General features: G+C 43.1%; 414 protein-coding genes, 3 tRNA genes and 1 riboswitch (1 of these 418 cut by a window edge). Of the genes, 230 read left to right on the top strand and 187 right to left on the bottom strand.

Translation table 11 applies throughout. The features are described from left to right. Nucleotides 1-232, top strand: the end of a protein-coding gene (locus tag ACOOEY_RS02320; protein ID WP_420387060.1) for a sodium-dependent bicarbonate transport family permease. Its footprint begins 731 nt before the window's first position; only the last 232 of its 963 coding nucleotides appear in the window; its start codon lies off the left edge, out of view; it ends in the stop codon at nt 230-232. A gap of 21 nt (nt 233-253) precedes the next feature. Next, nucleotides 254-1,198, top strand: coding sequence for a hypothetical protein (locus ACOOEY_RS02315; protein WP_420387059.1), 945 nt, complete (start codon nt 254-256; stop codon nt 1,196-1,198). Nucleotides 1,199-1,200: 2 nt separating this feature from the next. Here ACOOEY_RS02315 and ACOOEY_RS02310 read toward each other — a convergent pair whose 3' ends face one another. Beyond that, entirely contained in the window at nt 1,201-1,776 is a 576-nt protein-coding gene (locus tag ACOOEY_RS02310) for a carbonic anhydrase (RefSeq protein WP_420387058.1), read from the bottom strand. A 234-nt stretch (nt 1,777-2,010) separates the two neighbouring features. Here ACOOEY_RS02310 and metG point away from each other — a divergent pair, with 234 nt between their 5' ends. Together metG and ACOOEY_RS02300 are read left to right on the top strand one after the other, a co-directional pair. Then, nucleotides 2,011-4,071, top strand: coding sequence for a methionine--tRNA ligase (metG, locus tag ACOOEY_RS02305; protein WP_420387057.1), 2,061 nt, complete (start codon nt 2,011-2,013; stop codon nt 4,069-4,071). Between the two features lie 136 nt (nt 4,072-4,207). Next, on the top strand, nt 4,208-5,437 hold the full coding sequence (locus ACOOEY_RS02300) for a M20 family metallo-hydrolase (RefSeq protein WP_420387056.1): 1,230 nt from the start codon (nt 4,208-4,210) through the stop codon (nt 5,435-5,437). Nucleotides 5,438-5,479: 42 nt separating this feature from the next. On the opposite strand, the gene ACOOEY_RS02295 is transcribed toward ACOOEY_RS02300, so the two are convergent. From ACOOEY_RS02295 to ACOOEY_RS02275, 5 genes are all read right to left on the bottom strand, one after another. After that, a complete protein-coding gene (locus tag ACOOEY_RS02295; protein WP_420387055.1) occupies nt 5,480-6,304 on the bottom strand; it encodes an alpha/beta hydrolase in 825 nt (274 codons plus the stop codon). A gap of 7 nt (nt 6,305-6,311) precedes the next feature. Beyond that, a complete protein-coding gene (locus ACOOEY_RS02290) occupies nt 6,312-6,599 on the bottom strand; it encodes a thiamine-binding protein (protein ID WP_420387054.1) in 288 nt (95 codons plus the stop codon). A gap of 29 nt (nt 6,600-6,628) precedes the next feature. Continuing rightward, nucleotides 6,629-7,189 (bottom strand): aminoacyl-tRNA hydrolase, encoded by a 561-nt coding sequence (pth, locus tag ACOOEY_RS02285; protein WP_420387053.1) that lies wholly within the window; start codon nt 7,187-7,189, stop codon nt 6,629-6,631. 424 nt (nt 7,190-7,613) lie between these two features. Further along, a complete protein-coding gene (locus ACOOEY_RS02280) occupies nt 7,614-8,243 on the bottom strand; it encodes a 50S ribosomal protein L25/general stress protein Ctc (protein WP_420387052.1) in 630 nt (209 codons plus the stop codon). A 12-nt stretch (nt 8,244-8,255) separates the two neighbouring features. Then, entirely contained in the window at nt 8,256-9,194 is a 939-nt protein-coding gene (locus ACOOEY_RS02275) for a ribose-phosphate pyrophosphokinase (protein ID WP_420387051.1), read from the bottom strand. 161 nt (nt 9,195-9,355) lie between these two features. On the opposite strand from ACOOEY_RS02275, the gene ACOOEY_RS02270 reads away from it, so the two are divergent. Next, nucleotides 9,356-9,622 carry a DUF202 domain-containing protein gene (locus ACOOEY_RS02270; protein WP_420387050.1) on the top strand — a complete coding sequence of 89 codons (267 nt, stop codon included), beginning with the start codon at nt 9,356-9,358 and terminating at the stop codon, nt 9,620-9,622. On the opposite strand, the gene ACOOEY_RS02265 is transcribed toward ACOOEY_RS02270, so the two are convergent. The 32 genes from ACOOEY_RS02265 to ACOOEY_RS02110 form a co-directional block, all read right to left on the bottom strand. Beyond that, entirely contained in the window at nt 9,623-10,426 is an 804-nt protein-coding gene (locus ACOOEY_RS02265; protein ID WP_420387049.1) for an RNA polymerase sigma factor, read from the bottom strand. It abuts the gene before it with no gap. A gap of 90 nt (nt 10,427-10,516) precedes the next feature. Then, on the bottom strand, nt 10,517-10,927 hold the full coding sequence (locus ACOOEY_RS02260; protein ID WP_420387048.1) for a hypothetical protein: 411 nt from the start codon (nt 10,925-10,927) through the stop codon (nt 10,517-10,519). 134 nt (nt 10,928-11,061) lie between these two features. Beyond that, complete coding sequence (locus ACOOEY_RS02255; protein WP_420387047.1) at nt 11,062-11,409, bottom strand: 5-carboxymethyl-2-hydroxymuconate Delta-isomerase; 348 nt, start codon at nt 11,407-11,409, stop codon at nt 11,062-11,064. A 134-nt stretch (nt 11,410-11,543) separates the two neighbouring features. After that, a complete protein-coding gene (locus ACOOEY_RS02250; protein WP_420387046.1) occupies nt 11,544-12,950 on the bottom strand; it encodes a tetratricopeptide repeat protein in 1,407 nt (468 codons plus the stop codon). A 127-nt stretch (nt 12,951-13,077) separates the two neighbouring features. Further along, nucleotides 13,078-13,150, bottom strand: a tRNA-Gln gene (locus ACOOEY_RS02245). Between the two features lie 76 nt (nt 13,151-13,226). Beyond that, complete coding sequence (locus ACOOEY_RS02240) at nt 13,227-14,399, bottom strand: YncE family protein (protein WP_420387045.1); 1,173 nt, start codon at nt 14,397-14,399, stop codon at nt 13,227-13,229. A gap of 84 nt (nt 14,400-14,483) precedes the next feature. Then, entirely contained in the window at nt 14,484-16,463 is a 1,980-nt protein-coding gene (locus tag ACOOEY_RS02235) for a hypothetical protein (RefSeq protein ID WP_420387044.1), read from the bottom strand. 75 nt (nt 16,464-16,538) lie between these two features. Further along, nucleotides 16,539-18,122 carry a glycoside hydrolase family 32 protein gene (locus ACOOEY_RS02230; protein WP_420387043.1) on the bottom strand — a complete coding sequence of 528 codons (1,584 nt, stop codon included), beginning with the start codon at nt 18,120-18,122 and terminating at the stop codon, nt 16,539-16,541. Beyond that, on the bottom strand, nt 18,122-19,468 hold the full coding sequence (locus ACOOEY_RS02225) for a sugar porter family MFS transporter (protein WP_420387042.1): 1,347 nt from the start codon (nt 19,466-19,468) through the stop codon (nt 18,122-18,124). Before ACOOEY_RS02225 ends, ACOOEY_RS02230 begins: the two co-directional genes overlap by 1 nt. Nucleotides 19,469-19,927: 459 nt before the next feature. After that, nucleotides 19,928-20,389 carry an IS200/IS605 family transposase gene (gene tnpA, locus ACOOEY_RS02220; RefSeq protein ID WP_420387041.1) on the bottom strand — a complete coding sequence of 154 codons (462 nt, stop codon included), beginning with the start codon at nt 20,387-20,389 and terminating at the stop codon, nt 19,928-19,930. A 17-nt stretch (nt 20,390-20,406) separates the two neighbouring features. Then, a complete protein-coding gene (locus ACOOEY_RS02215; RefSeq protein ID WP_420387040.1) occupies nt 20,407-20,865 on the bottom strand; it encodes a GNAT family N-acetyltransferase in 459 nt (152 codons plus the stop codon). A 19-nt stretch (nt 20,866-20,884) separates the two neighbouring features. Continuing rightward, nucleotides 20,885-21,748, bottom strand: coding sequence for a TIM barrel protein (locus ACOOEY_RS02210; RefSeq protein WP_420387039.1), 864 nt, complete (start codon nt 21,746-21,748; stop codon nt 20,885-20,887). Nucleotides 21,749-22,000: 252 nt separating this feature from the next. Then, nucleotides 22,001-22,564: a hypothetical protein gene (locus ACOOEY_RS02205; protein WP_420387038.1), complete on the bottom strand. Its 564-nt coding sequence runs from the start codon at nt 22,562-22,564 to the stop codon at nt 22,001-22,003. Between the two features lie 4 nt (nt 22,565-22,568). Beyond that, a complete protein-coding gene (locus ACOOEY_RS02200) occupies nt 22,569-23,645 on the bottom strand; it encodes an iron-containing alcohol dehydrogenase family protein (protein ID WP_420387037.1) in 1,077 nt (358 codons plus the stop codon). Between the two features lies 1 nt (nt 23,646). After that, nucleotides 23,647-24,378, bottom strand: coding sequence for a 3-deoxy-manno-octulosonate cytidylyltransferase (gene kdsB, locus ACOOEY_RS02195; protein ID WP_420387036.1), 732 nt, complete (start codon nt 24,376-24,378; stop codon nt 23,647-23,649). Beyond that, nucleotides 24,378-25,571: a DegT/DnrJ/EryC1/StrS family aminotransferase gene (locus ACOOEY_RS02190; protein WP_420387035.1), complete on the bottom strand. Its 1,194-nt coding sequence runs from the start codon at nt 25,569-25,571 to the stop codon at nt 24,378-24,380. The genes kdsB and ACOOEY_RS02190 overlap by 1 nt, the downstream gene beginning before the upstream one ends. Nucleotides 25,572-25,999: 428 nt before the next feature. Further along, nucleotides 26,000-27,667, bottom strand: coding sequence for a hypothetical protein (locus tag ACOOEY_RS02185; protein ID WP_420387034.1), 1,668 nt, complete (start codon nt 27,665-27,667; stop codon nt 26,000-26,002). 12 nt (nt 27,668-27,679) lie between these two features. After that, nucleotides 27,680-30,493, bottom strand: coding sequence for a TonB-dependent receptor (locus ACOOEY_RS02180; protein ID WP_420387033.1), 2,814 nt, complete (start codon nt 30,491-30,493; stop codon nt 27,680-27,682). A 181-nt stretch (nt 30,494-30,674) separates the two neighbouring features. After that, nucleotides 30,675-31,019: a gliding motility protein GldC gene (gene gldC / locus ACOOEY_RS02175; protein ID WP_420387032.1), complete on the bottom strand. Its 345-nt coding sequence runs from the start codon at nt 31,017-31,019 to the stop codon at nt 30,675-30,677. Between the two features lie 7 nt (nt 31,020-31,026). Continuing rightward, nucleotides 31,027-31,689, bottom strand: coding sequence for a 3-oxoacid CoA-transferase subunit B (locus tag ACOOEY_RS02170; RefSeq protein ID WP_420387031.1), 663 nt, complete (start codon nt 31,687-31,689; stop codon nt 31,027-31,029). Nucleotides 31,690-31,879: 190 nt separating this feature from the next. Then, entirely contained in the window at nt 31,880-32,083 is a 204-nt protein-coding gene (locus ACOOEY_RS02165; protein WP_420387030.1) for a four helix bundle protein, read from the bottom strand. Between the two features lie 39 nt (nt 32,084-32,122). After that, nucleotides 32,123-32,821, bottom strand: a complete 699-nt coding sequence (locus ACOOEY_RS02160; protein WP_420387029.1) for a CoA transferase subunit A — start codon at nt 32,819-32,821, stop codon at nt 32,123-32,125. Between the two features lie 10 nt (nt 32,822-32,831). Then, complete coding sequence (locus ACOOEY_RS02155; RefSeq protein WP_420387028.1) at nt 32,832-33,764, bottom strand: bifunctional riboflavin kinase/FAD synthetase; 933 nt, start codon at nt 33,762-33,764, stop codon at nt 32,832-32,834. Further along, complete coding sequence (gene truB, locus ACOOEY_RS02150; protein WP_420387027.1) at nt 33,761-34,462, bottom strand: tRNA pseudouridine(55) synthase TruB; 702 nt, start codon at nt 34,460-34,462, stop codon at nt 33,761-33,763. The genes ACOOEY_RS02155 and truB overlap by 4 nt, the downstream gene beginning before the upstream one ends. Beyond that, nucleotides 34,462-35,253 (bottom strand): undecaprenyl-diphosphate phosphatase, encoded by a 792-nt coding sequence (locus ACOOEY_RS02145; RefSeq protein ID WP_420387026.1) that lies wholly within the window; start codon nt 35,251-35,253, stop codon nt 34,462-34,464. Before ACOOEY_RS02145 ends, truB begins: the two co-directional genes overlap by 1 nt. Next, entirely contained in the window at nt 35,254-35,466 is a 213-nt protein-coding gene (locus ACOOEY_RS02140; protein ID WP_420387025.1) for a DUF3098 domain-containing protein, read from the bottom strand. 1 nt (nt 35,467) lies between these two features. Then, nucleotides 35,468-36,367: a cell division protein FtsX gene (locus tag ACOOEY_RS02135; protein WP_420387024.1), complete on the bottom strand. Its 900-nt coding sequence runs from the start codon at nt 36,365-36,367 to the stop codon at nt 35,468-35,470. Nucleotides 36,368-36,561: 194 nt separating this feature from the next. Continuing rightward, complete coding sequence (locus ACOOEY_RS02130) at nt 36,562-37,074, bottom strand: hypothetical protein (protein WP_420387023.1); 513 nt, start codon at nt 37,072-37,074, stop codon at nt 36,562-36,564. A 251-nt stretch (nt 37,075-37,325) separates the two neighbouring features. Further along, nucleotides 37,326-38,960 (bottom strand): serine hydrolase domain-containing protein, encoded by a 1,635-nt coding sequence (locus ACOOEY_RS02125; protein ID WP_420387022.1) that lies wholly within the window; start codon nt 38,958-38,960, stop codon nt 37,326-37,328. A 66-nt stretch (nt 38,961-39,026) separates the two neighbouring features. Beyond that, entirely contained in the window at nt 39,027-40,223 is a 1,197-nt protein-coding gene (locus ACOOEY_RS02120) for a helix-turn-helix domain-containing protein (protein ID WP_420387021.1), read from the bottom strand. A gap of 234 nt (nt 40,224-40,457) precedes the next feature. Beyond that, complete coding sequence (locus tag ACOOEY_RS02115) at nt 40,458-41,024, bottom strand: hypothetical protein (protein ID WP_420387020.1); 567 nt, start codon at nt 41,022-41,024, stop codon at nt 40,458-40,460. Between the two features lie 181 nt (nt 41,025-41,205). Further along, nucleotides 41,206-41,757, bottom strand: a complete 552-nt coding sequence (locus tag ACOOEY_RS02110; RefSeq protein ID WP_420387019.1) for an SRPBCC family protein — start codon at nt 41,755-41,757, stop codon at nt 41,206-41,208. A 340-nt stretch (nt 41,758-42,097) separates the two neighbouring features. Here ACOOEY_RS02110 and ACOOEY_RS02105 point away from each other — a divergent pair, with 340 nt between their 5' ends. Then, complete coding sequence (locus ACOOEY_RS02105) at nt 42,098-42,565, top strand: hypothetical protein (protein WP_420387018.1); 468 nt, start codon at nt 42,098-42,100, stop codon at nt 42,563-42,565. A gap of 108 nt (nt 42,566-42,673) precedes the next feature. Here ACOOEY_RS02105 and ACOOEY_RS02100 read toward each other — a convergent pair whose 3' ends face one another. The 6 genes from ACOOEY_RS02100 to pdeM form a co-directional block, all read right to left on the bottom strand. Continuing rightward, nucleotides 42,674-43,351, bottom strand: coding sequence for an FMN-dependent NADH-azoreductase (locus tag ACOOEY_RS02100; protein ID WP_420387017.1), 678 nt, complete (start codon nt 43,349-43,351; stop codon nt 42,674-42,676). 75 nt (nt 43,352-43,426) lie between these two features. Further along, complete coding sequence (locus ACOOEY_RS02095) at nt 43,427-43,999, bottom strand: Crp/Fnr family transcriptional regulator (protein ID WP_420387016.1); 573 nt, start codon at nt 43,997-43,999, stop codon at nt 43,427-43,429. Nucleotides 44,000-44,166: 167 nt separating this feature from the next. Further along, nucleotides 44,167-44,934, bottom strand: a complete 768-nt coding sequence (locus ACOOEY_RS02090; protein ID WP_420387015.1) for a hypothetical protein — start codon at nt 44,932-44,934, stop codon at nt 44,167-44,169. A gap of 211 nt (nt 44,935-45,145) precedes the next feature. After that, nucleotides 45,146-45,712, bottom strand: coding sequence for a hypothetical protein (locus ACOOEY_RS02085; protein WP_420387014.1), 567 nt, complete (start codon nt 45,710-45,712; stop codon nt 45,146-45,148). 67 nt (nt 45,713-45,779) lie between these two features. Continuing rightward, nucleotides 45,780-46,541 carry a hypothetical protein gene (locus tag ACOOEY_RS02080; protein WP_420387013.1) on the bottom strand — a complete coding sequence of 254 codons (762 nt, stop codon included), beginning with the start codon at nt 46,539-46,541 and terminating at the stop codon, nt 45,780-45,782. Nucleotides 46,542-46,663: 122 nt separating this feature from the next. Further along, nucleotides 46,664-47,296: a ligase-associated DNA damage response endonuclease PdeM gene (gene pdeM / locus ACOOEY_RS02075; RefSeq protein WP_420387012.1), complete on the bottom strand. Its 633-nt coding sequence runs from the start codon at nt 47,294-47,296 to the stop codon at nt 46,664-46,666. 57 nt (nt 47,297-47,353) lie between these two features. On the opposite strand from pdeM, the gene ACOOEY_RS02070 reads away from it, so the two are divergent. Next, complete coding sequence (locus ACOOEY_RS02070) at nt 47,354-47,791, top strand: DUF2147 domain-containing protein (RefSeq protein ID WP_420387011.1); 438 nt, start codon at nt 47,354-47,356, stop codon at nt 47,789-47,791. A gap of 158 nt (nt 47,792-47,949) precedes the next feature. Here the strand turns inward: ACOOEY_RS02070 and ACOOEY_RS02065 are convergent, their stop codons facing one another. The 3 genes from ACOOEY_RS02065 to ACOOEY_RS02055 all read right to left on the bottom strand — a co-directional run bounded on the left by ACOOEY_RS02065 (nt 47,950) and on the right by ACOOEY_RS02055 (nt 50,884). Continuing rightward, nucleotides 47,950-48,153, bottom strand: a complete 204-nt coding sequence (locus ACOOEY_RS02065) for a hypothetical protein (RefSeq protein WP_420387010.1) — start codon at nt 48,151-48,153, stop codon at nt 47,950-47,952. 20 nt (nt 48,154-48,173) lie between these two features. Then, complete coding sequence (locus tag ACOOEY_RS02060; protein ID WP_420387009.1) at nt 48,174-50,528, bottom strand: TonB-dependent receptor; 2,355 nt, start codon at nt 50,526-50,528, stop codon at nt 48,174-48,176. Between the two features lie 83 nt (nt 50,529-50,611). Beyond that, the gene (locus ACOOEY_RS02055; protein WP_420387008.1) at nt 50,612-50,884 is read right to left on the bottom strand and encodes a DUF3817 domain-containing protein; all 273 of its coding nucleotides are present in this window, start codon (nt 50,882-50,884) and stop codon (nt 50,612-50,614) included. A 229-nt stretch (nt 50,885-51,113) separates the two neighbouring features. On the opposite strand from ACOOEY_RS02055, the gene ACOOEY_RS02050 reads away from it, so the two are divergent. Further along, a complete protein-coding gene (locus tag ACOOEY_RS02050; RefSeq protein ID WP_420387007.1) occupies nt 51,114-53,198 on the top strand; it encodes a DPP IV N-terminal domain-containing protein in 2,085 nt (694 codons plus the stop codon). A gap of 51 nt (nt 53,199-53,249) precedes the next feature. Here ACOOEY_RS02050 and ACOOEY_RS02045 read toward each other — a convergent pair whose 3' ends face one another. Both ACOOEY_RS02045 and ACOOEY_RS02040 read right to left on the bottom strand, forming a co-directional pair. Beyond that, entirely contained in the window at nt 53,250-55,688 is a 2,439-nt protein-coding gene (locus tag ACOOEY_RS02045) for a ligase-associated DNA damage response DEXH box helicase (RefSeq protein ID WP_420387006.1), read from the bottom strand. 110 nt (nt 55,689-55,798) lie between these two features. Then, nucleotides 55,799-56,332, bottom strand: a complete 534-nt coding sequence (locus tag ACOOEY_RS02040; protein WP_420387005.1) for a hypothetical protein — start codon at nt 56,330-56,332, stop codon at nt 55,799-55,801. A 235-nt stretch (nt 56,333-56,567) separates the two neighbouring features. Between ACOOEY_RS02040 and mpgS the strand changes: the two genes are divergently transcribed. The 10 genes from mpgS (at nt 56,568) to ACOOEY_RS01990 (ending at nt 64,206) form a co-directional block, all read left to right on the top strand. Beyond that, complete coding sequence (gene mpgS, locus ACOOEY_RS02035; RefSeq protein WP_420387004.1) at nt 56,568-57,875, top strand: mannosyl-3-phosphoglycerate synthase; 1,308 nt, start codon at nt 56,568-56,570, stop codon at nt 57,873-57,875. Further along, a complete protein-coding gene (locus ACOOEY_RS02030) occupies nt 57,872-58,684 on the top strand; it encodes an HAD-IIB family hydrolase (protein WP_420387003.1) in 813 nt (270 codons plus the stop codon). Before mpgS ends, ACOOEY_RS02030 begins: the two co-directional genes overlap by 4 nt. A gap of 188 nt (nt 58,685-58,872) precedes the next feature. After that, the gene (locus ACOOEY_RS02025; RefSeq protein WP_420387002.1) at nt 58,873-60,462 is read left to right on the top strand and encodes a hypothetical protein; all 1,590 of its coding nucleotides are present in this window, start codon (nt 58,873-58,875) and stop codon (nt 60,460-60,462) included. Nucleotides 60,463-60,472: 10 nt separating this feature from the next. Further along, the gene (locus ACOOEY_RS02020) at nt 60,473-60,958 is read left to right on the top strand and encodes a hypothetical protein (protein ID WP_420387001.1); all 486 of its coding nucleotides are present in this window, start codon (nt 60,473-60,475) and stop codon (nt 60,956-60,958) included. 285 nt (nt 60,959-61,243) lie between these two features. Next, a complete protein-coding gene (locus ACOOEY_RS02015) occupies nt 61,244-61,837 on the top strand; it encodes a hypothetical protein (RefSeq protein WP_420387000.1) in 594 nt (197 codons plus the stop codon). A 230-nt stretch (nt 61,838-62,067) separates the two neighbouring features. Beyond that, the gene (locus ACOOEY_RS02010) at nt 62,068-62,547 is read left to right on the top strand and encodes a hypothetical protein (RefSeq protein WP_420386999.1); all 480 of its coding nucleotides are present in this window, start codon (nt 62,068-62,070) and stop codon (nt 62,545-62,547) included. A 98-nt stretch (nt 62,548-62,645) separates the two neighbouring features. Beyond that, entirely contained in the window at nt 62,646-62,819 is a 174-nt protein-coding gene (locus ACOOEY_RS02005) for a hypothetical protein (RefSeq protein ID WP_420386998.1), read from the top strand. A gap of 187 nt (nt 62,820-63,006) precedes the next feature. Continuing rightward, entirely contained in the window at nt 63,007-63,366 is a 360-nt protein-coding gene (locus ACOOEY_RS02000) for a hypothetical protein (protein ID WP_420386997.1), read from the top strand. 125 nt (nt 63,367-63,491) lie between these two features. Next, nucleotides 63,492-63,677 carry a hypothetical protein gene (locus ACOOEY_RS01995; protein WP_420386996.1) on the top strand — a complete coding sequence of 62 codons (186 nt, stop codon included), beginning with the start codon at nt 63,492-63,494 and terminating at the stop codon, nt 63,675-63,677. Nucleotides 63,678-63,684: 7 nt separating this feature from the next. After that, on the top strand, nt 63,685-64,206 hold the full coding sequence (locus ACOOEY_RS01990) for a hypothetical protein (protein WP_420386995.1): 522 nt from the start codon (nt 63,685-63,687) through the stop codon (nt 64,204-64,206). 145 nt (nt 64,207-64,351) lie between these two features. Here the strand turns inward: ACOOEY_RS01990 and ACOOEY_RS01985 are convergent, their stop codons facing one another. Then, nucleotides 64,352-67,078, bottom strand: coding sequence for a WD40/YVTN/BNR-like repeat-containing protein (locus ACOOEY_RS01985; protein ID WP_420386994.1), 2,727 nt, complete (start codon nt 67,076-67,078; stop codon nt 64,352-64,354). Nucleotides 67,079-67,234: 156 nt separating this feature from the next. Here ACOOEY_RS01985 and ACOOEY_RS01980 point away from each other — a divergent pair, with 156 nt between their 5' ends. The 9 genes from ACOOEY_RS01980 (at nt 67,235) to ACOOEY_RS01940 (ending at nt 75,947) form a co-directional block, all read left to right on the top strand. After that, nucleotides 67,235-68,503: a hypothetical protein gene (locus tag ACOOEY_RS01980; RefSeq protein ID WP_420386993.1), complete on the top strand. Its 1,269-nt coding sequence runs from the start codon at nt 67,235-67,237 to the stop codon at nt 68,501-68,503. A gap of 90 nt (nt 68,504-68,593) precedes the next feature. Then, complete coding sequence (locus ACOOEY_RS01975; RefSeq protein WP_420386992.1) at nt 68,594-70,339, top strand: TrkH family potassium uptake protein; 1,746 nt, start codon at nt 68,594-68,596, stop codon at nt 70,337-70,339. Between the two features lie 11 nt (nt 70,340-70,350). Further along, nucleotides 70,351-71,046 (top strand): NAD-binding protein, encoded by a 696-nt coding sequence (locus ACOOEY_RS01970; protein ID WP_420386991.1) that lies wholly within the window; start codon nt 70,351-70,353, stop codon nt 71,044-71,046. 13 nt (nt 71,047-71,059) lie between these two features. Next, nucleotides 71,060-71,491 (top strand): energy transducer TonB, encoded by a 432-nt coding sequence (locus ACOOEY_RS01965; protein ID WP_420386990.1) that lies wholly within the window; start codon nt 71,060-71,062, stop codon nt 71,489-71,491. A 59-nt stretch (nt 71,492-71,550) separates the two neighbouring features. Further along, entirely contained in the window at nt 71,551-72,108 is a 558-nt protein-coding gene (locus ACOOEY_RS01960) for an RNA polymerase sigma factor (protein WP_420386989.1), read from the top strand. Next, a complete protein-coding gene (locus tag ACOOEY_RS01955) occupies nt 72,108-72,917 on the top strand; it encodes an anti-sigma factor (RefSeq protein WP_420386988.1) in 810 nt (269 codons plus the stop codon). The genes ACOOEY_RS01960 and ACOOEY_RS01955 overlap by 1 nt, the downstream gene beginning before the upstream one ends. Nucleotides 72,918-73,152: 235 nt before the next feature. Then, the gene (locus ACOOEY_RS01950) at nt 73,153-73,635 is read left to right on the top strand and encodes a fasciclin domain-containing protein (RefSeq protein ID WP_420386987.1); all 483 of its coding nucleotides are present in this window, start codon (nt 73,153-73,155) and stop codon (nt 73,633-73,635) included. Between the two features lie 111 nt (nt 73,636-73,746). Then, nucleotides 73,747-74,595, top strand: coding sequence for a hydroxymethylglutaryl-CoA lyase (locus ACOOEY_RS01945; protein ID WP_420386986.1), 849 nt, complete (start codon nt 73,747-73,749; stop codon nt 74,593-74,595). A gap of 5 nt (nt 74,596-74,600) precedes the next feature. Further along, nucleotides 74,601-75,947, top strand: coding sequence for a serine hydrolase domain-containing protein (locus ACOOEY_RS01940; RefSeq protein ID WP_420386985.1), 1,347 nt, complete (start codon nt 74,601-74,603; stop codon nt 75,945-75,947). 5 nt (nt 75,948-75,952) lie between these two features. Here the strand turns inward: ACOOEY_RS01940 and ACOOEY_RS01935 are convergent, their stop codons facing one another. Genes ACOOEY_RS01935 through ACOOEY_RS01920 form a run of 4 tightly spaced genes read right to left on the bottom strand, consistent with a single transcriptional unit; the run spans nt 75,953 to nt 79,008 of the window. Further along, nucleotides 75,953-76,480, bottom strand: coding sequence for a hypothetical protein (locus ACOOEY_RS01935; protein WP_420386984.1), 528 nt, complete (start codon nt 76,478-76,480; stop codon nt 75,953-75,955). A gap of 38 nt (nt 76,481-76,518) precedes the next feature. Next, nucleotides 76,519-77,622: a DNA-processing protein DprA gene (gene dprA, locus ACOOEY_RS01930; protein WP_420386983.1), complete on the bottom strand. Its 1,104-nt coding sequence runs from the start codon at nt 77,620-77,622 to the stop codon at nt 76,519-76,521. Beyond that, entirely contained in the window at nt 77,619-77,957 is a 339-nt protein-coding gene (locus tag ACOOEY_RS01925) for a MerR family transcriptional regulator (RefSeq protein WP_420386982.1), read from the bottom strand. The genes dprA and ACOOEY_RS01925 overlap by 4 nt, the downstream gene beginning before the upstream one ends. Before the next feature lie 58 nt (nt 77,958-78,015). After that, entirely contained in the window at nt 78,016-79,008 is a 993-nt protein-coding gene (locus tag ACOOEY_RS01920) for a M23 family metallopeptidase (protein WP_420386981.1), read from the bottom strand. A 109-nt stretch (nt 79,009-79,117) separates the two neighbouring features. Between ACOOEY_RS01920 and alaS the strand changes: the two genes are divergently transcribed. The 3 genes from alaS to ACOOEY_RS01905 are packed head-to-tail and all read left to right on the top strand — an operon-like array spanning nt 79,118 to nt 84,322. Beyond that, the gene (gene alaS, locus ACOOEY_RS01915; RefSeq protein WP_420386980.1) at nt 79,118-81,751 is read left to right on the top strand and encodes an alanine--tRNA ligase; all 2,634 of its coding nucleotides are present in this window, start codon (nt 79,118-79,120) and stop codon (nt 81,749-81,751) included. Next, nucleotides 81,744-83,210, top strand: coding sequence for an Asp-tRNA(Asn)/Glu-tRNA(Gln) amidotransferase subunit GatB (gatB, locus tag ACOOEY_RS01910; protein ID WP_420386979.1), 1,467 nt, complete (start codon nt 81,744-81,746; stop codon nt 83,208-83,210). Before alaS ends, gatB begins: the two co-directional genes overlap by 8 nt. Then, nucleotides 83,207-84,322: a redoxin domain-containing protein gene (locus ACOOEY_RS01905; protein WP_420386978.1), complete on the top strand. Its 1,116-nt coding sequence runs from the start codon at nt 83,207-83,209 to the stop codon at nt 84,320-84,322. Before gatB ends, ACOOEY_RS01905 begins: the two co-directional genes overlap by 4 nt. 145 nt (nt 84,323-84,467) lie before the next feature. Here ACOOEY_RS01905 and ACOOEY_RS01900 read toward each other — a convergent pair whose 3' ends face one another. From ACOOEY_RS01900 to ACOOEY_RS01845, 12 genes are all read right to left on the bottom strand, one after another. After that, complete coding sequence (locus tag ACOOEY_RS01900) at nt 84,468-87,056, bottom strand: ABC transporter permease (protein WP_420386977.1); 2,589 nt, start codon at nt 87,054-87,056, stop codon at nt 84,468-84,470. Next, on the bottom strand, nt 87,053-87,391 hold the full coding sequence (locus tag ACOOEY_RS01895) for a helix-turn-helix transcriptional regulator (RefSeq protein WP_420386976.1): 339 nt from the start codon (nt 87,389-87,391) through the stop codon (nt 87,053-87,055). The genes ACOOEY_RS01900 and ACOOEY_RS01895 overlap by 4 nt, the downstream gene beginning before the upstream one ends. Nucleotides 87,392-87,487: 96 nt before the next feature. Beyond that, nucleotides 87,488-88,309, bottom strand: a complete 822-nt coding sequence (locus tag ACOOEY_RS01890; protein WP_420386975.1) for a tRNA pseudouridine synthase A — start codon at nt 88,307-88,309, stop codon at nt 87,488-87,490. Further along, nucleotides 88,309-89,040 carry a 3-keto-disaccharide hydrolase gene (locus tag ACOOEY_RS01885; RefSeq protein ID WP_420386974.1) on the bottom strand — a complete coding sequence of 244 codons (732 nt, stop codon included), beginning with the start codon at nt 89,038-89,040 and terminating at the stop codon, nt 88,309-88,311. The genes ACOOEY_RS01890 and ACOOEY_RS01885 overlap by 1 nt, the downstream gene beginning before the upstream one ends. 91 nt (nt 89,041-89,131) lie before the next feature. Continuing rightward, entirely contained in the window at nt 89,132-89,671 is a 540-nt protein-coding gene (gene mobA, locus ACOOEY_RS01880) for a molybdenum cofactor guanylyltransferase (RefSeq protein WP_420386973.1), read from the bottom strand. Then, the gene (locus ACOOEY_RS01875) at nt 89,668-91,968 is read right to left on the bottom strand and encodes an FdhF/YdeP family oxidoreductase (protein ID WP_420386972.1); all 2,301 of its coding nucleotides are present in this window, start codon (nt 91,966-91,968) and stop codon (nt 89,668-89,670) included. The genes mobA and ACOOEY_RS01875 overlap by 4 nt, the downstream gene beginning before the upstream one ends. After that, nucleotides 91,952-92,755 (bottom strand): formate dehydrogenase accessory sulfurtransferase FdhD, encoded by an 804-nt coding sequence (gene fdhD, locus ACOOEY_RS01870; protein ID WP_420386971.1) that lies wholly within the window; start codon nt 92,753-92,755, stop codon nt 91,952-91,954. The genes ACOOEY_RS01875 and fdhD overlap by 17 nt, the downstream gene beginning before the upstream one ends. Next, nucleotides 92,752-93,099, bottom strand: coding sequence for a DUF7009 family protein (locus tag ACOOEY_RS01865; RefSeq protein ID WP_420386970.1), 348 nt, complete (start codon nt 93,097-93,099; stop codon nt 92,752-92,754). The genes fdhD and ACOOEY_RS01865 overlap by 4 nt, the downstream gene beginning before the upstream one ends. A gap of 71 nt (nt 93,100-93,170) precedes the next feature. Then, on the bottom strand, nt 93,171-94,853 hold the full coding sequence (locus tag ACOOEY_RS01860) for a formate--tetrahydrofolate ligase (protein ID WP_420386969.1): 1,683 nt from the start codon (nt 94,851-94,853) through the stop codon (nt 93,171-93,173). Nucleotides 94,854-94,942: 89 nt separating this feature from the next. Then, entirely contained in the window at nt 94,943-96,304 is a 1,362-nt protein-coding gene (locus tag ACOOEY_RS01855; protein WP_420386968.1) for an MATE family efflux transporter, read from the bottom strand. 96 nt (nt 96,305-96,400) lie between these two features. Then, a complete protein-coding gene (locus ACOOEY_RS01850) occupies nt 96,401-97,432 on the bottom strand; it encodes a DUF4421 family protein (RefSeq protein ID WP_420386967.1) in 1,032 nt (343 codons plus the stop codon). A gap of 381 nt (nt 97,433-97,813) precedes the next feature. After that, nucleotides 97,814-98,296: a hypothetical protein gene (locus ACOOEY_RS01845; protein ID WP_420386966.1), complete on the bottom strand. Its 483-nt coding sequence runs from the start codon at nt 98,294-98,296 to the stop codon at nt 97,814-97,816. Between the two features lie 126 nt (nt 98,297-98,422). Here ACOOEY_RS01845 and ACOOEY_RS01840 point away from each other — a divergent pair, with 126 nt between their 5' ends. The 5 genes from ACOOEY_RS01840 (at nt 98,423) to ACOOEY_RS01820 (ending at nt 102,006) form a co-directional block, all read left to right on the top strand. Continuing rightward, nucleotides 98,423-99,547, top strand: a complete 1,125-nt coding sequence (locus tag ACOOEY_RS01840; protein WP_420386965.1) for a helix-turn-helix domain-containing protein — start codon at nt 98,423-98,425, stop codon at nt 99,545-99,547. A gap of 163 nt (nt 99,548-99,710) precedes the next feature. Then, entirely contained in the window at nt 99,711-100,070 is a 360-nt protein-coding gene (locus ACOOEY_RS01835; protein ID WP_420386964.1) for a hypothetical protein, read from the top strand. After that, nucleotides 100,070-101,002: a hypothetical protein gene (locus ACOOEY_RS01830; RefSeq protein ID WP_420386963.1), complete on the top strand. Its 933-nt coding sequence runs from the start codon at nt 100,070-100,072 to the stop codon at nt 101,000-101,002. Before ACOOEY_RS01835 ends, ACOOEY_RS01830 begins: the two co-directional genes overlap by 1 nt. Before the next feature lie 99 nt (nt 101,003-101,101). Then, a complete protein-coding gene (locus tag ACOOEY_RS01825) occupies nt 101,102-101,473 on the top strand; it encodes a VOC family protein (protein WP_420386962.1) in 372 nt (123 codons plus the stop codon). Nucleotides 101,474-101,541: 68 nt separating this feature from the next. After that, nucleotides 101,542-102,006, top strand: a complete 465-nt coding sequence (locus tag ACOOEY_RS01820) for a histidine triad nucleotide-binding protein (protein ID WP_420386961.1) — start codon at nt 101,542-101,544, stop codon at nt 102,004-102,006. On the opposite strand, the gene ACOOEY_RS01815 is transcribed toward ACOOEY_RS01820, so the two are convergent. From ACOOEY_RS01815 to ACOOEY_RS01805, 3 genes are read right to left on the bottom strand one after another with little or no spacing between them, the layout of a single operon-like run. Next, nucleotides 102,007-102,330, bottom strand: coding sequence for a type II toxin-antitoxin system PemK/MazF family toxin (locus ACOOEY_RS01815; RefSeq protein ID WP_420386960.1), 324 nt, complete (start codon nt 102,328-102,330; stop codon nt 102,007-102,009). Next, nucleotides 102,327-102,566 (bottom strand): AbrB/MazE/SpoVT family DNA-binding domain-containing protein, encoded by a 240-nt coding sequence (locus tag ACOOEY_RS01810; RefSeq protein WP_420386959.1) that lies wholly within the window; start codon nt 102,564-102,566, stop codon nt 102,327-102,329. Before ACOOEY_RS01810 ends, ACOOEY_RS01815 begins: the two co-directional genes overlap by 4 nt. Nucleotides 102,567-102,605: 39 nt before the next feature. Continuing rightward, nucleotides 102,606-102,749: a hypothetical protein gene (locus ACOOEY_RS01805; protein ID WP_420386958.1), complete on the bottom strand. Its 144-nt coding sequence runs from the start codon at nt 102,747-102,749 to the stop codon at nt 102,606-102,608. 691 nt (nt 102,750-103,440) lie between these two features. On the opposite strand from ACOOEY_RS01805, the gene ACOOEY_RS01800 reads away from it, so the two are divergent. The 10 genes from ACOOEY_RS01800 (at nt 103,441) to thrC (ending at nt 116,284) form a co-directional block, all read left to right on the top strand. Continuing rightward, on the top strand, nt 103,441-103,656 hold the full coding sequence (locus ACOOEY_RS01800) for a hypothetical protein (protein WP_420386957.1): 216 nt from the start codon (nt 103,441-103,443) through the stop codon (nt 103,654-103,656). A gap of 220 nt (nt 103,657-103,876) precedes the next feature. Next, on the top strand, nt 103,877-104,767 hold the full coding sequence (locus tag ACOOEY_RS01795) for a branched-chain amino acid transaminase (protein WP_420386956.1): 891 nt from the start codon (nt 103,877-103,879) through the stop codon (nt 104,765-104,767). Next, nucleotides 104,768-106,441 (top strand): dihydroxy-acid dehydratase, encoded by a 1,674-nt coding sequence (gene ilvD / locus ACOOEY_RS01790; protein ID WP_420386955.1) that lies wholly within the window; start codon nt 104,768-104,770, stop codon nt 106,439-106,441. A 5-nt stretch (nt 106,442-106,446) separates the two neighbouring features. Beyond that, a complete protein-coding gene (gene ilvB / locus ACOOEY_RS01785) occupies nt 106,447-108,168 on the top strand; it encodes a biosynthetic-type acetolactate synthase large subunit (RefSeq protein ID WP_420386954.1) in 1,722 nt (573 codons plus the stop codon). A 1-nt stretch (nt 108,169) separates the two neighbouring features. Then, entirely contained in the window at nt 108,170-108,724 is a 555-nt protein-coding gene (ilvN, locus tag ACOOEY_RS01780; RefSeq protein ID WP_420386953.1) for an acetolactate synthase small subunit, read from the top strand. Between the two features lie 22 nt (nt 108,725-108,746). Beyond that, entirely contained in the window at nt 108,747-109,820 is a 1,074-nt protein-coding gene (gene ilvC / locus ACOOEY_RS01775; protein ID WP_420386952.1) for a ketol-acid reductoisomerase, read from the top strand. A gap of 131 nt (nt 109,821-109,951) precedes the next feature. Further along, nucleotides 109,952-111,214 (top strand): threonine ammonia-lyase, encoded by a 1,263-nt coding sequence (gene ilvA, locus ACOOEY_RS01770; protein ID WP_420386951.1) that lies wholly within the window; start codon nt 109,952-109,954, stop codon nt 111,212-111,214. A 237-nt stretch (nt 111,215-111,451) separates the two neighbouring features. Then, the gene (gene thrA / locus ACOOEY_RS01765) at nt 111,452-113,884 is read left to right on the top strand and encodes a bifunctional aspartate kinase/homoserine dehydrogenase I (protein WP_420386950.1); all 2,433 of its coding nucleotides are present in this window, start codon (nt 111,452-111,454) and stop codon (nt 113,882-113,884) included. A 148-nt stretch (nt 113,885-114,032) separates the two neighbouring features. Next, nucleotides 114,033-114,959 carry a homoserine kinase gene (locus ACOOEY_RS01760; RefSeq protein WP_420386949.1) on the top strand — a complete coding sequence of 309 codons (927 nt, stop codon included), beginning with the start codon at nt 114,033-114,035 and terminating at the stop codon, nt 114,957-114,959. A gap of 38 nt (nt 114,960-114,997) precedes the next feature. Then, the gene (gene thrC, locus ACOOEY_RS01755; protein WP_420386948.1) at nt 114,998-116,284 is read left to right on the top strand and encodes a threonine synthase; all 1,287 of its coding nucleotides are present in this window, start codon (nt 114,998-115,000) and stop codon (nt 116,282-116,284) included. Here the strand turns inward: thrC and ACOOEY_RS01750 are convergent. Further along, nucleotides 116,274-117,329 (bottom strand): App1 family protein, encoded by a 1,056-nt coding sequence (locus ACOOEY_RS01750; RefSeq protein WP_420386947.1) that lies wholly within the window; start codon nt 117,327-117,329, stop codon nt 116,274-116,276. The two genes, thrC and ACOOEY_RS01750, sit on opposite strands and share 11 nt — an antisense overlap. Nucleotides 117,330-117,355: 26 nt before the next feature. On the opposite strand from ACOOEY_RS01750, the gene ACOOEY_RS01745 reads away from it, so the two are divergent. Both ACOOEY_RS01745 and ACOOEY_RS01740 read left to right on the top strand, forming a co-directional pair. Beyond that, nucleotides 117,356-118,222 (top strand): diacylglycerol/lipid kinase family protein, encoded by an 867-nt coding sequence (locus tag ACOOEY_RS01745; RefSeq protein WP_420386946.1) that lies wholly within the window; start codon nt 117,356-117,358, stop codon nt 118,220-118,222. A 56-nt stretch (nt 118,223-118,278) separates the two neighbouring features. Then, nucleotides 118,279-118,782, top strand: a complete 504-nt coding sequence (locus ACOOEY_RS01740; protein WP_420386945.1) for a DinB family protein — start codon at nt 118,279-118,281, stop codon at nt 118,780-118,782. A gap of 119 nt (nt 118,783-118,901) precedes the next feature. Here ACOOEY_RS01740 and ACOOEY_RS01735 read toward each other — a convergent pair whose 3' ends face one another. The 3 genes from ACOOEY_RS01735 to ACOOEY_RS01725 form a co-directional block, all read right to left on the bottom strand. Then, on the bottom strand, nt 118,902-119,282 hold the full coding sequence (locus tag ACOOEY_RS01735) for a type II toxin-antitoxin system VapC family toxin (protein WP_420386944.1): 381 nt from the start codon (nt 119,280-119,282) through the stop codon (nt 118,902-118,904). After that, complete coding sequence (locus ACOOEY_RS01730) at nt 119,279-119,488, bottom strand: DUF2281 domain-containing protein (RefSeq protein WP_420386943.1); 210 nt, start codon at nt 119,486-119,488, stop codon at nt 119,279-119,281. The genes ACOOEY_RS01735 and ACOOEY_RS01730 overlap by 4 nt, the downstream gene beginning before the upstream one ends. 91 nt (nt 119,489-119,579) lie before the next feature. Then, the gene (locus tag ACOOEY_RS01725) at nt 119,580-121,124 is read right to left on the bottom strand and encodes a hypothetical protein (RefSeq protein ID WP_420386942.1); all 1,545 of its coding nucleotides are present in this window, start codon (nt 121,122-121,124) and stop codon (nt 119,580-119,582) included. A gap of 171 nt (nt 121,125-121,295) precedes the next feature. Here ACOOEY_RS01725 and ACOOEY_RS01720 point away from each other — a divergent pair, with 171 nt between their 5' ends. The 6 genes from ACOOEY_RS01720 (at nt 121,296) to ACOOEY_RS01695 (ending at nt 127,167) form a co-directional block, all read left to right on the top strand. Beyond that, nucleotides 121,296-122,459, top strand: a complete 1,164-nt coding sequence (locus ACOOEY_RS01720; protein WP_420386941.1) for a 2-isopropylmalate synthase — start codon at nt 121,296-121,298, stop codon at nt 122,457-122,459. Between the two features lies 1 nt (nt 122,460). Further along, entirely contained in the window at nt 122,461-123,855 is a 1,395-nt protein-coding gene (leuC, locus tag ACOOEY_RS01715; RefSeq protein WP_420386940.1) for a 3-isopropylmalate dehydratase large subunit, read from the top strand. Nucleotide 123,856: 1 nt separating this feature from the next. Next, nucleotides 123,857-124,444: a 3-isopropylmalate dehydratase small subunit gene (leuD, locus tag ACOOEY_RS01710; RefSeq protein WP_420386939.1), complete on the top strand. Its 588-nt coding sequence runs from the start codon at nt 123,857-123,859 to the stop codon at nt 124,442-124,444. A gap of 2 nt (nt 124,445-124,446) precedes the next feature. Then, entirely contained in the window at nt 124,447-125,559 is a 1,113-nt protein-coding gene (gene leuB, locus ACOOEY_RS01705) for a 3-isopropylmalate dehydrogenase (protein WP_420386938.1), read from the top strand. Between the two features lie 134 nt (nt 125,560-125,693). Next, complete coding sequence (locus ACOOEY_RS01700) at nt 125,694-126,371, top strand: GOLPH3/VPS74 family protein (protein ID WP_420386937.1); 678 nt, start codon at nt 125,694-125,696, stop codon at nt 126,369-126,371. A gap of 67 nt (nt 126,372-126,438) precedes the next feature. Beyond that, nucleotides 126,439-127,167 (top strand): YebC/PmpR family DNA-binding transcriptional regulator, encoded by a 729-nt coding sequence (locus tag ACOOEY_RS01695; protein ID WP_420386936.1) that lies wholly within the window; start codon nt 126,439-126,441, stop codon nt 127,165-127,167. A gap of 40 nt (nt 127,168-127,207) precedes the next feature. Here ACOOEY_RS01695 and ACOOEY_RS01690 read toward each other — a convergent pair whose 3' ends face one another. Continuing rightward, entirely contained in the window at nt 127,208-128,542 is a 1,335-nt protein-coding gene (locus ACOOEY_RS01690; RefSeq protein WP_420386935.1) for a metallophosphoesterase family protein, read from the bottom strand. 197 nt (nt 128,543-128,739) lie between these two features. Here ACOOEY_RS01690 and ACOOEY_RS01685 point away from each other — a divergent pair, with 197 nt between their 5' ends. From ACOOEY_RS01685 to ACOOEY_RS01665, 5 genes are all read left to right on the top strand, one after another. After that, complete coding sequence (locus tag ACOOEY_RS01685; protein WP_420386934.1) at nt 128,740-129,150, top strand: hypothetical protein; 411 nt, start codon at nt 128,740-128,742, stop codon at nt 129,148-129,150. A 111-nt stretch (nt 129,151-129,261) separates the two neighbouring features. Next, nucleotides 129,262-129,759, top strand: a complete 498-nt coding sequence (tpx, locus tag ACOOEY_RS01680) for a thiol peroxidase (protein WP_420386933.1) — start codon at nt 129,262-129,264, stop codon at nt 129,757-129,759. A gap of 103 nt (nt 129,760-129,862) precedes the next feature. Beyond that, nucleotides 129,863-132,391 (top strand): PIG-L family deacetylase, encoded by a 2,529-nt coding sequence (locus tag ACOOEY_RS01675; protein WP_420386932.1) that lies wholly within the window; start codon nt 129,863-129,865, stop codon nt 132,389-132,391. 1 nt (nt 132,392) lies between these two features. Then, a complete protein-coding gene (locus ACOOEY_RS01670) occupies nt 132,393-132,530 on the top strand; it encodes a hypothetical protein (protein WP_420386931.1) in 138 nt (45 codons plus the stop codon). Then, entirely contained in the window at nt 132,527-134,236 is a 1,710-nt protein-coding gene (locus ACOOEY_RS01665) for a sodium:solute symporter (RefSeq protein WP_420386930.1), read from the top strand. Before ACOOEY_RS01670 ends, ACOOEY_RS01665 begins: the two co-directional genes overlap by 4 nt. Here the strand turns inward: ACOOEY_RS01665 and ACOOEY_RS01660 are convergent. Beyond that, nucleotides 134,223-135,053 (bottom strand): ATPase, encoded by an 831-nt coding sequence (locus ACOOEY_RS01660; protein WP_420386929.1) that lies wholly within the window; start codon nt 135,051-135,053, stop codon nt 134,223-134,225. The two genes, ACOOEY_RS01665 and ACOOEY_RS01660, sit on opposite strands and share 14 nt — an antisense overlap. 38 nt (nt 135,054-135,091) lie before the next feature. Here ACOOEY_RS01660 and ACOOEY_RS01655 point away from each other — a divergent pair, with 38 nt between their 5' ends. From ACOOEY_RS01655 to msrA, 6 genes are all read left to right on the top strand, one after another. Then, on the top strand, nt 135,092-136,423 hold the full coding sequence (locus ACOOEY_RS01655) for an exonuclease domain-containing protein (RefSeq protein ID WP_420386928.1): 1,332 nt from the start codon (nt 135,092-135,094) through the stop codon (nt 136,421-136,423). Nucleotides 136,424-136,572: 149 nt separating this feature from the next. Then, complete coding sequence (locus ACOOEY_RS01650) at nt 136,573-136,758, top strand: hypothetical protein (protein WP_420386927.1); 186 nt, start codon at nt 136,573-136,575, stop codon at nt 136,756-136,758. Between the two features lie 185 nt (nt 136,759-136,943). Beyond that, nucleotides 136,944-137,840, top strand: a complete 897-nt coding sequence (locus ACOOEY_RS01645) for a methyltransferase domain-containing protein (protein WP_420386926.1) — start codon at nt 136,944-136,946, stop codon at nt 137,838-137,840. A 60-nt stretch (nt 137,841-137,900) separates the two neighbouring features. After that, nucleotides 137,901-138,449 (top strand): peptide-methionine (R)-S-oxide reductase MsrB, encoded by a 549-nt coding sequence (msrB, locus tag ACOOEY_RS01640; RefSeq protein ID WP_420386925.1) that lies wholly within the window; start codon nt 137,901-137,903, stop codon nt 138,447-138,449. Between the two features lie 66 nt (nt 138,450-138,515). After that, complete coding sequence (locus ACOOEY_RS01635; protein ID WP_420386924.1) at nt 138,516-138,992, top strand: hypothetical protein; 477 nt, start codon at nt 138,516-138,518, stop codon at nt 138,990-138,992. A gap of 51 nt (nt 138,993-139,043) precedes the next feature. Continuing rightward, a complete protein-coding gene (gene msrA, locus ACOOEY_RS01630) occupies nt 139,044-139,709 on the top strand; it encodes a peptide-methionine (S)-S-oxide reductase MsrA (RefSeq protein WP_420386923.1) in 666 nt (221 codons plus the stop codon). Here the strand turns inward: msrA and ACOOEY_RS01625 are convergent. After that, nucleotides 139,706-140,224 carry a hypothetical protein gene (locus tag ACOOEY_RS01625; protein ID WP_420386922.1) on the bottom strand — a complete coding sequence of 173 codons (519 nt, stop codon included), beginning with the start codon at nt 140,222-140,224 and terminating at the stop codon, nt 139,706-139,708. The two genes, msrA and ACOOEY_RS01625, sit on opposite strands and share 4 nt — an antisense overlap. A gap of 51 nt (nt 140,225-140,275) precedes the next feature. Here ACOOEY_RS01625 and ACOOEY_RS01620 point away from each other — a divergent pair, with 51 nt between their 5' ends. The 6 genes from ACOOEY_RS01620 to ACOOEY_RS01595 all read left to right on the top strand — a co-directional run bounded on the left by ACOOEY_RS01620 (nt 140,276) and on the right by ACOOEY_RS01595 (nt 144,863). Beyond that, nucleotides 140,276-140,758 (top strand): DUF456 domain-containing protein, encoded by a 483-nt coding sequence (locus tag ACOOEY_RS01620; protein WP_420386921.1) that lies wholly within the window; start codon nt 140,276-140,278, stop codon nt 140,756-140,758. A gap of 91 nt (nt 140,759-140,849) precedes the next feature. Continuing rightward, a complete protein-coding gene (locus ACOOEY_RS01615) occupies nt 140,850-141,659 on the top strand; it encodes a SprB repeat-containing protein (RefSeq protein WP_420386920.1) in 810 nt (269 codons plus the stop codon). After that, a complete protein-coding gene (locus ACOOEY_RS01610) occupies nt 141,659-142,072 on the top strand; it encodes an OB-fold protein (protein WP_420386919.1) in 414 nt (137 codons plus the stop codon). The genes ACOOEY_RS01615 and ACOOEY_RS01610 overlap by 1 nt, the downstream gene beginning before the upstream one ends. Nucleotides 142,073-142,082: 10 nt before the next feature. Beyond that, complete coding sequence (locus ACOOEY_RS01605; RefSeq protein WP_420386918.1) at nt 142,083-142,643, top strand: YceI family protein; 561 nt, start codon at nt 142,083-142,085, stop codon at nt 142,641-142,643. A gap of 1 nt (nt 142,644) precedes the next feature. After that, nucleotides 142,645-143,502, top strand: a complete 858-nt coding sequence (locus tag ACOOEY_RS01600) for a DUF5777 family beta-barrel protein (RefSeq protein ID WP_420386917.1) — start codon at nt 142,645-142,647, stop codon at nt 143,500-143,502. Nucleotides 143,503-143,567: 65 nt separating this feature from the next. Then, on the top strand, nt 143,568-144,863 hold the full coding sequence (locus ACOOEY_RS01595) for a M20/M25/M40 family metallo-hydrolase (protein WP_420386916.1): 1,296 nt from the start codon (nt 143,568-143,570) through the stop codon (nt 144,861-144,863). Nucleotides 144,864-144,953: 90 nt separating this feature from the next. Here ACOOEY_RS01595 and ACOOEY_RS01590 read toward each other — a convergent pair whose 3' ends face one another. Then, entirely contained in the window at nt 144,954-145,712 is a 759-nt protein-coding gene (locus ACOOEY_RS01590; RefSeq protein WP_420386915.1) for an MBL fold metallo-hydrolase, read from the bottom strand. Between the two features lie 43 nt (nt 145,713-145,755). After that, complete coding sequence (locus ACOOEY_RS01585) at nt 145,756-146,532, bottom strand: S1/P1 nuclease (protein WP_420386914.1); 777 nt, start codon at nt 146,530-146,532, stop codon at nt 145,756-145,758. Nucleotides 146,533-146,732: 200 nt separating this feature from the next. Here ACOOEY_RS01585 and ACOOEY_RS01580 point away from each other — a divergent pair, with 200 nt between their 5' ends. Further along, the gene (locus ACOOEY_RS01580; RefSeq protein WP_420386913.1) at nt 146,733-147,416 is read left to right on the top strand and encodes a YciI family protein; all 684 of its coding nucleotides are present in this window, start codon (nt 146,733-146,735) and stop codon (nt 147,414-147,416) included. On the opposite strand, the gene ACOOEY_RS01575 is transcribed toward ACOOEY_RS01580, so the two are convergent. Genes ACOOEY_RS01575 through ACOOEY_RS01565 form a run of 3 tightly spaced genes read right to left on the bottom strand, consistent with a single transcriptional unit; the run spans nt 147,413 to nt 150,074 of the window. After that, nucleotides 147,413-148,324, bottom strand: coding sequence for an alpha/beta hydrolase (locus ACOOEY_RS01575; protein ID WP_420386912.1), 912 nt, complete (start codon nt 148,322-148,324; stop codon nt 147,413-147,415). The two genes, ACOOEY_RS01580 and ACOOEY_RS01575, sit on opposite strands and share 4 nt — an antisense overlap. A 59-nt stretch (nt 148,325-148,383) precedes the next feature. Further along, nucleotides 148,384-149,361, bottom strand: a complete 978-nt coding sequence (locus tag ACOOEY_RS01570; protein ID WP_420386911.1) for an NADPH:quinone oxidoreductase family protein — start codon at nt 149,359-149,361, stop codon at nt 148,384-148,386. Continuing rightward, nucleotides 149,358-150,074 (bottom strand): SIMPL domain-containing protein, encoded by a 717-nt coding sequence (locus ACOOEY_RS01565; protein WP_420386910.1) that lies wholly within the window; start codon nt 150,072-150,074, stop codon nt 149,358-149,360. Before ACOOEY_RS01565 ends, ACOOEY_RS01570 begins: the two co-directional genes overlap by 4 nt. A 93-nt stretch (nt 150,075-150,167) precedes the next feature. Here ACOOEY_RS01565 and ACOOEY_RS01560 point away from each other — a divergent pair, with 93 nt between their 5' ends. Further along, nucleotides 150,168-150,557: a hypothetical protein gene (locus tag ACOOEY_RS01560; RefSeq protein WP_420386909.1), complete on the top strand. Its 390-nt coding sequence runs from the start codon at nt 150,168-150,170 to the stop codon at nt 150,555-150,557. 11 nt (nt 150,558-150,568) lie between these two features. Here the strand turns inward: ACOOEY_RS01560 and ACOOEY_RS01555 are convergent, their stop codons facing one another. From ACOOEY_RS01555 to ACOOEY_RS01535, 5 genes are all read right to left on the bottom strand, one after another. Continuing rightward, complete coding sequence (locus ACOOEY_RS01555; protein ID WP_420386908.1) at nt 150,569-151,438, bottom strand: ABC transporter ATP-binding protein; 870 nt, start codon at nt 151,436-151,438, stop codon at nt 150,569-150,571. After that, nucleotides 151,431-152,105, bottom strand: coding sequence for a molybdate ABC transporter permease subunit (gene modB / locus ACOOEY_RS01550; protein WP_420386907.1), 675 nt, complete (start codon nt 152,103-152,105; stop codon nt 151,431-151,433). Before modB ends, ACOOEY_RS01555 begins: the two co-directional genes overlap by 8 nt. Further along, nucleotides 152,102-152,503, bottom strand: coding sequence for a TOBE domain-containing protein (locus ACOOEY_RS01545; RefSeq protein ID WP_420386906.1), 402 nt, complete (start codon nt 152,501-152,503; stop codon nt 152,102-152,104). Before ACOOEY_RS01545 ends, modB begins: the two co-directional genes overlap by 4 nt. A 186-nt stretch (nt 152,504-152,689) precedes the next feature. Beyond that, nucleotides 152,690-153,484, bottom strand: coding sequence for a molybdate ABC transporter substrate-binding protein (gene modA / locus ACOOEY_RS01540; protein ID WP_420386905.1), 795 nt, complete (start codon nt 153,482-153,484; stop codon nt 152,690-152,692). A 35-nt stretch (nt 153,485-153,519) separates the two neighbouring features. After that, a complete protein-coding gene (locus tag ACOOEY_RS01535) occupies nt 153,520-156,441 on the bottom strand; it encodes an FAD-binding and (Fe-S)-binding domain-containing protein (protein ID WP_420386904.1) in 2,922 nt (973 codons plus the stop codon). A 182-nt stretch (nt 156,442-156,623) separates the two neighbouring features. Here ACOOEY_RS01535 and ACOOEY_RS01530 point away from each other — a divergent pair, with 182 nt between their 5' ends. Then, the gene (locus ACOOEY_RS01530; protein ID WP_420386903.1) at nt 156,624-157,220 is read left to right on the top strand and encodes an MCP four helix bundle domain-containing protein; all 597 of its coding nucleotides are present in this window, start codon (nt 156,624-156,626) and stop codon (nt 157,218-157,220) included. Nucleotides 157,221-157,263: 43 nt separating this feature from the next. Here the strand turns inward: ACOOEY_RS01530 and ACOOEY_RS01525 are convergent, their stop codons facing one another. From ACOOEY_RS01525 to ACOOEY_RS01510, 4 genes are all read right to left on the bottom strand, one after another. Next, on the bottom strand, nt 157,264-158,097 hold the full coding sequence (locus ACOOEY_RS01525; protein WP_420386902.1) for a CPBP family intramembrane glutamic endopeptidase: 834 nt from the start codon (nt 158,095-158,097) through the stop codon (nt 157,264-157,266). A 176-nt stretch (nt 158,098-158,273) separates the two neighbouring features. Beyond that, nucleotides 158,274-159,311 (bottom strand): helix-turn-helix domain-containing protein, encoded by a 1,038-nt coding sequence (locus tag ACOOEY_RS01520; protein WP_420386901.1) that lies wholly within the window; start codon nt 159,309-159,311, stop codon nt 158,274-158,276. Nucleotides 159,312-159,346: 35 nt separating this feature from the next. After that, entirely contained in the window at nt 159,347-160,687 is a 1,341-nt protein-coding gene (locus ACOOEY_RS01515) for a sensor histidine kinase (protein WP_420386900.1), read from the bottom strand. Next, nucleotides 160,677-162,053 (bottom strand): sigma-54-dependent transcriptional regulator, encoded by a 1,377-nt coding sequence (locus ACOOEY_RS01510; RefSeq protein WP_420386899.1) that lies wholly within the window; start codon nt 162,051-162,053, stop codon nt 160,677-160,679. Before ACOOEY_RS01510 ends, ACOOEY_RS01515 begins: the two co-directional genes overlap by 11 nt. 320 nt (nt 162,054-162,373) lie before the next feature. Here ACOOEY_RS01510 and ACOOEY_RS01505 point away from each other — a divergent pair, with 320 nt between their 5' ends. The 15 genes from ACOOEY_RS01505 to ACOOEY_RS01435 all read left to right on the top strand — a co-directional run bounded on the left by ACOOEY_RS01505 (nt 162,374) and on the right by ACOOEY_RS01435 (nt 193,872). Then, nucleotides 162,374-164,152, top strand: coding sequence for a prolyl oligopeptidase family serine peptidase (locus tag ACOOEY_RS01505; RefSeq protein ID WP_420386898.1), 1,779 nt, complete (start codon nt 162,374-162,376; stop codon nt 164,150-164,152). 195 nt (nt 164,153-164,347) lie between these two features. Then, a complete protein-coding gene (locus ACOOEY_RS01500; protein ID WP_420386897.1) occupies nt 164,348-166,741 on the top strand; it encodes an ABC transporter permease in 2,394 nt (797 codons plus the stop codon). A 31-nt stretch (nt 166,742-166,772) separates the two neighbouring features. Then, nucleotides 166,773-169,163, top strand: a complete 2,391-nt coding sequence (locus ACOOEY_RS01495) for an FtsX-like permease family protein (protein WP_420386896.1) — start codon at nt 166,773-166,775, stop codon at nt 169,161-169,163. Between the two features lie 34 nt (nt 169,164-169,197). After that, nucleotides 169,198-171,579 carry an ABC transporter permease gene (locus tag ACOOEY_RS01490; protein WP_420386895.1) on the top strand — a complete coding sequence of 794 codons (2,382 nt, stop codon included), beginning with the start codon at nt 169,198-169,200 and terminating at the stop codon, nt 171,577-171,579. 26 nt (nt 171,580-171,605) lie between these two features. Then, entirely contained in the window at nt 171,606-174,002 is a 2,397-nt protein-coding gene (locus ACOOEY_RS01485; protein ID WP_420386894.1) for an FtsX-like permease family protein, read from the top strand. A gap of 9 nt (nt 174,003-174,011) precedes the next feature. After that, nucleotides 174,012-176,378, top strand: coding sequence for an ABC transporter permease (locus tag ACOOEY_RS01480; RefSeq protein ID WP_420386893.1), 2,367 nt, complete (start codon nt 174,012-174,014; stop codon nt 176,376-176,378). Nucleotides 176,379-176,404: 26 nt separating this feature from the next. Further along, nucleotides 176,405-178,774 carry an ABC transporter permease gene (locus tag ACOOEY_RS01475; RefSeq protein WP_420386892.1) on the top strand — a complete coding sequence of 790 codons (2,370 nt, stop codon included), beginning with the start codon at nt 176,405-176,407 and terminating at the stop codon, nt 178,772-178,774. 52 nt (nt 178,775-178,826) lie between these two features. Then, nucleotides 178,827-181,202 carry an ABC transporter permease gene (locus ACOOEY_RS01470; protein WP_420386891.1) on the top strand — a complete coding sequence of 792 codons (2,376 nt, stop codon included), beginning with the start codon at nt 178,827-178,829 and terminating at the stop codon, nt 181,200-181,202. Between the two features lie 62 nt (nt 181,203-181,264). Beyond that, the gene (locus tag ACOOEY_RS01465) at nt 181,265-183,625 is read left to right on the top strand and encodes an ABC transporter permease (RefSeq protein WP_420386890.1); all 2,361 of its coding nucleotides are present in this window, start codon (nt 181,265-181,267) and stop codon (nt 183,623-183,625) included. A gap of 52 nt (nt 183,626-183,677) precedes the next feature. Continuing rightward, nucleotides 183,678-186,026 carry an ABC transporter permease gene (locus tag ACOOEY_RS01460; RefSeq protein ID WP_420386889.1) on the top strand — a complete coding sequence of 783 codons (2,349 nt, stop codon included), beginning with the start codon at nt 183,678-183,680 and terminating at the stop codon, nt 186,024-186,026. A gap of 194 nt (nt 186,027-186,220) precedes the next feature. Beyond that, entirely contained in the window at nt 186,221-186,898 is a 678-nt protein-coding gene (locus tag ACOOEY_RS01455; RefSeq protein WP_420386888.1) for a TIGR04282 family arsenosugar biosynthesis glycosyltransferase, read from the top strand. A gap of 46 nt (nt 186,899-186,944) precedes the next feature. Then, nucleotides 186,945-190,145 (top strand): SusC/RagA family TonB-linked outer membrane protein, encoded by a 3,201-nt coding sequence (locus ACOOEY_RS01450; RefSeq protein ID WP_420386887.1) that lies wholly within the window; start codon nt 186,945-186,947, stop codon nt 190,143-190,145. 9 nt (nt 190,146-190,154) lie between these two features. Then, nucleotides 190,155-191,594 carry a SusD/RagB family nutrient-binding outer membrane lipoprotein gene (locus tag ACOOEY_RS01445; protein ID WP_420386886.1) on the top strand — a complete coding sequence of 480 codons (1,440 nt, stop codon included), beginning with the start codon at nt 190,155-190,157 and terminating at the stop codon, nt 191,592-191,594. 105 nt (nt 191,595-191,699) lie between these two features. Further along, complete coding sequence (locus ACOOEY_RS01440) at nt 191,700-193,052, top strand: sodium:solute symporter family transporter (RefSeq protein WP_420386885.1); 1,353 nt, start codon at nt 191,700-191,702, stop codon at nt 193,050-193,052. After that, complete coding sequence (locus tag ACOOEY_RS01435; protein WP_420386884.1) at nt 193,036-193,872, top strand: metallophosphoesterase family protein; 837 nt, start codon at nt 193,036-193,038, stop codon at nt 193,870-193,872. The genes ACOOEY_RS01440 and ACOOEY_RS01435 overlap by 17 nt, the downstream gene beginning before the upstream one ends. Nucleotides 193,873-195,359: 1,487 nt before the next feature. On the opposite strand, the gene hrpB is transcribed toward ACOOEY_RS01435, so the two are convergent. Further along, complete coding sequence (hrpB, locus tag ACOOEY_RS01430) at nt 195,360-197,843, bottom strand: ATP-dependent helicase HrpB (RefSeq protein ID WP_420386883.1); 2,484 nt, start codon at nt 197,841-197,843, stop codon at nt 195,360-195,362. A gap of 261 nt (nt 197,844-198,104) precedes the next feature. Here hrpB and yaaA point away from each other — a divergent pair, with 261 nt between their 5' ends. Then, nucleotides 198,105-198,869 (top strand): peroxide stress protein YaaA, encoded by a 765-nt coding sequence (gene yaaA / locus ACOOEY_RS01425; RefSeq protein ID WP_420386882.1) that lies wholly within the window; start codon nt 198,105-198,107, stop codon nt 198,867-198,869. A 71-nt stretch (nt 198,870-198,940) separates the two neighbouring features. On the opposite strand, the gene ACOOEY_RS01420 is transcribed toward yaaA, so the two are convergent. From ACOOEY_RS01420 to ACOOEY_RS01410, 3 genes are all read right to left on the bottom strand, one after another. Next, nucleotides 198,941-202,117: a WD40/YVTN/BNR-like repeat-containing protein gene (locus ACOOEY_RS01420; RefSeq protein WP_420386881.1), complete on the bottom strand. Its 3,177-nt coding sequence runs from the start codon at nt 202,115-202,117 to the stop codon at nt 198,941-198,943. Nucleotides 202,118-202,207: 90 nt separating this feature from the next. Further along, complete coding sequence (locus tag ACOOEY_RS01415) at nt 202,208-203,056, bottom strand: DUF2911 domain-containing protein (RefSeq protein ID WP_420386880.1); 849 nt, start codon at nt 203,054-203,056, stop codon at nt 202,208-202,210. Between the two features lie 83 nt (nt 203,057-203,139). Then, nucleotides 203,140-203,673: a DUF2911 domain-containing protein gene (locus ACOOEY_RS01410; RefSeq protein ID WP_420386879.1), complete on the bottom strand. Its 534-nt coding sequence runs from the start codon at nt 203,671-203,673 to the stop codon at nt 203,140-203,142. A gap of 68 nt (nt 203,674-203,741) precedes the next feature. On the opposite strand from ACOOEY_RS01410, the gene ACOOEY_RS01405 reads away from it, so the two are divergent. From ACOOEY_RS01405 to ACOOEY_RS01390, 4 genes are all read left to right on the top strand, one after another. Further along, nucleotides 203,742-204,338 carry a DNA-3-methyladenine glycosylase gene (locus ACOOEY_RS01405; protein WP_420386878.1) on the top strand — a complete coding sequence of 199 codons (597 nt, stop codon included), beginning with the start codon at nt 203,742-203,744 and terminating at the stop codon, nt 204,336-204,338. Beyond that, entirely contained in the window at nt 204,320-205,255 is a 936-nt protein-coding gene (locus ACOOEY_RS01400; RefSeq protein WP_420386877.1) for a 2-hydroxyacid dehydrogenase, read from the top strand. Before ACOOEY_RS01405 ends, ACOOEY_RS01400 begins: the two co-directional genes overlap by 19 nt. A 131-nt stretch (nt 205,256-205,386) precedes the next feature. Further along, nucleotides 205,387-205,725 carry a PadR family transcriptional regulator gene (locus tag ACOOEY_RS01395; RefSeq protein WP_420386876.1) on the top strand — a complete coding sequence of 113 codons (339 nt, stop codon included), beginning with the start codon at nt 205,387-205,389 and terminating at the stop codon, nt 205,723-205,725. Beyond that, nucleotides 205,712-208,348, top strand: coding sequence for an ABC transporter permease (locus ACOOEY_RS01390; protein WP_420386875.1), 2,637 nt, complete (start codon nt 205,712-205,714; stop codon nt 208,346-208,348). The genes ACOOEY_RS01395 and ACOOEY_RS01390 overlap by 14 nt, the downstream gene beginning before the upstream one ends. On the opposite strand, the gene ACOOEY_RS01385 is transcribed toward ACOOEY_RS01390, so the two are convergent. Further along, entirely contained in the window at nt 208,349-208,939 is a 591-nt protein-coding gene (locus tag ACOOEY_RS01385) for a hypothetical protein (protein WP_420386874.1), read from the bottom strand. A 58-nt stretch (nt 208,940-208,997) separates the two neighbouring features. Beyond that, nucleotides 208,998-209,684, bottom strand: coding sequence for a tetratricopeptide repeat protein (locus ACOOEY_RS01380; protein WP_420386873.1), 687 nt, complete (start codon nt 209,682-209,684; stop codon nt 208,998-209,000). A 93-nt stretch (nt 209,685-209,777) separates the two neighbouring features. Here ACOOEY_RS01380 and holA point away from each other — a divergent pair, with 93 nt between their 5' ends. From holA to ACOOEY_RS01345, 7 genes are all read left to right on the top strand, one after another. Next, nucleotides 209,778-210,800 (top strand): DNA polymerase III subunit delta, encoded by a 1,023-nt coding sequence (holA, locus tag ACOOEY_RS01375; RefSeq protein ID WP_420386872.1) that lies wholly within the window; start codon nt 209,778-209,780, stop codon nt 210,798-210,800. A gap of 71 nt (nt 210,801-210,871) precedes the next feature. Next, nucleotides 210,872-213,958, top strand: coding sequence for a tetratricopeptide repeat protein (locus ACOOEY_RS01370; RefSeq protein ID WP_420386871.1), 3,087 nt, complete (start codon nt 210,872-210,874; stop codon nt 213,956-213,958). Next, nucleotides 213,951-215,594: a hypothetical protein gene (locus ACOOEY_RS01365; protein WP_420386870.1), complete on the top strand. Its 1,644-nt coding sequence runs from the start codon at nt 213,951-213,953 to the stop codon at nt 215,592-215,594. The genes ACOOEY_RS01370 and ACOOEY_RS01365 overlap by 8 nt, the downstream gene beginning before the upstream one ends. Nucleotides 215,595-215,665: 71 nt before the next feature. After that, nucleotides 215,666-216,517 (top strand): hypothetical protein, encoded by an 852-nt coding sequence (locus ACOOEY_RS01360; protein ID WP_420386869.1) that lies wholly within the window; start codon nt 215,666-215,668, stop codon nt 216,515-216,517. A gap of 4 nt (nt 216,518-216,521) precedes the next feature. Next, on the top strand, nt 216,522-217,202 hold the full coding sequence (locus ACOOEY_RS01355; protein WP_420388626.1) for a MotA/TolQ/ExbB proton channel family protein: 681 nt from the start codon (nt 216,522-216,524) through the stop codon (nt 217,200-217,202). A gap of 1 nt (nt 217,203) precedes the next feature. Beyond that, a complete protein-coding gene (locus tag ACOOEY_RS01350; RefSeq protein WP_420386868.1) occupies nt 217,204-217,593 on the top strand; it encodes an ExbD/TolR family protein in 390 nt (129 codons plus the stop codon). Continuing rightward, complete coding sequence (locus ACOOEY_RS01345; RefSeq protein WP_420386867.1) at nt 217,593-218,564, top strand: hypothetical protein; 972 nt, start codon at nt 217,593-217,595, stop codon at nt 218,562-218,564. The genes ACOOEY_RS01350 and ACOOEY_RS01345 overlap by 1 nt, the downstream gene beginning before the upstream one ends. Here ACOOEY_RS01345 and ACOOEY_RS01340 read toward each other — a convergent pair whose 3' ends face one another. Further along, the gene (locus tag ACOOEY_RS01340; protein WP_420386866.1) at nt 218,565-219,224 is read right to left on the bottom strand and encodes a head GIN domain-containing protein; all 660 of its coding nucleotides are present in this window, start codon (nt 219,222-219,224) and stop codon (nt 218,565-218,567) included. Nucleotides 219,225-219,339: 115 nt separating this feature from the next. Between ACOOEY_RS01340 and ACOOEY_RS01335 the strand changes: the two genes are divergently transcribed. Genes ACOOEY_RS01335 through ACOOEY_RS01325 form a run of 3 tightly spaced genes read left to right on the top strand, consistent with a single transcriptional unit; the run spans nt 219,340 to nt 221,866 of the window. Beyond that, entirely contained in the window at nt 219,340-220,566 is a 1,227-nt protein-coding gene (locus tag ACOOEY_RS01335) for a bifunctional folylpolyglutamate synthase/dihydrofolate synthase (protein ID WP_420386865.1), read from the top strand. Then, nucleotides 220,566-221,225 carry a tRNA (guanosine(46)-N7)-methyltransferase TrmB gene (trmB, locus tag ACOOEY_RS01330; RefSeq protein ID WP_420386864.1) on the top strand — a complete coding sequence of 220 codons (660 nt, stop codon included), beginning with the start codon at nt 220,566-220,568 and terminating at the stop codon, nt 221,223-221,225. The genes ACOOEY_RS01335 and trmB overlap by 1 nt, the downstream gene beginning before the upstream one ends. Next, a complete protein-coding gene (locus ACOOEY_RS01325) occupies nt 221,222-221,866 on the top strand; it encodes a phosphatase PAP2 family protein (RefSeq protein ID WP_420386863.1) in 645 nt (214 codons plus the stop codon). Before trmB ends, ACOOEY_RS01325 begins: the two co-directional genes overlap by 4 nt. Nucleotides 221,867-221,875: 9 nt before the next feature. Here ACOOEY_RS01325 and ACOOEY_RS01320 read toward each other — a convergent pair whose 3' ends face one another. Continuing rightward, nucleotides 221,876-223,450 carry an ArnT family glycosyltransferase gene (locus ACOOEY_RS01320; protein WP_420386862.1) on the bottom strand — a complete coding sequence of 525 codons (1,575 nt, stop codon included), beginning with the start codon at nt 223,448-223,450 and terminating at the stop codon, nt 221,876-221,878. Nucleotides 223,451-223,573: 123 nt separating this feature from the next. Between ACOOEY_RS01320 and ACOOEY_RS01315 the strand changes: the two genes are divergently transcribed. After that, complete coding sequence (locus ACOOEY_RS01315; RefSeq protein WP_420386861.1) at nt 223,574-224,518, top strand: glycosyltransferase family 2 protein; 945 nt, start codon at nt 223,574-223,576, stop codon at nt 224,516-224,518. Beyond that, entirely contained in the window at nt 224,499-225,377 is an 879-nt protein-coding gene (locus ACOOEY_RS01310; RefSeq protein ID WP_420386860.1) for a lysylphosphatidylglycerol synthase transmembrane domain-containing protein, read from the top strand. The genes ACOOEY_RS01315 and ACOOEY_RS01310 overlap by 20 nt, the downstream gene beginning before the upstream one ends. A gap of 142 nt (nt 225,378-225,519) precedes the next feature. On the opposite strand, the gene ACOOEY_RS01305 is transcribed toward ACOOEY_RS01310, so the two are convergent. Both ACOOEY_RS01305 and ACOOEY_RS01300 read right to left on the bottom strand, forming a co-directional pair. Next, nucleotides 225,520-226,017, bottom strand: coding sequence for a SixA phosphatase family protein (locus ACOOEY_RS01305; protein ID WP_420386859.1), 498 nt, complete (start codon nt 226,015-226,017; stop codon nt 225,520-225,522). Between the two features lie 86 nt (nt 226,018-226,103). Further along, nucleotides 226,104-226,706 carry a phosphoribosylanthranilate isomerase gene (locus ACOOEY_RS01300; protein ID WP_420386858.1) on the bottom strand — a complete coding sequence of 201 codons (603 nt, stop codon included), beginning with the start codon at nt 226,704-226,706 and terminating at the stop codon, nt 226,104-226,106. Nucleotides 226,707-226,897: 191 nt separating this feature from the next. On the opposite strand from ACOOEY_RS01300, the gene ACOOEY_RS01295 reads away from it, so the two are divergent. The 3 genes from ACOOEY_RS01295 to rpe are packed head-to-tail and all read left to right on the top strand — an operon-like array spanning nt 226,898 to nt 229,863. Next, complete coding sequence (locus ACOOEY_RS01295) at nt 226,898-227,617, top strand: hypothetical protein (protein ID WP_420386857.1); 720 nt, start codon at nt 226,898-226,900, stop codon at nt 227,615-227,617. Further along, a complete protein-coding gene (locus ACOOEY_RS01290) occupies nt 227,604-229,190 on the top strand; it encodes a S8 family serine peptidase (RefSeq protein ID WP_420386856.1) in 1,587 nt (528 codons plus the stop codon). The genes ACOOEY_RS01295 and ACOOEY_RS01290 overlap by 14 nt, the downstream gene beginning before the upstream one ends. A 13-nt stretch (nt 229,191-229,203) precedes the next feature. Continuing rightward, on the top strand, nt 229,204-229,863 hold the full coding sequence (gene rpe, locus ACOOEY_RS01285) for a ribulose-phosphate 3-epimerase (protein WP_420386855.1): 660 nt from the start codon (nt 229,204-229,206) through the stop codon (nt 229,861-229,863). Here the strand turns inward: rpe and moaC are convergent. From moaC to moaA, 3 genes are read right to left on the bottom strand one after another with little or no spacing between them, the layout of a single operon-like run. Continuing rightward, complete coding sequence (gene moaC / locus ACOOEY_RS01280; protein WP_420386854.1) at nt 229,860-230,333, bottom strand: cyclic pyranopterin monophosphate synthase MoaC; 474 nt, start codon at nt 230,331-230,333, stop codon at nt 229,860-229,862. The two genes, rpe and moaC, sit on opposite strands and share 4 nt — an antisense overlap. After that, entirely contained in the window at nt 230,330-231,532 is a 1,203-nt protein-coding gene (locus ACOOEY_RS01275) for a molybdopterin molybdotransferase MoeA (RefSeq protein WP_420386853.1), read from the bottom strand. The genes moaC and ACOOEY_RS01275 overlap by 4 nt, the downstream gene beginning before the upstream one ends. Before the next feature lie 38 nt (nt 231,533-231,570). Next, on the bottom strand, nt 231,571-232,557 hold the full coding sequence (gene moaA / locus ACOOEY_RS01270) for a GTP 3',8-cyclase MoaA (protein ID WP_420386852.1): 987 nt from the start codon (nt 232,555-232,557) through the stop codon (nt 231,571-231,573). Between the two features lie 43 nt (nt 232,558-232,600). Here moaA and ACOOEY_RS01265 point away from each other — a divergent pair, with 43 nt between their 5' ends. After that, nucleotides 232,601-233,611: an XdhC family protein gene (locus tag ACOOEY_RS01265; RefSeq protein ID WP_420386851.1), complete on the top strand. Its 1,011-nt coding sequence runs from the start codon at nt 232,601-232,603 to the stop codon at nt 233,609-233,611. Here ACOOEY_RS01265 and ACOOEY_RS01260 read toward each other — a convergent pair. Further along, entirely contained in the window at nt 233,608-234,951 is a 1,344-nt protein-coding gene (locus ACOOEY_RS01260; protein ID WP_420386850.1) for a peptidoglycan DD-metalloendopeptidase family protein, read from the bottom strand. The two genes, ACOOEY_RS01265 and ACOOEY_RS01260, sit on opposite strands and share 4 nt — an antisense overlap. A gap of 295 nt (nt 234,952-235,246) precedes the next feature. On the opposite strand from ACOOEY_RS01260, the gene ACOOEY_RS01255 reads away from it, so the two are divergent. Together ACOOEY_RS01255 and ACOOEY_RS01250 are read left to right on the top strand one after the other, a co-directional pair. Then, nucleotides 235,247-235,618 (top strand): hypothetical protein, encoded by a 372-nt coding sequence (locus tag ACOOEY_RS01255; protein ID WP_420386849.1) that lies wholly within the window; start codon nt 235,247-235,249, stop codon nt 235,616-235,618. 4 nt (nt 235,619-235,622) lie between these two features. Continuing rightward, nucleotides 235,623-236,990 carry a hypothetical protein gene (locus tag ACOOEY_RS01250; protein ID WP_420386848.1) on the top strand — a complete coding sequence of 456 codons (1,368 nt, stop codon included), beginning with the start codon at nt 235,623-235,625 and terminating at the stop codon, nt 236,988-236,990. Nucleotides 236,991-237,064: 74 nt separating this feature from the next. On the opposite strand, the gene hutF is transcribed toward ACOOEY_RS01250, so the two are convergent. The 4 genes from hutF to ACOOEY_RS01230 form a co-directional block, all read right to left on the bottom strand. After that, the gene (hutF, locus tag ACOOEY_RS01245) at nt 237,065-238,441 is read right to left on the bottom strand and encodes a formimidoylglutamate deiminase (protein ID WP_420386847.1); all 1,377 of its coding nucleotides are present in this window, start codon (nt 238,439-238,441) and stop codon (nt 237,065-237,067) included. Then, nucleotides 238,438-239,232 (bottom strand): N-formylglutamate amidohydrolase, encoded by a 795-nt coding sequence (locus ACOOEY_RS01240; RefSeq protein WP_420386846.1) that lies wholly within the window; start codon nt 239,230-239,232, stop codon nt 238,438-238,440. The genes hutF and ACOOEY_RS01240 overlap by 4 nt, the downstream gene beginning before the upstream one ends. Nucleotides 239,233-239,300: 68 nt before the next feature. Further along, the gene (locus ACOOEY_RS01235; RefSeq protein ID WP_420386845.1) at nt 239,301-239,765 is read right to left on the bottom strand and encodes a GNAT family N-acetyltransferase; all 465 of its coding nucleotides are present in this window, start codon (nt 239,763-239,765) and stop codon (nt 239,301-239,303) included. Between the two features lie 9 nt (nt 239,766-239,774). Further along, nucleotides 239,775-240,599 carry a hypothetical protein gene (locus ACOOEY_RS01230; RefSeq protein WP_420386844.1) on the bottom strand — a complete coding sequence of 275 codons (825 nt, stop codon included), beginning with the start codon at nt 240,597-240,599 and terminating at the stop codon, nt 239,775-239,777. A gap of 140 nt (nt 240,600-240,739) precedes the next feature. On the opposite strand from ACOOEY_RS01230, the gene ACOOEY_RS01225 reads away from it, so the two are divergent. After that, a complete protein-coding gene (locus tag ACOOEY_RS01225; protein ID WP_420386843.1) occupies nt 240,740-242,185 on the top strand; it encodes a leucyl aminopeptidase family protein in 1,446 nt (481 codons plus the stop codon). On the opposite strand, the gene ACOOEY_RS01220 is transcribed toward ACOOEY_RS01225, so the two are convergent. Next, entirely contained in the window at nt 242,186-243,148 is a 963-nt protein-coding gene (locus ACOOEY_RS01220) for a GNAT family N-acetyltransferase (protein WP_420386842.1), read from the bottom strand. A 9-nt stretch (nt 243,149-243,157) separates the two neighbouring features. Continuing rightward, nucleotides 243,158-244,012 (bottom strand): glycerol acyltransferase, encoded by an 855-nt coding sequence (locus ACOOEY_RS01215; protein ID WP_420386841.1) that lies wholly within the window; start codon nt 244,010-244,012, stop codon nt 243,158-243,160. An 86-nt stretch (nt 244,013-244,098) separates the two neighbouring features. On the opposite strand from ACOOEY_RS01215, the gene ACOOEY_RS01210 reads away from it, so the two are divergent. The 9 genes from ACOOEY_RS01210 (at nt 244,099) to ACOOEY_RS01170 (ending at nt 251,264) form a co-directional block, all read left to right on the top strand. Then, nucleotides 244,099-244,464, top strand: a complete 366-nt coding sequence (locus ACOOEY_RS01210) for a cupin domain-containing protein (protein WP_420386840.1) — start codon at nt 244,099-244,101, stop codon at nt 244,462-244,464. Nucleotides 244,465-244,566: 102 nt separating this feature from the next. Next, nucleotides 244,567-244,839 carry a MoaD/ThiS family protein gene (locus ACOOEY_RS01205; RefSeq protein WP_420386839.1) on the top strand — a complete coding sequence of 91 codons (273 nt, stop codon included), beginning with the start codon at nt 244,567-244,569 and terminating at the stop codon, nt 244,837-244,839. Between the two features lie 17 nt (nt 244,840-244,856). Next, complete coding sequence (locus tag ACOOEY_RS01200; RefSeq protein WP_420386838.1) at nt 244,857-245,942, top strand: WD40/YVTN/BNR-like repeat-containing protein; 1,086 nt, start codon at nt 244,857-244,859, stop codon at nt 245,940-245,942. 113 nt (nt 245,943-246,055) lie between these two features. Then, the gene (locus ACOOEY_RS01195; protein ID WP_420386837.1) at nt 246,056-247,783 is read left to right on the top strand and encodes a DEAD/DEAH box helicase; all 1,728 of its coding nucleotides are present in this window, start codon (nt 246,056-246,058) and stop codon (nt 247,781-247,783) included. 17 nt (nt 247,784-247,800) lie between these two features. Then, the gene (locus ACOOEY_RS01190; protein ID WP_420386836.1) at nt 247,801-248,067 is read left to right on the top strand and encodes a cold-shock protein; all 267 of its coding nucleotides are present in this window, start codon (nt 247,801-247,803) and stop codon (nt 248,065-248,067) included. 125 nt (nt 248,068-248,192) lie between these two features. Continuing rightward, the gene (locus ACOOEY_RS01185) at nt 248,193-249,188 is read left to right on the top strand and encodes a fatty acid desaturase family protein (protein ID WP_420386835.1); all 996 of its coding nucleotides are present in this window, start codon (nt 248,193-248,195) and stop codon (nt 249,186-249,188) included. A 59-nt stretch (nt 249,189-249,247) separates the two neighbouring features. After that, nucleotides 249,248-249,442 (top strand): cold-shock protein, encoded by a 195-nt coding sequence (locus ACOOEY_RS01180; protein ID WP_420386834.1) that lies wholly within the window; start codon nt 249,248-249,250, stop codon nt 249,440-249,442. Between the two features lie 211 nt (nt 249,443-249,653). Beyond that, a complete protein-coding gene (locus tag ACOOEY_RS01175) occupies nt 249,654-249,815 on the top strand; it encodes a 30S ribosomal protein THX (RefSeq protein ID WP_420386833.1) in 162 nt (53 codons plus the stop codon). Nucleotides 249,816-249,938: 123 nt separating this feature from the next. Continuing rightward, nucleotides 249,939-251,264 (top strand): membrane dipeptidase, encoded by a 1,326-nt coding sequence (locus tag ACOOEY_RS01170; RefSeq protein WP_420386832.1) that lies wholly within the window; start codon nt 249,939-249,941, stop codon nt 251,262-251,264. Between the two features lie 260 nt (nt 251,265-251,524). On the opposite strand, the gene ACOOEY_RS01165 is transcribed toward ACOOEY_RS01170, so the two are convergent. After that, nucleotides 251,525-253,438 (bottom strand): M14 family metallopeptidase, encoded by a 1,914-nt coding sequence (locus ACOOEY_RS01165; protein ID WP_420386831.1) that lies wholly within the window; start codon nt 253,436-253,438, stop codon nt 251,525-251,527. Nucleotides 253,439-253,577: 139 nt separating this feature from the next. Here ACOOEY_RS01165 and ACOOEY_RS01160 point away from each other — a divergent pair, with 139 nt between their 5' ends. After that, entirely contained in the window at nt 253,578-256,787 is a 3,210-nt protein-coding gene (locus ACOOEY_RS01160) for a PAS domain S-box protein (RefSeq protein WP_420386830.1), read from the top strand. A 57-nt stretch (nt 256,788-256,844) separates the two neighbouring features. Beyond that, nucleotides 256,845-257,564: a LytR/AlgR family response regulator transcription factor gene (locus tag ACOOEY_RS01155; protein ID WP_420386829.1), complete on the top strand. Its 720-nt coding sequence runs from the start codon at nt 256,845-256,847 to the stop codon at nt 257,562-257,564. Here ACOOEY_RS01155 and ACOOEY_RS01150 read toward each other — a convergent pair. The 15 genes from ACOOEY_RS01150 to ACOOEY_RS01080 form a co-directional block, all read right to left on the bottom strand. Continuing rightward, the gene (locus ACOOEY_RS01150) at nt 257,538-258,722 is read right to left on the bottom strand and encodes a glycosyltransferase family 2 protein (protein ID WP_420386828.1); all 1,185 of its coding nucleotides are present in this window, start codon (nt 258,720-258,722) and stop codon (nt 257,538-257,540) included. The genes ACOOEY_RS01155 and ACOOEY_RS01150 overlap by 27 nt on opposite strands. An 87-nt stretch (nt 258,723-258,809) precedes the next feature. Beyond that, nucleotides 258,810-259,691: a glycosyltransferase family 2 protein gene (locus ACOOEY_RS01145; protein WP_420386827.1), complete on the bottom strand. Its 882-nt coding sequence runs from the start codon at nt 259,689-259,691 to the stop codon at nt 258,810-258,812. Nucleotides 259,692-259,693: 2 nt separating this feature from the next. Beyond that, on the bottom strand, nt 259,694-260,494 hold the full coding sequence (locus ACOOEY_RS01140; RefSeq protein ID WP_420386826.1) for a class I SAM-dependent methyltransferase: 801 nt from the start codon (nt 260,492-260,494) through the stop codon (nt 259,694-259,696). Further along, nucleotides 260,485-261,774: a polysaccharide biosynthesis C-terminal domain-containing protein gene (locus tag ACOOEY_RS01135; RefSeq protein WP_420386825.1), complete on the bottom strand. Its 1,290-nt coding sequence runs from the start codon at nt 261,772-261,774 to the stop codon at nt 260,485-260,487. Before ACOOEY_RS01135 ends, ACOOEY_RS01140 begins: the two co-directional genes overlap by 10 nt. After that, nucleotides 261,755-262,927 (bottom strand): glycosyltransferase family 4 protein, encoded by a 1,173-nt coding sequence (locus tag ACOOEY_RS01130; RefSeq protein ID WP_420386824.1) that lies wholly within the window; start codon nt 262,925-262,927, stop codon nt 261,755-261,757. Before ACOOEY_RS01130 ends, ACOOEY_RS01135 begins: the two co-directional genes overlap by 20 nt. Further along, a complete protein-coding gene (locus tag ACOOEY_RS01125; protein WP_420386823.1) occupies nt 262,917-263,063 on the bottom strand; it encodes a hypothetical protein in 147 nt (48 codons plus the stop codon). The genes ACOOEY_RS01130 and ACOOEY_RS01125 overlap by 11 nt, the downstream gene beginning before the upstream one ends. Before the next feature lie 11 nt (nt 263,064-263,074). Continuing rightward, nucleotides 263,075-264,253: a glycosyltransferase gene (locus ACOOEY_RS01120; protein ID WP_420386822.1), complete on the bottom strand. Its 1,179-nt coding sequence runs from the start codon at nt 264,251-264,253 to the stop codon at nt 263,075-263,077. Between the two features lie 890 nt (nt 264,254-265,143). After that, nucleotides 265,144-266,631, bottom strand: a complete 1,488-nt coding sequence (locus ACOOEY_RS01115; RefSeq protein WP_420386821.1) for an O-antigen ligase family protein — start codon at nt 266,629-266,631, stop codon at nt 265,144-265,146. Nucleotides 266,632-266,747: 116 nt separating this feature from the next. After that, entirely contained in the window at nt 266,748-267,875 is a 1,128-nt protein-coding gene (locus tag ACOOEY_RS01110) for a glycosyltransferase (protein ID WP_420386820.1), read from the bottom strand. After that, nucleotides 267,872-269,935, bottom strand: coding sequence for a GumC family protein (locus ACOOEY_RS01105; protein ID WP_420386819.1), 2,064 nt, complete (start codon nt 269,933-269,935; stop codon nt 267,872-267,874). Before ACOOEY_RS01105 ends, ACOOEY_RS01110 begins: the two co-directional genes overlap by 4 nt. A 3-nt stretch (nt 269,936-269,938) precedes the next feature. Beyond that, on the bottom strand, nt 269,939-270,655 hold the full coding sequence (locus ACOOEY_RS01100) for a TolC family protein (RefSeq protein ID WP_420386818.1): 717 nt from the start codon (nt 270,653-270,655) through the stop codon (nt 269,939-269,941). 2 nt (nt 270,656-270,657) lie between these two features. Further along, a complete protein-coding gene (locus ACOOEY_RS01095) occupies nt 270,658-271,818 on the bottom strand; it encodes an acyltransferase family protein (protein ID WP_420386817.1) in 1,161 nt (386 codons plus the stop codon). Between the two features lie 3 nt (nt 271,819-271,821). Further along, a complete protein-coding gene (locus ACOOEY_RS01090; protein ID WP_420386816.1) occupies nt 271,822-272,580 on the bottom strand; it encodes a sugar transferase in 759 nt (252 codons plus the stop codon). Between the two features lie 213 nt (nt 272,581-272,793). Continuing rightward, nucleotides 272,794-274,818, bottom strand: coding sequence for an LruC domain-containing protein (locus tag ACOOEY_RS01085; protein WP_420386815.1), 2,025 nt, complete (start codon nt 274,816-274,818; stop codon nt 272,794-272,796). A 59-nt stretch (nt 274,819-274,877) separates the two neighbouring features. Further along, complete coding sequence (locus tag ACOOEY_RS01080) at nt 274,878-275,273, bottom strand: response regulator transcription factor (RefSeq protein ID WP_420386814.1); 396 nt, start codon at nt 275,271-275,273, stop codon at nt 274,878-274,880. Between the two features lie 162 nt (nt 275,274-275,435). Between ACOOEY_RS01080 and ACOOEY_RS01075 the strand changes: the two genes are divergently transcribed. From ACOOEY_RS01075 to ACOOEY_RS01050, 6 genes are all read left to right on the top strand, one after another. Further along, on the top strand, nt 275,436-275,867 hold the full coding sequence (locus ACOOEY_RS01075; RefSeq protein WP_420386813.1) for a thioredoxin family protein: 432 nt from the start codon (nt 275,436-275,438) through the stop codon (nt 275,865-275,867). Continuing rightward, nucleotides 275,864-276,853 (top strand): FAD:protein FMN transferase, encoded by a 990-nt coding sequence (locus ACOOEY_RS01070; RefSeq protein ID WP_420386812.1) that lies wholly within the window; start codon nt 275,864-275,866, stop codon nt 276,851-276,853. Before ACOOEY_RS01075 ends, ACOOEY_RS01070 begins: the two co-directional genes overlap by 4 nt. Then, nucleotides 276,850-277,068 carry a DUF4266 domain-containing protein gene (locus ACOOEY_RS01065; RefSeq protein WP_420386811.1) on the top strand — a complete coding sequence of 73 codons (219 nt, stop codon included), beginning with the start codon at nt 276,850-276,852 and terminating at the stop codon, nt 277,066-277,068. Before ACOOEY_RS01070 ends, ACOOEY_RS01065 begins: the two co-directional genes overlap by 4 nt. Beyond that, a complete protein-coding gene (locus tag ACOOEY_RS01060; RefSeq protein ID WP_420386810.1) occupies nt 277,068-278,267 on the top strand; it encodes a DUF3570 domain-containing protein in 1,200 nt (399 codons plus the stop codon). The genes ACOOEY_RS01065 and ACOOEY_RS01060 overlap by 1 nt, the downstream gene beginning before the upstream one ends. A gap of 11 nt (nt 278,268-278,278) precedes the next feature. Beyond that, a complete protein-coding gene (locus tag ACOOEY_RS01055) occupies nt 278,279-278,695 on the top strand; it encodes a Rieske (2Fe-2S) protein (protein WP_420386809.1) in 417 nt (138 codons plus the stop codon). Between the two features lie 104 nt (nt 278,696-278,799). Next, nucleotides 278,800-279,681 carry a PepSY-like domain-containing protein gene (locus ACOOEY_RS01050; protein ID WP_420386808.1) on the top strand — a complete coding sequence of 294 codons (882 nt, stop codon included), beginning with the start codon at nt 278,800-278,802 and terminating at the stop codon, nt 279,679-279,681. 63 nt (nt 279,682-279,744) lie between these two features. Here the strand turns inward: ACOOEY_RS01050 and ACOOEY_RS01045 are convergent, their stop codons facing one another. Beyond that, complete coding sequence (locus ACOOEY_RS01045) at nt 279,745-280,332, bottom strand: TlpA family protein disulfide reductase (RefSeq protein ID WP_420386807.1); 588 nt, start codon at nt 280,330-280,332, stop codon at nt 279,745-279,747. Between the two features lie 220 nt (nt 280,333-280,552). On the opposite strand from ACOOEY_RS01045, the gene ACOOEY_RS01040 reads away from it, so the two are divergent. Further along, nucleotides 280,553-280,954, top strand: a complete 402-nt coding sequence (locus ACOOEY_RS01040) for a DUF4399 domain-containing protein (RefSeq protein ID WP_420386806.1) — start codon at nt 280,553-280,555, stop codon at nt 280,952-280,954. A 164-nt stretch (nt 280,955-281,118) separates the two neighbouring features. On the opposite strand, the gene ACOOEY_RS01035 is transcribed toward ACOOEY_RS01040, so the two are convergent. From ACOOEY_RS01035 to ACOOEY_RS01015, 5 genes are all read right to left on the bottom strand, one after another. Beyond that, the gene (locus ACOOEY_RS01035; protein ID WP_420388625.1) at nt 281,119-281,505 is read right to left on the bottom strand and encodes an alpha/beta hydrolase family protein; all 387 of its coding nucleotides are present in this window, start codon (nt 281,503-281,505) and stop codon (nt 281,119-281,121) included. After that, nucleotides 281,466-283,433, bottom strand: a complete 1,968-nt coding sequence (locus ACOOEY_RS01030; RefSeq protein WP_420386805.1) for a DPP IV N-terminal domain-containing protein — start codon at nt 283,431-283,433, stop codon at nt 281,466-281,468. Before ACOOEY_RS01030 ends, ACOOEY_RS01035 begins: the two co-directional genes overlap by 40 nt. Before the next feature lie 137 nt (nt 283,434-283,570). Further along, nucleotides 283,571-284,128 carry a DUF2911 domain-containing protein gene (locus ACOOEY_RS01025; RefSeq protein ID WP_420386804.1) on the bottom strand — a complete coding sequence of 186 codons (558 nt, stop codon included), beginning with the start codon at nt 284,126-284,128 and terminating at the stop codon, nt 283,571-283,573. 58 nt (nt 284,129-284,186) lie between these two features. Beyond that, nucleotides 284,187-285,425 carry a nucleoside recognition domain-containing protein gene (locus ACOOEY_RS01020; RefSeq protein ID WP_420386803.1) on the bottom strand — a complete coding sequence of 413 codons (1,239 nt, stop codon included), beginning with the start codon at nt 285,423-285,425 and terminating at the stop codon, nt 284,187-284,189. 7 nt (nt 285,426-285,432) lie between these two features. Further along, nucleotides 285,433-286,128, bottom strand: coding sequence for a 16S rRNA (uracil(1498)-N(3))-methyltransferase (locus ACOOEY_RS01015; RefSeq protein WP_420386802.1), 696 nt, complete (start codon nt 286,126-286,128; stop codon nt 285,433-285,435). A gap of 53 nt (nt 286,129-286,181) precedes the next feature. Between ACOOEY_RS01015 and ACOOEY_RS01010 the strand changes: the two genes are divergently transcribed. Then, nucleotides 286,182-287,663: an ArnT family glycosyltransferase gene (locus tag ACOOEY_RS01010; RefSeq protein ID WP_420386801.1), complete on the top strand. Its 1,482-nt coding sequence runs from the start codon at nt 286,182-286,184 to the stop codon at nt 287,661-287,663. 136 nt (nt 287,664-287,799) lie between these two features. On the opposite strand, the gene ACOOEY_RS01005 is transcribed toward ACOOEY_RS01010, so the two are convergent. Then, complete coding sequence (locus tag ACOOEY_RS01005) at nt 287,800-288,267, bottom strand: hypothetical protein (protein ID WP_420386800.1); 468 nt, start codon at nt 288,265-288,267, stop codon at nt 287,800-287,802. 112 nt (nt 288,268-288,379) lie between these two features. Next, nucleotides 288,380-288,637: an acyl-CoA-binding protein gene (locus ACOOEY_RS01000; RefSeq protein WP_420386799.1), complete on the bottom strand. Its 258-nt coding sequence runs from the start codon at nt 288,635-288,637 to the stop codon at nt 288,380-288,382. Between the two features lie 61 nt (nt 288,638-288,698). Here ACOOEY_RS01000 and ACOOEY_RS00995 point away from each other — a divergent pair, with 61 nt between their 5' ends. Beyond that, nucleotides 288,699-289,340, top strand: coding sequence for a porin family protein (locus ACOOEY_RS00995; RefSeq protein WP_420386798.1), 642 nt, complete (start codon nt 288,699-288,701; stop codon nt 289,338-289,340). Between the two features lie 12 nt (nt 289,341-289,352). Here the strand turns inward: ACOOEY_RS00995 and ACOOEY_RS00990 are convergent, their stop codons facing one another. From ACOOEY_RS00990 to ACOOEY_RS00970, 5 genes are all read right to left on the bottom strand, one after another. Next, entirely contained in the window at nt 289,353-292,460 is a 3,108-nt protein-coding gene (locus ACOOEY_RS00990) for an HsdR family type I site-specific deoxyribonuclease (RefSeq protein WP_420386797.1), read from the bottom strand. Continuing rightward, nucleotides 292,447-293,586 carry a hypothetical protein gene (locus ACOOEY_RS00985; protein WP_420386796.1) on the bottom strand — a complete coding sequence of 380 codons (1,140 nt, stop codon included), beginning with the start codon at nt 293,584-293,586 and terminating at the stop codon, nt 292,447-292,449. Before ACOOEY_RS00985 ends, ACOOEY_RS00990 begins: the two co-directional genes overlap by 14 nt. A gap of 4 nt (nt 293,587-293,590) precedes the next feature. After that, on the bottom strand, nt 293,591-294,718 hold the full coding sequence (locus ACOOEY_RS00980; RefSeq protein WP_420386795.1) for a restriction endonuclease subunit S: 1,128 nt from the start codon (nt 294,716-294,718) through the stop codon (nt 293,591-293,593). Continuing rightward, on the bottom strand, nt 294,715-296,262 hold the full coding sequence (locus ACOOEY_RS00975) for a type I restriction-modification system subunit M (protein WP_420386794.1): 1,548 nt from the start codon (nt 296,260-296,262) through the stop codon (nt 294,715-294,717). The genes ACOOEY_RS00980 and ACOOEY_RS00975 overlap by 4 nt, the downstream gene beginning before the upstream one ends. 247 nt (nt 296,263-296,509) lie before the next feature. Beyond that, entirely contained in the window at nt 296,510-297,400 is an 891-nt protein-coding gene (locus ACOOEY_RS00970) for a 3-hydroxybutyryl-CoA dehydrogenase (RefSeq protein ID WP_420386793.1), read from the bottom strand. Between the two features lie 85 nt (nt 297,401-297,485). On the opposite strand from ACOOEY_RS00970, the gene ACOOEY_RS00965 reads away from it, so the two are divergent. Next, entirely contained in the window at nt 297,486-298,151 is a 666-nt protein-coding gene (locus ACOOEY_RS00965) for a copper homeostasis protein CutC (protein ID WP_420386792.1), read from the top strand. Between the two features lie 3 nt (nt 298,152-298,154). Here the strand turns inward: ACOOEY_RS00965 and ACOOEY_RS00960 are convergent, their stop codons facing one another. Then, entirely contained in the window at nt 298,155-299,228 is a 1,074-nt protein-coding gene (locus ACOOEY_RS00960; protein WP_420386791.1) for a hypothetical protein, read from the bottom strand. 75 nt (nt 299,229-299,303) lie between these two features. Here ACOOEY_RS00960 and ACOOEY_RS00955 point away from each other — a divergent pair, with 75 nt between their 5' ends. Continuing rightward, complete coding sequence (locus ACOOEY_RS00955) at nt 299,304-300,140, top strand: S1 RNA-binding domain-containing protein (protein WP_420386790.1); 837 nt, start codon at nt 299,304-299,306, stop codon at nt 300,138-300,140. A 238-nt stretch (nt 300,141-300,378) separates the two neighbouring features. On the opposite strand, the gene ACOOEY_RS00950 is transcribed toward ACOOEY_RS00955, so the two are convergent. Both ACOOEY_RS00950 and ACOOEY_RS00945 read right to left on the bottom strand, forming a co-directional pair. Further along, the gene (locus ACOOEY_RS00950; RefSeq protein ID WP_420386789.1) at nt 300,379-300,747 is read right to left on the bottom strand and encodes a hypothetical protein; all 369 of its coding nucleotides are present in this window, start codon (nt 300,745-300,747) and stop codon (nt 300,379-300,381) included. Next, nucleotides 300,744-301,988, bottom strand: coding sequence for a sterol desaturase family protein (locus ACOOEY_RS00945; protein WP_420386788.1), 1,245 nt, complete (start codon nt 301,986-301,988; stop codon nt 300,744-300,746). Before ACOOEY_RS00945 ends, ACOOEY_RS00950 begins: the two co-directional genes overlap by 4 nt. 101 nt (nt 301,989-302,089) lie before the next feature. On the opposite strand from ACOOEY_RS00945, the gene ACOOEY_RS00940 reads away from it, so the two are divergent. The 10 genes from ACOOEY_RS00940 (at nt 302,090) to rplT (ending at nt 314,610) form a co-directional block, all read left to right on the top strand. Next, nucleotides 302,090-302,560 (top strand): hypothetical protein, encoded by a 471-nt coding sequence (locus ACOOEY_RS00940; protein WP_420386787.1) that lies wholly within the window; start codon nt 302,090-302,092, stop codon nt 302,558-302,560. A 151-nt stretch (nt 302,561-302,711) separates the two neighbouring features. Continuing rightward, nucleotides 302,712-304,583, top strand: coding sequence for a DNA topoisomerase IV subunit B (locus tag ACOOEY_RS00935; protein WP_420386786.1), 1,872 nt, complete (start codon nt 302,712-302,714; stop codon nt 304,581-304,583). A 35-nt stretch (nt 304,584-304,618) separates the two neighbouring features. Continuing rightward, nucleotides 304,619-304,993 (top strand): GxxExxY protein, encoded by a 375-nt coding sequence (locus tag ACOOEY_RS00930; RefSeq protein WP_420386785.1) that lies wholly within the window; start codon nt 304,619-304,621, stop codon nt 304,991-304,993. 34 nt (nt 304,994-305,027) lie between these two features. Beyond that, nucleotides 305,028-307,793 carry a DNA gyrase/topoisomerase IV subunit A gene (locus ACOOEY_RS00925; protein ID WP_420386784.1) on the top strand — a complete coding sequence of 922 codons (2,766 nt, stop codon included), beginning with the start codon at nt 305,028-305,030 and terminating at the stop codon, nt 307,791-307,793. Nucleotides 307,794-307,975: 182 nt separating this feature from the next. After that, entirely contained in the window at nt 307,976-308,665 is a 690-nt protein-coding gene (locus tag ACOOEY_RS00920) for a TrmH family RNA methyltransferase (RefSeq protein ID WP_420386783.1), read from the top strand. 81 nt (nt 308,666-308,746) lie between these two features. Then, nucleotides 308,747-311,257, top strand: coding sequence for a DUF5686 family protein (locus ACOOEY_RS00915; RefSeq protein WP_420386782.1), 2,511 nt, complete (start codon nt 308,747-308,749; stop codon nt 311,255-311,257). Nucleotides 311,258-311,365: 108 nt separating this feature from the next. Then, nucleotides 311,366-313,315 carry a threonine--tRNA ligase gene (gene thrS / locus ACOOEY_RS00910; protein ID WP_420386781.1) on the top strand — a complete coding sequence of 650 codons (1,950 nt, stop codon included), beginning with the start codon at nt 311,366-311,368 and terminating at the stop codon, nt 313,313-313,315. A gap of 95 nt (nt 313,316-313,410) precedes the next feature. Then, nucleotides 313,411-313,962, top strand: coding sequence for a translation initiation factor IF-3 (gene infC, locus ACOOEY_RS00905; protein ID WP_420386780.1), 552 nt, complete (start codon nt 313,411-313,413; stop codon nt 313,960-313,962). 19 nt (nt 313,963-313,981) lie between these two features. Then, nucleotides 313,982-314,176, top strand: coding sequence for a 50S ribosomal protein L35 (gene rpmI / locus ACOOEY_RS00900; RefSeq protein WP_420386779.1), 195 nt, complete (start codon nt 313,982-313,984; stop codon nt 314,174-314,176). Nucleotides 314,177-314,265: 89 nt separating this feature from the next. Continuing rightward, nucleotides 314,266-314,610, top strand: a complete 345-nt coding sequence (gene rplT / locus ACOOEY_RS00895) for a 50S ribosomal protein L20 (RefSeq protein ID WP_420386778.1) — start codon at nt 314,266-314,268, stop codon at nt 314,608-314,610. 50 nt (nt 314,611-314,660) lie between these two features. Here the strand turns inward: rplT and ACOOEY_RS00890 are convergent, their stop codons facing one another. Beyond that, the gene (locus ACOOEY_RS00890; protein ID WP_420386777.1) at nt 314,661-315,086 is read right to left on the bottom strand and encodes a hypothetical protein; all 426 of its coding nucleotides are present in this window, start codon (nt 315,084-315,086) and stop codon (nt 314,661-314,663) included. A gap of 236 nt (nt 315,087-315,322) precedes the next feature. Here ACOOEY_RS00890 and ACOOEY_RS00885 point away from each other — a divergent pair, with 236 nt between their 5' ends. The 3 genes from ACOOEY_RS00885 to ACOOEY_RS00875 all read left to right on the top strand — a co-directional run bounded on the left by ACOOEY_RS00885 (nt 315,323) and on the right by ACOOEY_RS00875 (nt 317,620). Then, the gene (locus ACOOEY_RS00885) at nt 315,323-316,012 is read left to right on the top strand and encodes a helix-turn-helix transcriptional regulator (RefSeq protein ID WP_420386776.1); all 690 of its coding nucleotides are present in this window, start codon (nt 315,323-315,325) and stop codon (nt 316,010-316,012) included. A 74-nt stretch (nt 316,013-316,086) separates the two neighbouring features. Further along, the gene (locus ACOOEY_RS00880) at nt 316,087-317,052 is read left to right on the top strand and encodes an alpha/beta fold hydrolase (protein WP_420386775.1); all 966 of its coding nucleotides are present in this window, start codon (nt 316,087-316,089) and stop codon (nt 317,050-317,052) included. Next, complete coding sequence (locus ACOOEY_RS00875; RefSeq protein ID WP_420386774.1) at nt 317,039-317,620, top strand: YdeI/OmpD-associated family protein; 582 nt, start codon at nt 317,039-317,041, stop codon at nt 317,618-317,620. Before ACOOEY_RS00880 ends, ACOOEY_RS00875 begins: the two co-directional genes overlap by 14 nt. A gap of 54 nt (nt 317,621-317,674) precedes the next feature. On the opposite strand, the gene ACOOEY_RS00870 is transcribed toward ACOOEY_RS00875, so the two are convergent. Continuing rightward, a tRNA-Met gene (locus tag ACOOEY_RS00870) sits at nt 317,675-317,748 on the bottom strand. Nucleotides 317,749-317,904: 156 nt separating this feature from the next. Between ACOOEY_RS00870 and ACOOEY_RS00865 the strand changes: the two genes are divergently transcribed. The 7 genes from ACOOEY_RS00865 (at nt 317,905) to bshB1 (ending at nt 325,505) form a co-directional block, all read left to right on the top strand. Continuing rightward, nucleotides 317,905-318,300 carry an START-like domain-containing protein gene (locus tag ACOOEY_RS00865; protein WP_420386773.1) on the top strand — a complete coding sequence of 132 codons (396 nt, stop codon included), beginning with the start codon at nt 317,905-317,907 and terminating at the stop codon, nt 318,298-318,300. 70 nt (nt 318,301-318,370) lie between these two features. Next, nucleotides 318,371-320,146 carry an LptF/LptG family permease gene (locus ACOOEY_RS00860; RefSeq protein ID WP_420386772.1) on the top strand — a complete coding sequence of 592 codons (1,776 nt, stop codon included), beginning with the start codon at nt 318,371-318,373 and terminating at the stop codon, nt 320,144-320,146. 70 nt (nt 320,147-320,216) lie between these two features. After that, the gene (gene rpsO / locus ACOOEY_RS00855; RefSeq protein ID WP_420386771.1) at nt 320,217-320,492 is read left to right on the top strand and encodes a 30S ribosomal protein S15; all 276 of its coding nucleotides are present in this window, start codon (nt 320,217-320,219) and stop codon (nt 320,490-320,492) included. Between the two features lie 96 nt (nt 320,493-320,588). After that, nucleotides 320,589-322,727, top strand: a complete 2,139-nt coding sequence (locus ACOOEY_RS00850; protein ID WP_420386770.1) for a polyribonucleotide nucleotidyltransferase — start codon at nt 320,589-320,591, stop codon at nt 322,725-322,727. Between the two features lie 83 nt (nt 322,728-322,810). Next, nucleotides 322,811-323,674: a sigma-70 family RNA polymerase sigma factor gene (locus ACOOEY_RS00845; RefSeq protein WP_420386769.1), complete on the top strand. Its 864-nt coding sequence runs from the start codon at nt 322,811-322,813 to the stop codon at nt 323,672-323,674. A 124-nt stretch (nt 323,675-323,798) separates the two neighbouring features. Beyond that, nucleotides 323,799-324,764: a thioredoxin-disulfide reductase gene (trxB, locus tag ACOOEY_RS00840; protein ID WP_420386768.1), complete on the top strand. Its 966-nt coding sequence runs from the start codon at nt 323,799-323,801 to the stop codon at nt 324,762-324,764. Between the two features lie 24 nt (nt 324,765-324,788). Next, nucleotides 324,789-325,505 carry a bacillithiol biosynthesis deacetylase BshB1 gene (bshB1, locus tag ACOOEY_RS00835; RefSeq protein ID WP_420386767.1) on the top strand — a complete coding sequence of 239 codons (717 nt, stop codon included), beginning with the start codon at nt 324,789-324,791 and terminating at the stop codon, nt 325,503-325,505. Nucleotides 325,506-325,670: 165 nt separating this feature from the next. Here the strand turns inward: bshB1 and pdxH are convergent, their stop codons facing one another. Then, complete coding sequence (gene pdxH / locus ACOOEY_RS00830) at nt 325,671-326,315, bottom strand: pyridoxamine 5'-phosphate oxidase (protein WP_420386766.1); 645 nt, start codon at nt 326,313-326,315, stop codon at nt 325,671-325,673. Nucleotides 326,316-326,407: 92 nt separating this feature from the next. On the opposite strand from pdxH, the gene ACOOEY_RS00825 reads away from it, so the two are divergent. From ACOOEY_RS00825 to ACOOEY_RS00810, 4 genes are all read left to right on the top strand, one after another. Continuing rightward, on the top strand, nt 326,408-326,992 hold the full coding sequence (locus tag ACOOEY_RS00825) for a YqgE/AlgH family protein (protein WP_420386765.1): 585 nt from the start codon (nt 326,408-326,410) through the stop codon (nt 326,990-326,992). A gap of 57 nt (nt 326,993-327,049) precedes the next feature. Next, on the top strand, nt 327,050-329,113 hold the full coding sequence (locus tag ACOOEY_RS00820) for a DUF349 domain-containing protein (RefSeq protein ID WP_420386764.1): 2,064 nt from the start codon (nt 327,050-327,052) through the stop codon (nt 329,111-329,113). Between the two features lie 106 nt (nt 329,114-329,219). After that, nucleotides 329,220-329,292 (top strand) — tRNA-Thr (locus ACOOEY_RS00815). A gap of 1,483 nt (nt 329,293-330,775) precedes the next feature. Further along, the gene (locus ACOOEY_RS00810) at nt 330,776-331,057 is read left to right on the top strand and encodes a hypothetical protein (RefSeq protein WP_420386763.1); all 282 of its coding nucleotides are present in this window, start codon (nt 330,776-330,778) and stop codon (nt 331,055-331,057) included. A gap of 271 nt (nt 331,058-331,328) precedes the next feature. On the opposite strand, the gene ACOOEY_RS00805 is transcribed toward ACOOEY_RS00810, so the two are convergent. Next, nucleotides 331,329-332,105 (bottom strand): hypothetical protein, encoded by a 777-nt coding sequence (locus ACOOEY_RS00805; protein WP_420386762.1) that lies wholly within the window; start codon nt 332,103-332,105, stop codon nt 331,329-331,331. Nucleotides 332,106-332,518: 413 nt separating this feature from the next. Between ACOOEY_RS00805 and ACOOEY_RS00800 the strand changes: the two genes are divergently transcribed. From ACOOEY_RS00800 to ACOOEY_RS00765, 8 genes are all read left to right on the top strand, one after another. Then, nucleotides 332,519-333,637 carry a site-2 protease family protein gene (locus ACOOEY_RS00800; RefSeq protein WP_420386761.1) on the top strand — a complete coding sequence of 373 codons (1,119 nt, stop codon included), beginning with the start codon at nt 332,519-332,521 and terminating at the stop codon, nt 333,635-333,637. A 108-nt stretch (nt 333,638-333,745) separates the two neighbouring features. Continuing rightward, entirely contained in the window at nt 333,746-334,708 is a 963-nt protein-coding gene (locus ACOOEY_RS00795; protein WP_420386760.1) for an OmpA family protein, read from the top strand. An 88-nt stretch (nt 334,709-334,796) separates the two neighbouring features. Then, a complete protein-coding gene (locus tag ACOOEY_RS00790) occupies nt 334,797-335,639 on the top strand; it encodes a universal stress protein (protein WP_420386759.1) in 843 nt (280 codons plus the stop codon). Then, nucleotides 335,636-336,472 (top strand): universal stress protein, encoded by an 837-nt coding sequence (locus ACOOEY_RS00785; RefSeq protein ID WP_420386758.1) that lies wholly within the window; start codon nt 335,636-335,638, stop codon nt 336,470-336,472. The genes ACOOEY_RS00790 and ACOOEY_RS00785 overlap by 4 nt, the downstream gene beginning before the upstream one ends. Nucleotides 336,473-336,478: 6 nt before the next feature. Beyond that, nucleotides 336,479-337,318 (top strand): universal stress protein, encoded by an 840-nt coding sequence (locus ACOOEY_RS00780; protein WP_420386757.1) that lies wholly within the window; start codon nt 336,479-336,481, stop codon nt 337,316-337,318. After that, nucleotides 337,315-338,145, top strand: a complete 831-nt coding sequence (locus tag ACOOEY_RS00775) for a universal stress protein (protein ID WP_420386756.1) — start codon at nt 337,315-337,317, stop codon at nt 338,143-338,145. Before ACOOEY_RS00780 ends, ACOOEY_RS00775 begins: the two co-directional genes overlap by 4 nt. Next, nucleotides 338,142-338,534: a hypothetical protein gene (locus tag ACOOEY_RS00770; protein WP_420386755.1), complete on the top strand. Its 393-nt coding sequence runs from the start codon at nt 338,142-338,144 to the stop codon at nt 338,532-338,534. Before ACOOEY_RS00775 ends, ACOOEY_RS00770 begins: the two co-directional genes overlap by 4 nt. 101 nt (nt 338,535-338,635) lie before the next feature. Continuing rightward, nucleotides 338,636-339,049, top strand: a complete 414-nt coding sequence (locus ACOOEY_RS00765) for a hypothetical protein (protein WP_420386754.1) — start codon at nt 338,636-338,638, stop codon at nt 339,047-339,049. On the opposite strand, the gene ACOOEY_RS00760 is transcribed toward ACOOEY_RS00765, so the two are convergent. Together ACOOEY_RS00760 and ACOOEY_RS00755 are read right to left on the bottom strand one after the other, a co-directional pair. Then, a complete protein-coding gene (locus tag ACOOEY_RS00760; protein WP_420386753.1) occupies nt 339,046-339,492 on the bottom strand; it encodes an Hsp20/alpha crystallin family protein in 447 nt (148 codons plus the stop codon). The two genes, ACOOEY_RS00765 and ACOOEY_RS00760, sit on opposite strands and share 4 nt — an antisense overlap. Nucleotides 339,493-339,499: 7 nt before the next feature. Continuing rightward, nucleotides 339,500-340,147: a hypothetical protein gene (locus ACOOEY_RS00755; protein ID WP_420386752.1), complete on the bottom strand. Its 648-nt coding sequence runs from the start codon at nt 340,145-340,147 to the stop codon at nt 339,500-339,502. A 203-nt stretch (nt 340,148-340,350) separates the two neighbouring features. On the opposite strand from ACOOEY_RS00755, the gene ACOOEY_RS00750 reads away from it, so the two are divergent. The 4 genes from ACOOEY_RS00750 to ACOOEY_RS00735 all read left to right on the top strand — a co-directional run bounded on the left by ACOOEY_RS00750 (nt 340,351) and on the right by ACOOEY_RS00735 (nt 344,156). Further along, on the top strand, nt 340,351-342,228 hold the full coding sequence (locus tag ACOOEY_RS00750; protein ID WP_420386751.1) for a CBS domain-containing protein: 1,878 nt from the start codon (nt 340,351-340,353) through the stop codon (nt 342,226-342,228). 6 nt (nt 342,229-342,234) lie between these two features. After that, nucleotides 342,235-343,449: a succinylglutamate desuccinylase/aspartoacylase family protein gene (locus tag ACOOEY_RS00745; protein WP_420386750.1), complete on the top strand. Its 1,215-nt coding sequence runs from the start codon at nt 342,235-342,237 to the stop codon at nt 343,447-343,449. 62 nt (nt 343,450-343,511) lie between these two features. Beyond that, complete coding sequence (locus tag ACOOEY_RS00740; protein WP_420386749.1) at nt 343,512-343,910, top strand: hypothetical protein; 399 nt, start codon at nt 343,512-343,514, stop codon at nt 343,908-343,910. Nucleotides 343,911-343,943: 33 nt separating this feature from the next. Then, entirely contained in the window at nt 343,944-344,156 is a 213-nt protein-coding gene (locus tag ACOOEY_RS00735) for a hypothetical protein (protein WP_420386748.1), read from the top strand. A 21-nt stretch (nt 344,157-344,177) separates the two neighbouring features. Here ACOOEY_RS00735 and ACOOEY_RS00730 read toward each other — a convergent pair whose 3' ends face one another. From ACOOEY_RS00730 to ACOOEY_RS00715, 4 genes are all read right to left on the bottom strand, one after another. Beyond that, nucleotides 344,178-344,870 (bottom strand): ABC transporter ATP-binding protein, encoded by a 693-nt coding sequence (locus tag ACOOEY_RS00730; protein ID WP_420386747.1) that lies wholly within the window; start codon nt 344,868-344,870, stop codon nt 344,178-344,180. Continuing rightward, nucleotides 344,867-346,126, bottom strand: coding sequence for an ABC transporter permease (locus ACOOEY_RS00725; RefSeq protein ID WP_420386746.1), 1,260 nt, complete (start codon nt 346,124-346,126; stop codon nt 344,867-344,869). The genes ACOOEY_RS00730 and ACOOEY_RS00725 overlap by 4 nt, the downstream gene beginning before the upstream one ends. Further along, nucleotides 346,123-347,256, bottom strand: coding sequence for an efflux RND transporter periplasmic adaptor subunit (locus tag ACOOEY_RS00720; protein WP_420386745.1), 1,134 nt, complete (start codon nt 347,254-347,256; stop codon nt 346,123-346,125). The genes ACOOEY_RS00725 and ACOOEY_RS00720 overlap by 4 nt, the downstream gene beginning before the upstream one ends. A gap of 268 nt (nt 347,257-347,524) precedes the next feature. Continuing rightward, nucleotides 347,525-347,968, bottom strand: coding sequence for an Hsp20/alpha crystallin family protein (locus ACOOEY_RS00715; RefSeq protein WP_420386744.1), 444 nt, complete (start codon nt 347,966-347,968; stop codon nt 347,525-347,527). A 272-nt stretch (nt 347,969-348,240) separates the two neighbouring features. Here ACOOEY_RS00715 and ACOOEY_RS00710 point away from each other — a divergent pair, with 272 nt between their 5' ends. From ACOOEY_RS00710 to ACOOEY_RS00645, 14 genes are all read left to right on the top strand, one after another. Beyond that, nucleotides 348,241-349,914, top strand: coding sequence for a Na/Pi cotransporter family protein (locus tag ACOOEY_RS00710; protein WP_420386743.1), 1,674 nt, complete (start codon nt 348,241-348,243; stop codon nt 349,912-349,914). Nucleotides 349,915-350,057: 143 nt separating this feature from the next. After that, a complete protein-coding gene (locus ACOOEY_RS00705; protein WP_420386742.1) occupies nt 350,058-350,597 on the top strand; it encodes a DUF4136 domain-containing protein in 540 nt (179 codons plus the stop codon). 2 nt (nt 350,598-350,599) lie between these two features. Continuing rightward, entirely contained in the window at nt 350,600-351,007 is a 408-nt protein-coding gene (locus ACOOEY_RS00700) for a Crp/Fnr family transcriptional regulator (RefSeq protein WP_420386741.1), read from the top strand. A gap of 102 nt (nt 351,008-351,109) precedes the next feature. Then, nucleotides 351,110-352,513 (top strand): PAS domain-containing sensor histidine kinase, encoded by a 1,404-nt coding sequence (locus tag ACOOEY_RS00695; protein ID WP_420386740.1) that lies wholly within the window; start codon nt 351,110-351,112, stop codon nt 352,511-352,513. After that, nucleotides 352,510-353,160 carry a response regulator gene (locus tag ACOOEY_RS00690; protein ID WP_420386739.1) on the top strand — a complete coding sequence of 217 codons (651 nt, stop codon included), beginning with the start codon at nt 352,510-352,512 and terminating at the stop codon, nt 353,158-353,160. The genes ACOOEY_RS00695 and ACOOEY_RS00690 overlap by 4 nt, the downstream gene beginning before the upstream one ends. Nucleotides 353,161-353,289: 129 nt before the next feature. Then, nucleotides 353,290-353,979 carry a Crp/Fnr family transcriptional regulator gene (locus tag ACOOEY_RS00685; RefSeq protein WP_420386738.1) on the top strand — a complete coding sequence of 230 codons (690 nt, stop codon included), beginning with the start codon at nt 353,290-353,292 and terminating at the stop codon, nt 353,977-353,979. A gap of 32 nt (nt 353,980-354,011) precedes the next feature. Continuing rightward, nucleotides 354,012-354,437 carry a pyridoxamine 5'-phosphate oxidase family protein gene (locus ACOOEY_RS00680; RefSeq protein WP_420386737.1) on the top strand — a complete coding sequence of 142 codons (426 nt, stop codon included), beginning with the start codon at nt 354,012-354,014 and terminating at the stop codon, nt 354,435-354,437. Nucleotides 354,438-355,000: 563 nt separating this feature from the next. Continuing rightward, complete coding sequence (locus ACOOEY_RS00675) at nt 355,001-355,885, top strand: sugar phosphate isomerase/epimerase family protein (protein ID WP_420386736.1); 885 nt, start codon at nt 355,001-355,003, stop codon at nt 355,883-355,885. Between the two features lie 64 nt (nt 355,886-355,949). Next, on the top strand, nt 355,950-356,825 hold the full coding sequence (locus ACOOEY_RS00670; protein WP_420386735.1) for a helix-turn-helix domain-containing protein: 876 nt from the start codon (nt 355,950-355,952) through the stop codon (nt 356,823-356,825). 88 nt (nt 356,826-356,913) lie between these two features. Beyond that, nucleotides 356,914-357,486, top strand: a complete 573-nt coding sequence (locus tag ACOOEY_RS00665) for a sugar O-acetyltransferase (protein WP_420386734.1) — start codon at nt 356,914-356,916, stop codon at nt 357,484-357,486. A gap of 4 nt (nt 357,487-357,490) precedes the next feature. Beyond that, the gene (locus ACOOEY_RS00660) at nt 357,491-357,979 is read left to right on the top strand and encodes a cupin domain-containing protein (RefSeq protein ID WP_420386733.1); all 489 of its coding nucleotides are present in this window, start codon (nt 357,491-357,493) and stop codon (nt 357,977-357,979) included. 51 nt (nt 357,980-358,030) lie between these two features. Beyond that, nucleotides 358,031-358,885 (top strand): aldo/keto reductase, encoded by an 855-nt coding sequence (locus ACOOEY_RS00655; protein ID WP_420386732.1) that lies wholly within the window; start codon nt 358,031-358,033, stop codon nt 358,883-358,885. 72 nt (nt 358,886-358,957) lie between these two features. After that, the gene (locus ACOOEY_RS00650; RefSeq protein ID WP_420386731.1) at nt 358,958-359,356 is read left to right on the top strand and encodes a (R)-mandelonitrile lyase; all 399 of its coding nucleotides are present in this window, start codon (nt 358,958-358,960) and stop codon (nt 359,354-359,356) included. Between the two features lies 1 nt (nt 359,357). Then, entirely contained in the window at nt 359,358-359,585 is a 228-nt protein-coding gene (locus tag ACOOEY_RS00645; RefSeq protein WP_420386730.1) for a tautomerase family protein, read from the top strand. 83 nt (nt 359,586-359,668) lie between these two features. On the opposite strand, the gene ACOOEY_RS00640 is transcribed toward ACOOEY_RS00645, so the two are convergent. Next, nucleotides 359,669-360,292, bottom strand: a complete 624-nt coding sequence (locus ACOOEY_RS00640) for a superoxide dismutase (RefSeq protein WP_420386729.1) — start codon at nt 360,290-360,292, stop codon at nt 359,669-359,671. 179 nt (nt 360,293-360,471) lie between these two features. On the opposite strand from ACOOEY_RS00640, the gene ACOOEY_RS00635 reads away from it, so the two are divergent. Next, on the top strand, nt 360,472-361,125 hold the full coding sequence (locus ACOOEY_RS00635; protein ID WP_420386728.1) for a helix-turn-helix transcriptional regulator: 654 nt from the start codon (nt 360,472-360,474) through the stop codon (nt 361,123-361,125). A 110-nt stretch (nt 361,126-361,235) separates the two neighbouring features. Continuing rightward, nucleotides 361,236-362,483 carry an alpha/beta hydrolase fold domain-containing protein gene (locus ACOOEY_RS00630; RefSeq protein ID WP_420386727.1) on the top strand — a complete coding sequence of 416 codons (1,248 nt, stop codon included), beginning with the start codon at nt 361,236-361,238 and terminating at the stop codon, nt 362,481-362,483. Nucleotides 362,484-362,544: 61 nt separating this feature from the next. Here ACOOEY_RS00630 and ACOOEY_RS00625 read toward each other — a convergent pair whose 3' ends face one another. Genes ACOOEY_RS00625 through ACOOEY_RS00600 form a run of 6 tightly spaced genes read right to left on the bottom strand, consistent with a single transcriptional unit; the run spans nt 362,545 to nt 371,430 of the window. Next, nucleotides 362,545-364,071, bottom strand: a complete 1,527-nt coding sequence (locus ACOOEY_RS00625; protein ID WP_420386726.1) for a family 43 glycosylhydrolase — start codon at nt 364,069-364,071, stop codon at nt 362,545-362,547. A 51-nt stretch (nt 364,072-364,122) separates the two neighbouring features. Continuing rightward, nucleotides 364,123-365,523 carry a purine-cytosine permease family protein gene (locus ACOOEY_RS00620; protein WP_420386725.1) on the bottom strand — a complete coding sequence of 467 codons (1,401 nt, stop codon included), beginning with the start codon at nt 365,521-365,523 and terminating at the stop codon, nt 364,123-364,125. 3 nt (nt 365,524-365,526) lie between these two features. After that, nucleotides 365,527-366,678: an alpha-hydroxy acid oxidase gene (locus ACOOEY_RS00615; protein ID WP_420386724.1), complete on the bottom strand. Its 1,152-nt coding sequence runs from the start codon at nt 366,676-366,678 to the stop codon at nt 365,527-365,529. Beyond that, entirely contained in the window at nt 366,675-368,027 is a 1,353-nt protein-coding gene (locus ACOOEY_RS00610; RefSeq protein WP_420386723.1) for an FGGY-family carbohydrate kinase, read from the bottom strand. The genes ACOOEY_RS00615 and ACOOEY_RS00610 overlap by 4 nt, the downstream gene beginning before the upstream one ends. A gap of 3 nt (nt 368,028-368,030) precedes the next feature. Further along, complete coding sequence (locus tag ACOOEY_RS00605) at nt 368,031-369,314, bottom strand: sugar isomerase (protein WP_420386722.1); 1,284 nt, start codon at nt 369,312-369,314, stop codon at nt 368,031-368,033. 10 nt (nt 369,315-369,324) lie between these two features. Further along, nucleotides 369,325-371,430, bottom strand: a complete 2,106-nt coding sequence (locus ACOOEY_RS00600; protein WP_420386721.1) for a bifunctional aldolase/short-chain dehydrogenase — start codon at nt 371,428-371,430, stop codon at nt 369,325-369,327. A gap of 225 nt (nt 371,431-371,655) precedes the next feature. Here ACOOEY_RS00600 and ACOOEY_RS00595 point away from each other — a divergent pair, with 225 nt between their 5' ends. The 4 genes from ACOOEY_RS00595 to ACOOEY_RS00580 all read left to right on the top strand — a co-directional run bounded on the left by ACOOEY_RS00595 (nt 371,656) and on the right by ACOOEY_RS00580 (nt 380,182). Then, nucleotides 371,656-372,687, top strand: coding sequence for a GntR family transcriptional regulator (locus ACOOEY_RS00595; protein ID WP_420386720.1), 1,032 nt, complete (start codon nt 371,656-371,658; stop codon nt 372,685-372,687). A 425-nt stretch (nt 372,688-373,112) separates the two neighbouring features. Beyond that, nucleotides 373,113-376,142 carry a SusC/RagA family TonB-linked outer membrane protein gene (locus ACOOEY_RS00590; protein ID WP_420386719.1) on the top strand — a complete coding sequence of 1,010 codons (3,030 nt, stop codon included), beginning with the start codon at nt 373,113-373,115 and terminating at the stop codon, nt 376,140-376,142. Between the two features lie 34 nt (nt 376,143-376,176). Beyond that, entirely contained in the window at nt 376,177-377,658 is a 1,482-nt protein-coding gene (locus ACOOEY_RS00585; protein ID WP_420386718.1) for a RagB/SusD family nutrient uptake outer membrane protein, read from the top strand. A 100-nt stretch (nt 377,659-377,758) separates the two neighbouring features. Then, nucleotides 377,759-380,182: an alpha-L-rhamnosidase C-terminal domain-containing protein gene (locus tag ACOOEY_RS00580; protein WP_420386717.1), complete on the top strand. Its 2,424-nt coding sequence runs from the start codon at nt 377,759-377,761 to the stop codon at nt 380,180-380,182. A gap of 73 nt (nt 380,183-380,255) precedes the next feature. Here the strand turns inward: ACOOEY_RS00580 and ACOOEY_RS00575 are convergent, their stop codons facing one another. Together ACOOEY_RS00575 and ACOOEY_RS00570 are read right to left on the bottom strand one after the other, a co-directional pair. After that, nucleotides 380,256-381,908, bottom strand: a complete 1,653-nt coding sequence (locus tag ACOOEY_RS00575; RefSeq protein ID WP_420386716.1) for a carboxylesterase/lipase family protein — start codon at nt 381,906-381,908, stop codon at nt 380,256-380,258. 84 nt (nt 381,909-381,992) lie between these two features. Beyond that, nucleotides 381,993-385,775 (bottom strand): family 78 glycoside hydrolase catalytic domain, encoded by a 3,783-nt coding sequence (locus tag ACOOEY_RS00570; RefSeq protein ID WP_420386715.1) that lies wholly within the window; start codon nt 385,773-385,775, stop codon nt 381,993-381,995. Nucleotides 385,776-386,031: 256 nt separating this feature from the next. Between ACOOEY_RS00570 and ACOOEY_RS00565 the strand changes: the two genes are divergently transcribed. The 8 genes from ACOOEY_RS00565 (at nt 386,032) to ACOOEY_RS00530 (ending at nt 395,351) form a co-directional block, all read left to right on the top strand. Further along, a complete protein-coding gene (locus ACOOEY_RS00565) occupies nt 386,032-388,413 on the top strand; it encodes a TIM-barrel domain-containing protein (protein WP_420386714.1) in 2,382 nt (793 codons plus the stop codon). A 35-nt stretch (nt 388,414-388,448) separates the two neighbouring features. Then, the gene (locus ACOOEY_RS00560) at nt 388,449-390,050 is read left to right on the top strand and encodes a UxaA family hydrolase (RefSeq protein ID WP_420386713.1); all 1,602 of its coding nucleotides are present in this window, start codon (nt 388,449-388,451) and stop codon (nt 390,048-390,050) included. Nucleotides 390,051-390,291: 241 nt separating this feature from the next. Next, the gene (locus tag ACOOEY_RS00555; RefSeq protein WP_420386712.1) at nt 390,292-391,065 is read left to right on the top strand and encodes an SDR family NAD(P)-dependent oxidoreductase; all 774 of its coding nucleotides are present in this window, start codon (nt 390,292-390,294) and stop codon (nt 391,063-391,065) included. A 13-nt stretch (nt 391,066-391,078) separates the two neighbouring features. Next, nucleotides 391,079-391,924: a fumarylacetoacetate hydrolase family protein gene (locus tag ACOOEY_RS00550; protein WP_420386711.1), complete on the top strand. Its 846-nt coding sequence runs from the start codon at nt 391,079-391,081 to the stop codon at nt 391,922-391,924. Next, on the top strand, nt 391,921-392,745 hold the full coding sequence (locus ACOOEY_RS00545) for an amidohydrolase family protein (RefSeq protein ID WP_420386710.1): 825 nt from the start codon (nt 391,921-391,923) through the stop codon (nt 392,743-392,745). Before ACOOEY_RS00550 ends, ACOOEY_RS00545 begins: the two co-directional genes overlap by 4 nt. 9 nt (nt 392,746-392,754) lie before the next feature. Beyond that, a complete protein-coding gene (locus ACOOEY_RS00540) occupies nt 392,755-393,528 on the top strand; it encodes an SDR family oxidoreductase (protein WP_420386709.1) in 774 nt (257 codons plus the stop codon). Nucleotides 393,529-393,536: 8 nt separating this feature from the next. Continuing rightward, nucleotides 393,537-394,844 carry an L-fucose:H+ symporter permease gene (gene fucP / locus ACOOEY_RS00535; protein ID WP_420386708.1) on the top strand — a complete coding sequence of 436 codons (1,308 nt, stop codon included), beginning with the start codon at nt 393,537-393,539 and terminating at the stop codon, nt 394,842-394,844. A 177-nt stretch (nt 394,845-395,021) separates the two neighbouring features. Next, nucleotides 395,022-395,351, top strand: a complete 330-nt coding sequence (locus tag ACOOEY_RS00530; RefSeq protein ID WP_420386707.1) for an L-rhamnose mutarotase — start codon at nt 395,022-395,024, stop codon at nt 395,349-395,351. A 49-nt stretch (nt 395,352-395,400) separates the two neighbouring features. Here ACOOEY_RS00530 and ACOOEY_RS00525 read toward each other — a convergent pair whose 3' ends face one another. The 4 genes from ACOOEY_RS00525 to ACOOEY_RS00510 form a co-directional block, all read right to left on the bottom strand. After that, nucleotides 395,401-395,793 (bottom strand): hypothetical protein, encoded by a 393-nt coding sequence (locus ACOOEY_RS00525; RefSeq protein ID WP_420386706.1) that lies wholly within the window; start codon nt 395,791-395,793, stop codon nt 395,401-395,403. 212 nt (nt 395,794-396,005) lie between these two features. Further along, nucleotides 396,006-396,578 carry a dihydrofolate reductase family protein gene (locus ACOOEY_RS00520; RefSeq protein ID WP_420386705.1) on the bottom strand — a complete coding sequence of 191 codons (573 nt, stop codon included), beginning with the start codon at nt 396,576-396,578 and terminating at the stop codon, nt 396,006-396,008. Beyond that, nucleotides 396,575-397,024: an SRPBCC domain-containing protein gene (locus ACOOEY_RS00515; protein WP_420386704.1), complete on the bottom strand. Its 450-nt coding sequence runs from the start codon at nt 397,022-397,024 to the stop codon at nt 396,575-396,577. The genes ACOOEY_RS00520 and ACOOEY_RS00515 overlap by 4 nt, the downstream gene beginning before the upstream one ends. A gap of 1 nt (nt 397,025) precedes the next feature. Then, nucleotides 397,026-397,340 (bottom strand): ArsR/SmtB family transcription factor, encoded by a 315-nt coding sequence (locus tag ACOOEY_RS00510; RefSeq protein WP_420386703.1) that lies wholly within the window; start codon nt 397,338-397,340, stop codon nt 397,026-397,028. A gap of 239 nt (nt 397,341-397,579) precedes the next feature. On the opposite strand from ACOOEY_RS00510, the gene ACOOEY_RS00505 reads away from it, so the two are divergent. The 9 genes from ACOOEY_RS00505 to sufU all read left to right on the top strand — a co-directional run bounded on the left by ACOOEY_RS00505 (nt 397,580) and on the right by sufU (nt 406,381). Continuing rightward, nucleotides 397,580-397,909 (top strand): PadR family transcriptional regulator, encoded by a 330-nt coding sequence (locus ACOOEY_RS00505; RefSeq protein ID WP_420386702.1) that lies wholly within the window; start codon nt 397,580-397,582, stop codon nt 397,907-397,909. Further along, entirely contained in the window at nt 397,909-400,626 is a 2,718-nt protein-coding gene (locus ACOOEY_RS00500; protein WP_420386701.1) for an ABC transporter permease, read from the top strand. The genes ACOOEY_RS00505 and ACOOEY_RS00500 overlap by 1 nt, the downstream gene beginning before the upstream one ends. A 316-nt stretch (nt 400,627-400,942) precedes the next feature. Continuing rightward, entirely contained in the window at nt 400,943-402,292 is a 1,350-nt protein-coding gene (locus tag ACOOEY_RS00495; protein WP_420386700.1) for an alpha-L-fucosidase, read from the top strand. An 8-nt stretch (nt 402,293-402,300) separates the two neighbouring features. Continuing rightward, the gene (locus tag ACOOEY_RS00490) at nt 402,301-402,900 is read left to right on the top strand and encodes a nucleotidyltransferase family protein (RefSeq protein ID WP_420386699.1); all 600 of its coding nucleotides are present in this window, start codon (nt 402,301-402,303) and stop codon (nt 402,898-402,900) included. After that, the gene (gene moeB / locus ACOOEY_RS00485; RefSeq protein WP_420386698.1) at nt 402,887-404,026 is read left to right on the top strand and encodes a molybdopterin-synthase adenylyltransferase MoeB; all 1,140 of its coding nucleotides are present in this window, start codon (nt 402,887-402,889) and stop codon (nt 404,024-404,026) included. Before ACOOEY_RS00490 ends, moeB begins: the two co-directional genes overlap by 14 nt. A gap of 32 nt (nt 404,027-404,058) precedes the next feature. Next, nucleotides 404,059-404,298, top strand: coding sequence for a MoaD/ThiS family protein (locus ACOOEY_RS00480; RefSeq protein ID WP_420386697.1), 240 nt, complete (start codon nt 404,059-404,061; stop codon nt 404,296-404,298). After that, nucleotides 404,298-404,714 carry a molybdenum cofactor biosynthesis protein MoaE gene (locus ACOOEY_RS00475; protein ID WP_420386696.1) on the top strand — a complete coding sequence of 139 codons (417 nt, stop codon included), beginning with the start codon at nt 404,298-404,300 and terminating at the stop codon, nt 404,712-404,714. Before ACOOEY_RS00480 ends, ACOOEY_RS00475 begins: the two co-directional genes overlap by 1 nt. A 12-nt stretch (nt 404,715-404,726) precedes the next feature. After that, on the top strand, nt 404,727-405,944 hold the full coding sequence (locus ACOOEY_RS00470) for an aminotransferase class V-fold PLP-dependent enzyme (RefSeq protein ID WP_420386695.1): 1,218 nt from the start codon (nt 404,727-404,729) through the stop codon (nt 405,942-405,944). Continuing rightward, nucleotides 405,941-406,381 (top strand): Fe-S cluster assembly sulfur transfer protein SufU, encoded by a 441-nt coding sequence (gene sufU, locus ACOOEY_RS00465; protein ID WP_420386694.1) that lies wholly within the window; start codon nt 405,941-405,943, stop codon nt 406,379-406,381. Before ACOOEY_RS00470 ends, sufU begins: the two co-directional genes overlap by 4 nt. Here sufU and ACOOEY_RS00460 read toward each other — a convergent pair. Further along, on the bottom strand, nt 406,378-407,280 hold the full coding sequence (locus tag ACOOEY_RS00460; protein WP_420386693.1) for a Ppx/GppA phosphatase family protein: 903 nt from the start codon (nt 407,278-407,280) through the stop codon (nt 406,378-406,380). The two genes, sufU and ACOOEY_RS00460, sit on opposite strands and share 4 nt — an antisense overlap. Nucleotides 407,281-407,411: 131 nt before the next feature. Between ACOOEY_RS00460 and ACOOEY_RS00455 the strand changes: the two genes are divergently transcribed. From ACOOEY_RS00455 to metF, 7 genes are all read left to right on the top strand, one after another. Further along, the gene (locus ACOOEY_RS00455) at nt 407,412-407,948 is read left to right on the top strand and encodes a hypothetical protein (RefSeq protein WP_420386692.1); all 537 of its coding nucleotides are present in this window, start codon (nt 407,412-407,414) and stop codon (nt 407,946-407,948) included. Further along, on the top strand, nt 407,936-408,685 hold the full coding sequence (locus ACOOEY_RS00450; protein ID WP_420386691.1) for a hypothetical protein: 750 nt from the start codon (nt 407,936-407,938) through the stop codon (nt 408,683-408,685). Before ACOOEY_RS00455 ends, ACOOEY_RS00450 begins: the two co-directional genes overlap by 13 nt. Next, on the top strand, nt 408,685-409,413 hold the full coding sequence (locus tag ACOOEY_RS00445) for a hypothetical protein (protein ID WP_420386690.1): 729 nt from the start codon (nt 408,685-408,687) through the stop codon (nt 409,411-409,413). Before ACOOEY_RS00450 ends, ACOOEY_RS00445 begins: the two co-directional genes overlap by 1 nt. A 55-nt stretch (nt 409,414-409,468) precedes the next feature. After that, nucleotides 409,469-409,573: riboswitch (SAM riboswitch) on the top strand. 39 nt (nt 409,574-409,612) lie between these two features. Next, complete coding sequence (locus ACOOEY_RS00440; RefSeq protein ID WP_420386689.1) at nt 409,613-410,638, top strand: homocysteine S-methyltransferase family protein; 1,026 nt, start codon at nt 409,613-409,615, stop codon at nt 410,636-410,638. A gap of 8 nt (nt 410,639-410,646) precedes the next feature. After that, complete coding sequence (locus ACOOEY_RS00435) at nt 410,647-411,000, top strand: four helix bundle protein (protein ID WP_420386688.1); 354 nt, start codon at nt 410,647-410,649, stop codon at nt 410,998-411,000. 4 nt (nt 411,001-411,004) lie between these two features. Further along, nucleotides 411,005-414,184, top strand: a complete 3,180-nt coding sequence (locus ACOOEY_RS00430; protein WP_420386687.1) for a vitamin B12 dependent-methionine synthase activation domain-containing protein — start codon at nt 411,005-411,007, stop codon at nt 414,182-414,184. Between the two features lie 179 nt (nt 414,185-414,363). Beyond that, nucleotides 414,364-415,317, top strand: a complete 954-nt coding sequence (gene metF / locus ACOOEY_RS00425) for a methylenetetrahydrofolate reductase [NAD(P)H] (RefSeq protein ID WP_420386686.1) — start codon at nt 414,364-414,366, stop codon at nt 415,315-415,317. Between the two features lie 282 nt (nt 415,318-415,599). On the opposite strand, the gene ACOOEY_RS00420 is transcribed toward metF, so the two are convergent. Continuing rightward, nucleotides 415,600-416,802, bottom strand: coding sequence for an alpha/beta hydrolase-fold protein (locus tag ACOOEY_RS00420; protein ID WP_420386685.1), 1,203 nt, complete (start codon nt 416,800-416,802; stop codon nt 415,600-415,602). A gap of 697 nt (nt 416,803-417,499) precedes the next feature. Then, on the bottom strand, nt 417,500-419,260 hold the full coding sequence (locus tag ACOOEY_RS00415; RefSeq protein ID WP_420386684.1) for a DUF885 family protein: 1,761 nt from the start codon (nt 419,258-419,260) through the stop codon (nt 417,500-417,502). 263 nt (nt 419,261-419,523) lie between these two features. Between ACOOEY_RS00415 and ACOOEY_RS00410 the strand changes: the two genes are divergently transcribed. Beyond that, entirely contained in the window at nt 419,524-420,360 is an 837-nt protein-coding gene (locus ACOOEY_RS00410) for a dienelactone hydrolase family protein (RefSeq protein WP_420386683.1), read from the top strand. Between the two features lie 160 nt (nt 420,361-420,520). Here ACOOEY_RS00410 and ACOOEY_RS00405 read toward each other — a convergent pair whose 3' ends face one another. The 5 genes from ACOOEY_RS00405 to ACOOEY_RS00385 form a co-directional block, all read right to left on the bottom strand. After that, on the bottom strand, nt 420,521-422,902 hold the full coding sequence (locus ACOOEY_RS00405; protein ID WP_420386682.1) for an FtsX-like permease family protein: 2,382 nt from the start codon (nt 422,900-422,902) through the stop codon (nt 420,521-420,523). Nucleotides 422,903-423,041: 139 nt separating this feature from the next. Further along, a complete protein-coding gene (locus tag ACOOEY_RS00400; RefSeq protein WP_420386681.1) occupies nt 423,042-424,301 on the bottom strand; it encodes an aminotransferase class V-fold PLP-dependent enzyme in 1,260 nt (419 codons plus the stop codon). 110 nt (nt 424,302-424,411) lie between these two features. Further along, the gene (locus ACOOEY_RS00395) at nt 424,412-424,951 is read right to left on the bottom strand and encodes an inorganic diphosphatase (protein WP_420386680.1); all 540 of its coding nucleotides are present in this window, start codon (nt 424,949-424,951) and stop codon (nt 424,412-424,414) included. 263 nt (nt 424,952-425,214) lie between these two features. After that, nucleotides 425,215-425,658 (bottom strand): hypothetical protein, encoded by a 444-nt coding sequence (locus ACOOEY_RS00390; RefSeq protein WP_420386679.1) that lies wholly within the window; start codon nt 425,656-425,658, stop codon nt 425,215-425,217. Nucleotides 425,659-425,858: 200 nt separating this feature from the next. After that, nucleotides 425,859-427,382 (bottom strand): GNAT family N-acetyltransferase, encoded by a 1,524-nt coding sequence (locus ACOOEY_RS00385; protein WP_420386678.1) that lies wholly within the window; start codon nt 427,380-427,382, stop codon nt 425,859-425,861. A 136-nt stretch (nt 427,383-427,518) separates the two neighbouring features. Between ACOOEY_RS00385 and ACOOEY_RS00380 the strand changes: the two genes are divergently transcribed. Beyond that, a complete protein-coding gene (locus ACOOEY_RS00380) occupies nt 427,519-428,193 on the top strand; it encodes an outer membrane beta-barrel protein (protein ID WP_420386677.1) in 675 nt (224 codons plus the stop codon). 276 nt (nt 428,194-428,469) lie between these two features. Here the strand turns inward: ACOOEY_RS00380 and ACOOEY_RS00375 are convergent, their stop codons facing one another. The 4 genes from ACOOEY_RS00375 to ACOOEY_RS00360 form a co-directional block, all read right to left on the bottom strand. Continuing rightward, nucleotides 428,470-429,756 carry a citrate synthase gene (locus ACOOEY_RS00375; protein ID WP_420386676.1) on the bottom strand — a complete coding sequence of 429 codons (1,287 nt, stop codon included), beginning with the start codon at nt 429,754-429,756 and terminating at the stop codon, nt 428,470-428,472. Between the two features lie 104 nt (nt 429,757-429,860). Continuing rightward, the gene (locus ACOOEY_RS00370) at nt 429,861-430,685 is read right to left on the bottom strand and encodes a prohibitin family protein (RefSeq protein WP_420386675.1); all 825 of its coding nucleotides are present in this window, start codon (nt 430,683-430,685) and stop codon (nt 429,861-429,863) included. A gap of 52 nt (nt 430,686-430,737) precedes the next feature. Then, on the bottom strand, nt 430,738-431,724 hold the full coding sequence (locus ACOOEY_RS00365) for a Gfo/Idh/MocA family protein (RefSeq protein ID WP_420386674.1): 987 nt from the start codon (nt 431,722-431,724) through the stop codon (nt 430,738-430,740). A 156-nt stretch (nt 431,725-431,880) separates the two neighbouring features. Continuing rightward, on the bottom strand, nt 431,881-434,712 hold the full coding sequence (locus tag ACOOEY_RS00360; protein ID WP_420386673.1) for a M16 family metallopeptidase: 2,832 nt from the start codon (nt 434,710-434,712) through the stop codon (nt 431,881-431,883). Nucleotides 434,713-435,287: 575 nt separating this feature from the next. On the opposite strand from ACOOEY_RS00360, the gene lpxB reads away from it, so the two are divergent. From lpxB to ACOOEY_RS00345, 3 genes are read left to right on the top strand one after another with little or no spacing between them, the layout of a single operon-like run. Further along, nucleotides 435,288-436,415 carry a lipid-A-disaccharide synthase gene (lpxB, locus tag ACOOEY_RS00355; protein ID WP_420386672.1) on the top strand — a complete coding sequence of 376 codons (1,128 nt, stop codon included), beginning with the start codon at nt 435,288-435,290 and terminating at the stop codon, nt 436,413-436,415. 43 nt (nt 436,416-436,458) lie between these two features. Further along, nucleotides 436,459-437,862 (top strand): ATP-binding protein, encoded by a 1,404-nt coding sequence (locus ACOOEY_RS00350; protein ID WP_420386671.1) that lies wholly within the window; start codon nt 436,459-436,461, stop codon nt 437,860-437,862. Between the two features lie 5 nt (nt 437,863-437,867). Beyond that, entirely contained in the window at nt 437,868-439,532 is a 1,665-nt protein-coding gene (locus ACOOEY_RS00345) for an FAD-dependent oxidoreductase (protein WP_420386670.1), read from the top strand. 25 nt (nt 439,533-439,557) lie between these two features. Here the strand turns inward: ACOOEY_RS00345 and ACOOEY_RS00340 are convergent, their stop codons facing one another. The 5 genes from ACOOEY_RS00340 to ACOOEY_RS00320 form a co-directional block, all read right to left on the bottom strand. Beyond that, nucleotides 439,558-440,934 carry a hypothetical protein gene (locus ACOOEY_RS00340; protein WP_420386669.1) on the bottom strand — a complete coding sequence of 459 codons (1,377 nt, stop codon included), beginning with the start codon at nt 440,932-440,934 and terminating at the stop codon, nt 439,558-439,560. Further along, on the bottom strand, nt 440,921-441,571 hold the full coding sequence (locus tag ACOOEY_RS00335) for a hypothetical protein (protein WP_420386668.1): 651 nt from the start codon (nt 441,569-441,571) through the stop codon (nt 440,921-440,923). The genes ACOOEY_RS00340 and ACOOEY_RS00335 overlap by 14 nt, the downstream gene beginning before the upstream one ends. Before the next feature lie 151 nt (nt 441,572-441,722). Continuing rightward, nucleotides 441,723-441,890 (bottom strand): type II toxin-antitoxin system RelE/ParE family toxin, encoded by a 168-nt coding sequence (locus tag ACOOEY_RS00330; RefSeq protein ID WP_420388674.1) that lies wholly within the window; start codon nt 441,888-441,890, stop codon nt 441,723-441,725. A 131-nt stretch (nt 441,891-442,021) separates the two neighbouring features. Further along, nucleotides 442,022-442,264, bottom strand: a complete 243-nt coding sequence (locus ACOOEY_RS00325; protein WP_420386667.1) for a type II toxin-antitoxin system ParD family antitoxin — start codon at nt 442,262-442,264, stop codon at nt 442,022-442,024. An 85-nt stretch (nt 442,265-442,349) separates the two neighbouring features. Then, complete coding sequence (locus ACOOEY_RS00320; protein ID WP_420386666.1) at nt 442,350-442,595, bottom strand: prolipoprotein diacylglyceryl transferase family protein; 246 nt, start codon at nt 442,593-442,595, stop codon at nt 442,350-442,352. Between the two features lie 303 nt (nt 442,596-442,898). On the opposite strand from ACOOEY_RS00320, the gene ACOOEY_RS00315 reads away from it, so the two are divergent. Next, nucleotides 442,899-443,441: a RebB family R body protein gene (locus ACOOEY_RS00315; RefSeq protein WP_420386665.1), complete on the top strand. Its 543-nt coding sequence runs from the start codon at nt 442,899-442,901 to the stop codon at nt 443,439-443,441. On the opposite strand, the gene ACOOEY_RS00310 is transcribed toward ACOOEY_RS00315, so the two are convergent. The 3 genes from ACOOEY_RS00310 to ACOOEY_RS00300 all read right to left on the bottom strand — a co-directional run bounded on the left by ACOOEY_RS00310 (nt 443,430) and on the right by ACOOEY_RS00300 (nt 446,873). Further along, the gene (locus ACOOEY_RS00310) at nt 443,430-443,870 is read right to left on the bottom strand and encodes a hypothetical protein (RefSeq protein ID WP_420386664.1); all 441 of its coding nucleotides are present in this window, start codon (nt 443,868-443,870) and stop codon (nt 443,430-443,432) included. The genes ACOOEY_RS00315 and ACOOEY_RS00310 overlap by 12 nt on opposite strands. A gap of 82 nt (nt 443,871-443,952) precedes the next feature. Next, entirely contained in the window at nt 443,953-446,562 is a 2,610-nt protein-coding gene (locus tag ACOOEY_RS00305; RefSeq protein ID WP_420386663.1) for an ABC transporter permease, read from the bottom strand. Continuing rightward, nucleotides 446,562-446,873: a PadR family transcriptional regulator gene (locus ACOOEY_RS00300; RefSeq protein WP_420386662.1), complete on the bottom strand. Its 312-nt coding sequence runs from the start codon at nt 446,871-446,873 to the stop codon at nt 446,562-446,564. Before ACOOEY_RS00300 ends, ACOOEY_RS00305 begins: the two co-directional genes overlap by 1 nt. Nucleotides 446,874-447,043: 170 nt before the next feature. On the opposite strand from ACOOEY_RS00300, the gene ACOOEY_RS00295 reads away from it, so the two are divergent. Next, on the top strand, nt 447,044-447,631 hold the full coding sequence (locus tag ACOOEY_RS00295) for a hypothetical protein (protein ID WP_420386661.1): 588 nt from the start codon (nt 447,044-447,046) through the stop codon (nt 447,629-447,631). 7 nt (nt 447,632-447,638) lie between these two features. On the opposite strand, the gene ACOOEY_RS00290 is transcribed toward ACOOEY_RS00295, so the two are convergent. After that, the gene (locus ACOOEY_RS00290) at nt 447,639-448,868 is read right to left on the bottom strand and encodes a DEAD/DEAH box helicase (RefSeq protein ID WP_420386660.1); all 1,230 of its coding nucleotides are present in this window, start codon (nt 448,866-448,868) and stop codon (nt 447,639-447,641) included. 81 nt (nt 448,869-448,949) lie between these two features. Here ACOOEY_RS00290 and ACOOEY_RS00285 point away from each other — a divergent pair, with 81 nt between their 5' ends. The 3 genes from ACOOEY_RS00285 (at nt 448,950) to ACOOEY_RS00275 (ending at nt 451,031) form a co-directional block, all read left to right on the top strand. After that, complete coding sequence (locus ACOOEY_RS00285) at nt 448,950-449,492, top strand: DUF922 domain-containing protein (protein WP_420386659.1); 543 nt, start codon at nt 448,950-448,952, stop codon at nt 449,490-449,492. A 126-nt stretch (nt 449,493-449,618) separates the two neighbouring features. Continuing rightward, nucleotides 449,619-450,020: a (4Fe-4S)-binding protein gene (locus tag ACOOEY_RS00280; RefSeq protein ID WP_420386658.1), complete on the top strand. Its 402-nt coding sequence runs from the start codon at nt 449,619-449,621 to the stop codon at nt 450,018-450,020. A 3-nt stretch (nt 450,021-450,023) separates the two neighbouring features. Continuing rightward, the gene (locus ACOOEY_RS00275; RefSeq protein ID WP_420386657.1) at nt 450,024-451,031 is read left to right on the top strand and encodes a LacI family DNA-binding transcriptional regulator; all 1,008 of its coding nucleotides are present in this window, start codon (nt 450,024-450,026) and stop codon (nt 451,029-451,031) included. Between the two features lie 6 nt (nt 451,032-451,037). On the opposite strand, the gene ACOOEY_RS00270 is transcribed toward ACOOEY_RS00275, so the two are convergent. After that, nucleotides 451,038-453,887, bottom strand: a complete 2,850-nt coding sequence (locus ACOOEY_RS00270) for a triple tyrosine motif-containing protein (RefSeq protein WP_420386656.1) — start codon at nt 453,885-453,887, stop codon at nt 451,038-451,040. Nucleotides 453,888-454,095: 208 nt separating this feature from the next. Here ACOOEY_RS00270 and ACOOEY_RS00265 point away from each other — a divergent pair, with 208 nt between their 5' ends. Genes ACOOEY_RS00265 through ACOOEY_RS00240 form a run of 6 tightly spaced genes read left to right on the top strand, consistent with a single transcriptional unit; the run spans nt 454,096 to nt 461,353 of the window. After that, a complete protein-coding gene (locus ACOOEY_RS00265; RefSeq protein ID WP_420386655.1) occupies nt 454,096-454,683 on the top strand; it encodes a hypothetical protein in 588 nt (195 codons plus the stop codon). Between the two features lie 57 nt (nt 454,684-454,740). Next, nucleotides 454,741-455,589 (top strand): glycoside hydrolase family 16 protein, encoded by an 849-nt coding sequence (locus ACOOEY_RS00260; RefSeq protein WP_420386654.1) that lies wholly within the window; start codon nt 454,741-454,743, stop codon nt 455,587-455,589. Between the two features lie 26 nt (nt 455,590-455,615). Beyond that, a complete protein-coding gene (locus ACOOEY_RS00255; RefSeq protein ID WP_420386653.1) occupies nt 455,616-457,178 on the top strand; it encodes a sugar porter family MFS transporter in 1,563 nt (520 codons plus the stop codon). Beyond that, nucleotides 457,178-458,392, top strand: a complete 1,215-nt coding sequence (locus ACOOEY_RS00250; protein ID WP_420386652.1) for a glycoside hydrolase family 16 protein — start codon at nt 457,178-457,180, stop codon at nt 458,390-458,392. The genes ACOOEY_RS00255 and ACOOEY_RS00250 overlap by 1 nt, the downstream gene beginning before the upstream one ends. Continuing rightward, nucleotides 458,392-460,569, top strand: coding sequence for a glycoside hydrolase family 3 N-terminal domain-containing protein (locus ACOOEY_RS00245; protein ID WP_420386651.1), 2,178 nt, complete (start codon nt 458,392-458,394; stop codon nt 460,567-460,569). The genes ACOOEY_RS00250 and ACOOEY_RS00245 overlap by 1 nt, the downstream gene beginning before the upstream one ends. Beyond that, entirely contained in the window at nt 460,559-461,353 is a 795-nt protein-coding gene (locus ACOOEY_RS00240) for a glycoside hydrolase family 16 protein (RefSeq protein WP_420386650.1), read from the top strand. The genes ACOOEY_RS00245 and ACOOEY_RS00240 overlap by 11 nt, the downstream gene beginning before the upstream one ends. Nucleotides 461,354-461,373 lie beyond the last annotated feature (20 nt).

Raw genomic sequence — 461,373 nt, 5'->3', positions numbered from 1 at the left:
TTGCCTGGTAGCTGTTTTATCTGGTCTGATAACTGCAGATACGGGTAATAGATTTATTCTCTCAGTACTAGCGGCCAGTGCCTCCTACATTGCTGTTCCGGCAGCCATGAAGATTGCTGTGCCTAAGGCCAGCCCGGGTATTTATTTACCAATGGCCCTGGCGGTTACATTCCCGGTCAACATCACCATAGGCTTACCTTTGTACTTGACCATCGTTCAGAACACTTTCTAAAAATCAAGGTTACTAAAGTCAATGAGAAAATATCAAAAGTGGTTGGTAATGCTGAGTGACACGGAAGATTACTCAGGTTTTTTGGACAACGTTTCTAAACTGGCTGATATCTTTCTACCCATTCAAATGCATGTGGTGCTTACCAATAGGAAGCCAGATTTACCCAGGCAGGTATTGAAAGATTTACCATTTCTCAGACACCCTGAATTACATGAGCAAAAGTCTCAACTGGAAGTTAGGTTAAAATCGGTTTTACACTCAGACCATTCTTATCAAGTCTCCGCTGTTGAAGAGCACTCACTCATGCAGATACTGGAGTATTGTAAGCAGGATAATACTGAGTTGATGATTCTTCAAAAAGCCTCGAGGGAAGCATTACCAATAAGAGCTCAAAAGTTGGTCAGGAAATCGCCATGCAGTGTCTTATTGCTTGAATCTAAATCACTGCAATTAAACCATATTCTGGCTCATCTTGATTTCTCCAACTACTCCGATCTGGCTATAGCTACAATTAAGGAATTGCAGGAACAAAGCCCTCTGACTAATTTCACTGTAGTTCATACTTTCAGAGATGCCTCGCGCTATATGGACAAGGTTTTTGAACGTGTCGATGAGGTCAATGAACTTTATGGTAAGAGCACATTAATTAATCAGAGATTGCAGGCTAATGCAGATTATGATTTAAATGATTACCTGGTAAAAGTAGGCCTCAAATCTGCCAGGAGCGAAGCAATGGCTTACTCTACTTTGGAGAAGCGAGCTTCAGACTTAATCAGATATGTCAATCAGGTATCTCCCGATTTGCTTATTGTTGGTTCAAAGGACAATGAGGTGTCTTCGGTAGACTTGTTGAGCTCTTTGACAGAAGGTCTCATGCAGACAAAGTTTTTCCCAACTACATTGATACAAAAGGAGAGAGGGGAAAATGAGGGTCTGTTAAAAACCCTCCTGAAGTTTTTATCTTAAGACTAGTCCATCCATTCAACGGTACCATCACTCAATTTGTAGTAGGCTGAAACGATTTCTACTCCACTGCCTTTGACAAGATCATTGAGTATTGGCTTGGAATCTTTGAGCTCTTCAGAAACAATCTGAGCATTGACTTTAATGGCATTGGTCAGTAGGTCGCCTGGCATTTTCTTGGCTACATAAACTGCTGGTTTGATTTTCTCTATAATAGATCCAATATGTCCACCCGGATCAGTATCTCCCAGGCTGGCATTAACAGCACCACAGCTTTCATGCCCCATCACTACCACGAGCTTGGAGTTCAGGTATTTCACCGCATACTCAATACTACCGATTACTTTGTCTTTCGCCACATTACCGGCTACTCTGATGACGAATAAGTCTCCTAAACCCTGGTCGAAAAGTAATTCAGGAACAACTCTGGAGTCTGCGCAGCTCAGAATGACAGCGAATGGGTGCTGAGATCCTGTGAGTTCACCACGTCTGTCAGGGTCTGTGTGAGGGTGCTTCAATTCACCTTTTACATACCTGATGTTTCCCTCTTTGAGTTGTTTTAATGCTTCTTGTGCAGTCATAAAAAAATGATTTTGATGGTTCTTAGTATATGGCTGAGACTGGCTCAGGGTTTCAATGATAAAGATATTTGTGATAACCGGAAAACTCTTTCAGAGGAATGGGCCACTGCAAGATTGACCTGTTCACCATGAGTTGGCCTGTTATTTTAGTTAAAATGACATCTTCCTTGGACCAAAGCTAAATTTGGTGTTCTAAAATCTGACTTCAGAAATCTAAAAACTATCTTTGCAGCCATGACTAAAACAGATTTCAAAAGACATACTGTTACAGCCGCTTTACCTTATGCCAATGGTCCTGTTCATATCGGTCATTTGGCAGGAGTATATGTGCCGGCTGATATTTACGTGCGTTATTTGCGTTCCAAAGGAGAAGATGTAGCCTTTATTTGTGGCTCCGATGAACACGGCATGGCCATTACCATGCGTGCCAGAAAGGAAAGAATCGACCCGCAACAAATCGTAGATAAGTATCACAACATGATCAAAGGTAGCTTCGATCAGTTGGGAATCTCTTTTGATATCTATTCCAGAACATCTAATGCAGTTCATCACGAAACCGCTCAGGAGTTTTTCAAGAAGCTTTACAATGACGGTAAGTTCGAAGAAAGAGTAAGTGAGCAGTACTTTGATGAAGAAGCCAAACAATTTCTGGCAGACCGATATATCACCGGAACCTGCCCTAAGTGTAGTCACCCTTCAGCCTATGGCGATCAGTGTGAGAATTGCGGCTCAAGTTTGAATCCTACAGATCTGATTAACCCCAAATCTACCCTGAGTGGAAATGCTCCTGTCCTGAAGGAAACCAAACATTGGTACCTGCCACTTCAGAATTATGAGAAATGGCTGACACAATGGATTGTTGAAGGTCATAAAAGTGATTGGAAGTCGAATGTCTGGGGGCAGTGTAAATCATGGATTGACGGAGGTCTTCAACCTCGGGCCATGACGCGCGACCTGGACTGGGGGATAAAGGTGCCGGTAAAAGGTGCTGAGGGCAAAGTGCTTTACGTCTGGTTCGATGCGCCAATCGGATATATTTCAGCTACTAAAGAGTGGGCCGATGAAAAGGGAACCGACTGGGCCCCTTACTGGAAAGATAAGGATACCAAGCTGGTACACTTTATCGGTAAGGATAATATCGTTTTCCACTGCATCATTTTTCCTGCCATTCTAAAGGCACATGGGGAGTATATTTTACCGGATAATGTGCCAGCCAACGAATTCCTCAATCTCGAAGGCGATAAAATCTCAACTTCAAGAAACTGGGCCGTCTGGCTGCATGAGTACCTTGAAGAATTACCGGGTAAACAGGATGTACTGCGTTATGCACTTTGTGCCAATGCCCCTGAAACAAAAGATAATGACTTTACCTGGAAGGATTTTCAGGCCAGAAACAACAGTGAACTGGTAGCCATTTTAGGTAATTTTGTCAACCGGGCTGTTGTACTGACGCATAAATACTTCGATGGCAAAGTACCTGAAAGGGGAGAACTCTTCGATATAGATTCTGAAGTACTCAATGCTTTAGGTCAGGTACCAGGAAAGGTAGGAGCCGCTATTGAAAGATACCGATTCAGAGAGGCACTGGCAGAAATGATGGACCTGGCCAGAATCGGTAATAAGTACCTGGCTGATACCGAACCCTGGAAGCTGATCAAAACAGATGAGGCCAGAGTAAAGACTATTCTGAATATCGCCCTTCAACTGGTGGCCAACTTATCGATTGTGGCAGAACCTTTTATTCCGTTCAGTACAGCAAAGCTAAGAGACTTCCTTAACCTGGGAGAATTGAACTGGTCTGATGCAGGGTCCGATGAATTGTTAAGTGCAGGAGATCAACTGGAAAAGGCACAACTGTTATTCGAGAAAATAGAAGACAGCACAATAGAAGAACAAATTCAAAAGCTGGAAAACACTAAGAAGCAAAATCAAATGGAGAACAAAGAAGTAGAAGTAGCACCGCTTAAAGACACTATAGTATTCGATGATTTCATGAAGCTGGACCTGAGAATAGGGACAATCGTGGAAGCAAAGAAAGTGGAGAAATCGAATAAGCTGCTTCAGTTTCTGGTAGATACAGGTATTGATCAAAGAACTATCCTGAGCGGTATAGCCAAGCACTATACGCCAGAAGAAATGATCGGTAAGCAAGTAACTATTGTGGCTAACCTTGCTCCAAGGCCTATGATGGGTACGGTGTCGGAAGGTATGATTCTGATGGCTGAAGATGCTGAAGGCAATCTCAGATTAATTCAACCAAACGAGAACGTTAACCCAGGTTCGACCGTTAGTTAAGGTAGGGTTGTCGTTTTTTACCATCAATCCCCACAGCGGAAACTTAGGTCGATACTGATGCGGATTGCACAATAGTCCTCCCTTAGAGGTAGTGCCTGAAAGGTGGAAGAAGATACATAGAACTAAATCTATTGGCATGAAAATCAATGCTCAACGTTTACTGGAAAACCTCGATCGCTATGCACAGATAGGGAAGATGGGAGAAACAGGCGTTGAGCGGATAGCCCTTTCCAAAGAAGACCAACAAGCCCGTGATTTACTGAAGTCTCAGATGATCGAAGCAGGACTGGATGTTCATGTCGATCGGATGGGCAATATGATTGGAATCAGAAAGGGCAAACAAGACGACAAGCCTGTCGCTTTTGGCTCTCACCTGGACACTGTTTATGCTGGAGGAAGATTTGACGGAGTCCTGGGTGTATTAGCAGGTCTGGAACTTATTCAGACCCTGAATGATAACCAGATAGAGACCGACAAGCCATTAGCCCTCATTAACTTTACTAATGAAGAAGGAGTGAGGTTTGCCCCTGATATGATGGGTAGTCATGTCTATGCCGGTATGGCTGACCTGGCAGAAATTCTCAAGTCTCCGGCCTATGATAATGCCAATGAAAGTGTCGGTAGCTGTCTTGAGGCAATTGGATATGCCGGTGAAATGGATCCCGGTGCTATTCAATTTGATGCTTATTACGAATTGCATATCGAACAGGGACCAGTGCTTGAATTAGAGCAAATAGATATTGGTGTAGTAGAACAGGTGCAGGGTATTTACTGGACACGCTACACCGTTAAGGGTGAAGCGAATCATGCCGGTACAACTCCCGTGTACTATCGCAAGGACGCTGGCTTTACAGCCGCCAAACTTCAGCAATATATCGGTGAGTATTGCAGGAAGAAAGAAGGTTCAGTCCTTACAACAATTGGCTCTATTAAATTTTCACCTGATGCCATCAATATAGTTCCGGACTCGGCCATGTTTACTTTAGATGTGCGCAGTACAAATGAGACGCTTCTGAAGAAGGCCCAGCTTGAAATAGACGAATTCATAACAGAAACGGTTGAGGGTGATGGCCTGAGCTTTGAAAGAGAAGAAATGGTTCGGTTTAGCCCGGTTCGTTTCCCTTTGGTCATGACTGATAGTGTTCAGACCGCTACCAAGTCCCTTAGACTTACCTATAAAAGAATGCCAAGTGGTGCCGGTCACGATGCACAAATGATGGCCCATCACTGCCCGTCTACCATGATCTTTATTCCCAGTGTCAGAGGAATCAGCCATAACATAGCAGAGTACTCGCATGACCGCGATGTGGAGAATGGAGCTAATGTGTTGCTCCAGGCTGTCATTGGTAGATCAGGAATCAGTTAATTGGAAATCAGAAATCAGTTAGTGGATGTATGAGATTTCTTATTACTCTTTTCTATCACTGAATATAAACCTGAGCCCTTTATAAACCCCAATCAGCGGAATGGTACGGTGACTTTCGTCTTCAAAGTATTCTATCCCGATATTAGCTTTATTGTTGGACACTGTTCTGATCAATTGAACAAGGTTCTCATGCCTTTTTTGATTTCTTTCATATCCTCTTTCTCCCTGGTTAGCCGTAGCGAGGTAGAGTGGTTTCTGCCATGAAGCAGGTTGGATGGAGTCTGCTTTTTGCTGCATGGTTTGTGGGTCCCACCAGACACTAGGATCTATGGCAATGAAACTGTCAAACAGACTTTCTTTACTCATATAGGCATTCAGCGTAAGTAAGCCTCCCAGCGAGTGCCCAATAAGCGTTCGATTCGATTCAGTTCTGTAACGATTATCTATATAAGGAATAAGCTCGGTTTCAATAAAGGCCAGAAAATTCCTTCCACCACCCATCGTGTTGGCTCTTTTTGTCTGAAGCTTGGTTACGGTAAAATCTCTTTCTCGATCAACATTTTCAATGGCTACCACAATGGCTTCCGGCATCAGGTAGTTTCGGTTAACATCGGAGCTTAACAAATGGACAGTCGATACTGTCGTTTTAAAGTGAGTATAACCATCGAGTAGAACAATAATCGGATAGCTCTTTTGAGGGCTGTCAGCATATGAGTCAGGTAGACTGATCAGACAATGACGTTCCTCATTCAGTATTGCTGATTCAATACTGAACCGACTGCCTGACAGGCTTTCATTTTCCTGACTGAAAAGACATTGCGCAAAGAGAAAGAGTATAATGCTCAATAGGAGAGAGGACTTCTTCATAGGTGGCTTACTTATTGAACTTCTCAGTTTTCTCAGTACCAATTACATCTGCATCTCTGCGGGTATGAATCCGCATATTGATTACTGTCTCGGGACTAAGGGAGTTCACTTTGTGATATAGTAGATCTACCAACTGCATAATGTCCTTGTATTCGCCTTCCAGCACAGTTTCAAAGGGTGTTACGGTGTAGTCTATACCGGAACCTTGAATCATTCTGATACACTCATCTATGATTGGAAAGCCTTCTTCTCTTGCCAGAATAGGTGCTATTTGTATGCCCAGGTTGATTTTCATAGGGTAGTTTGTTTTGAGGTGATAGGAGTTTAGTCATTGAATTCAGTCATGGTACGACTAATGCCTATGGTGCAGAAGCCGAAAATCATGTCGATAGCTTTATCCATGACAAAGGGAAGTTCATCGAACTCCTGTTTGGTGAATTTGCTTAAGACATAGTCTACCTGTCTGCCCTTTGCGAAATCATCACCAATACCGAATTTAAGTCTTGGATAGTTTTGGCCACCTGTCAGGTCTTCGATGTTCTTCAGGCCATTGTGACCCGCACTTGAGCCTTTCGCTCTCATTCTAAGCTTGCCAAATGGGATAGCGATGTCGTCAACGATGACCAGGCAGTTTTCTTTGGGAACATTCAGTTCAGTCATCCAGTGGCGCATGGCTTTACCACTCAGGTTCATGTAAGTGGTAGGCTTAATCAGGTGAATAGTTCTTCCTTTGTGCTTGATTTCTGTATGATAGGCCAGTCTTGACATTTCGAATGTGGCACCTTTCTGGTCTGCCAGTCGATCTAAGGTCAGGAAACCTATGTTGTGCCGTGTGAGCTCATATTCAGGGCCAATGTTGCCAAGTCCGATGATTAGGTATTTCATGGTTCTTCTTTCGATGTCAAAATTAGAAAACTGTACTAATTTTTACCCGAGCAGAGCTTTTAAGTTTGAAGTTTTGGCTCAGGCCTTTGGTCTGCCGTTTCTTTTCATCCCGATTGAGCGAGGGGTTTGTCTCTATTAATATATCAGACATAGGTATAACTAATCAGATCAGGCAGATACTTCGGCTACGCCTCAGCATGGAAAGATTTTGGCTTTTTAGGTTCCCTCTTTTCATCCCGAGTGGGTGAGGGGTCAGCTTCAATAAGCTTAACAGATGAAAGTAGGTTTGGTATGGATAGATGCTTCGGTAAGGCTTCAGTATAGAAAAGTTAGTGCAAACCAGAGCTTAAAACAGGAAACGGCCTGAAACAAAAAAATCCTGCCCATTACTGAGCAGGATTGTCTTTTAAAGCTTTGATCTGAATTATTCAGCAGCTGCTTCTTCGCCACCTTCTTCGCCTTCAGCTTCTGCTTCAGCAGCTTCAAGTTCTTCAGCAGTTTTACCTCTGAGTGCTCTTGGAATAGCTACGTTCACAACTGTTACGATTGGGCTTGTAAGGAATTCGAAGTTTTCAGTTGGCAATTCACCAACTTTGATGGCTTTACCGATTCTCAGGTTAGTTACATCAATTTCGATTACCTCAGGCATATCTTTTGGCAAGGCTTTCACCGCCAATCTTGGGTTCTTAACGATCAATGTACCACCGTTTTTCACACCAATAGCATTACCAGTTGCTTTTACAGGAATGTTCATTTTGATTGGTTTTCCTGTGAACAGTTGCAACAAGTCAACGTGAAGCAATGCTTCACTTACCGGATGCCATTGAGTTTCCTGAACGATAGCTCTGTACTCAGTACCCTCGATGTTCAACTTGATAAAACAAGCTTCAGGAGTGTAAAGTACCGGACGGAATTGAATAGCCGGAGCATAGAAATGCACTTGCTCATCACCACCATACAATACACCAGGAACATTACCTTCTGCTCTTAGCTTGTTAGATTCAGATTTTCCGAGATTTGCTCTTTTAAACCCTATAACCTCTACTTCTCTCATTTTATATAATTGTTAAATAAATAATTGACTAATTGAACCGTCTGTTGTGATGTTCTTAATGGCCTTAGCAAAAAGCTCAGCTACTGTCAACACACGGATTTTTGAAGATTCCTGCGCCAATGGAATAGTGTCTGCCACTACCAACTCATCAAGCACAGAGTTTTCAATATTTTCGTAAGCCTTACCTGAAAGTACAGGGTGAGTACATACGGCTCTTACCGATGCAGCACCTTCTTCCATAATAATCTTGGCTGCTTTACAAAGCGTGCCTCCTGTATCAACCAGGTCATCAACCAATACTACGTTTTTACCTTCTACATTACCGATAATTCTCATTTCGGCAACTTCATTAGGTCTTTTACGATGCTTGTCGATTACTACCATCTCAGCATTGAAGTGCTGGGCATATTCTCTGGTTCTTTTAACCCCGCCAACATCAGGAGAAGCAAATAACAGGTTGTCAAGATTAAGGCTTCGCAGGTATGGTACGAAGATGGCAGAACCATCGAGGTGATCTACAGGGATATCGAAGAATCCCTGAATCTGTCCTGCGTGTAAGTCGCAAGTCATGATACGATCTGCACCGGCTGCAGTAAGAATGTTAGCTACCAGTTTGGCACCAATAGCAATTCTTGGTTTGTCTTTTCTGTCCTGACGGGCATAGCCAAAATAGGGCATAACGGCAATCACCTTATATGCACTGGCTCTCTTGGCTGCGTCAATCATCAGGCATAGCTCCAGCAGATTCTCTGCAGGGGCCATAGTTGATTGAATCAGGAAAACATTGGCGCCACGAATGGATTCAGTGAAGTAAGGAGCCATTTCTCCGTCAGAGAATTTCTGAAGTTTGATACCGCCTAAACCCTGTCCGAAGAATTCTCCGATCTTCTTTCCAAGGTCTGCTGAACCATTTCCTGCAAAAATTTTGTGCTCTCTGTTTGTATTAGTCACTGCGCCAAATTTTGAGCTGCAAAGGTATGAATTTAATCAATAAATCGAAGCAGCTGGTTGATAATTTGTTCCTCACACTCAGCCTCTAAAGTTTTGAATGTAGCCAAAGTTACAAATGTCAAGGCTGAAAGCGGTAGCTTTGTGAGCAAACCATCGGAAATATGGAAAAATTAGAGTTGAGCAGAACTGATGAATTGGCTGTAGAAAGGACCCGTCTGGCTAATGAAAGGACATTTCTGGCCTATTTCCGTACTTTTATTGTCTTCCTCAGTTCAGGCTTTGCCATATTAAAAATCAGTGCTCTGGAAGAAATTATGACGGTGGGTTACATGCTGCTAATAGTAGCCCCGCTCATGTTCATAATCGGTCTGATTCGGTTCCTCTATGTGAGAAAGCAGATCAGAAAGCATTACTACACCAGGTCTTGATTACTCAAAGTCCCGGATAATACCCTTGGGCATAATTTCAGTATTCATAATCTCCGAGAAAGGCCTTCTGTCTTTGAACTGGCCGTGATTGTGGTAAATGCCACTCATAGATTGCAATTCTTCCATTTCTTCATTGTAGTAATCTACCGAGTCAGCAAAATTGAGTGATTTGGGATTGATACGACCGGTATTAATGGCGTTCCCCAGTCTGTTCTTACAACGGCAGGGATTAGCAGGATTGTAAACCCCACAGTTACTATCCAGAAAGTTCCTGATCTGAGACCTTGAGATTTGTAGCCTCTTGCGGAAAGTCGCGGAATTGGTAGATGTAATCTCCGCGGCTTCATCGCTTTTTATTTTAAAGATACTGCCCAGGATAAAAGCAATGCGTTGATCTCTGTTCAGGCACTGCAACATGGCCAGGGTACAACCTGATTTCATTTCCTTTTCCAATAACCCGGAGTCTGCCTGAGTCTGATCTGCTATGATACCTGTGGTTTTCAGGTCTTCTGCGAACACCTGAAAGGTTCTCAGGTTTTTTTCCAGCCGGGATTCCTTCTGATTAAGCAGATGGTTGGTGGCAATGCGATAGACCCAGGTTTCAAATTTACTTCTGTATTCAAATTTCCCCAGCTGTGTGAGTACACGGATCAGTATTTCCTGCGTGGCATCCTCAGCATCTGCTCTTTGCCAAAGAAAGCGCAGGCTTAGGTTGAATATTAATGGCTGAATGGTGTTGACTATTGATTCGAGACTTCGTTTGTCTCCTTCAAGCGCTTTTTGAATGGTTTCTGGTGTTAGCATGAGTTAAGGAAAGAGTGCCCTAAAAGCTGTCTTTTGTCCTGTATCAGGTCAGGATCATCGACAGGCCAGTAGAACACTCCATTTACCGTTTTAGGATTCCAGAATTGATTTCAATTTGACTAATTCGTCTTTCAACTGACCAATTTGGGCAGCCAGGGTGCCTTCAACTTCTTCTAATGGAACAGGAGGTGCTAACAGGACAAAAGAGTAGATGGTGTTACCATCGGGGCCTTCATTCACTCTTGAGTATGCCACCCCAACAGACTGATCAGGCATGGTCATGTACCAATCTACGGTGCCGGTTTCTTCATTCTTCCGAATTTCCAGACCTATAGGCAGCTCACCTTTTGGGGTGATCAACAGGGCGCTTTTTTCATCGGCCTGCTTAAATGCACCTGTCCATTGAGGAAGGTTTTCGGGATTGGCAATGAAGGCAAATGCTTTCTGAACAGAACTGTTGATGTTGATGCTTTGTACATCGTGATTTTTAATCGTTGTCATAGGATAATTATTTATGTTTTATCCTTTTGACCGGAGAATAATGGAGCTGTGAACTAAAAAGTGAATTTTTTTGAAATGGGTCAGTAGTAGCCGGTTAGAAGTTGCTTCACAGACATCCGATAATGAGTGATTGATCAGAGGGTGCCTAAGTTGGCATAGGTGGCCTTCTCGAAGTCGTTGACATTCATGGCAATGAATGAAACAGCAGGGAAGAGGCTTTTTAATTTCTCTACCACGCTTTTGGATAATGCTGCTTTTTGTTCCGTAGTGCGTCCTTCCATAATACTTGCAAAGACATGAATAAAGGCGGTATCCGATGAACCACCGACCATGTAGGTTTCGAATGGACGCATGCGAACTTTAATATCTCCCTCATCGAACAGGCCTGAGGCAACTGCTACATGGTGGATGTGCTGGTTAACTTCATGTTCACTGATGTTGGTTAGGATTTCTTTGGAGCAGTCTATTACAAAGTGTGGCATGGTAGAATGGGTTAAAATAAAAAACCCGGCATGAGCGGGGCTTTTGTTCATTCAATAGTTTGTTTGTCTAACTTCTTCGTCAAAGATATATCTTTATTTGTCATATAGTAGTAAGAGTAAATGGGTATCACTACCTAGGCTTTATTAGCGATTCCGAAGAATTCATGCAGTTCTTCTAAATATTTTTTTGACAGACTGTTCAATATTTTCCATCTCTCATTTCCATTGCTAGCCTCATAGAATTTATTTAGAGGTTCATATGCTAAAGTTGGAGAAGATAGTTTCTTTAAGAGAAGTGAGCCAATAATAAAATGAGTTTGAATATGAAATGGATCAGCTGAAAGTTTATAATTATTGTAGGTTATGACCTGTGAAATCGTATCTAATTCTTCATGATAAGTGTTGTTTAATATTTGATGCCAAATATCTTCAGCTTCTCTAAATTTTCCCATTCCTACAAGGATGTAGAATTTGTTGTATCTCCAAGTGCCATTGCTTTCTGATATGGGTATACACTTATTGGTAAGTTCTAGAGCCGTTTTCCAGTCTTTTTGCTCAACCTTCTCCTGAGCCATTATTAATAATTTGTCATATTCATTTGGTACTCTAGATCTGAGCTTTGATCTAAACTGAATTGCATCATTCATTCTACCAGAGTAGAAGGCACTTCTCCAGGCAAGGAAACAAGTCAAATTATTTAAGTCATTAAGTTTCTCTTTGTACTTACTTAGTTCTGAATTGTCTATAATCTTAGACTCCAACTGATCCCAGATTTTACTTGAAAGAGCACTATTACCTTCAATTATTGAAACAACACCAATGAGATAGGCCACTGCAAAAGTCATTTCTCGAGAGTTTATTTCTATTTCAGTCGAATCATCGTTGGCTCTGATTGTTCTTCGATCTTTCCAAACATCATGTAATGTGTTATTGAGTAATAGCTTGTTTTCCCGAGTAGTATCTATGTGTTGTATTAAAATTTTAATGTCCAGTAAAAAAACAGGTTCATCTCCTCTGTTTCGACTCTTTATTGTCCCAATAATCGCAATTTTGCCATTGACCTTTTGGAACATTTTATTGAAAAAGGCCTCACATTTGTGTCTAGAAACAGGGTCTTCATAGTTTGCTACGTATGAATCATATTCTGTTAATAGTCTTTTTGATAGATGTGGGTTTATCCTTAATACATGAGTTTTAGAGAGCCCGTATCCATTCTTTTGATCCCTGATATATTGTTCAAAATCAGCGATTCGATCGGATTCTTGAGAACTGTTAAAGTCAATAGCCAAAAATATAGAAGGATGATCGTTCTTAGGAGTCTTAATGAAGTTCCGATGACGATACCAAATCAAAAATACAATAATCATAGAGATGATCCATATCCCAATATGAATTGAGATTTGGTCAATGTAATCTATAAGGTATGTAGTGAGAAGGATAAAGTAACCAGCAGAAACAAAAAGGGCTACGATCCATAATGATTTGACAGAATAAAAATTGAAATCCTTATTAAGGACTGTTGCTGTAAGATTACCGCTCATTTACTTAGATGTGTGGAGTTATCTAAGATAATCAAATGTATTATCGAACACCCTCAATATGTCGATAAATAGCTATTATATGAAACGAGGGCATAAAAAAAGGGTCTTCCGAAAAAGACCCTTTTTGTTGGTCTACTAGGGCTCGAACCTAGACTCTTCTGAACCAAAATCAGACGTGTTGCCAGTTACACCATAGACCATCCTGAAATCGGAGTACAAAAGTAGCAGTTGATCTTTGATTTGAAAACGTTTTGAGAAAAATTTTCAGAAAAAATCTCAGTCTTCAACTTTCCAAAAAGCGATGCCTCCGGCCTGTTTTCCCAGATATGCGGTGTCTACCAGCTTAAGCGTTTGTAAATCAATTACATCCACCATGCCTGGGTCATCACCAATTCCTTCAACACTCACAAAGGCATATTTTGAGTCTGAAGAAATAGCTACACCGTGAGTGACTTTCTGGCTATTGTCTAAACGAGCGACCTCTTCACCAGTCTCTAAATTCCAGATGCCGGTCTTGGCAGCGGTTTTATAAGAGACTACCATGAATTTACCATCAGGAGAGAGGTCAATATTATAAGGGCCTTTATCTGTTGTGAACTTGCGGGTAGGCTTCCATGTTTTGGTATCAATTTCTAAAACCTCAGCTGCTCCATTTCCTGCTACATAGACGAGGTCTTTCGAAGGGTGAGGGCTCACCCAGGTAGGTTTGAAAGCAGAGTGCTTCATACCACCCATGTCGTGGTTCATTTTTGAATGATCCATTTGCGAGTGATCCATCGCTTCCTCTTTCTTTTCCATTCCTCCCATATCATGTCCCATTTTACTGTGGTCCATTTTTGAGTCGTCCATGCCTACCATTTTACTGGCTTCGTCCAGATCAAGAGTACGGGATACTCTCAGGTCAAGGGCATCAATTTCAAAAAGCTCACCAGACATCATGGCAACAGAATAGTGTTTCATGCCATCGGCAGAAAGTCTGCTACCATGAGGCATGGCGCCTGTAGTGATTTGATCCAGCTCAGTCATGCTTTCCACATCTACTACAGATACCGTACTGGGTACCATGTCGCCATGCAGATTGAAGTTGACGCAATAGAGTAAACCGGTAACGGGAGATATTTGCATAGAAGCAGGGAAGAGGCCGAGTTCTACGGTTCCCACCACTTCATCGGTCCCGGTTTTGAACTTGTAAAGCTTACCATAAGGATTACCATGAGCGAGACTCAGGTACCAGTATTCTCCACTTGGATCTACCGTGATACCATGTGGACCTTCAATTTCAGCAGGCCAGACACCTACGGGTATGTTCTTGACGGTCTCTGCTTTCTGGCCATCGAACTTCACGACAGACACTTCATCTTCCGACTCAGCTGTCACATAGACATAATAATTCTGTGCAGATAGTGAACCCACTGCGAATAAGCAAAGGAGTACGATTAGCTTTTTCATTTCTATCTAGGTTATCAGTGATCTGTTGACCAGTATATCAGTTGGGGCTGATTCCCTGACTGATATACTGATCACTGTTTATTTCTATTTCGACTGAATCTGAGTTTCTTTTGGCTTTTCAGGCTCTAGTTTAGCCGACCAAAGTCCACTGTTCCAGTCAGAGAAGAAAATATGTCCTTTGTAAAGTTGTGCACCCCAGGTGAATGGTGCATTGGCTGTGTAACCATTGCCGTCATTCGGGATAAACCAGGCGATTTCACGGCCTTGCTTTCTGAGGTCACCCATCAGCTCTCCGCTCAAATCGACCACTCTCACACCACCGTTATAGAAGGCTACATAGAGAATGTCATCTTCGATCCAATAGTTGTGTGAACCGGCATAAGGCACTTCAAAACGGGCGATTTCTTCAGGGTTTTCAAAGTCGGTGAAGTCTACAACATGCAGGTAACCACCGGCCATATTCACACCGCCTTTGCCGGTATTGAGACCGTAAGGGAATATTTCGTCACCCCCAATCACGTAGAACTTACCGGTTTTGCTTTTGTAAGGGAAGGCTGCATGGTTGGCACCATTTGGATATGCATAGCTGGCAAATTGTACCGGATTCTTAGGCGAACCGCCTGCAATACCATTTCCTACATCTACCAATTGCAGACCATCGGCCCAGTTAGATGAGTAGGCGATACCATCTTCTACCCAAACATCGTGGATTGAATGACCAGGAGTGTCCAATTCGAACTTAGACACGGCATAAGGTTTCTTAGGATCATCAATATTGATGATGTAGTATTTCTGGCCCCCACTTAGTGCGTAAATATGATTTTGATAGATGAAGACATTGTGTACACCACCTGTCAGGTTTTCATCGAAGGTGGAAATGATTTCCACATTGCGAGGATCTTTCACATCAATGATAACCAATCCATTTTTTCTGTTAGAAGCACCTTCACGGCTGATCACGCATAAAGTACCATCTTCTGAGATTTTCACATCGTTCACGGTTCTGGCATCTACCTGAACTGAATCGATACGCATGATATTGGCCGGATCTGTTACATCCCAGAAATAGGCTTTACCATCTGCTCCCCAGGTTCCGGTTACGGCATAATCGCGTCCGTCAACGCCTTCCCACACCCAGAAATCTGAGGTATGTTTGTCGCTAACAGAACCCTGTCCAACCATTTCTATCTTTCTGCTTACGTCTCTTGCGCTGATGCTTAGTGTCTTAGAGGCTGAAGCTACTCCTGCTGCTGCAGTGACGGTATAGGTGCCCGGCTCATCAGCAACGAAACGGCCATCCTGCTTAATAAGACCTGAAGCGCTTTGGCTTACATCGTCAGAAACACCATAGAATGAATAGGTGATAGGGGCATCGGTTACTTCATTGCCTTTGGCATCAAGGGCTTTGGCCGTGAAGTGGAATACATCACCCGTACGAGCCTGATCGCCATCAGCTGTCAGTTCAATTCTGGTAATCGGGTTTTTCACCACATTCAGGTTAATGGTATTTTCAATATCATCTGCTTTGGCAGTAATTCTTACACGCCCTTCTTTGTAAGTATTGATGACTCCGAAGTTGCTTACTTCAGCAATGTCTTTGTTACCTGTTGAGAAGCTTACCTTGACATCGTCACGGGTTAAACCAGCTTTGTCAATCACGGTATAATCAAGCGAAACGGGAGTTCCGGCATAGATTTTATTTGGGATGCCTTCGATCTTAATCTCTGCCAAGGCAGGGTAATTGACCATTACCTTAATGCTGGTGCGGTTGCCGTCAGGGTAATCTGCGACATCTCCTCCGCCAATCACGAGCACTTCGTACTCCCCGGGCTTAAAGGCCTCAATGGTCAGGGTAGAATCTACATAAACGCTTCTTCTGGCTCTTGAAAAAGCCCTTACGTTTTCGTCTGTTTTTCGGCCTCCATCACTGACATACAGGTCTAGCTTCATTTTTTGGCCGACTTCCATTGTAACCTTCTCCGGGGCTACAACTTTCTTTTGTGCGAACAGACACACGGGTGATAGCATCACCACAATAAGAGCAAGTCTGGTTATTTGTTTCATGGTTAGTACTTATGGTTTGAAGAATGGAATGTACTTATTACTGAGACCTTAAACAATAGAAGATATTTCGGTGGTCTACCAGATGGATTGGAGCTGGTAGGTTTTAGTGTCTTCGAACCATACCTCTTCATCCCTAGCAAAAATCAAGGCTTCGTTGTAAGGTGAAGCCGGGAATACCAGTTCGGTCATCACCGCAAGTCCGTCATTGATGAAAATTTCTACAGAGGCATGGTCAACAATCATTTGGACTTTCAGTTTGTCCAGTTTATCGAACCCGGAAATAGGGCCTGTATGTAGGGCAGAGGCAAACTTTTCGCTGAAATCAGTCCTTCCGGAAGTTTGTCTGTCACTCAGCATAATTCCGTCTTTGATTACCAGGTAGTACTTTTCTCCTTCATTATTAGAAAGCTCAATACCAAACATTTTGCCTCTGGAATTGACCAGATCAAAAGTCACTTCTGTCATCATTGGACTGGAGATCTCAACCTTTCGGCCTTGTGAGTTATAGGCTGTGGTGAGGGAATGATAGACACCGGGCTTTACATCTCCGTCACCACCATCAGTACTGTCGGCTATGAGACTTTTCATTTCAAATACTGGTTTAGAAGCCAGCAGATAGGTTGCATCCTCCTTCCTTAGGTGAAGTGATCGAGGTGTAGTCATAGCACTACGCCATTGTTCGGTAGGCACTACCTGCGCATAGTCCCAATTACTCATCCATCCCATAAAGAGTCTTCTGCCATCTTCTTGAGGGATATCGGACCAGGTGACTCCGGCATAATTGTCTCTTCCATAATCGATCCACAGCGTCTTTTCCTGTTCAGTGCTGAAGGTTTTTCCATCAAAATCTCCCACAAAGTACTGCGTGGCCGAGCCGCCATTGGGTCCTCCCGGATTAATACTCACCAGCATGACCCACTTGGTTTCACCCGTTAACTCTTCTTTAAGTGGAAACAGGTCAGGACATTCCCAGACACCACCTTTGGCTCCCACATCTGCTCCGAACTCGCTTTGAAACTCCCAGTCGATCAGGTTGGGAGAGTTGTAGATTCTCACTCTGTCGGCTGCAGCGAAAATCATTACCCATTGCTGAGTGGCTTCATGCCAGCTGACTTTTGGGTCTCTGAAGTCTCTGATGCCGGGGTTGGGTACTACGGGATTACCTTCATACTTCGTCCAACTGCGACCTTTATCTAAACTGTAGGCTATACTTTGATACTGAAAAGTGTCATTACCTTCCTCGGAAGCACCATTAGGCTCGTGGTGGGTGAATATGGCTACCATAGGTGGATGCTCACCCTCCTGCAGTCCTGTTGTATTGTTCCAGTCTATCACGGCTGAACCAGAAAAGATATATCCCAGGCTATCGGGATAAAGCGCTATTGGAAGATGTTCCCAGTGAACCAGGTCTGTACTGATGGCATGTCCCCAGTGCATGGGTCCCCAGACTGTGCTGTCAGGGTAATATTGGTAGAATAGATGGTATTCACCTTCGTAATAGACCATGCCATTGGGGTCGTTCATCCAGGCTTCTTTTGGCGTAAAGTGGACCTGGGGTCTGTAGGGGTCATTGGGAAAGACGCTTCGATCGGTTTGATCTCCTCTTTTACAACCGGTGATTATGATCAGTGTAAGAAGAAGCAGAGCAGCTTTTTTCATCAGGCTTTGATTAACTCTTCTTCCAGTTCTTCCAATGACTTGCCCTTGGTTTCAGGCATAAACTTCCAAACAAAAAGGAGTTGCAAGACCATGAATGCAGCGAAGACGGCAAATACCGCTCCGGCACCGATAGAGGTAAAGAGGGCCGGAACCATGGCAGGAATAATGGCCGCCAGCCACCAGTGGACGGAAGAACCGAAGGATTGTCCTTTAGACCTCAACTGATTCGGGAATATCTCAGAAATGAATACCCAGATTACAGCACCTTGTCCGATAGCATGGGCGCCAATGAAGAGGAATAGAGCAGGGGGAACTATGTTAGACCAACTGAAGTAAAAGGCCAAAGAGGTGGTAGCAAGTGTAATAATGTATCCGAAAGAACCGATGTACATCAATCGCTTTCTTCCTACTTTATCAATGACTAATACTCCGATAATGGTGAAGATGAAATTGGCAATCCCGATACCTACTGTGCTGAGGAAAACCGCGTCTTCTCCCAGCCCAGCTTCTGAGAAGATTCTTTTGGCATAGTATAAGAGTGCATTGATACCGCTGAACTGATTGAAAAAAGCGATGGCAAAGGCCAGCATCAGTGGCTTGCTATATTTCGAAGAGAAAAGCTTTTCGGTTATCTTCTTAGTCTCCAGGCTCGAGTTCTTCACTTGACGGATATGCTCGTCAATTTCATTTTCAGGATAAATTACCTCAAACACCTTTCTGGCTGAAGCCTCATCATTTCTGTTCAGGATAAGCCAGCGGGGGCTTCTTGGTACTTTCAACACAATAAGAGTGTAGATGAAGGCAGGCAAAGCTTCGATTCCGATCATCCAACGCCAGGCATCAACCTCTATGCTGATGGCAATCAGGTAGTTGGAAACAAAGGCGATAAGGATACCGAAGACGATATTTAACTGGTATAGGGCTACTAATCTGCCTCTTTTGGCAGCGGGAGCTATTTCTGATACAAAGGTTGGAGCAGCAATGGTTGAAGCCCCAACTCCAAGTCCGCCAATGAATCTGAAAAAGGCAAAAAGCCATGGATCGCTCACCATGGCAGAACCCAGTGCAGAGATGGTATATAGAATACCGATAAGAAAGAGGGTGTTTTTGCGGCCGATTTTGTCGTTAGGAATGCCTCCCAGCATAGCGCCAATTACGGTGCCCCATAGGGCTGAACCGACAACAATCCATCCATGGAAGAGGTCATTTCTACCCATGAAGGTGTATTCAGACCAAAGTTGCTGAAGTTCTTGCTCAGCACCATTAATGACAATTGTATCGAATCCGAAGAGAAATCCGGCCAGGGCTCCGGCTACAGACCAGAATAAGACTTTGTTAGAATTCATTTAAGGTTGAAAATTGAGACATACAATATAGTGGAATTTGGTTGAGAAAAAACGGTTCCTGGCCTTGGAGTCTTCATGGTGTATGGTTCGTGCCTATGGCACTAAGGTAGGGGTTGGGAGTGTCAGGGGTACCACTAGTGCCACTTCTACCACGGATTGAAATCCGTGATGATGGATGGGTCATGCCTACGGCATTGGGGTGGCTAACCTAGATGGCTGTACTACTGAGAGGCAGTCGCGGTGAGGTGTTTTTGGTCAGGAAGGTTAGTCGTATAAATGGATACTCAAAGCCATTTACGGATAGTGCGAATTCAATGTCTTCAACGTAAAGGAAGGAACTCAGCGGTAAGAGGTTCAACAAACCAATCCTTTCAAGGTGTTGCAGTTATCTTCTCAATGCCGTAGGTATGACCCAGGATAAGCATGGGTTTTAACCCATGCGTAGGCACGAGACATCCTTCATTGAGGGTCCTGGAAAACGTACTGCTCGTCATAGTCAATACCAAACTTCTCCAGTAAATCCAGGTACTCACTTCTAAAAGTCCGTTTTTGATGATGCTTTTCCTGATTTCTGATATAGTTGTAAACTGCTTCATACTGTGACCGGGCATAAGAGAAACAACCAAAACCAGGTTGCCATTCAAAACGGTGCGGAAGAAAACCTTGCTCATTGATCCATTTCGAAGATCTGGCTTTAACACTTTTCATAACTTCTGAGACAGAAAGGTTGGGCTTCAGTCGAAAGAAGCAATGCACATGGTCTTCCACACCATTTACAATAAGCGTTTGGCAGCCTGTTTCATTAATGAGATTACCAATGACACCCATCAGTTTTTCTCTCCAGTCTTTAGCCAATAAAGCTTGCCTGTATTTGACTACAAAGACGGTTTGAATAAAGAGCTGAGAATAGGTGTTGGCCATGTGTGTGCATAAGTAACCTAATATAATCCTTTTTGAAGTACCATTAAAGGAAGCGTACGGTTAGGTATGGAAGAGGCAATATCTTGTATGTGTTTGAATCCACTTTTCTCATAGAAGGGGCGAGCAGATGGATCTGCCAATGCATGCAGAGTCCTTTGTTTTATGGGGTATCTGCCTAATACCTCTCTCATCAGGAGTCCACCATAACCCTGACCGATGTAGTCAGGATGTATCCAGAAGTGATCTATCTCATCGTAGTCGGAGTGCTGAACAACCATGGCAAAGCCAATGATTTTTCCTGCTGTACGAACGACAAAAGTGTCATGCTCCAGTATTTCCTTTTTACTAACATTTAACTCCTCATCCCATAAGTCCAGCCATTCCGTTGGGTATTTCCAGTGGGCTTTGGACTGGTGAGCAATGTCACTTAAAACAGAAGGCATCTTATCGTGATAAGATGCCTCTGTTATTTGCACTATTTGGGCGTTTATCGGCTTAATAGCTTAGTTTTTTAAGATACTTGATACTGGTTTCCAGGCTGGAAATAGAGTCTTCTGCAAAGTTGGCGTCCTGCTCAATAAAGAAGTACTGAAGACCTGCATCGTTCTTGTGACTGAACATTTGTCTCCAGTCAATAATACCATTTCCTATTTCAGTCATTGGCTGACCTTCATCCAAAGACAAATCTTTTACATGCCATAGAGGAACTCTGCGAAGGTTATCCCTGAAGAAGTTTAAAGGATTGACTTCAGCTTTTCTGGCCCAGTAAATATCCAGTTCAATTTTTACCAGGTTGCTGTCAGTTTCTTTGAGAATCACATCCATTGGAATTTGGCCATCCACTTCCTGGAATTCAAAGTCGTGATTGTGATAGGCAAACTGAATACCTGCCTTTTTGGAGGCTTCACCCATTTTGTTGAACTGCTCACAAAGCGCCTTGTACTGGTCGATAGACTGGCGTTCATTCGGCATGAGGAAAGCACAAACCAGGTACTCTGTACCTGTTTCTGCCGCCTGGTCGACTGTCATCTGCATTTTATCACCCATGTTTGGGGTCATGATATGGATACTCTTCAGGTTGATCTTTGAATCATTGACAATCTTCATGGTTTCGGCTAATGGTTTACCGAGGAACTTGCCATTGTTGAAGTCGAAGCCTTCCATGTGATCATAACCGGCTTTTTTGAGTCTTTTCAGCGTGCCGGCCATGTCTTTGTATATAAAGTCTCTTACCGTGTAGGATTGGAAACCAAATTCTTTGATTCGTTCTCTGCGAAGGCTTTCAGCCAGAGCGCCAGGTGCCAACAGAGTGGCTGAGGAGGCCAGGGCTGCTGATTGTAAAAAGTTTCTGCGTTTCATGCGTTTCTAATAGTTTGTGGAGGTAACATGAGTCATACCCGACTTGGTCCGAGCCCATGTTTGTAGGGCTTTAGTGTCCATCAGGTCGTCTTCATGCAATCATTAATCTCCTGAAACTAACAAATTTGGGGGAAGTAAGCTAAGAATTATTACTCATTGGGCGTTTTCGCCCAATGAAGCGAGTAGCTTGAGTGATCAGCGGATATGAATTACAAAAATTAGGGTTTATGTCACAGAGTGACTGGTCCTTTATCATGCACAATGCGGATTATTGGTTAGGAGTTTTAGAAATGAATAGTGCAGGTTTATCAGCTTCGTAAGTTCATCTCTTTTACCTAGAAAAGTGGAAGTTGAGGTAATTAGCTGATTATCAGTTAGCTCTGAATAGATTGAATCAAACCACTCAAGTTCCGTGATAAAGTCTGTTTTGCCTACCATTTCTTTCAGTACTTCATTCTGAGTTCTTAGCCAGTATTTTACGGAGCTGCCTTGAATGATGGATGCGTCTTTTAGTATCCTTTTTACTATACCTGGAAATAGAGGGGGTAATGTCAGTTTAAATAACTCCCTGGGAACAGGTGTGATTTGGGTGCTTATACTTGTCTTGAAGCTGGAGATATCTTCTCCATGTTTATTGCTATGACTGGCAAGGTCTGCTAGTTTTACCTCTGTATTACCAAACTTACTTTCAAATTCAAACTTGAGAACAAGGGACGAGCCATTGTCGACTGGTAGTCCAAGGGTTGAACCAAAGTCTTCGGCTATTCGAGTCCATAATTCAATGAGTTCAACCCTTGAAAGAAGCTTTTTTGACATCTCCTTACATCAACTCATACATTTCCCTAAGCTTAGGTCGGGTAATGGTATCTCTCCAGTTTTTGCCTAAAGCGTTCTCCCAGAGTGGTTCAAGGAAAAGTGCTACATCAATCATTTTTTCAAATTGTTGATCGTTCAGACCGGCACATATTCCTTTTGGAATATCAATCTCATGCTTGTCTACCATGGCTTTGAATTTCTTTACACCATCAGGGTAAAACTCTTCCAGGTGATCAAAAACGATACAGTTACCGATGCCATGCTTGGTGCCGAGTAAAAAGCTCAGGCCGTAGGAGAGGGCATGAGCCACACCAACCTGAGAATAGGCAATTGACATTCCACCGTGGAATGAAGCCATCATCAGTTTGTCATCAGAATCGTTGTCCCAGATATCCTTTTCCAGAAATACTTCTTCACAAAGCTCATTGGCTTTTTCTCCATAAGACTGGGAGAAGGTATTTAAATAGGTTCCTGTCAGGGATTCTACGCAGTGGATGTAGCAGTCCATACCGGTGTAGAAGCGCTGGTTTTTAGGCGCATCTTTTATCAATTCAGGATCGAGTATGATCTGGTCGAACGGAGTATAGTCAGAATTCATACCCAGCTTTCGCTCAGGCCCGGTAAGCACTGTGGTTCTGGAAACTTCGGCTCCTGTACCAGATAAGGTAGGGATACCAACGTGGTAGGCTCCCGGAACCTTCACAAGGTCCCAGCCCTGATAGTCGGCAGAAGAACCCGGGTTAGTCATCATCAGGGCTACTGCTTTGGCGAGGTCCAGCATGCTACCACCACCAATGCCAATAATCCCCGATACTTCTCCGAATTCAGCTTTCAATTCATTGGCAATAGCATCTACCTGCTTGGTCTTTGGCTCATCGGCTGCACTGGCAAAAATGATTTTGTCAGCACCTAATAGGGGAATACGATCTGTTAGGGCTGTTCTGTCCCTGAATATATCATCAACGATGAAGATAAATGGGAAGTCGCCTTTTCTGTGTGGTTTAATGATATCTGCGGTTTGGTCGAAACAGCCTCTGCCGTAAACGACCATTTTCACCATGGGGAAATTCTTGAATTTCATATTAGTCTTCTATAAAGGTTTTGGCATTTTCGAGATCTTCTGGTGTATCGATTTCGATACCCATGTATTCGGTTTCAACCATTTTGATCTTCTTGCCGGTTTCGAGATACCTCAGACATTCAATCTTCTCGGTATCTTCCAGTATTGTCATTGGTGTGTGGTAAAAGTCGAGCAATGCCTGCTTTCTGAAGGCATAAACACCTATATGCTCGTAGTATTTTGTATTGGCCGCCTTATTCCTTGGGTAGGGAATAGGTGACCTGGAAAAGAACAGTGCAAAGTTGTTTTGGTCTACCACCACCTTCACATAGTTAGGATCTTCTATCTGGTTGACCTTAGTGAGTACCTGCATCAGTGAAGCCAGGTCTATTTCCTTAGAATCCTCTCCTTCAAAAACCTGTAGTAGTTTCACAAGGGGCTCCTTTTTAGTGAAAGGTTCATCGCCCTGCACATTCACAATAATGTCAGCATCAAGTTGCTCGGCAGCTTCAGCGATACGGTCGCTGCCACATTCATGCTCTTTCTGGCTTTTAATAGCCTTTCCACCATTGGTAGTGATTTCCTCAAAGATGATGTCAGAGTCTGTAACCACGAATACATCATCGAAGAGACCTGTATTAACGGTCGACTCATAGGTTCTCAGTATTACTGACTTTGAACCTAGCTTGGCCATCAGTTTACCCGGAAAACGGGTAGCATCATATCTCGCAGGAATAAGCGCTACTGCCTTCATTATAGTACAGATTGAATGGTTTCAGCCATTTTAGTAGCTCTTTCCTGCGCTTGCTCCTCTGTCCAGTTAAGGTTGATCAATGAAGATATGGTTCTACCCATAATGGCATCTGATTGAGCAAACTGACCGAAGTCAGTAGAGAGTAAGGCCTCTTTAAGAGCTGGGTTCAATGGGTACAATGAAGTAGCCTTTTTCAGGTGCTCCCACTTCTTAATGTAATGCCAGTTATTATCGTACCAGTAGAAGTTTCCACCAAGACCGTTGGCCAGTAATGCTTTATGTGCCTGTCTGGTTAACTCTTCAGTCGGGAGGAAGAAAGACAAGAATGAGGCATTGTCGCCTTGTGGATCTGGTATTTTTCTAAAGCTGATACCATCGATTTTTTCCAATGCTGCCTTTATAATGGCATTATGTTTACGCTGAGTGGCAAGGATTTTATCCAGTTTTCTGATTTGTCCCAGTCCAACTGCGGCATGTAGTTCAGAGATTCTGAAGTTGTAACCCAGGAAGGGGTGGGTTTCAGCACCTCTGTCACTACCAATATGGTCGTGGCCATGATCGGTGTAATGATCGGCATGGGTGTGATATTCTTGGTTGTTTGTCATAAACACTCCACCTTCACCGCAGGTAATGGTTTTTACAAAGTCGAATGAGAAAGTACCACCGTCTCCAATGGTACCCAACATTTCTCCATTGAAAGAACCACCAATGGCCTGACAGGCATCTTCCAGTAAAAGGAGATTGTGCTTTTTACAGATGGCAACCAATTCATCGATCTGAGCCATTGACCCGCACATATGAACAGGCATTACCATTTTGGTTTTTGGAGTGATGGCTGCTTCCACTGCTTTGGGATCGAGACATAGCGTTTCATCAATGTCTACCAAAACCGGAATAGCTCCAGCGGCAATGATGGCTTCAAAGCTGGCTACAAAAGTGAAAGTAGGCATAATTACTTCGTCACCATGCCCAACGCCCATCACTGCCATGGCAGTGCTCAGGGCTGTGGTGCCACTCGAAGTCAGTTGAGCGTGCTTTACCTTAAAGGTTTCAGTAATGGCTGCTTCCAGTTCTTTCGCTTTCCAATGGCCTTGTCTCATTCCATCGAATCCGTAGCGCATCAGTATTCCTGAATTCAGTACGTCATTTACTTCTTTTCTTTCTTCGTCTCCGAAAAACTCAAATCCTGGCATGTATCAAATTTTTGTCAAAAATAGATAGAAATACTTAGCTCTCATAAGAGGAGAGTAGTGGAATTCTGAAGATGGATTTCTCTAAACTATTCCCAATACGGGAATGGTTTCCATACATGGAAGCTATTCATGGTTTTGGCATAATAGTATATGTAGTTAAATATCAAATAATCAGTGATTTAGCTGTTAAATGGTTTTGTGGCAATGCCTTTGCCATATAATGAGTGTGGTTACAAACGTAACCTTGTTGGTTAGTGAAGTTGATGGTTAATAATCTATTTGGTTGAGGTGAACCCTGGAGAATACGTCTCCGGGGTTCTTTTTTTGTATAAAAGCTTCCTCATGGTGGTTTGTCAAATTCAGGATATACTTTCAGTATGGGTATAAAAAAAGGGGCGTAAGCCCCTCTTTTCTGAAATTGATATTCTTTATAAGTCAGTTGCTATAATTCCTCTCAGGGCGATCACATTGACTCTTGGTATATCTGCACCTCTTGAAGTATTTAATGCATCAATAATAAGGTTGGCAATTATACCTGCTCCTCTTGGATTAGGATGTATACCATCAGTTGAGAACACGCCATTTGGCGCAAAGTCAGGACGTAAGTTCTGCCCATCTACTTCAATTCCCAGTACTCCGTCTGCCTGATCAGCGGCTGCTGCGGCCATAGCGGCAAGCGCTGCGTTAGCACCGCTAGTTGGATCAATCAGGAAGCTGGCTAGAGCAGGAGAAAGACCAAAAAGGTCAGCAAATGCAGGCTGTACATCTACCAGGGTAATAGAACCATTGGCTTGTGCATTAATTCCTGCTACAACGCCAGCAATAGTAGCGTTGAATGTTGCTCTGGTACCAACAACAGTCTGGACTTCTGAAGCTGAAAGAATCAGGTTATCAGCAGCAGGTACAGTTACTCCAATAATGGCTGTTGCGCTGCCGCCAACTGTTGTACCCAATGAAGTTGCTGAAACCAACGTTGGCAGGTCATCTGAGGTAGCGGGTCTTGACTGTCCGTAAGGAGCCAAAGCCTGACGCTCAGCTGGTGTAATCAAGTTCAATGCAAGCAATATATCGAATTCACCGCCTGGTCGGTCATAGTCAACCAAGGCGTCATCTTCCATCAGTATTGGGTTTGCTCCAAGGGCATATGATACTTTCCTTGCATCAGCTTCTGCTTGAGATACATTGACTAGTGGAGAGGCCTGAGACACCTGAACCAAACCATCAAGTGCCCGATTAAGACCGGCAAAACCAGCATTTAATTGGTCAACCAGTGCCTGATTATCCATTGGAATGGCATTGTAAGGCACTGCTCTGAAGTATGGCAATAATACCATTGGAGGCAATGTCAGTACCACGCCTTGAGCTCCTGATTGTACCAGAGCACCCAACGATTGTTGCAATGCATCCTGGAAATCTGGTTGGCTTGTGATCAGTGATTCATTTGCTCCACCACCAACGGCATAACCTAAGATGTCATTATTACCTAACCAATAGGTAAAGAAAGTAGGAGAGGTAGCCAGGGCATCACCAAGTACCGTGCTTGTTCCTGGAGCGGTGGCGAATCTTGCATAGTAAGTATTCGCAGCCAATCCTGGGTTCAATGCATCAGTCACTTTCATGCCAGGTACACCGAAGTTATTCAGCTCGGCTTTATTACCTGCATAAGCAGTAGGTACCTCACCCGCTGTAGGGACTGGTCTCTGCTGAGCAAGACTCAACTGAAAACGTCCCAAATCATCGGATGTACCAGGGATACCATCTGGTCCCGGACCACTATATCCATTAGCCGAGTTGATGTCTGGTTGATTGAAAGTTCCTCCACCCACACCCTGGATTGCAAACTGTGTTGCCAACAGGTTAGGGAAGGAGTTGTTCTGTCCATCTGTGTAGAGGGCATTGTCCATGAAACCCGCAGTTAAGGAGTTACCAATAGACACGTAGTTGCTAAAGTCTACTACACCGGGGTCACCGGTTTGAGCCGCTGGAAGCGGATTAGCATCCTTTTGTTCCTGGATAATTACATCTGCTTCATCACATGAATAGGTGATAACAGCCAGAGGTAATAGGGCGAATATGTATTTTTTAATGCTTTTCATTTTCATTCTCAATTAATTGAAGAATTCGTCAAAAGTGATCTGGAAGTAGTAGATGCTACCCAATGTTGGGTTACCGAATGAGGTAGTATAGCGCTCATTCAGAATGTTGCTGGCTCCAAGTTTCAAAGTAGATTTCCACTCAGGAACTTTATAAGAGACCTGAGCATCGAGTGTTCCGAATTCAGGAATCACACCAACTCCGAAAGAAGACTCCCAAAGGAATGCCTGCTGCCATCTGTAGTTCACCTGGAATCCAAGTTTCTCAGTTACTTTTCTGTTTCCAAACTTCACATTGTAACGATACTTAGGTGTGTTATAAGAAGCTCTGAAGCCTTGAGCTAACAGGTCATTTTGTGAGATCAGTTCGTTGTAGGCAACGTTACCTCCTACGAAATAACCACCATTCATTGTATAGTCAACCTGAACTGCCCATCCCTGAGATTCCACATTACCATCTGCATTGATATCGAAGCCGAATCTTTGGGTAGGAACAGTACCGTCAACAATTTGCTGACGAATAGCCGCATCGTCATTTACTTTAGCACCAGTTAATCCGTTAGGAACAGCCTGAGTAAAGTCAATCTCTGCAATGAAGTCAGAGTATCTGCTGTAGTAGTAATATGCATCAACTAATAGTCTGCCATTCATGAACAGACCTTTATAACCTACTTCGAAAGTGTTTACTTTTTCTGTCTTGAAGTCATTGGCTACTCTGTCTTCCAATTGAAGGGCAGAAGGATCATCAGTTGCTCTTGCGAGTGCAACACTTTCAGAAGTGTAAGTATTTTGTGGGTTGAAGTTATATCTGTTTACCAACAGGTCATTGCTACCAATCAATCTTCTGGTTACCACATCAAGGTCAATGAACTGATCCTGAGTGGTAGGGATTCTAAAACCTCTCTGGAATGAACCTCTGATGTTGTGGTTGTTGGCAAGAGTACCAACCGCTGAGAATCTTGGAGAGAGCTGACCTTCGAAGAATTCGTTTTTGTCATATCTCAATGAACCCTGAAGTTTCAGGTTATCATCGATAAAGCTCTTAGAGATTTGAGTATAAGCACCCCACTCGTTGTAGCTGATTTCTTCTCCACTGTTGTCGAGAGCGAAAAGGGTACCTTCTGAATTCAGACTATAACGTCTCCAGTTAGCACCAACTACTACATCGGCCCAGTCGATTCTTTCACTAAGATCCCAGCTACCTTCAGCATGCCATAAGGCCGACTTGTCGAGGAACTTGGCGCCACCTTCAGCAATTGATCTGCCTCTTAAAACCTGAGAGAGTTGCTCGAACTGAGCTGAACCTGGCTGAGGTTGAACCGCATCGGCAGCTTGTCTTGCTGCTGCATGTGATTGCTCAATTGAAGCTCCGGTAAGTCTTGCACCAACGAATGTTTCAAGGTATGGACTAAGGTATGTTGCCTGGTTAATCAATGAGGCTAGCGTGTTAGCTGCGTAGCTATCGCCTGAATTTTCTTGTGTGGTATAGGCTCTTGCGTAGAACTCAGAACCTCTCAACTCTACTTTGGCAGTGGTGATAGAGAAGTTATCCAGAACGAAGCGGTCGTTAGCAGTATACACTGTGCTACCAGCACCGTAATTCAACTGACCAAACAGTTCCAGTTTATCATTCAGTCGGTAATGAAGGGCACCACCCAGTTTGATACTTTCAGTGCTATTATCTACAAAAGAGTTTTCAGTGAATCCTGTAGCTGTAAAGAAACCGTCTTGATTATCAGGAAGAAGAGTTCTGACAGCAGGAAGGGAAGTGTTACCACCTGCAATGGCGATGTCAGCAATGGCACCCACGGTGATACCGAAGTCACCATAAACATTCACACCATCATAAAATCTGTTATTGCCTCTTTCGGTAGCTCCACGCTCAACCACTCCGGCTGTTGCCAGTCCCTGGTCGCGTGTATCGACACCAACAAAGTCGGTGGCTTTCAAATATGATCCGGTTACTTTAAAGGCCAGTTTGTTATTGAATGACTTAGCCCATCTGAAACCATAATCCTGATAGAATTCCTGATTTTCAGTGGTGTTGTATTGAACATTGTTAAGTCCTGTTTTAGCATAAACACTCAAACCCTGATAGTCGAACGGGTTTTTAGAGTTAAGGAGTAAGATACCGTTAATGGCATTAGGACCGTAAAGGGCAGAAGCTGCACCAGGAATCAATTCAGCTGACTCGAGGTCCAGGTCATTGATACCCACGATATTACCCACTGCAAAGTTCAAACCTGGTGCCTGGTTATCGATACCATCGATCAACTGTACGAAACGGGTGTTACCATTGGCTCCGAAACCACGGGCGTTAATGGATTTAAACGTTAAACTTTGAGTACTGAAGTCGATACCTTTCAGGTTTGCCAAACCTTCGTAGAATGAAGGAGATGCAGTGGCCTTGATATCAAGGATGTCCATCTTCTCGATGGAGACAGGGGAGGTGAGGATGCTTTCTTCGACTCTCGAGGCCGAAACAACCACTTCCTGACCGAATATGATTTGCTCAATCATTCTAATCTCCAGTCCTGTGACATTGCTTTCCGTAATCTCTACCTCTTGCGGGGTGTATCCCACAAAAGAAAAGATCAAAGTAAGTGGAGCAGATTGATTGACTGTTAGGTTAAAGTCGCCTTGTGCGCTACTGATGGTTCCAACAACTTTGTCTTTCACCCGGATGTTCACACCCGGTAATGTCTGACCTGTGGCATCATCTACCACTCTACCGGAAATCTTTACCTGATCTTGCGCAAGGAGTGTAATCGATTGCATCAGGAAGAGGACCGGTAACAGACCTTTAAAAATTCTCTTCAAGTTCTTCATACTAAGGTTTTTGAAACAAATAAAGTTTGGCAGACCTATGATCTAGGAATTAAATCATAGGTATCTGTCCAAAAATACAATGTTTTTGATGTTTAAAAAGCCTATGCGGTAATTTTATTCGTCATGCATAACATTGTCATGCTTGCGAAAAGTTGTGGGTACAGGCCTTTTGGGGTGATAATTATTGCTGATTCTGGCCGTTTTCTTCTTCGAGGTGCTTTACCAGTTTATCGCAAAGCCTGTTCATGGCAGAAGACATGAATTCATCACCAGTTGAGTTTAAAATACTTTGCGCCAGTCCACCTAAACAATCTACATAGAAACGCTTCATTTCGTCAACAGGCATTTCTTTGTTCCATAGGTCAATGCGCAAAGTGCTGAGTGTGTTATGATCCCATATGGCCAGGTTGAAGGCTTTGGTTTCTTCTTCACCAGGAATATCCTTGTCGGTAGCATCCCAGGTAATGGTTTCAGGGATGGAGTCTTTGTCTAGTTTTATTTTCAGTCTGATTTCCGAATCTTTCATTGTCATTTTAGTTAATCTGCATTTCGGGTATGTCACCCTCTACTATTAGTTTACCGGCTGTAGCGGCTTTAATTTCTTCTACACTTACCCCCGGTGCTCTTTCGAGCAATTTAAAACCACCTTCGGGTAAAACATCTATTACCGCCATGTCGGTTACAATTTTCTTAACACAGCGGATTCCGGTAATGGGCAAGGTACATTCCTTCAGTAGTTTTGAGTCACCGCTTCGGCTACAATGCTGCATGGCTACGATAATGTTTTCTGCTGAAGCTACCAGGTCCATGGCACCACCCATGCCTTTTACCATTTTCCCAGGGATTTTCCAGTTGGCAATATCTCCGTTTTCCGATACTTCCATGGCGCCAAGAATAGTCAGGTCTACATGTCCGCCACGAATCATAGCGAAACTTTCGGCCGAACTGAAAAGCGAAGAACCCGCCATGGTCGTTACCGTTTGCTTGCCTGCGTTGATTAAGTCAGCATCGACTTCCTCTTCTTCAGGGAAGGGACCGATACCCAAAAGACCATTTTCCGACTGTAATACCACGTTGATATGGTCTGGGATGAAGTTGGCTACCAGGGTAGGAATACCAATGCCGAGATTGATGTATGTACCGTCCTGAACTTCTTGTGCTATTCTTTTCGCTATACCTATTTTATCTAATGCCATAGTATTAATTTGAAAGTTTGAAGGTGATCAATTAGGTGATTTGAAAATGGTCATTTGCTGCTTCCGATAATTTTTGAGATAATCTTTATGATCACTTGTAAATCTTCTACCAGTTTTGGACTGGAGGGGTAGTTTGGTGCAAATTCACATATTTTTAACCAGTACATAGTTTCATCTGCTTCTTTAGCGGCTATTTTAACTTATGAACAAAGTCTCTCTTGCTTTCTGCATTCTGTGCTTCTCTGGTATTTGCTCCTATACTCGTACCAGAAGCTAAGAGTTGTTTTGCAATTACATATTTCTTTTGTGATTCCAGTAATTCAACGAATGGAATAAGATCAATTGAAAATTGAAATGTCAGTTCAACAATCAAATTTGGCTTATCATTCCTCATTGCCGAATTATCAAATTACCAAATTTTCAAATCATCAAATTACCTAATCCTCGTAGTTCTCTGTTCTATTCTTTTTTCATAATTCACTCCCTGGAAAATGCGTTGCACGAAGATGCCGGGAGTATGGATATGGTTAGGATCCAGTTCTCCTACTTCGACCAACTCTTCCACTTCGGCAATTGTGATCTTACCGGCAGTAGCCATCATCGGGTTGAAGTTTCGGGCTGTTCCTTTAAAAACCAGATTACCCGCTTTATCACCCTTCCAGGCTTTCACCAGAGCGAAATCGGCACGCAACCAGGACTCCAACAGGTGTTTCTTGCCATCGAATTCGCGCACTTCTTTGCCTTCTGCTACTTCAGTACCGTAACCGGCAGGAGTGAAGAAGGCCGGAATACCTGCTCCACCGGCACGAATTCTTTCTGCCAATGTTCCTTGTGGTATCAGGTCTACTTCCAGCTCGCCTGATAATAACTGGCGTTCAAACTCTGCATTTTCACCCACATAAGAGGAGATCATCTTTTTAACCTGACGGGTTTTCAGCATAAGTCCAATGCCGAAATCATCGACTCCGGCATTGTTGGAAATACAGGTGAGGCCCGTAACTCCCTTTTTCACCAGAGCAGCGATGGCGTTTTCAGGTATTCCGCATAAGCCGAAGCCACCCAGCATCAGGGTAGCATTATCAGGAATGTCGGCAATTGCTTCATCAGCATTGTTGACTACCTTATTGATCATAGTGGTTTGTTTATAGTTTACTTAATCGCTCCTTAACAGCCGTTTTGTCATTGGCCAGCTGCGCTTTCAACTCATCGAGCGAATTGAATTTAATTTCCTTCCGAATCAAATCTACGAATTCGATTGTGATTTCGCTTTCATAGATATCCATGTCGAAGTCGAAAATGTTTACTTCAATGGTTTTGTTTTCACCACCAATAGTCGGTCGTTGACCTATGTTGAGCATGCCATCGTACTTGTTGTACTCGTGGCAGACTCTGACAGCATAGATGCCGTCTGATGGGATCAGCTTATAGTTTTCCTTCACCGAAATATTAGCGGTAGGGAAGCCCAGGGACCTGCCAATCTTTTCGCCATGTACCACGCGGCCGGTGAGGGCGTAATTTCTTCCTAAGTAAGTATTGGCCTGATGTACATCGCCCACTTCCAGCGCTCTGCGAATCTTGGTTGAACTGATGCCAATTTCATCAATATCCTGACGAGGGATTTCTTCCACCTCATAATGGTATTTCTCTGCAAAGGCATGAAGCTCTTCCAATCCGCCACTTCGGTTTTTGCCAAAGCGATGGTCATAGCCGATAATGATTTTTTTGGTTTTGATTCGCTCGTGAAGAATGACCCTGATGTATTCTTCAGGTATCATATGGGCAAATTCTTTGGTAAAGGGCACCTTCACCAGGTGGTCTATGCCGAAGTCTTCCAGCAGGTTGGCCTTTTCCGGGAAGGTAGAAAGTAACTGAAGAGAATGATCCCAGGGTTTGAGTACCAGTCTTGGATGTGGCCAGTAGGTAATGACTACCGTTTCGCCATTGACTCTTTTAGCTTCTTCCTGTAACCTGGAAAGTATTTTCTGATGACCGATGTGCACACCATCGAAAGTGCCTGAGGTGACCACGGCATTTTGAATATCCCTGATAGCTTCTGTTCCCAGGTGAATCTTCATGAGAGCTCTTTTAAATAATTGATTAACTCTTCGAGTTGGTATGCTTGTTCAACACGGAATTCACCAATTCTGGTTCTCCTTAGGCTGCTTAAATGAGCTCCGACACCAAGGGCTTCTCCCAGGTCATGGGCCAGGCTTCTGATGTATGTTCCTTTAGAGCAAACCACTCTGAATTCAAGTATAGGCAAATCTACTTTGGTGAATTCAAATTCAGAAATAATAACACGTCTGGATTTCAACTTAACGTCTTCTCCTTTACGTGCCAGTTCATAAACGCGTTTGCCATCCACTTTAATGGCTGAATGGATAGGAGGAGTCTGGTCAATTTCTCCGACAAACTGAACTCTGGCACTCTCCAGGTCTGCTTCGGTAAGATGGTCTATGGCTACAGGCTCTGAAGGTTCACTTTCCAGATCATAAGTAGGGGTCGTCTGGCCAATGGTTATGGTGCCGGTATATTCTTTCTCTTGTCCCATGTAGGACTCAATAGACTTGGTCTTCTTTCCCGTGCAGACAATGAGGAGTCCGGTGGCCAATGGGTCTAAGGTTCCGGCATGGCCTACCTTCTTGATGCGAATATTATTTCTGACTTTTTTAACGACATCGAACGATGTCCATTCCAATGGTTTATCGATCAATATGACCTGGCCAGCCAGGAAATTGTCTTGCTTACTTAGTTCGGGATCTAAATCGAGCATTAAATCAAAGTGTAGATGATGGCAATAATACCAACAATCATGCAGTAGAAGGAGAAATATTTGAGCTGACTTTTCTTCACCAGGGCAATCATCCACTGACAGGCAAGCAGTCCGGCAATAAAGGCGGCAATGAAACCGATAATCAGCAGGCCTGTATTGGTTTGTGTACTTCCGAGGTCACCACTCAATATATCTTTGGCCATTTTACCCAGGATAAGTGGCACCACCATCAGGAAAGAGAATCGGGCAGCTTTCTGTCTGTCAACACCTAAAAGTACTGAGGTAGAAATGGTCGCGCCTGATCTAGAGATACCTGGCAGAATGGCAATGGCCTGAGCAATACCGATGATAAAGGCTTTTTGGTAAGAAACAGGGTTCAGGGTGCTTTTGGCCCGGTCAGCTAAAAACAGCAGGCCGGCTGTGACAATCAGCATACAACCTACCAGAAGAATTTGTCCGCCAAAGAACTGCTCTATCTGGTCTTCCAGTAATACGCCCACTGCGGCAGCAGGAATCATGGATAGCACAATCTTCAATGAAAACTGAAACTGTTCGTTGTTTTTGACCTGTAACAGGCCCCTGAGAATTTCGGCAATGTCTTTTCTGAAAATAACAATGGTGCTGAGTGCTGTTGCTGCATGTAGTACCACCGTCATCATCAGGCTCTCCTCCGGAAGACTGTTGTCTCCAAACATAGCCTTGGTAAGCTCTAAGTGTCCGCTGCTGCTAACGGGTAAAAATTCAGTGAGTCCCTGTACAATGCCAAGGATGAGGGCTTCGAACCAGCTCATTTATTTCGACTTTTTGAAAATAGCGAAGAACTCTAAAATGAAACCAGCCATAATGATTATGGGACCGAGGGTGAGGCCAAGGAATCCCTGGCCATGTTGCTCACCATCGAGCGACATGACAATGAATCCAAGGAGGATCAATCCCAGTCCAATGAGCATCCACTTATAGTTTTCTTTGCTGAAGGCGAAGTTGTTCTTTTTCTTTTCTGACATGCTAGTAAAGTTCGTCTAAAGACATTTTCAGATACTTGTTCATGGCTTTGACGGTGCTAAAGTAAGAGATTAATGCACCCAATAAAACCAAAATACCATAAAGGGCTAAGATGAGTTCTTCCTGCTGAAGTTCTTCTAAACCTTCAATTCTCTGATTGGCATAGAATTTTAATCCGAAGAGCAGGGCAGAAGCAATCAATCCGGCTATTGCACCATGTAAGAGCGACCTGGAAAGGAAAGGTTTCTTAATGAAAGTGCTCTTGGCACCCACCAGCTGCATACTTCTGATGAGAAAACGCTGGGAAAACAGGGCCAACTTGATAGAGTTGTTGATTAACAAAGTGACAATGATCACCAGCAGCACGGCAATGCCTACCAGTATCAGACTGATTTTGGTCAGGTTGCTGTTAATGGAGTCTACCAGGTTCTTCACATAAGTGACCTCATAAACCCCGCTGATGTTCTGTATAGAGTTAGCAATGCTATCCAGCTGGCTATTCGACTGATAGCTTTCATCAATCTTAAGGGTGTAGGCATCTCTTAAAGGGTTTTCACCCAGAAATTCGGTAAAGTCTTCTCCCGTTTCTTCAATAAACTGTTTGGCTGCCTCATCTTTAGAAATGAAAGTAACAGGACTTTCACCTTCAACTTGCAGGGTGTAGGGACTGGTAGAGAGCTCACTCTGAATTCTATTGCGCTGGCTGGCAGAAAGATCTTTATCCAGATAAACCTGTAATTCTATGTTTTGCTTAATGATAGAGGTAAGGCGGTTGGCCTGAAGAATAACGGTTCCGAATAAACCAATCACAAAGAGCGCGAGAGTGGCACTGAAGATGACACTGATATAATGATATGATCCGAGTTTCTTTTTGCGCTTATGCTTTTTGATTTCTTTAGCCAAGGGTGGATGTTTTGCGATCAAAAATAGTAATTAATTCAAAAGGGTAACTGAGGGGAGTTGTTAATATTGTTTAAGTGGGTTATAGTTGATGTTTAAGACCAAAAGTTTAGATTGAGTTTGTAGTTTGAGGGCTTTTGAGATTTTGAATTAATATTATTGTTAATGGATTAGAAGAGCTATATCTATGTTCATTCTTACATAGAATTAATTATGTCCTCATTGCTTCGAAAGTTTCCTAATCCCAGCGAATCAAACTCATCTTTTTCGCCAATTCTAGAAACGCCTAGCTGTTCAAGAATTCTGTTAACAGCCGTCTTTCCCTGAGGGATTTGTTGATATGAATTATCTCTTTCAATCCAGACGATTTCAGTTTTTAAGGGGCCCATCTTCATTTTTTGATTTTCAAAGAGAATACCAGTCTGAACACCTGCACCTCCCCAATAGTCGGTTTCGATATACGCAACCCTTGAATTATGAGATTTATGCATTAACAATTCTTCCACAGAGGAACTCAAGAATTTAAATTCATCAAATGAATCTACTTTTCTGATGTTAACTAGGTCATTTATGTCATCAAAAAAATTAGTGGTCATGGGTATCAAAGAAAAACCTTGGGAAAGAGTTAACTTATTTCCATAAATCCAATCTGACTCAATACTCTCAATGATTGAATCCTCCGCTATAATAACTTCAATGAAGTGTCTCATACTTCATGTGCTAATCATTCCCATATCACAAAGGGCTAAATTTATATCTTGCTTTTACTGAACTTTCTCTGGCCTTTCACCAATAATATTTCTACAAAGTTCTATGACTATTCTCTTTTTGATTCTGTTGATTTTCGAATATATCCAAGCTCATCACTTTTCTCTAATAAATGTATAATAATAAGCAACAAGCCTCAGCTTTCGCCAAGGCTTGTCCTGTTGTAAGATGTGATATAGTTGAGTGTCGCGGTTTATTTTTTCACGTACTGCACCTGTTTGATCCTGTCACCATTCAGCATTAGACTACCATCTTTGAATATCAGGCTGTAAAAATCGACAAGCATCTTTTCACCGGATACGAGCAGGCCTTTGGTAACATAGTCTTCCCTGAATTTTACTTCGTAATTCATCCCCTCAATATGCCTGAGTATAATGCTGGTGTTGGTCTCAGCATTCAGGTATTCTCCATTGAATTGCCTGAAGTCAAACCCATCATCCAGGCTACCTGCTTTGGTTGCTGAATAGGGGTTGTGGGTAGTGTAATAAACCGTTACCTGCAGTTGACCTTTGGAATTAGTGGTAAACTCCTGTTTAAAATCCGGATCATACTTCTGGCGGAAAATATTATCTGCTTCACGCTCCAATTCAATATCGCCTCGGCCTACTCTCTTCAGAAAGACTTTGCCACCCCTCTTCTCAAAGGTAAATGCAAAATCACTCTCTGTTAAATAGGTGCCCAGGACTTCATCTTCACTCACATATGGCCCAACACTGGCTGGTTTAGTTACCAGATACTCTTCTGCCGATTTCAGATCGAAAAACACATCAGCCATTTGTCTGGTCTGACTGAAAGGAATGGCTTTGCCCGTATTGGTCATTGTAATCATGGAAGTGTTGGTCTCAGGAAACCTGATGACAGTGGCTTTCCAGGCACCGGTGGCACCTTCATGAAAATGGAATGGCATGCCCTTATACTCTCCAAATTCTAGCCCATAGCCATAATTGGTAAACTTTGAGCCTTTAATATGTTGCTGACTTTGGTCGATAATTCTTCTGCTGAAGGTTGTTTCACTCTTGCCTTGTACCAGCCTTTCCCATTGAATTTGGTCTTCAAGGGTTGAAAAGATGTTACCGTCTCCACAGGCATTCCAGATCCAGTCATAGGTGGTCCAGGTGCCGAAATTGAAGTAAGATCTGGCGATAGGCCCACGGATTTTACCGGCATTATCTACAAATGAAGTGTTAGGCATGTTCAGCTGTCTGAACATGTCATTGGTATATTCCACAAAACTTTGCTGCGATACTTGCTCAATCAGGAGTGCCAGCAATACGTAATTGGAGTTACTGTACAGGTATTTTGTGCCGGGTTCGAAATTCAGACCTGACTGCTTTACCAGTAGGTTCAGTACATCCTGATTGTCGAAAGACTTTTCCCACCAGGTACTTCCCTGTAAAGACATTAGATCATAGAAATCTCTGATGCCACTGGTGTGGTTGAGCAGATGCTGTACTGTGATTTTCGACTTCAAATCAGGGAGCAGGTTAGGGAACCACTGTCTGATATCATCTGAAAGTTTCAGGTCCTTGCTGTCTATCAGTGAGAGGACTGCCAATGCTGTGAATTGCTTACCGTTGGAAGCTATGTTGAACCTGGTAGACTCTCCGATCATTGAGCTGTCAGAAAGGTCAGCCAGGCCCGCATATTTCTTATAGATAATCTTGCCATCCTGAATAATGGCGGTGGCAATACCGGGGGCATTTTCAGGCACATCCTGGGTGGCAATTTCATCAAGACGTTGTTTTTGTTCAGGGGTTAAGCGCTGTTGAGTTTGTGCACATGACCAGGTAGAATACATCAACAGGATGCTTAGAAATAGTGTTCTCATTTTGAATTTTTTGAACAAAGGTGGCCTTCTCCAGCCCGTTCTGCGCTTTAAATCCTGATTTGACACCTATTTTCCGCTTAGTTTTTCAATGTATTCTTTGGGCGTAAGCGAAGTAGATCTTTTGAATGCTCTGTTGAAGGTAGATTTAGAATTAAAGCCACACTCCAGGGCTAAGGCAAGTAGCGTTTTGGTATGGTGCTCTCCGGCTTCAAGCTTCAGTAATAGCGCCTTGAGTCTGTAGTGATTAACAAAGTCATTGAAGTTCATGTTAAAGCCCTGATTAATGACCTGTGAGATGTTTCTGGAGTGAGTGCCTAATTGACTACTGATGTCTGATATAACCAGCTCCGGATTCTCATACATTTTTTCATTCAGCATCAGCCTTTCTATTTTTTCCTTCCAGGCATCCAGGTCTTGAATTTCACTTTTCTCTTCCGCTGACTTTTGAGTAGAAGTGGAGCTATCGGTCTCAATCGTTGGAAACTTCAGATCATCTTCCGAATCTATAGGAGAATCCCTGAACGAGGTAGCCGAAATAAGCGAGTTGGTATAACCGCTAACCGATACATAATAGAAGAGAAGCGAGAAACTTAAATAATACCAGAACTTTCTGCCGAACTCATCCCACTCGGGGTTGACTACAAAAAACACCAGGCGAATAGCAATGAGTACTAAAAAGGCGATAAGAAACCTTTTAGCCCACTTGAACATCACCTGGTCTGCAAAACTCAGAACATTGTAGGTGATAGCTTTATATCTATAGTATGTTTTCAGACTGATGGTCAGGTAATAGGTGAGGAAGCAGAGACCTGCTATCTGGTACCAGGAAGAAAAGTCTTTATCCCGGCCATCGGCATAGAAATAATATTCATTTAGAAAGACCTTATCGGTAAGGAAGATCACCAGGGAATAGATCAGGTAAGCGGCTGCCGGTATAAAATGCAAATAGTCCCATGCAGTGAACTTAAATGACCTATCGAGCAGAGTCTTAATATAGAAGTACAGGACAGGAGGTAATAACAACAGTTGCTGAAAAGGGATGTAAAAAAGGAAGTCTCTGTAGGGTTGCCCTGAATACCATCCCGCATAGCCCAACATAAAAGGAGTGATGTACAAGGCGCACAGGAAAGTGAACAAACTTAACCAGAGACTAGACTTGTTTTCTGTTTGAATGCCTTTGATCAATAGCGTGACAGAAAAGACTATTCCGTGAAAAAAGAAGATGAGTAGAATCGAACTTTTTAAGCCAAAGGAAAAAAGCATTAATCTTGTTTTGCGGTATTAGGAATTAAAAGGCATTAAAACAGGGCCTAAATCTACACTTTGGACGTCAGATTGTCTAAAAGTGGCTGTGTTTTTCCAATCACAGGTCTGGTAACTCCGGAAATGCTTGGAGGTTACAGTGAGCAGGGGTATGCAATGACCTGCTGGAAGGGGAGTAGAAAATAAAAGGCACCGAATACCATTGGTGCCCGGTGCCTAAGATGTAAGAATTCCTTAGAGTAAACTGGCAATTACCCATTTGAGGGTATCTGTGATGGCTGTAATCGATCCATCTACAATTTTACCAACCAGCTCTTTTGTTACCTGATTATCGTCATCAGAGGAGGCTACCATAAAGATGTTGTTCTTATCGTCCTTACCGAAGCCCATGCTGAATGATCCCGGATTGACCAGGTCACCAACGCTGATACTCAAACCTCCCATAGGAGCTTCTCCAATCCAGCCGATGGTCAGCAAGATGTAGTCAGGTCTTTCTATGTGAAACCATTCTGTAGTACCGGCCTGAATGTAGCCTTTCTTTGAGTTGCCCGCATCATCGGTAACAGTGAAGTAAAGGTTGACCGCCATAGTATCGCCATCATCTTTCCATTCTGCCTGAATATCAGAGGCAGCTAAAGCATAACCTACCTGATCAGGAGAAGAAATGGTGTACGGTACAGATCCGAAATCGAGACTGAAACCGTCCGGCACGTTAACGTTTTCGATTTTTGTTACTTCAACTTTCCAGTTGTTCGGGAGTGCTGTCAGGTAGACATAGTACCCAACTTTTCCAATTGCCATATGTGTGTGTTTAAATTAATAATGTGTTTTTACGGCTCTGAAGTTAGGGTAGGTATTTAGTATTCCCAAGCACAATTTGTTTTTCGTACAGGGTTTAGATATGCATATGACCTGTCGGATCCATGAGAGGTAAAAGCCAGTCGTTTGTGTATGGCGAAGAGTGATAAAGGTTATGGGCTTCCTATTCCTTTTCGAGGTAAGCAATTAAGCTCATCAAAGTTTGTTCATTGGCTGGGATAAAGTAATTCATCAATGACAGGTATTTGGATGTGTTTTTATAGCCAATCCCGTATGATTTAATTGAGGTATGTCCGTCTTCCGTCTCGTCAAAATAAATGACGTTATAAAAATCATGGGCGTCATCTTTCATAAATTCCGGGAAATTGTCGGTTATTTCTGCCTGAAGGGTTAGCAGTCTTTTCGGTACATAGTTGATGATATGGGTAACAATGGTAGTGCTGTCTCCGATTTGCCCCTCTTCATTGTAATTGGTTTTGATATAGCCACCTACTTTTAAGTCAACTTCAGCAAGAGGAACGGCCCAGTTTTCCCATCCCTTTTTTGTGGTATAGGCCTCCCAAACCAAATCAATAGGTGCTTTGACAGTCAATTCCTGAATTAAAACCAATTCGGGGGATTTTGTGGAGTCTATTTTTGATACAACTCTTTTGTCCTGTCCAAATGTGAGTGAGCTAAGCAAGATCAGATAAAGAAGGATGAATGTTTTTTTCATATCAGCTCATTTAAATATCAGGCCTTTTTGCCTCCCTGATGAGGTAGTTGATTCATTATAATTCAACTCAAATTAACAAATCTATTTTTATCTCAAGGTGACTCCGTTGACTATCAACATTCTCATCAGGATTGCAAAGCGAGTCATCGATTCTCATTTCAACTACTTTTCATCTTTTCTATGCTGGCCAGCATGCTCAGTGGCAAGGCTCTAAAGGGAAGTTATGGCTGGTTGAGGTTTGCTGAGCATGACAAGTCTATTTAAAAAACATATTAGATGAAATATTTTATTTTACATGATTAAGTAAATTAATTACAGATGGATTTATAAAAATTGTGCTTTGACCAATAACCTCCTGTATGTACTATTAGGCTATTTGGCTTGTTCAGTCTTTTCTGTGCTCTTTAATATGGGGCTTTCTACACTGAGTGAGCAGGTGCCTTTTTTGTGGCTCACGGTCCCTCCGTTGGTAATGCTGCTACTTGCCTTGCTAGTTTGTTTTGAGTTGGTCAGAGGTTTTGCCAGCGTAGTAGTACTGGCTATTGTGATACTTCAAGTCAAGAGTGAATCTTTGTTGTTGTATTTCGATGTCTGTCATGTGAATGATCAACATTCAATTTATAGCGGTCTTCTGGCATCAGTTTGCTTAGCTGTGGTTATCTTTCTCTTCGTGAGAGCAGTCCGGCATAAAACCATCCAAAAGTCAGGTATGTGGATGTCTATATTGATTGCGTTGGTTTTTGAAGTGTTTTCGAGAATCTCATTTCTGAGTATTTCCGGTTGGCTTTACTCGTTGTTTGAATTTTAAACTACCCTATGAAGGAAGGTATTAATAAAGGTAAACATGCAATGGGATATGTGTGGTCTTGACCAAATGCCAAGACCAATTGGGCAAATCAATGCGGTGATCTGAGTTCTACGCAGACATAGACGTGTGAAAATACTTTTCAAGAATGGATTCTACCAAAACAGGCACGGCATCAAATGCCTTACGTTTTGAGTTTTCATGTCGTTTGTCTTTAAATTCCTGGTATTCAATGCCTATATGGTAAAAGTCTTGCTTTGAGTTGACGCCCAGATAATGTGCGCAAGCTTTAATATGAGGCACTAAGTGACCGGAATCTTCGCGAATACCACCTTTCTCGAAACCAAATTCACCGGAGGAGGTCATCAAGACCAGCACTTTGTCTTTTAAAATGGGCTCAATCGGAAAGTCTCCACGATTTAGGTCAAAAGAAAAGGTTTTATTGATTCTGGCTAATTGGTCGAACCAGGCCTTAAGGTTCGCGGGCATACCATAATTGTACATTGGAGCACCTATGAGTATTAAATTGGCCTTTTCGATCTGAGCAATATATTCTTCAGACTTTGAAAGTGCGGTGATTTCCTGGGCCGTAAGTGTCGTTTTACTAAATGCACCGGAAATCCACTCGGGTGATACAAAGGGAGGTGCAGACTTGATTAGGTCTAATGTTTCGACTTCAACATAAGGATGACTTGCACTGATGTTTTCTATAAAAGTATTGGAGAGCATTCTGGTGAGTGACCTGTCCATACTGGCACTCGACTGAAGGTTAAGGATTCTGATTTTCATTTGTTCTACTTTTAATGAGTAGCAAATGTCAGCCTCTTACTTCGCGATAAAATTGAACTGGTTCAAGAAAGGTAATTATCGCTTTCGTGCCCTGAGTTTACTGAGCATTTCGGCAGACATTCCCAGATAAGAAGCGATCAAGTACCTTGGAAATATCTCGTAATGCTCAGGGTATGAACGGATGAAATGTTCTAAGCGTTCTTCTGCTGAAAGAGAATTACGCATGTAAACCCGGTTCATCCATGAAATCAGATGCTTTTCAGTCATTGTGCGGAAGTATTTCTCCATTTGCGGGAATTGGGAACAGACACTGTTGAAAGCTTCTCTACTTAGTGCAAGTACTTCCGTGTCTTGCTCTGCCTGAATGGTTGTATGTGCGGGCTTTTGATTTCGGAAACTGTCTAAGTCGGTTATCCACCAGTCGGTAATGGCCAATGAAAGGACTTCTTCTGATCCTGACGTGGCATTGATTTGACTCAACTTTAACGCACCGGATAAAATATAGTAATCGTAGTGGCAGACTGAACCTGAGTTAAGAACATAGTCTTTCTTTTTAAAGTTGATAGGGGTGAAGTGGCTCAGTACTTCATCAAGCTGCTGTACATCAAGTTGAATGTATTTGAGTATGTGTTGCCTTAGACTGTCCATGTTTCTGGTGCTGGGTTGATGGTACTATGAGATCAAAGTTTTCTCATCAAAGATTCTCACAGTAGTTTGATTTTTCAATTCCCTTACTTATTGGTCTGACGAAGAAAGTTATTTACAAGATTAGGGGATTTGTTCCCACCGAGAGGAATAATAAAATAGGGAATCTATTACTTATTATTTCGCTCCTTTAGGTACTTAACAAAATCCCAACCTATCATCATTCTTCTATCACTATCAGTTATTTGGGGATTCTTGCTTATGTACTCTCGGTAATAAAAACCTTCGCATTCAACAGTCATTTGGTAATACAATATTACTTTATAGAACCTACTTTTTGAGAAGAAGCCATAGTCGGGTACTTCTTCTGGTATTTTGTCTTTCAGCAATTCATAGAAAAAAATATAGTTCTTTAGGTTGAAGTCATCATCATCAAGATTTGACTCGAAAACGAATTCCTCTGTTTGTTTTATTCGATTAACTAATGTGACTGAAAATTCTTGTCCGCCTATGACATAATCTGGTCTGAAGTCGAGGGACTTACAGAATCGAAAGGAGTCTACTTCAACTGTTAGGTTGGTTGGAATATCAAAATTTAGCTTGTAATCGTTTTGTGGTGTAAGTTCTGAGATGTCAAGTTCCAAATCAGATAGGCTGAATGTCTTCTTATTCAAAATTCTCCATTCAGTTATTTTTTCAACTCTTTCTTTCTCAATTCTTACCCTGTCTTTTAATTTCTTTTTTCTTCTATTTATGTAAAAGACAGAAGCTGTAAAATCTCCATTGGATTCTTTTAAGAATTCAATTTTGTACTTGGGTCTACCTTGTTTTGTAGGTGGCTCGTCATGTTTTTGGGAAGTAAAGATTATTTTTTCAACCTCTTGCCCAAAGGAAGTGAATGTCAATATGGCCAATGCGAATAATAGGATATACTTCATTTGGTATGATCAAATTAAATGTAGTTTTGATTGTTCGGTCAGTTTAAAACAATTGTCCTGTCAGTCCTTCTTCTATTAATAAGGTATCGGTGTGATTTTTTGTCTGTTCTTTAGGAATCCTGTCACACTAATCAATTTAACAATATAGTTTGTATGAGTCATAGATATGACTCCTGAATGTTGATGTTTGAAGGTCTGCTATTCCATAACATTATTTTATAATGCGGGTACTAATGCTTTCTAATATGGTTAGAAGTACAGCCCAATTCCATTCTTTGAGGTGTACTACTCTCATAAATTTGTCAGGATTAGACTTGGAAAGAATAAGAAAATCTTCTTCTCTTCTTAATATGGATATGTCATCCAGAGCTATGCTTTTAGGTTTGTTAGGGGTTCGATATGAAACTTCAAAGGCGTTGATCTCATAGTTGCCGATTTGCAGACTTTTACCTTGTTCCCATTCGTGAAGTTGTTCTTCTATTTTATCGATGAAGTAATGTTTCCAGATAGCTCCTGTAACTTGATTGAACAAGCCGTATTTTTCATTATGCTTCTTTTGAAAATAGGATTTGATCCGAATAGTTAGCGTATTGCCATCTGAATTCCTAACCTTAATTGTATAGCCAATTCCTATTGTGAAAAGATAGAACTCAAGATATGAATGACCATATATGAGTTCTGTTGGAGATTTAATTTCCTCGGTATAAAGGGGGGTAACCCAGGTGATTTTAGTATTGTCTAGAATGAGCTCGTTGTTTTCTATTGGAATTGTTACCATGATCTAGATACTTCAAGTGCTATTTTACAATAGCTCATAACTCTACATATATTAGCCCATTTGGAACTCATCTAAATCGGGTTGCATTTTCTGTCGTATTCAGGAACTTTAAGTTCTTTTCATACATCTTCCGAATGCCTTTATTCAGGTGTTGACTCCAATTCGTAGGGTTGTCCTGATAGTTATTGAACAGGGCCATGGCATACGCTGCCACTTGTTCGGGAATATAGCCCTGGCGATTAGTCTGCCAACCCTGATGACTATGACCCTGCCATTGTTGAAAATTGAAAAGTGAGTTGGATAGAAATATGCCAAAACCCATTGCAATGCAATTTAAGTCCGTTAATTCTTCATCATTTTCATGAAGACGGCCTTCACCCAATAGAATAAGATGAGACAGTTCATGTGCCAACGTGGCAATCATGGATTGCGGATTTTTAAGTTGACTAAGTTCAAGCCCAATCTCAAATGTATTCGGCCCGCGCTCGGAATACTTACCAATGGCATTACTCGACTGGTTTCTGAAGCCTTCTTCGTTGTGAGTAGCTATAATTCCCTCGTCTTCAAATTCCATAGGAGATTCAGAGAAAAAATAGAGCTCTACGTTAGTGTTTTTAATTTCCATGTACTCCATGCACTTTTCAAGCGCATACTCGGCATCTTTTTCTAGTCCCGAGAATTCATAGTTGAAAAACTCCTTTGTGGGTTCGATAATCCTGACGTTTTTCAAATAATCTGCTCCATATTCTTCTTCGAACCAAAGAAAGGCATCTTCAACCCATTCTTTGTCTTCTGGTGTTACGGTCGGTTTTGGTTTTGCAAAGAGCATTTTTCGTTTAAAGAAATTCGAGTCCCATGTTAAATAACAATATCGTTAGCGAATAGCAGATATAGAAAATTTAATAACTCTATTCATCCAATAACTTCCAAATACATCAGGCAGTAACCCAATCAATTCACCCTCACTACCTGCTGATCAGCAATGGCATAGACGACATCGGTTTTTTTGATGCTTATTTTGGCAGTTCCGGTAAAGTGGCCAAAAGCAGGTAATAGGCCATTATTTTCTCCAAAAAAGTAACATGGTAGCCTTAACGACTGTCGGCCTTTGCCATGCATCTTGATGGCCGGATGTATATGCCCGGCCAGATTGTAGCCTTCGGTTTCTTCAGGGATATGGGTCAGGTCAAAAGGATGGAGGCTAAGCTTTTCCATTACTTCCAGGTTTGGGATTCTATAATTTCGAGCTTCCAGTACATCATGGTTGCCCAGTACCAGCTTGAATGGGAGCGGTGCCTTGCTTACCATCCAACGTCTGAAGATTTCCCAGCCCTGATTATGGTCGGAATGGAAGAGATCACCCAGAAAGATAACCTGCTCCGGTTGAAAGCGGGCAATGAGTTTGTCAAGCAGGTAGATGTCTTTGCTGTGGATCAGGTCAGATACAGGAATACCGGATTTACGGAAGTGCCCTGCCTTGCCTAAATGCAGGTCGGCCAGAATAAGATACTTTTTCTCTTCCCAGAAAATTCCTTTTTCAGGAATCAATCTTAATCTTTGTCCCAGTAATTCGTGAACGAGCATTCCAACAATTTTAAGGCTCAGGCGTTTTCAATCCAACAAGTTTCAAAAATATAAAGCATGCAAAAACTCATCGTCTTTTTCTCCTTGTTTCTCCTTTTAGGTTCTTCTGTCTTGAAAGCACAATCTGCCGATGATGTGTTGGGACTTTGGTTAACCGATGATGGTAAAGCCAAGATTGAGATCTATAAAGAAGCGGGTAAGTATAACGGCAAAATTGTCTGGCTTAAAGAACCCAATAATGACAATGGCCAGCCGAAACTAGATAAAGAAAACTCTGAAGAAGAGCTGCGTAAAAGGCCTATTGTTGGTTTGAATCTGGTAAAAGGCTTCACTTTTGACGATGGAGTTTGGGAAGATGGGGAAATTTATGATCCTGAAAATGGGAAGACTTATGCCTGCCGTATGAAGCTGAAAGGGGATAAGCTGGATGTAAGAGGCTACATTGGTATGGCCATGTTCGGTAGGACCGTGGTCTGGACTCGGGTAGAGGAGTAAAGGCTACCCTGTATACTCCTTTTTTCATGCTGAGGCGTAGCCGAAGTATCTGCCTTAGTTGTCTAATGGTACTGTCGTTGGGTAAGAGAATTGAGGCAGATCCCTCGCCCACTCGGGATAGAAAACGAGGAGGGGAGCGATGGAAGTCACAGAGAATCTCAGGCTCTATTCATCATCCTGAGAATCACAATCAGGATAAAAGCCACAAGGCCCGAAATACCCGTTAGTAAGGCAGAGATAATATAGTCCTCCTCACTCAGATCGAACCGCTCCTTATTGAACAGGTACACTACTCCAACACCAAGAAGGAATAGAAAAAGTACCAGGGCACACTGAAAGACTTTTCGGAAAGTGTTTGTCATAAGTTTGGAGTCTGCTTCACTTAGAAATCGATGACTATACCCAGAGAAGGCAATATGCTTGAGTTGTCGATATCCTCAATCTGCACCAGTTGCCTGGGGCTAATTACATTCCCCTGGTTATCGCGATTAAGACCATAATCCGGTTCATTAGGAATGTTCTGGGCAAAGGCATTCTGAATTTCAAGGAAGACATTTAATGTCCATTGGCTGAAGTTCCACTTCTTATCGATGCGAATATCTGTTTGGTTGAAAGACTGAAGTCTCACAGTACCCAGCTGGTCATAATCTCTGATAATAGCAGGGTAGTTATCCAGCGTAGCTGCTTCATCCACCGGAGCGTAAGGCGTTCTGCCCAGGTAGCGGGAGCGGGCGCTCACTTCCCAGTTATTGCCAAATTTGTAGCCACCGGTAAATGTCAGCAGGTGGTTACTGTTCCAGGCACTAGGTCGGTAAACTCCATCGAGACCAGTGAACTCACTGTTATACCAGGTGTAGGCCAGAATAGCATAGAAGTTATTAGTAAACTTCTTCTGGTAGAGAAATTCTACACCATAAGTTCTTCCTTCTCCCACACTGCTGATGGCCTCATTGCCGAGCACTGAGAAGTCTCCACCTAAGTTGGCCAACGAAACGCCTTCACTCAGTGAAACAGGGTAGTCACTATACTTTTTGTAGAAACCCTCCAGGGTAAATCTGGAAGAAGGGTTTAGCAAATATTCTAAACCCAGTACCGCATGATCACTGCGAATGTATCGGGCATTTTGATTGACAAAGCCATTGTCGAAATAACCGAGAATTGTATAAGGAGGGATTTTATAGTACCTGCCGATGCTCGCATTTAACGACCATTGCTGGTTTGCATCTAGTGCATAGCTGGCCGATATTCTGGGGCTTAGGGTACGCCAGATTTCATTTCCCGAATCGGTGAAAGAATTACCATCGAACCGAAGTCCAAAGGACAAGTCTAGTCTGTCATTTAGGGTTGTGGTGGAAGCCTGATAAGAGGCTCCATACCTGGCGAAGCTTATGCTGTTGTTGAACTGATTGGTATTGATCACGTCAATGCTGTTGTTCTCGTAACTGACGACCTGTAAGCTCAAAGTCTTGACCAAGGTCCAGTTACCTTTAAAGCGAGTCAGATTAAGCCGTAGCTTGGTTTCTGATTCCCGTGAAAGGTTTTGCAGGTACAGGCCTGTTTCATTCTCATTGTCTTCATACTTTCTGAAATCATTGTCCAGTATGTTATTGCTTAAAGCCAGTTGTAAGAAGCCCTGGCCCTCTTTTCTGCGCTGCTTCCAGCTAATACCTGCAGTGTTGGTCTGCTGCTTAATGATAGGAACCTGATCCAGGGTAGCCTGTTGCTCAGCATCATACTCCTCAGGTACATTAATGCTGAAGTCATCAATTGAACCGATACCGGTAATAGTGATTTCATTATACTCATCAATCTTGTGAGTCACCTTGTATTGATAGTCCCAATAGTCAGGAAGGAAAGGGAGGTCGATGGCTTCAAAGAGAAACTGGAGGTAAGACCTTCTCACGGAAGCAATGAATGAGGTGTTAGATGATTCCTGTTGCTTCTTAAATAGCGGACCTTCAAAAGTCAAAGCGCTTTCACTGCTGCTTAACCTGAAATTGGTCCTGAACTCCCGGGTATTTCCATTGCGCTGGTCAAACTGCAGGACACCGGAAAGGGCATTGTCGTACTGAGCGGCAAAGGCTGAAGTAGAAAGCGTCACCCCTTCAAAGAAGCTTACATTTAGCAGTCCGACAGGTCCGCCCGCACTTCCCTGAGTGGCGAAGTGGTTGATGTTAGGAATTTCAATACCATCCAGATAGTAGACATTTTCATTAGGCGCACCACCTCTGATAATGATGTCATTGCGGAAACCTCCAATAGAGCCGGAAACGCCCGGAAGTGACTGTACTACCTTGGCTATATCATTGTTTCCACCGGGGTAGGTGGCAATTTCTTCTCGCGAAAGCTTTTGAATGGATAGGGGTGTTTCTTCTATCTTCTGAAAAGGGTTGGCTACTACCACTACTTCGCCTAACTCAGAAACGGTTTCCTTCAACTCGAAATTCAGGTCGGGATTTCCCCCTGACCGGATCACCACATTGAAACGGGTCTGATTTTCATAGCCTACAAAGGAAACCTGAATGCTAAAAGTCTCGGTGGGTAAAGCCCTGAGCGTATAAAAACCTTCAGCATTGGTAATCGCTCCCGTGCCTAATTCCAATACCTGTACGGTAGCTCCGGGGATGGATTCTCCAGTCTTGGCATCCCTTACATACCCTGAAAGGGTTCCGGTATTTTGAAAGGCAAAAAGAGGGTGACCAAAGATCAGCGTAAAAATCAGGAAGTACTGCTTCATAATGTGTTATTCATGAGACAGAACCACGAAAGGGCATGAGGGTTTGAGAATTTCTGAAAAAAATGAGCTTTTTATGCTGCTGGCTATTTCAATAGCTTCTTTTCTACCACGAAAGTACCGAAAGGTAAAAGCGAGGCGATGAGTGCCAGAAAAGTGGTGCCCATGCTCCAGGTTTCCTTTCGCGCCACAAACATTACAAAGGAACAGTATAATACAAACAGTACGCCATGCGCCAGCCCCACCGGGTAGGTAGGTTCGGGAATATTGAACCAGTATTTCAGGGGCATGCAGATGCCAAGTAATAAGAGGTAGCTAATGCCTTCAGCGATGGCCAGAAATCGTAGGGTTCGTATCATGGAATGGGCTTCGTTATGAGATCGCAAATCTTCAACCTCAAACTTTAATTTCCAAGTTGAAATGTCAAAGGTGTACTTTGAGAGGTAGTTAGCAATGAGCAAATGGTGTAGAGTACATCGCATATCTTATATTGTAAATGCTAAATCTCTATACCGCTCTTAGATTTCATCTGTTTTTTTAAGCCTGAAAGTATTAGTATTGAAAACTGAAAAAACGAAAACTACCAATATGAGAAAGGTCTTATTCCTCACCGCTTTATCCATGCTCATCCTGGCTATGCCCGGGAAAGCTCAGGATAAGCTGAAAAACATGCCCGGCTATGATCAATATAGCAGGGTGGCTCCGCAAATTCGTGGTTCTGTAGAATACGGAATGATTTCCGCCAACTGGAGCGAAGATGGCGGCAGTTTCCAATATGTAAAGGATGGAAAGCTGTGGAAATACGATGTCAAAAAGAAAACTCAGGAAGATTTAGGTACTCCTCCAAGACCCGAAAGAAGACGGTTTAACCGTCCGGCCAGAGGTCGCCAGTATGCTTCAGCTGATGCGCCTAATGGTGAGTTGATGGCTTATACCAAAGATAGAAACATGTACATCAGTAATATCGATGGTAGCAATGTGCAGGCCATCACTACCGATGGTAACATGGATAACCAGATTAAGTATGGTATTGCTACCTGGGTATATGGTGAAGAGTTAGGTCAGATTACCGCTATGTGGTGGTCACCAGACAGTAAAAAGGTGGCTTTCTATCGATTCGATGAAAAGAACTCGAAGAAATACTATGTGCTCCTGGATCAGCTTCAGATGTACGATTCACTGGAAGTGATGTCTTACCCGAAAGTAGGAGAACCTAACCTGCCGGTAGACTTAATGGTTTACGATCTGGAAACCAAGAAAATGACCAAGCTGGATACCAGAGATGGTAAGCCTTTTAATGATGGTGCTTTAGGAACTTATCTATATGGTGTTGAGTGGACTCCTGATGGGTCTGAATTGCTTTATCACAGCACCAACAGAAAGCAGGATATCATGGAGCTGCGAGCTGCCAATCCGGAAACAGGGAAGAGCAGAACAGTAGTGAGAGAAGAGTGGCTGCCTAGCTTTACCAGAAACACGCCAGAAATGCACTGGTTGGCAGATGGTAAGCGTTTCATCTGGGCTTCTGAAAGAAGTGGTTTCAACAACTACTATCTATACAATGTAGACGGAACACTAGAAGCTACTATTACCAATCATCCTTTTGAGGTGGCTGGTATCCAAATGGTCGATGAGAAGAAAGGGGAGCTTTACTACATGGCCAGAAGTGGTGAAAATCACATGAAAATGCAGCTGCACAAAGTGAGATTGGATGGCTCTAAGGACACCAGAATGACTGATCCTGCTTACAATCACAGAGTAACCATCTCACCTGATGGTAAATACTTTATAGACATTGCTCAGACGCACAACATTGCACCATTTACCAATCTGGTAGACAGCAAAGGCAAAGTGTTGGCAGAGCTGGCCAAAAGTGATCTCAGCAAGTTCGAATCTCTGGGTTTGAAGAAAGTGGAGGCCTTCACCTTTACCGCAGCTGATGGTAAAACTGAACTACACGGTTTGCTTCACTTTCCGTCTAACTTCGACCCAAACAAAAAATATCCACTGATTCTGGCTAACTATGGTGGCCCTGCTACCAACGAGTTTACAGAGAACTTCACCCTTCCTAACTCATTGACTGAATATGGATTCCTGGTAGTTGATGTAGATGGCAGAAATGTAAGAGGAAGAGGAAAAAGAATGCTGGATGAAATCTACGGTAAACTGGGTCAGGTAGAAATGGATGACTTTGCCGAAGGTATTAAGTCGCTCTATGACAGACCTTATTTCGATAAGAACAGAGTAGGAGTTTATGGTACATCTTATGGTGGTACTACTTCAGCTACTTCCCTGTTGAGACATCCGGAAGTGTTCCATGCTGCAGTGGTTAACTCGGCTGTGACTGACTGGAGATACTATGACAATATCTACACTGAGCGTTATATGAACCTGTTGGAGAACAACCTGGAAGGATATGAGACTTTTAGTCTGATGAATCAGGTTGACCAACTGGAAGGTGAGTTGATGGTGTACTTCGGTACCAGCGATAACAACGTTCACCCTCAGAATTCTCTGGCATTCATTAAGGCTTTACAGGATGCCCGCAAGAGCTTTGAAGTACAGGTAGGTCCTGACAGAGGACATACGGCCATGGATACTGAGCGTATGATGGAGTTCTTTATTGAGCACCTGGTCATGAAAAACGGAATGGCGCTTGATCTGAAGCGTTAACATATTCAAATAAGAATGAGAGGCCGGTAGCTATGAGTTGCCGGCCTTTTTTTATCCCTCAAAGTCGAGTTGCATGCGCTGTATGCGTTCAGAAAGCATTTCAGTGGTGAATCGCTCCCTAAGCCGGTCAACCATAATCGGGAAACAGAAAGGTGTTGGCTGTCGCAGTTTTTTCAGTACAATTTCCTGTTGATTGATTCTCTTCAGAGATTCTGTTAGTCGTGACCTTTCAAACTGCAGGCTTAATACCTCTTCGTTAGCCTGTTTGAGCAAGAGGTTACCCGGGTCATAATCTTCAAATACTCTATAGAGCATGGTGGAGGAAGCCTGAAGGTGTTTGTAGGTCATGCCTTTTCCTGGGTAACCTTGAAAGATCAGCCCTGCAATAGTGGCAATATCCCTAAACTTGCGTTTCGCCATCTCCGTGTTGTTGATGCTGGCATTGATGTCATCCAATAGATTCTCCATGGAGAAAAGGTCCAGCTCCAGAAAGTCCTCAATTTCAATATCCATATCAGTAAGCAGTTCAAAGCCATAATCGTTAGAGGCAATGGAAAAACTTATAGGTTGACTAACGGATATTCTATAGGCCAATAAAGCCGCCAAAACTTCATGTACATATTTTCCTTCGAAAGGATAGAAGTAAATGTGTGTGCCCTCATCTGACTTGATCTGCTCTACCAGCAATTCCTTCTCCAGTGGCAAAGCGGAGAGTTTGCCCTGTTTCTTCAGAAGTGGTGCAATGGCATTCATTTCAACCCCCTCGAAGACATCGTGAGACGCATCATGGATTTTTCTGCGAAGCTGACCAGAGAGGAGTGAGGTAAAGGATGCCTTTCCGCCACCCCAGCGAGGAATAGGCCCTTTGGTTTTATTGGATTTCCTGACCTGGGCTGTCATGTCCTTAAAGCGTACCAATTCCCAGTTTCTTCCTGCAAACCAGAAAGTATCTCCTTCATTCAGTTGAGCGATAAATGATTCCTCTACCGTACCGATGAACTTACCGGAGCCATACCTCACTTTCACCACCGGATCTCCTACAATAGTACCCATGGACAGTCGATGACGCATGGCTGTTTTACGATTATTTACTTTCCAGAGTCCATCGGCCATTATTTCGACTTTGGCATATTCATCATAGGCACTCAGGGAATTGCCCCCTGTAGTGATAAACTCCAGACACCACTGCCATTCCTGATCGGTCAGCTCGGCAAAAGCATGGGTACTTTGAATATGTCCTCTTACTTCTTCAGGGTAAAGGCCAGGTCCAACGGCCAGAGTTACCAGGTACTGAACCAGTACATCGTAGCAAAGTACCAGAGGGGTCCGACTCTCAAACTGTTGATTGGCAATAGCTTCTTTCAACACAGCAGCTTCAATCAATTCCAGCGAATGAGTAGGGAGGAAGTAAATCTTACTGGTGGCTCCCGGTTGGTGTCCACTTCGTCCTGCTCTTTGGAAGAAACGGGCAACTCCTTTAGGGCCTCCCGCCTGAATGACCATGTCTACCGGGCGGAAGTCTACGCCCAGATCCAGACTGGAAGTACAAACCACGCACTTGAGTTTCCCTTTATGCAGAGCCTCTTCCACCCACTGTCTGACATTGAGATCCAATGAACCATGATGCATAGCCACAAGACCCGCCAGTTCTGGAGCACGCTCCATCAGGCTTTTGTACCAGATTTCTGTTTGTGACCTTACATTGGTAAAAAGCAGGGTGGAGGTATTCTCATCCAGGATGGGTAAAATGCGTGAGAGCATATTAATACCCAGATGTCCTGTCCAGGGTAAAGTATCAACTGATTCTGGAAGTATGGTTTCAATCTCAATCTTCTTATCAATATTGGCTCTGATGATTTCGCAGTCATCATAGAGGTCTCCCAATAACACCCGGGTAGCTTCTTCCAGATTGCCGATAGTTGCCGATACCGCCCAGGTTTGTATGGGTTTGGGATTAAGGTGACGAAAATAGGCCAGAGCCAGTTCCATTTGTACGCCTCGCTTACTACCGACCAGTTCGTGCCATTCATCAACAATGACGGCCTTCAGGTTGGCAAAAGTTTTGGGAGCCTGCTTTTGTGCCAGTAGTATATGAATGCTTTCGGGAGTGGTGACCAGAGCCTGTGGCATTTGCTTCTGTTGGGCTTGCCGATCCTTTTGACTTGTATCGCCTGTACGCAACCCAATCTCCCAATCCAGGCCTATGTCCCGGCAAACTGCCTGCATAGCTGAATGAATGTCCTTGGCTAAAGCTCTTAGAGGAGTAACCCAGATCACTTGCAATCCTTTGGCCTTTTCGGGATTTTTGAGCGCCTGTAATACACAGCCCATCCAGATAGCATAAGTCTTACCACTACCTGTGGGTGCATTGAGAAGGCCACTCTTTCCATTGAGATAGGCATTCCAGCATTCTTGTTGAAACTCAAAAGCTGTCCATCCTTTGGAGTTGAACCAGTTAATGGCAGGATTAAGGTCGTGTTGTTTTTTCAAGGCATTGGACTGTCTGCCTTAAATTACTGAATGGACGTGTTTATGTTCAAGTTTCTGCTTCAAACTTTACGGAGCAGACCAGAGATATTCATTAGATGACCTGATAACTGCTAAAAAGTGGCGTTGTAGTCTATGTTCATATTTCTGGTACGAAGCTGAGTAGTTTCGTGCCCGGCTTTGAAAGGACCTCCATTGAAATAGCCAAGGTTCTTTTTTACCTCAATCAGTACGAGGTAGTTTTGGTTATTGGTATCAATCTGATAGAAACCTTTCTTATTCGGTTTAATAATGTACTTAGGCGTTACATCGTCTTTCTTAAGCTTCCGCAGGTCGTAAAAGTCTACGCCATCTCTTTGAACCTTGGCGGCTTCCAGGGCTTCCAGCTTATCGGCATCATAGAAGTAAAGCTCATTGCGTACGGTATCAGGTGCTTTGGCTGTACCCTCAGTGCTTGGCATAAAATCACCTTCAAAGAGTAATACGTGTCCGTAGTATCCATTAATGATAGTCGGCTCAGATATTCTGTTGCTGATTTTAATTTCGTAAGTGAAGTAATAATCGTCCTGAACAGGCACCTCATCTTTCTTACAACCTACTATTAAAGTGGTTAGCAATAAACCCAGTAGAATATTCTTTGCTCGCATCAACCAATATTATTTAAGGGCACGAAATAAATAAATTCTCAGTCCAATCCCGTGCTTCAATGAGTTAAAGATTCCTAAAAGCTTGAAAATTGAAAATGTATATTTCATGGATAGCTGTCTGATTAATGAAAATAAGTATTAAGTAGGTTTAAAAATTATCCATTTAAACAACCGATTGCGTTAATAGCTTTTAATTTGGATGAAAAAGTAGCCTGATCTTCCTTATTTTTATAATATGCGAATTGAAATACCCAGAGAAGTTGAAAGGTTTGGTCCCATACAAATTCACGATGTGCAGAAGGTATGGGAGTTGGATGCGGGGCTTAAGCTGAAAGAGTTGGAGCCAAAGGAAAAAGAGAGAAGGGTGATCACCCGGATATCTTACGAGTCACTTCAGGATATACAGGAGCAGATGGCGATTGTAGTTCCAATCAAGGACGAGAAGATCAAGCTGTTGGAAGGGGTACTATCTGGTATTCCCCATGAATGTCTCGTAATACTGGTTTCCAATAGCAAGCGCGAACCGGTAGACCGTTTTCAAATTGAAATGGACGCTCTCAACCACATGAGTAAGTTCATGAAGAAGGATATTTTCATTGCACATCAGAAAGATCCTCTGCTTGCGGCAGCCTGTAAAGCTTCAGGCTACGATTACATTCTCGATGAGAAAGGAGAAGTAAGAAGTGGTAAGGCTGAGGGAATGATACTCAGTACTATTCTGGCCTATCTCTGTGGTAAGAAATACATTGGCTTTATTGATTCGGATAATTACTTCCCTGGTGCTGTTTACGAATATGTGCAGGAATATAGTGCAGCACTTTACAGCGCTAAATCTGACTACTCCATGGTGCGAATTGCCTGGCACAGTAAACCCAAGATTGTAGAATCCAGCCTCTTCTTTGCGAAAAGAGGAAGAGCTTCAGAGCATACCAATAAGATATTGAATAGCCTGGTGAGTAGCTATACGGGTTATGGAACTGAAATCATTAAGACGGGAAATGCTGGAGAACATGCCATGAGCATGGACCTGGCACTGAATATTGATTATTCGTCAGGGTATTCCATTGAGCCCTACCATTATATCAATGTATTGGAGAGGTTTGGAGGAATCATTGATTCGCCTTCTGCGGATGTGATGAAACAAGGGATTCAGTTCTTCCAGATTGAAAGCCGTAATCCGCATCTGCACGAAGTCAAGGGCGATGAGCACGTGAAGTCTATGAGTCGAGAGGCTATGGAGGTTATTTACAGGTCGCCACTTTGCCCGGATCATTTAAAGGAGGAGATTTTACTGGATTTATATAACCGTGGTTTATTAAAGGATGGAGAGCAAATGCCGGAAACGGTGCGTTACTATCCCGCTTTGACCGAGGTGAACATGCTGAAGTTCAAAGAAACTTTGAAGGATGCACCTTATGCAGAATTCCTGAAAGTTGATTTGTCGAAGTATAAGTACAAGAATGGTAAAAAGAAGCTGGCACGCGATCTGACCAAAAGCAAAGATCATTTGCCTGCGGCACATGAACAATTGGAGATCAAATGAGAAGAGTTCTATTTAGCGATTTAGACGGTACATTACTGGACCTTAAGAGTTATTCATTTGCAAGAACCCTGAAGTCTGTCGGGGCGCTGAAGTCACAGGGCATTCCAATTGTTTTTTGTAGTTCTAAGTCCAGGGTAGAGCAAGAGTTTTACCGTGATTCGATGGAGGTGAAAGATCCCTTCATTGTAGAAAATGGGTCAGCCATATTTATTCCCAGAGGTTATTTCTCTCAAAAGATACCTTACAACACTTATGTAATTGATGACTATGAAGTCATTGCACTGGGAAAACCAGTTGGCTTTATCAGGGATGTAATTAGTAAAGCAAGAGAATCAATGGGGCTTTCTCTGCTTTGTTATTTTGATTTACCTGCAGAAGAAGTGTCTATGTACACTGGCCTCGATTTGCGTTCATCAAGAAGAGCCATGGAACGCGAGTTTTCCGAAACCATACTCAAGGGTAGGGTAACCGAAGGCTTTAACGACTACCTGAAGAAAAACGGACTGAGAAATATTCCAGGCAGTAAGTTTCAGACCGTAGTATCGGACAAGGCTGATAAGGGCAAAGCGGTTGATATACTTATTTCACTATATGAAAAGGAATGGGGGGGTATTATCAGCTATGGTGCCGGTGACAGCATCAATGATTTTGAAATGCTGCAGTCCGTTCATGATCCTTACCTGGTACAGAGACCTACCGGTCTATGGGCCGATCTGGAAGATGATACCATCAAGAAGGTCAATGGTATTGGCCCGAGTGGCTGGAATAAAGTAGCTCAGATTATTTTAGAAGCGCCTGCTCATGGCTGATCTTCAGGCTATTTCTCTTGAATTATTCCCAATCCAAAGAGCTATAAGAGCATAGTGAATCTTACACTTGTTTGATTAATAAATTCAATAATTAATTGTAATAAAGTAAAGTAAAATTTAGGTTTAACCCTGTAAAATCAAAACGCACTTTCTGATGCTAGCATTAACCACAACTAAACTTTTGTGTTATGCTAATTACCAGACTGAAATCAGTTTTGATTTTCGCAATTCTGGCAGCCGTTTTTTCATGTGCTGACCCGTACGAGTCTTCCGAAGTAGCTCTCCAAAATAGCAGAAGAGCTGTCCAGCCAGAAGACATTCCTCATGTAACTTCCAAACTATTCGACCGGCTTGGTCTGGCCAATGGTACCGAAAGGTTCAGTATGGCTTCAGCAACAGGAGACCCGGAATTCACCATTGATTGGGAAAAAATATTGGAAAGTATCGACTCTTCCGGTACAGCCACCTACACTTTTTACCTTCATTCCAATGCAACCAGAACAGGGGAATTCTATAACCTGGTGATGCGACTGGATTCCGAAAACAATGCTTACAAGCCATTTATTGTCAGGTACACCATGACAGACGAATTCTTGCTGCAGTATCTGGCAACAGGTTCTATGGAAGGGTTTGATGGTGAAATGAGCATTATACCAGTAAAGGGACCTGATAGTGGTACCGAGTACCAGGCCGGTTTACCCGGCCATGTCAGGTCCATCACTCCTGACAAGGACTGCCCCGAGGAGAATATAGGTTTCGATAATGGCTCCTCTGGTGGCGGTGGCGGTGGACCTTCAACGGGAGGGTCTACAGGGGGTGGAGGTAGCTGGGTTACTGTCACACGCTGTGATTATTATCTGGTCAAGAACTATTACGAAACCTATGTAGACGGAGAGTACTCCAGTACCAACTACTACTACACCATGGAGAAGGACTGCTATGAGTATTCATACCTTTCTCATACTGAAGTAGCTGGTGAAGATGATTGTGATTTAGGAGATGGTGAGATTCCGATTATTGATCCGGAAATGGCTGCAGCATTTTGGGAGGCAGGCATTTGCGAGACAGATGCTTTCAAGAAAAATGAATGTTTACAAGAGGTGTGGAATAAGTTAAAAGAAACTGATTTGGCATATAAAAATTTGACTGACTTTATTACCACTAAGCCTTTTGCTGAATTGTGTCTTGACGTTCAGGATACTATTTCTGGTACAATAAACGCGAAAACATTTCCACGCGGGACCTTGTCTGAGCCAAGCTTTACAATAGCCCTGAATAAAAATCGTCTCAATAAGTCAAAACTTGAGCTAGCCAGAACTATTCTTCATGAAACCATTCATGCAGAGCTTGGTGGTATTATAATTCAAGCTGAGCAAGTTGGTGGGTTTGAAGCTTATTTGGAAAAGAATCCAAATGAGGAAAGGTTTGCTGCATTATGGAATTATATAAATAATAATCACGATAAATTTGATAATTATTTACAACATAATTATATGATCGAGTCTTATTTGTTGTCATTGAGTGAGTCAGTACGAGAGTTGTCATCGTATCTATTGTCAGATGAATTTAAAAACCAATTCTATCAGGGCAAGAAGATTAATTATAACTCTGGTGACACCATGGAATGGGACTGGAATGAGTTTTACCTTGCTTTGGCTTATGTTGGACTTCATAAAACAGATGCTTATAAATCAATTGATGATAAAGTTAAAATGAGATATGGAGTTTATAGAAGTATATTAAAGAAATATGAAAGTGAAGACTATAAATGTAATTAGAGCTTTTTTGTTGATTTACCTATTGTTACTGGGGTTTCAATTACCTCTTTCAGGTCAACAAAAAGCAGATACTGTCATCATTCTCTTCAAAGAGAATCCGGTCAACAAAGTCATGACCCTAGAAAAGGTATATTCACAACCGGACAAACAATATCCATTGGATCAAATCAGGAAGTACATCATCAATCAGTTTTATTACTGCAAAGAATGTAAGCCGAGCATACAGCCAATGACTTTCGCCTTCCATTTCATTAATACCCCTAAAAAATTAAAGATCGAAAAGCCTTATGACGATTATTTCAAAGTATCTAAAGAAGAATTAGTCAATTACAGATTGCTGGACTCCAATTGGTTTAATCATACACCTTGGGAGGAGGTAAGAAAGCTTATATTACAGCATCGTAAGGTGCTTTACCTGATTGATGAGTCTTATCTGATCAATAATCAATTTGTTGCGATGAAAGTTGAATTTGACGACTGGACGGATACTCATTGATCCTATTTAGTGTAGAATTATGAGTAACGAAATAAAGTATTTACTTCATTCAGTTTTATAATGGACTTATTATCAAACTGTAGCCTTTCTATTAATTCGGTTATCATTGGTCTTGCACTCTATTGGATAACCAGAGAAAGGTTCTCAGCATGAACTGATTTACTAAGGTAAATCAAGTAGATTTCAGGGTATAGGTTCCCAATAAGGGTTGATAATCCTGTCAAATACTTTGCAGCATTTTCGACTACATAAACTTTGAAGAGGTTTACATAAAGGCTAAATCAAATGAAAGTTAGGGAAGAGATAAAAAGAACTATTGGTCATTACTACAATGACTCTTTAAGGCCAAATAAGCGCCTGGAAGAATCAATTATTAAGCATGTTCACCATCGATCAGAGAAGTATCAAAACTGGTTGGAATTGGTCAATGAACTCAATGTTAAGCTCCAAACCAGTGTTCAAGATATTACCAACGGACAAAGGCCATGTTTTGAAGCATCATACAAAATGAATATTTCCAGAAATAGAAACCTCTTGCCTGGCGAGTCGCAATGGGTTTTTTTGCAGAAATCTATAATAGGTGATTTTTGTTCGGTGTATGGCCTCAGTGATTTGAGCTGGACGAATAGCATAGAAATTCCTTCTCATAAGGCAATGGAGCATTTTGTTTCTTCATCAGACTATACTTCCAACCTTTATAATAGTGTTTGCGAAGCGTTTTATCAACAGTTCTCATTTAATCATTTTTTGTCCTTTTCCGACTATTCAGCTGTGATTGAAGGAAATGATGGTACTAAAAGGACTGTCTTTAACCTCTTATTTGCTGAGTTTAATTTCAACAACTATGAAATTATCGGAGATATTAAAAAGTGCTTCTGAGCATCATGCGACTCTTGGTATTTTGGGTGTTGTTGATGATTCTGCAGCTTATCCACCAAGGGGTGATCCATTCGTCTGGGATTGGATGATTCCTACCTGGCCTTTTCACGGTCAGGCTTATATAAAACTGAAAAATCTATCTGCTTGGATGAAGACTTGAAAAATAAATACAGTTTTTGTCGTGAGCAGTTTAAATCGCTTAAGACGAAATTTCTTTTAAAACTCTAATCATGGTAAAAAGTACTTTCGCAATGGTCTTGTTGACTGTTTTATCGGTTAGTACCAGCAGTCAAGCTCAAACTAAAGGGACTGATTTATACATCCTTTTTGAGCGGAATAGTAACTTTATTATGGAAGTAGGTAAGCAAAAATACTACCATCCTGAGTTACGTTTTCCAATGGACGTAGGAAGAGAATATGTGGTTCAAAAATTTATTTTCTGTTCAACCTGTACAAATAAGGGCTACGGACTGGAGGTGTTTACATTCTCTTTTGACCCACGGTTAGATAGTACCTTTGTTGATTTGACTATTCGAGATATTTATTCGAAGAATGTAGTTGATCAAAAATGGTTTAATGATTCAAATCAGGAGATAATTACTCGCAGGTTATTAGAAGCCAAAGATATTTATTTGGTGGATTTGGGGCAGAAAATCAACGGTTTATTGGTTGCGATTAAAGTTGATTTCTACGATATGACAGAGAAATAAGAAGGAATTAGTTTTCACCAAGCCCAATTCGGTATTGATTCCAATCGAAGACTCTATAGAAAGTGGATCATAGCAGGGTCAGTACATTAATACTGTTTATGAGAAGCAAACTTTGTATGTCGGGGAAGGTCGATGGGGTAGTAACAGTTGAGCAGTTTGGCAGTACTTTTCAGATGAGTGACTTTGTGGACAAGTACATTACGCATGACCGTTACGATAATATCTATGAGGTGAAAATAATCCTAAGCGATAGTAACGCAGTGGAAATCTAAAATTTGACTTGACACTTTATGATTAACCAAATGAGCCTTCCCAAAAGGAGATGAGTATATGGCTTTAACTTATGAAATACGAAAAATTAAGGTTTTTATACCCCTGGTAAGGATAATGAGTAAGTTGAAAATCCCTACTTACTACCGAGTTATGAAGGGTATCAAAAATAATTACAATCACCTGATCATGAAGAAGAGTTTATTTTTCAGTTTATGGTTGGTATTCACCTCATGCACTTCTCCTTTAGGTCAAAAGGAGATTTCGATGGAATTTACTGACCTAACCAACGAGGTTAGAAGATCGGTAAAGGTTGATTTAGACACGAATGAAATTGTTTACAAGCGAGAAATTTTGATCAAAGGGGAATTGTTGGGTTCTGTTTTACTGAATCACAATTATACATTAAGCAATAAGGTAGATACATCTTATATGTCAGACTGGTATCAAGAGGCAGATTCATTAATCATTCAGCCTATTCAGAAATCAGTCAATGGAGAACTGAAAGTGACTATCAGGTTCTTTTATCAAAAAAATGATATTCAATAATTTCCATGGAAACTATGATTGAAATAACTGTAAATCATCAGATATGACTTTCACTAATATTTATGAAGCGTTCCATCAAGGAAAGGATTTTAATCTGTTATAAAGAAGAATTAAAGTGATATCGAATGAGACAACTCAAATTACTCTTAGGTCTATCATTGGTGTTGATATTATTGAGTTTTTTCAACTTTGACGCCCGGGTCTTTAATCTTTACGACACCTACTTTGTCATTGGAGTCGCTGGAGTCTTTAAAAGTATTGGCTTTATTCTTCTGGGGGTAGCTTTATTTAAGTTGTGGCGAATCAAGTAGATATTCTATGATGGTAAAGTTACTTTTAAATAGAAAAGCGATATGGATACAGCTATTGTTCCTGAGTTTTACCACATCTCTCTCAGGTCAACAAAAAGCAGATACTGTCATCATTCTCTTCAAAGAGAATCCGGTCAACAAAGTCATGACCCTAGAAAAGGTATATTCACAACCGGACAAACAATATCCATTGGATCAAATCAGGAAGTACATCATCAATCAGTTTTATTACTGCAAAGAATGTAAGCCGAGCATACAGCCAATAACTTTCGCCTTCCATTTCATTAATACCCCTAAAAAATTAAAGATCGAAAAGCCTTATGACGATTATTTCAAAGTATCTAAAGAAGAATTAGTCAATTACAGATTGCTAGACTCCAATTGGTTTAATCATACACCTTGGGAGGAGGTAAGAAAGCTTATATTACAGCATCGTAAGGTGCTTTACCTGATTGATGAGTCTTATCTGATCAATAATCAATTTGTTGCGATGAAAGTTGAATTTGACGACTGGACGGTAAGTCATTGATCTGTTTGGGTTGCGAGGTGTTCTTTGAAATGAATGAGATAATATGTAGTCACTCAACATGGCATTAATAGCTGTAGAGAATTGGAATAAAAAAAGCCACTCCTTGCGAAGTGGCTTTCAACGTGAATAACTATCTCAAATATGTTTATTGTCCGTTCCAGTGGTCTTTCATAACCACAGCTTCTTTGGTAGCAGACTGGCCATTCATTTCTACCACTACTTTATAAGTACCAGGACCTACGCCTGTAGTGATATATTTCATTTGACCCATTCTGGCCTGAATCTGATCCTCACTCATACCGAATCTTCTGAATCTGTCGGCCATTGACTTGAGGTCTTCTTCAGAACGCTCACCCGTAATTTCCACAAATCTCCAGATATTGCTGTTCAAACCTGCCTGGGCGTCTACTTCCATCTTATAGATTTCTTTGGCGCCTCTGTAGATTTTGATATTGGCTTTCCCCGCAGACTTAGCATAGAAATGAATATGAGTACCTGGTGCTCTGCTTTCCCCATCAAAATTGGTGTAGGCAGTTACATTGCTCAGTCCGTCAGCATACTGAACAGCAGGCTGAATATCGAACAGGCTCACAGTGGCATTCATGGCTTCAGCAGTCATTCCCTGAAGAGGAGAGATGTCAGCAATGAAGATACCACGACCGTGAGTAGCCACTACCAATTCATTTTCTCTTGGGTGAATGATCATGTCGTAGGCCGGATTAGTAGGCATACCCGTCATGAACTTGGTCCAGTTTTTACCACCATCGATACTCGCGAAAGTACCGAGCTCAGTTCCTACAAATAGAAGGTTAGGGTTTTTGTGGTCTTCTCTGATTACGTTTACACCCGCAGGAGGAATGCCTGCAGCAATAGAAGTCCAGGTTTTACCCCAGTCAGTGGTTTTATAAAGGTAAGAGGTGAAGTCGTCTCTTCTCATTCCGTTGAATGCTACATAAGCAGTTCCAGGGTAGTGAGCAGAAGCTTCAACTCTGGTTACCCAGTATTTTGGATTATTAGGAATATTGGCATTCAGGTTAGTCCAGTTCTTTCCACCGTCTCTGGTCATCTGCACATTACCATCATCAGTACCTACCCAAAGTTCATTGGCATCTAATGGCGACTCGTCCATGGTAGTGATAGTTCCGTACTGTATGTTACCGGTACCATTGGCTTTCACTTCGTCATTGTTAGTCAGGTCTCCACTGATCTCTTCCCAGTTTTCACCTCTGTAAGTTGACTTCAATACTTTGTTACCTGCATGATAGATGACATTTGCATTGTGCTGAGATACCAGGATAGGCGCATTCCAGTTCCATCTCATGTTTCTGTCTCCGGTATAGCGAATACCAGCGGCTTCTCCTGTAACCAGGTCACGTCTCTGAAGTGGACCGAACTGAGACTCATTATATAGATATCTGTTGTTCGTTTTGTCGATTACGTTATACATACCGTCACCACCGCCAGTTCTTTGCCATGCTTCGAATGGAATCGGGCTGCCGTCTTTGGTTGTACTAGGTCCACGAACGGAACCATTATCCTGCAAACCACCATACACATTATATGGATAAGCCATATCTACATCTACAGCATAGAACTGAGCCAATGGAAGCTCATCAGGGTGATACCAGGTAGCACCACCATCATAAGTGATACCCATTCCATGGTCATAGCCTAATAGAAGGTGCTTAGAGTCGGCCGGATCAATCCACATAGCGTGGTTGTCACCACCAAACCTGAAAGGAGTTCCCCAGGTCTGACCACCGTTGGTAGTTTCCCAAACCTGAATACCTAATACGTAGACATGATCTTCGTCATTAGGATCTACTCTTACCTGCTGATAGTAGTAAGATGGGTATCCACCTACATCTTCACCATCAGGGCTGATTTTTCTCCAGGTTTCGCCACCATCATCAGAGCGATACATTTCAGTGCCTTTTACTGATTGCCCTCTTTTCAAAGGAATACCAATTTCAAGCATTCTTCTTCTCTCTTCGTCAGAGATGCCGTCAACGTTGACGTTTTCGATGTTGGCATATACCACATTGGCATTGCCTGGAGCAAAGGCCACTCCGATTCTTCCCAGGAATCCGCCTGGCAGGCCATTGCTCAGTTTTTTCCAGTTCTTTCCTCCGTCAGTTGATTTGTAGATTCCACTACCTTCTCCACCTTCATTGAAGGTCCATGGGGTACGGATTTTGTCATAAGCCGCTGCAATCAAAGTGTTTGGATCGTCAGGGCTCATAGCTACATCGACAACACCGATATACTTACCGTCAGCCTTTTTAACTTCCAGTACTTTAGACCAGGTTCTTCCACCATTAGTGGTTTTGTAAAGACCTCTTTCAGGGTTGTCTGAGTATAGGTGGCCCAATGCGGCTACATATACCACATTTGAATTGTTCGGATCGATAAGAATTCGACCGATATGATGAGACTCAGGAAGTCCCATGTTTTGCCAGGTTTTTCCTCCATTGGTAGATTTGTAAACACCGTCACCCCAGTAAGAACTTCTGGAGTTATTGGCTTCACCTGAACCTACCCAAACAACGCTGGTGTCTTTCTGGTCTAGTGCTACAGCTCCAATTGAAGCAACGCTTTCATTGTCGAATTGGAATTCCCACGACTGACCATTGTTTACAGATTTCAAGAGACCACCGGAAGCAGTGGCTGCATAGATTACTTTTGGCGACTTTTCCATCACCGCAAAATCTACATAGCGTCCACCTTGCCTGGTAGGGCCAATCTCTCTGAAATCAATCGATTTGACTACCTGATCAGGTATCTTTTGAGCCACAGATTCTGATAGAGCCAGCGTTGAAAGCAGGCCTACCATCATCATGGATTTGAATGTTTTCACAGTAAGATTCATCATATTTTAAGGTTAAAGCAGTTAAATTAAGGCAAAATGAGGCTAGTACAAAGGTAGGCTCAGGCTATTACATAAATGGTAATATGACGGCCATTTTCAGCCTTTAAGGGCTTTGCTCCGTTGAACTGTTAAACTCATGTCGATCAATAACTCCTGCATATGTTCAAGAGATTTGTTATTGCGCTTTTTTTGATGCTTTCCGTTCCTGTGCTGGCGCAGCAGGAAGACCTTCAAACTGTATATCAGGCTGCCATGGATGCTTATGATAAGCAGGACTATGATGCTTTTCTGGAGCAGATCAGAAAGGCCGATGAACTCAGGCCGAATCATCCCGCTATTGTGCCTAAACTGGCTGCCGCCTGGTCGTTGACGGGAAGGAAAATCAGAGCAGTGCAAACCTTGAAGCAGATGATGCTGATGGACGCTACTTTCAACTTTGTCGATAACCCTGACTTCGACAATATCAGAGATCATAAGAATTATGAGGACTTAGTGGAGATGCAGGAGGAACTGGCCAGGGTAGAAGTCCACGATGAAGTCTACCGCGTAATCAATGCGGGAATGCTTCACCCTGAAAGTTTTGTATTGATGGATAATGGAGAAATTATTCTGGGGAGTATCAGAGAGAAAAAGCTGGTAAAAGTAGATACGAATGGACTCGTGTCTGACTGGATTGAGGTGCCTTACTCGGTTTTAGGGATGAAATACGTGGAGTCTACCGGGCAGCTTTGGGTGGCCAGTGCTGCTTTTCCTGAAATGAAAGACTTCAGTCAGGAAGATCAGGGGAAGTCCATGATCATTCAGATTGATGTGGCCTCAGGCAGAATAGTTCAGGGAGTACAGTTCGATGATGGTTCAATCATAGGAGACCTGGTACTGGATAGTGAACAAAGAATCTGGCATAGCAACAGTACTAAACCCTACCTCATCAGGAATGTGACCGACACGGCTCAATACTATGGGCCCTTTTCGCGCAAGTACTTCGATTTAGATGGTACTCATTTCAACCTTCAGGGACTCACCCTCGATGACACTGAGCAGTTCCTGTATTTCTCAGACTACATTTCCGGTTTATACCGGATTAACATGAATGAAGATGATGCCGTTGAAAAGCTATTCGTGCCCGAAGATATACTGCTCAAGGGCATTGACGGCTTATACTATTATAATAATACACTCATCGCTATTCATAATGGCACCAAGCCTTATCGTGTGATGCAGTATTTCCTTAATGAAACCGGGCTTACCATAGATATGGAGCGAGTGATTAACCGGGGAGGAGAGAGCCTGGGGGAACCAACACTCGGGCAGGTGAAAGACGGTTACTTCTATTATCTGGCCAATAGTCCATGGGGAGCTTATGACGAAGACAAGAACCTTATAGCCGAAAAGGTGAGGCCCATTGAGATCAGAAGGATAAAGCTTTAAATCTCCTAAAAACACTTCTGCAAGCAACAAATTATGCGTTACTTGGTTGCTTAATCAGGTGTTGCCTAACAGAAAGCAACACAGGTCGGCATGCAGCGAATCACCAAGAAGATATATAAGGCCGCCTCGATCATTAGCCTTCTGGGCTTAATCGTTTTTATCATTGATCTGGGCTTCAATCAATCAGGTTTTTTTCAGCACATCATAGATACCTTCTTTATCTCCATCAATGTCATTGGTTTGGTAACCTTGATGCTGAGGGCCATAGAGTTCAAAAGGAAGAAGCTTTCGGTATTGATATTCAATATCCTCAGTCTGATTTATCTCTCGATTGTACTGTACTTTAATCTGACAGGCCTCACTTCTTCATCCGTCCCTGTTTTTCTACAGGGTATGAAGGCCATTGAGTTTGGCGTCATCCTCGTCTTTGTCAGAGAGGCTTCTGAATTCCGGATCAATTACAAAAGAACTTTTCTAAACCCGGCACAGCTTTTTGTGCTGAGTTTTCTGGGGATCATTCTCCTGGGGTCACTTTTGTTAATGCTTCCTCGTGCTACTTACGATGGCTTGGGTTTTGTAGATGCTCTCTTCACATCTACCAGTGCCGTATGCGTGACGGGTTTGATAGTGGTGGATACTGGTAGCTACTTTACCGAGTTTGGGCAATATGTTATTCTGCTGCTGATTCAGATTGGTGGTTTGGGTATACTGACCTTTGCCAGCTATTTCAGTTACTTCTTTAAGGGAGGGTCTACTTTTGAAAATCAACTGGCACTGAGTGATATGACCAGCTCCCGTACCCTGGGAGAGGTTTTTTCGACCATCAAATCTATTTTGCTGATTACGCTGGTGGTTGAAGGCGTTTCATCGGTTCTGGTTTATACTTCTTTAAATCCGGCTGACTTTGAATCAGTCTACGACAGAACTTTCTTCGCAGTCTTTCATGCTATATCAGCTTTCTGTAATGCAGGCTTCTCAACCTTACCGAATAGTTTGTATCAGGAAGGCTTTAGATTTAACTACCTGTTTCAGTTTATCATTATTCTGACTTTTGTTTTTGGTGGTTTGGGCTTTACCATTGTGACCAACACCCTTTCTTACTTCAAGCATCAGTTTTTGAGAATTGTCTCTTTCGGAAAGTTCAAAAGAAATTACAGGCCCTGGATTCTGAACCTGAATACCAGAGTGACATTAATTACTACCATCAGTCTCACCTTAGTCGCTTTCATATTCTTCTATATAGTAGAGTACAACAATACATTGGCTGAGCATAATGGCATTGGTAAAGTGGTTACCGCTCTTTTTGGAGCAGCTACACCACGAACAGCGGGTTTCAATAGTATCGATATGACTGCTATGAAATTTCCGACTGTGATGATCATCTTCCTGCTCATGTGGATTGGTGCATCCCCTGCTTCGACTGGTGGCGGTATTAAGACCAGTACCTTTGCCATAGCTACATTGAATATTCTGAGTCTTGCCAAGGGAAAAAGAAGAATCGAGATATTCAGAAGAGAGGTTTCCGATGTTTCAGTACGCAGGGCCTTTGCCACCATATCCCTTTCATTGATTGCTATTGGTTTTGGCATTATGCTCATTTCTATATTCGATAGTGAAAAGGACCTAATGAGTATAGCTTTTGAATGTTTTTCAGCCTACAGTACAGTGGGGCTTAGTCTGGGAATCACGGCAGATTTGAGTACACTGAGTAAATTAGTAATCATTGCCATTATGTTTGTAGGTAGAGTGGGTATGCTATCTATTGTAATTGCTCTAGTGGCCAAGTCGAAATACCAGAGTTACAGATACCCAACTGAAGAGATTACCATTAACTAGAAATTCATCTTATGAAATACATCATTTTAGGTTTAGGGAATTTTGGCGCTTCGCTTTCTGAAAAACTTACCGCTCAGGGTAATGAGGTGATTGGTATAGATAATCGGATGGAGAGGGTGGAGGCCTACAAAGAGAAGATTTCGCATACCATTTGTATGGACGCTACCGATGAGTACACGGTAACCGGACTGCCACTTAAGGATGCTGACATAGTGATTGTGGCGATTGGCGAGGATCAGGGAGCTAACGTAATGGCAACCGCCTTATTCAAGAACCTTAAGGTAAAGCGGCTTATTAGCAGGGCCATTAACCCACTGCATGAGAAAGTGCTGTTGGCCCTGGGGGTCGATGAAATAGTACATCCCGAGCAGGAAACTGCCGAGCGATGGGCTAAGAAACTCTGTATCCGAAATGTTATTGATTCATTCGAGCTGAGCGATGACTTCAGTATTGTGGAGGCCACAGTGCCGGAAGAATATGTTGGCAAAACCATTGGCGAGCTTGACCTGAGAATAGACTATAACATCCTCATCCTGACCATTATTAGTAAGGAAGAAGAAAAAAGCCTGGTGGGTAATAAGGTAGAGAAGGAGCATGTGAAGGGAGTAGTTTCTCCGAACTATAAACTAAGCAAAGGAGAGATTATGGTGCTTTTCGGAGCCAATAAAGACCTCAATACCTTCCTGAAGAAGAACGAAGAAGAATAAGTCTGAACCTGCCATGTCTAAGCCAAGGAAAGATGAAATGCTCAAGCAGCCTTTTTATAAAGGAGGGGAAACAGCGTTGAAGCAATTTCTGCAGAAGGAATTAAAATATCCGAAACAGGCACTCGAATTGAGGATTGAAGGAACAGTCAAAGCTACCTATGATGTAGACAGCCTTGGCAAGGTCAGGAATATCAAAATCATTGAGGGCCTCGGCTACGGTTGCGATGAAGAGGTGATCAGACTCATTGGTTCGTTGAAGTACGAGAAAGCCTTTAACAAGGGGAGGAGTGTAACTCTACACAGAAGCCTAAAGGTTGACTTTAAACTTCCTGAATCAAAACAATCTACTAATAGGAAGATGAATTATCATCTGATTAAAAAGAAGGAGCAAAAGGCTGAATCCAAGCCGAAACCGAATACTATTACCTATACCATCAAGTTTTAATTGACTCCGGAATAAACAATCCAGGAAAGTAGCTGTTGTACATCTAAATCAACTAGTCTGTGCAAACCGCAACCCAGTCAATCTCACAAAAACCTGCTATAGAAGAGCAAATTGTTGCTTTACTGTCGAGACAGGACAAGCAGGCCGTCAGGCTGATATTTGACTACTACGGTAGTGCCTTAATGAATATCATCAGTCGGGTTATTCAAGATAAGGCCATGGCTGAAGAAGTATTGCAGCAGGTACTGATCAAGGTTTGGCGGAATGCTGGTGCCTATAATGCCCAAAAAGCCGGACTCTATTCATGGCTGGTGGCCATCAGTAGAAATGCCGCTTTGGATAAGCGTAAGACAAGGGATTTTAAAGAAGGACAGACTGCTAAATCTGCCGTACAGATTTTTGCGCTGGACAATGAACCTAATGGCGAGAACAGCCTGGAAAAGCTAATGGCTCGTCAACTTTTGGAACAATTGCCTGATAAATACAGGCTTTTGATCAATATGTCATTTTTTGAAGGATATTCGCACCAGGAAATAGCAGATCAATTGGAAGTACCTCTGGGAACAGTGAAGACAAGAATCAGATCTGCATTGAAACATTTGAGGTCATTTGTTTAATGGACGTTAAGAAATACATAGAGTCAGGCGTACTTGAGAGTTACGTAGCTGGTGAGCTGACGGAAGAACAAATGCTTGAGGTAGAAGCTAAGGCCAGAGAATACCCGGAAATACAAAGGGAGCTGGACGAACTGCATGATGCCTTAAGAACCTATGCTCAGGCTGCAGATAAGAAACCTACAGAAGATATATTGGGTGATGCACTTTCTCAAATCGATGAAGAGGAGCAGAGGCGGTTTATTAATATGCTGGAGCAGGACGATGAAGTGCAGATCAAAAGAGTCAATGTGGTTCCTGTATGGTCCATTGCAGCTACTATACTCCTCTTGATCAGTCTGGGCTTTAACTACCTCTTCTATACACAATTCAAAAAGACCAAAGATCAATTGGTTAGTCTCAGTAGTCGGAATGTGGTATTGGCAGAAAAAGTATCTGATTCGGAACAACAGCTTCAGTATGCTGAACTAAGAGTAGCTCACTTCCTCAATGAAGACAATATCCATGTAAGAATGGATGGTCTGGATATCGCTCCCGAATCTTACGCCAACGTGTTTTGGAATAGGAAGTCGAATGCAGTCTTTATCAGTGTAGACAACCTGCCAGAGCCACCTCATGGTCATCAGTATCAACTATGGGCCATTAAAGACGGACAGGCACCTATAGATGCGGGTATCTTCGATTATAATCAGTTGGTGCAGGAGTTGAAGATAATCAGAGGCGAAGTGAAGGCTTTTGCAGTTACCCTGGAGAAAGAAGGTGGCAGTCCAATTGCCACAGTAGATAAGACCTATGTGAAGGGCTTCATTTAGTCATTTCTGACGCCTGTAACTTCTCATTTCTGTCATCAGATCAGTAGTATCTGAATTTTCATCGGTTCATCCTTTAATTTCAAAAGTACCTCTCGGTGGTATATGGATAGATTTTCAAAATTATGTTTAATTATTTTTAAAAAAGATTAAACAGGGAAATCCATTTGCTTTTCGCAGGTCGTAACTCTGGTAAATCGGAAAAACAAATATCAGAATTATGAACATTTACAAAACTATGAGATCAGCACTAGGTGCTATTTTATTAATGACTTTGACAGTTAGTCAATCTCAGGCTCAATCTAAAGATATTGTAGACCTTGCCGTAGGTAATGAAAACCTGTCTACTCTGGTAGCTGCTGTAAAAGCTGGTGGCCTGGTAGAAACTTTGAAAGGTGAAGGACCTTTTACCGTTTTCGCTCCAACTGACGAAGCCTTTGCCGCATTGCCAAAGGGTACTTTGGAGATGTTACTCAAGCCTGAAAATAAAGACAAGTTAGTAGCAGTTCTTACTTATCATGTTGTATCAGGCAAGGTGATGTCGACCGACTTATCTAATGGACAGAAAGCGAAGACAGTACAAGGAGAGAATGTATCGGTAGATATTTCTTATGGCAACGTGAAGATTAGTGGAGCTAAAGTGATAGCCGCTGATGTAAAAGCCAGCAATGGAGTGGTGCATGTGATTGACAAGGTGATACTGCCACCAAGTATGCAGTAGTTTTTGGTTATAGTTTCAGCTTAAAAGGTCATCATTCGATGACCTTTTTTCGTTTCCAGAAAGAATGGAAAACCGCTTTGAACCTATTCAAGCTTTAACTAAAATTGAACTATGAAAGTGATTGAATGTCCGAGAGATGCCATGCAGGGTTTGCATGATTTTATACCAACCGAAACCAAAGCAGCTTATATCAATCAACTTCTGAAAGTCGGTTTTGATACCCTGGATTTTGGGAGCTTCGTTTCTCCTAAAGCCATTCCACAAATGAGAGATACGGCCGAGGTTTTGAACCTGTTGGACTTAACTGAGACTGACACAAAACTACTGGCTATCATCGCTAATCTGAGAGGGGCTCAGGATGCAGTGGCCTTTGATCAAATTGATTATCTGGGCTTTCCACTTTCAATTTCAGAAACCTTTCAGCAACGCAATACAAATAAAAGCATAGGGGAGGCCATGGAGCAGCTGGCGGAGATTCAGAACCTCTGCATGTCGAAGGGGAAAACACTGGTTACCTATATATCTATGGGCTTCGGAAACCCTTATGGAGAGGTCTTCAATGAGGAGATAGTAGAAGCGTTTATTCAAAAGCTTCAGCAATTAGAAATTTCAATTATAAGTTTATCTGATACTATAGGAGTTGCTGATTCAGAGGTAATTAAGAGAGTATTTAAAAATAGCATAACCGCCTATCCAACTATAGAATTTGGCGCTCATTTCCATTCTACGCCTCAGAAAACACGCGAGAAAATTGAAGCAGCTTTAGCCGTAGGTTGTGAGAGATTCGATTCTGCCGTGAAAGGTTTCGGTGGTTGTCCCATGGCCAAGGATGACCTGACCGGGAACATCGCCACAGAGAAATTACTGACTATTCTTGAAGAGCACGGTCAGTCTCCCAACTATGACAAATCAGCTTTTGACCAAGCTATGATCCAAAGCCTGGAGGTCTTTCCTGCATGAGAAAAATGAGTAAGATTTTCGTCCTGACATTGATGCTCTTGCCGTGTATTTTCAATACTTCTTTTGCGCAGTTTAGTCTGAACAGAAGCAAGGGTGAATTGGTCTATGGTAGCCCGGAAGAAGTGGGTATAGATGGTAAAGTATTGAATCATGAGATTGCCAGAATCATGACCCAGGCAATCGACTCGATGGCCTTTCCCGGAGGTCAGATTTTGCTGGCTAAAGGCGGGGTGATTTTTTATCAGGGATCATTTGGCTTTCACACTTATGACAGCCTTAACCGGGTTGAGGACACCGACCTCTACGATCTGGCTTCTGTTACCAAAGTCACCGCCTCAACACTGGCACTGATGAAGCTGTATGAGGACGGTCTTTTCGATATCGACCAGACCTTCGGTTACTACTTCCCTAAGATTGCCAAAGGAGCAAAGAAAGATTTGACCATGCGGGAAATACTGGCACATCAGGCTGGTTTGAGGGCATGGATACCCTATTGGTCTGAATCGCAGAGAAAGAACGGTAAATGGCGTTGGAACACCGTCAAAACGGACTCATCCAAACGATATCCTGACAGGCTGGAAGGAACCAATCTCTTTTTGCATAGAAAATTCAGGGAGAGAAAGATTTATCGAATGATCAGAAAATCAAAAGTGAGTGACGACAAGAAGTATGTCTATTCCGGCTTGTTCTTTTATTTAGTGCCGGAATTGGTGGAAAGGCTTTCAGGTGAACCATTCGACCAGTATCTCAATAATCATTTCTATCAGCCTATGGGGGCCGCTACTTTGGGCTTTAAACCCACCGATGAGTTTCAGCTTAACCGGATTGTTCCTACAGAAAATGATACCTTCTTCAGACAGACACAGCTTCAGGGAGTTGTACACGATGAGGGGGCAGCCATGATGTTGGGTGTCTCTGGTAATGCAGGACTGTTCAGTAATGCGACCGATTTAGCCAAGGTATATCAGATGTTACTCAACGATGGCAAATACGGTAATAAGCAATACCTAAGGCCTAAGACTATTGAAGAGTTTACCAAAGTCCAGTTTCCTGAAAATGATAACAGGAGAGGATTAGGATTTGACAAACCACTATTGGAGTATAATGCCAGAATAAGCAGTGTAGCGAGAGGAGCTACACCAGGTAGCTTTGGACATACAGGCTATACCGGTACTTTGGTTTGGGCTGATCCTGATCAGGACTTACTGTTTGTATTTCTTTCCAATCGGGTTTACCCAACCAGAAACAATGGTAAAATTTACGATCTCAATGTCAGGCCTAATATTCATAACCTGATTTATGAGCTATTGAGGATAGGAAAGGGCACTTATTCCCTGGGTACTCACTGGTAAACGTTTTAATTCTTGAGTGTAGGACCCTTCAGTTTGAATACAGCTATACTCAGAGAGATATTTCCTTTGGACAGGTTAAGGCCATCCTCTTCGAGAAGCATAAGGTCATAACCAAAGGTGAGTCGCATGGGGTAATTGCCAATACCAAAGTATGGACTGAATGCAAGTCGCTGGTTCTTGTAATTCGTGTAGTGCTTAAACTCTCCACCGATAGTAAATCCCCAGACACCTAGCCATACTCCTGCTTTCGAGGTGTGGATGAACTGCTTTTGAGCAACTCCCAATTCCTGACTAAAGTAGAGAGTACCGCTGCCCGCATGCATGTATCTGATGTCTTTGGAGTTCCAGATTGAAATTTCTAATCCGTGATAAGCGCTGTTGCTTTCTGTAGGTGAGGGATTTCGGTGTAATCCCAATGCAATATCTAAATGCTTGAAAACACCCCAGTCACTGCGTCTGTAAGTGCTATCGGTTTGTGCTTGTAAGCTATTCAGGCCTGCGAGCAGGCATAAGATGAGGCAGATGGTTCTCATGGTTTTGAGCATACTTAAAAAACGAAAATGGACCTGGCTTAGTTTAGTCTGTATTCTTTTCCTGGTAATGGCTTAATTAAGCCTTCAAACTCCAGTTGAAGCAAGATTGAGGCCAATTGGTTCAATGAAATCTCACTTTGCCAACTTAATTCATCAATATGCATTTGCTGACCATTCTTCAGTAAAATGTCGACCACTTTCTTTTGAGGTGGGAGCAGGTGATCGTAAGAAACAGTGCTGGCCTTGGGTTTCGCCTGCTCTAAATCCCAGTTCAGTGATTCTTCCACATCTGCAAATGAGGTATAAATGGAAGCCTTCAGGTTTCTGATCAGGTTGTTACAACCCTCAGAATAGCTTTTGCCCAGCTCTCCGGGTACGGCAAACACCGGACGGTCATAGCTAAAGGCCATATTGGCTGAGATTAAGGCGCCTCCCTTGGCAGCAGCTTCCACAACGATCAAGGCGTCTGATAGGCCCGCAATGATCCTGTTACGGGCAGGAAATAACCTCGCGTCTGCCTTAGTGCCTATGGGGTACTCACTCACCAGGCCACCATGCTCCAACATCTGAGTGGCAATCGACTGATGAGCATTTGGGTAAACACTATCGAGTCCGCAGGCCAGAACGCCAATGGTAGGCAGGTTTTCTTTAATGGCCGATTGGTGGCTTTTGACATCGATACCATAAGCCAGGCCGGAGATAATTACTGGTTGAGACCTCTTGGCTTCCTGAACAATGGCCTCAGTCTGTCTCAATCCGTAATTAGTTGCTTTTCTGGTGCCCACTATCCCCAGGGTTTTCTCCGTATTCAAATCCACCTTGCCTTTGGAGTATAAGACTATGGGGGCATCCAGTATTGACTTCAATCTGGAAGGGTAGGAGTCTTCTTTGTAATAATGGGTGCATATACCATTTCTGGCTGATGCCTCTAAGATATGATCAGCCTTTGCAAGCCATTGTTGCTCTCCATTAATAAGCTCGGACAACTTTCTCCCCAGGCCCTGTACACGTGTGAGTCTGCCTTTGGTGGTTTTGAAGATTTGCTGAGGTGATTCAAAGTGATTGATTAGTTGTTTGGCCAGAACGGGACCAATACCGGGTATGAGCGAAAGCGCTACCTGATAGCGCTTATCTTCTGTCATGGGAGGTTGTTCTTCATCTCCATTAAGAACTCCCGAATACGTTTCAATGACTCTACCATATCAGCCTTATCGTCCAGGCTGTCTTTGCTTTGCTTGATGTGTTCCTGTGCACCTTGCAGGGTGTATCCCTTTTCTTTAACCAGGTGATAAACAAGCTTCAGCTTTTTGAGGTCGTCTTGCGTGTATTTACGGTTTCCCTTAGCGTTTTTTTTGGGTCGAATAAAGTCGAATTGGGTTTCCCAAAAACGGATTAAAGAGGTAGCCACACCAAGCTCTTTGGCGACTTCACCAATCGTGAAATACTTTTTGATTATAGGCTTCTCTTTGTACGGCATATCAACAAGTTACGAAATTAAGTAAAACAATTACTTGAAGTAAAGAGAAGGATTGAAATTATTGATTCGCGTAAGAACCTAGAGACTGGTTTTCTATGGTAGACAGCCTCAGTATTTCCTCATACTGTTCTGCATCCAGATCCATGTAGAAATAGTTAACAGGATTCACAGCGCGGTTATTGATATGCACTTCGTAATGCACATGTGGAGCGGTAGACTTACCGGTATTACCCACATAGCCAATGATTTGTCCCCGCTTCACCATTTGTCCACTCTTTACATTGAACTTGCTCATGTGGCCATAAACAGTTTCAAAGTTAAAGCCATGATCGATCTTGATATGCCAGCCTAAGCCGTTGTAGTCTTTTCTTGCCAATACTACTTTACCATCGGCAGTAGCGTAAATAGGAGTACCCTGTTCAGCGGAGAAATCTACACCATAGTGCATTCTTTTTACTTTCAGAATTGGATCGGTTCTTCTACCAAAACCAGAAGAGAATCTTCTCAGGTCTTCATTAGAAACAGGCTGAATAGCTGGCATGGCGCTGTAATAAGCATCTTTATTACGGGCCAGTTGCATCACCTCATCATACGACTTGGTCTGGATGTACATCTTCTTTTTCACTCTGTCCAGCTTATCTAGTGTACCCACTACCAGGTCTTTATTGGATAAATCACTTTCCAATAAGTTTCTGTATTTCAGTACCCCACCTGACCCCGCTTCACGCACTGTTTCAGGAATTGGTTCTGCTTCGAAAACGGTACGATATACCTGATCATCTTTCTCCTGCAGCACTTTTAACATATCATCCATGCCAGTGAGCTGGTCTTGCATGATGTCATAATAGAGCTTCAGTTCTTCGTTTTCTTTCTTAAGTGCTAATTCTTTGGGAGAGTCAAAGTAGTTGGAAAGCACTACAATGATGCCAATAGCCAATACCAGGGCCAATGAGAGAAAACCTAGCGCATTTATCACTACATCGCGTTTTTTGACCTTTATCCTCTCGTATTTACAGGTCTCGGTATCGTAGTAATATTTTATTTTTGACATTAAGAATCCTTTTTGAAATTCTCCTAATTTTGTGCCTTTGCACAGCTGTCAGGCTACAACAAAAGTAACAATTTTATTCTAACGCAAACCACATTTGAACAGTTCTCCTATGCAAGCCAAAGAGATAAGATCAAAGTTCATTTCATTCTTCGAGGAAAAAGGCCATAAATATGTGCCCTCAGCCCCGATGGTATTAAAAAACGATCCGACATTGATGTTTACCAATGCCGGTATGAACCAATTTAAAGATCTGTTTCTGGGCAATGCCACTGCCGATTACACCCGGGCCGTTAACAGCCAGAAATGTCTGAGAGTTTCGGGTAAACACAATGACCTGGAAGAAGTGGGTATCGATACCTACCACCACACCATGTTTGAAATGCTGGGCAACTGGTCTTTTGGAGATTACTTCAAGAAGGAGGCAATTCAATGGGCCTGGGAACTGTTAACTGAGGTTTATGGCCTTCCGAAAGACAAGCTTTATGTGACTGTATTTGAGGGCGATAAATCTGAGAACCTCGACTTCGATCAGGAAGCTTTCGACTTCTGGAAAGCTCATATCGATGAGTCCAGAATACTTAACGGTAATAAAAAGGACAATTTCTGGGAGATGGGAGATACCGGTCCTTGTGGTCCTTGTTCGGAGATACATATCGATCTGAGATCTGATGAAGAAATTGCCAAAGTGCCTGGTAAAGACCTGGTGAACAATGATCACCCTCAGGTAGTAGAAATCTGGAACCTGGTGTTTATTCAGTTCGACCGTAAGGCAGATGGCCGGTTGGAGAACCTGCCTGCAAGACATATCGACACAGGAATGGGTTTTGAGCGTTTGGCTATGGCTCTTCAGGGCAAGAAGTCCAATTACGATACCGATGTTTTCACTCCATTGATCAGTAAGATTGCCCAGGAGGCAGGAGTGACCTACGGTGAAAAAGAAGAAACAGATATTGCCATTAGGGTAATAGTAGATCATATCCGGGCCATATCTTTTGCCATAGCAGATGGTACCTTACCATCTAACAACAAGGCTGGTTATGTGATCAGAAGAATCCTGAGAAGAGCAGTGCGTTATGGCTATACCTTCCTCAGTTTCGATAGTCCTTTCCTCTTCAAGCTGGTTGATGTACTGGCTGATCAATACAAGGGCTTCTTCGATGAGCTTGACAGCCAAAGAGAGTTGATCAGCAAAGTGATCAGGGAAGAAGAAACATCCTTTTTAAGGACGTTGGACAATGGTTTGAAGCGATTAGAACAAATTAAGGAGAAGCTGTCGTCCCAAAATGAAACAATTATCGAAGGCAAAGAAGTCTTTGAATTATATGATACTTACGGCTTTCCGCTTGACCTTACGGCATTGATTGCCCGTGAAAATGGCCTGCAGATAGACGAAGCTGGTTTCCAGAAGTCAATGGCTGAACAGAAGAACCGTTCCAAGGCTGATGCAGCTTCTGAAAAGGGAGACTGGGTCGAATTGCTGCCAGATGTGAAGGTAGAGTTTCTCGGCTATGATGAAACGACTACTCAGGCACAGATTATCAAGTATCGAGAGATTAAGGAATCTAAAAGAACAGTTTACCAGATTGTACTGGACAAGACTCCTTTCTATGGGGAGAGTGGTGGTCAGGTAGGAGATACCGGAGTGCTAAAGAATGATCAGGAAACCATTAAAGTATTGGATACTCAAAAAGAGAACGATCTGATCGTTCACTTCACTGATAAATTACCGGCTAACCCCTCTGCTACCTTTACAGCAGAAATCAACGCTAAGCGCAGAGAGCTCATTAAATTCAACCACTCTGCTACACACCTTTTACATGCCGCGTTGAGAGATGTGCTGGGTAACCATGTGCAGCAGAAAGGTTCATTGGTATCAGACTCAGTACTCCGTTTCGACTTTTCTCACTTTGCCAAGGTAGAACCTGAGCAGATTGAGCAGATCGAACAAATTGTAAACTCCAGAATCAGGGAGAATATTCAACTGGATGAAAAACGTTCAGTACCTATTGATGAAGCGAAAGCATTGGGGGCTATGGCACTTTTTGGTGAGAAGTATGGCGATTTCGTTCGTGTGATTACTTTCAACCCCGAGTATTCTGTAGAGCTATGCGGGGGTACTCATGTGAGTGCTACCGGAAATATTGGTTTGTTCAAAATTGTTTCAGAAAGTGCTGTTGCAGCAGGTGTAAGACGTATTGAGGCTTATACCGGACCAAAAGCCTTTGAGTATGTACAGCATCAGGAGAAAGAGCTTAAGTCAGTTAAAGACCTGTTGAAAAACCCGAAAGACCTCACGAAAGCTATCAGTGTTTTATTGGAGGAACAGAAGAAGCTAAACAAGGAGATTGAAAGTCTGCATGCCAAGCAGTCTGGACAGGTCAAAGATGACCTGAAAGGAACAGTAAAGGCCGTAGGAGGTATCAATACACTGGTGCAGCAGGTGACTTTGCCATCGGGTGATGCGCTCAAGAAGCTGTCTTTCGAATTGAAGAACGAAGTGGAAAATCTGTTTGCTGTACTTGCAGCCGATATAGATGGCAAGCCGCAGATATCTGTTGTGATCGCTGAAGAATTGGTGAAAACCAAGGGCTTGAATGCGGGCCAGATTGTACGTGACCTCGCTAAAGCTATCAAAGGAGGAGGTGGTGGACAGCCTTTCTTTGCCACTGCAGGAGGTAAGGATATTTCCGGACTGGATCAGGTGCTTGAAGAAGCCAACAAAATAACAGCCGGTTTTGCCTGATATACTACAGCAACTTTCTGATGCAGGATACGAGGCCACTATTGGACTTGAGATTCACGTTCAACTGAATACCAGATCCAAGATATTCTCTTCTGATTCCAATGAAGAAACAGAAGAATCTAATACCCATATTTCAGTTATAAGTATCGGACATCCAGGTACTTTACCTGTTTTAAATAAAGTTGCAGTTCAAAAGGCTGTACTTATGGGTTTGGCTTGCGGATCAGACATTACCCGAAACAACTACTTCGATAGAAAAAGCTACTTCTATCCCGATTTGCCCAAGGGGTATCAGACTACTCAGGATAAAACTCCCATCTGTGTTGGCGGCAGTATTCCGTTGACTGGTGAAGGCCTCCTACAGCAAACAGTAAGTCTGCACCATATCCATTTGGAAGAAGATGCAGGTAAGTCAATCCACGATGAAGGCGATAGCACATTGATTGACCTGAACAGGGCAGGAACTCCACTGATTGAAATGGTAACCAACCCGTGCATCAAAGGACCAGATGAGGCTGCTGCCTGTCTTCAGGAGATCAGAAGAATGGTCAGGTACCTGGGAATCGGTAATGCCAATATGGAAAAGGGAGAGCTGAGATGCGATGCCAATATTTCCATCAAAAAAAAGGATTCTGAAATTCTGGGAAGCAAAGTGGAGATCAAAAACATGAACTCCTTCAATCATGTGCGGAGAGCTGCTTTCTATGAACTGGAAAGGCAATTGGCCCTAAAGCTGAATAATGAGGTCATTGAGGTGGAAACCCGAACTTATGATCCTGTTCAGGGAAAGACCTATGGCATGCGTTTCAAAGAAACCATGAATGACTATCGCTATTTTCCATGTCCTGACCTGCCGCCTTTGGCCATTGAAGAGTCGTTTATTGAAGGTTTGCAGGAGGCCTCCCGGGTACAACCAGCCACCTTCAGAAAGAAATTTGCAGAGCATTATCAGTTGTCTGACTACGACATTAATATACTCACCGAAGAAAAGGAAACCGCTCTTTATTTCGATGCGTTGTGTCAATGGGTTGAAGATAAGAAGGTAGCCGCCAACTGGATGAATGGTCCGGTGAGGGCTTTGATAAATGAAACCAATCAGACTCTTGAAGACTTGAATTTGTCTTCAGCCAGGCTGGCCGAGCTGATCCAAATGGTAGATTCGGGAAAAGTAGTCTATAAGACTGCTGTTCAGCAACTGTTACCTGAGTTACTAAAGTCTAATCAGTCAGCTACTAAATTAGCGCAGGACCTCAATATGATGGTGGAGGAGGATGCCGGAGCACTCGATGCAGTAATTCGCGAGGTATTGGTATCTTTGCCAAAGGAGGTGGAAGCCTACAGAAATGGAAAGAAAAAGCTGATGGGCTTGTTTATGGGGGAAGTGATGAAAAGAAGCCGTGGAAAGGCAAACCCCAAAGATGTCCAGACAGCATTGAATAAAGCATTAAGTAACCTATGAAGAAATATTTAGCACTTGTTCTAATTGCATTACTCTCCGCATGTGGAGGCACGAAAAACGGGATGGTGAAAATCACCGGTAAGATTGAAAATGCTGTGCCCCAGGGAGAAGTAATTCTGGAAAGATTCGAAACAGGCCAAATCAGGCCGGTTAAAACAGTTTATTCCGATCATAAAGGGAATTTTGAGATAGAAGTAGACATAAACGGTCCGGGCTTCTATCGCATTAATATTTACGGTGAGCAATTCGAAACCCTCGTTTTGGACGATGAGGACTTAACAGTCGAGGCTGAAGGTAAAGGTGGTACTGAAATATCAGTAACAGGTTCGAAGGACATGGAGAACATGAAGGAAGTTTTTGCCTACATGGACAAGTATCAGGTGAAAGTAGCCGACTTCAATCAACGATTTATACAGGCCAGAAATCAGGGGCAAACCGAGTTGGTGGAAGAATTGACCACGGAAGGGATGGCCATGGAGGAAAAGAAAATCGATGACCTGAAGAAAATGGCCATGAGTTTTGAAGGGTCTTTGGTGAGTTTGCTGATCACTGATTTCATTCCTAATAAAACAGACGAATATAAATTCCTGGACTCTCTGGCTGTAAAACTTCAGAAAGAGATACCTAACTCTGATGATGTGCAGTTCTTCGCAGGCAATGTAGAAATGTTCAAGCCAGCTGTAGCCATGGGAGATATTGCTCCGAACCTGGAATTACCAAACCCTGATGGTGAGATGGTAAGCCTGGAAGACCTGAGAGGCAAGTATGTATTGCTCGATTTCTGGGCCGGGTGGTGTCGTCCATGTCGTCAGGAAAACCCGAACGTGGTTCGTATGTACAATAAGTACAATGACGATGGGTTCGAAGTATTCAGTGTGAGCCTTGACAGAACCAAAAGTCAGTGGGTGAATGCCATTGAACAAGATGGTCTGGTATGGCCATATCATGTTTCAGACTTAAAGTACTTCCAGTCAGAAGCAGCCATTACTTACAAAGTAAATGCTATACCATTCGCTTTACTACTTGATCCGGAAGGTAGAGTTATTGGTAAAAACCTCAGAGGACGTGCACTTCAGGCCAAGCTGGAAAGCATCTTCGGAGAAAGTGAGTAACTGCTTTAGTTGAGAAAGAAGGGTTGTCTCAAAATCTGGGTTAACGTCATCCTGAACTTGTTTCAGGATCTGGTTGGATTAACCACTCAGACTCTGATGCTTCAGCACGGCATGACGAGACTAATGATTTTAAGACAACCTCTTTTTATTCGTTTCTCAATACTTCAGTCGGATTAATTCTTACCGCGTTTCTAACCTGCCAGATTACGGTAAGGCCTACAATGATCACGAAAATCATCAAGGTCCCAATAAATAACTCAGCAGAGATATTGGTACGATAAACGAAAGATGTCAGCCAGTCTTCCAGGAAGTAATAAGACAGAGGGAAAATGATGAGACTCGCCACTACCAAAACCTTCCAGATATTTTTCGTCAGCAAACCAATTAATGTGAAGAAGTTGGCACCAAGTACTTTTCTAATACCGATTTCCTTCATCTTGATTTGAATCAGGTAGGTGAGGAGTCCAATAATACCAAGACATGAAATGACCACTGCCACCCCGGTGAAAATGCCGAAAAGTTGTCCCATTTTAAGCTCGTTGGTGTAGAGTTTAGCAATGCGGTCATTCATAAATTCAGCTTCAAATGGTTGGTCAGGGAAGATCTCTTGCCATGTGGCTTCAACTTTCTGAATAGCATCCAGTGGGTCTTTACTGTTGAGTTGAATAGCCACCTTATTCACCGACCTGGCAAACCAGTCATTCTGTTCTACCTGCATATAAACCGTAGGCTTTACTTCGGCTTTTAGTGAGCCAATGGGGAAGTTTTCGACAATGCCAATCACTTTACTTGGCGCATCACCATACAGCTTATACTCCTTGTTTAGCGGATGACCTTCTTTGGTAATTTCCAGCATGGCCTCATTGAAAAGGATGTGATTGAAATCATTTCTGTCATCCTGAAAGAAGTTTTGTCCCTCGACTACTTTCAAGTCCATAATGTCCAGAAAACTCTGATCGATGATATACACATCCATCGATTCCTTGAAGTCATTGGTACCAATGCCCATACGACCATTGTCTGAAGGACCGGGAACAAAGGAGGCAAAAGACAATTGGTTAATCTCTGGCAGTGACTGAAGCCTTTGCTTGATGACCGCCAGTCGGTCTCCCGGCTTTCCTTTTACAATGAGTACATTACTGATTTCTCCCAGGTTGTGACTGTCATTGATAAATCTCAATTGCTTCATAAAAGTAAGGCTGCCAATAATGAGGAAGGTGGAGATGGCAAATTGCAAAGCCATCAATCCACTTCTGACCCACCTGGTTTTATGTGTGTTCGAACTTTTTCTCTGAAGCAGCTCATTGAAACGGGCATTTGAAAATAGAAAGGCAGGATAGAGTGAAGCCAGAATAATAAGCAGCAGAAGAGAGCCAATGCCTATAACAGGTACCCAGAGCATATAAGCTGGGTTAATGGCTAATGGCAGCCCTATATAGGCTTCAATCTCCGGTAAAAGTGAGCTGACTAGCAATACACTTAGTAGAATTGAAATACTGCCGATAATACCTGATTCAATCATCAGCTGCCTGATTAATGAACTGTTTGAAGCTCCCATCATATGTTTGACACCTACTTCATGGCTTCGTTTCAAGGTTAAAGCTGTTGTGAGATTGACATAATTGGCCACGGCCAGGAGTAGTACTACTAAGCCCACTACTTTGAAGATAAGTATCGTCTGGCCATCTACTGACTGTATAAATCCACCAGACCATTCAGGATTTTCTTTGATCTCATTCAGGTCTCTAAAGAAATATTCAGGTTTGAGTACCGATTCCGATTCTGTATAGTCTTTCAACTTTTCATTGAGTTTGGCTGAAAGTGCCTGCTTATCAGCCTCAGGAGAAAGCTTAAAGAAGGCGGCATATGATACAAACATCCTCCCATTCAGATCTGCATATTGTTCATTGACAATCAGAGGCTTGACAATATTGGCCGCATAGCTACTATTAACCGGCATGTCTTCCATAATACCGGAAACCAGTACTTCGCTTTCCCTATTGTTGAAATTGATAAATAGCTTTTCACCCAAAACTTCCTTCTGGTTAGGGAAAAGCTTCTGCTTAAGAGATTCAGAGATGAATACTCCATTAGAAGGTAACAAATCGATATCTCCCTGAATAATAGGTATTTGGAAGATGCTGATAAAGTCTGGATCAGTGTTGAGCACTTTTTCCTGAAACTTCTCCTGCTTTTCAGTATTGTATACCTCTGCAGTATAATTCTGAAGACGAGACATCATCTCAATCTCCGGGAAATCCTTGGCCAGCACGGAAGGTAGTCCTGAATGAATGCCCAGTCCGGTTTTTCCATCATATACACCAATGAGCCTGACGATTTTCTCAGGTTGCTGCAGATTAGAGTCTTTCTGATACTGGTTGAAAATGAAGAGATAGATCAAAGCAAAACAGGTAAATCCCAGTGTAAGCGAGGCCATGTTTAGCGATTGGTACACTCGATATCTCTTAATGGATCGCAGACCAAATTTGAGATGATACATAAATAGATTGTTCATAGTTTTTGACTGTTGTGTGCTTCTTCTACTTCTGGGCACGAGTCTGACTAATCTCAGCACATCAGCTATAAAGTAAATTCTGGCACGGGTTTGACCATATTGTTCAGTGTTCCGCTGGAAGTCATCGAGCAAATCGCCTTCAATTTCTTCCATGGGAGTATTGTTGAACATCTTTTGCAGAAGCCTGTGGAACAGACGGGGAGGTGTAGCTTGCTTCATGAGTTCAGGGTTTTTAAGACCATTGCCGGAATATCATTCCACAGGCCATTGCGGGTTTCCTGAATCTCTTGCAAAGACTTCAGACCGTAGGAGGTGACGGAAAACAGACGCTTTCTCTTTCCACCCCGTATCTCACTGGCCTCTCCCAGCTTTGAGCTGAGCAGGGCTTTGTCTTCCATTCTGTATAAAGTGGTATGAATGGCACTTACATTAATCCGTCTGCCAGTTCTTTCTTCTACCTGCTCCTTTATGTCCAGGGCATAAGCTTCATTCTCCAATACACAAATGGTGAGAAGTACTAATTCCTCCAATTCACCAATTCCGGTTCGTTTCATATTATACAATAATGTAAATAATATATTTAAGACACAATCCTTCCTGTCAAATTCACGACATTCTTATTCATAGAGTCTTATGAGGAGAATAAAGTTTTAGCTGAAGCTCACTTTGTTTAAAATCAATCCTGAGGCAGGAGCTACCAAACTCAAATGCTCGGGAAAACCGGTCTTCAGACTGTCCTGCAGATAGCCCAGGTCGATTTCATTCCTTCCCAGTCTAAGCAACTGGCCCATCATCATACGAATTTGATTGCGCATAAAACCTTTGCCCTGGATCACGTAGGCATAGGAGGGTGAAGGGAAGAAACTTCCGGTGAGGTATTCGTTGGTTACAATTTCGGAACGATCTACAGTTCTGATGGTGATTTTCTCTTGCGAAGGTTTTTTGGTATAAGCCCTGAAGTCGTGCTCTCCTTCAAAGTATCTGGCACCTTCCTGCATCAATTCCAAATCAAGGTCTTCCTGAAAGGTGCTCATAAAAGGAGAGGAAAAGGGATTGGCCTTTTGTCCGTGGGCAAACAGATAGATATATTCCTTCTGCTTAGGAGTTTTTATAATGTTGAAATGCTTGTCTGTTTCCTCCAGCCGAAGTGCCTTAATATCGGCCGGGAGGTTTCTGTTCAGTAGGTCCAGAAAGCTGTCGAGGTCTTCTATCGGTTCTTTGAGGAATAGCTCAAAAATGGCGTGGTTGGCTGAAACCATCGTATCTGTTCTGCTGGCGCCCAGTGTTTTGAACCACTGTTGTCCCATAATGAAGGTCAGGGTACGATCGATCATATAATGCACCGTTTTTACATTGGGCTGTTTGGCCCAGCCATGAAAACGGTAGCCGAGGTATTGAATATGAACGAGATAATAGTAGTTGGCCTTCATGGATAGAAAAACAAATCCCCGAATTAACGGGGATGTTTTCATTATTTCAATTCCTTAACGCGGATATTCCGGAAGTGAACTTCATCACCGTGGTTCTGCAGACTGAATGCGCCTTCTTTATAGGCAGCATAAGTTTCAGAGTCAGCCCATTTGCCGGCAGCTTTCTTAGCCAACCAGTCAGGAGAGCCCTCTTCAAACTCCAATACTTTCATGCCATTGAACCAGTGCTCAACATGTCCGTTGTTGTAAACGATTTTCACTTTGTTCCACTCCATAAACGGATTAGGTTGTTTGGCATCAGAAGGAGCCTGCATGGCATAGTTAGAAGCTACCATTTTGTAAGGTTCTGATTCAGAACGTGAGAACTCATCGTCCAACACCTGATACTCAGGTCCGGTAACAAAGTCATAACCATACTCAGGCTTTTCAACCACATGGTAAAAAATGCCGCTGTTACCTCCTTTGGCAATACGATACTCCAATTCGAACTCGAAGTTACCGTAGTTTGAGGTGGTCATCAATGAGCCGCTTTTGAAGCCTACATTTTCTTCTCCAATGCCGTAGTTACAGGCAATAACACCGTCCTGAATTGTCCAGGCATCAGACATAGTATCGCTTCCGTAAGTTTTCCAACCATTGAAGGTTTCACCATCGAATAGGTTTACCCATTCTGAAGTTTCTTCCTTGGCTTCAGTAGTAGCGGCTTTCTTTTCACCCCCACAACTGGCCAACACCAGCGCGCTCAATAAAAAATAAATTGCTTTCAATTTCATAGTTAAAGGTTTTGGTTGAAGATAATGAATGAAGCTGTAAGTAAGAAGAAGGAAGATAAGAGTGGCGGAAAGCTTCTATCAACTCCTGGTTTCAATGGAGGTCGTCCGGCCTGTTGATGTTCTTTGGCCAGTGCTCTTCAGGATACTCAATAAAATTAGCTCCATTGTCTGCCATAACTTGGGTGAGAGATAGCTCTCGTTTATCCAAGGCCTGATGGAGCTCCGCCTTTACACTGAGTGGCCAATAGGATGGAAAGGGTTGAATTCGTCCCGCTGTCTGAAAACATGCCATTTGCTCCTGAGCCTCAGCCAGTAGTTGTTTTAGTGGTTCCAACTGCAAGTCCGGCATATCTACCGGCAGGCAGATGAGGTTAGTTTCTAGGGTATCGAGGGCTGAACAAATTCCCCCAAGCGGACCCAGATCAGGTTGAAGGTCAGTGATAGTTTGATATTGCTCTGATAAATAGGCCTGATTCTGATTAATGGACAGGTAGTATGGAATATGAAGCGCTTCCATCAAATCGACAGCATGCTGTAGCATAGTCTTATCCTTGTATAGCACCTGAGACTTGTCTTGTCCCATCCTGCTACTTCTTCCACCACAGAGAATCAGGCCGCTTAGCCTTTTCATTCGGCCTTATGAATCTTAATCCTGACCATTTTTGAGGCAGGCGTCATGCTCTTTCTGGCAAATGAGTCAATAGGAACCAAGGCATTGGCTTCCGGGAAATAGGTGGCCACGTTGCCGGGAGGGATAGGATAAGGCAGTACAATAAATCGATTGGCCTTTCTTTCCACACCGTTGAAGTGACTGCTCAGGTTGACCACATCACCTTCTTTCAGTCCATTTGCCTGTATATCTTTTTCATTCATCATGATGACTCTGCGCTCATTATAAATGCCTCTATATCGGTCATTCAGTCCGTAAATGGTAGTATTGAACTGGTCGTGACTTCTAATGGTCATCATAATGAACTCATCGCCTAATGGTTCGTGCTTAGGTAATTCTGTTACTGTGAATTCAGCTTTACCCGATGCGGTATTGAATTGTCTTTCTCTGGCACCATTAGGCAGATAGAAACCGCCAGGCTTTCGAACTCTTTCATTATAATCATCGAACCCGGGAATTACCTTTTCTATAGCTTCACGAATATTGTCATAATCAGACGCATAGCTTTCCCAATCAATACCTGATCTCTCTAATGTTGCTTTAGCCAGTTCTGCCACAATTCTTACCTCACTCAGCAGGTGTTTAGAAGGAGGATTGATCACCCCCTGAGAGCTTTGTACCACACCCATGGAGTTTTCGCAGCTTACAAACTGCTCTTTACCGTCTTGCAAGTCTTTGTCCGTTCTGCCCAGGCAAGGGAGAATGAGTGCTCTTTTGCCATGAACTACATGCGAGCGGTTCAGTTTGGTACTGACATGTACGGTTAGCTCACAGTTCTGTAGGGCCTTGGCCGTATATTCAGTGTCAGGAGTGGCGGAAAGGAAGTTGCCGCCCATGGCAAAGAAGACTTTACCCTTACCTTCGTACATCGCATTGATGGCCGGAACTACGGCCAAACCATGTTGCCTGGGAGATTGGATACCATGTACCTCATCCAGTTGATCAAGGAAGGAATCCTTTGGTGCTTCCCAGATACCCATGGTTCTGTCTCCCTGCACATTGCTATGGCCCCGAACGGGGCAGGTACCTGCACCAGGCTTCCCTATAGCTCCCTTCATCAGCAGGAGGTTGACGATTTCTTTGATATTATCGACACCATTTTCATGCTGGGTAAGCCCCATGGCCCAGCAAACGATGATCTTCTCTTTTCTGGCAATCATTTTTGCCGCAGCCCTTACATCTTTGGCTTCCAGACCACATTGCCTGAGGCAGGCCATGTAGTCAATCTGCTTAATGGCTTTGATAAACTCCTCATAGCCATTGGTGTATTGTTCAATAAAATCATAGTCAATCAGGTCGCCACCCTGTTCCATATCCATATGATGGAGTTCATACATCAAAGCCTTCAGGAAAGCCACATCGCCATTGATCTTTACCGGAAGGAAAAGGTCAGTGATTTGTATGCCATTGGTGAGCATACGTTTGGGGCTTTGCGGATCGGTATAGCGCATTAAACCAGCTTCAGGAAGCGGGTTGACCGTAATTACTTTTCCCCCGTTGACTTTACACTTTTCAATGGCTGAAAGCATTCTGGGGTGATTGGTCCCCGGATTTTGCCCCATAATGATCAGTACCTCAGCCTGATGAATATCTTGCAGTGTCACGGAGCCTTTGCCAATGCCTACCGTTTCGGAAAGGGCTACTCCGCTCGATTCGTGACACATATTGGAGCAGTCAGGTAAGTTGTTGGTGCCATAGGCCCTTACAAATAACTGATAGAGGTAGGCCGCTTCGTTAGAAGTTCTACCTGAGGTATAGAAGATAGCCTCATCCGGTGAAGGAAGGGCTTTAAGTTCTTTTCCAATCAACTGGAAGGCGTCTTTCCAACTGATGGGTTTGTAATGATTCGCACCTTCATCCAGAAACATGGGTTCAGTCAGACGACCGGTTTTTCCCATTTCAAAGTCAGATAGTTCCGAAATTTCCTGAACAGAGTACTTGGCAAAGAATTCACTGGTGAGGGCCTTTTTCTGGGCCTCTTCCGCAATGGCCTTAATACCATTTTCACAGTATTCCCCGAGGCTTGAGCGATCGTCATCCGGATCAGGCCAGGCACAACCCGGACAGTCGAATCCACCTTTCTGATTCATTTTAAGGCTGAGTTTCATAGCATCTCCAGCCTTCATGTACTTTGACATTTGCCCCATAGCGGAGGCGATGGCAGCTTTTCCTACTGAAGTATTTTTAGGTCCCTTATATTTCAGTCCGGTAAACTCCTCGGGTGGTTGTACTTTAATCTCTTTATTGGATCCGCTCATATCGGGTATATAAGTTAAATCTATCGCTTTTCAGAAAGCCTGTCAATGTAATTCCCTGATCTTCGGCCAGTTTAATGGCCAGGCTGGAAGGGGCGCCTACGCTGGCTACTACCGGAATACCAGCCATGCCTGCTTTCTGCAACAACTCAAAGCTGGCTCTTCCACTGAGCAATAGCACAAAGTTTTGGACCGGAATTTCGCCTTTACTCCAGGCTTCACCAATCAGTTTATCCATGGCATTATGCCGTCCCACATCTTCCTGATATGCATGTAACTCACCATTGGGGTGAAACAATGCAGCAGCATGAATGCCCCCTGTTTGATTGAATGTTTCCTGGTGCTTCAAAAGGGTAGAAGGAAGCTCATAGAGTACTTCTTTCTTCACCCGAAGTTCGTTGCTATCTATATCAAAAGCACTGACCGTGCTAATGGCATCGATAGATGCCTTACCACACACGCCACAGCTGGAAGTAGTATAGAAGTTTCTGTCTAGCTGTTGTTGCTGAATATTCACCGTATCGTTTACCACTACCTCGATCTGGTTTTCTTCCAGTTCATTCGCACTAATCACCTGGCTGAAGTCATCCAGAATGCCTTCTGTGAACAGGAAGCCAAGTGCCAGATAAACATCTTGACCGGGAGTCCTCATGGTAATGGAAATCTTCCTTCCGGTTATTTCACTCTCTTTTTTGAGAGTAATTTCCAAAGGAGCTTCAATGGCGACTACATCGCTTAGGCTTTCAACCCCTTGCCGGCTGACGCGCTGAATTTTGCGTTCACGAATCATGCTTGCTCGGGATTAGGGTACAGGTGATCTTCATTTTCATGTTTGCGCGGATGCAGGCACTGAAAATCTTTTTCAATGAGTAGGAGAAGACCATTTTCAAAATGATGCTCAAAGCCTACTTTGTTGTTTTCGTGCCAGCCTCTTACCTCAGTTTCCGGAATGGAAATTTTAATCCTTGATCCTGAAGTCTCTGCCGACCATTGATCAGCGGTTTGCAATACATATTCCAGTGATGCATTCAGCAGAAGACAGGAAGAGACAATAGTACCCTCCGAAGTCAATGTATCAACCTCCTCAGGGGTAAGCCTTAATCGTATGCTATTCTGATTGATTCTTAGCTTCATAAGTCAATGGTTCCTGTTAGTCAGACTGGGCCGACCAACAGGAAAATGTTTTGATGTCAATGGCCTAACGACTAGGATAAACCTGAAATTACGCCATTATCGTCAATATTCATGCCCTCAGATGCTGGTACTGCGGGTAGTCCCGGCATACGCATCATCTGACCCAGTATAGGAATGATAAACCCGGCACCGGTGGCATATTCGAATTCCCGAACGCTAATGTCAAATCCTTCAGGTCTGCCGTATTTGAATTCATTATCACTAAGTGATTTCTGCGTTTTAGCCATACAGATCGGCAGCTTGTCGAAGCCGAGCTTCTCCATGCGCATCATCTGCAGCTTAGCCTTTTTGGAGAAGTCTACCACATCGGCTCCATAGATTTCCCGGGCAATGGTTTCAATTTTCTCTCTGATGGAAGAATTCCAATCGTAAAGTGGTTTGAAGTGGTTTTGATGTGACTCAACCACACTGACCACAGCTTCCGCCAGATCAGTCATGCCATCACCACCATCGGCCCAGCCTTTGGCGACTACTGCATCTACACCATAGGCCTTACACTTTTCTTTGACCAGATTTACTTCTTCTTCAGTGTCTGAAGGGAAGGCATTAATGGCTACCACAGGAGTGATACCAAACTTCTGTATGTTTTCAATATGCTTGGAGAGGTTTGCAAAACCTTTTTCTACTCGCTCTGCCGATGCCGTATTATACTCTTCTGATTTAGCTCCTCCATGGTGTCTCAATGCCCTGATGGTTGCTACCAGAACAACTGCTTTTGGCTTCAGTCCTGAAGAAACGCATTTAATGTTCAGGAATTTTTCAGCACCAAGGTCAGCACCAAAGCCTGCCTCTGTTACTACATAGTCGGCCAGGGATAGTCCCATTTTAGTGGCAATCACTGTATTGGTTCCCTGAGCAATATTGGCGAAAGGACCACCATGAATGATAGCAGGGTTACCTTCCAGTGTTTGTACCAAGTTGGGTTTAATGGCATCTTTCAACAGAATGGCCATGGCATTTTCGGCCTTTAAGTCTTTGGCAAAAACAGGCTCTTTATCGTAAGTATAGCCAATGAAGATATTGCCTAGTCTTTTCTTCAGGTCAGAGAAGTTCTCAGCCATACAGAGAATGGCCATTACCTCTGAGGCAGGGGTAATGTTGAAGCCATCTTCCCGGGGAACACCATTGGTGGTTCCTCCCAGGCCGATAGTAATTTGACGCAGTGCCCGGTCATTCATATCCATCACCCTTTTCCATGCAATGGTTCTCGGGTCGATATTCAGATTATGGGTTCTGCTTTGGATATTGTTATCAATCAGGGCAGAAAGCAGGTTGTTCGCTTTTTCGACAGCTGCAAAGTCACCTGTAAAGTGGAGGTTGATGTCTTCCATGGGAATCACCTGAGAATATCCACCACCTGCAGCGCCTCCTTTGATTCCGAAAACCGGTCCCAATGAAGGCTCTCTCAATACAGCCGCTGTTTTCTTGCCGATTTTATTCAGTCCTTCGGTGAGACCAATAGAAGTGGTGGTTTTTCCTTCACCAGCCGGAGTAGGTGTCATGGCTGTTACCAGAATGAGATTGCTTTTTTCAATCTTATCCTGATCGATAAGTGACAGGGGAAGCTTGGCTTTGTATTTACCGTAGTGCTCTAAATCTTCTTCGTTCAGGTTGAGTTTGGCTGCGATTTGGTTGATGTGTCGTATTGTGGCAGCCTGTGCGATTTCAATGTCGCTCAGATGTTTTTTTTCCATTCCTATAGGTTATAGTTCTTTGTGTTCAGCACACAACTTATTTAAGTTTACTTGGCCTGAAAATACAAACTCCTCTTTTGTGATGTGGATTAACCAATCACTTTTTTATCTCTCCACTTACCACGCTTGAACCAGATGACAGTAAGAATACAAGGGAGTACATAGCTCACAGGAAAAGACCACCAAACCCCAAACTCCTGAAAAGTCTCCATTTCAGAGGTAATCCAGGCGAAAGGAAACTGAATCAGCCAGATACCGATAATGGTGAGAATCATTGATTCAACTGTATTTCCTGAACCACGTAAAGTACCCACCAGGGCCAATTGTGCTCCCATGAAGCCAAAGGCTAATGAGGTCACCCTCAAGAAATCTGCGCCCATTTGCACTACCTCGTCAGAAGCATCCATAAATGCTCTCACCAGAGGTTCAGCAAAGAAGAAAAAGAAGATACCGATAATGGTAAGTCCGACAAAGCCAATCCAGGCAGCATAGACAGCGCCCCGTTCCGCACGATCTACCTGCTGAGCTCCCATGTTCTGACCCACGAAAGTGGAGGAAGCATGTAAGAGGCCTAATCCAAAAATCACCACAAAACTGATGAGTCTGGCTCCCACACCATAGGCTGCCAACACATCGGTTCCGAATTTGGCCGCAATTCCTGTCATGATGGTCAACCCCAGTGCCCTTGCAGAGATTTCAACCGAGGAAGGTGTCCCTAATCGAAAGGCTTTTTTTAGCAAGGGTAGATCAAATGAGAATCCTTTTACTGATAGCTGGAAGTCGGTTTTTCCTTTAAAAAGAATGTAGAATCCAATGAAGGCTGAAAGACTGGTAGTAGCCAGGGTTGAAACAGCTGCTCCCGTTACACCATAGGCCGGAACAGGTCCCCATCCATAAATGAAGAGCGGATCGAGAATAAAGTTTAGTGCCAGGGTTGCCCCATTGATATAAAGTGGAATTCTGACTTCGCCAATACCACGCATGAGGGATTGGAACATGATGAAGCCGAAGTTGAAGACCAGCCCTACAAAGATAGTTCGCTGAAAGATGTTGGCATCCTGAAAAATGACCTGTTCTACGCCCAAAAGCCTAAGGATAGCAGGAGAGAGGCTGTAGGCCAGACTGGACAGAACAATGGACATGATGATCACCATGGTAAGGGTCTGAGTCGCCACATGGTTAATCATTTTGATATTCTTGGCCCCGGCATACTGGGCTACCAGAATGGTACCGGCAAAGGCAAAACCTGAGCTCAGTGAGATCAGTAGAAAGTTGACAGGAAAACTGACAGATACTGCAGCTACCGCATTAGAACCCAAACGACCTACCCAAAAAGCATCTACCAGCTGGTATCCTGTCTGTAGCAGGTTGGCCCCAATAATGGGAAGTGCCAGAGCTACAAGACCTTTTAGAATGGAACCGGTAGTGAGGGCAAGTCTTTTGCGCGTCATAAGCCAGCAAATTAAGGTATTAAAAACAGAATTAGTTCCTCTTTTTAGCCTTAAAGTCAGTTGGTAGTTAAACCAAGTAAGGGAGCAGCGCTGTACTTAGAAGAACTTACTTTCTACCCGGTCATAAAGTGTGTTGATTTTCTTGGGTGCCAGAATGTGAAAACCTACAAACAAACGAAAGGCAAATCCATTGATCTCTTCCTTTACAGCATTGCTCGCCTGATTCTGAAAACGCTGATGAATTTTACCTTCAACCCCTCCAAAGAAGCCGGGGGAGTTATACCCAAAGCCAAAGAGTCCGCTTACTCTGGTAATGAGTGAATTCTGATGTGATATAAAATTCTGATTATTGACAGGTGTCTTAATTCTGGAATGGGTGAGTCCGATGCCGGGAATGACTGCCAGATTAATATACCACTTCCGGTCCAGGACGAAGGTATGGTAGTATGGCATATTGAATAGCACTTCAATATTCTTCGATCTCTGACCGGTAGGTGTATTGTTTTCCACCTTATAGAAATTGTAGGAGATGCCCGGAGCCCACGAACCTGCACTTTTGGTTTGCAAGGCCATCTGTGCACTAAAGGCACTGTAGGAGAAATTACGATTCAGCTTAATGGCATGGAATCCACGAAATGATCTTATGCTGAGCTCTGGGAATTGAATGTATGGAGTTTCTCCTTTGACAAAGTCATTTAAATAGTCGCCTGAATTCTCCAGATAGAAACCTTCCGTTCGGCTGGTTCCTACATGATTGATCAGCCTGTCTGTGTTCCAGGAAAAGCCAATTCCGCTGGTGGTAGAGCTACCCTTAAGGTTCTCATCTTCATTTACGGCCAGAGAAGGGGTAAAGGAGTAGAAAACTGAGATCGCACGGTAATCTATACCTACCTTATTGATGAAACTATAGTTTGGACGTATGTCATACCTGAAATTATCACCCTTTAATTCGAAGGTTTCGAAATCAGTCTCCAGGTCGGCTGATAGATTGAAGTAGTTATTGATTTTGGTGATGTATTCCTGTTGAATCTGTTGGAGGCTGTCTTGTTGAGCGAATAAACTCTGTGAAAGACAAACACAGAGAGTCGAGGCAATAATGAGGTAGCGTCTGTTTACAGCGGGAGACAAGATTCTAATAATTGACTACTGAAATATGAGACTTTTCAGTATAAACTCTATCGTATAGAATGCTTTTTGTTACATATACTTCCAGGGAATCAAAACCTTCATCGCTTCATTGAGTACAGCTTGTATCTACTATTTCTGATGATGATTGAAAAGAAAAAAAGGCTCTTGTCTGAGAGCCTTTACCAGGATTAAATTCAGTGCTTTATGAGTGTGTTGTCACCCAATCTACGGGATCTATGGGTTGGCTTTGATTCCTTTTACCGGATGGTTTTCTGTTAGAATCTTTCAGCATGGACTTACGAACTTCTAGAAAAGTCATAAGAACCAAAGGTGCTAATAATGCCCACATTGTAATTATCAGGAAGTTCATAACTTATTGGTTTATGTGGTCTGAACAGTTTCTTTATTGCTATTATCTATAGCATGATAGTAATAAATTTTATCTATCCATACAAACGCCAACGTAAACCAAAGAACATGGTTCTGTAATTTCTTAGCATTCATGAATTGATCATTTTCTAAATCGCTAAAGTAAATTTCGATGAAGACAGTATGAGCTATGAGGCTCACAATGAGTAGTATGAGTACCAAAACCAGCAGCCAATACCTGTTAATTTCTTTGGAGTTAATAATTCTATTAACAATGGCACTACAGAGCACTCCGTAAGAAAAGAATAACAGAATGCCATTTTCATAGACAAGATTAAAGTCGAAATCCCCTTCTCTGACATACTTGGTAATGATCAGTATACCGGCAGCCTGAAATGATGCTATGATGATAATGGATATTACCCAAAGTGTCGCCTTACTGAAAGATTTAAAAAGATGATTCAAATTGGTAGTGTATGTTCTGTCGTCTAACATAAGACGGTATGCTGTTAATTAAATTTTTACAAGATAGTATAATATAATATTACTCATTTAATAAATGATTGAGGTCTGATAGATAATCTGAGTACCTGATATTGAACCTTTCTATATTTTTGGCCAATGGTCTTTAACCTCTGGTCTATATTACTCATAGCTTCAGCTTCACAATGCGTTTTTCTCATTGTCTTCTTTGCTAATCGACCTTCCAGGAATAAGCTGGCCAGCCGGTTATTGATATTGATGCTCTCAGTGCTGCTGTTTATGACTGTGAGTAATCTTTGGTATGCTTCCAAAATTTACCTCGATGTTCCCTGGTTGGCGGGTGTTGGACGGGGCTCTACTTTATTGCTCGGTCCGGCTTTCTTTCTGTACACCCTGGCTGTTGTTAAACCTGATTTCAAACTCAAGACCAAACATTTACTTCACTTGTTGGGATATGTTTTGAATTGGGGTGTACTCATTATGCAGCCTCGTCCTGCAGGACTCAGCTCGGAAATGGCTGCGGTAGAGGCCTTTCTCATGGATGGATTACCAGCCAGTCCCGTGGTATTGGGAAGATTTGCCTTTTACAGTCTCCACTTTATTACCTACCTCTATCTTTCTCATCAGGCCGTGAAGCAGCTTAAACAAAGTAATGATGCCTATACCATTGCTATGGAAACAAGGGGAAGGTGGATTACCCGATTGAACCTGATTCTGGTGGTTTTGGCTGTGGCCATTTGTACAGGGTTTATTTACGCCTCCGTTACTCAATACTATTCTTTTCAAACCAACTTCCTCTTAACCCTCATTTACTCCTTCTTCATTTATGTAATAGCCTATCAGGCTTTGTCAGACGATAAGCAAGTGCATCCCGAGTTTAAACTGAAATATCAGGGAAGTCTGGGGGATGAAAAGGAGAAGGAGAAGACCATAGTGCAATTGAAAAAGGTGCTGGAAGAAGAGAAGCTTTTCCTACGGTCAGACCTGAAACAGGCCGATGTAGCCAGTAAGCTCAACTTACCAGCTCATCAACTCACCAAGCTGCTGAACTCCGCTTTGAATCAGTCATTCTTCGATCTGATTAATGAATATCGGGTGAAGCACTTTATTAGCCTGGCACAGGATGAAAATAATAAACACCTTTCCATTTTCGGCTTGGCCCAGGAATCAGGCTTCAAAAGCAAGTCATCTTTCAATACCGCTTTCAAGAAAGTTGAAGGACAAACTCCTTCAACGTTTTTAAAGAACAGCTCAGTCAATTGATTTTCGGTGGTAGTGTTTAGTCGAAAATGAACCGCAACAGGCTATTATTTACTCAAAATGCAGCCAATGCGTACGGTTTTTTGAAAAGTCGTACCTGCTGAATTGTCTTTTCGCTAAAATCATTCTGCTCGTCCTCTAGGTTTGTCGAAACAACAATTGCGATATGCCTCATTTTTTGGAAGAGGAGAAATCCATGCTCCTCAAAACACGATGGTCAGGTCATTTCAGTCAGTTGAGAATCCAGTGTCGGGTCGATTGTATGTCGGAGATACTCGATGATTTTCTGCAGGAAATGATACACAAATTCTGGACGCTCAAAGGTCTTATTGATTTTAAAATTCTGAGCTGCAAGTCAGCCAGTGAGGTAGTACTCTTCTGGTCCTTCAAGGAAGAGAAGTATTACCAGGAAATGAAAAGCTCTCAGGTATGGACCAGTTTCCAGCATGAGCTCAGTCATTTGATTACCTCCGGTAAGGTCCAATGGACCAATATTTTGTCAAACACTTATGAAATTATAGAATAATGAACAACCTATTCAACAGCATTATCATCGCTCTACTGATTACGTCTTTAAGCAGTTGCAGAGGGCAGTCATTTACAGAAGGCACCGAAACCTGGGACGGTATTTTTGAGATGTCCAGTGTAGGAGACCAAAAGGCCAAAGCACAATTCGACTTTGAGAAAAAAACAGGACTGCTGATGTTGCCTGATCTGATTCCCATTCCACTCAACCTGACTGAAGTAGTTCAGCAAGGGGATTCCATTCGTTTTGTGATTGGCTTTCGTTCTGGCCCGGCCTACTGTTTTGCAGTAACGGCTAACGATTCTATCAAAGGTATGGTAAAGAAAGAGGGCCTGGAAGACTCACCTTTCTGGTTGGCCAGATCAAGCACAAACCCTATCAATTTCGTTGAAAAGCCAGCAGCTGATGCTCCTTATGAGATCACTACTTTCTCAGGGAATGAAAGAGAAGAAGCTGTTAAGCAAAGACTGGAGCAACTGGTTCAAAAATACGATCTGGAACCCTACGTATTCACTAAGAAGATACAAATTCAGGAAGGAGCTATTCCTCATAGTCACCCTGTACTCACTCTAGGAGTCGGAGACGACACAGAGACCAGGTTATTGGCCACATTTCTCCATGAACAAATGCACTGGTATAGCCTCACCAAAGAGAAGCAATTTATGAAGGCCGGAGAAGTAATGCTTAAGAAGTACCCCAATGTACCTGCCGACTTACCCGAAGGAGCAGGGTCTGAACAAAGCACTTTTCTCCATTTAGGTATCTGTTACTTAGAGTTTCATACCTTATCGCAGGTCATTGGAAGGGAAGCAGCTTTGGATCATATGCAGTGGATGACCACTCAATACTACCGATGGGTTTACAGAACCTTGCTGGAAGATATGGACGAATTCGAGGAGCTCTTTGAGCAGAATGATCTGCATTTTAAATAGGGATTAAAACATCCATCAAGACTGCCAGAAAATATACTCACTGTTAAGGCTGCCAGCCATTTTAAAGGTTGGCGGCTTCGAAAGCTAAGACAATATAAGATGAAAAATGCTATTCAAAACTTCCAGATTCCGGTATCAGACTTTGACAGAGCCGTCCAGTTTTACAGTCATGTAATGGGCTATGATTTACAGTGTATGGAATTTGGCGGATATAAAATCGCCAGTTTCCGCTTTGATCAGAAAGATGGTATAGGGGGCAGCCTGATTCAGGCCGAAGGGTTGGAGCCCTCAAAGCATGGTACCATGGTGTATTTACATGCTGGCGAAGACCTTAACCCCTGGCTCAATAGGATAGAGGAAGCCGGAGGGACTCTCTTTCACCATAAAACACCCTTGGGACCGGGTATGGGCTATTATGCCATATTTGATGATACAGAGGGTAATCGGGTAGGTCTGTACTCAACGCACTAGACTTGATTAGTCTCAACTAGCAACCTCAGACCCGAATGCTCGTTGAGTGAAACATTAACTATTCAACCATGCAAAGAGTCCTTGCCTTATCCGTGTTTATGCTGATCTCCGTCAGCGCTTTTTCTCAGTCTCAAGAATACCAGGAAAAGAAGGCAGAAAAACTGTCTCAGAAATCACCATTTGAGAAGATATGGGATGGAGAATTACCGGCAGAGGTAGTTTATAAAGATGAGGAGATCATCGCCTTTGTTCCCTTGCGCAGGCAGACTCCTGTTCATTTTCTAGTGGTCCCGAAAAAACGCATTGCCACCATAAATGATATGACAGAGGAAGATGCACTACTTGTAGGGAAGATGTTTCTGGTGGCTAAGAACCTGGCCAAAGAATATGGCATTGCAGAAACAGGGTACAGGCTTGCGATCAACACCAATGAAGACTCAGGACAGTCAGTTTTCCACCTGCATTTGCATCTCTTGGGAGGGGCTAAAACCGGCCCGATGGTAGATCAGAAGATTATGGAGGGGAAGAATTGATTAGTCTACAAAAGCTTCTTTTATAATCTTTTTTATTGCTTTGACTTCAGAAGGGCTTATTGAGCCGAGTTCATGGATAATTCTCTTTTTGTCGATGGTTCTGATTTGATCTATAGCCACCCAGCTTTCTTTATCGTTGAACCGAATCGATACCCGGGTGGGATATAATTTATGGGTTGATGTTAAAGGAGCAATTATCACTGTTCGGAGGTGATGATTCATTTCATCAGGAGAAATAACCAGGCAGGGTCTGGTCTTCTTAATTTCACTTCCAATGGTCGGGTCAAGATTGACGAGTACAAGGCGATACTGGTTAATGATCATTCTTCAAAGCTTTCATCCTCAAATACATCATCGATTAACAAATGATCGTCTCCTGCTTCATGCATTTGTTGGAAAGCTTGTTCCCATCCGGATCTTACTTTTTTAATGGGCCTAATGATCAGTACTTCTTCTTCCATAATCAGTTCTACTTTATCTTCAATTTGATATTTCTCCAGAAGGGTTTTTGACAACCGTAGCCCCTTAGAGTTGCCTATTTTAATTATCGGGAGTTCCATGATCGAAGATACAAAATGTAATTACAATGTGCTTACTTTTTAATCAAGTATAGAATCTTTTAAAACCCTGTTTAGAACGGCTTCTTCAGGAGTCGAGCCAATTTCAAAAGTTCTCACAAAATGTAGTTGTCCTTCAGGATTGGCCTGCTTGAACCTTCCTCTTAACTGAATTCTAACGTCCAAGTAATTCTGATTTAGATGATCAACAGAGATGAGTCTACATGGGTGTGCCTTTTTCCCTTGGAAACAAATGTAATAATTCTCTCCTACTACTAATTCTGAATATTCCGGCTTATGGTTTTTGAATTTTCGTAAATCAATTTTGACAGGTATGGTTTCAAAGTAACTTCTCATGAAAATAAGTGAATCTATAATGTTGATTCTAATTTCTTCAAATTTCCCTTTGATCCAAAAAATAAACCCTTCACCTTTGAGCCAGATGAAACAAGTAAACATTATCCAAACCATTATTACCATTGTGGTCACACCGCAATAAGGGGAGGATATTGTTCAAAATATAAACAGAGAAGCCTTCCCGAAACGGAAGGCTTTTTTTATTTCCGGCCCGTCATTCAGAGGGAAGACATTTCGATGATAATCAGAAATGTACGACCGAAGAATCCCCATCTCAGAACAACACTCATGGAGATTCTTCGCTTCTCCCGATTACTATCGGGATTCGCTCTGAATGACGTGGTAAGGGAACATTGAACTTAACATATGAAACTTAGAAATACAGTCATTACAGTAGTCATTATTACCGGCCCATCGGGGTGAGGGAGTGATTCTGTATGCACAATAGAAGGCCTTTCTCACTCCGTGGGAAGGGCCTTTTTGTTTGGGTCATCCTGAATTCATTTCAGGGTATCCAATTATGAAGACCCTGAAACATGTTCAGGGTGACGGTACTGAGATGAATGGTGCAACCCATAAATCACCTAAAGGTGACTTTACAGCATTTGTCGGATGGACTGATGAAGTTCAAAAGATGGCAGCTAAAAATTCTTTGGCCGAGACAGGTTCAAAACTATCGGTCACGAATGTGTCCCTCTGGAGGGACTACAGGGAGGGCTTACACAAAGTTCAGTGATAAGAGAGTGGAAGCCAAAACTAGCAGACTGTAAAGCCTTCCCCTGTGGGGGAAGGTTGGGATGGGGGCTTCTTTCAAGACTTAAAACTGTAATAAAAAAGAGTCAATCAATTGATTGACAGGTAGATAAATAAAAAATGAATCAAATATAAAACTGTAGTGAAAATGAATTTGGGGCTGCCATCCGCAGTTCAAACCAATAATTTCAAAATGTAGAATCATGTATTACAACGACCAAACAACGATTTTTTTAGACGGCCAATGGATGAAGGCCGCAGAGGCTAATGCCAGTTTGTATAGCCAATCCATGCATTATGGAAGCGGAGTCTTTGAAGGCATTCGCGCCTATGCAACCACTGAAGGCACCTCGGTCTTTAAGGCAGAAGCTCACTACGAGCGACTTCTGGATTCAGCTCAGAAAATGCACATGCCTTGTGACTACACCGTCAATCAATTGGTCGACTGGACATATGAGTTGCTGGAACGCAATAAGCTGCAGGATGCCTACATCCGTCCTCTATTGTATCTCGGGGAAAACATGTCACTGCAAAAGGTAAATGAAAGCCATTTGTTTATCTGTGCCTGGGAATGGGGTAGATATCTGGGAGATAATCTGTTGAACGTTATGGTGTCTTCCTATGAAAGACCTAATCCCAGAGCCGTACCGGTTTCAGCCAAGGTAACCGGGCATTACACTAATTCAATCCTGGCAACCACTGAAGCCAAAAGCAAAGGCTTTGATGAGGCATTACTACTGGATGAAAACGGAAGTGTTGCAGAGGGCAGTGGAGCCAACTTCTTCTTCGAGAAAGATGGAGAGCTTTTTACTCCGCCATTAGGCAATATTCTTCCCGGTATTACAAGGGCTACTGTTTTTGAATTGGCAGAAGAAATGGGGGTAAAGGTAAACGAAGCCTATTTCTCACCTCAAATGGTGAAGGGAGCCGATGGCGCCTTCTTCACGGGGACTGCCGCTGAAATTGCCGGAATAGAATTCCTCGATGGTAACCCTTTTCGCCTGGCATGGAAAGAGACGATTGGATATCGAATAGCACAGGCTTATCAGCAACTGGTTAGAAAAAAATCACCTAAAACATTGATAAAAGCTTAAATGGAACTCAATAAATATAGTAAACGACTTACCCAGGACCCTTCGCAGCCCGCCTCTCAGGCCATGCTCTATGGTATTGGCCTTACGGAGGAAGATATGGCGAAGGCCCAGGTAGGGATAGTCAGTACCGGATACGATGGCAATACCTGTAACATGCACCTCAATGCGTTGGCCGATCAGGTAAAGGCCAGTGTGTGGAAGGAGGATCTCGTGGGACTGATTTATCATACCATTGGTGTGAGTGATGGTATTTCCAATGGAACAGAAGGTATGCGTTACTCGCTGGTTTCCAGAGAGATTATAGCCGATTCAATAGAGGCCGTAGCAGGAGCGCATTATTATGACGCACTCATTACCGTAGTGGGTTGTGACAAAAATATGCCCGCTGCGGTAATGGCCATGGGTCGGTTAAATCGCCCAGGTATTATGCTCTATGGAGGTACTATTGCTTCGGGCTGTTTTAAGAACCAGAAACTCAATATTGTTTCCTCATTTGAAGCGCTGGGGCAGAAGTTTGCCGGAACCATTTCTGATGAAGATTATAAAGGCATCATCAAGAATTCATGCCCTGGAGCAGGAGCTTGTGGAGGTATGTATACCGCCAATACTATGTCTTCGGCCATTGAGGCCCTGGGCATGTCACTGCCCTATAGTGCATCTAACCCGGCCATTAGTGCCGATAAAACAGCGGAGTGCGCCAACATCGGAAAGGCTATTAGAAATGTACTGGAGCTCGATCTGAAGCCAAGAGACATTATGACCAAGGAGTCATTTGAAAATGCCATCCGACTGATCACCGTATTGGGAGGGTCAACCAATGCCGTCATGCATCTCATTGCTATTGCCAACAGTATCGATATCGATCTCACACTGAAAGACTTTCAGCGCCTGTCAGATTGCACCCCTTTCCTGGCCGATTTAAAGCCAAGTGGAAAGTACCTGATGGAAGATCTACACGAGGCAGGTGGCGTTCCGGCAGTCATGAAATGGATGTTGAGTGAAGGTATGCTGCATGGTGACTGCATGACCGTGACGGGAAAAACCATCGCAGAAAACCTCGCTGATGTGCCTGATCTGGATAACTCAAAAGGAATTCTCAAACCCAAAGATGCTCCGGTTAAGGCCACGGGTCACCTGCAAATGCTATTTGGTAATCTGGCTGAAGAAGGAGCAGTGGCTAAGATCACAGGTAAAGAAGGAGAAAGGTTCGAAGGTGAAGCTATTGTCTTCGATGATGAATTTTCAGCCATCGAAGGAATTGGTAGTGGTGCTGTGAAAGATGGTCACGTGGTGGTCATCCGCTATGAAGGTCCTAAAGGAGGACCGGGGATGCCTGAGATGCTCAAACCAACATCTGCCATTATGGGAGCAGGGTTGGGTAAAACAGTAGCCATGATCACAGACGGCCGATTCTCAGGAGGAAGCCACGGTTTTGTGGTGGGCCATGTAACCCCCGAAGCTCAGGTAGGAGGCACTTTAGCTCTGGTGGAGAATGGTGATAAGATCGTCATTGATGCCACCAGGAATGAGATCAGCCTGATGGTCTCTGCCGATGAACTGGCTACCAGAAGAAAGAACTGGACAGCACCCGAACTCAAGGTTAAAAGAGGTGCCCTTTACAAATATGCAAAAACAGTAAGCTCGGCCTCTCAGGGCTGTGTAACCGATAATTAAAAGATATGGAAGCCGTAATTACTCAATCCGTAAGTGAAAAAGTAAAAACCTCAGGAGCTGATGCCGTACTGCGATCGCTCGTGGCAGAAGGTGTCGACCTGGTCTTTGGTTACCCCGGAGGCGCAATTATGCCCGTTTATGATGCCCTCTATCATTATCAGGAAGAGATTCATCATGTATTAACCAGACATGAGCAAGGCGCTATTCATGCGGCTCAGGGTTATGCCAGAGCTACCGGAAATGTAGGGATGGTCATGGCTACTTCAGGCCCGGGTGCTACCAATCTGATCACTGGAATTGCTGATGCCATGATCGATTCAACCCCTTTGGTTTGCATTACAGGTCAGGTAGGTTCTAATCTGCTGGGTTCCGATGCTTTTCAGGAGACAGACATCATCAGTATCTCCATGCCCTGCACCAAGTGGAATTATCAGGTGACTCGTGCAGAAGATATACCAGAAGCTTTGGCTAAAGCCTTCTATATCGCTAAGAGCGGAAGGCCAGGTCCTGTTTTGATCGATATTACCAAAGATGCTCAATTCAACCAACTGGATTTCGACTATAAGAAATGTGAAGTGGTTCGCAGCTATCAGCCGGTGCCTGTGCTCCAACCTGAGTCAGTGAGTGCAGCAGCTGAGTTGATCAATCAGGCTGAAAGACCATTCGTGCTTTTTGGTCAGGGAGTGATTTTAGGGCAGGCCGAAGAAGAATTCAAGGCATTCATAGAAAAGTCGGGAATTCCGGCAGCCTGGACCTTATTGGGGCTTTCAGCACTACCAACAGATCATCCACTGAATGTGGGTATGCTGGGAATGCACGGTAACTATGGTCCCAACAAACTAACCAATGAATGTGATGTGCTGATTGCCATTGGCATGCGCTTCGATGACCGGGTAACCGGTAACCTGGCACATTATGCCAGGCAGGCTAAGGTAATCCACCTGGATATAGACCCTTCAGAAATCAATAAAAATGTGAAAGTCGATATTCCGGTGTTGGGTGACTGTAAGGAAAGCTTAAGACAACTCACTCAAGAGGTGAAGAGAAAGAGTCATTCTTCCTGGTTAGAGCGATTCAGAGCCCATGACCGGACAGAAAAGGAAGAAGTCATCAATGCTGAATTAAGCCCTCAATCAGGTCAAATGACCATGGGAGAGGTGATCAAAGAAATTAATTATCTGACCAGGGGAGAAGCCATACTGGTCACCGATGTAGGCCAGCATCAGATGGTGGCCTGTCGATATACCCAGTTCAAACAATCTAAAAGTAACATTACTTCTGGTGGATTGGGAACAATGGGCTTCTGCCTTCCGGCTGCCTTAGGAGCCAAGTTAGGTGCACCCGACAGAGAAGTGGTGGCGGTGATTGGTGATGGTGGTTTCCAGATGACGTTGCAGGAATTGGGTACCATTTTCCAGACCCAGGCGGCTGTAAAGATTGTAGTGTTGAATAACAGCTTCCTGGGCATGGTTCGACAGTGGCAACAGCTCTTCTTCGATAAGCGATATAGCTCGACAGAGCTCGTCAACCCGGATTTTGTCAAGATAGCTGATGGCTATGGTATCAAAGGCAGGTCGATTGATCAGAGGAAAGACCTGAAGTCTGCTGTAGCAGAAATGTTAAATCACAAAGGAAGCTTCCTGCTTGAAGTGCATGTGGGAAAAGAAGACAATGTATTCCCCATGGTACCTACCGGAGCTTCAGTATCAGATGTAAGACTATCATAGCATGAATAAGGATTTTACCATAACAGCCTTCACTGAAAACCATATCGGATTACTGAATCGGATTACCTCGGTTTTCACGCGCAGGCATTTGAATATAGAAAGTCTGAATGCTTCAGAATCGCAGATTCCAGGCATTCATCGCTTCACCATCGTGTTGAACACAACTGAGGAGATGGTGCAGAAGCTGGTGCTTCAGCTTGAAAAACAGGTTGAAGTCATTAAGGCGGTATATCATACAGATGAAGAGACGGTATTTCAGGAGATCACCCTTTTCAAGGTATCTGTTGAACAGGCCGCACAACACAATCTGGTAGAAAGGTTAATTCGCGACAAGAACGCCAGAATCCTTTCTGTTGAACAGGACTTCATGATCATCGAAAAAACAGGCCATAAGGCTGAGAATGATGATTTGCTGGAGTTTTTAAAACCTTATGGCCTGATCGATTACGTCAAGTCCGGAAGGGTGTCGCTGATCAAACCCAATGAAGAAATTAAAGACCTGCAGAAGATGGTGAATGAAGCCAGGCAGGACGATCATAAACAATCATTAAACTGAAAATCATTTAAATTTTAATACAATGGCATTAATCAATTTTGGAGGCGTTGAAGAAAACGTAGTCACCAGAGACGAATTCCCATTAGCAAAAGCACAGGATGTGCTCAACGGAGAAACTGTAGCCATCATTGGCTATGGAGTACAGGGACCCGGACAATCACTTAATTTAAGAGACAATGGCATCAATGTAATTGTCGGACAAAGACAACCATCAAAGTCCTGGGACAGGGCGGTAGAAGATGGTTGGGAGCCGGGTGTGAACCTGTTCTCGATTGAAGAAGCTTTGGAGAGAGGTACGATTATTTGCTACCTGTTATCTGATGCTGCACAAATTCAGTTATGGCCAACAGTTGAGAAGCACCTGACCCCAGGTAAGATGCTTTATTTCTCACATGGTTTTGGCGTAGCCTATTCAGACAAAACAGGAATTATTCCTCCAGCCGATGTAGATGTAGCGCTGGTGGCTCCTAAAGGATCAGGAACCAGCTTGAGAAGGCTTTTTGTAGAAGGCAAAGGACTGAATTCATCTTTCGCTGTTCATCAGGATGCAACAGGCAAAGCCAAAGACAGAATCATTGCGCTGGGTATTGGAGTGGGTTCAGGGTACCTGTTCGAAACTACTTTCATCAAAGAAGTGACTTCTGATTTGACAGGAGAAAGAGGAACATTGATGGGAGCGATTCAAGGTTTGTTCCAGGCTCAGTACGAAGTACTACGAGCCAATGGTCACTCACCTTCAGAAGCCTTTAACGAAACAGTAGAAGAGGCCACTCAATCACTATATCCATTGATCGCAGAAAATGGAATGGACTGGATGTATGCCAACTGTTCTACGACTGCTCAACGTGGGGCACTGGATTGGAAAGATCCTTTCTACGAAGCCACCAAACCTGTTTTTGAAAAGCTTTATGCTTCTGTAAAGGCCGGAATTGAGGCTCAGAAATCAATTGATTCTAATTCACAAGCCGATTATAGAGAGAGACTTCAGGAAGAACTCGATGAGTTGCATAACTCTGAGATGTGGCGAGCAGGTAAAGCTGTAAGAGCACTGCGCCCTGAAAATGCTCCCGCAGTAAAGAAAGAAGAACTAGTGTAGAAAATACCCCCTTATATTTCCCCTGACAGGGGGAAAGTTGCAGTGCCAGAGTAGACTTCAACGGTTCAATCTGACACCAAAAATCTCCCCCTTTAAGGGGGAGCCAGAGGGGGTTGAACCAGAGTTGAAAGATGCAAACAACTACCTTTTACATACCGCAAATAGCCGATATAGAAAAGGCAGGAGAAAGACTCAAAGGCGTCATTCAAAGGACACCCTTGAGTCCGAACCTGTCTTTTTCAGAACGCTACAGAGCCAATATCCAATTTAAGAGAGAAGACTTGCAAGTGGTAAGGTCCTACAAGATTCGTGGTGCTCATAATCGAATTAGTCAGTTAGCTGAGCATGAAGTAAGTAATGCGGTAGTTTGCGCCAGTGCGGGTAACCATGCTCAAGGGGTGGCTTATTCATGCAGAATGTTGAAAGTTAAGGCAACCATTTTCATGCCCTCACCCACGCCCAAGCAAAAGGTAGATCAGGTTAAGTTCTTTGGTAAAGAATGGGTAGAAGTAATTCTGATGGGAGATACGTTTGATGATGCCTATGAACTTGCAGTGGACTTTGCTCTCAAGAGAAAAGGCACATTTATCCATCCTTTCGATGATGAGGCTGTCATAGAGGGTCAAGGGACTGTTGGCCTGGAAATTCTCAGGGATATTCAGGAGCCCATTGATTACCTCTTCCTTCCCGTAGGAGGAGGAGGTTTGGCATCGGGCGTGTCAACCGTTTTTAAGCAATTGAGTCCAAAGACAAAGATCATCGGAGTAGAGCCTGAGGGAGCACCAGCTATGCTCAAATCTATCGAAGCTGGAGAGAACCTCGTGCTGGAACAGATAGACAAGTTTGTCGATGGCGCAGCCGTTCAGGCTGTGGGTAAGAAGACGTTGCCCATTTGTAGCCATCAGCTGGACCAGGTAATTACCGTTCCCGAGGGACTCATATGTTCTACCATGCTGGCTCTCTATAACCGTGAGGCCATTGTTGTTGAACCGGCAGGTGCCCTGAGTGTGGCTGCCCTGGAGCTGTTTCAAGATGATATTCAAGGAAAAAATGTGGTCTGTGTGCTTTCCGGGAGCAATAATGACATTTCCCGCACAGAAGAAATTCGTGAACGTGCTCTGCTTTACGAAGGTCTCAAACATTATTTCATCGTTCGCTTTCCTCAGAGAGCAGGAGCCTTAAAGGAGTTCCTGATTGAAGTCTTAGGACCTAATGACGATATCGTTCATTTTGAATACACCAAAAAAACGGCCAGGGAAAAGGGTCCGGCTTTGATAGGCATTGAGCACAGAAATCAGGAAGATTTTCAACCTTTGTTGGAAAGAATGCGAACGAGAAACTATCAGGCCGAATATCTCAACGAACAACCCAATCTTTTCGGGTTCATTCTTTAGTTTATCACCATTGGTGAAGACCTGTCTGCCGACAGGCAGGCACTAATGATGGCTTAAGGCCAGTTTTGGTGAGAGACCAAAATAATCGGCAGCTCAAATTTTAGTATCACCCTGAACTTGTTTCAGGGTCAGTTTGGAAAACATTCTGATCCCGATTGATCGGGACAGGATGACGATCCGGGAAGGCATTGCCAGGATTGTGAGTAATTTTTTTGAATTAAATAAATCAGCGGAACCATGAAGGTTTTGAAGTTTGGCGGAACATCTGTCGGAAGTGTGGAGGCAATTAAAAAGGTTGCTGAGATTCTAAAAGAGGAATCGGATAAGGATCAATTGATTGTGGTGGTATCAGCCATGAGCGGTGTTACCAATCAATTGATTACAATTTCTGAGCAAGCCTCTAAAAGAGAGGCAGACTACGAAAAAGGACTGGAGGCATTGGAGGAGAAGCATTGCCAGACATACCGTGAGTTGACCGGCCAGTCTGACTGCTTTGAAATATCTAAGTTGTTTTCCCGACTCACAGAAATCTGTCGGGGAGTGTATTTGCTGAAAGAATTGACTCCCAGAACCAGTGATTACATTCAATCATGCGGAGAACGACTATCCAGCTTTATGATCAGTGAATACCTGAAGAAAGAGGGGCTTGATGCCGCTTTATACGACAGCCGCCAATACCTGATTACCGATAAGAAATTCGGAGCAGCCAATGTACTATGGCAATCCACTAAATCTGCTTTGAATTCGCTTAAGCCGGAATTAGCAGCTATTAGCGTTTTCCCAGGCTTTATTGCTTCTACTAGTGACCATGAAACTTCTACACTCGGAAGAGGAGGATCTGATTACACAGCCGCTGTACTGGCTAATGTGCTTGGCGCCAGTGAATTGCAGATATGGACTGATGTGAATGGGCTGATGACAGCTGATCCACGCTTAGTGCCGTCAGCCCATTTACTGGAACATGTTTCTTATGAAGAGGCATTAGAGTTGTCTCATTTTGGAGCCAAGGTACTGTATCCACCGAGTATTCAGCCGGCTTTAGACGCTGAGATTCCAATCTGGGTGAAGAATACTTTTGATGCGGATGGACCTGCTACACTGGTAACCAAAGAATGGGATGATGAAAAAAAGGCTATCTGTGGGATTTCAAGTATTCAGGACATTGCGCTGGTTAACCTAACGGGAGCCAGTATGGTGGGAGTGCCCAGCTTTTCCTTCAGGTTGTTCAAAGCCCTAAGCGAAGCCGGTATCAATGTTATCATGATTACTCAGGCATCTTCCGAGCATTCCATTTGTGTGGGCATTTCAAAAGCCGATGCACAGCTGGCTGCAGAAGCTATTAATCAGGAATTTGAAGCTGAAATCTCTTTAAAGAAGATTGATGAGACAATCATAGAAGAAGATCTGAGTGTAATTGCTTTGGTAGGCTCGCACATGAAAAATCAGGTAGGAGTTTCAGGGAAAATGTTCAATACACTGGGTAGAAATGGTGTCAGTGTTAAGGCCATTGCCCAAGGCTCTTCGGAAAGGAATATTACAGCCATCATTGCCAAGGAAGATTTGAAAAAGGCCTTAAATACGCTGCATGAGAGCTTCTTCCTTTCAGAATCCAAGAAGATCAATCTGTTCATTGTCGGAGTGGGTAATGTAGGAAATGCCTTCCTTAACCAGATTCAGAAGCAGCAGGCTATGCTCATTAAAGAGTTTCGGGTAGATATTCAGGTAGTGGCAGTAGCTAATTCCAGAAAGGCCTACTTCAATGAAGAAGGTATTGACCTGGATCATTGGGAAGAAAAACTTGGTTCAGCAGAAGCCTGTGATATTTCAGGGTTTATCGATCGAATGCATACCCTGAACTTGAGGAATAGTGTATTTATTGATATCACGGCTTCTGAGGACATTGCATCGACTTATTTGTCATTATTGGAAGAAAGCGTTTCAGTCGTGACCCCTAATAAAATAGCGGCTACACGCTCTATGGATCAGTATCTCGCTTTGAAACGGGCTACCAAGAAGTACGGCAGTCAGTTCCTTTTTGAAACCAATGTGGCGGCAGGTCTTCCCGTCATTTCAACCATGAATGAGCTTTTCAAATCAGGAGACAGGATTCATGCTATTCAGGCCGTATTGAGTGGTACACTGAATTACCTTTTCAATAACTATGACGGTTCAAAACCATTCTCATCCGTAGTAAAGGATGCCAAAGCCCTGGGGTTGACCGAACCTGACCCGCGCTTAGATCTTTCCGGTGTAGATGTGATGCGTAAGCTATTGATCCTCATTCGTGAAAGCGGTAGAAAATGGGAAATGGATCAGATAGAGCAGGTTTCATTCTTACCAGAAGCCTGTGAGAAAGCCGGTAATCTGGATGAATTCTATCAGTTACTGGATGAAAATGAAGACCACTTTAAAGCCATTTATAAAGATGCTCAGTCAGAGAGTGCTCAACTTCGTGTGGTAGCCAGTTTCAAAGATGGAGTGGCTCAGGTAGGACTGGAGAAGGTCCGGAAAAGTCATCCTTTCTACTATTTAGAAGGAAAGGATAACATCGTGCTGTTTTACACTGACCGGTACACAGAGCAGCCATTGGTCGTAAAAGGTGCTGGAGCTGGTGCAGAAGTCACAGCTTCCGGTATTTTTGCAGATGTATTGCGAATTGCTAATCAGTAGGCAGGAATCAGAGTCGGAAATCAGGAGATGCTTTCGTAACTGTCATTGCGAGGAATGAAACCCGTGATAACAAGGTTTCATGACGAAGCAATCTCCTGCTAGCGCGAAGTCTGCTCTTTGCAATGACGCCTAACCCAGAAATGGAAGAATGACTAAAGACTCAATAACCATATTTGCTCCGGCCTCAGTCTCTAATGTTGGCCCGGGTTTCGATATTCTCGGCTTTGCTCTGGAAGGAATGGGTGATACCATTACCCTTAGCAGGCGAGACGGAGCGGCTTATATTATAGATCCGGTAGGAGTTGAACTTCCGGAAGACCCTGAGAAGAATGTAGCCACAGTGGCCCTGAGATCATTTTGCAATGCCGTTGGGTATGATGGCGGATTCCTGATCAGAATTGAGAAAAATTTTACACCAGGAAGCGGTTTGGGTTCTTCAGCTTCAAGCGCAGTAGGGGCTGTATTTGCGGCTAATGAGTTACTGGAAGCAGGTTATTCCAGAGAAGAGCTAATTACCTATGCGCTTGATGGTGAAATGTTGGCGTCCGGTAACCGACATGCGGATAATGTGGCTCCTTGCATGTTAGGTGGTTTTGTAGCGGTTAGAAGTTGCGATCCTTTTAAAGGGTTTCAAATAGCCTATCCAAAAGCGTTGAAGGTACTGATTATTTTTCCTGATGTACCTATTCAAACTGCAGATGCAAGAGGAATACTGCCCAGAGAGGTGAGTATGAATCAGGCCATTAAGCAGTCGGCTAATATGGCGGGTCTGATCAACGGATTGGTAACTGCTAATTACCGAATGATCCGAGAGTCATTGCATGATGAATTAGCTCAACCCTATCGAAAGAAGCTGATACCAAATTATGATGCAGTCGAGAAGCTGTGTCATCAACATGAAGCCGTGGGCTTTAATATCAGTGGCTCAGGGCCGGCAATGTTTGCTTTCTTTCAGGTTGATAATGACTTGACTGTTTTGAAAGAGGAGATTAAAGGCTTATATCAGACGAAGGGTATCGCCTGTCGTTTCCATGAGTCTGGTATCAATGGGAGAGGTGTAGAGGTTTTAAACTGAGCTGGACTGTCCATATCACGATTATTCAATTTTGAATTATGAAGTATTACTCCACCAATGGATCATCAGCTAAAACGAGTTTCAAGCAAGCGGTAATCAACAGTTTGCCAGCCGATAAAGGCCTCTACTTTCCGGAATCAATCCCTGTTTTAGATGCCAATACCCTGAGACAATTGCAGGGAGCCGGTTTGCCCGAAATAGGCTTCGAAATGATGAAGTCTTTCGTTCAACCCGACCTGAGTGAGCAGCAATTAAAGACCATTGTAGAAGAGGCTTTAAGTTTTGATATCCCCTTAGTTCAGGTAGAAGAATATATCTATAGCCTTGAACTCTTTCATGGGCCAACTTATGCCTTTAAAGATGTTGGGGCACGTTTTTTAGCCAGGTGCCTGGGAGAGTTCGCCAAAGAAGAAACCAGGGAGACTACCATTTTGGTGGCTACCTCCGGAGATACCGGTGGAGCAGTTGCCAATGGTTTTTATGGAGTGGAAGGTGTCAATGTGGTCATTTTGTATCCCTCCGGAAAAGTAAGTGACTTGCAGGAAAAACAGCTAACCACCCTGGGTGGAAACATTACTGCGCTGGAAGTTCAGGGAGATTTTGACGATTGTCAGGCCCTGGTCAAGCAGGCTTTCTTAGATGAAGAACTGAACCGCGTATTGAACCTGACTTCTGCCAATTCTATCAATATTGCCCGTTGGATGCCTCAATCAATCTATTATGCCTGGTTGTCTTTGCAATTAGATGCTCCGGAAGATGCTTTGGTGGCTGTACCATCGGGGAACTACGGTAATGTGACTGCAGGTATGTTGGCTAAGCGAATGGGATTTCCACTCGGTCAGTTTTTGCTTTGTTCCAATGCCAATGATATCGTTCCCCGATACCTCGAGAGCTGTGAATACGAAGTATTACCTACGGTAGCTACTTATGCCAATGCTATGGATGTGAGTAATCCCAGTAATTTTCCTCGTATGCTTGAGCTGTATAACCATTCATTCGATGACCTGACTCTGGATGTTTCGGGTTTTACACTTCATGATAAAGAGATTCTTCAAACCATCAGAACCTGTAAGGAACAAACGGGTTATTTGCTGGATCCGCATGGAGCCATTGGTTATGCGGGTCTGAGAGAAAAGCTTAAGATCGATCAGGCGGGTGTATTCCTGGAAACAGCCCATCCGATTAAGTTCGCTCCGGTAATGGAAGAGGCATTGGGCCAGACATTGGATTTGCCGGATTTTGCTGAGGAATTGATGAAAAAGGAGAAGACGTCAAGGCTCATGAGCAATCGCTATGAGGACTTCTCAGCTTTCCTTAGGTCTTAATCAGATTAATTTTCCTGGCATGTTCGAAAGCTTGGTGGGTGTGAGAAAACTGTAACCATTCGATATTTGAATCCTCTATTCTACTCAGCGTTACTTCGGTACTTGTCCAGTGTCGTTTCTTAACTCCACGAATATAGATCGCTCTGATGTTGCCGGGGAATTCATTTGCTATGTCCAGGTAGATGTTCGGGTCATGTTGGCCATTATCACCGAGTAGAATGAACTGTTTTTCAGGGAATAACTCAATGATACGTTTAATCTTCTCCAGTTTATGGTTATGGCTGCCATAACCTGATTTGAAGAAATCCAGGAGCCCTGTTTTCAGGTCCTTCAATTGCAATACACCTTTGGGTAATTCATTCAGCTCTATGAATTGAACTAAAAACTCGTACAAGTTCCACTCACTGCTCGAAACGTAAAAGAAGGGATAAGCACCCGTATGTAGCGCCTGGTAAAAATCGACAGCACCTTTGACAGGCTTCCTTGTTTTGGCATTTTTAGTGAGGAGTGTATATAGCTTTAGGGGTTTTTGGGTCACATGAGAAACAAGGAATGTATCATCAATATCAGAGATGTAAACAGGGCTCTGGTCATTAATAATGAGCACCTCTGACTTCAGTTCAACTTTTTCCTGACCTTCAACAACAGAGTCCATGAGTTGAATAGTTACTTCATGCCAGCCAGCATCGAGTTGATGGTTTTCAATACTGAATTCGAAGAACCCTCCTTCATTGGTTTTTACTTCATAATATTCTTCACCAATTTGAAGTTGAACACGGGCTTTTCTGACCGTTTTCACCAGAAACATTTTTATCAGGGAGATGATATTCCTCCAGGTTGATGCACGTTTCTCCGGGTTGCTTAGTGCCATTCCCTGAAAAACATGTCCTTGCAAAATCAACTGATTCATGTTTCCATAGCCCAGATAGGCCAGAATAAATGGATAGTCAACAAAGCGAAAACGGCTTTTCCACCATTTTTGAAAAGAATTACCATGAATTGGAGCTTCTTTGTAAGAAGCCCACTTCGGATGAGATGAAATCATCTAACTTAGTCAGTCAATCAATTCTAATGAGCAAGATACTATTCGTAATTAACCCCATTTCAGGTGATAAAGACAAAGAAGTCTATATAAAGCAAATCGACAAGTGGGGAGAAAGTTTAGAATTAGAGCTGGAAAAGTGGGAAACCACCGGGGAAGATGATGAACAAAAGCTACAGGATAAGATTGAAGCATATCAGCCAGAGACGGTTGTGGCGGTTGGAGGGGATGGAACTGTAATGCTTTGTGCCTCAGTATTAAAGGATACCGAAATTGTGTTAGGCTTACTACCGGCCGGCTCTGCCAATGGAATGGCAGCCGATCTGGAAATTCCTGATGACATAGAGGAAGCGCTGAACGTAATTGAGCAGGGTAAATCGATACGGGCCGATATGCTGCTTTTCAACAATCAGGATCTCGGGTTGCACATCAGTGATGTTGGCCTTAATGCCGAATTGGTCAGAGAGTTTGAGGAAGGAGAGAGAAGGGGATTTTTAGGTTATGCCAAAGGTGTCACTACTCAGCTACTCAACCTGGAAAAGTTTGAAGCGGAAATCCACCTGGATGAGAAAACTGTTACGGAATATTGTCACATGGTGGCCTTCGCCAATGCCAGGAGGTATGGCACCGGAGCTGTACTCAATACAAAGGGCCAACCAGACGATGGAGTATTCGAAGTATACATTTTGAAGGAATTAAGTATTCCGGGTTTGGCTGGTCAATTCTTCGATCATATAGATGATGCAGCTTCTTATTGTGATGTCTACCAGACAACAGAAGTAAAAGTGGAGCTTAAAGAGCCCAGAACCTTTCAGATAGATGGAGAGCTGAAGGGTGATACTACTTCAGTAGAAGTGAAAATTCTTCCAGCTTGTATTCGCTTAATAGTCAGTTGATTATTGAATTCTTCAGAAGTCGTTTTGTAGATTTACTAACAAGTAAAAAACTCAAAATGAAAACCGTAAACACCATCGCACTACTTATCCTGACTTTTAGTTTAAGTGCTCAGACTTCTGAAGATGTACTTTCTACCTGGGATAAACATGTTGAAATGAACCACCTGATACTCAACTTTCTGCCCGAATCGACCCTACTTGATATCAACGATTCAACTTCCAGAAATGTGGGAGAGCAATTCGCGCACATGCACAATGTGAGAATGATGTGGTTAGGAAAGAGCGAGTTGGCTAAAGGGATGGATCAGGAAATTGATGCTGCTGAGAGTAGGGAGAAGGCCTACTTGATTAGTCAGCTGAGAGCTTCAGATGCCTTAATCAGGAAGTCATTGGAGGAATCTCTCAAAAAGAATCAGATGGAGATTGAAATGACTCCCATCAGATTTATGGGGTATCTCATTTCGCACGAATCCCACACCAGAGGTCAGATTGTACTGGCATTAAAGAATTCGGGTCATCAACTGCCGCCTAATATTGCGTTTGGCATTTGGGGATGGTGAGAATTATGTAGCTCAGATTTTCTGCTCTCCGTGAGTTTTACTCTGATACTTTTGATTCCTGATATAAGAAGAAGAGTGTTTTTCATCGGTTCTTCACTCATTGGTTTGATCGGAATCATTTACAAGGATTGGATTTTATATTTCAATACCTGATCATCTGACGTAATCAAAACAGTGTTTTCTTCTATTGATTGAGCTATAATCAATCTATCAAAAGGATCTCTGTGAAGGAATGGCAATTGGGTCAGTCTAACGAAGTGCTCCGGTTTTATATCTAAAATGTCAAAACCTGACTTACTGATCAGATCAAAAAAGTCTACCAACTCAATTTTCAGTTTAAGCTTTTGTAAAGTGTATTTAATAGTTATTTCCCATAAGGAAGCACTGCTAACCAAACATTGATTGTCCAAAGATTCAATGGCTTGCCTTTGTTGAGGTTTTAGCGACTGATCATTTGAAAGAAACCATAGTAGAATGTGTGTGTCTAAAAGATATTTCAACTCATGTAATCTTTAAAGTCTTCCAGGGGTTCATCAAAATCGGAAGATATTTCAATCAATCCTTTTGCCAGACCAATAGGTCTCTTGTTTGGGGTTTCTGGTTTCTTTTGTGCTTTTGATGCAAGCTTTTGAAGGAAGCTTTCAAATTCCTTTTTCAGCTTTTCAGGTAAAGTAGAGTATTTGAATAGTATTTCTGATTCCTTCATACACTTGAATAACGAATACATAAGATAATCGTTTTTCCTTAATCATAGTATGGTGGTCTTGAATGAATTATTGAAATAAGCTCATTTCAAATCACTTCAATCCATCAAACTTTTCCTGGACGACTAACTTAACCGGAATACTTTTGATTTTAGATTCCAGATAGGAGAGGATATCAAGATAGAAGAAAGGTCTTCTTTCATAGATATCTTCACTCAAAGGTTGTAGCCTGTTGTATAGCTTGATGAACTCATCCCTTAGCTGATCAGGAGTGATCTTGCCTGTGATTCTCAGGAAGTTGATAATCTCTTTTTGCACTGCCTGCTGTTGGTTCATTTTACCAATAAATTGGAAGGTGGACTTAATCTGATATTCTAAATGGTAGTCCTGTCCATCTTCAAAGTGGGCAATCAGGTTGAGAATTCGTGCAAAGCAATGGATGTCTTCTCTGAGTTTCACATCCTGATAGAAGATAATCTGGTTGAGATAAAAGATGGCTTTGCGGTAGTTGCCACTTCCAAAATAGAGCGAGGCAATCTTATAATACATCATCAGTACCCTCTCCGGATCTATTTTGTACTGATACTTCTCCAGTTTCGCGGTCAACTCTGGAATGATCTCAACGCCCTCGTCAAAGCTGCCCTCCATAAAGTGCTTGTTGATTTTAGAGATGTAGAGAAATTGAAATACCAGTACCTCAGTATTTAAATTCTGAATTACTTTTTTGTCCTGGCTTAGGGCTTCAACTTCAGCCAGTACTTCACAAAACTTGGAGTAATACTGCAGCTGAAAGAGTGATCCCAGTAGATTTCGATAGCCTTTGATATAATGAACAGGCTGCTTAATGATCATTTCAGGGTTCGACTGAAACAGCTTTACCCAGGCCAGCGAATGTTTATAGACGTTAGGAAAGTTCTGAACAATCTTATTGAACCAGACATGAGCCTGGTAATAATAGAGCTGCTCATAAAAGGTGAGATTATCAAAATTCACCTTGGGTAGATGGCTCTGAAAATAGGTATTCACCTCTTCGAATTCCTGAGGATTCTTGGCATAGCCTTTTTTAAGAAACAGACTGTATAGGTTGAGGGTGAGGTTAGATAGTTGATGGCTTGATTTTATAATGTCGGTTGTGTCTAAAACCTCATTGGTGAGTATTTCAGCTCTGTTTTCTATACTTCGCGTAATGTATTGTGACTCTATTTGCTTCTCGAATTCCATCACTTCCAGTGCAATAGTGAAGTGCTTGGTATCGCGGGCCAATACCTTGGTTTTATCGAGCATTTTCAAAGCTTGCTTATAAAAGCCCTTGTTGTAGAGCACCTTGGCATGATCGAGATTCTCGCGCAATTGAATATCAATATTCTGGCTAATGTGATATTGCCTTAAACTCGATAGAATTTGTCGGTAGAGGTGTGCTTTCTGATTGGATAACTGAATTTTCTTAATGCTGGGTACCTTCTTCAGAATCTCTTTATCATCATAGTTTTTCATGCCGTCCATAGCATCGAACAGCTTGATGAATTTTACATCCTGCGTATTACCACTCCGCTTTACATAAAGCCTAAAGTGTCGCTTCTCTGTCTGAGTCAGCGATTTTATCAGGGAGAACAGCGAATCGTTCTTTGCTTTAGCCATTGTAATTCAAGCCTTAATAAGTTGTTGATTAACAGAAATATACTGTCAAATATGGCCAATTAGAAATAGTAGAACATTGTCCTTCTATTATGGTGCCGTTTGGCCTGATATCTAACTTCAATCTTAGAGAGAAAATGTGAATTGAAGCAAAGAACGGAGATCAAATAAACAATGGATCAACAAAAAATACAAATCTTCGATACCACCCTACGAGATGGCGAACAAGTTCCGGGCTGTAAACTGAATACCGAAGAAAAGGTAGAGGTAGCTAAGAGGCTCGAAGCGCTGGGAGTAGATGTTGTCGAAGCCGGTTTCCCCATTTCCAGCCCGGGTGACTTTGGATCAGTCCAGGCCATTGCAGAAGTAGTGAAGAATGCTACCGTCTGCGGGCTTAGCCGAGCGGTGGAAAAGGATATTGTCACAGCAGCAGAAGCTTTGAAGAAAGCTGCCAGACCGAGAATTCATACGGGTATCGGTACGTCCGATTCTCACGTCATTCACAAGCTAAGAACTACCAGAGAAAAGGTAGTAGAAAGGGCCATAGCGGCTGTTTCTTTGGCTAAGAAATATGTGGAAGATGTTGAGTTCTATGCAGAAGATGCAGGAAGAACAGATAATGAATTTTTGGCCTATATCTGTGAACAAGCCGTAAAGGCAGGAGCAACCGTACTGAATATTCCCGATACTACTGGTTATTGCTTACCAGAAGAATATGGTGCTAAAATCAGATTCTTAAAGGAAAATGTAAAAGGAGTAGACCGGGTAACGCTTTCTACTCATTGCCATAACGACCTCGGTATGGCAACGGCCAATTCCATTGCCGGAGTTATCAACGGAGCTACACAGATTGAATGTACCATCAATGGTATTGGTGAAAGAGCTGGAAATACTGCTTTGGAAGAAGTAGTAATGGTACTCAGACAACACCCTGACCTCAACAAATACACGGATATCAAGACCCAACAATTGAATGCATTGTCTCGCTATGTTTCTGATACGATGCGCGTACCGGTTCAGCCGAATAAGGCCATTGTTGGAGCAAATGCTTTTGCTCACTCTTCTGGTATTCACCAGGATGGAGTAATCAAAAACAGAGAAACCTATGAAATCATCAATCCGCTTGATGTTGGAGTTGATCATTCCTCAATTGTGCTGACTGCCAGAAGTGGTAGAGCAGCGCTGGCTTATCGCATGAAAAATCTGGGTTATGAGCTGACAAGGGATGAGTTGGACGTGGTGTATGCTCAGTTCCTGAAAGTAGCAGATGATAAGAAGGAAGTAGAAGACAACGATTTACACCAAATTGCAGAGTATAAACAAAAGGTAGCGGTATAATATGGCGAAAACACTGTTCGACAAGGTTTGGGATGCGCATATAGTCAAAAGCCTTGAAGGTGGCATAGATGTCTTATACATAGACAGACACTTAATACACGAAGTAACAAGTCCACAGGCATTTTCAGAATTGGAAAGTCGTGGACTTGAATTGTTCAGGAAGGATCAGATGGTGGCCACACCGGATCACAATATTCCTACCAAAGATCAACATTTACCTATTCAGGAGGCTTTATCAAAGCATCAGGTTGATACGCTCCTGGCCAACTGTGAAAAGCATAACGTAACTCTTTACGGGTTAGGTCACCCTTTTCAGGGTATTGTCCATGTGATCGGGCCGGAGCTGGGAATTACCCTGCCCGGAAGGACTATGGTTTGTGGTGATTCACATACCTCAACTCATGGTGCCTTCGGAGCCATCGCCTTTGGTATTGGTACCAGTCAGGTGGCCCAGGTGATGGCCAGTCAGTGTCTTTTGCAGACCAGACCGAAAACCATGCGGATTACCATCGATGGTGAATTGAATAAAGGTGTATATGCCAAGGATATTATCCTCTACATCATTTCAAAGCTGACTGCAGCGGGTGGAACCGGATACTTTGTTGAATATGCCGGATCGGCCATTCGTTCCCTTTCCATGGAAGCCAGAATGACTATTTGCAATATGAGCATTGAAATGGGCGCACGAGGAGGTATGATCGCTCCTGATGAGACTACTTTCGAGTATGTAGAAGGAAGAGAGTTTAGCCCAACCGGTGAAGTATGGGACAAAGCTTTGGCCTACTGGAAAACCCTTTATTCTGATGAAGGAGCCACTTTCGATCAGGAGTATAACTTCCCGGCAGAAGATATTGAGCCTATGATTACCTACGGTACAAATCCGGGAATGGGAATCAAAATTACCGCTAATATTCCTGAGAAATTATCTGAAGGTGGACAGGAAAGCTTCAGCAAATCCTTGAAATACATGGGATTTGAGGCAGGTGAGAGCTTGTTGGGAAAAGCCATCGACTATGTGTTTATAGGAAGCTGTACCAACTCGCGAATCGAAGACCTGCGCATTGTGGCAGACTATGTAAAAGGCAAGAGAAAGGCAGCTAATGTGAATGCCATGATTGTTCCAGGCTCTAAGCAGGTGGAAAAACAAGCCAAGGCTGAAGGTTTGGATAAGGTGTTGGAAGAGGCCGGGTTTGAATTGAGAGAGCCGGGTTGCAGTGCCTGTCTGGGTATGAATGAAGATAAGGTGCCAGCAGGTGCTTATTGTGTTTCTACTTCCAACAGAAATTTTGAAGGCAGGCAAGGGCCTGGTGCCAGAACCTTGCTGGCCAGCCCGCTTGTGGCAGCAGTTACAGCCATAGAAGGAAAGATTGTAGACATTAGTAAACACCTGAATTGAGATGGAAAAGTTTAATCAAGTAGTATCTACGGCAGTACCTATGCCGATTGAGGATATCGATACAGATCAAATTATACCGGCCAGATTTCTTAAGGCTACCAGTCGTGATGGTTTTGGAGACAATCTATTCAGAGACTGGAGGTATGTGCAGGGGGATGAACCTAAGGCTGACTTTGTATTGAATGATCCTACCTTTTCCGGAGAGATACTGGTAGCAGGTAGAAATTTCGGATGTGGTTCTTCTAGAGAGCACGCTGCCTGGGCACTCTATGACTATGGATTTAAGGTAGTTGTATCCAGCTTCTTTGCTGATATTTTCAAGGGAAATGCATTGAACAATGGCTTGCTACCCGTACAGGTAAGTGAATCCTTTCTTCAGGAACTGATTGCAGCGATCAAGGCAGACCCTTCAACTTCCATTACCGTCAATTTGCCTGAGCAAACCATTAGTTACAATGGTCAATCGGAAAGCTTTGAAGTGAATAGTTATAAGAAGGAATGCCTTCTCAACGGCTATGACGATATAGATTTTTTAGTAAGCATTAAAGAGGAAATTGAGGCTTACGAGGCCTCTTCTAACGTGATCTGACTATGGGAGTAAAAAAGAAGATTGGTGTATTACCAGGAGATGGCATTGGCCCGGAGGTAGTAGCTGAAGCCATCAAGGTATTGGATGCCATTGCCGAGAAGCATGGTCATACTTTCACCTATGAATATGGAGATGTAGGAGCCGTGGCTATTGACAATACTGGTGAGCCTTTGCCAGACGAGACTTTGGCTATATGTGAACAATCAGATGCTTTTCTGTTCGGAGCCATTGGACATCCTAAATATGACAATGACCCAAAAGCCAAAGTTCGTCCTGAACAGGGACTGCTAAAGCTCAGAAAAAGCCTGGGCTTATTTGCCAACATAAGGCCTGTAACAGCATATGATAGCTTGTTGCACATGTCTCCGCTTAAGACAGAAAAAGTAAAAGGTGTTGATATAGTTGTTTATCGGGAGCTGACTGGAGGTATTTATTTTGGAGAAAAAGGTAGAACAGAAGATGGAGCTTATGACCATTGTACCTACTCCAATTATGAGATTGATCGCATTGCGCATCTGGCCTTCCAGTCTGCTCAAAACCGAAGAAAGCATGTGACACTGGTCGACAAGGCGAATGTGTTGGAGACCTCCAGGCTCTGGAGGGAGCGGGTTACTGAAATGGCAAAGGAATACCCAGATGTCACACTTGACTGTATGTTTGTGGATAATGCCGCTATGCAGATGATTCAGAATCCAAAGCATTTCGATGTGATCCTTACTGAGAACATGTTTGGTGATATTATTTCGGATGAGGCCTCAGTCATCGGGGGCTCGCTCGGTTTATTGCCATCGGCTTCAGTAGGAGATAAGACCGCTATGTTCGAACCTATTCACGGTTCATATCCACAGGCAGCAGGCCAGAACATTGCCAATCCATTAGCCACCATTCTTTCTGCCGCCATGATGCTCGACCATCTTGGTTTGATCGATGAAGCCATAGAAGTACGTCAGGCAGTTAACTCATCGCTGAGACATGGTATGGTTACTTCAGATCTTGCCAAATCAGAGAGCTATGGAACAGACAGGGTAGGAGACTACATTGCCAACTGCATCTCTGATGGTGAAGACTCCTGTGCTCAAACCAATATTAAAGCGGGTATCAGTACCATTATTTAAGACTCTTCAGGCCGGAATTTCCGGCCTGATTTCTTTCCTCTTTACCCTTTTTCAACCTATCTGCTTTGACTCCTTTCTTTTAAGTAGGGATTGAAAAGCTCATTTGGTATCTTGGACTTTAGAATCAAAAACTCATGAAACTAAACCTGCTGGAAGAGTACCTTTTATTAGCCCTCGATGACGAGAAAGGGAAATTTGTGATTGATTCCACCAGACTGCATTATGGTGTGGCCGGAGCAATCCTGCTCGAGTTTGCAGTTAGGGGAAAGATCGAAATTGATGGTGAAAATGTCATATTAAAGGACAATAGTTACGAACCTGAAATAGCACTCAATAAGATCATTGACTCAATCAGAGAATTAAAGACTCCAAGTCTGAAGAAATGCATTCAGTTACTCACCAAAAAATCTGATGAGATTAAGAATGATACGCTCCAACACCTTATCAATAAAGGCATCCTGAGAAAGGAAGAGCATAAGATTCTCTGGATTATACCCACAGAGCAGTATCCAACATCCGATCTAACCCCGGAAAATAAAGTCAGAAAAAGACTAGATGACGTGATTAGTGATCACACGCCAATTGATCCACACGACCTGATGCTTCTGAGTCTGATTGATGCTACTGACCTTACCAAAGAGGCCTTCCGCGATCAGGAAGACTATAAGGCTGTTAGAAAGAAGATTAAGGAAGTAACAAAGGATATTAAGGTAAGTCAGGTCATCAATAAGAGCATCCGTGAGATTCAGGCCGCCATTATGATTGCCATTACTACCTCGATTATTGTAACCAGTGTGGCGACAAACAACTAACATTTTTTTCTTAGCTAATTGACATTTAGCGGGACTTCTTATTTTTGCAGCCAGAAACATTCTTGATATGGGAAGAGCATTTGAATATCGTAAAGCCGCTAAGATGAAGCGCTGGGACAAAATGTCCCGAATTTTTCCAAAACTTGCTAAAGCCATTACCATGGCAGCCAAGGACGGTGGCCCTGACCCCGATATGAATTCCTCTTTGCGTACCGCTATCCAAAACGCGAAAGCGCAAAACATGCCTAAAGACAATATCGATGCTGCAATCAAGAGAGCAACCAGCAAAGATGTTGAAGCCTATGTCGAGATCAACTATGAAGGAAAAGGTCCTCACGGTGTTTTAGTCTTCGTAGAATGTGCAACAGACAACCAAAACAGAACAGTTGCTAACGTAAAGTCATACTTTAATAAGGCCGGTGGAGGCTTGGTGCCTAATGGGTCTTTGGAGTTTATGTTCTCTCGTAAAGCCGTATTTGAGTTTACTCTGACTGAGGGGATGGACCTGGAAGAATTAGAGTTGGAGCTGATTGATGCCGGGCTGGAGGAATTTGATACACATACCGATGAAGAGGAAGGTGTAACAACAGTATATGCTTATGCCGACTACACTAACTTCGGTGCCTTACAAGAAGCACTTGAGGAGCAGAGCATTGAGGTAAAGAATGCCGCCTTGAAGCGATTTGCCACCACTCCGGTAGAATTCAATGATGAGCAACTTGAGGAAATTGAGAAAATGCTCGATAAGCTGGAAGAAGATGATGACGTGCAGGCTGTTTATACCAACATAGCCTGATAAAAATAAAGGGGTTGAGGAATTCAACCCCTAAAGCTTATTAACTTGACCAGATCAGGGTGCCATCCTGATCATACCATTTCTCACTTAGGTCTCCGTTAGCAGAAAACTCAAGCATGGCAAAGCCATTGGTTACCCGATTCTTCTGATCAGGGGTAGGATTCCTTAGTGGTGTATTGCAATAGAAATCGATCAATGGATTTTTCTCAAACCACGAAGCATTTCCCTGTGGTATGGCTCCATTTCCCAGACAACGCCCTTTAACACTTCGCATCTCCGGTATATCGGCATAAACGATTCCATTGTGTATATGCCCCCAGTACCAATAATCTGGGGTAATACCAGCTTCATCTAGCACCTCATTCCAAAGTGATAATACTGGTTGCTCAGCAGATATGCCTGTTTCAGGAATCGGGTTGTGATGGGTGAGAATCATAAGTTTCTTGCCTTGTAAATCAAGGCTCTTAAGATAGTTGACCTGCGTTTGTCCTAAGGCACCCTCCATAAACAGCTTAGAATCCGTGTAGTATGCCGAATCAAGGCCAACAATCAGCCAGTTTCCAAATTCTATTGAAAAGTAATTGGTTTGGTTCTGTTCGTTAAAGATCGGATCGGCCAATGCAGTAGCAATAAGTCCATTGGCTCCGTCATACATTTCATGATTGGAATTCATGGTAAAGTTAGCCAAAGGAGCCTTGTACCAACTGTTTAAAAGCCTGGTCTGCTCCTCAGATGATGTACCCGCATAATATACGTCACCCAAATGGATATTGATATCAGGGTTCATGGCCTTTATCTGATTCATGACCAACTGAGAAGGGCTGTAGGGTAGGTTGCCATCTTTGTAATTACCAGTACCCCAATCTCCAAACATCGCGACTTTCAAAGTATCCTGACCCGTAATTACTTTTCTCGCAGGATTGGTATTGAATGAGTGTCTTTTAATAATCCCCAGTTCCAGCTGATAATAGGTAAAAAGCGCAACCACCCAACCTATATCCAGTATGGCAAACTTAGCCGTGGAAATGAGTGATCCGTCACCAGATAACACTCCTGGGCCGGAAAGAATAACAATCCATTTGTCCCAATCGTCAGGGCTGATTTTGGAGGGTGGCATTTTCAACAAATCGACAAGTATCTCCTTCCAGGCAGTTGGGGCATGATTGTTCAACCAGTAGAGTATCCAACTGTACTCAATGCTCCCCGGGGCGGTTGGGGGAGACTGTTGGCTGTTCATCAAATTGATGAGCAACTGTTCTGACTGTTGAAAGTATGTCCAGATACTTTCGAACGAAACTTCTGCGGATTCGGCTGCGGCCCTGATCGACTCTAATTTAGAATCGAGAACCGCCTTTAGTTCTTGTTCTAGTTCCATGTGTGTGTTTGATTTTAGTGGAAGATTAATCTACGACTTTGATTTCAGACTGCCGAATTTTTTAAGTCAATTGATTTTAACCCGTTGAATTTCAGTTGAATATGGATGAATACAAGTCTGCCTGATTCTGTTGGTGTTCATTTTGGCATCATTTTGGAATTCCTACGTGTACAACATCAAACAACAAGGAGGTCAAAATGAAAAAAGGTTTACTCATTCTATCAGCACTAATATTTTTATCCAGTTGTGACGTCTGGGTGGTCGAAGGACCCTACGATCCACGGGATGCTTTTACCGGGAGATACAACGTAGAAGAATACAGCGAAACATACGACTTACTCACCAGGTATAATGTACGAATTGTAAAAGACGCTGACCCTTACAGCAGTATAGTTTATATCAGAAACTTTTATGCTGTAGACGTGGAGGTTTTCGGTGAGGTAATAGGTGATCGGTTAACCATACCGAGACAAATAGTTGCCGGATATGTCGTACAAGGGACAGGTCGATTGGACTATGGAGATGTAGTTCTCAGTTATTCGGTAGAAGATACTTTTGATAATAGTAGATTGGTCGACTTCTGTAACACCGTCTACTTTAGAAGATAATTGTTGTTTTGAGTTTTGATCCGGGGTCTGCCCAATATGGGCAGGCCTCTTTTTTTTAAACATATCCTGCTTAACTTGGGTTGATTTCCCGAACTTTAATCAAGATAAAACATGGCAAAAATTACTCTGGGAGGTACCGAAACTCAAACCAATGGTAGCCTTCCCGCAAAAGGAACTGCATTAAATAATTACACCTTTGTTAAAAACGATATGTCACCCGTCAATCTGAGTGATTTCAAAGGAAAGAACCTCATTCTCAATATATTCCCAAGTATAGATACTTCTGTTTGTTCAACGTCCGTCAGAAAATTCAATGAGAAAGCAGCCTCTATGGATAACACAGTCGTGATGTGTATTTCTAAAGATTTACCCTTCGCGTTGAATCGTTTTTGTGGAGCAGAAGGGATAGACAACGTAGTGGTAGCTTCTGACTTCAGAACACCACAGTTTGCTGAAGATATGGGCTTACTGATCGTTGATGGTGCATTTAACGGACTGGATTCAAGGGTGATCATTGTACTGGATGCCGATGGTAAAGTAAGCTATACAGAACAAGTGCCTGAAATTGGTCAGGAACCAGATTATGAAGCTGCTCTAGCGGCTCTTTAAGGCATAAAACAATATATCCACCGTTGAGCAAAGTGCCAGCGGTGGATTTTTTATAACTTCCTATATTCACGACCGTACATCAATCCATCAACTGGAAAAATCTATGGGACTTAAACTACGTGCGCTCTGCACACTGACTTTAATCACCTTTTCATTATCAGCCTTAGCACAGGCACCCAAAAAACCGAATGCAGCAGAATTAAAGCAGGCACTTAATAAGCTTGAAGTATTGGGTACAGTCATGTACCTGGCTGCTCATCCCGATGATGAAAACACACGTCTGATAGCTTACATGGCCAATGAGAAAAAGCTAAGAACAGCTTATCTGGCCATGACTCGTGGTGATGGTGGACAAAATCTGATAGGAAATGACATTAGAGAATACCTGGGTATTATTCGTACGCAGGAATTGTTAGCGGCTCGCAGAACAGATGGAGGAGAGCAATTCTTTACCAGAGCCAACGACTTTGGTTTTTCTAAAGATCCTGATGAAACGTTTAATATCTGGGAGAAAGACGATGTACTTGCAGATGTTATCTGGAATATCAGACGTTTTCGTCCCGATGTGATCATTACCCGTTTCGATACTGCGAGAGATAATAGTGGAAGAATGCACGGTCATCATACCGCTTCTGCTCTGTTGGCTCAGGAGGCTTTTGAAAAAGCAGCAGACCCTGGCGTTTTTCCCGAGCAGCTAAAATATTTAGATACCTGGCAGCCGAAAGGACTCTACTGGAATACCTACAACTTTGGAGGTCAGTTTACATCCAGCCATGAAAATGAAAGTGGTTACTTCGAGCTTGACCTGGGAGCTTACAATGAATTACTAGGGCTTTCCTATGATGAAATTTCGGCCTTGAGTAGAAGTAACCATAAGTCTCAGGGATTTGGAAGTACTGGTAGGAGAGGTGAATTGAAGGAATACTTGATGCATTGGAAAGGGGAACTTCCCCGTGGAGATATCTTCGCCAATATTGATCAAACCTGGTCAAGAGTAGAAGGAGGGGAAGAAATTGGACGTATGATCCAGCGCGCTAATGAAGATTTTGATATGCAAAATCCTTCGTCCATAGTTCCTCAATTAGTACAGATCAAAGGAAAGATTGATCAACTGAAAAACAGCTACTGGAAGGAACAGAAGCTCAAAGAGATTGAGGAGATTATTAAAGGAGCTATGGGGCTCTTCCTGGAAGTTCGTGCCAACGACTATTCAGCCACTCCGGGAGAAACTGTCACATTAAATATCGAGGCCATTAACCGCTCTGGTATAAATGCTGAACTCAAAAAGATTAGTTTCTCAGGTAGGTCAGAAGCCGTATCGGCCAATCAGGTGTTGGCTAATAATGATTTGGTTAATCTCAACACCCAAATCAAGATTACGGAAGAAAATAGCCAGCCATACTGGTTGAAGGACGAGGCTGCTCTGGGAATGTATACCGTTGCCGATCAGCAGCTAAGAGGCCTTCCTGAAAATCCGCCTGCCATCACAGCAACACTCGATGTTGAAATTGCGGGTGAATCCGTTCAGTTTGAAGTTCCGGTTGTGTACAAAGAAAATGACAGAGTAGACGGTGAAGTTTACAGACCTTTCGTAATTACACCTCCTGTATTTGTTTCTATGGATGCTTCGGTGATTATGTTTCCTGATCAGGAAGCCAAATCTGTTGAAGTGTTGGTGAAGTCAGGAAAAGATAATGTGAGTGGGGTAGTAAACCTTCAACTACCTGATGGTTGGAAAGCCAGTCAAAACAACCTTGCTTATCAATTGAAGAAAAAGGGTGATGAGCAACGATTTCAACTGGAGATTTTACCTCCTGGAAATGCTTCTGAAGCTTATATGACTGTTGAAGCTACCTACCAGAACAAAGTGTATGACAGGTCGCTAAGAGTCGTTGACTATGATCACATTCCTACCCAAACGACCTTCCCTAAAAGCGAGGTAAAAATTGTCAAGCTCGACCTACAGAAGAAGGGACAGTATATCGGTTACATCATGGGTTCAGGCGATGATATTCCTGCCAGCCTTGAGCAGGTAGGTTATACGGTAGATATTCTCGATCCTGAGAAAATCAATCAGGAGACACTTAATAACTATGATGCGGTAATTGTTGGTGTCAGAGCCTACAACACTATCGAGCGAATGAACTTCATTCAGCCCGAATTGATGAAGTATGTAGAAACCGGTGGAACGGTAATTACTCAGTACAATACCTCCATGCGAGATCAACCAGCTATCGGTCCTTATGAATTCAGTATTAGCCGCGATAGGGTAACAGTAGAGGAAGCCGAGGTAAGAATTCTGGCTGAAGATCACCCAATCATCAACGGACCCAATAAAATCACTGCTAAAGATTTCGAAGGATGGGTTCAGGAAAGAGGACTCTATTTCCCTAATGAATGGGATGAACACTATACTCCTATATTGTCTGCCAACGACCCCGGGGAAACCCCTAAGAATGGCGGTTTATTAGTCACTAAATTTGGCGAAGGCTATTTTGTTTACAGTGGTTATTCCTGGTTCAGGGAATTACCAGCCGGTGTACCAGGAGCCTTTAGAATTTTTACCAATATGATCTCATTAGGTCAGGACAATCCTAAGTCTGCCTCATTGAAATCAGTCGAAAACAAATAAAATGAAGGAAGAAAAGCCTGAAGAGGAAAAGGTAAGGTTTCTGTTTTTTAGAAACTGGACCGGAGTTTACGCTTTTGTCATGTTCGTTCTGGCAGTTTGTGTTGCATTGTTTTACTTCATAACCATTAGCTACTCATGACCGGTATTGACTGGATCGTACTTTTTGGTACACTCATTTTTATTGTTGCCTATGGTATTTGGAAAACAAGGGGTGAACAAACCGTAGACGGATATTTAAGAGGAGGAAATGACAGCAAATGGTGGGTCATAGGACTCTCTATCATGGCTACACAAGCCAGTGCCATCACCTTCTTATCGACACCCGGACAGGCCTACACAGATGGTATGCGTTTCGTGCAATTCTATTTTGGATTGCCAGTGGCCATGATCATCATCTCCATTTTCTTCCTGCCACTTTATTACAAAGCCAAAATCTATACGGCTTACGAATACCTCGAATCTCGCTTTGATCTTAAAACCAGGATGTTGGCTGCCTTCATCTTTCTTGTACAAAGAGGGCTTGCCGCGGGTATCACCATTTATGCTCCGTCTATTATTCTGAGTGCTTTACTCGGATGGCCACTGCAGGTAACTACTATCGTTATTGGTGTACTGGTAATCCTATATACTGTTTCCGGAGGAACCAAAGCCGTTACACAAACCCAAAAGCAGCAAATGGCTGTGATGATGGGAGGGATGATTGTGGCCGGTGTATTGGTGATTATGTCTCTACCTGATGGAGTGGGCTTTAAAGATGCCATGCACGTAGCAGGTAAAATGGGCAAACTGAATATTGTCAATTTCGAATTTGACCTCGAAGATCGATATAGTTTCTGGTCAGGAATGACAGGAGCGGTTTTCCTCTTTCTGTCATATTTTGGTACAGACCAGTCGCAGGTACAACGCTATCTCTCAGGCCGAACGCTGAAAGAAAGCCGAATGGGTTTGATGATGAACGGACTTTTGAAAGTGCCTATGCAGTTCGTTATCCTGTTCATTGGGGCAATGGTCTTTGTTTACTATCAATATAATCAGCCTCCTATCTTCTTCAATGAAAATGTACGTCAGGAAGTACTGATGAATGAAGAGTATGGCGATGATTTCAGACAAATGGAATCTGATTATCAGGGTTTGTTCGATGAGAAGCTGGAATTGGTGAAGGAGCTTAATGAGGCAGTTGATGTCAAAAATGAAATTCTGATTGAGACAACTCAGCATGAATTGAACAGAATTCAGGGAGAATCGGATGCTTTAAGAGCAGAGGCTAAGGGGCTGATAGAGCAGGCTTTACCGGAGCGAGAGTCTAACGACAAGGACTACATATTCATGAACTTCGTCATGAACACTATGCCCATGGGGGTAGTGGGGCTTTTGTTTGCAGTGATCTTCTCCGCAGCCATGTCGTCTACTTCTTCAGAACTCAATGCATTAGGTTCAACTACCACTATAGATTTTTATAAGCGAACTATCAATCAAGGAGCTGATGAAGCTACCTATTTGAGGAACTCTAAATTGTTCACATTAGCCTGGGGGGTGCTGGCGATCATATTCGCTTCTACCTTAAGCCTTTTTGATAACCTGATCCAGGCTGTTAATCTGATTGGCTCATTATTCTACCCAATTGTGCTGGGTATTTTCGTAGTAGCCTTTTTCTTCAAGTCAATTAAGAGTAATGCCGTATTTATTGCAGCGATTATTAGCCAGGCAGTAGTTATTGGGGTTCACTATTTGAACGTGAAAGAAATAGCAGGCCCATTAACCATGGGCTTCTTATGGTACAATGCCTTTGGTTGTATATTGGTGGTGCTGTTGAGTTTCCTGATCAGGATGTTTAGGAATTCATAGAGCAGATTTCTTCGCACTCCTGTAGAATTCTATGGTGTTTTCGCTGGTCAATTGGATCAAGTAGTTTTGGATTTTCAGTCAGTTGTTCACAAAGAACAATGTTATTTTCCATCAGTAATTGCTTCTCTTTTTTGGTCAGACTGAAAAGGCAGGTAATAGGATAGAGGCCGGATACTTCCACCCGTTCACGCAGACTTCCTTTTCCCGGATAGTCCCAGGCGATCAGCTTGAGTCCATAGCAGCTACCGTATTGTTCTGAGTCAGTAGTAAACCGGGTATTGATAATGATCCAGCATTCGGTGTCTTTTTCTTCACCCCTGGATCTCAGGCCATTCACTATGTCATTGTAACGTGAATGAACATAAAGCGGAACCTTGATATCTGATTTATAGCCTGAGTTTCCGTGGTGTTTGCATTCGCCTATGATCAGGTGGTTATTATAGTGCCCAAAAATATCGACTTCATGCGACAGACACTTTCCTTCAATATCTACGCCTACTTCAACCTGATACCCCTGATGTTCTAACAGTTTGGCAACAAACTGCTCGAAGGGATACCCCGAAGGACCCAGTTCCAAAATAGCATTTTTCAATTTGTATTTACCCGCAAGCTTTTGGGAAGAGGCCCTCAGTATACGATAGGCCTTTTTATAAATGCTTCTTGTTGAAGTAGTTCCATTCAACTCAGAGCTTATTGTATCAATAATCTGGCTGATTAAATTTTCAGATGCACCAGACTTAAAAAGCGAATCTCTCAGCTTACTTTCATCGAACTCTACAACTTCACCTGAGGCTTTTTTTACCCATTTCTCACTCATACTGGCATAAAGTACGAAATGTTGTTTAATTTAATTCTATGTATGCCATTGTCGATATTGAAACTACCGGTAGTTCTGCTGCCTATGGTAAAATCACCGAGATTGCCATACTCATTCACGATGGTAAACGGGTGGTAGATGAATACCAGACCTTGTTAAACCCTGAGGCATACATCCCTTCCAATATCACTGCCCTGACAGGAATTAGTAATGAAATGGTAGCCGATGCTCCCAAGTTCTTCGAAGTAGCTAAGGAAGTACATCAGATGCTTGAAGGGAATGTCTTTGTGGCTCATAACGTCAACTTCGACTATTCATTTATCAAGAAGGAGTTTCAGGATTTAGGCGCTCGGTTTCACTTGCCTAAACTCTGTACTGTAAGACTCTCACGCAAAGTGTTTCCCGGATTAAAGTCTTATAGCCTGGGTAGACTATGCGATCATTTCAATATTGCCAATGCCGCCCGTCACCGAGCCATGGGGGATGCCAGAGCGACAGCAGAGTTAATGGATCTGATACTGGAAAATGAGTCAGGTGAAGTAGAATTCTTCCTGAAAAAGAATAGTAAGGAAGCAGACTTACCGCCCAACCTCAACCGACAGACATTTGATGAGCTACCGGAGACCACAGGTATCTACTATTTCCACGATGAACATGGTAAGGTGCTCTATGTTGGAAAGGCCAATAATATCAAGCGCAGAGTCCGAAACCACTTTTCCAGCACAGATGTCATTTTCAAACAGCAATTAAAAGACCTGATCCATGATGTTACTTTCGAAGTCTGTGGAGATGAACTGATTGCCTTTCTCAAGGAGTCATATGAGATCAAACGTCTTTTTCCACCCTTCAATAAGGCTCAGAAGTTCCCAACTCCTAAATATGGTATTTACCATTATGTAGATGGAAGTGGTGTCAATCGGATGTCGGTGGGAAAGGTTCAGAAAGGACTTAAACCAGTTAAGGCCTTTCCTTCATTCGATAAGGCCAGGAGTTTTCTCATTCAGTTTGTTCGGGAGAATAGGCTCAACCCCGAAGACTGTGGGCTGCCTGCCAATCTGCTCAACTATCATGGATATACTTTTGATGAGTCGGGAGCCAGGGAGCTGGCAGCAAGGTTCAGTGAGGCTGTGGCCGGGCTTACTGCCGAAGGAGATTCTTTTTGTATTGTGGGGAAGGGCAGAGGAATGGAAGAGCAGTCGGTAGTACTGGTAGAACAAGGCAAGTATCTCGGCTTTGGATATGTTGAAACTTCAGAAGGATTTGACTCTATTGACCAACTTAGAAATGTAATTGACAGATATCCGGAAACACCGGATATCCAAAGTATAATACGGCAATTCAGGGAAAAAAGAAGGTTGATTAACCTCTGATCAAAATCCGGATAGGGTTAGCAATTCGTAAATTGTATATTAAGTGACAGGGACTGAAAACAGAATTGGCTCAGTCTCGTTAAGTAAGTACTCAACTAATCAACTCGCGTGAATATTAACCAATTAGTTGAACCCAAAAAGTAATAGAAATGTCAAGATCACAGGAAATAGGAGGAAAGATCCTAAGATACGCTGAAGAGAAAATTCAAAAGCGTTCAATTGAAACGACAGCCAGAATCCGCAAGTACATGAACGACCTCGGAGAGGTAAGTAAAGAGCTTATGTACAGCAGTGCGCTGAGAGCCAGTAAATCGGCTTTTTCGATGAAGAAATAAGAACCGGCAACAGCCGGTTTTTATTTGGCTACTAAATCCCAATTTGGGAACCTTCTTTTTGAAAAGCAGCCTTTTTTAATCATTTTTGGGCGAATTTACCCAATGGTAGGGTTATTGTAATCTATACTGTACAATAACTACGTATCTAGAACACTGTGACTGAAACAACAACAAGTTCCCTTTTCTTGTGTCCACTCTCTGGTAAGGCGCTTCGGCCTATTACCTCCGGTGAATTAGCTATTGTCAATCAGAAGATAGCTAATGGAGAGTTGTACTTTCATCCTGGTATTCAGGTGAACAGAGAACTGGAAGATGCCTACGTTACAGTCAATCAAACTTATTTCTACCCGGTGATTAATGACATGCTGTTGTTGAAAAAGGATACAGCAGTTGCCGCGAAAAACCGAACTAAGAATCCACTACTGAGAATTTCTGAACAGGCCATTCAATCATTCTATGAAGAATACCCGCTTTTAAGTCCTGAAAGGAAATCTACTGATGTTCATAAATCAGTTCACAGCAAGCCTCTAACAAACGATCAGCTAAAAGAGCTTAAGGGCTTGCTACCTAAGTCTGGAGATTGCTTTATGAGTGCCGTTACACATGATGTAGATGCACTACACAACCTCGTATTCAATACGAACTTCAATCATTACATCCACCTCGACTTTTCATTACAGAGACTGGAAGCTATTAAGTCAGATGTTAAGGAAGGTACGGTATTGGTGCTTTGCGAAAATTCAGATTTACCTTTTATTGAAAACTCGGTTGATGCTTTATTCTCATTCGATTACATTAATGGCTATGAGAAGGAAGGTCAGCATCAGGCTTACCAGGAGTTGAAAAGAGTATTGAAGGAAAGTGGTGGTTCTGTGGTGTTGTACGACAAAGAAAAACCGCTTCATGCACAGACTCAGTTAAAGAATGATCTTCTGTCTAAGAAGGCCATTGGGCTGTTAGCTCCCTGGAAGAAGAAAAAAGTGCCATCTATCTATTTCCATCCGGTTGTGGTCTCCGAGTCGAATGATGATAATTCTAATGAATACCTGACGAAAACATCACTTGGGAGACAATTCAGCTGATTAAGGAAACCAATCAAAACTTTTTATACGTAAGTCAGGTTAGGCAAAATAAAGACTACCATGAAAGGAAAGATAATCTTAATATCAGGTTTGGTGATCATTTTGATCACAAGCTTCTTTGCTGCCAAGAGCCATACGGTTGCTCCGCAACAAGATCAGGGTCCTGGTAAAAAGAAGAAGGAGAAGTATGAAATTCAATTGACTGAAGAGGAGTGGAAAGAAAGACTTACTCCACAACAGTATTACATTCTGAGAGAGCAGGGAACAGAAAGAAGAGGTGGTAAATACGATAAGTTCTATGAAGAAGGTACTTATTACTCAGCAGCTTCCCTGCAGCCGGTATTCTCTTCCGAGACTAAGTATAATTCATATTCAGGATGGCCCGCTTTCTGGAAACCTGTTTCAGATACTGCTATCGAGTTGAGGAAAGATACCAGTCTGGGTATGGTTCGCTGGGAGGTTGTAGATAGCAAAAGTGGTTCTCACTTAGGACACGTATTTGAAGACGGTCCTGACCCAACGGGTTTAAGATACTGTATCAATTCAGATGCACTCATCTTTGTGCCGAAAGGAGAAGAGCCTCCGAAATTCAAAAAAGACGATAACTAATTCAGTCGGAAAGATTATTTGATTAACATTGGCCTGAAACTAAATTCAGGCCTTTTTTATTTCATTATGGAAGAACCGAAACCACTTAACAGCGTAGCAGAATTTCACAAAACATTCAAACACCCCATACTTCCAAGTCCACAGATTCCATCAGCAGACCGATGCAAACTCAGAGTATCACTCATTGCTGAAGAGCTCAAAGAGCTGGAAGAAGCTATCGAAAATAAAGACCTGGTAGAGGTAGCCGATGCCCTCTGTGATATTCAGTATGTATTGAGCGGTGCTATTCTGGAGTTTGGTATGGGAGACCATTTCAAAGAGCTGTTCGATGAAGTGCAGCGTAGCAACATGAGTAAAACCTGTAAGACCCGTGAGGAGGCAGAGGCAACTCAAAAATTCTATATGGACAAAGATGGTACGGAAAGCTACATAGAGCAATCTGACGGTCATTTCCTGGTTTACAGGAAGGAAGACAACAAAACCCTGAAGTCTGTAAATTATTCACCTGCTGACCTGAAAAGTAGGTTAGCCGACTTCCTCTAAAAACCTTTGACTGATTCAGGGCGTTATTTCAGCGAACAAGAGAATAAGATTATGCAAAGCATTTATACACTTTTAATCACCGTCATATTTAATATCTCTGTCGGTTCGTGTGAAAGCCAGGGAGGAGGGACCAAGCAAGTAGATTTAGGATCAACCTTGCAGGCTGGTGAGCAGGTAGCCACATTTGCCGGAGGATGCTTCTGGTGTACAGAGGCAGTCTTTGAGAGAGTAAAAGGAGTAAGAGATGTAGTCTCTGGTTACACTGGAGGAAAGGAAGCGAATCCTACATACTATCAGGTCAGTTATGGCAGAACGCATCATGCTGAGGCAGTACAAATCTATTACGATCCTGACGTGATTAGTTATCAGGAACTGTTGAATATCTTCTTTGTAGCTCATCATCCGACCCAGGCCAATGGGCAGGGTCCTGATCTGGGTGAACAATATCGTCCGGTTATCTTTTATCACAATGAAACTCAGAAGGAAGCGGCCGAATCTACTATTCGCAGGTTAGATGCTTCAGGCAGTTTTGATAAGAAGATTGTGACTGAAGTAGAGGCTTATGATAAGTTCTGGCTGGCAGAAGACTACCATCAGAACTACTATGAACTTAACCCGGGGAACCCCTATATCATTGGTGTTGCCGTGCCCAAGGTGAAAAAGTTTAAAAAGGCTTTTCCCGACTATGTCAAAGATAAGTATGCGGTAGAGCATTAAAGTTTAGCGAGGGCAGAAAGGATTTTCTGCCCTCTGTTTTTTTCTCCCGCAGTACCCTCAGGTAATATATTCTCAATAGCAGCGCTCAATTCCCCCTTCAATTCAGGTATGTGTTTTACAATCCTGAAGGCAGTTGACATGGCAAATACCTTCACTGCCACCGGCTCTTCCTTATCTTCCAAAAAGCGAATACAGACATCGTATAATTCACCCCACAGCGATTCATCAACATCGTGGAATTGTAGTACCCTCATCACGTTTCTTCTGAGTGCTACGTGCGCTTTAGGCTTTCTTACAGCACTCACCATTTGTCCAAAATAGGGAGCAATAAGATCTTTGTTCCTCTGTCCCAGTGTACCGACTACCCAGGCTGACCGCTGAACCAGTCTTTCCTGATCACTAAAAAACTGCTCCATTAATTCCGGCATCTGCTCGGGATGCTTGAGCAGATATTCAGTCATCAGATCGCGGTTTTCCTTGCTTTGCTCTTTTAAAAGCTGTGATTTGACGTCCATTTTTTAAATTGCATATGTCACTTTTCTAAATATCGGTCAAAAACTACTTTTATGGACATTATCCTTATAATTCTTGGCTTTATCTGCATGGTCGTAGGTATCCTTGGATGCTTTTTACCCATTATTCCCGGGCCACCTATCAGCTTTGTCTCTTTACTATTACTGGAATGGACCGAAAAGTCACCATTCGACTCTGAAACACTCTGGACCTGGGGGCTGGTCACCGTAGCGGTTACTGCACTTGACTATATAGTGCCGGTTTATGGAACCAAGAAGTTTGGAGGAACCAAACGAGGGGTATGGGGAAGTACTATCGGTCTGCTTGTAGGTTTATTCTTCTTTCCTCCTTTTGGTATTATTATCGGTCCCTTCGTTGGTGCATTTCTTGGAGAAATGAGCACAGGTAAAAGTACTAACAAAGAGGCTCTGAGATCAGCATTTGGTTCTTTTGTGGGGTTTCTGGTGGGGACATTACTTAAGCTCATTGCCTCCGGTTGGATGGCTTGGCTATTTGTAGCCAACGTTTTTGGCTAGTGTTTAATCTGTAATGAGTTGTTACTACGTATGTCTGACATACTCTGGATAACAAACAATAAGTTGTTGGCAGAGTATTAAAAGCAACGATATGACTCATTTTAACTTTAAGCCAGCTATCACCATTTGTCTTTTGACACTTTTGGTAGTCTTTATTTCCTGTACCTCAGAGACGGAACCTGCTCCTGACGAGTGCTCAGGTACAATAAGCCTTCAGGCCAATGTGCTATCCAATACAAACTGCGGTCAACAAGATGGTAGTTTCGAAGTAATTGCTACGGGAGGGACAGGCGATTACTCCTTTAGCCTCAATGGTGGAGCTGCACAACCTATGGGGACCTATAACAATGTGGCTGCAGGAGCCTACAGAGTAATGGTAACCGATGAGCAGGGGTGTAGTGCCGAGCTCACTGTTAACATCAATAATGAAGATGGGGTGAATGCCAGTGTTGCCAACGTTACCAACAGTGCATGCGATGAAACCAATGGTTCAATTGCCATAGACGCCACTCAGGGAGCTACACCATATGCCTTTAAGCTAGACGATGGCCAGTTTCAGGCTTCGGGTACTTTTAACAACCTGGCTCCGGGAAACTATACCGTTACGGTAAGAGATGACAATGGCTGCGAAGTGTCCCTTCAGGCTCAGGTAAAATCTGATGTCTTGTTTTCTGAAGTGAGAACTATCATCCAAAATAATTGTGCTGTATCCGGATGCCACAATGGTTCGCAATTCCCCGACCTGAGAGTAGATGCCAATATTGCCAGTAATGCCAGCAGAATCAGAACAAGGACTTCTGCCCAAACCATGCCTCCACCGAGTAGTGGAAGAGAACTGTCTGCTGAGGAAATTGCCAATATTGCCTGCTGGGTGAACGATGGAGCTGATATTAACCGATAATGAGAAGGAAATTAGTCTTGTTAGTAGTAATGATCAGTGCTATTGCTGCCGTAGTCATTTACAGAGAGTTTTTGTCTACCGGCCCCGGCATGAAGTCACGGGAAGTGGCTCATGAATTGACCGCCACGGAGCTTTATGATGCTTTTGACATGGATGAAGCAGCGGCCGAACAAAAGTACCTGGGGCAGGTGCTCGCGATTGAAGGGAAAGTGAGCAGTATTACCAAAGATGAAAGTGGAAATTATGCCATTAGCCTGGAAACAAGTGGTTTTGGTCTTGTTAAATGCACACTGGAAAAGGGCTATGGAATTGGATCTTTAACAGAGCAGTATAGAGGTAAGCTTCGGCTGAAAGGTGAATGTCTGGGGTTCTTGCTTGACGTACAGATAGGAGAGGCGATTATTCTTCCTTAAAAAATAGACAATGAAAAGTATTCAACTTGGTTTCGTACTTCTGTTTTTAATAACACTGAATCAGACATGGGCTCAGGATCGGTTCCTGACTCGTGAAGGTTACATACGCTTTTATTCAAGTGCTCCTCTGGAAGATATTGAGGCACATAATTACAATGTACTCAGTATTGTGGATTTGAATCAGGGACAGGTTGCAGTGGATATGCTTATTAAGAACTTCCATTTTGAAAATAAGCTCATGCAGGAGCACTTTAACGAAAACTATATGGAGTCGGCTAAATACCCCAAAGCCAGTTTCAAAGGTAGTTTTGATGTGCCAGCAGCACTAAAAAACCTGGAAGATGGAGACTACAATTTACAGGTTTCAGGCGATATCACTATCCATGGGGTAACAAAGCCACTAGAAACCAATGTGACTCTTGTGGTGAAGGAGGGCAGTATCTCTACCACCTTCTCTTTTATAGTTAAAGTGAAGGATCATGAGATTAAAATACCCGGTGTTGTGGTAAAAAATATAGCCGAAGAAGTTGAAGTAACTGCCAGCTTTGAATATGAGCCATATAAACGATAAGATGAAAAAGACACTCTTTCTATTTTTTCTAATAATCAATGTTTCAGTCTATGCGCAGGATGATCTTCTGAGTATTCTGGAAGAAGAAGCTCCTGTCGATAGCAGCAATTATACATCGGCTATTTTTAAAGGTCAAAGACTGATCAACGGACATACCGTAGTAACCAGAAAGACCGGGGAACTGGAGTTCATTATCTCACATAGGTTTGGAAGAGTCAATACCGGAATCAGCGAATTCTTTGGTTTGGATGGCGCCAATGTGCGTTTCTCATTCGAATATGGACTAACGGATCGACTTACTGCCGGTGTTGGGCGAAACTCTTTTGAAAAGGTCTATGATGGCTTTTTGAAGTATGGCCTGTTACGTCAATCCACCGGTGTGCAATCTATGCCTGTTAGTCTGAGCCTTTTTAGCAGTATGGCCATTCGCACGATCGACATGGTTGATTTTCAGGTGAATGACTTTAACTCCAAAGTTTCATATACCCATCAACTGCTTATTGCCAGAAAAATCAATGAATCGGTCTCCCTTCAGCTCATGCCCAGTTATGTACATAGAAACAGGGTGTTTGACGATCAGAAGAACGATATGTTCGCTCTTGGCTTAGGTGGCCGTTTTAAAGTATCTAACAGAGTGGCTATTAATGGAGAGTATTACTACCGACTGACGGATGAAATCAGTACCCAGTATAAGGACTCAATAGGCGTTGGTGTTGAAATAGAAACCGGAGGACATGTCTTTCATCTCACTTTTACCAACTCCAGATCCATGGTAGAAAGAGGGTTTATTACCGAAACAGATGGTAACTTTTTTGATGGAGATATACATTTTGGATTCAATCTGTCGAGGGTATTCTGATCAACCATATAACATCCCTTTTTTGTTGACGCTTTCTTGAGTATACTTGAATTAAAAGTATAGCAATGAGAGTATTTTCGGTTCTTCTGTTACTAGTAATATCTGCCAGTTGCGCTTTCGCTCAGCTCGATCGAAAGGAAAAAGCCATGGTCGGCTGGATCGATGAACACAATGGAGAAGCAGTAGAGTTACTTAAGGAACTCATCAATATTAACTCCGGTACCATGAATTTTGAAGGAGTTCGTCAGGTGGCTGATGCGCTCATTCCGAAGTTTAAAGCCCTGGGTATGGAGGCTGAGTTTCTCGATGGTAGTGCGTTCAATCGTGCCGGTCATTTAGTGGCCAGGATACGGGGAGGAAAGGGACCGAATATACTCATGATTGGTCACCTGGATACAGTATTCGAGCCAGACAGTCCTTTTCAGCAATGGACTCAGGTAGATGATCAAACGATTAAAGGTCCGGGAATAGCCGATATGAAAGGGGGCGATGTAGTGATTTTACAGACCCTGTCTGCCTTGAACAATGCCGGCCTTCTGAAAGATATGAACATCTGGGTAGTGATGACCGGAGATGAAGAACTGAGTGGTCGTCCGCTGAACCTGTCTAAAGCCGAGTTGATCAAGGCTGCAGAATGGGCCGATGTTGCTTTAGGCTTCGAAAACGGAGATGGTAATTATAAAACAGCCAATGTAGCCAGAAGGAGTTCGTCTGGATGGAAACTGGAAGTTACCGGTGTTCCTTCGCATTCATCTCAAATCTTCAAACCCAATATTGGTGCAGGGGCGATTTATGAGGCCTCCAGAATTCTCTATCAATTCTACGAAGAGCTTTCAAAGGAAGAATACCTGACGTTTAACCCCGGAAACATTGTAGGAGGTACCAGCATCTCATATGACGATAAAACCAATTCCGGTACTGCCTTTGGTAAAACCAATGTAGTGGCTGAATCAGCCATTGTAAATGGAGATATTCGCTGTATCAGTGAAGAGCAATACAAGAGAGCGCAACAGGTAATGAAGCGCATTGTTTCGGAGCACCTGCCGCAAACAGAAGCGACCATCACGTTCAATGAAGGCTATCCGCCATTCGCTCCAACTGATGGTAACTATGAACTGCTAAAGCAATTCAGTCAGGTTAGCCAGGACCTGGGTTTTGGTGAAGTATCGCCTGTAAATCCTGCCGATGCCGGTGCAGCTGATATTTCCTTTGCAGCATTTGGAATTCAAATGGGACTTGACGGTCTGGGAATGGGAGGAACTCAGGGACATACTGTGAATGAAGCAGGAGACATGAGAACCTTACCCATGCAAACCAAACGAGCAGCTATTCTTATGTACAGGTTATTGAAAGGTAATTGAGTAATTCTTTCCTATATCAGGAAAAATAGAAAACCCCGGCAATTGCCGGGGTTTTACATTAAAAAATCCTCACATTTCTGATTGTTTGCCTTAATTGGATGGATACCAATTCTTCAATCTAACTTCAATGTTTGTGTTTTCATCGTTGACCAGATCCCTGAAACCTTCTACATCAGCAAGGCCTCCTGTACCTCTGTAATGGTATGGATAAACAATAGCCGGTTTGAAGTCTAATACAGCACTTGCTGCCTGATTAATGTCCATGGTGTAGGGTAAGTTCATGCAGACAAAGGCTACATCAATATTTTTTAAGTTTCTCATTTCAGGTATATCTTCAGTATCGCCAGAGAAGTAAACCCGTTTTCCACCCATGCGAAGAATATATCCGTTTCCTCGTCCTTTGGTGTGTCTTGAGGTTTCATCATCAGGCAGATTGTACATTGGAATAGCGGCTATATTGAAGCCATTGGCTCTCATGTCGCTGCCATTGGCCAGTACCTTAGCCTTGGCCTTCATTTCATCAGGTAACTGATCCATCACAGCCTGAGGTACTACCAACTGAGCCTGAGAGGTATTAATGGCATTCAAAGTATTCATGTTCAGGTGGTCGCCATGAATATCAGTAATCAGGATGTAAGTAGGAGCATCAAGGCCTTCGTACAGGTCAGCACCGCCATATGGATCTACATAGATGACCTCATCATTCCATTTCAATACAGCAGAACCATGGGTAATGGGCTGTATGGTCAAAGTACCATTGTTGGTTGAAATCTGATCGGGCGTATCTCGGGTCTGCGCCAGTAGTCCGGAGATACAGAGCAAACCCATGAGTGTAAATAGTCTTTTCATGTTTAAAGGTTTGCCTTAGAAACGTAGCTGGAGCCAGGAATGTTTATCCGTAGATTTCGTTGATCACACCAGCAAGACGAACTCCTGCCTGCAATACTCTCAGTTTGATAATATCGAAGTACTTGTAGCTGTATTCATAGCTGATGCGTCCGTTTTCAGGTACATCATACACCTGATCTCTGTAAGACATAGACTCATAGGCCCAATCCCTTACGGAGGCAGACTGCCATTCTTTCACCTGTGCTGTAGAAGGGTGATTTACCCAATCGGCAAACTCAGTGTAGCTAAACTGCTTGCCATCAATCATTCGGCTATCCCAAACACTGTGTAGGTTGGTGTTGCTGCCAAAGTATTGTACTCTTACATCATTGCCACCCCGGTCTTCACCATTGCCTACGTGCAATGGTTGATGAATATCACCAATAAGGTGAACGAGAAACTTCAGTTTGGTCGCTTCTTCTTCTGCCGACAATCCACCAGCCTTCAGTTCAGAGATAATCGTTTCTATGGCTTTTATCACATCTCCACCTTCCTGCTCAGGCGCTTCTTCATAGGTCATTCCGTCAGGAATGGTGCAATAGTGCCAGGTTTCAGCATAGTCATAGCGATCATCAGACCTTACTTCATCCATCCATGTACTTACTTCGGCTAATGTTTCGGTACCTAGAATCCTTTTCACCTGCTTCTGAGCCTTCTTAGTCAACATACCATCGGCAATATGACCAATCGTTCTATGACCAATTTGTCCCCAAAAAACACTACTTGAGGTAAGAGATACTGTCATCAGGGTAAGGAGCGAAAAGATCAGAAGTTTTCTCATGGACTTAAATTTTGCCCAAAGATAGGGATGTTATGAATTTGGTTCGATGTTTTTTGATGTAGGAAATGTGAACTCTGGTTTACCAAAATGTCAAGTCGAGTATTTAACCTCAATACCTTCGAACTTCTCAACTTCCCGGTTCAGGCACGTGAATCTCAAAAAACCTTACTATTTTCATTGGTCTTAAATCTGAAATGGAAATGAAATCAGTTTGGTTAATCCTGTTTTTTGTAGTGGCAGTTAGCGCTCAGGCCCAATATGGTGAAGGTCGCTATACTTTTGTTTTTCTCAATACCAACCCTGATCGGGCAGAATTGCCTAAAGAGCAAGTCGATAGTCTGCAGGCAGGCCATATGAACAATATTAACCGATTGGTGAAGGAAAAGAAGATGATTGCAGCAGGGCCTTTTTATACAGGAGGAGGGATTTTCCTCTTCGATACTAATCAGGAAGAGACGGAAGCAGTTCTCAATAGTGATCCTGCCATTGCTGCCGGCAGGTTTAAGTTGGAAGTATATCCATTCGATCTGATGCAGGGGAAGCTCTGCACTTTATGGCATATGGACGAGGCTGATGTAGAGATGACTACTTACTACTTTGTAAGACTGATGCCTAACAAGGATGATGAAAATATCGATGCAGTTAAGACCAATCGTTACACTGAAAATGTTCTCAAAGACCTGAAAAGAAAGTATAAGGACGAGGCGGAGCTGATCGGTGCCATTAACCTGAATACCAATGAGGGGCAATTAGTAATTTACCGATCTGATCAGGAGGGAGGAATTGAAGATTTATTCAGAGAGCATGAATTGGTGAAAAAGGGCTTAATGACTTATTATCATAAACAGATTTACTTTCCTAAAGGAGTGTTCTGCGAAAACTAGAGTTTCCCATCATAGACATGGCTCTTAATGAATGCAATGATCTGATCGCGATGTTCACTCTTATCATCGAAAGAGAGGTTATTCCAAAAATCAGCGTGAGTCATTGTATCTGAGTATACTACCTGAAAATCTTCCAGCTTTAGAGCTTCTACCTGCCTTTCAAATAGGCGGGTATAATTGCGCATGTTATTATCGCTCATAAGCAACATGGGCGTTGAGAGATTTTCTAAGTAGCTGGTAGGGGAGGCGTTCAGAAAGTCTTCTTCGGTCTGACCGAACACAGCTTTTACATGAAGTTCTCCCAGTTCGGGACTACTACTGTTGGATAATGTGTTATAATAATCGGGGATATCAAAAGTACCCGCAACAGGAATTACCCCTTTGAAAACCTGGGTAGAAACACCATGTCTGGCGAGATAGGAATCGTCCATGCAAAGCAATGCGGCCAGGTGGGCGCCTGATGAAAAGCCTCCAATGAAAATATTTTTCTTGCTGTACCCATATTCATCAGCATGATCGAGTAGCCATTTCACTGAAGCAGCCACGTCCTTAATGTGCTCAGGATGTTCAATACCTGTATTTAAAGCAGGGTTGACCCAGGTTGCCGGGCTCAAACGGTGACCGATGCTGGCCACGGCAATACCTTCTTTTGCCATTCTTCTGGCAAAATCCATTTCCCTGAATCGATCTACATAGGACCAGGCTCCACCGCCAATCCAAATGAATAGCGGGTGCTCCTGACCGGAAACAGGCATTACCAGATTGAGCTTTTGTAAAGAATCGCTCAAAACTTCCGTTTCACTGACATATCTGAGATTAAGATATTCTTTGATTTCAGAAGTATTGGATTGGGCAGTTAATGTGTTGACGGAGACGAACAGTAGAATTAAGTGAATCAGCTTCTTCATAAATAAGGTGTAAACCCGGAGTTATATACACCTTGATTTACGGGTATAGTTGAAGCCGGTTATCCAATGATTATGGCATTCTTGCCAATTACCTTTCTTTCCATCAGATCTTTTATGGCCTGAGCACCTTCTTCCAGAGTATAGGTCTTATAGATATGCTGTCTAAGCTGCCCTGATTCAATCCACTGCAGAATTTGCTGAAAGTTCTCCATACTTTCTCTCGCTTGTTTTTGAGCGAAGGTGCCCCAGAAAACACCCACAATAGAAGCTCCCTTCAACAGGGGGAGGTTCATGGGAATAGCCGATGGTGCTCCTGCAGCAAACCCTACCACCAGATAGCGTCCCTGCCAGGCTAGTGAACGAACGGCTGGCTCAGCATAACGATCACCAACGGGATCGAAGATGACATCGAAACCCTGGCCATTGGTTATGGCCTTGGCGGTTTCCTTAAGGTCTTGCTCACTGTAGTTGATGGTTTCATCAGCACCTTCATCCAAACAAACCCGTAGTTTTTCATCCGTGCTGGCTGCCGCTACCACATGAGCACCCATTAATTTTCCAATCTGAACTGCTGCCAGTCCCACGCCTCCTGAAGCTCCTAAGACAAGGAGTTTTTCACCGGCTTTTAACTGTCCACGCTGTTTCAATGCATGAAGCGCAGTGCCACAGGTGTACATGGTGGTGGCTCCTGTTACGAAATCCATTCCTTTGGGCATGGGCAGGCATTTATGACCATCGGCAGCTACATATTCAGCTAAACCTCCCCAGCCAGTCAGGGCAAAAACTGAATCACCTGCCTTGATGTGTTTTACTCCTTTACCTACTTTTTCAGCAATCCCCGATACTTCTCCGCCCGGAGCAAAAGGTAATTCCGGCTTGAATTGATATTTATTTTGAATGATGAGTGTGTCCGGAAAATTCACTCCGCAAGCCTTTACTCTGATGAGTACCTGATGGTCACTGATCTCAGGAGTGTCTAATTCTCCTATCTCCAGGTGATCGGGGCTACCAAACTCACGACAAATCAATGCCTTCATTTCGATTTGATTTTAAAAGTTACCACCACATTTTTTCTGAAGACTTCAGGTGCCACGTGATAATCTCCAAATGATCGACTGGCCTTTGCCGCACCAACCATTATTTCATCATCAAATTCGGCTTCCTCATATACAACTAAATTGTAGCCTTCCTGATAATTAATTGATGAAATCCCCTTCAGTCTGAATTGGCCGGCACGGGCAATTTGGGCCGCTTTTTCCTTGGCATCATCCAGTGCAGCTTCTATCAAGGCCAGCCTGACTTGTTCACTTTGCTTTTTGCTTAATTGAGGTGAGTTGTTCAGGTTATATGGAATATCCAGGTCGGCCAGGGCATTGATAACGGCCAAAATATGCTCTGAACGGGTAGAGGTTTTGAAGCTCAGGTTCTGACTTGCAGCATATTGAATACCATTTTCAGGGTTGAACCTGTCATTCATAGTGTTCACATTAAAACCTTCCGTTAATATACTGTCGGCTGGTAAACCAACATCTATCAGGGCCCGGGTAACCATGTTCACAATCTGGTTGAGGCTGTCCAGAGAACGCTTTTGGTTTGTGGTACTTATATTCAGGTTTAGCTTGTATTCCATGATCTCGGGGACCACTTCCATCTCTGCTTTTCCTTCAATCCTTAATGTATTCGATTCCTGTGCCAATAGGGGAAAGTTAAGGCAGCTGAGTAGTATTAAGCTGGTAATAATCTGTTTCATGTGTCAATCTTTAGGGATTATGAAGTTAAAAAGGACAAGGGGGATTCCAACCATTTTAAATGAAACGTGGTCAGAGATAACAAAGAAACAAAAATGAAGAAGCTCATATTTTTAAGCGCAGTTCTCAGTACAATTTTTTTGAGTTCTTGCGAAAACGGTAATGATGGATGTGTAGAAGTAAAGGTGATTTCCGAATTATGCGGAACAGCTGTGTTGCAGGTAGTCGGTGGCACCCTGCCTGATGGTGTGGCTAATTCATGGACTGATGCCAATGACAATACTTACCAGAATGTATTTACCACTTTTCTGGACGGTTGTGATCCTAATTATCCCCAGCAGGGAGCTACTTTTTTTGTGAAAATAGTAGATGAACAACCTACCTCTGATTGTGCGGTTTGTCTGGCTTTATTGGCAGATGCACCGGAAGAATATTTACATACAGTCATTAGCCCTGAATGTGGAGTTGATTCAGGAGACTTATAAACGACATACCCTTAATCAATTTTCCTTATAACAGGGTTGAAAGCCTTCGATGCAACGATGACTTCATCGCCAATTCGGAGGTTTTTTTGTTCTGTATCGCTGATTACCACCTTAATCAACTGATTGCCTACCAGCACTGTAGCAATGGTGATAATAGATTCGCTCTTGAGTTCCAGAATGGTGCCGGTAAACTGAAACTTTCCACTTAAGCCCTGATGTCCGAAAACATCAGCCGGTTTTCCTTCGCGCTTAATCTGCCCGTCTTCAATTTCAATAATCCGGTCTGCCAGGCGAAGTGCCTCAGACGGGTCATGGGTAACCATTACTGTGGTGAGCTCAAATTGTTCATGCACCTTTCGTAGATAGTCCTGCAGGCGTACTCTCATACCACGGTCCAGTGCCGATAAAGGCTCATCGAGCAGAAGTAGCCTTGGTTTTTGAATAAGCGTGCGAGCCAGGGCAACCCGCTGTTGTTGACCACCGGATAGGCGTGCGGGTTTCTCATGCCTCAAACCTTGTATTTCCATCATTTGAAGCAAGTCGTCAATATCGGATATAGATTGACCTTTTCTCAATGCATATTTCAGGTTACCCTCCACTGACATATTGGGGAAGAGGGCATACTGCTGAAACACAAGTCCGCAGTCACGCTGTTGGGGAGTTGTATTCAGCGACTCATCAAACCACACCTGGCCATTGAAGGCAATACGTCCGGTGTCCGGAGACATCAGCCCTGATATCATGCGTAACAGAGAGGTTTTTCCGCTGCCTGACTCACCCGAAATGACAAGAAACTCTCCGGACTTACAACTGAAGTCCAGCTTTAAGGGCAACTCTCCATTCGCTGCCTGTAGTCGTTTTTGAATCGATACTTCAAGCATGATGGTGAGGTAAGTTAAGTTTCTTGTTCAGACTATAAACTGACAAGAGGATACCAAAAGTGATGAGTAGAAGAATAAGTGCGTACTGGTGAGCGGCCGCATAATTCAAGGATTCAACCTCGTCATAAATAGCAATAGAGGCCACTTTCGTGACTCCGGGAATATTTCCCCCAATCATCAGTACCACACCAAACTCGCCCATAGTATGGGCGAAGGTCAGTACCAGAGCTGTTAATACGGATGCTTTTATGTTAGGCAAAAGTACTTGCAATAGCGTTTGAAACCGGGACTTGCCTAAAACATATGAAGATTCTTTCATATTTAAAGGGAGGTTGCTCAGGCCCGACTGAATAGGCTGTACCATAAAGGGCAGACTATAGATAACCGATCCCAGTACTAATCCCGGAAAGGTGAATATGAGCTGAAAGCCCAGGTGTTCCTGCAGCCATTGGCCAAGCGTATTATTTGGACTGAATGCCATTAACAGATAGAATCCTAAGACAGTAGGCGGAAGTACCAATGGCAGACTGATGACTGACTCAATAATCGGCTTAAGCTTAGATCGGGTAGAGGATAGCCAGCTGGCCAGAGGAACGGCTAAGACAAAGAGCAAAATAGTAGTGACCAATGCCAGTTCAAGGGACAATATGATGGGAGACCAGTTCATTCTTTGGAGAGCATCAATTCATTGGTTTTGATCAAAGCGAATACTTTTTGACCGGGTTGTAGCTCAAGTCGATCAACTGAGGCGGTTGTAATCACTGAAGTAATTTGACCCAGGTCGGTGCTGAGCACTACTCGACTTAGTAAATCACTTCGGTCAATGGTAGAAATCGTTCCATAGATTCGGTTTTGCAGACTAATAGGTAATTGCTCTTCTGTTGCAATTGAGACCTCCATCTCCTTAAATATAATATTGACTTCTTCCCCCACTTGAAGATATGCAGCCGTGTCCGGGGTGTCGATAACAATGCTTTTAAGGGACTGATTACCGGACTGCAGACTGACCAGTGACAGGCTGCCTGAGGTATGTATGTCGGTAATGTTGGCTTTTAGGGTGTTCAAATCAATCCTGAAATTCAAAGAGGTAGTCCTCCAGGTAGTCGATCTTAAATTTGCTAAGAAAATTAATGTATTCTTCGCGGAAGGTCTTTTTTCTGTCCTCTTATAGCCTCACCCCAAACCCCTCTCCTCAGGAGAGGGGCTTTAGAGACTGCCAGAGTCAAATGATTCAGCCTAGAGTAACAGCTACTAATGCTTTACTCCTTCATGGGGAGGTTTAGTGAGAGGGTTTACGTATCCGAAGCGTTCTAAAATAGCTTGCCCTTCCTCTGAGAGAACAAATTCCATGAACTTCTTAGCTTCATCTTCCATAGCCCGATCATTTCTGAGGACGACAAGGGCCTGGTGTATGGGAGCGTATAGACTATCAGCAACACTGACCCAATTACCCTTGTTGCTCATGGGAGGAGAAAGTACGACCGATTTGGCGGTAAAGCCCAACTCAGCCGCTCCAGAAATGATGAATTGATTGACCTGGGAGATGCTTTCTCCATAAACCAACTCTGATTCTTTATTAAAATCAATTTGCTGCAGCACTTCCTGTGCGGCCAGACCATAGGGAGCAGTTTTTGGATTAGCCAGAGCAATGTGTGTTACCTCATCTGAGGAGAGCTGATCTAAAGAAACCAAAAGGTTCTTCTTCATGGACCAGAGCACCAATTGCCCCTGGGCATAGATGACAGGCTCATTAATGGTATTGCCTGATGCCTGTAATGCCTCAGGGTATTTTGTGTCTGCAGAAAAGAAGAGGTCATAGGGGGCTCCTTCACGAATTTGTGCTGTAAGCTTTCCAGAGGAACCTAAAATGATTTCACAGTCAATATCGGTTTGGGCTTCATAGGCCTGCAACAATGCATCCATTGCAAACTGCATATTGGCTGCTGTAGCAATGGTAAGTTGTTTGGTAGGATTTGAACAGGAAATAATCAATGAAAAGATAAGCCATAGGTGTATTCTACTTTCTACAAATCTTCTGATAATCATTGATTTAAAATCGTTTGTTAGATATACTATTCCATTTACTTATTGAGATGATTCCAAAGAATCTCAACAACATGTAAGGCCTTTCTTCCTGTACCATCTTTGATTTGATGTCGGCAACTAGTACCTGAGGCAGCGATAATGACTTCTTCAGGTTGTTTTCTTACCGTTGGAAATAGCACAAGTTCACCGATCTGCATAGAGAGCTCATAGTGTTCCTTTTCATAACCAAATGAGCCAGCCATACCACAACAACCAGAAGCAATCATGTGTACTTCAAAGTTTTTAGGCAGGCTCAGGATTTTCTTCGTTGGTGTCATGCTGGAAAGTGACTTCTGGTGGCAATGGCCATGCACTTTAATAAGCTTCTTTTCCTCTGTAAACTGTTCAGCTTTGATACGCCCCTGATCGACTTCTCTGGCCAGAAATTCTTCAATAGTGAAAGTATGTTGAGCGAGTTGCCTGGCTTTCTGCTGAAGCTCTCCTCTGGTAAGGCTGATAAACTCATCGCGGAAGGTCAGTATGGCAGAAGGTTCTATTCCAACCAAAGGGGTTCCTTCAGAAATAAGATCAGCAAAAAGGTGAATATTGGCTTTTGCCAGTGCTTTGGCTTCATCTAATAAACCCTTAGAGAGTTGTGGCCGGCCAGAATCCGGATGGGCAATGTATTTTACTTCGTAACCTAATTGATCCAATAGCAATACTGCCTTTTTACCAATTTCAGCATCGTTATAATTGGTGAATTCATCACAATAGAAGTAAACCTGCTTTTGGTGTTTTCCTGCCTTGAATTCCTTATTGAGCCACCTGGCCAAGGGTTGTTTCGAAAGTTCCGGCATGCTGCGTTCATTGGCAAAGCCGACAACTGATTTAGCCAGATTACCGGTCAGTTTGTTGCTGAAAATCAGATCATAAGCCCAGGGTACTTTGCTGACCAGTTTCATGCTCTTTGAAAAGTTGGCAATTCTTTTTGCTCTGGTGGGTACTCCTTTCTCTTTGTAGTACTGAAACTGCCATTCTGCCTTTAGCTTCGCCATGTCTACATTAGAAGGACATTCGGAAGAACAGCCTTTGCAGCTTAGACAGAGATCCATAACCTCTTTGATTTCCTCATGAGCGAAAGGATTGGCCTGCTCAGATTGAGTAAGCATTTCTCTGAGTATGTTGGCCCTTGCCCGGGTAGTGTCTTTCTCGTTTCTGGTGGCCATGTAGCTCGGACACATGGTACCACCGCTCAGCTCTGACTTCCGACAATCTCCTGAACCGTTACACAGCTCGGCACTACGCAAAATCCCCTGATTTTCAGAGAAATCGAACATGGTTTCAAACTCCCTGGTCTGCTGGTCTTTCTCATACCGAAGCGAACTGTCCATGGGAGGGGTATCGACAATTTTACCGGGATTGAAAATATTCTCAGGGTCCCAGATTTGCTTCATTCGCTTAACAAGGGCATAGTTGTGCTCTCCAATCATTTGAGGAATGAACTCTCCTCTTAAACGGCCATCGCCATGCTCTCCGGAAAGTGATCCTTTGTACTTTTTGACCAAAGTGGCAATTTCTTCAGCAATCAGCCTGAATTGCTTTTGTCCCTCTGTAGTTTTCAGGTTGAGGATAGGGCGGAGGTGTAGTTCGCCTGAGCCCGCATGTGCATAATGAACAGAGTAAAGCCCATGCTGCTCAAGAATCTGATTGAATTCCTCGATATAAGCGGGCAGGTCATTGACATCAACAGCTGTATCCTCAATTACTGGTGCTGCCTTGGCATCTCCCGGAACGTTTGAAAGTAATCCCAGGCCTGCCTTTCTAAGGTTCCAGACTGATTTAATCTGATCTCCTTCAATTACCGGATAGGCATATCCTCTGCCAGCGCTCTTTAGTTCTGCAATCAGATTAGCTACTTTTCTATCTGCCTCGGATGGAGTATCACCGTTTAATTCCACCACCAGTATGGCCTGCGGATCACCTTCGACAAAGAATCGCAGTTCCCGATACATAGCGTTTCTCTTGGTCGCTTCGAGGATGTAATGATCCATCAGCTCACAGGCAGACGGAGCATATTGAAGTGCTATGAGATTGGCTTTAAGGCTGTCGTCAATGGTTTCAGAGTGAATGCAAACGAGTCTTTTGTTGTCTGGCGGCAGGGGAGTCAACCGGATCTTAGCTTTGGTTACCAGGCAAAGCGTTCCTTCAGAACCAGCTATCAGGCTACAGAAATTAAAAGGAGTTCCATTTTCGCTAAATGGCTGATGCCTGATCAGCATGTCCAGGGCATATCCCGTATTTCTTCTGGGGATATCAGGTTTGGGAAATTGCTCAATAATCTCTTTTTGATTGTTCGGATCATTAAGTATTTCGCGGGTTTCGAAATAAATATTGTTGTGCAGCAGCCCGGTTGTTGATAGTCCATTGCAGCGGTTGAGGAACTCTCCGGCATCCATAGGACCAAACCAGGTTTCAGATCCATCGGCCAGAATAGTTTCTACTTCGAGCAAGTGTTCTCTGGTGCTACCATATACCACAGAGTTGGAACCACATGAGTTATTACCGATCATGCCACCAATCATGGCCCTGTTAGCCGTAGAAGTTTCGGGAGCAAAGAAGTACCCATGCTGTGCGAGTTGTCTGTTCAGGTCATCGCGGACAATACCCGGTTCAACCCAGGCATAACCCTCTTCTGGATTGATTTCCAGTATCTGGTTAAAGTGTTTTGAAATGTCTACGACTATCCCCCCTCCAACTACCTGACCAGCTAGTGAGGTGCCGGCAGTTCTTGGAATTAGCGAGGTGTTATGCTCAGCAGCAAACCTGACCAGAGTAATCAGGTCTTCCTTATCTTTTGGAATAGTAACTGCCAAGGGTAATTCCCGATAGGCTGACGCATCGGTGGCATAAAGTCGTCTATGGACTTCATCTGTAAATAATTCACCCTTTAGTTGAGTGCTGAGTAGTTGCCAGTTCATCAAGAGGCAAAATAGCAGGTGTTAAATTTTAAAGGAAGGGGATGATGGGAATTATTTATTCTTAAACTCTGATCCACCCATTAAAGCCTCTGGGAGAATGTATGGGCTCCTTCCGAAACTACGTATGAGAGGATGATTAACAAAGGTGAAATAAATTGCGTTATTAGTGCAAAATCTTAAGCATGAAACTCTTCGATAAAATTAAGTGGATTCTCGGTATCCTCATCGTGTTTGTACTGATTGCAGCTACCAATCTAATTGACAGAAGTAACTTTGTTCAGGTTCGTGAAAGTGTAGAAACAATTTACCAGGACAGGCTGATCGCCAAAGACTTAATACTGGATATCTACAAAGCGGTTCAGGAAAAGGAAATCGCATTAATTACCAGTGATGCTAATTTCTTTGAGGCTCGAAACAGCATTCTTAACGAAGAGATGAAGCAATTGCTTGAGAGCTTTGAACATACCCGTCAAACCGAAAATGAACAACAGGTTTTTGGCAGGCTTAAGGAGAATTATAATGCCCTGGTTAGTAAAGAGTCTAAACTGGTTTCCAATGATTTTAGCGACTCAAGAGAATTATTGGAGTTAGTTCGAAAACTGGAAGGTGATTTATATGCTCTTTCAGATATTCAGATCAGTGAAGGCAGTAGGCTACTATCTGTTTCCAAACGGGCGACTGACTCTGTTGAGTTCTTTACCCAACTGGAGATTGGCATACTGATTTTACTGGCCATTCTTATCCAGATAATTATACTCTACCAGCCTAAGAAGGAGTAGGATATCAGTTTTAACTTCATCAAGATAAGCTGATATTTAAGACTCAGGGCATATCGGTGTTTACCCGATTGAATTTACCAAAGAGCAATACCGCAATAGCGACAACCATATACACCGCACAAACTGATAGGTAAGGACCTGCCATCTCTGTAGGCAAACCTAATTGTGTTATCAGTTTGGGAGTAATGGGTACCTGTGCATCGCTTGGCATAAAGCTGACTATAGAAAGCGAGGCGTTAGAGATGGCATGAAAACCCACGGCAAAAATCAGACTTCCACCGGATCGATTGTACAGCCAGTTGAATATGATGGTCCATGGAAAGAGAAATGCCAATACATAGATAAGCGGAGCATTGTGCATTCCCTGACCTAACCAGTAGGTAGGAAGGTGCCAGAACAAATGTACTAGTGCCAATACAATCATTGCCTTTTTAGGGCTTAAAAAACGCTGTAGCCTGGGAAGCGCAAAACCTCTCCAGCCCAGCTCTTCACCAAAACCAGCGATTAGAAAAGATGGGATGATGGCGCTGGCCCAATAAGCCGTATCTCTAAAATAGGGGTTAACAGCCCCATCATAGTAGAGTTGCCATAATGACCTGCCGGTAAAGTGTATAGAGGCCGGAAGAAGGAGCAATAATACCCACCAGTACCATTTGATTTTATATCGCTTAAAGCGTCCGAAAAGATGCTTTACACCTTTTTTTCCATAGAAATACCAGTTGAGGGTAATGGATGTCAGTGTGGGAGCCCAGACGCCCAACATAATCAAGGGCAGCAAATCAGCAGTTTGACCGATAAAGAATAATAACCAGGAGAGGGCGTAGGTGCAGATAAAGAAGGTGACGACCTGTTTGTTTGAAGATACTTTTGATTCCATGTACTTGAGTTTTTTAAGCCTGACCAATCGGTAACGCCCGTTTTTTTGACTCAAACCGATCCTGTTTTTTTTAGATGGAGTCTATGCTGGCGTACCGGATAGCATGGATCAAAAGAGCATGGAAATTTGTCTAAAAGCCATTTTATGATACTCCCAAACCGGTTATGGAGTAAATTTTAGCCGGAATGGTCTCTTTTGTATTGGGTAGGAGTAAGCCCTGTGGCTTCTTTGAAGAGAGTGTTGAATCTTCCACCAGATTTAAAACCTGATTGTTCAGCAATGGCCAGAATAGTAAAGGCATTGTTTTCCGGACGTAATAACTGCTTTTTCACGTCTTCAATTCGAAAGCCATTGACATAGTCTTTGAATGATTTCTGATGATATTCATTAACCAATTGGGAGATGGTCTTGGCAGGAATATTGAGTATAGCAGAAAGCTCTTTAACAGTAAGTTCCGGGTTTCTGAAAAGTAAATCTTCTTCCATAGATTTTTCAATTCGTTTTAGGTAATCATTGGCCTTTTCTGACGAAATGGTAGCATAGGTGTACTTCTTTCGAAAAACCTGCTGCTCCTTGTCCTGACGCATTTCTTTGATGGCGATCCACAGAATAGGAATCAGAAAGAAAAGGGTAATATTCAACTGAATGTAGGAAGGGATACCCAACTGACTGCCAAAGGCCTTTGTGAGAATATTAAGTGCGAATACCCCCATGAACGTATAAAAGACCGGTTTCAGCCAACTGAAATATGGTGGATTGTCTTCAGCGAAATTCAGAATCAAGCGGATTGATAGGATAATGTAGACGCCAATGCCCAAAAAGGCCATCACCATAACCACGCGTTCAATGACGGAATCTACGAAAAAGGGCTCCAGACATAGAACAAATAGTGCCGGCAGATAATGATAGTAGGCTTTTTCAAAGCTGAGTTGGGTGTTTCTGTGAAAACTAATGTAGAGGTATAATGATGGCCCGATCAACAGGAGAGATGCATTAGCTAAAAGCTGCATCCAATCGAATGGCAAAGCAATTCCTGACAGTATAAAGAATGTGTTGAGAAGAAAGATGGAAAAGGCAGTGAGCAAAAGGCCAATGTTGAAGGTAAGGAATCGATGGCTTTGCTTTTTGGTGAAGAAATGAAAGGCCAGAAAGAAACCTTCGAATGCTCCCAGGAGGTTGACCAGTGATAGATAGTATGGAATGCCATTGTCCATTGAAGAATTATCTCAAAAGTGGTTAAAGCTTTGATTTACTGAAAACACAAAACAAAACAAGCCCCTTTACCAATCTCACTTTCCACCCTTAAATCTCCGCCATGCAATTGCATAATCTGTTTGGAGAGGCTAAGTCCAATACCGGAACCTCTTTTCTTGGTGGAGTAGAAAGGCATAAATATTTTCTCCTTGGCTTCTTCTGTAATTCCCGGACCGTTGTCTTTTACCGAAACAGAGGTCTGTCCATCTTTGTAGTCAACCTGAATTTCTACTAAGGCATCGGGTTGATTCTCTACTGCTTCTCTGGCATTTTTGATGAGGTTGATCAATACCTGTTCAATCAATTGGTCATCAAGAGATACTACAGTTTGTTGTCTGAGTAATTTTAGTTTGAGTTGATTTCCTTCAAACTCGCTTTTCATTAGCGCCACTGATCGCTCTACAACCTGATTTACATCACGGTCCTGAAGATTAGGCTCGGGTAAATTGGTGTAGTCCCGATAGGCATTGATGAAGTTGATTAGTCCATCCGAACGCCCTGAAATGGTACGCAAGCCTTCCTCCAGGTCTTCCAGACTGTCATCTGAAATTACATTGGCATCAGGCTTTCTTTGTACATCTTCTGCAATTACTTCCTTCAGGGTAGAGGTAAGAGAGGAGATTGGGGCAATGGAGTTCATAATTTCATGGCGAAGTACCTTGGTCAGGTTTTGCCAGGCTTCCAACTCTCTTGATTGAAGTTCAGCCTTAATGTCCTGGAAAGCCAGCAGGCGGAATGATTCTGACCCCAACTTGTAGCGGGTAATGAATACGGCCAACTCTTTACCATTTTGTGTCTTATAGATAATTCTCGGAAGGCTTCCCAATTCCTTCAATATTTCCCTGATTTCCGGATAGGTTCTGTTAATGGAAATGTTCCTGTCATTGTTCAGGTTCAATAGGTTCAATGCCGAGCGGTTAATAAACTTTACCTTGTTGTCATCATCGATTGAGACAATACCGGAAGCAATGTTTTCTACCACAACCTGTAATTCCTGAAAGAACTCTTCGCGCTTCTGACGCTCCAGTAAAATGGCATCAATTACCTCTTTGAAAGCCATATTCAGCTCTTTGAATGTCTTACCCAGCTTATTGTCATGGGTGAAACTCATGTTAAAGTCATTGTATTTGATGGCATCGAAGAATCGCCTGAGTTTCTTATTGGTGCTCTCTATGTAGTTGAATAGTTCAAAGACTTCAAAGATGATCAGGAAGCCCGTCACCACAGTGGTTACATATTTTTCATCAAAGAAAACCAGGTATACGAAGGCAGAAACCGTGATAAAGAGAACGACAACGCGGAGCAGTACGAATAAGCGAAAACGATTAAAGCCCATATTTCTCTAATCTACGGTAAAGTGATGATCGCGTAAGGCCTAACTCCTGAGCAGCATGAGTGATATTACCATTGTGCTTGGCAAGCACCTTTCTGATCAGTATTCTTTCCACATCTTCCAGGTTGTACTGGTCCAGGTTGATTTCGCTCTGGTCTTTCGGTTGTTGGGAAGCGTTAAAGAAAAAGTCTTCAGGCTGAAGAATATTATCCCGACTCATGATAACCGCACGCTCCACGGCATGTTGTAGTTCCCGAACATTACCGGGCCAGTGATACTTTTCTAACCGCTTAATGGTGGCCTCAGAAAACTTATAAATGTCTTTATTGTATTTGCGCGCAAATTGCTCCAGATAGTGTTCTGCCAGGAGACGAATATCTTCATGTCTTTCCTTTAGGGAGGGAAGAGCTACTTCAATGGTATTGATTCTATAAAGCAAATCCTGCCGGAATTCACCCTTCTGTACCATTTCATAAAGAGGCATGTTAGTAGCACAAATCAGGCGGATGTCTACATCGAGTACTTTGTTGGAGCCTACGCGCGAGATTCTTTTGTTTTGCAGTGCCGTCAGTAGTTTGGCTTGAAGGGAAGGAGAAAGGTTGCCGATTTCATCCAGGAAAAGGGTTCCTCCATTGGCCACCTCGAAACGTCCGGCTCTGTCTGTCTTGGCATCGGTGAAAGCACCACGCACATGACCAAATAGCTCTGATTCGAATAAGGTTTCAGTAATTGCCCCTAGATCTACAGTAACAAAAGGCTTATCTGCTCTATTACTGTTTCTATGAATGGCCCTGGCAATCAGTTCTTTGCCGGTACCGTTTTCTCCCAGCACCAATACATTGGCATCTGTTCCTGCTACCCGGTCAATGGTATCAAAAACCTTGATCATCGCCTGTGACTGCCCAATGATATCTTTGAACTTATGATCAAGCTCCTCACGCATGAGTTCCTGCTGGTCTTTCAATAGCTGTAGTTCAGTCTTGGAAGACCTGAGTTTAATGGCTGAAAGGAGGGTGGCCAATAGCTTTTCATTTTCCCAGGGCTTCATCACAAAGTCTGTTGCGCCAGCCTTTATGGCTCTTACGGCCATATCGACTGACCCGAAAGCTGTAATCAAAACAACTACTGCCGATGGATCGATTTCAAGAATTTTGTCCAGCCAGTGAAAGCCCTCCTGACCAGAATTGACATCCTGGGTAAAGTTCATGTCCAGAAGAATAACATCATAAGAGTCATTCTTCAGCAAATCCGGGATAAGGGTAGGGTCTTTCTCCAGATCAATTTGTGCAAAGTGCCTTTTCAAAAATATTCTGGCCGCTTTGAGAAGATCCTCATTGTCGTCTATGATGAGTATTTTACCGGTTTTCATTTTGAGTGTTTTGAATTGTTAATCTGTTCCAGGGCCAGCCTGACACTATCCATTCCTCTTTTTTTGAAAAGATGGCTGCATGTGTTCGTTCAGCCTTTTGTACCAAACCAACCTTTTCTTTACAGGGACTGACCAATCATGTCTTCATTGCAAATCAATTCTACTTTCGGAATATACACAAATACTACCGTCCGTCAGCGGACGGTAAAGTTCGTGAGCGAATAGGTTAGAGCTTACTTAAATACATAAGTCGTTGATAGTCTGTATTTTGTGTTTGGTATAGTCCTTGGCAACAGGCATGACTGATTTTTAAATAACTCATGATGTACAAAAAACTATCGCTACTTATTCTATTGATTATTCCCTGTTGGTCCAAGGCTCAGAGCTTGTCCGGTTTTCAGCTCAATGCGGATGCCAGTCACCTGATTTACCTCGAAAACAATGATCACTTATTCTTAAAGTCGGTTGAAAGCAATAGCGAACCGGTTTTATTAGATAGTGGGCTTGCACAAAGTGAAAACACAATACTCAGGTCCTGGAACCGTAGTGGAGAGGTCTTTATTTATGAAAAAGGAGGGGACTTCTATTTATACTCCGTGGCATCAGGTACAACTGATCAAATTGATCTGCCTGAGAATTTTGGGCTATTCCGGTATTATAGAATTAATCAGGTCGCAGTGGCAGATGATGCTCTATATTTTTCTGCTCAAAATCGCGATACAGACAAGAACTTCAGTCTTTACCGTCTCGACCTTAAGGCCAGGGGAGCAATGAAGCTACTGGAAGTCGATGGTGATGTAGCTAATATGACTCTTTCTTCTGATGGTCAATGGCTTGCCTTTACCAGCTATCAATTCTATAATGAACAGTATCATAATCAGCTTCATTTACTGAATTTGGAAGACGATTCAGAGATGGTGTCTTCACCTACTATGGATAATACATTTTACTCTAATCTCAGTTTTTCTAATGACGGCCGAATTTCGCTCAGGAATATGGATGGCTCTGCTTACGTGGCAACTTACCATAGCGACAGTAAGGAACTAAATATTGAGGGCTTAAGCCTTCGGAACGGTTTGTATCTTCTGGGTTTTGAGGGTGATCATTACAAGGTGCTCAGTCTGGATGCTTCGGGTAAAACCTATTCCATACTGGACGAGTCTCTAAATACCCTGAGTGAGCTCAGAGGAAGTGGAAATCTTCAGCTGCTGAGCTATATCAATGGAGATTTCTTCTTTACTGAAGAAAGCGGTGTGAGCCCTAAGTCTTTGCTTAGATACAATCCGAATCAGGGAGATAAAGACCTGATAGTTTCCTTTGTGGCTGAGAATCCTCTGGCCGATAATCAATATGAAATTCTTACCTATCAGGATATGAAAGGAAAAGACCGTCAGGCCTTTTTGTATTATCCGGATGATTTTGAGGGTGGGGAATTCCCAACCATATTGATGAATTACGGTGGCTATGGCGACAGATACCCTGATATGGGGTATTTTCTGAATCAATTGGTTTTTCCGCTTTTAGAAGAAGGTTTTGGTATTATGCTGCTGAATACCAGAGGGGTGAATTCTGAAAGACTGGGTGAAGGCTATGGCGCGTATCAACTTGAAGATACAAAGGCTTTGATCGACCAGTTCGATGGTAAAATACCAGTGGATTTCAATAGACTTATACCGGTAGGACATAGTCATGGCGCCACCATGGTTTATTATTACATGACACACTCTGACCTTTTTCCGGGAGGTATTGCCATTAATGGAGCTGCCGATTGGGTTGAACAGGCTAAGTTACAACGGATGACCGGCCTGCCGGGAGAGATGGGAGGTACACCTGAGGAGAAGCCCGAGTTATATCGTTCTGCTTCTCCACTGGAGCAGATAAGTAGTGAACTCAACCCCATGCTTATATTCAGTGGTGGAAAGGATACTCAAATCCCATATGATATCAACGCTTTGCCATTTGCCAAAAAAGCGAAGAGTATGGGACTCAATCTGGACTACATTCATTTTGAACACCAGGGCCATTTGATTGATGATAAGGACAATCTTTTGAGAATGAGCAATGAGATTAGAGAGTTTCTGGCGCAATGGAAAGACTAGAACCTTTCCACGACTTTGCCGTCCGTCAGCGGACGGTAAAGTTCGTGAGCGAATACCAATTAATTTCCATTCAAGTGTAATGAATTGAAAATCAATGAAATAACTTTGGCATATTGCTTGGAAAGCCATTGATAGAAGATGTACTCAATATATCTTCTGAAATAGTAAGACTACAAACCTGTATCCATACTCAACATGTTAAAAAGCTTATTCAAAACATCATTTCGATCTCTCCTGCGAAACAGGACTCACAGCCTGATTAATATAGTAGGCCTGGCTGTGGGAGTAGCTTGTTTTATTATGCTCAGCCTCTATGTGGAGGATGAGTTCAGTTACGATGAGTTCCATGAGGATACCGACAGAATGTATAGACTGGTAAAAAAGGATACATCTGATGGAAAAGTTGAATACAGCAAAAGCCTGGAGGGAGCCGTAGCACAGGTTTTGGTAGAAGAATTACCCGAGGTTGAAGAGGCTTTCAGAATTGGAGCTACCGGTGGTAAAGTAGTGACCTATGACAACAAGCAGTTCTTGATCCCAACGGTCTATCTGACCGACTCAAGTTTTTTCAAGCATGTTGACTTCACCATGGAGGATGGTCTGTTCTCCGAGGTAAGGCTTGGCCCTGCCGATGTAGCCATCTCAACAGATGAAGCCATAAAGCTATTCGGTACTACCGAAGGAGTAACGGGGAAGACTATAAATATTTCTGAATTCGGAGATTTTCAGGTAGCGGCTGTTTACAAACTACCTACCAATACGATTTTCAATTTTCATTACATCACAGCATTCGAAAACGTTGAGAAAGCCTATCAGAATCTTCTTCAATACTTTCCCAAGGAAGAACACAAAAGCTTCTTCCAATGGAATATGAGTGCGTTCTCTACTTATGTTATTCTTAATAGCCCGGAAGTAGATTTCAAACAGGTTGAACCCAGGATAGAAGCCGCACTGGCTGATCACTGGAGAGACCAGAAGGCCACTCTGGAACCCTTGGGAGATGTTTACTTCAGTGAGCTGGAAGCCCCTTCATTCGGAAGGTCTGGCGAAAGGCAATATGCCAACCTGTTCTTTATGATAGCAGTTATTATTCTTCTGGTGGCAGTCATTAACTACATGAACATGTCTACTGCCGGTTATACACGCAGGGCGAAGGAAGTAGGGGTAAGAAAGAGTATCGGAGGAACCAGAAACTCCATTATGACACAGTTCTTTGCTGAGTCGCTTATGGTGTCGGCCATTTCCATGATTTTGGCTATATGTCTGGTAGAATTTATGCTACCCTCCCTCAATTCATTTTTAGGTAAATCACTAGATGTTGCTTATTGGTCTACCGGAAACCTGTTGCTGTTCCTGGGTGCGTTCCTGATATTGGGGCTGTTGGCCGGAATCTACCCCGCTTTGGTTCTATCAGGCTTTAAGGCTACCGAAGTACTGAAAGGCAAGGTAACCACAGGTAAAGGAGGAATGCTTTTCCGCAAGTTCCTGGTAAGCTTTCAGTTTATTATCTGCATCGGCCTGTTGGCCGTGACCCTGGTGGTATCTACTCAATTCAACTATTTGCTGGATTATGAAAAGGGTTTTCAGTCTGACCAGCTGATTACTGTTCCATTGAAGGACGCTGATCTCAAAGCCAGCTACACCGAATTCAAGACAGAGGTAATGCGCCTGCCAGGTGTTCAATCTGTAACCGGTTCAACCCATAAGCTTACTCAGGGAATGTTCACTATCATGGCCGCTGTTGAGGGCATGGAGGAAGAGCAACCTATCGCCCTGATCAATGTGGAATCTTCGTTTGTCGAAGACCTTGGTCTGGACATCAAAGCCGGCTTAAGTTTTGGAAACAAAGACAATATATCGGGTAAACAAAGGGCATTGATCAATGAGGCTGCAGCCAGAGCATTTAACTGGAATGAACCATTAGGTAAAGGTTTGCTGGGAGGAGGTGAGAATGGTCATTCACTTCAGGTTTTAGGAGTTATTAGTGACTTCGCACTGCAAAGCCCTAAAAAAGAACTGGTACCCGCCATGTTTATTCCCTCTGAAGGAAACTTCGATTTTGCAGTGATCAGACTGAATACTGCGAATGTATCCTCTACTTTGGCAGCCATAGATACGCAGTTTCAGTCATTTTCAGATGAATACCCCTTTGAATACAGCTTTGTAGATCAGGATTTTGAAGCCGAACTGGAAAGAGAAAAGAAGCAGTCTACCATCTTCAGCTCATTCAGTTTGCTGGCTTTGTTCATTGCTGCTCTTGGACTGTTCGGTTTGTCTATATACATGGTAGAGCAGAAAGTAAAAGAAATAGGTATCAGAAAAGTACTGGGAGCTTCAATTCCGCATTTGTTATGGTTATTGAATCAATCTGTGACTCAGTTGATATTGATCTCTTCACTAATAGCCATTCCGGTATCTTACTGGTTGATGCAAGGTTGGATAGATCAGTTCCCATATCACTTCGATATGAATTTGGTGTATTTCATGATTCCATTGGCCGGAATGTTAATCGTCAGCCTGGTTACCACATCCTACCACTCTCTGAGGTCTGCCAGAGCGAATCCGGTCAAAGCACTAAGAACAGAATAAGTCAAAATCAAAAACTCAAAAGGTATTAGCCATGCTTAGAAACTACATCAACATAGCACTTCGCTCATTAAGGCGACAGAAAACGCACTCCCTGATCAATATAGCAGGACTGTCTGTGGGTATTATGGCCTGTATCATTATCATGCTTTATGTGAAGGCAGAGGCTTCTTATGAGGCATTCTATCCTGAGGCCAATCGCATTTACAGGTTAACCAGTTCCTTTACCACAAGCGGTAATACGGAGAAAATAGCTGTTACACCTGCCAGAATAAGAGCCGTTTCCCAGGCCAATTTTCCTGAGGTTGAAGAAATGACTTACATCTACGATTGGTCCGTAGGTCGCGAATTGTTGGTTGAGTATAAAGACAAGCAGTTTATAGAGACTGAAGTTTACTTTGCCGATACCAGCTATTTTAAGGTTTTTGAGCATGAGTTTATCGAGGGAAATCCATCCACCGCTCTGGATAACCCCAATGCTGTGGTGATGACTGAGCAAACAGCGTTGAAATACTTTGGTAAAAGCAACGGAATCGTTGGTACAACCCTCACCATCAACAATGATGAGTCGATGGTGACCGGTGTAATTCGCGATTTCCCCGGTAAAACCTCATTGGCATTTGACTTCATTATGTCGATGGGTACTATAGGTAATCCACCTTCTGAAAGATGGTTCCCAATGAACTTTTTCACTTATGTGAAGGTGGCCAATGAAGCGGCAGCCAATACTTACCTGAGTAAACTGAATCACCTGATTGAGGAAGAGGTAGGAGAAGAATTTAAGACACAGGGTATTGCCATGGCTTTTGAAATTCAACCTATTAAAGCCATGCACTTTGATACAACAAAAGGCAGTGATTATCCGGAGAAGATCTCAGCCAATCTGCTGTATTCACTGGTGGCCATTGCTGTATTTATTCTATTGATAGCCTGTATCAATTACATCAACCTCAGTACGGCCAAGTCTGAAAAAAGAGCCAAGGAAGTTGGAGTAAGAAAGGTCATGGGGGCTTATCGCAGCCAGCTAATCTGGCAGTTCTATGGTGAAACTTTCATGGTCACACTTCTGGCAGTAGTGCTTGGGGTAGTTATGGCCGAATTACTATTGCCCTTCTTCAATTCGATGGCCGATACCACACTCAATATTGATTTGTTAGGTGATCAGTATCTTATACCGAGCTTGCTGTCTATAGTATTTCTGGTAAGTCTCATTGCGGGAAGTTATCCTGCCAGCTTCCTCTCATCATTTCAGCCTTCTAAAGTGCTGAAAAGCTCTTTCAGTCAAAAGGGAGGAAATATGTTTCGCAGGGTACTGGTCACCATACAGTTTTGCGTATCTGTTTTCCTGATCACCGGTACGCTGGTCATCTACAATCAGCTGAAGTATGTACAGCATAAAGAGGTAGGCTATGACCAGAGTCAGCTGGTGTACCTGCCATTGTCTGATGGACCTACCCGAAGAGCTTATGAATCGATGAAGGACGGTTTTGGCAATATCACAGGGGTAGAGTCGGTAACGGCTTCCAATAATCTTATTACCAATGTAGTTTCCGGCTGGGGATCTGTGCTGGAAGGCAGACCTAAAGATGCTCAGGTGTCATTCAGAGGGATGTATGGTGATGTAGATTTTCTGGAGACCTTCGGTATGGAATTGATTGCCGGTGGATCATTTCAAAACCATTCGGATTGGGATACCACAGTTTACTATCTCATGAACAGAACCGGAGTAGAATCTTTAGACATGACTCCTGAAGAAGCAATCGGAAAGCGTTTTGGGCTGGATGAATCTATGATGGGGACTATCGTGGGGGTGGTTGAAGACTTCCACCTCACCAGCCTGCACAAAGAGATTGAACCAATGGCTGTATACACAGGTCCACAGGACTATAAGTCATTGATGTTCGTGCGTGTTAATATGAGTCGCATCGATCAGGTGAAGGCAGGTATGGAAGAGGTCTGGTCACAGTTTGTACCACAAAGACCCTTCGACTTACAGTTTGTGGATGAATCTGTAAGAGCCCTGTACGATAAAGAGCGTCAACTGGGAGAGATTATCCTGTCCTTCACCTCTCTGGCCATTGCCATAGGCTGTTTGGGACTGTTTGGATTAGCCTCTTACCTGGCGGAGAAAAGAACAAAGGAAATTGGAATCAGAAAAGTCTTGGGAGCAGATGTAAGCAAAATTGTGATGCTCTTATCTCAGGAATATCTTAAGATCATCTTAGTAGCAAATGTCATTGGGTGGCCCATAGCCTACTATTTCATGGACCAGTGGCTGGCAGCTTTTGCCTATAGAATTGATTTGAGCTGGTATTTCTTCCTGGCTTCCGGATTAACCACTTTTCTGGTCGCAATGCTTACGGTTTCTTATCAGTCTATTAGGGCAGCTGTCTCCAATCCAATAAAAGCCTTACGATACGAATAATTCAAAACACTCAGTAAAAACTAAGATCACAACAATGAATCAGGTCAAAACTTTTATCAGGTCATTCAGAAAGGATTTTCTCCTTTCCAGCATTAGCTTGTTCGGACTAACGCTGGGCATGTTCTGCTTTCTCATCACTGCCCTTTTTGTAAGAGATGAACTCACTCATGATCAATGGCATGAAAATGCAGACAATATCTATATGTCTACCATTAAAATGGAAACAGGGGGAGGAATGCGAATCAATATGTTTCCAACCTACCTCCTTACTGAGGCCATGGTTGAAAATAGCCCCTACGTGCTCGATGCCGTGAATATCAGCAATGCTACACAAGGCAACTATACCTTCGATAATCAGGAGTTTGAGACGGATGGAATTTTCTGGACCCAACAGTCTTTCTTCAATATTTTCGATTTTGGATTAGAGGTTGGTAATGAAGCTACAGCTTTAAGCGATCCTTCAGGAATAGTGATCTCCAAAGAAATAGCCGACAGGCATTGGCCAAACCAGAATGCGGTTGGACAAAGCATTCGACTCAAGACCGATGACCTTGACCAGGAGTTTCTGATTACCGGTGTATTGAAGGAGATTCCCTCTAACTCGCACATGAGGTTCGACTTTCTTCTGCCAATCAATAAGGAGGTTGAACCTTATAAAGGCTATGCAGACAACTGGAGAACAGGAGTGGGGTTGAACTATTTCCTGCTTGACCAGGGTGTAACAGTAGAGAAGCTTAAAGAAGAGGTCATCTCGGTTCTATCTACCCACAAAGAGGCTTACGGATCTGATGAAGACTTTGAAGAATTTACCAGCGGCTATGATTTTGCCAGGTTCTCTGAGATGTACATGGATGGTAATACCATGCGTAATAATGATACCAACATGTTTGGAGGCCAAAGAAAGTACATCTACATCTTCACCATTATTGGTGTTTTAATGCTTACTGTCTCCTGTTTCAACTATGTTAATCTTACCATGGCTAAATCTATTGCCCGTGTCAAGAGTATTGTGGTGAGAAAGATTATAGGAGCAGGGAGAGCAAATCTCATTCTGGAGAATATGATGGAGACACTCTTCATAGCAACCATTGCATTGATAATTGCGGTGATTGGTCTTGAAATTATGTTACCCGCTATCAATAACATGATTGGCAAAAGCCTGGAGTTCAGTCTCTTTTCCGAGCCGGATATATTGATTATTCCTGTAGGCCTGTTATTACTAGTCACATTGGTTTCAGGTATTTATCCTGCTATTACCATTTCTTCAATGCGCCTCGCTAATCTGTTGCATGGCTCCATGCCACAGAATGGCCGTAACCTTACCCGAAAGTTTCTGGTGGTCTTACAGTTTATGGTTTGTTCAGGCTTGTTATCTGCCGCATTAATCATCAGAGGTCAGGCCAATTACCTGATCAATAAGGATATGGGTTACAATACAGAGAGTATTGTCAATTTGAGTCTGACAGATATAGGACTATATGACAAGTTTCAGGAGGTAAAGACAGCACTTGAAGCTATACCCAATATCAGCGATATGGCTGGTTCCCCATTACCAAGGTTGAACTCTATATTTTTTCTGAAAGAAACAGAAGACTATCCGTCAATGACCATGTTCTATGGTTTTGCTGAAAAGGATTTCAATGACCTTTTGGAAATAGAGTTAGTGCAAGGTGAAGGTTTTGACAACCTGGATGCAGCAGAGTTGGAAAATGCAATTTTGATCAACGAGGCGGCAGCTGAAGCCCTGGGTTTTGAAGATCCTATAGGCAAGAAATTAGGTAATAACATGGTGGTTAGGGGAGTGCTGAAAGATTTCCATTATTGGTCTGCCCGTAGCAAGATTGGGCCGGCTGCCATTCAATATGGTAAGGACAACATCAGCAATATTCAGATCAGTTGTAAAGCCGGTGATCTGGAAAAGGTAAAGGCACAGATTGAAGTGGCACTTGCTCCACTGAATCCAACCGCAACGATTGAATTGACACCGCTTGAGAATTACTTCTCTGACTCATTTCAAAAGGAAGAGCGACTGGTAAGCATTTTCGATTACCTCACCGCCATTCTGGTGATTGTTTCTTTTCTGGGGCTATTCGCATTGGCCACCTTCGAGAATCAATTGAGAGAAAAGGAATTAGGGATCAGGAAAGTTCTTGGAGCAAAAGCCCTGAACCTGATCGTTATTATGAATTCCAAGTTCTTCTATCTGATCGTTATTGCACTGGTGGTTTCAGTGCCGGTTAGTTACTGGTTGATATCACAATGGCTGGCTGATTTCTCCTACAGAATAGATTCGCTTTTTCAGTTCTATGCCATTGCCATACTGATGGTAACTCTGGGGTCCATACTGTTACTCAGTGTGCAGAGTTACTGGAAAACAAAGATTAATCCGGTTGAGGTACTTAGAAACGATAATTAGAAAAGGGAACCACAAACTCAAAAGTTATGCTCAGAAACTACATTAAAATCGCTTTAAGGAATGTGGTCAAACACAAAGGCTATAGCTTTATAAATATTACCGGTTTAGCTGTAGGCATTGCCTGCTGTTTGCTCATTTTCATGTACGTAAAGGATGAAGTCACTTACGATCTTTATCACCAACATGCTGACAATACCTATCGCATAGTTTCTGAGATTGAATTTGGCGGAGAACTATCACCTATATCAGCTACAAATGCCATAGAGGCTAAGGAGTATGCGGAGAGCATTCCTGAAATAATAAACTTCGTCAGAATGGATAATGCCACCATCCTGGCCAAAAAGGATGACGATTATATCCGCCAGTTTGGAGGTGTGTATGCAGACCCTTCATTCTTTGACATATTTCAGTTTGAAGCTCTTTCAGGAGCATTAGGTAGTGCTTTGCAAGACCTCAATACCGTGGTTATTACCCGATCCAATGCCATTAAATATTTTGGCGAAGTAGATGTGGCAGGAAGAGAATTAACCCTGCAGCTGAGTGGTAAAATTGAGCAGTATATAGTCGATGCCGTTATTGAAGACCTGCCCTCTAACACCTCGCTTGATGTGCAGTTTATCTTCCCATGGGAGAAAAATGTTGCCCTTGGAGGTGTTTATAAATTCCCCTGGCAGAGCATTGGCGTTACCTCATTCGTTCAGTTGATCGATGGAACTGACCCTGAAGTAGTGAACGAGAAGATCAAGTCCTATAAAGACAATATGGACCTGAGTGATGATGAAGGAGGCGATTGGGTCAAAGGAATTGTTACCTCACTTCAGCCCCTCACAGCCATGCACCTGGCAGAAAAATTTGACTCAGGCTCTCCGGGTATCAAGGAGGCAAGCGACTCTAACTATTCTTATGTATTATCCATTATAGCAGTCATCATTCTCCTTTTGGCCTGCATCAATTTTGCCAACCTGTCTGTAGCCAGGTCGCTTCCAAGAGCTAAGGAAATAGGAGTGCGTAAAGTATTGGGAGCGAGAAAAAAACAGGTAGCCTTTCAGTTCCTGAGCGAAGCACTTTATATCTCTACCATTGCTTTTGTGGTTGGACTATTGATGGCCGAGATGCTGTTGCCTGTATTCGGAGGGTTGGTCAATAAACAATTCACTGCTAATGTATTAAGCGATCCTACCTTGATTGTTGCCTGCTTTTTGTTGGTCATGCTTACCGCATTGGTGGCCGGAGCTTATCCAAGTATGATTATTTCCCGATTTTCAGCCATTGCTAGCCTCAACGGCAGGGTCAAAATGCAAGGCAAACAATATGTTTCCAAGGCCCTGGTTCTACTACAATTCTCGTTGGCTGGTATTCTGGTCGTAGGGGTCATCACCATGAATAAACAAATCTCATATCTGGTCAACTATGACCTGGGATATGATGACAGTAATCTGGTTGTGGTTAACATCAAAGATGATGCTAACGGGCAGCTGTTAAAGAATGAACTGGCTTCTAACCCAAAGATCTCACAAATGATCATGGGCTCCGGGTATGGCAGAGGCTCAGAGGTAACCTACAACGATATCAGACTTTTTACCATTGAGACGTCTCAGGAACAGGGTTACCTCGATATGATAGATGTGGCACTGTTAGAAGGTCGTCAGTTACGGGAAAACAGAGATACTTATGCCACTAGTACCGATACCCTCAATAACATACTGGTCAATGAAGCCTTCCTGAAAAAAATAGGAGTAGAAAGAAGTGAGGCAATCAACCAAATTCTGGGTGATGGAAGAGGAAACCCGCAGTCCAGAATTGTGGGGGTAGTACAGGATTTTGTTTTTGGAAATGCCAGAAATGAAGTAACACCCCTTGCTTTTCAGGCTTCTTCGGTCATCCCGCTCCGTCAGTTGAGCATTAAGGTTCACCCGGAGTATATCACTGAAATTAAGGCTGATATAGAGGCCGCCTGGAGAAGTATAGAGCCTTATGAGCCTATACAATTAACCTTTCAGGATGAATCCAATCAATCAGCTTTTGCAGAAGAGGAGAGATGGAAAACCATTATTACCTATTCTACAGTACTTGCCATTATGATCAGTTGTCTTGGATTATTTGGACTGGCACATCAGTCAGCCTTACAAAGACAAAAAGAAATTGGGGTCAGAAAGGTATTAGGTGCTTCGGTGAAACAATTGGTGATTTTGCTCAATGCAGGCTTTTCTAAATTGGTATTGCTGTCACTCTTCGTCACTATTCCGGTTTCCTACTACCTGGCCTCTAACTGGCTGGATAATTTTTCCAACAAAATCAATCTGGGAGTTCTCGTCTTCCTGATACCTGCGGCTATCACTTTTGGAATAGCTACACTAACGATATCAATACAATCATTCAAAACAGCCAACAGTAACCCTGTTGATTCATTAAGAGACGAATAATTCAAGCATATGAAAAGGAACATTAAGACGGCTTTTCGCAAACTGATCAAGAGAAAGGAATTCACACTGATCAATATTCTGGGTTTGATGGTCGGAGTAACCACCAGCCTTTTCATTTTCCTGTGGGTAGATGATGAGTTACAGTTTGAAAGCTTCCATCAGAACAAAGAGAATATCTATGCCGTCTGGAGCCATTACCATTTCCCTAACGGTGAAATAGGCACAGGAAATGACCAGAGCGGGATTATCAAAAGTGCCTTGGAAGCGGACTATCCGGAAATAGAGAAAGTAGCCCGAATCAATTACAATCCTACTGTTCAGTTAAGTGTGGGAGAAAAGCGCTTCAAAGACAATGGTATTTATGCTGATGAGGAATTCTTTCAAATTTTCAGTTTCCCCTTCATTGATGGTCAATTGACTGATGAAACACTGGCCACCAGGAATGACGTAGTGTTGACAGAAAGTCTGGCACTCAAATTATTTGGTAGAACCAATGTAACAGGAGAGACCGTTAAGCTCGATAACAGACTGGATGGAATAGTGAGAGGGGTAGTTCAGGACCCACCTAAGAACTCCCGTTTTCAGTTTGCCTATGCCTTGTCCATGCAGTCCTGGGTAGATAGAAATTCCTGGACTATGGGATGGGGCAACGGGGCCATGGAGGTATATCTCACAGTGACTGAAAATGCCTCTATTCCGGAATTGAATAAGAAGATTGAAGACCTGAACCGAAGAAATCAGGAAGGCAATAATCGCTCACAGTTCCTCAAGCCACTCGATGAGTTATACCTATATGGCGATTATGAAAATGGACAATTGGCCGGTGGGCGTATTGAGTATGTAAGACTGTTCACAGTAGTGGCTGTCTTTATTATTTTCATTGCCTGCATCAACTTTATTAACCTTTCCATTGCAGAGTCATTCAAGCGATCTAAGGAAGTAGGAGTAAGAAAAGTGGTAGGAGCAGGTAAGCTGGCCCTGATCCGGGAGTTTCTTATTGAATCTGGTCTTATCGTAGTTTCAGCCATTACCATGGGAGTCATATTGGTTGAAATACTTATGCCTTATTTCAATAACCTGACAGGTAAGAGCATTCAACTCAACTGGTTGGAACCCCGACTCTTGATTTCCATTGTTGGCCTGGCTATCACTACCACGTTGATTGCAGGGCTTTATCCGGCCGTAGTACTATCCGGTTTTAAAACCACGCAAGCCCTGAAAGGTAAGCTGGATATGAAGGGTGCAGGCGGCATAGGGGCCATGATCAGAAAAGGCCTGGTTGTGTTTCAGTTTCTGGTAGCTGGTTTCCTCATTTTTGCAACACTCATCATCAGCCAACAAATTGACTTTATCTTCAATAATGATCGGAATGTCGATAAGGAGGGTATTATTGTTCTTCAGAACGATTATGGCCTGATTGAAAACTACGAGAACTTCAGAGCTGAATTACTCAAAGACCCGAGCATTACTGCTGTAACCAGTATAGGGCAAATGCCCATTAATATTCAGACCAATACAGGCGATCCCACCTGGGAGGGAAGAAACCCGGAAACTGATAAAACCAACTTTAAGCTATTCTTTACGGAGCAGGATTTTATTCCGGCCATGAATCTGGAAATCGTTGAAGGAAGGAATTTCTCGCGTGATCTTAAAACAGACTCCGTTTCGATCATTCTGAATGAAGCAGCGATTAAAGGCATGCACATGGAAGACCCCATAGGAAAGATTGTTAAGTTTTGGGGGTACGATGCCAGGATTATTGGTGTGGTGAAAGACTTCTACCTCAACTCAGTCTATGAAGAAATCGACCCTCTCATTATTATGAATTGGGTGGGCAATACAGAGTATGTAACAGTTAGGGCTACTCCGGGACAAGAGGCCAGGGCATTAGATGTATTGGAAGATACCTATGCTGAGTTTATGCCGGGCTATATTTTTGACTACCAATTTATGGCAGACTCTCATCAAAGCATGTACAAGAATGAGCTGCTGATCAAAGACCTGGCCAGGGTATTTGGCTTCATTGCCATTTTGATTTCCTGTCTGGGCCTATACGGAATTACTTCAATCAATGCACAGAGATCGGTTAAGGCCATTGGTGTGAGAAAGGTTTTGGGTGCTTCACTCAGGCAAATCCTGACACTGTTTACCAGGCAGTCGCTTGGCTTGCCACTTTTGGCATTGGTTCTTATGGCACCAATTGCTTACAGTCTGATGGGACAGTGGCTCGATAGCTTCACCTATAAAGTTGAACTGGATATTTGGCTACTCGGAGGAGTAATTGTAGGAGCATTATTCATTAGCTGGATTACCGTCTCCATAATAGCCTTTAGAGCAGCATCCATTAATCCCGTCAATTCATTAAGAAACGAGTAAGCATTATTTAACGAAATGAATACAGAATGATCAGGCATAACCTTAAACTGGCAATAAGAAGGCTTGTAAAGAACAGGGCTTACAGTTTTATCAATCTGTTTGGCTTATCTGTAGGTTTTGCCTCAGTTCTCATCATATTCTTATATGTAAAGAAAGAGAGGTCATTTGATCATTTTCATAGTAGGCTGGACAATATTGAGCACCTTTTACTGGTGACACAGCGTGATGGTTTTGAAGAAAAGTCTACTCGAACATCCGGACCGGTATTGGAAGAGTTTGCACCCCGATATACCGAAATAGAGAGGTTTAGCAGATATTGGCCTTCCGGCAAATTAGAGGTGTCTTCCGATTCAACTGGTTCTAAGCTTAATCTGTTACCACTGCGTCAATATAGTGTTGATCGGAATTTTCTGAAGATATTCGACTTCGAACTTAAGTATGGTCAGATTCCTGATTTTGATACGGAAGTATCAGCTCTGGTAGTTTCTGAATCTAAGGCTGAAGCACTCTTTGGAGACAGTAGGTTTGCGGTAGGAAGTTATGTTTTCGGCAAATCGAATGAGCAATACATAGTAAGAGCGGTTGTTGAAGATGTTCCTAAAAATTCGTCTTTAAGGTTTGATTGCCTTACTTCTTTGAGGGGTCAGTATCGTTGGGAAGAAGGAAAACCAAACTTTCTGCAGCTTTGGGGTAATAACAATATTCATAATGTCGTGCTCTTTCGAGACGGTGTAAGTGACGAACGTAAAGCGGAAATCGCCAGAGAGATAACGGTGGACAATGACGAACGCATTACCTATACAAGAGCACCAGAGTATTTCGAATTTCAACCATTTTCCGAAGCCCATTTCGATCTAAGTGTGTCAGATCATTTTTATGGTAAGACAGATGAATCCAATTTGAGAATATTTACAGCCATTGCATTGGTGATCTTATTTGCCTCATTGGCCAACTATTGTTCGCTGACTCTATCGCAGTCGGTTGAGCGTATTAAGGAAATTGGGGTAAAACGCACTGTTGGAGCCAGTCGGTTTAACCTAATAGTTCACTATTTCTTTGAGTCTGTATTGCTGACTTCGTTAGCCTTTATTATGGCCATCATTATGATGGAGGTATTTGTGCCTCAATTGGAATTGGTAATGAACAAAGATATTGGGGCTGGAATTGTTGACAATTTATCGGTTCTCATTGGAGGGTTTGTTGCTATTCTTCTATTGTCTTTCCTTTCTGTACTCTATCCTGCTTTAGTGGCCTCAAAGAAGCAGATTAGTGATTTTAAGTCCTTAGGCGCTTCCTCCCTTTTTGGCAGGAGTACTTTTATCTCTCTGATTAATGCCGTTCAAACCACCATCTTTATCTTTCTTTTTGCAGCTACACTGTTAGTCAATCAACAACTGGCTTTTGTTCAGAATGACAAGCTGGGTTTCAACAAGGAACAGGTGCTAATGGTCTTCACTAATACTAATGAGGCAATTTTTAAAAAGGAAGAATTAAAGGCATCCATGCTGAAAAGCCCTTTTGTTGAAAGTGCGGCTATCTCAATTTCATACCCCCTGGAAAAATCAAGGATGAGCTATGCGAGTGAAGAGCAACTTAACTTTATTGAGTATATGGCTGATGCTGCCATTGTCGATGTGTTGAAACTCGAGATTGTTGAGGGAAGAAGGCTAAGTAAAGAAGAACATCATAACCGATATGTTCTTCTTAACGAAACAGCTGTAGAGTCATTGGGACTTGAGGAGCCGATAGGCAAGGAGTTCAATGGTAGGGAGATTGTAGGAGTTATTGCAGATTTTCATGCTGAATCCAAAAAAGAAATAATCAAGCCTTTGGCCATTACCCTCTTTGAACAAGATGGTTTTGGTTGGCTTATGTTAAGGCTAAAGACCGAGCAGGTGCAGGCAGCAGTAAATGATATATCTCACAGGTATGAAACAGTAACAGGTAGTTCTCAAATTCAATATAAGTTTTTCGATGATGAATATGATAAGGTGTACAGTGCAGAAAAGGTGGTGAGATACCTCATGCAGATTTTTACAGGTATAGCCCTTTTGATTTCATTTCTGGGGATTCTGGGTTCAACCAGTTATGCCATTAAGAGAAGATTAAAGGAGATAAGCATTCGCAAGGTCTTGGGGGCTGGCATTCTTGATTTGAATGCTGTCATTAATAAGAGCAGTAGTCGTTTTTTATTATTGAGTGTCCTTTTAGGTATCCCATTATCTTATTGGTGGGTCACCCGATGGCTTGAACAATTCTCTTACAGAATTAATGTCGGAAGTGGTCCATACATCTTCGTCATTCTGATAACAGCTGCTATAATCTTACCTGTTATGTATAGCCAGGTATTCAGAGCCTATCAGTCTAAAACGGTTGATTTCTTAAAAGATGAATAAGGCATGATGAAAGCACTGAATAGGGAAGGTATTGAAACCATAAACTAACGAGATGATCAAGAATTACTTAAAGTCCGGCTTTAGAAATCTGTTCAGGCATAAAGGCTATGCTTTGATCAACATAACTGGGCTGGCCGTAGGTATTGCCAGTTGTTTGCTCATCTCCATGTATGTGAAAGATGAGTTCACTTTCGATAGCTATCACGAGAATACCGAGTCCATCTATCGACTGACAAGGATATCGATGCGTCAGGGTGAGGAGGTCATTATGCCTGGTGTTTCTTATCCGGAAGCCGAAGCCTACTTCAACGAAATTCCCGAGGTAATCAACTTTGCCAGATTGCGAAAAGATGGCGGAGTGGTACAGGTGGGGCAGGACCTTTTCGATGAAAAAGGAATTCTCTTTACTGATAAGGGACTTTATAGCATGTTTGATTTTGAGGTGCTGGATGGTGCTTTGGACAGTAAAGTCTCTGAACTTGAATCATTGATTATCACCAGAAGTACAGCCATGAAGTACTTCGGCAATACCCGGGCAGCAGGAAAAGAACTGGTCATCAAGCTGAGAGGAGAGTTTGAAAGGTATATCGTTACGGCAGTTATTGAAGATCACCCTTCCAACTCCTCCTTCAACTTTAATATGGCCATGTCATGGACCAGGCTGAAAACAGTGGTGGATGAATGGACCAGAAACTTCTGGCTCATTACACCGGTAACCGCTTATGTTATGCTGGATGATCAGGCCAGGACAGAACAGGTGGCTCAAAAGATGACGGAGGTCAGGACACGCAAGAATGCCAGTGACGATCAGATGTCAGCTGCCTTAAAGAATGAGAGCAACGGACTTATTCCATTGAAAGAGGCTCACCTTCAGTTCAAGAAAGAATCAGAAGCCAATCAGCCATACCTGCTTTCCGGAATAGCCCTTTTGATTCTTATCATTGCCAGCTTCAACTTTTCAACATTATCTATTGTCAACTCCCTCAGTAGATCTAAAGAGGTAGGAGTAAGAAAAACCATTGGAGCAAGTAGGAAAAATCTGGTGCTGCAGTTTTTAACCGAAGCCCTTTTGATTAGCATACTGTCCTTTATACTTGGAATTATTCTGGCCGAAGTGGCCCAGCCTGGATTTGAGAGTCTGGTGAAGCGACCTTTCAGTTATCATCTGCTGGGTGATCCTGCCTTGTTGATTGTTTGCTTTACCATAGTGTTGATTATCTGTCTGTTATCAGTGATATACCCATCAGTTTTCCTGTCAAGACTTAAGGTGGTCAATGTTTTTCGTGGACAGACTAAAGTGAACCAGAAGAAATGGTTAACAAGGTCTATGGTCACCTTACAGTTTTTAGCTGCCTTTGTCTTTATCACTGTGGCATTTGGTGTCAACCAGCAACATGAGCATTTGATTGATAAAGAGAAGGGGTACAACGATCGGAACCTGATTAAGCTTGAGATCCCCGGAGGTAATTCGAAACAAGTTTCACAGCAGATTAAAAACGAGTTGAACAAGAGTCCCAACATCCTTTCTGTTGGTGCCGTGGGAAGTCTTAATGAGGCCATCAGCTTGCAGGATGCCGAGGGAAATAGGGTATTTGTGGTTCAGGGAAATGCCGATTTAGGTTATTTGAGCACGATGCAGATTGAATTACTCGAGGGCTCAAATTTCACAGCCATCGATCAGGTGAGTGAAGATGCTGAATCACCCATCATCAATGTCCTTATTAATCAATCTGCAGCAAGCCTGTTGAATGAAGAAGATCCGATAGGTAAGCTAATTGACAATCAATACAGGGTGGTTGGGGTCATGAATGATTTCCAGGTGTTTTCGGCTCTGTCTAAAATGAATTCTGCTATGCTCATGGCTGATACAAGACCGGGAAGAGCCTTTCAACTCAATAACATCTATATCCGATATCAGGAGAATAAGCTTTCGGAAACACTTTCCGACCTCGAAACCGTCTGGTCTCAGGTATTACCTTTTGAGCCATTCAATTACACATTCGTAGACGAATACAATAGAAACCTCTATCAGAAAGAATCACTTTGGTCGAAGACTCTGAGCTATGCTTCCGGACTAGCCATTGTCATTTCAATTATGGGGCTGGTTGGACTGGTTGGTTTATCAGCCAGTGAGAGAAAGAAAGAAGTCTCCATCAGGAAAGTACTGGGTGCAACCGTTTCAGGCTTGCTTCTGATGCTCAACAGAGGCGTAAGTTCTATGCTCATGCTGTCGATCATTATCTCTATACCGGTAGCCTACTATGTAATTGAGCAGTTCCTGCAAGACTATAGCTACCGAATAGGAATAACGCCATGGCTGTTTGCCTGGCCTTTGGCCATTACCTTTATAGTCGCATTCCTCATTATTTCAGTAGTGACTCTGAGAACCGCTAGTACTAATCCGGTAGAATCTTTAAGAAATGAATAAATCAGTTGATAGTTGAAATTTCAGGTCAAAACTAGCAGATAGAAGATTTTACCATAGCAGACATGATTAGTAATTATTTGAAAATCATCTTCAGAAGTTTCTTAAGAAACAAGCTGTATAGCTTTACTAATTTTTTAGGGTTGGCTGTAGCAATGTTGGGGTTTATCATTGTCAGTCTTTATGTCAACTATGAACTTTCTTATGATCAGTTTCATGATGATATAGATGATATCTACATGTTACGTATGAGGTATACAGAAAGAAACAGAGATTTCTTTAATCAATTTCTGCCACCTGTTTTCGGGCAGGCAATAGAAGCACAAATACCCGGAGTTGATGCTGTTACAGTGACTGGTACAGGAGTAGGAAGCATTGATGTGTTAGATAAGGAAGGTAATTTCCTGACAGAGCCATTTTATACTTTTCAGCCTTCATTCTTCGATGTATTCACTTTCGATTCAAAGCATGGAGATGCCAGAAAGGCATTGGCCGATGCCAGGAGTATTGTAATCTCAAGAGAGTTAGCCATGAAATACTTCGGAGTAGAAAATGCTATTGGGCAAACGTTAAAACTGAAGGAGCTTGGTCAATTTAAGGTAGGTGCCGTTCTAATGGACTTTCCGAATAACTCTCAATTTCAGCCACACCTGATTCTTCCCCTGAAAGCTACCACCGATGAAGAAAGCTTGATCAACTGGAATTCCAATACAAACTTCATCTATTTGCGCCTTAATGAAGAAACGAATAAGGAAAACTTAAAGACGAATCTAATATCACTCTACTCTGACAATAATCCCAAAGGTTGGTATAGCAATGGAACAGCCGATTTATTCCCTTTCGGAGAAAGCTATTGGAACTGGAGTATGAGTGGAGCCGCATTAAATAATCGAACTCAAGGTCTCGGAGCCGACAAAAGGGTGATCGTAATTTGTTCCTCTTTGGCGATCATTCTCCTCCTCATTGCCTTAGCCAATTATGTGAATATGGCTACTTCACGGGCTATTCAGCGATCTAAAGAGGTAAGTGTACGTAAAGTAAATGGTGCAAGCCCAATGCAACTGATATTCCAGTTCCTAACCGAGTCAATTGCTTTTGCTTTTGTTAGTCTGTTAGTAGCTCTTATAGGAGTTGAACTTATATTACCTTCTGTTTCAAGGGTTATGGGAATTCAATTGGAATTAGACTTTTCTTCTTTCCATTTGCTCGGGTTATTGTTTGGTTATGCTCTGACTTGTGGTCTTGTCGCGGGAATATATCCAGCGATATTTATGTCGAGATTTCGCCCTGCCAGAGTACTAAAAAGTAAATTGGTTCAGGGAGGAAAGCGAATTTCGCTCTTTAAAATTCTCCTGGGTATACAGTTTACGCTTTCCGCACTGCTGATTACTGTAATACTTATACTCAATGCACAAGTGCGGCACTATACTACTTTCGATTTGGGCTTTGACAAAGATCAGGTGATCTCAATTAGTTTACCCGGTCCGTTACGGGGTAATGCGCACAGACTGATGAATGACTTAAGAGCTCTGCCCGGAGTTGCAGGAGTAACTTTCGGCCCGCTTCCCAGTTCAGCCGATGGCTTTAGCGATGTAGTATTTGGCGGGAAAGAGTTAAAGAGTGTTACAAGATTACAAACCGATGAAAATTTCGTGCCTGTCATGGATATTAAAATGCAAGCAGGTCGAAATTTTAACCCCAATATCTCTACTGATTTTTCAGAGAGCGTTTTAATCAATCAGAAATTGGTAGATGCCTTAGGTCTCAATGAACCTGTGAATTCCCAGATTACAATATCTGGATTTAACAAGCGGGTAATCGGGGTGGTAGATAACTTTTACTCCGATGGTTCCATGTCTAATATACGTAACCTGATCATCTGGCCCAGGAGAGATCAGGCTCACCATCTTTTGGTCAGATTGAATAATTTGGAAGCCCTTAAAAGGGTAGAAGGTGTATATCTGCGTCACGATGAGGAAGGTTTGATGAAATATACATGGCTGGATGAAGCGTATAACAAGAAGTTTCACCGTGTTAGCAGGGTAGTAAGTATTATTAATGGCTCTACATTGTTGACAGTATTTGTATCCTTGTTCGGACTACTGGCTATGTTGGCTTTCAGTATCAGTAATAGACTAAAGGAGATAGGGGTAAGAAAAGTCTTGGGTGCTAGATTTTTTCAATTACAGTGGTCGATTGCCAAGCCATTCCTTTTGGTGAACCTTATCTCGCTACTCATAGCCGTACCATTAGGTTATTACTTGGTAGGTGAAATGATAAAGAATTATCCAAATAAGATTGAGCTTGGATTGAGCTTTGGCTTCATGGCCTTCGCAGTCACTTGTATACTGAACTTTATAATAGTTGGAATAAGAGGTGTTTCAGTCTCCAATATTAACCCAATAGATATTTTAAAAGACGAATAGTATTAACTACCGCTAAGTAGAAACCTAATCCTGTATCTAAAATCTTTTCATCATGATCAAAAACTATTTGAAAGTAGCCTTTAGAAATATCAAGAGAAACAAGCTCTATGCGACCTTGAACATTTTGGGGCTGAGTGTAGGGTTGGCATCGTTTTTTGTCATTATCCTCTTTCTGAATAATGAACTGTCTTATGACAAGTTTCATGAGAAAGCCGATCAGGTTTATCGTGTCGTGCTTACGGAGACCTACGATGGACAGTCAGAGAAAGTAGGAGGGCTAACAGCGGCCTTGGCGCCTGCCTCGGCAGAAGAGATTCCTGAGATTATGGCCTATAGCCGTATTGAAGGTTGGAATAAGAGTGTGATCATCCCTGGAAGCCAGGCTGATTCTTCTGCAGTGTTTAATAGCCTTGCCGTAGAAGATGGGTTCTTTGAATTCTTTGACCTGGAAATTTTATCCGGCAATGAAGGTCTGGCCGATCAAAACGCCATTCTGATGTCTCAGGCTGCGGCCGAACTACATTTTGGTTCCAATCAGGCAGCCATAGGGAAAACTATTAAGTATAGAGGTAATTCATTCAGAGTAACCGGAGTCTTCAAAAACTTACCTGAAACCAATTCCCTGAAGGCAGATATGATTGGTTCCTATAAAGGACTGAATTCATGGAGATCAGAAGATAGTTTTTCAAGCTGGAACAGTAGTTACTTCGACCAAACTTACTTTCTGTTAACCCCGGGCGCATTAGTTTCCGATGTGCAAGCAAAGTTGAATGAGTTATTTGAGAAGAATGCCGTAGCAGAACAAAAGGAGCTGAGTCTACAGCCTTTGACGGATGTACACTTTGCGCTGGATGTCAGCGACTCCATTAACTCACAAACCGATAGACAGTATATTCTCATATTCACAGCAGTAGCCATTTTTATTCTTTGTTGTGCACTATTCAACTATGTGAGCCTTTCACTTTCTCAATCGCTTGAGCGCCTGAAAGAAGTAGGCGTAAGGAGAGTAGTAGGAGCGGGAAAAGCTCAGTTGTTCTTTCAATTCATAGCGGAATCCATGATCTATGTGCTAATGGCCTACATCCTGGCTGTCGTATTGGTTGAGGTAACAGTGCCGCAATTAGAAATACTTCTGGACAGACAGTTGGAGGTGAACCTCACAGCTCGTCCCGATCTATTGGTATTCAGCTTACTCTTCAGCCTTTTGCTTTCAGTAATTTCCGGAGTTTATCCGGCCTGGTTAAGTAGTAAGGTCAATGCTGTGACTACTCTAAAGGGAGGAACAGGAAGGTTCAAATCACAGAAGTTTATCAACGGTATTACGGTTTTCCAGTTGATGGTTTTTATGGTGTTGGTGAGCGTAACGTTCACTGCTAACAAGCAAATGCGCTTTATGCAGAATGAGAACCTGGGCTTCGATAATGAGAATCAGGTGGTGATTCAGATGTTTTCTGAACCCGCATCCAAAAACGGAGATGTATTCAAGAATGAACTGTTCTCAAATCCCTATATCAAATCTGCATCATTTACCACCTCAGTGCCTACCAGGGTAATGGGCCTGCAGCGCTTCAATAACTACGACTTTAACTTCTTTAATTTCGATGTGGACGAAGACTACCTCAAGACATTGGACATGGACTTATTGGCAGGGCGAAGCTTTACTGCAGAGGATAAAGGCAACAAAGAGATTGTGATGATCAATGAGACAGCCGCCCAAAAAATGTTTGGAGATGAAGAGGCAGTCGGTAAAGTCATTGATACCGGAAACAGCAAGCTGAGAATTGTCGGAGTGGTGAGTGATTTCCACTTTTTGTCTAAGAAACAGCCTATCGAACCAACGCTCTTCAAGCCCCTGGAAGAGACCTTTGGGGTAATCATTGTGAAGCTTACTGGTGAAAATTTGATTGAGACGGTCGACTATATCAAATCGACTTATGCGGGGCTTACTGATGGTGAAGAGATGCGCTATTTCTTCCTACAAGATCAGATTAACTCACAGTATAAGCAGGAAAATCTGATGATTTCCATGATCAACAGCATGACCATAATTGCTGCTTTTGTGGCTTTACTGGGACTATTCGGTATGTCTGGCTATGCCGCAAAGCGCAGGCTGAAAGAAATGGGTATCAGAAAAGTTCTGGGAGCAGGTTTCATCTCTATTCAAAAGACACTGAATATCACCAACCTCTGGAAGCTCCTGTTGGCAGGCTTACTGGGTGTACCTGTTATCTATTACTGGATGGACAATTGGTTGAGTTCCTTCGCTTACAGAATAGAATTACCGCTGTTTTTAATTGGAACAGCTTTAGGTCTGGCCAGTCTTGTGGTATTATTGACAACCGCATTTCATAGCATCAGAGCCTACCTGATTAATCCGGTAGATATTCTGAAGGATGAATAAGTCCTTTGAAATTTAATCAGTAAACCGTCTTTAGAGCCTAAGAATCACTGATTTTGTGCTGAGACGGTTTGAGTTGATTTGAGTGGTCTTTGGAGTGATGCTATTTTAATTGAATTGACTTCTGTCTTACATTCATCAGGATAAATCCGAAACACATGTGCGTTACGTAGGTTATTGAAGTAACTTCAACCCGTATGTCTCTACATAACCAACAAACTGCTGTTCTTCTTTTTACCAATTCGCCTGAACTGGAAAGTAGTCGAAAGCGACTGATAAGAAATGCCACCAGAAACAAGAGTCTGGTAGCGCAGCTGTATCAAAGAAGTAGAGAAGTGATCAAGGCAACCCGCTTGCCACTGATTGAAATCAATGAAGACCGACAAAGGGGAGATACCTTTGGTGAAAGACTCCATAATGCATTTCAACAAGCCTTTTCAGAAGGGTATGAGAGAGTTATTTGTGTGGGTAATGATTGTGCCGAACTTTCGCCACGAGATCTGATCAATGCAGAGGAAGGACTTCATACCTCGGATTTGGTTATTGGTCCTGATTACCGTGGAGGCGTATTCCTACTTGGATTGAACAGGCAACTGTTTACTTCTACCAACTGGGAATCGTTAAAATGGCAATCTGCAGAGCTGATTCCTTCTATACTGAAAGAAGCAACGCAGGCCGATGTTCATTTTCTCATCCCGAAATTTGACCTTAATACTACCGAAGACCTGAGTACTCAATTGTTGTATTCAGCTGTACTGAGGACCTTAGTCAAAAATATATACAAGGAAGTTTATCATCCTTCCCGATTCATTAGTCAGCTGAAGCCACTCGCTTCACCCACCCATTTTGGACTGAGAGCACCACCCGCTCATTGAATCCCCATTCAATAGTTCAAAATCAATTTACTTAATCTCAACATTCATGAAGAAATTCTACCTATGGCTGTTTTTACAGCTCATATGTGTAGCTGCTGTTTCCCAGACTAAGATTTCAGGAAAAGTGGTGGATGCACAAAATCAACCTATGCAAAGTGTTACGGTATTGGAAAAGGGTACCAGTAACGGAGTTGCCACCTCGGCTGACGGAACTTATCAAATTACGGTGTCAGACAATGCCACACTGGTATTTACTTTTATAGGCTTTGAAGCCATGGAAGTAGATGTGGCCGGCAAATCAACCATTAACATCATACTTGAAGAAAGGACCAACCTTTTGGGAGATGTGGTGGTCACCGCTCTGGGCATCGAACGCCAGACAGAAGACCTGGGGTATAATGTGCAACGTCTGGAGCCTAAAGCACTCAATGAAGTAAAAGCGCCCAACTTTGTAGATAACCTCGCTGGAAAGTTAGCTGGTGTAACCATTAGTCAGGGAGCTACAGGAGTAGGGTCAACATCCAAAATCACTATTCGGGGTGAAGCTTCATTTACCAACAATAACCCTCTGTTCGTGGTAGACGGAACCCCCATCAACAATAACTCTGTGATCAATTTTACTAATGATGCAGCTGCAGGCTTTCAGGAAGTAGATTTTGGTAATGGTGCCATGGAGGTGAATCCGGACGATATCGCTTCTGTCTCTGTGCTGAAAGGTCCGAGTGCCGCTGCACTTTATGGGACCAGAGCATCGAATGGGGTCATTATCATCACCACAAAAAATGGCTCTGAAAAGGAAGGTATTGGCGTGAGTATCAATTCCACTACCATGATTGAGAGAGCCTTTCAGCTGCCTAAGTTTCAAAACAGATATGGTCAGGGAAACTCAGGCCAGTTTGAATATGTAGATGGACTGGGTGGTGGAACCAATGATAATATCTCTTACAGCTGGGGTCCTGAACTAGATGCCGGTTTGCTTATTCCACAATATGACAGCCCTGTAACCTTGCCGAATGGACAAGTGGTTAGAGGAGGTGATATTGCAGTGCATGGTGGACTGCCAATCACTCCGACTCCCTTTGTCTCTCATCCGGATAACCTCAAGAATTTCTATGAAACAGGAGTAACAGCGATTAATAATATTGCCATTTCTTCAGGTTTTGATCAGGGAAATCTTCGACTGTCATTTACTGATTTACAGAGCGAATCAATCATTCCTGGTGTTAATCTGGACAGAAAAACCATTTCAGCTAAACTCAACTTCCAGCCAAGCTCAAGAGTTAAGGTGAGCAGTTTTATCAGTTATGCCAATGCCGGTTCAGATAACAGGCCTGCTGGTGGATATGGCTCAGAGAACGTTAACTATGCCCTGGTCGCCTGGGGTCCGCGTTCACTCAATATTGAGAATATGCGCAATTATTGGCAGCCGGGACTCGAAAACCTTCGACACTACTCTTTCAACTATACATTCTTCGATAACCCATATTTCACCTTATTGGAGAATCGCAACTCTTTCGAGCGCGACAGAATTTTTGGTAATGTTTCAGTTCGATACATCATCAATGATTACCTCAGTGTGAATGTGCGCACAGGAATGGATTATTCCAGTGAGCAGAGGCAATTCAGAAGGGCATTTAGCTCCAATCGATTTACTAATGGGGCTTATGCCGTGCATGATGTATTCTTCAGGGAGAATAATACCGATGTGTTGGTTAATTACTCCAACACCTTTGGTCAGTTTAATCTGGATGTTTCTGCCGGAGCTAATCGAATGGATCAAAGAGCTTCAACCGAGCAAACGCAGGCACTCTCTTTGGCTCAGCCAGGTATCTTTAGGTTATCGAATGCAGCTTCACCATTAGAGATATTCGAATTCCTTTCCAGAAAAAGAATCAATAGTGTTTATGGAGTAGCCAAGTTGGGTTATCAGGATTTTCTCTATCTGGAAGTAACGGCCAGAAACGACTGGTCCAGTGCTTTGGCATCACCTACATCGAAGGAGAATGTGTCCTTTTTCTACCCCTCTGTATCAGGAGCCTACATCGCATCTAATACACTGAATTTACCCGATTATATCAACTTCCTGAAGCTGAGAGCATCCTATGCGCAGGTAGGAAACGATACTAATCCTTATCAAACTGCCGGGGTATTCAATGCGCAGACGCCTTATCAGAGTGAGCCTACTTTCAGCGAGCAATCTACCATTCCCAATGCCAACCTGTTACCGGAAAAGACGAGTTCCGTTGAGTTTGGCGCTGAAGCCAGCTTATTCAACAGAAGGGTAAATGTAGATGTCACCTACTACAATGCTTTAACAAGCAATCAGATTATATCTCTGCCGGTATCTATCACTTCAGGATATACTGAAAGGGTAGTCAATGGAGGAGAGGTCAGGTCGAAGGGATTGGAAGCTATTATTCAGGTAGAGTGGTTGCGCGATGCTGAGTTGAGTTGGTCATCGACATTCAACTTCAGCAAGAATGTAACGACAGTAGAATCTCTTCCTGATGAAGTAGACCGATTGACACTGGCTTATTCCAGAATCTATGATAATGTGAATCAGACGGTATTCTTCCAGGTAGAAGAAGGAGGTAGAATTGGTGATATGTATGGAACAGGATATCTCAGAAACGAAGAGGGTAGGTTTATTATCGGCAGCAACGGACTGTATATTCCTGATAATACACTGAAGAAGATAGGTAACTATAATCCGGACTTTATCCTTGGTTTCAGCAATGACATCAACTATAAGAACTGGAACTTCTCCTTCCTTTTTGACTGGCGTCAGGGAGGTCAGCTGGTTTCAAGAACCCTGGCTTTGGCGGCTGTCGGTGGACAGTTGGAAGAAACGGCAGATCGTCCAACCGGAGGAATTGTAGCTGATGGTGTAGTGAATACCGGTACTTCTGACAATCCTGTTTATGTTGAGAATACGCAGGCTGTTTCTGCTGAGGCCTACTATCGTAATTTCTACGACAGGAACCACGAAGAAAATAATACTTACAATGCCAGTTATCTGAAGCTTCGTCAGCTGGCCATTACCTATCGTTTTGAAGGCGCATTCTTCCAGGACGGAAGAAGCCTTGAAGTATCATTAATTGGTAGAAACCTGTTTGCCATATCCGAGATTCCACATTTCGATCCGGAACAACTGGCCGTTCAGGGCAATCAGTTTGTCAGTGGGGTAGAAGATATGTCTTATGCTACCACCAGAAGCTATGGTTTAAGAATTGGTTTCAACTTTTAATTCAGGGAAATGAAGACTTTTAAAAACTTATATATCGCTTTGATTTTCATTGGTTTAGTGGGTTGTACCGATGATTTTAGTGAGATTAATACTAACCCGAACGCACCGATTTCAGTGCAACCTTCTTTACTCTTCAGACAGGTCATCTATGATTATGGTGAGCAAATGTCTTACGAAGGTTTTGTGGCAGGTAACCTGCTGGCCCAGCACTTTACCATGGTAGATTTCAACCTTTTTGACCGACATGATTTGAGCTCTCCTCAGTTGGGTGGAAATCCATGGCCTATCATCTATCGAAATCTGAGAGATAATGAGTTGATTCTGGATTTGGCCAGTGAGAATGCTGTGTATGAAGTCTATGAAGGTCCGGCTCTTATCATGAAAGCTTACATGACTGCGGCACTGACGGATATTTATGGAGACGTTCCTTACTTCGAGGCACTGAATGGGAAAGAGGGAAACACTACACCAGCCTATGATGCTCAGCAGGATATCTATATGGATGATAATGGTATTCTGGATAACCTGAATAAAGCCATTGCAAGCATACAGGCTTATAATGGAACACAGCCTTTGGAGGGTGATATCCTTTTTCAGGGAGATTTAAATCAGTGGATGGCTTTTGCTAACTCACTACGGATTAAATACCTGATGCGTATATCCGGACAGGTAGACGTAAGTGCAGAGTTGCAAGCGATAGCCAATGCCGGTAATTATATTCAGAGCAATGCCGACAATGCAGCCTTTGACTTTACCAATTCACAACCTAATACCTTTAGGTTAGCAGTTTTACGTGCCGGTGACTTCAACCTCTTTATTGAGTCCGCCACGATGATGGAGGTAATTCAGGATTTAAACGATCCGAGAGAAGAGGTCTTTTTCAGGCCTTCCGAAGCCAATGGTACCTTTGATGGTTTGCTGAACGGACCGGATGCATCGAATACATCTATTTCAGTAGCTGATTACTCTTTGACCGGAACTATTTTCAGGGAAAACACGGGTAACCTGGATGCGAACTTTATGACGGCCTGGGAGACTTATTTCCTTTTGGCCGAAGCCGCTCAACGAGGTCTCATCACACAGGATGCCCAAAGCTATTATGAAACCGGGGTACAACTGGCTTTTGATTATTGGCAAACCGCTTTACCTTCAGATTATTTAACTACAGGTAATGCAGCCTTTGGAGCCAATAGTGCTGATCCGATTGAACAGATCATTACTCAAAAGTGGTTAGCCAATACTATCAATGGATATGAGGGGTGGATTGAGTACAGGAGAACAGGCTTCCCTGCTTTGAAAACAGTGTCTGCCAGTTTGAATAATGATTTAATCCCCATTCGCATGCCTTATCCGGCTGATGAGGCAGCCTTCAATGCTGCGAACTATGAAGCAGCTACGGTTGAGAATAACAACAGTGTGAATAGCAGAGTTTGGTGGGATAATAACTAATAGAATTACGATTTTTGATTTTCGATATATGATCTTACGAGGGGTAACAATTGAAGTAGTACTGACCATCTAATGTCTAATATCTAAAGTCTAACGACTAAAAGAATGCAAAACATAAGTCTCTGGCAATGGATCCTCGTCATCGCATCAAGTTTGGTGCTGTTGGCCATTTCTCCCATTGCCAGAAGCAGCAGTGACTTCTTTCAGGCTACACGAAGAAATAAGCAGCAGCCCGGTTTATGGTTGTTAACCAGCAGCCTCGTCATTAGCTGGATCTTCGCCAAAAGCATCACCAATGCCGCTAACCTGGGTTTGTCTTATGGTATCGTAGGGGGAGTGGCTTATGCCACTTATTATTTATCGTTTCTCTTTGCCGGTGTCATCATCTTTAAACTCAGGGTCAAAGGACGGTATGACAGTATTCACCATTTTCTGAATTCCAAGTTTGGAGGAGGGGCTGTTATTCTTTTCTCCCTGCTCATAGCATTTCGCCTTTTCAATGAAGTATGGTCGAATACTATAGTTATTGGGAGCTACTTTGGTGATGCCGGATCGCAGCCTTATTATTTGGCCATTGTGGTCTTCACCTTTCTTACTTTGCTCTATTCACTGAAGGGAGGTCTTAGTAGTTCTATGCTTACAGACGCCATTCAGATGGTACTTTTTGCCGTACTCTTGATCGTAATCCTTGGTGTGATTCTACCCGATTCTGATGGTGTATCCACTTACTTCAGTTCAGGAGAATGGAGTCTTTCGGGTGGAGTAGACCTGCTTTTGGTGGCGCTGATTCAGTCAATTAGTTATCCTTTTCATGATCCGGTAATGACCGACAGGGGTTTTATTACCAATCCACAAACTATGCGCAAAGCATTCTATTGGGCGGTGCCTATCGGTTTTGTCTGTATCGTACTGTTTAGCTTCATAGGGGTTTATGCTTCGCAGCAAGGCCTCGAAGGGCAGGCAGCAGTGGAAGTGGCTCAATCGCTTGGTATTGTCAGTATGCTGGTAATCAACCTGATTATGATTACTTCCGCATCGTCTACTTTGGACTCTGCCTTTGCTTCGTTCTCCAAGCTGATCGCCTTTGATTTGAAGATAGGAAAGGCTAGTGTGAGTTCAGGTAGATTAGTGATGATAGTGATTGCCGTTTTAGGCACCATTCCCGTTTTCTTCGATCCGGCTATTCTTTCTGCCACCACCATATCAGGAACCATGGTTATTGGCCTGGCACCTGTCTTCGTTTTCTGGCATTGGCGGATGCATCGAATGGCCTTTCTGGTTACCGTACTTACCGGAATAGGATTTGGTATCTGGTTCGCTACTGGCTATTACCCCGAGCAATGGGTGTTTTTTCAGGGTAATTATGGTGATTTATTAAGTGTGAACCTGATCGGTACTATTTGCTGTTTTCTGATCTTTATGGTCTTTAAAAGAAGAGGGGATGGATTGGCAGTCTAAGGTAAAAGATATGGGTACACTCGAAGGCCCCGTATTGGTCTTCGGGGGAGTGTATAGCAACTGGCAGGCGCTGCAGAAGCTGGCTGAATTAGCTGAGCAGCAGAATATTCCTCCTTCGAATATTATATGCACCGGGGACATGGTGGGTTACTGTGCGCAACCTATTGAAGTGCTTGATTATATCAGGGATTGGGGAATACATGTGATTCTGGGTAATGTGGAGATTCAATTGAAAGAAGGGCAGGAGGACTGTGGCTGCAATTTCGATGATGGCTCCCGATGCGACCTGTTTTCCCGGCAATGGTATCCTTATGCCCAGGCTCAGGTCAGGGCAGATCAGGTCGAATGGCTGAATCAATTACCCGAGTTTATCCGCTTTGAGTATGCAGGAAAGTCCTGTTTTGTTTTGCACGGAGGACTGGAAGACACATCAGAGTTTATCTTTGAATCAACATCCGATAACAGAAAACTAGCCATACTGGAACAGACCCGGTCTGATGTGGTTTTGGCCGGCCATTGTGGATTGCCTTTTCACAGCCTGGTAAATGACAGGTACTGGTTGAACCCCGGAGTAATTGGTATGCCTGCCAATGATGGCACCCCTCGGGTCTGGTATATGCTGCTGAACGATCAGCAAGGCTTTGGCTTTCAGCACCGATCCTTTACCTATAATCACGAATTGGCCAGTCAGTTGATGACAGGGCATCAGCTGCCTGCATCGTATGCCAAGACCCTGAGTAGCGGTATCTGGGATAATTGTGAGATTTTACCAGAGGAGGAGACTGAGAGGCAGGGGGTAAGGATTTTATTAAAAGAATAATTGGTTATTTCCACTTAGGTGGATTCTTACTGTCAAAGGGTGCTAGGAATTCGATATGCCGTCTGATCATCTTTCTAAATGAATAAATCTCACTAATAAAGGATATGAAAAATAGGACATTCAAAACAAACCATAGAATACCTCCATTAGGTTTAGGCAAAAACTGATATCCCATAAAAACAGTAAAAGCCAAGAATATGATTAACCAACCATAAGGAGATGATTTAAACTCCAATAATAGTTTTGGATTACCATCATCTTCCAGAATGGTGCCATAACAAGAGCAAGGGGCATACGTGTTTTTCCAGATCATAAATGGCCTTATGAGAAGGGTTTTAGTATCTAAATTAACCTTGCCTTCCACCCATTTAGAATAACCTGGTAAACAATTGTGCCAACAGTCTTTGAGATATCGGTTTAGTGATTCAAGAAATTCCCGATCGGATGCTTGTGATAGAGGGATGATTCGTTTGGAAAAGGTGATTCGCAATTTTGTTATGACCGTTTATCCAAGATAGTAATTGTTAATAACAGATTCTTGACTTTAGTGATATGTTGCACAATTCCGGGGATTCTTCAGTCGCCTCATCCCTGATTTCCGATTTCCGATGAACTGATTACTGGTGCAAATCTCCTAGGGATTCTTCAGTCGTGCCTCCCTCTGAATGACGCTTACCGGAGCAGTTGGGGATCGCTATTGCACCAATGACTATTAACCAATAACCAATAACCAGTTCCCCAATTCTCCGATTTCCGATCAACCAATCACTGGTGCAAATTTCCTGGGGATTCTTCGGTCGTACCTCCTTCTGAATGACGCTTACCGAGGCAGTTGTGGAGTGTTAATGCACCAATGACTATTAACCAATAACCAGTTCCCCAATTCCCTAATCCCCTGATTTCCAATTCTCCGATTTCCGATCAACCAATTACTGGTGCAAAGCTCTTGGGGATTCTTCAGTCGCTTCATCCCTGATATACATCAGGATGATTCTCCTTCTGAATGACGCTTACCGAGGCAGTTGTGGAGTGTTAATGCACCAATGACTATTAACCAATAACCAGTTTCCCAATTCCCTAATCTCCTGATTTCCTGATTCCCCGATTTCCGATCAACCAATTACTGGTGCTAAACTCTAGGAGATTCTTCGGTCGTACCTCCCTCTGAATGACGCTTATCGGAGCAGTTGTGGAGTGTTAATGCACCAATGACTATTAACCAATAACCAGTTCCCCAATTCCCTAATCTCCTGATTTCCAATTCTCCGATTTCCGATCAACCAATTACTGGTGCAACGCTCTTGGGGATTCTTCAGTCGCCTCATCCCTGATATACATCAGGATGATTCTCCTTCTGAATGACGCTTACCGGAGCAGTTGAGAATCATTAATACCTCAATGACCAATTTCCTAATTCCCCAATTCCCCAATTTCCTAATCTCCTGGTTTCCAATTCCCCGATTTCCGTTCAACTGATACACTGGTCACTACGCCTTGCGCTTCACCCCACGAATGGCAGGTTCATTCCACGGATCATCAGGCCAAACATGCTTGGGATAGCGTCTTTTCAACTCTTTTCTTACTTCGAAATAGGCATCTGACCAGAAGCTTTTCAGGTCAGAGGTAATTTGAACAGGTTTAAAACCGGGAGAGAGCAGATGCATTAAGACCCCTTGCTTTCCTCCATTAATCTTTGGTGTTTCGGCCAGACCAAATACTTCCTGAATACGTACGGCCAAGATAGGAGCCTCTGCATTATCGCGGTAGGCCAGGCGGATGTTTGAGCCACTGGGGACTTCAATTTTCTCAGGCGCCAGATCATTGAGCAGCTTCTGCTGATCATAGGTAAGACTGTGCTGGAGTATGTCCTTAAGGTTCAGTTTTTTTAGGTCTTCTGGTTTTCTGATATCATTGAGATATGGAGAAAGCCATTCGGCCGATGTTTGAAGCAGGGAGGTTGTACTCACCTCTGGCCACTGTTGATCTGGGTTCCACTTTCTAAGCGAAAGTACCCGGCTTTGCCACTGAGCAACTTCTTCATTGAAGTCCAGTAATCTTTCGCCTTCCTTCTTGATGGCCTCGATAATGGCATCCACTAAGTGAGAGGGATCAGGGTCTGGTAAAGGAGTACTTCTTAAGATGATATTGCCAATACAAAGGTTTTTGCTGGCAATGAGGCCACCATCGTCAGTGTCCCAGGTAATGACTTCCCTTTCCTTCACCAATGGAGCGAGGTCACGTGGATTGAGAGGAGAGGCCATATGAATCTTGCCCATACCATCACGGGCATCAATATGACAAACAGCCAGCCAGGGTTCTGCGGCCAGATCGTCACGATGTCCTGCCATGGCATATCGTCCGTTAGATAGTTGGAACTGCGCATTATTACCGGGACGGGCACAGGCAATGCGCTCGGGATAGGCATGTGTGAGCAGTACTCCGGTTTCGTATGGATCGACAAAGTCGTTATCCGCTTCAATCTGAAACAGCCTTCGGTACTGATCTGCTATTTTCTCGATGCGCTGAAGCTTTTTGCCGTCTCTGTTTTCCCTTCGGTGAGTTCTGAGCGCCTCAATACGCGTATTGATGTCAATGCCGGCTTCTCTGCCCAAAGGATCTCTTTCCTCCAACAGAGCGGCTATATCGCAAGCCAGAGGTAGATGGTCATGTTCTTCCGCCATGAGCAGCATATGGGCAATTCTTGGATGGCAGGGTAGTCGCAGCATCTTCTGCCCATGCGATGTGATTTTGCCATTTTCCAGTGCCTCCAATTGGTGGAGCAGATCACGGGCCTGCGCCAATGGCCCTGATGGAGGAGGAGTAAGCCATGTCATTTGTTGTGGGTCCACAATACCCCACTGAGCCATATCGAGTACCAGTGAAGCAAGGTCTGCTTCCATGATCTCAGGGACAATGTGCTCTGCCATGCGTTGGTGGGTAACCGAACTCCACATGCGATAACAGTGTCCGGCACTGAGTCGGCCGGCTCGTCCGGCACGCTGGTCAGCAGAATCCCTTGAAATCCGGACCGTTTCCAATCGGGACAATCCTGAATTTGGATCAAAACGGGAAGTGCGGCCAAAGCCACTATCCACCACTACTTTAATCCCCTCAATCGTTAAACTGGTTTCTGCAATATTGGTAGCGAGCACGATTTTACGCTTTCCGGAACGGTCGGGCATAATGGCTGCCTGTTGTTTATGAGGAGGGAGGCTGCCAAAAAGCTGGTGGATGGCCATGTTTTTACTTTGTCCTCTGAGCAGCTCAGCGGTCTTCTGAATTTCTCTTTGACCCGGAAGGAAAACCAGTACATCACCCTCATGTTGTTTTGTGGTTTTTATGATGGTTTTGGAGATCATTTCGGGAATCAGAAATTCGTCAATGTCTCCCTCATAGGTAACTTCTACCGGGTATTGTCTCCCTTCACTCACAACAGCCGGAGCTTTCAGCAGGCTTTTGAGCTGAGGCATGTTGAGTGTCGCAGACATGATCATAATCCGCAGATCAGATCTTAAGACCTGCTGCGCTTCACGACAAAGAGCAAGTGCCACATCGGCATGGATGCTACGTTCATGGAATTCATCGAAAATGACCATACCAATGCCTGATAGCTCATTATCTGACTGAATCATGCGGGTGAGGATACCTTCTGTGACTACTTCGATCTTGGTTTTTTCCGAGACCCGGTTATCAAAGCGGATGCGATAGCCAACCGTTTCCCCTACTTTTTCATCCAGGAAATAAGCCATGCGCCCCGCAATGGTACGGGCTGCGAGCCTTCTGGGCTCCAGCATAATGATCTTCTGGCCATTCAGCCAGGGCTCATCCATTAAGGTAAGGGGGAGAAGGGTACTCTTCCCGGCACCTGGAGGTGCGTTGACAATGAGCGTATTTCTTTCAGCCAGGTGCTTTCTGGTTTCGGGAACTACTTCTTTGACTGGGAGATCGATATGGTGGTATTGGAAGCTCATGGAATTAATGAGGTGCGAAGGTAAGGACTAATGTATTGCGATGTGCGATATGCGTAGTACGAAATCATTTAGAGTCCTTATTTGCCAGGAATTGGCTGTTGTCAGAGTTGAGAGTTATGACTCGGTCTGTTCGTCACGGGAAGGATAAAAAGATGGGACAGATTTTATTTGCAAATTGTAATAGGCTATTGACATAAGCTATCAATCATTCGAACATTTTAACTCTTCACTTTGTATGTTTGCACAAAGAGTAATTAAGATATGCTACTAGTACTTTCTCCTGCTAAAACCCTCGATTTTGAAACCCCTTGTGATCATGAAGCTTCTTATCCCAAATTCCAGAAGGAAGCGCTTGAACTGATTGGTGTCCTGAAAGAAAAAAGTCCTGAAGAAATTCAGGAATTGATGGATTTGAGTGAGAACCTGGCAGAGCTCAATGCCGACAGGTATAGAAAATTCGCTAAGGCCAAGAATACTAAAAGAGCCAAACAGGCGGTATATGCTTTTAAAGGCGATGTGTATGTTGGTTTGGAAGCAGAAGAGCTTTCTAATGAAGATATCCTTTATGCTCAGGATCATTTAAGGATTCTCTCGGGTCTCTATGGTTTGTTAAGGCCCTTAGACCTGATTCAACCTTACAGACTTGAAATGGGTACTCGTCTGGCATTCGATGACTACAATACACTTTATAACTACTGGGCTGATAAAATTGTCGCTCAGGTATTACGTGATTTGAAAAAGCAGGGCGATAAGGTGTTGATCAACCTGGCTTCTCAGGAATACTTTAAGGCCATTGACAGACCCAGTCTAAAAGCTAAAGTGGTCAATGTCGATTTCCACGACTTTAAGAATGGTCAGTACAAAGTGATTTCATTCTTTGCGAAAAAGGCCAGGGGCATGATGGCTCAGTACATCATTAAGAATCGAATCAATGAAGTAGAAGGCCTTAAAGGCTTTGACTATGATGGTTATTGGTTTGATGCAGATAATTCAGACGAAAATAACCTGCTCTTTAAGAGGGGATAAGTTAACCGCAAAGGACGCTAAGAGCGCAAAGTTTTGACTCCGTGCTCTTAGCGTTCTCTGCAGTATATTATTTAGTTTCCTCCAGACTTCTCTATCTCTATCGTTCTGTCCTTTCTTTCCAGAGCTTTATTGAACTTAGGGATATCCTCATTGATAATCTGATCGAACTGCTCTACAGCTGCTTTCAATCTTTCATTCAATACTTCATAAACTTCTCCCTGCTGATTGGTAGGTCTGAAGTCTATTCCGCTACCATTGATGTCACTCGCCAGGGCACTAAGTCGGCCATAGAGCTTAATTGGGTTGCGGAAGGCATCTTCACGGGCTCCTGTCAGGTGTACATCATATAGCTTGCTGGCTATGTCCTCGGCAATACCTTTCAGTCTGATCGCTTCCCTTTGTGTTCTTCGGTCGCTTTCCTCTGCTATGATTTCTTCCAGCTCTTTTCTAAGTACTTCTACAGCGTTGATATTGCTGACGGCCACGTTCATGGCATCTCTCAACTGTAAGGCAAAGTAAACCTGAGCCTCAATATCTGCCTGACTTCCTTCAGAAAGCGGATCCTTTAAAACGGTGAGGTTATTACTATGCCTTTCCAGTTCATTACCATCGGCATCTTCGATCACCAATTCTATGTTATAGTCTCCGGGAGCTACTCTTGGTCCAAACTGACCGGCCATGAGATCCAGGTCCCATTGTACCAGAGGTCTCCATCCTTCTCCATTGAGTTGGACCCATGGACGGCCCGGAGGCTGAACCCGCAATTTAGGCTGGAATACCGGCTCATATCTCAGGTCCCAAATCATTCGATTGACTCCTTTATCATTTCGGGCATTCAATGTCCTGATGAGTTCATCATTCTTGTCTTTCACCTCAATTTTGACTGAACCAGATACCTTGTTAGGTAAGAAGTAATTAATGATAGCTCCATTGGGTGGGTTTTGACCCGAGTTGAAACTCTGTCCGTCTGTTTTGATGCTTTCCCTGGAGTTGAACCTGTAGGCATCATGTAGGTTGAAGAGAGCAGTGGAGTTTTCCACTTTGTCCATATTTCTGAGTGCTTCCAGATTATCCATGATATAGTATCCACGGCCATAAGTGCCTACCACCATATCATCGAACCTTTCCTGTATCTCGATCCAGTAAACGGGGGCAGGAGGCAGGTTCAGACGAAGCCTGTCCCAGCTGTTTCCATCATCATAGCTTACATAAATACCCTTGTCAATTCCTGCGTAAAGCAAACCTTCGCGCTTAGGGTCTTCTTTAATCACATGAACAAAGCTGGATTCAGAAGAAGGAATATCATCTGAGATTTTCTTCCAGGTTTGACCGTAATCTTCGGTTTTGTAGATGTATGGGTCGAAATCACCCATTTGGTGCAGGTCTACGGAAATATAGACCGTGCCTTTCTGGTATTTAGAAATTTCAATATTGGCTACAGTTCCCCATTCAGGTAAGCCCTGGATGTTAGCTGTTACATTGGTCCAGTCCTGACCACCGTTTCTGGTTACCTGAACCTGACCATCATTAGTGCCTACCCAGATCAATCCTTCTTCCATTGGAGATTCCTCAATGGCAAAGAGGGTAGAACCATCAAAAGTCATCAGGTTATCGATGGCCACACCACCAGAGCTTTGCTGATGATCCTTCAGATTAAGCGTCAGATCGGGGCTGATGATTTGCCAGCTCTGACCACCATCATCTGACTGGTGGACATACTGGCTACCAACATAGACTCTTCCTTTTGTGTGAGGAGAGAAACTCAGAGGGAAGTTCCAGTGCCATCTGTACTTCATATCGGCAGGAGCCCAGCCATAACCGGCTTCAGGCCATACACGCACTTCTCTGGAGTGTCCTGTCCTTAAGTCATGTCTTTCCAGTCCACCATCGTAACAACCCGACCAAATGATGTTATTGTCGTTAGGGTCTGGCTGGGCAAAACCACTTTCGCAGCCGCCAACGCCTTTCCACAAACCCAGCGGAATATAACCTTGCAGTGAATTGCTTGGGCCCATATATGACCAGCCATCTTGTCGGTTGCCAAATACATTGTATGGAATCTGGTCATCAACCGCTACATGGTACATCTGCGCAATAGGAAGTACAATCCGTTGAAAAGATCTACCATGATTAAGGCTCATACTGACGCCTCCATCATGCGCAACCATCATTCTATCGGGGTTGGTAGGATCGATCCACATGTCGTGGTTATCTCCGCCACCTCTTGGTGGTCTTCTCTCACGAGTCTTGCCCCCATCGAGTGATTGTACAAAGCGTACACTCAGGGAATAGATTTCATCGGGGTTTCCTGTACCCACTGCAATTCGGGTATAATAAGGGGCACGCTCATTCCAGTCGTGATCTCTGCTTTGTAAGGTCCAGGTTTCACCCTTATCATCGCTTCTCCATAATTCAGGGCTTTCTGCCTCAAACAGGGCGTAAACTACGTTGGGATTGCTGTGAGCAATGGCTACTGCTGTCTTACCTATAGGTCTTTCTTCACCTCCCGGCAGGCCTTTGGTATGTAGTGGCTCCCAGGTGTCACCACCATCGGTGGAACGATATACCCCGCCTCCCGGGCCACCGCTGTTCAGTCCCCAGGTGTTGATGTGAATTGACCACATGCCTGCATAGAGAATATTGGGGTTTTCAGGGTCCATGGCCAGGTCAGCCGCTCCGGTGCCTTCATCCACAAATAATATCTTTTCCCATGTTTCCCCACCGTTTTTTGAGCGGTAAACACCTTTGTCTTGCTGTGGTCCATAGGTATGACCCAATGCTGCGGCATATATAATCTGATCGTTTTCTGGATGAACGATCACCCTGCCTATTCTTCCTGTCTTTTCCAGTCCTTTATGTTCCCAGGTACGTCCTGCATCGGGAGAAAAATAGATGCCATTTCCCATGGCATGGGCTGGCCTGATTACAAAGGTTTCTCCGGTACCGACCCATAACTGATTCGGATCAGCAGGGGCCAGGGCGATTGAACCAATGGATGAGATGTCCTGATCATCGAAGATCGGGCGCCAGTTAATTCCGCCATCATCTGTCTTCCAAAGACCACCTGAAGCAGCACCAATGTAGCTGATCATAGGATCACCCGGTACGCCTGCCACGGCAATAGCTCTGTTGCCTTCAGGGCCTATAAATCGAAATCGATGGTTTCCCAGCTTAGTATCCAGGTCACTCTGACCAAAGGCCAAAGTTGATATGACTGATAAGGTGAGTAGAATGAGTCGTTTGAACATAGTATAAAGGTTTGCAGGAAGTTAATAAAAAAGGAGATTAGCCTTGACTAATCTCCTTTTCATGGAATAGTTATTTGATCGCTGGTTGAACTACTTGTCTAACGAGGCGATTAATTTCTCATTCAGTCTCACATAATCAGGATTGCCTCCTTCTTCTGCCAGTTTCATAGACTCCTGAGCAGCAGACTTAGCTTCCGCTTTTTTACCTAGTTTAGCTAACAATTTGGCCTGAAGGTGTACTACCCAATATTGTTTTTGGGCAGAAGCATCAATGGCTTTGTTTACCCAGCCTAATGCCATTTCAGCATCCCTGTCAGTATCATAATAGTAAGTAGCCGCCTGGAAATAAATACCAGGGTTGGCGGGTGTATTATCAATTACCTGCTCTTTAATCTGAGCCATTACTACATCGTCAACTTTGCTTTCAATCTTGAACATGGCTTTGGTATGTTCCCATTTCATGTTCAGGTTAGCAGAATTCATGGTGAAGTCTGAAAAGCTGATAGTGAAAGTCTCGTACATGCTGCTTGGATGCTTTACAGGTACTTTGAATCTCAAAACATCATCTTTAGACTCATAGCCGATAGCTCCCCACCAGCCGAGATTTTTACTTAGGATAATGGTGGCTTCCTCTTCAGTGAACTCTGTATAAAGGGCATATTCTCCGGCAGCAACAGGATTGCCTTCGAGTAATACATCCTGGCTAAAAGAGATTTTGGTAGAGGCATTGGCTCCTGTTCTCCATACTTCGTTATAAGGGATCAATTCTCCCGCAACTTTTCTTCCCCTGGCACTTGGGCGTGAGTAGACCACTTTTACCTCTGCCATACCCACAGTTCCTTTGATTTCAAAAGTAGGACTGGCTGGAGGCATCTGAATCTGTGCATAGGCCATACTGGCACAGATCATTGCTATAAAACTAAATACAAGTTTTTTCATTGGTTTTGAATTTTGATGGGTGAAGATAAAAAAAAAGCTTCCATTCAAAGAATAGAAGCTTCTGCTTAATGTAGGTTAAAATCTTAGTTAGTAACCATCACAGGGAAGGTAACTGAGGTATTTCCCCAGGCTAACTCAATGCTCGCTTTGTTCTTGTCATTCTTGTCAAAGTCCTGCATCATAATGTAGAAGGTCTCTACTGATTTGTCAGTCTTGGAAGCTTTAGCCTTGAATCTCAAAACATCTTGAGACTCATCGTACTGGGTACCCCATACCTTAGCTTTGTTGATGATGATGGTCCACTCATTAGCACCCGGGATGGAATACATAGAGTATTCACCGGCTGATAATTTTTGTCCACCAATGGTTACGTCCTTATCAAAACTGATTTTTGTGTTGGCATTGGCTCCTGTTCTCCAAACATCTCCATTAGGAGCAAGTGTAGAAAGTGATCTGCCATCCAGACTTGGACGTGAATAGACCAAAGTCATTTGAGTATTACCAATCATTTGGGTAACTGTAACTGTTGGGCTGGCAGCCGGGCCACGTTGTGCCATCACGGCATTAACACTGAATAATAAAAGTAGAGTAGCGAATGAAATGAATGCTTTTCTCATTTTAGATCGGTTTTTTTGATTCTCCAAGTTAAACTGATTTAGTTGAATTTAGTTGCTTTGTTTTCAGGATGAAATTACCGGAAAGTTTTTATCAGCGTCAAAATGTAGTGCAGATTGCCAAAGAGCTGCTGGGTAAAACCATCCATACGATGGTCGATCACCTGCACACATCTGCCATGATCACGGAAGTGGAAGCTTACTCTGGAACCAATGACAAGGCCTGTCATGCCAATAACGGTGTCAGAACCAATAGAACTGAAGTGATGTATGCCAAAGGAGGACATGCCTATGTATATCTGTGTTACGGAATACATCACCTGTTCAATGTGGTGACCAATGTGGAAGACGTAGCCGATGCAGTACTCATTCGTGCGGTTCAACCGCTGGAAGGAGTTGACACTATGTTATCAAGAAGAAATCGGACTAAGGTTGAAAAAACGCTAAGTTCGGGTCCCGGTACGCTGTCGCAGGCATTAGGTATAAAAACCAATGTTCATTATGGAGAGTGGCTTTTAGGTAATCGGGTTTGGATAGAAGAGGGCGAGACAATTCAGGAACAAGATATGATTACATCCACCAGAATAGGGGTTGACTATGCAGAAGAAGATGCCCTGAAACCCTGGAGATTTTATATAAGAGACAGCTCATGGATCAGCAAAAAATAGATATTCTAATTTGTACCAAAGTATGGCAACCCGAACCCTGGGTTGAAGGTCTTTCTAAGTCACCATTGATTAATAAGGTGCATGTTTGGCCTACTGAAGAAGATTTGTCTTCGGTAAAAGCCTTGTTCGTCTGGAAGCCTATGGACGAAGGTGTAGTGGAAAGACTGCCAAACCTGCAATGGGTTAGTTCTCTGGGGGCCGGAGTAGATCACCTGGTCAATGACAGTCAGATACCCGAAGATATTCCCATAACGCGCATTGTTGATCCTTTCCTGACCCGAGATATGACCAACTACTGTATCATGGGAGTGATGATGTATCAGCGTAGTATGGATCAACACAAGATGAATCAGTCCAATGCACACTGGGACCGGATTGGCTATAAAAACCTTAAGGTAGGCGTGCTCGGCCTGGGTGAGTTGGGAGGACATTGTGCTGCTACACTGGCCGGCCTGGGCTTTGAGGTTTCAGGGTTCAGCCGGACTCCAAAGACCATAGAAAATGTGGACTGCTATGCTGGCGACCAGTTGGCAGAGTTTCTTTCTCCTTTAGATGTGCTGATCAACCTGTTGCCGGTAACTCCACAAACGGAAAGTATATTGGATACGAAGCTCTTTGATCAAATGAAGCGGGGCGCTTATCTGATTAATGTGGCCAGGGGAAACCATTTGGTGGAAGCAGATTTAATTGACTCGCTCGATTCAGGCCATTTAAGTGGAGCACTGCTGGATGTATTCAGAGAAGAACCCTTGCCATCAGAACATCCTTTCTGGAATCAGCCAAAAATCAAGGTTACACCTCATGTGGCCAGTGTTACTAGTCCTGATTCTGCTTTGAAACTTCTTTTGAAGAATACTGAAAAGCTGATTGAAGGCGAGGAGTTGCTGAATCTCGTTAACCGGGATGCCGGTTATTAGACTGCAATTCCATCCAGACTCAGTCCCGATTCAATACATCTAACAAACGGTTCAGTATTTTACTGGTATATTTCATTTGCAATAGTGAAAGATATCTATTTCATTTACTATTGTGAAACAAATAAAATCCAATGGGAAGAGTTCAGATAGGGGAGTTTGAAGAATTAGTGCTACTGGTTGTAGCCATTCTCAATGACAATGCCTATGGTGTAAGCGTCATGGAGGAAATTGAAAGTCAGACAGGTCGTAAGATCAATATCAGTGCAGTCCATTCTGCTCTGGACCGTTTGGACTCCAAAGGTTTTCTTAAGTCAGAAGTAGGCGGAGCTACTGCCGAAAGAGGTGGTCGAAGAAAACGCTTTTTCAAGATTACTGTAGCCGGACAGAATGCCCTGGATGCTATCCGTGAACAACGAAACAGACTTCACGATCAAATTCCAACATTAGGACTGAAGTATGTCTCCATTTGATCAGGAACCACCTAAATGGGCATTGAAGTTTCTGAAGCTCTATTGCAAACCAAGGGCTTTGGAAATCATAGAGGGAGATGCCTATGAGCTCTTCTATAAAAGAATTGAAGATGAGGGGCTGGAGCGAGCCAGGAAAAAGTTCTCCTGGGATGTGCTTCGCTTTTTCCGTCTCAGATACATCAAAGGTCTCGAAGATTTTAACTCATTAAACAACATTGCTATGTTCAAAAACTATTTCAAAATATCGGTGAGGAGTTTGCTTAAGCAGCGTTTTTACTCCTTCATTAACATTTCAGGATTGGCACTTGGTCTGGCCGCCTGTCTGTTAATTCTGCTTTATGTAAGCCATGAATTGAGCTATGACAAATACCACAAAGATGGTGACAGGGTATTCTATGTAGCCAATGGTACATCAGGAGCCTGGACACCCGCACGAATAGGAATCCAGATGAAAATCGATTTTCCTGAAGTAGAAGAAATAGCCCGCCTGCAGGGGCCTTACAGCCAAACGTTTAAGGTGAATAATCAGGTTTTTAAGGAGCCGAGAGGTTATAGTGCCGATTCTGCTTTCCACCATTTATTCACGGTAGATTTCCTTGAAGGTAATCCGGATGAAGCTTTGACTGAGCCGAATGCTATTGTGCTTACCCAAACGCTGGCCGATAAACTATTCAACTATGAGAGTGCACTGGGCAAAATCATTGAGTTGGACGGACAGGATGTTCAGGTGACGGGAGTTGTGGCAGACCCTCCAAAGAATACTCACTTCAGATTTAGCTATATCAATTCGTACCCTAAAGAGAGTTGGATAACCATAGGTAACTGGACAGGTAATAACTTCTTTACTTATGTAAAGCTGGCACCGGGAGCAACTCCGGAACAGGTACAAGCCAAGATTCCTGATTTTGTCCGGGAATACATAGGGCCTGAATTGATTAAATACTCGGGTCATGCCTCTTATGATGAATTTTTGGCAGCCGGAGGGAAGAAAACTTATTCACTTATTCCGATGCAGGAATTGCACCTGTACTATCCATGGATTGCCAAATCCAACGGTAGCATAGACAATGTCTATATTTTTTCAGCCGTGGCATTATTCATTCTCATCATTGCCTGTATCAACTTTATGAACCTGAGTACTGCCCGTTCGGCCATGAGGTCTAAAGAGGTAGGCATGAGAAAGGTGTTAGGCTCCATGCGAGGACAGTTGATCAGCCAGTTCATGGTTGAATCAATTCTGGTCTGTCTGTTAGCGGCTATTCTGGCATTGGGTATTAGTTCTTTGTCACTTCCGGGTTTCAATCAACTCTCGAACAGGGATTTTACTTATCAGGATCTTTTTGAAGCATCGACCATGATTAAGCTGTTTGTCCTGATGCTAGTGGTTGGACTGTTAGCCGGAGCTTATCCGGCCCTGGTACTTTCATCATTCAAACCGATTAAAGCATTAAAGGGTGAATCTCAAACAGGGAGCAAAGGCAATGCCGTCCTAAGAAAAGGATTGGTCGCTTTCCAGTTTGCCATATCTATCTTTCTGATTGTCAGTACCGTGGTAGTGTTCAATCAGCTGAGCTTTATCAACAAACAAAATTTAGGATTTGAGCCAGAGCAGGTGTTGGTCATCAAAAATGCCGATAGACTGGGTAATAGAAGAGAAGCATTCAAAGCAAGAATGGAGCGTATTCCTAATATAGAGTCAGTTGCTATGACCAGCACATATGCGTCAGGCGGTGTGTCAGACTGGGGCTATCAGACGCTTGAAGAAAACCCGAGAAGTTATGGCTTTCGCAATATGTTTGCCACAGCTGACTATATAGAAACGATGGGGCTGGAGTTGATTGAAGGACGCGACTTCAATGAAGAACTGGTGTCGGATACAGCCAATGTTATCATTAATGAAAAGGCTAAGAAGTGGTTGGGTTATGACGAAGTGATAGGGGCTAAACTCAGTAGAGGTGATGGTGAAAACTATACGATCATCGGTGTGGTAAAGGACTTCAACTTTACATCTCTGAAAAGAGATATCGAGCCATTTATTATCCGTATGATGGATTCAGATGGAATCATTGGAGCTTCATGGGTTGCAGGAAATTACTTCACGTTAAAAATCAATGGCAATTATCAGGAGACTGTGAGTCAGATTCAGGATGCCTGGATAGAGACTTTGGCGGATGAACCATTTGAATATGTCTTTCTCGATGAATCTTTCAATTCCTTATATGTGGAGGAACAGCGCTTTGGTAAATTGTTTACCGCTTCTTCAGGCTTAGCCATAGTCATCGCCTGTTTAGGTCTGTTTGCCCTGGCAGCCTTCACCCTGCAAAGACGTTATAAAGAAATTGCAGTACGAAAAGTACTGGGCGCTTCTGTGAAAAGCCTCACCTTGATGGTGGTAAGAAGCTTCACCTTACTGGTGCTGATTGGTGCTGTAATTGCTATACCGGTGGGTTATCTGATAATGCAGAACTGGTTATCAGACTTTGCTTATCAGATTAACCTGAACAATCCTTTGTTATGGATTCTGCCGGTACTGGGGGTAGCAGCCATTGCCTGGCTGACAGTTGGATATCAGTCAGTCAAAACTGCTACCAGTAATCCTGTCAAAGCTTTGCGGAGTGAGTAATTAATTTCCCGAAGGAGGAGTGATCATAATATGAGCTCGGTACAATCCTGGAAACATTACCCATGGGTGTCCTTTACCATTAGGACTTATAGGAAGGCCTGTTGATTCGGCAGTAGCCAGAGGAGTGTAAATTACATACCTAAAGCTTCCACCTTCCAGCTCATTGGTTTCAGGGTTGTATCGGGCATTTTCTCCATAATAGATATTGAGCGTTGAGCCATAATTAGGTTTTTGAAGAGTTCCATTCTTCATCTCATCTTCTCTCATCTGAATAACCTCGCCTCTGTTTTTACCCTGAGCCCTGAGTTCGCGACCTCTGGCCATAAATGGTTCAACATCTTTAGGGTAACACACCACTTCGAATCCGGGAGAGTTAGGGTCATCGGCTCGCACCACAAAGTTATTGGTGCCTTCTCTCAGGGTAACGAATTCACCCTTTTCATTGAAGCCATAAACATGAGCACCATCTCTTACACTGGCAGGAGCCGCCAATACTGCTGATTTAATCTGGTCTTCTTTGCTCATTTGCTGGGCAAATAGAGAGCTACTGCCAAACAAGACCATACATATTACTAGAAGATTCTTTTTCATAGGGAATTGAGTTTGATACGTGAAGTTAAGAAGTGATACTGATTCTAGCTCAAGAAGTTTAATCCTTTCTGCCCAGGAGCTTCTTTTTAGTGAAGTCGCTGAAGTCTTTGAAACCCTCCTTAGTGAAAACAGACTTGATCACTTTCCATCTGGTTAATACTTCATTACTGTCTTTTCTGGGTACATCCTGGGTTTTCAGTTCTCTGGATGCATTGGTCTCTTCCCCTTTAGGTTCATAGCCAATGATCTTATTCGACTGATTGAAGCTTTTTTTCGAACGCTCCTGATAACCCAGTTTCTCTTCAATCAGGCCCTTGTTGTTTAGAGCAATGGCATCTTCGGGATCTAGCTCAACCGCTTTTTCATAATCCTTTATGGCCTCTTCACTTTTTCCAATTCTGTCTTTAAAGAAAGCTCTTGATGACCAGCGATAGGGGTTATCAGGTTCCAGCTCCAATGCCCGGTTGAATTGTAATTCGGCTTCCTGATTTTTAGCATTGAGATGAAGAGCTACAGCATAGTCACCAATAAAGGTTGCATTGGTAGGTTGTAGTAAAACGAGCTGTTGAAAATCGGCCAAAGCCTTTTCCAGTTGATGAATCTTGGAGAGCGCTCTTGCCCGGTTGTACAAGGCTGCTACATTTTTATGGTCCTGAGCCAGCGCCTGATTGAACAATTCTACTCCTTTATTGAAATCATCTGCTTTACAGGCTTCAATACCTTTCTCTACTATCGAATCTACCATTCTCCGCTTTTTTACAAATATAAACAGGCCATAAAAGTCTTGGTTCGTTTTGCCTTGAAAATAGATTCGAGGTTGTATATTTGACAACTGATCATGGCAGTAACTCCCGAGCAGATTTTACAGGATTTGAAGGCCGGAAAATACGCACCGGTTTATTTTTTACAGGGAGAAGAGCCCTATTACATCGATCAAATTACCGATTACATTGATGACAACTGTTTGAATGAAACCGAAAAGGGCTTCAATCAAACCATTATGTATGGTAAGGATGTGAATGTGGGGCAAATTGTGACAGCTGCCAGACGTTTTCCTATGATGTCTGACCGACAGGTAGTGATTGTCAAAGAAGCAAAGGATATTCAGGATTTAAATAAGGAAGAAGGGCAGTCGCTGCTGATGAACTACCTGGATAATCCTGTTCCATCGACTGTCCTGGTTTTTGCTCATAAGCACAAGAAGGTAGATGGTCGTAGACCATTGTCCAAGACCCTGGGTAAAAAGGCTATTCTATTAACCACCACCAAGCTCCGAGACTATGAGGTGCCCAAGTGGATAGAAGGTTTTGCCAAAGACAAGGGTTTTAAGATTGGCTATCAGTCGGTGCAGATGTTGGCTGAATACCTGGGTAACAATCTGGAGAGGCTCAGCAATGAGATCAATAAAATAGCCATTAACCTGAAGGAGGGGGAAGAGATTACCCCAGCGCATATCCAGAAGTATGTAGGCATCAATAAAGACTATAATGTCTTTGAGCTGCAGAATGCTATTTCGGCCGGAGATGTATTGAAAGCCAATCGCATTGTGAACTACTTTGCCGCCAATATCAGAGCCAATTCAATCATACCGATGATTGCTTTGCTCTACGGTTACTATACCAAGTTATTGTTGCTGCATAGCTCAAAGGATAAGTCAGACAGTGGTTTGGCCAGAGCTATTGGCGTGCCTCCATTCATTGTAAAGGAATACAAAATTGCAGCAGGCCGATATCCGATTGATAAAGTAATGCAGTGCATTTCATTGTTGAGAGAGGCTGACCTCAGATCGAAGGGAGTAGACTCGGGATCTATGCCAGAAGAGGAAATTTTAAGGGAATTAGTTTTCAAATTGATGCATTGAATAGTTCAATGACGAGTAACAATATTCAAACCGTAAAAGAGTTTAGGAATAAAGTGAGCAATTACAAATTGATGAGGAACCTATTAACTATTGTCACCATCAGCCTTGTTACGCTCGGGTCATTAAAAGCTCAAAGTACCTTACACCAGAATAGCGACAACAAATACTACCGATTTGGATTGGAGTTGCTTGACAAGGAAAAGTACAGTGCTGCCCGCGAGCAATTCGAAAGATACCTTCAGGTAGGTACTGATGAAATCAAAAAGGCCGATGCCGAATATTATGTTGCACTTTGCGCCCTCAACCTGAACAATGCCGATGGTCCGCAACTGATTTCTGAGTTTGTCAAGAAAAGACCCAGTCACCCCAAAGCTTCTAAGGCCTACTATAACCTTGGAATCAATGCCTTCAAATCTGCTGATTATCAAACGGCCAATAAGTACTTAAAACTGGCCAACCTAAACGCGTTAAGTGGAGAGGAGAGAGCAGAGACCTACTTCAAAATTGCCTATTCAGCCTTCAGTCTGAATAGAAAGGAAGAATCCATTGAGTACTTCGATCTGGCCAAAAGAGAATCTGGAGAGTATCAGGCAGATGCCAATTACTATTCAGGTTTCCTGGCTTATATCGACAATCAGTTCGACAAGGCCATTGTAGATTTGAGGAAGGCAGAGGAAAGTGAGAAGTATCGTTACAGAGTACCGATCATGATTACCAGCTCTTACTTCAAACAAAAGAGGTATGGAGAAGTACTGGCTTATGCAGATAAGTTCAAAGACATTGATGTGGAGCGTACCAGAATGGATTATCTCTATCAGATATATCAAATGGCAGGAGAGTCAGCTTATGCCGAAAGTCGTTACGAGGATGCCTTATCATTCTATGGTTTATATCGCCAGCTAGCCGCTCAGAGTATTACGGAACAAACACTTTATAGAATTGCCTATTCCAACTTCGCTCTCGGTAATGCGGAACCAGCTATTGAGGACTTCAAAAGAGTAGCATTGAAAGAGGATACTTTAGCTCAATATGCTTCTTACTATTTAGGGCAATTGTATGTAGAGCAAAACAACTATGTATTTGCTACTTCAGCTTTCGACAAGGCCGGGAAACTGCCATTCAATAAGGAAATTCAGGAAGAAGCTTCTTTCAATCTGGCGAAAGTAAACTTTGAGTCTAAGAAATATTCGCAGGCTATTACCGCATTGGACAGGTTCATCAGAGAATATCCAACCTCTCAATATATACCTGAAGCCAATAACCTGCTTTCAGAAGCCTTTTTGAACACCAGTGACTTCACCAGGGCTATTACATTTATTGAGAGAGTTCAAGATAAAAGCCCCAGAGTGAAGGCTGCCTATCAAAAAGTGACTTTCTACAAAGGAACAGAGTACTTCAATAGTGCCCAGTATACCAATGCAGTTCAGCTTTTCGATAAGTCTTTAACATACCGAGAAGATGGTGATCTGGAAACGGCAGCATTGTTCTGGAAAGCAGAGGCCCTGGCCACCGCCAGAAACTACACGAATGCCATAGACGCTTATCAGCAGGTATTTAGAACCAGAAACAGAGAGTCAGAATACTATTTAAAGGCTAACTATGGAATCGGATATGCTTATTACAATACCAGAGATTATCCGAATGCCAGAATCTATTTCAAACGCTATGTAGATGCACTTGAAGGTGCGCAAAATAAGCTGAACTATAATGATGCTATTCTGAGGTTGGCTGATTGTTACTATGTAGACAAGGCTTATGCTACTGCCATTTCATATTACCAAAGGGCAATAGATACCAACAACCCTAATATTGATTACGCATACTTTCAGAAAGGTGTAGTAAGAGATTTTCAGGATAAAAGCGATGAAGCGATTGAGTCACTCGATATTGTGATCACTCGGTACAACAGATCGAGGTATTATGATGATGCGATTTACAAAAAGGCACAGATTCAGCTGGAGAATAGAGACTTCAGAGCTTCTATTCAAGGTTTCTCAAGAATCATCGAAAGCCTGGAACAAAGCCCCTTTATTCCATATGCCTATGAGAGCAGAGCGCTAGCCTTTTTCAACTTGAATGAATTAGACAGGGCAGAGGAAGATTATAAAACCATTCTGGATAAATATGTGACAAGCCGGGTGGCGAATTCTGCACTGCTTGGCCTGCAGAACACACTGAAGCTAAATAACAAGGTATTGGAGTTCGATCAGTACCTGGCAAGATACAAGAGTGCAAATCCGGATAATCAGGCTTTAGAGAATATTGAGCTCGAGTCGGCTAAGAACCTTTACTTCGGTCAGGAATATGCTGCAGCAATAGGCGCCTTTGAAGATTATGAGAAGAACTATGCCAGCAGTCCTTTGAGACATCAGGCCAAGTTCTATCGGGCAGAATCTCATTACAGACTCAACAATACAGTCAAGGCTCTTGAACTATACTATGAGTTGGACAGAGAAGCTCAGGTAACGGATATTGATGTGGTATTCCAGAGAATTGGAGAGTTGCAGTTAAAAGCCGGTGATTTTGGTGAAGCAGCTAACTATTACAGTAAGCTGGAAAACATTGCCGTCTCAAAACGTCAGGAGAATGATGCCTGGACAGGACTTTTGGAAGCATATTTCAAGCTGGCTGAATATGATAAGGTGCGTGTCTACGCCAATAACATCATTACAAAAGGAAATATCAGTCAGGATCAGGTGAATAAGGCGCAGCTGTATCTGGGTAAGGCTTCATATCTACAAGGTAATTATGATGCTGCCATAGATGACTTCTTAAGTACCATCAATACGGCCAAGAACAAATACGGAGCGGAAGCTCAATTCCTGCTAGGCAAAATATTCAACCAGCAAGGGAAGTATCAGGAGTCGTTGACCACGCTATTCGAATTCAATGAGAATTTCTCAGACTACGATGAATGGTTAGGGAAGGCCTTCCTGCTCATAGCCGATAATTACATTGCTTTGGACGAATTATTCCAGGCTAAGGCAACCATCAACTCGATTATAGAATATTCAGAAATACCTGAGATTGTTAATCAGGCTAAAGAGAAACTGGCCGAAATAGAAAAAATGGAAGAAGCTTTGAGGCAACAGGAAACAAAGACTGATAGCCTGGGAACAGACAGTACCCGAGTTCAGAAAGGAGGTAACAATGAATAAGCTTGTTCAACTCCTTCTTGTAGTACTTTTCGTTTCAGGTGCTTTTCAAGTCCAGGCCCAACAAGGTCAGGGGGGACAATTGGAAGAAGCAGAAATCGTAATCCGTAAGAACAGAAGGATTACGCTGCCTCCGGCAACCAGGAATTTTGAAAAGATTCCTCAATTACCGGTGAGTGAGACCGATACCAAACAGCAATATTCTTTCAAAACTTTTCCTTATCGCTTGGGCCAACTGGAGCCTGCTTTCAGAACCGTCAATTATCAGGGTAATCAAAGACTGAATGAATTGAGTTCCAATTTCTTAAAGGTGGGATACGGAAATTACAGCACTCCTTATTTGGAAGGATATCTGGGGTCAAAACGACAGGAGTCTTATCTGTTTAACCTTTATGTGAGGCATCTTTCATCTAAGAACGGGCCTGTATTCGATGAGAATTCCGGAGAAGGAAGAACCGAAGCTGCAGTAAGTGCGAAATACTTCAGCAACATCAACAAGGTTTCCGGGTCGATGAACTATGCCAGTCAGAAAGTTCATTTTTATGGTTACAATCCCGTATTAGACCTTGAGTCTGGAGATATTGAACAACGGTTCACTCGCTTTTCTGCCAATGTGTTGATCGAGAATGCCAACAAGGAGCAGAATTTCGACTATCACTTTAAGACCGATTGGGTCTTCTTTAAAGACAACTTCAATGCCCGTGAGAACAAATTCAACTTTGATGTTGGGGGATTCTATGTCATTAATGACGACATGAGCTTTAGTGCCGACTTGCTGGCAACACTTTCTAAGCGTCAGGATACTCAGGAAGATAATAGAAGCTTCCTGAACTTCAGGCCACGACTGAAGTACCTAACCAATGGCATTACCATTAATGCAGGGTTTAACCTGGCAGGTGACAATGATTACAACAAAGGGCTTTCTATTTATCCGGTCATTGAAGCAGGATATGCAGTAAGCTCCGGTTTCCGAATCTATGCTGGTTATGAAGGCGATATTCAGTTCAATTCAGTAGAATCGACTGTTAGTGAGAATCCATTTCTGGAAGCTGACTTTGACCTGAGAAATACAGAGAAGGCCAGCGATATCTACGGAGGACTGGACTTCGAGCTATTCGAAGGCTTTACACTCAGTTCAGGTTTTAGCTATGCATCGCTTAATAATATTCAGTTCTATACCAATTCAATAGCTGATTCTACCCGCTTTGAAGTACTGTATGATGATGACAAGACCAAAAGGTTGAATGTATTTTCAGCCATTAACTTTGAGAATACGGGCAAAGTACGTAGCTCCTTAAGGTTCGATTTCTACAACTATTCATTGTCTTCGTTAGCCGAAGCCTGGCACAGGCCAGACTTCAAGGCAACATTCAATACAACAGTCTTCCCGATAGAGAAACTAACCGTGACTACAGACTTCTATTATTTGGCTGGATTAAATGCCTTGAATGGTGAAACAACGCAGGTTTTTGAGTTGGATGATATAATCGATCTGAATTTAGGTGGTAGATATGAGGTAAATGAACGAATTGGTGTATTTTTACAAGTAAACAACCTGTTCGGCAAAGAATACGAAAGGTATCTTAACTATCCATCTCGTGGTATTCAATTCTTAGGTGGATTATCTGTAACCTTCTAGTCTGACCTACGCCCATTTTAGTATAGTTTTTATTTTACTAATTTGTAATTCCATCATTCAACCGTATTTGTATGGCAGCTAAAAAGAAAAGCGATTCATCAGAAGAAAATAATAAACCCAAAAAGACTCCTGCTAAAAAAAGCAATAGGGGCAGAAAACCTGCGCCTAAGCCTAAGAAGGAAGAAAAACCTCAGGAGCCTGAAACTTCAGATGACGATTTCGGCCTCGATGATATCGAACTGGAACCAGTATCAGATACCCCTGAAGAAGAGACTTCTACTCCTGCACCCATTGTAGACCCTGTAGATAGTATTGAAGATGAGAGCCCTGAAAAGGAGCCTGAGTCTAAAGAGGAAGAAACTAAAGAAGAGGAGGAAGAAGTTACTCCATTCGTGTATACTACTGGTGAAAGTGAAGTAAAACAGGAAAGTGAAGTGGTGAAAGACAAAGAAGACAAGCCGAAAAAAGAGGAAAAGAACAATAACTCAGGAATTATCGCACTGGTAGTTATCCTGATCATCGTATTGATTGCTGCCGCTCTGTATTTCTTCGTTTTCAAGAAAGAAGAGCCTAAGCCTGAACCACCGAAAACTGAGCAAAAACAGCCTGATCCTCAGCCAGAACCAGAGCCGGAACCAGAACCCGAGCCAGAACCGGAACCTGTTGCTGAGTTGTTTACAATTTCTGCCCCTGAAGGCCGTTGGTATGTTGTGATCGGAAGCTTCTACGATGAAGATCTGGCTGAAGACAAAGCCCAAAGTATTGTAGATGGAGGCATGAGCGCTTACCTGTTAAATCCTACCGGTGATTTCAAATTCCATAGAGTAGGAATAGCACAGTCAGCAAACATGGCCGAGGCAGAGCAGAAAAGATCTGAGCTTGTAGGAACTTACGGTGAAAATATCTGGGTACTGAAATATTAAAATGGTGATATTATTGCAAGAACTAGCCACTTCCGACACTACGGCTATTGGAGGTGAGGCGGATGGAATACTTTCATTTTTTGAACTACTATCGAAAGGAGGTTTCTGGTTAATTCCGTTAGTGATTTTATGGGCTATGGCCATCTATATCTTCTTCGAAAGGCTGAGAAACCTCAACAGGGCTTCTAAAACGCCATTTGAGTTCATGGAGAAAATCAAAGACTTGGTAGTGAATGGAGATGTTAATGGAGCCAAGTTACTTTGCTCGCAGACAGATTCACCCATTGCTAAAATGATCGAAAAGGGTATCCATAGAATCGGTTCACCTTTGAAAACCATCGAAGCCTCTATTGAGAACGTGGGTAAAATTGAAGTTTATAAACTGGAAAAGAACCTTTCTTTGCTGGCTACCATATCCGGAGCTGCCCCAATGATCGGGTTCTTAGGAACGGTTTCAGGGATGATTCAGGCTTTCATAGCCATCGCGCAGGAAGAAGGCTCTGTAAGCCCTAAACTACTTTCTACTGGTATTTATGAAGCCATGGTCACTACGGCTGCAGGACTTGTGGTTGGTATTATTGCTTACCTGGGGTATAACTACCTGGTGTCCAAAGTACAGAAGGCTATCCACTACATGGAGTATACCTCAATTGACTTTATAGACCTTTTACAAGAACCACAGTAAAATGGATATTAAATCTAAACACAAGGTTGAATCATCTTTCAGCATGTCTTCTATGACAGACATTGTGTTTCTGTTGTTGATATTCTTTATGCTGACTGCTTCTTTTATTACGCCTTCCGGTTTACCCGTCAATTTGCCTACCGCTGCTTCTTCGAGTATATCGATGCAAAAAAACAGCTTAACGATTACAGCAGATTTACGTTATGTTTTGAATCAGAAGGAGGTGACTCCCGAAACACTAGAAAGCGAGCTGGCTCGTTTAACTGGTGGGCAGGAAGGAACATTAAGCCTTAATATAGATGCTTCAGTGCCTACAGGGCATACCGCACGCGTTGCAGGTATTGCGGCTAAATTGAAACAAAAAACTGTCTTGGTAACAAGACCCGAATAATGTCTGATCAAGAGAAAAAGGATAAGCGATTTAGCATAATTGTCTCGGCTATTATACATAGCGCGCTAATCGCCCTTTTCCTCATTTTGGTGGCCTGGAGAGAACCAGATCCACCACTTCCTGAATACGGTATAGAGCTGAACCTAGGCTTCCAGGATGCCGGAAGCGGAGATACTGAACGAACTGCTGAAACTCAGGTGGAAGACACAGAAGATGATACTCCGCCAGATGCTGAAACTGAAACCGAAACCGATCCGGTAGAAGAGGAGGTACAGGAAGAGGTTCAGGAAGAAGTAGTCGAGCAGCCTAAAACCGAAGTAACTCCCGTTGAAAAGGTACAGGAAGAGACTCCTCCGGTTGAAGAAACTGTAGAAGAAACCGTAACAACCGAAGAAAAGTCTGAAGTAAAAGTGGAGGAAAAGACACCTCCGGTTACTGAAACTAAAGAAGAAGTGACGCCTCCAAAAGAAGAGGTGAAGAAGGAGGAAGAAGTAAAACCGGTTGAGAAGAAACAGGAAGAGACTAAACCTGTTATCGACAACAGAGCCCTGATGGGTGGAAAAAAGACCAATACAGATAACAAAGACAATACCTCTAATAATCAAGGTACTCAAAGCGATGTGACTGGTAACCAGGGTGATCCCGATGGTAAGAAAAATACCAAAGGTACCGATCCCGGGGGCGAGGATGCAGGCGTTAGCTTAAGTTTAGAAGGATGGAAATGGCAATCGCCACCAGGTAAAAAGGATGATTCTCAAGTTGATGGTGTAATTATGTTTTCCTTTGATGTAGATGATCGAGGTAGAGTTTCCAATGTAACCAAGATTCAAGGGAGTACTATTCAGGATAATGTAATTGTTCAGTTCTACAAGAAGCAGGTTGAAGAACTGACCTTTGTTCAAAAAGATCAGTCCGTATTGCCTAAATCTAAATCTGTTGGCAGAATAACATTCGTAATCAGAACCAACTAATTACTTCTTCCTGATCTTTCCTGAACCACTGATTTGAGAGGTGACTTGAGGATTGCCGTAATAGGCTATATTACCCGACCCGGCAATATGGACATCCAGACTCTCACTTACTCTCGTTTCTATATCGCCAGAGCCATAAATGGTTAATTCAGCATGCTCTGATTGCAGGTCAGACCCGTAGAATTTACCTGAACCATTTACCTCAACTTCCAGGGTACCGGTATTGCCACAGGCATAGATGACTCCCGAACCATTGATATGGAATGACAATGCATTGGCATTTAGACAATCTTCAATTCTGATCACACCGGAGCCATTAATTCTGAATTCATTGACAGCTGATGAACTCACGTACACATCCATCACATCAATGCTTCTTAAACTCACGTTGGGTATGGTTTTGATTTTTAATTCCCCACTAATGACCTCAGCTTCAATTCTGCTATGCAGGTTTTGATTCGTTCTGATACGGACAGAAGGTTCTGAACCTTCATAAACATAAAGTCTGGCAGGTAATTGAAGGTAGAGTGAGGTGAAATCATTCACAGCGTACTCTTCCTCAACTACCGGACCTCTGCCAGAAATTACGTCCTCGTAACAGCCTGTCACACTCATTACCAGTAAGGCGAGGGCGACATAGATTTTCAATTGTTTTTTCATCTTTTGAGTTTTTGTTGTTTGTCTATTTGACGAATAAGTAGGGAAACACACGTATGACGGCAGAATTTTTTTTAAAAATATCTACAGGCTCATTTACAGCTAGTATCTTCGCCTCATGACTTATGAGGAGGCACTCGAGTTGATGTTTAAAGCTCTACCCATGTACCAAAGGGTAGGGCAGGCCGCTTTTAAAAAGGACCTTACCAATACCATAAGATTTTGCGAGGCGCTGGGGAATCCTCATCAGAAATTTAAAAGTATTCATATAGCCGGTACGAATGGTAAAGGAAGTACGTCTCACATGTTGGCTTCGGTGCTTCAGTCGGCAGGCTATAATGTGGGCCTTTATACATCTCCTCATCTTAAGTCATTTACCGAGCGAATCAGGCTCAATGGTGAAGAAGTTGAAAAGTCATTCGTTGTAGACTTCATCGAGTGCAATACGCGCTTATTAGAAGAGATTCAGCCCTCATTCTTTGAAATGACGGTGGCCATGGCCTTTGACTATTTTGCCAAAATGAAAGTCGATGTAGCTGTTATTGAGGTAGGACTTGGCGGTCGGCTGGATTCAACCAATATTATTACCCCTGAGCTTTCTGTGATTACTAATATTGGCTTCGATCATATGGATATGCTGGGAGACACACTTCCCAAGATAGCCTTTGAAAAAGCTGGTATCATCAAAGAAGGTGTTCCTGTTGTCATAACTGAGCGACATGAGGAGACTGAGGAAGTGTTCCGTTCTGTAGCAGCCGCCCGAAATTCAGATATTGTTTTTGCTGATGAAATCCATCATGATGAGGTGCCATTGTCTGATCTTCAGGGAATTTATCAGGTCAGAAACACATTGGGTGTATTGGCAGCCATTCAGGTGCTCAACCAAAAAGGATGGCAAATATCCAGTGCCAGTGTTATGGCAGGTTTTGCTCAGGTTCAGAAGAACACAGGATTGAGAGGGCGCTGGCAGCAGCTTGATGCTAACCCGCTGGTTATCTGCGATACAGGACATAACAAAGAGGCATTTCAATACATCATTGATCAGATCAAAACCTGCATTTATGATCAACTCTATATGGTTTTGGGTTTTGTGAAAGAGAAGGATCTGAATCCTATCCTGGCTATGTTACCGGAAGAGGCTCATATCGTATTTTGTGAGCCTAAAATTCCCAGAGCACTGTTGTTGGAAGAATTGAAACAGAAAACCAGCCATATGAGGCAAAAGAGGGCTTTTATCCAGGATGTGAATCAGGCCATAGCCTTTGCCCGCCAGGAGGCCAAACATGATGATATGATATATATTGGAGGTAGTACATTTGTGGTGGCTGAAATTGAAAATCTGTAATGTCTAGAACCAAGCTAAAGCGTTTTTCTGAGAACCTCGACAGGTTCAATGTACTGGAGGATAACAAGCCCATATATAAAAACCTCAAAGGGAATTGGAACAAAGACTACTTTCCAAAAAACCAATCCATAACCCTGGAATTAGCCTGCGGTAAAGCACATTATACAACCGGTCTTGCCTCGGTATTTCCGGAAAGAAATTTTGTGGGGGTAGATGTAAAAGGTGACAGACTCTGGGTAGGTAGTACGATTGCTATTGAAGAGAACCTGACCAATACTGCTTTTCTCAGAGCACAGATTGAGCACCTGGATCAATTCTTTGATGAAAATGAAGTCTCCGAGATCTGGATCACTTTTCCTGACCCAAGACCTAGGAAAAGAGATATTAAGAGAAGGCTCACATCTCCAAGGTTTATCGATTTGTACAAATCTGTTATGGAACCGGGAGGGATTGTTAATTTCAAGACAGACAATACCATGCTTTTCGAGTATACTCTGGAGGTAATCGGGGAACGTGCTGATCTGGAACTCATTGATCATACTTTTGACCTCTACAACTCAGATTTGAAATTAGAGCACCATGGTATTCAAACTGATTTTGAAAGGAAATTTCTGGAGAAAGGTGAACAGATTAAGTATTTAAAATTCAAGTTCAAATGACAAAATCAGACCTGTTTGGTAAACAAGTTCATTGGTTAACAGCTATTTACATGGTGCTGGGAGGACTGCTTTTAGTAACTACAGCTCATGGAGATATCGTTTTATGGCTTAATGACAGGCATAGTCCTTTGGGAGATTTTTTCTTTAAGTATTGGACGCACCTGGGCGATGGATTTTTACTGGGTTTAGTGGCTTTGATATTCCTGTTTATCAATTACCATAAGTTTTTCACCTTTCTCATTGCCATAGCTTTTCAGACAGTCTTTGTGCATATATTCAAGCAGTGGCTCTATGCAGGAGAGCCTCGTCCCAAGCTCTTTTTCCAGGAGCAGGGCATTGACCTGAACTTGATCGATGGTGTAGCCACAAGAAGCTATGATTCCTTTCCCTCAGGACATACGGCTTCAGCTTTTACCCTGGCCTTTTTCCTCATCCTGATCAGCAAATCATCAACGCTAAGGGTAATCATCTTTATTACAGCTGTTCTTGTAGGCATTAGTAGAATATACATACTGCAGCATTTTGCCAGGGATGTTTATGTTGGTAGCCTATTTGGAATCATCTCAGTGGTATTGGGCTACATGATTATGGCTCCCAAGAGTGAATCAGAAAAGCTTCAGAGGGGATTGATCAGGAAATAGATAAACCTGCTATTCACCCCATTGCATGATCAGAGTAGTTGGATTTTCGAACAAATCCTTGGCCTCACTGTGATAGGTAAGCCCTGGAATTGTCTCCAGGTCGTCTCGATACTCAGTTCTTGAAATGACATAACCTGAAGGTGATTTCTGCATAGCCTCCCGAACCTCTTCAAGCTGGGCATATCGTGGTATCTCTCTTTCTAAGGCAAAGACAAAAGCGGCATTCAGGCGGGAATAGGAAATGACCTTTTTCTCTTTATCTATTCCGGGAAGCAGTTTCCTTACTGGGTTCTCAGCATCAACCTGTGGGAAAATCAGGTAGAAGAAAAGGAGAATAGTAGTAATCCAGGCCGCTACATTAAGTTTAAATGTACCTGCCAGGTCTTTGCCTCTGATACCTGTGTAGAGTTGATACAAACCCGCCAGACTTAGTGGAATGAAATAATAGGCCAGGTGAGTCAGGTGATCCAGTGAAGGATCTGCCTTCAGACCAAAGTAAATACCGACAGGAAACCCGGTTAACAAGAGAGAATAGGCAATGAAGCCGAATCGGTTCCAGGAATTTTTAAGCCATAATGGATTAATCTGTGCCAGATATACCCCCAGTAAAACGGCCAGAACAGGGTAAGAAGGGACCGTGTAGTTCGGGAGTTTAGTGCTCGAAGAAGCAAAGAAGATAACTACTACTAAGGTGGCAATCAGGCAGTAAAGTAGTGGTTCAGATTTCCGGTTGTAGATGGCATGCTTGACACTTTGAAAGACAAATGGCAGAAAGGTGAGCATGCCCAGAATGAACACAAAGGCGAAAGTCACCAGAAATATGCCCTCATGCCCCTCCATGGCCTCTGAATACCTGCTGAAATTATGTTTGAAGAAAAAGTCTTCTGTCCATGCTCCCTGGGTTTGTTTATCTACCATATAATACCAGGGGAAAGCCACCATAAGAGATAGCAAAAGCCCACTTACCGGCTGCATTCGCCATATCGTTTTGAATTTAAAGTCCTTATTGAAAGCAAGAAAGAATACAGCCGTCAGGCCGGGGAGTGCCATGGCTATTGGGCCTTTCGTGAGCATTCCACAACCCACGGCAAAATAAAAGAAAAAAAGGTGCCAGCGATTCGATGTCTTGTAGGCCTCATAAAAAGAGAAGAAAGCCCAGGTCATAAAGAAGACCAGATAGGGATCTGGTACAGACATATGAAACTGCAAGTTGAAATGCAGGGAGGCTATCAATACCAGGCTGGACCAGATGGCAGCCTTAGTGTTGAAATGCTTAATCGTAAACAGGAAGGTGATGATTATGGTCAAAACACCGAACAGGGAGGAGAAGAACCTGGCTCCAAAGGCATTGACTCCAAAGAGTTGATATCCAGCCGCCATGAAGTAATAATGAAGGGGAGGCTTGTCGGTTCTGAGTTCACCATTGTAATAGGGAACAACATAATCGCCACTCTCAAACATATAGCGTGCTGCCTCAGCGTTCTTGGCTTCATCCAGGGCATAGACATCCAGTCCACCAATATTGGCGAACATAACGGCTACTGAGAGAGCGACTAAAGCACCGAATATAAGTTTGAGTTTCATGTGGGCACAAAACTAAACGAAATTGTCGAAGCCTTTAAGTTAAATTCTTAAAGTCAGCATGAATGCCTCTTATTAGGTATTTGAGACAGAACCTGTTTACTTTGCACTTCGAAAATCTGGCCTATGAAACTCTCTGTAGTTGTTTCGCTATACAACGAAGAAGACAATGTAATCCCCCTCTGTGAGAAAGAATATGCAGCACTGGAGGGAATTGACTATGAGTTAATCTTAGTAGATGATGGTTCTACTGATAACACAGTGGAAAATGTGCGCAAGGTAGCCAACGAACGAACCAAGTTGCTCATTTTCAATAAAAACCATGGACAAAGTACAGCCATGCAGGCAGGCATTGATGCTGCTGAAGGCGAATACATTGTTACCATGGATGGTGATCTTCAGAATGATCCTGCAGATATTCCAAAGATGATGGCTAAACTTGAAGAGACAGGTTTAGACGTTGTCGCAGGGGTTCGTGCCAACCGGAAGGATGGCTTTGTGCTGAGAAAATTCCCGAGTAAAATAGCCAACTGGATCATCAGGAATACAACTGACGTTCGCTTGACGGACTATGGGTGTAGCCTGAGAATATACAAAAAGGACATAGCGAAGAACCTTGGTCTCTATGGTGAATTGCACCGTTTCATTCCTGTACTGGCCAAGCTGCAGGGTGCGAAAATGACAGAGGTCGATGTGCAGCATCATGCCAGGATTCATGGGGAGTCAAAATACGGTATCAACAGAACCTTCAGGGTAATGGCCGATTTGATACTCATGATTTTCTTCCAGAAATACCTGAGAAGACCAATGCACCTCTTTGGAGGCTTGGGTATCATCACCTTCTTTATTGGTTTTGTTATCGACTTATACCTGGTGATCTACAAATTCTGGACTGGTGAAGATATATGGGGGAGACCCCTATTGCTCTTGGGGAGTATTCTTATCCTCGCAGGTATACAGTTTATTACGGTGGGTATCATTGCCGAATTGATGATGAGGACTTATTTCGAGTCTCAGAACAAAAAGGTCTATCGCTTAAAAGAAACTTTCATTGGCAAGCAAAAAGCTTAAGAGGTGGCTTAAAGTAGCTATACAGATAGTTATTGCAGCATTTGCTATTCGCTATGTGGTGCGAACTATCGATCTGGATGAGCTTAAAGTGACTTTGCTTTCAGCCAACTTTGGCTGGCTTTTTCTGGCGTTTCTCGCCTTCAATGCTTCAAAAGCACTCAGTGCCTTGAGGTTGAATTACTTCTTCAGAGCGCTGGGAATTCAATTGAAAGAGCGATTCAATCTCAAACTATACTATTTGGGCATGCTCTATAACCAGTTTCTCCCTGGAGGAATTGGTGGAGACGGCTATAAAGTTTACCTGTTGAATAAGTGGTATAAGACATCGGTGAAGTCTCTGATTAGTGCTACCCTCTTAGATCGTGTGAGTGGGGTTGTGGCCCTGGGCTTTCTAGCCTTCATCCTCGGACTGATTGGTCATGGACAAGAGGCTATTGCTCCTTTTGGCTGGTTACTCTGGGTGGGCTTAGTTGTGGCTTATCCTTCTTATTATCTTTTGGTACACCTGTTATTCAAGACCTTTAAGTCGGTTAATCATATCACTAACCTTCAGGCTTTAGGTGTTCAGTCTTTACAGGTAATCAGTGCCTTTTTAATTCTAAAATCCTTAGGTGTTGAATTGGGATATATTGATTATCTCACACTCTTTTTAGTCACCTCGGTAGCGGCAACCTTACCCGTATCTCTTCCGGGAGGAATTGGTATCAGAGAGTTGGTCATGGTCAAAGGAGCAGTGTTCCTTTTGATTGATCAGACCAGTGCTACAGCCCTGGCTACATTATTTTTCCTGATTAGTCTGGTTAGTGCTCTGGGAGGAATTGCCTATCTAAAGCTTGATAGGCCTGAGAAAGCTGACTGAAAGATTCATTTCTTTTGAAATGGAGCGAATGTCCGAATTTCTCTAATTCATATTTCTACTGATGAATAGATTAGACTTCAAGGGTAATATTTGTCATGATGTCCTCACCATGGCTGAAATAGTCCAGCGTTATGCCTTTGGTCTAGTACTTAACCACCGTAGCTTTCCCCTTGCCAATGGATGAAACGGTAATAATGAAAATCATTCCGTATTCACTTTCATCCAGTTGTTCAAAAGTAGCGGAACCAATCAGGGCATTCGCCACCATAGGGGTGGTATTCGAGTGACCAGAGATAAGAATGGTGCCTCCCTGATGCTTATCCAGCATTTCCTGTAAGAAGGTTTGACTTCTGAAGTCATAGGTTTCCACAGAAAGTCCTTTAGCCTTGGCCAATGGAGCAGCAGTAGACTGTGTTCTCTTAAATGGAGTAGAGTAAATGGCCGTGATATTTTGATCTGCCAGTACCTGGGCAAGCTTTTGTGCCCTGGCTTCTCCTTCCGTAGAGAGAGAAGGGTCTCTTGGATCATCATTACCCTTTTCAGCATGACGTACCAGAATAAAAGTGGTTAGATTGTCTTGCGCCAGGGCTGATCCTGTAGATAGCCCGATAATCATCAGAAGTACCAAAAACTTTTTCATAGCCACTAAACTATGAAAATATCAATTCAGCCTGACAAATTATTGATGAGAGGAGAGATGGAGGACAGAAATAGCAATTCAGACCATCAGGCCCATTCGTCAGCATCCAATGCTTCCAGAATATCGGCCATTTCGTCAAAGTCTTTATAGCCAGGTCTGATCTCGTCACCACCTTTAAGGGCAATACCTTTAGGTTTTACTTCTTCCAGAAGATCATCCAGACTATCAGCTTTCAGGCCAGCGCCAACCACTAGCTCACATTGAGAGGCCAATTCATTCAAGTCTTCTTTACTGGCTGATTCATCTTCTAAAAGAATATAGGCAATGGACTTGCCATGAGCATCAACAGCTGCTTTGGCATCATCAATTGATTCAGTGTAGTAGATTACGGCTTTACCGGTAGCTTTGGCAGCTTCAATGAGCTGGATATGATTCACCTGAATAGCTTGCAGGTCATATGAGGCTATTATCTCTGAAAGTTGGCCGGCAGATTCATTCGATTCTATTTCTCCTACAAACTCTACTCCGGATACCCATTCAGACAGCTCTTTGAAAGACTGTGGGTCGGTATAATTGGCGTGGTCAGGCTCGATATTAAAACCAATCTGATTCACTCCCATACCAGCACAATAGCGTGCATCACTCAGGTTATTTACTCCACTTACTTTTACAAAGGTCTTGAGGGCCATAGTTCAGAATCGTTTATGGGGGCAAAGCTAATTCTTTCCTAAAAAAATATGCACTTGAAAGCTAAGAAATGGGTCAAATGCAATAGGGTAAATGGCTCCGAGCCTGTATTTATGTGGAACTGCATAATTCCAGAGCAGCCAAACACGAAACAAAGTTTGCTAAACGTTTCAATTAGGTATTAATTCGCAATATGAAGCTCAGAACCTGGGGTCTTTTAATCATTTTGGTAGCAATTGTTCTCGCTTGTGGTGGTGGAGACGATGAGGAACCAATTCCACCTTTAGATCCTGAACTGGGTAAGTCATATTTCTTTCTGCAACAAGGCAAGTACCGAGAGTACAACGTGTATGAGATCCGTTACTATGCGGTAGATATCTCCGATACATTTACTTATCAACTGCGTGAAGAGGTCGGTGAACCTTTTAGCAGTGGTGGGCAGGTTTCACATATTATGAACCGCTATGTGAGAGATGATGATACACAGCCATGGGAGCTTGACTCAGTATGGTCAGCGCGTATTGAGGGAGATAAGGCCATTTCGGTAGAAAATAATATACCTTTTGTTAAAATGACTTTTCCTGCTGATATCAGTCGTACCTGGGATAGAAACCTGCTGAATAGCCGGGAAGCTCAGGTAACCAGCATGCTTAATTTTGATAGCAATTTCACCGTTGGTCTGAATACCTTTTTGGAAACGGCCGAGATTGAGATCAGCAATGATGAAGATGGTATTACTTTCCGGGATATCAGAAGAGAAGTCTACAGAGACAGTATTGGACTGATTTACAAGTTTTACGATCAGGTGAAGCTCTGTTCCCGTCAGGAGTGTCTCGGGCAACAAATAGTCGAATCAGGGCGTTTGTATCGCGAAGAACTCTACGCTCACGGAAAGATAGATGAAGAGGATTAGTATCTTATTGCTCCTGCTACTCAGCCTGAGTAGCTATGCGCAAGATAGATATATGGTCTTTTTCAAAGACAAGGACAACACCTCATACTCAGTTAACCAGCCCGAACAATACCTCTCTGCAAAAGCCATTGAAAGGAGAGAGCGACAGCAGATTTCCATTACTACAGCAGATTTACCAGTTAATTCCAATTACATCAATACGCTAGAGTCTTTAGGCGTTGAGACCTTCTTTACCACCAAATGGATGAATGGGGTATTAGTTCAGATGGATGAAGCGCAGGCCGCAATGGTGAGCGCATTAGACTTTGTGGCATCCACTGAATGGGTAGCTCCGGGTAATCCACTGAGATCAGTAAGGTCAGAGAAATTTGGAGTTCAGCTATCGACAGTTGATAACCAGGCTCAGGAGCAGTATGGCCATTTGGGAATTGATGTCATGCATGAGTATGGCATAGAGGGTGAGGGGATTAGTATAGCCATAATGGACGATGGTTTCCAGAATTACAGCCAGTTACCAGCTTTCGAGTCTGTGCTGGATGATAACAGGCTTCTGCTGACTTATGACTTTGTAGGCAACAGGGAAAGCGTGGAAAATGGCAATAACCATGGGACTCGTGTTTTTTCCATCTTGGGAGCTGATCAGGAGAACTATAGAGGAGCAGCACCATTGGCTGCATTCATGCTTTTTGTGACAGAAGCCAATCAGGAATACCGCATTGAGGAGTACAATTGGCTATTCGCCATAGAAATGGCTGACTCTGCAGGTGTAAACCTGGTGAATACATCACTGGGATATCGCACCGGATTCACTGATCCTTTAATGAACTACACCGATGCTCAACTCAATGGTGAAACAGCCGTCATTACCAGAGCAGCTAACATAGCGGCCTCAAAAGGTATTGTGTTGGTCAACAGTGCGGGAAATAGCGGAAGTAATGCCCTGGTCAGTGCTCCGGCAGATAGTCCTTTTGTAATCGCGGTGGGAGCAGTGAACTTTGAAGGAGAGATTGCTTCCTTCAGTAGCAGAAACAGCTCTACACCCAATCGTTTTAAGCCAGATGTAGTAGCCTTGGGAGTTGGTACTTTACTGGTCACCGCAGAAGGAACGCTGGTATCTCAAAACGGTACTTCATTTTCCAGTCCTTTGGTGGCAGGCCTTGTCGCAGGAGTGATGCAGGCTTACCCGAATAAGACAGCAGAGGAGATTACTGAAATGATACGTTTATCAGGCGATCGGGCTGGTACACCGGATAATACATTCGGATATGGAGTACCTAACTTTGAGCGGATTGTGGCCCGTGAAAGAGCAGGCATCAGTGAGAATCCGCAAGTATATAATGCCTTTCCAAATCCAACGAATGACGATATTCAATTGAATTTTGAAGAAGCCTATTTTGGAGAGAAATTGACCATCGAGGTCATTAGCAGCAAAGGGGAGTTAAAGAGTAGGGAAGAGTATGTGCCGTTTGAGGGTAAAAACCCATTAAAAATCAGCCTGGAGGAAAGTGGTCTCTATTTTCTAAGAGTAGTCACTTCTTCACATACAGCCACTAGAAAGATCATCAAATATTGATTTATATTTACACATGAACTCACCCCTCGTAGCTCCTTCTGTATTATCAGCTGACTTTGCCAACCTTCAGCGAGACATTGAAATGTTAAATGAGAGTCAGGCTGACTGGATTCATATCGATATTATGGATGGTGTATTTGTACCCAACCTGTCTTTTGGTTTGCCTGTATTGGAGGCCATTAATAAATACGCTAAGAAGCCATTGGATGTACACCTGATGATTGTACATCCTGAAAAATACCTGAAAGCATTCAGAGATGCAGGAGCAGCTAACATTACGGTGCATTATGAAGCCTGTAATCATTTGCACAGAGTATTGCAGGAGATTAAAGCATTGGATTGCAGAGCAGGCGTGGCGATCAACCCACATACCAATGTGCAATTACTGGAGGATACCATTCAGGATATAGACCTGGTTTGTATGATGAGCGTGAACCCCGGCTTTGGCGGACAAAAGTTCATCCCAAACACCTACAAGAAGGTAAGACAGTTGAAAGAGATCATTGCTGAAAATGAAGCACATACCCTCATCGAAATTGATGGCGGAGTTAATGCCCAAAATGCCCCTGAGCTGATGGATGCCGGGGCAGATGTATTGGTGGCCGGAAGCTTTGTGTTCAAATCTGTTGATCCTTTAATTACCATAGAGGAACTAAAGGCCATTGGTGACTAGCCCTTAAAGTCTGATTTACCCCCGGTTTTACTTAATAGGCGCGTTTCTTTAATCACAATATTATGGGAGAAGGCCTTACACATATCGTAAATAGTAAGTGCTGCCACTGAAGCACCGGTTAAGGCCTCCATTTCCACTCCGGTTTTGCCACTGCATCTTGCTTCACAGATAATTTCAACCAGAAGTCCATCCTTTAGATTAATATCTACACCCACTTTATTCAGGTTGAGTTGATGGCAGAGCGGAATAAGCTCAAATGTCCTTTTAGCCCCCTGAATGCCCGCAATAATAGCAGTATGGAACACAGGCCCCTTCAGGGTCCTGATTTCTCCATCATGGATATGCTCAGCCATATCATCAGGCAATTGAACATGACTTACCGCAATGGCCGTTCTTTGGGTTTCCGCTTTCTGTCCTACATCAACCATTGCAGGTTTATCCTGATCTATATGTGAAAATTCTTTGCTCATACTTCCTTTCTGTATCGAATATAAGGATAAACTTCTCCGGCCTTAAAGGTCTCCTGTTTTTCGGGAAGAATCAGGAAGCCATCGGCTAGCGTTAGGTTGGCAAAATCCCCCGAACCATTACCTCTGAAGGCGGTTGCTCTGACTTTACCATTTTCAAGATGTTCTAATTGACATTCCACAAACCAGGTAAGTTCAGGAGGGAAGCTCAAATCCTGACCCAATTCTGCATAGGAGTTGGTCGCTTCCATACCCTGAGAAAGTTGAAGCCAGTGTCTTAAATATACATTGGCACAGGCAAATGAAGAGACGGGATTACCGGGTAATGCGAACACAATATTTTGCTTGTTGCGTGTGCCAAACCAGAACGGTTTACCCGGTCTTTGTTTCACTTTATGGAAGTGTTTTTCCACACCCAATTCTTCCAACACCTCAGGTAGATAGTCAAATTTACCTCTGGAAACTCCTCCGGTAAGAATGATTAACTGATGAGTTGATAGAATAGATGTTAACTCTCTGATCATTAATTCTTTGTCATCCTTTAAGTGGAATTGGGTAGCATCCACATTCCACTCCTTTAACAGAGCCTGAACCCCATAATTGCTCGACCTTCTGATCTGATGTTCCAGAGGGCTTTCATGAATGTTGACCAGTTCATCACCTGTGGTGATGATGGCCGCTTTGGGTAGTTCCAGTACCGGAATTTCTGATTGACCAATAGAAGCGGCTACAATCAGCTCTACAGGGCTTAGACGGGTACCTTTAGCTACGACTGCTTCACCAGCCTTCTTGTCCTGACCTTTGAAGTGAATATTCTGTCGATGCCTGATGCCTTCTTCTTTAATCGTAGCGACATCATCTTCAATCTCAATATCCTCATAGCGGATAACCGTATCTAATCCGGTGGGCATAATCGCACCCGTCATGATCTGTACACACTGGCCTGGGATATCGAGATTCTTCTGAGGCATGCCGGCACCAATCACATCAGCTACCGGGAAAGATCGTTGACCCTTCTCATAATCAGCAAAGTTGATGGCTATACCGTCCATGGTTACCCGATCAAAAGGAGGGAAGTCCCTATCTGCAATAAGGTCTTGTGCCAGCACATGCCCATTCGCCTGTTCAATGGGCACGCGGGTAGTGTTGAGCGTTAATTGATGTTGAGAAATAACTTGTAAGGCTTCCTGGTAACTGATCATATTCAATTAGGTATGATGAATTGCTTGGGCTCAAAGTGTTATCCACCTATCGTAGCCATAGATTCAAAGGTATCGTTTTGTTCTTTTTGCTTCTCTGCTTCAAAGCCATTTTTAGCTCTGTTCTTAAAGAATTGCATGAATTTCTCCCGAATGGCATCGTCAGAAGCACCGGCTCTCATAAAGTCTCTGAAGCTGAAACCTCCAGCCTGATACAAGCAGGTTTTCAACTCTCCTTTTGGGGTAATGCGGATTCTGTCACAACTGCTGCAAATAGACCGGGAGTAAGCCGGGATAACTCCAAAGCTACCTTTGGCTTCCGGTAACTTATAGTTGTAGGAGGTAGAGCTTACATGATCATCCAGTCTTATGATGTCCGGATACTTGTTGGTGATGTGTTCCAGTATCTTTTGATAATTCCAGTTGATTTTCTGGTATCCTTTTGCGCCACCATTAAAGGGCATTTCTTCAATAAACCGAACATTAATGGGCTCCTTTTTGGTAAGCTCAACCATAGGCAGAATGTCATCCAGGTTGTGTTCTTCCATAATCACTGCATTGATTTTAGTCTTTATACCCGACTTGATCAATGCCTGTAGAAACTCCCAGACCTGGTCAAACTCGTCTCTTCGCGTGATTTTATGAAAGCGTTCCTTGTCCAGACTATCGAGACTCAGGTTTACCGCATGCACCCCCATGGCTTTCATGGCATCGATATGTTTGAGCGGAGCGGTACCATTGGTGGTGATACTCAGCTTTTCAATACCATCTATTTGGCTCAGTTCTGACATAAAGGGGATAAGGTCTTTCCTCACGAAAGGTTCACCACCTGTAATCCTGACCTTATCGATACCCATATCGGCCAGGATACTGACCAGCCTGATCATTTCCTCATAACTTAAAAGCTGCTTCTTGGATGACCAGGGAAGGCCTTCTTCCGGCATGCAGTAGAAGCACCGGAGGTTACAGCGTTCAGTAACTCCGAGTCTTAGATATCTTAATGGTCGGCCGTGGTTATCGAAAAGCAAATTCTTATATTGTTATTTGTGTTACAGCTTTCAAACGTCAGACATGATAGACATTGTTTCAAGGATACAGCAATTAGTTGATAAAGAAAAACCATTTGCCATGGCCAGGGTGGTCAGCACCTGGAGAAGTTCACCCAGACCGGTAGGTTCTGCCATGTTGGTGACAGATTCAGGACAAATGATCGGCTCTGTCAGTGGTGGTTGTGTAGAAAACGCTGTAGTGAAGAAGGCTCTAGAGGTTATTCAGAATGGACAGCCTGAGTTGGTGAAATTCGGTATTGCAGATGACGAGGCCTGGGAGGTGGGTTTGAGTTGTGGAGGGGCATTGTCCGTACTGATCACGCCTTTTCTTGAAGATGATGCCTGGAACAAGTACAACGAATTTTTAAAGCAGCAGCTCAACTTCTTTCTGTTGACTCCACTTTCGGGTCATGCCAATACCAATCCCATCCTGATGGATAAGATTGACGAGGAACTACCTGATAATCCAGTACTGGTTCAGAACATCCGGAATGCTTTTGCCGAAGGCCTTCCGGGAGCCGTGGTGCAATCGAGAGTAGGAGATGAATATTTCGTTCATTTCTTTCGAAAGAAGCCTTTGTTGTTGCTGATCGGTTCGGCACATATTACTTCCGAACTGCTGGTGCTTGCCCATATGTATGACTTTGAAACGGTGGTTATTGACCCCAGAGACACTTTTGCGAAGAAAACGGCCAGGAGCCAGGAACCCGGCCAGCTATTGGTGAACTGGCCGCAGGAGGTGCTCAATCAATTTCCTTTAGATAAGGATACTTATGCGGTTATCTTATCTCATGATCCGAAGATTGATGATGAGGCGCTGAAGATTCTATTGAATTCGGAGGTAAAGTATGTTGGCGCTTTGGGCAGTAAGAAGACCCATGCCAGGAGAGTAGAGCGATTGAAATCTTATGGCTTTGACGAACAGAAAATCAGTGAAATTGATGCTCCTATTGGAATCGATATTGCCTCACAAACACCGAAAGAAATTGCTTTAAGTGTAATGGGAGCTCTTATCAAGTCAAGGAACGCTTAGTCTTCATCGGCTCTAGAGGCTGAGCTGGCTTTCGATGCCTCAATCCATCCTCTTAGCCCCGAAGCTGATTCCACCAGGAGGAAGTCATTATTTCGACCCAGAACATCCAGATTTTCATTGGCTGCAATCATACCCTTGCCTGTACTTAAATCTGGCCTGAAGTAGATATGTTGTTCTTCCTGAGCAATGAGCTGCTCTAGTATACCCAACCCTGGATTAAGGTCTCTTTTTCTGATGAAACCCTTTTCACCATTCGGCAATTCCACTTTGCAATGATCGTGGGTAATGGCAATTACCCTGGCAATCTGATTCTTTTCGAGTTGAATAGTAGTCTGTCGGTCACTCAGGCTACTGAATAGGCTGGTATTGTTCTTTAACTGCATTTCCTGACCCAGCCAGTCAAATTCCGAGTCGACAGGTCTTAGTTGTCTGCCCAAAGGCTTCAGGTGATTGATGGGGTTGATGGCACCCCTGGAGTAAATACCAAAGTGCAGGTGGGGTGCTGTAGTGCGGGCATTACCCGTATTACCCACAAAACCTAAAGTATCGCCCGCCTTTACCCGATCGCCTCTCTTTACGTTCCAATCATTCAGGTGAGCGAAATAAAGGCTCTGTGATCGCCTGGAATCAGCCAGCCATACGACCTTACCACCAATTCCTCTTTCTTCGGCAGACCTGACCAGGCCATCGGTAGGGGCAATAACCGGGGTCCCGCGTTCAGCGAATATGTCAACGCCCTCGTGACTTCTTCGGCCTCCATCGCGTTCATCACCCCAGAAACTCCAGATTGACTGATGGGTAAGCCCTGCTACCGGGAATCGCAGTGAAGGCACATTCTCGAAAGTGATTTTAAACGAACCACCACGAAGCAGCTCTGATTGAACCCTTAAAACGTAATCTGCATCGCGTCTTGGTTCAAACCCAAGTGTTTGGGCCGTGCTATCTGCCGAGGCTACATGATACAGTTCGCCTTCTTCAGCACGATAGAGGTCAACAAACCGCCTGAGGGTATCGGCTTTAATCTCACTGAGAGTGATTTGTACTTTCTGTCCTCTTTTGGCTGAAAAACGATAGCCCTGAGCAAAAGCAGAAAGCTCATTGATATAAAAGGCCTCTTCATAAGGTAGTTCGATCCTCTCGGGATTATCTAATGCCTCGTTGGCAGACTGAAGCCATTCTTTGCCCAATGCAGTGCTAAGCAGGTTGGCTTGTTCCAGGGACTTTTCATAAGCCTCATGATCATTCTTCGGGTAGAAGGGTTCCGGTACTTTTTCTTCTGTGCAGGAGAGAAGTACCATCATACTGAGGGTAAGTAATTGAAGCAGATGCTTCCTATTCATAATTGACGCTGTTTGAGTGTTGACTTTTTATGATACCTAGTTTTAGGTATTTATGTTCAGTTTTGGGTCTTTAAGGAAAAATAATCCTCTAATAGTTACATTCAATCTTTTTTGTACTGAATAAAAGCTTAAATTCATTCTGGACAAGAGATACACGCACAATGACACGCTATTTCAGACAGCTTTTAACGAAACAATTCGGGGATAAATTGTAGGCAATCCTGAAGCGCCTGTGATCGGTGTTGCACTGTGTTGGCATCACTTACAGAATATTCATCATCAACTCATATCAATTATGGCAACTTACACAGAACAAGAAGACAAGCTTCACTATCAGATGGTAGATAATAATCATCCTGTGATAATCAACCTGACACCTATTCAGGGCACATTAATAACCATTAATTACGGATGGCCCACAAAGTATGTAAATCAAGATAAACGTGAAGAAGAGGTGGGTAATTATGCTGAATTGAAGGGTAATCGAATTCGCTTTACCTCAAGCTTGCAAAATCCTGATGGAAGTGATAACCAGTTTGAGATAACGATTAGTCAGCAAGGTAATAATAGCACGCAGGAGTATAAGTTTCCAGATGAGTATACCGGAACGCCAGATTATGAGGCATCATCAGACAATCAAAGCGTGATTTTCTATATTAACTTTTAATGTGATGAGGTACTTAATCAAATTTACACTCATCGTAATACTTGGGGTGTTTTGTTTAGGGCTGGTAGCTCAGGATTTAAGCCTCGATCAGTTAAAGGCCCCGGCCATGCCGGCTGCCAATATTATCACTAAGCAGATCAATGAGATATCGAGGCCAACCAGCTTTAAGGATTTACAGGCAGCATTCCTGAACAACTTCCTTGATTCCACCAACAGCTTTTCGTTACCTAACAATTTTGCCTTAGAGGCTAACCCATATTTATTGGGAAGAAGAACCAGTTTCTCTTACACTGATTATCTGGAAAATAAGTTTGGTAAGAATATCTGGGAAGAGTTTAATGTTTCATTAGCCACTACCAATAACTTTCTGCTCAACGATAGTGTGAGTACGAATGCTATAGGTCTTGGATTACGAACTACTCTTTTGAGAGGAAAGGTCAATGAGGAATTGAAATCGGCTTACAATAAGGCTTTAAAGGAAACCACCTCAAGCAATAACATAAAATCGGGAGTGGGAGCTGGAATAGATAGGTATATAAACCTTCCTGGTACGACCTATTCTGTCGGGGGACTCTACCAATGGCTTTTAGAAAACCTCCAGAACATTTCGTCTATCACTGATAACGGGTTGCAGTCTGTTGCTAGAGACTACCTGAAGGCAGTGTTTCAGAAAATACCTGCTAATACTCCATCAGATAAAGTAGAAGAGGTGTTCAATGAAATCTATGATAATGATATCGCTGATGTAAAGCTTAAAAAATTCAGAGAGCTCATAGCAAATGTTAAAACCGATCGATATGGATGGCATATTGATTTGAACTATGCGCGTGCCTTTAACTTTCCTCAGAACAACTGGGATAATGCCATCACCTCCAGATGGGGTACCTGGGTGAATGTGGCCTACAGGCCTCAAAAAAGAGATGGCAAAGTAAATCAGCAGATACCTTCCAACTTTGAGTTTATCTTCCTGGCCAGGGTGATTTCGGTGAACCAGAGCTTTATCGATGAATATCAACCCATTAGTGCCGATTTCAGAGAAGGCAATAATTATGATTTGGGCCTCAGAGCGGTGTATGATACTCAGAAGTTCTCTTTCGAACTGGAATACATTCAGCGCTGGAATCGAAAGAAAATCACGCAGGAAATCAACGGACAGGAGTTCTTCGCCTGGCAAGGGGATAACACCAACAAGTTCATTCTCAATATGAACTACAATGTGTCGAAAGACATAGTCATCTCTTACAACATTGGAAAGAACTACGATTCAGCCTTTACCAGTGCGGGAAGTCTGATCAGTGGTCTGACGATCAACTTTGGCTTTGGCGGATATAAGTTAAAAGATCTGGTTGCTGCGGCTGCCAAAGGGCAATAGGCATTGCTTTAACTTTAAAAGGGTTGTTTCAATCATTCTTGAGAGAAACAACCCTTTCATTTGAGCTTGAGTCATCAAAGCCTCGACTTCAAGTCATTCATGGTCTTGATGAAGTTAGAGCTGATCTCGTCAGTCTTCTGATGTTTGCCTTCACTGGTTATCCATTCACCCGCTACCATGGTCCCCAGAAAGTTGGACACATCGCTGGAATAGACAATTGTATTGCAGAGGTGTTGGCTGCCAGCGGTTGCGATTAGCGGGGCGTTTCCATCAGCTACTACTGCATCAAAGTACTGACCTACAGCGAAAAACTCATGGGCAGCATGGCCCATAGCTTTTCTTCCTGATTGCCAGGCCATTTTAAGTGCATTAAAACCACTATCACCTCGATTGGGCTGATAATAAGTATTCCGTTTGTGTGTGGTTAAGCGCTGCCCATAGTCAAGCAGCCTTAATTCTTCCAGTGGATTCAGACTCACATGGCTATCTGTTCCAATACTCCAGCGGCCTTTGGTATTTTGGAAATCATTGAAGCGGAATAGTCCATCGCCCAAATTACCTTCTGTCGTGGGACATAGCACAACATGAGCTCCTGATTTGGCAATTCCCTCAACTTCTGCATCGCTCAGGTGAGTAGCATGAACGAGGTGGTAGTTGTCATTGACATCAGCATGATTTAGTAACCATTCTACCGGTCTTTGACCGTGGAAGGCCAGGCAGTCATTGATTTCCTTCAGCTGTTCTGAAACATGGAAATGAAAAGGTCTGTCATTCCCGAAATCTTTACAAACCTGTACAACATCTTCCGGCTTCACTGCGCGAAGTGAATGAATGCCCTGGCCAAGCTTGGCCTTGTCATAAGCCTTTACTACTTGCCGGCTGCTCTCCAAAAGGTGGTAATAGTCTTCAATAGTAGGAGAGATAAAGCGTTTTTGTTTGTCTTCTGCCGGTTTTCCAAAGCCTCCTTGCTGATAGAACATGGGGACCAGTGTAATGTGAATCCCGGCCTGTTCTGCTGCGGCTACCAGGCGGGATCCCAGCTCAGCCAGTTGGCTGTAAGGCTGTCCGTTTTTATCATGATGTACATAGTGGAACTCAGCAACGGCAGTGTATCCATGCCTGGCCATTTCGCTGTAAAGCATAGCTGCAATGTGCTGCAACTGATCCGGGTCAATCTGCAGGGCCAAATCGTACATGGCAGATCGCCAGCTCCAGAAGTCATCAGGTACTCCGGTACCTTCGTGCAGCTCGGCCAGACCCGCCATGGCATATTGAAAGGCATGGGAATGTGCATTTTGAAATCCGGGGAGGGCGTAACCATTCACTTTTTCTGCAGTGTGATTTGCCTCGCCAATGCTGGTGATACGTCCTTCATCGTCCAGGTTGATGGTTACATCTTCCAGCCAGCCCTTTTCCGTTAACAGGCCTTTGAAATGATACGCTTTGCTCATGATAACTTGTCGATTAGGGCTTCAAACATGAGGACCAAAGTCTTGCGCATTTCATCCGCCCTGGACTGATCATACTCAGTTTCTGTATTGTCCATGTAGTTCGTCTTGGCCATTTCCAATTGCAAGGCATGAATGTTCTTTTCCGGCCGACCAAATGAGCGTGTAATATGACCTCCTTTAAAAGGATGATTGTGCTGCAGGTCTTTACCCGAACTGTTCAAAGCTTCCCAGGCCGCCTGAATGACTGTGGAGCTTGCTGATTGTTCGTCATTATCACCCAGAATCAAGTCAGGGAAAGCTTCTTGTCTGATACCGGGTACTACTTTTCTGATGGAGTGAGCATCGAATAAAAGCGCCTGGCCTAATTGTGCTCTGGTTTCTTCGAGCAATTGTCCAACCTTCTGATGATAGGGCAGGTAATAGCTTTTAAGCCTTCTGTCAATTTCTTCCTGATCTGGTGTTTCAGCCCGATACAGGTTGTCGCCATTGAAGTTGGTCGTTGGTACGAGGCCGGTGATTACCCTGCCGTCATTGTAAAGGGGAGCGCTCTGTGGATCTCTGTTCAAATCGATTACCCAACGGCTATAATTGGCTGTAATCATTTTGATGCCCAATGAGGGAGCGAAGTCATACAAACGATCAATAAACCAATCAGTATCATCCGGCCGGGCTACGTGTTCGGCTTTGAACTGATCGACTATCTCATTGGGAAAATAGGTGCCTGAATGTGGTGAGCTAATTATAATGGGGACGGCTTTTGCCCTTGGTTCAATGACCTTAAATAATTCCATAGGGTAACACTTCATTAGTGATTCAACAAAATTATAAGATCAAGGGAAGAAGCCTGTAGAGTTTCCGATTAATCTGCAGGAATGTCTTTCTGATAGATGTCTGGAGTGTACTTCTCCATATACAATTCAGGTCGGGCAGGCTTGTTGAAACCGAATTTTGCATAAAGCCAGTCAGCAGTGGATGTCAGCAGTATCCATCTTCTCAGGCCTTGTAAATAGGGGTGCTTCATGATAAAGTCCATGAGCTGAGTTGAAAGTTTCTGTCCCTGATAATCCTCAAGAATATAAACATCTCCGAGATAGGCAATAGTGCTGTAATCCGTTATAACTCTGGCAAATCCGATCTGATCTCCTTTATGGTATAAGCCCACATTGAGCGAGTGTTCAATAGAAGCTTTTACAGTTTCCAGGGGAATTCCCTTCGACCAATCGCATCGAGCAAGAAATTGATGAATAGCACGAATATCCAGCTTGTTAATATCGGTGCTAAGGAGGTACTCACCGAAAGCGTGTTCCTGAATCTCTATGGGCATCAATAAACCTTAATCGAATTTATCGTAGTCGCCATTCAGCCATCGCCAGAACCTGACAAGCGCATTGCCTGACTTAGTCCTTTGCTTTGATCCGTTTTGAGAAGGAGAGGAGTTTACCTGTTGCTCGATGAATTTCTTCTTTTTCTTCTTTTTAGGCTTTTCCTTCAATTTAGCCTTCACTTGCTCCTCGTAGTGTTTCTTCTTGAGCTCCTTGAGCTTTTCCTGCTCCTGTGCCTTTCTCTTTTTGGCCTGATATTCTGCTCTTTTGCGTTCTGCCTCAGCAGTATTACCCTTAGGTTTGCGTTGGTTCCCTCTCTTCTGGTGACGTTTTCTAACACCACGTTCATTGATGGTTTGCGTGCCTTTTGGTTCGTCTTCTGATGGAGTTTCTTTCGGTGCTTTCGGCTTAGGTTCAGGAAGGTCAATTTTCCCCAAAACCTTTAAACCTTCAAGTTCCGGCTTTTCAGCTTTGAATGATTCCAGATCAGATTTCATCTGATTAAACTCATCCTCCAGGCGAATAACTTTGGGCCTGAGAGATTCAACAAATGCGGGTTCTTCTTTCTGAGGAGTTTCAATTGCTGGTTGTTCCGTATCAGCAAGTTCTGGCTCTTCGGCTTTGACTTCTTGTGTGGTGGAAGCGGTATCCTCTACAAGTTCCTGTTCAGGTTCAGCAGGAGCAGAGGGACTAAAGTGATTGGTCAGATAATCCAACTCTTCATCCAGAATTTTCACATTGGGATGATCATTTACTTCTCTGAAATTTTCTTTGAGTACTTCAACGATTGCAGAAGAGTTTACCCCAAGTTTTCTGGATAGCTGTCCGAGTCGCATACCTGTAGATTATCAGGCGCGAATATAATTAACTGACAGTCAAATGCCAATGTAAGCTTTGATTAGAAGATGTTAAAAGAGTTTTACAGAAAGCCTTACTCTGAACTGCAATAAAAAATGGGAATCTTTATCTTTCCGGGATGAAAGTAATTCAGCAGGTCAATGACCTTTCTTCGGCCCGACATATTATACTACCATTTTATCAGAATGAGGTTGATTATCAGTTGATTAGTGAACTTACAGGAATTCAGGGACAACCTGACTTCCAGGGGAAGTTCAAACAAATCAATACCCTGCCCCATGTCCAAGGCGAGTCAATTTTATATTTGGTCGGTTTGGGGACATCTAAGGATGCCAGTCTGGCTCATGATGCCTTTCGGTGGATCAGCCATAAAAGAAACCATGCCTGGAAGGAGACTATTACGCTTTACCTTGACCACCTCAACCATCACCTCCTGTTTGAGGCTATTTATGGACTGGTCTTATCGAAGTATCAAATCGGTCAGCACAAGACGAATGGCAAGCATAACAATGACTTTCTCAACAATGAAGTGCAGTGCAAGGTGTATTCAAAGTCTTTTAATCAGGCGGTGGCCGATGAGGCACGTGCTACGGCAAAGACAGTCAATGCCATAAAGAAGCTGGTAGATACACCAAGCAATATTAAAACGCCTTCTTATCTGGCTGAATGGGCCGAAGACTCAGGTAGCAGGTTTGGTTTCAAAACAAAAATTCTCGATAAGGAAGCCCTTCAAAAGGGAGGTTTCGAAGCCTTATTGGCTGTTGGACAGGGGAGTAGATTTGAACCACGTCTGATTCAGATGGAATATAGGCCCAGTGGAACAGGGGACTATCCTCAACTGGCCCTGGTAGGCAAGGGAATTACATTCGATACCGGAGGTCTATCCATCAAACCGTCTAACAACATGCATTACATGAAATCTGACATGGGTGGTGCAGCAGCGGTGATGGGAGCTTTGGAATTGATTTCCAGACTGAATTTACCGGTTCATGTCATAGGCATTGTAGCCAGTGCAGAAAATGCAGTGGATGCCAATAGCCTGAAGCCGGGTGATGTCATTGGCTCTTACTCCGGAAAGACCATCGAGGTGATTGATACGGATGCAGAGGGTCGTTTGGTACTGGCCGATGCTATCAACTATGCTGTAAAGGAGTTTAATCCGGAAAAGGTAATTGATCTGGCTACACTTACTGGAAGCAGCGTGGCTACTTTAGGACATACAGCCGCTTCTATGTTCAGTAACCATGAAACAATGAGGTCGGAGATGTCAGCCATTGGAGACAGAATTCATGAGCGCGTATGGCCATTGCCCTTGTATGACGATTTCAAATCTGATCTGCATTCTGATATAGCGGATGTGAGTAACTATAGTGGTAAACCCATAGCCGGAGCCATAACAGCGGCCAAATTTCTGGAAGTCTTTACAGACGACCATCCGGCCTGGATGCATTTGGATATAGCCGGAACAGCCTTCAGCGACTCGGCTTATGCCAAGATGCAAAGTGCGACAGGTTATGGGGTTCGCTTATTGACTGAGTATGTGAAAACGCTTATTCAGTCATAATTAATCGACCAGCTCTGAGCGTTTGTAGTCAGTGATGTGTCTTTCTTTAACATCCTCATGAATGTCTGCAATAGTCACCATGAGTCCTGTTTCTTCTACACCACCAAAATCAGGGTTAAAGGCAGTACCGAAGGTCTTCATGCTGGAAGACAGGTTCATGTAGATATTGATCAAAGGAGGAATCCATTCCCCTCTGTCTTTCAGTAGCTTATGCAGAATCCTGAAGCCATCGCTGAAAGGAGGGTTATCCTGGAAATGCTCTTTGAAAACAGTGTCACTAAATCCGGCAAAGAGTTCCGGCTTCGGTGTGCATAAGGAATTTGTATCGGGGAAGTAGTGTGACATAAAGGCCAGCAGGATATCTCTCGCTTCAGCATTATAGGTCTTGTACATGGTTACCTTTCCGAAGAAGTATTTCATCTCAGGGTAATTGGTGATTAAGGCACCTAAACCATCCCAGATGTTAGCTAAGGCAAAGAGTCCCTTTCTGGGGTTTACTGAAGGCTGATACCCGGGTTGTACCCATGACCTGCCTAGTTCGATAGAGTAGGGAAGGTACTCCTCACACATTTTCTTTGAAAAATCGAAGTAGTGCGCGGTAGACAGATCGAATTTTCCGGTCTCCGGATCTTTGGCTCTTGGTCCTGTTATGAAACGGTAGCCCCCGATAATCTCTTTGTCTTCACGACTGTAGACAATCAGCTGTTCGTAGCACCTCTCTGTGGTGTCATACTCGTCCATGTCAATTTCATGGCCTGTACCACCACCTGCAGAGCGGAAAGAAATCTCCCTTAACCTACCGATCTCCCTCATGGTATGCGGGGAGTTATGGTGGTTTACGATATAAATCTCATTGTTGCCTTTGTGTGTGTGTTGGATGAATCTGTCTTGCGTCAGTTCATCTTCAATTAACTCACGTTCAACGGGTGGGATAATCTCTTTTTCTACTTTGCTTTGTTTCATACTGGTCGTTTAAGACTGCTTCAACTGGTAAACCTTTTCTTTCATCCATTCAGCCCATTCTTTTTCCGATCTGGTTTTATCGAATGTTTCAGGAGGTACAGGTTCTCCAATAATGATATCCATTTTAGTGTTCTTCTGTCTGAAGAGTTCATCAACCAGAAAGAACATTTCAATATTCAGTTTGATCCTCAGGGCTTTTCGAATGTTAGCTAATCGATAAAACCGGTTGGTCAATCTTCCTTCAATATACACCGGAATCACCGGCTTTTTATACTTTTTCGCTTTAGATACAAAGGTTTTGCTCCATTCCAAATCTCTGATAATGCCGTTTTGTTTTCTGCTCACCAATCCGGCTGGAAATATAAAAGTGGCCGTGTCATCTGCAAATTGATTTTCAACGGCTTTCAGAGATTCCCGGGCATTGCGGCCTACTTTATTGACGCCAACAAAGCGTGATCTCAGGTTTTCGACACTGAGCAGGAAGTCATTGACAATAAAGCGCAAATCTGGTCTGACATCATCGATAGAGGAGATAAGTGCCACAGCATCGAAGCCCCCCAGCGGATGATTGCCCACAAAGACACAACTTTCAGGAGGCCTGATAATATTCTCCTTGCCTTTGAGGTTCAGCTCAATCTCGAATTCCTCCATACAAGCTTTACAGAATTCATAAGCCGATGCCTCTTTATGCTTGATCATAAAGGCGTTGATATCTTCCTGATGTATGATTCTTTCAACGTAGCGAATGATAAAACCCGGTAGCCATTTGAGGAGGCGAGGGTTTTTAGCAGCAATCATTCTCCTTACGTCAATAAACTTATCCATGGTTGAGCTCCAGTCGAACAATCGCAAGTATAAGTCCATTTCTGCAACAATTCAAAGCATGAGCCACTGATGATTTAACATATCGCTTCAGTAAGTGGAAAAACAAATTATTTGTAAACTGCAGCATGATATCAATAAACGTAGCAGAAAAGTTCTCCATGGTGAAGGACCATTGGAAACCGAGTATCATAGGAGAGTTGAATGGACAGCTGGTTAAACTGGCCAAGTTGAAAGGCGCTTTTGTCTGGCATAGCCATGAGCATGAAGATGAGCTGTTCTATATTCATAAGGGAACCTTATATATGGAATTCAGAGACAGAACTGAGGTGGTAAAGGAAGGTGAGATAATCATTGTGCCTAAAGGGGTTGAGCACAACCCATACACTAAAGATGACGAAGAGGTATGGGTCATGCTTTTTGAACCGGCAGAGACTTTGCACACCGGAGCGGTGCAGCATGAACGGTCGCACAATAATCAACAATGGATTTAAGTATTAATAATGGCCCTCACTGAGGGCTTATCTTTTGATTAATAAGCTGTTAAGTAAAGAGGTAATATTTGATCTAGCGTAAAAATTTGTACATTCAGGTTTATGCCAACCATAAAATTCACATCTAATCTAAAGCGTTTTTATCCGAACCTGAGTCCGATAACTGCCGAGTGTAGTACGGTCAGTGAGGCAGTTGAAGTGATCAATCAGAACTATGCCGGTTTGAAAGACTACATTGTTGACGAAAATGGTGCCTTGAGAAAGCATGTGAATATTTTTATTGGTAATCAACTGGTCAAAGACAGGGAGAGGTTGCAGGATGCGTTAGCGACTGGTGATGAAGTATATGTAATGCAGGCCCTTTCCGGGGGCTAAAACATAAATTTTTCAACATGTCGTCTAAAAACTCACTGCTGGTAGGTACCCGTAAGGGACTTATCATCTACAAAAGAAATGCTTCCGGTCAATGGAAGTACGAATCCACTGAATTTAAAGGTATTCCTGTTACCATTGCTACCATTGATGAAGTAACCGGTTACTGGTGGGCCATGCTCGACCATGGTCACTGGGGTTGTAAACTTCACCGGTCAAAAGACGGTCAGACCTGGGAAGAACTGGAAGCGCCAAAATACCCTGAAGGTGAGGAAGTAAAGGAGGGTGTGCCAGCCGTCACCCGATATTTGTGGGCTTTTGCGCAGGGTGGAAAAGACAGACCCGGAACCATTTATGTAGGAACTGAGCCGGGTGGATTATTCAAAAGCACGGATAACGGAGATCATTTTGAATTGGTAAGGGGACTATGGGATCATCCCTCCAGAAAAGATCAATGGTTTGGAGGTGGCAGAGATCATCCCGGTATTCATTCCATACTGGTAGATCCTGCAGATTCAGATCATATCTATGTGGCCATCAGTTGTGCGGGAACCTTTGAAACCAAAGATGGGGGGCAAAGCTGGCATCCGATGAATAAAGGCTTAAGGGCTGACTTTCTGCCTGATCCTGAAATGGAGATAGGGCAGGACCCTCATTTAGTGGACTGGTGTGCCGGAGATACTAAAGTCATGTGGCAGCAAAACCATTGTGGAATATACAGATCAGCTGATGGTGGTGCCCAATGGACAGATATCAGTGAAAAGGATGGTCCTGCAGATTTTGGCTTTGCCATAGCGGCCAGTGAGACCGATCCCAACAAAGCCTGGGTAGTTCCCGGCATCAGTGATCAGCTCAGAGTAGCTGTTAATGGAGCCTTATGTGTATGCAGAACTGATGATGGAGGTAAAACCTGGAAAGCATTGCGTGAAGGGCTACCTCAGGAACAGGTATTCGATATAACCTATAGACATGCCCTTGATGTTTCTGGTTCTACGTTGGCCTTTGGAACGACTACGGGAAACCTGTATTTGTCGGAAAATGATGGAGACCATTGGACAGTCTTGAGTCATAATTTGCCAATGGTGCATTCCGTTTCTTTTTGTTGAACCTGTAAAAGCCAGCCTATTTTGGATTAAAGCCATATTTGGAATAAATATGGCTATTTACCGTAGGTTCCCATTTATTCCAGCTACCTTTGTAGCTCATTAAAACAATATTTTTGACAAATTTTAAATCGCTAGGACTTTCACCTCAGTTATGTGAAGTACTAGACCAATTGGGTTTTGAAACGCCAACACCCATTCAACAACAAGCAATACCCCAGTTACTTCAAAACAATCCGACAGATTTTATTGGTTTAGCGCAAACAGGAACAGGTAAGACTGCTGCCTTTGGCTTGCCATTGATCGATTTGATTGATTTGAGTAACAATCATACGCAGGCCATTATTATGGCACCAACCCGGGAATTGGGTCAACAAACTGCCAAGCAGCTTCAAAGCTTTGTAACGAATAATGCTAAGCTCAATGTAGAAGTCGTGTATGGCGGTGTTGATATTAATAGACAAATCAAAGCCCTGAAACGTCCTACTCAAATAGTAGTGGCTACTCCGGGCAGGCTTCTTGATCTGATCAAGAGGAAAGCAGTTTCTCTTCATGCCGTAGAATACGTTGTGCTCGATGAGGCTGATGAGATGCTCAATATGGGCTTTAAGGAAGATATCGATGAGATTATTTCTCATACCACAGACGATCGATCTATTTGGTTGTTCTCTGCTACTATGCCTGGTGAAATCAGGAGAATAGTAGATAAATACATGAATGAGCCCATTGAAGTGGCCGTGAATACCGAGCAGAAGAGTAATGAAGATATTGCACATCAATATGTAATTACCAAAACTGCTAATAAGCTGGCTGCTGTTAGAAGATTTCTGGACATTCAGCCTGATATGCGTGGTATCATGTTCTGCCGAACCAAAAGAGAGACTCAGCAATTTGCTGATGACTTCTCTAAAATGGGTTATGAGGTAGAAGCTTTGCATGGCGACCTTTCTCAGGGCCAGAGAGATGTTGTAATGAGACGATTCAAAGCCCGGTCAATGCAACTTCTGATTGCTACCGATGTAGCGGCCAGAGGTATTGACGTAAATGACCTGACTCACGTATTACACCATACGCTGCCCGATCAACTGGAGAGCTATACTCACCGAAGTGGAAGAACAGGTCGTGCCGGTAAGAAGGGTATTTCCCTGGCTTTTATCAATCCAAGAGAAGGGCGTAAGATTCAGGACCTGGAGAAGCGACTGAAAGTGAAGTTCGAATTGGTGGAAGTTCCGGGTAAAAAGGAACTGAAATATAGCCGAATCAACCACTGGGCCGATCTGATTATGAATACCAAGGTTGACGAAAAGGTGGAAGAAGTGATTCCTCATATTCAATCAGACCTGTTTGACCTGAGTAAAAACGACCTGATTAAAAGGTTGATATCCATGCAGTTGGATCACCTTATTGTAGACAATGGCTCTGATTTTGATGAGCCGGACGATCTTAATGAGGTTCAGGGTAGAAAAGACAAGACCGAGTCAGGACAGGCAGTAGCCGGAATGCAGAGGTTCTTTATCAACATTGGTGAAATTGATGGCGCTACAAAGGCAGACCTGATTCACTTCCTGGCAGATGTGACCAATATGGAGGGTAAAACCTTTCAACAGGTTGAACTGAAAAAGAACTGTAGCTTCTTCTATGTAGACAGCAAGAAGAGCAAGGGCATTTCAGCCAAGTTCCGTGGAATCAGTGTAAGTGGCCGTGCTGTTCGTGTAAACGAAGAGAATGACAGCGCACCTGCTCCAAAACGCAAAGGCAGAAACCGTGATTTTGGCGGAGGAGCACCTAACAGAAACAGAAGAAAAGAAAGATCGCGCTCTAAATCAGGGCGCAGAAGATCATAAAAACCGAAAACTAATATATGGGTAGAAACCAGAATTCATTTATCAAGAAACAGAAAGCAGAACAAAAGAGAAAAAAGAAGCTTGCTAAGCGTCAGAAGATGGAGGACAGAAAAACCTCCGATACCAGTGGCAAACTGGAAGATATGATGGCTTACATAGACATTGATGGTAATATCACTACAGATCCGGAAAAAGAAGCTTCCAAAGTAGAAGCCGAACTTGAAAGAAAAAAGCGAAAAAGAGAAGCATCAAAATCTAGCTCAGAACAGTCCGGAAACCATTAACCAAAAAGTCTATCTCCTTACCTAAATTTTCTAAAGAACAACATCGGGAATTCACATCGACTCTCAACCAAAGAGTCAATGATCATTTTGCGGTAAACCAACTGAGTAAGAAGGGTGGTAGTGCTATGGCTTTAAAGTCACTGGTCATGGTTAGCCTCTTCGTCATTCCATTGGTAATCATTAGTCTTGGCTTATTAAATAGCGGATGGCAGCTTTTTGTAGCATACCTCGTCTGTGGACTAGGCATGGCCGGAATTGGTATGGGAGTCATGCATGATGCTATTCATGGATCATACTCCAACAGTCCAAAACTTAACAGGTTAATGGCACAGACCATGAACCTTGTAGGGGCCAATGCATCCGTGTGGAGAGTGCAACACAATGTGCTGCACCATACCTACACCAATATTGAAGGTGCCGATGATGACTTGAATACGCCAACCTTTTTAAGGTTTACACCCGATAGGATACTGAAGAATGTGCATCGGTATCAACATTGGTATACCTGGTTTTTCTATGCTTTATCAACCATTTCATGGATTACTTCCAAGGACTTTGTAAGGTTGAAAAGATATGCCGATAAGGGATTAATCAGGAAGGGAAAAGAGTATAACCTCTTACTAACCAAGCTCATCGCCTGGAAAGCAGCCTATTATACCTATGCTCTGATTCTGCCTGTTCTGTTCTCCGGATTTGGATGGGGTATGGTACTATTGGCTTTTTTATCTATGCATGTGGTGACAGGTATCAGTATAAGTCTGGTATTTCAAACCGCTCATATTATGCCGGAAACCAATTTTCCTTCTCCTTGTCCAAAAGGAGATATGAATTGTAACTGGACAGTACATCAACTTGAAACCACCACCAACTATGCTCCGGATAGCAAACTATTCAGCTGGTTCATTGGAGGTCTGAATTATCAGGTTGAACATCATTTGTTTCCTCACATCTGTCATTTACACTATCCGCGAATTGCGAAGATTGTAAAAAGAACGACAGAAGAATTTGGATTGACTTACCATAGCATACCCACTTTTGAGGGAGCATTGAAAGAACATGCCCGAATGTTAAAAGAACTCGGGCGACAAAAGAAACTGCAGTTTGCTAACAGTGAGCTGTAATTAAGTGTTCAGCGATAAAAAGTTAACATGCTGAATATCAACTATTTTAATTTAATGTAATGAAACAAGGAAAAGTAAAATTCTTCAATTTCTCGAAAGGCTTCGGGTTTATTATTCAATCCGATACCAACGAGGACATCTTCGTTCATGAGAGTGGACTGATCGATGATATCAGAGAAAATGACGAAGTGGAATTTGAAGTAGAAAGAGGTAAAAAAGGCATGAATGCCGTTAACGTTAGGCTTGTAGGCTAATAACGATATACCTGTTAGCTAAGAGGTTGTATTGTAAGTTGAAGTAATCGCTGTTTTAAACCCGTTTAGAACAGCCTCTCACTCGAGAGCTCTGCTTAGGCAGAGGATGAAGAAGCTTGTGATGCAGCCTCTTTTTATTTGAAAATGTCCTGTTGGGTTGACATCGAACCGTTTATTGCTTAGTTTTTAATGAACACTAAAAAATGAACCAATGGGAAAAGGAGATCGAAAAACCAAAAGAGGAAAGATTGCCAAAGGGACATTTGGCAACAGCAGACCTCATAAACCAAAGTCGAAAGACCGGCCTGAGGCCACTAAGAAGGAGGCTAAACCTGCTAAGAAAAAAACGACTAAGGCAAAGGCTAAAAGTTAAATACAGGCCGGACATAAGTCCGGCTTTTTTGATGGATTCTTTCCACTTACGGAAATCCGCAAGCGCTTCTGACATATACTCCTTAGATTAAGCATTCAATTCAACCCAAAAAACTATAACGAAATGATGAAAAGACTTTTAAGTTTTGCATTGGTCGCCTCACTACTTTTTGCTTGCGGAGGCAAACAGGAGACCGCTAAAGATGTAAGTCAAATGTCGGAGGATGAATTGGTGGAATATGCCAAGGGAATCCATGAACGTGTGATCACACTCGATACACATGACGATATTAACACTTCTAACTTCACCGAAGAGACCAATTATACACAGGAACTCTCCACCCAGGTGAACCTGCCTAAGATGGAAAAGGGAGGGCTCGATGTGGCCTGGTTTGTGGTATACACCGGTCAGGGTGAACTCACCGATGAAGGTTTTGCCAATGCCTATGAGAATGCCGATGACAAATTCAAGGCAATTCACAGACTGTGCGAAGAATTGGCACCTAACGCCATTGAGTTGGCCTATACTTCAGACGATGTGCGCAGAATTGTGGCTGCAGGTAAAAAGGTAGCCATGATTGGTGTAGAGAATGCCTATCCGTTGGGAATGGAAATTGATCGGGTAAAGGAGTTTTATGACAGAGGTGCACGGTACATGTCCTTATCTCACAATGGACATAGCCAGCTGAGTGACTCTAATACCGGAGAAAGAGACTCAGTGTGGTTGCACAATGGCCTGAGTGACTTCGGGAAAGAGGTGATTGCTGAAATGAACAAATGGGGTATCATGATCGACCTTTCTCACCCGAGCAAAGAGTCGAATATGCAGGCCATGCGTTTGTCAAAAGCTCCTGTAATTGCCTCTCACTCATCGGCCAGAGCCATGAATGATGTAAGCAGAAACATGGACGATGAGCAATTGATGATGCTGAAAGAGAATGGTGGAGTGATTCAGACAGTAGCTTTCAAAAGCTATGTAGACTCTGAAAAGAACCGGGCCAATTCAACCAAGGCCAATGAAGTAATGGAGACCATTGCTGCGGAGGAAGGCTTTGAAATGCATTCCCGTGCTGAACTTAGAGAAATGTCTTCAGAAGAAAGAGAAGCTTATTATCAAAAGCTCACTGAAATCAGAGAGAAGTATGCCGACAGAATTCAGAATGAAGTGAATGCTGCAGCACCTCCGGTGGATGTGGCTGACTTTGTAGACCATATCGATTACCTCGTAAATAAAATTGGTTTGGAGCATGTCGGTATCAGCTCAGACTTTGATGGAGGTGGAGGAGTTGAAGGATGGAGCGATGCTTCAGAAACCTTCAATGTGACGCTTGAACTTGTGCGCAGAGGTTATACTGAGGAGCAAATCGGTATGATGTGGAGTGGTAACCTGCTTAGAGTGCTTGATGAGTGTCAGGAAGTCGCTAAAAAGATTCAGGCGGGGGAGATGTAAGCCTCTTTTTTAGATAATAGATGTTAGATAATAGATATCAGACATTAGACATCAGATGTCAGATATTAGATATTAGACCATCTCTGGGAAACTGGGGATGGTTTTTTCATAATTATAGCTGTGAGGCAAAAACAAAGAAGCTGTGCAATTCACTTCTTCGTCACCCTGAACTTGTTTCAGGGTCTTTGAGAAGCCAGAATTCTGAGGTCCATACAGCACAGAACTCGTCTCCTTTAGTGAATTACACAGCCTCGATTAGGCTACTTAACAGTACCTATTTCAATCTCTTTTTCAATATACCCACCGCGGGTAGAGAGTATTCTCACCTTGCCTTTGGCACCATCGATACCATTTAGCTTGATTTCAAAAGTGGCTTCTTTGGTTTCCCCTGAAAGTGTTCTGTCAAGATAGATCGTCTTATCAGTCAGGGTAGGTGTAATAATTTGCAGTTGAGCATCGTCCCCACCTTTGGTCAGGTCTCCTGCAAACTGCAGTTGTACTCTGTCTTCTCTTACAATCTTCACTAATTGGGCCTGTTTCAAAGCAGTAGGTAATTGACCGGTATTGGTAAAGCGAACCTTCACTTCATAAGTATTTCGGTTCTTCTTGTTGACATCAACACTTTGCAATTCTACCTGAGGCAATTCCATAGCCATGGCCAGATTAAATAAAGCCTGCTTCTTAGCCCAGTTCTCCAATTGCCACGGAGGTCCATTCTGGCTGAAGAATTTAGGGTGGAAACCACCGATCTCAGCTTCACCCAAAGTAGGGTGGGTAAAGGGTTCCCATTCTCTGAATCCTCTGCCTCCATTTTCTTCATCATCCCATCTGAGACCGTCATAGTCATCATAGATGCCATTTCCGTCATAGTCTTTCATCGCACCGTTGTTCCAAAGCTCATCTCCGTACCAGATTGAACCATAGTAGAAGTAACCGAAATCAGGGCCATGACCAAAGAGTGGACTTGGCTTTAAAGGATCACCTGTGCTTGGATTCACTTTATAGCGCGTAGCATAAGTTTCATAGACGTCCCCAGCCCATGGATAATTAGTAATACTTAGGCCGATACTGTCATACTTTTTGTAAAGATCAAGGTCTTCAGGATACATTCTTTCCTCACTTTTTGAGGTCGATGGAGCACGCAGGTGCATCGGTACGCGTGTATCCATTGAGTTGACTACTGAAATATTAGGATGAGTGAGTACCCACAGCACGATAGATCGGGACTCAGGCTCAGAAGTAGGATAGGCCCCGGCACCATATTGCGTATAGCCTCTGCCGGTTGCGTCTTCACCAATATCAGGTCTCCAGTTTTCAGGGTAGTTCCGGTGCAGGTCAAGGCCTCCAATGCCATCTTCATTGTATCGGCCATCGCCATCATTATCGATGCCTTCAGAATAGACAAAGTGAGTTCCGCCTTCCTGAACACGCTTCATTAATCTGCCTTTAGGATCTCTCGGATCAATGATATGTGTGCCTTCTTCTCCTTCTTTAGCTTTTACACGGACCTGATACATAATACCGTCACCATCCAGGTCTTCCTCATCGTCTTCATCCAATAAGCCATCACGGTCATTGTCATGAGGTCTTACCGTACTTCTGTTTCTCTGTGCAGTATGCAGGTATAAATTACTGCCATCAGGGTTGTTTTGAGGTCTTAGGTAAATGGCTTTAGTATCGATCAAATGAGTGATGGCATCATCAGAGCCATAATTTTCCAGCAGATGCTTGGTCAGCCATAAGATAGATTCTGAGCTTGTAATTTCACCACTATGCCTTCCGCCTTCGAAATAGGCGGCTGGCTTATCTGTGTCTTTACCAGTCTTTTTATTGGTAATGGTCATTTGTAAGATAGGCCTACCTTCGAAGCTGGTGCCCACCTGATAGAGGTCTACAATATCCGGATACATTTCTGCCCAGGCTTTATACCAGTAATACATGACATCTACTGTGTGATAAGTGTCGAATGTCAGCTGTTTCATCGGTTCATACTGCACCTCCGGGTGTTGATACTGCCTGAAAAAGCTGATTCCGTGTCTTTCACCTTTCACGGTGTAATAAGTAGTGTCTTTGTCTGATTCCGGCCAGGTAACAGGATCGAGTTGTCTCACCTGAAAAGAGAGGGCCAAATGCGAAATGAAAATCAGACTGAAAATGAAAGTGAGTTTCTTCATGATTTAAAAGGTTGAAGGCTGAAGATAAGCATAAACAGCTTATCGAAATATATTGTCATTCATCGAAGGTTCGGGTCGATTCAACGAAAAGGCGTCAGACAGTAGTCAAATACTGCTTTTTTTGTGCTTTCAGAGTTCCATGAACCCAAGTGTAACAGTAAACGCCAAAGGAGAAATTCAAACCCACTCGTTTCTCTCTACCCGGTTTTTATCCTACCTCGAGGATGAGAACCCAGATCTCGTTTTAGGCTTGGTTCAGCAATTTCGGAACAAAGAATCTGACCAGCAAAAAGAGCAAATTGAAATTTTTAATTGTTCCATTAGCTATCGCATTACCCATTCCAATGATTTTTATACTATCTTTTTCGAAACTGAAGATTGCAGAATGGCAGGGGGCTACGAGGACAATGAAAAATATCGGCTGATAGTAGAGGCGGCCAATGAGGTCATCTATGAAATGAATGCCGTAGGTAACTTCACCTATGTGAATCCTAAAACCCTAGAGATTACAGGTTTTTCTGAAGAAGAGATTCTGGGAAAATCTTATCTCGACCTGATTCATGAAGATTACAAACAAGAAGCCAAGGAATTTTATCAAAGTCAGGTATTGAACCGGACAAAATCTACTTTCAAGGAATTACCTATTGTAACCAAAAACGGAGATCAGTTCTGGATTGGATTGAATGTACAGCTTCTGGAAAATGACTTTACCGTGACGGGTTTCCTGGGGGTGGGCAGAGATATTACGGAAAGCTATAATAACCGACTGGCACTCAGGCAATCTGAAGAAAAGTACCGTGGTATTATTCAGAACCTTCAATACGGTCTGATAGAAGTTGATAATGACGAAAGAATAGTCTATGCCAATGAGGCCATGACTGATATTACCGGCTATGAGCAATATGAACTTATAGGCGAAATTGCTTCGGAGTTACTTACCGATAAGGAGGCTCAGCAAATTCTTGAGAAGGAACATGTCAAGAGAAACTCCGGTCAGGCTAGTGTTTATGAGATTCCTGTCAAACATAAGGATGGTAGCTCAAAGTGGTTGATGATCAGTGGTGCTCCTATTTTCGATGTAGACGGTTCGGTTAAAGGAACAATTGGTATCCACCTGGATATCACAGAAAGAAGAGAGGCAGAGGAGGAACTGAGGAATACTCAAATCAGACTGGATAAGTATAAAAATGGACTTGAAGCACTGAATAACCTTACCGCAAATGTTGAGCTTTCAACAGAAGATCAGGTCACAGAAGGGCTTAGAGTAGCTAAGAGATACCTTGGCCTGGAATTGGGAGTGATCAGTATCATAGAAGATGATAAGTACATCGTTAAACATTTTGTATCGAGACAGAAAAATCCTGGCCTCAAAACCGGAGACCAATTCAGGTTGTGTGACACCTTCTGTGAAATTGTTTCAGAGAAGGATGACATTCTGTACATGAGAGATGTCAGTGAGTCAAAGTATAGCGATCACCCTTGCCACCATCTTTTTGGTATAGAATCTTACCTGGGTATTTCTTATCAGGTGAACGGTAAGAAGAGAGGGACAGTCAATTTTTCTTCAACTCAACCAAGAGCTGAAGACTTTGACAGTTATGATATTCAATTTATCCGCCTGTTCTCCAAATGGATTGGCTATATGATTTCCCTGTCAGAGAATATCAATAAGCAGCAGGAAGATCAGGATACCTTGGCTGAACAAAACCGAGCCTTGGAGAGAAACCAGAAATACCTCAGCGGTATCAATGACTTTGTAACGAGCCTTCTGGACGATGACTCCATCGAAGAGATATCATGGGAAATCGCTGAGAATGTGATCGATCGCTTTGGATATGAAGATTGCGTGATTTACATCCTCAATGAAGAGACTCAACAACTGGAACAAATGGCTGCCTACGGACCTAAGCAGTCTAAAGACCGAAGAGTGATGAACCCAATCACCTTGCCTTTAGGAAAGGGAATTGTGGGATCAGTTGCCTTGTCCGGTAAGCCTGAAATCGTATCAGATACCTCAAAAGATGCAAGGTACGTAGTGGATGATGCCAGGAGACTTTCAGAAATCAGTGTGCCAATCCTGGCCGATGGTGAAGTGATTGGAGTTATAGATTCTGAACATCGGTTGAAGAACTTTTTCAATGAAGAGCATTTACACACCCTTTCTACCATAGCCAACCTGGCAGGTAACCGCCTTAAAAATGCTTTGGCCAAGAGACAACAGGAAAAGGCAGAGCGAGACCTGAAAGATAGTGAGCAGAAGCTTCGAAAGATTCTGGACAACGCCATCGATGCGGTGATCACCATAGATGACACCGGTACCATTAAAGAGTGGAATATTCAGGCAGAAGTAATCTTTGGCTTTACAGGAAAAGAAGCCATTGGCAGGAAACTGACAGAAACCATCATTCCATCGAGACATCACAATGCTCATGACAGGGGAATGAAAAATTTCCTCACCACTGGTGAAGGACCGGTATTGAATCAGAAAATTGAGATTACGGCCTTAAGGAAGTCAGGAGAGGAGTTTCCTATTGAAATGGCGATTATCCCTGTTGAAAGCCAGGGTAAGCATACTTTTACAGCCTTCCTCAGCGATATTACCATGCAAAAGCAGGTCCATGACGAAATGGAAAAGGCCCTGAATAAAGAACGTGAGTTGAATGAACTGAAGTCGCGCTTTGTTTCCATGACATCTCATGAGTTCAGAACTCCGCTCACCACCATTAAGCAGAACACTGATCTGATCAGCTATCAGCTGGAAAATGATCTGCCAGATCAATTCGATAGATATAAAAAATTCTTTGGCAGAATTGAAGGTGATCTCAATCGTGTAACCTCTCTGATGAACGATATACTCATGTTGGGTAGAATTGAAGCCGGTAAAATTCAGGTGAAAAAGAAACCCATCGACTTTGTGGCCTACATCGAGAAACATATCAGGAAGTTTGAAGAAACGGATCAGCATGGTAGAAACATTAACCTGGCCGTCAGGGGGGTGCCTAACCATGTTTATATCGATGAGCCATTGATGGACCATGTCGTTTCCAACCTTATCTCCAATGCGCTCAAGTATTCGGTGGGTAAAGAATCACCCGAAGTAGATTTGTCATTCAATTCGCTGGATAAGGTTAAACTTACCGTTGTCGATCATGGTATCGGTATTCCTGCCAAGGACATGCGAAGTCTGTTTGAGTCATTCTACAGAGCTACCAATGTGAAGAACATACAAGGATCTGGTCTGGGCCTTTCTATTGTTAAAGAGTTCACAGAGATGCATGGAGGCCAGATTCATGTGGAAAGTGAAGAACAGGTGGGCTCGAAATTCATTGTCGAGTTACCATTATCCTAAGGTTTATAGCAAAAAGCTTAATTGAATTATTAAATTAGCCTAAAACCGATGGGGCAATTGAAAATTCTTATAGTTGAAGATGATCCAATGATCGCTGAAAGCGTTCAGGACATATTAGGTATTTTAAGACATGAGGTGATTGGTGTTGCGGAAGATGCTGAAAAAGCCATTGCCATTTGTAATGAGACCTTGCCGGATCTGGCATTACTCGATATTCAGATTGGTGGGGATATCGATGGGGTAGACCTGGCAGACCTGCTCAATCAGAATTTTCAGATACCGTTCATCTTTACTACAGCCTTTGCCGACAACGATACCATTTCCAGAGCCAAATCAAAGGGGCCCTATGGTTACCTGGTAAAGCCCTATGGTGTAAAAGATATCAATGCCGCTATTGAGATAGCCATGACGGCTTATGAGCGCTTTAAAGAAGCCAAGGAAAGCCAGGCCATGTCTAAAGTCATTCAGGATAGTATCTTCCTGAAGGTCGACTCCAAACTCATTAAAGTGAAAATTAACGATATCCTTTATGTCGAAGCGAAGGGTGATTATGCCTTATTCAAAACTCAGGAAAAGGGTTTTATCGTGCACACTACCATGAAAAGGGTAGAAGACCGACTAACTGACCATAACTTTGTAAAGGTGCATCGATCTTATGTCATCAACCTATCTAAAATTGTAGACATAGAAGAGTCTAACCTGTTGATTGAAAACAAAGTGATTCCAATCTCCAGGTCTAACAAAGAAGCCTTAATTAAGCGTTTGAATTTGCTGTAAAGGCATCGCTCTTTGAGCTTTGTCCCAGGTTACTTTCTGTTTTCCGCTGAAATACCTGATCCATCCCAGTACTACGCAGTAATGCATGTAGAGGAAGTAATAAGGAATATAAAGTGCTTTGATTTTGGTCTCACCATTTCTCAATACATAACCGGCTAAGGACAACAGGAGGAATATGATCTCAAGTCTTAATAATACCTCATATACCCAGTGAGCATCAGCAATAAAGAATATGCTTACAAAAACAGCTATTAAAGCCAAAGGCATTAAGGTCCACCTGAGTACGCGGTGTGAGATATACTGAAAGCTCAGTTTACCATAGCGAAAGATATTGAGCAAAGGCCAAAGCTTAATAACGGCCTGAATGCCTCCGGCTGAGATTCTGACCTTTCTCTTAGTTTCTTCTTCCATATTGGCTGAACCGGTTTCAAAGGCCAGTGCATCAGGTTCATAAGCCACACGGTAGCCCTGAGCAGAAAGCTTCATGGTCATCACAAAGTCTTCTATCAGCGTATTGGTGTCTATTGTTTCATAAAGATGTGTTCTGATGGCAAAGAACTCACCAGCTGAACCGACAAGGCTGTTCCACTCAGCGTCTTGTTTCTTTAAGTAGGATTCATATTTCCAATAAAAGCCTTCTCCCGAACTGCTGGCACCATCTTCTTCTTTGCTGAGCACCGTTTTCTCTCCAGATACAGCACCTACCAGATTGCTCTGAAAGTGTCTGACCATGTTTTTTAAGCCATCAGCATTGATCATGACATTGGCATCAGAGAATACAGTAATGGCTTCTTCTACACCCGGCATAATGCGGTTTACCGCAGCAATCTTACCAGCCCTCTCCGGTTTGAAGAGTAATTCAGCTTCCGGAAACTGATTGACAATGGAGGTGGTCTTGTCAGTTGAACCGTCTGCAACTACCTTAATGCGCAGTTTGTCTTTTGGGTAGTTGAGACTGAGGGTGTTTCTGATTTTTTCAGCAATGATGTCTTCCTCATTGTATGCTGCAATCACAAAACTAATGGCAGGTAAATCTTCTTCCCCCAGGTCTTCGACCTTTTTCCTTGTTTTAGTTTTAGCCAGAAGGGTGATGAGCATGCCATACCCTACAAAAACGTAGAAAATGATGAAAATGCTGGTCCAGTAGAAAGCTTCCATAACGCTGATTTTTAATACAATTAAGTGAGTATTGAAGAGGTCTGTCGGCCAGATTCGATAGAATGACGGTATTAGTCGATGACTGACTTAGATTGGTCGAAAACCGTATTTCTTGAAAATGAGCCCATCTTTGACTGCCTTGATAAAGGCCTTCAAATGCTTAGGTTCCTGATGAATAATGCGGGCACAAATGTTTTTAGGTATAGAAACCAGAACAAAGAAGGTGAGGAACATGAACCAGCCCCCGGCTGATTTAGTACGCATAAAATGCACTCTGTTTCTGTTCTGATAGTAGACTTTTAGCGGGCTGTTTTTACCGGTACTGATAGACTCTTTGTGCAAGACACTTACATCAGGATCAACCAAAATCCGATATCCATGCTGTCTGATGCGATACGACCATTCCAACTCTTCATAGTAAAGGAAAAATTCTTCAGGCATATAGTCTGTTGCCTTGGCCACTTCTTTTCTGATCATTACTGCCGCACCGTGAAAGTAAGGTGTATCATAGGGCTCTGTCTTTTGGATCGCCCTAAACGTTTCATTACGTCCGGTAAGGCTGTTGATTTTAGTGAACCCGGCAAACTGAATTTTCTCAGGATGATCGAAGTATCTTAAAACAGGAGAGACAGCTCCAATTTCAGGCTCGGTAAACCTGCTGACTAAAGACTCTATCAGACCGTTCTCCAGTTCTGTATCATTGTTGACCAGAAACAGATAATCGCCTTCTGCTACCATCATTCCCACGTTATTACCTCCGGCAAAGCCCAGGTTTACTTCTGAATTCAGCACACGTACTTCGGGCAGTATACTGTGATAGTAGGCTGAATCATTTTCCTTTTGCCCGTTATCAACCACAATGACTTCCAGATTCGGGTAATCTAGCTGACTGATAGATTTCAGTAATTCGCCCGTAACCAGTCGTTGCTTGTAATTGACAGTAATGATCGATACGAGAGGTTGTTTCATGACTATGCTTTAATACCGATTACCTGAATGGCATTGCCCCAGTGATTCAAATGAATCAGTCGGTCGAGCTTGATCAATAGTTTGGCAATCGGCAAGGTGATCATTTGTCCCACTATGCCGAGCTTTTTACCCAGGTAAGCCAGTTCCCATCCCAATCTGGAATACCAGCCATCAGAGTAGGTGGCAAATACCACTTTGAAACCTTCCTGTACGAAGCGCTTCTTTAAGCTGGTGAGGTCATAAACCTGTCCAATATGCTCCTCTTCCAGCCATTCGTGATGATCTTCGAACCAGTGTTCCGGTAAAATGGTCCTTTGTGTGACATAGGGCATTTTTACCATAAAGTATCCTCCCGGTTTTAATCTGTTATAGACTGCTTTAAAGGGCATATCTTCCGGGGCTATATGCTCAAATACATCAACCGAAAAGGCGAAGTCGAATTCCTTTTCTTCCAACTGCTCCGTGTGGGAACAGTGAGTATGAATATTATGGATACCACTCTTGTTAATGGCCTCATCAAGTGCCTTCATTCTTTCACGATCAATGTCCAGGCTATGGACCTCAGACTTAGGCAGCGCCTGTGCCAGACTGAAGCTGTATTCGCCATAGCCGGCACCCACGTCCAGAATTTTAGCATCCTGCTTGAGTGGAATTTCCTTCAATAGCTTTTTGAAAATCGTGAATCGGGCGTAGTTTCCAACATTGGTGTAGCCGAAAACCTTATGAAATAACTTAGCCAGGAGTGGCGCTTTTTTCATCCTTTCACTGGTGTAAACCTGAGCTGATCCAAATGTTAGTTCCATTTCTTTGCAATGTTTAGTTGGTATACATTTTTGAAAGAGGACATCACTTCCTGAACCGGATTAAAGGCCAGAGTGCGTTTGATGTTCAATTGACCGATGATGATGGTCAGGATAATACTGGTCGATGTGGCCAAAGCAGCACCATTAATTCCAAATGATGGAATCAGCATCCAGTTGAACAGCACATTAACCACCAGGCTAAAGGCTAACATATAGAAGTTCATCTTGGGCTTACCTATAGCATCCAGTGTCAGTCCGAAAACACGTCCCCAGGGTTTGAATAAGGTAGCTACACTTAGCAAGATGATAATGGTAGATGCGGCCAGGTATTCTTCCGAGCCCATCAAGTAAATTATTGTCTTGTTGAAAATGATCACTGCCATACTCATTGGTATTATGAATGCTAATAACCAAAGAATAGAGTTGCCATAAGTTTTATTCAGTTGAGTGCCCTCGTTCTGAAGATAACTGGCAGCAATTCGGGGATAAATGACTTGAGACAATGCCTGCAATGGCAACTCCGTATAATTGATGATTTTATTGGCGAAATGGAAGATGGCTACTGCGGTGGGATCCAGAAAATAACTGATCATCAGCAGGTCAACCCTTTGGAAAAGGAGAGACAGTAAGTTGGTTCCTGATGAATATTTACCAAAATGAAACAGCTCTGATAAAGTGGCCCGAGCAGGTCTCATCAGTTTGATTTGACCTTGTGTTAAGGCGTAAATAAACGATGGGACGATACTAATAAACATGAGATTGATCAACTGGTTTAATTCTGGTTGCCCAGCCCATGTGAGGAACAGGGCGAGTGCCAGCGAGAAACTAATCAGATAGAGCAGGTTGGATATGAAGTACTTTTTGAATTGACGGTTGGCCTGATAAACAGAATTCAGGTATTGAAGAGTGGCCAGTACAATCAGTACCTTATACCCCAGCAGGTATAAGCCAGATATTACAGAGCCTGAAAACTGTGCCAGTCCCATTAAGAACAGGCTTGTAGCCAATACGATGGAATAGTTGAGCAACAATGCGGTACTCCTGATTTCCGGTTGATCGGGATACCTGATGATAAGTCTTGAAAGGCCATTCTGTACAAAGCCCTGTCTGATACCGTCCAGAATGGAGACAGTTGTAATGAATATGGCCCAATGCCCAAAGACCTCCTGATCGTAGTTTCTGGCCAGATATAGGAACAGGATGAAGTTACTGAGCAGAAAGCTAATCTGACCCGCAAAAGAATACAGCGTTTGGCTTAAGTTATTGGACAGCTTCTTCATTTTTCAGGGTGTAGTAAAGTGATGTGGTTTTTTCAGCCACTTTGTGCCAGCTGTAATCCGATTTGACCCTCATCTGACCAACAATACCCATATGCCTGGCATCCTGTGTATTGTGAGTCATATAGTTCATGGCCTTGATGAATGAAGCGGGATCATCAACCGGACAGAGCATGCCGTTTTCTCCATGCGTAATAGTCTCACGAATGGAAGGCAGATCGGAAGCAATGACTGGCACTCCTTCGCTGTTGGCTTCCAGTAAAACAATGCCTTGTGTTTCATAATGGCTTGGCAATACCAGGGCGGTATAATAGGGGAGCAGGCTATGAATTTCTTCATTGCTATACTCCCCCAACAGTCTGACCTTTTTACTAAGGCCTTTTCGGTCAATTATTTGTTTGATTTTCTCTTTCTCACTGCCATCTCCAATGATATCCAGGAACACATGTTCATCAGCCAGATCCATTTGATTGACGATTTCAGTAATACCCTTAATGGGGTGCAGACGCCCTACAAACAGGAATCTGGATTGTGTACTACACTGCAGAACTCTCGGCAAATTGAGTCCTTTGACACCATTGCTGATGACACTGATGTCCTTTTTCAGTTCTCTTCTTACATACAGTTCGTCTTTCAGGGCATTGCTTACAGCTACCAGTCCTGCAGCATGTTTATACAGTCTGTCTTCTACCTTTCGGGTGAAAGTGTGGTGAAGGTTGTAGTTGAGTTGATACCACTTTTTATCCTGATTCTCAATATCAATCAGCCCATGCACCGTATTCACCAATCGGTTTCTGATCTGCGAATAGTAGCTTAACAGATAGCCGCTGCGTCCCTGACTGTGGATGATATCATATTGCTTATGGTTTTTTCTTACCCACCTGAGCACTACCCAGTTGAATGAAAGTTCTTCTGCCAAAAGGGAAACCGGTTTAAGATATCGGCCAGGGAAATAGGGAACCTGAATGACTTCAATACCCTTTTTGGTATAGCTTTTCTGTTTGGAAAAGAACGGTCCTCCATTGAGAATTGACACCTGGTGACCTAAATCATTCATGCTTCTGGCCAGCTCCCAGGTGTGGGTCTGAATTCCTCCTTTGAATTGCCAGGGTAATGTCTTGGCAATTAATAGAATGTTGAGTGATTTATTTCCCATGATGTTTTTGTCCTTTCTTTTCCTTCTTAAGCGCTTTTAATCTTTTGGCGATCGCTGTTTGCTCTTGTCTTTTAGAGAGCATTACACCATAGATCATCGCCATAATGGCAATGGGTAAAACAGCTGGCCATGGCATTCCCTGGAACATTATGCTTCGATTAATTCGTGAGTGGTATGAATAAACTCCTTCTTAGACCTGCTCATCAGGCCCAGTGATTTTACTGCTGCCCAACCAATTTGTGGAATGCTCAACACGATGGTGGCAGACTGTTTAAACAGTGATACCATAGGTAATACCAGGAGATATGAACTCATCAGAGCTACAAAGGCAATGGCTGAAAACAGCATCATCCAGTTGGCACTAAGCAGAACTCCTAGCAGCCCTATGAATAAGATGGCAAAGGGGGCTACTGCACGCGGGGGTAGCGCTAACTGCATGACTTTATGAAAAAAGTCAGCATTACCCTTTGCCAGGTGTCTCAGGCTTTCGCCAAAAGACTTTTTGAAGAAACTGTATTGTGCTTCAAGCCATCTTCCGCGTTGTTTGGTGAAAGCTTCGGTCGAGGTGACTTTCTGGTCTAATACGACCATGTCTCCACTGTAGTGAATGTATTCTTTCTGCCTGGTTAGAAGCAGTTCCATTTCCTTGTCAAAGCCGCCAATGGCTTCACATCGATTGATCGTTTCCTGAAACAAGTTGAAATCAAAGATCATGGCCGAACCTGATAGCTTGGATGAAAAGCCTAGTCGGTTAGCTCCTTTGCAGAGCATTTCGGTATTGGCAGTTTCTGAAAGACCATCCATTAAGGCGGTAGAAGTATTGCTGTTGGCTGCTTTTCTCAATCCCTGAATGGCTCTGGCTCCTGATTGGATCCATCGGTTCGCCTTAAAGAGAAAGCCTTTTTCCATTACATTGTCAGCATCGAGTACAACCACGGCATCATAACCCTGATGGTATTGGGTGATAGCACTCTGCAATGACTTTACTTTGGTACTTTTCTCAAATGCAACAGAATGTACTTTGGCACCTGTGCTGAGAATTGATTTCTTGGTTTCTTCTTTTAGCTGGTCGGCTATCACTACCACATCGAACTGTTCTCTGGGATACTCATAGCGTTGAGTCATATTTTTAGCGACAGTGGCTTTGATGATACGATCTTCTTTGTAGGCCGGTACGAGTACCAGAAAGCGGGCCAGGCCATAACTCCTGGTCTGTAGTTGTCTGCCTTTTACATGAGAAGCCACGGCCAGAACGAACTGGTATAGAGCCGACATAATCAGGTAGATCAGAACCGGAGCGATAAGTATTTCCAGGAGAGTTTTCATGAATTAATTATTTATTCAAATCTACCCTCTCATTGGATCCTTTTTAGATGATTAAGATGAATGGGAGGAATTCAACGATTAATGAATCTGGCTTGTGGTTAAGCCGATTGGCTCAACCTGGGAGAAAGACTAGAGAATGGTATTAGCTCTCAAAAGACTACATGTCGCTCCTACGGAGCTCGATAATCATAGTCAGGTTTTCGGTTACAACATAAAGCTCCCATGGAGCTCACGAGGCGTGGCAATAGTTTACTCCATAGGAGTAACATGTTTTAGCTAAATCATGCATAAAAGATTCAGAGCTCCGTAGGAGCGACATACAGCCTTATTAGTACGACTAAAATGAAAGACTACAGCAAGCCCTTCAGCTCCGAAGTGATCACCTTAGGTTGATCACAATTGACATGGATGACTAACCAGACACATAAGAGTTTATGTGAAGCCATATTTTGGTAGTCGTAGTGAGGCTTTCGGTTTAAACATAAAGCTCCGATGGAGCTGATCAGATCGGGCACTTGTTAACTCCGTAGGAGTAATATGTTTTAGCTAAATCATGCATAAAAGATTCAGAGCTCCGTAGGAGCGACATACAGCCTTATTAGTACGACTAAAATGAAAGACTACAGCAAGCCCTTCAACTCCGAAGAGATAACCTTAGGTTGATTACAATTGATATGGTTGACTAACCAGACACATAAGAGTTTATGTGAAGCCATAACGCGGTAGTTTTAGTCAGGTTTTCGGTGAGAACATAAAGCTCCGATGGAGCTGATCAGATCGGGCACTTGTTAACTCCGTAGGAGTAACATGTATTAGCTAAATCATGCATAAAAGATTCTGAGCTCCGTAGGAGCGACATACAGTCTTATTAGTACGACTAAAATGAAAGACTACAGCAAGCCCTTCAACTCCGAAGGCTTTTTGATAGATTTCAACCAGGCCTTTTGATCCCTTTCAGCAATGAGAAACATAAGAGGGATAGCCATATTCAATATGATCCCGGTGGGGAGTTGGATGAGCACCTGATTACCATAACTGGCCAGAATTGCTCCGGCTAACATGGCATAAAGGGCAGAGGCCTGAGTCCGGTTTTTCGGATCTCTCATTTTCATGATTTTATGTCCACCACTTCCCAGAATAAAGCCCAGTACCACCAGGTGAAAGGTGAGTCCAACCGGACCGGTTTCCGCCCATAGTTTAACAAACCAACTGTCTGTAGCGGTATTGGCCATGAGAGAGTCTGGATTGAAACGAGCGCCCCAGAAACCTGCAGTGCCTACTCCTCCGCCAAATGGTCTGGTCGCCAGGTATTGAGCAAAAGTCTTCTGATTGTCGAGCCGGACACTCAGCGATTTATTGTTAGGGTCCAGCGCTGTGCGCATGCGCCTCACTTGTTCCACGCCCTGAAAAAGGAAGGTGTATTTCAGAATGATAAAAACCAGAATCATTCCGCTGAATCCAGCTACCAGAATCTTGAAGTTCTTGATCAGGATAAGGTAGGCGATACCTCCGGCCAAGGGAACTGCCAGCGCACCTCTGGTTCCGGATATGGCAAAGCCCAACAGGAATATAATAGCGAAAACCAGGTATTTAAACTTCTTCCAGCCCTTTTCAGGTCCCATAAAGAGGATAGCACTCATTAAAGACATCATTGCCTGTGAAGCCCCAAAGCTTCCGGCATCAGAGTAAAATGAGAATACCCTCAGTACTCCGTGCAGAATATGCTCCTCATGGTGATTCTCGGCATACAGCCAATGATCTTCAGCGCCATCGGTTCCAAATATTTGCTGTTTGAATCCCCAGATGGTCCCGATAAGGGAGAAGTAGATCAATACATTGAAGAACTGATTCAGGTCTTTCTCTTTTCTGAAGAGTATAAAGACCAGTGGAATAGTCAGTGCCTGATAAAAGCCAATACCGCGCATGGCATAGAACCAGGCGACCAGTCCGTTACCACTTGGATTAACAATCTCCAGAACAAGGTAAAGCATCCAGAAAGTGGATAGAGCAACAATTGGGTTTTTAGCATGCTTCCAGTTCGGCTTTACGGCCTTGTTCAGCAGAATACTCAACCATGACAGTGCTAGGAGTATGTCCAGCGTAAGTCCCCAGGGACCTGGTACATAGCGAGCTATTCCTGCAGAGAAGAATGCCATTAGGATATTCCCCCAGACACCCAGTTTGGGGTTATTCCAGATGATGGAAAGTACAACAATGGCAACCGGGAGTCCAATCAAAAGAGCGCCTCCCATGATGCCCATTACTTTCATGAGCAGAAAGCTAACCACCAGAATCCCAATCATTATGATCCATCCCAATGGGGTAGATAGAATGGAGGATCCGCTCGGTTGATGCAGTAATGTTGCCTTGCTATTCATCACTACAAAGGTGAAGAATGATTGGCCACATATCTGGCTAAATCGGTGAATCGACCCTCAGCTTCGTTGATTGACAAATGTTGGGGTATAAGGGATTCTTTGATCAAAGTATCGGGTCAGATGGCTTCTGCGAACTGCCTGGCTCTGTTTTCCCATGAGTTAGCTTTGGCAAACTCAATCCGCTTCTGAGTTTTTAGTCGCGAGTTGTATCTGATGATTCTTTTGAGTGCTTTCAGAAACTCCTCCTTGTTCGAAGTAATCTCTGCTACCTGTGTGAAATCTGAAAGATCTGAAAAGTCTGTGCTGACTACCGGTTTGCCCATGGCCAGATACTCATTGATTTTGAGCGGATAAATAGCCTGGGTTAGCTCATTCTTAACAAATGGAATAAGGCCGGCTTCAAAGTTCAGGATCTTCTTAGGTAGTAGTTTTTGCTCCACCGATCCGGGAAAATAGACATTGTCTGGCAATGGAGGAATTTTGGTTTTGACCGGACCGTAAAAGAGGAAGTGATAGTCTTCCATGTTTCGGGCACAATAATCGATCAGCTCAAAATCTAACCTATCATCTATAGCTCCGATATAGCCAATAATTTTCTCCCTGGTTTTCTCTTTATGAGGAGCAAGGAAGATGTCGAGATTGACTCCATTCGGTATAAACTTTACCTCGCGGGCCAGAGGAGCTTTCTTGTTGGTGAGGGTAGTACTTGTGCAGAGCACCTGGTCTACCAAAGGCATGTATTTGGCTTCGTATTCGGCTCCATGCTTTCCAGCCCAATCGGTGGCTGCAATTTCGTCATAGCAATAGTAGACGGTCTTTTCTGGCTGGAAATTACTTCTCGTATAGTAGCCGTAAACCGGATTGAAAGCATTGATCAGGGTGTAGTTGTTAACCCCGATTTTCTTTAACTGTCGCTTAATACTTCTACCAACAATTTTACCATTCAGTGCCGAAAGCCATCCAAATAGTTTACTGCTGGATATCCAGTTGACAGGAAGGACAGGAGGGGTGGAGATTACTTCAATCTGTCCGTACTCTGTTTGTTTCAACCTGATACGCGACCTTAAACCCAATACTTCTTTTACCGGGGTGAATTTATTGGAAATCAGGTCTTTAATCGTGTAATGATAGTCGATCATTATCACTCTGTGATCTTTGCTCAGCTGTTTGAGTAACTCAATCGTGGACTTAATGTAAGGAGTGTCCCATGCCGGAAAGCTATGACAAACGATGACCTTTTTCATATGCCTGATGTTTTAAAACCCTGAGTCAATACCTGTTTCACTTTGCTACGCAGCCAGCTGCGCTTTTTAGGAATTTCTCCTACAACCTGCTCCATCACTTCAGTACTTACCGCATTAAGGAACAGCAATGGTTTTTTACCGGCTAGTTTCCTGTAAACTTTCAGGGCATGCGCATCGGCAGTGGTCCATTTACGATTGGCTCTGGCTACCAAAATGTGAATGTCTCCATTAGCTAATTCTTCTTCGGTGTAGGGGTTTTGAATGATGGAACCTAATTCCTCAAAATCAAACTCATTATTTTTACCTTCTGACAGGAAGGGGAAGTTCTTTTCCAATTCCTGCCTGATGAAGCTCTTTCCTTCACCACTGTCTGTACTGAACAGAATCACTTTTTTAGGTCTTTTCTCACCTTTGGCACTGGCTCTTAGTTCCTGTATAAATAGGTTGAGCGCTTGTCTGTTTACGGCTTCAAAATCAATCTTTCTAGCCAGTTTCTTCTTTTCTCTTGGGAGAATACCAGCCAGTTTAAGGCCTGTCTGAGCAATGGCGGTTTCCGGCTTCTTTAATGTACTATCCATCATTTCCATGGCGATAATGGCACTGGTAGGGAGAATAACTCCCACCATAAAGGCCAGAATTACCATCATCATGCGCTTGGATTTTTCAGGTTTAATGGGATAATAGGGGGCATCAATCACTTTAATGTTGGAAGACATCATCATACTGTACTTATGCAGCCTGGCCTGATTAAAGCTGTGCAGGTTTTCCAGGTATTCTCTTTCTGCCACATCAATTTCTCTCTCAAGTCTTTTGAGGGTTGAACCTAATGGAGCAAATCGATCATAGATTCTTTCATATTCCTCCTGTCTGGCTTCCATAACAGCCAGCTTGGCAGCAGACTCTTCTTTCATAATGGTGAAATTGAGCCATTGGGTGAGCAGATCTTTGGTTTCAACACCCTCAGGTGTTTGATTGACAAACATGAGCTCACTGGCAATGCCCGACATTTTCCGTTTCAGAGAATCTATTCTGGAATTGAGGTTAGACTTTTGAATGATAACTTCCGGATTAGGTACCGTATCGTTAACCAGCTCGAGTGTGGCCAACTCAGTGCTGTATTTGGAAATAATGCCTCTGTTTTCTGCCAGCTGTGATTGTAGGGTGGAAAGGATGCTCTTGTCGGATACTTCTCCTTCCAGCTTGGTTAATGCAGATTTAGCACCGGCTAATACTTTTAGCTCATCCTGATATTGCTTGTCCAGCTCTTCCTTATTTCCTGAAATGAAACGGGTCTGCTCGTAGTAGTTAATGATTTTATTGTTGACTCTGAAATTCAACAAGTCATCTTCTGCTTTTTTCAATCTTCCCGAAGATTTGTCAACTGCCGTTTCAAAGAAGTCAATAACAGAGTCGCTTTGGCCCTCTTTGATGTTCTTTTGCTTCAACATGAAGATGTCTGTGAGCAGTTCCAGTGTTTTCTGGCTCAGGTAAGGATCCAGAGAAGTGTATTGCATGCGAATCATGTCGCTGTTACCTTCCCGGCTTACAATGATGTTTTCCAGTTGCTCTATGCCGAAAAATTCATTCTTGGAGTTGGCTATAAGATAGACTTCATTGAATTGGTCTGACTCCCTCAACTGTACCAGCTTTTCATAGATGGAGATTTCTGAGTCTTCGTCTGTAATATTGATTTGAAGGTTGGCAATGGTCTTTTCAAAATCTTCCTGATTGTCTGGTAGTAGTCTGAGTGCTTTGTGTTTTTTAGCCAGTAGAAGATGAGCCATCAATTTGGCGGATAGCTCTTTATTGGTTTCATACGCACTGGCCAGATTAATCAGGTTTTCCAGTTCGTTGTTGGTTTTGGCATAATCCACTCTTCCACTGGAATTACTCTCAATGCTGTAGCCTGAAATCAGACCAGTGTTCAGCAGGGTATGGGTAGTATATTCTTTCTTGCCGTCTTTGGTGCTGTAAAAGACCAAGAAGGCGAGAAGCAATGCGGTTCCAGCAATAAAGTGAAAATAGCGAGCCAGTAGTCTTATGATTTCAACAATAGTCATGGCTTATTTCAGTATGTCTTCTCCTACAAGGTTCTTCAAAGTATTATAGGCCAGCCAGGCATCATTCTTTGCTTTTTCGAATTGCAGCTTGGCTGAATAATTAGATTCAACAGCCATTCTGTACTGCTCCACAGGCAGCTTACCCGCCTTGAAATATCCTTCTGCTACGTCCAGTGCCATGGCATTGGATTCAACCACTTCAGCCTGTATGGCTATGGAAGTGATGTAGTGTTTCAGGTCTGAATAGAGCTTGATAATTTCTTTCTTCAGTAGTTCGGCCTGTTCGTCTTTCAGGTAATCGAGACGATCTATTTCAAGCTCTTTTATTTTGATTTCGTTTCTTCTGGAACTTACCTCGGTGAAAGGGAGTCTGATATTCAATCCTACATTGTAGGTCATGTTTTGGCGGGTGAGATAGGTGAGGCTGGTGCCAGATTGATCTCCCGAAAGTTGATCATATACGATTCCGTTACCATAATTAACTCCTGCCGCCAGCGATAAATGCTGCATCCACTTCTTGCGGTTCATGGCAATCTCCTGATCAGTCTGTTGCTGACTTACATTCAATGCCTTAATAGCTGCTGATTTGTTGATGGCTACCGCGATCAGTTCTTCTACCGGTCTGAGGTTTTCTACCTTGAGTGAGGGCGCCTCAACCTGTGCTAAACTAACGTTGGCAAAGTAGGCAGCGATGAGGAGTATGTAGATGATCTTTTTCATTTTCATTGTTGGGTTTTAGCGAGCCTTCTTCCTAAAAGTGACCTGGATTTTTCCAGCAACTGGTGAAATCCGTCTTTCTTCATGAATGGCCTTTCTATGACCAGGTAGAAGACTATGCTGCTAAATAATATGATAGGAAGGGCAACAATGAGACTTATCGTTAGACCTGAGAGATATGTCGTTGAATAACCAAATTTGCCGATGAATGAATAAATCAATTCGAGCAATGGCAGGTGAGTGAGGTAGATCGTATAACACATGCCACCAATGACAGGAATCCATCTGTAGGACAACACTGCATGGATTGTGCGGCCTTTGAATGTACTGATGAAGAACATCATTAAAGCCAATGAAAAGAACAATGCTTTTTCTAAATCATCCGTCCAGGTAAACATCATAACCACAACAGAAGAGATGCCCAGCAGGTCATATTTCCAGTGTTTGGTCTTAATCCATTCTTTGCTGTTGGCATAAAGATCCGCAGCCAACAGGCCAATTAGAAAATGCTGTAGCTGTCCGAGTATCGAGGCTCGGAAAGGCTGAAACTGCCAGCCAAATACATGTTGGTAGACGATGAAAAAGAGCAGGCCAAGTGCCAGTAGCACCCTTCTCAGCAGTGTGTCCCGCTGATTGAAGTAAAGTATGGCAACAAAGGGTGCAATGAGGTAATACTGTATTTCAACCTCGAGTGACCAGGCCACAGGATTGATGATTGGGAAATCACTGTAAACCAGGTTGTGTACATAAAATATACTACTGAAATAATGTCCGGCCAGTTCGTCCAGGCCCATACCTGACTTGAACAGGAAGATGATGGCAAACAGGCTCATCCAAAATATATAGGGAGGCTCAAGGCGTTCCAGTCTTCTGGTAAAATATTTCTTATAGCTAAAACTGTATTGTTGTCTGGCAAGGGGCAAAGCCAGTACGAATCCGCTCAATGCAAAGAAGATCATCACTCCAATAGCGCCTCTGCTGATCAGGTAACTGATTTGTTCTCCGGCTGCATTCAGATTTTCTTCCCCATAGACATAGCGAAGAAACCTTTCATTGGCATGGAGCAAGACAACCGGCAGAATAGCAACAAAGCGAATACCATCGACAAAGGCCAGGTAGCTGTTACCATTTTGAGGTCTGGTGAGCTTCTTTAACAGGCGATTCATGGCTTAAACATTTTCGTGTTGCAGGGCAGCAATCGGAGTCTTGATCAGGATTTTCAGATCCATCCAAAGGCTGTAGTTCTTAGCGTACTCAATATCAAGCTTCACACGGTTCTCAGGGTCTACATTGTCCTTACCACGCTCAGTAACCTGCCATAAACCGGTTAATCCGGCTGGACCTAAAAAGCGACCCACACGGTTGTCGGTGGTGAGTTTTTCTGCTTCATAAAGGGGAAGAGGTCTGTTGCCCACTACCGACATATCGCCTTTTAAAATGTTGAATAACTGGGGTAATTCATCAATGCTGGTATTTCTAATGAACCGACCAACTCTGGTAATTCTGGGGTCATTCTTAAACTTGACAAAGGAGTTGGAGTTGTCCTGACTTTTATGGTCTTCAAACCTGTTGACGTCCGCATACTTGGTGTCTTTAATCACCATAGGCTCATCGGAGTGATAGGCAATGGTATGGCGGGTGAGCTCAAACTCCTCTAACTGCTTTTGATCTTCGGCCTGATATTGATTCAGGTGTTTCATCTGATCGACCAGTTGGTCAGCATCAGTTCGCATGGACCTGAACTTGTAGAACTTGAAGATCTTGTAGTTCTGACCTACCCGGTACGAGTAGTAGAATATGGGACCTTTGGAGTCCAGTCTAATCGCCAGGCTTACTAAAAGCAGCAGGGGACTGATCAACAGAATCAGGGTTCCGGCAAAGGCAATATCGAAGGCCCTTTTGATGAAGAATGTGGTTTGCTTGTTCACTTTGTTTCAGTTTTAATTACAGATCAAAAATAGCCTGTAGATGATCTGAGGAGCTGATTTTTAGACGACTGAACAGGAATGGGGGATCAATGAAATCGAGAGAATGTTGAATGCCTTTTGTGCACGTTGTTCATATGAACCGTGAACTATATTAGACCTGAAACACAAAAGGCACTCCTTTCGGAGTGCCCTTCACATAACAAAACCAACAATCTATTTCTTGTACAACTTACTCGTGTTTCGGTATCCCGTTTGATTCCTGTACCAGTCCATATAACTGTATCCGAAGCTTTGGGCCCACTCTTTAAATCTCAGGTGTCCCTGCCTGATATCTGACTTCTCTTTAGGATAATCGAAGCTTTCAGGGAGATGGATTGCCCAGGGTAGCGATGTTTTAGACCGGTAATAGATACCATTGGCTGGGTCAGAATCATCATCCAGACTTCCAAAGAATTCCTGGTCCACCAAATTGGTTGGGGCATAGCCGGGAAGGTGCACTTCGCGACCACGATCCTGACTTACAATAATGAACGGGTTATAAGGTGCATTGCCCAATTGCGCATAGCTTTTCGGGCTATTGAATACTGTGTTTAATGTGACTTCCGCAGGATCCATTTGAACATCGCCCTCTTGGGTATTGACAAAGCCTGAATAGTCAAAGAGGTCATGCACACTATTGGATACGATGAAGACCGCATTATCCTGACCTTGTTCCGTACCATTGCTATTGAGCTTGATGATAGGGCTGTTCACCACATGTCCTGTACTTGAGGCCACATCAGATGGAAGAAGGTTGGTAGCGAAGCCAAAACCATTTCTGAATCCTGCTCCAATGGCACGTACCTTAAACTTTGAGTCCATGGCTACCACCTGATTATCGGCATTGAGATAGTGCCTGAACTGATAGTCAACCACCAGGTCATTGAAGTCATAGTCGCCATAGTCGGGCCAGTTATCTTCGAAGGCAAAGCTTCCGAAGCTTGTAGAAGAAGGATAGTAGCTGGTGTATGCTTTTTCAGGGTCATTGGGGAATTCATCAAGAATATCGTTGATCCCATCGCCATCCGTGTCCAGCGTACCCGGCTTATCAACCGGACTTACGTTTTCGATACTAATGGCATTAACCGGGTTTGATGTCACGAACATGATGGCATCATTGAAGTCCTCATCGCAACCTCTTTCTTCTCTGTTAATATCTTCAAAACCAAGCAGGAATAACTCATTTTCTTCGTCCCACAATAGCACATTATGTTGTCTCAGACTTGGGTCACTTTCAGGGTTAAGGTTATTGTCTGCAAAAATCAGATAGTAGTAGCCTTCCGAACTGTAGGTATCCCATCCGTTGGCCAATAACACAATGCCAATTGAGGTACCAGGTTCGAACCTTCCCAGGTTTACTTTATCTCCTGATTTGAGTCCACCACCAGAACCCTGATAAGACAGGTTAGGGAAGACGATGTTGATAGTGCTGATATCATCAAGCGATTGAGGTGGAGTATCGGTTGGGTAGGTGTAATAACCGATAGCATTTTTCCAGCCAGCACCTTCATGCACGAAAGTGAGCCAGACATCGGCCAGTTCTACAATATCGAGGGTAGTCTTCTTACCTCCTGCGAGATAGGTGGGGTGGTAAGTGGGAACTGGTTGTGACTCTGGTAACGAAGCATTGATATAGGTCAGTAGTGTCGAACTGATCACATCTCTCTGCGGCTCCAGATTGGCCGGAACACCCAATGGACGGCTAAAAGCATCCATATAGTTAAAGGTTATACCATTGATATTGGTAGTCTGGTTGGCTACTGCTCCCTGGCTTGACCCATTGGATTCTCCTGCCGTGGCAGATACCAACTGCCCATCTTCGTAGTCGAAGAGAATGCTATTGTTTTGAATCGGAACTATCACCTGATTAGGAATACCGATAAAGTTGGTTTCAATCAGCACCTGCTCATAATAGGCCGGAAGATTCATTTCCTGTCGGATTTGTCCTGAGCTATTGGTGACAGCTGTAAAGAGTTTTTTGCCCGCTTCGTCATTGACTACTTCGTAAACGGAGACTTTCACTCCTTTAAACGGGGAGCCGTCATTTCCCGTGAGGCTGACATCAAGGCTAATGCCGCTGGTTGTATTAAAGTCGAAATCAGCGAATTCGCTTACAGTCTCTTCCAACTCAAATACAGGTTTTTCAATACATCCACTTAAGACAAAAAGTGAAATAGCAATTAGAGTATACTTTTTCATGATTAGTTGTTTTGGTGAAAACATGCTTTGCGGTTTTGTCGTGGCTGGTAGGCCTGTGGTTAAGCGACTCTTTTGATCATGTTTCTTTGGCTTATGCCCATAGCACTCATGACTCTCAGTTGGAGCTCAACCGGATTGAATGGTTTGCTCAGGGTATCTTTGGCGCCCAGTTTTAAAGCATCAATGCGTTGGTCACTTTTATCTTCCTCAGTGAGTAAGACGGCAGGGATGTTTAGTTCATTGGAAGTATTAACCATTTCAAGAAATCCTTTTCTCTCCGGGCTTTTGGCACTGTGGAAATTTGAGATTACTGCATTAGGCTTCCATTTTTTCTGCAAAGCCTCTATAGCCTCGGCAGGTGTTTCTACGGCAGTTACATCGAAATTCTTGCTTAAGTAGTTCACAAGGAATAATCTCATCATGTAGCTGCTCTCGACAATTAGTATTGATTCCATCTCGCTTTTTTTCTTCAAATCTGCCTGCTTTTAGGTTCATGTGGTGGCTTTTAAGATGAATGACATGGAAATGACGATAACCGGAAAAGATGAGCAGATAAAATATTAGCCGGGGGTGGGGTATCATGTGTCGGGCCGTATTCAGAGCCAAACACCAAGAAAATGAATTACATATTAAGCTTAACCCTAAGCCTTATTTTCCTGGCCGGTCCCGATTGGCATTATGATTATAAGGAATCTCAAAACATAGCATCCGAAGAACATAAGACTCTTTTGCTGGTCTTTTCCGGTTCTGACTGGTGTAAGCCTTGTATTCAACTACATCAGCAATTGTTCGAAAGTGAAGAATTCAACGCCTATGCGCGCGAGCACCTGGTATTACTCAAGGCAGACTTTCCCTATAAAAAGAAAAACAGGCTGCCTGAAGAGCAAACGGCTAAAAACGAAGCATTGGCAGAAAAGTACAATCCCAATGGCGAATTTCCATTAGCACTCTTCATCAATGAGAAAGGAGAGGTACTGGGCACTTTTGGCTTCGATAAAAGCAAGAGTCCTTCAGAATATATAGAGTCTTTCAAAAGCATAGTACCATGAAAAGGCTGTTGATTTTAATGCTGATCCTCAGTCAGTCAGGGCTTTTTGCTCAGCAACTGGAAAGGCATAATAAAGTCCTGAAGCTTATGGGGAGTCGATTTGAGATTACGGCTATCCATGAAGATTCTCAGGTTGCATGGGATGCCATTAATGCTGGTATAGCCGAAATCCAGAGAATAGAGCGACTCATCTCTTCATGGGACCCCAATTCTCAAACCAGTGAGGTGATTCGTCAGGCCGGTATGGCTCCTGTTCAGGTAGATCAGGAGTTATTCGACCTAATCAAGAGAGCGATACAAATCTCTAAAATCACCGATGGTGCCTTTGATATCTCTTACGCTTCCATGGACCGTATCTGGAAGTTCGATGGCAGTATGAAGGAAATGCCAGATGCAGAAACAGTCGCATTGGCAGCGTCCAGAATCGACTACCACAAGATCATACTCAATGAAGCTGAGAGAACAGTTTTGCTGAAGGACAAAGGCATGAAGATTGGCTTCGGTGCCATTGGCAAGGGCTATGCGGCCCAGAAGGCCAAGGAGGTAATGAGTTCTTTGGGGATTAAAAACGGTGTGGTTAATGCATCCGGAGACTTGATTGCCTGGGGACATGATGAAAGGGGGCAGGTCTTTGAAGTGGGCATTGCCGACCCGAAGAACATCCAACAGGTCTTATCCTGGCTACAGGTAGAAAACACTTCGGTGGTAACATCGGGCGACTATGAGCGCTATGTTATGTTCGATAATAAGCGATATGCCCATATCATTGATCCCCGAACCGGCTATCCGACCACGGGTATTAAAAGCGTCACCATTATAACCGCTAACCCTGAACTGGCCGATGCCTTGTCTACCTCAGTCTTTGTGCTGGGCGTTGATCAGGGACTTGAACTGGTGAATCAACTTCCGGGAGTGGAATGCCTGATTATCACGGATCAGGATCAAATCAAAACATCTCAAAATCTAACCTTAAATAATAAGTCATGAAGAAGTTACTGCTAATCTTAGGAGTAGTTGTCGTTATCCTCGCCTCCAATGCCTGTTCCCCGGTGAAGGCATATCAGAAGGTCTATTTAAATGATGCAGAAATGGAATTATCAGCCCGAGCGCTCGATTACTTCTGTAACAACTTTCAATCGTATCGGGAAGGCGCCTCTGGTGCCAATGGTGGTAAAGTAGGGGGAGGCTGCGGTTGCAACTGATGCGTATCTTAATTTTTGCACTGCTATTAATCTCTTCCGTTGGAGTAATGGCACAAAGCCAGAGTAATCCGACCAAGAGAGATACATCGGCCTACAAAATCGCTAAGGTTCAGGAGTCCGATTTAAGCATTCTGTTCAGCTATTATGGGCAGGATGGGAATAATTCTCCGGTAACCGGTGGGATAGGAACGGAGAAACTGACAGATTATACCTCCAAGATTATTGTCAACCTGGTGCTGGATGAAAAGCAGACCGTCTCCATTGATGGAGGCTTTGACTACTATACCTCCGCTTCTACTGATAATATCGACCAATTTGTATCGTCAGCTTCCAGAAAGGATGTCAGAATACATGGGAATATCGGCTATTCCAGAAAGTCAGACAATAATCTGACCTATGGTGTTAAGGTGGGTGGTTCAGGAGAGTATGATTATGCCTCTTTACAGTTTTCCGGTTATGTATCGAAGATCTCGGCCAGTGGAAATACCAGCTATGGTTTATCCGGTCAGGCCTTTATTGACAGATGGACTTTGATTTATCCTCAGGAACTACGCAATCAGAACTGGGCCGATACGGACCAGAGGCGCTCTTATAGCCTGACAGGAAGCATTACTCAGGTGCTTAACAAGCGCATGCAAATTGGTCTTACGGCTGACTGGGTGAAACAGACTGGCCTGCTTTCTACCCCTTTTCACAGGGTATATTTTAACGATCAGAGCACGGTGAGAGTAGAAAGACTTCCAGCTGAGCGATTGAAGATACCTTTAGGGCTAAGGTTTAACTACTATGTCAATGACCTCTTGCTAATCAGGGCTTATTATCGCTATTACTGGGATAACTGGGGGATTAATGCTCATACGGCCTCCTTAGAGCTGCCAGTGAAGATTAACCGGTTCTTTTCCATTTATCCATACTACCGATACCACACCCAAACCGCGGCTGACTATTTTGCCGGATACCAGGAGCACGATACGGCTTCCGAATTTTATACCTCTGACTATGACCTGGCTCAGTTAGATAGCCACGATTATGGATTTGGGTTACGCTATTCACCAGTAGAGGGTATTCGTACAATGAAATTCTTCGGTTCATCGAGGTTGCTGACGCTGAAGGAAATCAATCTCAAGTATGGACACTATACGCGGTCCACCGGTCTGGCATCGAACATCATCAGCTTTGGAATGAATTTTACTTTTTAACCCAAATTATCATGAACAGAAAAGAGTTTTTAAAACAGTTCGGTGGTGGAGCTGTGCTGGCCTTAACCGTTGGTTGCCTGGGGGGATGTATGGGAGCCTCCGATACCAGTCCTGTGATTAGTGATCTGGATATGACGATTGACCTGACAGATTCCAATTATGCGAGTTTGCAAAACAACGGTAGCTATGTAGTGATCGATAATCAGGTAGTAGTGGCCCGAACTGCTTCGGGAGAATTAGTGGCTGCTACCAGAACCTGTTCTCATGAGCCGAGGAAACTAATCCGCTTGAGGAATGATCGCTGGTATTGCTCAGAGCATGGAGCACAGTTTACATTGAGCGGCACAGGGTTGAATAGTGAGGCCAGCAATGGTCTGCAGGTCTTTCAGACCAGCCAAAATGGTAATCAGTTAAGAATTTTCAGTTGATTTTTTGAGAGGGGGTAGGGTAATCTTTCCCCCTCAGTATTTAAGGACAAACCTCAAAACTAAGGATTCAAGAATCTGAATTTGAAACCTAATTTTTTAAAACAATGAAGAACGTAAAGAACCTATTTCTAACTCTGATGGTGGCAACGGTTACCATCTTTAGTTCATGTGACAATGAAGATGTTTCGCCTGATCTGGTTGATGAAGCCAGTGTAGCGGCCGAAGCTGCGAGCAGCATTGATACTGCCGCGTTTTCCAATTCGAATGTGAGTGCATGGACAGAAATTGAAGAGGCAGATCTGCCACAGTCTGTATTGGACTATATCGCAGATAATTATGGTGATGATGAAATTGACCATGCCTGGGTCGATGAGAATGGTGGTTATGTCGTATTGCTGGAAGGCGGAACTGCTGTGAGATTCGACAATGCAGGGGCTTTTGTGGAAGCGATTGAGAACGCCAGAAAAGGTCGTGGACACCGTCATGACGATCTGACTGAGATTGATGCTGCCGATCTTCCGGCCGCTATTACAGATTACATCGCAGAGAATTATCCTGATGAGGTAATTGATAAGGCCGGAATAGATGCAGACGGGAATTACCATGTGAAACTGGAAAACGGCCCGGTGCTGATCTTTGATGCTGATGGAAACTTTCTGGAGGAGAGAACAAGAGGAGACAGAGACGGAAGAGACCATGACAGAGACAGACGTCATGCCGATGATCGCTGGACGGCTATAGATATTGCTGATCTTCCAGCGGCTATCACAGATTACATTGCAGAAAACTATCCTGATGCTAACATATTGAAAGCCGGTACTGATGCAGATGGTCAGTATGGTGTGGTACTAGATACTAATGTGGCTTTGATCTTTGATACAGATGGTGTTTTTGTTGAAGAGAAAGCCTACCATGAGCATGATGGTGACTGTGATGAGGATGAGGATAGTGATGACGATGACGACAGTGACGGAGAAGATGGTTAGTAAAGGACTAGATGGTTGAGTTGTTTTATCCTTTAAAGTCGGACTTACGGTCCGGCTTTTTCTTTATTCTCCCTCCAGAAGTTTTCTGAATCTACGGGTATTGTAGTTAGCCATACCTGCTTTTTTCACCACCACTTTGCCATCTACTATCACCACAGTAGTGGGTACCACATTGGTTTCGTATTCCTGAGGAAGTCTGGTGGCCAATTGGTAGACAGGGAAGTCGAAGTCTTTCTTTTCTACCCAGTCGATGGCCTTTTGAAACTCCTTGTCTTCAGAGATCATCAAAAAAACCACCTGATCATTATCCTTCAGCTTATTGTAAAGCTTGTTAATACCGGGCATTTCCGCAACACAGGGAGGACACCAGGTAGCCCAGATATTCATGAAGATGGTTTTGTCTTTCAGGCTTTGAGCATCCACAATAGCTCCCGATTCATCATAAAGCTTGAAATCGAAGTTGGCGGGTATCTGAACAGATTCGTCCAGTTCTCCGGCATTCATAATACCCGTAGAGAGTACAGCCTGTTGTACCTTTCCGAAGACTTCAGCCTGAGAGCCAGTGAGATAGATAACTGCAAACAGGGCGATAATAACCGAGAGTTCAATAATGTCTCTCTTAGAAGGCTTGGAAATTTTTGGCTTTTTCATGCTTAACAGACAATATAGCCAGTAACTAAGTTCATTCAATAAATCTGAAAGGTAATTTTGGTTACATAGCCAATGGAATAACTACCTCTGACCAGGCTCTCAGCAGCCGGGCGAACAAATCGCTGACTGATTAAATAATTTAATGAACCTTCATCAAATAGAGTTGTTATGCTACTGGACATAGTGCCTAAATTAGAGCAACCAAAAAATATTTTACCCTATGAAACTTTTGAGAAACTATTCATTAATCATACTTCTAGCACTTTTTACCGCTTCATGTGGCTCATCTGACGGAGTTTATTTCGAGAACCTAACAGATGGACAGGAGGTATCTTCAACCGTGTTGGTTGAGATGGGTGTAAAAGGAATGGATGTTGAGCCCGCAGGAGAGGTGCATAAAGGAAAAGGGCATCACCATATTATTATTGATGGTGGTTTCATGAAAACCGGAGAGACTATCCCTGCCGATAAAACACATATTCACTACGGTAAAGGTCAAACAGAAGCTACTATTGAGTTAACTCCCGGTAAGCATACCCTGACCCTTCAGTTTGCCAATGGATTACACCAGTCTTATGGTGAAGCCTGGAGCAAAACCATTACTGTCAATGTAATTGACTAGAAATCAGAAAACATAAAAAGAGGCTGTTTTAAAAAGCTCCGGATTCGTCATTCTGAATTTATTTCAGAATCTCTCTGGATTAAACTAAGCAGAGACCCTGAAACGAGTTCAGGGTGACGCTGGGTTAGCTTTTTAAAACAGCCTCTTTGTTTTACTCAATATGATTAATTGCCGTCAGGCAAATCCATATCTACATTGTTGCGATAATCTCCCAACAGGTGCTCTGCAAAGAAGTACCACATCATTTGCTCGTAATAGTCTCTGAAACTTCCATAACCGTGTCTTGAACCAGGGATAGGCATATAATCGAATCGCTTACCGGCCTTCATTAGTTCGTTGGCTACTCTCAGTGAGTTACCAGGGTGCACGTTGTTATCTCTTGTTCCGTGAGTCAATAGCAGGTGACCTTTCAGGTTTTTAGCCAGATCGGGGTTAGTCTTGATTTTAGCATTCCAGGTGGTCTCTGTATACTCATTACCTTCCTCATCCTTTTTCTTCTTGTCCACTCTTTTCACACCATTGTGTGTTTCACTCCACCATTTGTTATAGATGTTGTTGTCGTGGTTACCTGCAGAAGAAGCTGCTGCATCGTAGAAGTTAGGGTAGAAAGGAGGGCTGCGGTCGACATAAATCCACCACCAGAGTGACCGAAGATTCCTACATGATCGATATCAATGAAGCTGTGTCTTTCGGCTAATTGCTCCAATGATCGCTTGTCATCAGCTAATGCGTAGTCTCTCAGGTTCTGATAACCAAATGTATGGTAATACTTATCTCTCATTGGGCTACCACCTCTGTGTCCCATAGAGACTACAATAAAGCCTAACTGAGCCAAAGCAGTGTTATATCTACCCGTAGTGGTAAAGTCGTTGACAAAAGACTCTGTCTGAGGACCCGGATACACATAAGAGATGACGGGGTATTTTCTGGTTGAATCAAAATCGAAAGGCTTATACATTACACCATAGAGGTCGGTGATGCCATCGTCTGCTTTCACCGTAAATCTCTCCGGCATTTTCCAGCCTGCCTGGTAGAGCAATGACAGATCAGCCTCTTCCAGTTTCATAATGACATTACCTTCATTGTCTTTCAAAACAGACTGAGGGACCATGTCTACTGCGGAATAATTGTCTACATAGTATTTAGCAGATTCTGACATGTTCATGAAGTGGTTAGCCGGCTCAGTACTAATGGCCTTGAAGCCACTGCCATCGAAGTTAGCCTTATACATTAAGGCATAGTAAGGGTCAATTCCTGCTTCTCTGCCTCTGGCTTCGAAATAAACCTTGCGGCCTACGGTATCAATTTGCTGAATCTGACCGGTTACAAAGTATCCGCCATTGGTGATCTTGTTTTTCAAAGCTCCTGTATTACCATCATAAAGGTATAGCTGTCCCCAACCCGTTCTTTCTGACCACCAGATCAGTTCTTCGCCTTCGTTAAGGATGGCCAGTTGCTGGTAGCTCCAGTTAAAGTATGGATGGTTAACATCCGTGAACAGGGTAGTGATCTCACCAGTAGCGGTATTCACACGGCATACATCAAGCGAGTCAGAAGTTCTGTTCATTCGGGTGAAGAACATTTTATCTGAGCTGTCACCAGCCAGGTAAGTACTAATGGTCTGATCGGTATACTTATCGATGTCGAGTACCATACGCTCACGGCTGGCTACATCGAAAATTTCCAGTTGCTCCTGAGGAACCTCTTGTTCACCAGGCATGGCATACTTATAGATTTCAATCTCAGGTCTTGGATTGGCTAGTTCATCAATGACGAAGAGTTCTCCGACTTTTCTTGAGTCTGAACGATTTACGTACATTTTGCTCTCGTCTTCGAACCATCTGGCGCGGGCTCTTTGTCTTTTGTCTTTAGCAGTATCACCCTGATCCCAGGCATAGCTAAACCATCTTTCACCATCTTCCGTCAATTGGATCTCAGTAGAGTCAGTATCATCGGCTTTCATTAAGAAGAGGTTGTGGTTCTTAGCGAAAGAAATCCAGGTAGAGTCAGGAGAGTAAGTAGCCCAGTTGTTTCTCTTGGGTGCTTTTTCAGTAGAATCACCCTTAGTGATCATTTTTGAAGTCAGGTCGAAGTGATAATCGATACTGTCGATCATGAAAGTAAGGGTTCTGTTATCATCTTCCAGTTCGAGACCTTTCAGGTCCAGATCACGATGATTCCATGGCTTTCTGGTGAGTTCGCTCAATTGTGCAGCAAAGTCCTTGCTGTCGAACATTAGGCTTTTAGACTTTCTGGCAGGATCTACGATGTAGAAATTCTTGCCATTGGTTGTGGTGTAAGTGTACCAGAATTTGTCACTGTCTTTGAACCACCTCGGGCTCACACGTGTACTTTTTAGCATCTTCTGGATGTTCGATGCCTTGAATTTTTCAGCTGCTTTGAAGTTGGCTTTGTGTTCCTGAGCAAAACTCAGGCTACCTATACAAAGCAGCAGAATCAGTAGGTAGTATTTTTTCATAGTCGCTTTGTTTGACGTTCAATAATATAGGCTTTATTGCTTTATAAAAACATCATATCATTTGAGTGGTAATTACAATTTAGAGCAATAAAAAACCCCATGTGTTAGCATGGGGTTTGTATCGTGTTTAACTAGAATCAGAACTTGATTGGCAGGGTAGCAATGGTGTTTTCCCATCCAACCATCATATCAGCTCCACCACTGGTTTCAGCAAACATAATAGAGAGTGCTTCAATCGGATTTTCAACGCTTTTGGTTTTACCTTTTGCTCTGGCTACAAAAGCATCTTCCTTGGTAGTGTAATTACCCCAGGTGTTTAGCTTGGAGCTTAGTATAAATTCCCATTCGTTTTCATTAGGAATGGCGAACAATACGTAAGTACCTGCTTTCACTTTAGCATCACCGAAAGTGACATCCTGATAGAAAGTAATCTCGGTAGCTTCATTAGCACCCATTCTCCAAACTTTACCGAAAGGAGCTGCTTCTTTACCAAGCATTTCTCTGCCTTTCAATTGAGGGCGGCTGTAGTAAACTTTAATTTTAGGCTCTTGAGCCGGAGTATTTCTTAATTCAAATAAAGGTAGGCCGCTTGGGAAATAGGCCACATCCATTGGACTGGCATCAAGGGCTGGAAAATTCTGGGCACTGACAGAAATAGAACTGATCAGGCAAACGAGTAGTATGAGTTTCTTCATTGGTTTGATTGTTTGAATGCTGGTTTAACTCTAAAAACTATTTAGAGGTTCGAATTTATTAATAGAAAAAGATGTAGGAGATGATTATGGCAGCAATGATTCCGGCAAAGTCAGCTGCAAGACCTGCTCCGGCAGCATATCGGGTGTTTTTGATCTTGACTGCCCCAAAATACACTGCCAATACATAGAATGTGGTTTCTGTTGAGCCTTGTAGCACAGATGCTACTTTGCCCGCGAATGAATCAACACCCAGTTCGGGATTAGCGAAAACATCTAACATGGCAGCTCTGGCCCCCGAACCACTTAGAGGCTTCATCCAGGCTACAGGTAAGGCATCTACAAACTCAGTATTCATGCCAAGTGCCTGGAAAACCCATCTGAATCCATCATTGATATATTCCAGGGTGCCCGAAGTTCTGAAAACTCCGATGGCCACCAAAATGGCCACCAGATAGGGGATGATCTTAATGGCTACTTTGAATCCATCCTTGCCGCCTTCTATGAGCGCATCATATACATTGACCTTATTTCTGGCGGCCATCAATATGAAGCTGATGACAATACCAAGAAGGATCATGGACGCCAGCACATTGGAGATTACAGTCACCTGTTCCTGTGGAATAGAGCTGAAGTACCAGAGAGCGGCAAGCACTACTATGGTCAATGTACCCAAATAGGACAGTACAACCCGATTGAGCAGGTTGATTTTTTGGAATAGAGACACCGTGATTAATCCCGCCAGGGTTGAGAAATAGGTCGCGAGTAAGATGGGGATAAAGATATCGGCCGGGTTGGCGGCACCATTGGCCGCTCTGTAGGCCATAATTGAAACAGGGATAAGTGTCAGCCCGCTGGTATTGAGTACCAGAAACATGATCTGTGCATTAGAGGCCTTTGATTTTTCAGGATTGAGCTCTTGTAAACCCTCCATGGTCTTAAGTCCCATCGGAGTAGCAGCATTATCCAGACCCAGAAAGTTCATTGAGAAATTCATCAGCATGGGGCCAAACACAGGATGGTTCTTCGGGACTTCGGGGAATATTCGAGTGAACAGGGGACTAATAGCTCTGGACATGATATTCACTACGCCACCTTTTTCGCCAATCTTCATAATGCCCATCCACAGGGTCAAAGCTCCGGTAAGACCTAATGAAATCTCAAAACCGGTTTTTGCCATATCGAAGGTGCTTTGGAGCATGGCAGGGAATACTTCAGTATCACCCAGAAACACAAGCTTCAGTAGTGCGACAATGAAGGCAATAACAAAGAAACCAATCCAGATATAATTAAGGGCCATAGGGCAATTAGCTAAATAAATTTAAGATATGCACAGCAGCCAGTCCGGCAGTTTCTGTTCTCAGCCGACTCTCTCCAAGACTCACCTTGACAAAACCTGCTTCCTCTGCCATTTGTAATTCGGCAGGATCAAAGTCACCTTCCGGTCCAATTAATACAACAGACTCTTGTCCCGAACTGAGGCAGTCCTTGAGTTGTCTGGGATTATCGAAATCTACATAAGCGATAAACTTTGACCGGGTTTCGCACTGTTGAAGGAAAGACTTGAGTTTGACCATTTCATCGATCTGAGGCAGCGTAGCTTTGATGGACTGCTTCATAGCACTAATGGCCTTTTTGATCAACCTGTCTATTTTTAGGACGGTTCTCTCAGAGTTCTGGCAATGCAGAAAGCTGATTCGGTCAACACCAATTTCCACAGCTTTTTCTACCAACCATTCAGTGCGGTCCAGGTTCTTGGTAGGGGCGATGGCCAGGTGTCTTAAGCCATCTCTTTTCGGTTCACTTTGCTGGTCAGTGATGCTGAACTGGCACTTTTTGAAGTTGGCTTCAGTAATCTCAGCCTTGTAAAAAGTCCCTGCTCCATCAATCAGATCGATTGTGTCTCCCTGTTGTTTGCGCAACACTTTAATAGCATGTCTCGACTCCTCAGGGTCGAGATAATTAGCTCCTTGAATAAGTTCCGGCTGATAAAATAGCTGCATAGCTTATTGCGAAAATAGAAAGAGAATTTCTCTAATCAACTATATTCGTTGCAATGACTCATCAGAAATTCTTTGATCAAAGGCGTTACAATACATTCGGTCTGCTGGCCAATCTGATATTCCTGCTGGTCTGGTACCTGGCCAATGATGGTCTGGCCTTCTGGGATGATTATTCCTATCTCAATTTCGCCAATGAGATTAATCAAGGCACTTTTCAGGTCAGCCAAAACCACTTTACGAGTCGGGTGGCCCTGCTTTATCCCGTAGCCTGGATCATTGATGTGTTGGGAATTAACGAATTCAGCATGGCTGTTTATCCGCTTATATGTGGCATTATCGTGCTCAATTTGTTGCTTTGGCTGGGACAGCTATACCATCACTGGATTGGCGTTTTGGCCGCCACATTCTTTGTTTGTGATTATCACGTCATCACCTTTATCACTCACCTGTTTCCTGAAATGCCTATGATGTTGTTCCTCTTTGGAGCATTGGTAGCCTATGATCGGGCTAACAGGAGAGAGGGAGATATTCGATTGTTAGGGCTTTTCACTGCGACCGGTATATTCCTGGCTTTCCTCACCAAGATGACGGTCATATTGGTTGGGCCATTATTTCTCTTTCTTTTCATCAATGATTTCTGGTTGAAAAAAACCAACAAGAGCTATTGGCTGATTACCGTGGTGCTACTGGTATTCTTTGTGCTGGTGAATGGCTTTTGGTATCAGGAGCTCTATGGTGATTTCTTCTATCGCTTCAGCAATATCTCTGATAACCATGAAGCATCTGTCAAGACCTTTTTCGATAAGGATGATATTACGCTGCTGAAACGGTTGACTTACCTGCCCCTTTTAGGCTTTACCCGTGGCGGCTTTTTTATCCCTTTGCTCTTTGCCTTACCTTCTCTTTTTACGCTTAGGAGTGGTGGGTGGAAACTTAATGATCCGGAAAAACTCTGGCCACTGGCCATGTTGGTAATCCTCGCTACCTGGTGGTTGATGAGTACCAACTGGAAATATTACAGTCCTATGCCGGTTGATACCAGACACATTACCTTCCTGATCCCCATTTTACTGATGGCCGGAGGTACTTACTGGACCAAGACGCCACTCCTGACTGCTGTCAGGTATTCTAAAGTCAGGTACTTATTAGCCCTGTTACTGCTCATCCCTATTTATAAGATCTGGCATGCTGGTGACCGAAACTTTGAAGAGCTTCAGTCTATTGTCAAGACAGACTTAGTCAATCAGGAGGAAGAGGTAGTCGTCTTCACCGATGGCCTTGTATCGTATGGGTACGGTTACTTCTATGGTCTGAAGCCGACTGATGACGAATACATCTGGTTTTCGGAACTTGAAGGAAGGAAGCCGGGGGCTGGTGATTACTTGCTCGTCAACCCACCTTTTCTGAATAAGCGCTACGATGACTTTAATAATCTGGAAAGGCTAAAGGAGATGGCCGGAACTGCTCAGCTCAGGCTGGTCAGAGTAGGAGGGACTCATGTGGAGCTTTACAGGTTTGAAGAGTTAACTCACTGATTCTGAAAAGAATTCAGAATAACGACTCTGTAGGACGCTGTTAGTTAAACACTCAGACAGCAGAGGAGCATTGATCAAATCGCTAAAAACAAAAAAGCCACTTTTCAGTGGCTTCTATATTTTCATTCGATAGATATTATCCGATTTTCTTGAGTTGAGACTCACCTGCTTTCATGATAGCGTAGTCTTTCCATTCCTGAAATTCTTCATCACTCAGAATTTTATCTGCTGCGCCAGCTTGTGGCGGAGTGAAAGTGAATTCAGATTCCCACCATTGTTGAGCGTACTCTCTGGCCTGATTTTTATCGATTTCGAACTGGCTGACCTGACCATCACCGACTAACCAAGGCTTTTCTTGTGAGCTGTATTTCTGGAAAATCATGGTACGCATTTTTGTACCCATCTCGTCATTTCTTTCGAAGTGCGCTTTAGAATAAGCCAGTGTTTCAGGCTCAACCATTTTATTATCCCAGAAACGTTTCGATTTGATAATTTGTGCTGAGGTAAGCAAGTAGCCTTCTCCAAATTCCAGTAGTGATCCTTCTAAATCACACGATCTGGCCGGCTTTTTCTTTTTCTTCTTACCAAAACTGAATAATCCCATTGTTGTAATATTTGAGTTTTAAAACCAATGCGCAATATGCAAAGAAAATTGCAATTGTGAATTCTAAAATAAGGTTAACGCGTGCAAACGTTTATTTAGTCGAAAGACTGTGTTAAGCGGACTTAAGTTGCTCTATAAGGTCAATATATTGCGTCATTGCTTCGTCCTTACTGAGGCCGCTTAATTTTTTCCAGGCATTGTGTTTTGCAGCTGCCTTAAAGTCGAAGCCAGAAGGTGGTTCTTCCTGATTATCTCCCTCAGTGGCTTGCTTGTAAAGGCTGTAAATTTTGAGGAGGTCTTCATTTGAAGGTCTTTCCGATAGGGAATGAGCCGATTTGACGGCATTTTCGAAAGATTCTTGTAAGCTCATCTGATATTTTAAAATTAACTTGCTGCGAAACTAAAAAACATTTTCATATTCCGGTCTGAAAATGAAAAAGGCTGTCGTTTTCATATCACTATTCACTCTCCTCTGTCCACCGCTTTGGTCGCAGGAGCAGTATGGCCGTTTCTTTCAGGCCGGCCCCATCGTGAAATTGGTGACAGCCAAGATGACCCTCGACAGCAATGAGATTGACCTTTCCGAAGGAAGCTCCGAAGTAGGCTATCAGTTTGGTGGTTTCTTCAGGGTGAATGTGGAAGGCGTTTTTGTACAATCCTCAGTTTTGATGTCGAAAGTCAAGACCGATCTGGTATTTGTGGATTACCAGGGGGTTCAGGGTTTTAACCCGAGAGCGGATTTCGAATTCAACACATTGGAACTGCCTTTGGATATTGGCTATCGGGTTGGAAACCTCAGGCTGCAGATGGGGCCTACATTCAGTTTTCTGTTGTCAGGACAGCGCTCATTTCTCAATGACGTGGAAAAGGTGTCTGATGATTATAACCGCTCCAATATGATGTGGCACTTCGGCATAGGAGGAGACTTTGACCGCTTTGTGCTGGATATCAATTATGAATTTGGTCTCAGCAAAACAGGAGAGAGCCTGAGTCAGCTACTGGGTAGAGAGTTTGTACCCAGACAACGCCAGTGGGTGATTGGATTGGGGATTAATATTCTGAATGATTATTGATGGTTTGAGGAATCAAATTTGACCACCAACTCCCTTGAACTTCTCCACGAAAGCACTTATTTTCTGGAAAACGGTTTGTTTTTTTGTTAAATATTGAGGATTGAGTGGGCTCATTTTGGGTAAAAGTGTATTGAGTTCTGTTCCGTTCTCACTTGCATATTCTCGTCTCAAAGAGGCAGAGATGTATCGTTTTGCTTCTTCAATATTTAGATTTTCCTCAGTTATTAATTCCGATGCTTCTGCTTTTTGTTTCCCTTGTGCATAATTGAAGAAGGAATCAATAATACCAGCTTTGTCTTGAATAGAATCAAGTTCTGTTTGATTAATGAAATCAACGACTAAGCTCTCTTTTGCTCTGTTTCCGATACTTGCTCGAATAACCCTGCGAATCTCTTCAACTAATGAGGCTTTGTCTTTTGTTTTTTTGTTATGCTCAAAAATCAATTCTAAGATATAATCGAGATTTATTTCTTGTGATTTTAACAGGTCTACTTCAAAGACTACATCATCCCAATCAATATTTGATTCCTCAGCTTCTTTACCACTTTTCTCCTTTCTTAACCAATCACGAATATCATTGTAAGTAGAGCGATAATCTTGAATTGTGCGCTCAGCTGGCAACTCAATTTTTTGCATGGTGGCAATATCCTCGTCTTCCAGAAAGTAAGTTTCCTTGAAGTTTTGAAGTGCTAAAGGATCGCTTAAATCAATCTCTTGGAGTGCTTTGAGGTGTGTGAATTCATCATAATTCTGGAGAATATTCTCTACTCGTAAGTATTCACCAAAGAGCTTAGAAAATTCCTTTTTGTCTTTTTCTTTAGCTATTTCATCTGGGTTAGGGAATTTTTGGTTTAATTCTCTTACTACTTCAATGTAGCCTCTTCGGGCTTCTCCAGTGACAATGTCCGTGAAACCTTCCAAGTATTCCTTATAACTTTTCTCGAGTACCACATTTTTAGTACTACTATCCCCAAACAGGGTAATAGCATCCACTGTAGGCTTTTCTAAGTCGCGAAAGGTGATAATGTTCCCAAAGGTTTTAGTAGCATCATAAATACGATTGGTACGTGAGAAAGCTTGCATTAAACCGTGGTAACGAAGGTTTTTATCAACGAACAATGTATTTAGAGTAGGGGCGTCAAAGCCTGTTAAGAACATACCGACCACAATAATTAGGTCAACCTCTTTACTTTTTACCCTCTTGGCAAGATCACGATAGTAGTTTTGAAATTCTTTGCTTTCAACTCCATAACTAGTTTTGAACATAGCGTTATAGTCGTTAATCGCTTTGGTCAAGAACTCTTTTGCACTCTGATCCATTGCTGATGGCTCAAAGGTTTCGTCCACTATCTCACCAATAGCATTTTGTTCTTCATTGGCAGCAAAGGAGAAAATGGTGGCTATATTCAAAGGCTTGTCGTTTTCCTTTTGCAGTTTGTTCAGTTCCTCATAATAGCATTTGGCGGCATCAACACTACTTACGGCAAACATGGCATTAAAACCTGTATTGATCCCTCGGGTCCTATGTGTCTTTTGTCTGAAATTCTGAAGGATGTATTGAGAAATTTCTTTGATTCGAAGAGGGTGAAGTAGAGTTTTTTTGTTTTCTGCTGCGCTTAGTTTGTTCTCATCAAGTTCTGTTTCTATACCCTTGAATTGAGGACGTACATCATTATAGTCTACCTTGAATTTGAGAACCTTTTCGTCTCTAATAGCATCAGTTATGACATAAGAGTGTAATTCACGACCGAATACGCTGGCAGTAGTTTCTGCACCTAGAGCATTTTCAGGGAATATTGGAGTTCCTGTAAAACCGAACTGATAAAACCTTTTAAACTTTTTGTTGAGGTTCTTCTGTGCCTCACCGAACTGTGAGCGATGTGCTTCATCAAAGATAAATACAACTTGCTTTTGATAGACAGGTAAATCCTCCTCACTTTTCATGAGGTTGTTCAGTTTCTGAATTGTCGTAACTATAACCTTGTTGTCATCCTTTTCAAGGTTCCTCTTTAAACCAGCGGTACTATCTGAACCGTTTACACTGTCTGGAGAGAACCGTTGGTACTCTTTCATGGTCTGAAAGTCCAAATCCTTACGGTCTACTACAAAGAAGACTTTGTCAATGAATTCAAGCTGCGTAGCGAGTCTTGCTGCTTTAAAACTGGTCAGGGTTTTGCCGGAACCCGTAGTGTGCCAAATAAATCCACCGCTTTCGGGTTTGGACCATTTTTTTGCTTCGTATGAACTCTTGACCTTCCATAATATTCGTTCTGTTGCTGCAATTTGATAAGGTCTCATAATGAGTAGCGTATCGCTCACATCAAATACCGAATAAGTTAGAAGTATATTTAACAGGGTATGTTTCTGAAAGAAAGTGGCCGTGAAATCCTTTAGATCCTTTATCAACGAATTGTCAGCTTTTGCCCAGTTCATTGTAAAGTCAAAGCTGTTTTTATCTCGTTTCACAGTGTTGGCAAAATAACGACTGTCAGTTCCGTTGGATATAACAAATAACTGCAAATACTTAAAAAGTGAATTTTCACTATTGAAGCTTTCTTTGCTGTAGCGATGCACTTGATTAAAAGCCTCACGGATGGCAACACCACGCTTTTTTAATTCTATTTGTACAAGAGGCAAACCATTAACCAAAACAGTTACATCATAGCGATTGGAATGAGTCCCTTTCTGTTCGAATTGTGAGATTACCTGAACTTTGTTTCGAATGATGCTCTTCTTATCTACCAGATAGATGTTTTGTATATGACCATCATCAAATACAAAATCGTAAATATAGTTGTCGTGTATTTTTCTTGTTTTGTCTACAATACTATCTCCAGGTTTGTCCAAATACTCCTCAACAAAACGTGCCCATTCACCATCTTTAAACTCCATGTTGTTCAGTGCCTGTAGTTGCACTCTTACATTCGCCAACATGGCATTAAGGGTATTCAGCTCTTTGGGGTTGTCGTAGCCTTGATTCACAAGGTCTTGTATAAACTCACGTTCTAGAGCTGTTTCTGTTTGGTAGATGGCAGGAGCTTCATTTACCTCTGAATACTTCGTGTATTTATCGAGTATGATAAAGTTTTTAGATTCCGCTATGGTTTTATAATGTGGCATTTTCTTCAGTTTCTGCTTCTGCAATAGTTGGCTTGAACCGGTATATTTTTATAATGATCTCTCTTACTAAGAAACCCAATACTCTTTTGTCATTTTCATCTAATATCGAAACTTCTTCCCCGTGATGTTTTGAATGACTCGACAGATTGATGATACGATTATAATAGGATTCACGAGCGTCACTTGGAAGTAAATCTTCCCACTTGTTAAAACCGAGGAAGGTAGAGGCCTTTTCGAATATATTTCGCAGAAAATTAAAATGGAATTTCTGAATTTGTCCCGAGACAATTGCTTTCTCAAGCTCGGACAAAAGGAATAAGTGATAGGAGAATGGTGAGTCTTTTGGTTGGTCAACTAGATTGAATGTACCATCAATTAATTTTTCTAAACGCCACTTCCTAGTTCTACCTACTCGATTGAATTCATTGAAGAGTACGTTATAAAATAGAGGGTTGTGTGTGGTTATAATGAACTTCAATTCCGAAGTACTGGATTTAATCAGCTTTGCAATATCAACTCCTAATTCGATTAGATGGGTGTCATCTAATGAACTCACAGGGTCATCAATGAATACGTATTGTAAATCATTAAATTGATCTGTTTCTCGGTCGGTTTCTTCTGCCTTATTCAGTTCACTTATGGTTTGATCTAATAGGCTGTAAAAGACACTCCAGATAAAGCAACTTTCTTCGCCCTTCGATATTTTGACATATTCCGAACCTGAGTCATCACCTGTTTCAAATGCGAATCGCACTTCAGAGAAGTCCTCTTTGAATTTTGGTGTCAATTTATCATTGGTGTAGCGTTGAAAATGAGTACTTATGTTTAGCTCTTGTCCTTGGTCTACCAATACCCAGTGAGTATAATTATTTGATTGGATTTTTAACCTTCTATCGGTATCATTTTCCAAATCATTGTCCCAATAGAATAAATCTTCTGTAAATGCATTGTAGTAGAGCACTTTAGGTCTTGATTCATCCTCAGAATCAGGATTCTTTGGAGCTATGAACTCTTTGAACTCACGAGACAAGCGTGTTTTTCCAGAACCATTAAAGGCATAAATAAGCTGTACTTTTTTGTCTGCATCCCTTAGCTTCTCTGCAATTTGTGTTAATGTGTGTGCCATTTTTTTAAGATTCTATCGCGTCTTCAGAAAAGGTTAACAGCTTATCCCTATAGTATTCATACTGCTTCTGTCTCAACGCTATTTCTTTTGGCAATCCTTCGTTAATGGAAGTTGTGAGAATATCGAATTTATCAAGGATGGAAACTATGCGTACCTTTTCCTGTAGTGATGGATTTGGTATTTTAATACTATTTAAATTCTTCTTATTTAGTTTTGGTTGAGCTGCCCCAGATATATAAGGAGTGAGATCAATACTGTTTAAATAGTATTCAACAAACCTTCTTTCTGCATATGTATTGAATTTCAACACATGGGCATGATTATTTACCCAACTCTTTCCACTTATACTAAATGCTATCGGAGTATTTCTGGCTACTAGATTAGCTCCATCCTCTGAGACCAATAAAAAATCACCATCAAAAATATAATCCTTCACATAATCAACAATTCCCGAAGCCCCATAATAGGGTATGTCTCCAGTCTCTCTGAAGCCACCTGTTATGGGTTTTCTTTTTGAGTCTAAATTGTCAGCTAAATTCCCCAAGGTTTCACTTTCAACAGCACCTTCATCAAACCTAAACAACTGCTCCCGATAATAGCTATACTGCTTTTTACGAGCTGTAAGCTCTGCTGTAAGCTCTGCTGTAAGCTCTGCTGTAAGCTCTGAAAATGTATCCAGAATACGAACAATTTCTTTTTGGATTTCAAGCGACTTTTTAGGATTATATGGACATGGAATGGGAATCGGAACCTTATTGAGAATTGATTGCGTCAAACTAGGTACTCCACCTGCCATATTAAGTTCTTCAAGATGTTGTGCTTGAAGGTAGTAGTATACATACTTAGGGTTCGTTATATCGGTATTTATATCTGTCCAAAATATTGTATCCACAGTCCAAAATGGGGTATCAACATAGTATAAATTACTAAGCGATCCCTTTCTTGGTATTAATACAGAAGGTTTATCGTAGACAGAAGTATCTATATATGTCATAATTCCACCAGATCCATACACAGGAATATTTCCTGTTTTAAAGCTTTTGTAGTCCTTGCCATTTCTTAAAGTCAAAACTTCCCCAAGTGCTTTCCACTCCACCATCTCACTTTCAAGCAATATTTCTAAAAAACTCATGCCTCAATCTCCTTTATGATCTCATCAATATCAGCACGTAGTTGGTCGATCTTTTCCACCGTTTTTGAAACTTCCTTATTCAATTCGACTATGTTGATCTTCTCTCGGTTGTCCTTTGCTTCCACATAGGAGCTTACTGAAAGATTGTAATCGTTTTCTGCAATCTTGGTATTGTCAATTGCGGTAGCCACATGTGCTACTTCTTCTTTGTTAGCAAACATTTCCATGACCTTTGTAATGTGCTTATCCGTCATCACATTGTTGTTGGTTACTTTCTTGAAGAAATCTTCACCACTAGCATCAATAAACTGAGTTTTGTTTTCGGTTTTATGCTTGGAAAGTACCAGAAGGTTTACCGCTATTGATGTGCCATAGAATAAGTTTGGAGCCAATGAGATGACAGACTCTACATAATTGTTATCTACTAGGTATTTTCTGATTTTCTGTTCTGCACCACCACGGTAAAAAATACCAGGGAAACAGACAATTGCAGCCCGTCCTTTACTAGATAGGTAACTTAAGGCATGTAAAACAAAAGCAAAATCAGCTTTGGATTTTGGAGCGAGTACACCAGCAGGAGCAAAACGATCATCGTTAATCATGGTAGGGTCATCATCACCTATCCATTTTACCGAGTATGGCGGGTTAGATACGATGGCATCAAACGGCTTTTCATCGCCCAAATGCGGATCTCGTAGTGTATCGCCCAATACAATATGAAACTTGTCATAATTGATGTTGTGCAAAAACATGTTCATACGAGCCAAGTTGTAGGTGGTGTGGTTTACTTCCTGTCCGAAGAAACCTTCCTCAATGATGTGTTTATCAAAGTGCTGTTTTGCCTGTAAAAGCAATGAGCCAGAGCCTGCTGCCGGATCATAAATTTTGTTGACGGTTGTCTGTCCGTGCATGGCCAACTGAGCAATGAGTTTTGAAACATGGACAGGAGTGAAGAATTCACCCCCAGATTTTCCAGCATTGGCAGCATAATTACCAATAAGGAATTCATAGGCGTCACCAAATAGTTCGATCTCGCTGTCTTCGAATTTCCCAAAATTCAATTCTTCCACCCCTTTGATCACTTTCGCTAGACGATCGTTTTTACTTTCTACAGTATTTCCAAGTCGTGAACTGGTAGTGTCAAAGTCCGCAAACAACCCTTTAATGTCTTGTTCCGATGGATATCCATTTGCGGAACTTTCAATGGAATCAAATATGGCTTTTAGGTCGGTATTGAGATTAGCATTTGAATTGGCTGTTTTGGCAATATTTACAAAAAGCTGACTTGGATAAATAAAGTAGCCTTTCGTTTTGACAGCATCCTCTTTTATTTCTTGTGTAATTATGTCGTCAGACATACTAGCATAATCAATACTTTCATCACCACCTTCAATGTAATTCGTGAAATTCTCACTAATAAAGCGGTAAAAGAGTGTTCCTAAAACGAATTGTTTGAAATCCCATCCATCTACCGATCCACGTACTTCATTAGCTATTTTCCATATTTTGGATTGTAATTCAGTTCTTTGATTTATACTTGTCATCTTGATTTATGTCATCATTCTAATTGACTGAAACTCAACGTCTCTGTCGATTATATTACTTGTAAATGGTTCAAATTGAAAAAGAACAAAGGATATTATGCTTTGTACAAACTATAAATATGACTCTTATATTTCAATAATATAAGGTTTATCATTTCCAGCCAATCAAAAAAGCCCACTGTTTCGATCGTGGGCTTTTTGAGATTCCTCCTGATAACTCGGGACTAGGGAATGATAATTCTCTTAACTATTTCTTAAACTGCCCCGAAACCACCAAATCCTTGGTACCATGCGTCCAGCTGTAGAAGCCCTCGCCAGATTTCACTCCCAGATAACCTGCAGTCACCATATTCACCAATAGCGGACATGGCGCATATTTCGGATTGCCGAAGCCTTCGTACAGTACATTCATAATAGAAAGGCATACATCCAGACCAATAAAGTCAGCGAGCTGCAATGGGCCCATAGGGTGAGCCATGCCCAGTTTCATCACGGTATCAATTTCTTCCACACCGGCTACTCCTTCGAAAAGAGAAATGATGGCCTCATTGATCATAGGCATCAGAATACGGTTAGAAATAAAGCCCGGATAGTCATTTACTTCCACAGGCACCTTGCCTAATTTTTTGGAAGCCTCCATAATGGTATGGGTCACTTCGTCAGAAGTTGCATAACCTCTGATTACCTCTACGAGCTTCATGACAGGAACCGGATTCATAAAGTGCATACCAATTACCTTGTCAGCTCTTTTAGTAACAGAACCAATTTTAGTGATCGGAATAGAAGAGGTATTGGAAGCCAGAATACATTCAGGCTTGGTATAGGCTTCCAGATCTTCGAATATTTTCAGTTTGATATCTACATTTTCTGTAGCCGCTTCCACCACCAGGTCAGCATTAGCCACACCTGTCTTGAGGTCGGTGTGTGTAGTAATATTGGATAGGGTAGCTGTTTTGGTAGCCTCATCAATTTTTTCCTTGGCCAACATTCTGTCCAGGTTCTTCTCAATAGTCTTAAGGGCTCTGTCCAGCGCATCCTGAGAGATGTCTACCAGATTAACTTTAAAACCACTTTGAGCGAATACATGAGCAATGCCATTGCCCATAGTTCCTGAACCGATTACTGAAATATTCTCCATTTTCTATCTTTTGGTTAGTTTTCGTTTGCACAAATATAATCGCATCATCTACTTTTATTGTTTTCAAAAACAGGATATTCCACCTATGCCATTATTAGAAGTTTGCGCGGGCAGTATAGAGTCTGCTTTAAATGCCCACTCAGCCAAAGCTGATCGGATTGAATTGTGTATGGAGCTTTCTGTGGGAGGTCTTACCCCCAGTAAAGGCATGATTCAGCTGGTGAAGGAAATGGTGGAGATACCGGTTTACGTACTGATCAGGCCAAGGTCGGGCGATTTCTGCTATAGCCTGCTTGAGCTGGAGCAGATGAAAGAAGATGTGTCACTCTGTGCCAAAATGGGCTGCGAAGGGGTGGTCATCGGTGCATTGACTCCGGATAGAAAGATCCATGAGCGCATGGTATACGAACTGATGCAGGAAGCAGGCTATATGGACGTGACATTCCACAGGGCTTTCGATGCCGTCCAGAATCCTTTTGAAGCCCTCGATACCCTGCGTGAACTGGGCGTGCAACGTGTGCTTACCTCCGGTGGAGCAGCTACTGCTGTGGAAGGCTATGAATTATTGGGAGAGCTTATTGAAGAGGCAGATGATGATGTCATCATTATGCCGGGTGGTGGCATTCGTTTGGCTAATATCAACCTGATGTTGAGCCTGGAAGCCAGAGAATACCATAGTGCAGCTTTGGTGGATGGAGAGAAACATTCGTCCAAACAGGAAATTGAAGCCTTGCTGAAAAAGCTGGCTTAACAGCTATCTCAATACCAAATCCATAAGAATAGGGAGGTGGTCACTGTAACCGCCAATGTACTTAGGTCCCTGATAGGTTCTGAAAGGCCTGGTAGCTCCTGTAGCACCCTCCATAATAAGAAAGGGCATATCGAATATCTGGGCAGTTTGCCTGAAAATATGGGTTGAATGAGTGGGATCCATCAGCCTGCCATTCACGATGAACTGATCTAAAACACCCCATTCATTCTCAAAGCTATGCGTCCCCGTAAGGTACCTGATCGGGTACATGAGGTTATAGAGGTCATTGGCTTGAAGTAGCTCTATATCAGTCTGTAAGTTCAGGCCTGTTGTCATGCTTTCTTCATAAGGCTCATCGTTGAAGTCTCCGGTAATGATGATGTTGGCTTTAGAATTTCTGGCCATAATTGAATCTGCTTTCAACCTCAGGAAATGCGCTGCAAACATTCGCTTAGGTTGCGTCTCAAATTCACCACCAAACTTAGAAGGCCAATGGTTAACGAAGAAATGCAGGGTATCCTGATTTGGCAGTCGACCGATCAGGTGCAGTATATCGCGACTACGGCTGGTGCTGTCACTGGGGAAACGAAGGGGATAGTAGAAGTAATCCAGTAACTCGAACTTATCCGGTCGATAAAGTGCGGCTACATCAATCCCTCTTCGGTCTGGCGATTCCTGATGGACAATCTCATATCCGATCGGTTTTAAGAGGGTGAATTGGGTGAGGGTAGTCAGTACAAAGCGGTTTTCTACTTCACATAAGCCAATGAGCTCGGGTGCTTCCCAGCCACCCATGGCCGCAATGGTCTTGGCTATGTGCTGCTGCTTCAACTCGTACCTCGCCTTAGTCCAGTGATTCTCACCTCGTGGAAGGAAAGCGTCATCCAGCGTTAAGCTATCATCAAAATAGTCGAAGAGGTTTTCGACATTGTAAAAAGCTACCCGAAACCTTTCGTTTCCTCTCATACTTTCATTGAAGTCTGTTGAGGCCAGGTAAGGCGTGTTCTGTGCCAGTAGAGCTCCCTGAATGATCAACATCAGGCCAATTGTGTATGCTATTTTGAATTGTTTGCGCAAGAATAGAAAATTAGAATGTCATTAATGGTACTTTTGTTGGCACATTGAAAATACAAATTGCTGCAATAGGAAGATATGGAAATAGGTAAAATACAGGAATTAGAAATCGCCAGATCAGTTGAATTTGGCTGTTATTTAACCGATGGGAAAGAAGAAGTGCTTATCCCGGCAAAGTACCTTCCTGAAAATTACGAGATAGGAGACAAGCTCAAAGTATTTGTCTACACAGATCATATGTCACGTCCTATTGCGGTAACCCGCTGGCCTTACGGACAGGTGGGAGATATCGTTGGGTTGAAGGTGAAGCAGGTGACTGACTTCGGAGCCTTTGTCGATAACGGATTAGAGAAAGACTTGCTCATTCCTAATAAAGAGCAGCAGGCACCGATGAGAGAAGATGGTGCCTATGCCGTAATGATTCTGCTGGATTATAAGACGAACAGGATGATTGGCTCTACTAAGATTGGCACCTTCCTGCTCGATCAGGCCGAAGACCTGGAAGAAGGACAAGAAGTTAATGTCGTCATCTGGCAGCGGACAGACCTTGGCTACAAGGTGGTGATCGATAGTCAATATGTAGGGCTGGTCTACAACAATGAAATCTTCGAAAAAATCAATCTTGGTGATAATAAGAAAGCCTACATCAAGCACATCAGAGAAGATGGTAAGATCGATGTGAGTCTTCAGAAACAAGGCTATGAAGCAGTAACCGATGCTTCAGACGATATCTATCAGGCCATAGTAGATAATGGTGGAACCCTTGACCTGGGAGATAAAAGTTCTCCCGAAGAAATTCAGGACCAGTTCGGTATTAGTAAAAAGAACTTCAAAAGGGTGCTGGGTGGATTGTACAAGGCTGGGAAGATAGAAATATTCGATTATGAGATCCGCCTGAAAACAGTGGAAGGTTAGCCTGAGGAGGAGCTAACCTTCACCTAAACTACCTATAAAACTAAAACTAACCTAAGCTAATTTATCTTACTGACGCGGCAGTGTAAACGATTGCACATGAGTCAATAAATCATTTAGCCTGATAATCTTGACTTTAAGATATGAATTATTTTGAATTAGAGAAATTATATTCTTTAAAAAAGTCAATTAGTAGAAGATGATTTCAAACGATTGTAGTTCACTAAAATATTAGTTCAAACTATCTGATATTCACCTCATTGGCTATTCCCAGTGCTGTGAAGCGTATTCTTAGCTCTCTCGGTTCGGTGTTCACCTGATTATCACATTTCTCAGATGGGTCGATGGAGTAGATGTAATAGGTTTGACTGCGTTCGTAAAGTTCTTCTCTTTCCGGTTGTCCCAGTGCTTTGATCACCGACTTTTGGTATAAGCCCAGTAACTTGGGTTTCAACTCACGCAAATCATCAACCATTTCAGGTCTGATGTTCTGACAGCCCTCAGGATCAGATTTCCATTTTTCAGCATCAAAGTCACCCAGGTCGAGTGATTTGGTACAGCTTAATAGGGTAGATGAGATTAAAAGGATAATGAAAAGTGTCTTTTTCACGCTTTCAGACTAACAGGTTTAATGATAGATTTTCTGAGTAACACTGTCCAGATCAGTGAACCAACAGCATAAACCAGAATTGCCATCAAAGGTAAGGACTGTGTTTGAAGTCCGGGGATGAAATAGAATAAACTTACAGGAGTCAGCACCAGGCGTGTGACTTCCAGTGCAAAAGCCCATTTTCTGCTTTCAAACATCGCCCCGAAACTCACTGTCGAAACAATGATGATCAGGGCAAGAACAGACTTCTGTAGCAGGTTGTTTTCAAAACTCTCCAGATTAAACAGAAAGAGAGCAGTGCCAGCTAAAAGCACAATGTATTGCACGAAAACATAAGTATTCACGGCTTTAGCCGCACTTAGGTCGAATTTCTTGTAGTTGTCTTTATCAATATCATAGGGAGCCCTGTATCCGCCCATATACTCCGGTAACCATCCCGGCTTATGAAAGACATACCGGAACTTATCACCAAGCTTTGGAATGGATTGAATGTCCTTCCACATATCGGCATAATGTGAAACATTGGCCCAGACGGGATTCCAGCTATTCAGATTTTTGGTGATGCCATAGGTAGGTCGCTCTTCCTCAGCCTTAAACGTGCCGAAGAGCCTGTCCCAGACGATAAAAGTGCCGCCATGATTCTTGTCGATATACTTCGGGTTTCGGGCGTGATGTACCCTGTGATGCGATGGCGTGTTAAAGACAGCCTCGAACCATTTGGGCAGTTTATCAATGGCCTCTGTATGAATCCAGAACTGATAAAGCAGATTGAAGCCTGAAACAGACAACAAGATCAGCGGATCAAATCCAGCTATGGCCATAGGAGAGTAGAAGATAAAAGTCCAGATAGTCTGTGTCGAGCTCTGGCGCAGTGCCACAGACAGATTATACTCCTCACTTTGGTGATGAACACTATGACCTCCCCAGAAGAGGTTCACTTCATGACTCATGCGGTGCGCCCAGTAATAAAAGAAATCGTAGGCGATAAAGGCCACAATCCAGGTAAAGGCCGAGTTCTCAATGGTGGTCAGTCTGAACTGCGAATAGAGGAAGGTGTAAAAACCAATAGTGAAAACCTTCAGAAAGGCACCGCTTACCTGTGAGGTAACTCCACAGTTGATATTAGTAATGGCATCGTTCAGTCGATAAGATTTAATCGACTGATACCGATGTGCTATCAGTTCCAGTCCTATCAGGAGAAAGTAAACCGGAATAGCAATAACAGTAGGATCCAGATTCATGGCATTAATCTTACCTTAAATTAAGAGCTTTTCTTCATTTTGGTCAAAACAAAATAAAACTCACAGTCAAATCCTTATCTTCGCGCAGAATTTGAGGAGATATGGATAAGTTCATCGGGTTTTTCAGAACAGTGAGTTATTTACTGTTTTTAGCAGCTTTATTATGGTCTTATGCCTATATGGTTGGACAGGTTACGTATCGGTTTGACACGAATGGTGACCCGGTTTATATGGTAGACAGGAATATGTATTTCTTTGGAGCCATGGGCATCTTCATCTTCGCGAATGCCGTTTGCGCTGTCTTTATTCAGACCCTGAAGAAGATCACCACCTCAGAAGATGGAGTTGGTTTGAGAAACCGATCACTGAAGCTGGACCTCATTACATGGACTAAAGGGTTCACCGGAATTCTGAATCTTTTCTTTGCGCTCATTATGTTCTTCCTGGGCTTGATGAACCTGGCAGAATCACATGAGTCACCAACCCTTGGTTTCTATGTTTATCTGGGGCCAATCCTGATTATAGCCTGGTTTTTTTACCTCGCTGTACTGTTGGGAAAAAGGCGATCCTAAATTAAGTCTCTCATTTTCAGAGGACATCAATAAGAAATGCCCGAGGCATTTTCAGACCACGTGCATTTTTAGTTTTTTAATTCTAACTTCCGACTTTGATGAGCACAAAAGAGTGCTGCGTTGACATCGAACTAAAGTTTTGAAATTCTGAATGGCAGATCAAGTAGCGAATTATACCGAAGATAGTATTCGGTCTCTCGATTGGAAAGAACACATCAGACTTCGACCCGGTATGTATATCGGAAAATTGGGTGACGGGTCGGCCCAGGATGACGGAATTTATGTATTGGTAAAGGAGATCATCGATAACTGTATCGATGAGCACATGATGGGTTTTGGTAAAACCATCGATGTGAAGGTTTCCGAGCATAAAGTTGAAGTCCGTGACTATGGTAGGGGAATACCCTTGGGGAAAGTAGTCGACTGTGTTTCTAAGATCAATACCGGTGGAAAATATGATAGTGGAGCCTTCCAGAAGTCTGTAGGACTGAATGGTGTGGGTACCAAGGCGGTGAATGCCCTGTCGACCTACTTCAAAGTACAATCCTACCGCGATGGTAAAACCAAGGTAGCTGAGTTTGAAAGAGGGGAAATCGTCAACGATGCCAAGGAAACGACCACCAGTGGCAGAAATGGTACAGCCATTGTCTTCCGTCCGGATGAAACCATCTTCAAGAACTACCACTTTATTCCCCAATACCTCGATGATCTGATCTGGAACTACTGTTTCCTCAACGCAGGTTTGACCATCAACTTCAACGGAGTCAAGTACCATTCTGAAAAAGGATTGTATGACCTCCTGTCGCGTAAGACAGATGTCGATAGCCTTCGCTATCCCATCATCCACTTAAGGGGAGAAGATATTGAAATTGCTCTGTCGCATACCAATCAGTACGGAGAAGACTATTATTCATTTGTGAACGGTCAGTACACCACTCAGGGAGGAACCCATCAGGCTGCGTTAAGAGAAGCTTTGGTGAAAACAGTCCGTGAGTTTTACAATAAGAACTTCGATGCTACGGATGTCAGAGCATCCATTGTAGGGGCTATTGCGGTCAGAGTACAGGAACCTGTGTTTGAATCACAAACCAAGACTAAGCTCGGTTCACAAAATGTGGCTCCCGATGGACCGACCATGCGGACTTTCGTCAATGACTTTGTGAAAAAAGCGCTGGATGATTTCCTGCACAGGGATGCCAAAACGGCCGAAGCACTACTGAAACGAATCCTTCAATCAGAGCGAGAACGAAAAGAAATTGCAGGAATTAAGAAGCTGGCCAATGAAAGAGCCAAGAAAGCTAACCTGCACAACAAGAAACTAAGAGACTGTCGAATCCACCTCGATGATAAGAAGGGTGATGAGGACATGAAGAATGCCACAACACTCTTCATTACAGAAGGAGACTCTGCCAGTGGATCCATCACCAAATCGAGAAATGTTCAGACTCAGGCGGTATTCAGTTTAAGAGGTAAGCCCCTCAACTGCTACGGTCAGACCAAGAAAGTGGTATATGAGAATGAGGAATTCAACCTGCTTCAGCATGCCTTGAATATTGAGGACGGACTCGAAGGGCTCAGGTATGATAAGATCGTTATTGCGACCGATGCTGATGTAGACGGTATGCACATCAGGTTATTATTACTGACCTACTTCCTCCAGTTTTTCCCTGACCTGGTCAGAAGAGGACATGTCTATATTCTGGAGACTCCATTATTCAGGGTCCGGAATAAGAAAGAGACCATCTATTGCTATAGCGATGAAGAGAGACAGGCTGCCATCAATAAGTTGGGCAATAAGCCTGAGATTACCCGATTCAAAGGGTTAGGAGAAATCTCACCTGATGAATTCAAAGGCTTTATTGGCCCCGATATGAGATTGGAGCCGATTATTTTGAAGAAAGATACCAGCATCAATGAAGTGCTGAAGTTCTACATGGGTAAGAACACTCCGGACAGACAGGAATTCATCATAGACAACCTCCGCGTAGAGAAAGATCTGGCTGAGGAAGTCATAACTGGCTAGGAGCAGAATTCTCAGTATGTGAGAATTCTCAGGATATGATTAAAGATGAATTGACATATTCGGTTATCGGTTGTGCAATGAAGATTCATAACACAATGGGTCCCGGCTTTCAGGAAGTGATATACCAAAGATGTATGGCCATTGAGCTTAGAAACGCTGGAATAGGTTTCCAGCGGGAGAAGGAGCAGGTTGTTTATTATGATGGTATAGAGGTTGGGATTAGAAGGGCTGATTTTATTATTGAAAGTAAATTGATTTTAGAGCTAAAGGCTGTGGTACAGTTAGAGGATGTTCATTTGGCTCAGGCCAAGAACTATACCGTAGCCTATGATTTTCCAAGAGGTCTGTTGATCAACTTTGGAAGTAAAAGCTTAGAGTATAAACTGATGTTTAATCCGAAGTATAATTAAGTAATTCTCTGATTCAGAGAATTCTGATACTGACATGAGCGAAGATAACTTAGACAACATCAACGAAGAAGACGGAGCAATTAAGGAGAAGATTCCTGTATCAGGAATGTATCAGAATTGGTTTCTCGATTACGCTTCATATGTAATTCTGGAGAGGGCAGTACCTGCCATAGAAGATGGTTTCAAGCCGGTGCAACGAAGAATTTTGCACTCCATGAAAGAAATGGATGATGGCCGCTTCAATAAAGTAGCCAATATCATAGGTCAGACCATGCAATATCACCCGCATGGTGATGCTTCTATTGGTGATGCTATTGTCAACCTCGGGCAAAAGGATCTGTTGATCGAAACCCAGGGGAACTGGGGCGATATCCGTACCGGAGATGGTGCCGCAGCACCGAGATACATCGAAGCCAGACTATCCAAATTTGCCCTGGAGGTGGTTTTCAACCCGCAGACCACTAACTGGCAGCTATCTTACGATGGAAGAAAGAAGGAGCCAGTTACTTTGCCGGTTAAGTTCCCTCTTTTACTCGCTCAAGGCGTGGAAGGAATTGCCGTAGGCCTCTCAACCAAAATATTGCCGCACAACTTTGTGGAGTTGATTCAGGCTTCAATCAAGATACTTCAAGGGAAGAAACCGAAAATCTATCCTGACTTCCCAACAGGAGGTATGGCCGATTTCTCAGAGTACAATGACGGTCTCAGAGGAGGAAAAGTAAAGGTCAGAGCCAAGATTGAAGAACTGGATAAGAAGACACTTATCATTAAAGATATTCCTTTTGGTACTACCACTACCGGCCTGATCGATTCCATCATTAAGGCCAATGACAAAGGAAAGATCAAGATTAAGAAGGTAGTAGATAACACGGCTGAGTTCGTAGAGATACTGGTTGAGTTGGCTCCGGGTCAGTCACCTAATATTACCATCGATGCCCTTTATGCTTTCACAGATTGTGAACTGAGCATTTCCCCCAATGCCTGTGTTATTATTGATGAAAAACCACGCTTTATCAGTGTCAATGAAATTCTGAAAATCAATACCGAGCAGACCGTTGAGTTGCTGCGTCAGGAATTGGAGATCAGAAAAGGAGAGCTGTTGGAGAAAATACTCTTCTCTTCTTTGGAGAAGATCTTCATTGAGAACAGGATTTACCGAGACATTGAAGAATGTGAAACCTGGGAATCAGTTATCGAGACCATCGATAAAGGTTTGGATCCTTTCAAAGCCGACTTCTACAGAGAGATTACCCGCGATGACATTATCCGTTTAACGGAGATTAAGATTAAGCGTATTTCTAAGTTTGACTCATTTAAGGCCGATGAGCTCATGCGTAAGCTGGAAGAAGAGCTGGCAGAGGTAGAGCATAACCTGGCCAATCTGGTTGATTTCGCTATTGCCTACTATCAGAACCTACTGGAGAAATATGGCAAAGGCAGGGAGAGAAAGACGGAGATCAAATCATTCGAAAATATTGCTGCCACGGTAGTAGCGGCTAATAATGCCAAGCTTTATGTCAACCGTGCCGAAGGCTTTATTGGTTATGGACTTAAGAAGGACGAATTCATTTGTGAATGCTCCGACATTGACGATATCATTGTTTTCAGGAGGGATGGTAAGTTCCAGGTAGTCAGAATTTCGGATAAAGTCTTTGTGGGTAAAGACATTCTGTGGGCCGGAGTCTTCAATAAGAATGACGAACGAATGGTCTACAATATGATGTACCTAGATGGTAAGAGTGGCAGAACCATGGTGAAGCGATTCCAGGTGTTGGCCATTACCAGAGATAAGGAATATGACCTGACCAAAGGGGAGAGAGGCTCTAAGGTGATTTACTTCACTGCCAATCCGAATGGAGAAGCCGAACTAGTTACTATTTACCTGACTTCCGGTGCTAAAGCCCGCATTAAAGTCTTTGACTTCAGCTTTGCTGATATTGAAATTAAAGGTAGGGGAGCCGGAGGAAACATTGTTACCAAGTATCCGGTGAGGAAAGTCCAGTTGAAAATGGAAGGTAAGTCTACCTTAGGCGGACTTGACATCTGGTACGATGATTCAGTAGGAAGACTCAACCGCGATGAAAGAGGAGATCTGCTGGGTAATTTCCAGGCCGAAGACAAGATTCTGGTTATTTACAATTCAGGGGAGTATGAATTGACCACTTTCGATCTCACTAATCGCTATGAACCAGATAAAATTCATTTGATCGAGAAGTTTGATGCAGAAAAGGCCATTGCCGCAGTTCATTATGATCCGGCATCTGGGGCACACTACATCAAGCGTTTCCAGATAGAAACCTCAACCCTCGATAAGCGCTTCTGCTTTATTAGCGAAGAAAAAGGCGCTAAGCTGTTGATGGCCACTACAGAAGATTCAGCTCAAATTGAAGTGCACTACACGGTGAAAGGGTCCAGGGAAAGGAAGACTTCTACCTATGATGTAGATATGCTGATTGATATCAAAGGCTGGAAGGCAACAGGAAACAAGCTTTCTCCGCACAGCGTGAAGAAGGTAGTGTTACTGGGCAACAAGAAGTCTAAGCCTAATGCTGAGGTCGAAGAGGAAGAAGGAAGTACTGACAGCAAAGAGGTACAAAAGGTGCATAAGCCCGAGGCTTCAGCAGAAGCGACACCACAGGTAGAAAAACAAGAAGTAACGCCTGAGGAAAAGCCTGAAGCAAAATCTGAGGCGAAGGAAGAAAAGAAGGAAGATCCAAAATCAGGCGAAGCACCTAAGAAAGACGATGATAAAAAGTCGGGAGGTAGTTATGGTGTAGGTGAAACCATCGACCTTTTTTAAATAAGTAAATTACCAGACCCTTATAGTCCTCAAAAATTATAATCATTTTTGAGGACTATAAGGGTCTCCAATATCCTGATTGTTTTAGACTTACAAGAATGTAAACCTTTAGGGTTAAGGTTGTTATATTATTGTTTGTTCATCTTATTAGGTTGTTGGAGTTTCTTCCGGCAACCTTTTTTATGCAAAGAGAATTAAAACAATACCTTATTCAGCGATTGGAAGAATATGTGACTGAGAATAAGGTGCAACTGATAGAATCCGTACTGGCAGAAAGAACCAGACATATTACAGTGGTACTGGAAGACTTCTACCATCCCCATAATGCCAGTGCTGTTATGCGAACATGTGATTGTTTTGGTATTCAGGATGTTTATGTCACACAAAACCTGCACAATTATAATGTCAATCCCAACGTAGTCAGGGGAGCCTCTAAATGGCTTGATCTCCATATGTTTGAAAGAGAGGAACATAGCACGGAGAAGTGCTTTAACCTGCTGAAATCGAAAAAATACCGCCTTATTGGTACAACCCCAGACAAAGAATCTGCATCTATAAAGACATTGGATATTACTGAACCCATTGCTTTTGTATTCGGTACGGAAAAGGATGGTATTTCAGACTATGCCAGAGAGCATGTCGATGAACTGGTACATATTCCAATGTATGGTTTTACCGAGTCTTTTAATGTGTCAGTAAGTGCAGCACTGATATTAAATGAGTTGGTAAGCCGGATTCGCGAAAGTGCTGTTAGCTGGCAGTTAAGTGAAGAAGATAAAGAAGAATTAAAGTACAAATGGTATCAGCAAATCGTAAAAAGAGCAGATTTGCACATCAAAAATTTTATTTCGGAACATTCCGAAGATAACTAACGTTTGCACAAAATTGGAATTCTGAAATGCATCACCTAAAAGGTTAAGGCGTTATAAGGTTCTACGACTAAAAACTCAAAATTGAAATCAACAACAACACTGGTAATTATCTTTTTCAACCTGCTCTGTTCTATAGGTTGGTCTCAAACTGTGCTGGAAGGAAAAGTGACTGATGCTGAGACGGGAGACCCCATTCCCTTTGCCAGCGTTTATTTTTTAGGCACCACAATAGGCGTAGCCACAGACTTCGATGGCTTCTACAAGATCGAAGGCGATGCAGAAACCGATACACTCGTGGTTTCTTATATCGGTTATGAAACCAAAAAGAAACTGTATCAGAAAGGTATAGCACAGGTCATAGACTTTCAGTTAAAACCGGAAGCGACATCACTGGGAGATTTCGTGGTGACTGCCGGTAAAGTGGAAAATCCGGCCTGGGAAATCATCAGACAGGTGATTGACAACAAAGGCAACAATGATAAGAGAAGATTGGAGGCTTATGAGTACGACAGCTACAATAAGATTGAGATAGATATAGATAATATATCTGAGAGGCTGAAGCAGAAGAAGTTCATGCAGAAGATTACTGCTGTGCTGGATTCGATCGAGATCATTGCCGGTGAAGATGGAAAGCCCATTCTGCCACTATTTATCTCTGAATCACTATCGACTTTCTATTATCGCTCAGACCCAAGATTGTCCAAAGAACATGTCCAAAGAACAAAGATTACCGGAGTGGGTATTGAAGACGGTAGCCTCATTTCACAGGTCGTGGGTTCATCCTTTCAGCAATACAATTTTTATCAGAACCGAATGAATATTGTGGAGAGAGAATTCGCTTCACCTATATCTGATGGCTGGAGGTTGCTCTATGATTATGAGCTGGAAGACTCTGTCTATTTGGGCGATGAATTCTGTTACCTGATCAATTTTAAACCAAAGAATGATCAGGAGTTGGCCTTCCTGGGGAATATGTGGATTGCTAAAGAGGGCTATGCCCTTAAACAGATCGATGCAACGGTGCAACGTACGGCCAACCTCAACTTTATTGAAAAGATTAAAATCCAGCAAGAGCTGGAAAGGGTGAATAATGAAGCATGGTTACCTGTCAAAACCAGGGTATTGGTAGATGTCGCTGAGATCACCAATAAATCAGCCGGGTTCCTCGCTAAGTTTTACACTTCCAATAAGAACCTGCAAGTTACCGAGCCAAGAGATTTAAAGTTCTTTGAAAGAGCCATTGAACTGGCAGAAGATGCCAGAATAGCCGATGAGCAGTTCTGGGAAGACAGTCGCCATGATAAGCTGACACCAACAGAAGTCAATGTGATCTCCATGATCGATACCCTCAAAAACATTCCGATTGTCAAAACCTGGACCACTTTGGCCAAGACCTTTGCCAGAGGTTATGTAGAAGTAGGACAACTGGATTTAGGGCCATGGCCATTCCTGGTGGGGAATAATGATGTTGAAGGATTCAGACTGAGAGTCGGAGGTAGAACCAATGAGAACTTCAGCAGGAAGTGGCAGTTCAATGGATATGTCGCTTATGGTTTCGATGATGAGCAGTTCAAGTACGGAGTGGGCACTAAAATGATAGCCGACCGTGACCACTGGACAGTCCTCGATGCCCAGTACAGAAAAGATGTCGATCAATACGGTATTCAACCCGATGCGCTCACAGATATTGAAAGCGGCAGTGCTTTCCTGGCATTGACACAATTGGGTAACCTGGTGCGACCCTTCCGCTATGAGGGCTACCAGTTTGGAGCATTCAGACAGTTTTCCAGAGCCTTTTCAGCCGGTATCAGATTGAAGTACACGGAATACCATCCTGAGTTTCCATTCAGATATAGAACAGAGTTAAACAGGCCTGATTCACCATTAGGCAGTGACTATGCCACATCAGAAGTCACATTAAGACTTAAATATGCCAGAGACGAGGCCTTCATTATCAATGATAACAACCGAATCAGTCTGGGTACTCTTCGTTGGCCAACCTTCCTCGTTTCTGTTACCCGTGGATTCAAAGGAGTAGCCGGTGGAGACTTTGACTATACCCGGGTGAACCTGGGCGTCTCACAACGATTGAAGCTGGGTTTCTGGGGAATTTCTACCTATCAGGTTAATGCAGGTCATACCTTCGAAGACCTGCCATACACCATGCTGAATGCACACATTGGTAATGAGCAGTTTGTTTACACCAATATTGCCTTTAACACCATGAACTTCTTTGAGTTTGTGAGCCAGTCGTATGCCTCCCTGAGGTACCAGCATCAATTCGAAGGCTTCATCCTTAACAGAGTCCCTTTAATCAGGAAGCTCAAATGGAGATTGGTAGGAACCGGTAATGTACTATTTGGAGGAGTAAGTCAGAGTACCTTGGACGTTCAGGCACTGCAGGATGAAAGCGGAAACCCGTTGCCTCAGTTTGATGTGCTGGAAAACGGCAGGCCTTTCGCTGAGGTAGGAGTAGGGGTTGAAAACATTTTCAAATTCTTCCGGGTCGACTATATCAGAAGACTTACCTATCTCGATAAGCCCGGTGTGAATAATTCCGCTATCAAATTAAGCTTTAACCTAAGTCTTTAATCAATTAATTACGGCTCCATTGAGTGCTTGCAGATTAATATTGCATATTTGCAGCCTGAATAGATTTTAAGCAAAACCGATGGTTTGTAGCATCGGAAAAAGATTAAAATGAGTAACGAAAAAATCAAAATCACCTTACCCGATGGCAGTGTAAGAGAATACCCTCAAGGGGCCTCTGCCATGGATGTAGCACTGAGTATCAGTGAAGGCCTTGCCAGAAACGTATTATCCGCTGAAGTAAACGGAGAAGTCTGGGATGCCGATAGACCCATCAACAGCGATGCAAGTCTTAAATTGCTCACCTGGAATGATGATGATGGAAAAGCCACCTTCTGGCATTCATCAGCTCACTTAATGGCTGAAGCACTTGAGTCACTTTATCCAGGAATCAAACTGGGAATCGGTCCTTCAATAGACCAGGGATACTACTATGATGTAGACTTTGGAGATCAGGAGTTCGATGCCAATCATCTGGAGGATATCGAGAAGAAGATGCTCGAACTGGCCAGAGAGAAAAACACCTACGATAGAAAGGAAGTCTCAAAAGCTGATGCCATCCAGTATTTCACTGAAAAAGGTGACGAATACAAACTGGAATTGATCGATGGACTGGAAGACGGTTCCATCACTTTCTATACCCAGGGCGGATTTACCGATCTATGCCGTGGACCACATATTCCTAATACCGGCTTCATTAAGGCAGTAAAACTGTTGAATGTGGCGGGCGCTTACTGGAGAGGTGATGAGACAAGAAAACAGCTCACCCGTATTTATGGAATTACCTTTCCTAAGCAGAAAGAGTTGACTGAGTTTCTCCATAACCTGGAAGAAGCTAAAAAGCGGGACCATAGAAAATTAGGTAAGGAACTCGAACTCTTTACTTTCTCTGAGAAAGTAGGAATGGGTCTGCCTCTGTGGTTGCCGAAGGGAACCAGATTGAGAGAGCGCCTTGAGTCTTTCATGAGAAAAGCTCAGGTAAAGGCAGGTTACGAACCTGTAGTGACTCCACATATCGGTCATAAGAACCTGTATGTGACTTCAGGTCACTATGAGAAATATGGTGAGGACTCATTTAAGCCTATCCAGACACCGAGTGAAGGAGAGGAGTTCTTGCTGAAGCCAATGAACTGTCCTCACCACTGTGAGATTTATAACTCGAAGCCGAGATCATATAAAGACCTGCCACTGAGATTGGCAGAATTTGGTACAGTGTATCGCTACGAGCAAAGTGGAGAATTACACGGACTGACTCGTGTAAGAGGCTTTACTCAGGATGATGCACATATCTTCTGTCGTCCCGATCAGGTGAAAGAAGAGTTTAAAAAGGTAATTGATCTGGTACTGTACGTATTCTCATCGCTTGGTTTTGAGGATTATGTGGCACAAATCAGCTTACGTGACCCGGAGAATAAGCAAAAGTACATTGGTGACGATGCGCTCTGGATAGAAGCTGAAAGCGCAATTCAGGAAGCTGCTGCGGAGAAAGGACTCAATACAGTGACTGAATTGGGAGAAGCAGCCTTTTATGGCCCTAAGCTGGACTTTATGGTGAAAGATGCTTTGGGTAGAAAGTGGCAACTGGGTACTATCCAGGTAGACTATACGCTTCCTGAAAGGTTTGAACTGGAATATACCGGTTCGGATAACCAGAAGCACCGACCTGTAATGATACACAGAGCCCCATTTGGTTCTTTGGAAAGATTCGTTGCGGTACTCATTGAACACTGTGCCGGAGAGTTTCCGTTGTGGTTAACTCCTGATCAGGTGGCTATTCTGCCTATTTCTGAAAAATATGCTGATTATGCTCAGGAGCTTTACTCTGTATTGGAAGAAGCTGATATCACCGGTTTTATTGATCATAGAGATGAGAAAATCGGTAGAAAGATCAGAGATGCTGAAGTGAAGAAAATACCGATTATGCTGATTGTGGGAGAAAAAGAAGCCGAACAAAGGGAGGTTTCTATCAGAAAACATGGTCAGGGAGATCAGGGAAGTATGTCAATTGACGATTTCATTGTTTATTTTAACAAAGAAAAAGCAGCCTCTCTCGGTCAATAATCTCAAAAACTGATTGAAGAGGGGTGTTGATTATTAGAAAATTATGCCGATATTTGCAGTCATTTTAACAAAACAAGGAGGTAACAATCGCTAAAATGAGAAGACGCTACCCACCAAGAGGTCGGGTAGAAGAACCATACAAGGTTAATGAAAAGATTACTGCCCGCCAGGTACGCGTGGTAGGAGAAAACGTAGAGCAAGGGGTTTTCCCCACAAGTAAGGCCCTACAAATGGCTAAGGACCAAAGTCTAGACCTTGTAGAAATTTCTCCAAAAGCGGATCCGCCTGTTTGTAAAGTTATTGATTACTCAAAGTTTAAGTACGAACAGAAGAAGAAGCAGAAGGAGATCAAAGCCAAAGCTTCGAAAACTGTAATCAAAGAAATCAGATTCGGACCTAACACGGATGATCACGATTTCGAGTTCAAGCTTAAGCATGCGGTCAACTTCCTGAAGGAAGGAGCTAAGGTTAAGGCCTATGTTCACTTTAAGGGAAGAACAATTGTGTATAAGGAGAGAGGAGAGATTCTCTTGCTCAAGTTCGCTCAGGCCCTGGAAGAATATGCCAAGGTAGAGCAACTACCAAAACTGGAAGGAAAAAGAATGTTCCTGTTTTTGGCTCCTAAAGCAGCTGGTAAGAAAAGTTAGTAAAACTAATATTTATAAAATGCCTAAAGTAAAAACTAAATCTGGAGCTAAAAAACGTTTCAAATTGACAGGAACTGGCAAAATCAAAAGAAAGCATGCTTTCAAAAGCCACATCCTGACTAAAAAAGAGACGAAGCAGAAACGTAATCTTACTCACATGGGCTTGGTTGACAAGTCTGATGAGAACAACGTTAAGCACATGCTCAACATTTAAAAAAAACCTTGAAGGTTTATGTTTAACCGGAGTTTTGGTCTTAAGTATCAGTCTTGTACTGGTCGCCAAAAATCAAAAACAACAAAAAAATGCCAAGATCAGTAAATTCAGTAGCATCTCGCGCAAGAAGAAAGAGAGTACTCAAGTTAGCCAAGGGCTATTGGGGAAGAAGAAAGAACGTATGGACTGTATCCAAGAATGCAGTTGAAAAAGGTCTCACTTACGCTTACAGAGACAGAAAAGCAAAGAAGAGAGAATTCAGAAAATTGTGGATTCAAAGAATCAATGCCGGAGCCAGAGAGCACGGTATGTCTTATTCTCAATTGATGGGTAAAATTGGTAAATCAGGTGTTGAGCTTAACAGAAAAGTGTTAGCTGACCTGGCCATGAATCACCCTGAAGCTTTCAAAGCAGTAGTAGATAAAGTGAAGTAATTCACTTCTGACAATATTAGAAGCCTCAACTTGAAAAAGTTGGGGCTTTTTTATTTCAGGTACAGTTTGGTGGAGTGCAGGAATTTAATCTTCACACTACCATCTTCATTGATCAGCAGAGCACTTTCCAGCCAACTTCTGTCACTCGGTATAACACCCTGGTTGAAATAGGTAATATGACCCGCATGCCCGGCAGATTCAAACCGAACTTCCTTAAAAGACCATTTCCTCCCTTTGGTCAGAGGCATTAATTCCAGTAGTTCATTGATCGTCCATACTTCATCATGTTCAAACATGTAAAAGTCATGGGTTAGACTCTGCTGCATGAGCAGCGTATCGGCAGAGCCTAAAGCTGTAAAGAAGTTTTCGATAGTAGAGAGGGCTTGTTCTTCAGAAATACCTTCCTTTTCTTCCAATGTTTTTGATTCACAGGAAATGAGCACCAGGAGTAAGGCGGTTAACACGACACTTTTCATAAGAGAAAAATGCATAAAAAATGTGAGTGTCCAATGAGTTGGCTGTACCTGGTTAAAATCTCATTGGATGGGACTGTTTCCATTAAATTAGAAGGATGAATATTGACTGGCATCTTATTTCAGTCTTTCTTCGAAGCGGAGTAAATTCACATTACTCACCATATTCATCTCAATCGTAAGAGTAGATTCCGCTTTCTGGTATTGACAAGAGGGTAAATCGGAGAAAATATTAATCAATGGAATATTCAGAAGTCAACAGATTATCTCGACTGACAGCAGTTTTAATTCAATTACAGACCAGGAGGATTGTCACTGCGACTGAATTATCCGAAAAATTCCAGGTGAGTAAAAGAACCATTTACCGGGATATCAAAGCACTGGAAAGTGCCGGAGTTCCCGTAGTAACCGAAGAAGGAAAGGGCTATAGGCTCATGGAGGGTTATAAGGTTCCCCCGGTCATGTTTACTGAAAAACAGGCCAATGCCCTGATATTAGCAGAGCAATTGGTCTTGAAAAATAGGGACGCCTCCTTTGTTCAGGATTATTCTGAAGCAATCGATAAGATAAAATCAATTCTCAATTACACCTTCAAGGACAAAGCCAATGTGCTTGCCGAACGAACTCAGTATAACCAGGTCAAAAATCAGGAGCGAAGCAGTAGTAATCTGTCAGATATCCAGTACGCATTGACCAATCAACTTCTTGTGAAGATTGAGTATAGGAATAAAGAAGAGAGTGAGTCGACAAGAATGATAGAGCCATTTGCACTTCTGAACTCAGATAATTGGTACCTGATTGCCTGGTGTCGTTTACGCAAAGAATTCCGGTTTTTTCGATTGGATAGAATACTTTCGATTGAACTTCAAACGGAAAACTTTGAGCCCCATCAAATGACGCTACAAGAGTATTTTGATAAATATCACTAATCCCTTTCCACCCTTGACATAGGGCTGTCACAGGTCCACTTTAGGTTTGTAACCAACTAAACTTGATAAAAGGAATGATAAACGTTACAAACTCAAATCTGAATTCAATTGAATTTCCAGAACCTACTATGATTTCCGTCAATGGCGTGGAACTGGAAGTTTTCGAAGCTGGGAAAGAAAACATCAAAGCCATTGTGCTCTGTCACGGTTTTCCAGAACATGCCTATTCCTGGCGATATCAGATTCCTGCACTCGTTGAAGCTGGCTATCACGTCATTGTTCCAAACCAAAGAGGTTATGGCAATTCGTCATGTCCCTCGGAAGTCACGGAGTACGACATAGCACACTTAACAGGTGACCTGGTGGCATTACTCGATCATTATGGATATCAAACAGCCACATTCATTGGTCATGATTGGGGTGCCAATGTAGTTTGGCATCTGGCTCTTCTACATCCAGATCGGGTGAGTAAAGTGATCAATTTAGCCTTGCCTTATCAGGAGAGGGGAGAGAGACCCTGGGTTGAGTTGATGGAAGAAGTCTTTGGAGAAGATTTCTACTTCGTTCACTTTAATAAGCAGCCAGGGGTGGCAGATGCCATACTGGAAGCCAATACTGGCCGGTTCCTTCGGAATTTGTTTCGTAAGAATGTGCCGCCTGCTCCTCCGGCACCAGGCATGATGATGATTAATTTGGCGAAAGCTCAACAAGCATTGGGTGATCCGATAGCAACTGAGGAAGAGTTGTCTGTTTTTATTTCAGCCTTTGAAGCATCCGGTTTTACAGGTAGTATTAACTGGTATAGAAACCTGGACCGTAACTGGCACCTGATGTCAGAGGTGAAACCAAAGATTATGCATCCAACGCTGATGATTTATGGAGAACGCGATATGATTCCAAAGTCTCCAACCCTAAAGGATTTTGCACCCAACTTAGAGGAGATAAGTCTGGATTGTGGTCATTGGATTCCTCAGGAAATGCCAGAAGAAACGAATCACGTTATTTTGAAATGGCTGGAAGATCAGGATGCCGAAAAGTGAAGTAGGAACTTTTAGTCCAACAAACCGGACAGACTGGAGAAATTGGTTGAAAAAGAACCACCGATCAAAACAGTCTGTTTGGCTTGTTTACTTTAAATCATCCACAAAGATTCCATCAATTACCTGGAGTGAAGCAGTTGATGAAGCGTTATGCTTCGGGTGGATAGACAGTACAAAGAAGGCTGTTGATGAAGAGAGGTATATGCAGTATTTCACTCAACGAAAGCCTAATAGTATCTGGTCACAGATCAATAAGGAGAAGGTAGCTAAGCTCATCCAAAAGAAGCTCATGACAAAAGCGGGCCTTGAGACCATAGAAATAGCTAAACGAAATGGCTCCTGGACTAAATTAGACGAAGTAGAAGCGCTGGTCATTCCCGATGATTTAAAAGAGCAGTTGAGACAATATGAGCATGCTACTCAATACTTTGAGAAGTTGAGTAAGTCCAATAAAAAGAGATTGTTATACTGGGTGTTTTCTGCTAAAAGATCTGAAACCAGACATAAGCGGATTGACGAAATTGTGCAATCAGCAAGTCAGGGGCAGATGCCACAACAATTCCGATAGACTTTACCCGCCTGAAATAAAAAAAAACCAGAAACGTAAGTTCCTGGTTTTGAGTAGCGAGGACGGGAGTTGAACCCGTGACCTCAGGGTTATGAATCCTGCGCTCTAACCAACTGAGCTACCTCGCCTGATTCAGATTTTTGTCCGGATTTTTCAACCCTCTGACCAAAATCGAGGTGCAAAGGTAATGAGCAATTCCTGATTTCTACAACCCACAGGCAAACTTTTTTTGTTTGTCCATATGGTAATTAAGTTCTATATTACTTCCATTCATTTTTTAGCCTATGGGAAAGTTAAAATTTGTCACTGAGTTTGAGGTAAATGCATCTCAAAAAATGCTCTTCCCTTACCTGAGTACGGCAAGTGGTTTGGCGCAGTGGTTTGCTGACGATGTTAATATCAACGAGGATAAGATTTACATTTTTCTTTGGGATGGAGAGGAGCACAGGGCACGAAAGGTTTCTCAAAGAACAAACCACTCAGTGAAGTTTGAATTTCTCCCCGAAACAGAAGAAGACGAAGATGATCCGAATTACATTGAGTTGAAGCTCGATGTCAATGACCTGACCCAAACAGTTTTTATTCAGATTACTGATTATTCAGATTTAGATGATGAAGAAGAACAACAAGACCTTTGGGAAAATCTGGTCCATTCGCTCAAAGAACTTATTGGAGGCTAGTTTCTATTCTATTTGTATTTACTGATCAAAGGCATGATCTTTGTTGCCCGAAAAGGGCAAATTTGAGTGCATGAAGAAGATAGATAAGCTGGTTTTCGGGTCTTTTATAGGTCCATTCTTACTAACCCTTATTGTTGTCGATTTTATCCTTCTTCTGGTTACCCTCCTGAAGTACTTCGATCAGATTATGGGAAAGGGATTAAGTGTTGGCGTATTCGCTGAACTGATCACCTATTTCTCCATTTCCAGTTCTCCCGATGCATTCCCTCTGGCTGTATTGCTTAGCTCTATCATGACCTTTGGTAATCTGGGTGAGCACTCAGAGCTTACCGCTGTGAAGAGTTCCGGTATATCACTGATCAGGGCACTCTTACCGATCTTCATCTTTGTGATGCTTTTGACAGGCTTCACTTATTACTCCAATACTGAATTAGTACCCAAGACCAACCTGAAGACTTACAGTTTACTTTGGGATATGCGTACTAAAAAGCCTGCTCTGGATATTAAAGAAGGTGTTTTCTACGATGGAATTCCCGGCTACAGTATCAAAGTGAATCAAAAGATTGGCGATGAACAGCTGAAGGATATCATTATCTATGACCATACGCAAGACAATGAGCAAGGGAACAAGCGGGTAATTCTGGCAGATTCAGGTCGTATGTATTCCTTCATGAATCAGAGATACCTGGCGCTCGAGTTATACAATGGTACCCGCTATGAAGAAAACATGAGTCAGGCCAGGGAAGAGCAGGAGTCAGGAGGAAGGTTCATCAGAGATAAGTTCTCAACAAGCATCATTCGTTTCGATCTGTCTTCTTTCGACATGGGCAATACAGATGAGAAGCTCTTTAGAAGAAGTCGTTTGGTTCAAACCAGAGAAGAGTTGAAAACAGGAATTGACTCCATGTCAAGAGATATATACTCCAGACATGAGCAGATATTTAAGCAGGTCGCCTCGAATGGTTTCCGTTTACATTTAGTGAGAGAGCTACCTGTACCGGATGAGGTACTGAAGCCTTTGGCCCACTATGACTCACTACGCATGGCCAGAAGGCAGGTCGTTGAGGATACTGTGCCCGACTCCTTGGTGAATATAGTCGGACCAGAGAGGTCTGTAGAGGTACAGGCAAAGGAGGGAGGACCGGAAAGAGTAACACAGCCGGAGCGAAATAATCTGGGGACTGAGGAGGGAACTATACAAGCCAATGTAGACGAATTAAACCCTAAGTCAGTCAATGAAAAGGCAATGGCTGATGCTGGAAAACCAAAAGAAGAAACAAAGAAGAAGACTTACACTGAGGAACAGTTAGATGCCGCTATTGAAGAGATTAATAAATATTTCTATACAAAGAATACAGCCAATGCTGACAACCTAAAGATTGTCAGTGCCATTACTAATGCAGTTAACAATTCCAGAACCACCAGAAATATCCTGAACAGCCGACTGATTACCTATGAAAATGTAAAGCGTGACCAACGTAAGTTCATTGTGACTAAAAACCAGCAGCTGGCCCGTTCTATGGCCTGTCTGATTATGTTTTTGATTGGTGCACCTATCGGAGCGATTATTAAAAAAGGCGGACTTGGGGTGCCTGTGATTGTATCCGTGGTATTCTTCCTCATTTATTACATACTCAATACAACAGGAGATAAGTGGGGTAAAGAAGGCGTAGTAGATCCTGCAGTAGCTGTTTGGATGTCGAATGCCATACTGTTGCCTTTCGGTTTGTTCTTCCTGAGACAAGCCAGAAACGATGCCCGTTTATTCGAAGTAGATGCCTACATTATTTTCTGGGGAAAAGTAAAGGGCTTCTTTCAAAAGAAACCTCAAATAGAACAGGCATAGCTTGTTAATCATTAGTTATATCTATACCTTTGCGGCTGTTTTATTAAGAAAATTTAAATTTTAGCTAAGCATGTATTTATCAAGCGAAAAGAAACAAGAGTTGTTTGAGAATCATGGTCGGTTAAAGTCAAAAAGTGATACCGGTTCTGCCGAGTCACAAATTGCACTTTTTACCTACCGAATCAATCACTTAACAGAGCACCTGAAAACCAACAAAAAAGATCACTCTTCAAGATTGGGTCTTTTGAAGTTAGTAGGTAAAAGAAGAAGATTGCTGGATTATCTGTATAACAGAGATATCGAGAGATACAGAGCAATCATCAAAGAATTGAAACTTAGAAAATAATTTAAGGAAGAAGGGAGTTCTATTGAATTCCCTTTTTTCCTTCTATACCAATGCAGGACGTTGTATCTTCCTGCTTTCTTATTTTAAAAACTATATATGTCGAAAATTGTAACAAAGTCCATCAAAATGCCCGATGGCGCGGAAATCACGATTGAAACGGGTAAACTCGCAAAACAAGCAGACGGATCAGTAGTAGTTAGAATGGGCAACACCATGTTGCTCGCCACTGTAGTCTCTTCTACTGAGGCCAAAGAAGACGTAGACTTCTTACCACTTTCAGTAGACTACCAGGAAAAATTTGCAAGTTCAGGTAAAATACCTGGAGGATTCCTTAAAAGAGAAGGTAAACTGTCAGATCACGAAGTATTGATCAGCCGATTGGTAGACAGAGCCCTGAGACCTCTTTTCCCAGACGATTATCACGCTGACACTCAGGTGATGATCTCTATGATCTCACACGATGAGAACGTAATGCCTGATTCACTGGCCGCTTTGGCTGCCTCTTCAGCACTTGCTGTATCAGATATTCCTTTCAATGGACCTATTTCTGAAGTAAGAGTAGTGAAGCACGAAGGTGAGTTCATCGTTAACCCAAACAAAGAAACCGCTAAGACTTCTACCCTCGATATCATCGTTGCTGCCGACAAGGACAACATCATGATGGTTGAAGGTGAAATGAAAGAAGTTTCAGAAGCCGAATTGCTGGAAGCAATGAAGGTGGCGCACGATGCCATTAAAATTCAGTGTAAGGCTCAGATTGAACTGGCTGAAGAAGTTGGTTCAACAGTTAAAAGAGAATACAGCCACGAAAAGTCAGATCCGGAATTACTCGAAAAGATGGAATCTGAACTTTATCCTAAACTATATGCTGCCGTTTCTAAGCAAACAGCAGATAAGTCAGTAAGAAGTAGTGATGTCAGAACCATCAAAGAAGAATTCGTAGAATCTCTTCCGGAAGATCATGAGTATGACGGTTTCCTTTTGGGACAGTACTTCAAGAAACTGCATAAGAAAGCTGCCAGAAACTTTGTCTTAGACGAAAGAAAAAGACTTGATGGCCGTGACTTCACTGAAATCAGACAGATTACCTGTGAAGTAGATTACCTGCCATCAGCACATGGTTCAGCAGTATTTACCAGAGGAGAAACTCAATCATTGACTTCTTGTACCCTGGGTACCAAGCTCGATGAGCAAATGATTGATGGGGCTACTGAATCTGGTTACAACAAATTCATTCTACACTACAACTTCCCTGGTTTCTCAACTGGTGAAGTAAGACCAAACAGAGGTCCGGGTAGAAGAGAGGTAGGACACGGTAACTTAGCCATGAGAGCTTTGAAGCAAGTGTTGCCTTCAGAAGAAGAAAATCCTTACACCATTCGTTTGGTTTCTGATATCCTTGAGTCTAACGGTTCATCATCAATGGCTACTGTATGTGCAGGATCATTGGCATTGATGGATACGGGAGTAAACATTGCAGGTCCTGTTTCAGGAATTGCCATGGGTATGATCTCAGATGCAGAGACTGGTAAATATGCTATTCTGTCTGATATTCTGGGTGATGAAGATCACTTAGGTGATATGGACTTTAAAGTAACGGGAACTGCTAAAGGTATCACTGCCTGTCAGATGGATATCAAAGTAGACGGTCTATCTTACCAAATCCTTGAAGAAGCCCTTAATCAGGCAAAAGAAGGTAGAGAGCATATCCTGGGTGTAATGAATGAAGTCATTGCTCAACCTAGAGAAGACTATAAACCTCACGTTCCAAGAAGTGAGAAATTCAGCATTCCTAAAGACCAGATTGGTGCGGTAATCGGACCAGGTGGTAAAGTAATTCAGGAAATTCAGAAAGAAACTGGTGCAACAGTGAACATCGAAGAAGTAAATGACACTGGCGTTGTGAGTGTATTTGCTGTCGATAAAGCGGCTATGGAAGCTGCGGTTAAGCGCATCAAGGCTATCGTTGCTGTACCTGAGGTAGGTGAAGTGTATGAAGGTAAAGTGAAATCAATCATGCCATTCGGAGCTTTCATCGAGTTTATGCCAGGTAAAGACGGTTTGCTTCATATTTCTGAAATCAAATGGGAGCGTCTGGAGAAAATGGAAGGCGTACTGGAAGTAGGAGAAGAGATTACTGTTAAGTTGATCGGTATCGACAAGAAGACAGGTAAATTCAGACTTTCCAGAAAAGTGCTTTTGCCACAACCAGAAAAGAAGGCTGAACAGAATTAGTCTTAATACCGTTGTTTTAAAAGGAACTTTTCATAATTTATGAATTGTTCCAAAAAGTTTAAGAGGGAAAATCATCTATTTGAATGAGACAGCTTAAGATTAGTAAGCAGATTACTAACAGAGAGTCACAATCTCTGGATAAATATTTACAGGAAATTGGTAAGGTAGATCTACTCACTCCCGATGAAGAGGTGGATTTGGCCAAAAGAATCCGTGAAGGCGATCAGCTGGCACTGGAGAAATTGACCAAAGCCAACTTAAGATTCGTGGTTTCTGTAGCTAAGCAATACCAAAACCAGGGTCTCTCACTTGGGGATTTGATCAATGAAGGGAACTTAGGTCTGATTAAAGCCGCTCAGCGTTTCGATGAAACCAGAGGTTTTAAATTCATTTCATACGCAGTATGGTGGATCAGACAGTCTATTCTTCAGGCATTAGCCGAGCAATCAAGAATTGTTCGTCTGCCTTTGAACAGAGTAGGTTCCCTGAATAAAATTTCCAAGACCTTCTCTGAGCTTGAACAAAAATTTGAAAGAGAGCCATCTCCAGACGAACTGGCGGAAGTATTGGAAGTAACAACCAATGAGGTTGTTGACACCATGAAGATTTCCGGAAGACACGTATCAATGGATGCTCCTTTTGTTCAGGGTGAAGAGAACAGCTTGTTAGATGTGTTGGAAAATGACTCGGAAGAAAAGCCTGATACAGGTCTGATGAATGACTCTTTGAGAAGAGAAGTTCAGCGAGCACTTTCTACACTGACACAAAGAGAAGCCGATGTGATTACTCTGTACTTTGGTTTGAACGGTGAGCATTCCATGACATTGGAAGAAATAGGAGAGAAGTTCAACCTGACCAGAGAACGTGTAAGACAGATTAAGGAAAAGGCAATCAGGAGGTTAAGACATACTTCCAGAAGTAAAGCCTTAAAACCTTACCTGGGCTAATAACATTTGAGAATAATATTTTAGAAGGTGCTCGCAAGGCACCTTTTTTTGTTTCCATACTAGCGGAACAATTCTTTGGCATAAAACTGTTAATGGTTTAGTTTTGACAAAATTTGAGAAGTAGATGACGACTGAAAATGTAAAAGTACTGATTATCGGTTCCGGACCGGCAGGATACACGGCAGCTATATATGCATCGAGAGCAGGACTAAGTCCTGTATTGTATACCGGTGGTGAACCAGGTGGACAATTGACCACCACCAACGATGTTGAGAACTTCCCGGGTTATCCGGAAGGTGTTAATGGTCCGCAAATGATGGTAGACCTACAGAAGCAGGCCGAACGCTTCGGTACAGATATTCGCTACGGTGTCGTCACTAAAGTAGACTTCTCAGGTTATCCTCATAAAGCCTGGGTAGATAACAAGCATGAGATTACAGCAGGGGCTGTTATCATTTCAACAGGAGCCAGTGCCAAATACCTTGGACTGGAATCAGAAAAGACATTTGCCAATAAAGGCGTATCAGCCTGTGCCGTTTGTGATGGCTTCTTCTATAAAGGCCAGAACGTAGCTGTAGTAGGTGGTGGCGATACTGCTGCTGAGGAAGCCACTTACCTGGCTAACCTTTGCCCCAAAGTGTATCTGTTGGTGAGAAGAGACGAAATGAGAGCTTCTACCATTATGCAGGAGAGAGTTAAAAACACGCCTAACATTGAAGTGCTATGGCATACTGAAGCAGAAGAGATTCTGGGTGATGATTCTGGAGTAACAGGAGTAAGAGTGGTGAATAACCAGACCGGAGACAAGAAAGAACTTGATGTAACCGGATTCTTCGTGGCAATAGGTCACAAGCCTAATACTGATATCTTTAAAGATTACCTGGAAATGGATGAAACAGGCTACCTGATCGTTAAACCGGGCTCATCTAAGACCAATGTTGAAGGCGTATTCGCTACAGGTGATGCCGCTGACAGAGTCTATCGTCAGGCCGTTACAGCAGCCGGAACCGGTTGTATGGGTGCCCTGGACGCGGAGAGATTCCTGGCAGAAAAAGAATTCGAAATAGAATCACAAAAGGAGATGGCTTAATCTCCTTTTTTATTGAAATACCTCATGAAGCTTGATATACTTGCCCTGGCCGCACATCCCGATGATGTGGAATTATCATGTGCCGGAACCATCATTAAAGCCATCCAGTCGGGAAAAAAAGCAGGAGTGATTGATTTCACCCGTGGTGAATTAGGAACCAGAGGAACGCCTGAGCAAAGATTGGAAGAAGCCAATGACTCCGCCAGAATCATGGGGCTTTCTGCCCGCGAAAACCTGGGCTTCCGTGACGGTTTCTTTAAGAATGATGAAGAACACCAGCTGGAGGTGATCAAAATGATACGTAAGTATCAGCCGGACATTGTGTTGGCCAATGCCATTGCCGATCGGCATTCAGATCATGGCAGGGCTTCGGAACTGGCCAGAGAGGCCTGTTTCCTGTCAGGTTTAGCCATGATTAAGACTGAATTGGACGGGGTAGAGCAACAGGCCTGGAGACCAAAAACGGTTTATCACTACATTCAGAGTATTCCTCATGAGCCCGATGTTATAGTAGATGTCAGTTCTGCCTGGGAAACCAAGATTGCCTCTGTTAAGGCCTTTAAGTCCCAATTCTACGATCCCAATTCAACCGAGCCTGAAACCTATATTTCATCTCCGGAATTCTGGCAGATGATTGAATCCAGAGGTATCCATTACGGACACGAAATAGGGGTGAAATATGGAGAAGGATTTACAGTTGAAAGAACACCGGGTGTACAATCAATCTTTGATCTGGTCTAATATTAATTGATTGTTCAAAGTTCATCCTTTTAACCTCTAAATCCGCTCATCGCTTTCGCGAAGCTTCAATAGAGTAAGGAAAGGGGGACTTTAACCTTATCAAGTTCACAAGCCTCTTCACTTACCATTATAAGGTAGAGATAGAGTTTAGGTTTGAAGAATGAATCAGGGAGAAAGTCTGCTGATTGTCCATTGATCATTTGATTCTTTTTGGTACAACAGTCTGTCGTGCAATCTGCTCTGACGGCCTTGCCAAAACTCGAATGAGGTAGGTTCTATTCGATATCCACCCCAGAAATCCGGTAATGGTACTTTGCCCTCTTTGAACTTACGTTTCATTTCGGCCAACTTCATTTCAAGAACAGACCGCGACTTAATCACCTGGCTTTGCTGAGATACCCAGGCCCCCAATTGACTGCCATGAGGTCGGCTCATAAAGTAACTCAGAGACTCCTTGGTCGATACCTTGACCGCCTTACCCTGAATAGATACCTGCCGTTCCATAGGAAACCAGGGGAAGAGAATATTCACCTGATTATTGTTCGCTATTTGTTTCGCTTTGCGGCTTTCATAATTGGTATAGAAGACAATGCCTTGATCATCCAAAGCCTTCATCAGCACTGTCCGCTGAAAAGGTTGGCCGTTTTCATCCACCGTACTCAGCACCATTGCATTGGGTTCGGGTAGTTCACCTTTCTGCGCTTCCTCAAACCATTTCCTGAATTGTTCGAATGGATTGGTCAGGACGCTGTCAATGTCTAATGATGCTTTTGTGTACTCTTTTCTTAAATCCGCAATTTTATCCGCCATGGTTTACAATCTTTTTCTCCCCGCAAAATTAAGCGCTAATCTTTTTCAGTTTCGTTAGGCAAAGTAAATATGCATTTATAATTTCCATCTTCATGCAATCTATGTTCGAATACGATAAAAACATCCCCGATCCTGAGAGAGGAGACTTTCTTATTTCAGAACCATTTCTAAATGACCCCAATTTTGAGCGCACCGTTATACTGGTTTGCGAAAATTCAGAAGAGGGAACATTTGGTTTAGTCCTGAATAAAGTAAGTGATCTGACGCTCAGTGATGTTATGGATGAAGAAATCAATTTTAATGGCTATCTCAATATAGGCGGGCCGGTAGAACAAAACACTTTACATTTTGTACATAGATTGAAAGAGGAAATTCCCGGAGCCATCAGCCTGAATGATAACCTCATGTGGAGTGGAGATTTTGAGCAGATTAAGTTCTTACTCAACTCAGGCATGATCAAGGAAGATGATATTCAATTCTTTCTGGGTTATTCGGGATGGGGAGCCGGACAATTGCGGGAAGAGCTCGACAAACAATCATGGTTTGTCAGAAAGGCAGCCACTGCCAAAGAGATCTTCGATATGGAGTCAGATATACTCTGGAAGTCGATTTTGAAGCAGATGGGAGGGAAATACAAGGTATTTTCAAATTACCCTGTAGACCCGCGTTTAAATTGATTCTTTTACTAAATTTGGTTTTGTTACGGTGCGGTGTAAGCCGATAGGTCAAAAGATATGAGCGAAGAAATGAACAAGCAGCAGGAAGATCAGGAAAACGAGAAGAATCTGACTGAAGCAAACGAGGAAATTACTAATCAGGAAGAAGAGCAAAAGACTGAAGAAGGTCAGGATGCTCCAGAGCCTGCAGAATCAGAAGTAGAGACTGATACTCCCGAGACGACAGAGTCGAAAGAGGAGCCATTGGCTGAAACTACTTCGACAGAGGAAGAAAAGACTCCAGAACCTGAACCTGCCAGCGAAGAAAAGCAGGAAGAGACTTCCACAGAAAAGAAAGAGAAGACATTGGACTCTGAAGATGATCTCCATTCTGATGAAGATGATGACGAGGAAGATGATGATCATGAAGAGGAGCTGCCGGATTACTCTGAATACAGCAGAGAGCAGCTGGTAGAAGCCATTGAAGAACTGGCGCAACAAACCACCTTCAAGCGCTCTGATCGAATTCTGGCCGAAATAGTACCGCTCTTTGAAGAAATGGAGCAGGGCATCCGTGCGGAAGCCCTCCAGAAATATACTGCCGAAGGTGGCGAAGAAGATAGCTTCGAATTCAGACATGATGAGCTTTACAATCGCTTCGATGCCAGCCACAGACTCATCAGAGACCGCAAGCATAGTTTCTACAAGGAAAAAGAAGAGGTAAGAAACCGTAACCTGGAGAAGAAACAGGAACTGCTCGATCAGTTGAGAGAATTGGTAGATCGTGAAGAAGCCACCACCAGCATTAAGCCCATCAAAGATATTCAAGAAGCCTGGAAGCAGGTGGGTCCTGTGCCAGGTCAACATAATAAGACCCTGTGGGCTAACTATAATGCCCTCTTAGATCGCTTCTTTAATAACAGACACATTCTGTTCGAACTGAAAGAACTGGACAGGAAGAAGAACCTGGAAGCCAAAACAGAACTCTGTGAGAAAGCAGAAGCCCTGAATAAGCTGACCAATATCAAAGATGCAGTCATTCAGCTCAATGAGCTGCATGAAGAGTATAAGCATATCGGTCCTGTGCCTAAAGAAGTTCAGGAAGAGCTTTGGCAAAGATTTAAGGCCGCTTCCGATAACATCTACAAGAAGCGTAAGGAATACCTCGAAGACCTCAAAGGTGAACTCAAGGTAAACCTGACCAAGAAAGAAGAGCTCGTAAAAGAATTGGAGCCATTCACTTCTTTCCAGTCAGACCGCATCAACGCCTGGAATGCCAAAACCAAGGAAATCCTCGCTATACAGAAAAAGTGGGACGCTATTGGTGGTGTGCCAAGAGATAAGGCCAAAGAAGTCAACAAAGGCTTCTGGGGAAGCTTTAAGAGGTTCTTTTCTAATAAGAACGATTTCTTCAAAACCCTGGAAGGACAACGCAAAGAAAACCTAGAGAAAAAGATCAAGCTGGCAGAAGAAGCAGAAGCTTTAGCCGAAAGCCATGAGTGGGATCAGACCGCTGAAAAGCTGAAGCAGATTCAGCGCAGATGGAAAGACATTGGTCCAGTACCTGAGAAGAAGAGAAATGAAGTATACGAGCGTTTCAAAGCCGCCTGCGATACTTTCTTCAACAACAGGAGATCTCATCAGAATAAAGCCGAGGCTAAGTTTGTAGAGAATCAGAAAGCCAAAGAAGCCATTATCAATACCATTAACGATAAGGCCAAAGAAGGTAAGGGCAACGAAGACGAGTTAATGGAACTGGTAGAACAGTTCAACCAATTAGGCTTTGTTCCCAGGAATGCCATTAAGACCATAGAGTCTCAGTTCTCCAGCGCTTTGGAAGCTTATGCCTCCTCTTTAGGACTGGAAGAAAACGAAGCAGAGTCTTTGGTGATTCGTGCGGAGATGACCGGCCTTCAGACAGGTCCTGGAGGTAACAGAAGACTGCATAAGAAAGAAGGAGCCCTGAGAAGACAAATAGGGGAGTTGGAAGACAACATCGCGCTATGGAGAAATAACCTGACCTTCTTTGCCAATAGTAAGACAGCCGATAAGCTCAAAGATGAGTTCGATGAGAAGATCGATAAGGCGGTAGAAGAGGTAAAAGAACTGAAGAAGCAATTAAGGATTCTAAGAAGTCTTTGATAATCAGAAGACTAGAAATTAATTGAAAAAATCGTTTTCAAGGGGTTTGCATTTTAGAATATGCCCTCTATATTTGCACTCGCTTTGAACGAAAAGCAACAAAGAAGCCTCCTTAGCTCAGCTGGTAGAGCAACTGACTTGTAATCAGTAGGTCATTGGTTCGATCCCGATAGGAGGCTCTGAAAATCAGAGAGTTACGAAAGTAGCTCTCTTTTTTTATGTCCCAATGCCGTGTTTCTGCCGTGCTTTTTATTTTTCACATCTTCGCAGTGCCTTGATTTTTTGTGAATTTCTTTTCGTGTGAAATATGGTTTCAGATAATCTTATCTGAGCCTATATGATTCTTTTTGACCCTTGTTAGCAATGATTATCTCTTTACATACAAAATAATGCATTTTGAACTTGTTATAGTTTTGTTTAGATTCATATCATCAACCTATCCGTTACTAGGCAAATTTTTGCTCAGGTATGACAAAATAGAAAAAAGGCGACCAACGTATTGATAAAGGACTAACATCACTGTTAGTCAGATTGAATCAATGTTGACAGTGAATCTGTCGATGAGGATTCTTAATTAAATATTTGGTTATATACTTTAATCGAACCAACATCCCTTTAGTCGTTTCGACTTCATGGATAGTATTTGAATTAAGCATCGAGACATTGATTTTCAGAAAGAATCCTCATCTCGAAATTATGTTTAATGAAAATACTATGACATGACACTTAAGACCATACATATTAAAGAATACAAAAAGCCGAAGCTGTAGGTATTTATGCCCTACGGTTTAGGCTTTTTTATTTCCCATAAATGAGGAGGGAAAAGGTGCGTGTGCGCATTTGTCTCTCAAGTATTTCGGGAAGTTTTTAAACTATAACCAGAAAGGAGGTATCGATACGAGAAATGAAAAACTACATGATGAAAGAGTCAAAAAAAGACTTGTAAGTGCAAACCCACAAGTCCTTTGATAATCTCCGTAATCTTCTTGCTGTTGATTGAATGGAGTATAGTGTCAAAACGTGTCTTTGCGACAGATACATTTTGAAAACAGGCGACTAAGATACGAAATATCTCGGTCAACTGCACTATAGCTCCAATTCACGGAGATTGTCAAAGATTTTTTGGGTCTGTGTTCATACGAGCAATCGCATGAGCGCAGTTAACCCCTTCAAAATTGAAGGATGGGACTTTTTTGTCCATTGATTATTCGCTGTCAGGTATGTAAGTGACTGTTGTTTAATTAGTTAATCAAAAAATATCAACATGAATTATAAAAAAACATTAAAAGAGGTCTCTCTAAAGATGAACTCATGGATTAGGCTAATACGCCAGAAATATACCCTCATTTATGAGGAGTGTATGAGGGGTATTATTGCTTTTGTTGTGTGCATGGTTTTAGGTGTTATTATAAATACCAGAGACAATCAGACAATATTAGTCTGCTCAGATGCACTGCATTCAAACATCTCTTGTGAGGTGTCTCGTAATAACTGCAAGAAGGAAAGCATGTCACAGATATTGCCATCATCACCTCATTTGGTGAAGAGTGAGCCATGTCTCTTTATTCTGCCTTTCTTTTTCAGTTTACCAATATGTCTTACGCCATTTAATATGTGGTGTCATGTCCCTTGCTTGTTTGTCCACACTCTAAATGAAAGCCCATGAAACATCTAGAAAGTGGCCTCATAATCGTGCAAGGACATGAGTTGAAGCAAGCGATATTCGAATGCTTTCTTGAGTTTTTGAATGACTACAACGTCAAACCATTCCCTTTTTATACAAGGGATGGTCTCAAGAAGGCTATGGAGATAGGTACTACTACCTTCAATAAGTTCATTGAAGAGAATAGTATTGAAGTTTATCCCTTCTCTCGTAAGACAGTCTTTTACTGTAGAGAGTCAGTAAATGCTGCGATTCGTAAGCAAAAGCCTAATCGTTGGTAGCATTTGTCTGGGTCTGTGTTTCACAGGCTCAGATTCCCTTAAAACAATTTTATATATCCGATTGAGTCTGAGAATGTGAGTGATGCATGATTGAGGCGTATGGAATTGATGAGTGTGTAGCGGTTCGCTTGGGAACGTAATGGACGATTTATGAATGACAATGAATAAAGCATCATTGGGTTATTTGGAAATTCATTTTTCTGGTTTTCTGTCCTTGATTCGCTCTATACCGTCATTCTGGTTGTTTTATCGCTTCCTGTTTTGGAAAGCATCACGCTTTCCTAATCATATTAACTATATCTACTATTTCTTGACCTGAATTATTTTCAAGAGTGATTGTTAAGATCATATATCTATACCCACCGTTGGGATATTCCTTTTCTAGAGTATAAGGCAACAGTTGATTAAAGTGGGCATAAAAGGCTTCTATGGACTCTTTATCAGGATCAGGTTTGACCATCTTGATACCAATGCTCTCTTTTCGAATAAATAAGTCTACTTGAGTTGCGACCGATTTAGCATATAAATACCCTAAGCTTGAGCCGATTTTCACCCCTGACAATTCTGTCTTTAAAAATTGATGTAAGGTATAAAGACTTTTTACGTGGCCATCATCTTTATAACCACTAGAAGCGCTGTTCTGATGCCCTTTTTTTATGTATCTGTTTACATAATCCAAAAGAGCTTTGTAGTCTTTTTTTTCTGTATAATGTAAGGCTATATCTATTGAATGAAGATCCGAGAATTCATACAAGTTCATACTACTAACTATAAACTCTTTTTCATTGTAATAGAGTTTAGTGTGCAACCCGTCTATTTGAGAATGTGAGATATTTAAAGTTTCCAAAAAATGTTTATCGCCAGTTTTAATTTCTCGGTAATAGAATTCTACTATTACACCTCTCTCTATGGCTTTTACTAGATTGACTTTAATCTTCTTCCAGTCGGTGAGACTTATGTAAGGTGAAACTGCACAGAAGCTTGTTTCTGCTTCGGCTATTAGAGTTGAGATTTTTGCTCCAATCTCATTAGGGTTTATGATGTTCATAAGGATGACGAATTCAAAAATTCTTGTGTGGAATAGTGTGTATAGAGACAATATAGGCCCTATAAATTAGAACTGGTGAGTCCTGACCTTTGAAAAGTCAGGACTCACCAGAACTTTTGTCCACTTTTTTCACTTCTTGGAGTTTTAGGTTATCATTTGCTATAAGTTCCATTTTCTTCTTATTAGAGATAGGCGGTTTTTCATAATCGTTCGCAACGACTTTTAGTTTTGCATCTAGGGCATCTGCCCAACAATAGAGATTAAATGTAGTAGGGCTATATAAACCACATTCTCACTTGCTGACCAGTAGATCACCCACACCCGCACCCCCGCAATAAATCATAAGCCTCAATGACCTATATCATCGGGTATTGGTGAACAATTCGCCTACTTGGTTCTATAAAGTTCAGGAGATGAAGAAGTCGCTATATCTGGGACGCTTTAAGGGCATCAAGGTCTATATACACTGGAGCTTCCTGATACTTATCTTTATTATCTTATACTCCGGTATTTCATCAGGTCAGTCCTCCGAAGCCATTGTATGGCATTTGCTGTTTATACTCTCCATTTTTGCCTGTGTAATTTTTCATGAGTTTGGTCATGCACTGACAGGCAGGCACTTTGGTTACAATACCAAGGACATAACACTCTTACCAATTGGCGGACTGGCACGATTTGAAAAACTTCCTGAGAAGCCGAGGGAGGAGTTATTAGTGGCCATCGCAGGACCACTGGTTAACTTCATCATCGCTTTGATTCTATTCATGGCTATCCGGCCAACCACTCATTATATACTGGACCTGGATCTTTCAGTCATTACTCCTGAAAATTTTCTGATCATGTTGTTGATGGCCAACCTGACTCTCGGCCTTTTCAATCTGATTCCCGCTTTCCCTATGGATGGAGGTAGAATTCTTCGTGCTATCCTGGCATTGTTTCAGCCAAGGGCTAAAGCCACCAAACAAGCGGCCTTTGTTGGCCTTATTCTCGCCCTGGGCTTTATTTTTATTGGTATATTCTATAATCCTTTTCTGGTCTTTATTGGTGCTTTCGTCATTTTAGCGGCCTTCTCCGAATCAACCATGGTGGGCGATCAGGCCCTGTTATCCGGTCATCAGGTAGGCGATATCGTAATGCATCATTATGCTTCCTTACCCGAACAGATGAGTATTGGTGAGGCTTCAATGGTTATACTCGATGGTCAGGATACCAACTTTGTGGTGGAAAGCAATGGGGGAGAGATTACCGGTACGCTTAAAAGAGATCAAATCATCAAGGCCCTGTCTATGCATGAACATACAAAGCCCCTTTCAGCCATTATGGACAAGGTGGGCCTGGTGATTCATGTCGAGACGCCATTGACCGACCTTTATACCAATCAAGTGCTCAGGCAAAACATCATGGTACCGGTATCCGATGGTCAACAGGTAGTAGGGGTGATTAACCTTGAAAACATACTGGAGTTTTTGGCCATCAAGAAAGCCACTCCTTTTTGGAAACAACTCTTTGAAAAATCCGGGCCGGTAGCCTAAAGGTACTGCACGGTCAGATTGACCAAAATCATTCACTGTGTTGACCTACACTCTTTTATTCCGAATGACTGAGCCGGAACTTTGTTCTTCACTCTTAACAGGATAGTCATGGAAAGGAATGCATTAAACATAAGAAAATGGACGGCAATGGCTACACTACTGCTTATTCCCGCCCTTTTTGTTGGCTGTGTAAGCAATAAGAAGTACCTGGAACTTGAGCATCATCAGCAGGAACTCAATGATGAACTCGCTGATTGGGAGCAGAAGTATGATGAGCAGCTGTCGGACTATAATGAGCTGGAACTTAAGCTGAAGGAGACGGAGAATGAGTACGCCATTAAGGAAGTAGAGCTTGCCAGTGCACAGTTGCAAACACGTCAGGCCAAAGCCGAACTGGAGTACCTGAAAAACTCCAATACCCTTTTACTCGACCGTTTGGCAGACCTATCTGTAGTGAGTAAAGCCGGTGTTGAAAGCATTAAGAAATCTTTGGAAACCCTGGAAGAGCGGAATGAATACATCCGTCAATTAAGCTCTTCTCTAAGGCGGGCAGATTCGGTAAATCTGGTGCTGGTGATGAACCTCAAGCGTTCATTGGAAAGCTTTGACGATGATGATGTGAATATTGAAGTGAAGAAGGGTGTGGTATATGTATCATTATCTGACAGGCTACTCTTCCGTTCGGGGAGCTCAGAAGTCACCCAAAGAGCACATGAGGTACTGGGGAAAATTGCCCTGATTGTTAACGATCACAAGCAACTGGATCTACTGATCGAAGGCCATACCGACAATGTAGCTATTGGCAAGAACCTGACCGGTATTCAGGATAACTGGGATTTAAGTAGTCAAAGAGCTATTTCCATTGTGAGAATTCTACAGAATGAGTTTAAAGTAGATCCCGCAAGACTTACTGCGGCCGGAAGGTCTAAATACATACCCAAGGCCGATAATGATACGGTAGAGGGCAGGAGTCTCAATAGGAGGACAGAGATAATCATTCTTCCTAAACTGGATGAATTCTTCAAATTGCTGGAGCCTCAGATGATGGATCAGGTTGGCTTGAATCGTTGAGCAAAATCAACCAGACAGCTGACTCAGGTCATGGTAAAACCGGCCAAAGAGAAGGAACTTTTACTAGCCAAAAAGTAAAGATAAACCCATGAAACCTCAAAATATTCTTGTCCCGGTTGATTTTTCCAACTGCTCACGGCAGGCATTGCGTGTGGCGATTGAACTGGCCAAAACCTTCGACTCCGGATTGGTTATTATGAATGCCTGTGAAAACCCACAAGGCTTCGGAGATATCAGTGAAGCCACCATGGCCGAAGAGTTTGTAAAAAGCCTGGAAGCCAGATCGAGAAAGTCTTATGAGGAAATGAAGGCTTCACTTCCGCAGCTCAGTGAGGTAGAGCATGAGTTTGTGATTCAGCATGCCTTTGTCAAAGCGGCCGTACTGGAAATGCTCTTAGTCAATGAGTTCGATTTGATAGTGATTGGTACAACAGGTGCCAGTGGCCTGAAAAAGGTATTCATGGGTAGCAATGCCTACGATATCATCAAACATGCAGACATCCCTGTTTTGGCTATTCCTGAAGAGGCTCATGTGCACAAGGTGATGCACAGAATGGTATTGGCCTGTGATTATGACCGAACCTACAGTAAATCAACATTCCATATGCTCATTGAATTGGCATCCACATGGAATGCGCAAGTGCAATTACTACATGTGAGTCAATCGGCTGTGACCGAGCCCGCTAAAATGACGGAGAGTACTAAGCTCGAACATTATTTCAAAGGACTTGAGCACAGCTCTCACATGGTAGTAGATGTGAATCTCGATGAGGCTATTCAGGACTTTGTTACTGAGCACCAGGCCGATCTGCTGGCTTTGGTTTTCAAAAAGCACAGTTGGCTCGACAGGTTCTTCAGAGGAAATCTGACCAAAAGGATGGCCTTTCATTCTAAAATCCCATTACTCATACTTAAAGCCCGGAAGTCATGAAACCCAGGAAAATACTAGTACCCATAGATTTTTCAGCTTGTTCATTAAAAGCGCTCAATGAAGCCGTCAGACTCGCCAGAGCGTGGAATGCCAGACTCATTATTATGAATGCCTGCCAGAAACCGGCAGCCTATTCCGATGCCAGTGTTACTGCCTATTCCAGAGACCTGATCAGAGAGGCAGAAAGCAATGCTCAGCTGGCCTTCGACAGGATCAGTGAATCGGTGACGGACCTTAGCCATACGGATTACACCTTTGTGGTGAAACATGCCTTTCCTCAGGATGCTATAATCTCGCTGGCCATTATGGAAGAGGTTGATCTGCTGGTCATGGGAACCACCGGAGCCAGTGGATTCAAAGGAAGACTGATGGGGAGTAATACCTACAAGGTATCTAAAAATGTAGAGTGCCCCGTGCTGGCCATACCGGAAAAAGCAGAGCCGGGGAAAGGTTTTAGAGAGATTGCTTTGGCGGGGGACTATAAGGATACAGATACCAAAGAGGTCTTTAATCTGTTAACCGAGTTGGTCAAATTCGATAAGGCTGTGATTCATGTTTTGCACATTAGCGATGTTCCATCAATCAATGAGGAAGAAAGTACCGAAGCGAAGATTCTCAACCGATACTTAAAAGGGCTCAGGCACTATTTCCACTTCAGATTGGACGATGAAATCGATCAGGGGATCAATGAGTTTATTGCAGAAAAGGATATTGATTTACTCACTCTGGTGGCCAGAAAACATAAACTACTGGACAGAATCTTTAATAGCAGTGTTACGCGCAAGATGGCCTATCATGCCAGGGTTCCATTGCTCATACTACACGCTAAATAGAGCCCTATGAAACTGAAAAATATCCTTGTTCCACTGGACTTCTCCCGGTGTTCAGATAATGCCCTTTCATATGCCATTGAACTGGCACAAAAATGCAATGGCAGGCTTACCTTGTTGCATTGTTACAGCCTCCAGATGCCGGCAGCTGAGATGACCGTTGATATTCATCCGGAACTGGTTAAAGAGTATCAGCAAACTGCTGAGAGAAATTTTAGCCATTTGAAACAAACGACACCGGCTTTAGAGAAGGTGGCTTATGATGAGATCATTGAAATCAGCTTTGTCAGAGATGGTATTCTTGAAATGGCCGCCAAGACAGAGGCAGATCTTATTGTAATGGGCACCAAAGGAGCGGATAACCGGCTGGATGATTTCTTTGGCACCAATACTTATCACACCGTCAGGAAAGCGAAGGTGCCTGTATTGGCCATTCCTGAAGAAGTTCGTTTCAAACCATATAAGAAGATTCTGTTTGCTTCAGACTTTAAGCATGTGGAAGACATGAATCAGTTAGAGGTGGTCAGAATACTGGCCACCTACTATCATGCTGAAGTACAGATTCTGCACGTAGGAGAGGGCTGGGGTGAGCTCAATGAACACAAGAATAAAGAAACGGCTGCGATTGTCAGCTATTTCGGTACAATGGAGCATTCTTATCACTTTGTTGAGGAAAAAACAGAAGTAGGTCGGGCTATTGAGCGTCACCTGAAAGAACATGAGAATGAGTTGCTGGTACTCATTGCCAGAAAGCACTATTTTCCCGGATCACTTTTCAGAAAAGGGCTGACCAGGGAAATCGTTTTACACAAGGAATTACCCATTTTGGCTTTACCTGAATTGCTATGAAAATCAGTAAGATACTCGTACCGGTAGATTTTTCAACAAGCTCTGACCGGGCCATTCAGGTGGCCCTGCTCTTGGCCGGAAAATCAAATGCAGAACTCACTATACTGCACATCAATGGCCTGCCAGCTGGTGGCGATGCCATGTTTTTTGTCAATGCAGAGATGCTGGATAAGATAGAGCAGGAGGCCAGGGAAGACTTTAATGAACTGCTTGATAGAATTCCTTCCCTGAAAAAACATCCTCATGAGTTTATTCAGAAAACCGGACAACCTGTTGATCAGATCAGGGAATATATTCACTCAGCCCAACCCGATTTGGTCCTTATGGGCTCCAAAGGTAAGAGTAAGGCCTCAGGTATTCTGTTTGGTAGTGTGGCCTCCGGTTTAATTAACCATTCAGATAAGCCACTATTACTGATTCCCGAAAGTGCGGCTGCTGTTACTTTACGGCACATGCTGTTGGCTACCGACTTTGACAATGATAGTCATCTGGTATCAATAAAGTTTCTCTCAGGCCTGGCTCAGGCTTTCAATGCCAGGATAGATATTCTTCATGTGGTGAAAGATGAAGGCCCTGCCGATGTTTCCTTTAGTCCGGAAATAGTGATGAACTGGGCCGATGCTATGAAAGGAATTAAGCACGAGTACCACTTCATTAACCACGACAATGTGCAAAAAGGGATTACCCATTTTGCCTATGAAAATAAAGTAGACTTACTGGTGGTTTTAGGCAGATCCTATCCATTTGTTGAAAGGTTATTTCATCGAAGCCTTTCCAGAAAACTTATGTATCATTCTGGTTTACCACTATTAATTCTTCCATCATGACCAAGCTGAAAACCAATCCGGAGTTCTATAAGAGTCTGGCCCATCTGTTTTATGCCCTGGTCCTGGCCGACAGGCATGTGGAAATGGTAGAGAAGCTCGCTGTACATGGGCTAATCAGAAAGGAATGGTCTCAGGAGTCAGAGGGCTTAGACATTGAGGAAATCTTCTACAGTACCTTAAAGAAGCTTTTTCAGGGTACTTATGAAAAGGAAGATGCCTTCTCCGTTTTCAAGAACTTCTTTTTGAAGAACCAAAGTGGATTTTCCATGGAAGTGAAGAGACATATCATGGATTCGGCCAATAAGATTGTCAGTTCTTTTTCGGGGATCAATAAGTCTGAGAGCATTATGATCAGCCGGCTGTATTTCTTAATGAACCTGAGTGATTAGCGCAGAGAAGCATTACGAATAATGACCAACAGCCTCCAAAATTCTATCTGGTTTGGCAGATCGCATTGAAATTTTATAATAGAGAAACCAACACATAAACTATGGAAAGAGTAACAGGCATCTGGCTGGATTTCGACAAAGCCTATATCTATCATTTACAAAACGGGGAAAATGAATTCCTTAAAGTCGACTCAGGCGTTGAACATCATAACCCAAAAGGAGGGTCGGGTAACTCTGTACCCTACGGTCCGCAGGAAGCTATTTCAGAAAAGCACTACTTAGAGAGAAGGAAACACCAGACAAAAGACTATTACGCAGATATTCACACCCGCCTTGGAGATAGCAGTGAAGTAGTGATCATGGGGCCTGCTGAGGCCAAATTGGGTCTGCATAGGTACCTCGAGTCCATCAATCATGCAAAATTCAAATTGCATGCTGCGCTTACTATGGACAGTATGACAGAAAATCAGGTCAAAGCTGCAATCAGAGACTTTTACCAGAGTTCCGGAGATTAAGATATGGCAATGCTTCTTTTAGGGGCAATCTTCTTGTTAAAAGGTAATGAAATCTTGAGCAACCCATTCTCAAACTCAGATTCAATTAATTCATGGTCAGTTGAGTTATCGAGTTGAAAGCTGCGGCTTACAGAAGTGGGTATTTTAGTCAAGGCTGTGACACTGCTGGCAGGCAAAGACTTTTGAGCTGATACATTCAGCACATTGCCCTGCCGTACAACACTGATTTCTGATTTGGCAAACCCGGGCAGTGCCAGTTCCAGATCATATCCCTTCTCTGTTTGCTTGATATTGGAAGGAATATCATGGGTCATCCAGTTGCTATCAAATGCTGATCGACCGAGAAAGTGATCTCTGTCAACAAGGTGCCCATAGGTGTCTCCGATTCTATGAAACGGGCTGCACTTGATTCTTCTCCATCTTGAATTATGATCCCTTTGCATGACTTCTTTATTTAGATATTGTACTCTGTTCTAAATCTTCAATCCTTTTTTCCAGGGAATGGACATCATGAGCATTAGCCAGATGCAGGCGATCGATTACCTTATCCTGTGCCTTTCTCATCAAGGGTTTAACATCATGAACAATGGCTTCAGAACGGGATTCAAGCTCCTGAATGAAGTGCTTTCCTTTAGCACTGATTTCATTCATTTGATTGAAAAGCTCCTTGCCCTTTGTTTCAGCCTTCTCCTTAATCGCATTCATTTCATCAACAAAGTCATGCAGTATGTCCTGCACCTGAGCTTTAGTCATTTCAGTTTTTTGCGAGATTTTATCAGCCAGTTCTTCTATTCTTTCAGCCAGGTTTTCTTTGGCATGTTTAGGCTTGTCCAAAATAGACTTTAGTACTTCGGCTACTTCTTCTTTGGCCAGTTTAGTTTTCTCAGAGAACCTTTCTATGAAGGACTCAACCTCAGCAGTGGCTTTGTTCCTGGAGTTGGAGATGCGCTCTTTAAGAGAATCTACCATCTCTTTTCCTTCATCCCGGTTTACCTGATGATTAGTAACTATTTTCTCCAACCATTCTTCCGTTTTGTCTTTTGTAGCTACCATGGAGCCTAGTCCAACGTAAGCTAATTCCAGTAATAGATTTTTCATGATTTCCCGGTGTTATCTAACAAAGTTAGTCATGGTCTCACCCTTGCCCGATGATGGAGGTCAACCACTGAAATGATTCACATCATGCAGCCTTGTCAGGGAGCAGAGTAGCGTGTTCATGTGATTAACCTCATAGGGGCCGTTGATATTCGTCATTGGTTATGAGGGGTTTAAGGGGTTAATTGAGGTATAGAGCAAGCGAGATGGGACAGGCAAAAGTATCTTCTTTATATGACAAACCGGATGAGGCAGTTTCATTCCTGAATGAATTGATTGAGGATGTAGGGAAACTGGAATATCTCATTGAAAACAATAAGATAGAGTCTGACATTCAGCGGATAGGTGCGGAGCAGGAATTCTGCTTTGTTGATCAATATTACAGACCCTCTCCGGTTATAATGGATGTGCTGAATGAAGTTGATGATGCTCATTTTACAGTTGAACATGCCCGCTTCAATGGAGAAATCAATCTCGATCCTTATGAACTGAAAGCCGGTTGCTTCAAGGCATTTGAGCGGGAACTTAAGCACCGCACCACTACTTTGAGAAAGGCAGCTGCTCTAAGCGACTCAGACATTATTCTGACCGGCATACTGCCAACAATAGGCCGCAACGATTTAAAGGACAACAACCTGACCCCCAAGGAAAGGTTTATGGCCCTTTCGAGCCTGAGGAATATCATAAGAGGAGAGCCCTACGAGTTTAGAATTGAAGGAGTCGATCAATTCATAGACCGGTACAATACCTCCATGTTTGAAGCCTGCAATACCAGTTTTCAGGTTCACCTGCAGTTGAGTGCAGAAGAGATAGTAGATGCTTATAACTGGTCACAGGCCATTGCCGGGCCTGTTCTTTCGTGTTGTACCAATTCACCTATTCTGTTTGGTAAGAGGCTGTGGAGAGAGACGCGTATTGCACTTTTTCAGCAGTCTGTAGATACCCGTAGCAGCTATAATACTTTTACTGAAAGAATTCCAAGGGTGAGCTTTGGAACGCGGTGGATCGAAGACTCAATTGCTGAGGTTTTCAAAGAAGACATTGTCAGACATGCCGTGCTTCTGGGAGGACTTCCGGCCACAGGCACGGAAGAGTTGCCCGATGCACCCAAACTTAGAGCCCTTTCAATTCATAATGGTACGATCTACCGATGGAATCGTCCCTGCTATGGACTGACCCATGGCAAGCCTCATTTACGCATTGAATGCCGATATCTTCCTGCGGGTCCTACCATGGTAGATGAAGTGGCCAATAGCGTTTTCTGGGTGGGGCTGATGAAGGGGCTTCCTGAAAAATATAAGGACATATCATCCAAAATGGATTTTGACGATGCCAGGTCCAACTTTATCAAGGCAGCACGCATGGGGCTTGGTGCCCAGTTCAAGTGGATGAACGGCCAAAGAATTCCATCCAAACAGCTGATACTGAATGAGCTCTTGCCCATTGCCAGGGAAGGGCTGGATAAAGCAAAAATACCCGGAAAGGAGTATGAGCCTTATCTCGACATAATTCAGAAAAGGGTAGAGTCTGAAAGAACCGGGTCTCAATGGTTGAGAGATGCCTTTTCCACTTTTAAGAAGGATAGCACCACCCAGGATGCTTTGCTGCAATCAACAGCCGGGTTGATTCGCTGGGAGAAACAGAATATACCCGTGCATCTATGGGATAAGGCAGCAGGCTGCGAAGTAACCGACCCTGAAATAAGATATCATTGGGTAGACCAGATTATGTCGGAAGATCTGGTGATTGCCCATTTAAATGATCCCGTCAATTTTCTTTCCAGCATCATGGACTGGAAGGGTATTCACCACATACTGGTAGTGGATGGCAAAGGGCGGCTAATTGGCCTTATTTCCAAAGGCCTGATCGATTCGCTTCCCCGGGAGCAACAAGCGAATCAGTTATTGGCGAAAGACATTATGGTCAAAGAGCCAGTTTATGTAACCACTGAAACTGAAATCGGAGAGGCCAGGCATCTCATGACTGAAAGGAATATCGGAAGCCTTCCCGTTGTCGATGGAGAAAAGATAGTGGGCATTATCACCAAGAGTGATATGAATAGATTAACAGTTGACCTTAAATAGAAGATCATGAGTTTGACTATGCTAAAAGAAAAGGAAACTGATTTCGATCAGCTACTGGAAAATAGGGTTCTGGGTGAGTATTCCACGGGAAAGCCCGGACCAACTTTGATTTGCTTCTGCAGCATTCATGGAAATGAACCCTCAGGAATGCTGGCTTTCAGGAATGTGCTGGGCATCTTAAGGAAAGAGAAGATAGCCATCAAGGGCAGAGTGGTAGGCTTAGCAGGCAATATGGCTGCTCTGAGAAAGCATCAGCGCTTTATTGATGTAGATATGAACCGTATCTGGAGTTCTGACCGAATGAAGGATATTCAAAATGGAACAGCAGAAGTAGTGACCTCCGAAGATCAGGAGCAAATGGAGCTGCTGACTGAATTGAAAAGTATTGTAAAGCAGGCAACCGGTGAGCTTTTCTTTATCGATTTGCACACCACCTCGTCTGAAAGTCAACCCTATATTTCAATCAATGATACGCTGAGAAACAGGAGAGTGGCTTTGAAGTATCCGTTGCCCATTGTACTGGGACTGGAAGAGTATCTGGAAGGAACCATTTTAAGCTACATCAATGAGCTGGGTCATATCGCCCTGGGATTTGAGGCAGGACAGCACGATGCCCCGGCTTCAGTGACCAACCATGAGGCCATTATCTGGCTAAGTCTTCTCAATAGCGGCTGCCTGAACTTTAATGCTTCAAAAGAACTGATTGAGCGCAAATACGGGGTGCTTTCCAAAACCATAATAGATGGTAAGAAAGTCTTTGAACTGCGCCACAGGCATTGGGTAGAGCCTGAAGATAAGTTTAAGATGGAACCCGGCTATGTCAATTTTCAACCCATTGACAAGAACGAATTGCTGGCCATTGATAAAGGTGGTCAGATCAGGTCAGGAGAAAAGGGGAGAATATTTATGCCGCTTTATCAGTCTCAGGGTAATGATGGATTCTTTATCGTCAGGGCGGTCAAATGGTTCTGGCTTAAAGTGTCTGCCATGCTCAGGATTACCAGGTTTCACCGACTGTTGCATCTATTGCCCGGAGTAGGCAAGTATAACCGAATGAATCATAGCCTGATTGTTAATACCAAATGGGCCCGGTGGTATGTAATTGACTTCTTTCACCTGATGGGATTCCGAAGAAAGCAGGTAATGGGTAAGCGCATTGTTTTCATTAAGAGAGCGTATGATGTGAGAAAGCCTCAGAACCATCTCTCTTTACCAGACTGATTGGGTGAATGACCCGAAGTGATAAAGCATGAAATTCAAATTGAATATTTAAAGAAAGAGAGATGAGAAAGACAGAACATGGCCAGATGCATCAAGATCATGTCTTATGTAGCTCTGATATTGAAATGTGGCATCAGGATGTCAGCATTTGGAAACAGGAACTGGAAGCTTTGAAAAATGCCATGGTGGCAATTGAGCTGTCCATTGAGAATCATGAGCAGTCTATTGAGGCACACTCATTAACCATTGCTGAGCATAAGAGGGTATTGTTAAAGCATGATCTTGATCTGGCATTAATCAAGCCGGGAAGTGAGACAGATATTGAACTTGCCGAAGTTCATGAAGAGGAAATGAAAAAGCATCACGTTCAAAGAGACGCTCATGAGCGTTTAAAAAGGTATCACCATCAGACCATGGTGCTCGTCAGGAGCCTGAAGAAGGCACTGGAAAATTCATTTTAACTTTATACCTGACCACCAATTGATTAAATGCCTATGGAAGAGCGTGAGAAAATCATAAACCGGATCAATGAACTGGTTTTGGATATTGAAACCAATTACCCTGAATTATACCCATTTCTGGATGAGAACCCTTTAACCCTTGCCTATAAAAAGGATGAGGAGATGACTGTGGAGGTGTTAAGGTCCTACCTGGAAACTACAGAACAATGGCTAAAGAGGTACAAGGACAGTCACCAAAGCGAATAGCCTAATAGCAGAGATGTGGTGTTAAGTCTCCGGGTTCATCCGACCATCTGACATTTCAATAATTCTATCCGTTTTTCTGGCAAAGTCCATGTCATGCGTCACCACCAGTAGCGACATGTGCCTTTCAACACTCAGGTTTTTCAATATATCGAATACATTCTCTGAGTTTTTGCTATCCAGGTTGCCGGTAGGTTCATCACCCATAATAATGGTAGGCTCATTAATTAGGGCCCTGGCTATGGCCGTTCTCTGTTTTTCTCCGCCTGAAATACGATTGGCCAGTTTATGCGCCAAATGCCCGATGCCCAATAACTCCAGCTTGTTCATCGCATCTTCTTTGATCTGATGTAGTGATTTTCTCGCCAGTTTTTTGGCCGGAAGCATCACGTTTTCCAGTACTGTGAATTCCGGAAGCAGGTAGTGAAACTGAAAAACGAAACCAATATGCTCATTTCGAATGGCGGAAAGCTCTTTGTTAGACTTTCCCGAAATGAGGTCTCCGTCTAAGATCAGTTCTCCCTCATAGTTGGTATCCATGGTCGACAGCACATAGAGGAGGGTAGACTTGCCACAGCCCGATTTGCCAATAATGGAAACGAACTCACCTTTTTCAATGCCAAAGCTAATGTCTTTGAGGACATGAAAACGGACGGGATCAGTGAAATACTTGTTGATGTTCCTGGCTTCCAGTATGTAGTTAGGTTGATGATTCATTGTCCTCTGATTATGTCGACAGGATCAATTTTCTGCGCCTTAGAGGCTGGTAAATACCCGGCAAAGAAGGTAGACACCAGGGCAAACACAATGCCTATGATATAGAACAAAGGGTCGTTATTGACCGGGAATGTCTTTATGGTGGGTAGCGCTTCCGTTTCGAAGGGAATATGCGAAATTCCAACGGAGAGAAAATGACCAATTAAAAGACCAAGCCCACCACCAATACAGCCAATTAACAGGGCCTGGCTGATAAAGATTAACTTTACATCAGACCCTGAAAAGCCGGTCGCCTTAAGAATGGCAATGTCATTCATCTTCTCATAAATCATCATGTTCAGGATATTGTAAATACCGAAGCCCGCTACAATCAGCAGGGTAATACTTACGGCATAAGTGATGAGGTTTCTGATTTGCGTTCCGGTTTCAAACTGTGCATTGGCGGTTTTGATATCTACAGCCGCCAGGTCAAACTGTCTGCTGATTTGACCGGCCATGACACCCGCTTTTTCCATATCGTAAAGCTTTACATTGATGTCCGATATATAATTCTTCCCTTCACCAAGAATGCGTTGTGCTGTATTCAGATTCACATAGCTTTGAATATTATCTATCTCAGCCAGTCCGCTTTGATAGAGCCCTACAATTTTAAGGGGGAATAGCTCACCCTTGATTGAGGTCAGCTGAACCCTGTCTCCAACTTTAAGGGATAGCTTTTGGGCCACTCCGGCTCCGATAATAATTCCGTTCTGATTAGTGGCCAATGCCTCTGGTTCCCCTTCAACGATATAATCATCGAGATTAAAGAGTCTCACTTCTTCCATTACATCAACCCCATTCAGCATACCATTGAGTTGAATAGATCCTGCCAGATAGAATACCTGCGCCTGTACTTGTGGAATAGCTCCCAGTACTTCGTCATCAGCCTGAAGATGGTTGATCAGTGCCAGTGCATTATGAATCCTTACCTGACTTTGTTTGGGTTTAATGGAGTGAATCAGATTGAAACCATTGGCAAACTGATCGGCCATATCAACTGGTTGCGTCTCACTGGGCTCTATCTCATTGTAAATGTGTATGTGAGGAGTACGATCCAGAATCAAACCATCCAGCAGACCATTCAGGCCAGTCATAAAGCTGGAAAGGGTGATGAAAGTACCAATGCCGAAGGTAACCCCAAGGGCAGCTACTGACGACTGCTTGATACGGGAAAGCAGGTGTGTCTTCGATATACCTAATATCACTCTCCAGTTCATTGTTTCGGTAGATAGAGGTAAGTAGTTGTATCTATTCCACTGAGGATTTCTACATTTTCCAGATCCATAAGCCCTGTCCTGACTTTCATGAAGCCATTTTCTGTTCTTACCTGTCCATCGCTGCTGAGATAATCTCTGGGAATAACAAGGGCCTGTAACTTGCTGCTGATTACGATATTGGCTTCTCCGGAAAGTCCTGAAAAAAGCCTCTCAGGGGAAGGTGAGAAAATGGCCTCGACCTGAAAAGTCTGTGTAGCCTGATTCTTTTGCGGGTAAATCTTGCTCACCCTGGCCTGAAAGGTCTGAGAGGGGTAGGCGTCTAGTGCTACAATCACAAGCTGCTCTAAATCGACTTTGGCAATATCCACCTCATCTACGGACAGCTGGATTACAAATTCATTGGACTTTCCAATCATAGCCAGCGGTTCCTGAGAGTTGATGATCTCTCCGGGTTCTTTCAACAGGGAATAGACCTTACCATCGATGAGACTTTCAATCAGGTGTTCCTCATTGGTGTTCAGGGCTGCCTGGTAGTTATTTTTGGCTACGCGCAGTTGTGTTTCTAAATCCTCAATGGTACGCTTGTATCGGTTTTGCAGTATAGCCAGATTGGATCGAGAGGTTTTGAAAGCCAACTCCTTTGCCTCATAAGTATTCCGGGTACCTATATTCTGAGACCACAGATTTTTTTGTTTAATAAAGTTGATGGAATCATTTTCCAGTTTTAGAGAAGCAATCTCAATTTCATCTTTCAGCTCATTCAAAACATTGGAGCCTCCTTCATAGGATTCCTGCGCCATTTTCAGTTGGAGTCTTGCATTTTCCAGATTGAGTTCAGGGTTTGAGTTGAGAATTTTGAGCAGTACATCACCCTTTTTTACGGAATCTCCCTCTTCTACAAAAACCTGATCTACAATTCCGCTAACCGCTGAATGGACCTTATATGCTGATTCAGGCTCTATGATCACCGAAGCATATACCGATTCGGTAATTGTCATGACTTTAGGCTTAATGGGCACTTCATCAGAAGAGCAGGCAGACAGTGCTAACAGAAAAGGAGCCAGGAGATAGTAAGGCTTTGTCGACAGAAGTCTTTTCAGGTGCATCGAAAAAATAGCAGAGTACCACATACTTTTTTCTTTAGAGTCTGAAGTACGTGAAAAAAGTTCACCTTTAGCCGCTTGGAAATCATGTAGAAAGATGACTCATGTCATATTGAACTGCCGCTTCCATAAGTTCAAACAGGCTAAAGAAGATGTATTTGAATCATTGGTTAATTGTCTGATTAGTAATAAGGTATACCAGAGTTGCCTGGTGTAAAAAATTGACCAACTCCCCGTGTGCATTTATATGAGAGCCGCACAGGAAGTTGGTCAGTCAAGCTTTAATGATCAGGTTTTAACCTACCTTAATTTCCTTTTTAGCCATATCTTTTTTGGCTTCTTCTTTTTTAGGCAGTGTCAATACGAGAACACCATTTTCATACTTCGCTGCAATATTTTCCTGATTGACAGATTCAGGAAGCATGAAGGACCGCGAAAAAGAACTGTAGTTGAATTCCTTGCGGGTATAACCTTCTCCCTTGTCTTCCGATTCCTGTTCTTTCTCTGAGCTAATGCATAAAGCACCATGTTCAATATTGATCTGGAAATCTTCTTTGCTCATTCCCGGAACGGCAAGGTCAATGATGTATTCATTTTCATTTTCCTTCACATTGGCAGCAGGCACTTTGTTCATCCATCCATTTCCGGGTCTTGGAAAGTCCATGTTAAAGAAGTTGTCATCATCCATCAACCAGGGGATTTCTGGAAATAACCTCGAGCTTTTTACTAACTGTGTCATGATATCACCTCCTAAGTTTATTTGTACTGATTTTCATATAAAGTTCTACAATGAACCAAAGGAGTGAAATGACGAGGGTCAAAGGCCCTGATGATTTTGATCAATCGTCTGTCGCCCATTGCTTTACCGAATCTGTAGGCCGCCAGGCGCCACTCCATGATGGCCATCAGACTAAACAATGACCAGCGTCATTTGAATTGGGCTTAAGCCTTTGTTCATTTGATAAATTAATTGGGGTTGGGGGCTTAACATGCCCTGACTCTGGTTTACCGATGACTGAGAGTGTTGATATATGGAAGCTTGCAGCCGGCTTAGGACTTTTTCTATTCGGGATGTCCCAATTGGAAACAGGTGTCAAGGAACTGGCAGGCCGCGGCTTTAAAATTTTCATCAAAAAGCATACAAAGAATAAGCTCAAAGCCATTTTCGGGGGTACCGTAATTACGGCCATTCTGCAGAGCAGCTCAGTTGTTTCATTGATGCTGTTGGCATTTGTTGGGGCAGGGGTGATTAGAATGAAGAGCGCCCTGGGAGTCATTATCGGCTCTAACCTTGGAACTACGTTTACCGGCTGGCTGGTAACTACCCTCGGCTTTAAAATGGACATACAGAACTTTGTTATGCCCTTTATAGCCATAGGGGCAGTCTTAACGGTTCTGTTTCCCAAGAAGAAAACCATCTTTAATTCAGGTCTCTTGGTGCTCGGTATGGCCTTCCTTTTTCTGGGGCTCGATTTAATGAAGGAGAGTGTACTGGAATTGGCAGAAAGCTTTGATGTCAGCCGGTTTACCGATTACCCGCCAGTTGTTTTCCTTTTAGTGGGCTTTGTGTTCACTGCTATCATCCAGTCCAGCTCCGCTTCTATGGTAATTACGCTAAGTGCCCTGCATGCCGGCATCATCGGCTTTGACTCGGGTGTAGCCATGGTTATCGGTTCAGATCTCGGCACTACTATAACCGTTTTACTGGGAAGCATTGCCGGAACCGCAGCTAAAAAGCGGGTGGCCATGGGGCACTTCCTCTTTAACCTGGTGACCGACATTATTGCCTTTGCCTTTATGAAGTGGTTCATACTTCTGGTGACGGATGTTTTTGGAGTAAATGACCCATTGTTTGGGCTGGTAATACTACATAGCTCTTTCAATATCCTGGGTATTCTGATCTTCCTTCCGTTCATCGATAATTTTGCAGGCTTCCTGGAGAAACGGTTTAAACGGGAAGATGATATGGCGAGTAAGTTCATCCATCAGACCACCGTTGAATTACCGGAAGCTGCTCTGGAATCCCTGAAGAAGGAGGTGAATCACCTCATTGTACTGGTAGTGGGGCTCTACAGGTCTATGTTAATCTCAGGCAATAATCATGACCAGCCTTTAAGTGCAGTGGCGCTTAGGAGAAAGTCGGTATTACCATTTAAGGATCAGTATAACCGAATCAAACGCCTGCAAGGGGAAATGGTGAATTTCTATAGTGATCTGCAAAAGCAGGAGCTTTCAGAGCAAGAGTCCTCATTACTGAGCCTGTTGATGTCTGCTACAGGTAATTGTCTCTTTGCAGCGAAGGGAATCAAGGATATTGAGTCAGACATGGATACTTTCAGGAGATCGAGTCGCTCTGCTATGAATATGCTGTACAACCACCTCTCATCGTCAGGAAAGACCATGGTAGACCGGTTCGATGAGTTATTAAAGTCGGGGCATGAGCATACCTACTTTGAAGAATTAGGAGATCAGCTGATTTTGATTCAAAGAAACTATAATGCCCTTTTGTCTATGGTCTATGACAGGTCTAACCGCAAGCATTTGGAGGAAGTAGATATTGCCACAGCCCTGAATGTGAACAGAGAGTTGTATGCCTCCAACAAAGCCATCATTATGGCCTTAAAAGATTACCTGCTTAATCGGGAACAAGCCATTGAGTTTGAGAGCCTTCCGGCCTACAGGTAATACAATCCACACGGATAACCCGGTTTTGGCTATTAGTTCATGAGTTGATATAAGTCAACTTACGTATTGATTGTAGTCATCGGAAGCCGCCCGGGGCAGGGCTAAATTTGTTTTAACAATTCGAAAACAAAACCCATAGTAAGATGAAAAAGCTAGTACTGTTACTCGTTACTTTAGCCCTGATTACCGGCTGTTCAGATAAACTGTATGTTTCATCAGATTATGACAAAGGGTCTGATTTTTCGAAATATAAAACCTACAGCTGGGCCGATGATATGGAAAAGCCAGGCAATCAGGCACCCATGTTCGACAATGAACTTAACCGTAAGAGAGTTAAGGAAGCCATAGAAGCAGAGTTGAGGCTTAAAGGATTCACAGCTACTCAAACCAACCCGGACTTGATGGTCGACTTTCACATCAGTATCAATGAATCCATGGAGTATTATGTCCATGACTACTATCCGCCACGGTACAGTTACTGGAGCCGGGGCGACTTAAGAACCTACACCGTACAGAAAGGTGCCCTGATTATCCACTTTGTAGACAGTGATACCCAGCAATTGGTTTGGCAGGGTGTTGGAAGTAAGCATTTACCTCAGACCGTTACTGACGATGCAGAACGAATGATCAATGAGGCGGTTAAGGCCATTTTAGCGAATTATCCACCCAGCACCTCCAGGTAACCATGGAAACCCAACAACAGCAGATCAGGGAAGACTGTTATGGAATTCCCTGCTCCGGTCAGAACAAGCTGCTGACCAAACGCTTTGGTAAGCTGTATCGCGAAGGGCAAAAGATGAAGTATGCCTACATACTGCTCAATGGGGCAGTTACTTTGATCGGAAGAAACGATGAGGGGAAAAGAGTAGTGCTTCACGAAGCCAAAGCCGGAGAGATATTGGGAGTTCAGGCCTTGCAGAATGAGGGTAGGTCTACCCACTCGGCTTTTATCAGAAAATCATCAAGGTTTATGGCAATTCAACTTACAGGTTTGGCCACTCAAATGGAGAATATTCCCGGTTTCCGTAATGCCTTAACCAATCAATTAATTAATCATATCGATGTCTTAGAGAATCTTATCAGCTGTTCGTAGCTAATTTTCTGTAGTTGCCTCATTTCTAATAATTTGGCAGGGCTTTTTTCTGCTTAGTGGTACGAAATTGCTAAATTCACTACACTTTTTAATCTCGCTAAGGTGCAGCAATTTTTAGAAGAGGGCTATTTATTCGATATCATCTATCGGAATTCTGTAGAAGGTATTTTGGTAACAGATGCCAAAGGAACCATTGTACATTGTAACCCCAGCTGCGAACAAATCTTTGGCTATTTAAAGGATGAAATTGTTGGACAATCGGTAGAGATACTAATTCCGGAAGATCAGAGGGAGAAACACCTGGCGCACAGGTCTGCCTACATCAGTAATCCGCAATCCAGACAAATGGGCCTGAATCTTGAACTAATGGGGCTGACTAAGAAGGGTGGGCTGGTGCCTTTGGAAATAAGCCTGAGTCATGCAGATTCCAGGAAAGGCCTGATTATCATCTGCTTTATCATTGACGTTTCCAAAAGGAGAGCACTTCAGAGTGAGCTCGAAAAGGAGAAGGCCATGATCAGGCAATATATGAATGTGACTACCTCTTTATTTCTGGTCATTAACAGGGAAGAGAAAATTGTACTCGCCAATAATGCGTTGGGAGACTTACTCGGTCTTAGCGTTCAGGAATTAAAGGGGCGCAACTGGTTCGATGAATTTCTGCCTAAGGCTGAGAAAGAAAACATGAGGCAAATGTTCAAAGATCTCTTCGAAAAAGGTGTTCTGGTATCCGATACCTTTGAAAATGAGATCGTTTGCCACAATGGTCGGAAATGCCTGATAGAGTGGCATAATACACTTTTGAAGAATGATGCCGGACAGTATGAAGCTACATTAAGCAGCGGAATTGATATAACAGAACGAAGAGCACTGGAAAAGGCAAGAACTGAGGCACTTCTCTTAGGGCAGGAAAACGAAAGGCAGAGAATAGCGCGAGAACTTCATGATGGTTTGGGACAGTCAATATCGGCCATCAACCTAAATCTCAATGCCTTTGAACCGGAGCTTCAGAAGTTCAATAATAAGGTACAGAGTATTTACTCCAACCTTAAAAACAACCTTAACGAAACCATGGAAGAGATCAGGACGATCTCCCATAACCTGACCCCCAGAATACTGGAAGACTTTGGCTTAGGGAAAGCCCTGGAAAACATCATTGAGTCTTTAGGTCAACCCGATGGTGTAATATTCAATCTGAGCTTACATGGTAATTTGGTTAATTTGGATAAAGGGTTTGCTCTGGCTGTTTACAGGATTGTTCAGGAGTTGGTCAACAACGCACTCAAACATGCCGATCCGACTGAAATAAACATCCATGTAGTCAGGTCAAAGGAAGAGTTAAACCTTTTAGTTGAAGACAATGGCAAAGGCTTTTTGCATTCTCAGCAATCGATGGGGCTTGGTCTCAGTAATGTAAAGTCAAGGGTAGACATACTCAAAGGTACTTTACACATAGATTCGAATGATAAAAGTGGAACCAGCGTATCAATATGCATACCACTATGAAAAAGCACCGAATACTCTTAGTAGACGATCATGCCTTAGTTCGAGAAGGTATTAAGAACTCTCTGGATACCCAGCAGCATATGGAAGTGGTAGGAGAGGCCAGAGATGGAAATGAAGCACTCCAAAGATTGGCTCAGGAAGAGGTAGATGTGGTGGTAATGGATGTAAGTATGCCATTAATGGGAGGTGCTGAAACCACTAAAAGAATAATTGAGAAGTACCCCCAGGTTAACGTACTTGTGCTCAGTATGTACAATGAGGAAGCCAGAATCAGGGAAATGTTAAATGCCGGTGCTCTAGGTTATATTCTAAAAAGTACTTCCATGCAGGAGCTGGTAGAAGCCATTGAGCTCGTCTCTAAGGGAGAGTCGTATTTTACCCAGGAAGTCTCGGCCAAGATTATGAATCAGCTCATAAAAGGTAGGAGCGATGGGCAGGCCACAGCCATGAGCAAACTTACTACCCGCGAAGTAGAAATTCTTAAGCTTATCTCCGAAGAATTTACTAATCATGAAATAGCAGATAAACTGTTTATCAGTCCAAGAACAGTAGATACTCACAGAAGAAATCTCATTCAGAAGCTTCAGGCAAAAAACACAGCCGGGCTGGTTCGCTTTGCTATTAAAAACAAGATTGCAGAGGTCTGATTCTCAGCCTTAAACTAATGGTTTTGAGTATGCTTTCTAAGTATTTTTCTTAGTTGGAAAATACGCCTTTAACGTCTGTTTTGGTGTTGATATGTGCGCTAACTTGTAGTAAACAAAACACCTGAAGCCATGAACACGCTGCGAACAAACCCGGGCCGGACAGAGATCGATACCGAGACCTATCCTTCCTTTTTAAAGCTGTCACCTGCCGATACTGTATCGGAGGAATTCGATGAAGACTTCTATGTAAAGGGGCAGACTGTTTTTTCAGAAGGTAATACGCCTCATGGCTTGTACTTTGTGAAATCTGGTCGCGTCAAAGTTTTCCGTTTTGGTGGAGATGGAAAGGAGCAGATACTTACCATTGCGAGTGGCGGAAAATTTCTTGGCTATAAAGATTTACTGGCAAAACGCAGGTATTCTACAAGTGCCATGGCTTTGGAAGATAGTGTCTTACTCTTCATTCCAAAGCAGGATTTCTTCAGGATTTTCAATTCCAGTGAGGGTTCAGGTTTTTTTATCAACCTGCTGTGTAAAGACCTGGTAGAGGCAGAAAGAAAGATGGTTTCACTGGCCTATACGCCTGTGAGAGGGCGTCTGGCCGAAGGCTTATTAGAGCTCAAGGAAGCTTATCAGGACCATGAGCATAAAATAGAATTGAGCAGAGAAGACCTGGCCAACTTCATTGGTACAGCCAAAGAAACAGTGATAAGGCTGTTGTCAGAATTTAAGTCTGAACACCTGATTAATATTCAGGGTAAATACATAGAGGTCATTAATCCTGGCGGATTAGACCGGCTGAATAACCTTTATAATTAGAAATCATGTTGGGCTCACTAAACGAGCTGCAGATGGATTTACTCCTGCGGTCTCAATTAATCGGAAGATTAGGCTGTAGTAATGAGGGAACAACCTATGTAGTTCCTGTTTCCTATGTTTATGACGGACAATATATCTATGGCTATACACTGGAAGGCAAAAAGATGAGTATACTGAAGACTAATCCCTCCGTCTGCTTTCAGGTAGACAGTATAGCTGATTTGGCCAATTGGCAATCGGTGATCGTACAAGGCCATTTTGAAGAACTTAAAGGTCAGGATAAAGAAGAAGCACTTCAGCTGCTTGCCAATAGATTTATGCCACTTAAGACCGGACAGAGCAATTTGCCAAAGTACGGAATGGATAAGATTCACTCCAGGGTGAAGACCAATACCCACTTCATAACCTACAGAATTGCTGTTAAGGAAAAGTCCGGTCGGTTTGAGAAAGAAGAATAGGCCCGGGTGAGTCAAAAGTCATTGAGAGCAATGACAAAGGTCATCGGCAGGGAGCCAGATCAATAGTACCTTTAGTGTATCAGGTAAGAGATAAAGGGCTAGGGTCTGAAGGAGGAAAGTTGGAAATTTAGATTGTATAGTGATCTATTGGGAAAACAGACCTTCGCCAGAATCAGAGTCAGGGAGGCCACTCTTGATGAGTAGTCACCAGGCGAAGCCGTAATAACTGTAGCTTGAGGCTCTTTGACTCCACGGAGTTGAAAAGTTCATGGGTGTATTCCTCAGCAGAGGTAGCACCCATTATTGTTTAATACCAGTAGTATGTGATATTCTGTTTATTGGAATCCTTATGAGTTCAATAAGGCATTCGTTTTTTGTGTGTTGGTTAACACTGGGTTTCCTGAGGAGACTCCGAAAGGGCAATCAGAAATGGTTGCCTCTTTCATTGGTTCAAACCAGAACTATTATGCACATTTCATTACAGTGCAGTACGCAAAAGCCTCACGTTTCTTTTATTTTAGATTGACTAATAGTGAACCAACTACATTTAAAACTATTCAACTATGATTTTTAAAAAGGTATTGAAAACACCAGCGGTGCTTACGGCAGTTATGCTGTTGTTCGTGGCAAATATTCAGCTAAGTGCTCAGAATAAATCAGGAGGACTGGCCCTCTACACCATTCGTGAGGCCATGAATGAGAATCCTAAGGAAACACTTCAAAAGGTAGCTGAGGCAGGTTATGCCTACGTTGAAGATGCCGGCTACAGAGATGGTAAATTCTATGGCATGGAGCCAGCAGAATTCAAAGCATACCTGAACAGTCTCGGCTTAAAACCTATGAGTACTCACCAAAGAGCTTCGTCATTGGAAGATGCCGAAAAGGCCATTGCCGATGTAAAGGCAGCAGGATTTCAATATTATGTGGTTCCGTCTCCGCCATGGGGCTTCTTTGAAAGGAACAGAGAGACAGGGACCACTAAATTAGGAGGGAAGCAGAAGGAGTTTGTTGAATTTCTAAATGCCTTAGGTAAAAAGTGCAAGGAAGCAGGCCTGAAGCTACTGTATCATAATCATGACTTTGAATATAAACCGAGTGAGGAAGGAGTGGTGCTCATAGATTACCTCCTTGAAAATACGGATCCTGAATACGTCAACTTTCAGATGGACCTTTACTGGGTAACCAGGGCAAAGGCCAATCCACTGGAATACTTTCAAAAATATCCGGGACGCTTTAAAGCCTGGCATGTAAAGGATATGGACAGCGAGGAACGTTTTGCTCCCGTAGGACAGGGAACCATAGATTTCGCAAGTATCCTCAAGCAGCAAAAGAAATCAGGTATGGAGCATTATTTTGTGGAACAAGACAGAACCTTTGACGACCTGCAACCTTTAGAGGCCATTAAGATCAGTAAGGAAGGTCTAAAGAAGTATGGGTTTAAAGAATAGAGTAGGGAAACTCATTTAATATGCAGGGCGTTCATTGGTTTGAAATTCTTAATTTTAACAGAAGATGATTACGAAAGAACGCTCTGTTTCTGCTTACAATAATGAGCTCAGGTTGAAAGGCTTTAATGTGTTTCAGATTGAAGCTGATGACACCTCTGTCAAAACCTACAGTAGAAAGGACTTCTATAAGATCTGCCTGACCAGTGGCAGGAGCATGATTCATTATGCCGATCGCAGTTATGAGCATGAGGGAACAGTTTTGTTCTTCGGTAATCCGCATATCCCTTATTCCTGGGAGACCATCTCCACATCCTATACAGGGTATACCGTTCTGTTTTCTGAAGAGTTTCTAAAACTGTCTGACCGTTCTGACCTTCTTCAGCAGCTTCCCTTTTTTAAGATTGGAGGTACGCCCATCCTGGATATCAATGAAGAGCAAAGACAGTCGCTTAACCAGTTGTTTATTAAAATGATTGAAGAGCAACAGTCTGATTATCAGATGAAGGATGAAGTGATTCGCAACTATATCCATCTGATTCTTCATGAGGCCATGAAGCTGCAACCATCAGTAAGTATGGATAACAAGAAGAATGCTGCCTCAAGGTTGACTTCGGTTTTCCTGGAGTTGCTTGAGCGTCAGTTTCCTATTGAATCGGCCGAAAAACCATTAAGCATGACTTCTGCTCAGGATTATGCCAATGGCTTAGCAGTTCATGTCAACTACCTGAACCGGGCGGTGAAAGAAGTCACAGGCAGATCAACCACATCTCATATTACGGAGCGGATTCTGAATGAAGCCAAAGCATTGCTTCAACACACTGATTGGAATATTAGTGAAATAGCCTTTGCCCTTGGTTTTGACTATCCTTCTTACTTCAATAACTTCTTTAAAAAACAAACAGGGATGACTCCCAAAGCGCTTCGGACCGTAGAGGTTTGAAATTTATAATTACTGGTTTGATTATCATTAACCCTTGAGCCTTAGGAGTATTTACCTTTGTTTAAGTATTAAACAAAAACAGTCGGGTATGAGCTACAACAGGCATGAGATATTCCAGCGGCTTTTAAAAGGAGAGTCCATTCCAATGGCTGATCCTGATTATTCGGAAATCAGAAAGGTGGTTGAAAGAACCCGTAAGATTAACCAGAAGCTGAACCAGGCAGAAGACCCAGAGGCTATCCGGATGATTCTGGAAGAGCTGATTGCCGGAGAGGTTGATGAGTCCACCACATTATTCACTCCTTTTCACACCAATATTGGTATCAATATTTCACTGGGGAAAAGAGTGTTTATTAATCATGCCTGTAGTTTTCTGGATTTGGGAGGTATTACCATTGAAGATGATGTCATGGTTGGTCCAAGGGTCAATATCAGCTCTGAGAATCACCCGGTCGATATCCCAACAAGAAAGACAATGGTTCCGGGTCAGGTGATCATTAAAAGGAACGCTTGGATAGGCGCTGGAGCTACTATTTTACCCGGAGTTACCGTAGGGGAGAACTCAGTTGTGGCTGCCGGAGCAGTAGTCAACAAAGACGTTCCGGACAACACAGTAGTGGGAGGTGTTCCGGCCAGGATTTTAAAAGAACTAAAACCATAGACTTATGAAAATGAGATATATCAAAATATTAATCGCATTGTTGAGTATTGGGCTGTTCTCCTGTGCTTCACAGGAGGGAGAAAAGGAATCAACAGGTTCGGCTACAGAAGAGATTGACTTTATTTTTCCAAAAGGTCGTCAAGGTTCTTCTGAAACATTTACCGGTACTGCATTCAATTATCCTTTGGTCATGGATACAGCACTCACCACAATGGTGGGTAATGTTTATTTCGAGCCGGGCGCCAGGAGTAACTGGCATTCTCATCCTGCAGGGCAGATTCTCATCATTACCGATGGTGAGGGATTTCATCAGATAGAAGGGGAGCCTAAGCAATTGCTTAAAAAAGGAGATGTGGCTGTTTGCCCTCCGAATAAAAAGCACTGGCATGGTGCCAGCCCTGATACCGGGATGCAACAGATTTACATGCTTCCCAATACAGAAAAGGGCATTGTTACCTGGATGGAAGCGGTAACTGATGCTCAGTACAACTAGTTTTAGCCAATCTGCTAAGACACGTAATTGATAACAATTAAAATTAGAATAATGATTTTACAGGAAAAGTATGTCCTTTCGAATGGGGTAGAAATCCCCAAATTAGGACTTGGAACATGGTTTATTAGTGATGATACTGTGGCTGATGTAGTAAAAGAAGCTGTCAAAATTGGCTATCGACATATTGATACAGCTCAGGCTTATCAGAATGAAAGAGGTGTTGGAGAAGGTGTTAGAAATGCTGCCGTAAGCAGAGAAGAACTCTTTGTAACTACCAAGCTGGCGGCAGAGATCAAGACTTATGAAGAAGCCGTGAAATCCATTGATGAATCGCTTGAAAGAATGGGGCTGGACTATCTTGATCTTATGATCATTCACAGTCCCAAGCCATGGCAGGAATATCAGGCAGAAGACCGTTATTTCGAAGGAAATAAGGCCGCCTGGAAAGCTCTGGAGGAAGCTTATCAGGCAGGAAAACTCAAGGCCATTGGTGTCTCCAATTTCGAAAAAGAAGACCTGGAGAACATTATGGAGTCATGTACGGAGCCCCCTATGGTTAATCAGGTGTTGGCACATATCAGCAATACACCAACTGATCTCATTGAATTTTGCGAGCAGCATCAGATTCTCGTAGAGGCCTATTCTCCCATAGGTCATGGAGAACTAATGAAAGACAAAGCGGTGCAGGATATAGCAGCGAAGTACAGTGTTTCAGTTCCTCAATTAGGTATTCGTTATGACATACAACTGGGCTTGTTGCCTTTACCGAAAACAGCCAATCCAGACCATATGAAAACCAATGCTGCACTCGATTTTGAGATCTCTGATGAAGATATGAATACGCTCAAATCGATGGATAGAATTGATTATGGTGAGGCCAGTATGTTTCCGGTCTTTGCTGGTTAAAAAGGATTAAATTGATAACTCACAACTACCTTCTTACATAGCAGGAGGTAGTTGTGTTTAAACTAAGTCACTATGAAAATTATTAAAAACGGGATGATCCCATCAATGGAAGGGCCTGGAGATTGGTTCACCGGTGCAGTACGGATTGATCCATTATTTCAAAAACAGGAAAGTACCGTAGCGGCAGGAGCTCTGGTTACTTTTGAACCTGGAGCCAGAACGGCCTGGCATACACACCCCGCAGGTCAAACACTGATTGTTCAGTCAGGGCTGGGGTGGGTGCAGCGAGAAGGTGGACCCATCGAAGAAATTCGGCCGGGTGATGTAGTATGGTTTGAACCCAATGAAAAGCACTGGCATGGAGCTTCAGCTAACAAGGCTATGAGTCATATTGCGATACAGGAAGAGGTAGATGGAGAAGTCGTTACCTGGATGGAAAAAGTAAGTGATCAACAGTATTCAAAAGATTAATATGCCACATTTCGAAATAAAGTTACTGGAAGGAAAAACGGAAGGGCAGAAGCAAAAGCTGGCCGAAGAGGTAATCAAAGCCGCGCAAAGTGTCATTGGTTTTGGAGATGAATCCTATTCCGTTGCCATTAAGGATTATTCATTGCAACAATGGAAAGAAGATATTTACCCTAAGCATATTCAGGCTGAAGAAGAGAGACTCTATAAGAAGCCCGGATATACCATGTAAGGCTTAGACAGAACTAATTTTGTAAATAAGAATGAGGAAGAAGGCAACAGGCCAATTCTTCCTTCATTCTATTCGCAACTGTGTTATCCCAGGTTGGAAATAACCTCTTCATATTTCTTTTCTACAGCTGCCCAGTCTAACACTGACCAGAAAGCATTCAGGTAATCTGCTCTTTTGTTCTGGTATTTAAGGTAGTAGGCATGTTCCCAGACATCTACACCCAGAATCGGATAGCCCTGATTAGTAAGGTTTGTATCCATTAGTGGATTGTCTTGATTAGCCGTTGAAGCCACACCAATGGTACCATTATATTTCACAAACAACCAGGCCCAACCTGAACCGAATTGTGTCATTCCCGCCTGATTGAACTGCTCTTTAAACTGTTCCAGACCACCGAAAACCTTAACAATCTCCTCGGCCAGTTTGCCGGTAGGGGCCGTCTTGGGTGAGGCAGATAGAATTTCCCAAAACAGAGAGTGATTGTAATGGCCACCACCATTGTTTCTGATGGCAGGACTGTATTGGCTGATATGACGTAGGATATTTTCTAAACTTTCATTTTCAGCATCAGTACCTTCAATAGCTTTATTCAGGTTGTTGACATAAGCCTGATGATGGCGCTGATGGTGAATGGTCATTGTTTCAGAATCGAAATGAGGTTCCAATGCATCTACAGCATATGGAAGTTCAGGTAATGAATAGCTCATGATTTTATGTTTTAAGTTTTTAATCGGTGTTGCAAATCTATGCAGCACACTTAATAAAACAACTCAATACTTGTTTAAATAGTTCTACGGTTTTTCAATGCATTATTGATACAGTCTATATGAACAGTATAGGTTTCGATTTATTCCTTTTATGGTTAGATTTGTGGTCTAATAAAACAATGGTTCAATTGGAAAATAAGCCTACTGCTGATCGCATATTGATGCTCCTCAAGATGAGAGGTGACATGACAAGTGCCATGCTTGCTCAGGAGTTGAGTATAACCAAGGAAGGAGCCAGACAACAATTACTAAAGCTTGAGTCCAGCGGTCTGATCAAGGGTACTTCCAAAAGTGAGGGGGTAGGAAGACCGGTTGTCTACTATGCTTTGAGTGATAAGGGCCTGAGTAGATTTCCGGATACCCATGCCCAAATAACAGTAGAATTACTCCGATCTGTGAAAAGTCTATTGGGAGAGAATGCCCTGAACCTTCTGATTAGTGATAGAGAAAAGCAGACTTTCGAGCGATATGATCATGAACTGAAGGGAGAGAGGTCTATCGAAGGCCGATTGAATAAACTTTCAGAGTTACGTTCTCAGGAAGGTTATATGGCTGAATGGAAAAAGGAAAATGATGAATATTTGCTCATCGAAAACCATTGCCCTATCTGTGCAGCGGCCACTGAATGCCAGGGGTTTTGTAAGGCAGAGTTAAAGAATTTTCAGGACCTGATGGGAAGCAACTATCAGGTAGAGCGTATAAAGCACATCATTTCTGATGGTCAACGCTGCGTTTATAGCATAAGAGCAAAAGACAAACCTTCCAGCGACTAAACCCTCATTAATTTCCCAATCAGTATTGATAATAACAGTGCTCTAAGACTGTCCATTTATTTTAGTATCGTAAAGAGCTCTGTTCGTCAGACCTCATTAATAATTGACCTATGAAAAAGAATTTAACCCAGCTCTCCAGCCGGTTGACAATGGCCTTGATGCTGTTCACCTCAGTCAGTATTTCGAAAGCCGAATCACTGAAGCCGCAAGCAGAGCGCTTTAAAGTTACACTTGCCGATATTGAAAACGGTTCATTTACAGTAAACCCACCCATACCGGCTGATGGTATGGTAGAAGCAGGTACTGAGATTACCGTTACAGCAAAGCCCGATTCAGGGTATAGCCTTGATGTGATCTATTACACCGTAAAAGGTGGAATGTGGGGTACTACGAGTTATGAGTTCTTCGATAAAACAAGTAAGATAACAGTTGAAAAGGACATGACCCTGGGAGCTACTTTTATTCCATCCTCACTCATCAATAATCTTGAAATTAAAAGAGATATAGTATTTGCCAAACCAGGTGTAAAGACCTTAAAGTATGATGTTTACTCTCCAAAGGGCGCCAAAAATTTGCCCATCATTGTCATTATCCATGGGGGAGGTTGGTCATCGAACAACGAAGATATTATGAGAGGCCTGGCCTGGGAACTGACTAAGGACAATCAATATGTGGTGGCAAGTGTGGACTATCGCTGGATCAATAAGGGAGATGGTGATGCACAACCGAATTATATGCATCAACTTCTGGAAGACGTTTTCGGAGCTATTGCCCATATACAGGAACATGCAGCAGCCTATGGAGGAGACCCCAATAGAATGGCTGTCACCGGAGATAGTGCCGGTGGTCATCTGTCAGCAGCTGCGGCAGTCTTTGCACCTCAGATTGGAAGTGGCGGTTACGGAAAAAGTGGCAACTATGAGTTTATGCCTACTTATTTACCTCGGGGTAAATCGGCAGATCAGGTGCAGGTACAGATTACCAATGCCATCAAAGCGGCTGCCCCAAGTTATGGGGTGTTTGATGTTAACCCACTGAATCAATTCATTGAGCAGACTGAAGTAGCATATCGAGATGGGCTGTCACCGATTAAAGCAGTACCAGCCGCAAGCCAAAGAGAAGTGCCACATTTTCTGGTGCGGGGAACGGAAGACGGGCTGATACCTCATACTGCTGTTCAGGCTTATACGGATAAGTTGAAAGGGGCAGGACAAAGAGCCGAGTACCTTCAGGTGGAAGGAGCAGGGCATGCCTTTTTCGACTGGAAGCCCGATGCCAGAACCAGAGCAACGTTTGCAAAATATGGTGTGCCTTATGCGGCTAAAATGAAGGAGTTCTTCGATAGCGTATTTTACTAAAATAGCCGCCTGACGAGCATTACTGCCTAAAGACTATTTGACAGCGTTTTTGGAAATATAGTTAAGGTTTAAGGGGATGGTATTTAAAGTTGCTAAACTTTACCTTGCCATCTCCTAACGCTGTCAGGCCAATTCTTAAGCTCATAAATCCGCTGAGTATATTGTGATGGTAGCCTGAAGATTCAAATGAGTTTTCGATCTTGATCCAATCGGTTCCATCAGTGCTATAATACATATCTACTGTATTGAACTCATTCTTTAGACGAAGGAAGACATGTCGGTCAATCACCTGTTCTTCAGTAACAAATTGCCATCCACGGAGGTTGGCCAGTACATTGGCCTGATCAGCTAATATGCCTGAAAAGGCGTTATTGTTATAGAAAAGAAGCAATCCGCCTGTGGCATTGCCCTGAATTTCCAATTCAACTTCTACAGTATAGTCATGATCAGAGGGGACATAAAGCATAGGGGAGGAACCTGCCACCGAAGTACCTTTGCCTTTGATTAGAATTCCTTGAGTCTCCAACTCAACCCTGTTTTGATCATAGCCTTCAAAGAATTTCCATTGAGGGTTCAGTTGACCCTCTTCAAATGGATCAGTAAAACTACTATTCGTGTGCTGTTGCCTATCATCTGGTAAGCGAATGGGTTGAGTAATATCCACTCCCTCAGGTATTCGATACCAATCATCTTCGGTCCATTCAATGGGTACCATCATGGTTTGCCTGCCCATGTTATAATGGTCCTTTTCATAGCCGTGAAAAATCATCCACCAATTGCCCTCAGCATCATCCAGTACTGTTCCGTGTCCTACAGACCACCAGGTTTCCTCACTGCTTTCAGTTCTTAGAATCGGATTGTTGGGAGCATTTTCCCAAGGTCCCAGAGGCGATTTAGATCGTGCTGAGATCACCATGTGTCCTGTAGCCGGACCGGCAGTTCCACCCTCGGCAACAGTCAGGTAATAGTATTCCCCCCTTTTAAACAGCTTAGGGCCCTCCATGCAAAAGCACTCAATGGACCATTCTCTTGGAATAGGCCAACCGTCATAGACATGCTGAACATCACCAGTGATGGAAAGCCCGTCTTTTGAAAGCGGTACGTAGCTTCCACTACTGAAATAGAGGTAGCGGTTACCTTCCGAGTCTGCTACATGGCCTGGGTCAATCATGGTCACATCCAGTTGAATCGGATCACTCCAGGGACCATCAATGGCATCGGCCCAGATGACATAGTTGGTATTGCTGGCCGGGAAGTAGATGTAATACCTGTCCTCATACTTCACCAGTTCCGGGGCCCATACCGATCCGACATATTTTGTCAGTGCATTGGTAACGGGTGTCCAGTTCAGCAGATCTTTCGAATGCCAGATAAGCAATCCTGGATAGTATTCGAATGAAGAATGAACGATATAATAATCATCCCCATCCCTCAGAACACTGGGGTCAGGGTAGTCTCCGGGGAATATGGGGTTTTGAAATGTTGATACCTGAGTGGTCTCTTCTTTCTGAGGAGTACAGGCCGCCAGGGCCATCATAAGGACCAAGGCACCCATTGACACCCATTCTTTTCTTGCGCGCAGAATCATGTAGGAATTTAAGAAATATAATTGCCCTTAGGACCTTATATTCAAAATAGACTACACGGTGAGTGCTTTTGCTCTGAACCTGCTATAGTAGGCATAAGCGAGGCCACTCAGTAACCAGGCCGGCAGAGTGAGGAAAGAAAGGAATACTCCCATCTGTACCGAGATGATATAGAAGAGGAGGACACTTCCGATCCAGGCAACTAGCACGGTTCCATTAAATTGCTTTCCGCTTATTTCGGCATGCATCGATTTGAAACTCCATTTATCGGCCAGGAAGTAGTCAAAAACGATAATGGCACCCATAGGGGCAAGGATGAAGCCATAAACCGCAACAAAGTCCAATAGCTTCATGGCGAAGGCAGGAAACAGTCCGGCAATGGTAGCCAAACTACCTGCGATAATTGTTACCCAGAAGGTAGAGGCTTTTGGCAGGATAGCCTGAAAGGCCAGACCTGCTCTGTAGATGGTTGGGTTGGCCGTTGTCCATCCCGCAATGATAACGGCAATAATTCCGAAGATACCGATGGCATTATAAGCCAGAGGTCCCGGAGCCACAGAAGGAGCCTGTCCGTTAGCCAACATGGCCTGAGCTTCAGGTGCTCTTAAATAAACAGCATAGAGGAGAGCGGCAGCAATCCAGGCCATAAAATGGCCTACATACATACCGGCAGCCGTGGTCCAGCCTGCTTTGGCGCTTTTCGCATAGCGGAATACAGAAAGATCTGACATACCTATATGCATAGCTCCATTACAGAACCATGACCAAATGGCTACATGCCAGAAAGTGTATTTTATTTGCCCCGGAAATGGTTCTGAACCTTCTCCCCAGATGGCCCAGAATTCAGACAGTGAATTCACTTCTAATTGGCCCAGTGCTACTATACCACAGAGCAGAAAGGCCAGTACGATGAAGGGTGACAATATATTGGCCACCTTGGCCACAGTGGCATAACCTCTGGCAGCTACGATTGAGATAATTGCTCCAACTGCCAGTACAATAACTACCCAGGTAACCCCATTAGGCATGGTATCAGTCAGTTTGGGCATAGGCATATCGAAGGGGATACCTACTGCGGTGGCTGACACTGTAACCATGGCTCCCGCCAGAAAACAGAAAAGTATACCATTAGCCAGGTTATAGAATATAACCAGCTTCTTACCGCAGATTTTCTCTAACTGATAATAGAGTGTCAATCTTCTGTCGACCGCAATTCTGGCAGTCAGGTATCTCCAGGTGAGTACAGCCAGAAAATTACCAACCAACAAACCAACAATCAGGTCGAAAGCACTAACGCCAGCCGTAAGGAATAATGGCCCGATTACGAATTCTGTCCCTGCTGCATGCTCACCGGCATACATACCTAAAAAGCTCTTCCAGCCTTTCCAGGCTCGTTGGGGGACAGGTTCTCTTTCGAATTCTTCGTTAGTCTGAGGTTTGGTTGATTCGGTCATAGTTTAAGGTTTGAACAGGTGATTGGGAAGGTCTAAAGTAGACTCACAGCAGACCTGCTGCATCACCTGTAGTAGTTGTTTTTTAAGTATTCCAATGGTATGTCGGCCACCTTTTTTACCAAGTGCGCCAACGCCATACATAAATGATCTGCCCAGGAAAGTGAAGTGTGCTCCTGAGGCCAGGGTATTGGCAATGTCAGGACCCGTGCGAATGCCGCTGTCCATCATTACAGTAGTCTGGTCACCATATTTGGCAACAATGCGTTTGAGTGGATTAATGGTAGATTCTCCCATATCCAGCTGACGACCGCCATGATTGGAAACGATGATGCCATCGAGTCCAAAATCAATAGACTTTTGTGCGTCCTCTTCTGTAGCCACTCCCTTGATCACTAATTTGCCTTTCCATCGGTCTCTAAGCGCTTTCACACGGTCTTCATTGAGTTTTCCGTTGAAGGTTTTATTCATGAACAGTCCCAGGTGTTTCAAGCTCATTCCTTTAGGAATGTAGGGCCTCAGTGTTTCAAAATGAGGCTGACCATGCATGAGGGTAGATAAGGCCCAGTTAGGTCTGCTGGCAATTTGCAGCATATTGCGCATGGTCATTCTTGGCGGTATGGCCAGGCCATTTCTGATTTCTTTGGATCGGTAACCAAATGAAGGAACATCGGCCAGGATGACCAATACTTCAATGCCGGCAGCTGCTGCCCGGTTCAGGATATCATCGCGCAAAGTATCTTCAACCGGATGGTAAAGCTGAAACCAGGCGTTCCCTTCTGTAATCTCAGCCACCTTTTCTATGCTGGCTGTTCCAACCGTACTTAGCGTAAAGGGAATATTTTCTTCAAATGCGGCCTTAGCCAGTATCTCGGTAGCTCCGGGCCAGATAAGTCCCTGCAAGCCAATAGGTGAGATGCCAAAAGGTGCAGAATACTTTTTACCAAATAGCTCGGTTTCGAGACTGATGTTCTCATATTCCCTGAGATAGTAGGGTTGGAGTTGGATGTCTCTTATTTCTTTGGTATTCCTGTGCAGGTTTACTTCGGCATTACACCCACCATCGAGATAGTCGAATGCAAAACCGGGGATTCTCCTTTTGGCTCTTTCGCGCAGGTAGGGGATGTCTGGAAATCGGGAGTCTATGTAGTCACTCATGATATTAAGGTCAACTGGGTTTTCTGCTTCTTCCAATTTTCAACCTGATCTTTAGTAGCAATAGCCAAGGCTGCTCCTAAGGCTGAACCAACTGGAAATTGAGCAGGTATAAACTCTAATTTAGGTAATCCTTCCTGCAAGAGATTGATAAATATTTCATTGTCCACAAAGCCACCGTCTATGAAGACTGTTTTGATATTGCTGTTCCCGATAGCCCTTTTTAGAGAGCTTACCTGAAGCATGCAGAGTTCAATCATTAATTGATGATAGGCGGCCTTAAACGAGCCGAGGGTTTCCCAGGAAACTTCTGCTTCACCGCCCCCGAGGGAGAAAGTGAAGTGCTTTTTAAAGTTCTCTCTCAGTTCTTTGGCCAGTGCCGCATCATAGCCGATGTGTTTGTACTCGTCTTTCTTTCTACCAAAATTGGCTGTTAACATGTGTACCTGCGAAGCATGTTCATTACCCAGGAAGAGCCTTGAAGCCTTAACCTTTTTTCCTGCCGTACTCATGAACATCAGGCAGTCATTTTCCAGGTCATCTGAACTCAGAGCATGTTCTTCGAATGGATTGAGAGATATATTCCATGTTCCGGTAGACAGCAGTGCAAAAGGTTCGTCATTCAAATACAGATAGGGTAGCAAGGCAGCGGAACTATCATGAATTCCGGTTCCTACTTTAATCTCTTTACCAAATAATTGAACAGTGTTATTTTCTGTATTATCAGTTACCGGAGCCAGTTTTTCCGTCAAGTGTTCGCTGTTTACCCAGCTATGGTAGTCTTGTTTATTAAAGTCCCAAAGCATGGTGTGACAACCGATACTGGTATAGTCACTCACTGCTCTTTGACTAAATAAATAGCTTAAGTACTGCGGGAAGTGAAGAGACAAATGAATATTACTGAACCTGTGCGGCTGAAAGTTCTTCAGCCAGAAAAGCTGCAAGCCTGAGTTGAGCATTCCTAAATAGGGAGAGGCGGTTTCCTGAGAGAGTTTTTCAGTACTCCCAAATTTTTCTGTCAGTAGTTTTTCACTCTCAGTCGAAAAAGGCTTCAGGTAGTTGTAAAGTGGTAGAATGGCTTTTCCGCTTTTATCTATATGTACCAGACTGGCACCATAGGCGGAGAAGTTAATGGCTCTAATAACATAGGCATCTGACCCAATAAGCTTTTCCGCGGTACTATAAATCCATTTGGAAATAGCCTGTATGTCGTCACATGGGTCGCCCTCTTCATCAATGGTTTCATCAATGACTTTAGACTCTTCATGGATCACATGGAAGTTGCCGTCAAAGACCAGACACTTCTTATTAGTCTTTCCAATATCGTAGATCAGAATTGCCTCTCTACTCATTGTTTAAAGACCGCTTGCTACAACATTTTTACCTCTCTCAGCAATAAGCTGTTCTCTCACCGATTGATCTCTGTAGAAACCTAAGGGATTGAGCGCGCCACCATGCTGCTTTCTTACCTCAGCCAATAATGGCCGCATGTCAGTCCTGTAGGCATCCTGAATAATCTCCTGAGCTCTGGAAACATCATTGGCAGACTGAGCTTCATTCAATGCCTCTCTGTCTACAATCAGCGCCTGAGCATAAGCCAGCCTGATGGCTTCCAACGATTGCATCAGATCTACCAAAGGATCTTTCAGGTTGTGACTGGCATCGATCATCCATTCAATAGGAGGGTTGCCTGCCGTATTCTGATTCATTCCATCAATAATCTCATTGCAAATGAGAAAAAGCTGGAATGGTTTGATACTGCCACAGGTCAGGTCATCGTCTCCATATTTGCTGTCATTGAAATGGAATCCACCCAATCTACCACGCATAATCAGTGTAGAAACTATCTGCTCAATGTTGGTATTGGGCAGGTGATGCCCAAGGTCTACCAGTGTATAGGCCTGCTTTCCACAACTTTCAGCCAGCATAAGGGAAGTACCCCAATCCTGTATAACCGTGGAATAGAAGTGAGGCTCATATGGTTTATACTCGATGAGCATTTTCCAGTCTGTTGGTAAACCTTCGTAGATTTTATGTAATGAGTCTTCCGTATTTCTAAAGGCTCTTCTGAAATTATTTTGTCCCGGATAAGATGAACCATCGGCTAACCATACGGTAATGGATTTACTCCCGAGCATTTCACCATACTTGATTACTTCGAGATTGTGCTCTACCGCCAGATTTCTCGACATGGAATCGTTAGCACTCAGGGAGCCAAACTTATAGGTATAAGGTTGACCGGGCTGATCCTGAAAGGTATTCGAGTTGACTGCTTCAAAGCGGATACCGAGTTCTTCGGCCTGCTTTTTTCTGGCAGATGCATCTTCGGGAATATCCCAGGGAATATGGAGGGAAACACTTGAGGTAGCCTGCGTGATTTTATGCAGGAGCCCCACATCTTCCAGCTTGGCTTCTAAAGTTCCGGGTTCTCCTCCAACGGGAAACCTGCCAAAACGGGTACCTCCGGAACCGAGTGCCCAACTGGGGATGGCTACCTGTAATTCATGCAGTCGGTTGATGGTTTCATTGACATCAATTCCTCTTTTCTCCAGCGTTTCAGCCAAAAAGCCGAGCATTCTTGAGTGCTCAGCCTGGCCACGTTGGTTATATTCTCTTATTTGATCATTGTTTATTCTCATAGAGGATGTTTTAGCGGGTGAAGGCATCAGGAATACCACCATCTACATTCAAAATATTACCGGTGCTTCTTTGCAAAATTGCTGTGAAAGCAAAAACAGCATTGGCAATATCTTCAGGCTTGATTATTTCATGCATCAGGTTGCGCTGTGCATAGAATTCAGGCAGGTCTTTAACGCTAATGCCATAAGCCTTGGCACGACCTTCAGCCCATTCACCTTCCCAGATTTTACTACCGACAATAACACCATCCGGGTTAACCGTATTCACTCTGATTTTCTCAGGGCCCAATTCAGCAGCAAGCAAGCGAGCCATGTGTTGCTGGGCTGCTTTAGCAGTTCCATAACCCACGTTGTTTTTACCTGCCACCAGGCCGTTTTTACTGGCTATACTGATTAGGTCACCACCCAGTCCCTGACTTCTCATCACAGAAACTGCTGATTTGGACAACATAAACTGACCTTTCACCAACACATCCTGAAGAATATTCCAGTCTTTCAGGCTGGTTTCTCCCAAAGGTTTAGAGATGGCCAGTCCGGCTGAGTGTACCATAATATCAATACCTCCGAAGGCCAAAGCAGCTTTCTTAAAGGCATTTTCCACAGAAGCTTCATCCGTAACGTTGCAGACGACATAGACGGCAGCATCTTTCTTGAATGATTCCTGAGCCTCTTTCAGCCTTTCTTCGTGAATGTCAGTCAACACTACCACAGCACCTTCTGCTACCAGTTTTTCGGCTATGGCTTTACCAATACCACCACCGGCTCCGGTTACCAGTGCAATCTTTCTGGAAAGAGGTTTTTCAGGTGGCATTCTCTTGAGTTTATCTTCTTCCAGCAACCAGTATTCAATATCGAATGCTTCCTGCCGCGGAAGTGCCGTGTAAGAAGAAATAGCTTCTGCACCACGCATTACATTAATGGCGTTCGTATAGAATTCTGAAGCTACCCTGGCTGTTTGTTTGTCTTTGGCAAAAGCAAACATACCGATACCGGGATACAGAATAATGACCGGATTAGGGTCACGCATGGCCGGGCTATTCGGGTGTTTGCAGTTTTCATAATACTCCTTGTACTCTTTTCTATATTTCTCAAATGCCGGGGTCAGTTTGCTGATAATGGCTTTGGCATCATCTAAATCTTCGTCCGGACTAATTTCAAGCACCAAAGGCTGAATTTTGGTCCTGAGGAAGTGGTCAGGGCAGGAGGTACCCAAAGGAGCCAGTCGATCGATATCATGGCTATTGACAAACTGCAGCACACGTTCATCGTCAGAGAAATGTGCCACCATTGGCTTTTCACTTGAGCACAGGCCTCTGAGAATAGGAGCAATTTTAGCGGCCTGATCTAAACGGCTGGCAGCTTCAACCGTTTCTACTCTGGCGCCACCGAAAACCGGTCTTTCTTTTCCTTCTCTTTCGGCAATATATTTCGAAGCATCTTCGATCACTTCCAGACTATTGATGTAGCACTCGTAGGAGGTGTCTCCCCAGGTGAACAGACCATGTCCGCCCAATACAATACCGCGGATACCCGGATTATCGTTCAGGCATTTCTCCAATTGCAGTGCAAGGTCAAATCCGGGTCTTTGCCATGGTACCCAGCCCATTGAATCACCCCAGATCTCTTTGGTAATGGCCTGACTGTCTTTAGCTGCTGCCACAGCGATAAGTGCATCAGGGTGCAGGTGATCTATATGCTTGAATGGAAGAAGGCCATGTAAAGGTGTGTCTATTGAAGGAGCTTTACTATCCAGGTCATGAAGACAATGATAATAAAGAGGTACGATTTCATCTTCGAACTCAATACCCCGGTAAACATTCTTTAGGTTATGAATTTTGTCTACATAAAGCCCGGCAATTCCTTTTCTGGTCAGTGTTCCAATATCGCCTCCAGATCCTTTCACCCATAATACTTCCTTCTCTTCTCCGGTGAGTGGATCTTTTTCGAAGGTTTTGCATGAAGTGTTGCCTCCACCATAGTTGGTGAGTCTCAGGTCAGCTCCCAGGATATTTGACCTGTAGAGAAACAACGAAACTTCATCATCAGCGATTTTTTCTACCTCATCTTCATTCCATAGGTAGCTTACGTGATCGAATTTTGTTTGAGAAACTAGCATTTGATGAGAAATATTTAGTTTTGGAAAGGATTGCAACGTCTACTCCGTCTGAGATAGAAGTTATAACCCTTTAACTTAAAATGATTGCATGAAAACCCACTCGCCTTGAACGGTCAATGAATCTTCTTGGCGTAAGTTTAACGGTGATTGCTTGATCAACCGTTATGAACCGTCCTGAATGCAATCAAAGATTAGATATTAAGTTAACCCTATTGGATTTAAAACATGAACTCATCATCAGTATTTCAATACATTCTTTTAGACGACCACTCAGCCACACCTAAATATCAGCAATTAGCTAACTCTATTATTGATGCTGTGAGCCATGGCAATATTCTTAAAGATCAGATTTTACCATCTCTGAATGAACTTAGCTTTGAGCTGGAAATTTCTAGAGATACAGCAGCCAGAGGTTACAATTACCTGAAAGAAATTGGTGTATTAGGCTCAGTGCCGGGTAAAGGATACTTTATTAAGAGCACCGACATCAGTCAGCCACTGAAGGTTTTTTTACTTTTCAATAAGCTCAGTACACACAAGAAGATTATCTATGATGCCATTGTAAGCTCATTGAATCACAGAGCGGCCATTGAGCTTTATATCTATGACAATGACTTTTCATTTTTCAAAAAGCTATTGAACAGTAAAAAAGAGGGTTACTCTCATTATGTTATCATCCCACATTTTCTGGAAGGAGGGGAGAATGCGCACGAAGTGATCAATACTATTGATAAGGACAAACTCATTTTGCTGGACAAATTACCAACCCAGGTGACGGGAGAGTTTGGAGCGGTTTATGAGAATTTTGAAAAAGACATTTATGATGCTTTGGTTGAAGCACTGCCCAGGTTGTCTAATTACCAAACCATCAAGATTATCTTCCCGAGCTACTCCTATTATCCAAAGGAAATCCTCAGCGGTATTTCCAACTTCTGCGATACTTATGCTTTTCAATCGAAGATAGTAGACGATGTGGCCAAGGAAACCATTAATGCCGGTGATGTCTTTATTAACCTGATGGAAGATGATCTGGTAACTCTGGTAGAGAAAGTACTGCATACCGATCTGGTAGTGGGGAAAGACGTGGGTATTATCTCATATAATGAAACGCCTCTGAAGAAAATCATACTCGATGGTATTACTACAGTTTCTACCGACTTTAAAACCATGGGGGAGAAAACAGCTGAGGTAATTCTAAGTGGAAACAAGGAACACCTTGAGGTACCTTTTCATCTTACATTAAGGCCCTCGCTTTAAAACAACCAGATCAGTACAGTAAATGTCGGCTGGTCTTGACAGCAGCGGATGTTCCAGAGCGGGAACGTCTCATAAGCCAACATCAGGCGGTTCAATCGTTAGCATGAAACAGCTCTTTTTACCTGCTAAATTCAGCTTTTTTATGGATTTGGATGAACGGGTATGATGGCATATTAAATTTTAGTTTCAGTATCTGAGGCCATAGAAATAACCTGTAAAACGCTGTATGAGCTTCTCATTAGCAGGTCAGTACAGTTCGTTATGGGTCAATACAGACCATGATAGTTAACTAAGCAAACGTTTGCAGTTTGCGTCAGACACTTAAGTCAAAGTTCACTAAACAAATTATCTGTATGGCTAGAATTTTTACAAAGAGATGCCGGAAACTATTCCTCACGGCATTTTTGCTGACATTGTTTTCGCTAGTGACATACGCTCAAACAATTACTGTTTCAGGCAAAGTTACTGACGAAGATGGCCTGGGTATACCAGGCACCAATGTTTCCATTAAAGGGACCACCAATGGGGTGATTACTGAAGCTGATGGAAGCTATTCTATTAATGTCGACCCCAGTGCAACCTTACAATTCTCATTTGTAGGGTTTATTTCACAGGAAGTTCCCGTGAATAACAGGAGGACGATTAACGTTACATTGATTCTGGATACCCAAACCCTTGAAGAAGTTGTGGTGATGGGCTATGGTACTCAATTCGAAAAGCAAGTAACTGGTGCTGTGCAACAACTCGATGCACAAGAATTGGGAGATTTACCTGTTCCGCAGCTGACCCAAAAATTACAGGGAAGATTAGCTGGTGTTCAGATCAACCAACAAACCGGTCAACCAGGACAGGGAATGAATGTAAGAATCAGAGGTTCTGTTTCAATTCTTGCCGGTAGTGATCCGCTCTACGTAGTAGATGGATTCCCGATTACCGGTGATATCAACACCCTCAACCCTGATGAAATTGAAAGTATTTCTATCCTGAAAGATGCAGCTTCTACTGCACTTTATGGTTCAAGAGCTGCCAATGGTGTAGTATTGATTACTACCAAGAAAGGCCGTGCCGGAACCACTCAGGTTAATTTCAGCGCCTATACAGGTGTTCAGAAGGTTCCGGAGAGAGGAAGACCTGACATGATGAATGGACAGGAATTCGCGCAGTTCAAGAAAGAGTCATTAGAGGCCCTGGGACAGGTTGTTCCTGATGTATTCCAGAACCCTGCTCAATATGGCGAGGGTTATGACTGGTACGATGGTATGCTAAGAGATGCGGCTATCAGTAATGTCAGTGTTAGTCTTAATACTGGTGGGGAAAGATCAAGAACAGCTGCAGTATTGGGTTACTTCAATCAGGATGGTGTAATCAACAACTCCAACTTCGAAAGGTTCTCATTGAGAATTAATACCGACTTCAATGTTTTTGAAAACCTGAAAGCAGGCTTCAATGTAGCGCCTACCAGGTCTATCAACAACACGGCAAGTTCAGATGGTGCCTTCTACGCTACCAACGTAAGTCCAACAACACCGGGAGGTTTGCTGTTTAACTCACTGCTTACCTGGCCGATTTTTCCTTATCAAAATGAAGATGGTTCATTACCACTAACCGCCTGGATTCCGGGAATCAGTGCATTCCCAACACCAAACTGGTACAGAGCCAATGAGGAAATCACCAATGAGACTGTTTCGAACAGAATTCTGGCCAATACCTATCTTGAATACGAGCCAATTACCAACCTGAAAATCAAGACCACTTTCAATGCTGATCTGGGTACTTCAGAATTGTTCAACTTCAAGCCAAGTACGGCTTCTACCACCTTTGCTTCTTTACCACCGGCAGCTGCTACTTCTTTCAGAAGAAACAGTAGCTACGAGTCATGGTTGAACGAAAACACGGTGACCTATAATAAGACAGTAGGAGACCATTCATTCGATGTTTTGGGTGGATTCACCGTTCAGAAATTCCGTAGTGAGAACTCGCAAATCAGATTGACAGACTTCCCTGATGACAGAATCAGAACGATACAGGGAGCCATTAATATTGATCAAACTCAGACATTCTCTAATGTGCAGGAGTGGTCACTATTATCTTTCCTGGCCAGAATTAACTATAGCTATAAAGATAAATACCTTTTAAGCCTGGCCATCAGAAGAGATGGTTCATCAAGATTTGGAGCTGATAACAGATGGGGTAACTTCCCTTCAGTGTCTGTCGGCTGGATCGTTTCTGATGAGGACTTTATGCTGGATGTTACTCCGGTTTCATTCCTGAAAGTAAGAGCAAGTTATGGTGTAGTGGGTAACAATAATATTGGTAACTACACTCAATATGCTACAGTAAGCACTACTGAAAATACTGTCTTTGGTGATGTCATTGTTCCTGGTTCTTCAGTTCAGGCTTTAGCGAATAGCCAACTGGGGTGGGAGACTACACATCAGGTAGACTTTGGTATTGACCTGGGGTTGTTTGACGATAGAATCAACATCGGATATGACTTCTATCAGAAGAATACTACCAACCTGCTTTATAATGTCGAAGTACCACAAGAGTCAGGTTTCAGCAACTTCAATGGTAACATTGGTGAGTTGAAATTCTGGGGACACGAGGTGACCATTTCATCTCAGAACTTCAGAGGTGATTTAAACTGGAAAACAGACTTCAACATCGCCTTCAACAGAAATGAAGTGGTTGAATTGGCTGATGGTGTTGATAGAATCTTCGGTGGTTTTGGTGCTTTTGATACCAAGACAGCTGTGGGCAGACCAATTGGTCAGTTCTGGGGCTTGATTCACGAAGGTGTATATGTAGACCAGGCTGATTTCGACAGTTCTCCTAAGGCAACTGCTTCAGAAGTAGGTACCATTAAGTTCAGAGATGTAAACGGTGATGGTGTAATTACCTATGGCGGTGACAATGATGACCGTACCGAAATCGGTAATCCCTTCCCTGACTTTATCTTCGGTATCACCAATACCTTCTCTTATAAAAACTTCGATTTGACCATTGTGGCTTCCGGTTCAGTAGGAAACGATATTCTTGTGATGACTGAGCAGGGTACAACTAACCTCGATGGTGTATTCAATGTGCTTAAAGGAGTTCAGGATCGTTGGAGATCACCTCAGGATCCGGGAAGCGGAAAGTATGGTAAGACCACTTCAGGAACTTTCATGGAAAGAGACTGGCTCAGTACCAGATTTGTGAGTGATGGAAGTCACTTTACCATCAAGAACATTACGTTGGGTTACAATGTCCCTGTGAATAACATGGCTATCAGATCTCTCAGAGTGTATGGTAGCATTCAGCAGGCTTTGGTGATTACCAAATACAGAGGTTCAAACCCTGAGGTGAGTTCATCAACTACCGGTGCTGCACCAACAGCATTGAGCTTAGGCTTCGACTGGGGTACTTACCCTGTACCAAGAACCTTCACTTTTGGTGTAAATGTCGGTCTATAAATCACTTAGGGACTTAATGAAAATGAAATCAAAAATGAAAAAGAGAAACATAATTCTGGGATTGATCTTCCTGACTTTTATAGGATGTGATACTGAGGAGTTCCTGACACTTCCCCCTGAAACCGATCTCGTTTCTGAGACAGCCTTTGTTACCGAAGCAGACTTTACTGCTGCAGTCAATGGTACATATGCTCCATTGAATGGTTTGTATGACAATGCGTTTTTCATGGGTGAAATGCACTCAGACAATGCATACTACATTCATAATCCAAACTACAGAGCAGATATTGATCAGGAGCAAATAGCCAACTTCATCTACGATGCTAACAGTGGTATTGCTACTGGAAAGTACACTACCAATTATCAGATCATTTCCCGTGCTAATCAGGTATTGGCCAGAATCGATGATGCTGATTTAGATAATGATGTGAAAGACAACCTGAAAGGCCAGGCGCTTTTCCTGAGAGCTCTTTCTTACTTCGAGTTGGTACAATTCTATGGTGAAGTGCCACTACATGTAGATCCGGTGACGACACTCGAAGGTGTGGCTTTGCCACTCTCCAGTGTGAATGAGGTTTTTGCATTAATCATCAGTGATGCCAGCACAGCTGCTTCTTTGCTACCCAATAAGTCGAACCAGGAAGCTGGTAGAGCTACTTCAGGTTCAGCCAATGCGCTTTTGGGGAATGCCTATTTGGTGATGGATCAATATGCCTTAGCTGAAACTGCCCTAAGAGCAGTAGTGAATTCCGGAGAATATCAACTGTTGGCTAATTATGCCGATGTTTTCGAACCTGCCAATAAGAACAGTGCTGAGTCAGTGTTTGAGGTGCAATACAAGGAAGGAACCGAAGGTTATGCCAGTGGTTTCATGTATTCTTTCGTGCCTGAACCAATCAGCGCACCCGAGTTTACTGCATTGATGGCTGCTTATGGTGTTACTCCGGGAAACGTACAGGCTCAGACTCAAACAGGATTTAATACACCAACTCCAGACCTGATCAATTCATATGAGGCTGGTGATGACAGATTCGATGCTACCATCGGTTATGCCGTGGCAAATGGAGTGAATCGTCCTTTCGTTAGAAAGTACCTTCACCAACATGCTACTGCACCAAGAACCAATGACAACTGGCCGGTATTCCGTTACTCAGATGTACTGCTGATGCTGGCTGAGGCACTGGAAATGCAGGGTAAATCGAACGATGCACTGCCATTTATCAATCAGGTAAGAAACAGAGCCGGACTTGGCGATATCGTATCTACTGCTAACCTTATGGATGTTATCCTGCAGGAGAGACGAGTTGAGCTCGCTTTTGAAAATAAAAGATGGTTAGATCTGGTAAGAACTGACCGTGCTGTGGCTGTGATTACAGCATATGGACAGGATGTGAAGAATAATCCACAAGATTATTACTATCCACCCAACATTGGACCTGTACCGGCAGCATTTACAGATATCCGGACTACGTTCCCGCTTCCGGCTAGTGAAGCGCAGCTGAGTCCGCATTTCTAATAGTAGGTAATTTCTGTAAGATCAAAGGGCTGCCTGTATAGGCAGCCTTTTGCGCTAAACTATCCACAATGAACCTAAAATTATTTTTAACTTATATCTCATGAATAAAACGCTAACTAAACTGATGGTTTTGGTCATGCTCTGTGCCACCTGGCCCATTCATGGCCAACAAGTCAGAGAAGAACTATTGCAAAACCCATGGAGTGCCAGATGGATTACCGGACCGGGACAAAACCTGAGTCCTTTCAGGATTGCTTCCGACAAGACATTGAAAGAATATGGAGTTTTCAAATTCAGAAAGACTTTTAATCTGAACAGTAAGCCCGGGAAATTCGTGGTGCATGTTTCAGGTGATAACCGTTACAAACTCTATGTTAATGGTACACAGGTAGTACATGGGCCTGCCAGAGGTGATCTCTATTTTTGGAATTTTGAAACAGTAGACCTGGCACCATATCTTAAAGCAGGATCGAATGTGGTTTCGGCTGTCGTTTGGAATGATGGCGAGTTTAAACCTGAAGCACAGATTACTTACCTCACGGCATTCATCTTACAAGGAGATACCGAGCGTGAAGAAATATTGAATACCAATGATAGCTGGATCACCATTAAGGATGAAAGCTATCAACCCAGAGCAGTTAGCGTACCCGGATACTATGTTGCCGGACCAGGTGAATTTGTCGACATGAACAAACATGTGGAAAACTGGACCGCTGCCTCAATTGATGAAACGGGATGGACAAAAGCCAGAACATTAGGAGCTGGTACTACTAAAGAAGCTGCCAGAAACGGAAGAGGATGGATGCTCGTACCTTCACCTATTCCACACATGGAAATGAAAGTTGAAAGACTTCAGTCGACCAGAAGGGCAGAAGGCGTTCAGGTGCCTTCAGGTTTCCCGGCTCAGAAAACCAGCTTTACTATTCCAGCTAATACTGAGGCGACTATTCTACTCGATCAGGGACATTTAACCAATGCTTACCCGACCATTGACTTTGGCGGAGGTAAAAATGCTGCCATTAAAATGGCCTATGCTGAAGGACTATACCTGGTAGACAGTGAAACAGGCAGAGCTTCACGAGAAAAAGGAAATAGGAATGAAGTAGATGGCAAAGTATTCATCGGTAAAGCAGATAGCATTATATCTAATGGCAAGGCTTCACAGAGTTATACACCCAACTGGTACAGAACTTACAGGTACTTACAGCTCTCGGTTAAAACAGGAGCAGAGCCCCTGACGATCAATGATCTATATGGAACTTTCACGGGTTATCCCTTGCAAAAGACTTCTAATCTGGTGGTCGATAATGACGATATGCATACCATTGTAGACATAGGTTGGAGAACAGCGAGACTTTGTGCTCATGAGACTTATATGGACTGTCCTTATTATGAGCAGTTGCAGTATATCGGAGATGCCCGAATTCAGGCCATGGTCACTATGTACAATACCAAAGACCATCGCCTGGTAAGACAGGCACTGGACCTGATGGATCACTCAAGAATTCCTGAAGGCATCACCTTGAGCCGTTATCCAACCGATTTAGATCAGCAGATCACTACTTTCTCCTTGTGGTGGGTCGCTATGGTTTATGATTACTATATGTATGATAATGACCATGAATCCATAGAAAGACTATTGCCGGGCACGAGACAGGTGATGTCGTTCTATGAGAGATATCAGCAGGAGGATGGTTCAATTAAGAACCTGCCTTATTGGTTGTTTACCGACTGGAACAGAACTGAAGGTTGGGATTTCGGTCAGGCACCAATTGGTGAAAATGGAGAGTCTTCTGTACTGGACATGCAACTGATTTACGTATTAAGGCTGGCAGCCGAAGTAGAAAAGGGTATGGGTATTAATGAGTTGGGTGAAGATTATCTGGAAAGAGCCAGACAACTGGAAGCCACAGTAAAAAGAAAGTACTGGGATGATGCAAAGGGACTCTTTGCCGATACTGAAAAGCATGATCTTTTCTCTCAACATGCTAATTCACTGGCCATTTTGAGTGGAGTAGTAAAAGGTGATCAGGCTAAAAAAGTAGCGACCAATATGCTGGCCGATAAGTCTATCGCTCCGGCCACAATCTATTTCAAGTACTATCTGCACCAGGCACTGACAGAAGCAGGTATGGGTGATGATTACCTGAACTGGCTGGATATCTGGAAAGAAAACATCAACATGGGTCTGACTACCTGGGCTGAAACTTCGGAAGTGAGCAGCTCCAGGTCGGATAGCCATGCCTGGGGTTCAAGTCCTAATATTGAATTCTACAGAATTATTCTGGGAATTGATACAGACGCACCGGGTTTTGCCAAAGTGAAGATAGAGCCTCATTTAGGCGATCTTAAGAATATTTCAGGCACTATGCCACATCCAATGGGAGACATTTCAGTGTCTTATGAGATGAAAAACAATAAGCTCTCCGCTAAAATAAGTCTGCCGTCAGGTGTTGATGGTAGTTTTGTATGGAAGGGTAAAACACACACACTTAAATCGGGTGAAAATTCCTTCAATTTCTAGTAATAAAGAAGCCGTCAGCATTTGCTGACGGCTTTTTCAATCACTATAAGAACCCAAATTGCTAAAGGTGAGCTTATAATCTTCCTGTGGCTCTCCACATGCTTAATTCTTCTGAATACCTGTTATTAATTACTTCACAGTGCTCATCAATTTTCATAGTTGGTCGTTCATTGAGATTAAATGCCGGCCAGTCAGGAACATCTTTAGCGGCAGGCTTACCTGTTCTGGCAAACGTTGCCCAGAGTTCAGCCATTTTTCTTGATGCTTCAAATCTTTCTGGCCTGCTACCACCGAATCCCATTCTTGCTTGTTCACCTGGTTTTGGAGGAACCTCATTGTTGAACTTAAAGCTGATGTCCATGGCATGAGGGGTTCCCATTTCGTAATTAGTTCCGGGGATTTTCATGTCTGACTTATAAGCGAAGTTGTAGAGGTAAACAGGAGCACCATTTTCAACAGCTTTTTTCTCGGCAATTTCAATAGAGCCCAGGCCCATCATAACAATGGAGTTCACTGCTACATAGATATCAGGAGCAGTAGCCTCAGGTCTTGCTTTTCTGTAAGTGTCGATAATCGTTTGGGTGTCTGTACCAAACTGAGGCTCCAGCCTCGCATGCAAACTATCAAAACCCATACTGAAGGGCTCTGTTTCACGTCTTTCCCAGGCAAAGAAGGTGTATTCATCTTCGTTCCAACCTACCATTAATGGTTTGTTTTTGGAGATAGTTGGTGCTGTCGGATCAAAAGGATGTTTCGGCAGCACCAATCCATCTACCACAGGTCCGAAACCACCGGCTCGTGGTTCGGTTATTCTCCCAGCGCGTTTCTCTAAAAAGGGAGGTACAAAAGGTAATTTAGATTGAATGGCATGGAGCTCCATAGCAGGAACATCAAGCAATCTTCTCCAATTATCCTTCGGTATATTCAATTCTTTTAAGACCATCTCGGTGGTGGCAGCAGCCATTTCCAGAGAACTCATTCTAACTCCCGGGCCACTTTCAATAGAGGCTTTATTGAAGTAAGGAGATGCCTCAGGCATAGCATAGAGACAAGAAGTTTTGGCGCCACCTCCTGACTCTCCGAAAATCATGACATTGTCAGGGTCTCCGCCAAACTCAGCGATATTTTCCTTTACCCACTTTAATCCGGCTGTAATATCGAGCATGCCCATATTGCCCGATTCTGCATAGTCTTCGCCCGCAATGGCTCCGAGATACATAAAGCCCAGTAAGCCTAATCGGTGGTTGGTTTCTACCACGACCACATCGAAATTTCTGGCCAGGTTACTGCCATCCTGACCGCGAGATGCACCAGAACCAATCACAAAACCACCTCCGTGGCTGTAGAACATTACAGGCCTCTTCTTATGGTCATTGGCAGGAGTCCATACATTCAGAAACAGACAGTCTTCTGCCGGAGCAGGTTCACCTCTTCTGGGCGGTTGAATGGAGGGTGGTCCAAAATCAAGTGCATCTTTTACACCCGTCCAGGCTTGTAGAGGAGCGGGTCTTCTAAACCTCCGGTCTCCAGAGACTTTGCCTGCGTAGGGGATACCTTTAAACAAATTGACCCCCTCAATTCTGGCACCTTTAACCTTACCATAGACAGTTTGAGCCTCGACAAATTCTGCAGAGCTCCAAAAGTTAGTGATAGAGCTCAAGGGTAAACTAAGCGCCCCTGAGGCAAGAGCCATTTGATATAAAAATTCTCTTCTATTAGGATTCATGATGTACTAAAAATGGTCAACCCAACTCAATTAAGGCATTTCAATAAGCTTAACAGTGATGAGCTTTACTGAAGCAGATTTGACTTAGTTGATGTAGATGATATTGTTCGATAATTCAAACTCATAGGTACCGGAAGAAAGCTCAAACTGAGCCACCTGAACATTGTTTCGGGTGGTTTTACCCACATAGGTTACACCTTCTGAATTACCAAAGTCATTCACATTGTCATTTACAGGCAAGTACAGGGTGGCGCTTGTATTGGCCGGAACCGTAGTACGGTAGAAGCTGATATCTCCCTGGTTGTTTTGTGCCCAGGCACTTTTCACTACGCCATAATTTGACTCATAGCTTCCTTCCAGCGAAGTGAATTTACCTCCCGCCTGTGGTTGAAGTACAAAGTGTTTGTAGCCGGCTTTTCCATGAGCATGATCGCTGGTGATGCCTAATTGATATTCATACATCCATTGGCCAACTGCGCCCAGGGCAAAGTGATTGAATGAATTCATGAAGTTCTGATTGTTTTCCTCGAAAGCAGCTTCATAACCATTCCAGCGCTCCCATATCGAAGTGGCTCCCATGGTGACCGGATATAACCAGGAAGTATAATCCGTACTTGAAAAGAGTTGATAGGCATCTTCTACATTACCGGCTCTGCTGAGTGCAGGCAATATATTGGGAGTACCTGAAAATCCTGTGGTAATGGTGTAAGGCAAAAAGTCTTCAGGGTTGGCCGGACTTCCTCCAAAACTAAAACCGGTAGGGGCAGGGTATTCTACTCTGCTGCCATCGGCATAGGTGTTACTGGTGGAAGGATTAGCGGTCAGTTCAACCAGGTAGGCTTCAGCCTTTACTTTGTTCTCATCACTGAAGGTGTTGAAGTTCAATGGAGTAGCATAGGAAGTTTGTGAGTGGATGATGGTGCCATCGGCATCTCTTGTTCTTCCTGATTCAGGATCTACATAAACTGCATTCCATTCAGCTTTGGCTTTCGCGTGTCTGTTTTTGAGGGTAGTGGCATAATCATCCCTTCCAATAGCTTCTGCCATAATAGCTGTTACCTCCATCATATGGATATAGATGGCATTGTTCGCCAGTTGAGAAGGCGTATGGCTATCCATGGCCAGCCAGTCGGCCAGGCCTGTAGTTTTGGAAGACAGATAGGTATATTCATCACTGAAGTTGTAGTGATCCATACCATTCAGCCATGCCATCATGGTTTCAATGTTTTCCTCGATTATTTGAGTATCACCATACTGATTGTAAAGCTGCCAAGGCACCTGACACACAGCCGCAGCCCAGGTAGTACCATCTGCAAATTGGGTTTCATCAGACATATTGAAAGTTGGAACGGTACTGCCAATACCTCCGGCCACATCGGTTTCACTACCAACTCCCTGGTCATCTCTCAGGGCTACCATCCATTGTCGGAAGAAGTTTCTTACGTCTGAATTATAGGTAGCGGTTCGTGTATAGGCCTGAGCATCACCTGTCCAGCCCATTCGCTCATTTCTTTGCGGACAATCCGTTGGGATGGTAAAGAAGTTACCCAACTGGCTTCGCTGGATGTTCTTGAATAATTGATTGACCAATTCCCCTGTTGTGCCATCTGATGTAGTAGCATAGTAAGTGCCTGATTGGAGCTGATCAGAGGAAAGTACCAGGCCCTTAACATTCTCCAGGGGTAAACTTCCCTGATGACCAGGAATGGTGATTTCAATGAACTGATAGCCTCTGAAAGTAGTGGTGGGTTGAATGACCACTTCTTCACTATTCTTCGCGGTGTAGAAATCTGTAGCCAAGGCTGCTCTGTAATTACCGGTGAGGATTCTGCCTGCAATTCCCAGTCCTTCATCGTTATAACCATATAGATCGATGTACTCCTGTTCGTCACCTTCCAGACCAGGGTAGAGCTGTTCACCGTAACGGATAATCACCTCATCGCCTTCATTGAGCCAACCTTCAGGAATGGTAATGGATGGTACGCCAACCATATTAACCCCCATATCATAGGTGAAGGTGCTTTCGTCCTCACTGTGTACTTCCATCACTTGCTGAGAAATAAGTGTCTCTGCCAGTCTAACGGGTTGATCGTAGCGTGCCATGATGCCAAAATCAATCCATTCACGCGGTTCCACAATACTCGCGGTTGACCAATTACTGTCATCATAAGCTGCTGTAGTCCAGCCCATAGAATTGCCATTAACAGAGATTAGGGCTTCTTTTTGCGCATTATATCGCTCTCCCTGAAAGAAGCTTCCGTATTCGATCGGACCATTTTTAAAGACTTTCCAGCCATCAGGGTCAGTGACGATTACTTCATGGGTTCCGTCTTCATAATCGATTACCAATTTGGCCAGTAAGGCTTCAGTATCTCCAAAGAAGTTCAGGTTGGCAGGGGTGAAGGTCATGTAACCAGTATACCATCCAGGGTTGAGTATAGCCCCGATAGCATTGTCTCCGGTTTGGAGCATATCCGTTACATCATAGGCCAGGTAGCCCAAAGTTTCTCTAAACTGCGTGTCACCCGGGCCGAACCAGTCTTCACCTACTTTGGCTCCATTGATAAAGACTTCATTAGAGCCCATAGAGGTAGTATACAATTTAGCCTTTTGAATGGGCCTGGAAGCGGTGAATTCTTTTCTCAACATGGTTAATCCGCCATGGCTTGGGTCGGCATAGACTACAGAAAGCTCGTCAGATTTATTGCTGACGGTAATTGTATTGCCATTGACAGATACCCCTTCTAACTGATTGAAAATGGAGTATCCATTTCCGGTATGGGCATCGAAAGCCGTATTGTGGTTCGGGTTACTTCGTCCTTTGTGCTCAATTTCATAATTGCTGAATATAACCGTACTGCCCGGCTGACTGCCGAAACCTACAGAGTTCAGATTAGGGTAGGAGCTGTAATTGTTGCCGCCACCGTCAGGGTTAATGGTATGAAATGCCAATCGGTCACGATACTCACCCTCTGAACCTGTGAAAAAACCAGATCCACCTCTTCCGGTAGAAGCGGCTACCGTTCTGAGTGTTTGCCCGTCAATTGTAAACATGATGTTGCTGGCTTCTACATAAATCCCCAGTTGATGAACTTGATTTTTGTTGGCTGAAGTAATCAGTTGGTTGATATTGGTCTCAGGGAAGTCCTTGGAAGAGATTACCTTAATGGGTTGTTTAGCCTGGTCATCTTCCATATAACCAACTCTGTAGATATTGAGGCTGGCGCCTTCTCTTGTTCCAACGCCTGAAATATCCAGTTCAACTCTGACGTAGTTTTCGCCAGAAGCATTGACGTTATTAAAAAAGCTATTATTCAACCTGAAGTCATTGGCTCCAAAGACGAGGGAAGCAGTGTGACCTTCAACAATCTGTAAATCGGTTTTGATCTCAAAAACGATAGCTGAAGCCGCATCCAGTATCAGGTCATTTGATCCGATAAACTGAGCACCGTCCCATGCCTCGAGATCGGGGTTCATCAGCCCTGTTTCAAAATAAGACTCCTCTGTGTATTTCTTGTCATTGGCATCCCACACAGTCAACTGCCAGGTATAGGCAGACTCAGGTTCAAGAGCTTGCCCGTCATATACAATTCCCTGGGAAAGACCACTGTTCACCTTGTCTGAATCCCAGACCAGGCTATTGTCTGCAACATTCCTGACGATTATCTGATAAGCATTCTGTTTTTGTCCTTTGAGATCGGAGTCCATTTGCCAACCAAACAACGGGTGTTGGTCTTCTATGCCCAGAGGTTCTACCGTGTACTGCACTCTCAGATGAGATATTTCTGTCGAAGAACTGGAGCAGGAAGTAATGACAATAGCCACCAGGAAAGCGATTAGAAGGGTCTTTAAGGTTGAAGTATTCATGATGGGTGAGTTCTGATAAACTTCAAAACAGCGAAATTCTATGAATTAACTGTTCTGAACTTTACTGATAATCAACTATTTCAGAGAGGTTAGAAGACGATGTTGGTGTTGTTTTCCCAGGCTGTTACCCGGTCAGTTTATCCCTTTGTGAAATGCCTGTCTTCTTTTTGCTGCATGGGAGAAAATTAATGCGTAAGTTGAATTCGGTTGAAAGCTTACTTTTTCAATTATTTTTCAAATCGATCAACCTTTTATTATGAAACGCACTGGTTTAATCACCACCCTTTTGTTGGTCCTGATGCTGCAGGCCAACGCCCAGCTACAAAATACCGGTATTCTCAATGAGCCTCCTGATATCAGTGAGGATTATATGGATATGAGAAATACCTTCTTTCTGGCTGAGAATCTGACTTCTTTCGATCCGTCAACTGGACAAGGTACTATTCGCTTTATGCGTCATAACCTGGCCACTGCTCAGGCTTTCGACAATATGTTAATGCGTCTGAATCCGGCTCCGGCCAATGAATTCCCCGGTACCGAGTATGCTGCCTCTCCGGAGCATCCTTTTACCATTCAGTTTATCTCCGATCGGACTATTCGGATTAAGATCACTTCAGGGCCACAATTCAATAACAACGAGCCTTCTCTGATGCTGGTGGATGGTTCAGCACCTAATCACCCTGAACTATGGCATTACAATAAGACGGAAGAAGGACATGAATATGTGAGCCGTCATGGTCGCGTAGTGATCACAGAAGCTCCCTGGCATGTCTACATCTATGATGAGTATGGTAAACTGTTGACCCAGACGATTCATAAGTCGGATGTGAGCAACACTTTCACCCCCGTGACTCCATTCTCCTATATCCGTAGAGCTTCTGATTATTCAAGAAGTATGAATGCGGTAATGGGACTGTCGCCCGGAGAAAAGATATTCGGAATGGGAGAGTCTTTCCAGTCATTCAATAAGAGAGGAGAGAAGGTCGTGCTGTGGACGGATGATGCGAATGGTGTTCAAAATGAGACCATGTATAAGCCTATACCTTTCTATATGAGTAGCAGAGGCTATGGAGTGTTTATGCACCATAGCAGTCCTATTACAGTTGATTTTGGCAAATACTACGCTGAGGCCAACAGTATGATGATTGGTGACGATGAACTGGACCTTTTCGTCTTTCTGGGTGAGCCTAAAGATATACTGGATGAATATACCGACCTGACCGGAAAGGCTCCCATGCCACCGCTTTGGTCATTTGGTTTTTGGATGAGCAGGATTACTTACTTCTCAGAGAAGGATGGGATGGAAGTGGCGGCTAAACTGCGCGAGCATCAGATTCCTTCAGATGTGATTCATTTCGATACGGGATGGTTCGGTGTAGACTGGAGAAATGACTACACTTTCCCCAAAGATCGCTTCCCCGATCCAGCCAGAATGTTGCAGGAATTCAAGGACAAGGGCTTCGAAATCAGTCTGTGGCAATTGCCTTATTTCACTCCTGAGAACGTCTTGTTCGATGAATTAGTAGAGAAAGACTTGGTGGTGCGCGATGCTAAAGGCAACATCCCTTATGAGGATGCCGTGCTGGATTTCACCAATCCTGCTACCATAGACTGGTATCAGAATAAGATCAAAGGACTGCTCGATCTGGGGGTTGCTGTCATCAAAGTAGATTTTGGAGAAGCAGCTCCTGCCAATGGTATTTACCACAACGGAAGAACTGGCTTCTATGAGCACAATATCTATCCGCTGAGGTATAATAAGGCCGTTGCCGAAATCACTAAGGAAATTAATGGAGATGCCTTTATCTGGGCCAGAAGCGCCTGGGCAGGCAGTCAGCGTTACCCTGTACATTGGGGTGGTGATGCTGCGACTTCTAACTCGGCTATGGCCGCTACTTTGCGCGGTGGTTTGTCTTTCGGCTTATCCGGCTTTTCTTTCTGGTCGCATGATATTGGTGGCTTTGTAACTGCTGCTCCTGAGAACCTCTACAGTCGATGGACGCCTTTTGGTATGCTGTCTTCTCATGTCAGAAGTCATGGTAATCCGCCAACGGAACCCTGGGAGTACAGTGAGGAGTTCATGGATGGTTTCAGGCTGGCAGATAACATGCGTTATGAACTCATGCCTTATATCTATGCTCAATCGAAGCATGCCAGTGAAAATGGATTACCTATGGTTAGGGCACTGTTTGTAGAGTATCCTCAGGACCCGGGATCGTGGCTGATTGATGATCAATACCTTTTTGGTTCTGATATTTTGGTAGCACCATTGTTCGAAGATGTTACTTCAAGAGATGTTTATCTTCCTCCGGGTGAATGGATTGATTATCAGACAGGTAAACACTATGAAGGAGGCTGGTACAAAATAGAGGCGGGAGAAATTCCGATGATCGTACTGGTGAAGAGTGGAACGGTAATTCCTCATATCAAACTGGCTCAGTCCACTAAAAATATGGACTGGTCAAGCCTGGAGTTAAAGGTGTTTGGTAATACAGATGATACCCCTTCGGGATTGGTTTATCTTCCGGGCAAGGACAAGGTAGCCCAGGTTTCATTGAGAAAGTCTGGTTCGAGATACCTGGTGGTAAATGATCCTTACAGAGAGGAAGTAAAATGGAAAGTGACCGTTGTCAAATGATTCGCCATTCTGTTTAACTTGGGGCTTACTCAACTATGCGTCAACTTTTACAACTCAACTCTACTGATAACTGCCTTGTCGCGTTGACAGACCTGGAGCCGGGGGTTTACCCATACGGTGAAGGTCTTCAATTGAAAGTGAAGGAATCCATTCCTGCTAAACACCGAATAGCACTGGTCGATTTACCAGCCGGTAGTACACTGACTCATTATGGTGTAAGTGTGGGTAGAACCACCCGTATGGTGGCTCAAGGCACACGCTTAAGTACTGAAAATCTGGTACATCAAGCCGATCCTTCTGAAATCAGAGAGGTAAATTATCAATGGAAACTCCCCGATATATCCAGGTTCGAAGGAAAGACCTTTATGGGTTATCATAGGGCTGATGGAAAAGTCGGGACAGCCAATTACTGGCTATTCGTACCCCTGGTCTTTTGTGAAAACAGAAACCTCCGGGTGATAGAAGATACCCTGAATACTACGCTCGGTTATCAAAAGGAAAACAACTATGTCAGCTATACCCGGTCATTGCTGGGTGAGGAATTCACGGAAAGGAAGATTGAAACCAAAAGAGTTTTTGAGAATGTAGATGGTATCCGTTTTCTCTACCATGATGGTGGTTGTGGCGGTACGAGACAGGATTCTGAGACTTTATTGAGGTTGCTGGCGGGTTATGTGCATCACCCCAACGTGGCAGGTGCTACGGTTTTGAGTTTAGGCTGCCAGCATGCCCAAATCCACTGGTTTAAGGAGATACAGGGAGAACTCTATCCCAATTCAGACAAACCTGTTATCTACCTTGAGCAACAGCAGATCAAGTCAGAGGAAATGCTGATTAAAACCGCTATTGCTCAGACCATAGAGCAATTAAAACAGGCTAATCAGATCAAACGAACTCCGGCACCATTGAGCAAGCTGGTCATTGGTCTGGAATGTGGCGGCTCCGATGGCTTCTCCGGGCTATCGGCTAATCCGGCTGTAGGCCATGCTTCGGATTTGATTTCGGCCCTGGGAGGCTCCAGTATATTATCGGAATTCCCCGAATTGAATGGCGTAGAGCAAAACCTGATAGATCGGTGTAAGACCAGGCCTTTGGCGGAGAAGTTTATGACTCTTCAGGAGGCCTATTCTAAAAAGGCTGTTGCGGCCGGCTCCGGTTTCGATATGAATCCATCTCCCGGGAATATCAGGGATGGACTAATCACAGATGCTATTAAATCCGCAGGAGCAGCCAAAAAGGGTGGTTATGCCCCGGTCACCGATGTACTTGACTATACTGAGCCCGTTGTTCAACCCGGTTTAAACCTATTATGTACTCCCGGCAATGATGTGGAATCTACTACAGGCATGGCAGGTAGTGGAGCCAATATCATTCTCTTTACCACTGGATTGGGTACACCAACGGGTAATCCCGTTACTCCCGTGATCAAGATCGCTACAAATTCGAAACTGGCAGAGGCTATGCCTGATATCATTGATGTAAATGCCGGTGCGATTATTTCAGGTGAGAAGACTATAGAGCAATTGGGAGAAGAAATACTGGAAGAGATCATTGCAGTAGCCAGTGGAAAAGCCACTAAAGCCATGCAACTCGATCAGAACGATTTTATACTTTGGAAAAGGGGAGTTTCGCTTTAGGAGGGATTTAATGAAAGCATCGCTTCCTATTGCAGAACAAGAGCTGAACTCGTCATTCCCGCGCAGCCGGGAATAACAAGTTGGACAAAGAGAAATAAATTGAATAATGAAAACTTTTGAATCAAACCTAAACGACTCTTTTGGACGATTCGCATACCTCTGTCACCCTTTAGGGCTGGGGTTAGTTCGCACTAAAGTTCAGAGAACTTGATTTTAAAGCTTTTCATCATAAACGGACATCATGAAACAAGCATTTGATTTAACAGGAAAGACGGCAGTAGTAACCGGGGGTGGAAGTGGTATAGGAAAGGCCATTTCCAAAGTATTGGCTAGGCATGGAGCTATTGTCAATATACTGGACCTGAATGATGCCACGGGACTGGAAACGGTAGATGAAGTGGCTGAGGAAGGAGGTAAGGCAGAATTTATTCCTTGTAATGTAGCCAGTGCCGAATCGGTAAAGAAAGCTTTTGAGCAGGTTGGTCCCCAACTCGATATCCTCATTAACAATGCCGGAATTGCTCATGTAGGTAACCTGGAAGGCACTTCTGAAGAAGACCTCGATAAGATATATGAAGTGAATGTAAAAGGCGTCTATCTCTGTCTCAGGGAAGGGATTCCTTTAATGAAGGAGAAAGGTGGCTCAATTATCAATGTGGCCTCTATTGCCTCTGTGGTGGGAATAGCAGACCGCTTTGCTTATAGCATGAGCAAAGGAGCCGTGTACACCATGACACTTTCTGTAGCCAAAGATTACCTGCCTTATAATATCCGATGTAACTGCGTGGCCCCGGCTCGCATTCACACGCCTTTTGTCGATGGATTTATTGCCAAAAACTATCCGGGCAAAGAAGATGAAATGTTCGACAAGCTCTCCAAAACTCAACCCATCGGAAGAATGGGTAAGCCTGTAGAAGTAGCCAATCAGGTGCTCTATCTGGTTTCTGATGAGGCCTCTTTTATTACCGGTTCCTGCTATCCTATCGATGGGGGATATATTACACTAAACAGCTAATACAACCAATTCGATGAAACTATTCAGATACAAGAAGCAAGGACAAGTTAAAACAGGAGTAAGTCTTAATGGAGAGCATTACGATGTTAGTGATCATATCAATGAATATGATCGCGATTTCTTTGATGAGGGAGGAATAGCTAAACTGCAAGCCGTTGTAGCCAAAGGAGAACTTCAAAAGATTTCCGGAGACATTGCGTTTGATGCGCCTATATATCGTCCTGAAAAGATCATTTGCATTGGCCTCAACTATAGAAAACATGCTGAGGAAAGTGGTATGGAACCACCTAAGGAACCTGTGGTCTTCTTTAAAGCTCCAAGTAGTTTGACGGGTCCATTCGACCAAATCATTATCCCTAAAGACAGCCAAAAGACTGATTGGGAAGTAGAACTGGCAGTGATCGTTGGTAAGAAAGCCAGCTACGTCAGCGAAGCCGATGCGATGGATTATGTGGCAGGATATGCTCTACACAATGATGTCAGTGAACGCGAATTCCAACTGGAAAGAGGTGGGCAATGGGTGAAGGGTAAGAGCTGTGACAGCTTTGCGCCATTAGGGCCTTACATTGTCACTCAAGACGAAATACCCGATCCGCATAATCTCAACCTATGGCTCAAAGTAAACGGAGTGACCATGCAGAACGGCAATACCTCTGATTTCATTTTCAACATCCCTCAGGTCATTAGCTATCTGTCCAGATTTATGAGTCTCATGCCGGGAGATATTATTTCCACAGGAACTCCTGAAGGTGTAGGTCTTGGAATGAAACCTCCTGTCTATTTGAAACCGGGAGATGTAGTTGAATTAGGTATTGATGGATTGGGTCAGGCTAAACAAAAGGTAGTAGCTCATTCATGAGGATTGACTCACATCAGCACTTCTGGCAATACGATATCAACAGACATAGTTGGATCAATGATGATATGTCTGTTATTCGGAAAGACTTCCTTCCACAAGATCTTGACCCCATACTGAAGGACCATGGAATTGATGCTTGTGTAGCGGTTCAGGCTGATCAGACCGATGAGGAGAGTCACTTTCTTTTGGGGTTGGCTGAAGAAAATCCCTTTGTCAAAGGGGTAGTGGGTTGGACGGATTTGAAGTCTTCTGAACTTGACCAAACACTGGAGATGTATCAACAGAACGGTTTACTGAAAGGCTTTCGTCATATCCTACAGGGAGAACCGGAGGGTTTTATGCTGGATGCCGCGTTTGTCAAAGGTGTATCACGACTGAAAGACTTTGGTTTTAGCTACGACATTCTGGTTTACAGCAGACAATTACCGGAAGTGGTAGAGTTGTTGAAGCAACTCCCGGAAATGCCATTGGTGATAGATCATTTTGCCAAGCCGGACATAAAAGCCGGAGAGTTCGATGTCTGGTTTAAGCACATGCAGACACTTTCGGGCTACGACCATCTGCATATTAAGCTTTCCGGTTTGGTAACAGAAGCTGACTGGAAAAGCTGGCACATGACCGATTTTGAGCCATACATCGAAAGCATATTAGCGCTTTTCGGTCCTGAAAGAATCCTTTTTGGCTCTGACTGGCCGGTTTGCCTGGTAGCCGCTTCCTATGAGCAGGTTTTAGAAATAGTAAATCAGTATATTGAAAAGTTAAGCATGGAGGAGCAGAAGGCTATTATGGGGCTGAATGCTCAGCATTTTTACAAGCTTTAATCTGAATAAATGGACTTAGGTATCAAGGATAAAGTATTCATAGTCACGGGCGGTGGAAAGGGTATAGGAGCAGCTATTACAAGCCAGCTGGCAGAAGAGGGAGCTATTCCGGTGATATTCGATAGAGATGAAGAAGCAGCCACTCAACTGCAGGCTCAGTTAGGGCCCGAACATGTCTATTTTCAGCAAGTTGACCTATGTGATACTGATGCTTGTCAAGAAGCGGTATCGACTACCATTGACTTATTAGGAAGAATTGACGGGCTTGTCAACAATGCCGGAGTAAACGATGGGGTGGGATTGGAATTTGGCAGCCCGCAACAATTCAGAGCTTCACTGGAAAAGAACCTGCATCATTTTTATGATATGGCACACTATTGCCTGCCGCACTTGAAAGATACTCAGGGTAACATTCTAAATATCGGCTCCAAGACGGCTGAGACAGGGCAGGGCAATACCTCAGGTTATGCAGCGGCTAAGGGAGCGATTATGGCTCTCACCAGAGAGTGGGCTGTGGAATTGCTTCCCCATGAAATCAGGGTAAATACCATCATTCCGGCCGAAGTAATGACCCCTTTATACAGACAATGGCTTGACACTTTTGATGATCCAAAAGAGAAAGAAAAGTCCATTACGGAAAGGATTCCTCTGGGTAAGAGAATGACTACCGCTGAAGAAATTGCCAGTACGGCCGTGTTCTTATTATCCGCTAGGGCAGGACATATCACGGGCCAGCATATTCATGTGGATGGAGGCTATACTCATTTAGACCGACTTATTTAACATCACCTATGACTGAAACTTCAACTAAAGCCAGACTGGTAGACAGGAAAATCCTCCTTCCTTTTATTTTGATCACCTCTCTTTTCGCCCTATGGGGTTTTGCCAATGCTGTGACTGATCCCATGGTGCAAGCCTTTAAAAAAGTACTGGAACTTACTAATTCTCAGGCGGCATGGGTACAAATGGCTTTTTACGGAGGCTATTTTTGTATGGCTTTGCCTGCCGCACTTTTTGTAAGAAAATACTCGTACAAAGTTGGTGTACTCATCGGTCTGGCCTTGTATGCATTGGGCGCTCTGTTGTTTTATCCGGCAGCTATTACCGAACAATTCTGGTTCTTTTGCCTGGGACTCTATGTACTCACCTTTGGTCTGGCCTTTCTGGAGACAACCGCCAATCCCTATATTTTGGCGATGGGGTCAAGAGAGACTGCGACACGCAGACTCAATCTGGCACAAGCCTTTAATCCTGTCGGATTACTACTGGGGCTTCTGGTAGCACAGCAGTTTGTGCTTAAGAAATTACAGTCAGATGATATCACTGATTTCTCCACGCTGGACCTGGCCAAAAAGACATTGATCCGCACTTCAGACCTGATGGTGATCAGAGATCCTTATGTAGTGCTGGGCCTGGTGCTTATCGGTATCTTTATTCTGATTGCTGTTAATAAGATGCCTCAGGCTAAGGGTGACGGACAAATTCCTAACCTGAAAGATACATTCAACTCGCTTTTCAGGAATAGGAAATATATGCTGGGTGTATTGGCTCAGGTATTTAATGTAGGTGCCCAGATCATGTGCTGGACTTACATCTATCAATATGCTGAAGCCATTGGTATCGCCAGCGCTGATGCTGCTAATTATCAGTTTGGAGCTTTTATCTGCTTTCTGGTGGGGCGTGCTATTGGTACTTATTTGCTCAGGACCATTAAGGCAGCTCCTCTGCTCACCTATTTCTCCATCATGGCCGTGATATTGACTCTGGGTACCATTTACCTGCCAGGTGAATATGGCTTATATGCACTGGTTGGCATCACCTTGGGTATGTCTATTATGTTTCCCACCATCTACGGCATCTCGCTGGATGGTCTGGACGAAGAAGAGTCAAAGATTGGAGCGGCAGGACTGGTGATGGCCATTGTTGGAGGAGCTTTAATGCCCAAATGGCAGGGGATGATCATTGATATTGGAGGGAGTGGAGTAAATGACACGACCATTGCGGGTGTGGCTGAGGTTAATTTTTCCTTTATTCTCCCGCTGATTTGCTTTGTCTATATCGCCTGGTTTGGGCGTAGAGTTGGTAGATTGGGGAATTAGGGAATTAGGGAAATAGGGAATTAGTTAATTGGTGACTGGGAATAGTGAATCAGAAATCGGAAAACAGTGGATCAGTATATCAGTGATCAGGGAATTAGTTAATTGGGAATCAGAAAACGGAAAACGGAAAGCAGATTTCTGTAGTTAAATCTTAATTCAAAACTCAACTATCAAAAATTGAAAAGGTATTGTTTAACACTCGATCTCAAAAACGATCCTCAACTGATTGAGGAGTACAAGGAGCATCACCGTGATGTTTGGCCTGAGGTGATACAGAGCATCAAGGCTTCCGGTATCCAGAGTATGGAAATCTACCACATAGAAACACGTCTCTTTATGATCATTGAAGCCTCCGATGACTTTAGTTTTGAAATAAAAGCCCAAATGGATGCATCCAACGACAAAGTCCAGGAGTGGGAAACTTTAATGGATACTTATCAGCAAAGACTTCCTTTCGCCAAAGCAGGAGAGAAGTGGGTGTTGATGGAGAGGGTGTTTGAGGTGTGAGTATAAAGCTTTCAAAAAGAAAAACCCCAGTTTGTATTGGCCTAAAGCGTTAGTCTTCTTCTGTTTCATGAAAGTCCGAGAATCTGACCTCTTCATCATATTCTAAACTGGGATACTTACTATCATATCTATCATGTAGAACTATATGGAGTCTTTTGAATAAAATGCCAAGAATCTCCCTTTCATTTTCAATATCATATGACATGCTAACAATATGCTCCTTCTCTTCAGAACTCCTTTCTTTATCAACGCAAATTAAGGAGACGTAAAAGTTTGTTGTTCCATACACGGACAAACCTACTATCGTAAACCTATCTTCATTTAAGTTAAAATACTTTCCAATACTTCTTAAATCATCTCCATTTGAGGGACCACCAAGGAAATCAGAAATGTCTGCCGCTACTGTTCCTTTAAAGTCGTTATACTGCACACTTGCTTTCATTTTGTATTAAGTCATTTGTCAGGTCCAATAGTTAGGAATTTAGTAGAATAATTGCAAGGGTTACCGTCATTCAGAAGGAGAATCATCCTGATGCATATCAGGGATGAGGCGACTGAAGAATCTCAAACTATGTGCAAGTAGCCCTGGGGATTCTTCGGTCGAACACTTTCGATTAATATCGAAATGTTCTCCCTCTGAATGAGGGGTATTTCCTACCTCTCCACCACATAACTCAACTCAATCACTCCGGAAGCAAATTGCTGGGTAGAAGTGAGCTTAAGATTAGATTGGTTCATGGTATCAGTGAATAAGCGAACTCCCTTTCCAAGAATAATGGGGTTTACGAACAGCCAGTAGCCGTCAATCAGGTTGTGCTGCATTAGTGTATGTGTGGCTGTAGGACTACCAAAGACCAGAATCTCTTCTCCGCTTCCTTGCCTGATCTTATTGATGCTGTCCACCAGGTTATCGCTGATAAGGGTAGTGTCTGGACGGTGGTTATCAGGAGTCAGAGTTTGCGATAAAACTACCTTGCGTACTTTCTTATACCAGGCAGCATGTTCAATATCATGTTTGGAGGCATTGGGCTGATCTGCCGCGGTAGGCCAGTAACTTTCCATCATCTGATAGGTGACTCGTCCATACAAAGCTGTATCGCTGTTGCTAATTCTCTTTCCCACATGATCAAATAGTTCCTGATCAACTTTAGCCCAACTTAGTTCTCCATTGGGGCCTGATACATAGCCGTCAAGGGATACATGCATAAATGAAATAATCTTTCTCATACGTTTAGTCGTTTTACAAATTCTGAAAGTCTCTCAATGTTTTGTATCAGGCCAACATCGGCCTTAAAGGCCCTGATTGTTTCTTCCATGGTAGGAGCCGAGTCAAAAATATTGGTCCAGGTTACTTTGGTATGTTCCCCTTCTTGAAATAGCTCTACTACTATGTTAAATTTTGGGTGCTCTTTGTGCTCCATGACGAGCTTTTGGAGAGGCTTCACTTCCTGGTAATGATAGAAGTTAATAAAGTCAGTTCCATCAGGTGCATGCATGGTGAAATCGAAGATGCCGCCTTCCCTGACATCCATGGTTCTGATGGTATTTGTAAAGCCTTCGGGTCCCCACCAAACACTGATATACTCAGGGGTGGTTAATACTTTCCAGACGAGTTCGATCGGAGCTTCGAAAGTTCTGGTAATGGTCATCGATCTGCTGCTAATATCTTCCACTTTATTTCTTTTTTAATTCATTCAATAGGTTGTCCATTCTGTCTAGTCGATTATTCCAGAGCTTTCTGAAAGGTTCAATCCAGTCTGCAACATCAGTCAATCTGTCGACTTCTAACTGACAATACCGTTCACGACCTTCCTGCTCAATACTGATGACCCCACATTCCTTCAGGAATTTAACATGAAGAGATACCGCCTGTCTTGTCATGTCAAACTGTTCGGCCAGGGTATTCACTCTCTTTCTTTCCTGAGTGAGTGACATTAAGATTTGCCGTCTGGTAGGATCGGCTATGGCTTGAAAAATATCTCTTCTCATGGTCAATGGTTTATAATGCGCAAGTTATTGCTTGCTCTATTATTACGCAAGTAATTCCTTGCATAATAAATTTAGTGTCTATGAAAATCCAACCATTTGTGTACTGACACCTGATAGTAACAGACCTCAGTTTTGACCGGCTTTATGCTATGGCGGTGATTCTTTACAGATAAACGCCCCTTATCATTGCTTCAAAATTTATTAGTTATAACTTTGTATAACATACATTCTTATAACAAATGAAAAATAAAGGGCTCGGAGAATTCGAAGAGTTGGTATTACTGGCAGTCTGCATTCTGAAAGGAGAGGCATACGGTATCAATGTTAAAAAGGAAGTGGAGAAACATTCCGGGCGCACAGTGTTGCTGGGGGCTGTCCATATTACCTTGTACAGATTACAGGATAAAGGCTTGTTAAAGTCGGAAATGGGCGGTAACAGTGATAAAAGGGGAGACAGGCGCAAGCGACTGTTTGAGATTACCAGCCTGGGTATGCAACAGCTGGAATCGGCACAGGAGGTGCGTCAGAAAATGTGGTCACTCATTCCTCAACTTAATTCCGGTCATTAATGCCTGTGCCACATCCACCAAAATTAGCCAACTGGCTACTTTCAAGGCTGGTTGGCCCTGAATATCACGAAGAATTTTTTGGGGATCTACAGGAAGTCTATGAAGAGCGCCTGGCCCATGGATCAATATTCCGGGCCAAAAGCATGTATTGGGTCGATGCATTGCACCTGCTCTTCGGTTTCACCTCATTCAAACTTTTCAAAACTCAAAATCACAACATCATCATGTTCAAATCCATGTTCATTATTGCCTGGCGCAATGCCATCAGACATAAGCAGTTCACATTTCTCAATGTTTTAGGACTCACAATAGGTATTAGCATTTCGCTGACTATCGGGCTTTATACTTACTATGAACAGAATTTCGATCAGTTCCTAAGTCAGAAGGACCAGGTCTATCGGGTCAATCAACCTAATATCTGGGGTGATTGGACCGAAATGACCTCTGCCACAGGGCCCAATGTGGCAGTGGCTCTGCGTGAGGAAATGCCGGAATTCAAAGAAGTAACCCGTCTTTTGAATCAGGGCGCTCAGTTTACCCGCTATCAGGATGAAGATGGTCGCATGCTCTCCTTTAAGGAGGACAAACTTTTTTGGGCAGAAGAAAATTTCTTCAGGGTGTTTCCCTATGAGATGCTGGCCGGAAACCCAAAGACAGCCCTGGATGCCCCAATGACCATCGTTTTGACGGAAAGTGCAGCTAGGAGATATTTTGGTATAACCCAGGTTTTGGGTCGAACACTAGAGATGCGTGAATGGGATGGAACTTGGAAAAGCTACATGGTGTCGGGAGTTTTAAAGGACGTACCGGCCCAAAGTCACTTACAATTTGATATGCTTATTTCCTTAAGCAGTGCCAGGGAACAAATGGAAAGAGATGGGTGGAAATGGATATGGACTGCCTTTGCTACTTATGTATTGGTAGATGAAGGAGCCGACATAGTAGGTATCAATGATAAACTACAGGCAATTCCACCTAAGTATGCGCCACCTACTACAGAAAGAATCTTTAATCAGAGCTTTGAAGAATTCACTGCCGGTAACCCCTGGAAGCTGGATTTGCAGGCATTACCAGATATCTACCTCGCTAATGAGCCTGGCTATAATTCATTTGGTCCGGTTGGTAATGCTCAATTTGTTCAGATTTTCATGGTTATAGGTTTTGTGGTGCTGCTGTTGTCCTGCATCAATTTTATGAACCTATCAACAGCTCGCTCTTCTGGTAGGGCGAAGGAAGTAGGGGTGAGAAAAGTGTTGGGTTCTCAGCGAAATACACTGATCAACCAGTTTGTATTTGAATCAGTGTTATTCGTTGCCATCAGTACCATTTTGGCCTTATTCCTTGTCAATGCCTCTCTTGGATGGTTCAATAGTCTGGCCCAGAGAGAACTGGTGCTTTTGCCTCTTTTAGCTGAGCCAAAGGTTTGGTTAGTTTTGATATCATTCATTTTTACTCTAGGTCTGTTATCCGGCAGTTATCCGGCATTTTACTTATCGTCTTTTAAACCAATTGAGGTCATCAGGGGAAAATTTACCAGAGGCGAGAAAGGGAGCCTGCTCAGGAATGGCTTAGTTGTCTTTCAATTTTCCATATCGGTTTGCCTTATTATTTGTTCGCTTTTTGTTCAGAAGCAATTGAAGTATAGTTCTAATATAGATTTGGGTTTATCTGAAGAGAATGTACTTCAAATTCATAATATTGAACAGTATGGCTTCCAGACCAATGTGATCAAATCGAAATTGGAGGGCATTGCAGCTGTTTCTGCCGTTGGTAAATCATTCGGAGTTCCTCCGAATGTGATGTCGGGAGATCGCTACCGCTCTACCGGGCCTCAGGCTGAGGTGTTCCAACTTAATAACTTGCGGATAGATGAAGACTATTTGAATGTACTGGACATTGAATTCCTTGCAGGGCGCAATTTCGATAGGGAACATCCGACCGACCAATACGCTGTTATCCTAAACGAAGCTGCGGCTCAGCTTTTAGGTTGGACAAACGAAGAGGCAGTAGGTCAGTCTGTGGCTGTAGCCTCCGGCAATGAAGATGAATTTGAAGTGATTGGGGTAACCAGCAACTTTAACTTTCACAGTACAAGACAAGATATTGGCCCATTGATTCTTATTAATGATCAGAACGATAATGTTTGGGACTATGGAGCAGGCTTATCTTTCTATTCCCTGAAACTGAACCCACAATCAGTACAATCTTCGGCTGACCTGAAAAGGGTATTGGATGAGGCAGAAGAGGTACTAAAGGACATAGATGCGTCCATACCTTTCGAATATAGTTTTATGGATCAGTCCTTTGAAAATGCATTCCGCAAAGAAGAGAGAATGGGAAAAGTGCTGAATTTCTTCACCTTAATGGCCATGATCATCGCCTGTCTCGGTTTGTTTGGTCTTGCAGCATATTCTGCTGAGCAACGCACCAAAGAACTTAGTATCAGAAAGGTGCTTGGAGCGAAAACAGCTCAACTTACCTGTCTTTTTAGTACTCGCTTTGTGAAATTGGTGGGATTATCAATTCTCATTTCTACTCCTTTAGCTTATTGGCTCGTAAGCCTTTGGCTGGAAGGGTTCGCCTATCGTACCCCAATACAGTTAGGTGTGTTTGTATTGGCCTCAGGTCTCAGCTTACTGGTGGCAATACTTACAACGGGATATCAATCGCTTTATGTCGCCAGTCGCAACCCTGTTGATATGCTGAAAGGGGAATAGGGCTCACTTTATACGAAGTGAGAATTACCTTTATTAACATCTATACTGATATGACAGAGGAATCCCAAACTTAGTACAATACTCAAGGGGATTACCTGCCTTTGTTCGCAGATAGGTTCGATATGTTACACTGTGTTCCGAATGACCATTGGGGGTAGATTCTTCGCTCCACTGCGTTTCGCTCTGAATGACGCTTACCGAAAAGGTTTCACTTTCACGAGTAGACGGGTTCGTCACAAATATGAGTGAAGAAGGTGTGGTGTATAAACCATTTCGTTTCCTTAAATTCATCCCTCAACCCTAATCTACCAACCGAATGAAGAAGCCTGCTTATCTGCTGCTTTACTTACTTCTGTTCACTGTGCTCTTTTCCTGTCAGCCTAAACAGCAGGCACAAGAAATTACGGAACCAACCGATCCCATGGAATGGTGGAGAGATGCGCGATTTGGTATGTTTATCCACTGGGGATTATATGCTATTCCGGCAGGTGAGTGGAAGGGAACAACCAACCATGCAGAGTGGATCAGAACTACGGCTCAGATCCCATTAGAAGAATATGATCAGTTTCTGGATGAATTCAACCCGGTGCAGTTCGATGCAGAGGCCTGGGTGAAGATGGCCAAACAGGCCGGCATGAAGTACATTGTCATTACCAGTAAACACCATGATGGCTTTGGCCTGTTTGATTCGGAGACCTCTGATTTTGACGTGATGTCAACTCCTTTTAAGCGTGATATTCTGAAAGAATTGGCTGAAGCCTGTCAGAAAGAAGGGATTAAGCTTTGCTTTTACCACTCCATTATGGACTGGCATCATCCCGATTATCTGCCTCGCAGAGGCTGGGAGAAAGACAGAACTACTGAGGGAGCAGAATTCCCCCGCTATATCGACTACATGAAGAGTCAGTTAAAAGAACTGCTAACCAATTATGGTGAGATTGGTGTACTCTGGTTCGATGGCGAATGGGAAGATACCTGGACTCATGAGGAAGGGGTAGAACTCTATAATTATGTCCGTAGCCTTCAACCTAATATCATTATCAACAATCGTGTCGATAAGGGACGCCAGGGCATGGCCGGATTGACAGCGGAAGGAGATTATGTGGGTGATTTTGGTACCCCAGAGCAGGAAATTCCAGCTACAGGTTTACCGGGAGTTGATTGGGAAAGTTGTATGACCATGAATGACCATTGGGGATACAACCAGCATGATGATCATTGGAAATCTTCCGAAACGCTGATACAGAACCTCGTTGACATCGCTTCCAAGGGAGGTAATTTTCTCTTGAATATAGGTCCGAAGGCGGATGGCACTTTCCCACAGGAAAGTATTGAGCGTCTGGCTACTATTGGCCATTGGATGGATACTTATAGTGAATCTATTTATGAGACTGAAGCCAGCCCAATTAGTGAGGTGGCATGGGGGAGGTTAACCCAGAAGAAGACTGAGGCTGGCACCAGAATCTATCTACATGTCTTCAATTGGCCTGAAGACGGACGCATCGAGCTGAATGGTTTGAAAGGAAAACTATCCGGTTCAGGTTGGGTAGCAGAGAAGTCTGAACCAATCGCCATTGAGCAGGAGGGAGAAAATTTCATTCTAACTTTACCTGAAATAGAGGCCAATGCTTATAATGAGGTAATTTGGCTGGACCTTAAAGACTAAAGTATTCTATGAAAATAGCAGCCGTATTGGTAGCCGCAGGAACATCGTCCAGAATGGGAGGGCAGAATAAAATGCTACTTCCATGGGCAGAATCTACTGTAGTGTCTGGTAGTCTCAATGAACTGGCAAATTCCAATGTGTCGGAGATAGTAGTAGTGACTGGTAGAGATGCTCAAAAGATAGAAGCGGAAATCAACCGGCAGCAATTAACTCGCACCCGAACCATATACAACCCAGACTTCGGGAAAGGACTAACAACTTCAATTCAAACCGGAATTGGCGCCATTAAGCAAGCAGATGCAGTGATGGTCTGCATGGCCGATATGCCTTTATTGCAAGCGCAAGATTATCAATGGCTCATAGATCAATTCTCAATTCAGGAGAAGAGCATTCAAGTGCCATACTTTGGTCAGCAAAGGGCCAATCCTGTCATATTTGGCCAAAGACATTTTCAGGAAATTTTGAACCACCAGTCTATGAATGGCTGTTCTGGTGTAGTTCAACAAAATCCCGATCTTGTGGTCAGGGTGCAGGTGCAAACCAATCGATTCATTCAGGATATTGACAGCCCTGAAGATTACCAAAAGCTCAAAGATGCATTTAAGTAAAGACGATTTACTGAGATATAACCGACAGATCATTATTCCTGAATTTGGTCAGTCAGGTCAGGAAAAACTGCTGGAGAGTTCGGTGCTGGTGATTGGTGCCGGTGGACTGGGAGCTCCCATTTTGCAGTACCTGACTGCAGCAGGGGTTGGTAAAATTGGGATCATAGACTTCGATGAAGTGAGCCTCTCCAATCTGCAAAGGCAGGTGCTTTTCAATACGCAGGAGCTGGGAAAGTCCAAGGCTGAGACAGCCGAAAAGAAACTCAGTCAACTGAATCCAACTGTTCAATTTAAAGTCTATAAAGAGTCGGTTAACTCTCTGAATGCTAAAGAAATATTAAAGGATTATGATCTGGTAGTTGATGGCTCGGACAACCTGCCAACACGCTATCTGGTAAATGATGCCTGCTACCTATTGGGTAAACCTCTCATCTATGGTGCGATCTTTCGTTTTGAGGGTCAGGTGTCGGTGTTCAATGCCCTTAAGGCTGACGGTTCCAGAGGACCGAACTATCGCGACCTGTTTCCCACACCACCGCCTCCTGAAATGGTACCGAGTTGTAGTGAAGGTGGGGTGTTAGGCGTTTTACCCGGAATTATTGGCTCCATGATGGCCAATGAAGCCATTAAGGTTCTTTGTCATATGGGAACCAGTCTAAGTGGAAAACTATTTGTATTCGATGCATTGGACTTTAGTACCCATCAACTCAATGTACAGGCCAACTCAGAGAACCCGCTAAGTGGAGAAAACCCAGGGATTACCGATTTAATCGATTATGAAGCATTTTGTATGGGGGAAGTCAAAGAGCAGTCTATCCGTGAAATAACTGTTCAGGAACTAAAGGAGAGAATGGAAAATGGACCTGTGGAATTGATTGATGTAAGAGAAGATTACGAATACCAAATCGCTAATTTGGGAGGTAAATTAATACCGCTGAACAAAGTGTTGAATCAGATGGATGAAATTCCCCGTGACAGAGAGGTAGTAGTGATGTGTAAGATGGGAGGAAGGAGTACAAAAGCCATTGAATTACTACAACAGGAGGGGTTTGACCAACTTATCAACCTGAAAGGTGGTATCAATGCCTGGCAAAAAGAAATTGATCCACAAATGACCGCCTATTAGGCTTGATTGATCAATTTGAAGGAAAGTATTAGATGAAAGTAAATATTACAGCATTCGGCATAGCGAAGGATATTATTGGTAGCAAACAGGTGGCCCTGGATGTTGAGGGTGTGCAATTGACACATGTACGTGAAGCATTGACACAACAGTTTCCGGATTTCGGCAAGCTGGCCTCATTGAAGTTTGCAGTCAATATGGACTATGTGGAAGATACATATCAACTGAAGGAAAACGATGAGGTGGTTTTAATACCACCTGTAAGTGGCGGATAATGGATAAAATCTATATCACAGAAAACCGATTAAACACTCAGGCCTGTATAGATCAGGTGGCCGATGATGGGTGTGGCGGCCTGGTGGTTTTCGTTGGCAATGTGCGTAACAAGACTAAAGATAAGTCGGTACAATACCTTGATTTCGAGTCGTATATACCGATGGCCTTAAAGGAAATGGAGAAGATTGCTACAGTCGCAATCGAGCGATGGAATCTTCACGATATGGCTATCCACCATCGCATTGGTCGCGTTCCAATAGGTGAAGAAGCTGTAGTGATAGCCTGTTCTTCAGTACATCGTAAAGAATCTTTTGAAGCCTGTCAGTATGCCATCGACACGTTGAAGGAAACAGTGCCGATCTGGAAAAAGGAAGTATTTGAAGATGGGGAAGTATGGGTATCAGCTCATCCGTAAATCGTTTATTGCATGGACATTTCACAGATCAAATCACAATTCCCCATTTTTCGTCAGCCAACGCCTAAGGGGAATGATTTTGTGTATTTAGACAATGCGGCTACTTCCCAAAAGCCTCAGTGTGTGATCGATGCTATTACGAGATATTACAGTGAGGAATACAGCACGGTAGGCAGAGGGGCATACTGGCCGGCAAGCATTAACACTGCCCGGGTAAACGAAGTCAGGTCTAAAGTCAAAACGTTTCTCAATGCCGCTTCAGAAAGAGAAATCGTGTTTACCTCGGGAACAACCGATGGCATCAATAAGGTTGCGCGTAATTTCCTGGCCCCGAGACTAACAGCCGGTGATCATATCATCATTTCGGAAGCAGAGCATCACGCTAACCTTATTCCCTGGCAACAGCTATGCCTCGAAAAAGGAGCAGAACTAAAGGTAATTCCTGTTTTGGAGTCCGGTGTGCTCGATGAGAGCTGGTTGGCAAGTCATTTAAATGATAAAGTGAAATTACTGGCCGTTTCTGCCTGTTCCAATGTGCTTGGTATTAAAAACGACTTAAACAGTATGATCTCTTTAGCTCACGAAAAAGGGATTCCTGTGCTGGTTGATGCAGCACAGACACTGTGTCATGATCGGGTAGATGTCATGTCGCTTAATTGTGACTTTTTGCTCTTTTCTGCACATAAGATGTTTGGCCCGACCGGGGTGGGTGTGCTTTATGGTAAAGCGCAATGTCTGGAACAGATGAAACCATTCAATTATGGAGGTGGAATAGTCAAAGAAGTGACTATGCAAGGGAGTAGCTTTCAAGACTTACCTGCCAAACATGAAGCGGGAACGGCCAACATTTCTGGCATTTTGGGTATGGGAGCTGCACTGGACTTCATTCTTTCACTGGACGAGAAGGAAACAGCAGCACACCTTAGTGACCTGACCTCATATGCTCTGGACCGATTGGAGAGCATTGAAGGCTTAAAAATTATGGGAGGGAAGGACCACAAAGCACCCCTAATCTCTTTTACGCTGGATGGAATACATCCGCATGATATCAGTACTTTTCTTAGTGAAGAAGGTATTTGTGTCAGAGCGGGACATCATTGTGCGCAACCATTGATGCACAGATTCCAGATTCCGGCCAGTATCAGGGCTTCTTTTGCAGTATACAATGACCGTAAGGATATTGACCGTCTATATGAAGCATTGTTGAAAACTCAATCATTCTTTCTATGACAGAGCGAATTCAGTCCCTTTATAAAACCCATATTCTGGAACTGGCGAAAAAGGCTGATCAACCTTCGAAACCAGAGAAATATACTCATGAGTTGCAGGCTTATAATCCACTTTGCGGAGACAAATTCGTCCTCTATCTCAACATAGTAGGAGATTCAATACAGGACATTGGTTTCGAAGGCTACGGCTGCGCTATCTCAAAAGCCTCTACCGTACTACTGACAAAAGTATTGAGGGGGAAGGCCATCTCTCAAGTGGAAAATCTAATCAAGCTCTTTATGGAATTGACAGATGAAAGGAGCGCGAAATCTCCGGAGGAATTATTCTCGGAAGATGAGTTCCTGGCATTTGCTGCGGCAAGGGATTTTCCCGAAAGAAGAAACTGTGCTACATTAGCCTGGACAGAGTTAAAAGATCAATTAGACGAACTGGCTTAGTCTTTTAAGGGAATTACGCTTTGCTTCACATGCTTTTCGAACAGCATGTGCATAATACCATCTTTCAAACCGACATCAGGGACCTGTATTCTTTGAATATTAGCCGATTGCATGGCGTGTAAATAGATATCTGAAGCAGGAAGAATAACATCAGCCCGGTCCGGGTTAAGGTGCAGTTTGAATATCCGTTCCTCCAGTGTATGGTTAGACAGGTGCTCCTGAACTTCCAAAATGGATTCGATCCTCAGAATCCTAAGCTTGGATTTGGTGCCTGAAAGTTCATATATCTTGCTAATATTTCCGCCAGTACCAACGGCCGTAATGCTGCCCCTATGGCCTGAAATCTGTGTGTTGATCCATTGACTCATGCGCTTCTTGACGCTCTTGGGAGAGTCGTTTTCCATGGTCCGCACTGATCCAATCTTGAATGACTCAGATTTCATCTTTTGTCCATTCTTAATCACATTCAGCTCAGTACTACCACCACCCACATCAATATGTAGAAAGGTGCCTTTGCCCAGCCTCTCCATCACCACGCGGTTAATAAGCTCAGCCTCTCTATCTCCGCTGATGATGTTAATCTTCAAACCCATTAGTTCCTTTACCTGCTGCACTATTTCACGGCCATTCTGCGCTTCTCTCATGGCAGAAGTGGCACAGGCATAGTATTCATCCACTTCATATAGGTCAATAAGGATTTTAAAGGCCTGCATCAGGCGAATGAATTTATCTTCCTGCTTTTTGCCAATCTTCTTCAGTTTGAAAACATCCTGACCAAGGCGTAGGGGAAACCTCACGTACTCTAACCGCTTGAAGTAGTGCTGACCTTCATAGGTCATGACGTGGGTCACCTGAAAGCGAATGGCATTAGATCCAATATCAATGGCGGCTAGTTTCATAGAAGCAAGTTACGAGGTATTCAGTTTATGTCAGTCTCATTAGGTTCATTAATAACTGTTCTTTTTGCCATTAACAAATTCATAACTCATGTACTATTGTAAATGCAACAATGTTTCATTTAATTTATAACATGCGCATACATCCCTTTCTCATTTTTCTCACTGCCTGGTTGTTGGTTGGCTGTATTAATAATCCACCTGATTTCCCAGAAGAAGACATATTGGGGTATAAACCGGTTTATTCCACCGACAATAACAATGAAGTAGAACTCCAGACTTCCAGAACGATTGACAATCCAGGGCAGATGTATGTCAAGGGAGAGTTGCTACTGATTAATGAAATAGGTGAGGGCCTTCATATCATTGATAATGCAGACCCGGCCAATCCGATTAATCGAGGGTTCCTCAAAGTAAGAGGATCCGAGAATATGGCTTTGAAGGATGGTATTTTATATATCAATCAGTTTAACTCACTGCTGGTGATAGATGTAAATGATATCCAGAACTACCAGGTTTTAGCGAATCATGAATCCGTACTCGATGCGAGTCCCTATGAGCTCCCTGTACCACCGGTTAATGGTTACTACTTTGAGTGTGTAGACCCTGAGAAAGGAGAAGTAATTGGATGGCAGTTAACCACTATAAATAGTCCACAATGCTACAGATAAGACATTATTTAATCTTCGCACTAGTGGTAGCCCTAGTAGCTTGTGAGGCTGACAGCAACGATTTTACACCTGATTTGGGAGGCACAGGTACAGCAGGCTCCTTAGCCAGATTTACCATTGTGAATAATAATCTATTGGTATTGGAGTCTCAGAAGATTCTTCAATATGAAATAGTGGCTTCGGGAGACCTGAGCTTCGTTCGCGAACTTAATTTCTTTGCGAGTAACCTGGAGACCATCTTCCCTTACGGTGATTATGTTCTGGTAGGCAGTAGTGACCAGGTTTATTTTCTCAATTTCGATGCTCAGAATAACCTTAATTTGCTTTCGAGTTACGAGCATATTACGGCTTGTGATCCTGTAGTAGCTGCCAATGGGGTGGCCTTTTCAACACTCAGGTCAAGTAATTGTCGATTCAACAGTAATGAAGTCCTTGAAGCCATCGACATTTCTAATATTGAGTCGCCACAATTAATCAAGAGCTATCCTTCAGAAGCACCATATGGTCTGGCGGTGAACGAAAATAATCTTTTTGTCTGTGAAAGAGGTGGTGTGGCCATGTATGACGTATCAAATCCTGAAAATATTCTACTTAAAGGTTATAAAGCCTTCCAAAATGAACTTCCTCTTGATGTGATCCATACGAGCGGTTACCTGATAATAAGGACCGATAAGCATATCTACAATATGAGCTACACTTCGTCAGGCGTATTGGAAATCTTAGCCCAAATTGACTAATGAGGAAATTCTACCTATTGCTTTGTTGCTTTAGCGTGTTCCAATGGGGTACAGCTCAGTATTATGAGCAGGAGGGGAAAGACAGTCTCTCCGCTATAATTCCGAAGCTGAGTATCAAATACTTTCCTTCACAACTTTTGGGTCATTTTCAGTCACACATGGTCGGTGCAGAAGTCAGGTTGAAAAGTCACATAAGCCTCGAAGCCCGGTATGGACAAATTCTGGATAGTGAGGTCTATACTTATGATGAGACCTATTTTGCCAATAAATCTGGATTTAAGTCTTCTCTTCTTGTCAAGTTTTACCTGGATGGGTTGGAAGATGGAGGAGTCATTCCATCGATACTTAATTACAGCTATTCAGACCGGAATCTAAAGCCATACTTTGGCATTGAGTTGTTCTATAACCAAATTGATTTTGAGCGTACCCGTACCTTCGAGTTAAGTTGCGGAGATGACTGTTCCTATTTCAAACAGGCCACCTATGGGATAGGTCAAAAGCGATGGGGTGGAAGAATACAGATCGGTTTCTTAAGTCCAATTGCGGGACCGCTTTTTCTGGACTGCTCTGCCGCTTTAGGTTATATGCTTTTTAAGACCGATCCAGATAGCAGAAAGCCAATGAACTACGAATTTCAATATGGGTATCTTCTGGATGCTGAGAGTGATTCCAGACTGGTTCCGGCTGTTGACCTCAACATCAAACTGGTCTTCAATATCCTCAGGTAAATCAATATTATGTTGATTTCTTATGTGACTACATAAAGTTTCATTTACTTTGTGATGCTTATCAAGAAAGACGGAGGGACTAGGCCCGTAGATGTCTTAGCAACCTGGGTAATACCTGGTGCTAATTCCTAGCCTCGAGGCATCGGGGAAAAGATGAGAGTGATCCTTCCAATTTCTCGGTAAGCCTAAAATTCAGCAAATGGCTTACAAAATCGAGGAGATACTCAAACAAAGAATATTGGTTTTAGATGGTGCAATGGGTACCATGATTCAACGGCATACGCTGTCTGAAGAAGATTTCAGAGGAGAGCAGTTTAAGGATCACCCCTCGCCATTGAAAGGCAATAATGATTTACTTTCCATTACACGTCCAGATATCATCAAAGATATTCACAGGCAATACTTTGAAGCAGGTGCAGACATTGTAGAAACCAACACATTTAGTGGTACTACAATCGCTCAGGCTGACTATCATATGGAAGAGGCTGTTTATGACATCAACTTTCAGTCTGCGAAAATAGCTAGAGAGGTAGCTGATGAATTCACAGCCAATGAACCGGATAAACCCAGGTTTGTGGCAGGCTCAATGGGGCCAACTAACCGACTGGCTTCCATGTCTCCCGATGTGAATGATCCAGGCTATCGCAATATCGATTTCGATCAATTGAAAGAAGCATTCAAGAAACAAGCTAAAGGTCTATTAGATGGCGGTGTCGACCTTTTTCTGGTTGAAACCATTACTGATACACTCAATGCCAAAGCAGCATTGTTCGCTATAGAGGAGTTGTTAGATGAGGAAAAGAAAAGGGTTCCTATTATGGTCTCTGGAACTATCACAGATGCCAGCGGAAGAACTCTGTCAGGACAAACAACTGAAGCGTTTCTGATTTCCATTTCTCATATTCCGATTCTTTCCATCGGCCTGAACTGTGCTTTGGGAGCGGCTCAACTACGTCCTTATCTGGAAACGCTTTCCACTAAGGCCCCCTTCCATACAAGTGCTCACCCGAATGCGGGACTTCCCAATGAATTTGGTCAATATGATCAGAGTCCGGAAGAAATGGCGGTTCAGATTCGTGATTTTCTTCAGGAAGGTTTTCTAAATATAGTTGGCGGTTGTTGTGGTACGACTCCAGAGCATATCCGGCTTATCGCACAGGAAGCGGCAAAAGTGACACCAAGGTCGGTTATCGGTCAACAGTCAATAGTCGATAGTCAAAAGTAATTAAGCATATGGCCTTTAAATTTGAAGATTTACGAGTTTGGCAAAAAGCGCTTGACTTAACTGAAGAAGTCCATAGACTAACACTGTCCTTTCCAAAGAATGAGATGTTTGTTCTAACAAGTCAAATAAAAAGAGCCGCTGACTCAGTGGCACTCAATATTGCCGAGGGTAGTACCGGTCAATCTGATAAGGAGTTTGCCCGTTTTCTTGGGATAGCACTCCGGTCAGGAATAGAAGTAGTTTCTTGCCTTTATATAGGTCGCAGAAGAGAATTAATAGGAGAGGAGCAGTTTGAAAAGCTTTATAACCATTTGACAGAAATTACAAAAATGATTCAAACACTAAGAAATTCACTCAAGTAAGACAATGGACCATAGACAATCTACTGTTAACCAGAATAATAGAGTTACCCTAAGATTATCAGGCCTGGAGCCTTTGATTGTTACCCCTGAGAGCAACTTTGTCAATGTGGGTGAACGTACTAATGTGACTGGTTCGAAGCGCTTTGCAAGACTTATCAAAGAAGAAAAGTATGACGAAGCACTGGAAGTCGCTCGCGATCAGGTGGAAGGAGGAGCACAAATCCTAGATGTCAATATGGATGAAGGAATGCTCGATGGTAAAGAGGCCATGGTCAAATTCCTTAATCTGATTGCTGCTGAACCCGATATAGCCAGAATTCCAATAATGATTGATTCTTCCAAATGGGAAATCATTGAAGCTGGACTGAAATGTATTCAGGGTAAGGGTGTTGTGAACTCTATTTCACTGAAGGAAGGGGAAGAGGTATTTAAAGAGCATGCCACAAAAGTAAAGAGATATGGTGCGGCTGTAATTGTAATGGCCTTTGACGAGAAAGGACAGGCTGACACTTACGAAAGAAGAATAGAGATCTGCAAGAGGTCATATGATATTCTGGTTAATGAAGTAGGCTTCAACAAACATGATATCATTTTCGATCCGAATATATTTCCTGTAGCCACGGGGATTGAGGAGCATAATAACAATGCCGTAGATTTCTTCAGAGCCACCAGGTGGATTAGAGAAAACCTGCCCGGTGCTCATGTGAGTGGTGGTGTAAGTAATGTATCATTCTCATTTAGAGGTAATAATCCGGTTAGAGAAGCCATGCACTCGGCTTTTCTCTACCATGCCATTAAAGAAGGTATGGATATGGGTATCGTTAATCCCACTATGCTCGAGGTATACGATGACATTCCGAAAGACCTGCTGGAAAGAGTAGAGGACGTTTTACTGAATAGAAGAGAAGATGCTACTGAACGATTACTCGACTTTGCTGAAACGGTAAAGGGACAGGGTAAAGTTCAGGTTAAAGACAATGCCTGGAGAAATGATACAGTTGAGAAAAGACTGGAGCATGCACTGGTAAAAGGAATAGTAGAATTCATTGATGAAGATACCGAAGAAGCCAGGCGAAAATACCCAAAACCATTGCATGTCATTGAAGGTCCATTGATGGATGGAATGAATGTGGTGGGAGATTTATTTGGGTCTGGAAAGATGTTTCTGCCTCAGGTGGTAAAGAGTGCCAGGGTAATGAAGAAGGCTGTAGCCTATTTGTTGCCGTATCTGGAGGCTGAGAAGAGAGCAAACCGACAGCTATCTGCTGAATCCAGCCCCATCCCGTCCTTCCCCAAGGGGGAAGGTGATACACCTTCCTTCCAAACAGCCGATCCGGAGAGTTACGAAAAATTAAAGGAGTTTGCCCAGGAATTGCGCAAGAATGAAACGGAGGCGGAGAGGATACTTTGGGCCAATATCAGGGATGGCCAATTGGATGGATTTAAATTCAGAAGACAACATATTATCGGTAAATACATTGCAGATTTTGTTTGTCTCAAATTGAAATTGATCATTGAAATTGATGGTTCAATTCATCAATTACCAGAGGTAAAGGATAACGATCAGTTCAGAACAGAGTGGCTGGAATCTCAGGGGTTCAAAGTAATTCGGTTAACTAACCGCGAGGTCATTTCGCAATTAGAACGAACAAAACTGATGATCACCAATAAGTTATGGCAAATCGTTGAAGAAACATCTCCCACTTTGGGGGAGACCGAGAGGGGGCAAGATGGTGCGCCAAAGATTCTTCTGGCAACAGTCAAAGGAGATGTTCATGACATCGGTAAGAATATTGTCGGTGTTGTACTGGCATGCAATAACTTCGATATAGTTGATTTGGGTGTTATGGTTCCGGCCGAGAAGATTCTGGATGCCGCCATAGAACACAAAGTAGATTGTATTGGTCTCAGCGGCCTTATTACGCCATCGCTCGATGAAATGGTGCATGTGGCTAAAGAGATGGAGCGTAGAGGCATGCAGATTCCACTGATGATTGGAGGGGCTACAACCAGCCGTATTCATACTGCTGTGAAAATCGATCCGGTCTATTCAGGTTCCGTGGTCCATGTGCTGGACGCCTCAAAATCAGTTCCTGTGGCAGGTGAACTCATCAGCAAAGAGACCTACAAAAATATTTATTCAAGGGTAAAGGATGAATATGCTCAGTTGAGAGAAGGTCATGCTAACCGCAAGCAGGTCAAGCACTACATTTCATTGCAGGAAGCACGATCCAACAAAGTAAACATTGACTGGTCAACCAAGCAGTTCATTAAACCTGAAAAACTCGGCAATCAGGTATTCAATGATTATTCTATTGAAGAAATCAGTCAATACATCGACTGGACACCATTCTTTAGTACCTGGATGCTTAAAGGCAAATTCCCACGAATTCTGGAAGATGAGGTAATCGGAACAGAAGCACAAAAGCTTTATCACGATGCACAGGAAATGATCAGGCTTGTGATCGAAAAGAATCTCTTATATGCCAAGGCGGTTGTTGGTCTATATCCAGCCAATGCTATCGGAGATGATATTGAGGTTTATACCGATGATTCGAGAGATGAAGTGCTGAAGACCTTCCACATGCTTCGTCAACAGGGGAAAAAGGGATCAGGTATACCCAATATTTCACTGGCTGATTTTGTAGCACCCAAAGGTGAAGGTAACGACTATATAGGAGGCTTTGCAGTCACTGCCGGTATTGGTATTGAACCTCTGCTGGAACAATATGCCAAAGATCATGACGATTATAATTCCATCATGATCAAAGCAGTAGCAGACCGTATGGCAGAGGCCTTTGCTGAACTCATGCATGAAAAAGTAAGAAAAGAGCTGTGGGCCTATGCCGCTACTGAATCCCTGGATAATGATGCTTTGATTAAGGAAAAATATCAGGGAATTCGCCCGGCTCCTGGCTATCCGGCCTGCCCTGAACATACCGAAAAGGGAATCCTTTTCGAGTTGCTGGAAGTAGAGCAAAATACCGGGATTAGTCTGACAGAATCATACGCTATGTATCCTGCTGCGTCCGTTTCAGGCTTCTACTTTATGCATGAAGAAGCCAAATATTTTGGGCTGGGTAAGATTGAAAAGGATCAGGTTGAAGATTACGCAAGCCGTAAGGGATGGACAGTTGAGCAAGCTGAAAAATGGCTGGCTCCTAGCTTAAGCTATGATGTTTAGAAGTCGGGATGTGTTGAAGTTAAAAGTGCCTGAGATACTGAAATGACAATGCTTTAAGAATCAATGAATAACACGCACTGATTAAATATTTAAGAAAGAATGACAAACAAGGTTGAGATCAGGGATTGTTAGATAGAACATCAACACATCCAAACATAACAACCTCGAAACGCGATAAAATGAAAGTCACCGAACATATAAGAAACGCAAAAGGTAAGACGCTCTTTAGCTTTGAAATTCTTCCACCTGTAAAGGGAGAAAGTGTACAAAACATCTTCGATGCGATTGATCCCCTCATGGAATTCAATCCACCTTTTATAGATGTCACCTACCATAGGGAAGAATACATGTACAAGAAGCGTGAGAATGGCCTTCTGGAGCGCGTAACTACCCGAAAGAGACCAGGTACGGTTGGGATTTGTGCAGCCATTATGAACAAATACCATGTGGATGCCGTGCCTCATATTATTTGTGGCGGCTTCAATAAGGAAGAAACAGAAAATGCCTTAATAGACCTCGACTTCTTAGGGGTTGACAATGTTTTAGTGCTTAGAGGTGATGCTATTAAGTCGGAGGGAAGGTTTATCCCGGACCCTGAAGGTCATTCTTATGCCAGTGAATTGTTACACCAGGTATTGGAGCTCAATCAGGGTAAATACATGCATGAAGAAGTGACCCGAAACCCAACTAATTTCTGTATTGGGGTGGCTGGTTATCCAGAGAAGCATTTCGAGGCACCCAGTTTGAGAACCGACATGAAGTATCTTAAACAAAAGATCGAGATGGGAGCGGAGTACATCGTAACCCAAATGTTCTTCGACAATAAGAAATACTTTGAGTTTGTTGACAAGTGTCGCGCCAATGGTATTGAAGTTCCTATCATTCCAGGCTTAAAGCCAATCACTACGCTTAACCATATGAGTATTCTGCCCAGTGTCTTCCATGTGGATTTACCTGATGATTTAGTCGATGAACTGGATAAATGTCACGACAATGCAGCAGTAAGAGAAGTGGGAATTGAATGGGCTATTCAGCAATCAAAAGAATTGATGGAAGCTGGTGTTCCCGTACTGCATTACTACACCATGAGCAAGAGCCAGGTGGTGAGAAGAATTGCTGAGGGGTTGTTTTAAGTTTTCAGCCCCATCTCCTGTCTTCCCCCGAGGGGGAAGATGGTACCGAGTGCAACTATGAGCATTGTGGTTTAACTCCCGCAGAATGTGCTGTCCCTCTCCAATGGGGAGGGATCTGCTGTGTCTTGACTTTCGCTAGATCTTTCGTTTCACTCAAGATGAAAAGGAGGGAGCTCAGAGAAAAGATAAGGCCCCAACTGATGGTTGACTACAACCCAACATTTCAATAAGGGGATTATTGTTTAAAACCCGTAACGCTCATTTAGGACAGGCAAGATGACTTTATTCCTTTATCCTTTCAATCGCAATCATTAGATCCTGTTCTTGGCCCAGCTTGTATTTCTTTGATACTTCGATGGCCAGTTCATAGGTGGAGATAGCTTTCTCCATTTGACTGGTCTGCTCGTATATCCTGGCCAAATAAGTTAATAGGCCAATATATTTAGGATATCCGGCAATGGCTGTTTTGAGTATGGTGATAGCGCCTGATGAATTTCCGGCATCTAATTGTTGAGCCACCAGGTTGATATAATCACCCGCTGGCCTTCTGGTTTGTGGACCATACTTTTGGGTCAGTTGGTTTTCACTTTTTAGGAAAAGAGAGTCCTGGTAGTTGTTGGTGAGGGTATCACTGATTCGTAAGTCAGCAAAGATAAACTTCAACCCATAGTAGTTTAATAATAGCCTGGAAGCCATATGGTCTTCATCTCCAACCTCTTCATGAAACCACCTGAAGTGCTCCGGCTGACTTTCTTCAATTACATCCACAAATCGTTTCAACTCCTGACGCATTCCCCAACCATCGTTGCCTCCAATACCGAAGTAAACGGTCTTTTCCAGAGCGGCATGGGAAGTAAAAAACTCCTTGGCCTTTTGGGTCATTTTTTCATTATTCCACCAGAGGGCAGGAGCTTCAATGATGAGTGCATCAAATATTTCCGGACTATCCATCAATGCAAAAACACTGAATAGGCCTCCAAAGGAGTGGCCTTCAAGAATCCTATAGGGATGTGTCCTGTAATTAGTTTCTACAAAGGGGATCAGCTCTTCTTTCATGAATTGAAGGAATGAAGGAGCCCCACCACTTTGAGGTATGCCTGCATTGCCGGCACCTCCATACATATTTTCTCCGGCTCTGGAAGGAGTCAGGTCTCTTGATCTATCCAGACTCTCGATCCCCACAATGATTAATGGTGGAATAAGGCCCGATTCGGTAAGTAACTCGACTGTTCCTATGGTATGCTTAATGTTCTGTAAACCATCAAGTACATAAAAAACAGGATAACCCGCCTGACTTTCTTCATAACCATTGGGGAGTGATATGATGACGGGTCGGTCTTCCTGGAGTATTTCAGACTTCACAATTCGCTGAGTACCCAAACCAATGAGCCTCTGATCATTGGTTAGCTCAATTCTATCTGCTAATTGAGCATGTACAAGATTTTTAATAATGAATAGGGATAGAAGTATAAGTGCCTTTCTCATTTGCCAGCCGTTTTGATGTATCTGTTTTGAACGTACAAAACAGTAACACAAAAATGATCAGGCCAGCCTTTGAATGCTTGACACTTCAGGCCAATACTTTAACATTTGGTGCCTTCTTCTAGGCGATTTCTATTGACTTAATATACATGTAAATAGCTAATGCTAAAACTGAAGGTAAAATTGACAGGAAGACTTTGAATGTTAGTCGCAAGTCTGGTTTACTGGCATTCGCTTTTCCTGAAATCACGTATAGAAGTAGCGCGAGAGTGACCAAAATCAACATCGGGATGAAGACTGCTGTCTCTAGGTTGACAACTGACATGATCAATATAATTAAAGGCCAAGGGGTTACAATTAATGTAAATATCCTAAGTAGCCTTAGTCCGACATTTGGGAAAAAGAAATGAAGCCAACTTAGGATGATAAAGATTGTTAGCCCACCATAGATGCAGCAATAAATCAACCAGTCAAGGTATCTATGAGTATACATTGGCCCTAATGGTATTGCCATTCCTAAAAAACCTATAATTAGAGATATAATGTAGATTAATAGGTGTCTCTTCATTATCTAAATTAAGGTTAGTAGATCATAACCTGAAACAAGCTCAAGGTGACAGATAGAAACTTTCATACACTGGAATATAGAACTTGACTTAAGGTTTCCTCTTTTTGAGAAATAGAACTACATCAAAGCATTTCAATACTTCTTCATACTCTCTGTATTCAACTGGTTGTTGTAAAACTTCCAATTGGTTTCAAAGTTCTTGCTCAGCTTTTGATCGGTAAGAATTGCGCGTACCATTTCAACGGGCATGGCATTTTCTTTCATTACGGCATCATGGAAGTCTTTCAGGCTCATCTTTCCACCATCTACCAATTCTCTTTTAAGTGCATAGAACTGCTGGCCTCCAACCATATAGGCAATCTGATAAAGCGGACCATAACCACCTGTGAATGATCTTCTTACTTCACCTTCTGCATTGGCTCTTTCATGTCCGACTCGTTCTACCAGATAGTCTATACATTCCTGAGGGGTCCAGTTACCGAGATGGTAGTTAAGGGAGAAGATGATTCTGGCACACCTGTGCATTCGCCAGAACAGCATACCAATTCTGTCCTCTGGTGAACGAGGAAAATCCATATCCCAGAGCAAGAGCTCCCAGTATAGCGCCCAGCCCTCAGTCCAGAAAGGAGTACCGAAGAATCGATAGTCTTTGTAACGGTTGTTCATAAACCTTTGTAAATGATGTCCGGCAATCAGTTCATGATGTACAGTGGATCTTGAGAAATGTGGGTTATTACCGCGCATACTCATCATCTTATCATCATGTTCCATCTCATCAGTCGGGTAGGAGATTTGCAACACTTCGCCACCCAGGAAGAACGGGCTAATCAATTGTCTTTCCGGTGGAATCATGGTCATTCTCCAGGTTTCTTCAGCAATCGGAGGAATAGAAATCAGATCATTGTCTTTCAAAAAGGCCACTGATTGATCGTAAAGCTCCAACATGGCCTCAGGCTGTTGACCAGCAGGCACAAAAGACATTTTTACTTTTTCCTGTGCGGCTCTCCAGTCATCACCAAAGCCCATTTCCCTGGAAGCCTTCAATAATTCTTCATCACACCAGGCAAATTCCTTCATGGCCATGTCTACCAATTCTTCCGGAGTGTAAGGAATCATCTCATTCTTCAGTTGTCTGATGAGTTCAACACGTCCAATAGGATTACCAATAATGCCGCTGCCATCATCGGCAGGCTGTGTCTTAGGGTCTACTTTCGACTGAATCAGTTTTCCATAATCGTTTAGTTCTTTCGTCAGCTTTTCATAAGGCTTAGTGATCCACCAACCAAACTCTGGATCATAACCATTATAGAATTCATAGACACTTCTAAGTGCCTGTACATGACCTCTCATTACTCCTGAAGCTCTATCTGTTAAATGCTTAGGGAATACGGTTTGGCCTTTTTTAAGTCGTTCTGAAGTAATTTGAAGCTGCTCTGTTATCTCATTCAGTTGAGCAGCAATATCTTCAGAGTCCAGGTGCTTTCCTCGTCTTCTCAGCTTTTCAATTTCGTAGATGGGTTCAGCGAAAGATACCCACTGACTCATGGCATTGTATTCCTGCTCTTCCTGATTCAGCTGATAGAGATTGTCATCAATGTATTGTTTGATCAGCAGGTAGTCTACCTGGCCATTTTGTGAAAGGCGATTGAAGTTATTCTGCTCCAATTTCTTCATATAGTCATTGAAGAATTCCTGAAAACGGGCTCTTCTTTCCGGAGAGTTCCTGATGGCATAAAAGCGTGCTAAACTGCCATAGTCAGCTCTTAATTGAGTAGCAAGGTTATAAAGTTCACTGACCTGCTCGGCAGGAGCAGTGTTTTGTCGAGCGCTGGCCAGGTTAAGGTTTAGTCCTAAAAGGAAGGTGACTATTAGGATTCTGGAGTAATACTTCATGTCTGACTGAATTAAGGTTGATTGATGGTAAACTACCGGAAAGCCGTCAATAGATGCAATGATTATTTGAAGTGTGGTTATAAATGAATAAGAATGACAGGCTCAATTTGATGGGTTATTTTTCAAGTTCATGATTATGCTCAAGACCATTATATATTACCTGATCAATTACTTCCAAAAACCCATGATCTCGCATTTCCTCCGTGAACTAAAACGATTTCATATGGTTATTTGATTGTAATCAACGATTAACTAAGACTAATATGAAAACAATCGAAAAATCACTTTTAGGTGTTCTTTCTCTGCTCATGGTAGCCTGTGGGAGCGCTGAAAAGTCCAATACAGAAAATACACAGGAGCCTCAGGAGCCTAAGGTCAGTGGAGTAGAAGTAACCTACAATACAGACGCCACTGAAATGAAAGGCTACATAGCCTATGATGAGAATATGGAAGGGAAGCGTCCCGGTATTCTGGTTGTGCACGAATGGTGGGGGCATAATGATTATGTGCGTGAAAGAGCCGATATGCTGGCTCAGCAAGGTTATGTGGCGATAGCTGTAGACATGTATGGCGAAGGAAAACAAGCCGGTCACCCTGATGATGCAGGTAAGTTTGCCGGAGAAGTCTTTGCTAACCTAGACGAGGCTAAAGCCCGTTTCGATGCTGCGTTGGAAACCTTGAAGAATGATCCGCATGTAGATGCCAGTCAAATTGCTGCGATAGGCTACTGCTTTGGTGGATCTGTAGTACTGAGCATGGCTGATGCTGGTTATGACCTTGATGCAGTGGCCGCCTTCCATGCCGGTCTTGACTTGCCAATTCCTCCTTCAAAAGATATTAAAGCCAAAATACTGGTAGCCAATGGAGCTGATGATCCATTTGTACCTGCGGCTTCAGTTGCTTCCTACAGAGCAGCAATGGATTCAGTGGGTGCTGACTATAAGTATGTGGCTTATGATGGTGCTGTGCATGCCTATACCAGCCAACAGGCTGATGCATTGGGAGAGGAATTCAACCTTCCTTTGGCTTATAATGCCGATGCTGATAAAGCCAGCTGGAATGAGCTGATGATGCTTTTACAGGAAATATTCAATAAATAGAGGCTAAGGGTTAACTGATATTGGGGTAACGTCACCCTGAATTTATTTCAGGATCTCCATGCTGACTGATGCTGGCTATGAACTCTGAAACAAGCTTGCCTTTTGGTAAAGACATTTTCTGAATGACAAGACCACTTGCTTTATCAGTTAGCCCTTTCTCTTATTCTGCCCTAAGTACTTCCGCAGGGTTCTCTCCTGATCGTTTGAGTACTTCAAATGAAATGAGGAATAGGGGAATAAGTAGCGATAGAGCAACCGCTACTGGTAATATATACCAACTGCTTGCACCGCTAATTCTGTAGGCATAGTCATTTAGCCAGCTATTGCTTAGCCAAACCCCAAGAGGAAGAGCAATCAGATTGGCTATGAGAATAATGGTCAGGAACCCTCGGGTCAATATCCAATTGAGGTTTAGTATTTCAGCTCCTAGTACTTTTCTCACTGCAATTTCCCTGCGTTTACGGCTGATACTAAAGCTGGTCAAGGCGACAAGTCCAACAAGAGAGAGGACAGAGGCGATAAGGCTCGACCAGCTCACCAGCTTGGTATTTCTTTTTTCATTGCTGTATAATTGTTCAAGACTGTCATCCAGAAAGAAGTAAGACATGCTATAACTGGGGTCAACTTCCACCAGAATATCCTCTAAACTGTTTAGTGCCTGGCTCATTTGGCTGCCATTGGCTCTTACAGCCAACTGCATGCGGTAGGGGTGATCTAATGAAATCATTAATGGCTGAATCTTATACTTAAGAGACTGATAGTGATAGTCCTTCATCACGCCAATGATGGGTCCCTTACGATTACCCACCACCATTTGCGCATTGATTGGGTTTCCACCTTCTGAGAAGAGTTGCTTTACGGCAGCCTCGTTAATCATGAAGGCATTTTCATCCGTTTTGAGTGAAGGGTCAAAGTCACGACCCATGACCAATGGGATTTCAAAAGTCTCTGCGAAACCTTTAATCGTTCTGATTTCAGCGATACCCATGGCAGAGTTAGGATCATGCCCCTCTAAATAGGCCACCTGACCACTGGTGCCACTTCCAGGAACCGCCTGTGTGATGGCAAATTGCTCTATTTCTGGCAGTTGTTCCAGGCGAGATTGAATGACATCAATGTTTTCTTTGAGCATTTCATTCATATTATCAACCACTACTACATGTTCCTGATTGAAGCCCGGATTAGAGCTGATCATGTAATTCATCTGGAGCTTGAAAAAGCCGAGATTAATAAGCAATACAATCGCGATGACAAACTGAAGACCCACCATGATTTGCGTGGTCATATTCTTACCCTTTACATGGATAGCCTGACCTTTGAGTATTTTATTGGGATTGAATGATGAGACTAAAAGCGCTGGATAAATACCGGCCAGTAAGCCGAGCACAATAGCCGCAGCGATCAGGATTCCGGCAAAATAGAACAAGTTTAAGCTGCTTAAAGAGGCTTCAATTGATAAGGCTCTGCCGACAGGATCAATTAACAGGCTTACCATCAACAGGGATACCACCAGAGACAACAGACTCAGCAAAACGGATTCGATCAGGTATTGTTTCATCAGGCTTTGGCGATAAGCACCCAAGACTTTTCTGATTCCAATTTCCTTAATGCGCTTCTCAAAGCTGACTGTAGAAAGATTGATGAAGTTGAAAATAGCAATGAGCAGAATCAACACATCAATCACAGCCAGAATACGGATTGTCTCAATATTACCTCTTTCAGGGGAAGTACTGATGTCGGAAGAGTAGAGGTGAATGTCGCTCAGCGGCTGAACAGTATTGTGTACATCTGAAACAAAGCTGGCGAAGCGCTTAGCCATGGCCTCGTCATAAATTTGCTCGACTTGTTCTGTGACAGCTGAGGCATCTGCACCCTTCTCATATAAGAGATAAGTCCAGAATTCCAGTCCGCTTTCATTGGCCAATAAATCCCAGTCTGGCTCCATTTGGCCAGAGAGAAGTATATCGAATTGCAGATGGGATGTTTTTGGGACATCAATAACTGCCAGCAATGGATAAGTCTTTCCGTCTATTACCAATTCCTTCATATCTGAAGGCACCTGACCAAACAAAGAGACAGCCAGTTCTTTGCTCATCACCAGTCCACCCGCATTAAACGACTCCTGGCTGACCGGTCCTGTGAGCGACTGATAGCTGAAAAGGTCGAAGAAGCTATCATCTGTATACAGCAATGTATTACTGAGATAGCTGTTATCGTTCCAAATAATGTCCTTTTGTCCGCCCCGAAGAATGCGAACGGCATTCGCAATTCCTGGAACCTGACTAGACAGGGAAGGAGCAAGGTTACCGAAGGAGATGGCCGTTTTTGCGACATATCCATCGTTCGTGGTATAGCCTGAAACTACCCGGTAGATGTTGTCTTTTTTGGTGTGAAACTGATCGTATCTCAGTTCATGATTGATGAACACGAGCAGAAGAATGGAGATAGCTATTCCCGTAGATAGACCGAGAATATTGATAGCCGAAAAATAAGGTTGCCTTTTTAGAGACCTCCAGGCTGAAATAATAAAGTTTCTGAACATGACAGTTTGAGTTTGATTGACCTAAAGACTCACAAAATCGTCAATCGTAACTTAAACCAACATGATTTTTATCATGTCACTGTTGCTAAAATGAAACAGATCAATGAGTTGCATATAGCTTTTAAGCTAAACAGCCTCCTTAAGCCATTGCTTTTAATGCATTGACAAACTTGTCCAGTTCTTCAGTGGTGGTGTAGACATTTGGTGTGATTCTACATCCATGTACTCCGGCACCGTCAATGGCCACTGTCCAGATATTGTGTTCATCCAGAAGCTCCTTAGACATATCTCTGGGCTTCATGTTCTTAATACCTACATTGGCAATAGCACAGGAGCGGTCACTGTCAGTTGGTGTATTGATGACAATATTATCGATTCCCCGAACCTTATCTACCCAATAGTTCTGTAGGTAGCGCAAACGGGCCTCTTTGCGCTGAATGCCGATCATCTGATGATATTCTATAGCGTCCATAATGGTGAGATCAGTAGCTACCGGGTGCGTTCCCGTATGATTTAATCTTTTGATAGCACCGGGGTCTGTTTTTCCTTCAGCCATCAGTGGCCAGATCTGATCAATCTTATCCTTCTTGACATAAAGAAAACCTGCTCCCAGCGGTACACTAAGCCATTTGTGCAAACTGGTACCATAATAATCACAATCCAGCTCTTTCATATTGAAATCAATATGAGCGAAGGCATGAGCACCATCTACCATGACTTCAACGCCCAGACTATGCGCCATGTCGCAGATCTTTCTGATGGGCAGCACATGACCGGTAATATTGATCATATGACAAACCATTAGGAGTCTGGTTTTTGGCGTAATGGCTTTTCGGTAGGCTTCTACAATCACCTCATCCCTGGACGGGTCCATAGGCACATCAATGGCCTTGAGCACAATGCCTTGCCTGTCCTTCACCTGCTTGAACATATTCAGCATGGCACCATAGTCCTGGTTAGACATAACCGCTTCATCACCACGTTTCCAAGGATAACCCTGAATGACAGTATCTAGTGATTCTGTGGTATTACGGGTGATGATGAGTTCATTACTATTACAATGGGCGAGGTTAGCCAGGGCAGCAGCCGAATTGGCCTTATTGTCCCACTGCACAGTTCTCATATAATAAGAAGCCTGATAATTGACATCTCGGATTCTTTGCAGGTACCTTTCCAGTGTGGGTTGTGGTAGCATACAATAGTAGCCATTCTCCAGATTGACATACTCCGGCTTGAGGAGATAGTCCTTTCTGATTTTAGCCCAGAAATCTTCATTCTGAGCAAACTCCAATGGACTTTGCCAGCTGTAGTGATCAGATAGTTTCTGTATTTCCTTGAAGAATGGTGTGGAAGCCAATGAGACACCCATCAGGTTCTTGAGAAAGGTTCTTTTGTCCATGAGTTCTGATTAGAGCCAGAAGATAGGCCTAATCAGTTTTGATGACAAACTTTTTTTCACGAACCGACTATCGAACTTCGGCAGAATACCTTGACTTCCTGTTGGTTATGTTAACCAAACTTGACCTGATAGTCTTCTATACTTTTGCGAATAATGGCTTTGGCAGTGGCTGCATTCTGAAAATCTTCCACTTCAACAGTCTTATTCTCAAGCTTTTTATAGTCCTCAAAGAAGTTGCGCAGTTCTTTGATAAAGTGAGCTGGAAGTTCTGAGATGTCATCGAAGTGTTTCACTGACATATCGTTGTTGGCAACAGCGATAATTTTATCATCCATTTCACCACCATCCAACATGCGCATTACGCCAATCACTTTGGCTTCCACCAGGCACATAGGCACAATGGATATCTGAGAAAGAACCAGAATATCCAATGGGTCATGATCATCACAATAGGTCTGGGGAATGAAGCCGTAATTGTGCGGATAATACATGCTGGAGTAAATTACACGATCCATTTTGAGCAAACCCGTCTCTTTATCCAGCTCGTACTTAGCCCTTGTGTTCTGAGGGATTTCGATGATGCCGTTTACTACTTCAGGAGCGTTTTCTCCAACAGATACTTTATGCCAGGGGTTATTCTTATCTATCATTCTTAAACCTTTCCGCAAAGGTAAGTAATGCCTCAAACTTAGGCAGGTTGAATCGGCAACCTTTATCAGAAATTTCAGGGGTTAGAGATATTAATGGTAACTGTCTAGATCTATCAATTGGCGGGAGTGACCCTCATAGAGAGATCGATTAATAAACGACAATCCACCCTCTACACCCCCGCCAGCGGGGGATAGCCAAATCCGATACAGTATGAGTTTGAATATTGCCTCAATACAACATACATGAGTTCATCAGTAGGTGACTATACCGGTAAGTAATGGTGGTGAACAAAGCGATTCCAACCTTTCTTGGTTTTGGATTCAACTATCCAGTGAAAGCCTTCCTTTTCGTCAGGCCAATAGACCTGTCTGGCATATCCGGCTGGCATTTGTGCCTCAAAGCAGATGGCTTCCGGGTGGATGTCATCGGCAGTCGCTAAAAAACCGTGAGCCTGTTTACCATCTGATTGAAACGACCAAAAGTTGACCTCCTTCTGCCCATTTACTCCGAAAAGAGTCAGGTCTTCATAATCCAGATTGGCAGCAGTCCAATGCGCTTTTAACTCAATGTATTTACCTTGCAAGCTGTGAGAAAATGTTCTTGTGCATTGCAGGTTAGGCCTTTCTTTCGAATCTTCCCTGGCAATCCAGCTACCAATAAGTGGTGCAAACATACCCAACTTTCCTCTTCCTTTTTTCCAGTTCATAGTCATAGATTAAATCAGCTCAAAGTAGGAGAGATGTCGATAAAACACGCTCATACTTTCGGGTGAAGTTTCATATCTCAAAGAGATGTTCTCCTTCAGGAACCAGTCGAAACCACATCAGCCTTGTTGTCCCTAGTTGTAGGGTGGAGAAATAGATATGAGTGTCTGTTCCTGATATCTGATTTCAGACTTAAACCAACTTAGTTCTTTTTCAAACTAAAGATATCGGTTCTTCTGTCCTTGAGGTTTTTGACACTACCCACATTGTGAAGTTCTGTGAGCAGATCAAGGTCTACATCAGCTATAACGATCATCTCTGTATTTGGAGTGGCTTCTGCCTTTATACCGTTAGTCGGGAACTGGAAGTCGCAAGGTGTAAATACCATGGACTGAGCGTATTGAATATCCATGTTATGGACATTAGGTAAGTTGCCCACACTGCCGGCTATGGCTACATAACACTCATTTTCTATCGCTCTGGCCTGTGCACAATGTCTCACACGGGAATAGCCGTTTTGAGTATCTGTCAGGAATGGCACAAAGAGTATATCCATACCTTCATCGGCCAGCAGGCGTGGTAGTTCCGGAAACTCAACATCGTAGCAAATGAGGATACCAATCTTACCACAGTCAGTATCGAAGGTCTGAAGCTTAGTTCCACCATTCATGGCCCAGACCTTCTTCTCATCAGGTGTGGCATGTAGCTTCTCATAGCGATCGATTTTACCGTCTCGCTTACAGAGGTAGCCAACATTGTAAAGCTTGTCATCAACTACCTCAGGCATACTTCCCGCAATGATATTGATGTTATAGGCTACAGCCAGGTGTGAGAATTCCTCTACAATATCAGGGGTGAACTCTGCCAGTTTTCTAATCGCTTCGGGCTCACTGAGGTGGTTGAATTCAGCCATTAATGGCGCATTGAAGAATTCAGGAAAGAGAGCAAAGTCGCTTTTGTATCCACTTAATGCATCAATGAAGTATTCCGCATTGAGCAACAACTCCTGTAGTCCGTTATAGGAACGCATTTGCCACTGTACAATACCGAGTCGAACAACGGTCTTGGTGATGGCCGCACTTTTTGATGGTGCCTCGTAGTAGATATTATCCCATCGCAAAAGCACCGCAAACTCATTACTGGCTGCATCGCCTTCGAGGTAACCCTTTAGAATAGAGACCGGATGAAAGTCATTGGATATCTGGAAGTTCAATACAGGGTCGTGTACCTCTTTCAGGCGCACTTTCTCTATGTATTCCTTAGGACTGAATTGATCGGCATATTTATAGTAGTTCGGTATTCTGCCACCAAAAACGATTCCCTTCAGGTTAAGTCGCTCACACAGATCCTTTCTATAATCATACATTCTGCGACCAATACGCATGCCTCTGAACTCTTCCTTAATAAAGACTTCGATTCCGTAGAGCAGGTCGCCACTGGAGCTATGTGTATTGAAAGTATAGTTGCCGGTTATTTGTCTGAAAGTATGTTGCTCTTTAAAGCCACGAGACTTCACCATAATGGAGAGGGCACAGCCGGCTATCTCTCCATTCACCTTAACAACGATTTGTCCTTCAGGGAATTTATTAAGCAATGATTGAATATGATGTTCACGCCAGTAAGCATCGGGCATACTGGAATAGGCGCTGATCATGGCCTCTTTGAGTTCCTGGTAGTCTTCTATCTTAAGAAAGGAGAGCTCAATGTTCTGAAATGTCTTATCCATAAATTAGTTGGAGTAATTCCGCATCTATATTAACAAGAAGTCAGCCCAAGGTTCCTGAATTAGCTAAATCTTTTTTTATCACTAAATGAAGATGGTCGAAAAGAAAGTTTCATTATTTTGAGGTAATTAATCTGACATGAAAAAACTACTAATCATTCCATTCCTCATTTTTATGGGGTACAACGCTCAGGCGCAATATGATACCGAAATCGACCTGGGCTTACGAGCTAAATACTCAATTGTACGATTCTCTGAAATCAGCAAAAGCGAAGTTGAAGCGCAGGGGGGTACTTTTGAATCTCACGGAATCTCTTTTGGAGGCTTCCTGCAGCTCAGAGTAAATCACTTCTATTTTCAACCAGAACTTATTTATAACCGCGTTTCTACCAAGTTGGGTAATCAACTTGGTGGTGGACAATACAACTATGGTGAATATGACTTTGTCTTTCACTCTGTTGAGTTACCATTGCTCCTTGGTTATAGAATGAAAATAGGAGATAACTCAGCACTTCGGTTGGGTGGTGGCCCCATGTTGTCATACCTGATGAAGGTGAATGGCGAATTGTACCTGGAGCCTGGCCCTGAAATCAGACAAATTCCGCAAGATGAAATCGATGCTTTCAATGACCTCACGTTAGGAGCAAGAGTTGGTGTTGGTTTTGATGTGGGGCCTTTCTTGTTTGATGTTATGTATGAAAGAGCATTCAGCAAGGTAGGTGAGGAGATTGCCAGAATTACGCCAGTGGTGGCTGGTGAGGAGAAGAGTTTCCTGATTGCTGTAGGATATAAGTTGAAGCGTACTAAGAGGTAGGGGGTGAGTCCTTTTGACTGAGCTTGTATTCTCCAGTTTTGGATGAAGAGGATATGGTATTCTGATCCGAGATTCTGAAACAAGTTCAGAATGACGGTGACGTAGATTTTGATCTGAGATTCTGAAACGAGTTCAGAATGACGATGATGTAGATTCTGATCCGAGATTCTGAAATAAATTCAGAATGACGGTGAGTCGCTCAAAGGTTATGAATAGAAGGAATAAAAAAGCCCATTCTGATTATAGAACGGGCTTTTCTTTTGATGTTATCTTGAATTATCTGGAAGACATATCCACATAAGATCTAAGGTTTGAACCAGTATAGATCTGTCTTGGTCTTCCGATAGGTTCTTTGTTCTCTCTCATTTCTTTCCACTGAGCAATCCAACCAGGTAGACGTCCCATGGCGAACATTACGGTAAACATATCGGTAGGAATACCTAATGCTCTGTAAATGATACCTGAGTAGAAGTCTACGTTAGGGTATAGCTTTCTTTCTACGAAGTAAGAATCGTTCAATGCTTCTTCTTCCAGACCTTTGGCAATATCCAATACAGGGTCTTTCACACCCAGCTTAGCCAATACATCATCGGCAGCCTTCTTAATGATTCTGGCTCTTGGATCGAAGTTCTTGTAAACTCTGTGTCCGAAGCCCATCAGTCTGAATGGATCGTTTTTGTCTTTCGCTTTAGCCATCCACTTCTTAGTGTCACCACCATCTTTTCTGATGTTCTCCAGCATTTCAATTACCGCCTGGTTAGCACCACCGTGAAGAGGTCCCCAAAGGGCATTGATACCTGCTGAGATAGAAGCGTACATGCTGGCGTGAGATGAGCCTACTACTCTTACAGTAGAGGTAGAGCAGTTTTGCTCATGATCAGCATGAAGGATTAACAGTTTATCTAAAGCATCGGCTACCACCGGATCTACTTCATACTCTTCAGCAGGAGTAGCGAACATCATTTTCAGGAAGTTCGAAGTGTAGTTCAGGTTATTATCCGGATAGTTCACCGGATGACCGATCTGATTCTTATATGACCAGGCCGCGAAGGTTGGCATTTTAGCAATGAGTCTGATGATACTAAGATCTACCTCAGAAGCTGCTCTGTTAGGATCGAGAGAAGCAGGGTAGAACGCAGTTTGAGCACATACCAATGAAGATAGAACACCCATTGGGTGCGCTGTAGAAGGGAAGCCTTCCAAAATCTTCTTCACATCTTCGTGTACAAGTGTGTGGTTTGTGATATCTGAAACGAAAGTATCGTAGGTAGCTTTATCTGGCAACTCACCGTAAATCAGCAAGTAGGCTACTTCCAGGAAGTTCGACTTTTCTGCAAGGTCTTCAATTGAATATCCTCTGTATCTGAGGATTCCTTTTTCTCCATCCAGAAAAGTAATGGCACTTTTAGTTGATCCGGTGTTTTTGAAACCAGGGTCAATGGTAATAATTCCACTCGATCCTCTTAAAGAAGAGATATCAATGGCCTGTTCATTTTCTGTTCCTTCAATTACCGGAAGCTCGTAGCTCTTTCCGTCAACTTTGATTTCTGCTGTATTCGACATCGTTACGATTTGTATTAACTTTTTAGTTCAGGGCTCTTTTGCGTGAGCGAATTTACTCTAATAAACAATGAAAAAAAATTCTTGTTCTCCGATGGGCAGATATTTTAATTATTGCCTAAAATTAACGGCAAACCGCCATCTCCCTGACCAATTACGACAACTTTTGAGTTGGGTGATTCTGCTAATTTTAAAGTCGCTTCAATACCTCTCATTTTCAATAAGTTCGGTGTCAAACTGCTGTTTACAATTTTGTTGGCCTGCGCTTCACCTTCAGCAGCAATTCGCTTTCTCTCGGCTTCACTCTTTTCTTTATCTAACCGGTACTGGTAGGCTAAAGCTTCCTGTTCCTGCTGTAGTTTGTTCTCAATAGCCTGCTTGATTTTCTCCGGAAGGATGATACTACGGATCAATAGGGCAGTCATTTCTACATTGTTGGTTTCATTACCCAACACCGTGGCAGTTTCAGTTCTAATAGCTGTTTCTACTTCGGCTCTCTTGGTAGAGAAGATCTCTTCAGCGGTAAAGCGTCCCATCACCTGACGTACGGTTGATCTCACTTCCGGTACCACAAGGGTGTTGATATAACCTAATCTGAATCTTTCGTAGATAAAGCCAATTCGGTCGAATTTAGGGTAAAACCTCACTGAAACATCTACCTGAATGCTCAATCCGTTTTTGTCGAGCACATCCATGGTTTCTTCGGCTTTGCTTTCAGCCACATCGAAAGTGATGAGGTCGTTCCAGGGCGCTTTGATGTGAAAGCCTGGTTGAATGACATTTTCTTTATCCAGTCCTCCTGAGAACTTCTTAAAGAGTACGGCTCTCTCATTGGCCTGAACGGTGTAGAAAATACTTGATGATAGTCCGATCACCACGATAAGGGCAATCGCTGATATCACGATAATGGGCAATAGTCTTCTGTTATCCATATTGAATAAAGTTTATTTCGATGAAATGTATATCTGTCGGACTTACTTTGTGTTATCCGATCTTCTGTAAATTCTTCTCTATTTCTTCCAGAATAGTATAGGCCACTTTTAAGGCTTCATAACCATCTTCTATAGTAACAATGGGTTGTTCATCGTTTTTGATGGCCTGGTGAAAGGTGAATAGTTCTTCTCTTATGGCGTTGCTTGGATGTACTTTCGGATTCTCGAAGATGATTTCCTTCTTGCCTTTGCCTTCTCCAAGGTCCAGCACCATAGAAAATGGCCCTTCGTCTCCTTTGGCGTCCTGCATTCTGACAATCTCAGATTTCTTCTCCAGGAAGTCTACCGCCACATAGGCATCTCTTTGGAAGAAGCGTGACTTACGCATGTTTTTCACCGCAATTCTACTGGTGGTCAGGTTGGCGACACATCCGTTGGCAAACTCAAGCCTGGCATTGGCTATGTCCGGGGTGTCGGCTACTACATTCACACCACTGGCCGATACCTTTTCCACTTTCGATCCAACTGCTTTAAGGATAACATCTATGTCGTGGATCATTAAATCGAGTACCACAGGTACATCTAATCCACGGGGGTTAAACTGAGCCAGCCTGTGAGTCTCAATAAACATAGGCTGCTTCAGGTAAGGCTGAGCAGCGACAAAGGCTGGATTGAATCGTTCTACATGACCGACCTGGATTTTGAGTCCTTTTTCCTTTGAAAGACTGATCAGTGACTCGGCTTCTGCGAGGGTGTTAGTAACCGGCTTTTCGATAAATACATGCTTCCCTGCATTGAGGGCCTTCTGAGCACATTCAAAATGGGAGAGGGTTGGGGTAACAATGTCTACAATATCGACTGCTTCAATCAGCGAGTCTATGGTGTCGAAGCTATCTATGCCATGCTCTTCGGCTACTGCTTTGGCATTTTCAGGTTGGGCATCATAGAAACCTACCAACTGGTAGTCAGCGATGTCTTTGATACATTTGATGTGAATTTTGCCGAGGTGACCGGCTCCAAGGACCCCAATTTTGAGCATAGATCGGTGTTTTTAACTGGAGCCAAAGGTACTGTCTAAAGTTTGAACTTCAAGGATTAATTCAGTTCAATGTCCTTTGATGAGGCTTGAGTATTTCAAGTTCTAAGTTCCCAGTCTGACAACCCGAAACTTAGAACTTAATACCTAACCGGATTTTTACTTCTCCGGTCCGGTCATATCATTAATCAGCACAGGCTTGCCAAAGCCTAATTGATTCATTCGATTCAATTGAGTTTTGGCATCGCCAACCACCAACCAGATCATTTTATTTTCATCCAGATATTGTTTAGATAACTCGCGGATTTTCTCCACGGTCATGCCGCGAACAATAGCCTCTCTGTCTTTAACATAGTTGTAAGGCAATCCATATTCACTAATATTTTCCAACATATTCAGCTTGGCACCTGCTGTTTCAAAAGCACGGGCATTACTCTTAATGAGAAAGCCTTTGGTGGTTTCCAGGTCTTTCTCGGTAAAGCCCGGACCATAGTTGTCCAGTATTTCCTTCACCAATTGCGTTGATTCCAGGGTCACATTGGTTCTTACACCGCTGGATATAGTGAATCGTCCATCGTAAGAGTTACCGGAGAATCCGGACCTGATGCCATAGGTATATCCCTTTCCTTCTCTAAGCTCTTGTGTCAGTTGCGAAGCAAAACCACCACCACCAAGAATGTAGTTCATCACCGTAGCAGGGTAGAAGTCCTTGTCCGTAGCTGGCATAGCTGGATAGCCAATGTTTAATACGGATTGCTTGGCGCCCGGAACATCATAGAAGTAAACCTGAGACTTTTCCGGAGCCGCAGGTTGTTTCAGGTCAGGCAACTGTACGGGCTTAGACTCCCATTCTGTATTTAAGGAAGCCAGTGATTTAACCAGATCATTCTGAGAGATATCACCAACCACATGCAAACGGGCTACTGAAGGTGATATGTTAGCTTCATAATAAGCTTTCAGGTCATCAATGGTTAAGTTAGAAACCGTTTCAATCGTTCCTAAAGGGTTTTGAGCCCTGATATCATCCTTGCCATAAATAAGAATGTTGTAAGCATTACCGGCAATCGCATTCGGATTGGCTTCCTGCTGTCTGATTTGACTGATGGTACCTTGCTTTTCCAATTCAAACTCATCAGCATCCCATCTTGGTTCAAGCAGTATTTCCTCCATCAAGGCTAGTGTCTCGTCATAGTTTTTGGCGAGGGTGTTGGCTGAAATCCTGACGCTTTCTTTACCGGCAAAAACATTGATGCGGGCGCCTAACTGATCGATCGCTTCCTCCAGTTCCTCTGGTGTTTTATTGGCAGTTCCTTTGGTCATCAGTGAGGCCATTAAATTGGCGACACCGAGCTTGTTCATGTCTTCCAAAAGCTGGCCGCCATCAATGACCAGATTGATCTGAACCAATGGAACCTCATCGTTTTCAATTCCATAGATTTTCAAACCATTAGCTAATGAAGCTTCATAAACCTCTGGAATCTGAATCTCAGGCGCATCGCCATAAGGTGGCTCAACCGTTCTGTCGAAGCTAGAAGGGGTTCTGTCATATTCAGCCTGAATAGATGCATCGAAAGTCTCTTCAGCACCTTGGACAATAGCTTCTTCTACTACCTCTGCCTTTTCTGAATTGGCGAGAGCCAGCTCCAGTTGACCTCTTGGTACAAAGCTGGTAGCGATATAGTTCTTGCCTTTAATATACTTTTGATAAACACGCATGACATCGTCTGAAGTCACAGCGAGAATGCTCTCGATATCTTTCTTGATAAAGCCAGGGTCATCAGCAAAGATGTTGTATTGTGCTAACTGGAAGCCTTTGCCCAATACACTTGAAAGGCCATTGTAGAAACCGGTTTCCTGTCCTGCTTTGATACGGTCCAGGTCCTTTTCAGAGATTCCTTCCTGCTCAAATTTGCTGAAAGCCTCATTGATGGCCATTGCTACATCATCCAAATCCTTATCGGCATAGGCTCTGACAGCAAGCTGATATTGTCCTGCCAGCTCAGAGGAGCCATTGTACATTCTCACATTAGAAGTGAGCTTTTTATCTTCCACCAATACCTGGTTGAAAGGGGCTTTCTTACCTGAAGAGAGGTACTGAGCTAGCACATCCAGAGCATAGCTGTCAGGGTGATATTGCTCAACAGTTGGCCATACATAGGTGAGTTCCGGTAAACGAGCGAAGTTATCCTCATGATAAAGCTTAATGGTCTCATCGACTTTACCCGGTCTTGGGGTCATGGCTGCTACTTCTTCACCTCGTGGAATTTCATCGAAGTATTTCTTTACCCAGGCCTTGGCCTGTTCCACATCAAAGTCGCCAGAAACCACAAGGGTCACATTGTTCGGCACATACCATCTTCTGAAGAACTCCTTAACATCGGCCAGGGTGGCTGCCTGAAGATCGTCCAACGAACCAATGACCTGCCAGTTATACGGATGGTCTGATGGATATAGATGCTTATCTATAACATAGCTGGTGTGGCCATAGGGTCTGTTATCATAACTCTGGCGTTTTTCATTCTTGACCACCTGCTTTTCCTTAGCCAATACAGGCTCGGTCACTGTATTGATAAACCAGCCCAGTTTATCTGCTTCAGCCCAAAGCATTTTCTCCAGGGCATCATTAGGAACTGTCTGGAAGTAATTGGTACGGTCTCTTGAAGTAGAGCCATTGGCACCTGAGCCACCCACACGGGCACTCAGTTTATCCAAACCACCTTTTCCAAGGTTTTCAGATTCAAGAAAGAGCAGGTGCTCAAACAGGTGAGCGAAGCCGGTTCTGCCTTCCTTCTCACGAGCAGAGCCCACATGAGCTGTTAAGGCCACTGCCACCACAGGGTCTGAGCGGTCTACATGAAAAACTACATCCAGACCATTGTCTAGTTCGAATTTCTCATAGTCTACATTGAAATCGGCTTTAGGTTCTTCTTGTGGAGCCTGACAGGCAGCCACAAGTACCAATGCGCCAAAAAGTGCTGATTTGAATTTCATAGGAGTTATAATTGATGGTTCTAAATAGCCATTTTAGGCAGATATATCAAGGAGAATTACCTGACCGAGAAGAATTGGCAAGTGAAGTACAGACCTATTTAGGGACAAGACATGTTTTCATGATGAAGGGTGAGAAGACTTCAACCATTTCAATCAATCGGTGAGACACCGATTGTGGCAGCTGCTGAAGAATTCGTAAGTGAAGCGCAGGCCTAGTTTCAGGACAAGGCATGTTTTCATGATGAAGAGTGAGAAGACTTCAACTATTTCAATCAATCGGTGAGACACCGATTGTGGCAGTTGTTGAAGAATCAGTAAGTGAAGCGCAGGCCTAGTTTCAGGATAAGATAAGGAATGTCCGCCCCTTGCACCCCTGCCAGCGGGAGATAGCTAAGTCCGATATGATATTAGCCTAAATCAGTTTTAGGTGAGTTCGGTTTTCAACGCTGGCACCTACTATTCCGCTTATCTGAAGGAGATGAAGAATTGGCCTGGAACTTCTGACCTTAAGCCTTTTGGCGATTTCAATTTGATAATTAAACTCTATACCTGAACTTGCCGTGAGAAATCTAGAAATGAAGTATTACATCATTGCAGGAGAGGCTTCAGGCGATATGCATGCAGCCAATATGATGAAGGAGCTGAAGAAGCTCGACACTGAAGCGTATTTCAGGGTTTGGGGTGGAGACAGGATGTCTGAGCAGGCTCAGGAACTGGCTAAGCACATCAAGGAGACTTCATTTATGGGGATTTTTAAGGTGCTTTGGAACCTCAAGACCATCAAGAGAAATTTCCGGTTTTGTGAGACCGATATAGAGCAATTCAAGCCTGATGTGCTGATACTGATTGATAATTCCGGTTTCAACTTGCGAATTGCCCGCTATGTCAAAGAACAGGGACTCAATATTAAAGTCTTCTATTATATACTTCCACAGGCCTGGGCATGGAAGCGAAAGCGGGTTCATACCATTCACGGCTGGACTGATCGTATCTTTTCCATTCTGCCATTTGAACCTGATTTCTACAAGTCTTATGGATATGACATAGACTTTGTCGGTCACCCGATTCTTGATGCTCTGGAACAGAAGAAACAGGCTTTATTAAGTAAGGAAGAGTTCAGAGAGCGGTTCGGACTATCTGATCAACCCTTAATCGCTCTTTTACCGGGAAGCCGGAGGCAGGAGATTATCGGTAAACTTCCCAGAATGCTGAAGGTGATCTCGCATTTCCCTGACTTTCAATTTGTCATTGCGGGATCAGAGACCATAGATCTGGAGCTATACGAAAAATATACCCACGGCAAGGTGAAGATCCTTTTTGGTTCAACTTATGACATTCTCAATAATGCCTCCGCGGCCTTGGTTACATCGGGCACCGCTACCTTAGAAACAGCCCTATTTAAGGTACCACAGGTAGTTTGTTATAAACCGGGTTGGCTGACTTTCCATTTGCTCAAACGTATTGTCAGCATTAAATACATTGCACTGGTGAATATCATTCTGGATAAAATGGCCGTGCAGGAATTGATTGAAAGTGAACTGAATGAAAAGCGTATGGTCAGGGAATTGATGCTTATCCTCAATGGAGAGCAAAGAAATCAGATTCTTAATGATTATGAGGTGCTAAGAAAGAAACTGGGGGGTACAGGAGCATCAAAAAGAGTAGCTGAATTAATGCATGAAGAATTGACAAAAGGCGATTAACTTAGCTTAAGAACCAAAACCGAAAAATCAAGGTTTCTCCCTCATGAACCAGCCAGACTTAATCAACAAAATCTTATCCTTCCCCATCTTTCAGGAAATCCCTTTGGAACAAATCGAGTGGATCGTTGAAAGGGGAGAATTCATCGTCTTTAAATCCGGGGAGCAGATTTTTAAACGAGGTGATAGTATCGATCGGCTGATGGTGATGATCGATGGACTGGTATCTCTCAAAATTCAGCAAGGCGGTCAATATAAGGAGCTGGCACAGATTAAGACAGGGGAGATTTCAGGCGCTTTGCCTTACAGCCGAGCACAGTCTGCCACAGGAAATGCCTTTGCCGTTTCAGAGAGCAGTGTCTTTACACTGCATAAAGATCACTTCAAGGATCTGATCTGCGAGTGTCACGAACTGACGGCTTTGTTGGTTCATTTAATGACTGACCGTGTTAGAGATTTTAGCCGTTTTCAGCACCAGAATGAAAAGCTAATGGCACTGGGTAAGCTATCTGCCGGACTGGCACATGAGCTAAATAATCCAGCTGCAGCTATTGTGAGAAGTGCCGAGTCACTGCAAAAGCATTTGGGAACAGTTCCTGATAAACTGAAACGGGTAATTTCCATCAATATTGATGATGATCAGATTGATTATGTCAATCAACTGGTCTTTGGTAAACTGCACAACGGCATTATCAAAACACAGTCAATGCTGGCCAGAGCTGAACGGGAAGATGAGTTAACGGATTGGCTGGAAGATAATGGCTATGGCGACTGTTACATGCTGGCCGAAACACTGGCCGATTATCAGTTTGAAGCATCAGATCTGGATGGACTTAAAGAAACCATGGGTGATAAGGAGTTTCCTTCTGTCTTGGAATGGGTAGATAATGTGCTGACCACGGAGAAAATGGTAGGAGAAATCAAGGACGCTTCTAATCGAATTTCAACCCTGGTGAATAGTGTTAAGAATTATTCTCATATGGACAGAGCGGGAGACTATGAGCCTACAGATATCCATGAGGGTCTGAGAGTTACGCTGTCCATACTGAATCATAAGGTGAAGAAAAATCAGGTAAAGGTAGAAGAGCAATGGGCTGCTAATTTACCTAAGATTGAGGCCAGTCCGGGTGTATTGAATCAGGTGTGGACCAATATCATCGATAATGCCCTGGATGCTATGGAAGACAAGGGAGGAACACTGACCATCAAGACGGCCCTGGTCGGGGAGCAGGTGAGTGTTGCTATTACCGATTCCGGAAAGGGTATTCCTCAGGAAATTCAGGATCGGATTTTTGAACCATTCTTCACCACCAAAGACATAGGAAAAGGAACCGGGTTAGGATTGGAAACCGTGCAACGCATCATAGAAGATCACAAGGGTCTGATGAGCCTGGAATCTGAGCCTGGTAAAACCACTTTTGAATTTAGACTACCCATTAACCATCAATAACTCAAATGTCGAAACAACCAATCATTTTTCTTATTGACGATGATGAGCAGGTACTAGCTGCCATCAGGCGGGATATTAGAAAGCAATACCGAGCGAATTACAGGATACTGAGCACTTCTTCAGCCAGGGAAGCCTTAGGTGGTCTAAAGGAATTGAAGCAGGCAGGTGAAGACGTAGCATTATTCCTGTCAGATCAGCGAATGCCTGAAATGACGGGGGTAGAATTCCTGGAGCAAGCTCGAAAGCTTTATCCAACAGCCAGAAGGGTTTTACTGACGGCTTATTCAGATATAGAGGCTGCTATTAAGGCCATTAATGATGTACAGCTGGATTATTACCTCAACAAGCCCTGGGACCCGCCAGAAGAAAAGCTTTATCCAACCCTGAATGATTTATTGGACGAGTGGCAGGTCAGCCACATACCGACATTCAAAGGGATTCGGGTGATTGGTTATCAGTATTCACCTAAGTCGCATGCCGTGAAGGATTTCCTGTCCGGCAACCTGATTCCATATCAGTGGATGGATATTCTCAGTGAGCCTGAGGCTAAAGAATTATTGCAACTGACCAATCTCAGCGATCAGCATTTACCGGCTGTGTTCTTCGAAGATGGTTCGCATTTGCCCAATCCTTCTTCCGTAGAGCTGGGCGAGAAGATAGGCCTTAGCTCAAAAGCCGCTGAGAAGATGTATGATGTAGCTATTATCGGAGCAGGTCCTGCGGGTATGGCTGCTGCGGTTTATGGTGGTTCAGAAGGTCTTAAAACCTTATTGATTGAAAAACATGCCCCGGGTGGGCAGGCCGGTACCAGTTCCAGAATTGAAAACTATCTGGGCTTTCCCAAGGGGCTGTCCGGTGCGGAGTTGACGCAAAGGGCCATTACCCAGGCCAGACGATTTGGTATTGAATTCCTTTCTCCCCAAAGCGTAGTGGGCGTTGAAACGCAGGATAACTACAAGAAGATTGTGCTGGAGAATGGAGAGCAGATTCACACCAAAGCGGTGATCATTACTACCGGGGTACAGTACCGAAAGTTAGACGCAACGGGAATAGACAACTATACAGGAGCGGGTATTTACTATGGCGCTGCTACTACGGAAGCACATGCCTGCAGAGACAAAGATGTTTACATTGTAGGTGGTGGAAACTCTGCCGGACAGGCGGCCATGTACCTGAGCAACTTTGCTAAAAACGTCTATATCGTTATCCGTAAGCCTGATCTGTCGAGCAGTATGAGTCAATACCTTATCGATCAGATTGACGGTACTGCCAATATCAGCCTTGTACCAAGGTCAGTTATTGAATCGGCTCATGGCGATACGCATTTGGAGTGTGTTACCCTAAAGAATCTGGATTCTGAGACTTCTGAGAAAAAGCCTGCTGGCGCGCTATTAATCTTTATTGGAGCGAGACCATATACCAGTTGGACAGGGGAGAGCATACTGAAGAATGAAAGAGGCTTTATTTTGACAGGACGCGATGCTCATAAGGATGAGGACTTCAGGAAAATCTGGAAAAAGCAACGAGAACCATTTCTTTTGGAAACCAGCACTCCCGGAATCTTTGCGGCAGGTGATGTTAGGGCAGGAGCCATGAACCGAGTGGCCTCAGCGGTAGGAGAAGGCGCCATGGCCATTAAGTTCGTGCATGAGTATTTGGGGGAGGTGTAAGGCTTTTAATCTTTGTCAGATTATTTCAATCCTCTTTAATAGTTGGATCAAACACCATATTCTGATAGTAGAATTTCCTGTATTTTTCAGAGCTATCCTTCTTGAGTAAATGGCCTATTTGATAATAGAAAAGTTCATTCGGTAGATTGGACCTGTCGATCGGAATAATGCCTAAAGAAGGGTTTAGTGTGCTGAAGGTTTGGTCTTCTATCATTAAGGTCAATTCAGATATTGAGTCGAGTTTAATAACAGGTTGGTAGATAAATAGCAATGTATCCGCATTCAACTCGACAATTCTCTGGCTAAATGCATCTTTACTGTCATCATAATAAATGATGAACCGATCTGATTCTGAGCTTTCTCTGGACATATCCTTTTGATCAAAAAGCTCACCCTTAGATGCTTCAAGAGCCAGCCTTCTGAACCGATTAACCCAATATTCTCTGTTGTCTCGGATTGATATATTCCTGGCAATTCTTTCTGCCAGATTTAGAAATTTTGAACGGTCTTCCAGACCCTCTATATCTATTTTCAGAGAACCAATTGTATTGTCTTTAAGGTAATAGTTGTGAAGCGTAGTAAGAGTATCCTCTTCATTAGTTTCGAGGTAATAGAGTCGATCGAGATCTAATGAGTCATAAACAACACCCTTTAGCAAATTCCTATCGGATAAAAAGATCTTCAGGTTTGCATCAAGGTCACTTTTTGATGAAGCAACATACTCATATATATAGAATTCAATATTTAATCCATAAGCAAAATTAGCACTACCGAAAACTGCTGTGTTATTCGAAGAGCTATGCACATAGGCTTTTAGAAGATTGTCATTTCTGATATGTGTAGTGAAGCCTGTAGTGGGTTCCATCAAATAAGAAGAATCCATCAGATAATTTGAGAGAGACGAATCCAGAGTATATTCCCAGTTTTTTTGAATAAAGTATTCTGAGCCATGATCAGTTTCGGTATCATATTGACCCTGAAGATTTCTAAGGTCAACCCTGTGTTTAAGTAGCTGTTGATTAGCAGCGTAAAAGTCGTCTCCGATGGAATCCAGTTTCTCATTCAATCGCTCCGCGACCAGATGCGTAATATTAAAGTGATATTGTTCATGTCGAAGAGAATAGTCTTCATAGCGCATGTTCTTTTTACGCCAGGACTTCATATTATCTTGATAGGCATATGCCCTGTAGACTTTTTGTTCTTCATCATACTCCAAATCAATATTGCTTGATATGACAGCCGCCCAATTGGAATATGGAATAGGTATCCCCTGAAAATCCTGCCAATCCAGTGTTTTCCATTTTGCCAAAGTGGGCTTTCTATAGAATCCATTTTCCATCAGAATTATCAAAACAATTCCAATCAGAGAAATCGAGATCAAGAGGAGTTTAAGTCTGCGCATTCCAGGTAAATTCCTTTTTGAACATCTTTAAAAATGCTTCAATCACCAATTCAAAAACTAGACTTATGAAGGCCATAGCCAATATAACTCCTATTAGGTCCGTAATGCTTACAACAAGTTCGGAAGAGGAGTTATAGAATAGGGCAAAAGTGATTAGTTTAAATATCCCATAAAGCATAAAGAATGCGGTGTCATTAATGGCTCTGATGAAAAACCTAGCCGTTTTTTTAAATTCTGAGGCCCAGAAGACATTATTGAGGAGAAGTAACAATACAATTAGAAATGGCATGACGTAGAAACGTTCAATGATTGGATCGTCTTCTCCGCTATAATATTCAAACACCAGCATAACCATGGCATAGAACAGGCTCAGAGAAAGTTGGCCGATAAAAGTTGACCAGCTATACTCTTTGAAATAAAGTTTTAAGTACTCACTTGGAGGGGGCTTTCTTTTCCGTTTTTTAGCAGGAAGTTCAAAAACTTCTTTAGCAATAACAATGTTGTTTTCTGCCCTTTCATCTAATACCTGTTGGGCAGTTTCTACTGCCAGTTTTTGATATCCCTCTGGGTGATCAACAATTTCCTGTAGTTGCTCATTGGTCTTCAGATTAAATCGTGTGTAAAAAGTGTTATTCATTGAATAGCCTGAAACCTCTAAAAACTTTCCTAAATAAACTCATAATTTCGAATTTAGGAATTACAACATCTGCCTTAATCTCCAAATTTCAAACCCAAAACCATCAAAATCACTCCACCCATAATCCGCGGGGTTAGGTGATAAGTGGGCTTTACTCCAAACGCTTCTTAATATCCATTCTCTGGTGCAGGATTCTGACGATTTCAACAGTTCCATTTTCACCTTGTCTATAACATATCAGATGTGATTTTATCTTGGTTACACGATAGCCTTTTCTCACTTGGTCAACAGACTTTCCCGACATAAAATGGTCAGCAATGAATTCAATCTAGTCAATAATGAGTCTGTAATATCTGTCGGCCTGTTCTTTAGACCATTTGTGAAAAGTGTATGTCCAAATGTCATTTAAGTCATTAACCGCCTGTCTACTTATAAGATATTGGGTCTTACTCATAGGTGTTTGCGATGTAGATCAGCCAATTGTTTTTTGGGATCAAAATCTTTCGCAAAGCCACTTTTTTCGCCTATTTCTAAGGCTTTAATTAGCTCACGTTCCTTTTTTTCTTCGCGTTCTAATAATCGCAAAGCAGAACGAATTACTTCACTAGCCGAGCTATATCTTCCAGACTTCACTTCTTCATTGATGAAGTCTTCAAAGTAATCACCTAGAGATACAGATGTGTTTTTAGCCATTTGGGAATTTTTAACAGATAAATGTACCAAGATTTGGTAATCCGGCCAAATGACGCGAACTCGAGAAAACAGAATATCAACAGGACTAAGATGAGTATCTAGTACTCTGGCTCAGGTATTGATTTGAACTCCAAACCATTAAAACAATACCCCCAATAATCAGTGGAATATTTAAGGTCTGACCCATATTGAGGGCAAATGCCACCTGATTCTTTTTAAGGAGCTCAATCAGAAATCGTTGGGCAAAGATGGGTACCATTCCCAGTCCAAAGATAAATCCGGTGTTATGCTCAAACTTGTGGGACTTCCAGGGGATCCTGATAGACATCATTTTGATCTTCGTTACCCTTGAAGTAAACCCTACAGAGACTTTTTATAATACCTCTGTGGTCATTTATGATCTCAAGAAATTAATGCTTCTCTGGCTTCATTGGGTTTAAGCTCTAACTGATTAGTTGTCAAAAAACAGAAATGGTCACAGCATCCGGCTATTTATTTCAGAAAATTGAATAGAACATTCATTATACCCATATCTCTCTATGATTCAGTTTCTTCTCACAAAATAACCTAACGAAAGTTTATCGGTTATCGGCTTATTGTATAAATTCAAAACACACAATTAAACAATAAACATATGCCACAAGAAAATCCATCTAATCAAAACGATGCAGCAGCAGTTATTAAAGAAGGCGAAGCGGCCTGCACTGCACTCGCCAGAAGTATTGCAGAACAGAATCATGTTTTGCTGACATTCTGCAATCAGCTGATCGACAATACACTGGAAGCTATGGCCAAACTGAGCAGTATTGATATGAATATTGCTAAAGAGGGTGCTTCAAAGCGCTTTAAGGAGGCTGTTAAATCGGCAGCGGCTCCGCAGATAGCCAAGGCCAAGGGAGATCAGCAGGCAGCACCTGACAAGAGTGCTTCTCCTACCCAGGAGAAAGCTAAAAGTGCAGCTGGTCCATTAAGCAGTCTTGAGCCTAATATTTCCACTACATACCAAATGTGTACTGGCCAGGTCATGGAAAATGCTGTTCATGCTCAGCAACAATTGTTTGTCATCGCTCAGGCTACTACCACACAAACCATTGAAAATATCCTCAGCATGACTCCGGCAGTATTAGCCATGTCTGTGAAGGAAATTTTAGACGACAATAAGAAATCAAAACCTTAGTATTCGTCCCTTATATTCCCTGGTTAGCGAAGGTTTCTTGCTGATTAAGAGGAGATAGGCGGTTATGAGTCCCACTATGGAAAATGCAAGGTCATAGGGGTCGTAGATATTGTTACCACCCAGATAGTGAAGTTCCATTTCCTGGGTGGTTACATATATAGCAGCCAATAGGGTAGCTGCTACATAACTCTGATGGTCTTTCAACTTGTACTGGTCACTGAAATGCCGTTTGCTAAGCCTCATGAGGATCATGGTCAATACAAATACACCCACTATTGCCTCACAAAAGTTAGGGTAGGAGAGCACGAAGATTTTGAGGAACTCCGGGAAGTTATGCTGCAGAATATAAGGCCGCAGTAAGGATTTAATCAGCACAAAACTGATCAACACGCCCCAATAGATGATATTAATATCTCTGCGTTGAAACATAACACTACAAAAGAATTAAATCTGATCAATTCTTTAGTGAGTGAATGATAGAAGGATGTTTCTGTTGATCAGAGGATCACGATTATTCAGCTCTTAAACTTTGGACCGGATTCTGTCTTGCGGCTTTTATGGTTTGAATGCCTACGGTAATCCAGGCCAAAAGCAAAGCTGACATGGCAGCCAAAGCGAATATCCACCAACTCAGGTCGATGGTATAAGCGAAGTTTTGGAGCCAGTGATACGCTGCGTAATAACCAATAGGAACAGAGACCAGAATGGCGATGGTAACCGTCTTAGTAAAAGTACCAGTGAGATGTCTGAAGATGAGAATCTCGCTGGCTCCAAGTATTTTCCGTATTCCTATTTCTTTCGCCTTTCTTTCAGCAGTAAAGGCTGCCAGACCAAAAAGTCCAAGGCATGAAACAATGATGGCAATTCCTGCCATATAATTTGAAAGGTCTGCCACTTTGCTTTCAGCATCATACAGGGCAGTGTAATCATCGGAAAGCAAACTGGCATTGAAAATCTGACCAGGGTACATTTCTTCAAAGACCTTTTCAATTTGATCAATAGTTTCAGGTTCTGAGCCTGGTTTGAGCTTGACAAAGTACTGCTTGCCCGTTTTCCTGAACTGTAGAATGAGGGGTTCCACCTTGTTATGAATTGAGCCATATTGAAAGTTTTTAACGACTCCAATTACCTCCATGGTCAGGTCCTCACTCCAGTCAATTTTAGTCCCGATTGGGTTTTCAAGCCCCATATAGGCCACTGCTTCCTCATTCAATATGATGCTTCCTATCCCGTCATTGAATTCTCTGGAAAATGATCTGCCTTCAAGTATTTCCAAACCAAGGGTTTCAATGAAGTTATAGCCAACTTTGGGTGAATCGAATAAATGATTGTCATCGTCTTTGGTGCCTTCAATCCATGAAAAGCCACTATTGTTGTCATCAGCAGAAAGAAAATCTCCAGCCATATTAGCGGTACTCAATACCCCAGGAATCTTCATTAACTCATTGAAGAAGGGTTGTGGATCTTTATTTTCTGAGCCGGCTTCACGGAAAGTGATAATGGCCTCACGGTCATAGCCTAACTCCCTGTGTTGGGTTAAGTCGATTTGCTCGTTGATTACTATCACGCCTATTATGAAAATGACTGACAGGCTGAATTGAACTACAACCAGGCCTTTCCTGATCCACTCTTCTCCTCTGATATTTGAGACTTTTCCTTTGAGTACGGCTACAGGTTTGAATCTTGAGAGGTAGAATGCAGGATAGCTTCCTGCAATAAAGCCTGTCAGAACAACCATCACAAAGGCTGGTAATAGATATTCCTGCAGGCGAAGCTGCAGAACCTTTCCGGAAATGGCGTTAAAATGGGGCAGAACAATGGCAGCCAATCCAAGAGCTACCACTAAAGAAAAAACGGATAAAAGAATTGACTCGCTGAGGAATTGGAAAATCAAAGCTGACCTGCGAACTCCAATGGCCTTTTTCACACCCACTTCCTTTATTTTCTTTGAAGCCTGAGCGGTTGAAAGGTTCATGAAATTGATGCAGGCTATTGTCAGAATAATGACGGCAATCAATGTGAACAGGCGTACGTTTTCAATTCTTCCTCCTGTCTGGATGCCGCCTTCATATTTTCCGTACAAGTAGTTTTTTGAGTATTGCTGAACAAATAGTTGAAATCGATCGCTATCGGTGTTGATGGTCAGGTAATCGGCTATTTTAGCATTGAAAGCGTCAATGTCTGTTCCTTTTCTCAGCACCACATAAGTCTGGGCATAGCCTCCGTTCCAATGATCAGCCCATTGATCAGTATCAATCAGGTTTTGATAATTAAGAACGATATTGAATTTCTTAGATGCGTTTTGGGGTGGTGCTTTGAAGATACCGGAAACAATAAATTCTTGATTGAAAAGGCGATTTTCCCAATGGACGGTTTTCCCCATAGCATTTTCAATACTTCCGAAGATACTTTCGGCAAACATGTCAGATATAACAACCGACCCCTTGTCTTTAATTACCTCACCGGGACTACCAATGAGCATGTCATAGGTCATTACCTCAAAGAAGTTTGGGCTGGCAAAAAGCCCATTGGCTTCGAAATGACTTTCATCAAAAGAAAGGATTCCTCGTGGCCTGAAGAAGCCATTTCCAACACGCACTGACTCTTCTACTTCCGGAAAATCTTCAAGAAGTGCCTGCGCAAGCCGACCGGAAGTATAATCCCAGGTACGAATGTCATCATTGATGGAGAAATTGGCCATAACCCAATAAAGCTGGTCGTCCTTTTGATGAAATTTATCTACCGATCTTTCATCCTGGACCCAAAGGAAGATGAGAAGTGCTGAGGCCAGGCCGGTAGACAGTCCAAGCAGGTTTATCAGGAAAGTACTCTTGTAGCGATTAAAGCCCCTAAGGGAGATTAATAAGTTGTGTTTGAACATACCGAAAGGATTGAGTTTTTGACTTCCAGAAGGCTTTCTGAGTAGGGCAGGCCTTATCAGCTTGAATACTTCTTTATTGTAAAGTCTTCGGGATTTGGATTTGGAATATTTGGAAAGAAATTCCTGATATACCTCCTGAAGATCGCCTTCAATTTCCTCTACATACTGACCTCTGAGGAAATACTTAAGCAACCTTGTTGACCATTTGGGTGGATCTATATGTGTATTGGAATCGCTCATCAGGCTATGGCTGCCCAGAGTCGGGCACGAACCTCTTTAATTTCTTCCAATACTTTTAAGGCCAAAGGAGTAGCTGTGTAAATACGCTTTCTTTTTCCGCCTCTTACAGCAGTCGCTTCTCCGAATTCAGAATTAAGAAAGCCTTTTTCTTCCATACGCTTAAGAGCAGATTGAACAGATCCTACGCTGAGTGTTTCTGCCAGCCGTTCTTCCAGTTCTCGTTTAATTTCTACTCCATAGGCCTCATCCCTGAGTACTATCACAGTGAGTAGAACGAGCTCTTCGAATTCACCTAATTTGGTTTTCTTCATGATGATTAAATTCGTAATTGCAGTAAATATAGAAATATATTATTCGTAATTGCAGTTTTAATCAAATTAATGCATCAGGAAGATAGGTTAGGGTAGAAGCGCGGAGATTCCATGAAACAGTACCAGAAACGTAGGACTCTTTGAATCTAATCTGTTAAATTCATTCCACTATGAAAAACAAACCAAGTGATGGTGTAGTCACTTTTGCAATTCAGGTTTCCGGAAAGGAAATTCCAGCCACTATGTCTGTATCAGCCATTGATCTTCACTTTAATGTCTCTGGTATCGCACAGTCGAGAATCGTGATTCTTACAGACTTCGTTGATGGTGAATTAGACAAGTCTATTTACACCACATGGCCATTGGGGGTATCTGTAAATATTAAAGTTGGCTATGATAGCCTAAACACTCTATTGTTTTCTGGAAAAGTAGAGCGCATAAATCTTGATATCCAGCAGGGCTTAGGCCCCCTTTTTGAAATAATTTGTGTGAATTATGATGAGGAAATCGTTAAGTCAAATCAGGTCACAGAATTTACCTATGGTGAAGATATTCTGGCCTTGAGATTGTCTGAAGAGGAAGAGGGGCAATCCGGCTTAATACAGACCACTGGTGATGCTTCTTTACTGCCAGGTGGAAAAGTACAAATAAAAGGTCTGGGAGGGCCATTCTCTGGCAGGTTTGAGATTGAAACAGTTAATCATAACCTTAAAGAAGGTAACTGGATTACAGAATTGGATCTCAGTAAGTCTCAATAAACAGAAGCTATTTCTTCTTTCGTTTTCTTGGTGGCTCTGCCTCGGCTTCCTTCATCAGCTTTCTCCAGTCTTTGGAGTCGTCTTCAGATAGCTGTTTCACCATTTGATAGTCAGATCGGCTTAACTCCACCCGCTCAATCGGTTCGGTCAGGTTTTGTTCAATGAGGTTAAGCATCTCTTTTTCTTCAGAGCTACAGAAGGAGACGGCCTGACCTTTTTGCGCACCCCTTCCCGTTCTACCCACTCGGTGCACATATTGTTCAGCACTATCAGGGAGGTCATAGTTGATTACCTGATCTACATTAGGAATATCAATACCCCGGGCACTGATGTCTGTAGCGATAAGTACTTTGAGTTTTCCACTCCGGAAGCGATTCATTACCGCCTCACGTTGTTTTTGCTCTACATCGCTGTGAATGGTATCGGTTTCTAATTCCACACGCTCCATGGCCTTTTTCACTCGTTCAGCACGCACTTTGGTTCGTACAAAGACCAGCATCTTCATATCGGGATTGTTCTGAATAAGGTTTTCCAGAAAGAAGCGCTTATCATCCATTTCGACAAATGCCACCGCATGGGCTATGTTTTTGGCCACAGGATTCTTGGGTGAAATCTGAATTCTGATGGCATTGCTCACCAGCGAATAGGCAAGCTTCTTAATTTCATCGTTAATAGTAGCTGAAAAGAAAAGGGTCTGCCTTCTTTTCGGAATATGGCGCATCAGGTCACGAATATCTTTGATGAAACCCAAGCCCAGCATGTGGTCAGCTTCATCGAGGATCAGAATCTCCAGCCTGGAGAGGTTCAGATGTCCCTGGCTAACCAGGTCGAACATACGACCAGGAGTAGCTACCAGAATATCAACTCCGGTTTCCAGCTTCTTAATCTGCGGATCCTGGGCCAGGCCTCCATGAATGGCAAATATATTCAGGCCACTACCACGGCTTAGCTCCTGAAAGCTTTGTTTTACCTGCTGGGCTAATTCATGAGTGGGTACCATAACGAGGCATCTCACACCCTGGTGACCGATTTTACCTTGCCTTGCCAGGAGTCTCTCAATGGTGGGAATGGCGAAGGCAGCCGTCTTGCCGGTACCAGTCTGTGCAATGGCCAGTACATCTTCTTGTTTAAGAATAGCCGGAATGGCCTTGTACTGAATATCTGTTGGCTTTTTATAACCCAACTGTTGAATATTGCCCTTAATAATATCGCTAATGGAGTAGTCGCTGAACTTCATGTGCTGCAAAGATACCTTTTACCTATTCAATATTTATTAGTTTTGAAGCATATGCACGACAAAGGGCTAAGTAAAGTGTTGATGACCATAGTTTTCCTTGGCCTGGCTTTTGGAAAACAACTCCATGCCCAATATCTGGAAGTGGATACTACCCGCTACATGGAATGGAGCGACCAGCTATACCTCAGCTGGAAAGACTATGGCTTCAGACCCTATAAAAAGCAGCAAGACCTTGGCATGGCCCTCACTTCAGTATTCCATTCCGTGAGAGGAGGGATCATTGAAGGTGAACCACGTTTTGAGGTGAAGGTGCTGTTTGTGAAGGAAGACTCCTGGACAAGCGATTCCACCAGCATTACACTACTAGCCCATGAAAAACTACACTTCGATATAGCAGAGCTATATGGTCGAAAGATCAGGAAACAGATTGACGATTTGTTCAAAGCGGGGGAGCGCGACTTGAAAGTTTACAATAAATATGTAAAACAGCTGCTGGGCGATTTCAAACGATTTTCCCAGAATTATGATCGACAAACACGTCATGGAAGAGATTTCGATCAACAAAAACTATGGTTTGACAAGGTGTATTCCGAATTAGACCGATTGAAAGTTTATTATAAATAAATAATCATATGAATATATGTTGTTTATTTCATGTATAATAAGCCTTTATTTCTTCATCCTCATTTCGGTTTGAAAAGTATTTAATTTATTTTAATCCTTTGAAATCTGTTGAAGGGAGACAAACTAGTGGAAAAGGAATACACCAATGGAGAAATTACAGTACTGTGGAAACCGGAGCAATGCATCCATTCCGGTATCTGTCTAAGAGGTTTACCAAAAGTTTTCAACCTAAAACAAAGGCCATGGGTTAACATGGAGGCTGCAGATTCAGAGGCCATTGTTAATCTGGTCAGAGAGTGTCCATCTAAGGCATTATCAATTAAAGGAGTCAAATTTAAGGAGAAGTCGAATAGCGAGGTGGAAGTGACTCTGATTCCCGGTGGTCCATTGATAGTCAAAGGAGGTGCAACCGTTTTCGATAAAAAAACGAAAGAAGTTTTCGAAGAAACTGTTTCTTTTTGTCGATGTAAGCGGTCAGCCAAATATCCTTACTGCGATGGCACACACGCTCAACCCAAAGAAAACTAGACTATGGCAATTACTATAAAAGACATTGCAAATGCATTGAACATTTCGCCCTCAACGGTATCGAGGGCGCTGAATGATCATCCTAATATCAGCGAAGACACTAAGAAACTGGTATCTGAAAAGGCCAAAGAAATGAAGTATCAGACCAACTTCATTGCGGCCGGACTCAGAACTAAGCGTTCTAACTCTATCGGCATCCTGGTGCCGCATATCACCAGTAATTTCTTTGCCTCTGCAATCGATGGAATTCAGAAAGTGGTGAGTGACAATGGTTACTATACCATTATCTGTCAGTCGAATGAGAATTATCACGATGAGCTGGACCAGATCAAATCCCTGCTTTCCTGTAAAGTGGAAGGCGTTATTCTTTCCATTTCCAGCGAAACCAAGCAATTCGATCACTTAGAGACACTGGAAGCTTATGATGTACCTTTCGTACTCTTCGATAGAATTGCCGAAGGCTTTGAAACTCCTACGGTTGAGGCCAATGACTTTACAGGAGGCTTTCAGGCGGTTGAGCACCTTATTAAGAGAGGCAGAAAGAAGATTGCTCACCTGGGAGGCCCTGGCCTGTTAGGTATTAGCAAGAGCCGGTATGAGGGCTATCTTGAGGCTTTAAGAACCTATGACTACGAGATTAATGAAGACTTTGTCGTATTCACCAATCCGGATGAGAAACACGATGCCATCATTGAGAAGATGTTTGAGAACCCTAAGAACAGACCAGATGCCTTGTTCACTTTCAGTGATGAGCTGGCAGTAGAGGCTATCCTCAAGCTGAAGAAAATGGGGCTGACTGTTCCGCGTGATGTGTCGGTTGTAGGTTTTGGTAATAGCAATCTTTGTGAGATTGTTGAACCCAACCTGACCAGCGTTACTCATGAACCTATTAAGATGGGAGAGGCTGCTGCTGAATTATTGTTCAAGGTTATTCAGAAAAGACATATCCCACAGCATCAGCTACACATGAAGTTCGATTCAAGGGTAGTCATCAGAGATTCATCGAGATAAGGAGTATCAGAACCTCAGTATAAAATCACTGAGGTTATCTTTTCTTTCCAGACCCAGCTTTTTACGAACTCGATATCGGCCAATTTCTACGCCTCTTACTGAGATGTTTAGCAGATTGGCCATTTCCTTTGTGTTCAGGTTCATTCGAAGATAAGCACTGAATTTTAGCTCTTGCGGGGTAAGATCAGGATAGGCTTTCTTGAGCCTTGTAATGAACTGACCATGTACCTGATCGAAATGCTCTTCGAACTGTTGCCATTCTTCAGATGCCGATAGATCGCGATCAATGGATTTTACAATCCGCTGGAGCTTTTGTTTAGCTCCCTTTTCCTGATCATCGTCCGATAGTGATTTCAGCGTGTTCTTGATCTGGTTCAGTAGCTGGTTCTTCTGAATGAGGTTCATGGCCGAAGAGGTGAGGGCCTGGTTCTTCAGTTTCAACTCAGTTTGCAGCTTGTCATTTTTCAGCTGAACAATCTCTGCCTCACTCTTCTCAGAAACAGTTCTGATTTCTTCTTCCTTCTGGTTGATAAGTTTGTTTTTGGAGTCTTCCAGCTCCGCTTTTTCCTGCTTGTGTCTGTAATCAAGGGTTTTGAAACCCATGAACAGCAACGATAATATACCAAGGGTATAGAAGGCATAGGCAGCTCTGGTACGATAGATAGGAGGCTTCACCTCAAACTCAAAACTAATAGGGGCTGACTCCTGACCATAGACGTTTCTGGCTTTCACTTCAAACTTATATTCACCTTCATACAAATTGGTAAAGGTCTGTTTGGCATCATTTGTCCATTGAGACCATTCTTCTCCAAAGTTCAGCAACCTGTAAGCATACTCTACCTGATTTTCTGAAGCAAAGTGAGTGGCAGCATATTCAAAGGTGATGTTATTGAACCTGAATGGGAGATTCACACCATTCTGAAGCAGATCACCAAAACCGGCATAGAGCAATGAGTCTTTCTTATTGTTTAATTGAATTTCTTTGAACTGAATGGTAAAAGATTCATTCAGGGGCAGATCAAGGGCTGGGCTGTAATGAATAAAACCTTCCCTTGCACCAATTAAGACATGTTCTGCATTCAGTACCTGAATATTGCCAAGATCATCATTCCATAGGTTGAGGATGGTATTGAAGGTATTGGTCTGATTCTCGTAACCAGTACCTGATTCAGGCATAAGCTTGCCTATCGCATCACTGGCTATATAATAGATGTTGCCTAATTCATCATTGTCCAGGTCAACCAGGGCCACTTCTTCACCCATGGCTGTATTCAGTGTTGAAGCTCTTTCAAAGTGATCAGTAGCCTGTTTGTACTCATAGACTCCTGTCTCTGACCCGAAGATCAGTTGATTACCTATATCGAAAACATTGATGAGAATATCGGTAGGGAAGCCCTTGTTGCTGTTGTAGAGTTCCGTAGTTTCTACGCTGGAATACTCTTCATTAAAAGTCAGCTTAAAGGCACCCTTATAGCCCTGAGTTACCCATAAATGGTTGCCTTCAAAATGCATTACCCTCGAAGATTCATCGAAGCCGCGGATGGGGGAGACGGTCCAGCGGTTACCGCTTTGGGTTAGCTTCCTCAGGCCCAGGTAGGTGCCAATCAAATACTCATTGGGCCGATTTGGAATGGACCGGAATAGCCATGCGCCTTTTTCATCATTCAATAACTCTGCTCTGCCATTGCGGATAAGCATTGGACCATTATGATGACCTACCAATAAGTTTCCATCAAGCTCCTGTATGGAGTAAACCTGTCCTTCACTGCCTGGAATCAATTCTGACTGTCCATTCTGAAGGAGATAAAGGCCATTGTTCGTACCTAAATAAATACCTTCATCTCTGCTTAAGGCCGCATAACCGGCTCCGTTAATCCCGAGTCGATAATCGATAATAGAGAAAGGGGAGGTGACCGCAATTCTGGAGATGCCGTTGTTCATGGAGAGCCACAGATTGCCCTGACTATCCTCAAACATAGAATTGACGGTGTTATCGATAAGGCCTCTGAGTTTATTCAGGTTTGACTTCATGTTACCGTCTTTGTCAATAATCATCAAACCATTGTTTTGTGTGCCGATAGCAATATCTCCGTTCTTCAAACGCAGCATGGCATTCACAATGAGCGACTTATAAGGTAATTCTGCCTGAGTCTTAAATGATGATAACTGGCCGTTACTGTAGGTGAACAGACCCTCGTTAAAACAGGAGATCAACAGGCTGTTCTTGTCCAGGGGTATAATACCCGAGATTCTCTTGTCAGCGAAGAACTCTCCGTTGGGGATTAATTCAAACTCATTATCTCTGAGAATCGTTAGCCCTTTTTCCCAGACCTGTACATAAAGCTCTCTTTGGTTTAGAAAGGTGATTTCCAGATTGGCATTCGGATCAGACGTTTCAATCTTGCCGGCTGAATACTTGAATATGTAGTCGAAACCACAGAAGTAAATGGATTCATCAACCGTATAGATTTTCCAGATTTCATCGAAATCCCTGTATTGAGAGGGCAGAGAGTCTGCCAGGGAAATAAACTGCAATTGTCCTAAGTCATTAGGCTCGTAATACCCAAAGTTCTTCTGGTACCCGGCATAAATCCTTTCGTCCATTGCCATAACTGCTCTCAGCTTGGTACCATCCGCAGTATTCACCAGACTCCAGTTCTGTCCATCGAAAATTAGCAGCCCGAAATTATTGGCGATAAACATGCGACCCTGATCGTCCTGTGAGATGTCCCAGTTTTGAATACCAGCAGAGTAATCATCCGATCCATAGTTATAGATAAAGGGTAAGCCGCGTTGGCCTTGAAGGTCAGAGCTTGCCAATATTAATACCAGTATGGAGAGTAATAAACTGCGCATGCCAATCATAAACTGATGTAATCAATAAATTAAACTGATGATAAGTTTGAAATTCAATAATAGCTATATCTATCTAATAAACAGCTATTTCTGATGGATTGATGAATTTTTGATGTAGTAAATTTCGGGTAACTGATGAGTTATTGACGTGGCGTTATTTTAGGACGGTTGTCAATCATCCTTCACCTTGGGATCAAAACAAAACGCTATGAAAAACAAATTTATCTTCGGCTTATTGCTGATCCCCGCGCTACTCTTTGTAGCATGTGACAATGACTCAGATGACGAAACTCCTGTTGAAGAGCCAGATCCTATTGTTGGTACCTGGAAGCTTCAACCTGTGGCCGGTGCCCTGGCTGTTGGCCCTTCTGCCGGTAGTGCAGACTGGTGGTTTAACACCGCTGATGATGTAAACACACGTGCCTGTTTATTCGATGACACTTACACCTTTAATGAAGATGGAACTTTCGAAATAGCTATGGGTGCACAAACCTGGTTAGAAACCTGGCAAGGTGTTAACGAAGAAGGTTGTGGTTCTCCTGTCGCTCCTCATGCCGGTGGTTCTTTCACGTATGCATTTGATGAAACTGCCGGAACATTGACTTTAACTGGTAATGGTGCTCATGTAGGTCTTGCTAAGGTGAACAATCAAGGTGAGTTGCCAAACGTAGAGGTACCTTCAGCTATTACTTACTCAGTAGCAGAATTCACTGGTGAAGGAACAAGCAGAAAAATGAAATTAATTGTTGAGGCAGGTTCCGGAGTATTCTGGACATTCCTGTTGGAAATTCAATAAGACTCACTCAGGCAAGCTGCTCTTAACAGACGGCTTGCCTATTTAAACCGAACACAAATGAGAAAGCTCACCAAAGCCTTAATATTGATCATTGCAGCGTCTGTGTTTGCCTGCGGTGGTGGAGAAGATGAAACACCTGAAGAAGTAAGTATTATTCCTTCAGAAGGCCCCGATTCGCCTTTAAGCTATACTAATATGAGTTTGGTCTGGCAAGATGAATTCGATGGTACTACACTTAATTCTTCGAACTGGTCTTATGAAATAGGAACGGGAAACAACGGTTGGGGTAATAATGAGCTTCAATACTACACAGAAAACAATACCAGTATTGTTGAAGGGAACCTTGTCATTACCGCCAAGAGAGAGACATTGAATGGAAGAAGCTATACCTCTTCCAGAATCATCACCCAGAACAAGTTCGACTTTCAATACGGTCGCGTAGATATCCGTGCTTCTTTGCCGGAAGGTCAGGGCATGTGGCCCGCACTTTGGATGCTGGGATCCAACTTTAATACCGTAGGCTGGCCAGCTTGCGGAGAAATAGACATTATGGAGATGGTAGGAGGGAACGGTCGTGAAAACACTGTTCTTGGTACAGTGCACTGGTCAGATAATGGACAGCACGCTGAATTCGGTGGTTCAAGAACCTTGCCTTTCGGATCATTCCATGACACTTATCACGTCTTCTCAATCATCTGGGATGAATCAAGCATTAAATGGTATGTCGATAATCAGCAATATCATGTAATCGATACCACTCCGGCTGAATTAGACGAATTCAGAAACAACTTTTTCTTTATCATGAACCTGGCGGTTGGAGGAAACTTACCGGGCAATCCGGATAATACCACCACTTTCCCACAGCATTTCATCGTGGACTATATCAGGGTTTTTCAGTTCGACTAACTCTGTCTTAAACCAACCAGCCTGCCATGAAAAAACAATCAAGATATACCACTCAGGTAGCCGCAATTGTGGCCCTGGGTGGCTTACTCATGGGCTTCGATGCCTCCGTAATCAGCGGTGTAAACAAGTTCGTTCAGCTTGATTTTCAGCTGACAGATCTCGAACTGGGCTTCTCTGTAAGTTCATTGACAATAGTAGCCGCATTGGCTATGATGGTATCAGGACCACTTAGCGACCGCTATGGCAGAAGAGTATTGCTTAAATACTGTGCTGTTATTTTCACCATATCTGCTGTGGGCAGTGCTTTGGCTCCGAACTTCACCCTATTTCTGATCTTTAGAATGTTGGGAGGAATAGGTGTTGGCGCTTCTCTGATTCTGGCACCTATGTATATTGCTGAGGTAGCCCCACCTGAATCACGCGGTAAGCTGGTATCCTTCAATCAGCTTAATATTGTGGTCGGTATTTCACTGGCCTTTTTTAGTAATTACTTGATCCTCTCTTTTTCAGATTCTGATGCTGCCTGGGTAAGCCAATTAGGCTTAGCTGAACACAACTGGCGTTGGATGCTGGGAGTGGAAGCCTTACCTGCTGTCCTTTATTTCTTCGGATTGTATGCTGTTCCCAGAAGCCCGAGATGGCTCATAATGAAACAGCGCGAGGAAGAAGCCAGAGCGGTTATGCTCAAATTTACCAGCGCAGAACGCACAGAAACTGATATCAAATCGATTAAAGAAGCGCTGAAGTCTGATACCAGGAAGAAGAGAACGCCTATCAAAGAACTATTCAAACCGGCCTTCAAACTGGTGCTGACCATCGGAATTGTCATTGGAGTTCTGCAACAGATTACCGGTATCAACTCCGTATTCTTCTATGCTCCAATGATATTCGAACAGTCTGGCATTGGTACAGATGCATCGTTTATACAGGCTATTCTGGTGGGACTGACCAACCTGGTCTTTACCATTCTGGCCATGGCTCTTATTGACCGATTAGGCAGAAAACCATTACTCATGATTGGTGTGGCAGGCATCGCTATCTTTATGTTCGTGCTGGCCTATGGCTTCAACTCTGCTAATTACAGCCTCTCGAAAGACAAGATTGAGGTGCTTTCAGATGACATAAATAAAGAGGCGCTGTATCTTTTAGATGGACAATCTTTTGCCAATGATGTGATCTATAAAGAAGCTTTAAGAAAACAATTGGGTGATCAGGCGGCTAAAGCTTATGAGTCAGAACTCATTACTGCAGCCATTGATATGAACCCTACATTGATTCTAATCGGAATCATTGGCTTTGTGGCTTCCTTTGCCATATCACTAGGTCCTGTTATGTGGGTGCTCTTCTCAGAACTATTTCCGTTGAAGATCCGTGGACTGGCTATATCAGCCGTAGGCTTTTTGAATTCTGCAGTCAGTGCATTGGTTCAGTTCCTCTTTCCATGGGAACTCAGTACTATAGGTAGTGCACCTACTTTCCTGATCTACGGTATTCTGGCCGCAGTAGGCCTCATTTATATCTTCATTAAATTGCCTGAAACAAAAGGCAGAAGTCTCGAAGAACTGGAATCCATTCTAATCAAAAACTGATGAAAAACTATATCTCCCTTTTGCTTGCTCTGTTCTTGTTTTCAGCTTGTCAGTCAGAAAAGCTGACAGAAGCTGACTATACCATAGAATTAGAAGACCTGGCTTATGATGTGGCTTCCTGGTCTAAATCATCAGATATACTAAGTCTGAACCAAAATGAGGCGGAACTAACCTTTAAGCTTGACGTCATAAAAGCAGGACGTTATGAGGTTCGGGTTATGGCATCGGGAGAAGGCACCATCTGGCTGGAAGACTACCACAACAATGAAGATGGCAGGACCTATAATATTACGGGTAATATGAACTTCAACAGCCAGCAGATTGAAGAGAAAACGATAGACGGTAGCCCTTTAAATGCCGGAAATCATGATTTTAAATTACATGCTCAAGGTAAAGGGCTGAAGATTGACAAGGTTCTGTTGACGAAGATGGTCGATCACCAGATTACTCCAGTCAGCATGGAACAATCGACCGAAGGAGAAAGCTGGCAAATAGTATGGTCCGATGAATTTGAGGGTGAAGGTTTACCGGATAGCCTGAAATGGACTTATGATATCGGTAACTGGGGATGGGGTAATAATGAACCTCAGTACTATACCAAAGCCCGTTTAGAAAATGCCAGGGTTGAAAATGGTAACCTGATCATTGAAGCTCATAAAAATGACATGAATCAGGCCTGGACCTCAGCCAGGTTGACCACCAGAGGTAAAATCAGCTTCCTTTATGGTAAGATTGAATTCAGAGCCAAAGTACCGGCTACTAATGGCACATGGGCTGCCGGTTGGCTATTGGGTGATGATTACAGAGACGAATTGTCATGGCCCTATTGTGGCGAGGTAGATATATTAGAGTGCGTGGGTAACGAAATTGATGATGAATCTGGGAACGGTATTAACCATGCCTCATGTCACACCAGAAGATACTATTTCAAAGAAGGTACTCAGATTACAGCTACCACCGAAGTTGAGGATATGGCTAATACCTATCATACCTATGCAGTTGAATGGTCACCTGAGGGTATTTTAGGTTATGTTGATGGAGAGCACTATTTCACCTATGATAAAACGGGGGATCGACTAGAGTGGCCTTTCAACGAGCCTCAAAACATTATCCTTAACCTGGCTATGGGGGGCGGAATGGGAGGAGCCATTGATCTTCAGGCCGAGAGTGCTCAGTTCGTAATTGATTACGTTCGCGTTTACGGTAAAATGTAATGGGTCAATTCTCAGAACATGTACAAGCCTTATTGGCTCAACTGAGTGTTGAAGAAAAGGCCGGACAACTCAATTTTCTGGTAGGAGACCTCTTTATGACCGGACCTACCATGAAGACAACTGCCTCTGATAAGTTCGATGAGCAAATCAGGTCAGGGGAAATTACCGGACTCTTTAATATTTATGGTACTGACTATATCCACCGGCTGCAAAAGATTGCAGTGGAAGAGTCAAAATGGGGCATTCCATTATTGATTGGTGCTGATGTTATTCATGGTCTTAAAACGATTTTTCCTATCCCTTTGGGCGAATCCGCTTCCTGGAATCTTGAACTCATAGAGCAAACAGCCAGAGCCGCAGCTGATGAGTCTACTGCTGTAGGCATCAATTTCAATTTCGCCCCCATGTGCGACATCGGCTTGGATGCCCGCTGGGGAAGAGTGGCTGAAGGAGGTGGCGAAGATCCTTACTTATCCGGTTTAATTGCTGCAGCCAGAGTGAGGGGATTTCAGGGCAAAGACCTGAAGGCACCTGATACACTGGCCGCCTGCGTCAAGCATTTAGCGGCCTATGGCGCTGCAGAAGCAGGTCGCGACTATAATACAGTCGATATGTCCGAGTACAGACTCAGACAGACCTATTTACCTGCTTATAAAAAAGCCCTGGAAGCTGGTGCCGCCACTGTCATGTCATCTTTTAATGATCTGAATGGTGTTCCCTGTACCGCCAATGATTATCTCCTCAGGCAAATACTCAGAGAGGAATGGGGCTTCGATGGACTGGTGGTATCAGACTGGGCTTCAATTGCTGAGACGACTGCACATGGCACCTCTGCTGACTTAAAAGATGCTGCGCTACAGTGTCTGCAAGCCGGCACCGACCTCGACATGATGTCAGAGGCTTACCTCCAACATGTTCCACAATTAGTCGCTAATGGCCAGTTAGCCATGTCAACTTTAGATCAGGCTGTTGGGCAGGTATTGAGCCTCAAAGAGAAACTGGGACTCTTTGAAGACCCTTACCGCTATGGTAATCTGGAAAGAGAGCAGGTGTCTCTCAAATCGGATCAACACCTTCAACTGGCTAGACAAATGGCTGAAGAGTCCATCGTATTGCTCAAGAATAAGGGGGATTTGCTTCCACTGGAACCTAAACAGCATCTGCTGACCTTAATTGGGCCTCTCGCTGATAACAAAGCTGATATGAATGGCACCTGGTCATTCTTTGCTGAACCAGATGATCCCGTTTCCTTTTATGAAGGCATCAAGGCTGTTCAGCCTGTTCAACTGGCTTTAGGTTGTGAACTTTATCAGTCAACAGAGCAACACTTCTCAGAAGCCATTGAAAAGGCTTCTGCTGCAGATGTGATTATTCTGGCACTGGGAGAATCAGCTGTTATGAATGGTGAAGCTGCCAGTCGATCTGATATTGGATTGCCAGAGAATCAGTTGGACTTAGTGAAGGCGCTGAAAAAACTGGATAAACCGATGATTGCAGTAGTTTCTTGTGGCAGACCATTGGTATTATCAGCATTAGAACCTTTAGTCGATGCCATTCTGGTTACCTGGTCGTTGGGAACTGAAGCAGGGCACGCATTGGCTAATATACTATTCGGCAGGTCAGAACCTCTAGGAAAGCTACCGATGACTTTCCCAAGGGCAGTAGGACAAGTACCTATTCATTATCAAGTGAAGAGTACCGGAAGACCTTATCTGGGTGACTACTCCGAGCCCAGGTCGGAAAGGATTTATCAGTCCAAATACAGAGATGTAGAGAATATACCGCTTTACCCATTTGGCTATGGGCTTACTTACACTCATTTCAACCTGAGCGAAATCAGAATCAGTCAAAGTGAAATGTATTTAAATGACACAATCACTTTGGAATGTCTCATTACTAATACCGGAAAAAGAAAGGGAACTGAGGTGGTGCAATTGTACATTCGAGATCTGGTAGCCAGTATAACACGGCCTTTGAAGGAGCTGAAATCCTTTCAAAGAGTTACACTGCAAGCCGGTGAAAGCAAGACCATAAGCTTCAGAATTGAGCCTGATATGCTGGCTTTCTACAGAAAAGATATGACCTTTGGACCTGAATCCGGCCAATTTACTGCGTACCTTGGTTTTGATTCTGAAAGTCTGAAGTCAGTCAATTTTACCCTGTTAGATGAAGAATAAATATATCATACCTGTCTCTTTTCTATGCGCATTTCTGACCATTCTCAGCTGTGAGCCCGAACGCGAACTGGTTTGGCAGGATGAGTTTGATGGTAGAGAGTTAGACACCACCAAATGGACCGCTTATGTGGGTAACGGGTGTCCTGAATTATGTGGCTTTGGCAATCACGAGGCCCAGTATTACACAGACCGTCCTGAAAACATCAACCTGGCTCACGGCATACTAACCATAACAGCTCTGGCCGATTCGTTCAAAACCAATGCCTATACATCAGCCAAGCTGGTTACCCGGAATAAGGGAGACTGGAAATATGGAAGGGTAGAAGTGAAAGCCCGAATTCCTGAAGGCAGAGGGAACTGGCCGGCTATCTGGATGCTTTCTACTGAAAACACCTATGGTGGATGGCCACGTAGCGGAGAGATCGATATTATGGAGCATGTAGGCTACGATCAGGGGAATATGCACGGTACAGTGCATACTCAATCGTTTAACCATAGAATTGGTACTCAAAAAGGAGATTCAGTTCAGATCGAAGATATCTCTCAGAAGTTCCATGTATATGCCATTGAGTGGGATGAAAATAAGATTGACTTCTACATGGATGATCAGTTGTACAACACCTTCGAAAACACAGGCCAGGGACCTGATGACTGGCCGTTTGATCAGCCATTCTATCTCATCCTCAATTTGGCCGTAGGTGGCGACTGGGGTGGCAAAATGGGCATTGCAAACGATGTCTTTCCAAACCGTTTTGAAATTGATTATGTTCGGGTCTACCAATAGCAGATTATTGGACTTTTGTT

Source organism: Roseivirga sp., assembly GCF_965216855.1.
Lineage (GTDB): Bacteria > Bacteroidota > Bacteroidia > Cytophagales > Cyclobacteriaceae > Roseivirga.
Note: the sequence above shows the minus strand (reverse complement) of the source record. Positions and strands in the feature narration are given on the sequence as shown.

Bases quoted from the DNA above. Each gene is read 5' to 3' on its own strand.
- ACOOEY_RS01145 (WP_420386827.1), bottom strand. From the start codon at position 259,691: ATGAAACAACCTCTCGTATCGATCATTACTGTCAATTACAAGCAACGA.
- ACOOEY_RS01560 (WP_420386909.1), top strand. From the start codon at position 150,168: ATGAAGAAGCTCATATTTTTAAGCGCAGTTCTCAGTACAATTTTTTTG.
- ACOOEY_RS01495 (WP_420386896.1), top strand. From the start codon at position 166,773: ATGCTTAGAAACTACATCAACATAGCACTTCGCTCATTAAGGCGACAG.
- ACOOEY_RS01665 (WP_420386930.1), top strand. From the start codon at position 132,527: ATGACCGGTATTGACTGGATCGTACTTTTTGGTACACTCATTTTTATT.
- ACOOEY_RS01130 (WP_420386824.1), bottom strand. From the start codon at position 262,927: ATGGGAAATAAATCACTCAACATTCTATTAATTGCCAAGACATTACCC.
- ACOOEY_RS01340 (WP_420386866.1), bottom strand. From the start codon at position 219,224: ATGAAAAAACAATTGAAAATCTATGTCGCCCTCGCCTTACTGGTAATG.
- ilvB (WP_420386954.1), top strand. From the start codon at position 106,447: ATGGAAGCCGTAATTACTCAATCCGTAAGTGAAAAAGTAAAAACCTCA.
- ACOOEY_RS02140 (WP_420387025.1), bottom strand. From the start codon at position 35,466: ATGTCAGAAAAGAAAAAGAACAACTTCGCCTTCAGCAAAGAAAACTAT.
- ACOOEY_RS01800 (WP_420386957.1), top strand. From the start codon at position 103,441: ATGAAGACCCTGAAACATGTTCAGGGTGACGGTACTGAGATGAATGGT.
- ACOOEY_RS00350 (WP_420386671.1), top strand. From the start codon at position 436,459: ATGAACCAGCCAGACTTAATCAACAAAATCTTATCCTTCCCCATCTTT.
- ACOOEY_RS00265 (WP_420386655.1), top strand. From the start codon at position 454,096: ATGAAAAACAAATTTATCTTCGGCTTATTGCTGATCCCCGCGCTACTC.
- ACOOEY_RS01455 (WP_420386888.1), top strand. From the start codon at position 186,221: ATGTCTCTACATAACCAACAAACTGCTGTTCTTCTTTTTACCAATTCG.
- ACOOEY_RS01365 (WP_420386870.1), top strand. From the start codon at position 213,951: ATGAATAAGCTTGTTCAACTCCTTCTTGTAGTACTTTTCGTTTCAGGT.
- ACOOEY_RS01925 (WP_420386982.1), bottom strand. From the start codon at position 77,957: ATGCCGTACAAAGAGAAGCCTATAATCAAAAAGTATTTCACGATTGGT.
- ACOOEY_RS00970 (WP_420386793.1), bottom strand. From the start codon at position 297,400: ATGGAGAATATTTCAGTAATCGGTTCAGGAACTATGGGCAATGGCATT.
- ACOOEY_RS01885 (WP_420386974.1), bottom strand. From the start codon at position 89,040: ATGAAATTGAAAGCAATTTATTTTTTATTGAGCGCGCTGGTGTTGGCC.
- msrB (WP_420386925.1), top strand. From the start codon at position 137,901: ATGAAAGGAAAGATAATCTTAATATCAGGTTTGGTGATCATTTTGATC.
- ACOOEY_RS01740 (WP_420386945.1), top strand. From the start codon at position 118,279: ATGAAAACCGTAAACACCATCGCACTACTTATCCTGACTTTTAGTTTA.
- ACOOEY_RS01140 (WP_420386826.1), bottom strand. From the start codon at position 260,494: ATGGAACTAACATTTGGATCAGCTCAGGTTTACACCAGTGAAAGGATG.
- ACOOEY_RS00745 (WP_420386750.1), top strand. From the start codon at position 342,235: ATGAGTTTGACTATGCTAAAAGAAAAGGAAACTGATTTCGATCAGCTA.
- ACOOEY_RS01345 (WP_420386867.1), top strand. From the start codon at position 217,593: ATGTCTGATCAAGAGAAAAAGGATAAGCGATTTAGCATAATTGTCTCG.
- ACOOEY_RS01590 (WP_420386915.1), bottom strand. From the start codon at position 145,712: ATGAAAAGACTATTTACACTCATGGGTTTGCTCTGTATCTCCGGACTA.
- ACOOEY_RS00680 (WP_420386737.1), top strand. From the start codon at position 354,012: ATGGATTTACTCCTGCGGTCTCAATTAATCGGAAGATTAGGCTGTAGT.
- ACOOEY_RS00505 (WP_420386702.1), top strand. From the start codon at position 397,580: ATGAAAAATAAAGGGCTCGGAGAATTCGAAGAGTTGGTATTACTGGCA.
- ACOOEY_RS02310 (WP_420387058.1), bottom strand. From the start codon at position 1,776: ATGACTGCACAAGAAGCATTAAAACAACTCAAAGAGGGAAACATCAGG.
- ACOOEY_RS00665 (WP_420386734.1), top strand. From the start codon at position 356,914: ATGAGCTACAACAGGCATGAGATATTCCAGCGGCTTTTAAAAGGAGAG.
- ACOOEY_RS02270 (WP_420387050.1), top strand. From the start codon at position 9,356: ATGGAAAAATTAGAGTTGAGCAGAACTGATGAATTGGCTGTAGAAAGG.
- ACOOEY_RS01165 (WP_420386831.1), bottom strand. From the start codon at position 253,438: ATGAAGAAACTCACTTTCATTTTCAGTCTGATTTTCATTTCGCATTTG.
- ACOOEY_RS02210 (WP_420387039.1), bottom strand. From the start codon at position 21,748: ATGAAACGCAGAAACTTTTTACAATCAGCAGCCCTGGCCTCCTCAGCC.
- ACOOEY_RS00585 (WP_420386718.1), top strand. From the start codon at position 376,177: ATGAAAAAGAGAAACATAATTCTGGGATTGATCTTCCTGACTTTTATA.
- ACOOEY_RS01045 (WP_420386807.1), bottom strand. From the start codon at position 280,332: ATGAAAAAGCCAAAAATTTCCAAGCCTTCTAAGAGAGACATTATTGAA.
- thrS (WP_420386781.1), top strand. From the start codon at position 311,366: ATGAGTAACGAAAAAATCAAAATCACCTTACCCGATGGCAGTGTAAGA.
- rpmI (WP_420386779.1), top strand. From the start codon at position 313,982: ATGCCTAAAGTAAAAACTAAATCTGGAGCTAAAAAACGTTTCAAATTG.
- ACOOEY_RS00285 (WP_420386659.1), top strand. From the start codon at position 448,950: ATGACCATAGTTTTCCTTGGCCTGGCTTTTGGAAAACAACTCCATGCC.
- trxB (WP_420386768.1), top strand. From the start codon at position 323,799: ATGACGACTGAAAATGTAAAAGTACTGATTATCGGTTCCGGACCGGCA.
- ACOOEY_RS02085 (WP_420387014.1), bottom strand. From the start codon at position 45,712: ATGGTAACAATTCCAATAGAAAACAACGAGCTCATTCTAGACAATACT.
- ACOOEY_RS02005 (WP_420386998.1), top strand. From the start codon at position 62,646: ATGAGAAGCAAACTTTGTATGTCGGGGAAGGTCGATGGGGTAGTAACA.
- ACOOEY_RS01945 (WP_420386986.1), top strand. From the start codon at position 73,747: ATGAAAGTGATTGAATGTCCGAGAGATGCCATGCAGGGTTTGCATGAT.
- ACOOEY_RS01290 (WP_420386856.1), top strand. From the start codon at position 227,604: ATGAAGAGGATTAGTATCTTATTGCTCCTGCTACTCAGCCTGAGTAGC.
- ACOOEY_RS01835 (WP_420386964.1), top strand. From the start codon at position 99,711: ATGCCTCATTTTTTGGAAGAGGAGAAATCCATGCTCCTCAAAACACGA.
- ACOOEY_RS00320 (WP_420386666.1), bottom strand. From the start codon at position 442,595: ATGATGTCTATCAGGATCCCCTGGAAGTCCCACAAGTTTGAGCATAAC.
- ACOOEY_RS01810 (WP_420386959.1), bottom strand. From the start codon at position 102,566: ATGGAACTCCCGATAATTAAAATAGGCAACTCTAAGGGGCTACGGTTG.
- ACOOEY_RS01475 (WP_420386892.1), top strand. From the start codon at position 176,405: ATGATCAGGCATAACCTTAAACTGGCAATAAGAAGGCTTGTAAAGAAC.
- ACOOEY_RS01830 (WP_420386963.1), top strand. From the start codon at position 100,070: ATGAACAACCTATTCAACAGCATTATCATCGCTCTACTGATTACGTCT.
- ACOOEY_RS00740 (WP_420386749.1), top strand. From the start codon at position 343,512: ATGAGAAAGACAGAACATGGCCAGATGCATCAAGATCATGTCTTATGT.
- ACOOEY_RS00885 (WP_420386776.1), top strand. From the start codon at position 315,323: ATGGAATATTCAGAAGTCAACAGATTATCTCGACTGACAGCAGTTTTA.
- ACOOEY_RS01860 (WP_420386969.1), bottom strand. From the start codon at position 94,853: ATGGAAAAAAAACATCTGAGCGACATTGAAATCGCACAGGCTGCCACA.
- ACOOEY_RS00795 (WP_420386760.1), top strand. From the start codon at position 333,746: ATGGAAAGGAATGCATTAAACATAAGAAAATGGACGGCAATGGCTACA.
- ACOOEY_RS00550 (WP_420386711.1), top strand. From the start codon at position 391,079: ATGAAACTATTCAGATACAAGAAGCAAGGACAAGTTAAAACAGGAGTA.
- ACOOEY_RS01970 (WP_420386991.1), top strand. From the start codon at position 70,351: ATGAAATACATCATTTTAGGTTTAGGGAATTTTGGCGCTTCGCTTTCT.
- ACOOEY_RS01420 (WP_420386881.1), bottom strand. From the start codon at position 202,117: ATGTTCAAACGACTCATTCTACTCACCTTATCAGTCATATCAACTTTG.
- ACOOEY_RS00250 (WP_420386652.1), top strand. From the start codon at position 457,178: ATGAAAAACTATATCTCCCTTTTGCTTGCTCTGTTCTTGTTTTCAGCT.
- ACOOEY_RS00610 (WP_420386723.1), bottom strand. From the start codon at position 368,027: ATGAGTAGAGAGGCAATTCTGATCTACGATATTGGAAAGACTAATAAG.
- ACOOEY_RS01505 (WP_420386898.1), top strand. From the start codon at position 162,374: ATGATGTACAAAAAACTATCGCTACTTATTCTATTGATTATTCCCTGT.
- ACOOEY_RS01725 (WP_420386942.1), bottom strand. From the start codon at position 121,124: ATGGCTAAAGCAAAGAACGATTCGCTGTTCTCCCTGATAAAATCGCTG.
- ACOOEY_RS01160 (WP_420386830.1), top strand. From the start codon at position 253,578: ATGAACCCAAGTGTAACAGTAAACGCCAAAGGAGAAATTCAAACCCAC.
- ACOOEY_RS02060 (WP_420387009.1), bottom strand. From the start codon at position 50,528: ATGAAGCAGTACTTCCTGATTTTTACGCTGATCTTTGGTCACCCTCTT.
- ACOOEY_RS01230 (WP_420386844.1), bottom strand. From the start codon at position 240,599: ATGCGACTCGGACAGCTATCCAGAAAACTTGGGGTAAACTCTTCTGCA.
- ACOOEY_RS01685 (WP_420386934.1), top strand. From the start codon at position 128,740: ATGAAAAAAGGTTTACTCATTCTATCAGCACTAATATTTTTATCCAGT.
- hutF (WP_420386847.1), bottom strand. From the start codon at position 238,441: ATGAGCAAAGCGTATCATTTCAAAGGCCTGTTAACGGAAAAGGGCTGG.
- ACOOEY_RS01635 (WP_420386924.1), top strand. From the start codon at position 138,516: ATGGAAGAACCGAAACCACTTAACAGCGTAGCAGAATTTCACAAAACA.
- ACOOEY_RS00255 (WP_420386653.1), top strand. From the start codon at position 455,616: ATGAAAAAACAATCAAGATATACCACTCAGGTAGCCGCAATTGTGGCC.
- ACOOEY_RS02040 (WP_420387005.1), bottom strand. From the start codon at position 56,332: ATGCGAGCAAAGAATATTCTACTGGGTTTATTGCTAACCACTTTAATA.
- ACOOEY_RS02030 (WP_420387003.1), top strand. From the start codon at position 57,872: ATGAGAAGAGTTCTATTTAGCGATTTAGACGGTACATTACTGGACCTT.
- mobA (WP_420386973.1), bottom strand. From the start codon at position 89,671: ATGAAAAGGCTAAGCGGCCTGATTCTCTGTGGTGGAAGAAGTAGCAGG.
- ACOOEY_RS00625 (WP_420386726.1), bottom strand. From the start codon at position 364,071: ATGATTCTGCGCGCAAGAAAAGAATGGGTGTCAATGGGTGCCTTGGTC.
- ACOOEY_RS01900 (WP_420386977.1), bottom strand. From the start codon at position 87,056: ATGAAGCAAGCTACACCTCCCCGTCTGTTCCACAGGCTTCTGCAAAAG.
- fucP (WP_420386708.1), top strand. From the start codon at position 393,537: ATGACTGAAACTTCAACTAAAGCCAGACTGGTAGACAGGAAAATCCTC.
- tnpA (WP_420387041.1), bottom strand. From the start codon at position 20,389: ATGGCCAACACCTATTCTCAGCTCTTTATTCAAACCGTCTTTGTAGTC.
- ACOOEY_RS01730 (WP_420386943.1), bottom strand. From the start codon at position 119,488: ATGAAGGAATCAGAAATACTATTCAAATACTCTACTTTACCTGAAAAG.
- mpgS (WP_420387004.1), top strand. From the start codon at position 56,568: ATGCGAATTGAAATACCCAGAGAAGTTGAAAGGTTTGGTCCCATACAA.
- ACOOEY_RS01995 (WP_420386996.1), top strand. From the start codon at position 63,492: ATGAGACAACTCAAATTACTCTTAGGTCTATCATTGGTGTTGATATTA.
- ACOOEY_RS02100 (WP_420387017.1), bottom strand. From the start codon at position 43,351: ATGAAAATCAGAATCCTTAACCTTCAGTCGAGTGCCAGTATGGACAGG.
- ACOOEY_RS00455 (WP_420386692.1), top strand. From the start codon at position 407,412: ATGCGCATACATCCCTTTCTCATTTTTCTCACTGCCTGGTTGTTGGTT.
- ACOOEY_RS01675 (WP_420386932.1), top strand. From the start codon at position 129,863: ATGGGACTTAAACTACGTGCGCTCTGCACACTGACTTTAATCACCTTT.
- ACOOEY_RS01400 (WP_420386877.1), top strand. From the start codon at position 204,320: ATGGATCAGCAAAAAATAGATATTCTAATTTGTACCAAAGTATGGCAA.
- ACOOEY_RS00760 (WP_420386753.1), bottom strand. From the start codon at position 339,492: ATGCAAAGGGATCATAATTCAAGATGGAGAAGAATCAAGTGCAGCCCG.
- ACOOEY_RS00735 (WP_420386748.1), top strand. From the start codon at position 343,944: ATGGAAGAGCGTGAGAAAATCATAAACCGGATCAATGAACTGGTTTTG.
- ACOOEY_RS01470 (WP_420386891.1), top strand. From the start codon at position 178,827: ATGATCAAGAATTACTTAAAGTCCGGCTTTAGAAATCTGTTCAGGCAT.
- ACOOEY_RS02010 (WP_420386999.1), top strand. From the start codon at position 62,068: ATGGTAAAAAGTACTTTCGCAATGGTCTTGTTGACTGTTTTATCGGTT.
- ACOOEY_RS01175 (WP_420386833.1), top strand. From the start codon at position 249,654: ATGGGAAAAGGAGATCGAAAAACCAAAAGAGGAAAGATTGCCAAAGGG.
- ilvN (WP_420386953.1), top strand. From the start codon at position 108,170: ATGAATAAGGATTTTACCATAACAGCCTTCACTGAAAACCATATCGGA.
- ACOOEY_RS00310 (WP_420386664.1), bottom strand. From the start codon at position 443,870: ATGTTTCAACGCAGAGATATTAATATCATCTATTGGGGCGTGTTGATC.
- pth (WP_420387053.1), bottom strand. From the start codon at position 7,189: ATGAAATACCTAATCATCGGACTTGGCAACATTGGCCCTGAATATGAG.
- ACOOEY_RS01000 (WP_420386799.1), bottom strand. From the start codon at position 288,637: ATGAGCTTACAAGAATCTTTCGAAAATGCCGTCAAATCGGCTCATTCC.
- ACOOEY_RS02200 (WP_420387037.1), bottom strand. From the start codon at position 23,645: ATGAAATTCAAGAATTTCCCCATGGTGAAAATGGTCGTTTACGGCAGA.
- tpx (WP_420386933.1), top strand. From the start codon at position 129,262: ATGGCAAAAATTACTCTGGGAGGTACCGAAACTCAAACCAATGGTAGC.
- ACOOEY_RS00975 (WP_420386794.1), bottom strand. From the start codon at position 296,262: ATGACAAGTATAAATCAAAGAACTGAATTACAATCCAAAATATGGAAA.
- ACOOEY_RS00555 (WP_420386712.1), top strand. From the start codon at position 390,292: ATGAAACAAGCATTTGATTTAACAGGAAAGACGGCAGTAGTAACCGGG.
- ACOOEY_RS02170 (WP_420387031.1), bottom strand. From the start codon at position 31,689: ATGGCATTAGATAAAATAGGTATAGCGAAAAGAATAGCACAAGAAGTT.
- ACOOEY_RS00560 (WP_420386713.1), top strand. From the start codon at position 388,449: ATGCGTCAACTTTTACAACTCAACTCTACTGATAACTGCCTTGTCGCG.
- ACOOEY_RS00990 (WP_420386797.1), bottom strand. From the start codon at position 292,460: ATGCCACATTATAAAACCATAGCGGAATCTAAAAACTTTATCATACTC.
- ACOOEY_RS01990 (WP_420386995.1), top strand. From the start codon at position 63,685: ATGATGGTAAAGTTACTTTTAAATAGAAAAGCGATATGGATACAGCTA.
- modA (WP_420386905.1), bottom strand. From the start codon at position 153,484: ATGATTATCAGAAGATTTGTAGAAAGTAGAATACACCTATGGCTTATC.
- pdeM (WP_420387012.1), bottom strand. From the start codon at position 47,296: ATGCTCGTTCACGAATTACTGGGACAAAGATTAAGATTGATTCCTGAA.
- ACOOEY_RS00705 (WP_420386742.1), top strand. From the start codon at position 350,058: ATGAAAAAGCTAGTACTGTTACTCGTTACTTTAGCCCTGATTACCGGC.
- ACOOEY_RS01265 (WP_420386851.1), top strand. From the start codon at position 232,601: ATGATAGACATTGTTTCAAGGATACAGCAATTAGTTGATAAAGAAAAA.
- ACOOEY_RS01820 (WP_420386961.1), top strand. From the start codon at position 101,542: ATGCAAAGAGTCCTTGCCTTATCCGTGTTTATGCTGATCTCCGTCAGC.
- ACOOEY_RS00620 (WP_420386725.1), bottom strand. From the start codon at position 365,523: ATGACCGAATCAACCAAACCTCAGACTAACGAAGAATTCGAAAGAGAA.
- ACOOEY_RS02315 (WP_420387059.1), top strand. From the start codon at position 254: ATGAGAAAATATCAAAAGTGGTTGGTAATGCTGAGTGACACGGAAGAT.
- ACOOEY_RS00935 (WP_420386786.1), top strand. From the start codon at position 302,712: ATGGCAGATCAAGTAGCGAATTATACCGAAGATAGTATTCGGTCTCTC.
- ACOOEY_RS00785 (WP_420386758.1), top strand. From the start codon at position 335,636: ATGAAACCCAGGAAAATACTAGTACCCATAGATTTTTCAGCTTGTTCA.
- ACOOEY_RS01615 (WP_420386920.1), top strand. From the start codon at position 140,850: ATGACTCATTTTAACTTTAAGCCAGCTATCACCATTTGTCTTTTGACA.
- ACOOEY_RS00940 (WP_420386787.1), top strand. From the start codon at position 302,090: ATGGATAAGTTCATCGGGTTTTTCAGAACAGTGAGTTATTTACTGTTT.
- ACOOEY_RS01815 (WP_420386960.1), bottom strand. From the start codon at position 102,330: ATGATCATTAACCAGTATCGCCTTGTACTCGTCAATCTTGACCCGACC.
- ACOOEY_RS00430 (WP_420386687.1), top strand. From the start codon at position 411,005: ATGGACCATAGACAATCTACTGTTAACCAGAATAATAGAGTTACCCTA.
- ACOOEY_RS02290 (WP_420387054.1), bottom strand. From the start codon at position 6,599: ATGAAAATCAACCTGGGCATACAAATAGCACCTATTCTGGCAAGAGAA.
- ACOOEY_RS01750 (WP_420386947.1), bottom strand. From the start codon at position 117,329: ATGATTTCATCTCATCCGAAGTGGGCTTCTTACAAAGAAGCTCCAATT.
- metF (WP_420386686.1), top strand. From the start codon at position 414,364: ATGAAAGTCACCGAACATATAAGAAACGCAAAAGGTAAGACGCTCTTT.
- ACOOEY_RS01950 (WP_420386987.1), top strand. From the start codon at position 73,153: ATGAGATCAGCACTAGGTGCTATTTTATTAATGACTTTGACAGTTAGT.
- metG (WP_420387057.1), top strand. From the start codon at position 2,011: ATGACTAAAACAGATTTCAAAAGACATACTGTTACAGCCGCTTTACCT.
- ACOOEY_RS01840 (WP_420386965.1), top strand. From the start codon at position 98,423: ATGGTCTTTAACCTCTGGTCTATATTACTCATAGCTTCAGCTTCACAA.
- ACOOEY_RS01890 (WP_420386975.1), bottom strand. From the start codon at position 88,309: ATGAAAACATCCCCGTTAATTCGGGGATTTGTTTTTCTATCCATGAAG.
- ACOOEY_RS00865 (WP_420386773.1), top strand. From the start codon at position 317,905: ATGGGAAAGTTAAAATTTGTCACTGAGTTTGAGGTAAATGCATCTCAA.
- gldC (WP_420387032.1), bottom strand. From the start codon at position 31,019: ATGAAAGATTCGGAAATCAGACTGAAAATAAAACTAGACAAAGACTCC.
- ACOOEY_RS00365 (WP_420386674.1), bottom strand. From the start codon at position 431,724: ATGCTCAAAATTGGGGTCCTTGGAGCCGGTCACCTCGGCAAAATTCAC.
- ACOOEY_RS01075 (WP_420386813.1), top strand. From the start codon at position 275,436: ATGAATTACATATTAAGCTTAACCCTAAGCCTTATTTTCCTGGCCGGT.
- ACOOEY_RS00400 (WP_420386681.1), bottom strand. From the start codon at position 424,301: ATGGACAAAAGAACCTTTCTCAAGAACCTGATGGGTGTCTCATTGGCT.
- ACOOEY_RS01510 (WP_420386899.1), bottom strand. From the start codon at position 162,053: ATGAAAACCGGTAAAATACTCATCATAGACGACAATGAGGATCTTCTC.
- ACOOEY_RS02295 (WP_420387055.1), bottom strand. From the start codon at position 6,304: ATGAAGAAGTCCTCTCTCCTATTGAGCATTATACTCTTTCTCTTTGCG.
- ACOOEY_RS01015 (WP_420386802.1), bottom strand. From the start codon at position 286,128: ATGCAGCTATTTTATCAGCCGGAACTTATTCAAGGAGCTAATTATCTC.
- holA (WP_420386872.1), top strand. From the start codon at position 209,778: ATGGCAGTAACTCCCGAGCAGATTTTACAGGATTTGAAGGCCGGAAAA.
- ACOOEY_RS01065 (WP_420386811.1), top strand. From the start codon at position 276,850: ATGAAGAAGTTACTGCTAATCTTAGGAGTAGTTGTCGTTATCCTCGCC.
- ACOOEY_RS01435 (WP_420386884.1), top strand. From the start codon at position 193,036: ATGGATTGGCAGTCTAAGGTAAAAGATATGGGTACACTCGAAGGCCCC.
- ACOOEY_RS00775 (WP_420386756.1), top strand. From the start codon at position 337,315: ATGAAAATCAGTAAGATACTCGTACCGGTAGATTTTTCAACAAGCTCT.
- ACOOEY_RS01955 (WP_420386988.1), top strand. From the start codon at position 72,108: ATGGACGTTAAGAAATACATAGAGTCAGGCGTACTTGAGAGTTACGTA.
- ACOOEY_RS00300 (WP_420386662.1), bottom strand. From the start codon at position 446,873: ATGAAGAAAACCAAATTAGGTGAATTCGAAGAGCTCGTTCTACTCACT.
- ACOOEY_RS01005 (WP_420386800.1), bottom strand. From the start codon at position 288,267: ATGGGATTATTCAGTTTTGGTAAGAAGAAAAAGAAAAAGCCGGCCAGA.
- pdxH (WP_420386766.1), bottom strand. From the start codon at position 326,315: ATGGCGGATAAAATTGCGGATTTAAGAAAAGAGTACACAAAAGCATCA.
- ACOOEY_RS00670 (WP_420386735.1), top strand. From the start codon at position 355,950: ATGATTACGAAAGAACGCTCTGTTTCTGCTTACAATAATGAGCTCAGG.
- ACOOEY_RS01060 (WP_420386810.1), top strand. From the start codon at position 277,068: ATGCGTATCTTAATTTTTGCACTGCTATTAATCTCTTCCGTTGGAGTA.
- ACOOEY_RS00850 (WP_420386770.1), top strand. From the start codon at position 320,589: ATGTCGAAAATTGTAACAAAGTCCATCAAAATGCCCGATGGCGCGGAA.
- ACOOEY_RS00605 (WP_420386722.1), bottom strand. From the start codon at position 369,314: ATGAGAATAAACAATGATCAAATAAGAGAATATAACCAACGTGGCCAG.
- ACOOEY_RS02235 (WP_420387044.1), bottom strand. From the start codon at position 16,463: ATGAAACAAATAACCAGACTTGCTCTTATTGTGGTGATGCTATCACCC.
- ACOOEY_RS00295 (WP_420386661.1), top strand. From the start codon at position 447,044: ATGAAAAACAAACCAAGTGATGGTGTAGTCACTTTTGCAATTCAGGTT.
- ACOOEY_RS00930 (WP_420386785.1), top strand. From the start codon at position 304,619: ATGATTAAAGATGAATTGACATATTCGGTTATCGGTTGTGCAATGAAG.
- alaS (WP_420386980.1), top strand. From the start codon at position 79,118: ATGCAAGCCAAAGAGATAAGATCAAAGTTCATTTCATTCTTCGAGGAA.
- moeB (WP_420386698.1), top strand. From the start codon at position 402,887: ATGCATTTAAGTAAAGACGATTTACTGAGATATAACCGACAGATCATT.
- ACOOEY_RS01595 (WP_420386916.1), top strand. From the start codon at position 143,568: ATGAGAGTATTTTCGGTTCTTCTGTTACTAGTAATATCTGCCAGTTGC.
- ACOOEY_RS02265 (WP_420387049.1), bottom strand. From the start codon at position 10,426: ATGCTAACACCAGAAACCATTCAAAAAGCGCTTGAAGGAGACAAACGA.
- ACOOEY_RS01535 (WP_420386904.1), bottom strand. From the start codon at position 156,441: ATGAACTGGCAACTACTCAGCACTCAACTAAAGGGTGAATTATTTACA.
- ACOOEY_RS00495 (WP_420386700.1), top strand. From the start codon at position 400,943: ATGAAGAAGCCTGCTTATCTGCTGCTTTACTTACTTCTGTTCACTGTG.
- ACOOEY_RS01380 (WP_420386873.1), bottom strand. From the start codon at position 209,684: ATGGTAGATTCGATAGTAGAGAAAGGTATTGAAGCCTGTAAAGCAGAT.
- kdsB (WP_420387036.1), bottom strand. From the start codon at position 24,378: ATGAAGGCAGTAGCGCTTATTCCTGCGAGATATGATGCTACCCGTTTT.
- ACOOEY_RS02180 (WP_420387033.1), bottom strand. From the start codon at position 30,493: ATGAAGAACTTGAAGAGAATTTTTAAAGGTCTGTTACCGGTCCTCTTC.
- ACOOEY_RS02255 (WP_420387047.1), bottom strand. From the start codon at position 11,409: ATGCCACACTTTGTAATAGACTGCTCCAAAGAAATCCTAACCAACATC.
- ACOOEY_RS01390 (WP_420386875.1), top strand. From the start codon at position 205,712: ATGTCTCCATTTGATCAGGAACCACCTAAATGGGCATTGAAGTTTCTG.
- thrC (WP_420386948.1), top strand. From the start codon at position 114,998: ATGAAGTATTACTCCACCAATGGATCATCAGCTAAAACGAGTTTCAAG.
- ACOOEY_RS00980 (WP_420386795.1), bottom strand. From the start codon at position 294,718: ATGAGTTTTTTAGAAATATTGCTTGAAAGTGAGATGGTGGAGTGGAAA.
- ACOOEY_RS02110 (WP_420387019.1), bottom strand. From the start codon at position 41,757: ATGAAAAAAACATTCATCCTTCTTTATCTGATCTTGCTTAGCTCACTC.
- ACOOEY_RS02125 (WP_420387022.1), bottom strand. From the start codon at position 38,960: ATGAGAACACTATTTCTAAGCATCCTGTTGATGTATTCTACCTGGTCA.
- ACOOEY_RS01215 (WP_420386841.1), bottom strand. From the start codon at position 244,012: ATGGACTTATACTTGCGATTGTTCGACTGGAGCTCAACCATGGATAAG.
- ACOOEY_RS00380 (WP_420386677.1), top strand. From the start codon at position 427,519: ATGAAAAAACTACTAATCATTCCATTCCTCATTTTTATGGGGTACAAC.
- ACOOEY_RS02050 (WP_420387007.1), top strand. From the start codon at position 51,114: ATGAGAAAGGTCTTATTCCTCACCGCTTTATCCATGCTCATCCTGGCT.
- ACOOEY_RS01150 (WP_420386828.1), bottom strand. From the start codon at position 258,722: ATGGAAGCTTTCTACTGGACCAGCATTTTCATCATTTTCTACGTTTTT.
- ACOOEY_RS02090 (WP_420387015.1), bottom strand. From the start codon at position 44,934: ATGAAGTATATCCTATTATTCGCATTGGCCATATTGACATTCACTTCC.
- ACOOEY_RS00325 (WP_420386667.1), bottom strand. From the start codon at position 442,264: ATGGCTAAAAACACATCTGTATCTCTAGGTGATTACTTTGAAGACTTC.
- ACOOEY_RS01655 (WP_420386928.1), top strand. From the start codon at position 135,092: ATGTATGCCATTGTCGATATTGAAACTACCGGTAGTTCTGCTGCCTAT.
- ACOOEY_RS01875 (WP_420386972.1), bottom strand. From the start codon at position 91,968: ATGAGCGGATCCAATAAAGAGATTAAAGTACAACCACCCGAGGAGTTT.
- ACOOEY_RS02025 (WP_420387002.1), top strand. From the start codon at position 58,873: ATGCTAATTACCAGACTGAAATCAGTTTTGATTTTCGCAATTCTGGCA.
- ACOOEY_RS00890 (WP_420386777.1), bottom strand. From the start codon at position 315,086: ATGAAAAGTGTCGTGTTAACCGCCTTACTCCTGGTGCTCATTTCCTGT.
- ACOOEY_RS01485 (WP_420386894.1), top strand. From the start codon at position 171,606: ATGCTCAGAAACTACATTAAAATCGCTTTAAGGAATGTGGTCAAACAC.
- ACOOEY_RS01055 (WP_420386809.1), top strand. From the start codon at position 278,279: ATGAACAGAAAAGAGTTTTTAAAACAGTTCGGTGGTGGAGCTGTGCTG.
- ACOOEY_RS00790 (WP_420386759.1), top strand. From the start codon at position 334,797: ATGAAACCTCAAAATATTCTTGTCCCGGTTGATTTTTCCAACTGCTCA.
- ACOOEY_RS01125 (WP_420386823.1), bottom strand. From the start codon at position 263,063: ATGCCATGGCCAGCTGTTTTACCCATTGCCATTATGGCGATGATCTAT.
- ACOOEY_RS01845 (WP_420386966.1), bottom strand. From the start codon at position 98,296: ATGTTAGACGACAGAACATACACTACCAATTTGAATCATCTTTTTAAA.
- ACOOEY_RS00395 (WP_420386680.1), bottom strand. From the start codon at position 424,951: ATGATAGATAAGAATAACCCCTGGCATAAAGTATCTGTTGGAGAAAAC.
- ACOOEY_RS00995 (WP_420386798.1), top strand. From the start codon at position 288,699: ATGAAAAAGGCTGTCGTTTTCATATCACTATTCACTCTCCTCTGTCCA.
- ACOOEY_RS02095 (WP_420387016.1), bottom strand. From the start codon at position 43,999: ATGGACAGTCTAAGGCAACACATACTCAAATACATTCAACTTGATGTA.
- ACOOEY_RS00335 (WP_420386668.1), bottom strand. From the start codon at position 441,571: ATGAATAACACTTTTTACACACGATTTAATCTGAAGACCAATGAGCAA.
- ACOOEY_RS01895 (WP_420386976.1), bottom strand. From the start codon at position 87,391: ATGAAACGAACCGGAATTGGTGAATTGGAGGAATTAGTACTTCTCACC.
- leuC (WP_420386940.1), top strand. From the start codon at position 122,461: ATGGCGAAAACACTGTTCGACAAGGTTTGGGATGCGCATATAGTCAAA.
- ACOOEY_RS00540 (WP_420386709.1), top strand. From the start codon at position 392,755: ATGGACTTAGGTATCAAGGATAAAGTATTCATAGTCACGGGCGGTGGA.
- ACOOEY_RS01300 (WP_420386858.1), bottom strand. From the start codon at position 226,706: ATGGCCCTCAAGACCTTTGTAAAAGTAAGTGGAGTAAATAACCTGAGT.
- ACOOEY_RS01465 (WP_420386890.1), top strand. From the start codon at position 181,265: ATGATTAGTAATTATTTGAAAATCATCTTCAGAAGTTTCTTAAGAAAC.
- ACOOEY_RS01700 (WP_420386937.1), top strand. From the start codon at position 125,694: ATGAAACTAAACCTGCTGGAAGAGTACCTTTTATTAGCCCTCGATGAC.
- ACOOEY_RS01220 (WP_420386842.1), bottom strand. From the start codon at position 243,148: ATGAAACAAAGCAAAGTAGAAAAAGAGATTATCCCACCCGTTGAACGT.
- ACOOEY_RS01320 (WP_420386862.1), bottom strand. From the start codon at position 223,450: ATGAAACTCAAACTTATATTCGGTGCTTTAGTCGCTCTCTCAGTAGCC.
- ACOOEY_RS01855 (WP_420386968.1), bottom strand. From the start codon at position 96,304: ATGACGCGCAAAAGACTTGCCCTCACTACCGGTTCCATTCTAAAAGGT.
- ACOOEY_RS01650 (WP_420386927.1), top strand. From the start codon at position 136,573: ATGTCAAGATCACAGGAAATAGGAGGAAAGATCCTAAGATACGCTGAA.
- ACOOEY_RS00460 (WP_420386693.1), bottom strand. From the start codon at position 407,280: ATGAAACTAGCCGCCATTGATATTGGATCTAATGCCATTCGCTTTCAG.
- ACOOEY_RS01530 (WP_420386903.1), top strand. From the start codon at position 156,624: ATGAAACTCTTCGATAAAATTAAGTGGATTCTCGGTATCCTCATCGTG.
- ACOOEY_RS02300 (WP_420387056.1), top strand. From the start codon at position 4,208: ATGAAAATCAATGCTCAACGTTTACTGGAAAACCTCGATCGCTATGCA.
- ACOOEY_RS00880 (WP_420386775.1), top strand. From the start codon at position 316,087: ATGATAAACGTTACAAACTCAAATCTGAATTCAATTGAATTTCCAGAA.
- ACOOEY_RS01315 (WP_420386861.1), top strand. From the start codon at position 223,574: ATGAAACTCTCTGTAGTTGTTTCGCTATACAACGAAGAAGACAATGTA.
- ACOOEY_RS01335 (WP_420386865.1), top strand. From the start codon at position 219,340: ATGACTTATGAGGAGGCACTCGAGTTGATGTTTAAAGCTCTACCCATG.
- ACOOEY_RS00565 (WP_420386714.1), top strand. From the start codon at position 386,032: ATGAAACGCACTGGTTTAATCACCACCCTTTTGTTGGTCCTGATGCTG.
- ACOOEY_RS01135 (WP_420386825.1), bottom strand. From the start codon at position 261,774: ATGAAGAAGCTGTCCAATAACTTAAGCCAAACGCTGTATTCTTTTGCG.
- ACOOEY_RS01920 (WP_420386981.1), bottom strand. From the start codon at position 79,008: ATGTCAAAAATAAAATATTACTACGATACCGAGACCTGTAAATACGAG.
- ACOOEY_RS01695 (WP_420386936.1), top strand. From the start codon at position 126,439: ATGGGAAGAGCATTTGAATATCGTAAAGCCGCTAAGATGAAGCGCTGG.
- ACOOEY_RS00240 (WP_420386650.1), top strand. From the start codon at position 460,559: ATGAAGAATAAATATATCATACCTGTCTCTTTTCTATGCGCATTTCTG.
- ACOOEY_RS00820 (WP_420386764.1), top strand. From the start codon at position 327,050: ATGAGCGAAGAAATGAACAAGCAGCAGGAAGATCAGGAAAACGAGAAG.
- ACOOEY_RS01370 (WP_420386871.1), top strand. From the start codon at position 210,872: ATGAGGAACCTATTAACTATTGTCACCATCAGCCTTGTTACGCTCGGG.
- ACOOEY_RS00965 (WP_420386792.1), top strand. From the start codon at position 297,486: ATGCCATTATTAGAAGTTTGCGCGGGCAGTATAGAGTCTGCTTTAAAT.
- ACOOEY_RS01605 (WP_420386918.1), top strand. From the start codon at position 142,083: ATGAAAAGTATTCAACTTGGTTTCGTACTTCTGTTTTTAATAACACTG.
- ACOOEY_RS01260 (WP_420386850.1), bottom strand. From the start codon at position 234,951: ATGAATAGGAAGCATCTGCTTCAATTACTTACCCTCAGTATGATGGTA.
- ACOOEY_RS01180 (WP_420386834.1), top strand. From the start codon at position 249,248: ATGAAACAAGGAAAAGTAAAATTCTTCAATTTCTCGAAAGGCTTCGGG.
- ACOOEY_RS00525 (WP_420386706.1), bottom strand. From the start codon at position 395,793: ATGAAAGCAAGTGTGCAGTATAACGACTTTAAAGGAACAGTAGCGGCA.
- ACOOEY_RS00450 (WP_420386691.1), top strand. From the start codon at position 407,936: ATGCTACAGATAAGACATTATTTAATCTTCGCACTAGTGGTAGCCCTA.
- ACOOEY_RS00765 (WP_420386754.1), top strand. From the start codon at position 338,636: ATGGAAAGAGTAACAGGCATCTGGCTGGATTTCGACAAAGCCTATATC.
- ACOOEY_RS01500 (WP_420386897.1), top strand. From the start codon at position 164,348: ATGTTAAAAAGCTTATTCAAAACATCATTTCGATCTCTCCTGCGAAAC.
- thrA (WP_420386950.1), top strand. From the start codon at position 111,452: ATGAAGGTTTTGAAGTTTGGCGGAACATCTGTCGGAAGTGTGGAGGCA.
- ACOOEY_RS01350 (WP_420386868.1), top strand. From the start codon at position 217,204: ATGGATATTAAATCTAAACACAAGGTTGAATCATCTTTCAGCATGTCT.
- ACOOEY_RS01250 (WP_420386848.1), top strand. From the start codon at position 235,623: ATGAGGTACTTAATCAAATTTACACTCATCGTAATACTTGGGGTGTTT.
- ACOOEY_RS01760 (WP_420386949.1), top strand. From the start codon at position 114,033: ATGACTAAAGACTCAATAACCATATTTGCTCCGGCCTCAGTCTCTAAT.
- ACOOEY_RS00810 (WP_420386763.1), top strand. From the start codon at position 330,776: ATGAAACATCTAGAAAGTGGCCTCATAATCGTGCAAGGACATGAGTTG.
- ACOOEY_RS02080 (WP_420387013.1), bottom strand. From the start codon at position 46,541: ATGCTCTTTGCAAAACCAAAACCGACCGTAACACCAGAAGACAAAGAA.
- ilvC (WP_420386952.1), top strand. From the start codon at position 108,747: ATGGCATTAATCAATTTTGGAGGCGTTGAAGAAAACGTAGTCACCAGA.
- ACOOEY_RS00720 (WP_420386745.1), bottom strand. From the start codon at position 347,256: ATGTGGTACTCTGCTATTTTTTCGATGCACCTGAAAAGACTTCTGTCG.
- ACOOEY_RS01185 (WP_420386835.1), top strand. From the start codon at position 248,193: ATGGCTTTAAAGTCACTGGTCATGGTTAGCCTCTTCGTCATTCCATTG.
- ACOOEY_RS01825 (WP_420386962.1), top strand. From the start codon at position 101,102: ATGAAAAATGCTATTCAAAACTTCCAGATTCCGGTATCAGACTTTGAC.
- ACOOEY_RS01555 (WP_420386908.1), bottom strand. From the start codon at position 151,438: ATGCTTGAAGTATCGATTCAAAAACGACTACAGGCAGCGAATGGAGAG.
- ACOOEY_RS01660 (WP_420386929.1), bottom strand. From the start codon at position 135,053: ATGAGTGAGAAATGGGTAAAAAAAGCCTCAGGTGAAGTTGTAGAGTTC.
- ACOOEY_RS02155 (WP_420387028.1), bottom strand. From the start codon at position 33,764: ATGAAGATTCACCTGGGAACAGAAGCTATCAGGGATATTCAAAATGCC.
- rpsO (WP_420386771.1), top strand. From the start codon at position 320,217: ATGTATTTATCAAGCGAAAAGAAACAAGAGTTGTTTGAGAATCATGGT.
- ACOOEY_RS01565 (WP_420386910.1), bottom strand. From the start codon at position 150,074: ATGAAACAGATTATTACCAGCTTAATACTACTCAGCTGCCTTAACTTT.
- ACOOEY_RS01255 (WP_420386849.1), top strand. From the start codon at position 235,247: ATGGCAACTTACACAGAACAAGAAGACAAGCTTCACTATCAGATGGTA.
- ACOOEY_RS00570 (WP_420386715.1), bottom strand. From the start codon at position 385,775: ATGAATACTTCAACCTTAAAGACCCTTCTAATCGCTTTCCTGGTGGCT.
- ACOOEY_RS01865 (WP_420386970.1), bottom strand. From the start codon at position 93,099: ATGAAGCTAAGAATCAATCAGAATAGCATACGATTAAGGCTTACCCCT.
- ACOOEY_RS00410 (WP_420386683.1), top strand. From the start codon at position 419,524: ATGAAAACAATCGAAAAATCACTTTTAGGTGTTCTTTCTCTGCTCATG.
- ACOOEY_RS00580 (WP_420386717.1), top strand. From the start codon at position 377,759: ATGAATAAAACGCTAACTAAACTGATGGTTTTGGTCATGCTCTGTGCC.
- ACOOEY_RS02115 (WP_420387020.1), bottom strand. From the start codon at position 41,024: ATGGCAATTGGAAAAGTTGGGTACTATGTCTACCTGACAGCACTCCCG.
- ACOOEY_RS02185 (WP_420387034.1), bottom strand. From the start codon at position 27,667: ATGAAAAGCATTAAAAAATACATATTCGCCCTATTACCTCTGGCTGTT.
- ACOOEY_RS01305 (WP_420386859.1), bottom strand. From the start codon at position 226,017: ATGAAAAAGTTTTTGGTACTTCTGATGATTATCGGGCTATCTACAGGA.
- ACOOEY_RS00685 (WP_420386738.1), top strand. From the start codon at position 353,290: ATGAACACGCTGCGAACAAACCCGGGCCGGACAGAGATCGATACCGAG.
- ACOOEY_RS00675 (WP_420386736.1), top strand. From the start codon at position 355,001: ATGATTTTTAAAAAGGTATTGAAAACACCAGCGGTGCTTACGGCAGTT.
- ACOOEY_RS00470 (WP_420386695.1), top strand. From the start codon at position 404,727: ATGGACATTTCACAGATCAAATCACAATTCCCCATTTTTCGTCAGCCA.
- ACOOEY_RS00600 (WP_420386721.1), bottom strand. From the start codon at position 371,430: ATGCTAGTTTCTCAAACAAAATTCGATCACGTAAGCTACCTATGGAAT.
- ACOOEY_RS00575 (WP_420386716.1), bottom strand. From the start codon at position 381,908: ATGAATCCTAATAGAAGAGAATTTTTATATCAAATGGCTCTTGCCTCA.
- ACOOEY_RS01415 (WP_420386880.1), bottom strand. From the start codon at position 203,056: ATGAAAAAACTTGTATTTAGTTTTATAGCAATGATCTGTGCCAGTATG.
- ACOOEY_RS00315 (WP_420386665.1), top strand. From the start codon at position 442,899: ATGCCACAAGAAAATCCATCTAATCAAAACGATGCAGCAGCAGTTATT.
- ACOOEY_RS01085 (WP_420386815.1), bottom strand. From the start codon at position 274,818: ATGAAAAAGTATACTCTAATTGCTATTTCACTTTTTGTCTTAAGTGGA.
- ACOOEY_RS01490 (WP_420386895.1), top strand. From the start codon at position 169,198: ATGAATCAGGTCAAAACTTTTATCAGGTCATTCAGAAAGGATTTTCTC.
- ACOOEY_RS01040 (WP_420386806.1), top strand. From the start codon at position 280,553: ATGAAACTTTTGAGAAACTATTCATTAATCATACTTCTAGCACTTTTT.
- ACOOEY_RS01170 (WP_420386832.1), top strand. From the start codon at position 249,939: ATGATGAAAAGACTTTTAAGTTTTGCATTGGTCGCCTCACTACTTTTT.
- ACOOEY_RS01985 (WP_420386994.1), bottom strand. From the start codon at position 67,078: ATGATGAATCTTACTGTGAAAACATTCAAATCCATGATGATGGTAGGC.
- ACOOEY_RS01480 (WP_420386893.1), top strand. From the start codon at position 174,012: ATGAAAAGGAACATTAAGACGGCTTTTCGCAAACTGATCAAGAGAAAG.
- ACOOEY_RS00630 (WP_420386727.1), top strand. From the start codon at position 361,236: ATGAAAAAGAATTTAACCCAGCTCTCCAGCCGGTTGACAATGGCCTTG.
- ilvD (WP_420386955.1), top strand. From the start codon at position 104,768: ATGGAACTCAATAAATATAGTAAACGACTTACCCAGGACCCTTCGCAG.
- ACOOEY_RS02280 (WP_420387052.1), bottom strand. From the start codon at position 8,243: ATGAGAGAAGTAGAGGTTATAGGGTTTAAAAGAGCAAATCTCGGAAAA.
- ACOOEY_RS01460 (WP_420386889.1), top strand. From the start codon at position 183,678: ATGATCAAAAACTATTTGAAAGTAGCCTTTAGAAATATCAAGAGAAAC.
- ACOOEY_RS02015 (WP_420387000.1), top strand. From the start codon at position 61,244: ATGAAAGTTAGGGAAGAGATAAAAAGAACTATTGGTCATTACTACAAT.
- truB (WP_420387027.1), bottom strand. From the start codon at position 34,462: ATGCTCGATTTAGATCCCGAACTAAGTAAGCAAGACAATTTCCTGGCT.
- trmB (WP_420386864.1), top strand. From the start codon at position 220,566: ATGTCTAGAACCAAGCTAAAGCGTTTTTCTGAGAACCTCGACAGGTTC.
- leuB (WP_420386938.1), top strand. From the start codon at position 124,447: ATGGGAGTAAAAAAGAAGATTGGTGTATTACCAGGAGATGGCATTGGC.
- ACOOEY_RS02065 (WP_420387010.1), bottom strand. From the start codon at position 48,153: ATGACAAACACTTTCCGAAAAGTCTTTCAGTGTGCCCTGGTACTTTTT.
- ACOOEY_RS02000 (WP_420386997.1), top strand. From the start codon at position 63,007: ATGAAGAAGAGTTTATTTTTCAGTTTATGGTTGGTATTCACCTCATGC.
- sufU (WP_420386694.1), top strand. From the start codon at position 405,941: ATGACAGAGCGAATTCAGTCCCTTTATAAAACCCATATTCTGGAACTG.
- ACOOEY_RS00375 (WP_420386676.1), bottom strand. From the start codon at position 429,756: ATGTCGAATACAGCAGAAATCAAAGTTGACGGAAAGAGCTACGAGCTT.
- ACOOEY_RS00955 (WP_420386790.1), top strand. From the start codon at position 299,304: ATGGAAATAGGTAAAATACAGGAATTAGAAATCGCCAGATCAGTTGAA.
- ACOOEY_RS00650 (WP_420386731.1), top strand. From the start codon at position 358,958: ATGAAAATTATTAAAAACGGGATGATCCCATCAATGGAAGGGCCTGGA.
- ACOOEY_RS01325 (WP_420386863.1), top strand. From the start codon at position 221,222: ATGACAAAATCAGACCTGTTTGGTAAACAAGTTCATTGGTTAACAGCT.
- ACOOEY_RS00710 (WP_420386743.1), top strand. From the start codon at position 348,241: ATGACTGAGAGTGTTGATATATGGAAGCTTGCAGCCGGCTTAGGACTT.
- ACOOEY_RS00390 (WP_420386679.1), bottom strand. From the start codon at position 425,658: ATGAACTGGAAAAAAGGAAGAGGAAAGTTGGGTATGTTTGCACCACTT.
- dprA (WP_420386983.1), bottom strand. From the start codon at position 77,622: ATGACAGAAGATAAGCGCTATCAGGTAGCGCTTTCGCTCATACCCGGT.
- ACOOEY_RS00730 (WP_420386747.1), bottom strand. From the start codon at position 344,870: ATGAATCATCAACCTAACTACATACTGGAAGCCAGGAACATCAACAAG.
- ACOOEY_RS00370 (WP_420386675.1), bottom strand. From the start codon at position 430,685: ATGGATAACAGAAGACTATTGCCCATTATCGTGATATCAGCGATTGCC.
- ACOOEY_RS02055 (WP_420387008.1), bottom strand. From the start codon at position 50,884: ATGATACGAACCCTACGATTTCTGGCCATCGCTGAAGGCATTAGCTAC.
- ACOOEY_RS02250 (WP_420387046.1), bottom strand. From the start codon at position 12,950: ATGAGCGGTAATCTTACAGCAACAGTCCTTAATAAGGATTTCAATTTT.
- ACOOEY_RS01205 (WP_420386839.1), top strand. From the start codon at position 244,567: ATGCCAACCATAAAATTCACATCTAATCTAAAGCGTTTTTATCCGAAC.
- ACOOEY_RS01240 (WP_420386846.1), bottom strand. From the start codon at position 239,232: ATGGAATTATTTAAGGTCATTGAACCAAGGGCAAAAGCCGTCCCCATT.
- ACOOEY_RS02230 (WP_420387043.1), bottom strand. From the start codon at position 18,122: ATGAAAAAAGCTGCTCTGCTTCTTCTTACACTGATCATAATCACCGGT.
- ACOOEY_RS00345 (WP_420386670.1), top strand. From the start codon at position 437,868: ATGTCGAAACAACCAATCATTTTTCTTATTGACGATGATGAGCAGGTA.
- ACOOEY_RS00545 (WP_420386710.1), top strand. From the start codon at position 391,921: ATGAGGATTGACTCACATCAGCACTTCTGGCAATACGATATCAACAGA.
- ACOOEY_RS00780 (WP_420386757.1), top strand. From the start codon at position 336,479: ATGAAACTGAAAAATATCCTTGTTCCACTGGACTTCTCCCGGTGTTCA.
- ACOOEY_RS00645 (WP_420386730.1), top strand. From the start codon at position 359,358: ATGCCACATTTCGAAATAAAGTTACTGGAAGGAAAAACGGAAGGGCAG.
- ACOOEY_RS00755 (WP_420386752.1), bottom strand. From the start codon at position 340,147: ATGAAAAATCTATTACTGGAATTAGCTTACGTTGGACTAGGCTCCATG.
- ACOOEY_RS02130 (WP_420387023.1), bottom strand. From the start codon at position 37,074: ATGAGACACTTCATTGAAGTTATTATAGCGGAGGATTCAATCATTGAG.
- ACOOEY_RS00360 (WP_420386673.1), bottom strand. From the start codon at position 434,712: ATGAAATTCAAATCAGCACTTTTTGGCGCATTGGTACTTGTGGCTGCC.
- ACOOEY_RS01115 (WP_420386821.1), bottom strand. From the start codon at position 266,631: ATGAATAGCAAGGCAACATTACTGCATCAACCGAGCGGATCCTCCATT.
- infC (WP_420386780.1), top strand. From the start codon at position 313,411: ATGAGAAGACGCTACCCACCAAGAGGTCGGGTAGAAGAACCATACAAG.
- ACOOEY_RS01745 (WP_420386946.1), top strand. From the start codon at position 117,356: ATGAGCAAGATACTATTCGTAATTAACCCCATTTCAGGTGATAAAGAC.
- ACOOEY_RS00290 (WP_420386660.1), bottom strand. From the start codon at position 448,868: ATGAAGTTCAGCGACTACTCCATTAGCGATATTATTAAGGGCAATATT.
- ACOOEY_RS02070 (WP_420387011.1), top strand. From the start codon at position 47,354: ATGCAAAAACTCATCGTCTTTTTCTCCTTGTTTCTCCTTTTAGGTTCT.
- ACOOEY_RS01020 (WP_420386803.1), bottom strand. From the start codon at position 285,425: ATGGCCCTTAATTATATCTGGATTGGTTTCTTTGTTATTGCCTTCATT.
- ACOOEY_RS01620 (WP_420386921.1), top strand. From the start codon at position 140,276: ATGGACATTATCCTTATAATTCTTGGCTTTATCTGCATGGTCGTAGGT.
- ACOOEY_RS01690 (WP_420386935.1), bottom strand. From the start codon at position 128,542: ATGGAACTAGAACAAGAACTAAAGGCGGTTCTCGATTCTAAATTAGAG.
- ACOOEY_RS00805 (WP_420386762.1), bottom strand. From the start codon at position 332,105: ATGAACATCATAAACCCTAATGAGATTGGAGCAAAAATCTCAACTCTA.
- ACOOEY_RS01360 (WP_420386869.1), top strand. From the start codon at position 215,666: ATGGCAGCTAAAAAGAAAAGCGATTCATCAGAAGAAAATAATAAACCC.
- rplT (WP_420386778.1), top strand. From the start codon at position 314,266: ATGCCAAGATCAGTAAATTCAGTAGCATCTCGCGCAAGAAGAAAGAGA.
- ACOOEY_RS00985 (WP_420386796.1), bottom strand. From the start codon at position 293,586: ATGGCACACACATTAACACAAATTGCAGAGAAGCTAAGGGATGCAGAC.
- ACOOEY_RS00725 (WP_420386746.1), bottom strand. From the start codon at position 346,126: ATGAACTGGAGAGTGATATTAGGTATATCGAAGACACACCTGCTTTCC.
- ACOOEY_RS00500 (WP_420386701.1), top strand. From the start codon at position 397,909: ATGCCTGTGCCACATCCACCAAAATTAGCCAACTGGCTACTTTCAAGG.
- ACOOEY_RS00595 (WP_420386720.1), top strand. From the start codon at position 371,656: ATGAACTCATCATCAGTATTTCAATACATTCTTTTAGACGACCACTCA.
- ACOOEY_RS01585 (WP_420386914.1), bottom strand. From the start codon at position 146,532: ATGAGAAAACTTCTGATCTTTTCGCTCCTTACCCTGATGACAGTATCT.
- ACOOEY_RS01010 (WP_420386801.1), top strand. From the start codon at position 286,182: ATGACTCATCAGAAATTCTTTGATCAAAGGCGTTACAATACATTCGGT.
- ACOOEY_RS01575 (WP_420386912.1), bottom strand. From the start codon at position 148,324: ATGAAGAAGCTGATTCACTTAATTCTACTGTTCGTCTCCGTCAACACA.
- ACOOEY_RS00860 (WP_420386772.1), top strand. From the start codon at position 318,371: ATGAAGAAGATAGATAAGCTGGTTTTCGGGTCTTTTATAGGTCCATTC.
- ACOOEY_RS01935 (WP_420386984.1), bottom strand. From the start codon at position 76,480: ATGAGAACCATCTGCCTCATCTTATGCCTGCTCGCAGGCCTGAATAGC.
- ACOOEY_RS00715 (WP_420386744.1), bottom strand. From the start codon at position 347,968: ATGACACAGTTAGTAAAAAGCTCGAGGTTATTTCCAGAAATCCCCTGG.
- ACOOEY_RS01525 (WP_420386902.1), bottom strand. From the start codon at position 158,097: ATGGAATCAAAAGTATCTTCAAACAAACAGGTCGTCACCTTCTTTATC.
- ACOOEY_RS00275 (WP_420386657.1), top strand. From the start codon at position 450,024: ATGGCAATTACTATAAAAGACATTGCAAATGCATTGAACATTTCGCCC.
- ACOOEY_RS00635 (WP_420386728.1), top strand. From the start codon at position 360,472: ATGGTTCAATTGGAAAATAAGCCTACTGCTGATCGCATATTGATGCTC.
- ACOOEY_RS00440 (WP_420386689.1), top strand. From the start codon at position 409,613: ATGGCTTACAAAATCGAGGAGATACTCAAACAAAGAATATTGGTTTTA.
- ACOOEY_RS00945 (WP_420386788.1), bottom strand. From the start codon at position 301,988: ATGAATCTGGATCCTACTGTTATTGCTATTCCGGTTTACTTTCTCCTG.
- ACOOEY_RS02205 (WP_420387038.1), bottom strand. From the start codon at position 22,564: ATGTCAAAAAAGCTTCTTTCAAGGGTTGAACTCATTGAATTATGGACT.
- rpe (WP_420386855.1), top strand. From the start codon at position 229,204: ATGAACTCACCCCTCGTAGCTCCTTCTGTATTATCAGCTGACTTTGCC.
- ACOOEY_RS01395 (WP_420386876.1), top strand. From the start codon at position 205,387: ATGGGAAGAGTTCAGATAGGGGAGTTTGAAGAATTAGTGCTACTGGTT.
- ACOOEY_RS01940 (WP_420386985.1), top strand. From the start codon at position 74,601: ATGAGTAAGATTTTCGTCCTGACATTGATGCTCTTGCCGTGTATTTTC.
- ACOOEY_RS00305 (WP_420386663.1), bottom strand. From the start codon at position 446,562: ATGAGCGATTCCAATACACATATAGATCCACCCAAATGGTCAACAAGG.
- ACOOEY_RS01440 (WP_420386885.1), top strand. From the start codon at position 191,700: ATGCAAAACATAAGTCTCTGGCAATGGATCCTCGTCATCGCATCAAGT.
- ACOOEY_RS01625 (WP_420386922.1), bottom strand. From the start codon at position 140,224: ATGGACGTCAAATCACAGCTTTTAAAAGAGCAAAGCAAGGAAAACCGC.
- modB (WP_420386907.1), bottom strand. From the start codon at position 152,105: ATGAACTGGTCTCCCATCATATTGTCCCTTGAACTGGCATTGGTCACT.
- ACOOEY_RS01100 (WP_420386818.1), bottom strand. From the start codon at position 270,655: ATGAAAAAGATCATCTACATACTCCTCATCGCTGCCTACTTTGCCAAC.
- ACOOEY_RS01795 (WP_420386956.1), top strand. From the start codon at position 103,877: ATGTATTACAACGACCAAACAACGATTTTTTTAGACGGCCAATGGATG.
- ACOOEY_RS01295 (WP_420386857.1), top strand. From the start codon at position 226,898: ATGAAGCTCAGAACCTGGGGTCTTTTAATCATTTTGGTAGCAATTGTT.
- ACOOEY_RS00385 (WP_420386678.1), bottom strand. From the start codon at position 427,382: ATGGATAAGACATTTCAGAACATTGAGCTCTCCTTTCTTAAGATAGAA.
- bshB1 (WP_420386767.1), top strand. From the start codon at position 324,789: ATGAAGCTTGATATACTTGCCCTGGCCGCACATCCCGATGATGTGGAA.
- ACOOEY_RS00475 (WP_420386696.1), top strand. From the start codon at position 404,298: ATGGATAAAATCTATATCACAGAAAACCGATTAAACACTCAGGCCTGT.
- ACOOEY_RS01025 (WP_420386804.1), bottom strand. From the start codon at position 284,128: ATGAAGAAACTCATACTACTCGTTTGCCTGATCAGTTCTATTTCTGTC.
- ACOOEY_RS01980 (WP_420386993.1), top strand. From the start codon at position 67,235: ATGTTCAAGAGATTTGTTATTGCGCTTTTTTTGATGCTTTCCGTTCCT.
- ACOOEY_RS01050 (WP_420386808.1), top strand. From the start codon at position 278,800: ATGAAGAACGTAAAGAACCTATTTCTAACTCTGATGGTGGCAACGGTT.
- ACOOEY_RS02225 (WP_420387042.1), bottom strand. From the start codon at position 19,468: ATGAATTCTAACAAAGTCTTATTCTGGTCTGTAGCCGGAGCCCTGGCC.
- ACOOEY_RS01120 (WP_420386822.1), bottom strand. From the start codon at position 264,253: ATGAAAACTCTCCTGGAAATACTTATCGCTCCGGTTCTGATCTACCTG.
- fdhD (WP_420386971.1), bottom strand. From the start codon at position 92,755: ATGATTCGTGAACGCAAAATTCAGCGCGTCAGCCGGCAAGGGGTTGAA.
- moaC (WP_420386854.1), bottom strand. From the start codon at position 230,333: ATGAGCAAAGAATTTTCACATATAGATCAGGATAAACCTGCAATGGTT.
- ACOOEY_RS00415 (WP_420386684.1), bottom strand. From the start codon at position 419,260: ATGAAGTATTACTCCAGAATCCTAATAGTCACCTTCCTTTTAGGACTA.
- ilvA (WP_420386951.1), top strand. From the start codon at position 109,952: ATGCAAACAACTACCTTTTACATACCGCAAATAGCCGATATAGAAAAG.
- ACOOEY_RS00520 (WP_420386705.1), bottom strand. From the start codon at position 396,578: ATGAGAAAGATTATTTCATTTATGCATGTATCCCTTGACGGCTATGTA.
- ACOOEY_RS00875 (WP_420386774.1), top strand. From the start codon at position 317,039: ATGCCGAAAAGTGAAGTAGGAACTTTTAGTCCAACAAACCGGACAGAC.
- leuD (WP_420386939.1), top strand. From the start codon at position 123,857: ATGGAAAAGTTTAATCAAGTAGTATCTACGGCAGTACCTATGCCGATT.
- ACOOEY_RS02165 (WP_420387030.1), bottom strand. From the start codon at position 32,083: ATGAGGAATGATAAGCCAAATTTGATTGTTGAACTGACATTTCAATTT.
- ACOOEY_RS00690 (WP_420386739.1), top strand. From the start codon at position 352,510: ATGAAAAAGCACCGAATACTCTTAGTAGACGATCATGCCTTAGTTCGA.
- ACOOEY_RS00260 (WP_420386654.1), top strand. From the start codon at position 454,741: ATGAGAAAGCTCACCAAAGCCTTAATATTGATCATTGCAGCGTCTGTG.
- ACOOEY_RS00270 (WP_420386656.1), bottom strand. From the start codon at position 453,887: ATGCGCAGTTTATTACTCTCCATACTGGTATTAATATTGGCAAGCTCT.
- ACOOEY_RS00510 (WP_420386703.1), bottom strand. From the start codon at position 397,340: ATGAGAAGAGATATTTTTCAAGCCATAGCCGATCCTACCAGACGGCAA.
- lpxB (WP_420386672.1), top strand. From the start codon at position 435,288: ATGAAGTATTACATCATTGCAGGAGAGGCTTCAGGCGATATGCATGCA.
- ACOOEY_RS01030 (WP_420386805.1), bottom strand. From the start codon at position 283,433: ATGAAAAAATACTACCTACTGATTCTGCTGCTTTGTATAGGTAGCCTG.
- ACOOEY_RS01670 (WP_420386931.1), top strand. From the start codon at position 132,393: ATGAAGGAAGAAAAGCCTGAAGAGGAAAAGGTAAGGTTTCTGTTTTTT.
- ACOOEY_RS01965 (WP_420386990.1), top strand. From the start codon at position 71,060: ATGTCTAAGCCAAGGAAAGATGAAATGCTCAAGCAGCCTTTTTATAAA.
- ACOOEY_RS01070 (WP_420386812.1), top strand. From the start codon at position 275,864: ATGAAAAGGCTGTTGATTTTAATGCTGATCCTCAGTCAGTCAGGGCTT.
- ACOOEY_RS01720 (WP_420386941.1), top strand. From the start codon at position 121,296: ATGGATCAACAAAAAATACAAATCTTCGATACCACCCTACGAGATGGC.
- ACOOEY_RS01905 (WP_420386978.1), top strand. From the start codon at position 83,207: ATGAAGAAATATTTAGCACTTGTTCTAATTGCATTACTCTCCGCATGT.
- ACOOEY_RS00340 (WP_420386669.1), bottom strand. From the start codon at position 440,934: ATGCGCAGACTTAAACTCCTCTTGATCTCGATTTCTCTGATTGGAATT.
- ACOOEY_RS00420 (WP_420386685.1), bottom strand. From the start codon at position 416,802: ATGAGAAAGGCACTTATACTTCTATCCCTATTCATTATTAAAAATCTT.
- ACOOEY_RS02145 (WP_420387026.1), bottom strand. From the start codon at position 35,253: ATGAGCTGGTTCGAAGCCCTCATCCTTGGCATTGTACAGGGACTCACT.
- ACOOEY_RS00655 (WP_420386732.1), top strand. From the start codon at position 358,031: ATGATTTTACAGGAAAAGTATGTCCTTTCGAATGGGGTAGAAATCCCC.
- ACOOEY_RS01520 (WP_420386901.1), bottom strand. From the start codon at position 159,311: ATGGACAATGGCATTCCATACTATCTATCACTGGTCAACCTCCTGGGA.
- msrA (WP_420386923.1), top strand. From the start codon at position 139,044: ATGCAAAGCATTTATACACTTTTAATCACCGTCATATTTAATATCTCT.
- ACOOEY_RS00750 (WP_420386751.1), top strand. From the start codon at position 340,351: ATGGGACAGGCAAAAGTATCTTCTTTATATGACAAACCGGATGAGGCA.
- ACOOEY_RS01570 (WP_420386911.1), bottom strand. From the start codon at position 149,361: ATGAAGGCATTGATTTGTCGTGAGTTTGGTAGCCCCGATCACCTGGAG.
- ACOOEY_RS01975 (WP_420386992.1), top strand. From the start codon at position 68,594: ATGCAGCGAATCACCAAGAAGATATATAAGGCCGCCTCGATCATTAGC.
- ACOOEY_RS02160 (WP_420387029.1), bottom strand. From the start codon at position 32,821: ATGATCAATAAGGTAGTCAACAATGCTGATGAAGCAATTGCCGACATT.
- ACOOEY_RS01385 (WP_420386874.1), bottom strand. From the start codon at position 208,939: ATGAAAAAGAATCTTCTAGTAATATGTATGGTCTTGTTTGGCAGTAGC.
- ACOOEY_RS01445 (WP_420386886.1), top strand. From the start codon at position 190,155: ATGAAGACTTTTAAAAACTTATATATCGCTTTGATTTTCATTGGTTTA.
- ACOOEY_RS00770 (WP_420386755.1), top strand. From the start codon at position 338,142: ATGACCAAGCTGAAAACCAATCCGGAGTTCTATAAGAGTCTGGCCCAT.
- ACOOEY_RS00800 (WP_420386761.1), top strand. From the start codon at position 332,519: ATGAAGAAGTCGCTATATCTGGGACGCTTTAAGGGCATCAAGGTCTAT.
- ACOOEY_RS01405 (WP_420386878.1), top strand. From the start codon at position 203,742: ATGAAATTACCGGAAAGTTTTTATCAGCGTCAAAATGTAGTGCAGATT.
- ACOOEY_RS01105 (WP_420386819.1), bottom strand. From the start codon at position 269,935: ATGACTATTGTTGAAATCATAAGACTACTGGCTCGCTATTTTCACTTT.
- ACOOEY_RS00490 (WP_420386699.1), top strand. From the start codon at position 402,301: ATGAAAATAGCAGCCGTATTGGTAGCCGCAGGAACATCGTCCAGAATG.
- ACOOEY_RS02120 (WP_420387021.1), bottom strand. From the start codon at position 40,223: ATGCTTTTTTCCTTTGGCTTAAAAAGTTCGATTCTACTCATCTTCTTT.
- ACOOEY_RS02260 (WP_420387048.1), bottom strand. From the start codon at position 10,927: ATGACAACGATTAAAAATCACGATGTACAAAGCATCAACATCAACAGT.
- ACOOEY_RS00640 (WP_420386729.1), bottom strand. From the start codon at position 360,292: ATGAGCTATTCATTACCTGAACTTCCATATGCTGTAGATGCATTGGAA.
- ACOOEY_RS02190 (WP_420387035.1), bottom strand. From the start codon at position 25,571: ATGCCAGGATTTGAGTTTTTCGGAGACGAAGAAAGAAAAGAAGTAAAT.
- ACOOEY_RS00845 (WP_420386769.1), top strand. From the start codon at position 322,811: ATGAGACAGCTTAAGATTAGTAAGCAGATTACTAACAGAGAGTCACAA.
- ACOOEY_RS00480 (WP_420386697.1), top strand. From the start codon at position 404,059: ATGAAAGTAAATATTACAGCATTCGGCATAGCGAAGGATATTATTGGT.
- ACOOEY_RS00700 (WP_420386741.1), top strand. From the start codon at position 350,600: ATGGAAACCCAACAACAGCAGATCAGGGAAGACTGTTATGGAATTCCC.
- ACOOEY_RS01235 (WP_420386845.1), bottom strand. From the start codon at position 239,765: ATGCCCATAGAGATTCAGGAACACGCTTTCGGTGAGTACCTCCTTAGC.
- ACOOEY_RS01515 (WP_420386900.1), bottom strand. From the start codon at position 160,687: ATGGGCTTTAATCGTTTTCGCTTATTCGTACTGCTCCGCGTTGTCGTT.
- ACOOEY_RS01275 (WP_420386853.1), bottom strand. From the start codon at position 231,532: ATGATCAGTTACCAGGAAGCCTTACAAGTTATTTCTCAACATCAATTA.
- ACOOEY_RS00405 (WP_420386682.1), bottom strand. From the start codon at position 422,902: ATGTTCAGAAACTTTATTATTTCAGCCTGGAGGTCTCTAAAAAGGCAA.
- ACOOEY_RS01610 (WP_420386919.1), top strand. From the start codon at position 141,659: ATGAGAAGGAAATTAGTCTTGTTAGTAGTAATGATCAGTGCTATTGCT.
- ACOOEY_RS00435 (WP_420386688.1), top strand. From the start codon at position 410,647: ATGGCCTTTAAATTTGAAGATTTACGAGTTTGGCAAAAAGCGCTTGAC.
- ACOOEY_RS01410 (WP_420386879.1), bottom strand. From the start codon at position 203,673: ATGAGAAAAGCATTCATTTCATTCGCTACTCTACTTTTATTATTCAGT.
- ACOOEY_RS01210 (WP_420386840.1), top strand. From the start codon at position 244,099: ATGATATCAATAAACGTAGCAGAAAAGTTCTCCATGGTGAAGGACCAT.
- ACOOEY_RS00245 (WP_420386651.1), top strand. From the start codon at position 458,392: ATGGGTCAATTCTCAGAACATGTACAAGCCTTATTGGCTCAACTGAGT.
- ACOOEY_RS01600 (WP_420386917.1), top strand. From the start codon at position 142,645: ATGAAAAAGACACTCTTTCTATTTTTTCTAATAATCAATGTTTCAGTC.
- ACOOEY_RS01080 (WP_420386814.1), bottom strand. From the start codon at position 275,273: ATGGAATCAATACTAATTGTCGAGAGCAGCTACATGATGAGATTATTC.
- ACOOEY_RS01095 (WP_420386817.1), bottom strand. From the start codon at position 271,818: ATGAATCGCCTGTTAAAGAAGCTCACCAGACCTCAAAATGGTAACAGC.
- ACOOEY_RS00445 (WP_420386690.1), top strand. From the start codon at position 408,685: ATGAGGAAATTCTACCTATTGCTTTGTTGCTTTAGCGTGTTCCAATGG.
- ACOOEY_RS01580 (WP_420386913.1), top strand. From the start codon at position 146,733: ATGAAATCAGTTTGGTTAATCCTGTTTTTTGTAGTGGCAGTTAGCGCT.
- ACOOEY_RS01225 (WP_420386843.1), top strand. From the start codon at position 240,740: ATGAAAGTAATTCAGCAGGTCAATGACCTTTCTTCGGCCCGACATATT.
- ACOOEY_RS01190 (WP_420386836.1), top strand. From the start codon at position 247,801: ATGGGTAGAAACCAGAATTCATTTATCAAGAAACAGAAAGCAGAACAA.
- ACOOEY_RS02240 (WP_420387045.1), bottom strand. From the start codon at position 14,399: ATGAAAAAGCTAATCGTACTCCTTTGCTTATTCGCAGTGGGTTCACTA.
- ACOOEY_RS00660 (WP_420386733.1), top strand. From the start codon at position 357,491: ATGAAAATGAGATATATCAAAATATTAATCGCATTGTTGAGTATTGGG.
- ACOOEY_RS01450 (WP_420386887.1), top strand. From the start codon at position 186,945: ATGAAGAAATTCTACCTATGGCTGTTTTTACAGCTCATATGTGTAGCT.
- ACOOEY_RS00920 (WP_420386783.1), top strand. From the start codon at position 307,976: ATGCAAAGAGAATTAAAACAATACCTTATTCAGCGATTGGAAGAATAT.
- ACOOEY_RS00925 (WP_420386784.1), top strand. From the start codon at position 305,028: ATGAGCGAAGATAACTTAGACAACATCAACGAAGAAGACGGAGCAATT.
- ACOOEY_RS00615 (WP_420386724.1), bottom strand. From the start codon at position 366,678: ATGAGTGACTACATAGACTCCCGATTTCCAGACATCCCCTACCTGCGC.
- ACOOEY_RS00825 (WP_420386765.1), top strand. From the start codon at position 326,408: ATGCAATCTATGTTCGAATACGATAAAAACATCCCCGATCCTGAGAGA.
- yaaA (WP_420386882.1), top strand. From the start codon at position 198,105: ATGCTACTAGTACTTTCTCCTGCTAAAACCCTCGATTTTGAAACCCCT.
- hrpB (WP_420386883.1), bottom strand. From the start codon at position 197,843: ATGAGCTTCCAATACCACCATATCGATCTCCCAGTCAAAGAAGTAGTT.
- ACOOEY_RS01110 (WP_420386820.1), bottom strand. From the start codon at position 267,875: ATGAAAAAGGTCATCGTTTGTCATAGCTTTCCGGCATGGGACACTCCT.
- ACOOEY_RS01200 (WP_420386838.1), top strand. From the start codon at position 244,857: ATGTCGTCTAAAAACTCACTGCTGGTAGGTACCCGTAAGGGACTTATC.